Source organism: Paracoccus sediminilitoris (assembly GCF_003259195.1).
Taxonomy (GTDB): domain Bacteria; phylum Pseudomonadota; class Alphaproteobacteria; order Rhodobacterales; family Rhodobacteraceae; genus Paracoccus; species Paracoccus sediminilitoris.
The window spans coordinates 281,570-729,419 of sequence record NZ_QJPK01000001.1 but is presented as its reverse complement, the minus strand read 5'-3'; the positions used below and the strand labels follow the sequence as shown (position 1 = coordinate 729,419).

The 447,850-nt window shown below is 65.1% G+C and carries 439 protein-coding genes, 7 tRNA genes, 2 other RNA genes and 3 pseudogenes (2 of these 451 cut by a window edge); 258 read left to right on the top strand and 193 right to left on the bottom strand.

Features of this window, described 5'->3' with window-relative positions; genetic code table 11:
* On the top strand, positions 1–184 hold the end of the coding sequence (locus DKT70_RS03550) for a TIGR02186 family protein (protein ID WP_233490401.1). The gene continues 698 nt to the left of window position 1, outside the view; only the last 184 of its 882 coding nucleotides appear in the window; its start codon lies off the left edge, out of view; it ends in the stop codon at positions 182–184.
* Between the two features lie 115 nt (positions 185–299).
* Here the strand turns inward: DKT70_RS03550 and DKT70_RS03545 are convergent, their stop codons facing one another.
* Entirely contained in the window at positions 300–1,256 is a 957-nt protein-coding gene (locus DKT70_RS03545; RefSeq protein ID WP_111557808.1) for an L-malyl-CoA/beta-methylmalyl-CoA lyase, read from the bottom strand.
* Positions 1,257–1,422: 166 nt separating this feature from the next.
* Between DKT70_RS03545 and DKT70_RS03540 the strand changes: the two genes are divergently transcribed.
* Entirely contained in the window at positions 1,423–2,283 is an 861-nt protein-coding gene (locus DKT70_RS03540; RefSeq protein ID WP_111557918.1) for a D-amino-acid transaminase, read from the top strand.
* Between the two features lie 81 nt (positions 2,284–2,364).
* On the opposite strand, the gene DKT70_RS03535 is transcribed toward DKT70_RS03540, so the two are convergent.
* Entirely contained in the window at positions 2,365–3,105 is a 741-nt protein-coding gene (locus DKT70_RS03535; RefSeq protein ID WP_111557807.1) for an N-formylglutamate amidohydrolase, read from the bottom strand.
* A 114-nt stretch (positions 3,106–3,219) separates the two neighbouring features.
* On the opposite strand from DKT70_RS03535, the gene pyk reads away from it, so the two are divergent.
* From pyk to DKT70_RS03490, 9 genes are all read left to right on the top strand, one after another.
* Positions 3,220–4,665 (top strand): pyruvate kinase, encoded by a 1,446-nt coding sequence (gene pyk, locus DKT70_RS03530; RefSeq protein WP_111557806.1) that lies wholly within the window; start codon positions 3,220–3,222, stop codon positions 4,663–4,665.
* On the top strand, positions 4,662–4,895 hold the full coding sequence (locus tag DKT70_RS03525; RefSeq protein ID WP_111557805.1) for a hypothetical protein: 234 nt from the start codon (positions 4,662–4,664) through the stop codon (positions 4,893–4,895). The genes pyk and DKT70_RS03525 overlap by 4 nt, the downstream gene beginning before the upstream one ends.
* 112 nt (positions 4,896–5,007) lie before the next feature.
* A complete protein-coding gene (gene rpmI / locus DKT70_RS03520) occupies positions 5,008–5,208 on the top strand; it encodes a 50S ribosomal protein L35 (protein WP_072295468.1) in 201 nt (66 codons plus the stop codon).
* Positions 5,209–5,223: 15 nt separating this feature from the next.
* Positions 5,224–5,583: a 50S ribosomal protein L20 gene (gene rplT, locus DKT70_RS03515; protein WP_072295467.1), complete on the top strand. Its 360-nt coding sequence runs from the start codon at positions 5,224–5,226 to the stop codon at positions 5,581–5,583.
* 124 nt (positions 5,584–5,707) lie between these two features.
* On the top strand, positions 5,708–6,805 hold the full coding sequence (locus tag DKT70_RS03510) for a calcium:proton antiporter (protein WP_111557804.1): 1,098 nt from the start codon (positions 5,708–5,710) through the stop codon (positions 6,803–6,805).
* Positions 6,805–8,154 carry a cytochrome P450 gene (locus DKT70_RS03505; RefSeq protein WP_111557803.1) on the top strand — a complete coding sequence of 450 codons (1,350 nt, stop codon included), beginning with the start codon at positions 6,805–6,807 and terminating at the stop codon, positions 8,152–8,154. The genes DKT70_RS03510 and DKT70_RS03505 overlap by 1 nt, the downstream gene beginning before the upstream one ends.
* A gap of 63 nt (positions 8,155–8,217) precedes the next feature.
* Entirely contained in the window at positions 8,218–9,624 is a 1,407-nt protein-coding gene (locus DKT70_RS03500) for an alanine/glycine:cation symporter family protein (protein WP_111557802.1), read from the top strand.
* A gap of 85 nt (positions 9,625–9,709) precedes the next feature.
* Complete coding sequence (gene pheS / locus DKT70_RS03495) at positions 9,710–10,792, top strand: phenylalanine--tRNA ligase subunit alpha (protein WP_072295463.1); 1,083 nt, start codon at positions 9,710–9,712, stop codon at positions 10,790–10,792.
* A complete protein-coding gene (locus DKT70_RS03490) occupies positions 10,789–11,079 on the top strand; it encodes a YrhK family protein (protein WP_111557801.1) in 291 nt (96 codons plus the stop codon). Before pheS ends, DKT70_RS03490 begins: the two co-directional genes overlap by 4 nt.
* 10 nt (positions 11,080–11,089) lie before the next feature.
* Here the strand turns inward: DKT70_RS03490 and DKT70_RS03485 are convergent, their stop codons facing one another.
* Positions 11,090–11,389, bottom strand: a complete 300-nt coding sequence (locus tag DKT70_RS03485) for a TM2 domain-containing protein (protein ID WP_072295461.1) — start codon at positions 11,387–11,389, stop codon at positions 11,090–11,092.
* A gap of 239 nt (positions 11,390–11,628) precedes the next feature.
* On the opposite strand from DKT70_RS03485, the gene pheT reads away from it, so the two are divergent.
* Positions 11,629–14,016: a phenylalanine--tRNA ligase subunit beta gene (gene pheT, locus DKT70_RS03480; protein ID WP_111557800.1), complete on the top strand. Its 2,388-nt coding sequence runs from the start codon at positions 11,629–11,631 to the stop codon at positions 14,014–14,016.
* Between the two features lie 36 nt (positions 14,017–14,052).
* Here pheT and oiaX read toward each other — a convergent pair whose 3' ends face one another.
* Both oiaX and DKT70_RS03470 read right to left on the bottom strand, forming a co-directional pair.
* Positions 14,053–15,306 (bottom strand): 3-oxo-isoapionate-4-phosphate decarboxylase OiaX, encoded by a 1,254-nt coding sequence (gene oiaX / locus DKT70_RS03475; protein ID WP_111557799.1) that lies wholly within the window; start codon positions 15,304–15,306, stop codon positions 14,053–14,055.
* Entirely contained in the window at positions 15,303–16,682 is a 1,380-nt protein-coding gene (locus DKT70_RS03470; protein ID WP_199559517.1) for a four-carbon acid sugar kinase family protein, read from the bottom strand. The genes oiaX and DKT70_RS03470 overlap by 4 nt, the downstream gene beginning before the upstream one ends.
* A gap of 75 nt (positions 16,683–16,757) precedes the next feature.
* Between DKT70_RS03470 and DKT70_RS03465 the strand changes: the two genes are divergently transcribed.
* From DKT70_RS03465 to DKT70_RS03445, 5 genes and pseudogenes are all read left to right on the top strand, one after another.
* The gene (locus DKT70_RS03465; protein ID WP_325048027.1) at positions 16,758–17,600 is read left to right on the top strand and encodes a phosphogluconate dehydrogenase C-terminal domain-containing protein; all 843 of its coding nucleotides are present in this window, start codon (positions 16,758–16,760) and stop codon (positions 17,598–17,600) included.
* Between the two features lie 65 nt (positions 17,601–17,665).
* On the top strand, positions 17,666–18,643 hold the full coding sequence (locus DKT70_RS03460) for a TRAP transporter substrate-binding protein (protein ID WP_111557797.1): 978 nt from the start codon (positions 17,666–17,668) through the stop codon (positions 18,641–18,643).
* A gap of 57 nt (positions 18,644–18,700) precedes the next feature.
* Complete coding sequence (locus DKT70_RS03455) at positions 18,701–19,177, top strand: TRAP transporter small permease (protein ID WP_111557796.1); 477 nt, start codon at positions 18,701–18,703, stop codon at positions 19,175–19,177.
* Positions 19,174–20,450 (top strand): annotated as a pseudogene (locus tag DKT70_RS03450) (TRAP transporter large permease). Before DKT70_RS03455 ends, DKT70_RS03450 begins: the two are co-directional and overlap by 4 nt.
* Positions 20,451–20,584: 134 nt before the next feature.
* The gene (locus DKT70_RS03445; protein WP_111557795.1) at positions 20,585–21,607 is read left to right on the top strand and encodes a Gfo/Idh/MocA family protein; all 1,023 of its coding nucleotides are present in this window, start codon (positions 20,585–20,587) and stop codon (positions 21,605–21,607) included.
* 16 nt (positions 21,608–21,623) lie between these two features.
* On the opposite strand, the gene DKT70_RS17985 is transcribed toward DKT70_RS03445, so the two are convergent.
* On the bottom strand, positions 21,624–21,779 hold the full coding sequence (locus DKT70_RS17985; protein WP_158529936.1) for a hypothetical protein: 156 nt from the start codon (positions 21,777–21,779) through the stop codon (positions 21,624–21,626).
* 80 nt (positions 21,780–21,859) lie between these two features.
* Here DKT70_RS17985 and DKT70_RS03440 point away from each other — a divergent pair, with 80 nt between their 5' ends.
* From DKT70_RS03440 to DKT70_RS03430, 3 genes are read left to right on the top strand one after another with little or no spacing between them, the layout of a single operon-like run.
* On the top strand, positions 21,860–23,386 hold the full coding sequence (locus DKT70_RS03440) for a hypothetical protein (RefSeq protein WP_111557794.1): 1,527 nt from the start codon (positions 21,860–21,862) through the stop codon (positions 23,384–23,386).
* Positions 23,387–23,408: 22 nt separating this feature from the next.
* Entirely contained in the window at positions 23,409–24,131 is a 723-nt protein-coding gene (locus DKT70_RS03435) for a transcriptional regulator NanR (protein ID WP_111557793.1), read from the top strand.
* A gap of 25 nt (positions 24,132–24,156) precedes the next feature.
* The gene (locus DKT70_RS03430) at positions 24,157–25,014 is read left to right on the top strand and encodes an exonuclease domain-containing protein (protein WP_111557792.1); all 858 of its coding nucleotides are present in this window, start codon (positions 24,157–24,159) and stop codon (positions 25,012–25,014) included.
* 8 nt (positions 25,015–25,022) lie between these two features.
* Here DKT70_RS03430 and DKT70_RS03425 read toward each other — a convergent pair.
* Positions 25,023–25,096, bottom strand: a tRNA-Gly gene (locus DKT70_RS03425).
* Positions 25,082–25,594: a nucleoside deaminase gene (locus DKT70_RS03420; protein ID WP_111557791.1), complete on the bottom strand. Its 513-nt coding sequence runs from the start codon at positions 25,592–25,594 to the stop codon at positions 25,082–25,084. Before DKT70_RS03420 ends, DKT70_RS03425 begins: the two co-directional genes overlap by 15 nt.
* 118 nt (positions 25,595–25,712) lie before the next feature.
* Here DKT70_RS03420 and DKT70_RS03415 point away from each other — a divergent pair, with 118 nt between their 5' ends.
* A complete protein-coding gene (locus DKT70_RS03415; protein WP_111557790.1) occupies positions 25,713–27,311 on the top strand; it encodes a pseudouridine synthase in 1,599 nt (532 codons plus the stop codon).
* A 33-nt stretch (positions 27,312–27,344) separates the two neighbouring features.
* On the opposite strand, the gene hemP is transcribed toward DKT70_RS03415, so the two are convergent.
* Positions 27,345–27,524 (bottom strand): hemin uptake protein HemP, encoded by a 180-nt coding sequence (hemP, locus tag DKT70_RS03410; RefSeq protein WP_072295448.1) that lies wholly within the window; start codon positions 27,522–27,524, stop codon positions 27,345–27,347.
* Between the two features lie 151 nt (positions 27,525–27,675).
* On the bottom strand, positions 27,676–28,641 hold the full coding sequence (locus tag DKT70_RS03405; RefSeq protein ID WP_111557916.1) for a zinc ABC transporter substrate-binding protein: 966 nt from the start codon (positions 28,639–28,641) through the stop codon (positions 27,676–27,678).
* Between the two features lie 111 nt (positions 28,642–28,752).
* Here DKT70_RS03405 and DKT70_RS03400 point away from each other — a divergent pair, with 111 nt between their 5' ends.
* From DKT70_RS03400 to DKT70_RS03385, 4 genes are all read left to right on the top strand, one after another.
* Positions 28,753–29,256: a Fur family transcriptional regulator gene (locus DKT70_RS03400; protein WP_199559516.1), complete on the top strand. Its 504-nt coding sequence runs from the start codon at positions 28,753–28,755 to the stop codon at positions 29,254–29,256.
* Positions 29,250–30,008, top strand: coding sequence for a metal ABC transporter ATP-binding protein (locus tag DKT70_RS03395; RefSeq protein WP_111557914.1), 759 nt, complete (start codon positions 29,250–29,252; stop codon positions 30,006–30,008). The genes DKT70_RS03400 and DKT70_RS03395 overlap by 7 nt, the downstream gene beginning before the upstream one ends.
* A gap of 12 nt (positions 30,009–30,020) precedes the next feature.
* Positions 30,021–30,803 (top strand): metal ABC transporter permease, encoded by a 783-nt coding sequence (locus DKT70_RS03390; protein WP_111557789.1) that lies wholly within the window; start codon positions 30,021–30,023, stop codon positions 30,801–30,803.
* Between the two features lie 193 nt (positions 30,804–30,996).
* Positions 30,997–31,206, top strand: a complete 210-nt coding sequence (locus DKT70_RS03385; protein WP_072295445.1) for a hypothetical protein — start codon at positions 30,997–30,999, stop codon at positions 31,204–31,206.
* Between the two features lie 155 nt (positions 31,207–31,361).
* On the opposite strand, the gene DKT70_RS03380 is transcribed toward DKT70_RS03385, so the two are convergent.
* The 3 genes from DKT70_RS03380 to DKT70_RS03370 all read right to left on the bottom strand — a co-directional run bounded on the left by DKT70_RS03380 (position 31,362) and on the right by DKT70_RS03370 (position 34,943).
* A complete protein-coding gene (locus DKT70_RS03380; RefSeq protein WP_233490398.1) occupies positions 31,362–32,021 on the bottom strand; it encodes a YjbF family lipoprotein in 660 nt (219 codons plus the stop codon).
* Positions 32,022–32,023: 2 nt separating this feature from the next.
* A complete protein-coding gene (locus tag DKT70_RS03375; RefSeq protein WP_111557787.1) occupies positions 32,024–34,231 on the bottom strand; it encodes a YjbH domain-containing protein in 2,208 nt (735 codons plus the stop codon).
* 130 nt (positions 34,232–34,361) lie between these two features.
* Positions 34,362–34,943 carry a COG3650 family protein gene (locus DKT70_RS03370; RefSeq protein WP_111557786.1) on the bottom strand — a complete coding sequence of 194 codons (582 nt, stop codon included), beginning with the start codon at positions 34,941–34,943 and terminating at the stop codon, positions 34,362–34,364.
* Positions 34,944–35,309: 366 nt separating this feature from the next.
* Between DKT70_RS03370 and DKT70_RS03365 the strand changes: the two genes are divergently transcribed.
* A complete protein-coding gene (locus tag DKT70_RS03365) occupies positions 35,310–36,323 on the top strand; it encodes a sensor histidine kinase (RefSeq protein WP_111557785.1) in 1,014 nt (337 codons plus the stop codon).
* Here the strand turns inward: DKT70_RS03365 and DKT70_RS03360 are convergent.
* A complete protein-coding gene (locus DKT70_RS03360) occupies positions 36,320–37,702 on the bottom strand; it encodes an L-serine ammonia-lyase (protein ID WP_111557784.1) in 1,383 nt (460 codons plus the stop codon). The two genes, DKT70_RS03365 and DKT70_RS03360, sit on opposite strands and share 4 nt — an antisense overlap.
* A 243-nt stretch (positions 37,703–37,945) precedes the next feature.
* Between DKT70_RS03360 and dusB the strand changes: the two genes are divergently transcribed.
* From dusB to hflX, 9 genes are all read left to right on the top strand, one after another.
* Positions 37,946–38,962 carry a tRNA dihydrouridine synthase DusB gene (gene dusB, locus DKT70_RS03355; protein WP_111557783.1) on the top strand — a complete coding sequence of 339 codons (1,017 nt, stop codon included), beginning with the start codon at positions 37,946–37,948 and terminating at the stop codon, positions 38,960–38,962.
* Entirely contained in the window at positions 38,959–40,071 is a 1,113-nt protein-coding gene (locus tag DKT70_RS03350; protein WP_111557782.1) for a two-component system sensor histidine kinase NtrB, read from the top strand. The genes dusB and DKT70_RS03350 overlap by 4 nt, the downstream gene beginning before the upstream one ends.
* 12 nt (positions 40,072–40,083) lie before the next feature.
* On the top strand, positions 40,084–41,532 hold the full coding sequence (locus tag DKT70_RS03345) for a response regulator (RefSeq protein ID WP_111557781.1): 1,449 nt from the start codon (positions 40,084–40,086) through the stop codon (positions 41,530–41,532).
* A 74-nt stretch (positions 41,533–41,606) separates the two neighbouring features.
* Complete coding sequence (locus DKT70_RS03340) at positions 41,607–43,865, top strand: sensor histidine kinase NtrY-like (RefSeq protein WP_111557780.1); 2,259 nt, start codon at positions 41,607–41,609, stop codon at positions 43,863–43,865.
* Entirely contained in the window at positions 43,862–45,253 is a 1,392-nt protein-coding gene (gene ntrX, locus DKT70_RS03335) for a nitrogen assimilation response regulator NtrX (RefSeq protein WP_111557779.1), read from the top strand. The genes DKT70_RS03340 and ntrX overlap by 4 nt, the downstream gene beginning before the upstream one ends.
* Before the next feature lie 99 nt (positions 45,254–45,352).
* Positions 45,353–46,729: a Trk system potassium transporter TrkA gene (gene trkA / locus DKT70_RS03330; RefSeq protein WP_072295435.1), complete on the top strand. Its 1,377-nt coding sequence runs from the start codon at positions 45,353–45,355 to the stop codon at positions 46,727–46,729.
* A gap of 9 nt (positions 46,730–46,738) precedes the next feature.
* Positions 46,739–48,370, top strand: a complete 1,632-nt coding sequence (locus DKT70_RS03325; RefSeq protein WP_233490397.1) for a TrkH family potassium uptake protein — start codon at positions 46,739–46,741, stop codon at positions 48,368–48,370.
* Between the two features lie 117 nt (positions 48,371–48,487).
* Positions 48,488–48,721, top strand: coding sequence for an RNA chaperone Hfq (gene hfq, locus DKT70_RS03320; protein WP_020949330.1), 234 nt, complete (start codon positions 48,488–48,490; stop codon positions 48,719–48,721).
* The gene (hflX, locus tag DKT70_RS03315) at positions 48,722–50,113 is read left to right on the top strand and encodes a GTPase HflX (RefSeq protein WP_111557778.1); all 1,392 of its coding nucleotides are present in this window, start codon (positions 48,722–48,724) and stop codon (positions 50,111–50,113) included.
* A gap of 102 nt (positions 50,114–50,215) precedes the next feature.
* On the opposite strand, the gene DKT70_RS03310 is transcribed toward hflX, so the two are convergent.
* From DKT70_RS03310 to DKT70_RS03260, 11 genes are all read right to left on the bottom strand, one after another.
* The gene (locus tag DKT70_RS03310; protein WP_111557777.1) at positions 50,216–51,127 is read right to left on the bottom strand and encodes a carbohydrate kinase family protein; all 912 of its coding nucleotides are present in this window, start codon (positions 51,125–51,127) and stop codon (positions 50,216–50,218) included.
* 12 nt (positions 51,128–51,139) lie between these two features.
* Entirely contained in the window at positions 51,140–52,303 is a 1,164-nt protein-coding gene (locus DKT70_RS03305) for a zinc ribbon domain-containing protein (protein WP_111557776.1), read from the bottom strand.
* Between the two features lie 4 nt (positions 52,304–52,307).
* Complete coding sequence (locus DKT70_RS03300; protein WP_111557775.1) at positions 52,308–53,411, bottom strand: SPFH domain-containing protein; 1,104 nt, start codon at positions 53,409–53,411, stop codon at positions 52,308–52,310.
* 30 nt (positions 53,412–53,441) lie between these two features.
* On the bottom strand, positions 53,442–54,467 hold the full coding sequence (locus tag DKT70_RS03295) for a DUF2927 domain-containing protein (RefSeq protein ID WP_111557774.1): 1,026 nt from the start codon (positions 54,465–54,467) through the stop codon (positions 53,442–53,444).
* A complete protein-coding gene (locus DKT70_RS03290; RefSeq protein ID WP_111557773.1) occupies positions 54,464–55,648 on the bottom strand; it encodes a toxic anion resistance protein in 1,185 nt (394 codons plus the stop codon). The genes DKT70_RS03295 and DKT70_RS03290 overlap by 4 nt, the downstream gene beginning before the upstream one ends.
* A gap of 188 nt (positions 55,649–55,836) precedes the next feature.
* Positions 55,837–58,020: a 3-hydroxyacyl-CoA dehydrogenase NAD-binding domain-containing protein gene (locus DKT70_RS03285; protein WP_111557772.1), complete on the bottom strand. Its 2,184-nt coding sequence runs from the start codon at positions 58,018–58,020 to the stop codon at positions 55,837–55,839.
* Between the two features lie 11 nt (positions 58,021–58,031).
* On the bottom strand, positions 58,032–59,243 hold the full coding sequence (locus DKT70_RS03280) for an acetyl-CoA C-acetyltransferase (RefSeq protein ID WP_111557771.1): 1,212 nt from the start codon (positions 59,241–59,243) through the stop codon (positions 58,032–58,034).
* Positions 59,240–59,881 (bottom strand): glutathione S-transferase family protein, encoded by a 642-nt coding sequence (locus DKT70_RS03275; protein ID WP_111557770.1) that lies wholly within the window; start codon positions 59,879–59,881, stop codon positions 59,240–59,242. Before DKT70_RS03275 ends, DKT70_RS03280 begins: the two co-directional genes overlap by 4 nt.
* A gap of 273 nt (positions 59,882–60,154) precedes the next feature.
* Complete coding sequence (locus tag DKT70_RS03270) at positions 60,155–61,933, bottom strand: acyl-CoA dehydrogenase C-terminal domain-containing protein (RefSeq protein ID WP_111557769.1); 1,779 nt, start codon at positions 61,931–61,933, stop codon at positions 60,155–60,157.
* A gap of 4 nt (positions 61,934–61,937) precedes the next feature.
* Positions 61,938–62,336 (bottom strand): MerR family transcriptional regulator, encoded by a 399-nt coding sequence (locus tag DKT70_RS03265; protein ID WP_111557768.1) that lies wholly within the window; start codon positions 62,334–62,336, stop codon positions 61,938–61,940.
* Positions 62,337–62,449: 113 nt separating this feature from the next.
* Positions 62,450–62,827 carry a MerR family transcriptional regulator gene (locus tag DKT70_RS03260; protein WP_111557767.1) on the bottom strand — a complete coding sequence of 126 codons (378 nt, stop codon included), beginning with the start codon at positions 62,825–62,827 and terminating at the stop codon, positions 62,450–62,452.
* A gap of 143 nt (positions 62,828–62,970) precedes the next feature.
* On the opposite strand from DKT70_RS03260, the gene DKT70_RS03255 reads away from it, so the two are divergent.
* The 3 genes from DKT70_RS03255 to DKT70_RS03245 are packed head-to-tail and all read left to right on the top strand — an operon-like array spanning position 62,971 to position 65,259.
* A complete protein-coding gene (locus tag DKT70_RS03255) occupies positions 62,971–63,411 on the top strand; it encodes a PaaI family thioesterase (protein ID WP_111557766.1) in 441 nt (146 codons plus the stop codon).
* A 2-nt stretch (positions 63,412–63,413) separates the two neighbouring features.
* The gene (locus DKT70_RS03250) at positions 63,414–63,914 is read left to right on the top strand and encodes a PaaI family thioesterase (protein ID WP_111557765.1); all 501 of its coding nucleotides are present in this window, start codon (positions 63,414–63,416) and stop codon (positions 63,912–63,914) included.
* A 1-nt stretch (position 63,915) separates the two neighbouring features.
* Positions 63,916–65,259: an MATE family efflux transporter gene (locus tag DKT70_RS03245; RefSeq protein ID WP_111557764.1), complete on the top strand. Its 1,344-nt coding sequence runs from the start codon at positions 63,916–63,918 to the stop codon at positions 65,257–65,259.
* On the opposite strand, the gene DKT70_RS03240 is transcribed toward DKT70_RS03245, so the two are convergent.
* A complete protein-coding gene (locus DKT70_RS03240) occupies positions 65,260–65,574 on the bottom strand; it encodes a DUF1476 domain-containing protein (protein ID WP_111557763.1) in 315 nt (104 codons plus the stop codon). It abuts the gene before it with no gap.
* Positions 65,575–65,706: 132 nt separating this feature from the next.
* On the opposite strand from DKT70_RS03240, the gene purC reads away from it, so the two are divergent.
* The 8 genes from purC to DKT70_RS03200 all read left to right on the top strand — a co-directional run bounded on the left by purC (position 65,707) and on the right by DKT70_RS03200 (position 72,314).
* Positions 65,707–66,468, top strand: coding sequence for a phosphoribosylaminoimidazolesuccinocarboxamide synthase (gene purC, locus DKT70_RS03235; RefSeq protein WP_072295420.1), 762 nt, complete (start codon positions 65,707–65,709; stop codon positions 66,466–66,468).
* Positions 66,469–66,482: 14 nt separating this feature from the next.
* Positions 66,483–66,722: a phosphoribosylformylglycinamidine synthase subunit PurS gene (purS, locus tag DKT70_RS03230; protein WP_072295419.1), complete on the top strand. Its 240-nt coding sequence runs from the start codon at positions 66,483–66,485 to the stop codon at positions 66,720–66,722.
* 94 nt (positions 66,723–66,816) lie between these two features.
* Complete coding sequence (locus DKT70_RS03225; protein WP_111557762.1) at positions 66,817–67,617, top strand: ABC transporter ATP-binding protein; 801 nt, start codon at positions 66,817–66,819, stop codon at positions 67,615–67,617.
* Between the two features lie 36 nt (positions 67,618–67,653).
* Entirely contained in the window at positions 67,654–68,388 is a 735-nt protein-coding gene (locus DKT70_RS03220; RefSeq protein ID WP_111557761.1) for a transporter substrate-binding domain-containing protein, read from the top strand.
* A gap of 50 nt (positions 68,389–68,438) precedes the next feature.
* On the top strand, positions 68,439–69,305 hold the full coding sequence (locus tag DKT70_RS03215; protein ID WP_111557760.1) for an ABC transporter permease: 867 nt from the start codon (positions 68,439–68,441) through the stop codon (positions 69,303–69,305).
* Complete coding sequence (locus tag DKT70_RS03210; RefSeq protein WP_111557759.1) at positions 69,302–70,126, top strand: ABC transporter permease; 825 nt, start codon at positions 69,302–69,304, stop codon at positions 70,124–70,126. The genes DKT70_RS03215 and DKT70_RS03210 overlap by 4 nt, the downstream gene beginning before the upstream one ends.
* Before the next feature lie 5 nt (positions 70,127–70,131).
* Positions 70,132–71,466, top strand: coding sequence for a glutamine synthetase family protein (locus DKT70_RS03205; RefSeq protein ID WP_111557758.1), 1,335 nt, complete (start codon positions 70,132–70,134; stop codon positions 71,464–71,466).
* 299 nt (positions 71,467–71,765) lie between these two features.
* Positions 71,766–72,314 carry a hypothetical protein gene (locus DKT70_RS03200; RefSeq protein WP_111557757.1) on the top strand — a complete coding sequence of 183 codons (549 nt, stop codon included), beginning with the start codon at positions 71,766–71,768 and terminating at the stop codon, positions 72,312–72,314.
* Between the two features lie 19 nt (positions 72,315–72,333).
* Here DKT70_RS03200 and DKT70_RS03195 read toward each other — a convergent pair.
* The 9 genes and pseudogenes from DKT70_RS03195 to DKT70_RS18155 form a co-directional block, all read right to left on the bottom strand.
* Positions 72,334–73,098, bottom strand: a pseudogene (locus DKT70_RS03195) (IS5 family transposase).
* Between the two features lie 402 nt (positions 73,099–73,500).
* Complete coding sequence (locus DKT70_RS03190; RefSeq protein WP_111557756.1) at positions 73,501–74,568, bottom strand: IS110 family RNA-guided transposase; 1,068 nt, start codon at positions 74,566–74,568, stop codon at positions 73,501–73,503.
* A gap of 394 nt (positions 74,569–74,962) precedes the next feature.
* Positions 74,963–75,787, bottom strand: a complete 825-nt coding sequence (locus DKT70_RS03185; protein ID WP_111557755.1) for a bestrophin-like domain — start codon at positions 75,785–75,787, stop codon at positions 74,963–74,965.
* 234 nt (positions 75,788–76,021) lie between these two features.
* On the bottom strand, positions 76,022–76,336 hold the full coding sequence (locus tag DKT70_RS03180; RefSeq protein WP_111557754.1) for a hypothetical protein: 315 nt from the start codon (positions 76,334–76,336) through the stop codon (positions 76,022–76,024).
* A gap of 10 nt (positions 76,337–76,346) precedes the next feature.
* Positions 76,347–76,601, bottom strand: coding sequence for a hypothetical protein (locus DKT70_RS03175; protein WP_111557753.1), 255 nt, complete (start codon positions 76,599–76,601; stop codon positions 76,347–76,349).
* Between the two features lie 5 nt (positions 76,602–76,606).
* Positions 76,607–76,900 carry a hypothetical protein gene (locus DKT70_RS03170; protein WP_111557752.1) on the bottom strand — a complete coding sequence of 98 codons (294 nt, stop codon included), beginning with the start codon at positions 76,898–76,900 and terminating at the stop codon, positions 76,607–76,609.
* A gap of 31 nt (positions 76,901–76,931) precedes the next feature.
* Complete coding sequence (locus tag DKT70_RS03165; protein ID WP_111557751.1) at positions 76,932–77,942, bottom strand: SH3 domain-containing protein; 1,011 nt, start codon at positions 77,940–77,942, stop codon at positions 76,932–76,934.
* 340 nt (positions 77,943–78,282) lie between these two features.
* Positions 78,283–78,504 carry a hypothetical protein gene (locus DKT70_RS03160; protein WP_111557750.1) on the bottom strand — a complete coding sequence of 74 codons (222 nt, stop codon included), beginning with the start codon at positions 78,502–78,504 and terminating at the stop codon, positions 78,283–78,285.
* 38 nt (positions 78,505–78,542) lie between these two features.
* Complete coding sequence (locus tag DKT70_RS18155) at positions 78,543–79,022, bottom strand: hypothetical protein (RefSeq protein WP_199559515.1); 480 nt, start codon at positions 79,020–79,022, stop codon at positions 78,543–78,545.
* A 244-nt stretch (positions 79,023–79,266) separates the two neighbouring features.
* On the opposite strand from DKT70_RS18155, the gene DKT70_RS03150 reads away from it, so the two are divergent.
* From DKT70_RS03150 to DKT70_RS03135, 4 genes and pseudogenes are all read left to right on the top strand, one after another.
* Complete coding sequence (locus DKT70_RS03150; protein ID WP_111557749.1) at positions 79,267–80,235, top strand: Hint domain-containing protein; 969 nt, start codon at positions 79,267–79,269, stop codon at positions 80,233–80,235.
* Positions 80,201–80,422: pseudogene (locus DKT70_RS03145) on the top strand (transposase); the annotation flags it as partial. The gene DKT70_RS03150 and the pseudogene DKT70_RS03145, both read left to right, overlap by 35 nt.
* Before the next feature lie 601 nt (positions 80,423–81,023).
* Positions 81,024–81,368 (top strand): hypothetical protein, encoded by a 345-nt coding sequence (locus DKT70_RS03140; RefSeq protein ID WP_111557748.1) that lies wholly within the window; start codon positions 81,024–81,026, stop codon positions 81,366–81,368.
* Between the two features lie 773 nt (positions 81,369–82,141).
* The gene (locus tag DKT70_RS03135) at positions 82,142–83,032 is read left to right on the top strand and encodes a zinc-dependent alcohol dehydrogenase family protein (protein ID WP_233490396.1); all 891 of its coding nucleotides are present in this window, start codon (positions 82,142–82,144) and stop codon (positions 83,030–83,032) included.
* Positions 83,033–83,103: 71 nt separating this feature from the next.
* Here the strand turns inward: DKT70_RS03135 and DKT70_RS03130 are convergent, their stop codons facing one another.
* On the bottom strand, positions 83,104–84,057 hold the full coding sequence (locus tag DKT70_RS03130) for a phosphotransferase family protein (protein WP_111557746.1): 954 nt from the start codon (positions 84,055–84,057) through the stop codon (positions 83,104–83,106).
* A gap of 276 nt (positions 84,058–84,333) precedes the next feature.
* Between DKT70_RS03130 and DKT70_RS17740 the strand changes: the two genes are divergently transcribed.
* From DKT70_RS17740 to DKT70_RS03120, 3 genes are all read left to right on the top strand, one after another.
* A complete protein-coding gene (locus tag DKT70_RS17740) occupies positions 84,334–84,525 on the top strand; it encodes a hypothetical protein (protein ID WP_146612588.1) in 192 nt (63 codons plus the stop codon).
* Between the two features lie 133 nt (positions 84,526–84,658).
* Positions 84,659–85,672 carry a purine-nucleoside phosphorylase gene (locus DKT70_RS03125; RefSeq protein WP_111557745.1) on the top strand — a complete coding sequence of 338 codons (1,014 nt, stop codon included), beginning with the start codon at positions 84,659–84,661 and terminating at the stop codon, positions 85,670–85,672.
* 258 nt (positions 85,673–85,930) lie between these two features.
* Complete coding sequence (locus tag DKT70_RS03120) at positions 85,931–86,512, top strand: hemerythrin domain-containing protein (protein ID WP_111557744.1); 582 nt, start codon at positions 85,931–85,933, stop codon at positions 86,510–86,512.
* Between the two features lie 76 nt (positions 86,513–86,588).
* On the opposite strand, the gene xrtE is transcribed toward DKT70_RS03120, so the two are convergent.
* The 3 genes from xrtE to DKT70_RS03105 all read right to left on the bottom strand — a co-directional run bounded on the left by xrtE (position 86,589) and on the right by DKT70_RS03105 (position 91,451).
* Positions 86,589–88,211: an exosortase E/protease, VPEID-CTERM system gene (gene xrtE / locus DKT70_RS03115; protein ID WP_111557743.1), complete on the bottom strand. Its 1,623-nt coding sequence runs from the start codon at positions 88,209–88,211 to the stop codon at positions 86,589–86,591.
* An 85-nt stretch (positions 88,212–88,296) separates the two neighbouring features.
* Positions 88,297–88,500 carry a hypothetical protein gene (locus DKT70_RS03110; protein WP_111557742.1) on the bottom strand — a complete coding sequence of 68 codons (204 nt, stop codon included), beginning with the start codon at positions 88,498–88,500 and terminating at the stop codon, positions 88,297–88,299.
* A gap of 143 nt (positions 88,501–88,643) precedes the next feature.
* Complete coding sequence (locus DKT70_RS03105; protein WP_111557741.1) at positions 88,644–91,451, bottom strand: SdrD B-like domain-containing protein; 2,808 nt, start codon at positions 91,449–91,451, stop codon at positions 88,644–88,646.
* Positions 91,452–92,080: 629 nt separating this feature from the next.
* On the opposite strand from DKT70_RS03105, the gene DKT70_RS03100 reads away from it, so the two are divergent.
* Positions 92,081–92,548: a GNAT family N-acetyltransferase gene (locus DKT70_RS03100; RefSeq protein ID WP_111557740.1), complete on the top strand. Its 468-nt coding sequence runs from the start codon at positions 92,081–92,083 to the stop codon at positions 92,546–92,548.
* Between the two features lie 27 nt (positions 92,549–92,575).
* On the opposite strand, the gene DKT70_RS03095 is transcribed toward DKT70_RS03100, so the two are convergent.
* The 7 genes from DKT70_RS03095 to DKT70_RS03065 all read right to left on the bottom strand — a co-directional run bounded on the left by DKT70_RS03095 (position 92,576) and on the right by DKT70_RS03065 (position 100,071).
* Positions 92,576–93,631, bottom strand: a complete 1,056-nt coding sequence (locus tag DKT70_RS03095) for an aldo/keto reductase (protein WP_111557739.1) — start codon at positions 93,629–93,631, stop codon at positions 92,576–92,578.
* A 21-nt stretch (positions 93,632–93,652) separates the two neighbouring features.
* Entirely contained in the window at positions 93,653–94,294 is a 642-nt protein-coding gene (locus tag DKT70_RS03090) for a dihydroxyacetone kinase subunit L (RefSeq protein ID WP_111557912.1), read from the bottom strand.
* Positions 94,295–94,305: 11 nt separating this feature from the next.
* Positions 94,306–95,307, bottom strand: a complete 1,002-nt coding sequence (locus DKT70_RS03085) for a dihydroxyacetone kinase subunit DhaK (protein WP_111557738.1) — start codon at positions 95,305–95,307, stop codon at positions 94,306–94,308.
* 15 nt (positions 95,308–95,322) lie between these two features.
* Entirely contained in the window at positions 95,323–96,363 is a 1,041-nt protein-coding gene (locus DKT70_RS03080) for an ABC transporter permease (protein WP_111557737.1), read from the bottom strand.
* Positions 96,364–96,377: 14 nt separating this feature from the next.
* Positions 96,378–97,925 (bottom strand): sugar ABC transporter ATP-binding protein, encoded by a 1,548-nt coding sequence (locus DKT70_RS03075; RefSeq protein WP_111557736.1) that lies wholly within the window; start codon positions 97,923–97,925, stop codon positions 96,378–96,380.
* Between the two features lie 85 nt (positions 97,926–98,010).
* Positions 98,011–99,027, bottom strand: coding sequence for a substrate-binding domain-containing protein (locus tag DKT70_RS03070; protein WP_199559514.1), 1,017 nt, complete (start codon positions 99,025–99,027; stop codon positions 98,011–98,013).
* A gap of 36 nt (positions 99,028–99,063) precedes the next feature.
* Positions 99,064–100,071: an ABC transporter permease gene (locus tag DKT70_RS03065; protein ID WP_199559513.1), complete on the bottom strand. Its 1,008-nt coding sequence runs from the start codon at positions 100,069–100,071 to the stop codon at positions 99,064–99,066.
* Positions 100,072–100,242: 171 nt separating this feature from the next.
* On the opposite strand from DKT70_RS03065, the gene DKT70_RS03060 reads away from it, so the two are divergent.
* On the top strand, positions 100,243–101,295 hold the full coding sequence (locus tag DKT70_RS03060; protein ID WP_111557735.1) for a LacI family DNA-binding transcriptional regulator: 1,053 nt from the start codon (positions 100,243–100,245) through the stop codon (positions 101,293–101,295).
* Between the two features lie 100 nt (positions 101,296–101,395).
* Here DKT70_RS03060 and DKT70_RS03055 read toward each other — a convergent pair whose 3' ends face one another.
* Positions 101,396–102,712, bottom strand: a complete 1,317-nt coding sequence (locus DKT70_RS03055) for an MFS transporter (RefSeq protein ID WP_111557734.1) — start codon at positions 102,710–102,712, stop codon at positions 101,396–101,398.
* A 160-nt stretch (positions 102,713–102,872) separates the two neighbouring features.
* Between DKT70_RS03055 and cyoA the strand changes: the two genes are divergently transcribed.
* From cyoA to DKT70_RS03020, 7 genes are read left to right on the top strand one after another with little or no spacing between them, the layout of a single operon-like run.
* Positions 102,873–104,075: a ubiquinol oxidase subunit II gene (gene cyoA / locus DKT70_RS03050; RefSeq protein ID WP_111557733.1), complete on the top strand. Its 1,203-nt coding sequence runs from the start codon at positions 102,873–102,875 to the stop codon at positions 104,073–104,075.
* 24 nt (positions 104,076–104,099) lie between these two features.
* Complete coding sequence (gene cyoB, locus DKT70_RS03045) at positions 104,100–106,097, top strand: cytochrome o ubiquinol oxidase subunit I (RefSeq protein WP_111557732.1); 1,998 nt, start codon at positions 104,100–104,102, stop codon at positions 106,095–106,097.
* Positions 106,098–106,100: 3 nt separating this feature from the next.
* Entirely contained in the window at positions 106,101–106,721 is a 621-nt protein-coding gene (cyoC, locus tag DKT70_RS03040) for a cytochrome o ubiquinol oxidase subunit III (protein ID WP_111557731.1), read from the top strand.
* Positions 106,721–107,086: a cytochrome o ubiquinol oxidase subunit IV gene (gene cyoD, locus DKT70_RS03035; RefSeq protein WP_111557730.1), complete on the top strand. Its 366-nt coding sequence runs from the start codon at positions 106,721–106,723 to the stop codon at positions 107,084–107,086. The genes cyoC and cyoD overlap by 1 nt, the downstream gene beginning before the upstream one ends.
* Positions 107,083–107,808, top strand: a complete 726-nt coding sequence (locus tag DKT70_RS03030; RefSeq protein WP_233490394.1) for an SURF1 family protein — start codon at positions 107,083–107,085, stop codon at positions 107,806–107,808. The genes cyoD and DKT70_RS03030 overlap by 4 nt, the downstream gene beginning before the upstream one ends.
* A gap of 7 nt (positions 107,809–107,815) precedes the next feature.
* Positions 107,816–109,108, top strand: coding sequence for an ATP-binding protein (locus DKT70_RS03025; RefSeq protein ID WP_111557729.1), 1,293 nt, complete (start codon positions 107,816–107,818; stop codon positions 109,106–109,108).
* A complete protein-coding gene (locus DKT70_RS03020) occupies positions 109,105–109,638 on the top strand; it encodes a response regulator transcription factor (protein WP_111557728.1) in 534 nt (177 codons plus the stop codon). Before DKT70_RS03025 ends, DKT70_RS03020 begins: the two co-directional genes overlap by 4 nt.
* Before the next feature lie 66 nt (positions 109,639–109,704).
* Here the strand turns inward: DKT70_RS03020 and DKT70_RS03015 are convergent.
* The 3 genes from DKT70_RS03015 to DKT70_RS03005 form a co-directional block, all read right to left on the bottom strand.
* Positions 109,705–109,780 (bottom strand) — tRNA-Ala (locus DKT70_RS03015).
* A 182-nt stretch (positions 109,781–109,962) separates the two neighbouring features.
* Positions 109,963–110,358, bottom strand: coding sequence for a DoxX family protein (locus tag DKT70_RS03010; protein WP_072295394.1), 396 nt, complete (start codon positions 110,356–110,358; stop codon positions 109,963–109,965).
* Positions 110,359–110,414: 56 nt separating this feature from the next.
* The gene (locus DKT70_RS03005; RefSeq protein WP_072295393.1) at positions 110,415–110,732 is read right to left on the bottom strand and encodes a TIGR02300 family protein; all 318 of its coding nucleotides are present in this window, start codon (positions 110,730–110,732) and stop codon (positions 110,415–110,417) included.
* 175 nt (positions 110,733–110,907) lie between these two features.
* Between DKT70_RS03005 and DKT70_RS03000 the strand changes: the two genes are divergently transcribed.
* The gene (locus DKT70_RS03000) at positions 110,908–111,525 is read left to right on the top strand and encodes a M48 family metallopeptidase (RefSeq protein WP_233490393.1); all 618 of its coding nucleotides are present in this window, start codon (positions 110,908–110,910) and stop codon (positions 111,523–111,525) included.
* 32 nt (positions 111,526–111,557) lie between these two features.
* Positions 111,558–112,202, top strand: a complete 645-nt coding sequence (locus tag DKT70_RS02995; protein WP_111557908.1) for a GntR family transcriptional regulator — start codon at positions 111,558–111,560, stop codon at positions 112,200–112,202.
* Between the two features lie 6 nt (positions 112,203–112,208).
* Here DKT70_RS02995 and DKT70_RS02990 read toward each other — a convergent pair whose 3' ends face one another.
* Both DKT70_RS02990 and hemB read right to left on the bottom strand, forming a co-directional pair.
* A complete protein-coding gene (locus DKT70_RS02990) occupies positions 112,209–112,835 on the bottom strand; it encodes a lipid-binding SYLF domain-containing protein (RefSeq protein WP_111557726.1) in 627 nt (208 codons plus the stop codon).
* Between the two features lie 74 nt (positions 112,836–112,909).
* On the bottom strand, positions 112,910–113,905 hold the full coding sequence (hemB, locus tag DKT70_RS02985; RefSeq protein WP_072295391.1) for a porphobilinogen synthase: 996 nt from the start codon (positions 113,903–113,905) through the stop codon (positions 112,910–112,912).
* A 98-nt stretch (positions 113,906–114,003) separates the two neighbouring features.
* Between hemB and DKT70_RS02980 the strand changes: the two genes are divergently transcribed.
* The 4 genes from DKT70_RS02980 to DKT70_RS02965 are packed head-to-tail and all read left to right on the top strand — an operon-like array spanning position 114,004 to position 119,795.
* Complete coding sequence (locus DKT70_RS02980; protein ID WP_111557725.1) at positions 114,004–114,576, top strand: hypothetical protein; 573 nt, start codon at positions 114,004–114,006, stop codon at positions 114,574–114,576.
* A 40-nt stretch (positions 114,577–114,616) separates the two neighbouring features.
* Entirely contained in the window at positions 114,617–118,075 is a 3,459-nt protein-coding gene (gene mfd / locus DKT70_RS02975; RefSeq protein ID WP_111557724.1) for a transcription-repair coupling factor, read from the top strand.
* Positions 118,072–119,199, top strand: coding sequence for an aminodeoxychorismate synthase component I (locus tag DKT70_RS02970; RefSeq protein WP_111557723.1), 1,128 nt, complete (start codon positions 118,072–118,074; stop codon positions 119,197–119,199). The genes mfd and DKT70_RS02970 overlap by 4 nt, the downstream gene beginning before the upstream one ends.
* Entirely contained in the window at positions 119,160–119,795 is a 636-nt protein-coding gene (locus tag DKT70_RS02965) for an aminotransferase class IV family protein (RefSeq protein ID WP_233490392.1), read from the top strand. The genes DKT70_RS02970 and DKT70_RS02965 overlap by 40 nt, the downstream gene beginning before the upstream one ends.
* Before the next feature lie 110 nt (positions 119,796–119,905).
* On the opposite strand, the gene clpA is transcribed toward DKT70_RS02965, so the two are convergent.
* Positions 119,906–122,230, bottom strand: coding sequence for an ATP-dependent Clp protease ATP-binding subunit ClpA (clpA, locus tag DKT70_RS02960; protein WP_111557721.1), 2,325 nt, complete (start codon positions 122,228–122,230; stop codon positions 119,906–119,908).
* 227 nt (positions 122,231–122,457) lie between these two features.
* Positions 122,458–123,204, bottom strand: a complete 747-nt coding sequence (gene gloB / locus DKT70_RS02955; RefSeq protein WP_111557720.1) for a hydroxyacylglutathione hydrolase — start codon at positions 123,202–123,204, stop codon at positions 122,458–122,460.
* A gap of 57 nt (positions 123,205–123,261) precedes the next feature.
* Here gloB and DKT70_RS02950 point away from each other — a divergent pair, with 57 nt between their 5' ends.
* From DKT70_RS02950 to DKT70_RS02920, 7 genes are all read left to right on the top strand, one after another.
* Entirely contained in the window at positions 123,262–124,089 is an 828-nt protein-coding gene (locus DKT70_RS02950) for a class I SAM-dependent methyltransferase (RefSeq protein ID WP_111557719.1), read from the top strand.
* A 214-nt stretch (positions 124,090–124,303) separates the two neighbouring features.
* On the top strand, positions 124,304–124,870 hold the full coding sequence (locus DKT70_RS02945) for a F0F1 ATP synthase subunit delta (protein ID WP_111557718.1): 567 nt from the start codon (positions 124,304–124,306) through the stop codon (positions 124,868–124,870).
* Positions 124,870–126,405, top strand: coding sequence for a F0F1 ATP synthase subunit alpha (gene atpA / locus DKT70_RS02940; protein WP_072295382.1), 1,536 nt, complete (start codon positions 124,870–124,872; stop codon positions 126,403–126,405). The genes DKT70_RS02945 and atpA overlap by 1 nt, the downstream gene beginning before the upstream one ends.
* A 10-nt stretch (positions 126,406–126,415) precedes the next feature.
* The gene (locus tag DKT70_RS02935; RefSeq protein ID WP_111557717.1) at positions 126,416–127,288 is read left to right on the top strand and encodes a F0F1 ATP synthase subunit gamma; all 873 of its coding nucleotides are present in this window, start codon (positions 126,416–126,418) and stop codon (positions 127,286–127,288) included.
* 21 nt (positions 127,289–127,309) lie between these two features.
* The gene (gene atpD, locus DKT70_RS02930; RefSeq protein ID WP_111557716.1) at positions 127,310–128,734 is read left to right on the top strand and encodes a F0F1 ATP synthase subunit beta; all 1,425 of its coding nucleotides are present in this window, start codon (positions 127,310–127,312) and stop codon (positions 128,732–128,734) included.
* Between the two features lie 9 nt (positions 128,735–128,743).
* The gene (locus tag DKT70_RS02925) at positions 128,744–129,193 is read left to right on the top strand and encodes a F0F1 ATP synthase subunit epsilon (protein WP_111557715.1); all 450 of its coding nucleotides are present in this window, start codon (positions 128,744–128,746) and stop codon (positions 129,191–129,193) included.
* Between the two features lie 111 nt (positions 129,194–129,304).
* Complete coding sequence (locus DKT70_RS02920) at positions 129,305–129,652, top strand: H-type lectin domain-containing protein (protein ID WP_072295378.1); 348 nt, start codon at positions 129,305–129,307, stop codon at positions 129,650–129,652.
* Positions 129,653–129,688: 36 nt separating this feature from the next.
* Here the strand turns inward: DKT70_RS02920 and DKT70_RS02915 are convergent, their stop codons facing one another.
* Together DKT70_RS02915 and DKT70_RS02910 are read right to left on the bottom strand one after the other, a co-directional pair.
* Positions 129,689–130,465 (bottom strand): alpha/beta fold hydrolase, encoded by a 777-nt coding sequence (locus DKT70_RS02915; RefSeq protein WP_111557714.1) that lies wholly within the window; start codon positions 130,463–130,465, stop codon positions 129,689–129,691.
* Positions 130,462–131,061, bottom strand: a complete 600-nt coding sequence (locus DKT70_RS02910) for a 2-hydroxychromene-2-carboxylate isomerase (RefSeq protein WP_111557713.1) — start codon at positions 131,059–131,061, stop codon at positions 130,462–130,464. The genes DKT70_RS02915 and DKT70_RS02910 overlap by 4 nt, the downstream gene beginning before the upstream one ends.
* Before the next feature lie 86 nt (positions 131,062–131,147).
* On the opposite strand from DKT70_RS02910, the gene DKT70_RS02905 reads away from it, so the two are divergent.
* Positions 131,148–132,167 carry a ribose-phosphate pyrophosphokinase gene (locus DKT70_RS02905; protein WP_111557712.1) on the top strand — a complete coding sequence of 340 codons (1,020 nt, stop codon included), beginning with the start codon at positions 131,148–131,150 and terminating at the stop codon, positions 132,165–132,167.
* A 54-nt stretch (positions 132,168–132,221) separates the two neighbouring features.
* Here DKT70_RS02905 and purD read toward each other — a convergent pair whose 3' ends face one another.
* Complete coding sequence (gene purD / locus DKT70_RS02900) at positions 132,222–133,478, bottom strand: phosphoribosylamine--glycine ligase (protein WP_111557711.1); 1,257 nt, start codon at positions 133,476–133,478, stop codon at positions 132,222–132,224.
* A 62-nt stretch (positions 133,479–133,540) separates the two neighbouring features.
* Between purD and xseA the strand changes: the two genes are divergently transcribed.
* Positions 133,541–135,109: an exodeoxyribonuclease VII large subunit gene (xseA, locus tag DKT70_RS02895; protein WP_111557710.1), complete on the top strand. Its 1,569-nt coding sequence runs from the start codon at positions 133,541–133,543 to the stop codon at positions 135,107–135,109.
* Positions 135,110–135,113: 4 nt separating this feature from the next.
* Here the strand turns inward: xseA and DKT70_RS02890 are convergent, their stop codons facing one another.
* On the bottom strand, positions 135,114–136,316 hold the full coding sequence (locus DKT70_RS02890) for an MFS transporter (RefSeq protein WP_111557709.1): 1,203 nt from the start codon (positions 136,314–136,316) through the stop codon (positions 135,114–135,116).
* Positions 136,317–136,323: 7 nt separating this feature from the next.
* Positions 136,324–136,968: a bifunctional 4-hydroxy-2-oxoglutarate aldolase/2-dehydro-3-deoxy-phosphogluconate aldolase gene (gene eda, locus DKT70_RS02885; RefSeq protein ID WP_111557708.1), complete on the bottom strand. Its 645-nt coding sequence runs from the start codon at positions 136,966–136,968 to the stop codon at positions 136,324–136,326.
* A 278-nt stretch (positions 136,969–137,246) separates the two neighbouring features.
* On the opposite strand from eda, the gene rpsB reads away from it, so the two are divergent.
* Together rpsB and tsf are read left to right on the top strand one after the other, a co-directional pair.
* On the top strand, positions 137,247–138,014 hold the full coding sequence (gene rpsB, locus DKT70_RS02880) for a 30S ribosomal protein S2 (RefSeq protein ID WP_111557707.1): 768 nt from the start codon (positions 137,247–137,249) through the stop codon (positions 138,012–138,014).
* An 82-nt stretch (positions 138,015–138,096) separates the two neighbouring features.
* Positions 138,097–138,975 (top strand): translation elongation factor Ts, encoded by an 879-nt coding sequence (gene tsf / locus DKT70_RS02875; protein ID WP_111557706.1) that lies wholly within the window; start codon positions 138,097–138,099, stop codon positions 138,973–138,975.
* 227 nt (positions 138,976–139,202) lie between these two features.
* Here tsf and DKT70_RS02870 read toward each other — a convergent pair whose 3' ends face one another.
* A complete protein-coding gene (locus DKT70_RS02870; RefSeq protein ID WP_111557705.1) occupies positions 139,203–139,961 on the bottom strand; it encodes a helix-turn-helix transcriptional regulator in 759 nt (252 codons plus the stop codon).
* Between the two features lie 213 nt (positions 139,962–140,174).
* Here DKT70_RS02870 and DKT70_RS02865 point away from each other — a divergent pair, with 213 nt between their 5' ends.
* On the top strand, positions 140,175–140,756 hold the full coding sequence (locus DKT70_RS02865) for a (d)CMP kinase (protein ID WP_111557704.1): 582 nt from the start codon (positions 140,175–140,177) through the stop codon (positions 140,754–140,756).
* Here DKT70_RS02865 and ade read toward each other — a convergent pair whose 3' ends face one another.
* Positions 140,757–142,454 (bottom strand): adenine deaminase, encoded by a 1,698-nt coding sequence (ade, locus tag DKT70_RS02860; RefSeq protein ID WP_111557703.1) that lies wholly within the window; start codon positions 142,452–142,454, stop codon positions 140,757–140,759.
* Positions 142,455–142,572: 118 nt separating this feature from the next.
* On the opposite strand from ade, the gene DKT70_RS02855 reads away from it, so the two are divergent.
* Entirely contained in the window at positions 142,573–143,478 is a 906-nt protein-coding gene (locus tag DKT70_RS02855; RefSeq protein WP_111557702.1) for an aminotransferase class IV, read from the top strand.
* Between the two features lie 79 nt (positions 143,479–143,557).
* Here DKT70_RS02855 and hisH read toward each other — a convergent pair whose 3' ends face one another.
* The 4 genes from hisH to DKT70_RS02835 are packed head-to-tail and all read right to left on the bottom strand — an operon-like array spanning position 143,558 to position 146,825.
* The gene (gene hisH, locus DKT70_RS02850) at positions 143,558–144,187 is read right to left on the bottom strand and encodes an imidazole glycerol phosphate synthase subunit HisH (RefSeq protein ID WP_111557701.1); all 630 of its coding nucleotides are present in this window, start codon (positions 144,185–144,187) and stop codon (positions 143,558–143,560) included.
* The gene (gene hisB / locus DKT70_RS02845; RefSeq protein WP_111557700.1) at positions 144,187–144,774 is read right to left on the bottom strand and encodes an imidazoleglycerol-phosphate dehydratase HisB; all 588 of its coding nucleotides are present in this window, start codon (positions 144,772–144,774) and stop codon (positions 144,187–144,189) included. The genes hisH and hisB overlap by 1 nt, the downstream gene beginning before the upstream one ends.
* Positions 144,775–144,819: 45 nt before the next feature.
* Positions 144,820–146,172, bottom strand: a complete 1,353-nt coding sequence (locus DKT70_RS02840) for a TrkH family potassium uptake protein (protein ID WP_233490391.1) — start codon at positions 146,170–146,172, stop codon at positions 144,820–144,822.
* Positions 146,169–146,825: a potassium channel family protein gene (locus DKT70_RS02835; protein WP_111557699.1), complete on the bottom strand. Its 657-nt coding sequence runs from the start codon at positions 146,823–146,825 to the stop codon at positions 146,169–146,171. Before DKT70_RS02835 ends, DKT70_RS02840 begins: the two co-directional genes overlap by 4 nt.
* A 215-nt stretch (positions 146,826–147,040) precedes the next feature.
* On the opposite strand from DKT70_RS02835, the gene DKT70_RS02830 reads away from it, so the two are divergent.
* From DKT70_RS02830 to DKT70_RS02815, 4 genes are all read left to right on the top strand, one after another.
* Complete coding sequence (locus DKT70_RS02830; RefSeq protein WP_111557698.1) at positions 147,041–148,807, top strand: BCCT family transporter; 1,767 nt, start codon at positions 147,041–147,043, stop codon at positions 148,805–148,807.
* 111 nt (positions 148,808–148,918) lie between these two features.
* Entirely contained in the window at positions 148,919–149,446 is a 528-nt protein-coding gene (locus DKT70_RS02825; protein WP_111557697.1) for a hypothetical protein, read from the top strand.
* Position 149,447: 1 nt separating this feature from the next.
* Positions 149,448–149,819 carry a cell division protein ZapA gene (zapA, locus tag DKT70_RS02820; RefSeq protein ID WP_111557696.1) on the top strand — a complete coding sequence of 124 codons (372 nt, stop codon included), beginning with the start codon at positions 149,448–149,450 and terminating at the stop codon, positions 149,817–149,819.
* Between the two features lie 35 nt (positions 149,820–149,854).
* The gene (locus DKT70_RS02815; protein WP_111557695.1) at positions 149,855–150,160 is read left to right on the top strand and encodes a hypothetical protein; all 306 of its coding nucleotides are present in this window, start codon (positions 149,855–149,857) and stop codon (positions 150,158–150,160) included.
* Here the strand turns inward: DKT70_RS02815 and DKT70_RS02810 are convergent.
* Positions 150,157–150,939 carry an alpha/beta fold hydrolase gene (locus DKT70_RS02810; RefSeq protein WP_111557694.1) on the bottom strand — a complete coding sequence of 261 codons (783 nt, stop codon included), beginning with the start codon at positions 150,937–150,939 and terminating at the stop codon, positions 150,157–150,159. The genes DKT70_RS02815 and DKT70_RS02810 overlap by 4 nt on opposite strands.
* Positions 150,940–150,994: 55 nt before the next feature.
* Between DKT70_RS02810 and DKT70_RS02805 the strand changes: the two genes are divergently transcribed.
* Both DKT70_RS02805 and DKT70_RS02800 read left to right on the top strand, forming a co-directional pair.
* A complete protein-coding gene (locus DKT70_RS02805) occupies positions 150,995–151,393 on the top strand; it encodes a hypothetical protein (protein WP_111557693.1) in 399 nt (132 codons plus the stop codon).
* Positions 151,394–151,499: 106 nt separating this feature from the next.
* Positions 151,500–152,687: an MFS transporter gene (locus DKT70_RS02800; protein WP_111557692.1), complete on the top strand. Its 1,188-nt coding sequence runs from the start codon at positions 151,500–151,502 to the stop codon at positions 152,685–152,687.
* Here the strand turns inward: DKT70_RS02800 and DKT70_RS02795 are convergent.
* Positions 152,605–153,369, bottom strand: a complete 765-nt coding sequence (locus tag DKT70_RS02795; RefSeq protein ID WP_111557691.1) for a DUF599 domain-containing protein — start codon at positions 153,367–153,369, stop codon at positions 152,605–152,607. The two genes, DKT70_RS02800 and DKT70_RS02795, sit on opposite strands and share 83 nt — an antisense overlap.
* Before the next feature lie 95 nt (positions 153,370–153,464).
* Here DKT70_RS02795 and DKT70_RS02790 point away from each other — a divergent pair, with 95 nt between their 5' ends.
* The 4 genes from DKT70_RS02790 (at position 153,465) to DKT70_RS02775 (ending at position 157,821) form a co-directional block, all read left to right on the top strand.
* Positions 153,465–154,925, top strand: coding sequence for an FAD-linked oxidase C-terminal domain-containing protein (locus tag DKT70_RS02790; RefSeq protein WP_111557906.1), 1,461 nt, complete (start codon positions 153,465–153,467; stop codon positions 154,923–154,925).
* Entirely contained in the window at positions 154,915–155,955 is a 1,041-nt protein-coding gene (locus DKT70_RS02785; protein ID WP_111557690.1) for an FAD-binding protein, read from the top strand. Before DKT70_RS02790 ends, DKT70_RS02785 begins: the two co-directional genes overlap by 11 nt.
* On the top strand, positions 155,955–157,250 hold the full coding sequence (gene glcF, locus DKT70_RS02780; protein ID WP_111557689.1) for a glycolate oxidase subunit GlcF: 1,296 nt from the start codon (positions 155,955–155,957) through the stop codon (positions 157,248–157,250). Before DKT70_RS02785 ends, glcF begins: the two co-directional genes overlap by 1 nt.
* A 118-nt stretch (positions 157,251–157,368) precedes the next feature.
* Positions 157,369–157,821, top strand: coding sequence for an Hsp20 family protein (locus tag DKT70_RS02775; protein WP_111557688.1), 453 nt, complete (start codon positions 157,369–157,371; stop codon positions 157,819–157,821).
* A gap of 95 nt (positions 157,822–157,916) precedes the next feature.
* Here DKT70_RS02775 and recR read toward each other — a convergent pair whose 3' ends face one another.
* The 6 genes from recR to DKT70_RS02745 all read right to left on the bottom strand — a co-directional run bounded on the left by recR (position 157,917) and on the right by DKT70_RS02745 (position 163,485).
* On the bottom strand, positions 157,917–158,516 hold the full coding sequence (gene recR, locus DKT70_RS02770; RefSeq protein WP_111557687.1) for a recombination mediator RecR: 600 nt from the start codon (positions 158,514–158,516) through the stop codon (positions 157,917–157,919).
* Between the two features lie 3 nt (positions 158,517–158,519).
* A complete protein-coding gene (locus tag DKT70_RS02765; RefSeq protein WP_108500996.1) occupies positions 158,520–158,864 on the bottom strand; it encodes a YbaB/EbfC family nucleoid-associated protein in 345 nt (114 codons plus the stop codon).
* A gap of 3 nt (positions 158,865–158,867) precedes the next feature.
* A complete protein-coding gene (locus tag DKT70_RS02760) occupies positions 158,868–160,652 on the bottom strand; it encodes a DNA polymerase III subunit gamma/tau (RefSeq protein ID WP_111557686.1) in 1,785 nt (594 codons plus the stop codon).
* Positions 160,653–160,712: 60 nt separating this feature from the next.
* On the bottom strand, positions 160,713–161,372 hold the full coding sequence (locus DKT70_RS02755) for an HAD family hydrolase (RefSeq protein ID WP_158529934.1): 660 nt from the start codon (positions 161,370–161,372) through the stop codon (positions 160,713–160,715).
* Positions 161,373–161,471: 99 nt separating this feature from the next.
* An RNA gene (gene ffs, locus DKT70_RS02750) (signal recognition particle sRNA small type) lies at positions 161,472–161,568 on the bottom strand.
* A 51-nt stretch (positions 161,569–161,619) separates the two neighbouring features.
* Positions 161,620–163,485 (bottom strand): bifunctional 2',3'-cyclic-nucleotide 2'-phosphodiesterase/3'-nucleotidase, encoded by a 1,866-nt coding sequence (locus DKT70_RS02745; RefSeq protein ID WP_111557684.1) that lies wholly within the window; start codon positions 163,483–163,485, stop codon positions 161,620–161,622.
* Positions 163,486–163,808: 323 nt separating this feature from the next.
* Between DKT70_RS02745 and DKT70_RS02740 the strand changes: the two genes are divergently transcribed.
* Positions 163,809–164,267, top strand: a complete 459-nt coding sequence (locus tag DKT70_RS02740; RefSeq protein ID WP_111557683.1) for an SRPBCC family protein — start codon at positions 163,809–163,811, stop codon at positions 164,265–164,267.
* A gap of 6 nt (positions 164,268–164,273) precedes the next feature.
* Here DKT70_RS02740 and DKT70_RS02735 read toward each other — a convergent pair whose 3' ends face one another.
* Positions 164,274–165,125 (bottom strand): prephenate dehydratase, encoded by an 852-nt coding sequence (locus DKT70_RS02735; RefSeq protein ID WP_111557682.1) that lies wholly within the window; start codon positions 165,123–165,125, stop codon positions 164,274–164,276.
* 124 nt (positions 165,126–165,249) lie between these two features.
* On the opposite strand from DKT70_RS02735, the gene DKT70_RS02730 reads away from it, so the two are divergent.
* From DKT70_RS02730 to DKT70_RS02680, 11 genes are all read left to right on the top strand, one after another.
* Positions 165,250–165,795 carry a c-type cytochrome gene (locus DKT70_RS02730; RefSeq protein WP_111557681.1) on the top strand — a complete coding sequence of 182 codons (546 nt, stop codon included), beginning with the start codon at positions 165,250–165,252 and terminating at the stop codon, positions 165,793–165,795.
* A 168-nt stretch (positions 165,796–165,963) separates the two neighbouring features.
* Positions 165,964–167,820, top strand: coding sequence for an extracellular solute-binding protein (locus tag DKT70_RS02725; protein WP_111557680.1), 1,857 nt, complete (start codon positions 165,964–165,966; stop codon positions 167,818–167,820).
* A gap of 108 nt (positions 167,821–167,928) precedes the next feature.
* The gene (locus tag DKT70_RS02720) at positions 167,929–169,005 is read left to right on the top strand and encodes a microcin C ABC transporter permease YejB (protein ID WP_111557679.1); all 1,077 of its coding nucleotides are present in this window, start codon (positions 167,929–167,931) and stop codon (positions 169,003–169,005) included.
* On the top strand, positions 169,005–170,108 hold the full coding sequence (locus DKT70_RS02715; RefSeq protein WP_111557678.1) for an ABC transporter permease: 1,104 nt from the start codon (positions 169,005–169,007) through the stop codon (positions 170,106–170,108). Before DKT70_RS02720 ends, DKT70_RS02715 begins: the two co-directional genes overlap by 1 nt.
* Before the next feature lie 86 nt (positions 170,109–170,194).
* On the top strand, positions 170,195–171,832 hold the full coding sequence (locus tag DKT70_RS02710) for an ABC transporter ATP-binding protein (RefSeq protein WP_111557905.1): 1,638 nt from the start codon (positions 170,195–170,197) through the stop codon (positions 171,830–171,832).
* Positions 171,829–173,052 (top strand): glycosyltransferase, encoded by a 1,224-nt coding sequence (locus tag DKT70_RS02705; RefSeq protein WP_111557677.1) that lies wholly within the window; start codon positions 171,829–171,831, stop codon positions 173,050–173,052. The genes DKT70_RS02710 and DKT70_RS02705 overlap by 4 nt, the downstream gene beginning before the upstream one ends.
* 29 nt (positions 173,053–173,081) lie before the next feature.
* Positions 173,082–174,491, top strand: coding sequence for a cysteine--tRNA ligase (gene cysS, locus DKT70_RS02700; protein ID WP_111557676.1), 1,410 nt, complete (start codon positions 173,082–173,084; stop codon positions 174,489–174,491).
* Entirely contained in the window at positions 174,488–175,258 is a 771-nt protein-coding gene (locus DKT70_RS02695; protein WP_111557675.1) for a squalene/phytoene synthase family protein, read from the top strand. The genes cysS and DKT70_RS02695 overlap by 4 nt, the downstream gene beginning before the upstream one ends.
* Before the next feature lie 90 nt (positions 175,259–175,348).
* The gene (locus DKT70_RS02690; protein ID WP_072295638.1) at positions 175,349–176,215 is read left to right on the top strand and encodes an ABC transporter permease; all 867 of its coding nucleotides are present in this window, start codon (positions 175,349–175,351) and stop codon (positions 176,213–176,215) included.
* Positions 176,212–177,030: an ABC transporter permease gene (locus DKT70_RS02685; protein ID WP_111557674.1), complete on the top strand. Its 819-nt coding sequence runs from the start codon at positions 176,212–176,214 to the stop codon at positions 177,028–177,030. The genes DKT70_RS02690 and DKT70_RS02685 overlap by 4 nt, the downstream gene beginning before the upstream one ends.
* Positions 177,031–177,044: 14 nt before the next feature.
* Positions 177,045–178,145, top strand: a complete 1,101-nt coding sequence (locus tag DKT70_RS02680) for an ABC transporter ATP-binding protein (RefSeq protein ID WP_111557904.1) — start codon at positions 177,045–177,047, stop codon at positions 178,143–178,145.
* Here DKT70_RS02680 and DKT70_RS02675 read toward each other — a convergent pair.
* The 6 genes from DKT70_RS02675 to DKT70_RS18150 form a co-directional block, all read right to left on the bottom strand.
* Positions 178,142–179,479, bottom strand: a complete 1,338-nt coding sequence (locus DKT70_RS02675; protein WP_407672183.1) for a cytochrome P450 — start codon at positions 179,477–179,479, stop codon at positions 178,142–178,144. The genes DKT70_RS02680 and DKT70_RS02675 overlap by 4 nt on opposite strands.
* A complete protein-coding gene (locus DKT70_RS02670) occupies positions 179,476–180,660 on the bottom strand; it encodes a hypothetical protein (protein ID WP_111557672.1) in 1,185 nt (394 codons plus the stop codon). The genes DKT70_RS02675 and DKT70_RS02670 overlap by 4 nt, the downstream gene beginning before the upstream one ends.
* Before the next feature lie 67 nt (positions 180,661–180,727).
* A complete protein-coding gene (locus tag DKT70_RS02665; RefSeq protein ID WP_111557671.1) occupies positions 180,728–181,414 on the bottom strand; it encodes a M48 family metallopeptidase in 687 nt (228 codons plus the stop codon).
* Between the two features lie 5 nt (positions 181,415–181,419).
* Positions 181,420–181,992 (bottom strand): DedA family protein, encoded by a 573-nt coding sequence (locus DKT70_RS02660; RefSeq protein ID WP_158529932.1) that lies wholly within the window; start codon positions 181,990–181,992, stop codon positions 181,420–181,422.
* The gene (locus DKT70_RS02655; protein ID WP_111557669.1) at positions 181,992–183,173 is read right to left on the bottom strand and encodes a vWA domain-containing protein; all 1,182 of its coding nucleotides are present in this window, start codon (positions 183,171–183,173) and stop codon (positions 181,992–181,994) included. The genes DKT70_RS02660 and DKT70_RS02655 overlap by 1 nt, the downstream gene beginning before the upstream one ends.
* Positions 183,173–183,337: a hypothetical protein gene (locus tag DKT70_RS18150; RefSeq protein WP_170864067.1), complete on the bottom strand. Its 165-nt coding sequence runs from the start codon at positions 183,335–183,337 to the stop codon at positions 183,173–183,175. Before DKT70_RS18150 ends, DKT70_RS02655 begins: the two co-directional genes overlap by 1 nt.
* A gap of 123 nt (positions 183,338–183,460) precedes the next feature.
* On the opposite strand from DKT70_RS18150, the gene DKT70_RS02650 reads away from it, so the two are divergent.
* Positions 183,461–185,086, top strand: coding sequence for a GMC family oxidoreductase (locus tag DKT70_RS02650; protein ID WP_199559526.1), 1,626 nt, complete (start codon positions 183,461–183,463; stop codon positions 185,084–185,086).
* Here DKT70_RS02650 and DKT70_RS02645 read toward each other — a convergent pair whose 3' ends face one another.
* The 5 genes from DKT70_RS02645 to DKT70_RS02625 all read right to left on the bottom strand — a co-directional run bounded on the left by DKT70_RS02645 (position 185,087) and on the right by DKT70_RS02625 (position 189,886).
* A complete protein-coding gene (locus tag DKT70_RS02645; RefSeq protein ID WP_111557667.1) occupies positions 185,087–186,400 on the bottom strand; it encodes a GH1 family beta-glucosidase in 1,314 nt (437 codons plus the stop codon). It abuts the gene before it with no gap.
* A 70-nt stretch (positions 186,401–186,470) separates the two neighbouring features.
* Positions 186,471–187,298, bottom strand: a complete 828-nt coding sequence (locus DKT70_RS02640) for a metal ABC transporter permease (protein WP_111557666.1) — start codon at positions 187,296–187,298, stop codon at positions 186,471–186,473.
* Positions 187,295–188,155 (bottom strand): metal ABC transporter permease, encoded by an 861-nt coding sequence (locus DKT70_RS02635; protein WP_111557665.1) that lies wholly within the window; start codon positions 188,153–188,155, stop codon positions 187,295–187,297. The genes DKT70_RS02640 and DKT70_RS02635 overlap by 4 nt, the downstream gene beginning before the upstream one ends.
* Positions 188,155–189,018 (bottom strand): manganese/iron ABC transporter ATP-binding protein, encoded by an 864-nt coding sequence (locus tag DKT70_RS02630; RefSeq protein WP_111557664.1) that lies wholly within the window; start codon positions 189,016–189,018, stop codon positions 188,155–188,157. Before DKT70_RS02630 ends, DKT70_RS02635 begins: the two co-directional genes overlap by 1 nt.
* The gene (locus DKT70_RS02625) at positions 189,011–189,886 is read right to left on the bottom strand and encodes a metal ABC transporter substrate-binding protein (RefSeq protein ID WP_072295328.1); all 876 of its coding nucleotides are present in this window, start codon (positions 189,884–189,886) and stop codon (positions 189,011–189,013) included. Before DKT70_RS02625 ends, DKT70_RS02630 begins: the two co-directional genes overlap by 8 nt.
* A 97-nt stretch (positions 189,887–189,983) precedes the next feature.
* Here DKT70_RS02625 and DKT70_RS02620 point away from each other — a divergent pair, with 97 nt between their 5' ends.
* Positions 189,984–190,397, top strand: coding sequence for a Fur family transcriptional regulator (locus DKT70_RS02620; RefSeq protein ID WP_072295327.1), 414 nt, complete (start codon positions 189,984–189,986; stop codon positions 190,395–190,397).
* 1 nt (position 190,398) lies between these two features.
* Positions 190,399–190,761, top strand: a complete 363-nt coding sequence (locus DKT70_RS02615; RefSeq protein ID WP_111557903.1) for a YigZ family protein — start codon at positions 190,399–190,401, stop codon at positions 190,759–190,761.
* Positions 190,762–190,790: 29 nt separating this feature from the next.
* Here DKT70_RS02615 and DKT70_RS02610 read toward each other — a convergent pair whose 3' ends face one another.
* Together DKT70_RS02610 and DKT70_RS02605 are read right to left on the bottom strand one after the other, a co-directional pair.
* Positions 190,791–191,768, bottom strand: a complete 978-nt coding sequence (locus DKT70_RS02610; protein ID WP_111557663.1) for a zinc-binding dehydrogenase — start codon at positions 191,766–191,768, stop codon at positions 190,791–190,793.
* A 52-nt stretch (positions 191,769–191,820) separates the two neighbouring features.
* Positions 191,821–192,114: a DUF6525 family protein gene (locus DKT70_RS02605; RefSeq protein ID WP_111557902.1), complete on the bottom strand. Its 294-nt coding sequence runs from the start codon at positions 192,112–192,114 to the stop codon at positions 191,821–191,823.
* A gap of 120 nt (positions 192,115–192,234) precedes the next feature.
* Between DKT70_RS02605 and DKT70_RS02600 the strand changes: the two genes are divergently transcribed.
* Together DKT70_RS02600 and DKT70_RS02595 are read left to right on the top strand one after the other, a co-directional pair.
* A complete protein-coding gene (locus tag DKT70_RS02600; protein WP_111557662.1) occupies positions 192,235–194,085 on the top strand; it encodes an ABC-F family ATP-binding cassette domain-containing protein in 1,851 nt (616 codons plus the stop codon).
* A 112-nt stretch (positions 194,086–194,197) separates the two neighbouring features.
* The gene (locus DKT70_RS02595) at positions 194,198–194,938 is read left to right on the top strand and encodes a MipA/OmpV family protein (protein ID WP_111557661.1); all 741 of its coding nucleotides are present in this window, start codon (positions 194,198–194,200) and stop codon (positions 194,936–194,938) included.
* A 58-nt stretch (positions 194,939–194,996) separates the two neighbouring features.
* Here the strand turns inward: DKT70_RS02595 and DKT70_RS02590 are convergent, their stop codons facing one another.
* The 12 genes from DKT70_RS02590 to DKT70_RS02535 all read right to left on the bottom strand — a co-directional run bounded on the left by DKT70_RS02590 (position 194,997) and on the right by DKT70_RS02535 (position 206,223).
* Positions 194,997–195,983, bottom strand: coding sequence for an ABC transporter ATP-binding protein (locus DKT70_RS02590; protein WP_111557660.1), 987 nt, complete (start codon positions 195,981–195,983; stop codon positions 194,997–194,999).
* Entirely contained in the window at positions 195,973–196,956 is a 984-nt protein-coding gene (locus tag DKT70_RS02585) for an ABC transporter ATP-binding protein (RefSeq protein WP_111557659.1), read from the bottom strand. The genes DKT70_RS02590 and DKT70_RS02585 overlap by 11 nt, the downstream gene beginning before the upstream one ends.
* Positions 196,949–198,496, bottom strand: coding sequence for a gamma-glutamyltransferase (locus tag DKT70_RS02580; protein WP_111557658.1), 1,548 nt, complete (start codon positions 198,494–198,496; stop codon positions 196,949–196,951). Before DKT70_RS02580 ends, DKT70_RS02585 begins: the two co-directional genes overlap by 8 nt.
* Positions 198,496–199,386 carry a polysaccharide deacetylase family protein gene (locus DKT70_RS02575; RefSeq protein ID WP_111557657.1) on the bottom strand — a complete coding sequence of 297 codons (891 nt, stop codon included), beginning with the start codon at positions 199,384–199,386 and terminating at the stop codon, positions 198,496–198,498. The genes DKT70_RS02580 and DKT70_RS02575 overlap by 1 nt, the downstream gene beginning before the upstream one ends.
* Positions 199,383–200,171: an SDR family NAD(P)-dependent oxidoreductase gene (locus DKT70_RS02570; protein WP_199559512.1), complete on the bottom strand. Its 789-nt coding sequence runs from the start codon at positions 200,169–200,171 to the stop codon at positions 199,383–199,385. The genes DKT70_RS02575 and DKT70_RS02570 overlap by 4 nt, the downstream gene beginning before the upstream one ends.
* A gap of 7 nt (positions 200,172–200,178) precedes the next feature.
* Positions 200,179–201,036, bottom strand: coding sequence for an ABC transporter permease (locus DKT70_RS02565; RefSeq protein WP_111557655.1), 858 nt, complete (start codon positions 201,034–201,036; stop codon positions 200,179–200,181).
* Positions 201,033–201,962 carry an ABC transporter permease gene (locus DKT70_RS02560; protein ID WP_111557654.1) on the bottom strand — a complete coding sequence of 310 codons (930 nt, stop codon included), beginning with the start codon at positions 201,960–201,962 and terminating at the stop codon, positions 201,033–201,035. The genes DKT70_RS02565 and DKT70_RS02560 overlap by 4 nt, the downstream gene beginning before the upstream one ends.
* Positions 201,963–201,971: 9 nt before the next feature.
* Positions 201,972–203,474, bottom strand: coding sequence for an ABC transporter substrate-binding protein (locus tag DKT70_RS02555; RefSeq protein WP_233490390.1), 1,503 nt, complete (start codon positions 203,472–203,474; stop codon positions 201,972–201,974).
* The gene (locus DKT70_RS02550; RefSeq protein ID WP_111557652.1) at positions 203,471–204,268 is read right to left on the bottom strand and encodes a GntR family transcriptional regulator; all 798 of its coding nucleotides are present in this window, start codon (positions 204,266–204,268) and stop codon (positions 203,471–203,473) included. Before DKT70_RS02550 ends, DKT70_RS02555 begins: the two co-directional genes overlap by 4 nt.
* A gap of 138 nt (positions 204,269–204,406) precedes the next feature.
* Positions 204,407–204,483 (bottom strand) — tRNA-Arg (locus DKT70_RS02545).
* Positions 204,484–204,566: 83 nt separating this feature from the next.
* The gene (locus DKT70_RS02540; protein ID WP_111557651.1) at positions 204,567–205,031 is read right to left on the bottom strand and encodes a GNAT family N-acetyltransferase; all 465 of its coding nucleotides are present in this window, start codon (positions 205,029–205,031) and stop codon (positions 204,567–204,569) included.
* A 64-nt stretch (positions 205,032–205,095) separates the two neighbouring features.
* Positions 205,096–206,223 carry an aminotransferase class V-fold PLP-dependent enzyme gene (locus DKT70_RS02535; RefSeq protein ID WP_111557650.1) on the bottom strand — a complete coding sequence of 376 codons (1,128 nt, stop codon included), beginning with the start codon at positions 206,221–206,223 and terminating at the stop codon, positions 205,096–205,098.
* Positions 206,224–206,361: 138 nt separating this feature from the next.
* On the opposite strand from DKT70_RS02535, the gene DKT70_RS02530 reads away from it, so the two are divergent.
* The 3 genes from DKT70_RS02530 to DKT70_RS02520 are packed head-to-tail and all read left to right on the top strand — an operon-like array spanning position 206,362 to position 209,731.
* On the top strand, positions 206,362–207,072 hold the full coding sequence (locus DKT70_RS02530) for a type 1 glutamine amidotransferase (RefSeq protein WP_111557649.1): 711 nt from the start codon (positions 206,362–206,364) through the stop codon (positions 207,070–207,072).
* Positions 207,069–208,427, top strand: a complete 1,359-nt coding sequence (locus tag DKT70_RS02525; RefSeq protein WP_111557648.1) for a glutamine synthetase family protein — start codon at positions 207,069–207,071, stop codon at positions 208,425–208,427. Before DKT70_RS02530 ends, DKT70_RS02525 begins: the two co-directional genes overlap by 4 nt.
* Positions 208,424–209,731 (top strand): NAD(P)/FAD-dependent oxidoreductase, encoded by a 1,308-nt coding sequence (locus DKT70_RS02520; RefSeq protein ID WP_111557647.1) that lies wholly within the window; start codon positions 208,424–208,426, stop codon positions 209,729–209,731. The genes DKT70_RS02525 and DKT70_RS02520 overlap by 4 nt, the downstream gene beginning before the upstream one ends.
* A gap of 13 nt (positions 209,732–209,744) precedes the next feature.
* Here the strand turns inward: DKT70_RS02520 and DKT70_RS02515 are convergent, their stop codons facing one another.
* The 5 genes from DKT70_RS02515 to DKT70_RS02495 are packed head-to-tail and all read right to left on the bottom strand — an operon-like array spanning position 209,745 to position 212,848.
* Positions 209,745–210,206, bottom strand: coding sequence for a tellurite resistance TerB family protein (locus tag DKT70_RS02515; protein ID WP_111557646.1), 462 nt, complete (start codon positions 210,204–210,206; stop codon positions 209,745–209,747).
* Positions 210,207–210,227: 21 nt separating this feature from the next.
* Positions 210,228–210,521 carry a DUF1330 domain-containing protein gene (locus DKT70_RS02510; RefSeq protein ID WP_111557645.1) on the bottom strand — a complete coding sequence of 98 codons (294 nt, stop codon included), beginning with the start codon at positions 210,519–210,521 and terminating at the stop codon, positions 210,228–210,230.
* Positions 210,518–211,378: a PhzF family phenazine biosynthesis protein gene (locus tag DKT70_RS02505; RefSeq protein WP_111557644.1), complete on the bottom strand. Its 861-nt coding sequence runs from the start codon at positions 211,376–211,378 to the stop codon at positions 210,518–210,520. The genes DKT70_RS02510 and DKT70_RS02505 overlap by 4 nt, the downstream gene beginning before the upstream one ends.
* Before the next feature lie 45 nt (positions 211,379–211,423).
* Positions 211,424–212,329, bottom strand: coding sequence for a polyphosphate kinase 2 (gene ppk2, locus DKT70_RS02500; protein ID WP_111557643.1), 906 nt, complete (start codon positions 212,327–212,329; stop codon positions 211,424–211,426).
* Positions 212,330–212,386: 57 nt separating this feature from the next.
* Positions 212,387–212,848 (bottom strand): hypothetical protein, encoded by a 462-nt coding sequence (locus DKT70_RS02495; RefSeq protein ID WP_199559511.1) that lies wholly within the window; start codon positions 212,846–212,848, stop codon positions 212,387–212,389.
* Positions 212,849–213,020: 172 nt separating this feature from the next.
* On the opposite strand from DKT70_RS02495, the gene DKT70_RS02490 reads away from it, so the two are divergent.
* A complete protein-coding gene (locus DKT70_RS02490; protein WP_111557901.1) occupies positions 213,021–213,317 on the top strand; it encodes an alkylphosphonate utilization protein in 297 nt (98 codons plus the stop codon).
* On the opposite strand, the gene cobD is transcribed toward DKT70_RS02490, so the two are convergent.
* A complete protein-coding gene (cobD, locus tag DKT70_RS02485) occupies positions 213,314–214,276 on the bottom strand; it encodes a threonine-phosphate decarboxylase CobD (RefSeq protein WP_111557642.1) in 963 nt (320 codons plus the stop codon). The genes DKT70_RS02490 and cobD overlap by 4 nt on opposite strands.
* 198 nt (positions 214,277–214,474) lie before the next feature.
* Here cobD and DKT70_RS02480 point away from each other — a divergent pair, with 198 nt between their 5' ends.
* The 7 genes from DKT70_RS02480 to DKT70_RS02450 all read left to right on the top strand — a co-directional run bounded on the left by DKT70_RS02480 (position 214,475) and on the right by DKT70_RS02450 (position 219,639).
* Complete coding sequence (locus tag DKT70_RS02480; protein ID WP_111557641.1) at positions 214,475–214,978, top strand: type III secretion system chaperone family protein; 504 nt, start codon at positions 214,475–214,477, stop codon at positions 214,976–214,978.
* A 39-nt stretch (positions 214,979–215,017) separates the two neighbouring features.
* A complete protein-coding gene (proC, locus tag DKT70_RS02475; RefSeq protein WP_111557640.1) occupies positions 215,018–215,824 on the top strand; it encodes a pyrroline-5-carboxylate reductase in 807 nt (268 codons plus the stop codon).
* A complete protein-coding gene (locus DKT70_RS02470; RefSeq protein WP_111557639.1) occupies positions 215,821–216,153 on the top strand; it encodes a tRNA-binding protein in 333 nt (110 codons plus the stop codon). Before proC ends, DKT70_RS02470 begins: the two co-directional genes overlap by 4 nt.
* Positions 216,150–217,097 (top strand): 2-hydroxyacid dehydrogenase, encoded by a 948-nt coding sequence (locus DKT70_RS02465; protein WP_233490389.1) that lies wholly within the window; start codon positions 216,150–216,152, stop codon positions 217,095–217,097. The genes DKT70_RS02470 and DKT70_RS02465 overlap by 4 nt, the downstream gene beginning before the upstream one ends.
* A gap of 78 nt (positions 217,098–217,175) precedes the next feature.
* Positions 217,176–217,373, top strand: coding sequence for a CsbD family protein (locus DKT70_RS02460; protein WP_072295301.1), 198 nt, complete (start codon positions 217,176–217,178; stop codon positions 217,371–217,373).
* 75 nt (positions 217,374–217,448) lie between these two features.
* The gene (locus tag DKT70_RS02455) at positions 217,449–218,657 is read left to right on the top strand and encodes a glycerate kinase type-2 family protein (protein WP_111557638.1); all 1,209 of its coding nucleotides are present in this window, start codon (positions 217,449–217,451) and stop codon (positions 218,655–218,657) included.
* A 19-nt stretch (positions 218,658–218,676) separates the two neighbouring features.
* Complete coding sequence (locus DKT70_RS02450; RefSeq protein ID WP_111557637.1) at positions 218,677–219,639, top strand: magnesium transporter CorA family protein; 963 nt, start codon at positions 218,677–218,679, stop codon at positions 219,637–219,639.
* Positions 219,640–219,666: 27 nt separating this feature from the next.
* Here the strand turns inward: DKT70_RS02450 and DKT70_RS02445 are convergent, their stop codons facing one another.
* The 8 genes from DKT70_RS02445 to DKT70_RS02410 all read right to left on the bottom strand — a co-directional run bounded on the left by DKT70_RS02445 (position 219,667) and on the right by DKT70_RS02410 (position 227,032).
* A complete protein-coding gene (locus DKT70_RS02445; RefSeq protein WP_111557636.1) occupies positions 219,667–220,674 on the bottom strand; it encodes a sn-glycerol-3-phosphate import ATP-binding protein UgpC in 1,008 nt (335 codons plus the stop codon).
* A 1-nt stretch (position 220,675) separates the two neighbouring features.
* The gene (ugpE, locus tag DKT70_RS02440; protein ID WP_072295297.1) at positions 220,676–221,524 is read right to left on the bottom strand and encodes a sn-glycerol-3-phosphate ABC transporter permease UgpE; all 849 of its coding nucleotides are present in this window, start codon (positions 221,522–221,524) and stop codon (positions 220,676–220,678) included.
* A complete protein-coding gene (gene ugpA / locus DKT70_RS02435) occupies positions 221,524–222,402 on the bottom strand; it encodes a sn-glycerol-3-phosphate ABC transporter permease UgpA (RefSeq protein WP_108501048.1) in 879 nt (292 codons plus the stop codon). The genes ugpE and ugpA overlap by 1 nt, the downstream gene beginning before the upstream one ends.
* A 90-nt stretch (positions 222,403–222,492) precedes the next feature.
* Positions 222,493–223,806, bottom strand: coding sequence for a sn-glycerol-3-phosphate ABC transporter substrate-binding protein UgpB (gene ugpB, locus DKT70_RS02430; protein WP_111557635.1), 1,314 nt, complete (start codon positions 223,804–223,806; stop codon positions 222,493–222,495).
* A gap of 138 nt (positions 223,807–223,944) precedes the next feature.
* Positions 223,945–224,928 carry a DUF808 domain-containing protein gene (locus tag DKT70_RS02425; RefSeq protein ID WP_111557634.1) on the bottom strand — a complete coding sequence of 328 codons (984 nt, stop codon included), beginning with the start codon at positions 224,926–224,928 and terminating at the stop codon, positions 223,945–223,947.
* A gap of 178 nt (positions 224,929–225,106) precedes the next feature.
* Positions 225,107–225,673, bottom strand: coding sequence for a fasciclin domain-containing protein (locus tag DKT70_RS02420; RefSeq protein ID WP_111557633.1), 567 nt, complete (start codon positions 225,671–225,673; stop codon positions 225,107–225,109).
* A gap of 103 nt (positions 225,674–225,776) precedes the next feature.
* Positions 225,777–226,481: an anti-sigma factor gene (locus tag DKT70_RS02415; RefSeq protein WP_111557632.1), complete on the bottom strand. Its 705-nt coding sequence runs from the start codon at positions 226,479–226,481 to the stop codon at positions 225,777–225,779.
* On the bottom strand, positions 226,478–227,032 hold the full coding sequence (locus tag DKT70_RS02410; RefSeq protein ID WP_111557631.1) for a sigma-70 family RNA polymerase sigma factor: 555 nt from the start codon (positions 227,030–227,032) through the stop codon (positions 226,478–226,480). Before DKT70_RS02410 ends, DKT70_RS02415 begins: the two co-directional genes overlap by 4 nt.
* Positions 227,033–227,176: 144 nt before the next feature.
* Here DKT70_RS02410 and cobS point away from each other — a divergent pair, with 144 nt between their 5' ends.
* Together cobS and cobT are read left to right on the top strand one after the other, a co-directional pair.
* On the top strand, positions 227,177–228,148 hold the full coding sequence (cobS, locus tag DKT70_RS02405; protein WP_111557630.1) for a cobaltochelatase subunit CobS: 972 nt from the start codon (positions 227,177–227,179) through the stop codon (positions 228,146–228,148).
* 71 nt (positions 228,149–228,219) lie between these two features.
* Positions 228,220–230,091 carry a cobaltochelatase subunit CobT gene (gene cobT / locus DKT70_RS02400; protein WP_111557629.1) on the top strand — a complete coding sequence of 624 codons (1,872 nt, stop codon included), beginning with the start codon at positions 228,220–228,222 and terminating at the stop codon, positions 230,089–230,091.
* Between the two features lie 60 nt (positions 230,092–230,151).
* Here cobT and DKT70_RS02395 read toward each other — a convergent pair whose 3' ends face one another.
* The gene (locus DKT70_RS02395) at positions 230,152–231,843 is read right to left on the bottom strand and encodes a chloride channel protein (RefSeq protein ID WP_111557899.1); all 1,692 of its coding nucleotides are present in this window, start codon (positions 231,841–231,843) and stop codon (positions 230,152–230,154) included.
* A gap of 129 nt (positions 231,844–231,972) precedes the next feature.
* On the opposite strand from DKT70_RS02395, the gene DKT70_RS02390 reads away from it, so the two are divergent.
* From DKT70_RS02390 to DKT70_RS02360, 7 genes are all read left to right on the top strand, one after another.
* Positions 231,973–233,370, top strand: coding sequence for an FAD-binding oxidoreductase (locus DKT70_RS02390; RefSeq protein ID WP_111557628.1), 1,398 nt, complete (start codon positions 231,973–231,975; stop codon positions 233,368–233,370).
* A 66-nt stretch (positions 233,371–233,436) separates the two neighbouring features.
* Entirely contained in the window at positions 233,437–233,742 is a 306-nt protein-coding gene (locus DKT70_RS02385) for a hypothetical protein (protein WP_111557627.1), read from the top strand.
* A 183-nt stretch (positions 233,743–233,925) separates the two neighbouring features.
* Positions 233,926–234,726, top strand: coding sequence for a glycoside hydrolase family 25 protein (locus DKT70_RS02380; RefSeq protein WP_111557626.1), 801 nt, complete (start codon positions 233,926–233,928; stop codon positions 234,724–234,726).
* Entirely contained in the window at positions 234,699–235,361 is a 663-nt protein-coding gene (locus DKT70_RS02375; RefSeq protein ID WP_111557625.1) for a type II CAAX prenyl endopeptidase Rce1 family protein, read from the top strand. The genes DKT70_RS02380 and DKT70_RS02375 overlap by 28 nt, the downstream gene beginning before the upstream one ends.
* Before the next feature lie 59 nt (positions 235,362–235,420).
* Entirely contained in the window at positions 235,421–237,307 is a 1,887-nt protein-coding gene (aspS, locus tag DKT70_RS02370) for an aspartate--tRNA ligase (RefSeq protein ID WP_111557624.1), read from the top strand.
* 65 nt (positions 237,308–237,372) lie between these two features.
* Complete coding sequence (locus DKT70_RS02365) at positions 237,373–238,743, top strand: DUF1800 domain-containing protein (RefSeq protein WP_111557623.1); 1,371 nt, start codon at positions 237,373–237,375, stop codon at positions 238,741–238,743.
* Between the two features lie 4 nt (positions 238,744–238,747).
* A complete protein-coding gene (locus DKT70_RS02360) occupies positions 238,748–239,923 on the top strand; it encodes a DUF1501 domain-containing protein (RefSeq protein ID WP_111557622.1) in 1,176 nt (391 codons plus the stop codon).
* On the opposite strand, the gene DKT70_RS02355 is transcribed toward DKT70_RS02360, so the two are convergent.
* Positions 239,920–240,648 carry a response regulator gene (locus tag DKT70_RS02355; RefSeq protein WP_111557898.1) on the bottom strand — a complete coding sequence of 243 codons (729 nt, stop codon included), beginning with the start codon at positions 240,646–240,648 and terminating at the stop codon, positions 239,920–239,922. The genes DKT70_RS02360 and DKT70_RS02355 overlap by 4 nt on opposite strands.
* A 129-nt stretch (positions 240,649–240,777) precedes the next feature.
* Here DKT70_RS02355 and mce point away from each other — a divergent pair, with 129 nt between their 5' ends.
* Both mce and DKT70_RS02345 read left to right on the top strand, forming a co-directional pair.
* On the top strand, positions 240,778–241,182 hold the full coding sequence (gene mce / locus DKT70_RS02350) for a methylmalonyl-CoA epimerase (RefSeq protein WP_111557621.1): 405 nt from the start codon (positions 240,778–240,780) through the stop codon (positions 241,180–241,182).
* Entirely contained in the window at positions 241,182–241,454 is a 273-nt protein-coding gene (locus DKT70_RS02345; RefSeq protein ID WP_111557620.1) for a DUF1467 family protein, read from the top strand. The genes mce and DKT70_RS02345 overlap by 1 nt, the downstream gene beginning before the upstream one ends.
* On the opposite strand, the gene DKT70_RS02340 is transcribed toward DKT70_RS02345, so the two are convergent.
* A complete protein-coding gene (locus tag DKT70_RS02340) occupies positions 241,411–242,127 on the bottom strand; it encodes an EI24 domain-containing protein (protein ID WP_111557619.1) in 717 nt (238 codons plus the stop codon). The two genes, DKT70_RS02345 and DKT70_RS02340, sit on opposite strands and share 44 nt — an antisense overlap.
* On the bottom strand, positions 242,124–242,687 hold the full coding sequence (locus DKT70_RS02335) for a nitroreductase family protein (protein ID WP_111557897.1): 564 nt from the start codon (positions 242,685–242,687) through the stop codon (positions 242,124–242,126). The genes DKT70_RS02340 and DKT70_RS02335 overlap by 4 nt, the downstream gene beginning before the upstream one ends.
* 90 nt (positions 242,688–242,777) lie before the next feature.
* Between DKT70_RS02335 and DKT70_RS02330 the strand changes: the two genes are divergently transcribed.
* On the top strand, positions 242,778–243,050 hold the full coding sequence (locus DKT70_RS02330; protein WP_111557618.1) for a DUF167 domain-containing protein: 273 nt from the start codon (positions 242,778–242,780) through the stop codon (positions 243,048–243,050).
* Here DKT70_RS02330 and DKT70_RS02325 read toward each other — a convergent pair.
* Positions 243,023–243,271: a hypothetical protein gene (locus DKT70_RS02325; protein ID WP_072295277.1), complete on the bottom strand. Its 249-nt coding sequence runs from the start codon at positions 243,269–243,271 to the stop codon at positions 243,023–243,025. The genes DKT70_RS02330 and DKT70_RS02325 overlap by 28 nt on opposite strands.
* A 200-nt stretch (positions 243,272–243,471) precedes the next feature.
* Here DKT70_RS02325 and DKT70_RS02320 point away from each other — a divergent pair, with 200 nt between their 5' ends.
* The 3 genes from DKT70_RS02320 to DKT70_RS02310 all read left to right on the top strand — a co-directional run bounded on the left by DKT70_RS02320 (position 243,472) and on the right by DKT70_RS02310 (position 246,062).
* Positions 243,472–244,212: a M48 family metalloprotease gene (locus DKT70_RS02320; protein WP_111557617.1), complete on the top strand. Its 741-nt coding sequence runs from the start codon at positions 243,472–243,474 to the stop codon at positions 244,210–244,212.
* 3 nt (positions 244,213–244,215) lie between these two features.
* A complete protein-coding gene (locus DKT70_RS02315; protein WP_111557616.1) occupies positions 244,216–245,514 on the top strand; it encodes a DUF2254 domain-containing protein in 1,299 nt (432 codons plus the stop codon).
* A gap of 155 nt (positions 245,515–245,669) precedes the next feature.
* Positions 245,670–246,062, top strand: a complete 393-nt coding sequence (locus tag DKT70_RS02310) for a hypothetical protein (protein WP_199559510.1) — start codon at positions 245,670–245,672, stop codon at positions 246,060–246,062.
* Between the two features lie 46 nt (positions 246,063–246,108).
* Here DKT70_RS02310 and ilvN read toward each other — a convergent pair whose 3' ends face one another.
* The 3 genes from ilvN to DKT70_RS02295 all read right to left on the bottom strand — a co-directional run bounded on the left by ilvN (position 246,109) and on the right by DKT70_RS02295 (position 249,465).
* Entirely contained in the window at positions 246,109–246,669 is a 561-nt protein-coding gene (gene ilvN / locus DKT70_RS02305; RefSeq protein ID WP_072295273.1) for an acetolactate synthase small subunit, read from the bottom strand.
* 43 nt (positions 246,670–246,712) lie between these two features.
* Positions 246,713–248,467, bottom strand: a complete 1,755-nt coding sequence (locus DKT70_RS02300; protein WP_111557615.1) for an acetolactate synthase 3 large subunit — start codon at positions 248,465–248,467, stop codon at positions 246,713–246,715.
* Between the two features lie 158 nt (positions 248,468–248,625).
* Positions 248,626–249,465: an arginyltransferase gene (locus DKT70_RS02295; protein WP_111557896.1), complete on the bottom strand. Its 840-nt coding sequence runs from the start codon at positions 249,463–249,465 to the stop codon at positions 248,626–248,628.
* 214 nt (positions 249,466–249,679) lie between these two features.
* Here DKT70_RS02295 and DKT70_RS02290 point away from each other — a divergent pair, with 214 nt between their 5' ends.
* Positions 249,680–252,460 (top strand): [protein-PII] uridylyltransferase family protein, encoded by a 2,781-nt coding sequence (locus tag DKT70_RS02290; protein ID WP_111557614.1) that lies wholly within the window; start codon positions 249,680–249,682, stop codon positions 252,458–252,460.
* A gap of 4 nt (positions 252,461–252,464) precedes the next feature.
* Here the strand turns inward: DKT70_RS02290 and DKT70_RS02285 are convergent, their stop codons facing one another.
* Both DKT70_RS02285 and carA read right to left on the bottom strand, forming a co-directional pair.
* Positions 252,465–254,570 carry a glycosyltransferase family 2 protein gene (locus tag DKT70_RS02285; protein ID WP_111557613.1) on the bottom strand — a complete coding sequence of 702 codons (2,106 nt, stop codon included), beginning with the start codon at positions 254,568–254,570 and terminating at the stop codon, positions 252,465–252,467.
* A 109-nt stretch (positions 254,571–254,679) separates the two neighbouring features.
* Positions 254,680–255,828, bottom strand: coding sequence for a glutamine-hydrolyzing carbamoyl-phosphate synthase small subunit (carA, locus tag DKT70_RS02280; protein WP_111557612.1), 1,149 nt, complete (start codon positions 255,826–255,828; stop codon positions 254,680–254,682).
* 155 nt (positions 255,829–255,983) lie between these two features.
* On the opposite strand from carA, the gene DKT70_RS02275 reads away from it, so the two are divergent.
* Both DKT70_RS02275 and DKT70_RS02270 read left to right on the top strand, forming a co-directional pair.
* Entirely contained in the window at positions 255,984–256,445 is a 462-nt protein-coding gene (locus DKT70_RS02275; protein ID WP_111557611.1) for a GatB/YqeY domain-containing protein, read from the top strand.
* Positions 256,446–256,487: 42 nt separating this feature from the next.
* Complete coding sequence (locus tag DKT70_RS02270) at positions 256,488–256,676, top strand: DUF3008 family protein (protein ID WP_072295267.1); 189 nt, start codon at positions 256,488–256,490, stop codon at positions 256,674–256,676.
* Positions 256,677–256,712: 36 nt separating this feature from the next.
* Here DKT70_RS02270 and DKT70_RS02265 read toward each other — a convergent pair whose 3' ends face one another.
* From DKT70_RS02265 to lipB, 4 genes are all read right to left on the bottom strand, one after another.
* Entirely contained in the window at positions 256,713–257,210 is a 498-nt protein-coding gene (locus DKT70_RS02265) for a DUF2244 domain-containing protein (protein WP_111557610.1), read from the bottom strand.
* A gap of 13 nt (positions 257,211–257,223) precedes the next feature.
* The gene (gene ctaD, locus DKT70_RS02260; RefSeq protein ID WP_111557609.1) at positions 257,224–258,900 is read right to left on the bottom strand and encodes a cytochrome c oxidase subunit I; all 1,677 of its coding nucleotides are present in this window, start codon (positions 258,898–258,900) and stop codon (positions 257,224–257,226) included.
* Positions 258,901–259,083: 183 nt separating this feature from the next.
* Complete coding sequence (locus DKT70_RS02255; protein WP_111557608.1) at positions 259,084–259,524, bottom strand: c-type cytochrome; 441 nt, start codon at positions 259,522–259,524, stop codon at positions 259,084–259,086.
* A gap of 107 nt (positions 259,525–259,631) precedes the next feature.
* Positions 259,632–260,291 (bottom strand): lipoyl(octanoyl) transferase LipB, encoded by a 660-nt coding sequence (lipB, locus tag DKT70_RS02250; protein WP_267895640.1) that lies wholly within the window; start codon positions 260,289–260,291, stop codon positions 259,632–259,634.
* Positions 260,292–260,400: 109 nt separating this feature from the next.
* Between lipB and DKT70_RS02245 the strand changes: the two genes are divergently transcribed.
* A tRNA-Leu gene (locus tag DKT70_RS02245) sits at positions 260,401–260,487 on the top strand.
* 100 nt (positions 260,488–260,587) lie between these two features.
* On the opposite strand, the gene DKT70_RS02240 is transcribed toward DKT70_RS02245, so the two are convergent.
* Genes DKT70_RS02240 through DKT70_RS02230 form a run of 3 tightly spaced genes read right to left on the bottom strand, consistent with a single transcriptional unit; the run spans position 260,588 to position 266,355 of the window.
* Positions 260,588–261,973 (bottom strand): efflux transporter outer membrane subunit, encoded by a 1,386-nt coding sequence (locus tag DKT70_RS02240; protein WP_111557607.1) that lies wholly within the window; start codon positions 261,971–261,973, stop codon positions 260,588–260,590.
* Positions 261,973–265,080, bottom strand: coding sequence for an efflux RND transporter permease subunit (locus tag DKT70_RS02235; protein WP_111557606.1), 3,108 nt, complete (start codon positions 265,078–265,080; stop codon positions 261,973–261,975). The genes DKT70_RS02240 and DKT70_RS02235 overlap by 1 nt, the downstream gene beginning before the upstream one ends.
* A 6-nt stretch (positions 265,081–265,086) precedes the next feature.
* Positions 265,087–266,355 carry an efflux RND transporter periplasmic adaptor subunit gene (locus DKT70_RS02230; protein ID WP_111557605.1) on the bottom strand — a complete coding sequence of 423 codons (1,269 nt, stop codon included), beginning with the start codon at positions 266,353–266,355 and terminating at the stop codon, positions 265,087–265,089.
* A gap of 112 nt (positions 266,356–266,467) precedes the next feature.
* Here DKT70_RS02230 and DKT70_RS02225 point away from each other — a divergent pair, with 112 nt between their 5' ends.
* The gene (locus DKT70_RS02225) at positions 266,468–267,055 is read left to right on the top strand and encodes a TetR/AcrR family transcriptional regulator (protein WP_111557604.1); all 588 of its coding nucleotides are present in this window, start codon (positions 266,468–266,470) and stop codon (positions 267,053–267,055) included.
* On the opposite strand, the gene DKT70_RS02220 is transcribed toward DKT70_RS02225, so the two are convergent.
* From DKT70_RS02220 to DKT70_RS02210, 3 genes are all read right to left on the bottom strand, one after another.
* The gene (locus DKT70_RS02220; RefSeq protein WP_111557603.1) at positions 267,041–270,466 is read right to left on the bottom strand and encodes a chemotaxis protein CheB; all 3,426 of its coding nucleotides are present in this window, start codon (positions 270,464–270,466) and stop codon (positions 267,041–267,043) included. The genes DKT70_RS02225 and DKT70_RS02220 overlap by 15 nt on opposite strands.
* Positions 270,459–271,004 carry a PAS domain-containing protein gene (locus tag DKT70_RS02215; protein WP_111557602.1) on the bottom strand — a complete coding sequence of 182 codons (546 nt, stop codon included), beginning with the start codon at positions 271,002–271,004 and terminating at the stop codon, positions 270,459–270,461. Before DKT70_RS02215 ends, DKT70_RS02220 begins: the two co-directional genes overlap by 8 nt.
* Positions 271,005–271,078: 74 nt before the next feature.
* Positions 271,079–272,119, bottom strand: coding sequence for a LacI family DNA-binding transcriptional regulator (locus DKT70_RS02210; RefSeq protein ID WP_111557601.1), 1,041 nt, complete (start codon positions 272,117–272,119; stop codon positions 271,079–271,081).
* Positions 272,120–272,243: 124 nt separating this feature from the next.
* Between DKT70_RS02210 and DKT70_RS02205 the strand changes: the two genes are divergently transcribed.
* The 9 genes from DKT70_RS02205 to DKT70_RS02165 all read left to right on the top strand — a co-directional run bounded on the left by DKT70_RS02205 (position 272,244) and on the right by DKT70_RS02165 (position 282,087).
* Positions 272,244–273,302 (top strand): sugar phosphate isomerase/epimerase family protein, encoded by a 1,059-nt coding sequence (locus DKT70_RS02205; protein ID WP_111557600.1) that lies wholly within the window; start codon positions 272,244–272,246, stop codon positions 273,300–273,302.
* 2 nt (positions 273,303–273,304) lie between these two features.
* On the top strand, positions 273,305–274,417 hold the full coding sequence (locus tag DKT70_RS02200; protein ID WP_111557599.1) for a Gfo/Idh/MocA family protein: 1,113 nt from the start codon (positions 273,305–273,307) through the stop codon (positions 274,415–274,417).
* Entirely contained in the window at positions 274,414–275,919 is a 1,506-nt protein-coding gene (locus DKT70_RS02195; RefSeq protein WP_111557598.1) for a sugar ABC transporter ATP-binding protein, read from the top strand. Before DKT70_RS02200 ends, DKT70_RS02195 begins: the two co-directional genes overlap by 4 nt.
* Positions 275,916–276,896 (top strand): ABC transporter permease, encoded by a 981-nt coding sequence (locus tag DKT70_RS02190; protein WP_111557597.1) that lies wholly within the window; start codon positions 275,916–275,918, stop codon positions 276,894–276,896. Before DKT70_RS02195 ends, DKT70_RS02190 begins: the two co-directional genes overlap by 4 nt.
* A gap of 27 nt (positions 276,897–276,923) precedes the next feature.
* Positions 276,924–277,859, top strand: a complete 936-nt coding sequence (locus DKT70_RS02185; protein WP_111557596.1) for an ABC transporter substrate-binding protein — start codon at positions 276,924–276,926, stop codon at positions 277,857–277,859.
* 131 nt (positions 277,860–277,990) lie between these two features.
* Positions 277,991–278,899, top strand: coding sequence for a hydroxypyruvate isomerase family protein (locus DKT70_RS02180; RefSeq protein WP_111557595.1), 909 nt, complete (start codon positions 277,991–277,993; stop codon positions 278,897–278,899).
* Positions 278,900–278,929: 30 nt separating this feature from the next.
* Positions 278,930–280,618 (top strand): GMC oxidoreductase, encoded by a 1,689-nt coding sequence (locus DKT70_RS02175; RefSeq protein ID WP_111557594.1) that lies wholly within the window; start codon positions 278,930–278,932, stop codon positions 280,616–280,618.
* Positions 280,618–281,259, top strand: coding sequence for a gluconate 2-dehydrogenase subunit 3 family protein (locus tag DKT70_RS02170; RefSeq protein WP_111557593.1), 642 nt, complete (start codon positions 280,618–280,620; stop codon positions 281,257–281,259). Before DKT70_RS02175 ends, DKT70_RS02170 begins: the two co-directional genes overlap by 1 nt.
* Before the next feature lie 60 nt (positions 281,260–281,319).
* Positions 281,320–282,087, top strand: a complete 768-nt coding sequence (locus tag DKT70_RS02165; protein ID WP_111557592.1) for a 3-keto-disaccharide hydrolase — start codon at positions 281,320–281,322, stop codon at positions 282,085–282,087.
* Positions 282,088–282,148: 61 nt separating this feature from the next.
* Here the strand turns inward: DKT70_RS02165 and DKT70_RS02160 are convergent, their stop codons facing one another.
* The gene (locus DKT70_RS02160; protein ID WP_233490388.1) at positions 282,149–283,006 is read right to left on the bottom strand and encodes a sugar phosphate isomerase/epimerase family protein; all 858 of its coding nucleotides are present in this window, start codon (positions 283,004–283,006) and stop codon (positions 282,149–282,151) included.
* A 226-nt stretch (positions 283,007–283,232) separates the two neighbouring features.
* Between DKT70_RS02160 and DKT70_RS02155 the strand changes: the two genes are divergently transcribed.
* Positions 283,233–284,717 carry an inorganic phosphate transporter gene (locus DKT70_RS02155; protein ID WP_111557591.1) on the top strand — a complete coding sequence of 495 codons (1,485 nt, stop codon included), beginning with the start codon at positions 283,233–283,235 and terminating at the stop codon, positions 284,715–284,717.
* Here DKT70_RS02155 and DKT70_RS02150 read toward each other — a convergent pair.
* The 6 genes from DKT70_RS02150 to DKT70_RS02125 all read right to left on the bottom strand — a co-directional run bounded on the left by DKT70_RS02150 (position 284,714) and on the right by DKT70_RS02125 (position 289,804).
* Positions 284,714–285,541, bottom strand: coding sequence for an alpha/beta fold hydrolase (locus tag DKT70_RS02150; protein ID WP_111557590.1), 828 nt, complete (start codon positions 285,539–285,541; stop codon positions 284,714–284,716). The genes DKT70_RS02155 and DKT70_RS02150 overlap by 4 nt on opposite strands.
* Positions 285,542–285,581: 40 nt before the next feature.
* Positions 285,582–286,370, bottom strand: coding sequence for an enoyl-ACP reductase FabI (locus DKT70_RS02145; protein WP_111557589.1), 789 nt, complete (start codon positions 286,368–286,370; stop codon positions 285,582–285,584).
* Positions 286,371–286,396: 26 nt separating this feature from the next.
* Positions 286,397–287,626, bottom strand: coding sequence for a beta-ketoacyl-ACP synthase I (fabB, locus tag DKT70_RS02140; protein ID WP_111557588.1), 1,230 nt, complete (start codon positions 287,624–287,626; stop codon positions 286,397–286,399).
* A 26-nt stretch (positions 287,627–287,652) separates the two neighbouring features.
* Positions 287,653–288,162, bottom strand: a complete 510-nt coding sequence (gene fabA, locus DKT70_RS02135; protein ID WP_111557587.1) for a bifunctional 3-hydroxydecanoyl-ACP dehydratase/trans-2-decenoyl-ACP isomerase — start codon at positions 288,160–288,162, stop codon at positions 287,653–287,655.
* A 104-nt stretch (positions 288,163–288,266) separates the two neighbouring features.
* Positions 288,267–289,142: a glycosyltransferase family 2 protein gene (locus tag DKT70_RS02130; RefSeq protein ID WP_111557586.1), complete on the bottom strand. Its 876-nt coding sequence runs from the start codon at positions 289,140–289,142 to the stop codon at positions 288,267–288,269.
* Positions 289,142–289,804 (bottom strand): hypothetical protein, encoded by a 663-nt coding sequence (locus DKT70_RS02125; RefSeq protein WP_111557893.1) that lies wholly within the window; start codon positions 289,802–289,804, stop codon positions 289,142–289,144. The genes DKT70_RS02130 and DKT70_RS02125 overlap by 1 nt, the downstream gene beginning before the upstream one ends.
* A gap of 184 nt (positions 289,805–289,988) precedes the next feature.
* On the opposite strand from DKT70_RS02125, the gene infC reads away from it, so the two are divergent.
* The 4 genes from infC (at position 289,989) to DKT70_RS02105 (ending at position 294,207) form a co-directional block, all read left to right on the top strand.
* Positions 289,989–290,552 carry a translation initiation factor IF-3 gene (infC, locus tag DKT70_RS02120; RefSeq protein WP_456095296.1) on the top strand — a complete coding sequence of 188 codons (564 nt, stop codon included), beginning with the start codon at positions 289,989–289,991 and terminating at the stop codon, positions 290,550–290,552.
* A gap of 78 nt (positions 290,553–290,630) precedes the next feature.
* Positions 290,631–291,107 (top strand): dUTP diphosphatase, encoded by a 477-nt coding sequence (dut, locus tag DKT70_RS02115; RefSeq protein ID WP_111557584.1) that lies wholly within the window; start codon positions 290,631–290,633, stop codon positions 291,105–291,107.
* Positions 291,107–292,126, top strand: a complete 1,020-nt coding sequence (locus tag DKT70_RS02110) for a HesA/MoeB/ThiF family protein (RefSeq protein ID WP_111557583.1) — start codon at positions 291,107–291,109, stop codon at positions 292,124–292,126. Before dut ends, DKT70_RS02110 begins: the two co-directional genes overlap by 1 nt.
* 56 nt (positions 292,127–292,182) lie before the next feature.
* Positions 292,183–294,207, top strand: coding sequence for a M3 family metallopeptidase (locus DKT70_RS02105; RefSeq protein ID WP_111557582.1), 2,025 nt, complete (start codon positions 292,183–292,185; stop codon positions 294,205–294,207).
* Between the two features lie 88 nt (positions 294,208–294,295).
* On the opposite strand, the gene DKT70_RS02100 is transcribed toward DKT70_RS02105, so the two are convergent.
* Positions 294,296–294,856 carry an SH3 domain-containing protein gene (locus tag DKT70_RS02100; RefSeq protein ID WP_111557581.1) on the bottom strand — a complete coding sequence of 187 codons (561 nt, stop codon included), beginning with the start codon at positions 294,854–294,856 and terminating at the stop codon, positions 294,296–294,298.
* 166 nt (positions 294,857–295,022) lie between these two features.
* Between DKT70_RS02100 and DKT70_RS02095 the strand changes: the two genes are divergently transcribed.
* The 3 genes from DKT70_RS02095 to DKT70_RS02085 all read left to right on the top strand — a co-directional run bounded on the left by DKT70_RS02095 (position 295,023) and on the right by DKT70_RS02085 (position 297,595).
* Complete coding sequence (locus DKT70_RS02095) at positions 295,023–296,027, top strand: 2-hydroxyacid dehydrogenase (RefSeq protein ID WP_072295235.1); 1,005 nt, start codon at positions 295,023–295,025, stop codon at positions 296,025–296,027.
* Between the two features lie 4 nt (positions 296,028–296,031).
* Positions 296,032–297,180 carry an MFS transporter gene (locus tag DKT70_RS02090; protein WP_199559509.1) on the top strand — a complete coding sequence of 383 codons (1,149 nt, stop codon included), beginning with the start codon at positions 296,032–296,034 and terminating at the stop codon, positions 297,178–297,180.
* A gap of 67 nt (positions 297,181–297,247) precedes the next feature.
* Positions 297,248–297,595, top strand: a complete 348-nt coding sequence (locus DKT70_RS02085; protein ID WP_111557891.1) for an SH3 domain-containing protein — start codon at positions 297,248–297,250, stop codon at positions 297,593–297,595.
* 3 nt (positions 297,596–297,598) lie between these two features.
* Here the strand turns inward: DKT70_RS02085 and panB are convergent, their stop codons facing one another.
* From panB to uvrA, 6 genes are all read right to left on the bottom strand, one after another.
* Complete coding sequence (gene panB / locus DKT70_RS02080; RefSeq protein WP_111557580.1) at positions 297,599–298,408, bottom strand: 3-methyl-2-oxobutanoate hydroxymethyltransferase; 810 nt, start codon at positions 298,406–298,408, stop codon at positions 297,599–297,601.
* Between the two features lie 13 nt (positions 298,409–298,421).
* A complete protein-coding gene (gene panC, locus DKT70_RS02075) occupies positions 298,422–299,267 on the bottom strand; it encodes a pantoate--beta-alanine ligase (protein WP_111557579.1) in 846 nt (281 codons plus the stop codon).
* Between the two features lie 281 nt (positions 299,268–299,548).
* A tRNA-Gly gene (locus DKT70_RS02070) sits at positions 299,549–299,623 on the bottom strand.
* A gap of 181 nt (positions 299,624–299,804) precedes the next feature.
* Positions 299,805–299,879: transfer RNA gene (locus tag DKT70_RS02065), tRNA-Gly, on the bottom strand.
* Positions 299,880–299,985: 106 nt separating this feature from the next.
* The gene (locus tag DKT70_RS02060; RefSeq protein WP_111557578.1) at positions 299,986–300,354 is read right to left on the bottom strand and encodes a DUF4260 domain-containing protein; all 369 of its coding nucleotides are present in this window, start codon (positions 300,352–300,354) and stop codon (positions 299,986–299,988) included.
* A complete protein-coding gene (gene uvrA / locus DKT70_RS02055) occupies positions 300,351–303,209 on the bottom strand; it encodes an excinuclease ABC subunit UvrA (RefSeq protein ID WP_111557577.1) in 2,859 nt (952 codons plus the stop codon). The genes DKT70_RS02060 and uvrA overlap by 4 nt, the downstream gene beginning before the upstream one ends.
* A gap of 235 nt (positions 303,210–303,444) precedes the next feature.
* Between uvrA and DKT70_RS02050 the strand changes: the two genes are divergently transcribed.
* From DKT70_RS02050 to trmB, 25 genes are all read left to right on the top strand, one after another.
* Complete coding sequence (locus tag DKT70_RS02050; protein ID WP_111557576.1) at positions 303,445–306,879, top strand: pyruvate carboxylase; 3,435 nt, start codon at positions 303,445–303,447, stop codon at positions 306,877–306,879.
* A gap of 223 nt (positions 306,880–307,102) precedes the next feature.
* On the top strand, positions 307,103–307,468 hold the full coding sequence (locus DKT70_RS02045; protein ID WP_111557575.1) for an NADH-quinone oxidoreductase subunit A: 366 nt from the start codon (positions 307,103–307,105) through the stop codon (positions 307,466–307,468).
* Entirely contained in the window at positions 307,459–307,992 is a 534-nt protein-coding gene (locus DKT70_RS02040) for a NuoB/complex I 20 kDa subunit family protein (RefSeq protein WP_111557574.1), read from the top strand. The genes DKT70_RS02045 and DKT70_RS02040 overlap by 10 nt, the downstream gene beginning before the upstream one ends.
* Before the next feature lie 2 nt (positions 307,993–307,994).
* Positions 307,995–308,612, top strand: coding sequence for an NADH-quinone oxidoreductase subunit C (locus DKT70_RS02035; protein ID WP_083553962.1), 618 nt, complete (start codon positions 307,995–307,997; stop codon positions 308,610–308,612).
* Between the two features lie 4 nt (positions 308,613–308,616).
* Positions 308,617–309,855, top strand: coding sequence for an NADH-quinone oxidoreductase subunit D (locus DKT70_RS02030; protein WP_111557573.1), 1,239 nt, complete (start codon positions 308,617–308,619; stop codon positions 309,853–309,855).
* Positions 309,855–310,775, top strand: a complete 921-nt coding sequence (nuoE, locus tag DKT70_RS02025) for an NADH-quinone oxidoreductase subunit NuoE (protein WP_111557572.1) — start codon at positions 309,855–309,857, stop codon at positions 310,773–310,775. Before DKT70_RS02030 ends, nuoE begins: the two co-directional genes overlap by 1 nt.
* Positions 310,776–310,870: 95 nt before the next feature.
* Positions 310,871–311,422, top strand: a complete 552-nt coding sequence (locus DKT70_RS02020) for a hypothetical protein (RefSeq protein WP_233490386.1) — start codon at positions 310,871–310,873, stop codon at positions 311,420–311,422.
* The gene (locus DKT70_RS02015; RefSeq protein WP_111557570.1) at positions 311,422–311,634 is read left to right on the top strand and encodes a DUF5337 domain-containing protein; all 213 of its coding nucleotides are present in this window, start codon (positions 311,422–311,424) and stop codon (positions 311,632–311,634) included. The genes DKT70_RS02020 and DKT70_RS02015 overlap by 1 nt, the downstream gene beginning before the upstream one ends.
* Before the next feature lie 27 nt (positions 311,635–311,661).
* Positions 311,662–312,957 (top strand): NADH-quinone oxidoreductase subunit NuoF, encoded by a 1,296-nt coding sequence (gene nuoF / locus DKT70_RS02010; protein ID WP_111557569.1) that lies wholly within the window; start codon positions 311,662–311,664, stop codon positions 312,955–312,957.
* 107 nt (positions 312,958–313,064) lie between these two features.
* Entirely contained in the window at positions 313,065–313,472 is a 408-nt protein-coding gene (locus DKT70_RS02005; RefSeq protein WP_111557890.1) for a DUF5333 domain-containing protein, read from the top strand.
* A 10-nt stretch (positions 313,473–313,482) separates the two neighbouring features.
* Positions 313,483–315,495 (top strand): NADH-quinone oxidoreductase subunit NuoG, encoded by a 2,013-nt coding sequence (nuoG, locus tag DKT70_RS02000; protein WP_111557568.1) that lies wholly within the window; start codon positions 313,483–313,485, stop codon positions 315,493–315,495.
* A 4-nt stretch (positions 315,496–315,499) separates the two neighbouring features.
* Positions 315,500–316,273, top strand: coding sequence for a hypothetical protein (locus DKT70_RS01995; protein WP_111557567.1), 774 nt, complete (start codon positions 315,500–315,502; stop codon positions 316,271–316,273).
* An 18-nt stretch (positions 316,274–316,291) separates the two neighbouring features.
* Positions 316,292–317,323: an NADH-quinone oxidoreductase subunit NuoH gene (gene nuoH, locus DKT70_RS01990; RefSeq protein WP_111557566.1), complete on the top strand. Its 1,032-nt coding sequence runs from the start codon at positions 316,292–316,294 to the stop codon at positions 317,321–317,323.
* A 5-nt stretch (positions 317,324–317,328) separates the two neighbouring features.
* Positions 317,329–317,514: a hypothetical protein gene (locus DKT70_RS01985; protein ID WP_111557889.1), complete on the top strand. Its 186-nt coding sequence runs from the start codon at positions 317,329–317,331 to the stop codon at positions 317,512–317,514.
* Positions 317,514–318,005 carry an NADH-quinone oxidoreductase subunit NuoI gene (nuoI, locus tag DKT70_RS01980; RefSeq protein ID WP_072295217.1) on the top strand — a complete coding sequence of 164 codons (492 nt, stop codon included), beginning with the start codon at positions 317,514–317,516 and terminating at the stop codon, positions 318,003–318,005. Before DKT70_RS01985 ends, nuoI begins: the two co-directional genes overlap by 1 nt.
* Complete coding sequence (locus tag DKT70_RS01975) at positions 318,002–318,415, top strand: carboxymuconolactone decarboxylase family protein (protein ID WP_111557565.1); 414 nt, start codon at positions 318,002–318,004, stop codon at positions 318,413–318,415. The genes nuoI and DKT70_RS01975 overlap by 4 nt, the downstream gene beginning before the upstream one ends.
* A complete protein-coding gene (locus DKT70_RS01970; protein WP_111557564.1) occupies positions 318,412–319,014 on the top strand; it encodes an NADH-quinone oxidoreductase subunit J in 603 nt (200 codons plus the stop codon). The genes DKT70_RS01975 and DKT70_RS01970 overlap by 4 nt, the downstream gene beginning before the upstream one ends.
* 70 nt (positions 319,015–319,084) lie before the next feature.
* Positions 319,085–319,390: an NADH-quinone oxidoreductase subunit NuoK gene (gene nuoK, locus DKT70_RS01965; protein ID WP_042248542.1), complete on the top strand. Its 306-nt coding sequence runs from the start codon at positions 319,085–319,087 to the stop codon at positions 319,388–319,390.
* Between the two features lie 6 nt (positions 319,391–319,396).
* Positions 319,397–321,505, top strand: a complete 2,109-nt coding sequence (gene nuoL, locus DKT70_RS01960; protein WP_111557563.1) for an NADH-quinone oxidoreductase subunit L — start codon at positions 319,397–319,399, stop codon at positions 321,503–321,505.
* 1 nt (position 321,506) lies between these two features.
* Entirely contained in the window at positions 321,507–323,060 is a 1,554-nt protein-coding gene (locus DKT70_RS01955; RefSeq protein ID WP_111557562.1) for an NADH-quinone oxidoreductase subunit M, read from the top strand.
* Between the two features lie 10 nt (positions 323,061–323,070).
* Positions 323,071–324,537, top strand: a complete 1,467-nt coding sequence (nuoN, locus tag DKT70_RS01950; RefSeq protein WP_111557561.1) for an NADH-quinone oxidoreductase subunit NuoN — start codon at positions 323,071–323,073, stop codon at positions 324,535–324,537.
* On the top strand, positions 324,524–325,303 hold the full coding sequence (locus DKT70_RS01945) for a biotin--[acetyl-CoA-carboxylase] ligase (RefSeq protein WP_233490385.1): 780 nt from the start codon (positions 324,524–324,526) through the stop codon (positions 325,301–325,303). The genes nuoN and DKT70_RS01945 overlap by 14 nt, the downstream gene beginning before the upstream one ends.
* Before the next feature lies 1 nt (position 325,304).
* Positions 325,305–326,084 carry a type III pantothenate kinase gene (locus tag DKT70_RS01940; RefSeq protein ID WP_111557560.1) on the top strand — a complete coding sequence of 260 codons (780 nt, stop codon included), beginning with the start codon at positions 325,305–325,307 and terminating at the stop codon, positions 326,082–326,084.
* On the top strand, positions 326,077–327,756 hold the full coding sequence (locus DKT70_RS01935) for a ribonuclease J (RefSeq protein WP_111557559.1): 1,680 nt from the start codon (positions 326,077–326,079) through the stop codon (positions 327,754–327,756). The genes DKT70_RS01940 and DKT70_RS01935 overlap by 8 nt, the downstream gene beginning before the upstream one ends.
* 100 nt (positions 327,757–327,856) lie before the next feature.
* Positions 327,857–328,570 (top strand): tRNA (guanine(46)-N(7))-methyltransferase TrmB, encoded by a 714-nt coding sequence (trmB, locus tag DKT70_RS01930; protein WP_111557558.1) that lies wholly within the window; start codon positions 327,857–327,859, stop codon positions 328,568–328,570.
* Between the two features lie 31 nt (positions 328,571–328,601).
* Here trmB and glmS read toward each other — a convergent pair whose 3' ends face one another.
* Together glmS and glmU are read right to left on the bottom strand one after the other, a co-directional pair.
* On the bottom strand, positions 328,602–330,419 hold the full coding sequence (glmS, locus tag DKT70_RS01925; protein ID WP_111557557.1) for a glutamine--fructose-6-phosphate transaminase (isomerizing): 1,818 nt from the start codon (positions 330,417–330,419) through the stop codon (positions 328,602–328,604).
* A 1-nt stretch (position 330,420) separates the two neighbouring features.
* Positions 330,421–331,764 (bottom strand): bifunctional UDP-N-acetylglucosamine diphosphorylase/glucosamine-1-phosphate N-acetyltransferase GlmU, encoded by a 1,344-nt coding sequence (glmU, locus tag DKT70_RS01920; protein WP_111557556.1) that lies wholly within the window; start codon positions 331,762–331,764, stop codon positions 330,421–330,423.
* A gap of 114 nt (positions 331,765–331,878) precedes the next feature.
* Here glmU and DKT70_RS01915 point away from each other — a divergent pair, with 114 nt between their 5' ends.
* Positions 331,879–332,553: an HAD-IA family hydrolase gene (locus tag DKT70_RS01915; protein ID WP_111557555.1), complete on the top strand. Its 675-nt coding sequence runs from the start codon at positions 331,879–331,881 to the stop codon at positions 332,551–332,553.
* Positions 332,554–332,567: 14 nt separating this feature from the next.
* Here DKT70_RS01915 and bfr read toward each other — a convergent pair whose 3' ends face one another.
* Positions 332,568–333,065, bottom strand: coding sequence for a bacterioferritin (gene bfr, locus DKT70_RS01910; RefSeq protein ID WP_111557554.1), 498 nt, complete (start codon positions 333,063–333,065; stop codon positions 332,568–332,570).
* Positions 333,013–333,306: a (2Fe-2S)-binding protein gene (locus DKT70_RS01905; RefSeq protein WP_111557553.1), complete on the bottom strand. Its 294-nt coding sequence runs from the start codon at positions 333,304–333,306 to the stop codon at positions 333,013–333,015. The genes bfr and DKT70_RS01905 overlap by 53 nt, the downstream gene beginning before the upstream one ends.
* 118 nt (positions 333,307–333,424) lie before the next feature.
* Between DKT70_RS01905 and queA the strand changes: the two genes are divergently transcribed.
* The 3 genes from queA to lpdA all read left to right on the top strand — a co-directional run bounded on the left by queA (position 333,425) and on the right by lpdA (position 337,297).
* Complete coding sequence (gene queA / locus DKT70_RS01900; protein ID WP_111557552.1) at positions 333,425–334,471, top strand: tRNA preQ1(34) S-adenosylmethionine ribosyltransferase-isomerase QueA; 1,047 nt, start codon at positions 333,425–333,427, stop codon at positions 334,469–334,471.
* Between the two features lie 86 nt (positions 334,472–334,557).
* Positions 334,558–335,838 (top strand): MFS transporter, encoded by a 1,281-nt coding sequence (locus tag DKT70_RS01895; RefSeq protein ID WP_111557551.1) that lies wholly within the window; start codon positions 334,558–334,560, stop codon positions 335,836–335,838.
* A gap of 64 nt (positions 335,839–335,902) precedes the next feature.
* Positions 335,903–337,297 (top strand): dihydrolipoyl dehydrogenase, encoded by a 1,395-nt coding sequence (gene lpdA / locus DKT70_RS01890; RefSeq protein ID WP_111557550.1) that lies wholly within the window; start codon positions 335,903–335,905, stop codon positions 337,295–337,297.
* Positions 337,298–337,351: 54 nt separating this feature from the next.
* On the opposite strand, the gene DKT70_RS01885 is transcribed toward lpdA, so the two are convergent.
* On the bottom strand, positions 337,352–339,754 hold the full coding sequence (locus tag DKT70_RS01885; RefSeq protein WP_111557549.1) for a penicillin acylase family protein: 2,403 nt from the start codon (positions 339,752–339,754) through the stop codon (positions 337,352–337,354).
* Between the two features lie 138 nt (positions 339,755–339,892).
* Between DKT70_RS01885 and DKT70_RS01880 the strand changes: the two genes are divergently transcribed.
* The 3 genes from DKT70_RS01880 (at position 339,893) to DKT70_RS01870 (ending at position 342,994) form a co-directional block, all read left to right on the top strand.
* On the top strand, positions 339,893–340,756 hold the full coding sequence (locus tag DKT70_RS01880; RefSeq protein WP_111557548.1) for an NAD(P)-dependent oxidoreductase: 864 nt from the start codon (positions 339,893–339,895) through the stop codon (positions 340,754–340,756).
* A 120-nt stretch (positions 340,757–340,876) separates the two neighbouring features.
* Complete coding sequence (locus DKT70_RS01875) at positions 340,877–341,260, top strand: PaaI family thioesterase (RefSeq protein ID WP_111557547.1); 384 nt, start codon at positions 340,877–340,879, stop codon at positions 341,258–341,260.
* Between the two features lie 105 nt (positions 341,261–341,365).
* Positions 341,366–342,994: a long-chain fatty acid--CoA ligase gene (locus tag DKT70_RS01870; protein WP_111557546.1), complete on the top strand. Its 1,629-nt coding sequence runs from the start codon at positions 341,366–341,368 to the stop codon at positions 342,992–342,994.
* On the opposite strand, the gene DKT70_RS01865 is transcribed toward DKT70_RS01870, so the two are convergent.
* The 6 genes from DKT70_RS01865 to DKT70_RS01840 form a co-directional block, all read right to left on the bottom strand.
* The gene (locus DKT70_RS01865; protein WP_111557545.1) at positions 342,991–343,425 is read right to left on the bottom strand and encodes an acyl-CoA thioesterase; all 435 of its coding nucleotides are present in this window, start codon (positions 343,423–343,425) and stop codon (positions 342,991–342,993) included. The genes DKT70_RS01870 and DKT70_RS01865 overlap by 4 nt on opposite strands.
* A 4-nt stretch (positions 343,426–343,429) precedes the next feature.
* Positions 343,430–343,648, bottom strand: coding sequence for a ribbon-helix-helix domain-containing protein (locus tag DKT70_RS01860; RefSeq protein ID WP_233490384.1), 219 nt, complete (start codon positions 343,646–343,648; stop codon positions 343,430–343,432).
* A 10-nt stretch (positions 343,649–343,658) separates the two neighbouring features.
* Complete coding sequence (locus DKT70_RS01855) at positions 343,659–343,835, bottom strand: DUF4169 family protein (protein ID WP_111557543.1); 177 nt, start codon at positions 343,833–343,835, stop codon at positions 343,659–343,661.
* Positions 343,836–343,889: 54 nt separating this feature from the next.
* On the bottom strand, positions 343,890–345,284 hold the full coding sequence (fumC, locus tag DKT70_RS01850; protein WP_111557542.1) for a class II fumarate hydratase: 1,395 nt from the start codon (positions 345,282–345,284) through the stop codon (positions 343,890–343,892).
* A gap of 95 nt (positions 345,285–345,379) precedes the next feature.
* Positions 345,380–346,264 carry a dihydrodipicolinate synthase family protein gene (locus tag DKT70_RS01845; RefSeq protein ID WP_111557541.1) on the bottom strand — a complete coding sequence of 295 codons (885 nt, stop codon included), beginning with the start codon at positions 346,262–346,264 and terminating at the stop codon, positions 345,380–345,382.
* A gap of 25 nt (positions 346,265–346,289) precedes the next feature.
* Positions 346,290–346,772 (bottom strand): SspB family protein, encoded by a 483-nt coding sequence (locus DKT70_RS01840; RefSeq protein WP_111557540.1) that lies wholly within the window; start codon positions 346,770–346,772, stop codon positions 346,290–346,292.
* 233 nt (positions 346,773–347,005) lie between these two features.
* On the opposite strand from DKT70_RS01840, the gene DKT70_RS01835 reads away from it, so the two are divergent.
* From DKT70_RS01835 to DKT70_RS18290, 5 genes are all read left to right on the top strand, one after another.
* Entirely contained in the window at positions 347,006–347,533 is a 528-nt protein-coding gene (locus DKT70_RS01835; protein ID WP_111557539.1) for a hypothetical protein, read from the top strand.
* Between the two features lie 134 nt (positions 347,534–347,667).
* Positions 347,668–347,979, top strand: a complete 312-nt coding sequence (locus DKT70_RS01830) for a hypothetical protein (RefSeq protein WP_146612585.1) — start codon at positions 347,668–347,670, stop codon at positions 347,977–347,979.
* A gap of 429 nt (positions 347,980–348,408) precedes the next feature.
* Positions 348,409–348,726 (top strand): helix-turn-helix transcriptional regulator, encoded by a 318-nt coding sequence (locus DKT70_RS01825; protein WP_233490383.1) that lies wholly within the window; start codon positions 348,409–348,411, stop codon positions 348,724–348,726.
* 203 nt (positions 348,727–348,929) lie between these two features.
* On the top strand, positions 348,930–349,784 hold the full coding sequence (locus DKT70_RS01820; RefSeq protein ID WP_158529930.1) for a phage portal protein: 855 nt from the start codon (positions 348,930–348,932) through the stop codon (positions 349,782–349,784).
* On the top strand, positions 349,690–350,052 hold the full coding sequence (locus tag DKT70_RS18290) for a phage portal protein (RefSeq protein WP_111557536.1): 363 nt from the start codon (positions 349,690–349,692) through the stop codon (positions 350,050–350,052). The genes DKT70_RS01820 and DKT70_RS18290 overlap by 95 nt, the downstream gene beginning before the upstream one ends.
* Before the next feature lie 62 nt (positions 350,053–350,114).
* Here the strand turns inward: DKT70_RS18290 and ssrA are convergent.
* The 5 genes from ssrA to ectA form a co-directional block, all read right to left on the bottom strand.
* Positions 350,115–350,471: a transfer-messenger RNA gene (gene ssrA / locus DKT70_RS01810) on the bottom strand.
* An 87-nt stretch (positions 350,472–350,558) separates the two neighbouring features.
* Positions 350,559–351,998, bottom strand: a complete 1,440-nt coding sequence (locus tag DKT70_RS01805) for an aspartate kinase (RefSeq protein ID WP_111557535.1) — start codon at positions 351,996–351,998, stop codon at positions 350,559–350,561.
* 3 nt (positions 351,999–352,001) lie between these two features.
* The gene (locus DKT70_RS01800) at positions 352,002–352,394 is read right to left on the bottom strand and encodes an ectoine synthase (RefSeq protein WP_111557534.1); all 393 of its coding nucleotides are present in this window, start codon (positions 352,392–352,394) and stop codon (positions 352,002–352,004) included.
* Positions 352,395–352,398: 4 nt separating this feature from the next.
* Positions 352,399–353,694: a diaminobutyrate--2-oxoglutarate transaminase gene (gene ectB / locus DKT70_RS01795; RefSeq protein WP_233490382.1), complete on the bottom strand. Its 1,296-nt coding sequence runs from the start codon at positions 353,692–353,694 to the stop codon at positions 352,399–352,401.
* 55 nt (positions 353,695–353,749) lie between these two features.
* Positions 353,750–354,286 carry a diaminobutyrate acetyltransferase gene (gene ectA, locus DKT70_RS01790; protein ID WP_072295163.1) on the bottom strand — a complete coding sequence of 179 codons (537 nt, stop codon included), beginning with the start codon at positions 354,284–354,286 and terminating at the stop codon, positions 353,750–353,752.
* 228 nt (positions 354,287–354,514) lie between these two features.
* On the opposite strand from ectA, the gene DKT70_RS01785 reads away from it, so the two are divergent.
* On the top strand, positions 354,515–355,018 hold the full coding sequence (locus DKT70_RS01785; RefSeq protein ID WP_111557885.1) for a MarR family winged helix-turn-helix transcriptional regulator: 504 nt from the start codon (positions 354,515–354,517) through the stop codon (positions 355,016–355,018).
* A gap of 15 nt (positions 355,019–355,033) precedes the next feature.
* Here the strand turns inward: DKT70_RS01785 and gndA are convergent, their stop codons facing one another.
* The 3 genes from gndA to DKT70_RS01770 form a co-directional block, all read right to left on the bottom strand.
* The gene (gndA, locus tag DKT70_RS01780; RefSeq protein ID WP_111557533.1) at positions 355,034–356,434 is read right to left on the bottom strand and encodes an NADP-dependent phosphogluconate dehydrogenase; all 1,401 of its coding nucleotides are present in this window, start codon (positions 356,432–356,434) and stop codon (positions 355,034–355,036) included.
* 61 nt (positions 356,435–356,495) lie between these two features.
* Positions 356,496–356,945, bottom strand: coding sequence for a PaaI family thioesterase (locus DKT70_RS01775; protein ID WP_233490381.1), 450 nt, complete (start codon positions 356,943–356,945; stop codon positions 356,496–356,498).
* Between the two features lie 164 nt (positions 356,946–357,109).
* Positions 357,110–357,655 carry a biotin transporter BioY gene (locus tag DKT70_RS01770; RefSeq protein ID WP_111557532.1) on the bottom strand — a complete coding sequence of 182 codons (546 nt, stop codon included), beginning with the start codon at positions 357,653–357,655 and terminating at the stop codon, positions 357,110–357,112.
* 248 nt (positions 357,656–357,903) lie between these two features.
* Between DKT70_RS01770 and DKT70_RS01765 the strand changes: the two genes are divergently transcribed.
* The 8 genes from DKT70_RS01765 (at position 357,904) to rnd (ending at position 364,916) form a co-directional block, all read left to right on the top strand.
* A complete protein-coding gene (locus DKT70_RS01765) occupies positions 357,904–360,192 on the top strand; it encodes a putative monovalent cation/H+ antiporter subunit A (protein ID WP_111557531.1) in 2,289 nt (762 codons plus the stop codon).
* 1 nt (position 360,193) lies between these two features.
* Positions 360,194–360,613, top strand: a complete 420-nt coding sequence (locus DKT70_RS01760; RefSeq protein ID WP_111557530.1) for an MnhB domain-containing protein — start codon at positions 360,194–360,196, stop codon at positions 360,611–360,613.
* 2 nt (positions 360,614–360,615) lie between these two features.
* Positions 360,616–360,978, top strand: a complete 363-nt coding sequence (locus DKT70_RS01755) for a Na+/H+ antiporter subunit C (RefSeq protein ID WP_111557529.1) — start codon at positions 360,616–360,618, stop codon at positions 360,976–360,978.
* Positions 360,975–362,474: a Na+/H+ antiporter subunit D gene (locus tag DKT70_RS01750; protein WP_111557528.1), complete on the top strand. Its 1,500-nt coding sequence runs from the start codon at positions 360,975–360,977 to the stop codon at positions 362,472–362,474. Before DKT70_RS01755 ends, DKT70_RS01750 begins: the two co-directional genes overlap by 4 nt.
* Positions 362,471–362,947: a Na+/H+ antiporter subunit E gene (locus DKT70_RS01745; RefSeq protein WP_111557527.1), complete on the top strand. Its 477-nt coding sequence runs from the start codon at positions 362,471–362,473 to the stop codon at positions 362,945–362,947. Before DKT70_RS01750 ends, DKT70_RS01745 begins: the two co-directional genes overlap by 4 nt.
* A 5-nt stretch (positions 362,948–362,952) precedes the next feature.
* Positions 362,953–363,267: a cation:proton antiporter gene (locus tag DKT70_RS01740; RefSeq protein WP_111557526.1), complete on the top strand. Its 315-nt coding sequence runs from the start codon at positions 362,953–362,955 to the stop codon at positions 363,265–363,267.
* Complete coding sequence (gene mnhG / locus DKT70_RS01735) at positions 363,264–363,620, top strand: monovalent cation/H(+) antiporter subunit G (protein WP_111557525.1); 357 nt, start codon at positions 363,264–363,266, stop codon at positions 363,618–363,620. Before DKT70_RS01740 ends, mnhG begins: the two co-directional genes overlap by 4 nt.
* 129 nt (positions 363,621–363,749) lie before the next feature.
* Positions 363,750–364,916 (top strand): ribonuclease D, encoded by a 1,167-nt coding sequence (gene rnd, locus DKT70_RS01730; RefSeq protein WP_111557883.1) that lies wholly within the window; start codon positions 363,750–363,752, stop codon positions 364,914–364,916.
* A 4-nt stretch (positions 364,917–364,920) separates the two neighbouring features.
* On the opposite strand, the gene DKT70_RS01725 is transcribed toward rnd, so the two are convergent.
* Positions 364,921–365,667 carry a PAS domain-containing protein gene (locus DKT70_RS01725; protein ID WP_233490380.1) on the bottom strand — a complete coding sequence of 249 codons (747 nt, stop codon included), beginning with the start codon at positions 365,665–365,667 and terminating at the stop codon, positions 364,921–364,923.
* Positions 365,668–365,907: 240 nt separating this feature from the next.
* Between DKT70_RS01725 and gmk the strand changes: the two genes are divergently transcribed.
* The 10 genes from gmk (at position 365,908) to DKT70_RS01675 (ending at position 376,227) form a co-directional block, all read left to right on the top strand.
* A complete protein-coding gene (gene gmk / locus DKT70_RS01720) occupies positions 365,908–366,537 on the top strand; it encodes a guanylate kinase (RefSeq protein WP_111557881.1) in 630 nt (209 codons plus the stop codon).
* Complete coding sequence (locus tag DKT70_RS01715; protein WP_111557524.1) at positions 366,537–367,058, top strand: gamma carbonic anhydrase family protein; 522 nt, start codon at positions 366,537–366,539, stop codon at positions 367,056–367,058. Before gmk ends, DKT70_RS01715 begins: the two co-directional genes overlap by 1 nt.
* Before the next feature lie 17 nt (positions 367,059–367,075).
* The gene (locus DKT70_RS01710) at positions 367,076–368,161 is read left to right on the top strand and encodes an ATP-binding protein (protein WP_111557523.1); all 1,086 of its coding nucleotides are present in this window, start codon (positions 367,076–367,078) and stop codon (positions 368,159–368,161) included.
* A 26-nt stretch (positions 368,162–368,187) separates the two neighbouring features.
* Entirely contained in the window at positions 368,188–368,985 is a 798-nt protein-coding gene (rpiA, locus tag DKT70_RS01705; RefSeq protein ID WP_233490379.1) for a ribose-5-phosphate isomerase RpiA, read from the top strand.
* Between the two features lie 4 nt (positions 368,986–368,989).
* Positions 368,990–370,369 (top strand): glutathione-disulfide reductase, encoded by a 1,380-nt coding sequence (gene gorA / locus DKT70_RS01700; RefSeq protein WP_111557522.1) that lies wholly within the window; start codon positions 368,990–368,992, stop codon positions 370,367–370,369.
* A gap of 116 nt (positions 370,370–370,485) precedes the next feature.
* Positions 370,486–371,682: an FtsH protease activity modulator HflK gene (gene hflK / locus DKT70_RS01695; protein ID WP_111557521.1), complete on the top strand. Its 1,197-nt coding sequence runs from the start codon at positions 370,486–370,488 to the stop codon at positions 371,680–371,682.
* Positions 371,682–372,914: a protease modulator HflC gene (gene hflC, locus DKT70_RS01690; RefSeq protein WP_111557520.1), complete on the top strand. Its 1,233-nt coding sequence runs from the start codon at positions 371,682–371,684 to the stop codon at positions 372,912–372,914. The genes hflK and hflC overlap by 1 nt, the downstream gene beginning before the upstream one ends.
* Positions 372,915–373,256: 342 nt before the next feature.
* On the top strand, positions 373,257–374,672 hold the full coding sequence (locus DKT70_RS01685; RefSeq protein ID WP_233490406.1) for a DegQ family serine endoprotease: 1,416 nt from the start codon (positions 373,257–373,259) through the stop codon (positions 374,670–374,672).
* Between the two features lie 103 nt (positions 374,673–374,775).
* Positions 374,776–375,099 (top strand): 2Fe-2S iron-sulfur cluster-binding protein, encoded by a 324-nt coding sequence (locus tag DKT70_RS01680; protein ID WP_108501168.1) that lies wholly within the window; start codon positions 374,776–374,778, stop codon positions 375,097–375,099.
* Positions 375,100–375,303: 204 nt separating this feature from the next.
* Positions 375,304–376,227, top strand: coding sequence for a bile acid:sodium symporter family protein (locus tag DKT70_RS01675; RefSeq protein WP_111557519.1), 924 nt, complete (start codon positions 375,304–375,306; stop codon positions 376,225–376,227).
* Positions 376,228–376,234: 7 nt separating this feature from the next.
* Here the strand turns inward: DKT70_RS01675 and DKT70_RS01670 are convergent, their stop codons facing one another.
* From DKT70_RS01670 to DKT70_RS01640, 7 genes are all read right to left on the bottom strand, one after another.
* On the bottom strand, positions 376,235–377,059 hold the full coding sequence (locus tag DKT70_RS01670; RefSeq protein WP_111557518.1) for a RibD family protein: 825 nt from the start codon (positions 377,057–377,059) through the stop codon (positions 376,235–376,237).
* Positions 377,060–377,061: 2 nt separating this feature from the next.
* Entirely contained in the window at positions 377,062–377,832 is a 771-nt protein-coding gene (locus DKT70_RS01665) for a class I SAM-dependent methyltransferase (RefSeq protein WP_111557517.1), read from the bottom strand.
* A gap of 1 nt (position 377,833) precedes the next feature.
* Positions 377,834–378,226 carry a 6-pyruvoyl trahydropterin synthase family protein gene (locus DKT70_RS01660; protein ID WP_111557516.1) on the bottom strand — a complete coding sequence of 131 codons (393 nt, stop codon included), beginning with the start codon at positions 378,224–378,226 and terminating at the stop codon, positions 377,834–377,836.
* A 17-nt stretch (positions 378,227–378,243) separates the two neighbouring features.
* Entirely contained in the window at positions 378,244–379,191 is a 948-nt protein-coding gene (locus tag DKT70_RS01655; RefSeq protein ID WP_233490378.1) for a zinc-dependent alcohol dehydrogenase, read from the bottom strand.
* Complete coding sequence (gene ribA / locus DKT70_RS01650) at positions 379,188–380,312, bottom strand: GTP cyclohydrolase II (RefSeq protein ID WP_111557515.1); 1,125 nt, start codon at positions 380,310–380,312, stop codon at positions 379,188–379,190. The genes DKT70_RS01655 and ribA overlap by 4 nt, the downstream gene beginning before the upstream one ends.
* A gap of 109 nt (positions 380,313–380,421) precedes the next feature.
* Positions 380,422–381,198, bottom strand: coding sequence for an inositol monophosphatase family protein (locus tag DKT70_RS01645; RefSeq protein ID WP_233490377.1), 777 nt, complete (start codon positions 381,196–381,198; stop codon positions 380,422–380,424).
* 54 nt (positions 381,199–381,252) lie between these two features.
* Positions 381,253–381,888, bottom strand: a complete 636-nt coding sequence (locus tag DKT70_RS01640; RefSeq protein WP_111557514.1) for a GntR family transcriptional regulator — start codon at positions 381,886–381,888, stop codon at positions 381,253–381,255.
* A 63-nt stretch (positions 381,889–381,951) separates the two neighbouring features.
* On the opposite strand from DKT70_RS01640, the gene ggt reads away from it, so the two are divergent.
* From ggt to DKT70_RS01595, 9 genes are all read left to right on the top strand, one after another.
* Entirely contained in the window at positions 381,952–383,556 is a 1,605-nt protein-coding gene (gene ggt / locus DKT70_RS01635) for a gamma-glutamyltransferase (protein ID WP_233490376.1), read from the top strand.
* 17 nt (positions 383,557–383,573) lie between these two features.
* Positions 383,574–384,560 (top strand): bile acid:sodium symporter family protein, encoded by a 987-nt coding sequence (locus tag DKT70_RS01630; RefSeq protein WP_111557513.1) that lies wholly within the window; start codon positions 383,574–383,576, stop codon positions 384,558–384,560.
* A gap of 118 nt (positions 384,561–384,678) precedes the next feature.
* Positions 384,679–385,122: a MarR family winged helix-turn-helix transcriptional regulator gene (locus DKT70_RS01625; protein WP_233490375.1), complete on the top strand. Its 444-nt coding sequence runs from the start codon at positions 384,679–384,681 to the stop codon at positions 385,120–385,122.
* A complete protein-coding gene (locus tag DKT70_RS01620; RefSeq protein WP_233490374.1) occupies positions 385,119–386,834 on the top strand; it encodes an MFS transporter in 1,716 nt (571 codons plus the stop codon). The genes DKT70_RS01625 and DKT70_RS01620 overlap by 4 nt, the downstream gene beginning before the upstream one ends.
* Positions 386,831–387,871, top strand: coding sequence for an HlyD family secretion protein (locus tag DKT70_RS01615; protein ID WP_111557512.1), 1,041 nt, complete (start codon positions 386,831–386,833; stop codon positions 387,869–387,871). Before DKT70_RS01620 ends, DKT70_RS01615 begins: the two co-directional genes overlap by 4 nt.
* Before the next feature lie 75 nt (positions 387,872–387,946).
* The gene (locus DKT70_RS01610) at positions 387,947–388,471 is read left to right on the top strand and encodes a 2Fe-2S iron-sulfur cluster-binding protein (protein ID WP_072295611.1); all 525 of its coding nucleotides are present in this window, start codon (positions 387,947–387,949) and stop codon (positions 388,469–388,471) included.
* Positions 388,468–389,430: an FAD binding domain-containing protein gene (locus DKT70_RS01605; RefSeq protein ID WP_111557511.1), complete on the top strand. Its 963-nt coding sequence runs from the start codon at positions 388,468–388,470 to the stop codon at positions 389,428–389,430. Before DKT70_RS01610 ends, DKT70_RS01605 begins: the two co-directional genes overlap by 4 nt.
* Before the next feature lie 3 nt (positions 389,431–389,433).
* On the top strand, positions 389,434–391,641 hold the full coding sequence (locus DKT70_RS01600) for a xanthine dehydrogenase family protein molybdopterin-binding subunit (protein ID WP_111557510.1): 2,208 nt from the start codon (positions 389,434–389,436) through the stop codon (positions 391,639–391,641).
* Positions 391,642–391,706: 65 nt separating this feature from the next.
* Positions 391,707–393,998, top strand: coding sequence for an FdhF/YdeP family oxidoreductase (locus tag DKT70_RS01595; protein ID WP_111557509.1), 2,292 nt, complete (start codon positions 391,707–391,709; stop codon positions 393,996–393,998).
* Here DKT70_RS01595 and DKT70_RS01590 read toward each other — a convergent pair.
* The 3 genes from DKT70_RS01590 to DKT70_RS01580 all read right to left on the bottom strand — a co-directional run bounded on the left by DKT70_RS01590 (position 393,968) and on the right by DKT70_RS01580 (position 395,822).
* Complete coding sequence (locus tag DKT70_RS01590; protein ID WP_111557508.1) at positions 393,968–394,453, bottom strand: MarR family winged helix-turn-helix transcriptional regulator; 486 nt, start codon at positions 394,451–394,453, stop codon at positions 393,968–393,970. The two genes, DKT70_RS01595 and DKT70_RS01590, sit on opposite strands and share 31 nt — an antisense overlap.
* Before the next feature lie 167 nt (positions 394,454–394,620).
* Complete coding sequence (locus tag DKT70_RS01585; RefSeq protein WP_111557507.1) at positions 394,621–395,193, bottom strand: retropepsin-like aspartic protease family protein; 573 nt, start codon at positions 395,191–395,193, stop codon at positions 394,621–394,623.
* Positions 395,190–395,822 carry a MarC family protein gene (locus DKT70_RS01580; RefSeq protein ID WP_111557506.1) on the bottom strand — a complete coding sequence of 211 codons (633 nt, stop codon included), beginning with the start codon at positions 395,820–395,822 and terminating at the stop codon, positions 395,190–395,192. The genes DKT70_RS01585 and DKT70_RS01580 overlap by 4 nt, the downstream gene beginning before the upstream one ends.
* A gap of 159 nt (positions 395,823–395,981) precedes the next feature.
* On the opposite strand from DKT70_RS01580, the gene DKT70_RS18285 reads away from it, so the two are divergent.
* From DKT70_RS18285 to DKT70_RS01495, 18 genes are all read left to right on the top strand, one after another.
* Positions 395,982–396,272: a twin-arginine translocase TatA/TatE family subunit gene (locus tag DKT70_RS18285; protein ID WP_233490373.1), complete on the top strand. Its 291-nt coding sequence runs from the start codon at positions 395,982–395,984 to the stop codon at positions 396,270–396,272.
* Positions 396,273–396,293: 21 nt separating this feature from the next.
* Positions 396,294–396,791, top strand: a complete 498-nt coding sequence (gene tatB, locus DKT70_RS01570) for a Sec-independent protein translocase protein TatB (RefSeq protein ID WP_111557505.1) — start codon at positions 396,294–396,296, stop codon at positions 396,789–396,791.
* A 1-nt stretch (position 396,792) separates the two neighbouring features.
* Complete coding sequence (gene tatC, locus DKT70_RS01565) at positions 396,793–397,668, top strand: twin-arginine translocase subunit TatC (protein ID WP_111557504.1); 876 nt, start codon at positions 396,793–396,795, stop codon at positions 397,666–397,668.
* A complete protein-coding gene (locus DKT70_RS01560; protein ID WP_111557503.1) occupies positions 397,665–398,507 on the top strand; it encodes an ATP-binding protein in 843 nt (280 codons plus the stop codon). Before tatC ends, DKT70_RS01560 begins: the two co-directional genes overlap by 4 nt.
* Positions 398,508–398,543: 36 nt before the next feature.
* Positions 398,544–399,848, top strand: coding sequence for an XRE family transcriptional regulator (locus DKT70_RS01555; RefSeq protein WP_111557502.1), 1,305 nt, complete (start codon positions 398,544–398,546; stop codon positions 399,846–399,848).
* 44 nt (positions 399,849–399,892) lie between these two features.
* Entirely contained in the window at positions 399,893–400,252 is a 360-nt protein-coding gene (locus DKT70_RS01550) for a response regulator transcription factor (RefSeq protein ID WP_111557501.1), read from the top strand.
* Positions 400,249–400,560, top strand: a complete 312-nt coding sequence (locus DKT70_RS01545; RefSeq protein WP_199559508.1) for a hypothetical protein — start codon at positions 400,249–400,251, stop codon at positions 400,558–400,560. The genes DKT70_RS01550 and DKT70_RS01545 overlap by 4 nt, the downstream gene beginning before the upstream one ends.
* Complete coding sequence (locus DKT70_RS01540; protein WP_111557500.1) at positions 400,550–403,213, top strand: sensor histidine kinase; 2,664 nt, start codon at positions 400,550–400,552, stop codon at positions 403,211–403,213. The genes DKT70_RS01545 and DKT70_RS01540 overlap by 11 nt, the downstream gene beginning before the upstream one ends.
* Before the next feature lie 61 nt (positions 403,214–403,274).
* Entirely contained in the window at positions 403,275–404,384 is a 1,110-nt protein-coding gene (locus tag DKT70_RS01535) for a FliM/FliN family flagellar motor C-terminal domain-containing protein (RefSeq protein WP_111557499.1), read from the top strand.
* An 87-nt stretch (positions 404,385–404,471) separates the two neighbouring features.
* On the top strand, positions 404,472–404,690 hold the full coding sequence (infA, locus tag DKT70_RS01530; RefSeq protein WP_010397442.1) for a translation initiation factor IF-1: 219 nt from the start codon (positions 404,472–404,474) through the stop codon (positions 404,688–404,690).
* 43 nt (positions 404,691–404,733) lie between these two features.
* Positions 404,734–405,336, top strand: coding sequence for a Maf family protein (locus DKT70_RS01525; RefSeq protein ID WP_111557498.1), 603 nt, complete (start codon positions 404,734–404,736; stop codon positions 405,334–405,336).
* Positions 405,333–406,388, top strand: a complete 1,056-nt coding sequence (locus tag DKT70_RS01520; protein WP_111557497.1) for a ribonuclease E/G — start codon at positions 405,333–405,335, stop codon at positions 406,386–406,388. The genes DKT70_RS01525 and DKT70_RS01520 overlap by 4 nt, the downstream gene beginning before the upstream one ends.
* On the top strand, positions 406,385–406,552 hold the full coding sequence (locus DKT70_RS01515; protein WP_233490372.1) for a DNA gyrase inhibitor YacG: 168 nt from the start codon (positions 406,385–406,387) through the stop codon (positions 406,550–406,552). The genes DKT70_RS01520 and DKT70_RS01515 overlap by 4 nt, the downstream gene beginning before the upstream one ends.
* Before the next feature lie 83 nt (positions 406,553–406,635).
* Positions 406,636–406,711: transfer RNA gene (locus DKT70_RS01510), tRNA-Phe, on the top strand.
* A gap of 73 nt (positions 406,712–406,784) precedes the next feature.
* Positions 406,785–406,919 carry a hypothetical protein gene (locus DKT70_RS18615; RefSeq protein WP_267895637.1) on the top strand — a complete coding sequence of 45 codons (135 nt, stop codon included), beginning with the start codon at positions 406,785–406,787 and terminating at the stop codon, positions 406,917–406,919.
* Positions 406,920–407,612: 693 nt separating this feature from the next.
* Positions 407,613–408,125, top strand: a complete 513-nt coding sequence (locus DKT70_RS01505) for a metallophosphoesterase family protein (protein WP_111557495.1) — start codon at positions 407,613–407,615, stop codon at positions 408,123–408,125.
* A 379-nt stretch (positions 408,126–408,504) separates the two neighbouring features.
* Positions 408,505–409,347, top strand: coding sequence for a type 1 glutamine amidotransferase (locus DKT70_RS01500; protein WP_158529928.1), 843 nt, complete (start codon positions 408,505–408,507; stop codon positions 409,345–409,347).
* A 146-nt stretch (positions 409,348–409,493) separates the two neighbouring features.
* Positions 409,494–410,387, top strand: a complete 894-nt coding sequence (locus DKT70_RS01495) for an NAD-dependent epimerase/dehydratase family protein (protein WP_111557493.1) — start codon at positions 409,494–409,496, stop codon at positions 410,385–410,387.
* A gap of 102 nt (positions 410,388–410,489) precedes the next feature.
* On the opposite strand, the gene DKT70_RS01490 is transcribed toward DKT70_RS01495, so the two are convergent.
* Entirely contained in the window at positions 410,490–411,413 is a 924-nt protein-coding gene (locus DKT70_RS01490) for a DMT family transporter (protein ID WP_111557492.1), read from the bottom strand.
* 173 nt (positions 411,414–411,586) lie between these two features.
* Between DKT70_RS01490 and DKT70_RS01485 the strand changes: the two genes are divergently transcribed.
* Positions 411,587–412,366: a helix-turn-helix domain-containing protein gene (locus tag DKT70_RS01485; protein WP_233490371.1), complete on the top strand. Its 780-nt coding sequence runs from the start codon at positions 411,587–411,589 to the stop codon at positions 412,364–412,366.
* Between the two features lie 42 nt (positions 412,367–412,408).
* Here the strand turns inward: DKT70_RS01485 and DKT70_RS18610 are convergent, their stop codons facing one another.
* Together DKT70_RS18610 and DKT70_RS17735 are read right to left on the bottom strand one after the other, a co-directional pair.
* Positions 412,409–412,717: a zinc-binding dehydrogenase gene (locus DKT70_RS18610; protein WP_111557490.1), complete on the bottom strand. Its 309-nt coding sequence runs from the start codon at positions 412,715–412,717 to the stop codon at positions 412,409–412,411.
* A gap of 60 nt (positions 412,718–412,777) precedes the next feature.
* The gene (locus DKT70_RS17735; RefSeq protein ID WP_146612584.1) at positions 412,778–413,026 is read right to left on the bottom strand and encodes a hypothetical protein; all 249 of its coding nucleotides are present in this window, start codon (positions 413,024–413,026) and stop codon (positions 412,778–412,780) included.
* A gap of 99 nt (positions 413,027–413,125) precedes the next feature.
* On the opposite strand from DKT70_RS17735, the gene DKT70_RS01475 reads away from it, so the two are divergent.
* A complete protein-coding gene (locus DKT70_RS01475; protein WP_146612583.1) occupies positions 413,126–413,320 on the top strand; it encodes a hypothetical protein in 195 nt (64 codons plus the stop codon).
* A 41-nt stretch (positions 413,321–413,361) separates the two neighbouring features.
* A complete protein-coding gene (locus tag DKT70_RS01470) occupies positions 413,362–413,811 on the top strand; it encodes a hypothetical protein (protein ID WP_111557488.1) in 450 nt (149 codons plus the stop codon).
* A gap of 231 nt (positions 413,812–414,042) precedes the next feature.
* On the opposite strand, the gene DKT70_RS01465 is transcribed toward DKT70_RS01470, so the two are convergent.
* Entirely contained in the window at positions 414,043–414,945 is a 903-nt protein-coding gene (locus DKT70_RS01465) for a LysR family transcriptional regulator (RefSeq protein ID WP_199559505.1), read from the bottom strand.
* A 114-nt stretch (positions 414,946–415,059) separates the two neighbouring features.
* Here DKT70_RS01465 and DKT70_RS01460 point away from each other — a divergent pair, with 114 nt between their 5' ends.
* From DKT70_RS01460 to DKT70_RS01450, 3 genes are read left to right on the top strand one after another with little or no spacing between them, the layout of a single operon-like run.
* Positions 415,060–416,139 carry a 4-oxalomesaconate tautomerase gene (locus DKT70_RS01460; RefSeq protein WP_111557487.1) on the top strand — a complete coding sequence of 360 codons (1,080 nt, stop codon included), beginning with the start codon at positions 415,060–415,062 and terminating at the stop codon, positions 416,137–416,139.
* A 37-nt stretch (positions 416,140–416,176) separates the two neighbouring features.
* On the top strand, positions 416,177–417,262 hold the full coding sequence (locus tag DKT70_RS01455) for a Bug family tripartite tricarboxylate transporter substrate binding protein (protein ID WP_111557486.1): 1,086 nt from the start codon (positions 416,177–416,179) through the stop codon (positions 417,260–417,262).
* 56 nt (positions 417,263–417,318) lie between these two features.
* Positions 417,319–419,265: a tripartite tricarboxylate transporter permease gene (locus DKT70_RS01450; RefSeq protein WP_111557485.1), complete on the top strand. Its 1,947-nt coding sequence runs from the start codon at positions 417,319–417,321 to the stop codon at positions 419,263–419,265.
* Positions 419,266–419,581: 316 nt separating this feature from the next.
* On the opposite strand, the gene DKT70_RS01445 is transcribed toward DKT70_RS01450, so the two are convergent.
* Positions 419,582–420,040, bottom strand: coding sequence for a GNAT family N-acetyltransferase (locus DKT70_RS01445; RefSeq protein WP_233490370.1), 459 nt, complete (start codon positions 420,038–420,040; stop codon positions 419,582–419,584).
* A 343-nt stretch (positions 420,041–420,383) separates the two neighbouring features.
* Here DKT70_RS01445 and DKT70_RS01440 point away from each other — a divergent pair, with 343 nt between their 5' ends.
* The 4 genes from DKT70_RS01440 (at position 420,384) to DKT70_RS01425 (ending at position 425,360) form a co-directional block, all read left to right on the top strand.
* A complete protein-coding gene (locus DKT70_RS01440; protein WP_111557484.1) occupies positions 420,384–421,361 on the top strand; it encodes a Bug family tripartite tricarboxylate transporter substrate binding protein in 978 nt (325 codons plus the stop codon).
* Between the two features lie 12 nt (positions 421,362–421,373).
* Positions 421,374–421,823 carry a tripartite tricarboxylate transporter TctB family protein gene (locus DKT70_RS01435; RefSeq protein ID WP_111557483.1) on the top strand — a complete coding sequence of 150 codons (450 nt, stop codon included), beginning with the start codon at positions 421,374–421,376 and terminating at the stop codon, positions 421,821–421,823.
* Positions 421,814–423,322 carry a tripartite tricarboxylate transporter permease gene (locus DKT70_RS01430; protein WP_233490369.1) on the top strand — a complete coding sequence of 503 codons (1,509 nt, stop codon included), beginning with the start codon at positions 421,814–421,816 and terminating at the stop codon, positions 423,320–423,322. Before DKT70_RS01435 ends, DKT70_RS01430 begins: the two co-directional genes overlap by 10 nt.
* A gap of 415 nt (positions 423,323–423,737) precedes the next feature.
* Positions 423,738–425,360, top strand: a complete 1,623-nt coding sequence (locus DKT70_RS01425) for a Na/Pi cotransporter family protein (RefSeq protein WP_233490368.1) — start codon at positions 423,738–423,740, stop codon at positions 425,358–425,360.
* Positions 425,361–425,385: 25 nt separating this feature from the next.
* On the opposite strand, the gene DKT70_RS01420 is transcribed toward DKT70_RS01425, so the two are convergent.
* The gene (locus tag DKT70_RS01420) at positions 425,386–425,988 is read right to left on the bottom strand and encodes a thiamine phosphate synthase (RefSeq protein ID WP_111557481.1); all 603 of its coding nucleotides are present in this window, start codon (positions 425,986–425,988) and stop codon (positions 425,386–425,388) included.
* Positions 425,989–426,057: 69 nt separating this feature from the next.
* Between DKT70_RS01420 and DKT70_RS01415 the strand changes: the two genes are divergently transcribed.
* Genes DKT70_RS01415 through DKT70_RS01405 form a run of 3 tightly spaced genes read left to right on the top strand, consistent with a single transcriptional unit; the run spans position 426,058 to position 429,439 of the window.
* Positions 426,058–426,786, top strand: a complete 729-nt coding sequence (locus tag DKT70_RS01415) for an RNA methyltransferase (RefSeq protein WP_111557480.1) — start codon at positions 426,058–426,060, stop codon at positions 426,784–426,786.
* Between the two features lie 38 nt (positions 426,787–426,824).
* Positions 426,825–427,970 carry a heme A synthase gene (gene ctaA / locus DKT70_RS01410; protein WP_111557479.1) on the top strand — a complete coding sequence of 382 codons (1,146 nt, stop codon included), beginning with the start codon at positions 426,825–426,827 and terminating at the stop codon, positions 427,968–427,970.
* Complete coding sequence (locus DKT70_RS01405; RefSeq protein WP_111557478.1) at positions 427,967–429,439, top strand: carboxypeptidase M32; 1,473 nt, start codon at positions 427,967–427,969, stop codon at positions 429,437–429,439. Before ctaA ends, DKT70_RS01405 begins: the two co-directional genes overlap by 4 nt.
* Positions 429,440–429,466: 27 nt before the next feature.
* Here the strand turns inward: DKT70_RS01405 and preA are convergent, their stop codons facing one another.
* The 5 genes from preA to DKT70_RS01380 form a co-directional block, all read right to left on the bottom strand.
* Positions 429,467–430,768 (bottom strand): NAD-dependent dihydropyrimidine dehydrogenase subunit PreA, encoded by a 1,302-nt coding sequence (gene preA, locus DKT70_RS01400; RefSeq protein ID WP_111557477.1) that lies wholly within the window; start codon positions 430,766–430,768, stop codon positions 429,467–429,469.
* A 37-nt stretch (positions 430,769–430,805) separates the two neighbouring features.
* Positions 430,806–432,161, bottom strand: a complete 1,356-nt coding sequence (locus DKT70_RS01395; protein WP_111557476.1) for an NAD(P)-dependent oxidoreductase — start codon at positions 432,159–432,161, stop codon at positions 430,806–430,808.
* Positions 432,162–432,258: 97 nt separating this feature from the next.
* Complete coding sequence (locus DKT70_RS01390; RefSeq protein ID WP_111557475.1) at positions 432,259–433,554, bottom strand: sensor histidine kinase; 1,296 nt, start codon at positions 433,552–433,554, stop codon at positions 432,259–432,261.
* A complete protein-coding gene (locus tag DKT70_RS01385) occupies positions 433,551–434,213 on the bottom strand; it encodes a response regulator transcription factor (protein WP_111557474.1) in 663 nt (220 codons plus the stop codon). The genes DKT70_RS01390 and DKT70_RS01385 overlap by 4 nt, the downstream gene beginning before the upstream one ends.
* A gap of 13 nt (positions 434,214–434,226) precedes the next feature.
* Positions 434,227–434,589 (bottom strand): PepSY domain-containing protein, encoded by a 363-nt coding sequence (locus DKT70_RS01380; RefSeq protein WP_233490367.1) that lies wholly within the window; start codon positions 434,587–434,589, stop codon positions 434,227–434,229.
* 132 nt (positions 434,590–434,721) lie between these two features.
* Here DKT70_RS01380 and DKT70_RS01375 point away from each other — a divergent pair, with 132 nt between their 5' ends.
* Entirely contained in the window at positions 434,722–435,729 is a 1,008-nt protein-coding gene (locus tag DKT70_RS01375) for a hypothetical protein (RefSeq protein ID WP_111557473.1), read from the top strand.
* Positions 435,730–435,792: 63 nt separating this feature from the next.
* On the opposite strand, the gene DKT70_RS01370 is transcribed toward DKT70_RS01375, so the two are convergent.
* Positions 435,793–436,425 carry a nucleoside/nucleotide kinase family protein gene (locus DKT70_RS01370; protein WP_111557472.1) on the bottom strand — a complete coding sequence of 211 codons (633 nt, stop codon included), beginning with the start codon at positions 436,423–436,425 and terminating at the stop codon, positions 435,793–435,795.
* Between the two features lie 124 nt (positions 436,426–436,549).
* Here DKT70_RS01370 and DKT70_RS01365 point away from each other — a divergent pair, with 124 nt between their 5' ends.
* From DKT70_RS01365 to DKT70_RS01350, 4 genes are all read left to right on the top strand, one after another.
* Entirely contained in the window at positions 436,550–438,385 is a 1,836-nt protein-coding gene (locus DKT70_RS01365) for a sensor histidine kinase (RefSeq protein ID WP_111557471.1), read from the top strand.
* Entirely contained in the window at positions 438,382–439,725 is a 1,344-nt protein-coding gene (locus DKT70_RS01360) for a sigma-54-dependent transcriptional regulator (RefSeq protein ID WP_111557470.1), read from the top strand. Before DKT70_RS01365 ends, DKT70_RS01360 begins: the two co-directional genes overlap by 4 nt.
* Before the next feature lie 189 nt (positions 439,726–439,914).
* The gene (locus tag DKT70_RS01355) at positions 439,915–440,892 is read left to right on the top strand and encodes a TAXI family TRAP transporter solute-binding subunit (protein ID WP_111557469.1); all 978 of its coding nucleotides are present in this window, start codon (positions 439,915–439,917) and stop codon (positions 440,890–440,892) included.
* A 111-nt stretch (positions 440,893–441,003) separates the two neighbouring features.
* Complete coding sequence (locus DKT70_RS01350; protein WP_111557468.1) at positions 441,004–443,181, top strand: TRAP transporter permease; 2,178 nt, start codon at positions 441,004–441,006, stop codon at positions 443,179–443,181.
* 428 nt (positions 443,182–443,609) lie between these two features.
* Here DKT70_RS01350 and DKT70_RS01345 read toward each other — a convergent pair whose 3' ends face one another.
* Positions 443,610–444,299, bottom strand: a complete 690-nt coding sequence (locus DKT70_RS01345; RefSeq protein WP_111557467.1) for a uracil-DNA glycosylase — start codon at positions 444,297–444,299, stop codon at positions 443,610–443,612.
* Positions 444,300–444,529: 230 nt separating this feature from the next.
* On the bottom strand, positions 444,530–444,928 hold the full coding sequence (locus DKT70_RS01340) for a helix-turn-helix transcriptional regulator (RefSeq protein WP_111557466.1): 399 nt from the start codon (positions 444,926–444,928) through the stop codon (positions 444,530–444,532).
* 803 nt (positions 444,929–445,731) lie between these two features.
* On the opposite strand from DKT70_RS01340, the gene DKT70_RS01335 reads away from it, so the two are divergent.
* Positions 445,732–446,373: a hypothetical protein gene (locus DKT70_RS01335; protein WP_111557465.1), complete on the top strand. Its 642-nt coding sequence runs from the start codon at positions 445,732–445,734 to the stop codon at positions 446,371–446,373.
* Positions 446,374–446,518: 145 nt separating this feature from the next.
* Here DKT70_RS01335 and DKT70_RS01330 read toward each other — a convergent pair whose 3' ends face one another.
* On the bottom strand, positions 446,519–447,757 hold the full coding sequence (locus DKT70_RS01330; protein ID WP_111557464.1) for a type II toxin-antitoxin system HipA family toxin: 1,239 nt from the start codon (positions 447,755–447,757) through the stop codon (positions 446,519–446,521).
* Positions 447,754–447,850, bottom strand: the 3' portion of a protein-coding gene (locus DKT70_RS01325; RefSeq protein ID WP_111557463.1) for a helix-turn-helix domain-containing protein. Its footprint extends 212 nt past the window's final position; 97 of the gene's 309 nt are visible here — the last part of the coding sequence; its start codon lies off the right edge, out of view; its stop codon occupies positions 447,754–447,756. Before DKT70_RS01325 ends, DKT70_RS01330 begins: the two co-directional genes overlap by 4 nt.

Sequence of the window (447,850 nt, the reverse complement as noted above, 5' to 3'; positions counted from 1 at the left end):
GCGCGACGGCCAGGTCATCGATGTCCACCGCGCCGCCATCGAGGTGCGCAAGGTGGGGCTGGAACGCTGGCTCTATAACTTGGCCTTCGACCAGCCGCTTCTCTACGGGCTGATGTCGCTGGCGGTGGCAGTCCTGGCGGGCTGGGGTGCCTCGGCCGGGTTCCGCAAGCTGCGGCGCGCTTGACCGGGCCCAACGAAGACCCTGAAATGCGACAGGCCCTGCGACGGTTCGCAGGGCCTGCTCCTCCCCCTTGGTGCGGTCCCGACCCCTCCACTGGTCCGGTCCGCGGGGTGTTCCTTCAGGCTGAAATCAGCTCGGCTTGGCGCACGATGACTTCGGCTTGCTTGATCGAGGCGATGTCGACCAGACGTCCCTTGTACACGGTCGCCCCCGCGCCGTCTCGCTTTGCCTGCTCCATCGCGGCAAGAATTTCGCGGGCCTCAGTGACGGCGGCCTCGTTGGGGGAAAAGACCTGGTTGCACAGCGCGACTTGGCTGGGATGGATCGCCCATTTGCCGACCATGCCAAGCGTGGCCGAGCGGCGAGCCTGGGCAATGAAGCCGTCCTGATCGCTGAAATCGCCATAGGGGCCGTCGACTGGCAGCAACCCATGCGTCCGGCAGGCCGCCACGATGGCCGTCTGCGCCCAGTGCCAGGGATCGGGCCAGTATTTCTGCCCGTCGCGCACCATGTAGTAGTTTTCCTGCGTGCCGCCGATGCCGGTGGTGGCCATGCCCATGGATGCCGCGAAATCGGCGGCGCCCAGGCTGATGGCCTGCATGCGCGGGGATGCGGCGGCGATCTCCTCGACATGGCAGATGCCTGCGGCGGATTCGATGATCACCTCGAAGGCGATGGGCTTGGTCCGGCCCTTGGCGCGTTCGACGGCGGTGACCAGCGCATCGACGGCATAGATGTCGGAGGCGTTCCCGACCTTGGGGATCATGATCTGGTCCAGCCGGTCACCCGCCTGTTCCAGCAGATCGATCACGTCGCGATACCACCAGGGCGTATCCAGCCCGTTGATGCGCACCGACAGCGTCTTGGTCCCCCAATCCACGTCGCCGATCGCCTGGATGATGTTCGACCGGGCGCGGTCCTTGTCGTCGGGGGCGACCGAATCCTCGAGGTCGAGGTTGATCACGTCGGCTTCGGATTTTGCCATCTTCGGGAACAGGGCCTCGCGCGATCCGGGGCCGAAAAGCTGGCAGCGGTTCAGGCGGGCAGGCGGCAGCGGTTGGGAACGAAAGCTCATGCAAGGGTCCAGTTCGGAAAGATTCGGGACTGGCTTGGTAATAATCTTTCGCTGCGGATGCATCAAGGGCTTTCCTGCAGCGCGGCGAGGCGGACTGATGCGCTTGACGGGCGGGGCGGTTTGGGCGCAGGACCACGGCCATGTCTTGACGCCTCAGGAGGAACAGATGACGCGGACGGTTTATGTGAACGGCGATTACCTGGCCGAGGATCGCGCGACGGTGTCGATCTTTGATCGCGGCTTCCTGATGGCCGATGGCGTCTATGAGGTCGTCAGCGTGCTGGGCGGCAAGCTGATCGATTTCGACGGTCACATGGTGCGCCTGAAGCGGTCGCTGTCGGAGCTGGCCATCACCAACCCGCTGGATGACGACGCCTATCTGGAGGCGCATCGCCGGCTGATCGCGGAAAACGGCATCACCGACGGGATGATCTATCTGCAGGTGACGCGGGGCAACCCGGGCGACCGCGATTTCGCCTATCCGCCCGCCGACACGGTGCCGACGGTGGTAATGTTCACGCAATCAAAGCCCGGCTTGGCCCATGCGCCCGCCGCCAAGACCGGCTGGAAGGTGATCAGCGTCGAGGATCTGCGTTGGGGTCGCCGCGACATCAAGACAGTGCAGCTGCTGTACCCCTCGATGGCCAAGATGGAGGCCAAGGCGCGTGGTGCCGATGACGCCTGGATGGTCGAGGACGGCCGCGTGACCGAAGGCACCAGCAACAATGCCTATATCGTCAAGAACGGCACGATCATTACGCGCGAACTGAGCCACGACATTCTGCACGGCATCACCCGCGCCGCCGTGCTGCGCTTTGCCGCCGAGGCTCAGATGAAGGTCGAGGAGCGGTCGTTCACGATTGCCGAGGCGCAGGACGCGGACGAGGCCTTTGTCACCTCGGCCTCGGCCTTTGTGATGCCGGTGGTCGAGATCGACGGTGCGACGGTCGGCGACGGGTCGGTCGGCCCGGTCGCGGCACGGCTGCGCGAGATCTATCTGGAAGAGACGATGAAGACCGCCGTCTGATTTGTGATCTGATTTGCGTCCCGCGACGCCGGGGGGCTGGCCGCCCCCCGGACCCCCCCGCGCGGCGCCCTGCATGGTGGGTCAGAGGCCGCTTGCGGCCAGCGTTTCGGCGATGACCGGCGCCAGCCGGGCGGCCCATTCGACCTGACCTTCGGGGGTCGCGATCAGGTCGTTGCGGATTTCGATCAACATGTTGGGACGGTTGTGCGACAGGGCGTGGCGGTCGATCGAATCGCCGTCGAGATGTCCGGTATACGGCTGGTTTTCCCCCGTCACCCATCCTTGGTCGCGGCAGGCCTGCACCATCGCCGGACCAAGCCGCGCATCATGGTGTGAATAGAGAATGCCGACCTGCCAGGGGCGCGGCGGGCGGCCCTTCAGCTGCGGGGTGAAGCTGTGGATCGCGCAGATGCAGCGGTCTGGATGCCCATCGGCCAACGCGCCCAAGGCCGCGTGATAGGGGCGGTGCAGCCGCGCCAGGCGGCGTTCGCGTTCGGCCTGATCGGCATGTTTGTTGGCCGGAATGACCGTCCCGTCGTAAAGCCGCATCAGCAGGGTCGGGTCGTCCTCGCCCCGGTTGGGGTCGATCACCAGCCGCGAGAAATGCGACAGGATCGCGGGGGCATCCATGATCTGCGCCAAGCGCCGCGTCAGCCCTGCCGCCCCCACGTCGAAGGCGATATGGCGCGCCATGTCGGCAGCCGCGATGCCCAGATCGCCACCCGACACCCAGTCGGGCACGTGATTCGCGGCATGATCACAGGTGATCAGCCAGCGGGAGGGGCGTGTCGCGCCTTCGATCCGGAAGGGTGGGTGCGTCATGGTTTGGTCATCACTGTTGCTGCAGGTTGTCTACGACGGATGCGCGGCAGACGCCAGTTGCCGACACGCTGCAATTGCGGCATAGATAGCGCTAAACTTAGATAGGGCGGGATGATGAGACGACATCGCAACGTGAAGATCGTGGCAACCCTTGGTCCGGCATCTTCGACCAAGGAAGTGATCCGCGATCTGTTCGAGGCAGGGGCCGACGTGTTCCGCCTGAACATGAGCCATGGCAGCCATGACGACCATCGGGAACGGTACAACACCATCCGCGAGATCGAGGCCGACACCGGCCGGCCGATCGCCATTCTGGCTGACCTTCAAGGGCCGAAGCTGCGCGTCGGCCCCTTTGGTTCGGGTCCGCAGGATCTGGAGGTCGGCGACAAGTTCCGCTTCGATCTGGATGGCACGCCGGGCGACAAGACCCGTGTTCAGCTGCCCCACCCGGAAATCTTCGCTGCCCTGATCGAGGGCAGCGAGCTGCTGGTCAACGACGGCAAGATCCGCCTGACGGTCGAAAGCTGCGGCGCCGATTTCGCCGAATGCGTCGTCACCGTCGGGGGCACCATCTCCGACCGCAAGGGCGTGAACGTCCCCGATGTCGTGCTGCCGCTGGCCGCCCTGTCGGACAAGGACCGCGCGGACCTGGAATTCGCCTGCGAACTGGGCGTCGACTGGCTGGCCCTGTCCTTTGTGCAACGCGCCGAGGATGTCGAGGAAGCCATCGCGCTGGCCAAGGGCCGCGCCGCAGTGCTGTCCAAGATCGAGAAACCTGCCGCCGTGCGCGCCTTCGACGAGATCCTGAAGGTCTCGGACGGGATCATGGTCGCGCGTGGTGATCTGGGGGTGGAATTGCCGGTCTATTCCGTGCCGCCGATCCAGAAGCGCCTGGTGCGCCTGTGCCGCAGCGCCGCCAAGCCGGTGATCGTCGCGACCCAGATGCTGGAATCGATGATCGACAGCCCGATGCCCACCCGGGCGGAGGTCAGCGATGTCGCCAACGCCATCTATGAAGGCGCCGATGCCGTCATGCTGTCGGCCGAAAGCGCCGCCGGCAGCTTCCCGATCGAAGCCGTACAGACGATGGACAATGTCGCGAAGTCGGTCGAGGCGGACAAGAACTATCGCTCGATCATCGAGGCCGCGCGCAATGCCAGCCTGTCCTCGGTCCCCGACGCCATCGTCACCGCCGCGCGTGAAATTGCGGAAACCACCGATGTTGCGGCGATCTGCGCCTTCACCCAATCGGGCAAGACGGTCAGTCTGGTGGCGCGCGAACGCCCCCGCGTGCCGATCATCGCGCTCAGCCCGCTGGAATCGGTGACCCGCCGGCTGTGTCTGACCTGGGGGACGCATTGCGTCATCACCCCACGCCTCAGCCGGTTCAAGGAAGCTGTGGTCAACGCGACCCGCGCCGCGCGCGATCACAAGTTCGCCGATGAAACCCGGCAGGTCGTGGTCATCGCGGGGGTGCCCTTCAACGTCGCAGGCACCACCAACATCATCCGGATCGCGCCCTGCGACGACCGGCTGATCTTTGCCTCGGACGCCGAATGATGCTGGCGGCGGATCTTCTGCTGCTGGCCGGCATCGCGCTTTGCGCCCTGTCGCTGGTGCTGGCCGTCGTGCAGCTGGCGCGCACGCAGGCGCCCCGTGCCGCGATCCTGACCTTCATGGCCGGGATCGTGGTGCTGGTGAGCGGCGCATCCGTCGATCCCGATCCCTTCCACCCCAGTGACGTGGCATCCGCGTTCCATCGCGTGACGGGGATCGGTTCGGCCGGCTGATTGGGGTTGCCAATTGCGGGGCGCCGTCCTATACGGCGCCCTTCCTTACACATGCGGCCGGCCGATCATGGCATTGCCGAGTCGCATGATCACTCTGACGAAGGAGACGAAAATGCCGAAGATGAAGACCAAGTCGGCCGCGAAAAAGCGGTTCTCGATGACGGCCTCGGGCAAGGTCAAGGCAGGTCAGGCCGGCAAACGCCACGGCATGATCAAGCGCACGACCAAGTTCATCCGCGACGCTCGCGGGACGACGGTGCTTTGCGATGCAGACGCCAAGATCGTCAAGAAATACATGCCCTACGCTCGCTGATCAGGAGAACCACACATGTCCCGCGTTAAATCCGGCAAGGTGACCCACGCTCGCCACAAGAAAGTCCTCGATCAAGCCAAGGGCTATTATGGCGCGCGTTCGCGCAACTTCCGCACCGCCACCCAGGCCGTCGACAAGGCCAACCAATACGCGACCCGCGACCGCAAGAACCGCAAGCGCAACTTCCGCGCCCTGTGGATCCAGCGGATCAACGCCGCCGTCCGCATGGTCGACGCCGAGATGACCTATTCGCGCTTCATCAACCTGCTGTCGAAAGCCGGCATCGAGGTTGACCGCAAGGTCCTGGCCGATCTGGCCGTGAACGAGCCCGAAGCCTTCGGTGCCATCGTCGCACAAGCCAAGGCCGCTGCCTGATCCTTCGGGGCAGATGCCGACATTGAAAGGCCCGTTCCCGCGCAGGGGGCGGGCCTTTTTCGTGCCGCGAACGTGATGGGCCGTGCAGATTGCCGGGGTCGGACCGCCCGCATATCTTGCCCCCATGAGAACCCTGAACAAGCTGTCGCGGGAAATCGCGATCCTGGCCGTGATCGCCACATTGGCGGTCTTCAACCTGTTCGGCCATGGCGCGCTGGCCCCCGCTGCCGGGATCGGCGGCGCGCTGTCGTTCCTGTGGCTGATGGGGGTGATGGTCTGGGGCGCATCCGCCGTCGTCCGCCACGCCGAGGCCCTGGCCGAACGTCTGGGCGAACCATACGGCACGCTGATCCTGACCTTGGCCGTCGTCTGCATCGAGGTGGCGCTGATCGGGTCGGTGATGTTGTCGGGCGATGGCGGCCCGACCTTGGCGCGCGACACGATGTTCGCGGTGGTGATGATCGTGCTGAACGGGCTGGTGGGGCTGTCGCTGCTGCTGGGGGCGCTGCGGCATGGCGAACAGAGCTATAATTTCGCGGGCGCCTCGTCCTTCCTGACGGTGCTGGTACCCTTGGCGGTCTTTGCGCTGGTGCTGCCGGATTACACCATCTCCAGCAGGGACGGCAGCTTCACGGGCGGGCAGGCGCTGTTCTTTTCCATCGTGACCTTCGCGCTCTACCTGGTATTCCTGTCGATCCAGACCGTGCGCCATCGCGGCTTCTTCACCGAACCCGAGGATCCCCCCGTCATCCGACACGGCGATGCCAGCTATGCCACCTGGGCACATGGGTTGTTGCTGGTGGCGACCCTGCTGCCGATCGTGCTGCTGTCCAAGAAAATGGCGGGCTTCGTCGATCACGGCATCAATGCCATGTCGCTGCCTGCGGCACTTGGCGGCGTTGTCATCGCCACCATCGTTCTGGCATCAGAGGGGATGTCGGCGGTCCGTGCCGCCCTGTCGAACCGTCTGCAACGCGCGGTGAACCTCTGCCTGGGGGCGGCGTTGTCCACCATCGGGCTGACGGTGCCTGCGGTGCTGATCATCGGCATGGCCACGGGGCAGGGGGTGATCCTGGGCCTTGGGCCGCAGATGCAGGTGCTGCTGGCGCTGACGCTGCTGACCTGCGTGCAGACCTTCGGGGCGCGCCGGACCAATGTTCTGCATGGCGCCGTCCATCTGGTGCTGTTCCTGGCCTATCTGGCCCTGATCCTGGAGCCGTGATGACAACCGAACCCGTCAAGGTGCCGCTGGCCTTCCGACCTCTGGGGGCGATCGGCACGGTGATGACCGCGCGCCGCAACCTGTTGGAGCTGATCCCCGGCATCGCGGTCCGCCAGCCCATCGTGTCGGGCAAGACGGGGCTGCGCTGGCACATGGTCATGGATCCCGGCGCACTGCGACACATCCTGAAGGACCGGGTCGAGGATTACCCCAAGTCGGTGACGACCAAGCTGATCCTGCAACCCGCCATCGGCAGCAGCATGTTCGTGGCCGAAGGCGCCCATTGGCGCTGGCAGCGCCGCGCCGCCGCCCCCGCCTTTGCCCACCGCCATGTCGAGGCGCTTGGCCCCGTGATGACCGCCGCCGCCGAGGCGTCGTCGCGTCGGTTGGCCGCCGCGCGGGGTCCGGTGGACCTGTTTCAGGAAACCGTCGCCGCGACATTCGAGGTCATTTCCGATGTGACATTTTCCGGTGACGGCATGTTCGACCGCGATCATGTCCACAAATCGATCGACGCCTATATCGCGCAGACGGCCAAGGTGTCGCTGATGGACGTCTTGGGGCTGCCCGCATGGCTGCCGCGTCCGGGGCGTCTGTTCGCGGGGCCGGGGCTGAAGCGGATGAAGGCGGTTGCCGACAAGGCCATCGCCGCCCGCGCCAAGGCCCCCAAGGACGGCGCGCCTGATCTGCTGGACCTGCTGCTGGACGCCCAGGACCCCGAGACCGGCCGCGCCATGAACCGCGACGAGCTGCGCGACAACCTGCTGACCTTCATCGTCGCGGGGCATGAAACCACCGCGCTGACCCTGGGCTGGGCGCTGTATTTGATGGCCTTTGACCCTGCCATCCAGGAACGCGCGGCGGCCGAGGCCCGTGCCGTTCTGGGTGACCGCGCCGCCACCGCCGCCGATTACGGGCAGCTGCCCCTGATCCAGCGCATCGTGAACGAAACGCTGCGCCTTTATCCACCTGCCGCCTTCCTGTCGCGGACCGCGCAGGCGCCGGACACGCTCTGCGGACGGCAGGTAAAGCCCGGCGACACGGTGATGATCCCCGTCTATGCGCTGCACCGCCATCACCTGCTGTGGGACCGGCCCGACGATTTTGACCCCGACCGTTTCCTGACCACGCCCGACCGCTATGCCTTTTTGCCCTTTGGGGCGGGGCCGCGCATCTGCATCGGCGCCAGCTTTGCCCTGCAGGAGGCCGTGATCATCCTGTCCACACTGCTGGCCCGTTTCCGGTTCAAAGCCGTTCCCGGCCGCGATCCGCAACCCCGGATGATCCTGACCCTGCGCCCCGAAGGCGGCGTCTGGCTGGAGGTCGAACCCCGCCGCGGCCCAGCCTGAACCTTGCGTCTGCTCACATGAGTGTTACAGGATGCGCAAAGTTTTAGCAGCCTGGGGACCGTGATGAGCGCCATCATCGACTTTCTGAACACCATCTTCTGGGGTTACGTGCTGATCTATGGCCTTCTGGCCGTCGGTCTCTACTTCACCTTCCGCCTTGGACTGCTGCAATTCGTGCATTTCGCCGAAATGTGGCGCTGTGTGCGCGGTTCGGACGAAACCGACCGCAACGGCATCTCGCCGTTCCAGGCGCTGTCGGTGTCGCTGGCCAGCCGCGTGGGCACCGGCAACATCGCGGGCGTCGCGGTCGCGCTGACGCTTGGTGGTCCGGGGGCGATCTTCTGGATGTGGATGGTGGCGCTGGTCGGCATGGCCACGGCCTATGCGGAATCGACGCTGGCCCAGCTTTACAAGGTGCATGGCACGGATGGCATGTACCGGGGCGGACCGGCCTATTACATCTCGCGCGGGTTGCGCATGAACTGGCTGGCGGGGCTGTTCGCGGTGTCGCTGATCATCTCGTTCGGGCTGGTCTTCAACGCGGTCCAGGCCAATTCCATCGCGCAGGCGGTCGAGGTGGCGTTCGGCATCAACCCGGCCATCGTCGGTGTCATCGTCGCGGCCCTGTCGGGCGTCATCATCTTCGGCGGCATTCCCCAGATCGCGCGCACCGCGCAGATGGTGGTTCCGCCGATGGCGGGGATCTATCTGCTGACCGCGATCGTCGTTCTGGCCATGAACCTGCCCGCCGTGCCGGGCATCCTGACGGGCATCGTCAAATCCGCATTCGGCCTGCAAGAGGCTGTCGGCGGTGTCACCGGCGGTGTCATGGCGGCGGCGCTGAACGGCATCAAGCGGGGCCTCTTCTCGAACGAGGCCGGCATGGGGTCCGCCCCCAACATCGCGGCCGTGGCCGTTCCCGCCCCCCATCACCCATCCAGCCAGGGCTTCGTCCAGGCCTTGGGCGTCTTCATCGACACCATTCTGGTCTGCACGGCCACGGCGGTGATGATCCTTCTGGCCGATGTCATGCCCTCGGACCAGCTGACGGGCGTGAACCTGACGCAGGCCGCGCTGGCCGATCATTTCGGCGGTTTCGGCCATATCTTCGTGGCGGTCGCGATCTTCTTCTTCGCCTTCACCTCGATCATCGGCAATTACAGCTATGCCGAAAATGCCCTGTCCTTCCTGGGCGCGGGAAAGACCGGCATCCTGATCCTGCGCCTTGCGGCGCTGGCGATGGTGATCTGGGGATCGCTGCAGGCCGTCACCACGGTCTTCAACTTTGCCGATGCCAGCATGGGGCTGATGGCCACGATCAACCTGATCGCCATCGTCGCGCTGTCGGGCACCGTGGCGCATGTGACGCGCGACTATCTGCGTCAGCGCAAAGCCGGCAAGGAGCCCGAATTCCACATCGCCGACCACCCCGGCATCGCGCCGGGCGTCAAGGGCGATATCTGGAACTGACCGAACTTGGGTCGCGCGGGTGGGCCAAGGCTTCCCCCGCGCGGCCCTGCATGCTAACGCGGGGCCAACTGGAATGAGGCCCCCGATGGACGATCTGACCCCGCTGCGCCAGCTTTGGCTTGACCGCATCAACTCTGCCACCGATCCCGCCGCCATCGAGGAGGTGCGTCTTGCCGCCCTTGGCAAGAAGGGCGAGATCAGCCTGAAGATGCGCGAACTGGGCAAGATGACGCCCGAGGAACGCCAGACCATCGGCCGCAGCCTGAACGAGCTGCGCGACGAGATCGACGCCGCCCTGCGCGCGCGCAAACTGTCGTTGGAAGATGCCGCGCTGGAGGCGCGCCTGGCCGAGGAATGGCTGGACGTCACCCTGCCGGGCCGTCCGCGCCCCCGCGGCACGATCCACCCGATCACCCAAGTGACCGAGGAGATTACCGCGATCTTTGCCGATATGGGCTTTGCCGTGGCTGAAGGCCCGCAGGTCGAAAGCGACTGGTACAATTTCGACGCGCTGAACATCGCGCCCGAACACCCTGCGCGCCAGGAACACGACACTTTCTTCATGCATCGCGCGCCGGGAGACGACCGCCCGCCGCATGTGCTGCGCACCCATACCTCCCCCGTGCAGATCCGCGCCATGCAGGATCAGGGCGCGCCGATCCGCGTCATCGCGCCGGGCCGCGTCTATCGCATGGACATGGACCAGACGCATACGCCGATGTTCCACCAGATCGAGGGTCTGGCCATCGGCCGCGACATCAGCATGGCCCAGCTGAAATGGACGCTGGAGGAATTCTGCCGCGCCTTCTTCGAGGTCGATCAGGTCGAGCTGCGCTTCCGCGCGAGCCACTTCCCCTTCACCGAACCCTCGGCCGAGGTGGATATCCGCTGTTCCTGGGAAGGCGGCCAGCTGAAGGTCGGCCAGGGCAATTCCTGGTTGGAAATCCTGGGATCGGGGATGGTGCATCCCCATGTGCTGCGGTCGGGTGGGATCGATCCCGACGAATGGCAAGGCTTTGCCTTCGGCATCGGCATCGACCGCTTGGCGATGCTGAAATACGGCATTCCCGATCTGCGCGCCTTCTTCGAAAGCGACCTGCGCTGGCTGCGCCATTACGGCTTTGCCGCCGGCGACACGCCCAGCCTGTCGGGCGGCCTGTCTGCATGAGCCTTTGGGGCGGCATCTTCCAGCATCACCGGCGCGAGGCATCCGATGCCACGCGCCGCACCTATGCCCGGTTCGAGATCGCCCACACCATCGTCGATTTCGGGGCGGCGCTGTGCTTCATCATCGGATCGATCATGTTCTTTTCCGATGACTGGCAGACGCCCGCGACCTGGTTCTTCACCATCGGGTCGTTCCTGTTCGCGGCCAAGCCGACGCTGAAGCTGTGGCGTGAGATCAAGCTCTATCGCATGGGCAAGACCGAAACCCTGGCCGAACGCATCGGTTAGGGGCGTGGCCTCAGGCCAGCCGCCGCCTGATGTCGTTCTTGTCACGGTCGATCATGCCGGGGATCAGGAACAGGTCGATCACGCACCACAGCACGATGAAACCCACCGGGATCCAGCCGATCAGGATCGGCGTCATTAGCCAGCCAAGGCCCCAGACGACCAGCATCAGCAGCCCGCTGATCCAGCGGCCCAGATACATGCGATGCACGCCGAAGCCCCAGAGGAAAATCAGCAGCAGATAGGCCACGAAGGGCGATTTCGCCTCGTTCGCGACACGCTGTTCGATCAGAAGCTGACGGTCGGTCTGCATCGTGGTTGGGCCTTTCAAAGGGGTGGGTCGCACATGACCCTTTCCCATCAGTTAGGGGCAAATCACCGCCGCGCAAGACCGGGCCCAGGGGTTTCGCGCCGTCGCAGCGCGCTGCAAAACCCGCCGATGGGGGCAAAAAGCCACGATCCGTCTTGACCCTTGGCCCCTTGCGCGGTTCAAGGCTGCAAACCCACCCCCGCCACATGCCTGCGCGGGCCGGAACCCGGAAAGCCACAGTCATGAAGTTCACCCTGTCCTGGCTCAGAGAGCATCTCGAGACCACCGCCACCGTCGATCAGATCGCCGAGGCGTTGACCGACCTGGGGCTGGAGGTCGAAGAGATCGCCGACCCCGCCGCCAGGCTGGGCGGCTTCACGCTGGCGCGGGTGGACCATGCCGAACAGCATCCCGATGCCGACCGCCTGCGCGTCTGCCGGGTGATGACCGACGAGGGCGAAAAGCAGATCGTCTGCGGCGCGCCGAACGCGCGGGCGGGCATCACTGTGGTCCTGGCCAAGCCCGGCGATTACGTGCCGGGTCTGGACGTCACCCTGGGCGTCGGCAAGATCCGCGGCATCGAGAGCCACGGCATGATGGCATCCGAGCGCGAGCTGGAGCTGTCGGACGAACATGATGGCATCATCGAGCTGCCCTCGGGCGAGGTCGGGCAGCGCTATGTCGACTGGCTGGCGCAGAACGCGCCTGACAAGATCGACCCGATGATCCATATCAAGATCACCCCGAACCGCCCCGACGCGCTTGGCGTCCATGGCATCGCCCGCGACCTGGCGGCCCGGGGCTTGGGCGTGCTGAAGCCGGTCGGATCGGCCCAGATCGCTGTCGGGTTCGACTGTCCGATCGGCGTGACCATCGCCGATGACGTGGCCGACAAGGCGCCGTTCTTCGCAGGCCGCATGGTGCGGGGCGTCAGGAACGGGCCCAGCCCGGAATGGCTGCGCAAGCGCCTGACCGCCATCGGCCTGCGCCCGATCAACGCGCTGGTGGACATCACCAACTTCTTCACCTTCGACCTGAACCGTCCCCTACATGTCTTCGATGCGGCCAAGGTCACGGGCGACCTGACCCTGCGCGGGGCCCGGGAGGGTGAGGAACTGGTCGCGCTGGACGACAAGACCTATGCCATGCCCGAAGGCGCCGTCGTCATCTGCGACGATCGCGGCATCGAAAGCATCGCGGGCGTGATGGGCGGCGCGGCATCGGGCGCGCAAGAGGACACGGTCGATGTCTTCATCGAATCCGCCTATTTCGATCCGATCAGCACCGCCACGACGGGGCGGGCGCTGAAGATCAACAGCGATGCGCGATACCGTTTCGAACGCGGCATCGACCCGGCCTTCACACTGCAGGGGCTGGATCTGGCCACGCAGATGGTGCTGGACCTGTGCGGCGGCGAGGCGTCTTCGGTGGTGACGGCGGGCGCCATCCCCGACACGTCGCGCGCCTATCGCCTGGACCCCGCGCGCACCACGCGCCTGATCGGCATGGACATCCCCGAAGCCGATCAGCGCAGCACGCTGGAGGCGCTTGGCTTCCGGCTGGAGGGCGACATGGCGCATGTGCCGTCCTGGCGTCCCGACGTTCTGGGCCAGGCCGACCTGATCGAGGAGATCGGCCGCATCGTCAGCTTTTCGAAGCTGGAGGGCAGGCCGCTGTCGCGTCCGCAGGCTGGAGTCCCCAAGCCGATCCTAACCCCCTTGCAGATGCGCGAAAAGACCGCGCGCCGGATGGCCGCGGCCCTGGGTTACAACGAATGCGTGACCTACAGCTTCATCGACCAGGCGTCGGCGGCACTGTTCGGCGGTGGCCAGGATGCGGTGCGGGTGGAAAACCCGATCAGCAGCGAGATGTCTCATCTGCGTCCCGACCTGCTGCCCGGTCTGCTGGCGGCAGCCGCCCGCAACCAGGCGCGCGGGGCCGCCGATCTGGCCCTGTTCGAGCTGGGGCCGGTCTTTTCGGGCGGCGAACCCGGCGATCAGGCCGTCCGCATCAGCGGCTTGCTGATCGGCCACAGCGCGGCGCGCGACCCCTATGGCAGCCGCCGCAAGGTCGATCTCTATGACGCCAAGGCCGATGCTGAGGCGATTTTGCAGGTCATCGGCGCGCCCGCCAAGGCGCAGATCAACCGCAAGCTGGACGGTTGGTGGCATCCGGGCCGCGCGGGCAACATCGCGCTGGGGCCGAACGTGCTGGCCAGTTTCGGCGAGATCCACCCCAAGATCCTGCGAGAGATGGGCGTCAAGGGACCGGCCGTCGCCTTCACGGTGAACTTGGCCGCGGTGCCCTTCCCCAAGACCAAGACCGCAACGCGTCCGGCGTTGGATGCGGCGGGCCTGCAGGCCGTCGACCGCGATTTCGCCTTTGTCGTCGATCCCAAGGTCGAGGCGCTGACCCTGGTCAATGCCGCCGCAGGTGCCGACAAGGCGCTGATCCAGTCGGTGTCGGTCTTCGATCAGTTCCCGGGGCTGGAGGACGGGCGCAAGTCCATCGCCATCACCGTGCGCCTGCAACCGCGCGACAAGACCCTGACCGATGCCGATATCGAGGCCGTCGCCCGCAAGGTCATCGAGAAGGTCCAGAAGGCCACAGGCGGTACCCTGCGCGCCTGAGGGCGAGGGGTTGCTGCACGGATCATGGGGCTGCCTTCAGGGGCGGCCCCATTTTTCATAGGCGGCGCGAAAATCCGGATGCTCTGCCGCGGCCTGCTGGATGGTCAGCCCCGCCGCGGCGGCCCGCCAGGCATGGCGGATCGCGCGGATGCCGGCCGCGGGACCGTTCGGATGGCCGTGGATGCCGCCCCCGCCCAGATACATCAGGTCCAGCGATTGTCCGGTGCGGCGCCGAGTCTCGAAGGCCTGGCCGCCCCATTGCCCCGAACAAACGACCGGCAGGGGACGGTCGGCGGGACTGAAGATGGGGCGGCTGACATCGGCAAAGGATTGCACGAAGCTGTCATCGGGCTCCCAGTATTTCGCGCCGATGCCGTTGATCTGGAACTGATCCACCCCCAGCAGCCGCCATATCTGCTGATAGGGGCCGAAATCATATCCCAGCCCCTGATGGCGGGTCAGCAGGTCCCAGCCGTTGCGATGCGCGTGCAGGCACAGTTGCGACCGCTTGCGCAGAAAGCTGAAGCCGCCATGCCCGACCGAGTTGATGTTGATGACCGCCGCATTGCCGCCATGCCGGAGGACGTGATCATGGTTGCGCATCATCAGGTCGGGATCGGCCGCGGAAATGCCGAAGGCATACATCACCGTCTTGCCCGTCCGTTCGGCGTGGTCGCGGATGACGGGCATGACGGCCCGGACGCGATCCTCCAAAGGGGAATAGGCGGGGGACATCATCTTTTCATCGTCCTTGATGAAATCGACGCCCGCATCGCACAGCATCCGCACGACCTCTGCCGTGTCCTGGGGCGACAGGCCAAGCGAGGGCTTGATGATCGAGGCGATCATCGGGCCTTGAGGCACGCCCATCAGGCGCCGTGACCCGTCGATGCCGAATTGCGGCCCGGGATGGCAGGCGAAGGCGGCGGGCAGGTCCAGCCCCGTGACGCGGATGCCGCTGAGACCGCGCATGGCAAAGACGCCGCCCAGGGTCACGGTCATCAGCGCCGCGATGTCGGTGCCGATCGAGTCCAGCGGATAGGCGATGGTGGCGCTGGCGCGGTAGAAGGGGCCAGTGACGCCTTGTGCCTGCGGGATCGCGGGAAGGGCATGATCATCCAGTGGCGTCACCGATTCGACGCGGGCGGCGTGTCGGGCACGCAGGGCGGGGGTTTCACCGGGCAGGTCGGTGAAGGTCCCGGTGGATTGATCGGCGGCGATCCTGGCGGCCACGGCCTGGGGGTCGTCCGGGGTTTCGATCAGATAGGTGACGCGGATCATCTGGGTCATGGATGTGCCTTTCGGGTCGTGTCGCGGGGGCCGCCGCCGTCGCGGATCCAGCCGAAGTAATCCTGAGACCCCATCTGGCCGCCTTTCAGCGCGATCTCCAACCCGTCATGGGGGGCGTCGCCGAAGGCCTGGCACAGGGCCGCGCCGGGAATCGTGAGGGCCTTGGCGACCAGCGCTGACAGCCCCAGCTGGCGCATCGCTTGACCCGAGCTGTCACCGCCCGAAATCACCGCTCGCCGGATGCCCGTCCCGCGCAGCGTCGCGTCCAGGATGCGCCCAAGCGCCTGCCCGATGCGGCTGTTGGCGGTTTCGGGGTCCATGCCGCTGGTGGCCAGCCTCTGGCGGAAGGCTGTGACCTGAGGGCCGTCGTGACCCGCCGCCGAATGAACCAGCGGCGACTGGCCCTCTGCCGCCGCCGCCAGCGCGGCACGGGTGGCGCGGATTTCCTCGGATCGCAGATCGGTGTCGGAACCGCAGGCGGCGCGGGCGTCGAAGGCGATCAGGGCAAAGCCGTTTCCGGCCGCCCAATCCAGCTGCGCCGCCGTCACCGGCGACACCGACCCAGACACCGCCGCGATCCGGTCGACCGCGCCCGCCGAAGCGGGGGTCGGGCCCGGGGGGATCATCCCGATGTCCTGCCAATGGCGCACCAGCGCGTATTCGACCCCTTGGCTGCCCGCGACCAGACCCAGCCTGTCGCGATTGTCCCAGATCAGGCGCCCGGCGGCGGCTTCGAAGACAGTATTCATGCCGTCTATCGACAGGATGCGCGCGCCCTGATCCAGCAGAGCCTCCAGACGGGGCTGCGGATCGGCCAGATCCTCAAGGTTGATCAGCGCGGCGGGCAGGTCGGTCTGGGCCGAAAGGTGGCGCAGCAGATCCGATTCCCCCATCGGCGTGGCGGGGTGGTGGGCCATGACGGGGTGGCGATCCAGACGGAAAACGCCCTGATCGGTGCCCGCAAACAGATGCCCGAAGACCTGATAGCGGCGCATGGCGGGGGCGGCCGTCAGCAGAGGGACGGCGCGGGCAGGGCGCACCTGAAGGCCCGCGCCGATGGCCGCACCGATCGATCCGCGGGCAGGGGAGGAATCGAAGGTCGAACAGATCTTGTAATGCAGCAGGGCCGGGTTCAGCGCCGCCAGCACCCGAAACAGCGGCGGCAGATTGTCCGCCATCCATGCCGGATCATGGGCCCGCGCGGTGGTGGCGATCCCGATCCCCCGCGCATCGGCAAAGCGGTCCAGCAAGGCAGGCGACGGCGCGTCGGTAAACAGGACCGAAGGGATGCCCGCGAAATGCAGCACCTCCATCACGGCGGCCGAACCGGTGAAGTCGTCGCCCAGCCACGCGACCAGCGGCGTGTCTTTTCGCATAAGCCCCCCTGCGATGCTTGACATGATGCTATCATTATCATCTCATCATACCAGTTAAGGCAAGATCTGATTCCGATGGGGGATGACATGACGAAAGTGGCGCTGTTCGGGGCCGGGGGAAAAAGGGGCGTGCGCTTGGCAACCAACCTGGCGCGGACTGATTTCCAAGTGGCCCATGTCGAGGCGAGCGAGTTCGGTCGCAATCGCCTGAAATCAGAAACCGGGTTGGATTGCGTGGCGCAGGACGCGGCCCTGCAGGGGGCCGAGGTGGTGATTCTGGCCGTGCCCGACACCGTGATCGGCAAGGTCGCGGCCCAGGTGGTGCCGGTGCTGGCGCCGGGCACGATGGTCGTCGTGCTGGACGCGGCAGCGCCCTTTGCGGGCCATCTGCCGGAACGCGCCGACATCACCTATTTCGTGACCCACCCCTGTCACCCGCCCATCTTCAACGACGAATCCACGCCCGAAGGCCGCGCCGACCATTTCGGCGGCGTCGCGGCGCAACAGGGCGTCGTCAGCGCGCTGATGCAAGGCCCGCGCGAACATTACGAACTGGGCGACCGGATCGCCCGCGCCATCTATGCCCCCGTCGCCCGCACCTACGAAGTCACCGTCAAGCAGATGGCCATGCTGGAACCGGGCCTGTCGGAAACCGTCTGCGCGTCGCTGCTGACCGTCATGCGCGAGGCAATGGACGAAACCGTGCGCCGCAGCGGCGTCAGCCACGAATGCGCCCGCGACTTTCTATTGGGACACATGAACATCCTGGGCGCGGTCATCTTCGAGGAACGACAAGGCGCATTTTCGGATGCCTGCAACAAGGCCATCGAATTCGGCGTGCCGATGCTGATTCGCGACGACTGGAAGCGCGTCTTCGAATGGGACGAGATCGAGGCCAGCATCCACCGCATCACCTGACCATTCGCCAAGGCGTCGTCGGAGGGGGGGCGCCCGGCACCATCACGCAAGGGAGGAACAGAAAGATGACCAGATACGCCAGCCTCGGCATTGCCATGGCCGCCATGATCACAGCGATCCCGCTGGGGGTGCAGGCGCGCACGATGAACATGGCCTTCACGCCGCCCTCCGACAGCCATTACGGCGATGCGGGCCGCGCCTTCGCCGAGAAGATCGCCGAACTCTCGGATGGCGAATTCGAGATCGCCCTGCGTCCCGCAGGCGCCTTGGGGGGCGAACGCGACGTGATCGAAGGGCTGCAGATCGGCACCGTCGAGCTGACGATTTCATCCACGGGACCCATCGGGAATTTCGTGCCAGCCGTCTATGCGTTGGATTTCCCGTTCCTGTTCAAGGATTACGACAGCGCCCACCAGGTCCTGGACGGAGAGATCGGGCAGGAGATCCTGGACCAGTTCAGCAATCACGGGCTGGTCGGCCTGGCATGGGCGGAAAACGGGTTTCGTCATGTGACAAACTCGATCAGGCCCATCGAGACGCCCGAGGACCTTGAGGGGCTGAAACTGCGCACCATGGAGAACGAGGTGCATATCGCCGCCTTCAAGGCCGCCGGTGCCGCCCCGACCCCCATGAGCTGGACCGAGGTCCTGACATCGCTGCAACAGGGCACGATTGACGGGCAGGAAAACCCCATCACCATCGTGACGGCGAACAACATGTGGGAAATCCAGGATAACATCACGCTGACGGGCCATGTCTATTCGCCTGCCGTCGTTGCCATGTCCGCGATCCATTTCGACGCGCTGACCCCCGAACAGCAGGACTGGTTCCGCCAGGCCGCCCATGCAGCCGCCGAAGCATCCCGCGCCACCGTCGCCAAGAACGAGGTCGAAGGCATCGCGCAGATGAAGGAAAACGGCATGAATGTCGTCGAGACCATCGACAAGGCCGCCTTCGTCAAGGCCGTCCAGCCCGCCTATGACCAATATGCCGATCAGTATTCGCCCGAACTGATCCAGCGCATCCGCGGCGCGCAGCAATAAGCCTTGGCCGGGCCGGGGCGCAGACCTTGGTCCACCCATTCAGCACGGGGAACCATCATGAAACCGATCCGGTCCACGGGCGAGGTCATCGTCCGGCTTGCGCATAACCTCTCGGCGCTGCTGCTGGCGGCGGCGACGGCGCTGGTCTTCTTTTGGGTCGTGACGCGCTTTGTCCTGGGCGACGCCGCCGGCTGGTCCGAGGTCCTGGCGCGCGGGCTGATCGTCTGGTCCACCCTGCTGGCCGCGGCGGCCGGTTTCCGGCTGGGCGCGATGATCCCCATCGACTTCCTGCGCAGCCTGCTGCCCGCGTCGCTTCAGATCTGGGTCATCTGGCTGGTGACGCTGCTGACGCTGGTCTTTCTGGCGATCCTTGTGTGGCAGGGCTGGGCGATGACCCTGCGCGTCCAGGCGCAGCGGGTGGCGATGCTGGGCACCTCGATGAGCCTCTTTTATGCCGCGATCCCAAGCGGTGCGATGGCCGCGATCGCGGGCGTCATCCTGCACCATCTGGACCAGGAAAGGCAGCAGCCATGAACGCCGCCCTTGCCACCGCGCTGATCGCGCTCTTTGCCCTGTCGGTTCCGGTGGCGGTCTCCATCGGGCTGGCTTCGGTCATCGCGATCCATTTCCAGTCGAACCTGCCCCTGCTGGTCGTCCCGCAGAAGATGTTCACGGGGTTGGACAGCTTTCCGCTGATGGCGGTGCCATTCTTCATCCTGGCGGGCGCGATCATGACGCATGGCGGAATATCGGCGCGGCTGGTCGATCTGGTGAAATCCATGGTCGGCAACGTGCAGGGCGGGCTGGCCAGCTGTTGCGTGCTGACCTGCATGCTGTTCGCCGCGATCTCGGGGTCGTCGGTGGCGACAACATTCGCGGTGGGGTCGATCCTGATCCCGGCGATGATCCGGCACGGCTATCCGGTCGGCATGGCGGGCGCGATCCAGGCATCCTCGGCCGAGCTGGGGGTGATCATCCCGCCCTCGGTGCCGCTGATCCTCTATGCGGTCTCGACCGAGACCTCGATCACGCGGCTGTTCCTGGCGGGGCTGGTGCCGGGGCTGCTGATCGCGGGCGGGCTGGTGGTGATGGTCCAGATCTGGTGCCGCATCAAGGGGCACGGCCTGCGCGACGCCGAAGGCCGCCAGCCGATCCTGCCCGCGCTGCGCCGGTCCTTCGGGGCGCTGATGATGCCGGTGATCATCGTCGGCGGCATTTATGGCGGCGTCTTCACCCCGACCGAGGCCGCGGCGGTATCGGTCATCTATGCGCTGATCCTCAGCCTGCTGGTCTATCGAGAGATCGGCTGGCGCGATCTGCCGGGCATCTTCCGGGGCGCAGCGGTATCGTCGGGGCGATCATGCTGATCATCGCGGCGGCGGCTTTGTTCAGCTTCCTGATCAGCCTGTCTGGACTGCCCAATGCCATCGGCGACTGGGCGCAGGACAATTTCGCATCCGCCCTGACCTTCCTGCTGGGTGTGAACCTGCTGTTGCTGGTCGTCGGCATGTTCATCGAGACATCGGCTGCCATCCTGGTGCTGGCCCCGATCCTGACGCCTGTCGCCATCAGCTATGGCATCGATCCGGTGCATTTCGGCATCGTCATCGTGGTGAACCTGGCGCTGGGCATGATCACGCCGCCCCTGGGGGTGAACCTGTTCGCCGCTGCCGCCGTGGCCCGCGTGCCGGTGCAGGCGCTGTTCGGGTCGCTGGTCTGGCCGATCCTGGTGGTCGTTACGCTGCTGATGGCCATCACCTATCTGCCGATGATCTCGCTGGGGCTGGGATGGTGGCTGATGCCCTGAGCGCATCATGCCATCATATGCGCTGAAGTGGCGATTCGCGGTCCGCATCTGAAGGATCGGAAAGGAACGGGCGCAATGGAAACCTTGGACGCGGGTTGCCCGGCAACCCGAAACGGCAATTAAGGGGAGGACATATGTTGAAAGGGGCCCTGATCGGCTGCGGGTTCTTTGCGCAGAACCAGATGCATGCGTGGCAGATGATCGACGGCGCCCGGATCGTCGCGGTCTGCGACCGGGATCGGGACCGTGCCGCACGGACCGCCGCAGCCTTTGGCGTTACGCGGATCCACGACGACGCGCTGCGGATGATGGCGACCGAGGAGCTGGATTTCGTCGATATCGCCACCACCGTCGGATCGCACCGGATGCTGGTGCAGGCGGCTGCCGATGCGGGTCTGCACGTCATCTGCCAGAAGCCCTTTGCCGAGACGATGGAGGATGCCCGCGCCATGGTCGCCGCCGTCCAGGGCGCCGGACGCACGCTGATGGTGCACGAGAATTTCCGCTGGCAATCGGCCATTCGCGCCGCCATCGCCGCGCTGCGGGGCGGCGCCATCGGCAGGCCGTTCTTCGGGCGGGTCAGCTTCCGGTCGGGCTATGACGTGTTTTCGGGCCAGCCCTATCTGGCGACCGATCCGCGCTTCATCATCCAGGATCTGGGCATCCATATCCTGGACGTCGCGCGGGCGCTGTTCGGGGACGTGGACCGGATTTCCGCCAGCACGCAGCGCATCAATCCCGCCATCCGGGGCGAGGATGTGGCCACCATGATGCTGGACCATCGGGGCGGCGTGACCTCGGTCGTCGATTGTTCCTATGCCACCCGCCGCAGCCCCGAAACCTTTCCCCAGACCCTGCTGGAGATCGACGGCGACCGGGGCACGCTGCGGCTGGATGCGGGCTATCGCCTGGTGATCCAGAACGCGGGCGGAGAGGATATCCGCGATGTCGCGCCACCCCTGCTGCCCTGGGCCGAACGCCCGTGGCACAACATCCAGGAAAGCGTCCACCTGATCCAGGCGCATTTCATCGACTGCCTGCGCGCGGGGGCGCAGCCCGAGACGTCCGGTCATGACAACCTGAAAACGCTGGCCCTGGTCGAGGCGGCCTATGCCTCGGCCCGCGACGGGACGCGCATCGACATGGCGGGCTGGTGATGGATTTGCGCGCGATCTATGGCACCGACAATCCGCCGGTGCAGGGGCGGCGGCTGGTGGCGGGCGATGCGGCGGTGACCTTGGAACGCGGCCAGCTGCGCCACCTGACCGTCGCAGGGTCCGAGGCGATCCGCGCCGTCTCGTTCCTGGTGCGCGACCGCGACTGGGGCACGGTGACCCCCCCGCATCGAAGATCTGGCGATCACCGAGGATGGGACCGGCTGCCACGTCACCTATCGCGCCATCCACGACTTGGGCGGGGGGCAGCTGGTCGCCGACATTGCGCTGACGCTGCGCCCCGACGGGCTGGAGGCGACGGTCACCGCCCGCTGCACCGGACAGGTCTGGACCAACCGCGCGGGCTTTACCGTGCTGCATCCGATCACGGGGGTCGCGGGTGCGCCGGTGCGGGTCGAACATGCCGATGGCCGCGTGACGGGTGGCCGCTTTCCCGACCTGATCGCGCCCTGGCAGCCCTTCAGGGACATCACCGGGCTGACCCACCGCGCCGGCGATGCCATGTTAACCTGCCGCCTGGACGGCGATGTCTTCGAGATGGAGGATCAGCGCCAATGGGGCGACGCCTCGTTCAAAACCTATAACAGGCCCTTGTCCCAACCCTGGCCATACCAGCCCGATCCGGTCTTTGCCCAAGCCGTGCGGGTGACATGGCAGCCGGCCGCCGGCCTTGCGCCACCGGCCTGGAGGCCGGCGCAGCAGCCCGGCGCATTCCCGCAGACGGCGCTGGTCCTGACCGCCAGCGATGCCGAACGAGCGGCGCGAACCCCCGCCGACCTGCGTGCCATCGGCCCGTCGCGCATCCTGTGCCATCTGGATGCCACCAAGGGTCCGATCGGCCCCGATCTGCGCCGCTTTGCGCAACTGCAAAGGCAGTTCCCCGATCTGGCGATGGATCTGGAGCTGATCGCGCAATGTCCCGTCGATGGCGATCTGGACGGCGAATTCGCGACCCATGCGCAGGCGGTGCGCGAAGCGGGGCTGCGCGCGGCCTCGGTCATGGTCACGCCGGCGGTCGATCGGCAATCGACGCCGCTGGGATCGGATTGGCCGCCATGCCCGCCCATCCCCGACATCCATGCTGCCGCGCGCCGCGCCTTTCCGGACCTGCCCCTCGGCGGTGGTGTGGCAAGCTTTTTCACCGAGTTGAACCGCAAGCCCGCCCTGGCGGGGGATGCCGATTTCGTGGCCCATGGGCTGTGCCCCATCGTCCATGCCGCCGACGACCTGTCGGTGGTCGAGACCCTGGAGGCGGTGCCGCATATCCTGGCCTCGGGTCGGGGGATTGTCGGGGCGCGGGATTATCGGCTGGGGCCGTCCACCATCGCCATGCGCCAGAACCCCTATGGCAGCCGCACCATCCCCAACCCGGACCGCGACCGGGTCTGCATGACCGATGACGACCCGCGCCAGGACGGCGCCTTTGCCGCCGCCTGGACGCTTGGGCTGGCGGCTGCCATCGCCGGGGCGGGGGTGACGGTCTGGACTCCGTCTGCGCTTTACGGCCCGCGCGGGCTGATCCACGATAACGGGACGGTGCGGCCTCTGGCGGCCTTGGTGACGGCACTTGCGGCCTGTGCGGGCCTGCGCGTCACGGATGCGGGCATCCGTGACGGTCGCGCCATGCTGACGCTGGATGCGTATCATTTCATCGCCAATCTGCGCCCCGTGGCCGATGACGTGACGGGACTGGACGCCTTTGCGTGGCGTCGCGGTACCGCTTGGGATTTGCACAGCCCGGCCGCAACGCCTAGGTCATGAGCGACGCAGCCAGGAGGCGAGGATGAAGAAGGACGCAGCCCCCACGGGCCAGGACCGGATCGTACGGCGCAAGCTGTCCGACGAGGTCTTTGATCGCCTGCGCGCGATGATGGCCAGCGGCGAACTGCCCCCCGGCGCGCCCATGCCGTCGGAACGCGACCTGATGGAACGTTTCGGTGTCGGTCGCCCCGCCGTCCGCGAGGCGCTGCAGCACATGCACACCATGGGGCTGATCACGATCAGCCACGGCGAACGCAGCCGTGTGAACGAACTCAGCGCCGACAGCGTCCTCAGCCGGGTGGATGACGTGGCACGGATGCTGCTGTCCTCCGAACCCGAACAGCTGGAACATCTGAAGATGGCCCGGCGCATGTTCGAATGCGGGTTGGTCCGGGTGGCGGCGCAATCGGCCGGTCCCCATGACATCGCCGACCTGCGCGACATCGTCTCGCGCCAGCGCGCCGAAACGGATGACGCCGCCGCTTTCGTGACGCTGGACATGGCGTTCCACAACCGTATCGCCGCGATTTCGCAGAACCCGATCCTGGTCGCGACCAGCCAGTCCCTGCTGCGCTGGCTGTTCCAGTATCACGGGATGCTGCTGCACTGGTCGGGCAAAGAGGACGTCACGCTGCATGAACACGACCAGATCGTCGACCTGCTGGAGGCGCATGACACCGATGCCGCGGTGACGGCGATGCAGGCGCATCTGGACCGCTCGAACATGCTGTACCGGCATCACTAGGGCCACCAGGCGAACGGAGCCGCATATGGATTTCATCGACCGCGATTATCGCTTTGTCGCCATCGACGTGGAAACGGCGAATGGCAACCGTCACAGCATCTGCCAGGTGGGCATGGCGATGGTGGCCAATGACGGCCGCGTGGACACGCATGGCTTCTTCGTGGACCCGGACGAGCCGTTCCACAGCTTCAATTCCCAGCTGCACGGCATTGATGCGGGCACGGTGCGGGGCAGCCCGCGATTCGCCGGCGCCTTGGCCCCGCTGCGGTCGTTTCTGGAACGCCACGCCCTGATTCAGCACAGCAATTTCGACAAGATGGCCTTCGATGCCGCCTGCGCGCGCGGCAACCTTGCGCCCCTGACCAGCGCCTGGTCTGACAGCGTGCGCATCGCGCGCAAGGCCTGGCCGGAACTGCGCGGCCAGGGCGGCCACGGTCTGGGCAATCTGAAGAAGGTACTGAACCTGAACTTCAGGCATCATGATGCCGTTGAGGATGCCTGGGCCGCCGCGCAGGTTGTCCTGCTGGCCGAAGAACGCACCGGACAGGGATTCGCGGAGCTGGGCGCGACGGCGGCCACGCGGGCGCGCTTTCCGGCGAAGATCGGTCTGCCGGGCAATGAACAGGGGCCGTTCTTCGGCCAGTCGGTCTGCTTTACGGGGCGTCTGGGGCTGGACCGGATGCAGGCCGCGTGTCTGGCGGCGCAGGCGGGCTTCGAGGTGCGCACCGGCGTCACCAAGGCGCTGACCCTGCTGGTCGTGGGCGATCAGGACGCCGATGCGGCCATCACCACCAAGCAGCGCCGCGCGCAGGACCTGATCGCCAAGGGCGCCGACATGCGCATCCTGACCGAAACCGAATTCGGTAATTTGTTGACGATCTAGGGGGTTGTTGGAGCGGGCGGCGGGAATCGAACCCGCGTCTCTTGCTTGGAAGGCAAGGGTCTTACCATTACACAACGCCCGCGTCGGGGTGACTTATATGCGGCCCTTGCGCGGGGTTCAAGCCGGTCTGGCGGCGCTCGGCAAAGAATTCGCGCAAAATGTCGCGCGCGGCATCGGCGGCCAACCCGTCATAGACCTGCGGCCGGTGGTGGCATTGCGGATGATCGAAGACGCGCGCCCCATGCGCCACGCCGCCCATGCGCTGATCGCCCGCACCGTAATACAACCGGTTGATTCGCGCTGCGGAAATTGCTGCCGCACACATGGGGCAGGGCTCCAGCGTCACCCACAGGTCATGGCCGATCAACCGTTCCGACCCGATGGCCGCGCAGGCGGCGCGGATGGCCAGAACCTCGGCATGGGCGGTGGGGTCGGACAGTTCGCGGGTGCGGTTGCCGGCCGCCGCCACGACGCGCCCCTGCGGATCGGTGATGACGGCCCCCACCGGCACTTCGCCGCGCCGGGCGGCGGCGCGGGCTTGATCCAGCGCCATGGGCATGTGACTGGTGAAGATGGCCATGACATGCTTGTGGCAAGTCCCGCCTATCCGCGCAAGACGGGGAAAGAAACGCTTCCCTCGGGCCGGTTCCGGGCGTAGAAGCCCCTCTTTGCCCCGCAGAGATGCGAAGGAGACGCGCATGAGCGATCAGAACACCCCCAAGAAGAACGAACTGGCCAAGGCCGACGACACCGACCGCATCGCCAAGGTGATGGCGCGCGCGGGCGTGGCCAGCCGCCGTGAGGCCGAGCGCATGATCGTCGAAGGTCGCGTGACGGTGAACGGCATGAAGATCGCCAGCCCCGCGCTGGACGTAAAGCCCTCGGACGTCGTCGTCGTCGATGGCAAGAAGCTGGACGAACCGCAGGAAACGCGCCTGTGGCTGTATTACAAGCCGCTTGGGTTGATCACCTCGGAATCGGACGAACTGGGTCGGCAGACGGTGTTCGATGCCCTGCCGCGCGATCTGCCGCGGGTTATGACCGTCGGTCGTCTGGATTTGAATTCCGAAGGCCTGCTGCTCTTGACCAATGACGGCGACCTGAAGCGGCGGCTGGAGCTGCCCTCGACCGGCTGGCTGCGCCGTTACCGGGTGCGCGTCAACGGCACGCCAAGCGACATGACCTTTGATCCGCTGCGTCGTGGCGTCAAGATCGAGGGCGAGGATTTCGCCCCGATGGAGATCAAGCTGGACAGCCAGCAGGGCGCGAACGCCTGGATCAGCGTCGGCATCCGCGAAGGCAAGAACCGCGAAATCCGTCGCGCGATGGCCCATGTCGGCCTGCAGGTGAACCGCCTGATCCGAATCGGTTACGGCCCCTTCAAGCTGACCGGCATGGACAAGAACGAGGTCGTCGAGGTCAAGCGCAAGGTTCTGCGCGACCAGCTGGGCGGCCTGCTGACCGGCGATGTCGAGGACAAGCCGCGCGAGATGCGTCCCCGTGGCGCCGAAAGCCGCTTTGCCCGTTCCGAGGATCGTGGCGATGCCGGCCCGCGCCGTTTCGGCGACAAGCCGGGCGGCAAGGTCTTCGGCGCGCGGTCCCGTGATGATGATCGCGGTGATCGCCCGGCCCGCAGCTGGGGCGACAAGCCCGCGCGCCAGGGTGATGGCGAACGCCCGCGTTTCCAGGGCAAGCCAGGTGGATCGCGTCCGGAATTCGGCGACCGCGCCCGCCCCGCAGGCGACAAGCCGCGTTGGGGCAAATCCGCGGGCGACGATCGCAAGCCCTATGGCAAGTCGCGTGACGGCGATGACAGCCGCCCCTCGCGCTTTGCGGGCAAGCCAGGCGGCGACCGCAAGCCTTGGGGTGCGCGCGACAATGCGGACGGCCCGAAGAAGCCCTACGCCCCGCGTGATGGCGATGATCGCAAGCCTTGGGGCGCACGCGATAATGCGGGTGGCCCGAAGAAGCCCTACGCCCCGCGTGATGGCGGTGATCGTAAGCCTTGGGGCGCACGTGACAATGCGGATGGCCCGAAGAAGCCTTATGCGCCGCGTGATGGCGGTGACCGCAAGCCTTGGGGCGCACGTGACAATGCGGATAGCCCGAAGAAATCTTACGCCCCGCGCGACGGCGGTGATCGCAAGCCTTATGCACCGCGTGGCGAGGGGGCCGGAAAGCCGCGTCCTGCCGGTGGCAAAGGCTTTGGCGGGCCGCGTGGCGATCGCCCGGCGGGCGGGGGCTTTAAGCCGGGGGGCAAGCCCGGCGGTGGCAAAACCCGCGGACCGCGAGGCTGAATCAAAAAGCCGGGCCATTTGGCCCGGCTTTTCTCATTTCGTCAGGATCAGCTTGCCTGCCCGCGTGATGCGCAGCTGGTAGACTTGGTCATCCAGCGTGATCAGGGCCTGGTTTCCGCCTTGGGTCAGCTTTTCGGCATCATGCAGCGGCAGATGCGCGAAAACCGAGGTCGAGCCGGGGCGGTTGAATTCTGCGGGGCGTGTTGCGGTCATGATCAGCCTCTTGCTATGGCGCGAGTATACCTAAAGCTGACAAATTTGTTCAGGAATGTCAAAGTATTTTGGTCGGATTTAATCCGGAAGGCGGTTCATTGACGCAAGATACTGATATCGCGTAATATTGAACCGCCTTTCCTGTGTTCGATCAGCCCTCGAAGCAGGCGATGATCGTATCGGCCAGACCGGTCAGGATGGCGTCATAGCTCTCCGCATTGCCATCAGCGCCCTCCGGGCTCAGCTCGCCTCCGGTGCGGGTGTCGGTGCCTTCGGTGACGGTTGCCAGCAGGGACGGATCATGGGCGAATTCGGGAAAGGCACAGACAGCCTTGGTGGCGATGACCTGGTCGCGCACAAGCTGAACCCGCGCCGCCGAGGGTGTGGCCGCATCGCCCAGGGACAGGGCAACCGCCGATTTCAGCCCGAAATGCTGGGTGAAATAGGAATAGGCGTCATGGAAGACCACGAAGCTGGTATCGGACCAAGGGGCGAGGCGTTCCGACAGGGACGTGTCCAGCGCGGCAATCCTTTCGGCGGCGGCCCGCGCATTCTGCCGGTAGGTTTCGGCGTTCTGCGGGTCCTGTTCCGACAGGGTGGCGGCGATGCTGTCCAGCCACGGGCCGGCATTTTGCGGGTTCAGCCACGCATGCGGGTCGATGCCTTCGTGATCGTGGCCCTGATGCCCGCCTTCCTGGCCGTGATCTTCACGATCCCCGTGATCTTCAGGGGCCTCATGGTCGCCGTGGTCGTGCCCTTGATGCTCATGCCCGCCTTCATCATAGCGCTGCAGGATGGTCCCATCGACCGTCAGCAGACGCAGCTGCCGCGTGTCCTCGGCCAGGTTTTCCGCCGAGCGTTCCAGCCAGGGCGTCAGTTCCGGCCCCATCCAGACCAGCAGATCGGCGCCCTGCAGCGACCGTGCATCCGACGGCCGCATTGTGTATTGATGCGCGCTGGCCGCACGCGGCAGCAGGATATGCACGGTGCCCAGATCGCCCATCACCTCTTGGACAAGGGCGCCGGTGGGGGACATGTCCGTGACGACATCGGGGGCCGCGAAGGCGGGCAGGGCGGTCATGGTCAGGGTCGCGGCAAGAAGGGGCAGGCGGGGCATCGACATCTCCGATCGGGGTTTGTTGCGATGGGCGGGTTCTGTGTGTTATAGAGTAACAAGTCAACACAATTGTAATAAAGTAACGCGACAGCGTGAAAGGCTGACCCATCCGTGACCGATGACGCAATCGCCGCGGCCTTCGAGCCGCATGATCATCAAGAATGCGCCCACCGCGCCTTGGACGAGGCTGCCGCCCGCCTGAAGGATCAGGGCGCGCGGCTGACGCCCGTGCGCCGCCGCACGCTGGAGATCCTGCTGGAAAGTCACCGCGCCATGGGTGCCTATGACGTTCTGGACCGGCTGGCCGCCGAAGGCTTCGGACGCCAGCCTCCCGTCGCCTATCGGGCGCTGGAATTTCTGGTGCAGCATGGGCTGGCGCATCGGCTTCAGCGGTTGAACGCCTTTGCGGCTTGCCTGCATCCGGGGGACGATCATCACCCGGTCTTCCTGATCTGCCGTAGCTGCGACCGGGTCGCCGAGGCCCCCGTCACCCCGATCCGCGACGCGCTGGCGCAGGTGGCCAAGGCGGGCGGGTTCCGGGTCGAACGCGCCACGATCGAGGCGTTGGGGCTGTGCGCGACCTGCGCCGCATCGGATGCCGGGGCGCCATGCTGATTCGGGCCGAGGCCATGACCATCCATCGCCCCGGCACCGTCGATCCGGTGCTGGCCGATGTCGATTTCCACATCGCCCCCGGAGAGATCGTGACCGTGGTCGGCCCGAACGGGTCGGGCAAGTCGTCGCTGATCCGGGCTTTGCTGGGCCAGATGGGCTTGGCCGCGGGCCGGGTGACCCGTCAGGCCGGGCTGCGCATCGGCTATGTGCCGCAGCGGGTGCAGCTGGATACCGCCATCCCGATGACGGTGCGGCGCTTCCTGTCGCTGCCGACCCGTGTCACCGACGCCGAGGCCTCCGCCGTGCTGGAACGGACCGGCGTGCCGGGACTGGGCGCGCGCCAGTTGACCCAGCTGTCGGGTGGCCAGTTTCAGCGCGTGCTGCTGGCCCGCGCCCTGCTGCGGTCACCGCATCTGCTGGTGCTGGACGAACCGACGCAGGGGCTGGATCAGCCAGGCATTGTCGCCTTCTATCAGCTGATCGAGGATGTCCGCCGCCAGACCGGCGCCGCCGTCCTGATGGTCAGCCATGACCTGCTGGTGGTGATGCGGTCCTCGGACCGGGTGGTCTGCCTGAACGGCCATATCTGCTGCGAGGGCACCCCCCAGCATGTCAGCGGCGCCCCCGAATACCGCGCCCTGTTCGGCGCCGAGGCGCAGGGCATGCTGGCCCTTTACCAGCACCACCATGACCACGATCACGACCATGCGCATGATTGCGACCACACCCATCACGCGGCCCATTCAGCCTGACGAAAGACCACCATGCTTGACGATTTCTTCTTCCGCGCGGTTCTGGCCGGGCTAGGGCTGGCGCTGGTCGCGGGACCGCTCGGCAGCTTTGTCGTGTGGCGGCGCATGGCCTATTTCGGCGATTCGACCGCCCATGCGGCGATCCTGGGCGTGGCGCTGGCGCTGGCCTTTGATCTGTCCATCTATGTCGGGACGCTTGCAGTGGCGGTCGCGATGGCCTGCCTGGTGTCGACGCTGGTGGCGCGGGGGCAGGCGATGGACACGATGCTGGGCGTGCTGTCCCACACGGCGCTGGCCTTCGGTCTGGTGGCGATCAGCTTCGTGCCAAGCGCGCGGTCCGATCTCAACGGTTACCTGTTCGGGGATATTCTGGCCGTCGGTCGGTTCGATCTGGCGCTGATCTGGGTGGGGGCGGCGCTGGTTCTTGGCCTGCTGATCCTGCGATGGCAGCGCCTTGTCACCAGCAGTCTGAACGAGGAACTGGCCATGGCCGCGGGGATCGATCCGCGCATCGAACGTCTGGTCCTGTCGCTGGCCCTAGCCGTCGTCGTCGCCTTGGCGATTCGAGTGGTGGGGTCATTGCTGATTTCCGCGATGCTGATCGTTCCGGCGGCGGCAGCCCGCGGATGGGCGGGTTCCCCCGAGCGGATGGCCGCCGTCGCTGCGCTGATTGCCGCCGGTTCGGTCATCGCAGGGTTGTATTCCAGCCTGCATCTGGACACACCCGCCGGCCCCTCGATCGTTGCATCGGCTGCAATATTTTTCCTGCTCTCGCAGGCGTTTCGGCGCGGTTAGTGCGGATATGTCACAGTAATTTCCGGCGTTTGACAAAGCAGGGAACGAAGCGGCGAAACGGGGGTTGGCCAATATGCAACAGTGCATGCAGCCCCACGATTGATTCATTTCAATCCAGCTTTTCAAGTGACGGGGTTTGTGTAACTGTCGCAGCGATGTTGCCGGAAACGGCAGCCTTCAATCGAAACGGAGCATGATCATGACCAAATTCGCTACTTTCGCTGCCGCCCTCGGCCTGACCGCAACCTCGGCTCTGGCCGGTGGCTACGTCGCACCCGTCGTCGAAGTTGAGCCCGTCGTCGTCGAGGAGCAGCCCGCTTCCTCGAACGCCGGTCTGGTTGTCCCCGCCCTGCTGCTGCTGGGCGTCATCGCTGCAGTCGCTTCGGACGACGACGACAGCTGATCTCGAAGCGGATCTTCCTGATCCGTTTCCAAAAGGGCTGGCCATTGGTCGGCCCTTTTTCTTTTGTCCGGACGCCACCCATTCAGGCAACAGATGCGGACAAGAAAAAGCCGGCCCTGCAGGGCCGGCTTTTCGCATTTCAGGCATGACGGTTCTCAGGGGCGCAGCGTCTGCACCGTGATATAGCCCAAGCCCGGTCCGACCCATTGGCGCGACACGGGGATCTGTCCGCCCTGCACCATATAGCTGTTTTGGAAGGTCACGCCGTGGCCCGCGCAATCTTCGGTAATGACGCCAGGATTGGGGCCGGGGCCGGTGGTGCAATCGAATTGCAGCGGGCGTTCCAGACCGTCGCCCCCCAGATACCGCATGATGCGCGTGCCGCGCCCCGACTGGCCGGCACGGATCAGCGCTTCGGTGCCCGGTTCGGCCACGGCCAGGTCGCGGCCCAGGCCCTTGGTGCCGACCAGCATGCCGTTGCGCAGGATGACGGCCTCTTCGGCGGGGGTCATATAGGTGCGCATCGCGCCATTCTGACCGGTCATGGCCAGGATCTGGGTGCGGCCCAGCCCTTCGAAGCCCACCTGGATCAGCGGGCCGGGATTGACGCGCAGCGCCTCGGCCACGCGTTCCTGCGCGGATTTCGGGGCAGCGGCCGGGGCGGGTTCGGCGGTGCGGGCGCTGATCGCCTGTTGTACCGTCCGGGCCAGAACAGAGGCCGGGGTCGTCCCGCCTTCGTCCGGTCCCTGGTTGCTGCAGGCGGCCAGCGCCGCCAGCAGGGTCAGCGCCATCGCGCCATTGCGGGCCTGTGCCATGTTCATCGCCAGAAGCTCCCCCAGCCTTGATAGAGTTTGACGGTCTGGCTGTCGCGGACCTTGTCGTACAGACGGTCGTTGACCTCCAGCCGGGCGCCGCCGTCGCGCGACAGGGACCGGATCGTGGTGCTGGCGCGGTCGCGGGTCGGCGTGCCGGTGGCCCAGCTGATCGGGATCGACAGGGTGATGCCCTTGTCGAAGCTGCCCTCGCCGAATTCCTCGGCGCTGAGATCGGTCTTGGTGGCAAAGGCGCCGACGCGCCAGCCGTTCTCGAATTCGCGGGTCAGGGTGACGGTCGCGCCCTTGTCGCCCGCCAGATACTGGCCGACATCCAGCTGGGCCGTGAAGCCCTGGCTGAATTCGTAATAGGCCGAGACATGGCCGGTCGTGACCTCATAGTCGCGGAAATCCAGCAGCCCGTCGAAGTCGCGCTTGCGGACGCGGTTCACCTCGGCGCCGAAGGCCAGGGGCGAATTCGCGGGCTTCCACAGCACTTCGGCGGAAACACCGCCATAGGCCTGCTCCAACAGGCCGACGGTCACGCGGCTGTAGACCTGTTCGGTGGGCCGGGCGAACCAAGCCAGCGTCAGTTCGGGAATGACCGGGCTGGTATTGCCCGAATACATCCGCGTGTCCGACCGCACGCGAGGCACGCCTTCGGGCGTGGTTTCCAGGCTGGGATCGGCCAGGTATTCCTCGGCGGTGTAATGATCGCCGCGCACGCCGTTGTTTTCGGATGCGGGGATCCCCGGACCGCGCTGTTCCTTGTCGCCAAAGGCGCGCTGCCGGATCGCGCCGGTCAGCACCAGGCCGGGGGTGATCTCGTAACTTGCGCGGGCCTCGGCCCCGACCTCATAGCGCAGCGGTTCCTCGGGGTCGAAGAGGCCGAGGTCCAGATAGGGCCCGACGCGCCAGCGAAAGCGCGGGAACAGATCTTCGGTCATGGTCAGGTCGCCTTGGCGCAGCGGCGCATCCGACAGCGCGCTGGCTGCGGCGATCTTGCCGGCCTCGGTGTTTTCCAGCCGTTCCACGTCGGACCGCCGCAGCGTGACCGAAGACGCCGGAACCCCATCGGCCGAGGATGTGATGACGAAGGTTTCCACCGAGGGCGGCAGCGCCCGCGTCATCAGGCGCGCGGTGCGGCCGATGGCCTGAGCCTGCTGGACATAGCGCTGGTTGCGGATGCGGACCTCGGCGCGGGTGGGCGACAGGGCCATGCTTTCCAGCAGTTGGCCCTCACCGGCCAGCGCGTCCGACAGCGACTTCTGGATGGCGGGTTGCGCGGTGGGGTCCTGCGCCCATTGGCCGGACCAGCCTTCGGGATCGGCATCGCGGGCGGGACGCGGGCGGACCGGCGCGGGCGCCTTTTCCAGCCCCGAGGGATAGGCGGATTCGCGCGGGTTCAGCGCGACGGTGAACTGCGCGCCGACGGTCTCGCCGCCGATGACATAGGCGCCGACCTCATAGTTACGACCGAACTTGTAGTTGGCGCCGAAGTTCAGGTTGCCCGGTTCCTTGTCGCCCTGCTGGAAGGTGTTCAGATTGCCGTTCCGCAGGCGATAGCTGCTGCGATAGACGTCGTTGGAATATTCCGCCGTGACGCTCAGCTTGTCGTTGACCTGCATGTTGATCGAGGCAAAGGGCTTGGCCCCGCCGCTGAACCAGTTTTCGACATTGGCGGTGCCGCCTTCGTCGGTGGCGTCGATCACCCGCGGCTTGCCCGCCAGCGTCCCCCAGCCAAGGCCCGCGCTGGCGCGGATGCGGGGGGTGATGTCGCGGGTAGCGACGATGTATTCGCCCGAATAGACGCCAGTGCCCAGGAAATCCTGCACGCCGACGGATACCGCAGGCCGCCAGCCCTCTTGTTCGACCACCTGGTAGCGCAGGTCGAAGGACCGGTCATAGATGAAGCCGTCATCGCGGAAATCGCTGATGCCCTCGACCCGGCTGTAACGCAGGGCGGCGGTCAGCTGCGGCAGCACCTGGAAGACCACGTTGGTGCGCAGCGCATAGTCCGATTTCGAGATGGTCGCCCCCAACGTGCCTTCGGGCAGGGTCTCGGCGGTGGGGGTGTCGATCCCGCCCGGCATGCCATAGCTGGACATGTTTCGGGCCAGCATCGGGTCGGCGATGGCATAGCCTGCACCGACCAGAACGGCCAGGGGCAGGGTGGTGGCCATCAGCTGGCTGGTCAGGCGCGAGCGGCGCATCGGCGTCTTCCTTTCGGCGGGCGGGGGCTGAAGGTGGCAGTGGCATTTCAGGACGGTGCCATGGACTTGGGCCTTGGCAGGGTTCGCGGCGCGCATCGACACACGAATGCGTGAACGCGCCGCGACGGGATCAGCCGGCGGCAGGCGTCTCGGCAGGCGTTTCGGCGGCGGCGGCGGTGGCAGGCTGGGCGACCGATGCGCAGCCCTGCTGCGTCTGGCCGCTGACCGTCAGGCGGGCCGTCAGCGGGTATTTCTGGTCCGCCATCGTGTCCTGGCATTCGGTGGCCGTCATGTTCAGCACGAAGGGCCGGCCGTTCAGGACGCCGATATATTCCACGCCGCGATCAAAGACGATGCGCCTGACCTCGATCTGGCGACCCGACTGGTTTTCCGGCGTGCGATAGGTGGCCGAGGTTCCGCCGACCTCGACGTTCCAGAAAGGCTCGTTTCCGCGGGCGACGAAATTCGTGGCGCGATAGGTCAGCGGCTCGGCGGTCGGGATGGGCTTGGCGGGCGCGGCGCCGGTCTCGATCGGTTCCACCAGGGGCGAGACGGCGGGCGGGCGGGGCTTGGCGGGATCTTCGGCTTCGGGTTCGGACTGGTCCAGCCCGATATTGCGGCGCAGGTCGGCCATGGACTGCGTGTCGCAGGCCGTCAGGGGAAGGCTGATCAGCGCAAGAAGCGCAAGACGGATGGGCAGTTGGGGGAACATGGGGTCTGGCCTTGTGGTTCGGTCTGGATCACTGTCCGTCAAGCGTTACCAATCACGCGCCCGTGGGGCAAGCGTCACGCCCCAAGGCGGGCGGTCGCCCGCCTTTCGCATGGCCGGGGGCGGATAGATGCGGCGGTCGGTTGAACAAATGATAATCCAACCGCCTCTGGCCATCCAAAGCAGGTGTCTATATTGCGCCGAACTGGCCTCCAGCCCTTGCCGCCCATTGATTTGCCAAGAAAAGCGGGCAAGGGTCGACGGGATATCTGTTCCTTGCTTCGGGTCTTGCCAGTCATGTCATCATCAGCGGGTCCGGAACGACTTGTCACCCCCACCGCGCATCGATTTGCCTGGGATGACGGGGTCATGGGCCGCGCCATCCGGGATTTCGACTGGTCCCAGACACCGCTTGGCCCGATCGAGCAATGGTCCACCGCCCTTCTCAGCGCGGTGCGCATCCTTTTGGGTCAGCGTCACGCCGCCTGCATGTTCTGGGGGCCGGAACTGACGATGCTGTATAACGACGCCTATGCGCCGGCTTTAGGCAGAAAGGAAAGCCGTGCCTTGGGGCAGCCTTTCCGCACCATCTGGGCGGATGTCTGGGAGGACGTGAAACCACTGGTCGACGTGGCATTGTCCGGTCGCGGCACCTACAGCGAAGAAATGCGCCTGGTGATGACCCGCAACGGGTTTGACGAGGAAACCTTCTGGACCTTCAGCTATGGCCCGCTCTATGACGATGATGGCACGGTGGCCGGTCTGATCAACATCACCGTCGACGTGACCGAGGTCGTGCTGGCCCGCCGCAACCAGCAGATCATGCAACAGGAATTGCTGCACCGGATCAAGAACATCCTGTCGGTTACCTCGACCGTCGTGTCGGCCAGCCTGCGCAACGCCACCTCGATCCAGGAGGCGCGCGACTCGGTCGGCGCGCGCATCATGGCGCTGGCCCGCGCCCAGGGGCTGTTCACGGAACTGGGCGACAGCGCCGAGATCACCGATGTCATGGCGCGGTCCATCGGCGCGCATCTGGATGGCGGTGATCGCATCCGGCTTGGCGGTCCTGCCGTGCGGCTGAGTTCGCAACAGGCGGTCGGACTGTCGCTGGCGCTGTACGAGTTGTCGACCAATGCTGCGAAATACGGCGCGCTGTCGGTCCCCGAAGGGGCTGTTGACCTGACCTGGGCCGTGCAAGGCGACGCGTTTTCCCTGGACTGGATCGAACGTGGCGGCGCCCCTGTCCGGCCACCCGAGCGTGAAGGCTTTGGGTCGAAGCTGGTCAACATGATCGTCCCCACCTATTTCGAAGGCGATGGCGATGTCAGCTTCGACCCGGCGGGCCTGCGTTACCACCTGCGCGGACGGCTCAGCGCCTAGCAGTTCGGGACGTTCACGGCCAAGCCGCCAAGCGAGGTTTCCTTATACTTGTCGGACATGTCGCGGCCGGTCTGACGCATGGTCTCGATGGCCACGTCCAGCGACACGATGTGATGGCCATCGCCGCGCATCGACAGGCTGGCCGCGCTGATCGCCTTGATCGCGCCGAGGCCGTTTCTTTCGATGCAGGGCACCTGGACCAGTCCCGCCACCGGGTCGCAGGTCATCCCCAGGTGATGCTCCAGCGCGATCTCGGCGGCATTCTCGATCTGGCGTGGCGTGCCGCCCAGCACGGCGGCAAGGCCCGCGGCGGCCATGGCCGATGCCGACCCCACCTCGGCCTGGCAGCCGCATTCCGCCCCCGAGATCGAGGCGTTGTGCTTGATCAGCCCGCCCACCGCCGCCGCCGTCAGCAGGAAATCGGGCAGCAGGCGTTCGGACGCCCCCGGCACATGGTCCAGCCAGTACCGGATGACCGCCGGCATGGTGCCCGCCGCGCCGTTGGTGGGGGCCGTGACGACCTGGCCGCCGGCGGCGTTCTCCTCGTTCACGGCCATGGCATAGGTCGACATCCAGTCGTTGATGATATGGGGCGCGGTCATGTTCATGCCGCGTTCGGCCATCAGCTTTTCGTGGATGCCCTTGGCCCGTCGGCGCACCTTCAGCCCGCCGGGCAGGATGCCGTCCGTGGTCAGCCCGCGATCCATGCAGTCGCGCATCACCTGCCAGATCTGCATCAGCCCGTCATGCAGTTCGGGTCGCGACCGGAAGCACAGCTCGTTCTCCTCCTTCATGCGGGCGATGGACTTGCCGGACGCCTCGGCCATGTCCAGCATCTGCTGGGCCGTGGCGAAGGGAAAGGGGACGCTGCTGCTGGCGTCGCTGCGGTCTTCGTCATGGCGGCGCGCCAGTTCCTCGTCGGTCATGACGAAGCCGCCGCCGATCGAGTAGTAGATCTGATGGAAGATCACGTCCCCTTGGGCATCGGTGGCCGACAGCGTCATGCCATTGGCATGGCCGGGCAGGGCGTGGTCGTAATCGAAGCGCAGGTCCCGGTCGGGGTCGAACTGCAACGGTTCCAGCCGCGGCGGGGTGATGCGATGGGTGTCACGGATGGCCTGCAGGGCCGCTTCGGCGGCCTCGGGGTCCATGGTGGCGGGGGTGAAGCCGGCCAGCCCCAGGATGGTGGCACGATCCGTCGCATGCCCCTTGCCGGTGAAGGCCAGGCTGCCATGCAGGCTGGCCCGCAGTCCATGCGCCTGAAAGGGCTGCAGCCGCAGGGCGTCCAGAAAGCGCGATGCCGCCACCATCGGTCCCATCGTGTGGGACGATGACGGACCGACCCCCACCTTCAGCAGGTCGAACACCGACAGAAACATGAGATCCCCCTTGCAAATGCTGGCCCCATCTAATCAGGACCGGCGCGACGCTGCCATAGCTGGACGCGACCATTCAGGGGTCCAGTTGCGACATGCCCATCCCCTTGGGTCTGACGCGTCATATGGTTAAAATTATAGCAATATGCTAATTAAATAAGCAATAAGGGGCCGCCTGTGAAATGGGCAGGGTGGGGGTCCTCTGCCCTTCTTGCAGGCTGCCCGTCATCGGTAAAGGAACAGGATATGGATTTGCCAGACCCGATCATTCTTGGCGACACGCGCCTGGGGCCTCCGGTTTTCCTGGCCCCGATGGCCGGGATCACCGATGTGCCCTTCAGGCGGGCCGTCGCGCGTTTCGGCGCAGGATTGCTGGTCAGCGAGATGGTCGCCTCGACCGAGATGGTGACGCCCCGGCCGTCGAACCGCGCCTCGGTCCGCGCCAAGGCCCTGACCGAGGGCGCGCTGCCCGTCAGCGTGCAGATCGCCGGGCGCGAACCCGCCCCCATGGCCGAAACCGCCCGCATCGTCGAAGGCATGGGCGCCCGTGTCATCGACATCAACATGGGCTGCCCCGCCAAGAAGGTCACGGGCGGTCTGTCCGGCGCGGCGCTGATGCGCGATCTGGATCTGGCGCTGTCGCTGATCGATGCGGTCGTGGGCGCGGTCGATGTGCCGGTGACGCTGAAGATGCGCCTGGGCTGGGACGATGATTGCCTGAATGCCGCCGATCTGTCGGCACGGGCGCGCGATGCCGGGGTGGCGATGCTGACCGTGCATGGCCGCACGCGGGCGCAGTTCTACAAGGGGCAGGCCGACTGGACCGCGATCCGCGCCGTGTCCAACCTGCCGGGCCGTCCGCCCTTGGTCGCCAATGGCGACGTGGTCGACGCGGACAGCGCCCGCGCCGCATTGGCGCAATCGGGGGCCGAGGCGGTGATGGTGGGCCGGGGCGCGCAGGGTGCGCCATGGCGGCTGGCGCAGATCGCCCATCAGCTGTGGGGGACGCCCGCGCCGGTCATCCCGCGCGGCGACGCGCTGGCCGACCTGGTCCAGGACCACTACGAGGACATGATGGCGTTCTATGGCCCCGAGCTGGGCCTGCGCGTCGCGCGCAAGCATCTGGGCTGGTATGCCGAGGCGAACGACGCCCCCCTGCGCGCCCAGATGCTGCGCGCCGATACGCCTGGCGCCACCATCGCGCTGATCCGACAGGCCTTTGCCGATGCCCCCGGCGATCAGACCGGAAGGGCCGCCGCATGACCCACCGCCCCAGGGATTTCGTCGATGCGGTGACCGGCCCCGGGCTGGATGCGCTGCCCATGCCGGCGTTGATCCTGGATGCGAAGGGCCGCGTGGCCGCGATGAACGATGCGGCGGAAATCTGGCTGAACATGTCGCGCACCTCGACACTGGGCAAGGCGCTGGACGGCGATGACATGGCGACCCGCCTGCGCATCGCGCCCAGCCTGCGCCCGCTGATGGGCCGCGTGCTGGCCAGCGACGAGGCGCTGTACCAGAACGCCGTCCGCTTCGAGATCGGCGACCGGGCAGGCGGCCATCAGGCCCGCCGCGCCGTCGTCCATGCCGCCCCCGCGCCCGAAACCGGCGGAGCGGTGGTGTTCCTGATCGTGCCGCAGGATGACGACAGCCTGCTGCAAAGCCGCAGCGTGCGCAGCGCCGCGCGCAGCGCCATCGGCATGTCGGAAATGCTGGCGCATGAGATCAAGAACCCCCTGGCCGGTATCCGCGGCGCGGCCCAGTTGATGGCGATGAATGCCACCCCCGAAGACCGCGAGATGGCCGAGATGATCGTCAGCGAATCGCGCCGGATCGTCGCGCTGCTGGAACAGGTGGAACGCTTCGGCGACACCTCGGCGCCCAAGCTGGCGGCGCTGAACGTGCATGACGTGCTGGAACAGGTGCGCCGGTCGGCGGCGGTGGGGTTCGGGCGCGACGTGGCGATCGTGACCGATTACGACCCGTCCCTGCCCGTGGCGCTGGCCGATGCCGACCAGTTGACGCAGGTCTGCCTGAACCTGGTCAAGAATGCCTCCGAGGCGCTGGCGGGCAAGGCGGGCGGGACGATCAAGCTGCGCAGCTTCTATGACCACACCCTGCGCCTGCCGCCCGACGACGCCGACCCCACGGGGCGCCCGCTGCCCCTGCAGATCGAGATCGAGGATAACGGCCCCGGCTTTCCCGCCAGCATCGCCGACCAGGTGTTCGAGCCCTTCGTCTCGGGCCGGGAGAACGGCACCGGGCTGGGACTGGCGCTGGTCAGCAAGATCATCACCGACCACGGCGCGCTGATCCGCGTGGACAGCCGCCCCGGTCGCACCGTGTTTCGCATATCACTGCCCAAGGCATAAGGACCTGACATCATGGACGGAACCGTTCTGATCGCCGATGACGACCGCACCATCCGCACGGTGCTGACGCAGGCGCTGACGCGCGCGGGATGCCGCGTCCATGCGACCGGCAGCCTGGCGCAGCTGTCCAAATGGGTCGAGGAGGGGCGGGGCGACCTGGTCATCACCGACGTGATGATGCCCGACGGCAACGGCATCGACCGCATCCCCGCCATCCGCGAGGCGCGCCCCGACCTGCCGGTCATCGTGATCTCGGCGCAGAACACCATCGTGACGGCAATCCGCGCGACCGAGGCGGATGCCTTTGAATACCTGCCCAAGCCCTTCGACCTGCCGGACCTGATGGGCAAGGCCAACCAGGCTCTGTCGCGCCGTCCGCGCAAGTCCGACCCCGTCCCCGAGGCGCTGCCGGTCCCGCGCGAGGCCGCCGATCCGGCCATGCCGCTGATCGGGCATGCGCCCAGCATGCAGGCCCTGTTCCGCATGGTGGCGCGGGTGCTGAACGCCGATCTGCCGGTGATCATCGCCGGCGAGGCGGGCGTGGGCAAGACCACCATCGCGCGAAGCTTCCACGACCTGTCGGACCGGCGCGACCGGGGGCTGGCGATCCTGACATCATCGGATGCGGGCGAGGATGCGATCAACCGCGCCGCCGACAAGGCGCGCGGCGGTACCATCATCATCGAGAACCCCGCGGGCTTTGATCCCGCCGCGCAGGCCCGCCTGATCGGCATGATCGAGGTGCTGGAATCGGGGCCCGACCGCGCCAGCGCCCCGCGCATCGTCACCACCACCGGGCCCGATCCACAGGCCGATGTCAGCAACGGGCGGCTGCGGTCGGACCTGTATTACCGCCTGGCGGGGGTGACGGTCAGCGTGCCGCCGCTTCGCGCGCGCGTGGACGACATCCTGCCGCTGGCCGCGCATCTGCTGGCCCGCGCGGCGGCGCAGGGCTTGCCGGAACGCGATCTGGCCGATGATGCCGCGGCCCTGCTGCGCGCTCATCCCTTCCCCGGCAACGTGCGCGAGCTGGAAAACATGATGCGCCGCTTGGCCCTGACGGCCAGCGGCGCGATGATCAGCGCCTCGGAAATGCGCGAGGCCCTGTCCCAGCAGACGGGCAGTCGCCCCTCGGCGGTCGCGCCGGTCAGCATGGCCAGCACCATCACCGCCGAACCCGCCAGCGCCGCGCCGGTCGCGCCGGGCAATTCGCGCCTGTCGGATTCGGTCGAGGCGCATCTGCAGCGGTATTTCGACCTGCACGGGGACGCGCTGCCGCCTCCGGGGCTCTATGACCGCATCCTACGCGAGGTCGAGCGTCCGCTGCTGCAGGTGGCGCTGGATGCGACGGGGGGCAACCAGCTGCGTTGCGCCGATCTGCTGGGCATCAACCGCAACACGCTGCGCAAGAAACTGACCGAGCTGAATATCGAGGTGACACGGCGCCGCAAACTGATGTAAAACCGCCACAGGGCGCAGCGACAAGGTCACGCGCTGCCCGCCAATGAAAGCCGCGCAGACGGCGAGTGGGGGTTATGACAGGCCTAGTGACAGGGCTCAGCTGGGACAGGTTGGCCCGTATCCGTATGCCGCGACAATGGCGCGGGTTTCTGACCTGGGGCATCGTGCTTACGGGCGTGGTGCTGGCCGCTGCCACATTCGCGGTCATGGGGCCTTTCGGGCGGGGCATGCAGGGGGAAACGCTGCGGCTGGTGCTGCTGGCCGACCTGGTCTTCCTGCTGGTGCTGATCGGCTTCATCGTGGCCCGCATGGCGCGCCTGATCGCCGCGCGCCGGCGTGCGGGCCCGGCCTCCAAGCTGCATGGGCGGCTGGTGATGATCTTTGGCGGGCTGGCGCTGGTGCCGACGGTTCTGGTCGCGCTGTTTGCCGGTTTCCTGGTCAATATCGGGCTGGAGGGCTGGTTTTCCGACCGGGTTCAGCAGGTCGTCACCACGTCCCAGGCCGCGGCCGAAGCCTATCAGGCCGAACATCGTCGCGACCTGTCGCAGGATGCGCGCGCCTTGGCCAATGTCCTGACCCAGGCCGGCCGCGCCAATCCCCTGATCGAAGACGGAGAGATGCGCCAGCTGCTGGCGCAGGGGCAGGGCCTGATCCAACGCGGCCTGCGCGAGGCCTATATCATCAATGGCAACGCAGAGATCCGCGCGCGCGGCGAACGCAGCTATCTGTTCTGGTACGAGGCGCCGACCAGCGACCAGCTGGACCTGGCCCAGACCCAGGGCCTGACCCTGATCGAGGATTGGGACAACGACGAATTCCGCGCCCTTGTCGCGCTGCCCCCGCTGGCGGACCGCTATCTTTACGTCACGCGCGACGTGGATGGCAGCCTGCTAGGGCTGTTGGACGACACCCGCGCCACGGTCGGCGATTACCGTCAGCTGGAGGAGATGCGGTCCCAGGTGCTGCTGGAATTTTCGCTGGTCTATCTGGGCTTTGCGCTGCTGCTGGTGGCGGCGGCGATCTGGCTGGGCCTGTGGTTCGCCAGCAGGTTGTCGCGCCCCATCGGGCTGTTGGCGCGGGCCAGCGAACAGGTCGGGCAGGGCAATCTGGACCTGCAGATCCCCGAACCCAAGACCGGCGACGAGATCCAGACCCTGGGCCAATCCTTCAACCGCATGACCCGCCAGTTGAAGATGCAGCGCGAGGAGCTGATCGAGAGCTATCGCGTCAGCGACGAACAGCGGCGTCTGTTCGACAACGTGCTGACCTCGGTCACGTCGGGGGTGATCGGGCTGGACGCGGCGGGGGAAATCGATTTCGTCAACAGGTCCGCCAGTCGTCTGCTGGGGCTGGATGCCAAGGGCGATATCGACGCGCTGCTGTCACGGGTGGTGCCGGAATTCGCGCCGCTGTTCGAACGCCTGTCGGGATCGGTCGCGGAAACCATCCAGGACGAGGTCCGCATCATCCGCGAGGGCCGCGCCGAAAGCCTGCTGGTGCGCATGGCCGTGCGCCGCAATGCCGATGGTGCGCTGGAGGGTTTCGTGGTGGCCTTCGACGACGTGACCGAACTGGTCAGCGCGCAGCGCATGGCCGCCTGGGGCGATGTCGCCCGCCGCGTCGCGCACGAGATCAAGAACCCGCTGACCCCCATCCAGCTGTCCGCCGAACGCCTGCGCCGCAAGTTCGGCCCGCTGGCACCCGAATCCGAACGCGCGGCGCTGGAGCAATATACCGATGTGATCATCCGCCAGACGGGCGACCTGCGCCGGATCGTCGACGAATTCAGCCGCTTTGCCCGCATGCCCGAACCCGACCGCGCCGAGACCGACATGGCGGCCCTGCTGCGCGACGTGGTGCTGTTGCAGCAGGATGCGCTGAACGATGCGCTGATCGTCGACATTCCCGCCGACCCCGTCATCGTGGATTGCGACGGCGGCATGCTGCGCCAGGCGCTGAACAACCTGCTGAAGAACGCGGGCGAGGCGGTCGAGGAACGCGTGGCCGCCGAACCCGACATCCAGCCGCGCGTCAGCGTCCAGATGGAGGTGCAGCCCGATCTGGTCTGCATCCGCATCACCGACAACGGCCCGGGACTTCCCGCCGACCGGTCGCGGCTGTTCGAACCCTATGTCACGATGAAAAGCCAGGGCACCGGCCTTGGCCTGCCCATCGTCAAGAAGATCGTCGAGGAGCATGGCGGCAGCCTGTCCCTGACGGATGCGCCCGACAGGCCGGGCGCCATGGCCGAGATCCGGCTGCCACGGGAGCGGCACCCCATGCGCGCGCCCCAACGCAAGAGCAGACAAGAAAAAGACGAGGCGACACTATGAGCGATATTCTGATCGTCGATGACGAACGGGACATCCGCGAACTGATCGCGGACATCCTGAAGGACGAGGGGTTCGAGACCCGGCTGGCGGCCAATTCCGACGATGCGGTGGCGGCGCTGAACGACCGCGAACCTTCGCTGATGATCCTGGACATCTGGCTGAAGGACAGCCGCATGGACGGGATCGACATCCTGAAGCAGGTCAAGCGCAACAACCCCGACGTGCCTGTGATCATCATTTCCGGCCACGGCAATATCGAGATCGCGGTCGCGGCCATCAAGCAGGGGGCCTATGACTTCATCGAGAAGCCCTTCAACATCGACCAGCTGATGGTGGTCATCAACCGCGCCATGGAAACCAGCCGGTTGCGCCGCGAAAACAGCACGTTGCGGCGCGGTGGCGACAAGGCGACCGAGATGCTGGGCCATTCGGTCGCCTTCAAGCGCCTGCGCGACGGGCTGGACAAGGTCGCGCGGTCGAACGGGCGGGTGATGCTGGCGGGGGAACCCGGCACCGGCAAGGAGATGGCCGCGCGCTATATCCACGCCCACAGCCCGCGTGCCTCCGCGCCCTTCATCACCGTTCCCTGCGCCACGATCGAGCCCGAGCGCATGGAGGAGGTGCTGTTCGGCCGCGAAACCCCTGAACGCGGCATCGAGCCTGGCCTGCTGGAGCAGGCGCATGGCGGCATCATCTATTTCGACGAGGTTGGCGACATGCCCTTGGGCACCCAGCCCAAGATCCTGCGCGTGCTGACCGAACAGCAATTCGTGCGGGCGGGGGGCGCGGACCGGGTCCGGGTGGACCTGCGGGTGCTGTCGTCGACGAACCGCGATCTGGTCGCCGAAATCGCCGCAGGGCGCTTCCGGCAGGAGCTGTTCGACCGGCTGAACGTGGTGCCTTTGGCGGTGCCCTCGCTGGCCGATCGGCGCGACGACATCGCGCTGCTGGCGGAACATTTCATCCAGCATTTCCACAAGACCCAAGGCCTGCCCCCGCGCGAGCTGCCCGAGGACACGGTGGCGGCGCTGCAATCGATGCGCTGGCCGGGCAACATCCGCCAGCTGCGCAACGTGATCGAGCGCGTGCTGATCCTGGCTGAGGAGACGGGGCCGATCCAGCCATCGGAACTGGAACCGCAGGGCGCGACCCCCGACAATGCCGAGGCGCTGAGCCTTGGTCCGCAGGTCACCGCCATGGCCCTGCGCGAGGCGCGCGAGATGTTCGAACGCGAATACCTGGTCGCCCAGATCAACCGCTTCGGCGGCAATATCAGCCGCACCGCACAATTCGTCGGCATGGAGCGCAGCGCCCTGCATCGCAAGCTGAAATCCCTGGGCGTCGTGGGCGGCATGCGCAGCGACGAGGACATGGTGCTGGGCAAGTGACGCGCAGGTGACGGGTGCGGGGCGCTTGCGCGTCACCGCGCCCCGGCATAGGCATGGACGGCGTCCCAATGTGGGGCGCGGACGGCAAGAGGGCTGTGGATGAAGATCATCATTTGCGGGGCCGGGCAGGTCGGTTGGCAGATTGCGCGCCACCTGTCTGGGGAACGCAACGACGTCACGGTCATCGACAACAACCCCGAACTGATCCGCCGCGCCACCGACGCGCTGGATGTGCAGGGCGTCACCGGTTTCGCCAGCCATCCCGACGTCCTGGACCGAGCGGGGGCGCGCGACGCCGACCTGATCATCGCCGCCACCCATTCCGACGAGGTGAACATGGTCACCTGCCAAGTGGCCCATTCCGTCTTTCAGGTGCCGCGCAAGATCGCGCGCCTGCGGTCGGGGGCCTATCTGGACGCGATCTATTCCGATCTGTACCGCACCGAACATCTGCCCATCGACGTGGTCATCAGCCCCGAACGCGAGGTCGCGCTAGCCGCGCTGCAGCGGCTGTCGGCACCCTCGACCTTCGATGTCGAGACTTTCATGGACGGCAAGATCCACATGTTGGGGATCGACCTGGAACCCGACTGCCCGGCGCTGAACACGCCCTTGCGCCAGTTGACCGAACTGTTTTCCAGCCTGCGGGCCATCGTGGCGGGCGTGCGCCGCGACGGGCGTCTTTTCGCCCCCGAGGCGGGCGACCAGCTGTTCGCGGGCGACCAGATCTATGTCTTCAGCCATGTCGATGACGTGCCGCGCACACTGGATATCTTTGGCAAGCCGCCGCAGAAGCAGGAACGCGTCACCATCATCGGGGCGGGCAATGTGGGCCTGGCCGTGGCGCAGACGCTGGAAAACCGCGCCGATCGCATCCGTGCCAAGCTGATCGAACGCGACCGCGCCCGCGCCGAATTCGCCGCCGACCGGCTGGAACGTACCATCGTGCTTAACGGCGACGGCTTGTCGGCCGAACTGCTGGACGAAGCCGGCGTGCCGCAGGCCGATGCCGTGCTGGCCGTGACCGATGACGACAAGACGAACATCCTGGCATCCGTGCGCGCCAAGCAGGCGGGCGCCAAGATGGCCATCGCGCTGATCAACGATCCCACGCTGGTGCCGCTGATGGGCGCGCTGGACATCGACGCCTATATCAACCCGCGCGCGACGACCGTCTCCACGATCCTGCGCCATATCCGCCACGGGCGGGTGCGCGACATCTATTCCATCGGCGATGCCGAGGCCGAGGTGATGGAGGCGCAGGTCCTGTCGACCAGCCCCATGTCGGGCCGCGCCATCCGCGACATCGAATTCCCCGAAGGCGCGTTGCTGGGCGCGGTGCGCAAGGGCGACAAGGTCATCAAGCCCCTGGCCGACACCCGCATCGAGGAAGGCGACATCGTCCTGATCTTCGCGCTGACCAAGGATGTTCACGAGGTCGAGCGCCTGCTGCAAGTCTCGATCGACTTCTTCTAGGGGCGCGCGATGATCCGCATCCTTCAGCGCCTGCCGCTTCTGGTCCTGCTGAGCGGGATCGTCGCGCTGACGATGCTGATCCCGGCATCCTTCGCATCCGTCACAAATGACGAGGTGATCGCGCGCACCTTCTTTTATGCCGCGCTGTTCATCCTGATCTTCTGCGGACTGATCGGGCTGGCCACCCATGCCAACCCCCGCCCGCAAAGATCGCGCGAGACGTTGCTGACGATGCTGGGGGTCTTCGGGCTGCTGCCGCTGCTGATGGCGCTGCCCTTCGCCGAAAGCCTGCCCGATACCGGGTTCTTCAACGCCTGGTGGGAAATGGTGTCGTCGCTGACGACGACGGGGGCCTCGCTCTATTCGGCGGACCTGCTGCCTGCGCCCCTGCATCTGTGGCGGTCGCTGGTGGGCTGGATGGGCGGGTTCTTCGTGTTGATCTCGGCGGTGGCGATCCTGGCGCCGCTGCGCGTCGGCGGGTTCGAGATCATGTCCAGCCCCTATGGCCGCGACGAATACATCCAGCAATTGCCCCGTTCGGCCGATCCGCGCCAGCCGGTGTCGCATCTGTCGGACCCCCGCCATGACAGCCGCACCGCGGATCCGGGCGTGCGGCTGATCCGGGCGGCCAAGCAGGTCGGGCCGGTCTACTTGGCGCTGACGCTGGCCCTGTGGATCGGGCTGCTGCTGCTGGGTGATCCGTCCTTTCTGGCGCTGACCCGCGCGATGGGCACGCTGTCCACATCGGGCATATCCCCGGTCATCGGCCAGACCGGAGAGATGTCGGGCGTGGCCGGCGAAATGCTGATCTTTGTCTTCCTGATCCCCGCCCTGTCGCGCCGCTTCTGGCCCGGCGGCGGAGAGCTGCGCGCGACCGAGACCCTGCGCGAGGACCCTGAATTGCAGATGGCCGCCGCGATGGTGATCCTGGTCAGCGCGGTGCTGTTCCTGCGCCATTTCCTGGGTGCGATCGACGCGGCCGGTGCCGGCCCCAACATGCCCCCGATGCTGGCCGATCTGGTCAACGGGCTGTCGGCGCTGTGGGGGGTGATGTTCAACGCGCTCAGCTATCTGACGACGACGGGGTGGAACTCGGTCGACTGGCAGGGCGCGCGCGCCTGGTCGGGGCTGAGCGCGCCGGGGCTGATCCTGGCGGGTCTGGCGATGATGGGCGGCGGCATCGCCACCACGGCGGGGGGCGTCAAGCTGCTGCGCGTCTATGCCCTGGCCCGCCACGGCGAAAGGGAAATGGAACGGATCGTCCATCCCAGCTCGGTGTCGGGGGGCGGGCGCATCGCGCGGCGGCTGCGGCGCGAGGGGGCCTATCTGGCCTTCATCTTCTTCATGCTGTTCGCCATGTCCATCGCCGCCGTCGTCACGCTGGTGTCGATCCACGCCATCGAATTCGAAACCGCCACCATCCTGTCGATCGCCGCGCTGACGAATACCGGGCCCCTGGCGGGCGCCATCCCCCTGACCCCCGCCTTCGAGGCCAGCGCCGGCATCGCATCCGCCCCCTGGGAGGGCTGGTCGGGCCTGCCGGTCTTTACCAAGATCGTGCTGGCCTTCGCGATGATCCTTGGACGGATCGAAACCCTGGCCGTCCTGGCGCTGTTTTCCCCGGAATTCTGGCGCCGCTGAACCGGGTGTTGCCTAAATGTTGGTCCTGTGACCTGGCGGATTGGCGCGTGCTTGCATGGTCTGGGGCAACTCCTTAGATGTTGTGAGGACGGGGAACAGTGAAAAACGGAATAAGAAATGGCTGGCGACAAGCAGAACCTGCAGGACGCATTCCTGAACCATGTCCGTAAAGCGAAGGTGCCGGTCACCATATTCCTGATCAACGGCGTCAAACTGCAAGGCGTCATCACCTGGTTCGATAACTTCTGCGTATTGCTGCGTCGTGACGGGCAATCGCAGCTGGTCTACAAGCATGCGATCAGCACGATCATGCCGGGCCAGCCCATAAGCCTGTATGAAGGCGAGGATTGATTGGCGGAACTGACATCTACCGAAATTAAACCGACCCGCGCTTACGTCATCCACCCAGATCTTGGACGCGCCCGCACGCAGCGGCGCGAGCCGGAACATTCCCTCGCCGAGGCCGTGGCGCTTGCCTATGCCTTGCCGGGGATCGAGCTGGTGGGCCAAGAGGTGGCGAACCTGCGCGAACCCAACCCCGGAAAACTGTTCGGAAAGGGCAAGCTGGCCGAGATCGGCGAGCGCCTGGAGCAAGCCGAGGCGGAGCTGGTCCTGGTCGACGGACCGGTGACCCCGGTTCAGCAACGCAACCTGGAAAAGGAATGGGGCGTCAAGCTTCTGGACCGGACCGGGCTGATCCTCGAAATCTTTGCCGATCGCGCCCGGACGCGGGAAGGCGTGTTGCAGGTCGAACTGGCCGCGCTGTCCTATCAGCGCACGCGGCTTGTGCGGGCCTGGACGCACCTGGAACGCCAGCGTGGCGGCCTTGGTTTTGTCGGCGGTCCCGGCGAAACCCAGATCGAGGCGGACCGTCGGGCCATCGACGAACAGATGACCCGCCTGCGCCGTCAGCTGGAACGCGTGGTCAAGACCCGCACGCTGCACCGTGCCGCCCGTGCCAAGGTGCCCTATCCGATCGTGGCGCTGGTGGGTTACACCAACGCGGGCAAGTCGACGCTGTTCAATCGGATGACCGGGGCCGACGTCTTTGCCAAGGACATGCTTTTCGCGACGCTGGACCCGACCATGCGCGCCATCCGCCTGCCGGATGCCGCGGGCGGCAGTTCGGGACGCAAGATCATCCTGTCGGACACGGTGGGCTTCATCAGCGATCTGCCGACCGAGCTGGTTGCGGCCTTCCGCGCCACGCTGGAGGAGGTTCTGGAAGCAGACCTGATCCTGCATGTCCGCGACATCAGCCATCCCGAGACCGAGGAGCAGGCCAATGACGTGGCCGAGATCCTGGACAGTCTGGGCGTTGATGACGACGTAGCGGCGATTGAGGTCTGGAACAAGATCGACGCGCTTGGCGCGGATACCCGTGCGGCCCTGCGCCGCACCGATGCCCGGACCGAGGGCGTGCAGGCCGTCAGCGCCCTGTCGGGCGAGGGGCTGGAGGATCTGGTCGCGGCCATTGACCACCGCCTTGGCGAGGTTCTGGACGAACATCGCATGGAAGATCAGGTGGTCCTGGACTTTGCCGACGGACGCAGCCGGGCATGGCTGCACGAGGCGGGCGTGGTCGAACGCGAAGAAACCGCCGAGGACGGGCTGCGCCTGCACCTGCGCTGGACGGCCCGCCAGAAGGGCGCCTTCGAGGCGTTCAATGGGACGGCCACCGAGCCGGACGAGGATGACGAGCCCGATCAGCCGCGTTCGGGCGGGTGGCATCCGGCCGACTGACGGCAATTGCGTCCCGCGACGCAGGCGGGGGCCGGCCCCCCGCACCCCCCTGCCGGGTGGGGCAGCGCCCCTCCCGGACCCTCCCCTTGATCAGCAGCATGTTCAGGCGGACATTTCCCGCGCCCAAGGCGGATTTGCGCCGGGGCGCGACACAGTGATGGCGGCGGCTTTGGCGCCGAGCGTCAGCGCCGCATGGATCTGGTCGGCGGTGACCGAGGCGATGCCGTCCTTGGTCAGGATGCCCTGTCGGTCGAAGCTGGCCATGACGCCCGCGTTGAACGTGTCGCCGGCGCCGATCGTGTCGGCGACGGTGGTGCGGACGGCCGGGGCGCTGACGGTGGGGCCGTTCCAGATGGCCTTGGCGCCGGCCTCTCCGCCGGTTTGCAGGACCATCCGGGGGCCGGTGGCCAGCACCTTGCGCGCGGCGTCTTCTGGGTCGAGGCCTGGATAGAGCCATTCCAGATCATCCGAGGACAGCTTGACGATATCGGCCATCGGCAGCATCCGGTCCAGCCGTGCGCGATAGCTGTCAGGGTCGGTGATGAAGAAGGGCCGGATGTTGGGATCGATCATCACCGGCAGGCGGTCGTGATGCTGGGCGATCAGCCCTTCGATGGCGGCGCCGCAGGGGTCGGGGACAAGGCTGATGCCACCTGCGAACAGCGCCGTGACGCTGGCGGGCAGGGGGGCGATGTCGTCGCTGGTCAGCATGCGACCTGCCGATCCTTCGTCATAGAAGGAATAGAGCGCCTCTCCGTTGGTCAGCGTCACCAAGGCCAGCGTGGTCAGGCGGTCGGTGCGCGGGCAGAGGTCGATGTTCACCCCGGCCTTGGCCAGGGGGCGCATGATGACGTCACCGAAGGGATCGCGGCTGATCGGCCACAGATAGCCCGTATCCTGACCCAAGCGGCCAAGCGCGATCGCGGTGTTATAGACCGCGCCCCCGGCCAGGGGCCGGAACGCGCCGTCTTCCGGCACCATGTCGATCAGCGATTCACCTGCGCACAAAATCATGGCGTGCCCCTTTCAGACCTGTCCTGAATTGGCCAGATACATGAAAACTGCTAACGCTACCAGCGCGACGAAAGCGGCGGCGGCGATTTTCCAGACGGACCACGGACGTTCGCCCGTGACGCGTCCCGACTGGCCGTTCACCACGAAACGATAGCTTTTGCCGTTATAGCGATAGGCCGCCGTCCAGATGGGCAGCAGGACATGCTTGAAGGTTTCGGCGCTGAAATCGCTGTCGATCGCGTCGATGCGCTGGTGGTCGCCCCCGATGTCGCGGCGCGCATCCGATGCGATGACCTGCGCCATCTGCCCCCGCGCCGCCTGATGCCCTTGGGCCAAGGGGGTGGTATAGCCCTCGGCCTCGAAGCCCGACAGGAATGCAGGGCGGTAATCGGCCAGCTGCGCAAGATCCCACGGCATCAGCGCCTGTGTCATCGCGGCGGGCAGCGCGGTCGAGGCGGGCACCAGCACATCGTTGAAATCCCGCGCGATCTGACCCGATACGGGCCGCCAACGGATCTTGGGGACCTGCCGCGCCACGCGCTGGTTGCGGCCATTGACCTGTTGGGTGACATGGACGGTTTCGTAATATGTATCGCCGCGCTGACCGCGATAGCGGCTGCGGCTGCTGGCGTCGAAGGTCCAGAAGGGGGAATAGATCCCCGTCAGACGCCGGTCCTTGCGCGCATAGGCCGTCAGCCCCGAAGGCGCGAACCACAGGCTGCCCAGCCAGTCCTTCATCGCATCGCGGGCCTGAACCTCGGTCAGGACGAAAGGCAGGACACCTTGCGGCTTGATCCGGCGGGTCGCGCCGGTATCGGTCACCACGGGCGTCGCGCAGAAGGGACAGAGGCTGGCATGATGGTCGGCGTCCAGATCGACCCGCGCGCCGCAATTGGGACAGGAGAGCGTGCGCACCGTCTGGGTGATGTCGGCGGAACCCGCATCCAGATGCAGGCCCTTGGCCAGCGGGATTTCCACCAGCTGGGGGGCCTTGTGGCTGGCGTCCCATTGCAGGGTCGCGTCCTTCGACGGCTGGCGGCCCGGCGCGCGGGACGGGCCGGGTCCGATATCCTGCCGATGGCCGCAATACTCGCAGACCAGCACCTGCTGGCCCGGCTGAAAGCGCAGGCTGGCCCCGCATTGCGCGCAGGGAAAACGGTGTTCCATTTCCGCCATGGGATCAGCCCGGCAGGGGCGGAGGCATCATGGTGAACAGCTGCGCCAGTTCCGGCACATCCTCGGCGGGCAGCCAGCCGTCCTGACCGGGCGTCCAGACCAGAGTGTCGCGGGCGAAACTGCCATCGGCGACCATACGGCCCAGATGGCCGCGCCCATAGGGGCCCTGCGCCTGTCCGCCGATGGCCACGTGCCAGACGGTTTCGACCGCGCGACCGGGCAGGGGCGGCGGTGCTGCGGGGGCGGGCTGGGGGGCGGCACCCCAGGGACCGCTGCGCGCCATGCCCATCGCCGCCCCCATCGCCGCACCGAACCCGGCCCCTGCGTCGCCCTGGTTCTGGGCGGCGTTCATCATCGCCTCAGACGCGGCATATTGGCTGAAGCGGCCCAAGTCGCCGACGATCCCCATCGAGGTGCGCTTGTCCAGCATCGCCTCGACCTCGGAAGGTAGGCTAATGTTTTCAATATAGAATTCGGGCAGGGTCAGGCCATAGGTCTCGATCACCGGGGCGATGGCCTTGGCGACCAGCGTGGCCAGCTGGCCGGTATTGGCGGCCATGTCCAGCACGGGGATGTTGGCGGCGGCGATGGCGCGGGAAAATTCCTGCACGATCACGTTGCGGATTTGCAGGGTGATCTCGTCCTTGGTGAAATCGCCGTCGGTGCCGACGATTTCGGACATGAAGCGCGCGGGGTCCGTGACGCGCATCGAGTAGGTGCCGAAGGCGCGCAGGCGCACGGGGCCGAATTCAGGATCGCGGGCGATGATCGGGTTGCGCGTGCCCCATTTCAGGTCGTTGAAGCGCGTCTTGTTGACGAAGTAGATTTCTGACTTGAAGGGGCTGCGGAAACCGTGATCCCAATGCTGAAGCCGCGTCAGGATCGGCAGGTTGTTCGTCTCCAGCAGGTAAAGCCCCGGCCCGAAGACATCCGCCAGCTGCCCTTCATGGACAAAGACAGCCGCCTGACCTTCGCGGACGGTCAGCTTGGCCCCGTATTTGATGGCGTGGCCGACCGTGTCGAAACGCCAGACCATCGTGTCGCGGCTGTCCGCCGTCCATTCGATGATGTCGATGAATTCGCCGCCAAGGATGTCGAAGATAGACATGGGCATTTTCCCTTTGTGGTGCTGGCCGGGTCAGGCGGCCTCGCCCAGCAGTTCGGAGGCGATCTGGCGGACGATGGGGGCGGCCTGCGCGTCGGTCATGCCGGGGCGCAGGCGCGGATCATAGAGGATCTGCAGCAGCAATTCGTCATGCCGGGTCAGCAGGGCAAATTCCTCGTCATCGTTGAAGATCGAGGGGCGTGCGGTGGGGCTGTCATTGGCCAGGCCCATGCCCTGGGCGATTTCCTCGTGGATGCAGGACGTGCGCAACAGGTCCGGCAGCTCGGCGCGGATCACGGCGACGGCATGGGCATATTCGCTGGCGCTGCCCTGGGAATAGGCGAAGACGGTGCAGCTGATGGCGGGGGGCAGGTTGGCCAGCATGGCGGCATCCTGGGACGGGATGCCGGGAACCAGTTCCGACAGGCGGGGGCCGATGGCGCGGCGTTCATCGTCGGACAGGATCAGCACTGCGAAATTGCCGCCGCTGCCGGTCAGGGCGATGGGATGACCGGTCGCGTCGGACAGGCGGTTGCCGAAACCCGTGACCTCGGACCGCCAGGCGGCGCGTTCAGCGACCGGGGTCGAGGGGCCGAATTCCAGCTGCAGCCGCACCGGCTGTACCCAACGGCGCAGAGGCGCGCTGCGCGACTGCGACACCAGCGCGTCGCCGCTGCGGCTGTATTCGTCGCGCAGCGCGATGGCCATGAAATCGCGGGTCAGCGTTTCGGCGGTGATGGGGGCATCCTGCGGCACCCGGTCCCGACGCAGCTTGCCCTGCGCGATCAGGCGGCGCTGCATGGCGGCATAGTAATCGCGCTGCGTCTGGCTGGCCGCGCTGGCCGAGGTCGGGACGGCATTGGCGGCGCGGTTGCGTTCGGCACGTGCCTTGCGCAATTCGGCTTGGGTCGGGGCCGCGTCCTCCTGAGTGACCGGACGCGGATCGGGGCGGTCGGATGTCGGCGGGGCAGGCGGCGTCTGGCCATCGCTGCAGGCGGCCAACAGCAGAGCGGCCGCCAGAACGGCGCCCGATGTGCGGAAGAGGGCCGGGCGGATCATCGACGCCCCCCTGCCGGTGCGGTCTTGTTCAGGCGCGGCGCGGACGCGGCGGCCAGCGTGTGGCGCAGTTCGGCCTCCATCTGGGTCAGGTCGCTTTCGGCGGCGGCGCGGCGTGCGCGGCCCTCATCGGCGATGCGCAGGCTGTCCTCGATGGTGGCGATCAGCTGGGCATTGGCGGTCTTGACGGATTCGATGTCAAAGACGCCACGCTCGGTCTCGGCGCGGATGGTGGCGTTGGCCTGACGCAGATTGTCGGCGTTGCGGGTCAGCAATTCGTTGGTCAGGTCGCTGGCCTCGCGCACCGCGCGGGCCGCCTCGGCGCTGCGCTGGATGGTGACGGCCTGCGCCAGCTGGGTTTCCCACAGGGGCACCGTGTTCACCAGGGTCGAGTTGATCTTGGTCACCAGCGACTTGTCGTTTTCCTGAACCAGCCGGATCGAGGGCAGGGACTGCATCGTCACCTGGCGGGTCAGCTTCAGGTCATGGACGCGGCGTTCCAGATCGTCGCGAAGCGCGCGCAGGTCGCGCAACTCCTGCGCCTCGATCACCTGGTCGGGCTCGGGCTTGGCGGCGACCTCGGCCTCCTTGGCGGGGATGACGTCATGGTCCAGTTCGTGCAGCTTTTCGGTCCCGGCGGCGATATAAAGCGCCAATTCGTCATAAAAGGTCAGCGTCCGGTCATAAAGCAGATCCAGCGACTTGATGTCCTTCAGCAGGGTCTGTTCATGCGCCTCCAACTCGGCCGAGATACGGTCGATCTGGGTCTGGACGTTTTCATAATTGGCGACGAACTTGGCAAAGGGGGCCGACCGGCCCAGCAGCTTTTCCCACCAGCTGCGGGTGCGGCGGACATCCAGTTCCGACGTCGAAAAGCCGCGGATGGTGGTGACCACCTCACGCAGGCTGTCACCGGCGGGACCGGCCTCCTTGGTCTTGACGTCGGCAAGCATCTGCTGGCTGATCTGCTGCAGCCCCGATTGGGCGCGGGTCCCGAACCGCAGGATCGACCCGCTGTCACCCAGATCGATCTCGGCCATGCGTCTGCGGATCGCCTGCGCGGTGGCCTCGTCGGCTTCGGCCAGTGCGACGGGGGCCTCGGCCGGTTGCGCAGGCAGATCCGAGGTCAGGCTCTCGATCTCTTTCTGGGTCGCTTCGGCGCGGCGGCGGGTGTCGTCGGTCATCAGAATGTCCCCTTGTCGGCGATCCGGTGGTCACGCCGTTTCTGCACAGCAGCATATGGCGGAATCGCTGGACTTCAACGGCATAGCACGGGGAAAGTTTCCCGTCATTCATGACGTGGAAGACGAAAAAGGGGGACGCGGATGACCGCGCCCCCCTCAAAAAAGTCGGATCAGACGGATGGGCCTGATCAGGCGGCCTTCTTGCCCGAACCAAAGCGGTCATAGAAGCTGTCGCCCTTTTCCGCCATCTGGCGCAGCATCTGCGGCGCCTTGAAGCGCGGACCGTGCTGCGCCTCCAGCCGGTCGCAGATCTGCACCGCGCGTCCCGCGCCCAGGATATCCAGCCAGCCGAAGGGACCGCCCGACCAAGGCGCAAAGCCCCAGCCCAGGATGGCGCCCACGTCGCCTTCACGGATATCCTCCAGCACGCCGTCCTCCAGCGCGCGAACGGCCTCCAGGCTTTGGGCGAACATCAGGCGGTGCTGAATGTCTTCCAGCGCGGGCTGGTCGGGGCTGCGCGGGTATTGCGCGTCCAGACCTTCCCACAGGCCCTGCCGCTTGCCATCCTCATAGGCATAGAAGCCCGCGCCGCCCTTGCGTCCCATCCGGCCCTGATCGGCCATCCAGAACAGGACATCGTCAACTGCACCGTCGGGATAGGCGTCGCCCATCGCGGCCTTGGTCGCCTTGGCGATCTTGACGCCCAGGTCGATCGAGGTCTCGTCGACCAGTTGCAGCGGGCCCAGGGGCATGCCCATCATCTTGGCGGCGTTTTCGACCAGGGTGGGGTTCACGCCCTCGGCCACCATGCGGATGCCTTCGTTGATATAGGGGATGATGCAGCGGTTGGCATAGAAGAACCGTTCGTCATTGACGACGATGGGGGTCTTGCGGATCTGGCGCACGAAATCCAGCGCCTTGGCGACGGCCACGGGGCCGGTTTCCTTGCCCTTGATGATCTCGACCAGCAGCATCTTGTCCACCGGGCTGAAGAAGTGGATGCCGATGAACTGCTGGGGCCGCGCGCTGGCACGCGCCAGATCGCTGATCGGCAAGGTCGATGTGTTGGTGGCAAAGATCGCGTCCTGCGGGATCACGGCTTCGGCCTTCCTCGTCACCTCGGCCTTGACCGAGGGGTCCTCGAAGACCGCCTCGACGATCAGATCGCAGCCCTGCATGGCGGCGTAATCCGTTGTGGCGGTGATGCGGTCCAGCACCTGGGCCTTCTTCTCCTCGGTCGCCTTCTTGCGGCTGATGGCCTTGTCCAGAAGGCCCGTCGAATAGGCCTTGCCGCGGTCGGCGCTGTCCTGGGCCGCGTCGATCAGCACGACCTCGATCCCGGCCATGGCGCTGACATAGGCGATGCCCGCGCCCATCATGCCCGCGCCCAGGATGCCTACCTTGCGGACGGTCTGGTCCGGCGCGTCGGGGCGGTTCGCGCCCTTCTCCAGCGCTTCCTTGTTGATGAACAGGCTGCGGATCATCGCGGTGCTGCTGGGGTTCATCAGCACGTTGGTGAACCAGCGCGCCTCGATCTTAAGCGCCTGGTCGAACGGCACCATAGACCCCTCATAGACCGCCGACAGCAGCGCCTTGGCTGCCGGATAAACGCCCATCGTCTTGCCATGCACCATCGCGGATGCGCCCACGAAGGTCATGAAGCCCGCAGGGTGGAACGGCTCTCCGCCCGGCATCTTGTAGCCCTTGGCGTCCCACGGCTTGACCAGGTCGGCCTCCTTGGCCTCCAGCACCCAAGCCTTGGCGGCGGCCAGCGGATCTTCGACGACCTCGTCGATCAGCCCGGCCGATTTCGCCTTCTTGGGGTCCGACAGCTTTCCCTCCAGCAGGAAGGGTGCGGCCATCATCGCGCCCAGCTTGCGGGTCAGCCGGGTCGTGCCGCCAGCGCCGGGAAAGATGCCGACCATGATCTCGGGCAAGCCGATCTTGGCCTTGGCATTGTCGGCCGCAAAGATGCGATGCGTGGCCAGCGGCAGCTCCAGCCCGATGCCAAGCGCGGTGCCGGGCAGTGCGCTGGCGATCGGCTTGCCGCCCTTCTTGGTCTTGGGGTCCATGCCCGCCAGTTCGATCTTGCGCAGCAGGTGGTGCAGCGTCATCACGCCGTCGAATACTCCCTGTGCGCCATTCGCGTCCTTCATCCCCGCGATGACCTTCAGGTCCATCCCGGCGGCAAAATCCTTCTTTCCGCTGGTGATGACGATGCCCTTGACGGCATCGTCGGCCAGCGCGTCGTCGATCAGGCCATTCAGCGCGGTCGCGCCGTCCATCGACAGCACGTTCATCGACTTACCCGGCACGTCCCAGGTGATCACCGCGACGCCGTCGGCGCCTTTTTCCATCGTGAAATCGGTCATGTCCGGGCTCCTCACACGCGTTCGATGATGGTGGCCGCGCCCATGCCGGACGCGATGCACAGGGTCGCCAGACCCATGGTCTTGTCCTGCCGTTCAAGCTCGTCCAGCAGAGTGCCGATTATGATCGCGCCGGTCGCGCCCAGGGGGTGGCCCATGGCGATGGCGCCGCCGTTCACGTTGACCTTCGAATGGTCCACGTCGAAGGCCTGCATGAAGCGCAGCACGACCGAGGCAAAGGCCTCATTGACCTCGAACAGGTCAATGTCGCCGATGGACAGGCCGCTGTCCTTCAGGATCTTCTCGGTCACGGGAACCGGGCCGGTCAGCATGATTGTGGGGTCGGTGCCGATCTTGGCGGTGGCGCGGATGCGGGCGCGGGGCTTCAGGCCATGCGCCTGCCCGAATTCCGCGTTGCCGATCAGCACGGCGGCGGCACCGTCGACGATGCCACTGCTGTTGCCCGCATGGTGGATGTGATCGACATGGGTCAGGTGCGGGTATTTCAGCATCGCGACCTTGTCGAAGCCGGGCATCAACTCGCCCATCTCCTTGAAGGCGGGTTTCAGCTTGGCCAGGTCTTCGGCGGTGGTGCCGGGACGCATGTATTCGTCGCGGTCCAAGATGGTGAGGCCGTTCTGGTCCAGCACAGGGACGATGGATTTGGCAAAACGGTTATCAGCCCAAGCCTGCGCGGCGCGTCGCTGGCTTTCCAAGGCCAGCGCATCGGCATCCGCGCGGCTGAAGCCGTATTCGGTCGCGATGATATCGGCGCTGATCCCCTGCGGAACGAAATAGGTCCGCATGGCCAGCCCCGGATCGACGGCGATGGCCGCCCCGTCGCTGCCCATGGCAACGCGACCCATCATCTCGACCCCGCCGGCGATATAGGCCTGGCCCGCGCCACCCTTGATCTGGTTGGCGGCCAGGTTCACCGCCTCCATGCCGGACGCGCAAAAGCGGTTGATCGACAGGCCGGGGATGGACTGGTCTAGGTCGGATGCCAGAACGGCGCTGCGTGCCAGGCAGCCGCCCTGTTCCTTGACCTGGGTGACGTTGCCCCAGATCACGTCCTCGACCGCGTGGCCCTTCAGCCCGTTGCGTTCCTTGACAGCGTTCAGCAGGCGCGCGGACAGCGCCAGCGACGTGACCTCGTGCAGGCTGCCATCGGGGCGGCCCTTGCCGCGTGGCGTGCGGGCAGCGTCATAGATGAATGCGTCGGTCATGTGTCCTCCTTGGGCGCCCGGTCGGATGGATTGCCGGGCATCAGGTCATAGGGGTGTTTCCAGCCGGGCAGGTCCTGGATGGTCTGCAGCCAGCGGTCGATATGGGGCCAGTCCTGGCGGTCGAAACCGAAAGGCTCGGGGTAGTACAGGTATCCGCACAGCGCGAAATCGGCGATGGTCGGTCCGCCGGGCGCGACCCAGTCCCGGTCCGCCAGATGCGCGTCCAGCACCTGATAGGCACCCTTGAGCCGCCCCTGCAGGTATTCCGCAGCACCTGCCGGACGCTTGTCTGCGGGCAGGAAGTTCAACAGGAACCGTGCCGGTCCCGCCTGGGCGGATACCTTGTGATTGTCGAACATCAGCCAGCGCAGCGTTTCATTGCGGTCGCTGCCCAGAAACTTGCCGGTCCGCTCGGCGATGTGCAGCTGGATGACGGCGGATTGCGTCAGGGTCAGGTCGCCTTCTCGAAAGACCGGCACTTCGCCCATTGGGTTCAAAGCACGGAATTCAGGGCTGCGCCCCTCTCCGTTGAAAAAATCGACATAAACGGGCTGCCAGTCATAATCCGCCAGCTGCATCGTTAGCGCCGGTTTGTAAGCGTTCCCGGATTCACCAAAGCACCAGAGTTGCGCGGTCATCTTTCCTCCTCGACACCGGGGGGCTTCGCACCCCCCGGACCCCCGCGGGGTATTTGGGCAAAGAAGAAGAGGCGTTAACCACTTCTTCAACAGAGCGGCATTAGTCTGGTTGGGCGGTACAGGCTGGGGAGCCGATGACCGCCAAAGGAGAAGTCGCCCCGGTCTGTGGGCCGATAACGCCTGACCCGACAACAATCGGGAGAGGCCGGGGCGCATCCTGCTTCATCTTTGCAAAAAAATACCCAATGCGACCCCTCCGCCTTCGCTGCCGAATCAGAAGGCTTCTGCCTCCAGCTCCATCACCGTCGCCGCTCCGGACTGGATGCGGGCCAGATGCGTCGCCGTCATCGGCAGCTGCCGCTTCATGTAGTATCGACCGGTCGCCTGCTTGGTCTTGTGGAAGGCCGGGTCTGCCGTGCCCGCGTCCAGCGCGGCCTGTGCGGCAACGGCCATCCGCGCCCACATGTAGCCCAGCGTCACGTGACCGAACAGGTGCATGAAATCGTAGCTGCCCGACAGCGCGTCGTTGGGGTTCTTCATGCCGCGTTCCATGAAGAACATGGACGCCGCCTGCAGGTCCTTGGACGCGGCCTTTAGCGGGTCGATGAAATCGGCGGCCAATGCCGGGTTGCCTGACTGTTCCTTGCAGAACGATTTGATCATCTCGAAGAAAGCCATGACGTGCTTGCCGCCGTCCTGGGCCAGCTTGCGGCCGACCAGGTCCAGTGCCTGCACGCCGTTCGCGCCTTCATAGATCATGGTGATGCGGGCATCGCGGACGAACTGGCTCATGCCCCATTCCTCGACATAGCCGTGGCCGCCAAAGACCTGCTGGGCCAGCACCGTGGTCTCGAAGCCCTTGTCGGTCAGGAAGCCCTTGATGACGGGCGTCATCAGCGACACCAGCCCTTCGGCATCCTTGTCGCCCCCCATGTGGCTGCGGTCGACCAGATGCGCACCCCACAGGGCCAAGGCGCGGGCGCCCTCCAGGAAGGACTTCTGGTCCATCAGGCTGCGCCGTATGTCGGGATGCACGATCAGCGGATCGGCCGCGCCCTGCGGGTTTTGCGCGCCAGTCACGGCGCGGCCCTGCAGGCGGTCCTTGGCATAGGCGACGGCGTTCTGATAGGCGGGGACGGCCCCGGCATAGCCTTGCAGGCCGACGCCGATGCGGGCCTCGTTCATCATGGTGAACATGGCGCGCATGCCCTTGTGAAGATCGCCCAGCAGCCAACCGCGCGCGCCGTCATAGTTCATGACGCAGGTCGCATTTGCATGGATGCCCATCTTGTGTTCCAGCGCGCCCACCGACACGCCGTTGCGATCACCCAGGCTGCCGTCCGCGTTCACCAGGAACTTCGGGACGATGAACAGGCTGATGCCCTTGGTGCCCTCGCCGCCGCCGGGCGCCTTGGCCAGAACCAGGTGGATGACGTTTTCCGCCATGTCGTGATCGCCGGCCGAGATGAAGATCTTCTGCCCGGTGATCAGATAGCTGCCATCGTCCTGCGGTTCGGCCTTGGTGCGCAGCAGACCAAGATCGGTGCCGCAATGCGGTTCCGTCAGGTTCATCGTGCCGGTCCAGTCGCAGCTGACCATCTTGGGCAGATAGGTCTGCTTTTGGTCGTCGGTGCCGTGGGCATGGATCGCGGAATAGGCGCCGTGGGTCAGGCCCTGATACATGTTGAAAGCCATGTTGGCCGACACGAACATCTCTCCGGTGGCGACGCCCATGGTGTAGGGCATGCCCTGCCCGCCATATTCCGGGTCGCAATCCAGGGCGGTCCAGCCGCCTTCCTTGACGGCTTCGAATGCCTTGCCGAACCCGTCGGGGGTGCGCACGACGCCGTTCTCCAGCACGCAGCCCTGCTGATCGCCGGGCAGGTTCAGGGGGGCCAGCACTTCGGAGGCCAGCTTGCCCGCCGCCTCCAGGATGGCTTCGGTAAATTCGGGGTCCAGGTCGTCGTGACCGGGAAGATCGGATTGCGACAGCTTCAGCACGTCGTGCAGCACGAATTGCAGGTCGCGGATCGGCGGATTGTAGATCGGCATGGCGTTATCCTGTGGGCTGTTCGTGGGACGCGGCGGCAAGCCGGGTCTGCGCGTCGGAGAGATGCTGCCTGAGTTCGGCGATGGCCTCGCTCAGTTCCGCATATTGCCGTTCCATGTCGGCCAGCCTTGCCTGACCCACCTCGATCGTCGCGGCGATCTGCGTGCGGTTGGCACTGCCGGGGGCGTAAAGCTCCAGCAGCTGGCGGATCTGTTCCAGGCTGAAACCAAAGCGCTTGCCCCGCAGGATCAGCGTCAGCCTTGCCCGGTCGCGCCGGTCGTAAAGGCGGTGCTGGCCCCTGCGCTGGGGAAAGATCAGTTCGCGCGCCTCATAGAAGCGAAGCGTGCGCGGCGTGACGTCGAATGCGTCGCACATCTGTCGAATGGTCATCAGCTCGTCGGACATGGTAGGCGGCTCCTCCTCCTGAAACCTGGCGTTCCGTCCTTGGCCTCAAGATAGGATCAAGTTGACGCGAACGTAAGCAAGACGCGGCGTCACGACAGTCCCCTGCCGTGGCGTCATTCCATGCGGGCCAGCTCGTCCTCTCCGGTCTGGCGCAGCTGGGCCAGGTCGGCGCGTGCCGCCTGCATGTCGGCGATCTGCTGGTCCAGCACATCCAGCTGTCTCTGGGCCATCTCGATCCAGACCTGATACTGTTCCCGCGACCCCTTCTTGTCATAGATCAGCAGCCATTTGCGGATATCCTCGAGCGAGAATCCGAAGCGGCGGCCGCGCAGGATCAGCGTCATCCGCGCCACCTCGCGCGGGCCATAGAAGCGGGCGCGGCCTTCCTTGAAAGGCTTCAGCAGCTCGATGTATTCGTAATAGCGCAGCGTGCGCGGCGTCACGTCGAAGCGTGCGCACATCTCCTTGAAGCTGATGCGGTCTTCGGTCATTCGCGCCTCCTCGCCCGGTTCCCTTTGCGTAAACTTAGGCGGTGTCGATCATATTCTCAACCGAATCGCGCAGTCATGGTTCATTGGGGTTGAGCATGCGCCTAACGCGCGGCTAAGCATCAACAAACACCAAGGAGACGCGGATGCCCGACCAGACCGAAGGCCCCCAGGATGATCGCACCCGCATCGCCCAGCAATTCATCGAGGCCATCCCCCATGCGCGCGCCTTAGGCATGCGGGTGGACGAACTGGGCACGGGCCGCGCCGTGATCAGCATGCCTTGGGCCGAACATCTGGTAGGCGACCCGCGGACGGGCGTCATCCATGGCGGCGTCGTCTCGGCGCTGATGGACACCTGCTGCGGGGCTGCGGTCATGGTCCATCCCAGCAATCCGACCTCGACCGCGACCATCGACCTGCGCATCGACTACATGCGCGCCGCGAAACCCGGCCAGCGGATCACCGCGCGTGCCGAATGCTATCACATGACCCGCAGCGTGGCCTTCCTGCGGGCCGTGGCGCTGGACGAGGATGGTGAAAACCCCGTGGCGACCGCGACCGGCGCCTTCACGGCCGAGAGGTGATCATGGGCGACCGCAACGAACCGCTGCATCAGATCAAATCGCGTCGCGATTCGGCGCTGAAGGCGCTGGTCACCGGCGTCCCTTACATGTCCTGGCTGGGCATCACCTTCGACCGGCGCGGTGACGAGCTGACCGCCATCCTGCCCTATGACGAAAAGCTGATCGGCAATCCGCGCCTGCCCGCCATCCACGGCGGGGTGACGGCGGCCTTTCTTGAGGTCACGGCCATCATCGAGCTGTCTTGGTCGGTCATGTGGGAGGATCTGGAATCGGGCCGCATCGCGCCTGATGCGGCGGTGCCCGACAGCCTGCCGCGTCTGCCCAAGACCATCGATTTCACCGTCGATTACCTGCGGTCGGGCCTGCCGCGCGACGCCTATGCGCGGGCAAGTGTCGTGCGGTCGGGGCGGCGCTATGCCTCGGTCCATGTCGAGGCATGGCAGGACAACCGTGCCCGCCTGATCGCGCAGGCGACCGGGCATTTCCTGATGCCGCAGCCCTGACATGCAAGGCCCCCTGCTGACGCATCGGCGCGTGCTGAACATCGCGCTGCCCATCGTTCTGTCGAACCTGACCGTGCCGCTGCTGGGTCTGGTCGATACCGGCGTCGTCGGCCAGCTGGGCCTGCCCGAGGCGATCGGTGCGGTGGGCATCGGGGCGGTCATCCTGACCTCGATCTATTGGGTGTTCGGGTTTCTGCGCATGGGGACCTCGGGGCTGGTGGCGCAGAGCCACGGCGCGGGCGACCAGGCCGAGGTCGGTGCCCATCTGCTGCGCGCGCTGGCCATCGCGGGCGCGGCCGGGGCGGTCTTCATCGTGCTGCAGGTGCCGATATTCTGGGCGGCGTTCCGGCTGGCCCCGGCATCAGATGCGGTGGAAACACTGGCCCGCGACTATCTGGCCATCCGCATCTGGGGTGCACCTGCGACCATCGGGCTTTACGCCATCACCGGCTGGCTGATCGCGGTCGAACGCACCCGCGCGGTGCTGGGGCTGCAATTGTTGCAGAACGGGCTGAATGTGGGCCTGGACATCTGGTTCGTGCTGGGGCTGGGCCTGGGGGTCAGCGGCGTGGCCTGGGCCACGCTGGCGGCCGAGCTGGCGGGGCTGGCGGTCGGGTTGTGGCTGGCGCGCCATGTGCTGGCCCGCGCCGTCACGGCGGCCCGCGACACGGCCAGCCTGTTCGCGCGCGCCAAGATCGACCGGCTGGCGCGGGTGAACACCGACATCATGATCCGGTCGGTGCTCCTGCAGGGCTGCATGACCAGCTTTCTGTTCCTGGGGGCGGGGCAGGGGGACGTGCCGCTGGCCGCGAACCAGGTGCTGCTGCAATTCGTGGCGCTGACGGCCTTCGCGCTGGACGGCTTCGCCTTTGCCGCCGAAAGCCTGGTGGGGCAGGCGGTGGGGGCGCAGAGGCCGGACCGGGTGCGGCGGGCATCGATCCTGACCTCGCAATGGGGGCTGGGGGGCGCGGTCGTGCTGGGGTTGGTCTTCATCGTCGCGGGCGGGCCGATCATCGACATCCTGACCACCTCTCCTCAGGTCCGGGCCGAGGCGCGGATCTTTCTGCCGTGGCTGGGGCTTGCGCCGCTGATCGGCGTGGCGGGCTGGATGCTGGACGGCATCTTCATCGGGGCGACGCTGACGCGGGACATGCGCAACGCGATGATCCGGTCGGTCGCGGTCTTCGTGGCGGCGGTGCTGATCCTGCCGCCGTTCTGGGGCAATCACGGGCTGTGGGCGGCGCTGATGGCGCTGAATACCGCGCGCGCCATCACCATGCTGCGCCGGTATGGCCATGCCGAGGATGCCGCGACACCCCCCGGGGGCGACGCGGCGGTGGCGTGATCAGCTTTCGTCGACGACCTGGCGGCGGGCCTCGTCCATCAGTTCGGCCATCTTGGCGCGGATCGTGGCGTCATCGGCGACCCCCTGCAGGTCGGTGCTGACCTTGCGGAAGACGTCTTCCTCGCCGGGTTCCTCGAAATCCGAGGTGACGACGGTCATCGCATAGGCGCGGGCCTCGTCGCCGGACTTGTCCAGCAGCCCGGCCGCCCATTCGCCCAGCAGGCGGTTGCGGCGTGCCTCGGCCTTGAAGCGCAGATCGGCATCATGCGCGAATTTCGCCTCATAGGCGCGCTCTCTGTCGTCAAACGTGGTCATCGGTCCACCTCCTGCTGTAACTTGGTCAGATAAGAGCCTTTCGCACGTCTTGTCGCAAGCCTCGTATTGCCCCCCGATGCCTTTCTGCGCTAAGTCGCCTCTTTGAGAGACATCCGAAAGGACGGTGGGGCCATGGCACCGCGGCGCAAGAAGGTTTACGAAGGCAAAGCCAAGATCCTGTACGAAGGTACGGAACCTGGCACGCTGGTCCAGTACTTCAAGGACGATGCGACGGCGTTCAATGCCCAGAAGAAAGCAACGATCGAAGGCAAGGGTGTCCTGAACAACCGCCTGTCGGAATTCTTCATGCAGGGGCTGACCAATATCGGCGTCCCCAATCACTTCATCCGCCGCATCAACATGCGCGAACAGCTGATCCGCCAGGTTGAGATCATTCCGCTGGAAGTGATCGTGCGCAACTTTGCCGCCGGCTCGCTCTCCAAGCGCCTGGGCCTTGAGGAAGGCACGCTGCTGCCCCGTCCGATCGTCGAATACAGCTATAAGAACGATGAACTGGGCGACCCGATGGTGTCCGAGGAATACGTCATCGCCTTCGGTTGGGCCAGCCAGCAGGACCTGGACGACATCGTATCCCTGGCGCTGCGCGTCAACGACTTCCTGTCGGGCGTCTTCTATGGCGCGGGCATCAAGCTGATCGATTTCAAGATCGAGATCGGCCGCGTCTGGGACAATGATTTCATGCGTCTGATCGTCGCCGATGAAATCAGCCCCGACAGCTGCCGCCTGTGGGACGTCAAGACCGGACAGAAGCTGGACAAGGACGTGTTCCGCCGCGATCTGGGCAACCTGACCGACGCCTATACCGAAGTGGCGCGCCGGCTGGGCCTGATGCCTGCCAACACGACCAGCCTGAAACCGACCGCGATCAACTGAGAAGGAAGCCCGCGATGAAAGCCCGTGTCACCATCATGCTGAAGGACGGTGTTCTGGACCCGCAGGGCGAGGCGATCCGCCACGCGCTTGGCGGTCTGGGCCATGACGGCGTTTCCGGCGTCCGCCAGGGCAAGCTGATCGAACTGGACCTGGCCGCCACCGACGCCGAGGCCGCGCGCGCCGAAGTGGCGAAGATGTGCGAGGGCCTGCTGGCCAATACCGTGATCGAGAAATACTCAATCGAGATCGCCTGACAGGCTTCGATGACGTTGCGGCAGCCTGCCCTTATGGTCAGGTTGCCTGCAAGTCCCCGTTGCAAATCGGAGCCGTTTGACGCCCAATGCGCGGATGATGAACCAGACCCCGACCCCCTCCGACACGACCACGCCGGTCATCCAGATCAACGGGCTGCACAAGTCCTATGGCCAGCTTGATGTGCTGAAGGGCGTCTCGATGACCGCCCCACGCGGTCACGTGGTCAGCCTGATCGGCTCTTCCGGTTCGGGAAAATCCACCCTGCTGCGCTGCTGCAACCTGCTGGAGAACAGCCAGGCGGGCGATATCCTGTTCGACGGCGAGGCCGTGCGCTGGAAGGGCAAGGGCCTTGATCGCGCCCCGGCCGACCGTGCCCAGGTGACGCGGTTCCGCACCAACCTGTCGATGGTCTTCCAGCAGTTCAACCTGTGGGCCCATATGACGATCCTGCAGAACGTCATGGAGGCGCCGCTGACCGTGCTGGGCGAGGATCGCGGCACCGTCGAGGCCCGCGCCCGGGCCCTGCTGGACAAGGTCGGCATCGGCGACAAGGCCGATGCCTGGCCCGCCCAGCTGTCGGGCGGCCAGCAACAGCGTGCCGCTATCGCGCGCGCGCTGTGCATGCAGCCCACGGCGCTGCTGTTCGACGAACCGACCAGCGCGCTGGACCCCGAACTGCAGCAGGAGGTCGTCAAGGTCATCAAGGATCTGGCCGGCGAACATCGCACGATGATCATGGTCACCCATGACATGCGGCTGGCCGCCGATGTCAGCGATCACGTCGTCTTCCTGCACCAGGGCGTGATCTGCGAAGAAGGCCCGCCATCGCAGCTGTTCGGGAACCCGCAGACGGACCGTCTGCGCCAGTTCCTGTCGGCCACGATGGCCCATTAAACAAAAAAACGAACACCAACAGGAGACTATGCCGCAATGAAATCCCTGATGATTGCCGCCGCCACGCTGGCCTTGACCGCCGGTCTGGCACAGGCTGAAACCATCCGCATGGGCACCGAAGGCGCCTATGCCCCCTATAACTTCATCGACGATGCGACCGGCGAAGTGACCGGTTTCGAGATCGAGCTGGGCAACGAGCTGTGCACCCGCGCCGAACTGGACTGCACCTGGGTCCGCAACGATTGGGATTCGATCATCCCGAACCTGGTGTCGTCGAACTATGACACGATCATGGCCGGCATGAACATCAACGAGGAGCGCAAGGCGGTCATCCAGTTCACCCAGCCCTATACCCCCGCAATGCCGTCGGCCTATGCGGCACTGTCGGCCGACGTGGACGTGGAAGGCGGCATCGTCGCCGCCCAGACCAGCACCATTCAGGCCGGGCATGTGGCCGAAACCGGCGCGACCCTGCTGGAATATCCCAACCCCGACCAGACCGTCGCCGCCGTCCGCAACGGCGAGGCTGACGCCGTTTTCGCCGACCGCGACTTCCTGGCCCCCATCGTCGAGGAATCAGGCGGCGAGTTGGTCTGGGTCGACGGCAAGGATGCCGTTCCCCTGGGCGAAGGCATCGGCATGGGTCTGCGCCAGTCCGATACCGAGCTGAAGGACAAGTTCGACGCTGTCATCACCGAGATGAAGGAAGACGGCAGCCTGAACGAGCTGATCGTCAAGTGGTTCGGCGACGACGCCCTGACCTTCGAGTGACATGACCCGCCGCCGCGGTCACGGGCCGCGGCGGCCATCCGGGATATCCGATGTTTTCCTATTGCACCGATCCGTCCACACTTGATGGGCTTGCCTGGCTGTCATGCTATCTGACATCCGGCACGCATCTGCTGTTCTATGGCAGCTTCGGAACGGTGCTGCTGTTGCTGGCCATCACCGCGCCGGTGGCGCTCTTGTTCGGTTTCGGCGGGGCGATGGCCTCGCGGTCGCGGATCGCGCCGCTGCGCTGGTTCGGCAAGATCTATACCTCCATGGTGCGGGGCATTCCCGACATCCTGTTCTTCCTGTTCGTGCCGATCGCGCTGGACCAGGGCTTTGAATGGCTGCGCGCCAAGATGCTGTGCGAGGGTGACGAACCGATCCGTCAGGGCAATGATTTCGTCGTCTGCGCTGCCGCCAAGCTGCCACTCAGTACCAGCCCCCCTTGGGTGCATGACACCTATGGCATCTTCTTGGCCGTCATCGCCTTTTCCGTGGTCTTCGGTGCCTTTGCCGCGAACGTGCTCTACGGCGCGATGCAGGCGGTCCCGCATTCACAGCTGGAAACGGCCGAAGCTTACGGCATGACGCAGCGCCAGGTGACGCGCCGGGTCCTGATCCCGCAGATGTGGACCTATGCCCTGCCGGGGCTGTCGAACCTGTGGATGATCCTGATCAAGGCCACACCCCTGCTGTTCCTGCTGGGGGTCGAGGACATCGTCTATTGGGCGCGCGAACTGGGCGGGTCCAAGACCAGCGCCTTCAGCTATCCACATCCCGACTGGCGGCTGTATTACTTCCTGGCGATCCTGATCTTCTATCTGCTGATGACCTTCGTGTCTGAACGCGTCCTGGCGCGGGTCACGCGCCGCCTGTCGCGCGGACAGGCCACGATGGGCGCGGGGGGCATCGCATGAGCTGCGCGCAGACGATCACCGATTACGCGCTGCGTTCCATCGGCATGGGCGAACGCCTGCTGCCACGGGCCGATTACACGCTGTGTCAGCAATTCACGCTGATCGGGTCGGGGCTGATCTGGAACCTCTATTTCGCGTTTTTGGCGCTGGCTTTCGGTTTCGTGCTGGCCAATGGGCTGGCAGTGGCCAAGGCCAGCCGTCATCCTTGGGCGCGCGTTCCCGCCAACGCCTTCATCTTTGTTTTCCGCGGCAGCCCGCTGTTCATCCAGTTCTTCATCGCCTACGAGGCGCTGGTCCTGCTGCCCCGCGCGGGGGTCGATATCTTGGGCATCACGGTCCAGACCAGCTGGATGACGCGGGCCTGGGCGGGGGGGCTGTTCGTCCTGATCCTGAACACCGCCGCCTATTCCGCCCAGATCTTCCACGGGGCGCTGATGTCTGTCCCCAAAGGCGATGTCGAGGCCGCCGACGCCTATGGCATGACCGGCTGGACGCGGTTCCGGCGCATCATCTGGCCCACGATGATGCGGTTGGCTTGGCCCAGCTATACCAACGAGGCGATCTTCCTGTTCCATGCCACGACGCTGGTCTATTTCAGCGGCTTTCCGGCGTTCCAGCAGCGCGGCGACGCGCTCTATTATGCCAGCTATTTCGCCGACAAGACCTTCAACCCCTTCGTGGCCTATCCGATTGCCGCGGCTTATTTCGTCGCGGCCACCTTGGCTTTGATCTGGCTGTTTGGCAGGGTAAACAGGCGCCTGAACCGACACCTTCCGGGGCAGGTCCGGCGCGTCAAGTATCGCCCTCAGATAGTGAGATGACACAGATGGAATGGCTGCGCGAACACCCCGAAGTCAGGACGATCCGTGTAGCGGCCGCCGATCTGAACGGCGTGGCACGGGGCAAGCGGTTGCCCGCGAAATATGCCGACAAGCTGGTCGAGGAGGGGACCAAATTTCCCTATTCGGTGCTGAACCTAGATATCTGGGGCGAGGATGTCGAGGACAGCCCCCTGGTCTTTGAATCCGGCGACCCCGACGGGCTGCTGCTGCCCACTGAACGCGGTTTCGTCCCCATGCCCTGGCTGGAGGCCTCGCCCACCGCGCTGCTGCCCCTGTGGATGTTCCACCCCGATGGCCGACCCTATGACGGCGATCCGCGTCAGGCGCTGGCCCGCGTGGTAGAACGCTATGACGCGGCCGGGCTGGTGCCGGTCGTCGCGACCGAGCTGGAATTTTTCCTGATCGACGACAGCGGTCGTCAGCTGCGCGTGCCGCCCAGCCCGCGGTCCGGCAAGCGCCGCACCGGCGGCGAGGTTCTGTCGCTGCGCGCGCTGGACACGTTCGACCAGTTCTTCACCACGCTTTACGACGCCTGCGAATCGATGGACATCCCCGCCGATACCGCCATTTCCGAGGCCGGGCCCGGCCAGTTCGAGATCAACCTGATGCATCAGGCCGATCCCCTGAAGGCCGCCGACGACACCTGGCTGTTCAAGACGCTGGTCAAGGGCGTCGCCCGCAATTACGGCTTTGCGGCCAGCTTCATGGCCAAACCCTATGAGCAGTTTTCCGGCAACGGGCTGCACATGCATTTCTCGATCCTGACCAAGGACGGACGCAACATCTTCGACAATGGCGGCGAGGAGGGGACCGAGGAACTGCGCCAGGCCGTCGCCGGCTGCCTGCGCGCCATGCCCGGATCGACCCTGCTGTTTGCGCCGCATGAAAACAGCTATGACCGGCTGGTCCCGAACGCCCATGCGCCGACCGGCATCGGTTGGGCCTATGAGAACCGCACGGCGGCGATCCGCATTCCGTCATCGGGACCCAAGGCGCGGCGGATCGAACATCGCGTGGCGGGGGGCGACGTGAACCCCTATCTGACCGTGGCGGCCATCCTGGGTGCGGCGCTGAACGGCATCGAAGACAAGCTGGAGGCGCCCGCGCCCTTCAAGGGCAACGCCTACGACAAGAACCTGGGCCAGCTGCCCGGTGACTGGGGCGCGGCCATCGAGGCCTTCGACAACTGCCCCGAGATCCGCCGCATCCTGCCGGCCCATCTGGTCGAGAACTACCTGATGACCAAGCGGCAGGAACTGCATTACATGGCCGAACTGTCGGATGAGGAAACGGTCGAACTGTATCTGGATACGGTCTGATTGTTATGACCACCGAAAAACTGCCATTTTGCGGTTGTCACTTCCATTCCGGCACGCATAAAACTGCCATCGCGTGTCGGGTTGGAGAAAAATTCTCCACAAGTCATATACTTGGGTTCGAATGAGCTGCAACGGCTCCTGATCGGCAGCGACAGGACCAGGTTTGCAGCCCTGGCTTGACGCCTGTCGCTCCGACGTTCATCGCTGAGCCCTGACCAGGGTCCTTCTGCAATCTGCGCCTCTGCCCCGTCGCACCCTTCCGGCGGCGGCGATGCGCTCCAGCTTGTCGAGGACCGCTCATGCCCCGTCATCCCTTCATCAAAGCCAGCTTTCCCGATCCTGACCTCACGCCGCGCAATATCGCCAAGCGCCTGATGCTGCACCTCACCCGGATCCGCGTTGATCGTGCCGCCGTCGATCCGGGCGAGCAGGATGAGGAGAAGCTCTACGACCTTGCCTGCATGGGCCGCCTCGACGGCGTCAGCCTGACGCCCGAAGGCCACACGCGGGTGGATCGGCGGGCCGCCCGGTTGCACGAGCGCAAACTGCGCCTGTCAGGGATCGCGCACCTCGAAAGGTCAGACCGGGACAAGCTGTCGGTGCTCAAGAGCGGCGTCGCCCTCGCTGCCATCACGGACGAGCATCAGGCGGACGGTTTGGCCGCGACCCTGCATGCCGAGATGCCCTGGATGTCCGTCGCGACCAAATATGCCTGGCACGCAATGCGCTGCTCGGTGCGCGAGGGACATGTTGGCTTCCGGCTGCCTCCGGTGATCCTCGACGGCCCACCTGGCATCGGGAAGACTCGATGGGCGCACCCGACTCGGCGATCTGATCAGGACGCCTAGGCTCCAGCCTCATTGATTTTCAGAGCCAGAAGAGGATTGTTGCTGCGAGAGCTATTGCGGAGAGGAAGATCTCGGGGCATCGGTCGTATCGTGTTGCGACGCGTCTGCAGTCTTTCAGGCGGCCGAACATGATCTTGATCCGGTTGCGTCGCTTGTACCGTCGCCTGTCATGTTTCACGGCTTTCTTGCGTGACTTTCGACCGGGGATGCAAACCTTTATCCCGTTGTCTTTCAACGCTTGTCGTCGCCAATCGGCATCCTATCCACGATCCCCCAAGAGCCAATCCGCCTTCGGCAGGCTACTCAGCAGCGCGGCTGCACCGGTGTCATCGCTCACCTGTCCGGCCGACATGAAGACCTGGATCGGGCGGCCCTTCGCATCAGTGACGGCATGTCACTTCGTGTTCATGCCGCCCTTCGTGCGCCCGATTTGGCAAGCACGCCCCCCCTTTTTTACCCGCAGGCTGGAGGCCGTGCGGTGCGCTTTCAAACAGGTCGCGTCGATCATGATAGGCTTGTGATCGGCGCCTTTGGCGCCTTCGGCGGCCAGGCCCGCCATGATCCGGGCGAAGACGCCCTTTTCACTCCAGCGTTTCCAGCGGTTGTAGAGAGTTTTGGCCGGACCAATCCCCAAGCACGTCGCACCACCGCAAACCATTGCGATTGATGAAGATTATACCACTCAGAACCCTTCGATCATCAACCCGGGGCTTGCCATGGCTCTTGGGGAAAACGGTTTCAGGCGCTCAATCCGCGCCTCGGCCAGCCAGTAAAGATTGCTCATAGATCAGGTCTCCTTGCGGAGCCTGGATCACGGCAACGGACTGAAATCAATGGGTCTGGAGCCTAGAAGCTTATGCAAGGCGCTTCGGCGACGTTTTTTGTCTTGAACTCATGGCCGGCTGTGTGGAGCAAACCTCCGGCGCCCGCAAGGCGTGACCCGGCCTTTTTGTATGTGTCGGCTGCTGTTCGCAATTGAGAATTTGGCACGACTTCGGAAATCGCTCATATGTATCCGGCCTTTTGATCGGCTCGCAGACCGTGGCCTTGATGGGGTTACGCACGCGCCTTGGTCTCCTAGCGGCAAGGTCCTTGCTGACCATAAGGGCCGTCAGACTCTGGGGGTGTATTTTCTCCGTTCGATGCTGTCCTCTCTGTCGCGAACTCCTTTTGACCGTGGAAAGCGTCAGATGGTTTCCATGGCCATATCTTTTGGGGCGTCGAACCGGGTTCCGTGTCGCAGAACGCTCCATGCGGTTCGGGCAAGTTTTTTGGCCAGCGCAACGGCGGCCTTGTTGCGCGGCATGCGCTTTACCGCTTCGGTCAGCCAAGGGCCGAAGCTGAAGGTGGACCACCTGTTCTGACGCATCATGATCACCTTCGCCGCCTGGACGAATAGCATGCGAAGATAGCGGCTGCCCCGTTTGGTGATCCGCCCGACGATCGTTCTCCCGCCCGTGCTGTATTGGGTCGGCACCAAACCGACCCACGCGGCAAAGTCCCGACCTCGGTCGAAAGCCTCCCCCTTGCCAACTGCCGCGACCATTGCCGTCGAGATCATTGGACCGATCCCGGGGATGGTCATGACGTTGGCGCAGTTCTCTTCCGTGCGGCTGATCTCCTCGATCTGGCCCGAGACGTCCTCGATCCGTTTGTCCAGCCAAAGCCAGTCGCCATAGAGCCCGATCAAAATGCCGCGCATCCGGGGCGAAATCTCGTCCTGTCGCTGTTCGAGGATCGTCTCGAAGGAATTCTTTAGCGCCCGCAGCCCCGACCGGACAGTGATGCCCTGTTCGATCAGGAAGGCCCGGATCTGGTTGATGGTGGCCGTGCGCCGCGAAACCAGTCGTGCCCTGACCCGGTGAAGGGCCTGAAGATCGAGCTGATCCTCGTCCTTCTCAGAAACGGTCCGGAGGTTCGGCCGCAACGCAGCCTCCATGATAGCCTCGGCATCGTTGTAGTCATTCTTTTGGCCCTTGTTGAAGGGCTTCACGTAGATCGCCGGAATGATCCGCGGCTCGAAACCCATGCCTCGCAGCGTCCGGCTGACAAAATGAGCGCCAAGGCAGGCTTCCATCCCGACGATGCAGCGTGGGAGCTGTTCGAATGTGGCACTCAACGCCAGCCGCTTGATCTGTTTGCGTATGACCAGCTGGCCCGCGCGGTCGAACCCGACCAGATGAAACGTGTCCTTGCCGATATCGACACCGACCACGGCAAGGTCTTCGAGGCTTCCGGTCTTCTTTGCACACATGGCTACTTCTCCTTGTTGCACGGTTGACCCCTCGTCAGGGTAACCCAACTGTGGGGAAGCAGCCGACACATCCCATTAGCCGCCGCTCGGTGCTTGGCTGGCGCTGCGGTGCAGCTTCCACAGACCGGCCGTTTGTGCCTTGCGCAGCGAGATCGTGCGGGCACGGTCTTCTATGTGGGACGAAAGCTGATTGATTTGGTGTGAGGATTCTGCAGGCAGTGGCAAAAGGCTTGCCGATGACTGCGATCCCCGCTCATACAACTCCCCGCCTGACCTTCCGGCCCATTTCCTTGCTCCGGTCGCAGTCGGATGAAATATTGGTAGCAGGTCACGACCAGACTGCGGCCGAGAAAAGGGGGGCAGGCGACCATCGGGGGTAGTCTGATCGCATCTGTCAGGGCGAGCCGGATGTTTCTTCTGGAGCAGTGGGAAGTGTTCGGCCTATGGCTCCGTCGAGAAGGTGCTGAAACGGAATGGGTTCAAGGCGGCTGGGGGCCTGAAACGGATTGGAAAACGCATAGATGAAGAAGAGCACCATTCCCGAATAGGCGCCGAACAGAGACATCAGGATAAGATGCGTTTTCGAGGGACGAGACAGATAAAAAGGGACCGCTAGAAGCGCGAGACCAACGAGCGCCGGAATCCAGAATAAAATCGCAAAAGTCCGCTGCGCGACTGCTTCGCGCTGCTGCCGGAAAGAGGCGATTTCGGTGACACGGTCCAGCATCCGGCCGCGAAGATACTCTTGCCGCGGCGACTCGGGATTTGCGTCAAGGATCTGAACATATACGTCATCCCAGGTCGTCCAAGCCCTGCCGGACAGGCCCTTGCGTTCTGCGAGACGCGGCCATTCGTTCGCGACCACTTCCTGCAGATAGGCCGCCATGCCATGTTGAACAGCGGGTTCCAGCCTTCCGCCATATCGCTTTGCGTCATTCCAGACGTCCGAGACCGCGACAGCCTCCTGCACCAGCACAGTCCGCAGCGCTTTGTAATCGTCAAGTTCCTGAGCGTAGACGAGAGCGAGGATTAGCCCGTGCAGGGCAGCGATCCGAACGCCCACGTTCCCTGCAAGCTCGAAGGTGCGATCTGTCTCATGCCCAGGCTGAAGGAAACGCCGGGCCAAGGAATAGGCGATCAGAACAATTGCGACCGCGAGGGCGGTGGACATCAGTCCGATGACGGTCGAGTTCACGCTATCGGTCACACTGGCGTCCATCGGTTATTTTGCCAGCAAAGATTGTCAGAAAATTGCGTCTGGCAATCAAATAATTTTAGGGTTCCGAGCAAGGTTTTCCTTTTCGACGATGCCGATGCCTCCGTCGCGCCCGAACGCGTTTGGGGTGCAACATGACGAAGATGTCCCAGCAAGGAGACCCCAATTGGATCGTCGCATTGCCACTCGGGATGAGAGACATTCTTTATGTTTTTTGCAATGCAGAGGGACGGTTGTTCAGTCTGCGGTCGAAACGCCGCGAAGATCATCCATGACCCGCTCGCATTCGGCAGCGCTGCCTATTACGGGCATTGTATCCTCGCTGTCCCACTGGTCCCGCAGATTTGCAACCGCCCGGTTGAGAGCTTGGTCTACCTGCTCGGCAGTCAGTAGCCCTTCGTCATACGCGGCCTCTACGGTCGAGCAGATCCCTGCCCCGAGGCCGGTCGCGACGCCAATGCCGGTGGCACCGCCAACCAGCAAGGCTCCCAGCATCGCGCCGATCACGAGGCCGAATATAAGGGACAGGGCTGCGACAAACAGCTTGCTCATGGCATAACCTCTAGCGGCGCTTGGCGACCCTTCGTAGCCATCCAAGAAGGGCAATGTTCAGAAGCGGCGCAAGGGTTGTGAGCCAAGGTAAGGCCCATCCGGGCACCCCTTCGATGGCCCTCGTCCATGGCAGGCCGAGAATGACGACATAGACGGCTGAGAGCGGCTCCTTCTCCGCCCCCAGCAGGCCGACCGCCAACACCAGCAGTGCAAGCGTATAGAGCGCGATCAGCCCCCAGAAAAGGACATCTGAAAGCCGCCGCATGCTGCCTAGGCGGCACCCTCATCGGTCAGTGACTCGATCGAGTCGGTGGTTCCGTCAGAGTAGGCGATGCATTTCCACGGTGCCCTGCTTGGGCCGACGCCGACACGCACATAGGTTCCGGCCTCTGAGAATTCAGAACCCAGCAGCGTCACATCGGGATTGCTTGTCACGGCCGTTACATCGCGGAGGCAAGCCTGTTCAGCGAGCGATGGTGAAGTGCTTGCTTCGGCGACTTCTTCCACGCAGGCGGACAGTGTGGCAACAGCGCCGAGTGCGAACAGGATGGCAGTGAATTTCATGGTGGCAGTCCTTTCATCGATCCGGGTTGGATTAGTCGACACCAAAAACGACCGTATAGTTGACCGTGCCATTCGTTCGATTGATCACTTCGATGACATGATCGCCCGTTTGCCAGACCTGGCCGCGATAGGGCAGGTCGCTGGACACCTGATCCAGAAGGAAGCTCTGGTCAGGGTTGAAGATCTGGTAGGAGATCGGATTGCCGCGGTGGCGGACTTCGACGACCAGGTCTTGCCCGTTCCGAATGTTCAGCGCATAGCGGCGGCTATCCCCAGGTGCGAGCGTTCCGTGCAACGTGGCCCCCGAGGTGCCGGCGGCGAAGTGCACACGCTCGGGGCCCCTGGAATGCAACGGTGCCTGCGATTTGTTTTCCGGCGCTGATCCCTCGATCAGATATGCGCCCGATGCCCAGCCCTTGAACCGGCTGTCGATAGTCCCGACGTGGCACCAGCGCCCGCCTTCGGACATGCGGCAACCCATGTTGCGGACATTCTGTCCGTCGACCAGCCGTGTCAGGATCTTCGCCCCGGCCGAGGGCCGAGCCCGAAGGTTCAGTGTGTCGTCGCCCACGACGCTGACCTGTAGGAAATCCGGACCCCCCGCCAGCCCATCGGCAAAATCGCCCTCTACACGCGCCAAACGCCTGCCTTTCACCGAGACATCAAGATCGAACGCCGCGCTTTCTCCACGGCGCGCGGCGTTGCGATAAAGATAGACCTGAATGGTGTAATTTCCTGAAGCAGAAAGCCTCCCCGACCATTCATTCAGCGGGTCGGTCATGCTGCCAATTGCCAGTGCCTGATCCCCCGGACCGCTGCCCGGCGCGAAAACGTTGAAGTAGGCGGCCGTATTGGCCGAATTCATGCGGATGCTGAGTGTCTGACCCGCCTCGGCGCCGATGGTGTAAAGCATCTCGTCCCGGCCCGAAATCCTGCCCGAGATCTGAGTGTTGCTTGCCCCTGCGGGAAAGCGGATCGCAGCTGATTGCTGGGCATATCCGATGGCCGGAAACACCGATAGAAAGACCGCCGCAATCATCATGGAAAGTCTTCGCACGACCCAATCTCCCAATCAGGCAGTTCCGAGAAAGTCTAGTTTAACGTTGAAGCCTTTATCGCGCGAACCAAAAAATCAAGAAAAATATTATCTAGGTGCAAATTTTATCTGTTCAATTTCCACACGCAATGCCTCAAAATGGCAAAATAAAGTCCTGATAAATCAAGCCCTGATGCGAGATGAGCTATTAGGAGCGTCAATACCCGTCTACCCATGATACACGTCAATCCATGTAAGGGCTTTTGGACCCCTTCAGGAATTCTGGTTGCGACGCTCCTTCGGCAAAGAAATCCACCATCGTCTCGCCGTCTGAGGCATAGGAACACTAGATGTCGTCGCTCATGTTTTCCAGGTAGATGGTGCCGTTGATAGCATAGGTTCCATCGACGCGCTGGCCTTCGTATTTCATCTCAGTCCTGGCTGTGAATTCCTGAAAATAGGATTGCGTCGCGACACCACAATCTTCGATCATCGACTCGCTCGACTGGGCATATGCAGCGGTGGAAAGCAATCCGAAGAGGATCGGCGACAGGAAACTGGGCCTCATGGATCGGCTCCTTGATTTGCTCGCGTTTAAATCCTTCGTCAGTTGCAGGCCGGGTAATTAGCGCGATCGGCTTCGCTCACATCAACCGGGCATGTTTCTTCGACCGGGGAAGATCCATGAACTTGGCAAATCCCGTTGGCGCCACCCGGCCCCGTATAGGAAACTGATACCGAACCGTCGGCCGACGTCATGATCTCGACCGTGATGTTGCTATGCGTTGCCTCATAAACAGATTCGTTAAATTTCTCGATCGAGGCTTCGTTCCCGTTCACATAGACCGGGCCGCCTTCGTCAGCGTGAACTTCAATCCCCGTCGGGCAGGTCGCATTCAAAGTCGGGATCTGAGCATAGGCCGGAACAGCGACACAGAACGCATATGCCGAGGCCATAAGACCAAAGGCTGTCATTCGGTGCGAAGGCATCATTCTCTCCTGTTTTGGTTTGCAAGATTTGATTCGTGGAAGCAAATAATCTGACATGCGCAGATCCAAGGACGCACGGAAAGTATACTCTGCCAAGCTTTTCTTGAGACGTCTGAAAAAATTTGTCGCAACAAGAGCTGAGTTAAGGCATGATTGAGTGACCTGACGCCCTGACTCGCTCTCGGCAGCCTTTACGGCTTAGAGATTGGAGGTGATAAAGCTGTGAGCCGTCGATAAAAGAATGCAAAAATAGTACTACAGCTACAATACAATATGACGCAGAAACGGCGACATAATTTCCTTGATCAGACGTCTTCAACATTTTGGACATCGGGGGGAAATGGACGAATATAGTTATAACGTCTTTTTGACATATTTCTCAGGTCCTGGCGAATGGATTAATACAGGGCCAGTTATTGTTTCGGGGACAGTTATCGATAGCGATTTCGAGAGTGCGGAGGAGGACAAAGTCTTTACGCCGGGAGAGCTGTCTACTGGAGCTTCGTTCGGAACCGAAAATGAAACATTCATCGGAACGATCACCCAGAATGGCGAAACGTTCATCGTGACGCGTAACAATGTCGCAACAGACGAATACCAGCTTTATGGCAATGTCGACGACCCGCAGAACTTTACATATCCAACGATCACCGGATTGGGGGATATCAATACTGCAGATGCTTTCATGCCCCCTTGCTTCACTGAAGGGACATTGATCTCCACGCTGGACGGAGAAAGGCGGGTCGCAAGCCTTCAGGTGGGCGATCTTGTCTGGACTGTGGATCATGACTTCCAGCCTGTCCGTTGGATCGGTTCGCGTCAGTGCGGCCGAGAACGGTTAGCAGTTCAGCCTTCGTTGCGACCAATCCGGATTTCTGCCGGTGCCTTGGGCGATGGCCAGCCTGCATCTGATCTTCTCGTCTCGCCGCAACATCGCGTGCTTGTCCGTTCAAACATCGCGCAGCGGATGTTCGGGTGCCCCGAGGTTCTTGTCGCAGCAAGGCAACTGTTGGAACTAGACGGTATCGCGATCGCAGATTCAGCTGAAAAGGTGACCTATTTTCATATTCTGTTCGACCGGCATGAACTGGTCTTGTCGAATGGCGCAGTCACGGAGAGCCTTTTTACCGGCGCAGAAGCTTTGAAGTCGATGGGCGCACCCGCAAGAGAAGAGATCTTCGCGATCTTCCCGGAATTACGGAATGGCGAAGAATCCTTAATGGCTGCTCGAACCCTGGTATCGGGACGAATGGGTCGCAAGCTCGCCGAACGTCATCACCGAAATCGGAAGAAGATGGTCAGCGCGTAGGGCACATGCAAAGTCCAGTCACGGTGCGAAGTGCGCTGACCTGTGCCGCAAGCACGGCATATCGGAAGGCACCTTTTACAACTGGAATGCCAAGTTCGGCGGCATGACGGTGTCGGAGGCGAAGCGACTGAAGGCGCTGGAGGACGAGAACGCGAAGCTGAAGAGGCTTCTGGCCGAACCGCCGCTAATGCAAAGCTATGTCCTGGAGCGTCTCGACGGTCGCAAGGGCCCCGAGTGGCTGGACGGCCAGACGCTGGAACAGGCAGTCAAGGCAACCCAGATGCTCGGCATCGTGATGTCGTTCGGGACGAGCATCATCCTCGGCGCGATCGATCAAGACGGCTGGGACCTCGCAGATCGCTCAGGGTGGCAATGGACGTCCGCAGGAAAAGCAGGCCTGCACTCCGCTTTCGACACCTTGCATGTCTCGGCCATGGACCGAGGGCAAGGCGGACAGAACTACGCCACGGTCTTCGGTCAACTTCATCGGTGGCTGCTGAAGCCGGGCAATCGCTCTGATCACGGTCCGATCAAGCGGCTCCTGCGAAACTATATTCTGCGGAACATGGACGTGTGTGTCGGGCGGGAGCTGCTGGGCGCACGCATCACGCGGCGGCACAAATACTCGATTCAATGCTGGCGCTGGAAACCGGCGCCCATCGCCAGACGCTGCGCAAGATCCTTGTAGAGCGGCGCCTTATCACTCACAACGATACCGGAAAATCCAACTCCATCCTCCTTGTAGATGTCAAACAGGCGCAGGATGCAGCAGCGGCTCTGACCGGTCCGTGCCCTTCGAGACGCTGCCCGCAAGGATGAACGCGACGCGGCCGATCGTCAGATGCCTGATCGAGTTCGGTTATCTCACTCCGCTGTTCCGCAGCCAAGGAGAGAACAAGCGAGACAGGTGTGGATTTGACAGCCGGGAGGTCGATTTCGTGCTTGACCGGCTCCACGATCTGGCACCGGAAATGCCACATTTGACGGTGGAGTGGGTGACGCTCACGCAGTGCATGAAGCGCGCGCGAATCCCCATGCGCGATCTTCTGCAACGGATTTTCTTAGGCGAGGTGAAAAACATCGGTCGCGCCGAAGGCGACCGGGGCTTCAACGCGCTGCGAATCGATATCTGAAAAATTCAGGCGCCTACGAAGCGGATACGCCGCAGCGTCCTCACCACACTTGATTGGCCGCTTCAAGCGGCCATTTTCCTTGAACTTTCAATGGCAACTCTACCTGTGTAAAATGGCAGCATTGTCCGCCTAAGAGCCGATTGGGCACCAGTATTTCTTGAACCTGATGGCACTGTTACGCGTGTTTCTACACTGATACAGGGCCCCGGGCGCCCATCAATCCCCCGTTCTTGTAGCGCACTTGCATGCAAAGATACCGTGGATATCCCAGCAACCGGATATGTTCGGAATGCCATGCGGAAATCCGACCTTGAGGGCCAACGCTGATTTCGCGTGCCGCCGACAATTTCGGATCGACCGCCTGGCATCGTCAGGTCGACTGGGGGCTTCCCGGCAACGCCCGTGTGGCTGGGTGGTGCCTGCGGGAATGCCGTCCGCCAGCAAGATCAGTGCAGTGTCCGTCCAGGCGGTTTGGAAGGGCCACAGGTCGAGTTTCCGTACCTGCCGTCGCCCGACAGGCAGGATCGCGAAGGAACTGCCGAACAGACGGCAACGTTCGGTGCCAGAAGCAATTTCCGGGCGGGCATTGGTCTTCCCTTTGCCGGGGCTGACCATTGGCGGCTGGATCAGGCACTACTCAACCAGCGGGACCTCCTATGAAAACCATCAGATTAGAGCAGCCCGGCGGGCTGGACCGGCTGCGGCTTGTTGATCTTGAAGATCCCGGACAGCCGAAGGCGGGCCAAATTCGCGTCCGGCTTCATGCCTCGTCCTTGAACTACCACGACTATGGCATCGTTTCCGGGCGCATGCCGACCGAGGATGGGCGTGTGCCGATGTCTGACGGGGCAGGGGTTGTCGAAGCCGTCGGCGAAGGTGTCGAGGCGTTTCGCGCGGGCGATCACGTCGTTTCATGCTTCTTTCCGCAATGGTCCGATGGCCCGCCGCCTGTCGCTGACTTTTCGGGCACACCGGGGGACGGCACGGACGGCTATGCCTGCGAGGTCGTGGTGCGGGGCGCGAACTGGTTCACCAAAGCTCCGGCAGGGTACAGCCACGCCGAGGCCGCGACGCTGACCACCGCCGGGCTGACCGCATGGCGTGCGCTTGTCGTCGATGGCGCGCTGAAGGCAGGCGACACGGTGCTGACCCTTGGAACCGGCGGCGTGTCGATCTTTGCCGCCCAGATCGCGCTGGCCATGGGCGCTGAGGTCATCGCGACATCATCCTCGGATGAGAAGCTGACCCGGCTGCGCGACATGGGCATCCGGCAGACCATCAACTACAAGACGGAAGGTGAATGGGGCGCCCTCGTGCAGGAGATGACCGGGGGTCGTGGCGTCGATCATGTGATCGAAGTCGGTGGGCCCGCGACCCTGCCGCAGTCGATCACGGCATGTCGGATCGGCGGGCATATTGCGCTGATCGGCGTGCTGACCGGTGCATCCGGAGAGGTGCCCACGGCAGCCTTGATGGCCAGGCAGCAGCGTCTGCAGGGTCTGATCGTGGGCAGCCGGTCGATGCAGAACGATTTCGTGCGGGCGTTGGAGGTCACGGGCATCCGCCCGGTGATCGACAGCAGCTTTCCACTGGACAAGATCGCGGACGCCTTTCGGCATGAGGAATCCGGCGCTCATTTCGGCAAGATCGCCCTGACGATGTAACGATCGGCCGTTGCCGGACCGTCCTGATCGACGTGAACAGGTCCAGAGCCACCAGCCGCGAGGACTGGTGGTCACAGGGTTCTGGGCCAGATGAGGTCTTCGAGGTCTTGGAACCCCGTGACACGGGACTGCCAGTCGCTGATGGCGATGTGGCGCAGGTCGCTGGCCCGGTGCAGCATCATCAGCGTCGTCAAGCGTCTCCTCATGGCATGATCGTAATCCGCCGCACGAACCCCGTATCCGTCCAGGAAGGCCCGTAGTCTGGCCGGGACGCCCGCGCACATGAAGGTGCTTGGGCCCAGAAGGTCGTATTCGCGCCAGCCCGTCATCACGTCGCCGAAATCGATGACGGCCGCCAGCCGCCAGCCATCAGACGTGTTGGTCAGAAGCAGATTTTCGGGGATCCATTCGCCGGTCAGGATGACAGGCTGCACATCCGAAGGCAGCACCGAGGGCACCGTGCGGATCAGCGCCGGCAATTCGGCAAGCAGCGGTTCTGGCAGACCCTGACGTCTGTGGCGACCGATGCAGCCTTGGGCTTGTTGCCGGATGAAGTTCGGCCAAGCCGGCTGTATCGTCAGCAACTCTTTGGGATCAACGGCCTGGACCTCGGCAATCACGCGCCCGATATCGCCAAGGACCGAGATGCGGTCGTCCTCAGGCAGCGTGGGCCAGACCTCGGACCCTACCGTGCCGGGCAGCTTGGTGATGATCAGCCATGACCATCCGCTGTCCTCTCCCTCTGCCAGAATCCGGGGAATGGGGACGGACAAGCGGCCATCAAGCAGGCGCAGCGCCAATCGTTCGACCACGAACTGGGCGGCGTAGATCGGAGGGAAGATCTTCAGGATGACTTGGCCGTTCAAATCGACGACAAGGTTGGTGCCGGTTTCGAATGAACGCGGCGACAGGTCGTCGATATGTTCGCGTTTTGCAATCTGGGTGACGGCAGGCAACCAGCGATGAGGTGCGGACCGCCAACGGATGAAGTCTTCCTCATCTATGATGTCTGGCCACATTGTCATGGTCCCACCCCTTGCACGGGAAACAAGAACCGGGATGTGGAAAAGGTGCAATGGCAAATTGGCGGAATGATCCTCTGTGCGTTCGGCACGTCATGCATCGTTTCACAAGGGCGGCGGGGCCAGGCAGACAGGACCATATCTACCTGGTCGAAACCCGGTGCCATGGTCGATTGCCCTTTGTCGTTCGCTCTGACCTGACCGACCCGAACCCGTTGAGCCAAAGCCACGACAGTCAAACCCGACCCGATCAAGCCCGAAAATTGTGCTTCGGGGCTGATGCGCGGCTTGATCGTGGTTGCGTCCAAACAACCGCAGGCGGCGATGATTTCGCGGCAGCCGGATGACGCATCCATGCCGTCCGGCGGAACCGACGATCTTCCATCTGCCGTCGGTACCAACAGACCCATGCGCGATTATCTCCCAAACGCCACAGGCAGCGCATCGGCGCTGTGGTTGACTGAAACCTGACAATCTGCCCGTGATTGCGGCAGGCGCGGGTGACGCTTGTCCCGATTTGCCCTATGATGCCGGTCGCTCTTGCAGCCAGCTGCCGTCACTGGTTTCGGTGCGTCCACAAGCTGACGGAAACAGGAGACACACCATGCATATTGCGATCAACCGTCCACTTGCTGCTTGGGCATTTGCCCTGGCCTTGGCAGGAGCGGCTTCGGCCGAGCCGGTCCGCGTCAAGGTCTTCGTGGGCTCGATGTTCGAGATCGGCGAGAATACCGGGGATCGCGCGGGTGAATATCAGCATTGGTATGAACGCTACTGGCAGGATGCCGAGGCAAATGATGTGCCCGGCGCCATCGCGCCGGTGCATTGCAACGATGACGGGGTCTGCGGGGCCGTCCTGGGCATGGGCAAGGTCAACGCATCCGCGTCAATGCAGGCCATTCTTCTGAACCCGGAATATGACTTCTCTCAGGCCTATTATCTGATCACCGGGGTTGCGGGAACGCCGCCCTCCAAGGGAACCATCGGCGATGTGGTCTGGGGAAGCTGGCTGATCGACTATGATCTTGGCCATCGTTGGGCGCCCGAAGAGGGTGAACCGGGTGCGCCGGTCTTCATGCCGCGCAAGGGTTACGAAGACTATCGCGTGCACCAGCTGAACCCCGATCTGGTCGCTTGGGGTGTGGACCTGTCATCGGATGTCGCGCTGAAGGATTCCGCGGAAGCCAGAACCTATCGCTTGCGCTATCCCGATGATGCCGCACAGGCCGCGCCTTCCGTAAAGGTCGGCACGCACATGACCGGCGACACCTTCTTCCACGGCCCGGGCCTGTCGGCCGAGGCGCAATACATGACCGAGATCTATGGGGCCGACGACTATCTGGTCACGGAAATGGAAGACAATGCGATCGCGCAGGTCATCAACCGCCTGCACGGAACGGACCGGATCGCCGCCATCCGGGGGGGCGTGAATTTCGACCAGGGCAATCCGGATGAAAAAACGCTGGAGCATCTGGACCCTGCACCCGGAGAAACGGCTGGCGGCTTTTCCGAAACCGTCGAGAACATCGCATTGGTGGGTGCGCGCCTGGTCGATCATATCGTCGGCAACTGGGACATGTGGAAAGATGGCGTGCCTGCTGCGCCGGAAGACAACTGACGCCCGGGATGTGGTGATTTCGGCATGCACCCGTCTGCGGGGTACGTGCTGTCCAATGGTTGCAGGGGTTGAGAACGGCCCCGCAGCAGACCGCCGCGACAAGGCACCCGATAAAGCCATGCATCGCATTGCGGGTGGGGCGGTCTGCGCGCAACATCCATGCGGCGCCTGCCCTAGGCCCTGCGCGACGCGGCGAAAGTTTCAGGGGGGTGATGTCGCGACCTTGACTTCACATCGGCAAAGCTATTCCTGTCAGGCATGCGTGATCTCTCGACCCAACCTCTGGACGACCTCAGCCTTGACGAGGCTGCTAGACCGAAAGCACCGCCCGTGCCCAAGGCAACCGACAGGCATCGGCGTCAGGGACGACAGCTGGCGGCCATCCACCGTCATTATCTGTCCGAAATGGCGCAGATCGGTGCGGTTCTAATGCGGATCGAAGCGCGGGATGCCTCGCCCAAGCATCTTAAGCGGATCGTGCTTTCCCTTGATATGGCCGAGAATTTCCGGGCGTTCGGATCATTGTGCGGGCGCGAGTGCCAGGTTCTGAAGTTTCATCACGACATCGAGGGCACCGACATGTTCCCGAGGGTCGAGGCAGCAGGCGGCGGAATGTTCCGTGAGGTCGTGGCAAAGCTGAAGGCCGAGCATGAAGTGGTGCATGAGCTGATTATCCGCCTTGGCCGGGCGGCGGACGCATTGGCCGAAGATCCCAGTGATCAGAACTTCGCTCAGGCCGCCACGATATTCCGGAAACTGGAAGAGGTCGTGCGCTCTCATTTCGGCTATGAGGAAACGGAGTTGGCGGAAGCGATCGGCTATTACCTCGGGGCGATCTGACGGGCGTGCCACGCTCATTTCGACTATTGCACAGGCTCACGCGACCATGTTCGTCAGGTCATCTGCGCACCGTCGTCTAGATGATGGCAAGATTGCCCGTCATGGTGGCGACGGCAAAGACCACCAGGTTGGCGGCGGCGTGGGCTGCGATGGCGTCCGAGATGCGACCGCTGCGCCGCGCAACCGCGGAAAAGACCAGTCCAGCGACGAAGGCCTCGGCCCAACGGTCGTGAAGCGCCGCGAACAGGCCGGCGGTGATCACTGCGGCCAAAAGCACGCGGGGCCAGGGTGCAGGCCGGTCCAAGCCCGTTCCGCGCAGTCGCTGTTCCAGATAGTCCCGGAAGAACAGCTCTTCGACCAGGGGGACCAGCAGCACGGTCCCGATGCCGCGAAAGACGAACCACAGGACCACCATTCCGCCTGACAGCGTGCCATAGGGCAGCGGCCCGTCCGATGGGGCGACCGGGATCAGCACCCACATCAGCCCGACCAGTCCGCCTGCCAGCCAGGACAAGGGCGAAACCCACCAGACCATGCCCCGCAGGACAGGCCAGACCAGCGCCAGTGCCGCGGCCACCAGCATCACCCGGATGGGATAGAACATCGCCGGGGTTGTGCTGATGGCGGGCACGATCACCGCGGTCAGCATGAAGACGGCAAAAGGCAGGATGCGCGCAGCCACCGGATCGCGCCAGAGCGGCGGCAGGCCTGTCCTGGGGGCCGCCTGGATGATCGCTGCGCGATGCAGGGCCGGAACGCGGCGGGCGATCAGGATGATGCCCAAGGCCACAATCGTGAACATCATCCAGCCAGCGTGGCTGTGAAATCCGCCGACCGCCAGTTCGGGCTGGCCGTTCAGGCCGATCAGCAGCAGCACCGCGATGCGCACCGCGTTCAGGACCATGCTGGCCGCAATGCCGACCGGGAACAGCAGAAAGGCGCGCGGAAAGCGCAGTTCGGACCGGAACAGCCACAGATAGAGGCTGACGAAGATCATGACCAGTGCGATCCCTTCGATCCCCGAACAGGCCGGGGCGATCGAGAGGATGAAGTCGCCTTCGCCGATATGCTTGCGGACAGGGTCGATATAGAGGTCGTAGCCCAAAGGCTCGATCAACCGGGTGACGACGCGGAAGGTGACGTCCGAGATCGTCTCTATCTGCCAGATCGGCTGCAGGCGGACGGCCAATGCCGGGGCCAGGCCGCTGGCGAACAGTGCCACACCCAGGGGAACACCGGCCTGGGCCAAAAAGCCGCGCCACCGTTCCCAAGGTGCCAGCCAGCCGAAAAGCCCCGCCAGGATCAGCCCCATTCCCGCAATCCAGAGGGTGAAGGCGGGAAGGATCATCGCGGTTCCGCTGGCCCCGTTCAGCATCAGGACCGGGATCATGGCCAGAATGAAACCGGCAAGGTTCAGCAGCAAGGGACGCGTGTCATGGCCCGCATCCGACAGCAGTTCACGAAACAGGGCCGGACGCAGCATCGCGAACAGCCCGACGGCAGCAATCATGCAATAGAGCGCCGCAAGGCTTTTGCTGGCGGTGTCGCAGGCCAGGATGCCCCAGTTCGCCTGGCAATCGAAGTCGATGACATGCTTGAAGATCATCCCGATGACCAGGAACTGCGCTGCCAGCAACCCTGCCGCCAAGGCGCAGGGGGCAACGCGCAGTCGAAGCGGGGGGGCGGGCATGTCGCTCATCAGGGGCCTTTGAAGACAAGGTAATGATCACAGAGCAGGCCCGCCAAAGGGCAGGCCTGTCAAGTTTCGGACCTTTAAAAAAGTATCAGTAGGCGCGGCGGCGACGTTCCCAGGTCAGCAGCACGATGGCGGCCAGCGCGGCCAGGGCAGCGGTGCCTTCCAGGGCGCTGATTTCCGGAACGGCGGTCACCGGCGCGGGGGGGCCGTCACCGGCGACGGTGGCATTTGCCACGCCTGCGGCGAAGGCCGAGATGCTGGCGGCGACGGCGGCAATTGAAAATTTATTCATGGTTCGAACTCCGAAACAAACGACGGCTGTCCAAGGCGCCGTCTTCTACATGACGGGATCACCGACAAGGCGATCCCGATTCCGACCCTTGGACGACCGGAATTCCGGGCAGCGCCCCGGTTGGGGCGCTGCGGGGCGTCGGATCACACGAAGCAGAAGCAGTCCTGCTCCAGCATATCCCATTCGACGCCGATGATCAGCGGCTGGCTGTTGCCGGCAGCCTCGGCCTCGGCGGTGGGGTCCAGGATCAGGCCGACAATGTCGCCTTCGCCTGCCTGGAAGCCTTCGCCATTGGCCAGCGCAAGGTCATAGATCTCGCGGGCATTGGCATTGGTGCCGAGGCTGCTGTTCACGAAGACGATGTTGTCGGTCAGACCCCAGATGGCGCCCTGGATTTCGCCCTCGGTATAGTTCCGGGCGTTGCCGTCGCCATTGTCCATGTCCTCGAATCCCTGGTTCAGGATCCAGTTGACCATGTCCAGGTTCTGGGGACGCGCCACGATCCCCGAAGGAACCGAGGCCTGATCGGCCAGATAGATGTTATAGGGGACCGCCACATCAGGCTTGATCGGCTCGTAGGCCGCGACGCAATAGGTGATGTCGAAAAAAATGCCGTCGAAGCGATCATCGCCGGTTCCAGACAGGGTGACCCCATAGAAGTCGCCGCCCAAGGTGCCGTCGCGGGTCAGGACCAGGGTTCCGCCTGTCGGCAGGCTGTCCTTGATGGTATCCAAGGTGTTCTTGGCGCCGCAGAAGGTCAGGTCGACATTGGCGGTGTCGAAGCCGCCCGCGCCATCGGCGATTTGATAGCTGATGCTGGTCGTGGCCCTCTGGCCCAGGATCAGGTCGGCATAGGCGGCCGATCCGTCGAAGACCAGCTTGCCGTCGACCAGGGCGATGGTGACACCGTCCACATCGACCGATCCGCCCTCGGCAATGTCTTGGCCCGCGACTTGGGTAATGGTCAGCGCATCGCCGTCAAGATCCGTGTCATTGGCCAGCACGTCCACCGTCACCGCATCATCGGCGCAGGTCTTGGCAGCGTCGTCCATCGCCCCGGGGGCGCGGTTTTCGATGACCAGGCCCGCATCGACGTCCAGATTGGCCTGACCGATGCCCAGGGTGATCGGCCCGGTCAGGCCGGTCACCGGATCGGCGTCGCTGTCCAGGGCTTCGTTGCCCCCCTGGTTTGCGGCGGTCAGGTCGAAGCCCGCCTTCTCCGTGAAGCCGACGGTATAGGTGCCCGCCTTCAGCCCGGTGAACAGGTAATTTCCATTGGCGTCAGTGGTGGTCGTGGCGATGGCGGTGCCGCCCAGGAACAGCGTCACCTTCACATTCTGAACGCCCGATTCCGACGCATCCTGGATGCCGTCCTTGTCCGCGTCCAGGAAGACCAGATTGCCGATGCTGGCCGTTCCGGGGTCCTTCAGGCCGGCATCGACATCCTTGGTCACCTGGCCCGAAAGCACGGTCGCGCTGTCGGTGATGCCCGTGCCGGTATCGGCGTCGCTGTCGATCCGGTCGTCGGCGCCGACATTCTGGTCGGTCAGCACGCGTCCTTCGACGGCTGTCGGGAAGATCACGCGATAGTCGCCCGGTTGCAGGCCGTCGAAGCGATAGCCGCCATCATCGCCGGTGGTGGTGGTGGCGACGACATTGCCGGCGCTGTCCAGCAGCTGGACGGAGACGCCCGCCACGCCCGGCTCGGCATTGTCCAGGCCGTTGGCATCGGCGTCGACGAACAGGCGACCTTCCAGCGCGCCGGGTTCGATGGCAGGATCGGCAGGGCACAGCTTGATGTTGTCGATGATCGCGTATTCGCAGCCGTTGCCTGCGCCCTTCAGGGTGATGACAGCGCCCTTGGACAGATCAAGGCCTTCCAGCGTGATTTCCGACCACTTGTTGGTTTCGGCGTTCAGGCGGGCCGCGCCGACCTCGTGGCCGTTCACAAGGATCTTGATATAGCCGTCGCCCCTGGCCGCATCCCAGAAGCGCAGCGTCAGGTCGTATTCGCCCGAAGCACCGTCAAAGACCTGCGCGGCACTGCCGTTGTAACCGGTCAGCGCGATATATTCGCCGCCCGACGCGCTGGAGGCGCATTTGACGGTATAGCAGGACAGCTTCATCTCTTCGGCTTCATAGACGACGCATTTCGGGGTCTCGTCCACGTCCTTGACGCAGACCGACAGTTCGGCATGGGTCACGCCGCCCTTGCCGTCGTCGACCGCGACGATGACCTTGTAGAGGTTGTCGCCATCCTTCGATCCGGGTGCCTCGAAATCGGGGGCGGCCTTGAAACTGAGAACACCCGTCTTGGCGTCGATCTCGAACAGGGCCGCATCCTCGCCGCCCGCCAGCGAAAAGCTCAGCGGGTCGCAATCGGCGTCATTGGCGTTCAGATCGACGACCAGCTTGGTGTTTTCGTCGACGCAGAAGACGCCGTTGGCGGGCACGTTGGTAAAGGTCGGGGGCGTGTTGGGGGGTGCCGTGTTGCCAGCGCCAAGGCAGGAATAATCGATCCAGGAACCGTTGACGTTGCAGGTATTCACCACGGACAGCTGAACCCCGGCGGCGGGTTGCGCGCCGTAGAAGCTGAAGTAGCCGTTTCCGGCTCCGGCGGAATCATGACCTTCAATCTTGATCTCGATCAGGTAATAGGTTCTGCCGTCCGATCCGTGCAGCACGTGATACTGTTCGGCGAACATCTTGCAGCCCACGGCCTTGCCGTCGACATGGCCGTCCTGCCCGGTGCGGTCGTCGGATTTGTCGTACCAGTCGTACCAGCTGTCGCCCGACAGCGTGCTGTCATTGTCGAAGGTCGACATCGTGACCGATGCATGACCCATCACGAACGAGTCGCCGATGCCGAAGTCATAGCCGTTTTTGCCATTGGCCAGAAGGTCGGCTTCGGTGAACGCGGTCCACTCGAATTTCTTGTAGTAATATGTCATGATCGTCGTCCCAAAACGCCCCGTAGGCAAACCGCAAACTGAACCGGGAACTGCCCAGGCCGTGATCGCCCGGCAGTCCCGCGGCCGGTCGCCAAGCCTTGGGGGGCCGTGACCGACGCTGTTCCGACGTCAAGCAAATACCGCTAAATTTTTATTTGTCCACGCTTAAAATCTTTATTTCTCTATTCGTTTCAGAGGTCTATCCAAAAAGTCAGGTCTTTTGTACGAGGTTCAGCTTTTAAGATTTTTGCGGGCTGATTTGGCAATCTGAGGTTGTTTAAGGACAAGCATAGATTGCACGTTGTGCAGGTCTTTTCTTCTGCTGGTGATTGCGTCAGCTGTCTCGAAGGCGCCTGTCACGCGACAGGGGCAGCCCCCGCCATCCGCTCAAGGGCCGCGATCCGCATCCGAGTCGACGCTGATCTGTCGCACGGGCAGGGATGCAGTCCGGAAATTCCGCTGTCCGATTTCCGGTCGGAACCAACGGATGTCGCGCCCGGACCACCGCGTCGCAGGCCTAGCGCCGAACCCCCGCGGGGTTGACCGGAACCCTTCATCCGTGGCAGGCGCGCAGCTTTCATCAAACAGCCCGGTGCGGCGATGCCGGGCCCAGACCAAAGGAAGGACCCATGGCACTGAACCTGCGTCGCAATCGCGACTGCGATCTGGCACCCTTGGCGAAGATGCTGCCGGATGCGGACATACCCCTGATCAATCCCAATGCGAAAGTGCCCTTCGATGAGATGGAATGGCATCGCAAATGGCTGGGGGACCGAGAGGATGTCTCGTTCTACCTTCAGGACGCATCGGGACGGGACGTGGGGTTCTTTGCCCTGCGGGAGGGCGTCGGACCGGAAGTCCGTCACCTGACCTATGTCTATCTGGCCCAGGAAGCACGCGGCGGGGCGGCCGCAGAGCTGACCGGGCATATCGAACAGGCGGCGCGGGACCTGGGCGCATTGACGCTGACCCTGAAGGTGGAGGTCGACAACGCCCCGGCCTTCAACGCCTATTATTCGGCCGGCTACGAAGAACTGTCCCGTCGCCACGGCATGGCCACGATGCGGCTGGATCTGGAAAGGCGCATCGCGGCCTGATCCCTGTTCCGCATCGTGGGTGGCGTGTCACGAGGTTCCGGGATCGACGGCAAAGGCCCTGTCGGCAGCCCCGAAGCGTGGCGCGGCGAATTGCGATTGGTGCCAAAGCGGATAGATCTGCGGCGGCTGGCTGACGTCATCCAGGCGCCGAAGATCCTCGGGCGTCAGGGTCAGGTCCAGCGCCCGGAAGTTCGCCTCGAACTGCGCGGTCGATGTGCCACCGACGATCAGCGACGCCACCGCCGGGCGCGTCAGTGTCCAGGCCAGGGCCACCTGCGCCGCTTGGACGTCATGCGCGGCGGCGATGTCGTTCAGGACGTCGACGATCCGCCACAGGCGGTTCTGATCGCGGATGGGCGGTTCGGACCAGCCCCGGTCCTGGCGGCTGCCCGGGGCGACGGGCTGCTGGCGCGTGTGCTTGCCACTAAGAAGGCCCGCGGCCAGCGGGCTCCAGACGGTGACGCCGATGCCTTGGTCCACCGACAGCGGCAACAGCTCGTATTCCGCCTCGCGCGCCTCCAGGGTATAGTGGATCTGCTGGGTGACGAAGCGCTGGAAATGTCCGCGGTCGCTGGCCATCAGCGACTTCATGATCTGCCAGCCGGTATAGTTCGAACAGCCCGCATAGCGTATCTTGCCCTGCCGGACCAAGGTGTCCAGCGCCTCCATCGTCTCCTCGACCGGGGTCTGCCCGTCCCATTCGTGGATGTGATAGATGTCGATATGGTCGCGCCGCAGCCGTTTCAGCGACCGTTCGCATTCGCGGATCAGGTGCCAGCGGCTGGCACCTTCGTCATTCGGGCCGTCGCCGATCCGCATCCTGGCCTTGGACGAGATCAGGATGTCCGGGCTGCGGTCTGCCATGACCTCGCCCACGATCTCCTCGGACAGGCCCGTCGAATACATGTTGGCGGTGTCGATCAGGTTCACGCCGTTCGCGATGCAGCAATCGATCAGACGTGCGGCTTCGGGCACGCCCTGGCTGGCGATGGCGGCGAAGGGTCCGCGGCCTCCGAACGAAAACGTGCCCATCGCCAAGGCCGAAACCTTCAGCCCGCTGCGTCCCAGGGTTCTGTATTCCATTCTGCTCTCCTTTGGTCGGGATCAGGATTTGCCCTGCACGAATTCGGCAAAGGTCTGGATCAGGATGACCGCAACGGTGCTGCCGGCATCCTGGATGCCGCGGGTCTTTTCCTGGAATGCCGCCGCCTTGCCGTGCTGTGCGACCAGATCCTTGGTCTCCTCCAGCGCGGTCACGGCCCTGGCATGTGCAGCGTCCAAGGCCGTGGTCAGGTCCGCGCCCGCATCGGCCTGGGCGGTCAGGGTTTCGGCAATGGGGTGCAGCACGTCCAGGACGGTCTTGTCACCGACCTGCGCGCGGCCGCGCTGTGCGACCCCATCGCGGAAGGCAACCCAGAACTGCGCCATCTGCGCCGTGCCCAGGGCGTCGCAATCCTTGGCCGCAGCCGACCCGCGCAAAAACCCCGTCGCCATCAGCGTCCCCATGGTCGAGGGCGCGGCGCGGGCGATGGCGGCCCCCGCCGCCTTGAACTGTGCGTCGATCGGGGCATCGCCCAGATCGGCCATCGCCTTGTCGGCGGCGGCAAAGCCCTTGGCCATGGTCAGACCCAGATCGCTGTCGCCGACATGGCCATCCAGCGTGATCAGCGCTTCCTTCTGGGCGGCAAAAACCTCGGACAGGCGCGTAAACAGGCGCGGAATGTCCTGCGATGTGATCTTTTCCATCATGTCCTCCCTCAGCGCGCGATATGCTTGAAGAACGGCGTGTTCGCATCCATCGCGATCAGCGGTTCCAATTCGTCATCCAGCTGCAGGACCGAGATGGAGGCCCCAGCCATTTCCATAGACGTCGCGAATTCCCCGATAAAGACGTGCTTGATGCGGGCGCCGGCCTGTTCCAGCACCTGTGCGGTGCGGCGATAGATGACGTACAGCTCCTCCAGCGGCGTCGCCCCCAGGCCGTTGATCAGCACGGCGACGTCGCCTTCGGTGTCATAGGTCTGTTCGGCCAGAATGCGCGCCATCATCTCGTCGACCATCGGATCGGCAGGGGTCAGTGTCTTGCGGGTGATGCCGGGTTCGCCATGGATGCCCATGCCGATCTCCATCTCGTCCTCGCCGATCTGGAAGCTGGGCCGACCCACCTCGGGGACGATGCAGGGTGACAGCGCCACGCCGATGGTGCGGGTGCGGTCGCTGGCCTTCTGGGTCAGGCGGGCTACCTCGGCCAGGGGGTGCATCGCGGCGGCGGCGGCCCCGGCGGCCTTGTAGGCGAAAAAGATCCCGGCCACGCCGCGACGCTTGTGTTTCTCTCCGACGACCGAGGAGGCGACGTCGTCGCGGCCCAGCACGGTCATGGTCTGGATGTCTTCCAGACCGGCCAGTTCACCGGCCATGTCGAAATTCATCAGGTCGCCGGTATAGTTCCCATAGAGATAGAGCACGCCCGCCCCCTGGTCGACATGGCGGGTCACCTCCAGCACCTGTTCGGATGATGGCGACTGAAACACGCCGCCCACGCCCGCGCCGTCCAGCATATTGTGCCCCACAAAGCCCAGGAACAGCGGCAGGTGCCCCGAACCGCCGCCCGTCACCAGTCCGACCTTGCCGGGAACCGGTTCGGTGCGGACAAAGCAGCGCAGGTCGTCGCCGACATGCGTCACCTCTGGGTGGGCCAGATAGATGCCCTCCAGCATCTCGTCGACGAAATGCTCGGGGTCGTTGATGAACTTCTTCATTGGTCTCTCCGGGTCTCAGATGTTGGTCTTGCGGTCGCGCAAGACGAAGAAGGCTGCGGCAAGCAGGATGAAGGCGCCGACGACGACGCGTTGCCAGGTGCTGGGAATCCCCACGAGGACCAGCACGTTGTTCACGACGGTTACCAGCAGGACGCCGATCACCGTGCCCAGGACCGATCCCGTGCCGCCGGTGATCCGCGCCCCGCCCAGGATCACCGCCGCGATCACGATGATCTCGGTTCCGGCGAAATCGAACGGGTTGGCCATGCGATTGGCCGAGGCCTGGATGGCGCCCGCCATCCCCGCCAGGCCGCCCGCAAAGGCGAAGGCGAAGACATGCACCGCGCGCAGGTTGTAGCCCAGCCTGTCGGCGACATCCGCCTTGCCGCCGACCGCGAAGATGGCGCGACCCATCAGCGTGCGGTTCAAGACGAACCAGGTCAGCACCCCCGCCAGCGGCAGGCTGAGAAAATAGACCGGAAGGCTGACCGTGACGCCGCTGCTGGTGGTGATGTCGATCAGCGACCACTGCCCAAAGGCGACCATCTGCGGTGGCAGTTCCATCAGCCAGACCGTTCCGACAAAGACCAGCAGGACGCCGCGAAAGACATAAAGCGTGCCGATGGTCACGATCAGCGCGGGGGCCCTGAGTTCATGGACCAGCACCCCGTTCACGGCCCCCAGCAAAACGCCGACGCCGACGCAAAGCAGGATGATCAGCGCCATAGGCATGTCGGGAAAGACGTTGAGGACCAGCGTGCTGATCCCGTACATGGCCACCGCACCCACGGCCGGAAACGATACGTCGATGCCGCCCGAGGCCAGCACCGTGAAGACGCCCAGGGCGAAGAGGCCGGTCACCACGCTGGCGCGGCCCATGTCGATCAGCGACGAGGGCTGCAGGAAGGCCGGGTTGATGGCGGCGACCGAGGCGCAGATCAGGACCAGCAGCAGCAGGCTGACCGCTTCGGGATGGGCCTGCAGGAAGGAAAAGAGCCTGGGCGCGCGCCGGCCTGGGGCGGTTTTTCCGCTGCTGTCGGAGAGGGGGTCGTTCATGTGCTGCACCACGGTCATTCTGCAAGCTCGCTCTGGCTGGCCAGCATGGATTGATAGATGCGATCCTCGTCCACATCGGTGGCGCGAAGATCCTCGACGATGCGGCCGGCATTCATCACCAGGATGCGGTCGCAATTCTGAAGCAGCTCCGGCAGGTCGTCCGACACGATCAGCAGCCCGATCCCGCGGTCGGCCATGTCCTGGATCGCGCGGAAGATGGTTTCCTTGGACCCCACGTCGACGCCGACCGTGGGGCCGTGAAGGATCAGCAGGCGCGGGTCGATGCTCAGCCAGCGACCGATCAGGACGCGCTGCTGGTTGCCGCCCGACAGGGCGCCGGCGGGAAGGTCGATATCGGCGGTGTTCAGCTTCATCTCGGCGGCGATCCGGTGGGCGGCCTCGCGGCCCTTGCCGCGATCGATCAGGCCGAAACGGCTGGCGATGCGGCTCAGGATCAGCGGCACGGAATTTTCCAGGATGGATTTTTCGATGAACAGCCCTTCGGACAGGCGGTCTTCGGGGACATAGCCGATGCCGTGGTCGATGGCTTCGGACGGGGACCCGATGCTGACCGGTCTGTCGTCCAGGCTGATGGTGCCCGCATCGATCGGCAGGTGGCCCGCCAAGGCCATGGCCAGTTCGTTGCGGCCCGAATCGGACAATCCGGTGATCCCCAGGATCTCGCCGCGATGCAGGCTGAAGCTGATGTCGCGAAAGCTTCCCGAACGGCCAAGCCGCGTCGCGGTCAGCAGCACCTTCGGTTCCGGGGCGCCCTTCCGGTAACGCACGGATTCGATGGCGCGGCCGGTCATCAACTCGGCAAGTTGCCCGCGGGTAAAGCCCTCGATGGGGCCTTGCGCCACGCTGAGCCCGTCGCGGAACACGATGGCATCCCCGCCGATGCGATAGCATTCCTCCAGCTTGTGGGTCACGAACAGGACCGCGACATTGCTGTCCAGCAGCCGGTTGACCACCTCGATCAGCGTTTCGACCTCGTGCCGGGTCAGGGACGTGGTCGGTTCGTCCATGATCACCAGGCGCGCCTCGGCGGCGATGGCGCGGGCGATGGCGACGCGCTGACGGATCGCCAGGGGCAGATCGCCCACGACGCTGTTCATCAGTGCCCGGTCAGGGTCCAGCCCCACCTTGCTCAGCGCGGCGGCGGCCGTGTCATGGACGCGCTGCCGGTCCAGGAACCGCAGCAGGCGGCCATGCCCGGCCACCAGCTGTTCGCCCAAGGCGACGTTTTCGGCCACCGTCAGGTTCGGCAACAGCGACAGGTCCTGATAGACGGTCTCGATCCCGGCCTCCAGCGCGGCCATGGGCGTCAGCTTGGGAATCAGTGCGCCGTCCAGAAAGATGCTGCCCTCGGTCGGGGCATGGGCGCCCGACATGATCTTGATGACGGTGCTTTTGCCGCAGCCATTCTCACCCAGCAGATGATAGGCCTTTCCCGCCTCGATCGTCAGATCGACCCCGGAAAGGGCGCGCACGCCGCCGAACCGCTTGTGGATGCCGCGAAGCTCCAGGAAGGGGGCGTCGGAACTGGATCGGTCTTTCATCGAAGAAGGCTCCCTTGGGGGCGATGTCGTGATGTCGGACCGCCCGGACGGATAGGGCCGGGCGGTCCCAGTCAGGAACAGACGATCAGAACAGGCGCTCGGCGTAGGTGTCCTTGTCGACGATCACCATGCCGTTGCCGACCACCAGCTTGCCGTCGCCGGCGCCTTGGGTGACCGACACCGACTCATAGCCTTCGACGCCCAGGTCCATGCCATCTGTCAGCTCGCCACCCTCCAGCAGGATGCGGGCGACCTCGTTCATCGCCATGCCAGCCTTTTGCGGGTCCCAGAAACCAATGGCGGTGATGGCGCCGCTGTCCAGATAGGCCGCCGACGGGTTCGGCAGGCCGGTGCCCACAAGGCAGACCTTGCCGGTCAGGCCCGCTTCCTCGATCGCGCGACCAACGCCCAGGACGTCATTGCCGGCCGAGGTCTGGAAGCCCTTGATGTCGGGATGCTTGCGCAGGATCTCCTTGGCGGTCTCGTAGGTGCCATTGGCATCGTCGAAGGATTCGTTGTTCGGATCGACCAGTTCCATGCCGGGATACTTGGCGGCGTTCTCCTCTCCGGCGCCGACCCATTGCATGTGCGTGCGGCTGCCCAGGGACCCCACGAAGGTCGTCCACTTGCCTTCCTGGCCCATGCATTCGGCCAGCCGTTCGTTCAGCGCCGTGCCGTATTCGGCGTTGTCGAAGGCCTCGATATTAGCCATCGTGTTGACCTGGTTGTCGGCCTCGTGTGTCACGACGATGGTGCCGCGGTCGATGGCGCGCTTCAGCAGGCCTTCCAGGACGCCGGGGTCCATCGGCACGACGGCCAGGGCGTCGGTGCCCCGGGCAATCAGATCCTGGACGATCTGCAGCTGCTGGGCCGAATCCGCCGTGGCGGGACCGACCTGAGAGATGGTCATCTCGGGATGTTCCTCGGCATAGAGGTCGACGCCGGTTTCCATGCGGTCGAACCACGGGATGCCGCTGATCTTCACGACGGTGGTGATGGTCTTGCCGTCCTGCGCCCATGCGGCCGATCCCGCCACGGTCATCACCGTGGTCAGAAGGGCGGCCTTCAGGCCGGTGGTCAGCGCGTGATGTCTGGTGGTCATTTTCTATCTCCTCAGTAGAAAACCCTCATCCTCCCGTCATTCCGCGGCGCGAGGGAGACGCCGGGAAGGTGCGAAGGCGGCGATCTGGTTGATCAGATCAAAGCGCGCCACGGCCAGGAAACACAGCAGCAGGATCCCCCAGGCCAGATCTCGGACAAAATTGGACAACCCGATGAAGTTCAGCAGGCTGGACAGCAGCTGCAGCACCACCGCCGCCAGAATCACGTTCACGACGCGTCCATGGCCGCCCTGCGGGCGCACCCCAGCCATCACCGCGATCAGGATCGCGACCAACAGGTAGGACGTGCCATAGTCCCATTTCACGTTGACGTTGCGCGCCGCGATGATGATCCCCGCGATCCCCGCCAGCAGCCCCGAGATCGCATAGGTCGTCGTGATGATCCGCACGCCGCGAAACCCGCTATAGACCGCGGCCTTGGGGTTTGCGCCGGTCAGCATCAGGCGCATGCCGTAAGGGGTCAGGCGCAGGACAGCGGCCAGCGCGATCCCGATCGCGACGAAGATCAGGAAGCTGATCGGCAGGCCGAAGACCACGCCGTTTCCAAGGGCATAAAGGGGATCGGGCGCACCGATGGTCAGGGACCGGCCATCGGACAGCACCACCGCGACGCCGGTGAACAGCATCTGCGTCCCCAGCGTCGCCAGGATCGGGGTGATGTTGAACCGGGAAATGATGATCCCGTTCAGGATCCCCGCCAGCAGGCCCACGATCATGCAGCCCAAGGCAAAGGTCAGGGTGAAGAGGGCGGGTGCCTCGGTCGCGTCGAAAAGAGAGATGGCGACGATCCCCGCCGCGACGCCGGACATGTTGGCATTCGCTATTCCCGACAGGTCGATACCGCCATTGCCCGCGCACATCGCCAGCATGACGCCGATCGCCAAGAGGCCGATTTCGGGGACCTGCGTCGCCATGGATTGCAGATTGAAGGGCGACAGGAAAGCGCCGTCCGACACCAGCCCGCCAAGGGCCAGAAGCACCACGCTCAGAACGCACAGCACCAGCAGGTTCGCATCGCGTCTCACTATTTCTCCTCCCCAGGATTTAGTAAAACTTACGCTTGATTTAGTAAAACGCTAGCAGCAAGTTGTCAGTCGCGCAATGGCTTTGTAGAGGGGACACCGCAACGAGCGCTGGGCTTTGAGGCGGTCGGTCCTGTATGAGAGCCGAAATCTGAGAAAGCGGGTATTCGAAGGATGGATGGACCAGTCAGCAAGCCCGTGACGTTGCGCCAGGTGGCCGAACGCGCCGGGATCTCGGCCTCGACCGCATCGCTTGTGCTGAACGGCAAGGGTGATATCACACAGGGCACCCGCGACCGCGTGCTGGCCGCGGCCGCCGAACTGGGCTATGCCCCCCGGCCATCCAGAACCCGGTCGGATGCCACGCTGACCCTGCGTTTCCTCAAGCTGTCCAAGCATGGCGAGACGGTGAACCGCGACCACAATCACTTCATTTCAGATTATATCGACGGGATGTCGCATGCCGCCACGCGTCGGGGTTACACCCTGGAAGTCGTGGCGCATGAGGGTCTGGACATGTCCGTCCTGTCGAACACGGGCGATGTGCAGGGCCAGGTGATTTTGGGCACCGAGCTGTCCGAGGATGATATCCAGGCGCTGTCACCCGATCGGCACCCGACCGTCTTCATCGACACCTATCATCGTCACTTGAGCGCGAATTTCGTGGACATGGACAATGATCAAGCCGTCTTCGAGGTTGTCTCGCATCTGAAATCGGCCCGATTCGCACGCATCGGGTTTGTCGGCAGCCATTCGGATGTGGCGAATTTCCGGCTGCGGGACGAAGCCTTTCGCCGGGCCTGCGACAGTCTGGGCATCAAGGTGGCCCGGCAGGACATCCTGAGCGTGGCGGCCACGCGTGAGGGTGCCTATGCCCAGGCCAGACAGCATCTAGCAGAGCAGGACGGTATTGCGGATGCCTATTTCTGCGTGAACGACATTGTCGCGCATGGGCTGATGCGTGCGCTGCAGGAACTTGGTCACCGCATTCCGGGCGATGTCGCCGTGGTGGGCTTTGACAATCTGCCCATGAGCAGCCTGCTGTCGCCCGCGCTGACCACGGTCGATGTTCCCAAGCGCCAGATCGGTGCGATGGCCGTGAACCTGCTGGACGACATCATCAACAGCAGCCGACCCCAGCCCCCGATGAAAGTGCTGGTGACGGGCCGGCTGATCCTGCGGGACAGCACCGGCGCGAAGAAGCGGCCCGGGCCGGCGCCCGCCTGACCCCTTCGGCATGGCGCGCACCAGGCATGCCGAAAAAAAAACGACGAAGCGATGATCGCTTCGCCGCCTGTTCAGGCCGACGCGCAGGCAGGGGCAGGGGTCAGGACTGGAAATCCAGCTGCTTGGTCATGCGCAGCGCGACATAGGTGCAGATCGCGCCCGAGAGCAGATAGGCGCCGCCGCTCCACAGGCCGAAGGTGCTGGACAGCAGCAGCGCCACCACGGGGGCAAAGCCCGCGCCGATCAGCCAGGCGATATCCGAGGTCAGCGCCGAACCCGTATAGCGGTAGCGTTTGGAAAAACGTGCCGCGACCGCGCCCGAAGATTGGCCGAAGGACAGGCCCAGGATGGCAAAGCCCACGACCATGTAGATCACCTCGCCCACGGCGCCGCCGTTCAGCAGCAGGGGTGCGAACAGCGCGAAGATGCCGATCGCGATGGAACACATCGACAACAGGCGCAGGCGTCCGATCCGGTCCGCCACGATGCCCGACATCATCACCGCCAGCAGGCCGATGACGGCGCCCACGATCTCGATCACCAGGAAGCCTGCGGGGGATTCGTCGGTGAACAGGAATACCCAAGACAGCGGATAGACCGTCACCATGTGGAACAGCGCGAAGCTGGCCAAGGGCGTGAAGGCGCCCAGCAGCAGGTGGCGGCCTTCGGCCTTGATGGTCTCGCTGGCGCGGACGGGGGTCAGTTCCAGGTTGTCGAACTGCTTTTCGTATTCCGGCGTCGCGATGATGCGCAGGCGGGCGAACAGCGCCACCACGTTGATCGCGAAGGCCACGAAGAAGGGATAGCGCCAGCCGAAATCCAGGAAATCGCGTGCGCTGAGGCTGGTGACCAGAAAGACGAACAACCCGCTGGCCACGATCAGCCCCAGCGGTGCGCCCATCTGCGGGATCATCGCGTACCAGCCCTGCCGCCCCTTGGGGGCGTTCATCGCCAGAAGCGAGGCCAAACCGTCCCAAGCTCCGCCAAGCGCCATTCCCTGGCCGATGCGCAGGATCGCCAGGAACAGGATCGCATAGGCGCCGACCTGTTCATAACTGGGCAGGAAGGCCAGCATCGCCGTCGATGCCCCCAGCAGGAACAGCGCCGATGTCAGCTTGGCCCCGCGCCCGTAATTCTTGTCGATCAGCGTGAAGACCGCCGTGCCGACGGGACGGGCGATGAAGGCCAGCGCGAAAATCGCGAAGGAATAGAGCGTCCCGCGCAGCGGATCGGTGAAGGAAAAGATCAGGTCGGGAAAGACCAGGACCGATGCGATGGCATAGACGAAGAAATCGAAAAATTCGGATGTCCGCCCGATGACGACGCCGATGGAAATCTCGCTGGGTTCCAGAGGGACCGGCGCGTCGTTATGCGCGCGGGCGTCCTTTTCGGCGATGGTCGAGGCTGTGCTGGTCATGCCGCTGTTGCTCCGTTCGCGATTGTCATGAATTCAGCGGCGTTCCTGCGCCTGTTCGCAGGATATGTGCATTGGGCAAATTGTCCAATGTCGGTTCCCGGGTACGGGGCGTATCGCTGCGGCTCGGCGTGGCCCCGGCCCGCCCCAAACCCGTCATTTCATGGACCATCGGACTGGAAACGCCTTGAAACGTTTACACCTTACCGCCCTGTTGACCCTCCCGGCCCTTCTGTCCGCATGTGATGCGGTGGTGCTGTCGCCGTCGGGCGACGTGGCAGCGCGGCAAAGGGATGTCCTGGTCACATCGACCCTGCTGATGCTGCTGATCATCATTCCGGTAATCTGCCTGGTGGTCTTCTTCGCGTGGAAATACCGCGCCTCGAACACCGATGCCACCTATGCCCCCGACTGGAGCCATTCGACCAAGCTGGAAGTGGTGATCTGGGCCGCGCCGTTGCTGATCATCATCTGCCTTGGGGGGCTGACCTGGGTCGGCACGCATCTTCTTGATCCCTATCGCAAGCTGGACCGCATTTCGAAGGAGTTGGTGGTGACCGACGAACACGAACCGCTGCAGGTCCAGGTCGTGTCGCTGGATTGGAAATGGATGTTCATCTATCCCCAATACGGCATCGCGACCGTGAACGAACTGGCCGCCCCCGTCGACCGCCCGATCGAGTTTAAGCTGACCTCATCCTCGGTGATGAACGCCTTCTATATCCCGACGCTGGCCGGCATGATCTATACCATGCCCGGCATGGAGACCGGCCTGCACGGCGTCATCAACGAAGAGGGCGTCTATGACGGCTTTTCGTCGAACTATTCCGGCGCGGGCTTTTCCGGCATGCGCTTCAAGTTCCACGGCATGGACGATGCAGGGTTCGAAAACTGGGTCGCCGATGTCCAGGCACAGGACGCCACGCTGGACCGCGACACCTATCTGGACCTGGTCAAGCCTTCCGAAAACGTTGCCCCCATGCATTTCGCGGGCGTCGAGGACGGTCTCTACCACGACATCCTGAACATGTGCGTCGAGCCGGGCCAAATGTGCATGAACGACATGATGATGCAGGACATGCACACCAGATCCGGCGGCATGGAAATGGCCCATGGTCAGGATCAGGAACAACATGCCGATCACGGCGCCATGTCCCATGACGGTCACGGCATGGAGGGCATGGATGTCAGCCGCAACGGTGGCGAGGACGAGATGCAGTCCGACACCCCCGAGGCCGACAAGACCGCCACCGACGCCGACAGGCGCATGCTGCGCGGCCACGGCCTGGGCCGGGACTTCATGCCCCTGTTCCAGCCCGATCCCGCTCGGCCTGATGCCACCCAGCCCAATCCCGACAACCAGTAATCGGACCGAACCATGACATCGCCCATGCAAGATCCGAACACCTCCTTCCTGTTCGGTCGCCTGACATTCGACGCCATACCGCTTCACGAACCCATCCTGGTCGCCACCTTCGCGGTGGTGGCCCTGGGCGGGATCGCGATGGTTGCGGCGCTGACCTATTTCCGCCTCTGGGGTTATCTGTGGTCCCAGTGGTTCACCACGGTCGATCACAAGAAGATCGGCATCATGTACATGATCCTGGGTGTCGTCATGCTGCTGCGCGGCTTTGCCGACGCGATCATGATGCGCCTGCAGCAGGCGATGGCGTTCGGCGGGTCCGAGGGCTATCTGACCGCCCACCATTATGACCAGGTTTTCACCGCGCATGGCGTGATCATGATCTTCTTCGTGGCCATGCCGATGGTGACGGGCCTGATGAACTATGTCGTGCCCCTGCAGATCGGCGCGCGGGACGTGTCCTTTCCGTTCCTGAACAACTTCTCGTTCTGGATGACGGTCGGCGGCGCGGTGATCGTCATGATGTCGCTGTTCATCGGCGAGTTTGCCATGACCGGCTGGCTGGCCATGCCGCCCCTGTCGGGGGCCGAGGCAAGCCCGGGCGTCGGCGTCGATTACTATATCTGGGGGCTTCAGATCGCAGGGGTGGGCACGACCTTGTCGGGCATCAACCTGCTGGTCACCATCATCAAGATGCGCGCGCCCGGCATGACCATGATGAAGATGCCGATCTTCACCTGGACCTCGCTTTGCACCAACGTGCTGATCGTGGCGTCCTTCCCGGTGCTGACGGCCGTCCTGGTGCTGATGACGCTGGACCGCTATGTCGGCACGCATTTCTTTACCAACGACATGGGCGGCAACCCCATGATGTACGTGAACCTGATCTGGATCTGGGGCCACCCCGAGGTCTATATCCTGATCCTGCCCGCCTTCGGTATCTTCTCGGAAGTGACCTCGGCGTTTTCGGGCAAGCGGCTCTTCGGCTATACCTCGATGGTCTATGCTACGGTCTGCATCACGATCCTGTCCTATCTGGTCTGGCTGCACCACTTCTTCACCATGGGGTCGGGTGCGTCGGTGAACTCGTTCTTCGGGATCACGACGATGATCATCTCGATCCCGACGGGGGCCAAGCTGTTCAACTGGCTGTTCACCATGTATCGCGGCCGCGTGCGGTTCGAACTGCCGATGCTGTGGACCATCGCCTTCATGATCACCTTCACCGTGGGGGGGATGACGGGCGTCCTGCTGGCCGTGCCGCCCGCCGATTTCGTGCTGCACAACTCGCTGTTCCTGATCGCCCACTTCCACAACGTCATCATCGGCGGCGTGCTGTTCGGGCTGTTCGCAGGCATGAACTATTGGTTCCCCAAGGCCTTCGGCTTCAAGCTGGATGAATTCTGGGGCAAGATCTCGTTCTGGTTCTGGGTCGCGGGCTACTGGTTCGCCTTCACGCCGCTCTATGTGCTGGGCCTGATGGGCGTGACGCGCCGGATGCGGGTCTTTGACGACCCCAGCCTGCAGATCTGGTTCATCATCGCGGGCTTCGGCGCGGCGCTGATCGCGGTAGGCATCGCGGCCTTCCTGATCCAGATTGCCGTGTCCATCCGCGACCGCAAGAAGAACCGCGACGTCACGGGCGATCCCTGGCAGGGGCGGACGCTGGAATGGGCGACCTCCTCGCCGCCGGCCGACTACAACTTCGCCTTCACGCCGGTGGTCCATGACATCGACGCCTGGCACGACATGAAGTCCCACAGCTATGAACGTCCGCTGACCGGATACGAGGCGATCCACATGCCCCGGAACACGGGCGCGGGGGTCATCATCGCCGCCCTCAGCGTGGCCTGCGGTTTCGCCCTTGTCTGGTACATCTGGTGGCTGGCCGCCCTATCCTTTCTGGGCATCCTGGCGGTGGCGATCGGCCATACCTTCAACACCAAGCGCGACTTCTACATCCCGGTCCAGACCGTGGTGGATACCGAAGCCCGTCGCACCAAGCTGATCGAAAGCAGGGCATAAGCCATGTCATCAACCGTCACACAGACCGGCCCGCGCCAGTTCCACCTGGATCACGAACCCCATTTGCCGGAAGGCGCCAGCACCATGCTGGGGTTCTGGATCTACCTGATGAGCGATTGCCTGATCTTCGCGGTCCTCTTTGCCGTCTATGCGGTCCTTGGCCACAATTACGCCGGCGGCCCGGGCCCCAAGGAGCTGTTCGACCTGGAACTGGTCGCGCTGAACACCGCGATGCTGCTTCTGTCGTCGATCACCTACGGCTTTGCGATGCTGGAAATGGCGCGCAGGCGTCAGACCATGATGTTGGTCTGGCTGGGCATCACCGGGCTTTTCGGCGCGGCCTTCCTGTCGATCGAACTTTACGAATTCAGCCACCTGATCCACGAAGGCGCGACGCCCGGCCGTTCGGCCTTTTTGTCGTCCTTCTTCGCGCTGGTGGGCACGCATGGCCTGCACGTCACCTTCGGCATCATCTGGCTGGCGACGCTGATGGTGCAGGTGCTGCGCACGGGGCTGACGGCCTCGAATACGCGCAGGCTGATGTGCCTGTCGCTGTTCTGGCACTTTCTGGACGTCATCTGGATCGGGGTCTTCACCTTCGTCTATCTCATGGGGATGATCTGATGAGCACGCACGACACCCATCACGCCGAAGACGGCCACGATCATGGCAGCCTGCGCAGCTATGCGACGGGGTTCATCCTGTCGGTCATTCTGACGGCGATCCCCTTCGGCCTGGTCATGGCCGGGGGGCTGGCCAGCCGCATGCTGACGGTGATGATCGTCCTTGGCATGGCGGTCGCCCAGATTGTCGTCCACATGATCTATTTCCTGCACATGAACACGAAATCCGAAAAGGGCTGGACGATGATCTCGCTGGTCTTCACCATCGTGGTTCTGGTCATCATGTTGTCGGGGTCTGTCTGGGTCATGTATCATATGAACGCCAACATGATGCCGATGCCGCAGGGGATGACGGGGCAGTCGTGACCGCCCCCGCCCGCCATCGCATGTCCGGTGCCGCCCTTGCCATCCTGGCAGGGGCGACGCTGCTTTTGACGGTGATGTTCCTGTCGCTTGGCGTCTGGCAGGTGCAGCGCCTGCACTGGAAACAGGACCTGATCGCCCGCGTCGATGCCCGACTGGCCGCCGATCCCGAACCCGTGCCGCTGCCCGCCACCTGGGACGCCCTGTCCGAGGCGACGGACGAATACCGCAAGGTGACCCTGCGCGGTATCTTCGACCATGACGACGAAACGCTGGTCCAGGCCGTGACCGAACGGGGCGGGGGCTTCTGGGTGATGACGCCGCTGGAAACACCGGACGCCACCTATCTGGTCAATCGCGGCTTTGTGCCGTCCGATCGGCGCGACCCTGCCACCCGTGGTGCGGGCCAGATCGCCGGTCCCGTCACCGTCACCGGATTGCTGCGCATGTCCCAGCCCAAGGGCGCCTTCCTGCGCGACAACGATCCGGCGAATGACCGCTGGTATTCCCGCGATGTCGCGGCGATCATGGCCGGACATGACGGTCCCGTCGCGCCCTTCTTCGTCGATGCCGATGCCACCCCCAATCCGGGCGGCCTGCCGGTGGGCGGCCTGACGGTGGTGGCCTTTCGCAATTCGCACCTGACCTATGCGCTGACATGGTTCGCCCTTGCGGCCGGAACGCTTGGCGCGGCATTCCTGGTCTGGCGACACGGACGAAGGTAGGCTGCGGGTGATCGGAAACGGAACGATCCTTGAACCGACCCCCGGCGGGGCCGATACCGATCTGAAGAACCTGCGCCTGCTGGTGCATCTGCGCTGGCTGGCCATCGCGGGGCAGCTGGTCACCATCCTGTTCGTGGAACTCGTCCTGAACATCGACCTTCCGCTGGCCTTCATGGCCATGACGCTTGGCGCGCTGCTGAGCCTGAACCTTGTCAGCATCCACTGGCTGCGTCGCAAGCGGGCGCCCGGGCTGGCCTGGGTGCTGCTGATCGACATCCTGCTGTTGACGGTGCAGTTGAGCCTCAGCGGCGGGGGACGCAACCCTTTCATCGCCATCTATCTGCTGCAGGTGACACTGGCGGCGGTGCTGCTGCGCCCCGGTCAGTGCTGGCGTCTGGTCGGCCTGACGGCGCTGCTGACCGCGATGCTGACACGGGTGCATCTGCCGCTGCGCCTGCCGGAATACGAACCCTTCTTTACCACCTATCTCTCGGGAATGCTGGTCGCCTTGCTGATCGACGCGGTGCTGATCGTGACCTTCGTGACGCGCATCAACCGCAACCTGCGCGACCGCGACGCGCGGCTTGCCGCCCTGCGCCAGCATGCCGCCGAGGAGGATCACATCGTCCGCATGGGCCTTCTGGCATCGGGGGCGGCGCATGAACTGGGCACGCCGCTGGCCTCGATCTCGGTCATCCTCAGCGACTGGCGGGCGATTCCAGCCACCGCGAACGATCCCGAATTGCAGCATGACATTGCCCAGATGCAGAAGGCGGTCGATCGCTGCAAATCCATCGTCAGCGGCATCCTGGCATCCTCGGGCGAATTGCGGGGCGAGGATCCGGTGCCGACCTCGGTCGGCGAATTCCTTGACGACATCCTGGCCGAGTGGTCGGAAAGCCACGATCAGGCGCCCCTGAAGCTGCGCAACCAGGTCAGTCCCGACGTCAGGATCCTGGCCGATGCGGCGCTGACCCAGCTGGTCACCACGGTGCTTGAAAACGCGCATGAGGTCTCTCCGGATTGGGTCGAGCTGACGGTCGCGGTGCGGGGGGAACATCTGGTTATCCGGGTCGGCGACCGGGGGCCGGGCTTTCGCGCCGACGTTCTGGCAAACCTGGGCAAGCCCTATAATTCCAGCAAGCCCGGACAGGGCAGGGGGCTGGGGCTGTTCCTGGTGGTCAATGCCGTCCGCAAACTGGGCGGAGATGTCACAGCCTCGAACCTGGCGGGGGGCGGTGCGTTGGTCACCCTGAAGCTGCCCCTGGACAAGCTGTCCGTCACTGGAGACCGCAGATGACCCCCGATGCCCATATCCTGATCGTCGAGGATGACGACGACCTGGCGCAGACCCTGCAGCGGTCGCTGGAACGTCGCGGCTTCGCGGTCAGCCGCTTTTCCTCGGCCGAGGAGATGCGCAACGCGACCATGCCGGTGATGCCCAGCCATGCGGTGGTCGACCTGAAGCTGACGGGGGATTCGGGGCTGACCTGCGTGGATTATCTGCACCGGCTGAACCCGGATATGCGCATCGTCGTGCTGACGGGCTTTGCCAGCATTGCCACCGCGGTCGAGGCGATCAAGCTGGGCGCGGCCCATTACCTGACCAAGCCCTCGGGGACCGACGATATCCTGGCCGCCTTTGAACGCGGCGAAGGCGACGCCGACATCCAGCCCGATGGTCGCCCGACCACGATCAAGACGCTGGAATGGGAAAAGATCCACGAGACGTTGCTGGCCACGGATTTCAACATCTCCGAAACCGCGAGACGTCTGGGCATGCATCGCCGGACATTGGCACGCAAGCTGGCCAAGTGGCAGGTGCGATAGGGCGGCACCGAACGATGGAAATGGAGGGGGACACCAAAAACAGCACTGAATTCTTCAGGAGGTTTTTGGTGGAGCCAAGGGGAGTCGAACCCCTGACCTCTTGCATGCCATGCAAGCGCTCTACCAACTGAGCTATGGCCCCACGTCTTGTCTGCTTCGGCGTCTGGCACCTTGGCTGTGAGGGGGTCTATAAGGGTGGGCGCGGGGGGGTGCAAGCGGAAAAAAGACGGCTTGTGGGATTTTTTCGCTGCCCTTGTCCGGTCAGGGGCAAACGCGTGTAAAGCGTTGGGAAAACAAGGCCCGAAGGCCTTGTTCAGGCAGGCATCACGCCTCGCGGTTGGTGGCGCGGTCGACGCTGAAGGCGCCGGGTCCCGCAAAGACGAAATACAGGAACACGAAGCAATAGAGGATTGCCGCATCGCCGCCATTCAGCGCCGGGAAGGGGCTTTGCGGTGCGTGGGCGATCCAATATGCGGCGGCCATCAGGCCCGACAGCACGAAGGCCACGGGTCGGGTGAACAGCCCCAGGATCAGCAGCGCACCGCCGACCAGTTCCAGGACGCCCGCGATCCAGGGCAGGGACATCACCGCGGGGTTCATGTCGCTGGCAGGAAAGCCCAGCAGCTTCTGGGTGCCATGTGCAAAGAAGATCAGTGCGGACACGATGCGCAGAACGCCCAGCATCTGCTGCTGGTATGCGCCAAGGCCTTTGAACGGCATTCTGTGTTCTCCAAGGGTGAAAGAAAGGGCCGCGCTGTGTCGCGCGGCCCCGGGGATCAGTCTTCGTCGTCGTTGGCGACGTCGGCGATTTCATCCAGCGACACGTCGCCATCGTCATCGTCGTCTTCCAGCAGATCATCGTCGAGATCGTTCGAATCGTCGTCGATATCCTCGTCGTCATCCGTGGTGGTCTGGGTGTTGCCGCGCGCCTGGTTCTTTTCGGGCGTGACGGATTTGCCGCGGCTGTCGGTCAGGCTGTCCAACGTGAACTGGTTGTTGCAGGCCGGGCAGACCATCGGATCGGCCTTCAGGTCGTAGAAACGGGTGGCGCAATGCGGGCACAGGCGTTTGGTGCCCCATTCCTCTTTGGGCATGGTATTCTCCTTCAGCCGCGATTAGGGGAAATCGGGATGGCCCCTGCCATAGAGGCGGGGATGTGTCAAAGGCTTTATCTGGCAGGCCGGGGCAGGCAAGGCAAGCATGGATCAGCGGATCACCCTTTCGGACGGATCACAGTTGCGCTTGCGACGCTCGGCGCGGGCGCGGCGGATGACCTTGCGCGTTCCGCAGGACGGAACCGGTCCCATCCTGACGCTGCCCCTGCGCGTGCCACTGGATCAGGGATTGGATTTCGCGGAATCGCGCCAGGGATGGCTGCAACAGGCATCGTTGCGGGTGCCAGAACGCCAGGTTGCCGCGCATGGCGCGCAGATACCGGTCGAAGGGCGGCCTCTGCGGATCATCCCGGCCGCCATCCGGCAGGTGCAGGTCCAGGGCGATGACCTTCTGGTGCCGCAGGGGCGTCCGGCGGGCGTGGTCGTGGCCGCATGGTTGCGGCAGGTGGCGCTGGCGCGGCTGCGTCCGGCCTGCGACGGTTTTTCGGCGGCACTGGGGCGGCCCTATCGCGCGATCGCGCTGCGCGACACGCGATCACGATGGGGCAGCTGCACCCATGACGGGCGGCTGATGTTTTCGTGGCGGCTGGCCATGGCCCCGGCGCCCGTCCTGACCTATGTCGCCGCGCATGAGGTCGCGCATCTGGCGCATATGGACCATTCCGCGCGCTTCTGGGCGCAGGTCCGCGACCTGATGCCCGATCACGCGCCGCATCGCGCCTGGTTGAAGGCCCATGGCGGCGACTTGATGCTGTGGCAATTCCGCGATTGACGCGCGTTCCCGATGTGATCACAAACGTGGACATGAGCATATCCCGCCCCCCCGAGATCGCGGCCCATGAACGGCTGTATCGTGCCCTGCGCAGCCAGATCATGCTGGGCGAACTGCCGCCCGGCAAGGCGCTGACACTGCGCGGGCTGGCTGCGGAACATCACCTGTCGATGACCCCCGCGCGCGAGGCCGTGCGCCGCCTGGTGGCCGAAGGCGCGCTGACCCTGTCCGGGTCGGGCCGGGTGGCGACGCCTGCCTTGTCGGATGAGAGGATCGAGGAACTGGCCGCCCTGCGCGCCCTGATCGAGCCCGAGCTGGCCGCCCGCGCCCTGCCGCGGGCGCATTTCGCGCTGATCGACCGGCTGGCCACCATGAACGGCCGGATCGCGGATGCGGTCGAACGTCATGATGCGGTGGGCTATATCCGCTGCAACCTGGATTTCCACCGGATGCTGTACCTGCGCGCGCAGGCGCCCGCGATGCTGGCGATGCTGGAAACCATCTGGCTGCAGCTGGGGCCGACGATGCGGGCGCTTTACGGGCGCGTAAGGCGGAACGAACCGCCCCGCCATCACCGGATGATCCTGGCTGCGCTGCGGGCGGGCGATGAACCTGCCCTGCGGCTGGCCGTGCGCGCGGATGTCACGCATGGCCTGCGGCACCTGACCTCGGCCTGACGGGCGTCAGCCGGGCATGCTCATGGGCGGCAGGCCGAGATTGCCGAAGTTGATCTCGGGCAGGGTCGAGGGGATGATGCGGTTGTATTTCGTGCCCTCGATCGCGGCACCGGCGATCAGGCCCGACTGGCCGAAGATCATCGCGACGACCGGGAACTGGGCGCTGAACGTGTCGGCCCCGACCGCCATGCCGCCTTCGGGCAAGGCATAGAAGGCGCCTGCGCCCGCCACCCAACCGGGGGCCGCGCGGAAGGCGGCCAGCGCCTGATCGGTCTGGAAGATCAGCACATGGGCGTATTGCTGGGCACCGGCCTGCAGGCCCACCGTGGCGCGCGTCGCGCTGTAGTAATCGACGGTCTGCCCGCCGATGCGCAGCGCGCCCTGGCCATAGGCCCCGCCGACGCCAAGCGCCGCTTCCGTCATCAGCGGCATGTAAAGGACGCCGCGCGCATTCTGCAGAAGCGGCGCCGAGGCCGGATAGGTCGAGACCAGGTATTGATGCGTCTGGTCGACCCGCCCGTCCAGCTGCGCTGGCCCGTTGGTCCCGACCGCGTTGGTGCAGCCCGCGGCCAGCAGGGCCGCCCCGCCCGATGCCAGAAGGGTCCGGCGGGACAGCTTGGTGGAATTGCTCATGTGTCGCCCTCGTTCACGATATGCGGGGGCTTATCCTGCCCCGATTGGCGCAAAGGATACGCGACCGGGCAAGGTCACGCCAGCATCTCGGCCACGGTGGGCGCGAAATAGCTGAGAACCCCGTCGCAACCCGCGCGCCGGAAGGCCAGCAGGCTTTCCACCATCACGTCGCGCGACAGCCAGCCGTTGCGGATCGCGCCCTCGATCATCGCGTATTCGCCGCTGACCTGATAGGCGAAGGTGGGCGCCCCGAATTCGTCCTTTACCGCGCGGCAGATGTCCAGATAGGGCATGCCCGGTTTGACCATGACCATGTCTGCACCTTCGGCCAGGTCGCGGGCGACACAGCGTATCGCCTCGCCGCGATTGGCGGGGTTGATCTGATAGGTCTTCTTGTCGCCGACCAGCCGCCCCGAGGCCCCCACCGCGTCGCGGAACGGTCCGTAATAGGCGCTGGCGAATTTCGCCGCATAGGACAGGATCGCCGTGTTCTTGTGGCCCGCCCGTTCCAGCGCACCGCGCAGGGCCGCGATGCGCCCGTCCATCATGTCGCTTGGCCCTAGGATGTCGGCTCCGCATTCGGCCTGCACCAGCGCCATGCGGACCAGCGCCTCGATGGTTTCGTCGTTCAGGATTTCCCCGTTCACGACCAGCCCGTCATGGCCATTGGCGTTATAGGGGTCCAGCGCGATGTCGGTCATCACGACCAGTTCGGGCACGGTTTCCTTGACGGCGCGGATGGCCTGGTTGCCGATGTTGTCGGGGTCCCAGGCACGTTCGCAGCCTTCGGTCCGCAGGTCGCTGTCGGAATGGGGAAAGATGCAAATGGCGGGAATGTTCAGCCGCGCCGCGCGTTCGGCCGCGCGCTTGACGCCGTCGATGGTCAGGCGGTCCACGCCGGGCATGGATGCGATCTCGCCCTCGGCACCCTGCACTTCGGTCACGAAGATCGGCCAGATCAGGTTGGCGGGCGTCAGGTTCACCTCGGACACCATGGCGCGGATGTTGGCGCTGCGGCGCAGACGGCGCAGGCGGCCGGCGGGGAAGGGGGCGATAATCGGGTTGGCCATGCGGAGGCTCCTGCCTTTTGGGGTGGGACAACCGGGCGGCTTTCCCTTGGTTGAAACCCGATCTAAGGTCGCGCGCAGCCAAGGACAAGGAACTGCTCGTGCCGCAAGTCAACAGCCTGATCGGGTTTCTGGACAGCCGCTCATTCATGACGATCTGGTATTGGCTGGCACTGGTCGGCATGTGGTCGGCCACGGGACGCAGCATCATGGGCATCCCCTCGGACGTGGTGGCGCGCGCGCGTGCGGCGCTGGCGGCGGGGCAGGGCGAAGACCCGTCGGTGCTGACGCTCTTGGACTGGCTGTCGCTGGTGCTGCCGCGCTGGCGGCTTGGCGCGACCGAGGGCGCAGTCTTCCTGGGCCTGACCTCGTTCGGGCTGACCTCGCTGGCGGTTCTGGGCTTTGTCTTCTGGCTGGAACTGGCGCAGGCGATGTTCCTGCTGCTGATCCCGTTCTGGCTGCTGTTCTGGATGCGCGTCCGGCTGGCCCGTCGCGTGGCGCCCCTGGTCGATGCCGCGCAACTGGGGCAGATCCCCCCCGACAAGGCCGCCCGCGACGCCGCCCGCATGATGACATGGCACCGTCGTTGGATCACCGTCCTGTCGATGATCTCGGTCCTGACCACGGTCCTTTGGGGATCGGCATGGGCGATCATGCATCCCAATGGCCTGTGACGCGCTTGACTTCACATCCCCGCACTATACCTGAGCATCCATGTCCCAGCAGTTGATCCTTTCCGGCGCCCCCGAAGGCTACGATGCGGCGCTGATCGCCCGCGAAGCCGCGCGGCCCGACAATCGCGGCGCGCCCGTGATCCACGTGGCCCGCGACGACCGGCGCATGGCCGCCACCCGTGCGGCGCTTGCCTTCATGGCCCCGCAATTGGTCGTTCTGGATTTCCCGGCCTGGGACACAACGCCCTATGACCGCGTCTCGCCCGCGCCGGAAATCCAGGCGGCGCGCATGGCCACGCTGGCGGCGCTGGCGCAGGATGTCGTCAAGGGTCCCTTCGTGCTGCTGACATCGCTGAATGCGGTGCTGCAGCGCGTGCCGCCGCGCGACCTGGTGCGGGCCACGGCCTTTACCGCCCGCGTCGGCGACCGCATCGACGACGAGGCGCTGCGCCGGTTTCTGGTCCGCATGGGCTTTGTGCAAAGCCCCACCGTGACCGAGCCGGGCGATTACGCCATCCGCGGCGGCATCATCGACATCTTTCCGCCCGGTGAAAGCGGCCCGATCCGGCTGGACCTGTTCGGCGACGTGCTGGACGGCGCGCGGCGTTTCGACGCGGTCACGCAGCGCACCACCGAAAAGCTGACCCGCATCGAGTTGGCCCCCATGTCCGAGGTGATCCTGGATGAGGACGCCATCACCCGTTTCCGCCAGAATTATCGCGCCGAATACGGGCTGGGCACCAACGACCCCCTTTATGAAAGTGTCAGCGCTGGGGCCAAGACCAGCGGCATGGAACATTGGCTGCCTTGGTTCCATGACCGGATGGAAAGCCTGTTCGATTACATGCCCGGTGCCTCGGTCGTGCTGGACGATCACGTAGGCCAGGTCATCGACGCCCGCCGCACGATGATCCGCGAACAGTTCGAGGCCCGCTGCGCCGCCATGAAGGCCAAGGGTCGCAGCGATACCGTCTACAAGCCCGTGCCGCCGGACGCGATGTTCCCCACGGATGCCGAATGGAACGAATGGCTGTCGCCCCATCGGGTGCTGCGCCTGTCGGTCCTGAACCAGCCCCCCGGACCGGGCGTGCTGGATGCGGGCGGCCGGGCTGGGCGCAATTTCGCCCCCGAACGCCAGGCGGAATCGATCAACCTGTTCGGCGCGCTGGCCGATCACGTCAAGGCGCTGCGCAAGGATCACCGCGTGGTGCTGGCCAGCTTTTCGGACGGGGCGCGCGAACGGCTGGCCGGGTTGCTGAAGGACGAAGGCCTGACCGATGCCCTGACCATCGGCGATCTGCGCGACCTGCCCGACCGCAAGGGCGCCTTGGGCCTGACTGTCTGGCCGCTGGACGAAGGCTTCGTCGCCAAGGGACAGGCGCTTGGCGACATCGCGGTGATTTCCGAACAGGACGTGCTGGGCGACCGGATGATCCGGGGCGCCAAGAAGCGCCGCAAGGCCGACAATTTCCTGAAGGACACCCAGACCCTGTCGCCGGGGGATCTGATCGTCCATGTCGAACACGGCATCGGGCGCTATACCGGGATCGAGACGATCACCGCCGCCGGTGTGCCGCATGACTGCGTGGCGCTTGAATATGCGGGCGGCGACCGGCTGTATCTGCCGGTGGAAAACATCGAATTGCTGTCGCGCTATGGCCACGAGGAAGGCCTGCTGGACAAGCTGGGTGGTGGGGCATGGCAGGCCCGCAAGGCGCGGCTCAAGGAACGCATCAAGCTGATCGCCGACAAGCTGATGCGCATCGCCGCCGAACGCCTGTTGCGCCCCGCCCCCGTGCTGGAGCCCGAGGAGCACGAATGGCAGCAATTCGCCGCCCGCTTCCCCTATAGCGAGACGGACGACCAGGCCGCCGCCATCGAGGATGTGCAGGAGGATCTGGCCGCAGGTCGCCCGATGGACCGTCTGGTCGTAGGCGATGTGGGCTTTGGCAAGACCGAGGTCGCCATGCGTGCCGCCTTCATCGCCGCCAGCCAGGGGATGCAGGTCGCGGTCGTGGCGCCGACGACCCTGTTGGCCCGCCAGCATTACCGCAGCTTTGCCGAACGTTTCCGCGGCACGGCCATCAATGTCCGCCCCCTGTCGCGTTTCGTCAGCGCCAAGGATGCCAGCGCCACCCGAGCCGGTCTGGCCGATGGCAGCGTCGATATCGTCGTGGGCACCCATGCGGTTCTGGCCAAACAGGTGCGCTTCAAGAACCTGGGCCTGCTGGTCGTCGATGAGGAGCAGCACTTCGGCGTCGCGCATAAGGAACGCCTGAAGGAACTGCGCAGCGACATCCATGTCCTGACGCTGACCGCCACACCCATCCCGCGCACCCTGCAGCTGTCGCTGACCGGCGTGCGCGACCTGTCGGTGATCGGCACGCCCCCCGTCGATCGCCTGGCTATCCGCACCTATGTCAGCGAATTCGACAGCGTCTCGATCCGCGAGGCCCTGCTGCGCGAGAAATATCGGGGCGGGCAAAGCTTCTTCGTCGTGCCGCGCCTGACCGATCTGCCCGATGTCGAACATTGGCTGACCGAGAACATGCCCGAGGTCACCTATATCGTCGCCCATGGCCAGCTGGCGGCGGGCGATCTGGATCAGCGGATGAACGCGTTTTACGACGGCAGCCACGATGTGCTGGTCGCCACGACCATCGTGGAAAGCGGGTTGGACATCCCGACGGCCAATACCATGGTCGTCTGGCGGTCCGACATGTTCGGCCTGTCACAGCTTTATCAGATCCGGGGTCGGGTCGGGCGGTCCAAGACCCGCGCCTATTGCTATCTGACGACGAAACCGCGCAGCCCGCTGACCCCGCAGGCCATGCGGCGGCTGAAATTCCTCGGGTCCATCGACAGCCTGGGGGCGGGGTTCAACCTGGCCAGCCAGGACCTGGACCTGCGCGGCGCGGGCAACCTTCTGGGAGAGGAACAGTCCGGCCACATCAAGGAGGTCGGGTTCGAGCTGTACCAGGCCATGCTGGAGGAAACGATCGCCAAGCTGAAATCTGGCGAGATCGAGGGAACCCCCGATGACGAATGGGCACCCCAGCTGAACCTGGGCGTGCCGGTCACCATTCCCGAAAACTTCGTCCCCGATCTGGACGTGCGGCTTGGCCTCTATCGTCGTCTGGCCGAACTGACCACCAAGGTCGAGCTGGAGGGCTTTGCCGCCGAGCTGATCGACCGTTTCGGGCCGCTTCCGCGCGAGGTGAATACCCTGCTGCTGGTCATCCGCATCAAGGCGATGGCCAAGCGCGCCAATATCGCGCGGCTGGATGCGGGGCCGAAGGGCGCCACGATCCAGTTCCATCAGGACCGCTTCCCGAACCCAGCCGGGCTGGTGGAATTCCTGACTGACCAGAACGGGCAGGCCAAGGTCACCGACAACAAGATCTTCGTGGGTCGTACGTGGAGCTCGGACGCCGACCGCATCAAGGGCGCCTTTGCCATCGCCCGCGATCTGGCCGCCAAGGCGAAGGCCGCCAAGTGAACGGCCAGGTCCGCTTCGACCACGGCCCGCTTGGCGGCGCGACCGATTTCATCGCCCCGCAGACGGTGATCCGCGCCGACAGCATCGCAGGCGTCGGTCCGGCGCTGGCGGCGATGCAGAGCGCGAAGGACCGGGGGGCGTGGCTGGCGGGCTATCTCTCCTATGAGCTGGGACATGCGATGTCGCCGCGGCTGGCGCCGCTGATACCTGGGGACCGGCAGATGCCGTTGATCCTGATGGGAGTTTACGACAGGCCCCGTCCGGCCGACCCCTTGCCCGATCCCGCAGGCGTCAGCATCGGTCCCGCGCGGCCGCTGTGGGACAGGGTGCGATATGATGCCGCCATCGCCGCCGTGCATGATTACATTGCGGCGGGCGACACCTATCAGATCAACCTGACCTTCCCGATGGAGGCCGGGGTCACGGGCGATCCCCTGCGGATCTATGCCGCCTTGGCTGCGCGCCAGCCGGTGCCCGAGGGGGCCTTCGTCGATCTGGGCGGCCCGCAGGTCCTGTCCCGCAGCCCCGAGCTGTTCTTTGCCATCGACGACCAAGGCGTCATCCGGACGAAGCCCATGAAGGGCACCGCCGCACGCGGCGCGACACCGGCAGAAGATGCCGCCGCCGCCGCCGGTCTGGCCGCATCGGAAAAGAACCGTGCCGAGAACCTGATGATCGTCGATCTGCTGCGCAACGACATCAGCCGCATCTGCCTGCCCGGCAGCGTGCGCGTGCCGCAGCTGTTCCACGTCGAGGAATATGCGACCCTGCACCAGATGGTCTCGACCGTTGAAGGGCAACTAGCCCCCGGCGTGGGGCTGGCGCAGGTGCTGGGGGCGCTGTTTCCCTGCGGCTCGATCACCGGTGCGCCCAAGATCCGGTCGATGCAGATCATCGCCGAGCTGGAGGCCGCCGCGCGCGAGGTCTATTGCGGGGCCATCGGCTGGATCGACCCTGCGGGGCCGATGCGGTTCAACGTGGCGATCCGCTCACCTTGGATGATCGCGCCGGATCGGTTGCGCCTGAACGTCGGCGGCGGCATCGTCCACGACAGCGAAACCGGATCCGAATGGGAGGAAGCCCTGTGCAAAGCCGCATTCCTGGACCTGTCCCCGAAGGGCTGACCCTGTTCGAGACCATGCGTGCCGAACCCGACGGAACGATCCGGCGCTGGCCGCTGCATCTGGCGCGGCTGCAGCGTGGCTGCGCGGCGGTGGGTTTTCCCTTCGACGCCGATGTGGCCAGTGCAGCCTTGCAGTCGCTGCCGCAGGGGCAGGCCCTGCGCGTTCGGATGGTGGTGGATGCGGGCGGGGCGATCAATGTCACCCACGCGCCGGCACCCGAAGCGCCATCGGAATGGCGGGTCGCGATTGCTGGTCAGCGGCTGCGGGCGGGGGATCCTTGGCTGGGCATCAAAAGCTCGGCCCGTGGGGTCTATGATGCGGCGCGGGCCGAAATGCCGGATGGGGCGGATGAGGTCATTTTGCTGAATGGCGAAGGACAGGTCTGCGAAGGCAGCATCACTAACCTGTTTCTGCTGCGCGACGGGCAAATGTTGACCCCGCCGGTCGCATGCGGTCTGCTGCCCGGCGTGCTGCGGGCCGAACTGCTGGCCAGCGGCTTGGCGCGTGAGGCGATCTTGACGCCCGGGGATCTGACCGAGGGTCGCCTGTTTTGTGGCAATGCCCTGCGCGGATTGATCCCGGCGCGCCTGATCTGAACGCGAAGCGCGGACGACCCCCATCGAAGGGGTCGCCCGCGCTTTTGCCACCCGTCGCAGACGTCGCATAGAAAACGCCCCGCCCTTTGGAGGGGCGGGGCGTTTCAGGTTCATTCGGCGGTCAGCAAGGGCGTCTTGGACTTGCCGATGCGGGGCGCCTCGGGGCCGGTGATGTCGAAGACGGGCTTGTCGTCCTCGATCTTGACCCGGACGAAGCCACCCTTGGTCAGGCGCCCGAACAGCAGTTCCTCGGCCAGCGGCTTCTTGATGTGCTCCTGGATCACGCGGCCAAGCGGGCGGGCGCCCATCCGGTCGTCGTAGCCACGTTCCGCCAGCCAATCCGCGGCCTGGGGCGTCAGCTCGATATGGACGTTGCGGTCCATCAGCTGGGCTTCCAGTTGCAGGATGAACTTTTCGACCACGTGAATGACGACTTCGCGGCCAAGCGGGGCAAAGCTGATGATCGCATCCAAGCGGTTGCGGAACTCGGGCGTGAAGGTCCGTTCGATTGCGGCGGTATCCTCGCCCTCGCGGCGGTCGCGACCAAAGCCGATGGCAGCCTTGGCCTGATCGGCGGCCCCTGCGTTCGAGGTCATGATCAGGATCACATTGCGGAAGTCGACCGTGCGACCGTTATGATCGGTCAGACGGCCCGCATCCATGATCTGCAGCAGGATGTTGAAGACATCCGGATGCGCTTTTTCGATCTCGTCCAGCAACAGCACGCAATGGGGGTGCTGATCGACGCCATCGGTCAACAGACCGCCCTGGTCGAAACCGACATAGCCCGGAGGCGCGCCGATCAGGCGGCTAACGGCGTGCTTCTCCATGTATTCCGACATATCGAAGCGGATCAGCTCGACCCCCAGGGTCGATGCCAGCTGTTTGGCGACCTCGGTCTTGCCAACGCCCGTGGGCCCGGCGAACAGATAGTTGCCGATGGGCTTTTCAGGTTCGCGCAGGCCAGCCCGCGCCAGCTTGATGGCCGAGGAAAGCGTGGTGATGGCCGTATCCTGCCCGAAGACGACCCGCTTGAGCGAGGTTTCCAGGTCGCGCAGGACCTCGGCGTCGTTCTTGCTGACATTCTTGGGGGGAATGCGGGCAATCTTGGCGACGACGGCTTCGACCTCCTTGGGGCTGATGGTCTTGCGGCGCTTGCTTTCGGCGACCAGATGCTGGGCGGCACCGGCTTCGTCGATGATGTCGATGGCGCTGTCGGGCAGCTTGCGGTCGTTGATATAGCGCGCGGCCAGTTCCACCGCCGACTTGATCGCATCATTGGTATAGCGCAAATCGTGGTGCTTTTCGAAATGCGGCTTCAGGCCCATCAGGATCTTGATGGCATCTGGAACCGAAGGCTCGTTCACGTCGATCTTCTGGAACCTGCGCGACAGGGCGCGGTCCTTTTCGAAATGCTGACGATATTCCTTGTAGGTGGTCGACCCCATGCAGCGTAGCTTGCCACCCGCCAATGCCGGCTTCAGCAGGTTCGAGGCGTCCATTGCCCCGCCCGACGTGGCGCCCGCACCGATCACAGTGTGGATCTCGTCGATGAACAGGATGGCATCGGGATGCGCTTCCAGTTCCTTGACGACTGCCTTCAGGCGTTCCTCGAAATCGCCACGATAGCGGGTGCCTGCCAGCAGGGCGCCCATGTCCAGCGAAAAGATGGTCGCGCCCGCCAGCACGTCGGGGATTTCCCCGCGCGTGATCTTCAGCGCCAAGCCTTCGGCGATGGCCGTCTTGCCCACGCCCGGATCACCCACCAACAGCGGGTTGTTCTTGCGGCGGCGGCAGAGGACCTGAATGGCACGCTCGACCTCGGAATCGCGCCCGATCAAGGGATCGACATCGCCCTTCCGCGACTTGACGTTCAGGTCAACGCAATATTTGCCAAGGGCGGTTTCATCCTTGGCCTCGGGTGCTTCCTCGGCCTTTTCGTGGTCGATGGGATCATCCGATCCCGCCACCTTGCGGGGTTCGTTGAAGGACGGGTTCTTCGCCACGCCATGCGCGATGAAGTTGACCGCGTCATAGCGGGTCATGTCCAGTTCCTGCAGGAAATAGGCCGCGTTGGATTCGCGTTCTGCAAAGATCGCGACCAGCACGTTGGCGCCCGTCACCTCTTGGCGGCCCGAACTTTGGACATGGATGGCCGCGCGCTGGATCACGCGCTGGAATGCCGCCGTCGGCACGGCTTCCGAACCTTCGACGTCGGTGATCAGGGTGGACAGGTCATCTTCGATGAACTCGGTCAGCGATTTCCGCAATTCGTCCAGATCGACGTTGCAGGCCCGCATGACCTTGACCGCTTCGGGTTCCTCGGTCAGGGCCAGCAGCAGATGCTCCAGCGTTGCAAGTTCGTGGCGATGTTCGTTCGCCAGCGCAAGAGCCTGGTGAATCGCCTGTTCCAAAGAGGTCGAGAAACTTGGCACGATCGTCTCCTGTCAGTCGGCTGGCGGTATGGGCCCATAGGCGGCCCACCGGCCCAGACTGTCACGATACAGTTAAGATTTGGTGGAATCCGGTCGGCATCAAGCCCTTTTTGAAAAAGATGCCAAGTTTTTCCCACGGTTGAGGCAGATGTGATGTCACTGTCCGTTCTTTTCAAGCGCGGCGACCGGCATGCGTCATTCCGTCTTGGCGCAGAAGGGCAATGGGCTTAGAATTCGTCCTTCATCTGACGCAGCCGCGCAAAGACCTGCGCATCGTCCGATCCCTGCATTCCCAAGGGCCCGCGGAGCGCATTGACCCGCAGGAAGGGATTCGTCGCCTTCTCCAAGGCCAGCGTCGCCGGTGCGCAAGGCGTCCGCGATTCCTGGATGTCGGACAGGCGCTGCTGCAGGTCGGCATTGTCGGGGTCGACCGACAGCGCGAAAGCACCGTTGGCTGCGCAGTAATCATGGCCCGAACAGATCAGCGTATCATCCGGCAGGGCGGCCAGCCGCGTCAGGCTGTCCCACATCATCGCCGGATCGCCCTCGAACAGGCGTCCGCAGCCCATCGCCATCAGGCTGTCGGCAGTGAAGGCATGGCCCGTCTGCGGGAAATGGAAGGCCACATGGCCGACCGTGTGACCCGACACATCGATGACGCGGATCGGCTGGCCCAGCAGGTCCAGATCTTCCCCGGGGCGGACCTGGCGGTCCAGATGCGGCAGGCGATGCGCGTCGGCGGCCGCGCCGATGACCTGGGCACCAGTCTTGGCGACGATCGCCGCGACACCCTGGATATGGTCGTCATGGTGATGGGTCAGCAGGATCGCGTCCAGCCCCCAGCCGCGGGCCTCCAGTTCTGTCAGGATCGGCATGGCCTCGGGGGCGTCGATCAGGATGGTGCCTTCCGGTCCGTGCAGCAGATAGGCATAATTGTCGCGCAGACAGCGCAGCGTGACCAGTTCCAGCGGCATTGGCAAATCCCTTCGCGTGTGTTCACCTGACCCTGACAAAAGCCGGACGCCCGCACAATGCACCATGACATCCACCAGCTGCGACGCTTCTATTACCAGCGGTCCTTGGGGCGGGTCGTGCAGCGAATCCTGCGCGACCGCCTGACAACGCGGTGGTCTCCCGCAGGTTGCAGCGGCATGACGGTCGCGGGCTTCGGCTTTGCGGCGCCGATGCTGCGGCCCTATCTGTCGCGGGCGCGGCGGGTGACGGCCCTGATGCCCGGACCGCAGGGCGTGATGGCCTGGCCCGCGGCCATGCCCAATCACAGCGTCCTGTGCGACGAGACCGCCTGGCCGATCGAAACCGGCAGCATCGACCGCCTGGTCATGCTGCATGGGCTGGAAACCAGCGAGCATCCCCGCGAATTGCTGGCCGAGGCATGGCGCTGCCTGGGGCCGGGCGGGCGGATGATGATGATCGTGCCGAACCGTGCGGGGCTGTGGGCGGCGACCGACCGCACGCCCTTCGGCTTTGGCCGGTCCTATACCACAGGCCAGCTGACATTACAGATGCGCGCCGCCGGCCTGATGCCGGAATGGAGCGGATCGGCCATCTATATCCCGCCCTCGGATCGCCGGTTCTGGCTGCGCAGCGCGCAATTCTGGGAACGCACGGGCGCGCGGATCAGCCGCGTGCTGGTCGCAGGCGTGATTCTGGTCGAACTGTCCAAGCAGACCCGCGCCCCGGTGGGACCTGGCGTCAAGATCCACGTCCCCAGCCCGCTGGAGATCCTGGACGGGGTCGCCAGACCCCGCCCGACGGTGGCCCGACTGCCCCGCACGGGGGCCGAAACGCGGGTCGATCGCCTTGAGGTCATTGTGAAAAACCAAGGCGGGCAGGGCTGAGGCGACAGGCCGGGTGTTCCGCCTGCGACACAGTGGCATCTTCGCGCCAAGATGCACGGATGCGTGAGCTTGAAGGTTGCCGCGCACCGAACGACCTGCTAGAGACGGCCCAGATTTGCGCACGACCCTCCATAAGCCGTGCGCCGCGACCCGCACCCCGTGACAGACCGGATGGAAATCCGGCCCGCCAACGGGGTTTGCGCAAACGTAAAGGATGACCGTGGCCAACTCTGTTTCCATGTCCCAGAGCATCGCCGGACGCTATGCGCAGGCCGTCTTCGAAATTACGAAGGACGATGGGGGGCTGGATGCCCTGGCCCAGCAGACCGCCGATCTGGATGCCGCGCTGAACGACAGCGCCGAGCTGCGTGATCTGATCAGCAGCCCGATCTATTCGCGCGACCAGCAGGTCCGGGCGATCGTCGCCATTGCCGACAAGATGGGCCTGTCGGTGGTCCTGAAGAACACGCTGCAGCTGATGGCGACGAACCGTCGCCTGTTCGTGCTGCCACAACTGATCCACGCGCTGACGCAGATGATTGCGGAGCATCGCGGAGAGATGACGGCCGACGTCACCAGCGCCGTCGCGCTGGACGATGCGCAGCTGGAGCGTCTGAAGACGACCCTGGCCGAGAAGACCGGCAAGAAGGTCAAGCTGAACACGCGCGTCGATGAGACCCTCATCGGCGGCATGATTGTCAAGTTGGGCTCGAAGATGATCGACAGTTCGGTCCGCTCGAAGCTCACTTCCCTGCAGAATGTCATGAAAGAGGTCGGATAATGGGAATCCAGGCTGCCGAGATTTCGGCGATCCTCAAGGAGCAGATCAAGAATTTCGGTCAGGACTCCGAAGTTGCTGAAGTCGGCCAGGTGTTGTCGGTCGGCGACGGTATCGCCCGTGTCTACGGTCTGGACAAGGTCCAGGCCGGCGAGATGGTCGAATTCCCGGGCGGCGTCCGCGGCATGGTGCTGAACCTCGAGACCGACAACGTCGGTGTCGTGATCTTCGGCGACGACCGTCAGATCAAGGAAGGCGACACCGTCAAGCGCACGCGCTCGATCGTGGACGTTCCCGTCGGCAAGGGCCTGCTGGGCCGCGTCGTTGACGGCCTTGGCAACCCGATCGACGGCAAGGGCCCGATCGAGGCGACCGAGCGCCGCGTGGCCGACGTCAAGGCACCCGGCATCATGCCGCGCAAATCGGTCCACGAACCGATGGCGACCGGCCTGAAGTCGGTCGACGCCATGATCCCCGTCGGCCGTGGCCAGCGCGAGCTGATCATCGGCGACCGCCAGACCGGCAAGACCGCCATCGCGCTGGACACGATCCTGAACCAGCAGAACTACAATGGCCGCGAAGCCGAAGGCATGAAGACCCTGCACTGCATCTATGTCGCAGTCGGTCAGAAGCGTTCGACCGTCGCGCAGCTGGTGAAGAAGCTGGAAGAAACCGGCGCGATGGCCTATACGACCATCGTCGCGGCCACCGCATCCGACCCCGCGCCGATGCAGTTCCTGGCCCCCTATTCGGGCACGGCGATCGGCGAATATTTCCGCGACAACGGCATGGACGCGCTGATCATCTATGATGACCTGTCCAAGCAGGCCGTCGCTTACCGCCAGATGTCGCTGCTGCTGCGCCGTCCGCCCGGACGCGAAGCCTATCCGGGCGACGTCTTCTACCTGCACTCGCGCCTGCTGGAGCGTTCGGCCAAGCTGAACGACGAATACGGCGCCGGTTCGCTGACGGCTTTGCCGATCATCGAAACCCAGGGCGGCGACGTGTCGGCCTTCATTCCGACCAACGTGATCTCGATCACCGACGGTCAGATCTTCCTGGAAACCGACCTGTTCTTCCAGGGCATCCGTCCTGCGGTGAACACCGGTCTGTCGGTGTCGCGTGTTGGTTCGGCTGCCCAGACCAAGGCGATGAAATCCGTCGCCGGTCCGGTCAAGCTTGAACTGGCGCAGTACCGCGAAATGGCGGCCTTCGCCCAGTTCGGTTCGGACCTGGATGCCGCGACTCAGCGCCTGCTGAACCGTGGTGCCCGCCTGACCGAGCTGATGAAGCAGCCCCAGTACAAGCCCCTGACCAACGCCGAGATCGTCATCGTGATCTATGCCGGCACCAAGGGTTACATCGACAGCGTGCCGGTCAAGGAAATCGTCGCGTGGGAAGACGGTCTGCTCCAGTTCCTGCGCAGCCAGAAGTCGGACCTGCTGGACGACATGACCCGCAACGACCGCAAGGTCTCGGGTGACCTGGAAAATGCGATCAAGGCGGCGCTGGACGAATACAACCGCACGCGCGCCTGAGGGGGGATAGATGCCCAGTCTCAAGGATCTCAAGAACCGGATCGGAAGCGTCAAGAACACGCGGAAGATCACCAAGGCGATGCAGATGGTCGCCGCAGCGAAACTGCGCCGTGCGCAGGACGCTGCGGAGGCTGCCCGCCCCTACGCCGACCGCATGGCCGCAGTGATGGCCGGACTGACCGCGAATGCCGCGGATCAGGCCGGCGCACCGCGCCTGCTGGCCGGAACGGGTGACGACAAGCGCCACCTGCTTGTGGTCATGACGGCGGAACGCGGCCTTGCCGGCGGCTTCAACAGTTCGATCGTCAAGCTGGCACGCCAGCATGCCGAACGTCTGCGGGGTCAGGGCAAGGAAGTGTCCATCCTGACCGTCGGCAAGAAGGGCCGCGAACAGCTGAAGCGTGAATACGGCAGCCTGTTCGTGCATCACGTCGATCTGTCCGAGGTCAAGCGCATCGGCTATGAGAACGCGCGCCAGATCACCGACGAAGTGCTGTCGCGTTTTGACGGCGGCGATTTCGACGTGGCGACGATCTTCTACAACCGCTTCGAATCGGTGATCAGCCAGATCCCGACCGCCAAGCGGGTGATCCCGGCCGAGGCGCCCGAAAGTGCCCCCGCCGCGAATGCGCTTTACGACTATGAGCCCGGAGAAGAGGCCCTGCTGGCCGAGCTTCTGCCGCGGTCGGTGGCGACGCAGATCTTCGCGGCGCTTCTGGAAAATGCAGCGTCCGAGCAGGGCGCGCGGATGAGTGCCATGGACAACGCCACGCGCAACGCGGGCGACATGATCGACCGACTGACGACCGAATACAACCGGACCCGTCAGGCCGCGATCACCAAGGAACTCATCGAAATCATTTCGGGCGCCGAGGCGCTTTGACCGTAACGCAGAGGTAACAACATGGCAGAGGCCACTGGTAAAATCACGCAGGTGATCGGCGCCGTCGTTGACGTGCAGTTCGAAGACCACCTGCCCGCAATCCTGAACGCGCTGACGACCGACAACAACGGCAAGAAGCTGGTTCTGGAAGTCGCGCAGCATCTGGGCGAAAACACCGTCCGCACCATCGCCATGGACGCGACCGAAGGTTTGGTCCGCGGCGAGCCCGTCACCGACACCGGCGGTCCGATCACCGTTCCGGTCGGTGACGTCACCCTGGGCCGCATCCTGAACGTCGTCGGCGAGCCCGTCGACGAAGGCGAGGCACTGGCCGCCAGTGAAAGCCGTGCGATCCACCAGCCCGCGCCCGATTTCGCGGCGCAGGCTACCAGCTCGGAAATCCTGGTCACCGGCATCAAGGTCATCGACCTGCTGGCGCCCTATTCCAAGGGCGGCAAGATCGGTCTGTTCGGCGGCGCAGGCGTCGGCAAGACCGTTCTGATCATGGAACTGATCAACAACATCGCCAAGGTGCACTCGGGTTACTCCGTGTTCGCAGGCGTCGGCGAACGGACCCGCGAAGGCAACGACCTCTACCACGAGATGGTGGAATCGGGCGTCATCAAGCCGGACAACCTGACCGAGTCGAAAGTGGCCCTGGTTTACGGCCAGATGAACGAGCCTCCGGGAGCGCGCATGCGCGTCGCCCTGACCGGCCTGACCCTGGCCGAGCAGTTCCGCGACGCTTCGGGCACGGACGTTCTGTTCTTCGTGGACAACATCTTCCGCTTCACCCAGGCCGGTTCGGAAGTGTCGGCACTGCTGGGCCGCATCCCGTCCGCCGTGGGTTACCAGCCGACACTGGCCACCGACATGGGCGCGATGCAGGAACGCATCACCTCGACGAAGAACGGCTCGATCACCTCGATCCAGGCCGTCTATGTTCCCGCGGATGACCTTACCGACCCTGCACCGGCCACGACCTTTGCCCACCTGGATGCCACGACTGTTCTGTCGCGCGCCATTTCGGAACTGGGCATCTACCCGGCCGTGGACCCGCTCGACTCGAACAGCCGTATCCTTGATCCGGGTGTCGTCGGCGAAGAGCATTACCAGGTTGCGCGCGACGTGCAGGGTATCCTGCAGAAGTACAAGTCGCTGCAGGACATCATCGCGATTCTGGGCATGGACGAACTGTCGGAAGAGGACAAGCTGACCGTGACCCGCGCGCGCAAGATCCAGCGCTTCCTGTCGCAGCCCTTCGACGTGGCCAAGGTCTTCACCGGCTCGGACGGTGTTCAGGTTCCGCTGGAAAAGACCATCGCCTCGTTCAAGGCAGTCGTTGCCGGTGAGTATGATCACCTGCCGGAATCGGCCTTCTACATGGTCGGTGACATCGATGACGTGAAAGCCAAGGCCGAGCGTCTGGCTGCCGAAGCCGCGTAAGGGGGCATCATGGCCGATACCATGCAGTTCGACCTCGTGTCGCCGGAGCGGAGCCTGGCTTCCGTTCCCGTGCGCGAGGTGCGCCTGCCGGGCAATGACGGCGATCTGACCGCCATGCCCGGCCACGCGCCGACGATCGTGACCCTTCGTCCCGGCATGGTCATTCTTGTCGGTGCCGATGGATCGCAAAGCGAATTCGCCGTCACCGGCGGCTTTGCCGAGATCAACGCCGATTCCGTCAGCTTGCTGGCGGAACGGGGCCACCCGCGTGAGGAAATCACGCAGGAGGTCTTCAACGACATGATGCAGGACGCCCATCGCGCCCATCGCACCGCCAAGGAGCGTCGCGATCATGCCGGTGAGGAATTCGTCACCGCAGCCGTCAAGATGCTTGGCGACATGCAGGCGATCGGCACTCATGTCGGTCTGGACCCGAACCAGTCCACTGTCCCGGATTGATCGCGCCATCGCGTGAATGACATGCAAGGAAAGCCCCGGTCCGAAAGGCCGGGGCTTTTCTTTGTCGCCGCCCCGCGTCTATCAAGGGCGGGGCAGGAGGGAATTGCGACAATGCAGAGATTCACCGCAAACGAGGTCGGCATCGATCAGGGCGAACTGACGCTGGTCACCGATTTCGACACGCAGGGCCCGATGTGGACCGAACAGGGCGAACGCACCGCCAGGCAGAGGGTCGCGTTTTCCGAACGTTTCCTGAAGCCGCCGGTCGTGCATCTGTCGCTTGGCATGTGGGATCTGGACGTCTCGACCAACCAGCGCGGCGATCTGCTGGTGGACAATGTGACCTCGGCGGGGTTCGACCTGGTCTTCCACACATGGGGCGATACGCGGGTGGCGCGGATGCGCGTCCACTGGATGGCCATCGGCGCGCTGCCGGATGACCAGGATTTCATTCTCTGATCATCCGCCTGTCGGTCGCGCCGGGGGCTTTTCCGCTCAGGCGCGGTCCAGATTGACCGCGATCAGCCCCGCGACCTGATCGGGGTGCGTGATGGGCAGCATGTGCCCCGCACCCGGCACCTGCGCGCGCCCGACATCGGACAGGCGCGCGGCCAGCGCATCGGCGATGGCACCGACCACCGGGGGGCTGTCCTGACCGGAAATCAGCAGCACCGGCGCGTCGATCGCCTCAAGTCCCCCGTCGCGCAGGATATTGGCGCGGTCCTGGTGCAGCGTCGGCTCGGTATCCATGACCAGCCGGATCTGACGAACCAGCGCAGCCTGGGCGGCGGGGGGCAGGGCGGCGACATCCTGGTTGCCCCAGACCGACAGGAAGGCCTGGGCCGCCGCCAGGTCGTCGCCCGCATCCAGCGTCGCCTGGATGCGGGCGTTCAGGTCGTCTTCGGCGGCGTCGGGCGCGGCGGCGAACAGCACCGGCTCGATCAGGGTCAGGCTGCGGATCGCTTCGGGGGCGGCCACGGCGATGCGCAGCGCAATGGTCGCACCGATGCTGTGGCCGATCAGGTCCAGCGGACGGTCGATGAAGCTGGCGGCGATGCGGGTGACGGCGGTGTGATAATCGGGATCGCCGGCTTGCGGTGACCAGTCGTCGCTGCGCCCGTGGCCCGGCATGTCGAAACCCTGAAGATCGACTGTACCGCCGAGGGCCGCCGCGATCGGTCCCCAATAGGACCCGCTGGCCATCATGCAGTGCAGGGCCAAGGCCGGGCGGTCCGGGTCGCCCGCCCAGTGGCGCTTGTGAAGGCCGCTCATGGCCGGGCCAGATGCCGGTCCAGCATGTCCAGCCGGTCCTGTCCCCAGAAACGCGTATCATCGTCGGTGACGATGTAGAAGGGCGCGCCGAAGGCCCCGGCCTGCACCGCCTGTTCCAGGTTGCGGCCATAGGTTTCGGCCCCGGTGAACAGCCCGCTATCGGCCAGCTTGGGGTCGAAGCCGTGGGCCGACAGCAAGTCGCGGATCACCGCGTCATCGGCGATGTTCAGTTCCTGCACCCAGCAGGCCCGCAGGAACCCTTGGACCAGCCCCGGCAGATCGCCGCCGCCCGCATCCTGTGCCGCGATGATCGCATAAGAGGAGGGCGCCATGTTCGTGGGGAAATGCGCCGGTTTCAGATTGATCGGCATGTCCAGATACTCTGCCCAACGGGGCAGTTCCTGGTTGCGGTATTCGATCCGGCTGGAATGGCGCTTGGCCGGGGGCAGGCCGCCCGTCCGGTCGAAGAGCTGCATTAGGTCCAGCGGCTTGTAGGTGATGGTCGCGCCATGGCGGGCGGCGATCCGTTCCAGACGATCACCGGCAAGATAGCACCAAGGGCTGATCGTCCCCAGATAATAGTCGATATTCGGCATGGGCGCGTCCTTCTAGGTTTGCCCGCAGGCTAGCCCGGTGCTAAGGCGGGTGCAATCTGACGCAACCCGCCAAAGGCCATTCTCACATGCCCGTCATGACCGAACCCAAGCTGATCTCAGGAAACTCGAACCGACCGCTGGCCAAGGCCATCGCGCGGCGCATGTCCATGCATCGCGGCATGAGCGTCAGCCTGCTGGACGCCCGTGTCGAACGTTTCAACGATCAGGAAATCTTCGTCGAAGTCTATGAGAATGTCCGGGGCGAGGACATGTATGTCATCCAGCCGACCTCGAACCCGGCCAATGACAACCTGATGGAACTGCTGGTCATCACCGATGCGCTGCGTCGGTCGTCGGCCTCGCGCATCACCGCCGTGATCCCCTATTTCGGCTATGCCCGCCAGGACCGCCGCGCCAAGGCCCGCACGCCCATCAGCGCCAAGCTGGTCGCGAACCTGCTGACCGAGGCCGGTGTCGACCGCGTGCTGACGCTGGACCTGCATGCCGCCCAGATCCAGGGCTTCTTCGATATTCCGGTGGACAACCTCTATGCCGCGCCGGTCTTCGCGCTGGACGTGCAGCATCACTTCAAGGGGCGGATGAACGACCTGATGGTGGTCTCGCCCGACGTGGGCGGCGTGGCCCGCGCGCGTGAACTGGCGACCCGCATCGGCGCGCCCCTGGCCATCGTCGACAAGCGCCGCGAGAAGGCGGGCGAAGTGGCCGAGATGAAGGTCATCGGCGATGTCTCGGGCAAGGCCTGCATCATCGTGGATGACATCTGCGATACGGCAGGTACGCTCTGCAAGGCCGCGCAGGTCCTGACCGACAATGGCGCGACCGAGGTGCATGCCTATATCACCCATGGCGTCCTGTCGGGCCCCGCGGTCGAACGGGTGGCCAAATCGGTGATGAAATCGCTGGTCATCACGGATTCGATTCAGCCGACCGAGGCGGTGAAGAACGCCCCCAACATCCGCATCGTGCCGACCGCGCCGATGTTCACACAAGCGATCCTGAACATCTGGAACGGCACCTCGGTCAGCTCGCTGTTCGAGACCGATACCCTGCTGCCGATCTATGAAGGCCTGTACCAGACCAGCTGATCGGGCAAACCGGATGGGCAAGGGCCGGCGCGACCTGCGCCGGCCCTTTTGCATTCAAAGCGCGCGCCAGCCGATGTCGCGGCGGCAGAAGCCCTGCGGCCAGTCGATGGCATCGACAAGGGCATAGGCACGGGCGTGGGCCTCGGCCAAAGTCGTCCCGCGCCCGGTGCAGCCCAGCACCCGCCCGCCCGTGGCGACGATCTGGCCGTCCTGTTCGGCGGTGCCAGCATGGAAAGTCATCTGGAAGCTGGTCTGGGGCATGTCCTTCAGGCCGCCGATGACCGTCCCCTTGGCATAGCTGCCTGGATAGCCGTCGGCGGCCATCACCACGGTCAGCGCGTGGTCATCGGCCCAATTGACGGCGACGCTGTCCAGGCGACTTTCGGCGCAGGCCAGCAGCAGGTCCAGGACCTGCCCGCCAAGCCGCATCATCAGCGCCTGGCATTCGGGATCGCCAAAGCGGACGTTGTATTCGACCAGCCGCGCCTGGCCGTCCCGGATCATCAGGCCTGCGTAAAGAACGCCTTGGAAGGGCATGTCCTGCCGTGCCATTTCGGCAATGGTGGGGCGGACGATCCGCTCCATCACCTGATCCTGCAGGGCCTGGGTCAGGACGGGGGCGGGGCTATAGGCGCCCATGCCACCGGTATTGGGACCGGTATCGCCGTCGCCGACGCGCTTGTGGTCCTGGGCGGTGCCGATGGGCAGGCAGTTCGTACCGTCGCTGAGGATGAAGAAGCTGGCTTCCTCGCCGTCCATGAATTCCTCGATGACGACGGACATCTCGCCGAATTCGCCGTCGAAGATCAGATCGATGGCGGCATGGGCCTGTTCCACGGTCTCGGCGACGGTCACGCCCTTGCCGGCGGCCAGCCCGTCGGCCTTGACCACGATGGGCGCGCCTTGGGCCGTGACGTAATCGCGTGCCGACGCGCCATCGGTAAAGCGCGCCCATGCGGCGGTGGGGGCGTCGCAGGCATCACAGATTTCCTTGGTGAAGGTCTTTGACGCCTCCAGCTGGGCAGCGGCCTGGCTGGGGCCGAAGACAAGGAAGCCCGCGTTGCGCAGCGCGTCGGACACGCCTGCGGCCAGGGGGGCTTCGGGGCCGATCACGATGAAATCGATGGCGTTCTCTTGGGCGAACTCTAGCACCTCGGCGCGGGACTGGATGTCCAGGTCCGCGCATTCCGCCAGCTCGGCGATGCCCGCATTGCCCGGCGCGACGATCAGCCGGTCGCATTTCGGGTTCTGTCGGATGGCCCATGCCAGTGCATGTTCACGCCCGCCACCGCCCAGGATCAGGATATTCATCTGCCGCCCTTTCGCTTGATCTTGCGGCGTTCTAGTCTGGCGAGCGAAAGGGAACAAGCCGCATGGATCTGATCGAGGACGAGCCGGAGCACGGCAGCAACGCGCATGAATTCACCGTGTCGCAGCTGTCTGGTGCCGTCAAACGCAGCATCGAGGACCAGTTCGGGCGCGTCCGCGTCCGGGCCGAGGTGGGGCGCGTGTCGCGTCCATCCTCGGGGCATCTCTATTTCGACCTGAAGGATGACCGTGCGGTTCTGGCCGCCGTGACCTGGAAGGGGCAGGCCGCCAAGTTGGCCCAACGCCCCGAGGAAGGCATGGAGGTGATCGCGACGGGCCGCCTGACGACCTTCCCCGGCCAGTCGAAATACCAGATGATCGTCGACCAGATCGAACCCGCGGGCATCGGCGCCCTGATGGCGATGCTGGAACAGCGCCGCAAGGCGCTGGCGGCCGAAGGGCTGTTCGACCAGGACCGCAAACGCGTGCTGCCCTTCCTGCCGCGGGTGATCGGGGTGGTGACCTCGCCCTCGGGGGCCGTCATCCGCGACATCCTGCACCGGTTGCGCGAACGCTTCTCGACCCGCGTGGTGATCTGGCCTGTGGCCGTGCAGGGCAAGGAATGCGCGCCGCAGGTCACCGCCGCCATCGAAGGGTTCAACGCGCTTGGGCCCGACGGGCCTGTGCCACGCCCCGACCTGATCATCGTGGCGCGGGGCGGCGGATCTCTGGAGGATCTGTGGGGTTTCAACGAGGAATCGGTTGTGCGGGCGGCGGCCGCCAGCGCGATCCCGCTGATTTCGGCGGTGGGGCACGAAACAGATACGACGCTGATCGATTTCGCCTCGGACAGGCGGGCACCGACGCCGACGGCGGCGGCGGAAATCGCCGTGCCGGTCCGGGCTGATCTGGCCGCGCGGCTGGCCGAGACCGGGCTGCGGATGCTGCGGGCTAATGCGCAGGCCATCGACCGGCCCCGCCAGCGGCTGCGCGACCTGGCCCGCGCCATGGGCCGCCCCGCCGCGCTGACCGACGGCGCGCGCCAGCGGCTGGACCTGTGGGGGGTCCGGCTGGAACCGGCGCTGCGCAACCTGGTCCGGACGCGGCGTCAGCACCTGGCATCGCGGCCCATGCCGGCGGCGACCCTGCGCCAGTTCACCGCGACCAAGCGACATGACATGGACAGGCTTGGCACGCGGCTTGCCACCGCGCGCAACCGCCGGTTGGAGCGCCCGCGCGACCGGCTGGACCAGCTGCAGGACAGGCTGGAAAATTCGCTGAAGCGGATCGAAGCGACGACCCGTCGCGCCATCGCCCAACAGACCGACCGCCTGACCGAACTGCACCGGCGGATGGACCGCGCGATGCAGGGCCGCGTGGCGCAAAGGCGCGATGCGCTGAGCCAGCTGGACCGGATGCGCCTGACCCTGGGGTACGAGGAAACGCTGAAGCGCGGCTATGCGGTGGTGCATGGTCCGGACGGGCTTCTGACCTCGGCGGGGCAGGCGCAGGCGACGCCGCGGTTCGAGGTCCAATTCAGCGATGGCCGCGTGGCCGTCCACCCCGAGGGCAAGCCCGCCCGTCCCAAAAGCCGCGCCAAGCCCGGAAACCCGCAACAAAAGACGCTGCTGTAAGCTCTCAGGCGTTGCGGTCGCGCAGCGCCAGCCAGATCAGCGATGCCCCCGCCAGCGCCAGCAGGGGCAGCATGGCCAGGTTCACCGCGCTCCACCCGTCCTGGGCCGAACCTCCGGCGCAGTTCATCAGTCCGCCTGACGACAGCGACGCGACGAAGACCCCGCCAAAGACCACCAGGTCGTTCATGCCCTGCACGCGGCCCCGTTCCGCGGCGGTATGGGCGCGCGTCAGCATGGCGGTCGCGCCGATATAGCCAAAATTCCAGCCGATCCCCAGCAGCACCAGCGCGCCAAAAAACTGCGGCAACTCTGCACCCGACAGGGCGACGGCCCCCGCGGCGGCCAGAATGGCAAGGCCCACCGCCACGATGCGTTCGGTGCCAAAGCGCGCGATCAGGTGGCCGGTGAAGAAGCTGGGGGCGAACATGGCCAGCACATGGGCGCTGACGATGTTGGCCGCATCTGTGGCGGCATAACCGCAGCCCACCACCGCCAGCGGCGTCGAGGTCATGACCAGGTTCATCAGCGCATAGGACACCATCCCGCAGATCATCGCCACGATGATGACGGGGTTGCGCAGGATCTGGCCCATCGGGCGGCCCGGCGCGTCACCGGCCTTGGGCGCGGGGGGCGTTGGGATGTCCAAAAAGGCGAATAGAAACGGTCCCAGCAGGTTCAGCCCGATTACGGCAACATAGCTGGCCAGGAAGGGGACGGCCGTCAGATCGCTGGTCATGCGCACGATGGCGGGGCCGATGATGGCGGCGGCCAGACCGCCCGCCATGACCCAGCTGATGGCACGGGGGGCCATCTCGTCGGATGCGGTGTCGGTGACGGCAAAGCGATAGAAGCCCTGCGCCGACATATAGATGCCGGTCAGCAGCGATCCTGCCATGAACAGCACGAAGGACCCCGACCACAGCCCTGCCGCCGCGATGGCCGCGCCCAGGCCCCCCGCGCAGACCGCCAGCAGGAAACCCGCCCGCCTGCCGCGAATTTGCATGAAACGCGCCAGCGGCCGTGCCGACAGCGCCGAACCAAGGATAATCATCGACAGCGGCAGGGTGGCCAGGCAGGGGTTGGGTGCCAGGATCTGGCCCGCCAACCCGCCGATGATGAAGATGACCGACATCTGCGCGCCCAGGATGGCTTGGGCGGCCACCAGGATGACGATGTTGCGCCGGGTGCGCGACAGGGCGTCGGTCATGGCCCGGTCAGCCGCGCGGAAGGGCGGCGGCTGTGCGGGCGCGATCCTCGATCGCCTGCCAGTTGCCCGCGGCGACATCGGCATCGGTGACGATCCAGCTGCCGCCCACGCAGATGACATTGGGCAGCGACAGATAGCTGTTCGCATTTTGGGGCGAGACGCCGCCCGTGGGGCAGAAGCTGACCTTGGGCAGGGGGCCTGCCAGCGATTTCAGGGCGGGGGCGCCACCCACGGCCTCGGCCGGGAAGAACTTCAGCATGTCGAAGCCCGCGTCGGATGCGCGCATCACCTCGGACGCGGTCACCGCACCGGGCAGCAGCGGCAGGTCCAGATCCGCGCAGGCCTGGATCAAGCGGTCGGTCAGGCCGGGCGACACGGCAAAGCTGGCACCTGCATCCTTGGCGCGCTTGGCGTCATCGGGGGTCAGGACGGTGCCGGCGCCGACATGGCCACCCTCGATCCGGCTCATGGCGCGGATCGAATCAAGGGCCGCGTCCGAGCGCAGCGTCACCTCCAGCACGGGCAGACCGCCGGCGACCAGAGCACGGGCCAGGTCGGCGGCATGGGCCGCGTCCTTGATGACGATGACCGGAATGACGGGGGCCAGCTGGCACAGGGCACGGGTCTTCTGCGACTGGATTTCGGGGGTCATGGCGCACCTTCGGGTCTGTTGATTTGCGCCCGAACCTGAACCCGCGGCCCCCCTGATGCAAGCGAAACAGACAGTCGGCCCGCCACGATGTTACCGCTATCGATCCCAAAGCCACAGCGCCGGGCGTGAATCCCCTTGCAATCGGGCGGGGCAGGGGCTAATGCGCGCTCACTTCACAGGCAGGGGCGGGCCGTTGCGGGAACAGCCGCAAAGGTCCACCGGTTGGGGCATCCGCCCCTTGATCCCCTGCCAAGGCGCAAACCGGAAAGGAACTCCTCATGGCGCTTCCCGAATTCTCGCTGCGTCAGCTTCTTGAAGCTGGCGTGCACTATGGTCACCAGACGCAGCGCTGGAACCCCCGCATGGGTGAATACATCTATGGCGACCGCAACGGCATCCACATCATGGATCTGACGCAGACGCTGCCGATGCTGGACGCCGCACTGCAGGTCGTCCGTGACACCGTCGCAAAAGGCGGCCGCGTCCTCTTCGTCGGCACCAAGCGCCAGGCACAGAAGTCGATCGCCGAAGCCGCCGAAAAGTCGGCTCAGTTCTACATGAACCACCGTTGGCTGGGCGGCACGCTGACCAACTGGAAAACCGTCAGCCAGTCGATCAACCGCCTGAAGGCGATCGACGAGACCATGGGTGGCGGCGCCGAAGGCCTGACCAAGAAAGAGCGTCTGCAGCTCGAGCGTGAGCAGACCAAGCTGCAGGCCAGCCTGGGCGGCATCCGCGACATGGGCGGCCTTCCCGACCTGCTGTTCGTCATCGACGTCAACAAGGAAGACCTGGCCATCCTGGAAGCCAAGAAGCTTGGCATCCCGGTCGTCGCCGTGGTCGACAGCAACTGCTCGCCCGAAGGCGTGGACTACATCATCCCGGGCAACGACGACGCCGCACGCGCCATCTCGCTGTATTGCGATCTGGTCAGCCGCGCCGCTCTGGACGGCATGTCGGCACAGATGGGCGCTGCCGGCGTCGATCTGGGCTCGCTGGAAGACGCGCCCGAGGAACTGCTGGACGAAGCAGCCGCCGAAGCCTGATCCGCAGGGATCCGCGATTTCATGGAATTGTTGTCAGGCGGGGATATGCCCCGCCTGACGCGTTGATCACAAGGAGATGAACATGGCAATCACCGCTGCGATGGTGAAGGAGCTGCGCGAAACCACGGGCGCAGGCATGATGGACGCCAAGAAGGCGCTGACCGAGAACGACGGCGACATGCAGGCGTCGATCGACTGGCTGCGCACCAAGGGTCTGGCCAAGGCTGCCAAGAAATCGGGCCGCGTTGCCGCCGAGGGCCTGGTCGCCGTCGCCGTCAAGGATGGCAAGGGCGTCGCCGTCGAGGTGAACTCGGAAACCGATTTCGTCGGCAAGAACGAAGAATTCCAGGCGATGGTCCGCAAGATCGCCGAAGCCGCGTTGAACGTCGACACGGTCGAGGCGCTGCAGGACGAGAAGATCGACGGCAAGCCGGTTTCCGAAGTCCTGACCGACGCGATCGCCAAGATCGGCGAGAACATGACCCTGCGCCGCATGGTCGTCGTCACCGCCCCCCGCGTCGTGCATTACGTCCATAACGCCGTCGCCGATGGCATGGGCAAGATCGGCGTGCTGGTCGGCCTGGAAGGCGGCAACGACGAGATCGGTCGCCAGATCGCGATGCACATCGCGGCAACCTCGCCCGCTTCGCTGGGTGAAGCCGATCTGGACCAGGCCCTAGTCGAGCGTGAGAAGCAGGTCCTGACCGAGCAGGCACGCGAATCCGGCAAGCCCGAGGCCGTCATCGAGAAGATGATCGAAGGCCGCATGAAGAAGTTCTTCGAAGAGGTCACGCTGACCGGCCAGAAATTCGTCATCAACCCGGACCTGACCGTGGCGGAAGCTGCCAAGGAAGCCGGCGCGACGATCACCGGCTTTGCCCGAGTCGCCGTCGGCGAAGGCATCGAGAAGAAGGAAGAGGATTTCGCAGCCGAGGTCGCCAAGACCCTCAGCGGCGCCTGATCCCCGCTTTTTGCTTGAAACACGAATGCCGGTCCCTTGGGGCCGGCATTTGTCATTGCGATATCGGTGGTGGCATGGATCGTCGCGCCCGAGTTTCTGGAGCGGCGTCGACCAAGGCAACCAGGTCGAACGCCGCCTGTTCCTGGCACAAAGGTGCCACCACTCACGGAACAGGGTGATGTGACCTGAAATTTGCGCAATGTGAAACGGTGGAAACCCTTACTGCACTAAGGCAGGTGCAGGGTCAGCGGATGATAGGTCGGGTGGAACAGCTGGTCGGTCACATGGGCTTTCAGCACGGCCTGAGGGGTGGTGTCCACGCCAAGCGCCTCGCGGGCCAGCCGCATGTGCTTTTCGACCGTGGCGGCGGTGATGCCAAGGATGGTGCCGATCTCGTTGACGGTCTTGCCGGCTGATCGCCAGCCCAGAACCTCGCGCTGGCGGGGCGTCAGGTTGGTCGCGGCATGTTCGCGGGGCAGGGTGGCGATGCGCATATGGGCCATGCGCGCCAGAAGCCACATGTCATCCGCCTTTTCCGACCAGAGCTGCGCCAGGTCATCCTCGGTCCGATCCTTGCCGGGGATCAGCATGACCGCGCCCACGCTGTGCAGGACGATCTTGCGCAGGCTCAGCAGCTTGACCGCGTGCAGCCCGTTGCGGGCGCCCATCGCCAGCGAGGGAGAACCCTCAGGTCCGACGCGGGCGATCAACTCGGCCGCGGTGATCTCTCCGTCGTTTTCCAGGACCCATTCGACCCAGGCATCGCGATTGACCCCATAGAGGCTCTTGCTTTGGGCCAGCAGATCCGCCGTCAGATTGTTGAAGGTGATGGGAATGCCGCGCATGATCGAAGGCGGCAGACTGAGTGAAAAACGTCCTGCATAGACGGCGTGATCAAAGCCTGCATCCCGTGTCGCCTGCAGGAATACATCGCGAACCCCGGCCACATCTGGACTGTCGACGATGGCGCTGATAAAATCTTTCATGAAAACCGATATTGCAAAACACTTATGCAATTAATCTGAAATCATTTGAATGCCCATTCCAAGTAAAATCTGGTTCGAATACTTGATATATCCTGACAGTTAATCGGTAATGTTCCATCGCATGGCGGGGTGGGGCAGCGGGTGCTGGACCTTTCGGGGTCGGATGTGCAAAGGGTTGGCCAATCCCATTCATGCCAGACCGGAACGACCGCCATGCCCTTCATCATCGCCATTGACGGACCTGCAGCTTCGGGAAAGGGGACGATCGCGCGGGCGCTTTCGGCGCATTTCGGCTTTCACCATCTGGACACCGGGCTTTTGTATCGTGCCACGGGCGCCAAGGGCGGCGACCCCGTGCTGGCGGCGCAAAGCCTGTGCGCCGATGACCTGACCGGTTCCGGCCTGCGCAGCGCCGAGGCGGGGCAGGCCGCCAGCCGCATCGCTGCCATCCCCGAAGTGCGGGCGGCCCTGGTCGATTTTCAGCACCGTTTCGCGGCGCAGGAACCGGGCGCGGTGCTGGACGGGCGCGACATCGGCACGGTGATTTGCCCGCATGCGCAGGTGAAGCTTTACGTCGTCGCCTCGGACCGGGTGCGGGCGGAACGGCGGGCGGCGGAACTGGGCGCCGATCCGGCCGAGATGCTGGTCCAGCTGCAGGAACGCGACCGCCGCGACAGCGAACGTGCCGCGGCGCCGCTGCGCCCCGCCGATGACGCGGTGGTGCTGGACACCAGCACCCTCAGCGTTGATCAGGCGATCGCCCTTGCCATCGAAACGGTGCGCAAGGCCCGCTGATCAGCGGGCGATGATCTCGAATTTTGCGACATCGACCATGCCGCGATCGGTGATCTTCAGGGCGGGGATCACCGGCAGGGCCAGGAAGGCCAGTTGCAGGAAGGGTTCCTCCAGCGTGACGCCCAGGTCGCGGGCCGCGTCGCGCAGGATGACCAGGCGGTCGCGGACATCCTCGAAGGGATCAAGGCTCATCAGGCCGGCGACGGGCAGGGGCAGTTCGGCGATGATCCGGCCGTCCAGGGCGACAACGAAGCCGCCCTCGATTTCGGACAGGCGATTGGCGGCCAGCGCCATGTTGGCGTAATCGGCGCCCACCACCGCGATGTTGTGATGATCATGGCAGACGGTCGAGGCGATGGCCCCCCGCGCGATCCCGAACCCTTGGACGAAGCCCGTGGCGATATTGCCGTTCTTGCCGTGCCGTTCGATCACCGCGATCCGCATCAGGTCGCGTGCCGGATCAGGGCGCTTGTCGCCATCTTCGGGCGTGATATCGATCGTCAGATGCTCGGTGATGATCTTGCCTTCGAGGATGCCGATCACCGGCGTTTCGCTGCGGTTGCCGGTATAGCGGAAATCCTGCGCGGCGACCTTCGGGGCCTTGACCGACTGCCGCGCGACCGGGGCGACATGGCCGCGTGCGGCGAAGGCGGCATCATCGACGACGCGTCCGCCGGTCAGGACAAGCTGGGCGTTGCACCCCTCAAGGCCGTCGATGGCGACGATATCGGCGCGCAGGCCCGGCGCGATCAGCCCGCGATCCTTGAGACCGAAAGCCTCGGCGGCGGAGAGGCTGGCGGCGCGATAGGCGGCCAGTGGTTCGGTCCCAAGCGCGATCAGGCGGCGGATCATGTAGTCCAGATGCCCGTGTTCGCCGATATCCAGCGGATTGCGGTCATCGGTGCACAGGCACAGATAGGCGCTGGTGGCGGGCGTCAGGATGGGCTGCAGCGCGTCCAGATCCTTGCTGACCGAGCCTTCGCGGATCAGGACCCGCATGCCCTTGCGCAGCTTCTCCAGCGCTTCGTCGGCGGTAGTAGCTTCGTGTTCGGTGCGGATGCCGGCGGCGACATAGGCGTTCAGGTCGCGGCCCGACAGCTGCGGACAGTGACCGTCGATATGACCGCCCGCGAACAGCCGCAGCTTGGCCATGGCCGCCGGATCGCGGTGGATGACGCCGGGGTAATTCATGAACTCGGCCAGCCCGATGGCCGAGGGGTGGCCCATGACGCTGGCGATGTCATCGGCCAGAATTTCCGCGCCCGAGGTTTCCATGTCGGTCGATGGCACGCAGGACGACAGCTGCACCCGCAGATCCATCAGCAGATGCTCCGATGCGGCCTGGAAATACCGGATGCCGTCCAGGCCGATGACATTGGCGATCTCGTGCGGGTCGCAGATGGCGGTGGTGACGCCGCGGGGGGTGACGCAGCGGTCGAATTCGAAAGGGGTCACCAGGCTGCTTTCGACATGCAGATGCGTGTCGATGAAACCCGGCACCAGCGTCAGGCCGGTGACGTCGATGACGCGTGGGGCGTCATAGCTGGCGCCGATCCCCACGATCCGGTCGCCGCAGATCGCCACATCGCCGCCGATCATCGCGCCGGTCACCAGGTCGAAGACCTGACCGCCACGCAGGACCAGATCTGCGGGCATGTCGCCCCGTGCCTGTGCGATACGCCGTTCCAGTTCGTCCATCTGCCGCTCCGATCATTTTTGGTGCGCCACATGACAGCAAAGCGGGGGGCGCGTCCAGACCCGCTTGCCCTTGGGCGGACCGCGTGATTGCCTGCCCGGACAAAAGCAGGAGGTTCCGATGTCCAATGCCAGCGCCCAAAGCTATGCCCATGACGACCGCAACGACCGGGTTCTTGTCCATGTGAACGGCCAGCTGGTGCCGCGCGACCGGGCGGTGGTGTCGATCTTCGATGCGGGCTTTGGCTTGGGCGACGGCGTCTGGGAGGGGTTGCGCCTGGTCCGTGGGCGTATCCTGTCACAAGACGCGCATCTGGACCGGCTTTATGAAGGGGCGAATGCCATCGGTCTGGATATCGGCATGGACCGCACGGCGCTGACCGCGTGCATCATGGACCTGCTGGCCGCCAACGGGATGGAGGATGGCGTCCATATCCGCCTGATGGTCACGCGCGGGGTCAAGACGACCATCAACCAGGACCCCCGTTTCACGGTCGGCGGCGCAACGGTGGTGATCCTGGCCGAATGGAAACAGCCCAACGCGGCGCTCAAGGCGCGGGGGCTGCGGCTGATGACATCGGCCATCCGCTGTTCGACGCCGGATGTGTTCGACCTGCGCCTGAATTCGCACAGCCGGCTGAACTTCATTCAGGCGCTGAACCAGGCGATCGGCATGGGCGCCGACGAGGCCTTGATGCTGGACGACCGCGGCTTTGTCGCCAGCTGCAATTCGACCAATTTCTTCATCGTGCGCGGAGAGGAGCTGTGGACGTCGGACGGTGCCTGTTGCTTCAACGGCATCACGCGGGCAACGGTAATGCGGCTGTGGCGCCAGGCGGGCGGCGTCCTGCGCGAGGGAAACTTTACCCTGGCCCAGGCCTATGCTGCGGATGAAGCCTTTGTCACCGGCACCCTGGGGGGCATCACGCCGGTGGCCAGCATCGACGGGCGCGACATGCGCGGCGGTGTCGGGGGACCGGTGACGGCGCGGATCGCGGCGCTTTACGCAATTTACGTCGGCGGCTGAGGGCAGGGGCGGGGGCTTCCGCCCCCATCCGGCTGATGCCGGATTCCCCCAAAGGTATTTGCGTCAAAGAAGAAGCCCTTCAGGGGTTCCAGCGCAGGAAATTGGCGATCAGCCGCAGACCGATCTGCTGCGATTTTTCGGGGTGGAACTGGGTGCCGATGATGTTGTCGCGCCCGACCACCGCCGTCACCGGTCCGCCGTATTCGACATGCGCCAGCAGATGCGCGGGGTCGGTCACCTGAAACTGCCAGCTGTGGACGAAATACGCGTGATCGCCGGTGGAAATTCCCTCCAGCACGGGGTGGGGGTGGTCGATGACCAGGTCGTTCCAGCCCATATGCGGAACCTTGAGGCCGGGGGCGGCAATGGCGCGGATCTCTCCGCCGATCCAGTCCAGGCCGGGGGTTTCGCGGTATTCATGCCCGGTGGTGGCCAGCATCTGCATGCCGACGCAGATGCCCATGAAGGGCACGCCGCGGGTGATCACCGCGTCCTGGATCGCCTCGGCCATGCCGTCGACCTCGCCCAGGGCGGTGCGGCAGGCGGGGAAGGCGCCGTCGCCGGGCAGCACGATGCGGTCGGCGCGGGCGGCGACCTCGGGGTCCGAGGTCACGACGACATCCGCGCCCGCGTCGCGGCCCATCAGCTGGAACGCCTTTTCGGCCGAATGCAGGTTGCCGCTGTCGTAATCGACCAGCGCGACCCGCATCACAGCGCCCCCTTGGTCGAGGGCAGCACGCCCGCCATGCGCGGATCGGGCTCGACTGCCTCGCGCAGCGCGCGGGCGACGGCCTTGAAGGCGGCCTCGGCGATGTGGTGGCTGTTCAGCCCGTGCAGGCGGTCGACATGCAGCGTGATGCCGCCATGCGTGGATAGTGCCTGGAAGAATTCGCGCACCAGTTCGGTGTCAAAACTGCCGATCTTTTCCGACGGGAAATCGACGTTCCAGACAAGGAAGGGACGGGCCGACAGGTCCAGCGCCGCGCGGACCAGCGAATCGTCCATGGCCAGCAGGAAGCTGCCGTACCGGCGGATGCCCTTCTTGTCGCCCAATGCCGCGACCAGGGCCTGGCCGATGGCGATGCCCGTATCCTCGACCGTGTGGTGGTCGTCGATATGCAGGTCGCCATCCGCGCGGATGGTCATGTCGATTAGCGAATGGCGCGACAGCTGGTCCAGCATGTGATCGAAGAAGCCCACGCCGGTCCGGTTGTCATAGACCCCGGTGCCGTCGAGGTTCAGCGTCACCTCGATGCTGGTTTCCGAGGTCTTGCGGGTGATGGTCGCCTGGCGCATGGGATGTCCTTTCTTCGCGCGGGCCTTATAGGCCCTGCGGGCGGGTCAGCCAAGGTGAACCTGACCGGCGGGATAGCGCACCCGTGGCGTCGTGCGCGTCGCCAGGAAGAAACCCAGGGTCAGCGGCCCGACACGGCCCAGGAACATCACCACCATGATGACCAGACGCCCGAAATCCGACAGCTGCGCGGTATAGCCACGCGACAGGCCGGTGGTGCCGAAGGCGGAGGACACCTCGAAGGCGATATCGATGAATTCGCCGTCATGGCTGATCATCAGGGTGAAGATCGCCGTCAGGATGACGCCGGATGCGATGGTCATCAGCGCCATCACCTTCAGGACGTCGCCCAGGGGGATGGAACGGCCAAAGGCCGTCACCTCGGTCCGGCGGCGCAGGAAGGCCACCGCGGCCAGCAGCATCACGAAGATGGTCGTCACCTTCAGCCCGCCCGCCGTCGATGTCGGACCGCCCCCGATGATCATCAGGATCATGTACATCAGCGATGTCGAATCATGCAGCCCGCCGATATCGGTCGAATTGAAACCGGCCGTTCGCGTCGTCACGCCCTGAAACCAGGCGACCGTCAGGCGCGCGCCTGCATTGTCGAACTGCCCCAGGGTACGCGGGTTGTTCCATTCCAGGAAAGCCGTCATTGCCACGCCGCCGACGATCAGCACCGCCGTCCCGATCATCATCATCCGCGTGTGCAGCGACCAGCCGCGCCAGACCGGCTTTTGCCAGATGTCGGCGATGACGACATAGCCGATGCCGCCGGCGATGAACAAGGCGGGCACGACCGTGTTCACCATCGGGTCAACCGCGTAATCCGTCAGCCCGGCCGAAAAGGTCGAGAAGCCGGCATTGTTGAACGCCGAGACCGAATGGAAGATCGCATGCCAAAGCCCTGCGGCCAGCCCGTGATTGGGCATGAAGGACAGCGACAGCAGCATGGCGCCCGCCACCTCGGCCATGATCACGATGCGCAGGATGACCCAGACCAGCCGCGACAGCCGCGTGTAGGATGTCTGGTTCAGGTCTTCGCGCAGATAGTTGCCTTGGGTGATGCCCATCGGCAGGCCCAGCATCGACCACAGCAGGACCGCGAAGGTCATCAGGCCCAGCCCGCCCAGCTGGACCAGGAAGATGATGACCAGCTCGCCCCAGAAGGTGAAGGTCAGTTCCGTGTCCACCACCGCAAGTCCCGTCACCGTCACCGCCGAGGTCGAGGTGAACAGCGCATCCATCAGCGTGATCGGGGCCCGTGCCATCGGCGGCAGCATCAGCAGGAACCCGCCCAGCCCGATCAGCGCCAGATAGCCCACCGCCAGAACCGCGGGGGGCGGCGTGCGGGACAGCCAGCGCCGCAGCGCACGCTGGGGCGCGCGGGGACGTTTCACAGCCGGTCGCCGAAATTGGTCAGATCGACGCGCTTGCCCAGCAGCAGCAGGCGGTCATTGGCCTGCAGCACGGGGTCGTCGTCGCGTACGCAGCGATATTCGGTGCCGCGCATCATTCCCAGCATCTGCACGCCCGGCCCCGCCTGCAGTTCCGACAGCTTGCGGCCCGCCAGCCGCTGGGGGATCATCAGGTTCACGACCGAAAACCCGTTGCCAAGGCTGACGTAATCCTGCACCGCCGGGTTGTTCAGCATCTGTGCGGTGTGGCGGCCCATCTCCAATCCCGGCAGGATGACGCGGTCGGCGCCGATCTTGGACAGGATCCGGTGATGGGTGCGGCTGTCGGCCTTGGCCCAGATATGGCCGACGCCGACCAGCCGCAGGTTCATGGCCGCGATCACGTTGCTTTCAAGGTCGTTGCCGATCGAGACGAGGCCCACGTCATAGCGGTCCACCCCCGCCTCGCGCAGCGCGCCTTCGTCGGTGGCGTCCAGGATGATGGATGCGGGCAGCTGTTCGGCCAAGGCCGCGACGCGGCGCGGATCCTTGTCGATGCCCAGCACCTGGTTGCCGAAACGCGCCAGCTCGGCGGCGACGACGCTGCCGAAGGCGCCCAGGCCGATGACGACGAAGCTGCGACTGACCTTGCCCATGAATCCCTCGTGAGATGGCAAAACGCGCGAATGCTGTAACTTGCTGGCGCTTGGCGTCAAGCTGTCATCTGGTGTGACGCGGTGGCGTCCCGGAGGGGAACCTTTGGCGCGTAGTGGTCTTTCTCATGGGATTGTGAGAGAACAAATATCATACGGCGGAAACTCGCCAAGGGTCCAAGGACCTCCACCCGATCGGAAAAACCAGAAAGGGACAGATGTCACAGACACCTCCAAAGCCCCCCGGCAACAAGGGCACACCCCGCGACCGGACGCGCGAACGCGACGCCCTGCAAGGCCGTTTCGACCGCGACAAGCCAAAGCCAGCACCCGAACCGGTGCCCGAGCCCCAGATCGAAGACGGGGTCGAACCCATTCCCGAACCCGAAGGTCCGACCGAGATCATCGAGACGGATTACACCATCGGTCAGGACAACATCGAAGGCCGCGCGCCCTTCGCCTTTGACGTCCACAACCCGGTCTTCGGCATATCGGCCGCAGCCGTGGTGCTGTTCACCGTCGTCACCATGCTTTTCCCCGCCCAGCTGCAGCCCGTTTTCGAAGGCTTGCGCGATGGCATGACCAGCAATCTGGACTGGTTCTTCATGATGGCGGGCAACATCTTCGTGTTGCTGTGTCTGGCGCTGATCGTGCTGCCGCTGGGATCGGTCCGTCTGGGTGGGCCGGATGCGACGCCGGACTTCAGCCTGACGGGCTGGTTCGCGATGCTGTTTGCCGCGGGTATGGGCATCGGCCTGATGTTCTATGGCGTCAGCGAACCGCTGGGCCATTTCCAGGCGGCGCTGGGCGGCGTCACCATGGAAGACGGCATCCGCACCGACTGGGCCCCCTTGGGCGGCGCGGTCGACGACCCCGAGGCGGCCCGCCGTCTGGGTATGGCGGCCACCATCTTCCACTGGGGCCTGCACCCTTGGGCGATCTATGCCGTGGTGGCGCTGGCGCTGGGTCTTTTCGCCTATAACAAGGGCCTGCCGCTAACTCTGCGCTCGGTCTTCTACCCGATCTTCGGGGAACGGATCTGGGGCTGGCCGGGCCATGTGGTGGACATCACCGCCGTGCTGGCAACGATCTTCGGGCTTGCGACATCGCTGGGCCTGGGGGCCGAACAGGCGACTGCCGGCCTGAACTATCTCTTCGGCATGTCGGACGGCAACACCACCAAGATCGTGCTGATCGTCCTGATCACCATGGTCGCGGGCGCATCGGTCGTGCTGGGCGTCGAGAAGGGCGTCAAACGCCTGTCCGAGCTGAACATGATCCTGGCGATCATCCTGCTGTTGTTCATCATCGTCGTCGGACCGACCATTGCCATCCTGACCGGCTTCTTTACCAACCTGGCCGCCTATGCGCAGGAAGTGATCCCGCTGTCGAACCCCTTCGGCCGCTCGGATGACAACTTCCGGCAGGGGTGGACTGCGTTCTACTGGGCCTGGTGGATCAGCTGGTCACCCTTCGTCGGCATGTTCATCGCGCGCGTGTCGCGTGGCCGGACGGTGCGCCAGTTCCTGATTGCCGTGCTGATCGTGCCTTCGGTCATCTCGATCCTGTGGATGACGGCCCTGGGCGGCACCGCCATCGACGAGACGCTGGGCGGTTTCATGGGCATCACCGATGCGGCGCTTGAACTGAAGCTGTTCGAGATGCTGGGTCAGCTGCCCCTGTCGGCCATCACCAGCTTTGTCGGCATCGTGCTGGTCATCGTGTTCTTCGTGACCTCGTCGGATTCGGGTTCGCTGGTCATCGACACGATCGCGGCAGGCGGCAAGGTCAACGCGCCCGTGCCGCAGCGCATCTTCTGGGTCAGCATCGAGGGTCTGGTTGCCATCGCCCTGATGCTGGGCGGGGGACTGGCCGCGGCGCAGGCCATGGCGGTTTCGACCGGCTTCCCCTTCACCATCGTGCTGCTGGGGGCCTGCTATGCCCTGGTCAAAGGCCTTCAGGCCGAAAAGCGCGAATTGAAGTGATGCACGCGCCTGAATGATGCACAGGGAACGGGCAGGGTTTTCCTGCCCGTTCTTGTCTTATCGCCCATAGGGTGCGAAAACCGTCCGAACGATACCAAAGGACCGACGCACATGAGCGATATCTCTGCCAGCGAACGCCGGCTCAGCGCCGCGCTTGACCGTCTGGACCAGTTGCTGGACACGCAGCCCGCCGCAGTACCGGCCGCAGCGCCTGGTGAAGACCCTGCTCAAATCGCAGCCCTGACCCGTCAGCTGGAACAGCTGCAGGCGGAAAACGACCAGCTGCGCCAGGCCGCTTCTGTCGAGGCACCAGCCGTCCCGCAGGACCAGGACCAAGATCAGGACGATCTGCGCCGGCAGTTGGACGAGGCCACGCAGCTCAACGCGGAAATGGCCGTGGCCAACGACCAGCTGGCCGAGGCCAACCGCAACCTGATCGAGGCGCAGGAAACCGGCGGCATCGGTGCCGACGAAATCCGCGACGCGCTGGAAGCCGAGGTCAAGGCCCTGCGCGCCGCGCGCCAGGCCGAAATCGCCCAGATGGGCGAGATCATGGCCGAGCTGGAACGTCTGCTGGGCGATGCGCAGTCGGATGATCGGCAGAACCCCGAACCCGCCCCAACCCAGGAAGGGATCTGACATGGCCGAGGTCGAATTCACCATCGGACACAAGGAATACCGCATCGGTGCGCAGGACGGCGAGGAAAGCCTGCTGAAACGCGCCGCTGCCGTTCTGGACGGCGAGGCGCGCCAGATTCTGGAACAGGCGGGCCGCGTCCCCGAGGCGCGGCTGCTGTTGCTGGCCGGGCTGATGCTGGCCGATCGCTTTGCCACGCTGGAGGATCGTGCCGAAAAGGCCGAACGTCTTGCGGCGCGGCTGCAGGCGAACCCCCCACGGGTCGAGGTTCCGGTGATCCCCTCGGACCTCAAGGAGGCGATGGCCGAAATGGCCGCCCGTGCGGAATCGCTGGCCGACCGTCTTGAAGAACAGCGCGGCGGGCAGGCATCTTAACGATTTGTTAGCAGGTTTCGGGCCATTCTTGCCGAATGCGCCTGATCCCCATCCTTTTCCTGGCCCTTGCGGGCTGCGCCTCGCCCTCGGTCGAATTCATGGGGGCCGAACGGCGTGACGTGACCGTCGACGGCATGCGTTTTGCCGTCTTCCGTCGCGACACCGAAGCCCAGATCATCCGGCTGGACGGCGTGTCGCGCGCCAAACGCGGCGATCTGTCCCTGCAGATGGTTCGCGCCGCCGAGGATGCGACCGGTTGCGACGTAATCCCCGCCAGCATGACGACGCAGGCCCATGCGGCATCCGCCGTCGCCCGCGTCGATCTGCGCTGTCGCGATTAAGCGTCGGTGCCGTCGCCCAGAAACGCCGCCAGCGTCTCTGACACCGCCTCGGGGGCGTCCGCATGCAGCCAATGGCTGGCGTTCTTCAGCGTGACGACGCGCACCTGCGGGAAATGGTGGCGCAGGGCCTCCTCGCCGGCCTCGGTGACGTAGTCGGACAGGGCGCCGCGCAGGGCCATGACCTTGCCGTCGAAATTGCCCACAGGCAGGTCGTCGGGCCAGCCGATGATCTGCCGCATGCCATCGCGCAGCGCCTCAAGGTTCAGCCGCCAGGCATGCGGATCGGATTTCAGGTCCAGGTTCTGCAGCAGAAAGGCGCGGGTGCCAGCCTCGGGAACTGATTCGGCAAGGGCGGTGTCGGCCTGGCTGCGCCGGTCGATGCGCGTCAGGTCCAGGCCTTCCATCACATCGATATAGCGGGTTTGGTCATGCCCATAGGCGATGGGCGCGATATCCATGATCACCAGCCGCCGCACCATCTGCGGATGGGTCAGCGCCAGCATCATCGCGGCCTTGCCCCCCATCGAATGGCCGACCAGATCCACGCGCCCGCCCAGATCGGCAATGAGTTCCGCCAGATCGCCCGCCAGCGCGGCATAGCTGGCATCTGGGTCATGCGGGCTGTCGCCATGGTTGCGCAGATCGACGGTAACGACGCGTCGGGTGTCGGCCAGCCTGCGGGCCTGGGCCCCCAGGTTGCGCCCCTGACCGTAAAGGCCGTGGACCAGAAGGACGGGCAGGCCGCTTTCCGGCCCGATGATATCGTGATGCAGCTTCATGCGGACACTCTAGATCGTCTGGCGCGCGGCTGCCATCCCGTCTATTCTGCGCCTCATGACCCGAACGCCCAGCAGTTTCGAAGATATTTCCGCCATGGCCGATGAAGTGGCCATCCTGATGGCATCGCGCTTTGGCGGGGCCAAGCGGGGCGAACGCCCACCCCTGGTTCAGATGATGCGTCGGCGGGGCGGTGCGCTGCCTGCCGGGCTGCGCCGCCGGGCAAGGCGGCTGGCAGATGCGGGGCGCATGGCCGCCCAGCCCAAGGTGGCCCGCCAGTTGCCGCTGGACGGCCTTGCCCGCGATCACGCGGCGCTGGTCGCCCATCTGCGACCCTTGGGCGAGATGTCGCGCTGGCAGGGGCGGGCGATCGGGTTTGCGGCCTCGGTCGTGCTGGGCTTGCTGGTGCTGGGGGGCGTGGCGCTGTGGATCATGATCCAACGGGGCATGCTCTAGGGCAATATGCACAGGGTGCAACCCTGACCTTCGCAGCCAGCGTCTTGCCAAAGTTGGGCCAAGCTGTTTCGTGGGCCGCAAACCCATTCGCGCGCAGGACCCTCCGATGACCCAGAAATCAGAATTCCGCGCAGCGATCCTGTCGCTGTCCCTTGGCGCATTCGCCATCGGCACCTCCGAATTCGCGGCGATGGGGCTGCTGCCCTTCTTCGCTTCGGATCTGGGGCTGTCCGACCCTCAGGCGGGCCATGTCATCAGCGCCTATGCACTGGGCGTGGTGGTGGGGGCACCGCTGACCTCGATCCTGGGGGCCAGGCTGCCGCGTCGGCGCTATCTTGCAGCGCTGATGGCGTTCTATGGTCTGGTGAACCTGCTGGCCGCGGTCATGCCGGGGCTGGCCAGCCTGACCGGCATGCGGTTCCTGGCGGGTCTGCCGCATGGCGGTTTCCTGGGCGTGGCAATGCTTTATGCCGCCGATGCCTTGCCCGTCGGACAGCGGGCGCGTGGGGCGGCGCGGGTGCTGCTGGGCCTGACCGTCGCGAATATCATCGGCGTGCCGCTGGCCGGCTGGATGGGCCAGAGCATCGGCTGGCGTTGGGGCTTTGCGCTGCCGGGCGTGCTGGCGCTGGCCTCGGCCTGGGCGATCCTGCGCTTTGCACCGCGTGTGGGCGGCAATCCCGATGCGCGCCCCTGGGACGAATTGCAGGCCCTGCGCAACCCGCGCGTCCTGTGGGTGCTGGCAGTGGGGGCCATCGGGTTCGGGGGGCTCTTTTCGGTCTATGCCTTCTTGACGGCGGCGATCCTGGCCACGACCGACGCGCCCGCCTATGTGGTGCCGCTGACGCTGGCGGTCTTTGGCGTGGGCGGCACGCTTGGCACTTGGGGCGCGGGCCGCATGACCGAGGCGCTTGGCATCGACCGCGCCGCCTATGTCAGCCTGCTGGCCATGGCGCTGACGCAAGGCTTTGCCGCGCTGGCGGTGGGCAACTGGCCGATGATGGTGCTGTCATCCTTCCTGATCGCGGCGGGGGCTGGGCTGGTCATTCCGCTGCAGACGCGGCTGATGGATGTCGCCGGATCGGCGCAAAGCATGGCCGCGGCGATGAACCACGCGGCCTTCAACGCCGCCAATGCGCTTGGTCCCTTCCTTGCGGGGCTGGCGCTCAGCGCGGGGTGGGGCTGGCGTGCGCCGGGGATCGTGGGCGTGCTGCTTACGGCTGCGGGGGCCGTGGCCTGGACACTTGCACTGCGTCAAGGTCGGAAAGCACAGGCGGCGGCAGCGACCGCAGGATGACCCTGCGCGAGGTCGAGGCGAATTCACGCCGCCACGTCACCCACAGCACGATGGCGGTTCCCGCCATCAGCCCCCATGACCCGGCCAGCCAGCCAAGCGACCCCAGGGCAAAATAGACGCTGCGCAGGCCCGCGTTGAAGCTGCGCGCGGCGGTGATGTTCAGATCGCCCGCCTGCATCGCGCGATCGGTCGCGTCGGGATGGTCGGGGTCGTTGGGGACCGATGCCATCAGCACCGCGCAATAGCCGAACAGTCGATGCGCCCAGACGAATTTCAGGAAGGCGTTGACGATGAAGAACATCGTCACCAGCAGGCGCAGTTCCCATCCGGTATTGGCGGTGGGGTTGAACTCCAGCTCGGCCGCGATGCCGCGCAGACGTTCGGCATTGCCGATCAGCGCCAGCAGGCCCCCCGTGGCGATCATGCAGGCCGATGCGAAAAACGCGGTGCCCTCGCGCAGGCTGGCCAGGATATTGCCGTCGAAGATCCGTGGATCGCGGGCGACGAACTGATGCATCCATTCGCGCCGGAACCGGGTCATCAGGACCGAGACCGAAGGTCGCCCCGCGGGCGGACGTTCCGTGAACCAGCCGATGCCCAGCCAGGCCACAAACAGCAGGATCAGCGCCAGCAGGTCGGGCAGCGCTAAGGGATGGGTGGTGATCAGGTCCAGCGGGTTCATGGCGCGACCTTATGACGGGGTCACGGCGCTTGAAAGCCCCCCGCCACCCCCCTATCGTCGAATTCGAACAGGCAGGGAGGGGAGGACCGGCCATGATGCAGATGCCCGTGCCCGATGCGGCGGTGATGGCGCAACGCCAAGCCATCATCGCAAGGTTGCAGACCGCGCTTCCCGGCGCCGTCATCGACGATCCCGCCGAAACGCGTGCCTATGAATGTGATGCGCTGTCGGCCTATCGCTGCGCGCCCTTGGCCGTGGTGCTGCCCGAAACGACCGCGCAGGTCGCGCAACTGCTGGCCATCTGCCACGAGATGCGCGTCCCCGTGGTGCCGCGCGGCGCGGGGACCAGCCTTGCAGGCGGGTCCATGCCCACGGCGGATGCGGTGGTGATCGGGCTGTCGCGCATGACGCAGGTGCTGGAGGTGTCGGCACAAGACCGGCTGATCCGGGTGCAGGCGGGGCGCACGAACCTGTCGGTGTCGGCGGCGGTCGAAGGCATCGGGTTCTTCTATGCGCCCGACCCCTCCAGTCAGCTTGCCTGCGCGATCGGCGGCAACATCGCGATGAATTCCGGCGGCGCACATTGCCTGAAATACGGGGTGACGACCAACAACCTGTTGGGCGTGACCATGGTGCTGATGGATGGCAGCATCGTCGAACTGGGCGGCCCGATGGGCGAATCCGGGGGACTGGACCTGCTGGGCGTCATCTGCGGGTCCGAGGGCCAGATGGGCATCGTGACCGAGGCGACGCTGCGCATCCTGCCCCGTCCCGCAGGCGCGCGGCCCGTTCTGATCGGTTTCGACAGCAGTGAAACCGCCGGGGCCTGCGTCGCGGCCATCATCCGCGCGGGCATCATTCCCGTGGCCATCGAATTCATGGACAGCCCCTGCATCCGCGCGACCGAGGCCCATGCCCATGCCGGCTATCCCGATGCCGAGGCGCTGCTGATCGTCGAGGTCGAGGGCACCGCCCCGGAAATCGACGAACAGCTGTCGCTGATCCGCGACATCGCCATGCGCTTCGATCCCGTCGAATTCCGCGAAAGCCGGTCCGAGGATGAATCCCGTCGCATCTGGCTGGGCCGGAAATCGGCCTTCGGGGCGATGGGGCAGATGGGCGACTATATCTGCCTTGACGGCACGATCCCGGTGACGGCACTGCCGATGGTTCTGGCGGGCATCGGCGATCTGTCGCGGCAATACGGGCTGGCGGTCGCCAATGTCTTTCACGCGGGCGACGGAAACATGCACCCGCTGATCATCTATGACGCGAACGCACCCGGCGATCTGGACCGGGCCGAGGCGCTTGGCGCCGACATCCTGCGCCTGTGTGTTCAGGTCGGTGGCTGCCTGACGGGCGAACATGGCGTCGGCATCGAAAAGCGCGACTTGATGAGCGCACAGTTCGATCCCCACGACCTTGAGGCGCAGATGCGTGTCAAGGATGCCTTCGACCCCCATTGGCTGCTGAACGCCGCCAAGGTCTTTCCGCTGGAGGTTTCGGCCCCGCGCCGTGATCGCCGCCTGAACAGCATGGCCTCCGATGCGGCCTGAGACCGAAGCCGACCTTGCCGCGCTGATCCGCGACGCCGGTGCGCCCCTGTCGGTCATCGGCGGCGGCACGCGGCTCTGGCCCGGCGAAGGGCAGGGGGCGCGTGTGGACATGACCGCCATGACCGGCGTCACGCTCTATGAACCCGAGGCGCTGACGCTGGTGGTCCGGGCCGGGACCCCGCTGCAGACGGTCCGCGACACCCTGGCGGCCGAAGGCCAGATGCTGGGGTTTGAGCCCGACGATCTGCCGGGCTCGACCATCGGCGGGGTGGCTGCCACGAATGCCGCAGGCGCCCGTCGGGTCTTGGCGGGCGCGGCGCGCGATGCGCTGATCGGGGTGCGCTTCGTCGACGGTCAAGGGCAGGTCATCCGCAATGGCGGGCGGGTGATGAAGAACGTCACCGGATATGACCTGGTCAAGCTGATGGCGGGCAGCCGCGGCCAGTTGGGCGTGCTGACCGAGCTGTCCTTCCGCACGACACCCCTGCCGCAGGTCACCAACACGCTGCAACTGCGCGATCTGGACGCGGCGGACGCGATCCATGCCTTTACGGTGGCGCTTGGCGGTCCCTATGACGTCAGTGCCGCGCGCTGGACGCCGGACCACGGTGCGCTGATCCGGCTGGAGGGGTTGCGCGCATCGGTCGCCAGCCGCAGTGCCGAACTGGCGCGCCGCCTGTCGGATTTCGGCAGCCTGTCGCAAATCGAGGACCACCCCTGGCATCGCCCGGCACCCGCTGCTGCCGATCCCGCGCAGGATGTCTGGCGCATCATCTGCCGTCCCTCGCAGGCGCCAACCCTGCTGGAGCGCCTGCCGCAGCCGATGCTGCTGGATTGGGGCGGCGCGCTGATCCATGTGGCGATGCCCCGGGGGCAGACCCCCGATCTGCCACATTTCGCAGGTCATGCGCGCCGCATCGCGGGGCAGGGGGCGGCGATCCTGCCGCCGCCCGATCCCGTCACCGACCGCATCCAGCGCGACCTGCGCGACCGCTTCGATCCGCGCGGCATTTTCCGGGGGGCCCGCTGATGCAGACCAATTTCACGCCCGAACAGCTGGCCGATCCGGCCGTCGCGCATTCCAACAAGATCCTGCGCAGCTGCGTGCATTGCGGGTTCTGCACGGCGACCTGCCCGACCTATCAGGTGCTGGGCGATGAACTGGACAGCCCGCGGGGGCGGATCTACCTGATCAAGGACATGCTGGAATCGGGTCGCCCGGCGGATGAAAAGACCGTGAAGCATATCGACCGCTGTCTCAGCTGTCTCAGCTGCATAACAACATGCCCATCGGGGGTGAATTACGCCCATCTGGTCGATCACGCGCGCAGCCATATCAACGCGACCTATCGCAGGCCCTGGCGCGACCGAATGCTGCGGCGGCTGTTGACGGCGATCCTGCCCTATCCGGGGCGGTTCCGATTGGCGCTGGCGGGCGCGCGGCTGGCGCGGCCCTTCCGGCGGCTGATGCCCGATGCACGGCTGCGCGCCATGCTGGACATGGCCCCCGGACGCGTCCCCCCGGTCAGCGGCAACGACCGCGGCCAGACCTTCGCGGCAAACGGCCCGCAGCGCGCGCGGGTGGTGCTGATGATCGGCTGCGCGCAGCGGGCGCTGAACACCGACATCAACGACGCGACCATCCGCTTGTTGCGCCGTGCGGGATGCCAGGTGGTGATCCCGCCGCAATTTGGCTGCTGCGGGGCGCTGACCCTGCATATGGGCCAGGAGGAGGACGGCCGCGACCGGGCGCGCGACAGCATCGCCCGCCTGTTGGCTGCCGAGGCCGAGGGGCCGGTCGATGCGATTGTCGTCAACACCTCGGGCTGCGGGACGGCCATCAAGGATTACGGGCATCTTTTCGCGGGCGACCTGATGGAGGATGACGCCCGCCGCGTCGCCGGCCTTGCCCGCGACGTGACCGAGTTCCTGCAGGCGCTTGGCCTGCCCGACAGCACGGGCGACGCGGCGCAGGGGATGCGGGTGGCCTATCATTCGGCCTGTTCCCTGCAGCATGGCCAGCAGATCAGATCGGCCCCCAAGGATCTGCTGACCCGCGCGGGCTTTCAGGTGGTCGAGCCTGCCGACCCGCATCTGTGCTGCGGATCGGCAGGGACCTATAACCTGTTGCAGCCGGAATTGTCGGCGCAGCTGAAGGCGCGCAAGGTGGCGTCGCTGCAGGCGCTGGAGCCGCAGGTCATCGCCGCCGGAAATATCGGCTGCATGATGCAGATCGGCGGCGGGACGGCCCTGCCGGTCGTGCATACGGTCGAGTTGCTGGATTGGGCGACAGGCGGGCCGAAACCCGCATCAATGGGGTCTTGAACGGCGTCCGGGCGATCCTAAATCAACGTCATCGGCGGCCATGACGGCGTCGGTATCTGCCCGCCCGATGATCGGGGGGCATCACTGTTGACATCGCTTTGACGTAAGGATGTGACCCATGCGTAACTTCGACCTGACTCCGCTCTATCGTGCCTCGATCGGTTTCGACCGGTTGGCCGACGTGATGGACCGGACCCTGTCTGCCGACGTGGCAGCCCCCACCTATCCCCCCTATAACATCGAGAAGACCGGCGAGGATGCCTATCGCATTTCCGTCGCCGTCGCCGGTTTCAGCGCCGATGACCTGAATGTCGAGATGCGCGACGGCGCCGTCATCATCTCGGCCCGCAAGGCCGATGAGGATGAAACCCGCACCTATCTGCATCGCGGCATCGCCACCCGCGCCTTTGAACGAAAGTTCACCTTGGCCGACCATGTGCGCGTCGATGGCGCCAGCCATCTGGACGGCATGCTGCATATCGACTTGGTGCGTGAGATCCCCGAGGCGCTGAAGCCGCGCCGGATCGAGATCGCCAAGACGGCGGGCAAGGTGGAAAAGCTGGACGCCTGAGCTTGCGTCCCGCGACGGCAGGGGGCTGACTGTCCCCGGACCCCCGTTCGCGTCGCTGCAAAACCGGAAGGGCGGTCCAGGCGGGCCGCCCTTTTTCAGATGCGGCGTCTGGCGCGCAAGGCGGCGCTGATGGTTCCGTCGTCCAGGTAATCCAGTTCGCCCCCAATGGGAACGCCCTGGGCAAGCCCCGTGACCGAGATGTCGCTGTCCTCCAGCGCGTCGGCGATGTAATGCGCCGTCGTCTGGCCATCGACCGTGGCGTTCAGCGCCAGAATCACCTCGGATATGTTTTCGGCATGGATGCGGGTGATCAGGGCGGGGATGCCCAATTCATCCGGGCCGACCTCGTCCAGGGCGGAGAGCGTGCCGCCCAGCACGTGATAGCGGCCCTTGAAGGCCTGTCCGCGTTCCAGCGCCCAAAGGTCGGCCACGTCCTGCACCACGCAGATTTCCCCCGTGGCACGGGCCGGATCGGTGCAGATGGCGCATTCATCGCGGTCGGTAATATTGCCGCAGGTGATGCATTCACGCGAATTCACCGCCACCCGGTCCAGCAGCTGCGCCAGCTGGGTCATCTGCTGGCTGCGCTTGCGCACCAGTTGCAGCACGATGCGCCGGGCCGAGCGCGGCCCAAGCCCGGGCAGCCGCGCCATCAGCGCGATCAGCGCCTGGATGTCGTCGCTGCCCTGGGCCATGGATCAGAAGGGCATCTTCATGCCGGCGGGCAGGCCCAGACCTTCGGTCATCTTGCCCATTTCGGCTTGCATCTTCTCCTCGGCGGCGCGCTGCGCCTCTTTGATGGCGGCCAGAATCAGATCCTCGACGACCTCCTTTTCCGAGGGCACGAAGATCGACGGGTCGATTTCCAGCGCCGTCAGCTCGCCCTTGACGGTGCAGGTCGCCTTGACCAGGCCCGCACCGGATTCACCGGTGACGGTGACGCTGGAGAGGTCCTCCTGCATCTGCGCCATCTTTTCCTGCATCTCCTTGGCGGCCTTCATCATCTTGGCCATGTCGCCAATGCCGCCCAATCCCTTGATCATGTCTCAATCCTCATCTTCGAATGGATCCCATTCCTCGACCTCGGCCACCGGGCCCTGGGTCGCATCATGGGGATTTGCTGCGCCTTCCGCCAGATCCTCGACCTCGGTCGGGGGCGGGGCGGCGCGGGTGATGTTGGTCAGGGTGGCACCGGGAAAGGCGGCCATGACCTGCTGCACGATGGGCAGGGCCAGGGCGCGTTCGCGGGCGGCACGCGCCTCGGCGTTGCGGGTTTCCGCGATGGTGGGCGCGCCGCCGGAATTCGTCACGGTGACGGCCCAACGCTGGCCGCCCGTCCAGCCGCGCAGGCGTTCGGCCAAGCGCTGTGCCAGATTGGTGGGCGGGTCCAGCCGCGGTTCGAACTCGATCCGGCCGGGGCTGTATTTCACCAGCGCGACATGGCGTTCGACCATGACCAGCAAGGTCATGTCGCGCATGCGGCGGATCAGCTCCAGCACCGATTCGAAATCGGGATAGGAATGCAGCACGTCTGGCGACACGGCCAGCGCGGTGGCCGCGCCCGAGGGTTGCACCACGGGCGCGGGACGCGCGCGGCGCATGGCCTGCGGGGCGTGGTCGGGAACCTGACCCTGCACGGCGGGACCGCGGGCGAATTCGCCCGCGTTCTGGGCCTGCTGGACGCGGCGGATCAGCGCCTCGGGGTCGGGCAGGTCGGCCACATGGGTCAGCCGGATGATCGCCATTTCGGCTGCCATCATGGCGTTCGGGGCGGCGGACACCTCCTCCAGCGCCTTCAACAGCATCTGCCACATGCGCGACAGGACCCGCATCGGCAGGTTTTCCGACAGTTCCTTGCCGCGGGCGCGTTCGTCGGGGGAAATGGTCGGGTCGTCCAGTGCATCGGGCGTGATCTTCACGACCGAGATCCAATGCGTGATCTCGGCCAGATCGCGCAGCACGGCGACCGGATCGGCCCCGTCGGCATATTGCGATTGCAGTTCAGTCAGAGCCGCCGCCGCATCGCCACGCAGCACCATCTGGAACAGGTCGATGACGCGGCCTCGATCGGCCAGGCCCAGCATGGCGCGGACCTGATCGGCGGTGGTTTCCCCCGCGCCATGGCTGATCGACTGGTCCAGAAGGCTGGTCGCGTCGCGCGCCGATCCTTCGGCCGCACGGGTGATCAGCGCCAGCGCGTCTTCGCTGATCTGCGCGTTTTCGGCACCCGCGATGCGTTTCAGCAGGGCGATCATCACCTCGGGCTCGATCCGGCGCAGATCGAAGCGCTGGCAGCGCGACAGGACCGTCACGGGCACCTTGCGGATTTCGGTCGTGGCAAAGATGAATTTGACGTGCGGGGGCGGTTCCTCCAGCGTCTTCAGCAGCGCGTTGAACGCGCTGGTGGACAGCATGTGAACCTCGTCGATGATGTAAATCTTGTAGCGGGCGGATGCCGCGCGATAGTGCACCGATTCGATGATTTCGCGGATGTCGCCGACGCCGGTGCGTGATGCGGCGTCCATCTCCATCACGTCGACATGGCGGCCTTCGCTGATGGCCACGCAATGTTCGCAGACCCCGCAGGGTTCGGTCGTCGGGCCGCCTTCGCCATCGGGGCCGATGCAGTTCATGCCCTTGGCGATGATGCGGGCGGTGGTCGTCTTGCCGGTGCCGCGGATGCCCGTCATGATGAAGGCCTGCGCGATGCGGTCGGCGGCAAAGGCGTTCTTCAGCGTGCGCACCATCGCGTCCTGTCCGACAAGGTCGGCGAACGTCTCGGGCCGGTATTTGCGGGCCAGAACCTGGTATGCGTTTGTCGTGTCGGTCATCGATCCCCCGGGCGTCGCGCCACCTTAGCGGCGCGTCCCATCTGCCACAACCGGATCACGTCAGGCGGCCAGCAATCCGATGCCGCGCGCACCCGCGATCAGGTCTTCGGCCATCAGGTCGGCATGATCGCCCGACAGCGGCGTCATATCCGGTACCTGCACCACGGTCATACCCGCCGCACGGGCGGCGCGGGCGCCGATATCGCTGTCCTCGAAGGCCAAGCAGCGGGTCGGATCGATGCCAAGGCGCTGTGCCGCCAGCAGATAGACGTCGGGCGCCGGTTTCGGGTCGGGCACGTCGCTGCGCGTCACCACGATATCGAAGCTGTCAGTCAGCCCGGCGGCGGCCAGCTTTTCACGTGCCTGATCGCTGGTGCTGGAGGTGGCGATGGCGAAGGGCATGCCCATTTCGCGCAGCGCTGCAAGCAAATCGGCGACATAGGGCCGCAGCGGAATGCCGTCGCGGTCGCGGCGTTCAACCAAGGCCTCGGACCACAGGCGGTCCAGTTGGTCGAAATCGAAATCCGCGCCGATATGGTCGCGCAGGATCTTGCGGGCGCTTGGTTCATCCATGCCGACCAGCGAATGCAGCAGGCCTTCCGGGGCGGTCCGACCCATGCGGTGCAGCGCAGCCTCTTGCGTTTCGATGCCCATCTGTTCGGTGGCCAGCAGCGTTCCGTCCAGATCGAAGATCACGGCGTCGAAGCGGGGTTGCGTCATGGGGGGTCCTTTCATCATGTCCGCCGCTAACATGGGGGCGGCCGCGTCCGGTCACAAGTCGCATGGCGACATGACAGCAATGCGTCAAAAGGGGAGATGGGTGAGAGGCTGGACAGCGACCCAAGTGGATCCTGTTACGGCTGCTTCCTTCCGGACCTGACCGAGTTGGCAAGACACCTGCCCGCGCCAACCTCTCGGGGCGACAAATAGGCAAAGCGGCGCGCGGATGCAAGCCCGTGCTTACGCATCACAGCGAAAGCCGCATCAGCGCGAAACCATCGGCATCCATTCCCGCATGCTCCATCGGGACGGGCAGGGGGCGTGTCACCGCGACGGGCGCGGTCGGGAACAGGACCGTGGTGCCGGGCATGGGCGCGAATCGCCAGTTGGGCACCTGCGGCACGCGGATCCTGCGCCGCGTTCTGACATAGCGGCGCAGCACATCGAGGCTGTGGGCGTCGCGATCCAGCACGACCTCGTTCTGGTTGACCAGCGGGCTGAACAACCCGCAACTGGCCAGGCGATAGGAATTGGTCGCCAGCACGAAATGGTCGTCATCCCCCACCGAACGTCCCCGCCAGAGCAGATCGTGGATGCGGTGCGACGATGCATCGGCCAGACCGCCCTGCGGGGTAAAGCGCGCGGGCGCCGACAGGTCGATGCTCCACGTCACCCCGTCGATGACGTCGAAGTTATAGGCTGGAAACTGCGGGTCGAGCAGGGCCGCGTCCTGCGCACCGGGGGTAATGGTGGCAAAGATGCTGGCAGAACGTTCCAACCAGCTGCGCAGCTGCTGGCCGGTGATGCGGATCGCCGTGATGCGGTTGGGATAGGTATAGAGATCGGCCAGATGCCGCAGCGCCAGCCGACCCGCAGGGACGTCGGTATAGGCAGCAGGCCCGCCACGCCCGCCTGCGCGATAAGGCGCGCTGGCCGACAGCACCGGCAGATCGGCCAAGGGCGTCCCCTGCAGTCTGCGCCTGACATGCCATCGCTGCGCCATGTTGACCAGCCGCAGCCCCGCGTCATGGCCGATCAGTGCGAAATGGCTGCCCAGGGGCGTGGCGCTGCGTCCGATCCGTGCGCCCAGCTGGTGGCGGGTGGCGCGATGGGCCTCGGCCACCGGGCGGGACACCAGGGGCAGGCTGGGCGTGCCGGCATCGATGGGGCGGCAGCTGACGGTGAAATCTTGGATGACCGGCCCCTGAGCCCCGATCCGCAGGTCCAGATCGATCACCCCCAGATGCGATCCGCCATAGCCGGGCATTACCGCGGGCTTGCCCATCAAGGTGCCGCGCCGTGCGTCCGTTCCGGGGCGGTCCTGCCAGCCGGGACCGGGAAAGACCTCGTGCGTGTGGCCGGCGATGACGACGTCGATTTCGGGCAGCGCGGCTAGCGCTGTGGCGGCGTGTTCCATCCCCGGATGGGCTTCGGGGCTGCCGATGCCGCTATGGGCAAGCGCGATGATCAGGTCCGCACCCTCGGCCTTCAGCCGCGGCAAAAGCCGCTGCGCGGTCCGGATGATGTCGTGGCTGCGCATGACGGGGCGCAGGTCCTGGTCCCATTCCTCGGTCTTGGGGGGCAGAAAGCCGATCACGCCGATTCGCAGGCGATGATCCTGACCGGCCTCGTCCTGCAGGGTCCGATCCAGCAGGCAATAGCGGGCAAAGTTCCGGCCACGCGCCATCGTCAGGTTCGCCGCCAGTACTGGAAAGTGGGCCTGGGCAACGGTCCGTCGCAAAAAGGCCAGCCCAAAGTTGAAATCATGATTGCCAAGCGCCGCCGCGTCGTATCGCAGCGCATTCATCGCCGCGATGGCGGGATGGGCCGCACCCTTGCCGCCCTGCCGCGCCACCACGTCGCCCATCGGCGCACCCTGCAGGAAATCGCCATTGTCCAGCAGCAGGCATTGCCGCCCCTCGGCGCGCAGGCGCTGGATCATGTCGGCGGTCCGGGCCAGGCCGAACCGGTCGCAGGGCCGGTCGGCCAGGTAATCATGGGGCAGCAGATGCATGTGCATGTCGCTGGTCGCCAGGATGCGCAGCTTCAGACCGATGCCGGTCCCGCAGGAGGTCTGGTCCGACCTGTCGGGCAAATGGCCGCCGTCAGGCATTCGCTTGGCTGAAAGGGCGATAAGACATTCTGTCCGTCCCGTGGCTGCTTGAACTGCGTGTCGCCTCTGGATAGCGCATCGGCGGAATGTCGCACAACCAAAGATTGTTATTGTGTTGCCGACTCGCCCATGATTCAGCGATCTTGGGGGCACTCTGCGCAGCGTTCGGACAGCGGCCTGGCCGCGATGGCCGGGTGCCGCGCGATGCGATGCCAGGGGGCGATCCGGCACCATTGTTGAAAGGGAAAGCCCGTCTGGACTAACAGTAACAGGCATGGAACTGTCCCCAAAGACAGTTCAACATCATCAGTGGGTTGTTTCCAATGAAGTTTTCGACACGCATAGATACCGACCTTCCCGCCGAGAAACTTTTCGAGGCGATCGGCGATTTCGATGCGTTGGAGCGCATGCTGATCGGCAAGGGCGCAAGCGTGTCGAGGATTGACCCCAAGCAGGAACCCGGTATCACCATGGGCTGGAATGTCGGCTTCGACTGGCGGGGCCGCAGGCGCGACCTGCGGCTGGCGGTGACGCGTTTTGACCGGCCCGAACAGATCACCATGGTGGGACGATCGGACGCGCTGGACCTGCTGGTCAATGCGACCGTCGTGGCGCTGAGCCGCGTGAAGTCACGCCTGATCTTTGAAACCGAGGTCAAGCCGCGCAACATGAAGGCGCGGCTGATGCTGCAGACGGCCAAGCTGGGCAAGGGTCAGATGGACCGCCGTTTCCAGCGCCGCGTCGGCGCATTCGTCACCCAGATGAGCGGCCGGCACAGCTAGGGCGCATCACGCGAGCTGGCGCTGTGCCTCGCGCAGGGGATCGGCGGGATAGACGCCCAGAATGTCCAGCGAGGTCGTGAAATAGCTCAGCTCGTCCAGGGCGCGGCGGACATTGTCATCCTCGGGGTGGCCTTCGATATCGGCATAGAACTGGGTGGCGGTGAAGACGCCGTCGACCATGTAGCTTTCCAGCTTGGTCATGTTCACGCCATTCGTGGCAAAGCCGCCCATGGTCTTGTAAAGCGCGGCGGGAATGTTGCGCACGCGGAAGACGAAACTGGTCAGCATCCGTTCGGCACGGCGGCTGTGATCGGCTTGGCGCGACATGATCAGGAATCGGGTGGTGTTGTTCTGGCGGTCCTCGATCTGGTCGGCCAGACGCTCCAGCCCATAGATTTCGCCCGCCAGGGGGGCCGCCAGCGCCGCCAGCGACGGAATGCCGCGCGCGGCCACTTCCTTGGCCGATCCGGCGGTATCGGCGCCTGTCATGGCGCTGATACCGTGCTGGCGCAGAAAGCCGCGGCACTGGCCCAGAAGGACCGTGTGGCTCATGGCCTGACGGATGTCCGACAGCGGCGTGCCGGGGACGGCCAGCAGGCTGATATGGACGCGCACGAAGGCCTCGTCGATGATCTTGAGACCGGATTCGGGCAGCAAATGATGGATATCGGCGACCCGGCCATAGGTCGAATTCTCGACCGGCAGCATGGCCAGATCGGCGGCGCCGCCACGCACGGCCTCGATCACGTCCTCGAAGGTGGGGCAGGGCAGCGCCTCCATGTCGGGGCGGGCGGTCCGACAGGCCTCGTGGCTGTAGGCGCCCGGCTCTCCTTGGAAGGCGATACGATTCGTGGTCATGGCCAAAGCCCCCGATGGTCCAAGAAAGTCAGCGTGCCGGGGTAACTATACCTTGATCACGCAAAGCGAAAGCGGATAGATGTCCCCCGAATTGACGAGCTTACCAAGGCGGGGACCGCACGCGATGTTCAACACCATGACCGTGACCAAGGCAGCCGGCGCCTTCATCGGCGCACTGCTGTTTCTGATGCTGGCGAACTGGGCAGCCAGCGCGCTGTTCCATGTCGGGTCCTCAGGGCATGGCGGCGAACATGGCGAAGAGGAAATCACCCAGGCCTATGCGATCGACGTGCCCGAGACCGCCGCGGGCGGCGAGGAAGCCGAGGTCGAGGAGATCGACTTCGAGGCCCTGATGGCCGAAGCCGATGTCGCGGCCGGTGAGAAGCAGTGGGCCAAGTGCCGGTCCTGTCACGCCCTTGACGGCAGCGACGGTGTCGGCCCGCATCTGAACGGCGTCGTCGGCCGCGAGGTCGCCAGTGTGGCGGGCTTCGGTTATTCCGGCGCCATGACCGACCACGCCGCCGAGGTTCCCGTCTGGGACGTCGAGGCGATCCAGCACTTCATCGAAAACCCGCGCGGCGTCGTGGCGGGCACCGCGATGTCCTTCGGCGGCCTGAAGAAGCCCGAGGACCGCGCCAACGTCATCGCCTATATCGAGAGCCAGTCCTGATCGCCTGAACGGCCGGGATTGATGACAGGGGCGCGGCCGGCAGGTCGCGCCCTTTTTCGTGGACCCTGCAAGGGCTTTGCGAAAACGCGGCACTTCACGAAAACGCGGCTTGAAGCCCGGCGGCCTGCTGGCCTAGCCTTTCCCGATCGTGACCAAGGAGCTTGCACCATGCGCCGCACCGCCCTGATTGCCCTGCTGCTGACCGGCCTGTCGCTTGGCCCGGCCATGGCGCAAGACGCCGACGGAATGACGCGCACGCACGGGGTCTCGATCTTCGGCGATCTGGCGCTGCCCGCCGATTTCGACCACCTGCCCTATGTGAACCCCGATGCCCCCAAGGGCGGAGAGATGTCGCAGTCGATCCCGAATTCGATGGGGTTCGACAATTACAACCCCTTCACCTTCCGCGGGAGGGCGGCGGCGCTGTCGACGGTGATGCTGGAATCCATCCTCGAGGCCCCCGCCGACGAAGTGGGCGCGGCCTATTGCCTGATCTGTGAAAGCCTGGAATATCCCGAAAGCCGCGATTGGGTGATCTTCAACTTGCGCCCCGAGGCGCGCTTCAGCGACGGCACGCCGCTGACCGCCGACGACGTGCTGTTCAGTTATGAGACGCTGCGCGACAAGGGGCTGTCCAGCTTTCGCGTGGTGATCAAGCAGCAGGTGGCCAAGGCCGAGGTGCTGGACGATCACCGCATCCGCTTTACCTTCACCCCCGATTATCCGCGTCGCGACGTGATCCAGTCCGTGGGCAGCCTGCCGATCTTCAGCCGTGCCGATTTCGAGGCGAACGACCGCGACCTGGAACAGACCATGCAGGTGCCGATGGTCGGATCGGGGCCCTATGTCTTCGACAGTGCCGATCTGAACCGCAACATCACTTTCCGTCGCAACCCCGATTACTGGGGCGCCGATCTGCCGATCAACAAGGGTCGGCATAATTTCGACCGGCTGCGCTATGAGTATTTCTCGGACTACGATGCTGCGTTCGAAGCTTTCAAGGCCGGAGAATACACCTTTCGGAAAGAGGTCAGCAGCATCATCTGGGCCAACCGCTATGATTTCCCGGCCATGCAGAAGGGCTGGGTGAAGCAGGAAACGCTGCCGGACGGGAATGTCGCATCCGGTCAGGCCTGGGTGATGAACCTGCGCCGCCCCAAGTTCCAAGACGTCCGCGTCCGCGAGGCGATCGGGCTGATGTTCAACTTCGAATGGTCGAACGAGGCGCTGTTCTATGGCCTTTACAACCGGGTCGACAGTTTCTGGGAAAACAGCGACCTGGAAGCGACGGGAACCCCCTCCGAAGGTGAACTGGCCTTGCTGGAACCGCTGGCCGCCGATCTGCCCGACGGCGTCCTGACGGATGAGGTGGTCACCGCCCCCGTCAGCGGCGAACGCCAGACCGACCGGAAAAACCTGCGCAAGGCGGCCGACCTGCTGAGCCAGGCGGGCTGGGAAACCGGCAGCGACGGCCTGCGCCGCAACGCGGAAGGCCAGGTGCTGACCTTGGAGATCCTGAACGACAGCCAGACCTTCGACCGGGTCATCAACCCCTTCGTCGAAAACCTGCGCGCCCTTGGCATCGATGCGCGCAACAGCCGCGTCGACAATGCCGAATACGAAAACCGCGCCCGCAGCTTTGATTTCGACATCATCAGCGACCATCTGGGCCAGCCAGAGATCCCCGGCGCGGGCCTGCAGCAGGCCTTCGGGTCCGCGAATGTCGGCGACGTCTTCAACCCCGCGGGGCTGGCCAATCCGGCCATCGACGCGCTGATCACCCAGGTCGAAGCCGCCTCCACCCAGGATGAACTGAACACCCGCGTCCACGCGCTGGACCGCACCCTGCGCAGCCTGCATCTGTGGGTGCCGCAATGGTACAACGCCAATTACCTGGTCGCCTATTACGACCAGTTCGGCCGCCCCGAGACGCTGCCCCCTTATGCCTTGGGGGAAATGGATTTCTGGTGGTACGACGCCGACAAGGCGCAGGCGCTGCGCGATGCCGGTGCTCTGCGGCCCTAGGGCATTTCGCTTGATTTTCGATGCCCGATTGCCGACAAGACGGGCCAATGACAGAAGGGGCCGCCAAGGCCCGAATGACCCTGCGAGGGGGACGGAAGGGCCAGGCCGATGGGCGCCTATATCCTGCGGCGTTTGCTGCTGATCATCCCGACACTGATCGGCATCATGCTGGTCAACTTCACGCTGACCCAATTCGTGCCGGGCGGCCCGATCGAACAGATCGCTGCGCAGATCCAGGGCGAAGGCGACGCGTTCCGAAACATCTCGGGCGGCGGCGCCGAAGCGGGGCAGGCGGCACCTTCGGGTTATGAGGGTGCGCGCGGCCTGCCGCCCGAATTCATCGCTCAGTTGGAACAGGAATTCGGCTTCGACAAACCGCCGGTCGAACGCTTCTTCACCATGCTGTGGAATTACCTGCGCTTCGATTTCGGGACCAGCTGGTTCAGGTCGATCAGCGTCGTCGATCTGGTGGTTGAAAAGATGCCCGTGTCGATTACGCTGGGGCTGTGGTCCACGGTGATCGCCTATGTCATCTCGATCCCGCTTGGCATCCGAAAGGCGATGCGGGACGGATCGCGTTTCGACACATGGACCTCGGGCGTGATCATCATGGCCTATGCCATCCCGGCGTTCCTCTTCGCGGTGCTGCTGATGGTGCTGTTCGCGGGCGGCAGCTATTGGCAGATCTTCCCGCTGCGCGGCCTGACATCGGACAATTTCGCGGACCTGTCCGCCTGGGGCAAGATCAAGGATTACGCCTGGCACGCCACCCTGCCGGTGCTGGCCGCCACGATCAGCAGCTTTGCCACCCTGACCCTGCTGACCAAGAACAGCTTCCTGGACGAGATCAACAAGCAATACGTGATGACCGCCCGCGCCAAGGGCCTGACGGAACGGCGGGTCCTTTACGGCCATGTCTTCCGCAACGCCATGCTGATCGTGATCGCGGGCTTTCCGGCGATGTTCCTGGGCGTCTTCTTCGGGTCGTCCATCCTGATCGAGACGATCTTCTCGCTGGACGGGCTGGGCCGCCTGGGCTTCGAGGCGGCGGTGCAGCGCGACTATCCGGTGATCTTCGGCACGCTCTATGTCTTTGGCCTGCTGTCGCTGGTCGTCGGCATCCTGTCGGACCTGATGTATGTCTTCGTCGATCCGCGCATCGACTTTGAAAAGAGGGCGGGCTGATGGCGATGTCCGAACTGAACCGCCGCCGCTGGCGCAATTTCCGCCGCAACGGGCGCGCCTTCTGGTCGCTGGTGATCTTTGCGATCCTGTTCGTGGTGGCGATGCTGGCCGAGGTGGTGGCCAATGACAAACCCGTCGTCGTCAGCTTTCGCGGAGAGCTGTTCTTCCCGGCCTATAATTTCTATCCCGAAACCGCCTTCGGCGGCGATTTCGGAACCGAGGCCATCTATCGCGACGAGGCGGTGCAATGCCTGATCGTCTCGGGCGGCCGCGAGGAATGCTGGGACGAGCCCGAGGGCTTCATGGCCGCCGTCCGGTCAGGATCGACCGACGTCCCCAAGGCCGAACAGGGCTGGATGATCTGGCCGCCGATCCCCTATCACTTCCGCACCATCAACAATGTGGGTACCGCGCCCTCTGCGCCCGATGGCAATCACTTGCTGGGCACCGACGACACGGCGCGCGACGTGCTGGCGCGGGTGATCTACGGGTTCCGCACCTCGATCCTGTTCACGCTGATCGTCACGGTGGTCGCATCCACCATCGGCATCGCGGCAGGGGCGGTGCAGGGCTATTTCGGCGGGCGGACCGACCTTGTCTTCCAGCGGGTGCTGGAGATCTGGGCATCCACCCCCGGCCTTTATGTCATCATCATCCTCTTCGCGATATTGGGACGCAGCTTCTGGCTGCTGGTCTTCGTGACCATCCTGTTTGGCTGGCCCGCCTTGGTGGGCGTGGTCCGGGCGGAATTCCTGCGGGCGCGGAACTTCGAATATGTCCGTGCGGCCCGCGCGCTTGGGGTGGGCGACATGAAGATCATGTTCCGCCACATCCTGCCCAACGCCATGGTTGCGACGCTGACCATGCTGCCCTTTGTCGTCACCGGCACCATCAGCGGGCTGGCAGCGCTGGATTACCTTGGCTATGGCCTGCCCGCAGGGTCGGCATCGCTGGGGGAAATGGCGCTGCAGGCCAAGCAGAACCTGCAGGCGCCCTGGCTGGCCTTCACCTCGTTCTTCACCTTCGCGATCATGCTGTCGCTTCTGGTGTTCATCTTCGAGGGGGTGCGTGACGCCTTCGACCCCAGAAAGACCTTCCGATGACCGGACCTGACGACCAGGGTGAACTGCACCCGACCATCCCCGCGCCCGGCGCCGAGGCTGCCGTGGCCGAAGGTCATGGTGGCCCGATGCCCGGCAGCGCCGATGGCCGGGCGATCGATGCGGGCGCGTCGAATGCCGTGCTGGATGTGCGCGACCTGAAGATCGGTTTCCGGTCCGAAGGTCAGCTGACCTTGGCCGTCAAGGGCGTCAGCTTCCATGTCGGGCGCGGCGAGACCGTGGCGCTGGTGGGCGAATCGGGATCCGGGAAATCGGTGACCGCGCTCAGCACGGTGCAGCTGCTGGGGGCCTCGGCCGAGGTTCAGGGATCGGTCCTGTATGCGGGACGCCAGATGGTCGGCGCGTCGGACCGAACCTTGCGCGAAATCCGCGGCAACGACATCAGCTTCATCTTTCAGGAACCGATGACGTCGCTGAACCCGCTGCACACGCTGGAAAAGCAGCTGTCGGAAAGCTTGGCGCTGCATCAGGGGCTGACGGGGGCCAAGGCGCGGGCGCGGATCGTGCAGCTGCTGGACCGCGTGGGCATCCGCGACGCCGAAAGCCGCCTGGCCGATTATCCGCACCAGCTGTCGGGTGGTCAGCGCCAGCGCGTGATGATCGCCATGGCGCTGGCCAACGGGCCGGACCTGCTGATCGCGGATGAACCGACGACGGCGCTGGACGTGACCATCCAGGCGCAGATCCTGGACCTGCTGGCGGAATTGAAGGCCGACGAAGGTCTGTCGATGCTGTTCATCAGCCATGACCTTGGCATCGTGCGGCGCATCGCCGACCGCGTCTGCGTCATGAAGAACGGCGAGATCGTCGAGCAGGGCCCGGTCGACCGGATCTTTGCCGACCCCCAGCATCCTTATACGCGCAAGCTGCTAGCCGCGGCGCCCGCGGGCGTGGCCGAGCCCTTGCCCGCCGATGCGCCGCTGCTGGTCCAGACCCGCGATCTGAAGGTCTGGTTCCCGGTCAAGCGCGGGCTGATGCGCCGCGTCGTCGGCCATATCAAGGCGGTCAACGGCGCGACGCTGGACCTGCGCGCGGGTCAGACCCTGGGCATCGTCGGCGAATCGGGCAGCGGCAAGACCACGCTGGCCTTGGCCATCATGCGGCTGATCGAAAGCGACGGGCCGATCCTCTACATGGGGCAGGACATCCAGGGCTGGGGCTCGAAACAGCTGCGCGCCCTGCGCCGCGACATGCAGATCGTGTTCCAGGACCCGTTCGGCAGCCTGTCGCCGCGCATGACGGTCGAGCAGATCATCACCGAAGGCCTGGGCGTCCACGGCGTCGAGCCGGGCCGCGACCGCCGCCAGATGGTCGCCGAGATCATGACCGAGGTCGGGTTGCAGCCCGATATGATGCACCGCTATCCGCATGAATTCAGCGGCGGCCAGCGCCAGCGCATCGCCATTGCCCGCGCCATGATCCTGCGCCCCAAGGTGGTGGTGCTGGACGAACCGACCAGCGCACTGGACATGACCGTGCAGGTCCAGATCGTCGATCTGCTGCGCAACCTTCAGCGCAAATACGGGCTGGCCTTCCTGTTCATCAGCCACGATCTGCGCGTCGTGCGGGCCATGTCGCATGACATCATGGTCATGCGCGCCGGCGAGGTCGTCGAACAGGGCAGCGCCGCGCAGATCTTCGACGCGCCATCGCATGACTACACCATCAATCTGCTCAGGGCGGCATTTCCACAGGGACGTCCGTGAAGATCCTTTTCGTCCACCAGAACTTTCCCGGCCAGTTTCCCCATCTTTCCACCGAACTGACCCGCCGCGGCCACGAGGTCCTGGCGCTGACCGATGAAAAGAACCAGCGCAGCAGCGCGGTCCGCACGCTGCGCTACAAGGCGCCCGATGGGGTCAAGACCGACAGCCCCCTGGGGCGGGTCTATTCCGAACATGCCGAACGGGGGCTGATGGCCGCACGCGGCGCGCGTGCGCTGCGCGACCGCCACGGATTTCACCCCGACGTCATCATCGGCCATCCGGGCTGGGGCGAGACGCTGTTCCTGCGCGAGATCTGGCCCGAGGCCCGCCTGCTGGTCTATGCCGAGCTGATGTACCGCACGCGCGGCCATGACGTCGGCTTCGACCCCGAGATCAGCCCCGCCACCGATGAAGGCCGGTTCATGACCGTCGCGCGGTCCGCCCATCTGATGCAGGGCGTGCTGCAGGCCGACGCCGCCATCGCGCCCACCCGCTATCAGGCCGACAGCTTTCCCCCCGACCTGCGCGGCAAGATCACGGTCGTCCATGACGGGATCGACACCGATCTTGTCTGCCCCGACCCCTATGCCAGCCTGACGCTGCCGGACGGCACCGTCCTGACCCCGCAGGACGAGGTCCTGTCCTTTGTCTCGCGGTCGCTGGAACCCTATCGCGGGTTCCACGTGCTGATGCGTGCCCTGCCGCAGGTCCTGAAGGCCAGGCCCCATGCCAAGGTGGTACTGATCGGGGCCGAGGGTGTCAGCTATGGCGGCAAGCCGCGCGATGCGGGCAGTTGGAAGGAAAAGCTGTTGGCCGAGGTGGGCGGGCAGCTGGACCTGTCGCGGGTGCATTTCCTGGGGCGGGTGCCCTATGACAGCTATCTGTCACTGCTGCGCGTGGCACGGGTTCATTGCTATCTGACCTATCCCTTCGTGCTGTCCTGGTCCCTGACCGAGGCAATGGCGGCGGGCTGCTATGTCGTGGGGTCGGACACGGAACCGGTGCGCGAACTGATCACGGATGGCGAAAACGGGCGGCTGGTGCCGTTCTTTGACGTGGATGCCTTGGCGGGCGCGCTGATCCGCGGCCTTGCGGGCGATCCCGACGCGCCGCGCCTGCGCCAAGCGGCGCGCGACACGATCGTGCAGGGCTATGACTTGCGCAGCCGCTGCCTGCCTGCCCAGATCGACTGGGTGGAAAGCCAGGGGGCGATGCGCTAAACCCTTTGGACTTCACGAAAGAGGCCCAGATGGTCCAGATCCGACTGACGAACACCCGCACGAAGCGCAAGGAAGCCTTTGCGCCAATCGATCCCGACAATGTCCGTCTGTATCTGTGCGGACCGACGGTTTATGACCGCGCGCATCTGGGCAATGCCCGGCCCGTTCTGGTCTTCGACGTGCTGGTACGGCTCTTGAACCACATCTATGGCGGCGATCACGTCACCTATGTCCGCAATTTCACCGACGTGGACGACAAGATCAACGCCGAGGCGCAGCGTCGCCGCGCTGCAGGATCAACGCTGTCGCTGGAGGCGCTGATCGACGAACGCACCGCCGAAACCATCGGCTGGTATCACGCCGACATGGATGCGTTGGGCGCGATGCGCCCCGATCACGAACCGCGCGCCACCCAATACATCGACCAGATGATCGCGATGAACGCGGACCTGATCGCCAGGGGCCACGCCTATGAGGCCGAGGGGCATGTGCTGTTCGACGTGCGGTCCTTCCCCGAATACGGCAAGCTGTCGGGCCGATCGGTCGATGACATGATCGCGGGCGCGCGGGTCGAGGTGGCGCCTTTCAAGCGCGACCCGATGGATTTTGTGCTGTGGAAGCCGTCGTCGGACGATCTGCCGGGGTGGGACAGTCCCTGGGGTCGCGGGCGTCCGGGCTGGCATATCGAGTGCTCGGCCATGTCGGCGGCGTTGCTGGGCACGCATTTCGACATCCATGGCGGCGGCATCGACCTGCAGTTCCCGCACCACGAGAACGAGATCGCGCAGAGCTGCTGCGCCCATCCTGGCGAGGGTTTCGCCAATATCTGGCTGCATAACGAGATGCTGCAGGTCGAGGGCAGGAAGATGTCCAAGTCACTTGGCAACTTCTTTACCGTCCGCGACCTGCTGGACCGGGGCGTGGCCGGAGAGGTGATCCGTTTCGTCATGCTGTCCACCCATTACCGCAAGCCGATGGACTGGACCGAGGCCAAGGCCGCCGATGCCGAAGCGGTGCTTCGGCGGTGGCATGGGCTTGTCGCGGGCATCGAGCCCGCGACAAGCCCGGCACCCTCGGTGATCGCGGCGCTTGCCGATGACCTGAACACGGCGGGTGCCATTGCGGCGTTGCACGGGTTGGCGGCCAAGGGGGACGGCGCTGGGCTGCTGGCCTCGGCGCGGATGCTGGGGCTGTTGCTGCCGGAACTGGCGGGATGGGCCATGGCCGATGGCGCGGCCTCGGCGCAGATCGAGGCCTTGCTGGCGGCACGGCTGGAGGCCCGCAAGGCCCGCGACTTCGCGCGCGCCGATGCGATCCGCGACGGCTTTGCCGCTGCCGGGGTCGAGGTCAAGGACACGCCCGCCGGCCCGGAATGGTCGCTGTCCGCAGGGTTTGATCCGGAACGTCTGGCCGAACTGGCACGGACGCAGGGCGCATGACCATCGAAGCCTGCACCGAGATGCTGCGCCAGCACGATCCAGACCGCTTCGGGGCCGTGTTGGCTGCGGAAACCGATGATCGGGCGGCGCTGGTCACGCTCTATGCGCTGAACCTAGAAATTGCCCGCGCGCCCTTTCAGTCCGCTGAGCCGATGCTGGCCGAGATGCGGCTGCAATGGTGGGTGGACCGGCTGGAGGAGATGGGGCAGGGGACCCCGCCGCCCCTGCATGACGTGCTGACGCCCCTGTGGGATGCTTGGGGGCAGGATGCCGGTGCGCTGGTGGCCTTGGCCGAGGCTCGCCGCCGTGATTGCGCGCGCGAACCGTTTCGCAGCGTCGATGAAGTGGTGGCCTATGTCGATGCCACGGCGGGTGCGCTGATGTGGGCGGCGGCGCATCGCTGTGGCGCCCCCGAAGGCACGCGCGAGATCGTGGCCCATCAGGCACGGGGTGCGGGGATTGCCGCCTGGCTGCGCGCCTTGCCCGCCTTGCAGGCAATTGGAATGGGCATGGATCGCCCCGATCCCGAACATCCGAAGGCCCTGTCGGCGATCGGGCGCGACGGGCTGCGCATGGCGGCGCGGCTGCATTGCAAGCTGCCCGCCCGTGCGGCGGCGGCGCTGTATCCCGGACCGCGCGTGCCGCGCCTGCTGAGCGAGATCGCCTCGGGGCGGGTGGATGCTTATGTGGAAACGGTGCCGCTGACGCCGTTCCAGCGGCGCGCATCGCTGGCGCGGCTGGCCATGACCGGGCGCTGGTGGCGCTGAGGGGACTGCAGAAACCTCTTTTCCTTCCGGGGCAGCTATGGAAGGAATTGAAGGGTAACCCGGCTGATCGGGCAGGATGAAAGGGACGCGATGGCCAAGTTCGACGCAGAGGCAAGGGCGGGTCTGTCCCTGATCGCACCGCCATTCCTCTATGCGCTGGTTATCCTGGCCGCGCCGCTGCTGACGATCCTGGCCTATAGCTTTCTGACCGACGGCTATCTGGAAATCATCCGCGATTTCACCTGGACGAACTATGCGCAGGTGATGTCCGATCCCATCGTGCGGGTGGTGATGACGCGGTCGCTGATCGTGGCGATGGTGGTGACGGCGGTAACGGTCCTGCTGGCCTTTCCGGTCGCCTATTACGTCAGCTTCGTGGTGCGGCCCGAACGGAAATCGCTGTGGCTGTTCCTGATCACCATCCCCTTCTGGACCAGCTACCTGATCCGGGTTTTCCTGTGGAAGGTGATCCTCGGCTATAACGGCGTCGTCAATTCGTCGCTGACAGGGCTTGGCATCATCGACGAGCCGCTGACCTTCATCCTCTACAACGTCAATTCCATCGTGATCACGCTGGCCCATGCCTATGCGCCCTTCGCGATCCTGCCGATCTTCGTGGCGCTGGAGAAAATCGACCGTTCCCTGCTGGAGGCCGGGCGCGACCTGGGCGAAAGCCGGGCGATGACCTTCTGGCGGGTGACGCTGCCCTTGGCGATGCCGGGCGTTCTGGCGGCGGTGCTGATCGTCTTCATCCCGACCATCGGCGATTACGTCACCCCCGAGGTGATCGGCGGCGGCAAGATCCCGATGATCGCCAACATGATCCAGGTCCAGATGCTGGCGCTGGACAACCGTCCCCTGGGGTCCGCCTTGGCGGTGACCGCCATGCTGATCGTCGCGGTGATCAGCCTGATCTTCCTGTTCCTGAACCGCCGCTTCCTGAAGGTGCGCCAATGAGCATCCATTCCAAGGGGCGGGGTCTTCAGGCCTATGCGGTCCTGTACCTGCTGTTCCTTTATGCGCCGATCCTGCTGTTGCCGATCTTTGCCTTCAATTCCGGCACGATCATCGCTTTTCCGTTGCAGGGTTTCACCACCGAATGGTTTTCCCAGATGTGGGCGAACGCGACCCTGCGCCGGGCGCTGACCAATTCGCTGACCATCGCGGTCAGTTCGTCGGTGCTGGCGACCTGCCTCGGGGTCTTTGCGGCCCGCGCATCGACGCGCTTTCGCTTTCCGGGGCGTGGGGGGATGATGGGCTTCATCATGCTGCCCATGGTCCTGCCCGAAATCATCGTGGCCATGTCGCTGCTGGTCGTGCTCTTGGGCATGGGGGTGCAGCTGTCCTTGCTGACGGTGATCCTGGGCCACGCGCTGATCTGCATGCCCTATGCCATCGCGATCCTGTCCACGGCCTTTTCCAGCCTCGACCGGTCGCTGGAGGAAGCGGCCTTCGATCTGGGCGAAAGCAAATGGGGGGCCTTCCGGCTGATCACGCTGCCTTTGGTCATGCCGGGGATCATCAGCTCGCTGCTGATTTCCTTCACGATCAGCCTGGATGAATTCATCATCGCCTTCTTTCTGGCAGGGAACGAACCGACCCTGCCGACCTACATCTTCAGCCAGCTGCGCTTTCCGCGCGCGATCCCCGTCATCATGGCGCTTGGGACGGTGCTGGTGATCCTGTCGATCGTCCTTCTGGCGATCGGCGAATATTTCCGCCGCCGGGGCAATGCCCGCATCGGCGGCTCGCCCACCGGAGGGTTGCTGTGACCGACGCCAAGCCGATGATCGAATGCCGGGACGTGCACAAGTATTACGGCGATTACCACGCCCTGCGCGGCATCGACCTGACCATCAAGGGGGGCGAGTTCTTTTCGCTGCTGGGGCCGTCGGGTTGCGGCAAGACGACCCTGCTGCGCACCATCGCCGGGTTCGAGGATATCAGCAGCGGTGTCGTACTGATCGACGGCCGCGAGATGGGCGACGTGCCCGCCAACAAGCGTCCCACTAACATGGTGTTCCAGTCCTATGCAATTTTTCCGCATCTGACGGTCGCGGAAAACGTGGCCTTCGGGCTGCGCCGCGACCCGCGCGGCAAGGCCGAAAAGGCCGCCGCGGTGGACGAGGCCCTGTCGATGGTCGGCCTGAAGGGTTACGGCGCGCGCTCGGCCCATGCGCTGTCAGGCGGTCAGCGTCAACGGGTCGCGCTGGCCCGCGCGCTGATCCTGAAACCCAAGGTGCTGCTGCTGGATGAACCCCTGTCCGCGCTGGACCGCAAGATGCGCGAACAGATGCAGGTCGAGCTGATCAAGCTGCAGCGTCAGGTGGGCATCACCTTCGTCCTGGTGACCCATGACCAAGAAGAGGCGCTGGTCATGTCCGACCGCATCGCCGTCATGTTCGAGGGCGAGATCGCCCAGCTGGACGGCCCCGAGGCGCTTTATGCCCGCCCCTCCACGCGCCGCGTGGCGGATTTCATCGGCGTGATGAACTTTCTGCCGGCCGAGATCCTGTCGCATGTCGGCGGCACGGTCACCGTCGATGTCGCGGGGCTGGGCCAGGTCGAGCTGCCCGAACACCAGATCAGCCGCGCCAATCCCGATGACGAGGGCGCGATGATCGGCTTCCGCCCCGAAACCATGACCCTGGTCGGCCCCGGCGCTACGCATAACCAGCCGCGCGAAACCAACGCCACCATCGACGAGGTCGTCTATTACGGCGACATGACCTATTACGACCTGCGGCTGGACGGGGTTGCCCGCGCCGATGGCAAGGCGCGCACGGTGCGGATTTCCATGCGCAACGTCTTTGGCCGCGATGTGCAGGAGGTCGGCACCCGCACCCGCCTGGCCTGGTCGCCCGGTTCGCTGGTGCTGTTCCGCTAGGATCGCGGCGTCAGGTTCAGCCAGATGCCGTCGCGCGCCCGGATCGTCAGCCGCGCCACGGGCATGGGCTGACGGTCGGTCGTTTCCAGCCGGAAGGCGCGGGTGATGGCCGACAGCATCACCACCCCCTCGACCATGGCCAGCCCGGCGCCGGGACAGGCGCGCGGCCCCGCCGAAAACGGCAGATAGGCTGCGCGGGCGCTGGCCTTGCCCTCGGGCGTTGCCCACCGGCCGGGGTCGAATTCATCCGGCCGGTCCCACAGCCGTTCATGGCGGTGCAGATGCCAGGGCGACACGACCAGCTGCGCCCCGCGTGGGACGGCCCGTTCGCGGAAGGTCTGCGGCGCGGTCGCCTCGCGCGCGAACATCGCGACGGCGGGATAAAGCCGCAGCGCCTCGCGGAAGACGGCGCGGGTGGATTTCAGGGTCGCGACGCTGGCGAAATCGTCGCCAAGCTGGCGGCCTTCGGCGGCGACGCGGTCCTGCCATTCGGGATGCGCCGCCAATAGCCACAGCGCCCAGGCCAGGACCGAGGCGCTGGTCTCATGTCCCGCCAGGAACATCACCGCGACCTGGTCGATCATCTCGGCCCGGGTGAAGCAGGTGCCGGTTTCGGGATCGGGGCTGGTCATCATCTTGGTGGCCAGATCGTCGGGCGCGTTGCCATCCGCGATCTGAGCCAGCCGGGCATCAACCAGATCGGCGATCAGCCCGCGGATCTGCGCGGCGCTGACCCGCGTGCGGCGGGAATGGGGCCGGGGCATCCAGCGCGGCAAGGGCAGCAGGGCGGCCAAGTTGACCAGCGGCTGTGCCTCTTGGTGCGCGCGGAAGGCGTGAAAGACCTGCGCGGCGGTGGCATGTTCGACCGGCAGGGAAACCAGTGTGCGACAGATCACGTCGGCGGCGGCATGGGCCGATTGCGGTTCGACATCGGTGAGGCCTTTGGGCATCCGCGCCACCGCCGCGCGGGCGGCATCCAGAATGGCGGGATAGCTGTGGCGCAGGCGACCGCCCTCGAAGGCGGGGTCGATGATGCGGCGCTGATGCGCCCATTCCGCGCCGTTGCTGATGAAGACGCCATTGCCCAGCAGCGGGGCCAGCCCTTCGCGCATGCGGTTCGATTTCGGGAAATCCGCAGGCCGGTCCTGCAGGATGATTTTCAGCAGCGCGGGGTCGTTGCAGAAGAAGCTGTGGATGATGGGGGTGCGGAATTCGGCCATCCAGGCGCGATAGAGGCGTTCGGGCAGCGCCCCCAACAGGTCGTGCCGGAAACCTCGCATCAGCGTGCGGATGGTGCCGCGTCCTTGCGTGCCGGTGGGGCGGGGGGCCCTCACGGCCGCGCGCCCACGGGACGGGTGATGCGACCGGGCGAGGGTTTGCGCCCGCCAAAGCGCTGCGCCAGCGTTCGGGGGCCTGCCGTGATCGCGAAGTAGTCGTAATCGCCCGGACGGTCGAAGGCGCAGAGATATTGGAAATGCAGGCGGAACCAGCGGTTGCGGATGGCCCGCTGGCGTTCGGGCGACAGGGTCTGGGTATAGGCGGCCGACAGCACCAGCGGCCATTTCTGGTCCGGACCCGCCATCCCGCAGACCGCCACCGGATCGCAGAGCGCAAAGCAGCAGGCATCGCCCGGCGCGGTAACATCCGTCCAGAAGAGCCCATCCGCCTGCGACAGAAAGGCTAGATCTGCCCGCAGCCGGTCCGCGCGCGGCAGAAAGGCAGCCATCGGCACCACATGGCCAAGTGTCAGCAACGACAGTGCGGGGCCGGGGCGGGGGCCTTCGCGCAGCAGGTCGGCCAGGACCGACACCGCCAGATAGGCCCCCGAGGAATGGCCGATGACGAGCACCTCGTCCAGATCCTGCGCCAGGATGGTCTTCAGCCGGTCGCGGAACCGGGTGATGCGGTCTTCCAGCGCGGAGGGATAGGCGCCATGATTGGCGCAGGTGAAGGCATAGTCATGCATCAGGTAATAGGCGAACAGCCGGTGATCCAGCCGCCGCCCCAGGACCAGCACCCCCCATGCCACGGCCAGCCCAAAGGGCACCCCGAAAAGGCCACCCCCCACCGCCGCGACGCCAAATGTGACCAGCCCCCCAGCCAGCAGTGCCAGCGCCAGTTGCGCCATCAGCACCGCGATGGGATAGAAGGCCGCGATGACCGGTCCCCGCCGCAACCGCATCAGCCGCCCGATGGTGCCCGAGCCGATATAGATCCATATCGTGCGAAACAGCTGCCGATAGGTCCCCGCGATCCCTGCCGACATCGAGGCCTGCACGATGTCGGACCACAGCGCGACCTCGATCCGGGTTTCGACGTCGCGGCCTTCGACATGCGATCCGACGCGCCAGGCAAAGCCGCCGCCATCGGGTTGCGCCTTCTTCATCCGCAGCCTGTGTCCGGAGATCTGGGCCTGATCGGCCCCTTCGCGACGATAGAGTTCACGATAGCGACGCGGCGGGATGGGGTCGAAGCCCGGCAGATAGAGGACATGGCGGCGGAAGGGGGCTGTCATTCGAGCCTCGTGGCGCGGTTCGGGACCAGAATAGGGCAGGACGGGTCCGGGACAAGCCCTTGCAGGGTCAGTCCTGCTGCCAGCGCGTCTCGTGTGCCTCGATCGCGGCGATTCGCTTGGCGACGGGCGGGTGGGACAGGAACCATGCGGGGGCGCCCCGACCCATCGCGCCGGTCAGCGCGTCCAGCTTGCGGAACAGCGATTTCTGAGGTTCGGTACCGAAGCCCGCCTTGATCATCAGGGCGCTGGCGAACTGGTCGGCTTCGAATTCGTCCTGCCGCGACAGGCGGGCGGCGACGGCGGCGGCGATCGCATTCGCGATCCAGACGCCGATGCCGGGAAGAAACCGCCCCAGGATGCCCGCCAGCGCCATGCGGATGGCGTTCTGTCCGGCGAAATCGATCATCCGGCGCCGTGAATGACCCAGGCTGACGTGGCCCAGTTCATGGGCGATGACGCTGGCCAGTTCCTCGGGGGTGACCTCGCAGGCATCCAGTTTGCGGATGAAGCCGCGCGTCAGGAAGATGCGCCCGTCGGGGGCGGCCAATCCGTTCACCGGCTCGACCTCATAGATATGGGCGCGGATCGGGGGCAGGTCCATCGCCGCCCCCAGCCGTTCCAGCATCGGTTTCAGGCGCGGATGGTTCAGCGGCGTCGCATGGTCATTCAGATCCCGTTTCAGCCGCCAAGCGGAAAAGAACCACATCACGGCCAGATAGAGGCCCAACAGGATGATCGGCGTGAACTTCAGCATGGCTTCTATATGGGATCGTGATGGCGGCGCTGCCAGTGACGGTGCAGCAGCCAGATCGCCGCAGCCAAGGGCAGGGCGACGGCCAGCGCCTTCAGGGCTGCGGCCTCCTCATGGCGAAAGCCGCGGCCAGCCAGATGGCCCGCGGCCAGATGCAGGGCGGCCCAGATCACCTCTCCGGGGATGCTGGCGGCCATGAAGCGCGGCAGGGTCAGGCCCGCGGCCCCGGCGACGTAATTGGTGGCCGGTCCAAGCGGCGTGACCAGCCAGCGCGACAGAAAGACCGCCAGCATGCCCCGCCGCGCGACCAGACGCTGCGCCCGTTCCAGCAGGCGGGCATGACGCGACAGCAGCGGTTGCAGCCGCCGTGCCAGCAGAAAGGCGGAAAGATCGCCCAGGCTGGCCCCGATGATCGCACCCGCGGCGATGGGGATCGGCTGCAGGTGACCAGTCCCCGCCAAGGCCCCCGCGCTGACCAGCAGGACCGAGGTCGGCACCGGCACCATCATGCATGACAGGAACGCGCAGCCTGCCAGCAGCCACGGCCCCCAGACGGGCAGCAGCGCGGCAAGATCGGCCATCATCCCAGCAGCCGCATGGCCTGGGTCAGCCCGTCCAGCGTCATGGGCATCATCCGGTCGGGAAAGATGCTGCGGACCATGCCGATGGATTGGGTATGGCGCCAGTGATCCTGGGGCACGGGGTTCAGCCAGACATGATCAGGCCATGTTTCGGCCAGGCGGCGCAACCAAACCTCGCCAGATTCGGGGTTCATGTGTTCGTTCGCCCCGCCGGGCACCGCGATCTCATAGGGTGACATCGACGCGTCCCCCACTACGATGCATTTATAATCGCGGCCAAAGCGGTGCAGGATGTCCCATGTGGGCGTCTGTTCGGCCCAACGGCGGCGGTTGTCCGTCCACACGCCTTCGTAAAGGCAGTTGTGGAAATAGAAATGCTGCATGTGCTTGAACTCGGCCCGCGCGGCGCTGAAAAGCTCGTCCACGACGCGGATATGGTCGTCCATGCTGCCGCCCACGTCCAGAAACAGCAGCACCTTGACCGCGTTGCGGCGTTCGGGGCGGGTCTTGACGTCGATATAGCCGTGATCGGCGGTGGCGCGGATGGTGGCGGGCAGGTCCAGTTCCTGATCGGCACCGTGGCGCGCCCATTGGCGCAGGCGCTTCAGCGCGACCTTGATGTTGCGGGTGCCCAGTTCGATCCGATCGTCGAAATCGCGGAACTCGCGCTTGTCCCAGACCTTGACGGCGCGGCGGTGGCGGCTTTCGTCCTGGCCGATCCGCACGCCCTCGGGGTTGTAGCCATAGGCGCCGAAGGGTGACGTCCCCGCCGTGCCGATCCACTTGTTGCCGCCCTGGTGGCGGCCCTTCTGTTCGGCCAGCCGTTCGCGCAGCTTCTGCATCAGGGCGTCCAGGCTGCCCGAGCCTTGGATTTCGGCTTTTTCCGCATCGGTCAGCAATTTCTCGGCCAGCTTTTCCAGCCATTCGCGGGGCAGGGCCTGTTCGTTGACCAGTGCCTCGACCGGAATTTCATCCAACCCGGAAAATGTTTCCGAAAAGGCACGATCGAACCGATCCAGATGCCGTTCGTCCTTGACCAGAACCAGCCGCGACAGGTCATAGAACCCGTCCACCTGCCAGCCCGCGACGCCCGCCTGCATCCCGGCCATCAGGTCCAGCCATTCCCGCAGCGAAACCGGCACTCCGTGGCGGCGCAGACTGTCGAGGAATGGCAGGAACATCACGCCATCCGTTCGATGATGACGGTGATGAACAGCCCGACCATGGCCAGGACGACCGCAAAGGCCGCCGCGTATTGCAGGCGGTCAAGGCGGTTGCCGCCCAGCTTGGCGGCGCGGCGCCAACCCAGGAACGCGCCGATGACAAGGGCTGCGATGACGATCATGACGGGCCTTCCGGTTGATCCTTGTGTCCCCTGCAAATAGCGCCCCGCGCCCTGTGCCGCAACCGCCCTACTTGCCGCCCGCGACACCGCGCCCTAGCCTGCAGCCGGGGACAGGAGGACATGATGCAGGATCTGGGGACTTACGACTATATCATCGTCGGTGCGGGGTCGGCGGGATGCGTGCTGGCGAACCGGCTGTCGGCGGACCCCCGGATCCGCGTGCTGCTGCTGGAGGCGGGCGGCCACGACAACCGCTTCTGGGTGCATGTGCCGGTCGGTTATCTTTACGCGATGGGCAACCCCAAGCTGGACTGGTGTTATCAGACAGAACCCGAGCCGGGGCTGAACGGGCGGCGCCTGAACTATCCGCGCGGGCGGGTGCTGGGGGGATGTTCGTCGATCAACGGCATGATCTACATGCGCGGGCAGGCGGCCGATTTCGACCGCTGGCGACAGGCGGGAAACGTCGGCTGGGGCTGGAATGACGTGCTGCCCTATTTCCGGCGCAGCGAACGCCATTACGAACCCGCCTGCGACCTGCATGGCGATCAGGGCGAATTGCGGGTCGAACGTCAGCGGCTGAAATGGCCGATCCTGAACGCCGTGGCACAGGCGGCGCAGGAACTGGGCCTGCCGGAATGCCGTGATTTCAACTGTGGCGACAATGAAGGCGTGGGCTATTTCCCCGTCACGCAGCGGCGCGGTCTGCGCTGGAACGCGCGCAAGGCATTCCTGAACCCGGCCCGCGACCGCCCGAACCTGCGGATCGAGACCGACGCCCAGGTCGCCCGCCTGACCTTTGACGGGAGGCGCGTCACCGGCGTCGACATCACCCAGCATGGCGTTCTGCGTCATGCGCGGGCGGGGACCGAGGTGATCCTGTCCGCCGGGGCGATCAATTCCCCCGCCCTGCTGGAGCTGAGCGGCATCGGCCAGCCCGACCGGCTGGCGGCGCTTGGCATCGCGCCGCGCCACGACCTGCCCGGCGTGGGCGAGAACCTGCAGGACCATCTGCAACTGCGCACCGTGTTCCGCATTTCGGGCGCGCGGACGCTGAACGACCGCGCCGGCAGCCTGTGGGGCAAGGCGGGGATTGCGCTGGAATACGCGCTGCGCCGGACGGGGCCCATGGCGATGGCGCCCAGCCAGCTGGGAATATTTGCCAAATCCTCGGATCACTTCGCGACGCCGAACATCGAATATCACGTCCAGCCCCTGTCGCTGGACAAGTTCGGCGACCCCTTGCACGATTTTCCGGGGCTGACGGTGTCGGTCTGCAACCTGCGGCCCGAAAGCACGGGCCATTGCCATATCACCAGCGCCGATCCCGCAGCGGCCCCCGCGATCGCGCCGCGATACCTGACGACCGAAGTCGACCGGCAGGTGGCCATCGACAGCCTGCGCCATGCCCGCCGCCTGATGGCCACCCGCCGGATGGCCGAATTCGCCCCGCAGGAACTGAAGCCCGGTGCCCATCTGCAAAGCGACGCCGATCTAGCGAAAGCCGCGGCAGAGGTCGGGACCACCATCTTCCACCCCGTCGGCACCACCCGCATGGGCAGCGACCCGATGGCCGTCGTCGATGATCAGCTGCGCGTGCACGGGCTGGCCGGGCTGCGGGTGGTGGATGCGGGGGTGATGCCCTTCATCGTGTCGGGCAACACTCATGCGCCCGCCACGATGATTGCGGAAAAGGCCAGCGACATGATCCTGGCCGCAGGCCGGGACGGAGTGCGTCTGGCGGGCTGATCAGGCGGTCAGCATCCGGCGGAAGGCATGCCAGCTGTCCTTGGGGGTGCGGGCCATCGTGTCGTAATCGACATGGACCAAGCCAAAACGCGGCCCGTATCCCCAGCCCCATTCGTAATTGTCCAGAAGCGACCAATAGAAGAACCCGCGCAGGTCGACGCCCTGATCCATCGCGGATTTGCAGGCCCGCAGGTGGTCGGCGATGAACTGCACACGGCCCGTATCCGCCGTCACCAGATCGCCTTCCGCATGGGCCATGCCGTTTTCGGTGACGTAAAGCGGCAGGTCGCCGGTATGGTCGGTCTTGAGCCGGACCAGAAATTCCGACAGGCCCTCGGGGCGGATCTCCCAGTCCATCTGGGTCTTGGGCAGGGGGCCGGGAACGTCCCTGGCATTGGGCCACAGCCCCGGCGCAGGGGCGTTCAGGTGGCGGGTGTAATAATTCACCCCCAGCCAGTCCAAGGGCTGGGCGATGGTTGCCATGTCGTCTTGCCATCTATCGGGCAGATGGGGGCCGATGCCCTCCAATGCGGCCTCGGGATATCCTTGGCCCATGATGGCGCGGATGAACCACTGGTTATAAATGGCGTCCTGCACATCCGCCGCGCGACGGGCGCCGTCGCTGTCGTCGGCCGGGTGCTGGGTTTCGAAGTTCAGCACGATGCCCAGGTTCTTCGCCCCCGCCGCCCGCAGCGACTGCATGGCGGTGCTATGGGCCAGCAGCACGTGATGCATGGCGCGGCTGGCGGCGCGGATGTCGCGCAGGCCGGGCGCGTGATGGCCCAGGAAATGCGACAGCCAGGCCATGCACCACGGCTCGTTCAGCGTCGCGGCGCTGGCGATGCGGTCGCCGAGCCGGTCGTGGATGGTGGTGCAGAGATCGGCGAATTGCGCGGCCACGTCGCGGTTCTGCCAGCCGCCCTTGTCGGCCAGCGCGGCGGGCAGGTCCCAGTGGTGATAGGTCAGGAAGGGCTTCAGACCCCGTTCCAGCATGCCGTCCACCAAACGGTCATAGAAATCCAGCCCCTCGGGGTTCACCGTCACGCCGTCCGGCATCACCCGCGCCCATGAGGTCGAGAAGCGATAGGCATCGAACCCCGCATCGCAGATCAGGTCCAGATCCTGCGGCCAGAGGTTCAGGTGGTCGCAGGCGCGCGACCCGTTGCTGTTGTCGATGATGTTGCCCGGCGTGGCGGCGAAGGTATCCCAATGGGACGGGCCTGCGCCGCCTTGGGCCGAACCCTCGATCTGATAGGCCGAGGTGGCGGCGCCGAAGGTGAAATCGGCGGGGAAGTCGGAACGGGGTGGCAGCATCTGGTCTCTCCTCCTGCGGGCGGGTCATGCTGGCATGTTCCCGCGCCGCCTTGAAGGGGCCTTGAAGGGCCTAGATGCGGACGCCGCGCGGCCCGGTGAACTGACGCCAGATGAAGGTCCCGACAAAGATCGCCGTCAGGATGACGATGATTGTGGGGGCTGGGGCGCTGTCCAGCCAGAAGCTGGACCAGATGCCCAGCACGGTCGCGCCCACCGCGACGCCCACGGCCACCGCCATCATCGCCTGCAGGCGGCGCGTCAGCAGGAAGGCGATGGCGCCGGGCGCGATCAGCAGGCCCACCGACAGGATGATGCCGACCGAGGACAGCATCGCCACCACCGATGCCGCGATCATCGCCAGCATCCCGTAATGCAGCCAGCCGGTCGCCAGACCCGCAACCCGCGCCTGCACCGGATCGAAGGCCTGCACCGCGAAGTCGCGCCATTTCAGCACCAGCACCAGCGTCACGACAACCGCGATGGGCAGGGCTTGGGCAAAATCGGCGGGGCCGATGCCCAGGATGTTGCCGAACAGGATATGGTCCAGGTGGACATTGCTGGGCATGGCCGTGAACAGGATCAGCCCGACCGCGAACATCCCCGCCATGACGATGCCAAGCGCGGTGTCGGGCTTGATGCGGCTGTTGGCGTCCAGCCAGCCCGACGTCAGCGCGCAGATCATCCCGGCCACGAAGGCGCCGATGATCAGCGGAAAGCCAAGCGCATAGGCCAGAACGATGCCCGGCAGGACCGCGTGGCTGATCCCGTCGCCCATCAGCGCCCAGCCTTTCAGGACCAGGAAACAGCTGAGCAGGGCGGCGGGCACGGCGACGATGACCGCGATCATCAGCGCATCGGTCATCACCGGAAAGCTGAAGGGCAGAAGCAGCGCGTTCATGCGTGACCCTCCATCGCGGCGCGGGCGCGGCGGCGGGCGGCGCACAGCCCGTGGGTGGGTGCAAAGACGAAGGCCCCCAGGAACAGCAGCGTCTGCAGCGTCACGATGATGCCCCCCGGCGCGCCGTCCAGAAAGAAGCTGGCATAGGCCCCGATGGCCGATGTCAGCGCGCCGATGGCGACCGACAGCATGATCAGCCGCGGAAAGCGGTCGGTCAGCAGATAGGCCGTGGCCCCCGGCGTCACCACCAGCGCGATGACTAGAAAGGCACCCACCGTCTGCATCGCCGCCACCGTGGACGCGGCCAGCAGGGTGAAGAACAGCGCCTTCAGTCGTGCGGGGTGCAGACCCACGGTGCGGGCATGGCTTTCGTCGAAAAAGACCACCATCAGGTCGCGCCATTTGGCCAGCAGGATGATCAGGGATATGCCTCCGATCAGGGCCAGCTGCAGGATATCGGCAGGGGCGATGGCCAGGATGTTGCCCATGGTGATGGCCTGGATGTCCACCGCCACGGGGTTCAGCGATGCCATGAACAGCCCGATGCCGAAGAAGCCGGTGAAGATCAGCCCGATCACCGCATCCTGCTTCAGCCCCGTGCGGGTGTTCAGGAACAGCATCGCCAAAGCCGCCAGCCCGCCAGACAGGAACGCCCCAAGCGCGAAGGGCAGGCCCAGCATATAGGCCCCCGCCACGCCCGGCACGATGGAATGGGACAGGGCGTCGCCGATCAGGCTCCAGCCTTTCAGCATCAGATAGGCCGACAGGAAGGCGCAGACGCCGCCGACAAGGGCCGAGACCCAGATCGCCGTCGCCATGTAGCCATAGGTAAAGGGGGTCAGCAGCAGGTCCAGCATCAGCGCGACCCTCCGGTGCGGTGGTGCTGGTCGTCGTAGAAGATCAGCGGGCGTTCGTCATCGGTGAAGACATCGACGTTGCGCGCATCCGCGTCCTGATGCAGGTCGGTGCCGCCCAGCACGAAATGGCGCAACACGCCGCCAAAGGCGATGCGCAGGTTTTCCGGCGTAAAGGTGGTCTCGGTCGGACCCGACGCCAGCACGGTGCCTTTGACCAGCACCACGCGGTCGCAATATTCCGGCACCGAGCCGAGATCGTGGGTGGATACCAGCATCACCCGGCCTTCGTCGCGCATCTGGCGCAGCAGGGCGATGATGGCCTGTTCGGTCTGCACATCGACGCCGGTGAAGGGTTCGTCCAGCAGGATGACGCGGGCCTCTTGCGCCAAGGCGCGGGCCAGGAAGACGCGCTTCTTCTGGCCGCCCGACAGTTCGCCGATCTGGCGGTGGCGGTATTCGCCGATGCCCACGCGGGCCATGGCATCGTCGACGGCCTTGCGGTCGGCGGGTCTGGCGCGGCGCAGGAAACCCATATGCCCGTATCGGCCCATCATCACCACATCCTCGACCAGGACCGGAAAGGACCAGTCGACCTCCTCGGCCTGGGGGACGTAGGCGACAAGGTTTTGCGACAGCGCCTGCCGCACGGGCAGCCCCATGATCCGCACCAGCCCCGAGGCATGCGGCAGCAGGTCCATCAGCGCCTTGAACAGCGTCGATTTGCCCGCGCCGTTGACGCCCACCAGCGCGGTCACCGACCCTTGGGGCACCTCGAAGCTGGCATCGCCAAGCGCGGTATGGCCGTTGCGATAGGCCACCGTCAGGTCGCGCACCTGCAGGCCAAGGGTATCGGCGTCAATCATGGTCAAGCCCCGTGACGATGGTTTCGGATGTGACCCGCAGCAGGTCCAGATAGGTGGGCACCGGCCCATCGGCGGCCGACAGGCTGTCGACATACAGAACCCCGCCATAATCGGCGCCGGTTTCCTGCGCGATGCGGCGCGCGGGCCGGTCGGACACGGTGCTTTCAGAAAAGATGACCGGCGCCTTGGCCTGCCGGATGTTGTCGATCAGGCGGCGTACCTGCTGGGGCGTGCCTTGCCCGTCGGAATTGATCGGCCACAAGAACAGTTCCTGCAGGCCGAAATCGCGTGCCAGATAGGAAAACGCGCCCTCGGACGATACCAGCCAGCGGCGTTCGGGGGGCAGGGCGCGGGCGCGGTCTCGCAGGGGGCCGATGGTGTCGGCGATCTGCTGTTTGTAGCGGAGGGCATTGGCGCGATAGGCGTCGGCATTGTCGGGATCGACCCCGGCCAGCGCCGCCGCGATGTTGTCGACATAGATCTGCGCCGAATCCAGCGCCATCCAGGCATGCGGGTTCGGCAGCCCGTCGTAATCGCCCCCCTGGATAGAAACGGGCGTGACCCCGTCCGACAGGGTCGCCACCGGCACATCCCCAATCCGTGCCAGGAACCGCTGCGCCCACAGGTCCAGGTTCATCCCGTTGACCAGGATGACATCGGCATCGGCGATGCCGATGATGTCGCCCGGCGTCGGCTGGTAATTGTGGATGTCGGCCCCCGGCGGGGTGATCGAATTCACCTGCGCCAGATCGCCCGCCACGTTGCGGGCCATGTCGGCCAGGATGGTAAAGCTGGTGGCGACCTTCAGCTGTTCGGCCTGGGCTGTGACAGGCAGGCAAAGGGCCAGGGCGGTCAGGAAACGGAACATGGGTCTCTCCTCGGGGACCGTTATCTGCAAATCATTCGCAACTGTCAACAGTTGAGAACCAGTTGCAACTGATGCGCGCCTGCGGCAGGATGGCTCCATGACGGGACGAGCCACGAAACTGGAACAGGCGCTGCGGCAGGCGGGCGTGCGGGTGACGCGACAGCGGGCGGCGCTGCTGCGGGTGATCGCTGCGGCGGACGACCACCCCGACGCCGCCGAACTGCATGCGCGCGCGGTGACGGCGGGGGCGGGGGTGTCGCTGGCTACCGTCTATCGCACGCTGACCACGCTGCAGGCGCAGGGGGTGATCGACAAGCTGGAATTCCAGGGCGAACCCGCCCGGTGGGAGGCTGCCGACCAGCGCCACCACGACCACATGATCGACGTGGACAGCGGCGAGGTGATCGAATTCACCAATGACCGCATTGAACGCCTGCAGGCGGAAATCGCTGCGGAAATGGGCTATGATATCGTGCATCACCGGCTGGAACTCTATGTCCGGCGGCGCTGAGATGCGGGTCTTCGACAAGATCATCTCGGACCGGGGATCGCGCTATGCGGTTTCGGGGGCCGAGGTGGCGGATGCGGCCCAGATCAAGCAGGTGCTGTCCGAACTGCGCCGCAACAAGCGTTTCGCCAAGGCCACGCATCACAGCTGGGCCGCGGTTCTAGAGGACGGCCCCCTGAAAGAGGATGACGGCGAAAGCGGCGCGGGCGCGCTGATCCTGCAGATGCTGGAGCGGGCCGAACTGCGCGATCACGTGGTGATCGTCACGCGATGGTATGGTGGCAAGCATCTGGGGGGCGACCGGTTCCGGCATGTGATCGACGCGGTGCGTCACTATCTGCGCGAAACCGGCCACAAGGATGGCTGACCCCGCGCAGGTGCGCGGGGCCGGGGATATCAGGGCTTGAACATGATCTTGCCGTCGCGGCCGGGCGTGGTCGCGGCATTCACGGCCTCGGTGGCTTGATCCAGACCGAAATCGCCGCCCGAAGGCAGCTTCAGCTTGCCGTCCATGACCAGGCCGATCAATTCGCCGAACATGCGCTGGGCATCCTGCGGCTTGGTCGCCTCCATCACCTTGGCGCCCCAGAAGCCCTTGACCGTCAGCTGCTTGAAGATCAGCTGGCTGCCCGGCATCGGCAGGGTGCCGCCATCGGCGCTGCCGAAGGTAACCAGCAATCCGTCCTGGCCCAGCAGGTCGACCAGACCCGGGACCACGTCGCCGCCGACCGAATCGATGGCGGCCCGTGCGCCGTCCTGCCCGATGATCCTGCGGGCCTGGTCGATCCAGTCGTCATCATCGGTCGAGACGATGTCGGTGATGCCCATCCGGGCCAATTCCTCGGCCGCACCCTTGCGGCGGACCAGGTTCAGCAGGCGGATGCCGCGCTGTTCGGCCAGGACGGTCATGATCTTGCCGACGGCGCCGTTGGCAGCGGTCTGGACGACCCGGTCACCGGCCTCGACGTTCAGGAATTCCAGCAGCGTGATGGCGCTGAAGGGCATGGCGATCAGCTGGGCCGCGGCTTCGTCCGGCATTTCCTTGGGGATAGGGATGACGGCTGCAGCCTTGGCCAGCGCGTATTCGGCCCAGGACCCGGCCAGGCCCGCGGCGGCGACTCGCTTGCCGGTCAGTTCGGGGTCTACGTCGCGGCCGACGGCCACGACGATGCCGACGGCCTCGCTGCCGCCGGTCGCGGGCAGGTCGGGGCGGACGCCGTATTGGCCCTTGATGGTCCACAGGTCGTGATTGTGGATGGGGGACATGATCACGCGCAGCAGGACCTGACCGGGGCCGGGTTCGGGCCGGTCGGTGTCGGCCATGCCCAGAACCTGGGCCGGGTCGCCGAATTCGTCGTATCTGATGGCGCGCATCTCTTCTGTCCTTTCAGGATGTGATCTGCACCCCACGTGGGAAGCCTGCTTCCTATTCGCCAGAGGGCGGGAATAACTTCGCCGTCATGTCCAGCCGCGCCAGCTTGCGCGCCTGCAGCCGTGCCAACTGGTCCAGCACTTGGTTGGTCGGCAGGCCCGCGCCGCGGTATTTGCGCCACAGCTTCAGGCAGGATGCGGGCGACCATGGCAGATCGGCATGGGCCAGCCAGCGGCGCAGGGGCGGGGGCAGGGCGTCGAAATCGGCCATGGGGTCCGTGCTGCGGCGCGTCAGGCGGATGGACGTGCGGCCCAGATTGCCGGGCGTGAGGGGGCTGGAAGAGGTCATTTGGGCCTTCAGACTGTCATGCATCAAAATCGTTATTTTATAACATAACGCATGGCAAGTCCAGCTTGTGCATCCGCTTGCACCATTGACGACCCGCGCGGCATCGGTCATGCCCCGCACATGCTGCGTATAGATGACATCACATATAACGTGCAGGGCCGTCCCCTGTTTGTCGGGGCCTCGGCCTCTATCCCCGAAGGCCACAAGGTGGGTCTGGTCGGGCCGAACGGGGCTGGCAAGACGACGCTGTTCCGGCTGATCCGGGGTCAGCTGGCGCTGGATGGCGGGCAGATCAGCCTGCCCACGCGCGCCCGGATCGGGGGCGTCGCGCAGGAATCGGCCGCCACCGATCGCAGCGTCCTGGACACCGTGCTGGACGCGGATGAGGAACGCACCGCGCTTTTGGCCGAAAGCCACACCGCGACGGACGCCCACCGCATCGCCGACATCCAGACCCGCTTGACCGACATCGACGCCTGGTCCGCCGAGGCCCGGGCTGCGACGATCCTGGACGGCCTGGGCTTTTCGACCGCCGACCAAGCGCGACCGACCAGCGATTTTTCGGGTGGCTGGCGGATGCGCGTCGCGCTGGCGGGGGTGCTGTTCGCGCAGCCCGACCTGCTGCTGCTGGACGAACCGACGAACTATCTTGACCTGGAAGGGGCGCTGTGGCTGGAAAGCTATCTGGCGCGCTATCCCCATACCGTCATCATCATCAGCCACGACCGTGGCCTGCTGAACCGGGCCGTGGGCCACATCCTGCATCTGGAAAACAAGCAGCTGACGCTTTACACGGGCGGCTATGACAGCTTCACCCGCATCCGTGCGGAAAAGCGCGCCCTGCTGGCCGCCGAGGCCAAGAAGCAATCCGAACGCCGCGCCCATCTGCAAAGCTTTGTCGACCGCTTCGGCGCCACGGCCAGCAAGGCGCGCCAAGCCCAGGCCCGCGTCAAGATGCTGGCCAAGATGGAGCCGATCACCGCCCCCGAGGAAGCCAAGTTCCACCGCTTCACCTTCCCCCAGCCCGAGGAACTGTCCCCGCCCATCGTTGCGATGGAGGGTGTCTCGGTGGGTTACGGCGACCGCGCCGTGTTGCAAAAGCTGCACCTGCGGATCGACCAGGATGACCGGATCGCGCTGCTGGGCCGGAACGGACAGGGCAAATCGACGCTGTCGAAGCTGTTGGCGGAACGGCTTGGGACCATGTCGGGGCACATCACGCGGTCGAACAAGCTGCGCGTGGGCTATTTCGCCCAGCACCAGGTCGACGAACTGCATCTGGACGAAACGCCGCTGGATCACATCCGCAGCCTGCGCCCGAATGAAGGTCAGGCCAAGCAACGCGCCCGCCTGGCCGGTTTCGGCCTGATGGAGGCCCAGGCCGAGACGCTGGTCCGTCAGCTGTCGGGTGGCCAGAAGGCCCGCCTGTCGCTGCTGATCGCCACAATCGACGCGCCGCATCTGCTGATTCTGGACGAACCGACCAACCACCTGGACATCGAATCTCGCGAGGCCCTGTCCGAGGCGCTGAACGATTACACCGGCGCCGTGGTGCTGGTCAGCCACGACATGCACCTGCTGGGGCTGGTGGCCGATCGCCTGTGGCTGGTCAAGGACGGCAATGTCGGCCCCTATGAGGGCGATCTGGATGATTACCGCAAGTTCCTGCTGACAGGCGACGCGCCCGCCAAGCCGGCCGCCGAAGCCGCGAAACCCGCCCCCAAGCGCCCGTCCCGCGACGCGGTGCTGGGCCTGCGATCCGAGGTGCGCAAGGCCGAGGAGCGTGTCCAGAAGCTGACCGACATGATGGGCAAGCTGGACGTCAAGCTGGCCGACCCGAACCTGTATCACGACCCCTATGAGGCCAAGAAATGGGGCGCCAAGCGCACCGAGGCCGTCAAGGCGCTGGCTTTTGCGGAAGAACTGTGGATGACTGCGTTGGAGAAACTGGATCGGGCCGAAAAGGGCTAGGCGCTGTTGCGAAAATGCGCCTACCTGCGGTTGCGTCCATGTGGGCGGTTGTGCCGATGCGGTTTCAGCACCTAATAGGGGGAAACGCCCTCTCAGCCCGTGGAATCGCCCGATGAAATACGCCTTGGCCCTTGCCATCCTGATTGCAACCCCGCTGCATGCGCAGGATTTCGGCACGTCCGGGGGGCGCACCTTCTCGGCCGATCTGGGGCTGGGCGCGTCTTACGGTCCCGATTATCCGGGTTCCGATGACGGCGAGGCCGCCCCGTGGATCATCTGGCGCAATGCCGGCTTCGGCACGCCCGGCGGCGATCAGGCGCAAGGCTTCTCCATCGCCCCGTCCTTCGGCACCGAGGGTGAGCGCGAAAGCGACGACAATGATGCTCTGGCAGGTCTGGACGACATCAACCGCGCCTACGAGCTGGGCCTGCGGGTCAGCTATGGCGCAGGTCCGGTCACGGCCTATGGCAGCCTGCGCCGCGGCTTTGACGGCCATGAGGGCCTGACCGGCGAGGTCGGCGCGAAATACCGCACCGATCTGAGCGACCGCGTCACCCTGTGGTCGGGCGCCGAGATCGGCTATGGCAACGACAAGTACAACAACACCTATTTCGGCGTGACGGGCGACGAAAGCGCGGCCAGTGGTCTGGACGCCTATGCCCCCGGTGGCGGCATCAACGAAGCTGCCATCACTTTCGAAGCGCGCTATGAGTTGAATGAAACCACCGCCCTGCTGGGCGAAGTGCGTTACGGCAAGCTGATCGGCGACGCCGCCGATTCGCCGGTCGTGCAGGAGGAATACCAGCCCTCGCTGCGCTTGGGCGTGACGCGCCGCTTCTCATTCGGCTTCTGATCGGGCGACATGACGGATGGGGAACGGGGGCGCCTTGCGGCAGCCCCCGTTTTTCGTTTCAGCCTCCGGCGCGCACCCAGCAGCTGACCTGCTGACCCGGGCGCATCGGGACCAGCGACGGCCTGTCGGTGGCGCAGCGCGCCTCGCGGATCGGACAGCGGGTGACGAAGGGGCAGCCCTTGGGCGGGTCGATCGGGCTGGGCAGATCGCCCTCCAGCAAGATCGTGCGGCGGTTTCGTTCGGCACGCGGATCGGGCTGCGGCACCGCCGACAGCAGCGCCTGCGTATAAGGATGTTCGGGACTGTCGAACAGTGTCGCGGTGTCGGCGATCTCGACGATATGGCCCAGATACATGACCGCGATCCGGTCAGCCAGATGGCGCACCACCGACAGGTCATGCGAGATGAACAGCAGCGCCAACCCCAGGTCCTGCTGCAATTGCAGCAGCAGGTTCAGAATCTGCGACTGGATGGACACGTCCAGTGCCGAGACCGGTTCGTCGCAGACGATCAGCTTGGGCTGATAGGCCAAAGCCCGCGCGATGACGACCCTCTGCCGCTGGCCCCCCGACAATTCATTCGGAAAGCGGTCGCGCTGCGACGGGTTCAGCCCGACCAGCGCCATCACCTCGGCCACGCGGGCGCGGCGATCGGCGGCGGGGACGCCCTGGATGGACAGCGGTTCCTCGATCGACTGGCCGATGGTGCGCTTGGGGTTCAGCGCCGAGACCGGGTCTTGGAAGACCACCTGAAGGTCGCGCCACTGGGCGGCGCGTTCGGCGCGCGTCAGGCTGGCCATGTCGCGGCCTGCAAATTCGATCCGCCCCGCCGTGACCGGGTTCAGCCCCAGGATGGCGTTGCCCGTCGTGGATTTGCCGCAGCCCGATTCGCCGACGATCGCCAGGGTTTCCCCCGCAGCCACATCGAACGAGACCCCATCGACGGCCTTGACCACCGATTTCGGCTTGCCGAAGCCTTCGCCTGCGACGGGGAAATGCACCTTCAGGTCGGTGACGCGCAGCAGCGGCCTGTCGTTATCGGTCATGGTCGATCATCCCTGCTACCTGGTCGGAATGCCAGCAGGCCGCAAGATGGCCGGGAGCCTTGGGCTCCAGCGGCGGCGACTGCAGGCAGTGGTCGCTGGCCAGCGGGCAGCGGGTCCGGAACCGGCAGCCCTGCGGCCAGTCGTCATGGTCGGGCACCGTTCCCGGGATGGAGAACAGAGGCTTCTTGCGCGGGCTGTCCAAGCGCGGGATCGTCGCCAGAAGCATGCGCGTATAGGGATGGGCGGGGGCGTCGAACAGGTCGTCCACATCGGCCTGTTCCACGATGCGCCCGCCATACATGACGCAGACACGGTCGGCCAAGGCCGCGACGACGCCCAGATCATGGGTGATGAAAAGGATCGCGGTCCCCGTCCGTTCGCGCAGCTGCCGCATCAGTTCCAGGATCTGCGCCTGGATGGTCACGTCCAGCGCCGTCGTCGGTTCATCGGCGATCAGCAGCTCTGGCCGCGCGATCAGCGCCGAGGCGATCATCACCCGCTGGCACATCCCCCCCGACAGCTGCGAGGGCAATTGCCGGGCGCGCTTTTCCGGTTCCGGGATGCCCACGTCACGCAGCATGTCTATCGCGCGGGACCACGCGGTCCTTGCATCCGCCTTGCCATGCGCCACCAGGCTTTCGCCCACTTGCGCGCCGACGCTCAGCAGCGGGTTCAGCGAGGCGACAGGTTCCTGAAAGATCATGCTGACCTGCTGGCCGCGCAGCGCACGCATGGCGGCCTCGGTGGTGTGATCGACCTGCTTGCCCGAAAGGCTGATGGTGCCGCCCGCGTGACGCAGCTTGCCCCCCAGAAGCCCCATGACCGAAAGGGCGGTCAGGCTTTTGCCTGATCCGCTTTCGCCCACCAGTGCCACGATCTGGCCGGGCTGGACGGTGATGTCCACGCCGTCGATGACCTTGTGGGGACCGACCTGCACCTGCAGGCCGGTAATCTGCAGCGTCGGCTCAGTCATGCGGCACCACAGTTTCACTGGCGCAGGCGGTCCAGGGGCTGACCGGATGGGCCATGCCCGTGCGCCGTCCCGACGCCGGGTCCAGCATGACCGCCGATGGGATCGAGAAATTGACCGGGTGCAGCCCGTTCGGCGCCATCCTGACCGGGTAATGCTGACCCACGGCGGCGGCCACTCCGTCTGGGGCCGCGGTATCGACCGTCACCGTTGGGGTGCTGGCATCGATGCGAGGGGCGTGAAAGGCCTCCTCCAGCGACATGCCGCGGTCCAGCACATAGGACACCAGCTGGGTGATCGCCGGAAAGATCTGCCGCCCGCCCGCCGCGCCGATGGCCATGACCGGACGACCATCACGGGTCAGGATGGTGGGGCACATGTTCGCCAGCGGGCGCGCGTTCGGGGCGATGGCATTGGGCGTTCCCGGTCGCGGGTCGAACCACATCATGCCGTTGTTCATCAGGATGCCCGCCGTGGGCAGCGTCACCTTGGACCCGAAGCGCGACAGAAGCGTGTTCGTCAGCGATACCATGTTGCCCGCGGCGTCCACGACCGACAGGTGGCTGGTGCAATCCTTGCCGCCACGCCCGCCATGGCCCATGGTCTTCAGCCGGTGTTCATAGGCGGTCCGGATGGCGCGGGCATAGGCGGCGGCGGCCTGTGCATCATCCCCAAGCGACGCCTTTTCGCGCAACATGGAAAAACACTCCAACATGGTGGGGCCGCCGCAAAGTTCTCCTACCACATGGATGTCATGGCCTGCATAGGCGATGCTTGCGGCGCTGCTCCAGATCGGGCGATAGCCCGCCAGATCGGCGGCCGTCAGTTGGGACCCGCCCTGCTGCAAATCACGGACCAGGCCCTGCGCCACTTCGCCTTCATAGAAATCGCGGGCGCCGGCCTGGGCCAGGCGGCGTAGGGTGGCGGCCTTGGCGGGCATCGGGCGATGGGTCTGGGTTCCGCTGTTCAGGGGTTTGCCGTCCTGCAGGAACAGGGCCGCGGAATGGTCGAACCGCGCCAGCCCCCGCGCGTCGATGGCCAGGCACAGCGAGGTGAACCAGTCGACCAGCATCCCACGCTCTGCCAATGCGATGGCCGGTTGCAAGGCGTCGTGCCACGAGAGGGTGCCATGGCGGGCCAGAGCGTCGGACAGGCCTGCGATGGCGCCGGGGATGCAGATCGAGGGATAGCCGATCAGGTTGCGGTCATCCTTCACGGCGGGCCAATCGAACCAGTCGCCATCCTTGCCGCCGACCAGCGGGTAATCCGCGGGGGTGAAATTCTCTCCGGCGCGGACATTGAAGTCCAGGCTTTCGACCGGGCCGCCCTGCGCATCCGCCCACAGCATCAGCCCGCCACCGCCGATCCCGCTGAGCCAAGGTTCGACGACCGACAGGACCAGGGCCGCGACGACGGCCGCATCCATGGCATTGCCGCCATTGCGCAACACCTGGGCTCCGGCCTCTGCGGCTTCGAAATGCTGGCAGGCAATGATACCGCGATCGGAAGCGACCTGTGGCTTGCGGATGGTCCAGTTCTGCATCAGGCGTCCTTCCATGCGGGATGTTTCAGCGGGCTTTCGGGCAGCGATGCCGTCAGCGCGTCGCGTTCCGGCGCATGGGCACGGTGATACGCGGCCAGTTCGCCCGCAGTGGCGATCCAGATGTCGGGCGAGGCGGTGACATGGCCCAGCAGCTTGTCCAGCATCTGCGCACGAACGGCCTTGCCCGATATCCAGTCATGCACCGTCAGCATCATCAGTGTTCCATAGCGCCGGCTGGCCTGCAGTTCCTCGGTCCAGGCGCGGTACACGGCATCGGTGCCCAAGGGCGGGCCCATGTCACCGCCGCCGCCCAGAAACTTGAAGAAGATCGCGTCATCGGTGGACCAGCTGACGGGGATCTGGGTCACGCCATCGACGCTGTGGGGGGTTTCCAGCCCCATCAGGGACGAATCATAAAGGTCCAGCCTGCGGCATTCGGCCAGCATATACGGCGTCATTTCCCATGCAGGTGACCGAAAGCCCCGCGGCGTCTGGCCGGTCTGGGCCTGGAACAGCCCGATTGCGCCCTCCAGGAAATGCGTGAACTGGTCGTCCGAGACCTGTGCGACCAGTTCATGGAAATATCCGTGCAGCCCGACCTCGTGGCCTGCATCGACCAGCGCGGGCAGCATCCAGGGATGGGTTTCGGCGACGATGGCGGGAACGAAGAAGCTGCCCTTGATGCCATGCGCCGCCAGCAGCGCCGCGATGCGCGGAATGCCGATGCGCGGTCCGAAACTGCGCTGTTCATGATGGCCCAGCAGGCGCGGCATGTCGGCCCGATTGGCCCAGAGCCAGGGCGCATGCGCATCCACATCCACCGAAAAGCAGAAGGCCGAAGCCTTGCCCTGGGGCCAAGGATAGGCGGGCTCGGGGGACAATGCGGTCATAGCGGCGTCTTCTTGTCCTGAAAGACGTCCAGCGTCCCGATGGAATTGCCGCCATCGACGGTCAGCGTGGTCCCGGTGACATAGCTGGCGAAATCGCTGGCCAGGTACATCGCGGCCGGTCCGATATCATCCATGCTGGTGACCCTGCCCAGGGGGATCGCGCGGGTCACGCGGTCGACATGTTCCTGCGACAGCTTGCTGACAGAGGACCCGGCGCTGAAGCCCGGTTCCAGCGCGTTGACCCGGATGCCGAACTGCGCCAGTTCCTGCGCCATGCCCTTGGTCAGACGGTCCAGCGCCGACTTGGAGATGCAATAGGGGGCGGCCGTCAGGCGCATCTTGCGCGACGCCCCCGACCCGATATTGATGACGCTGCCCTTGCGGCCATCCGCGATCATCTGCTTGGCGAAACCTTGGGTCAGCACGAAGGGCGCGCGGAAGTTCACGTCCATCATGCGGTCCCAATCCTCGATCTGCATGTCCAGCATGAAATGGCTTGGATAGATGGCCGCATTGTTGATGACGATGTCGGGGGCGCCCCATGCCCGCCCGACGGTTCCGATCAGCGCCAGCATGTCGGGGGTCGAGGTCAGGTCCGCCGCCACCGCCATGGAACCCGGCACGTCAAGCTCTGCCAGCAGCTGGTCCAGCGCGTCCTGATCGCGATCGGTCACGCAGATCCGCGCCCCTGCGGCCGCAAAGGTCTGCGCAAGGCCGCGCCCGAAAAGACCGGCCGCGCCGGTGATGACGACGCCCTTGCCGTGGTAATGATCCTTGAAATCCATGATCCGCCTAACGTGATTTTGGGTTGAGATATTCGCTGAGGCGGTCCCCGATCAGGTTCACCGACAGCACCAGAAGGAACAGGCAGATCCCCGGAAAGGTGGCAATCCACCACGCGCTGGTGACATAGTTGCGCCCCACGCTGAGCGTGGCACCCCAGCTGGGGGTGGGGGGCTGCACGCCAAGGCCCAGAAAGGACAGCCCGGCCTCGAACAGAACCATCAGGCCGAATTCAAGCGTCGCGATGACGGCCATGGCGGCGATGATGTTGGGCAGGATGTGGCGCAGCAGGACACGCGGCCAGCTGGCCCCCATGGCGCGGGCCAGCCGAACATAGGGCATGTTCGCCACCGACAGGGTCTGCCCATAGGCTACGCGCGCGTATCGCGGCCAACGGGTCAGCGCCAGGACCAGAATGACGTTGACGAAGCCTGGCCCCAGCACCGCGACTGTGATGATCGCCAGAAGGATGGCGGGGATCGACAGGAAAATGTCGGCCAGCCGCATGATGACGGCTTCCGTCCAGCCGCGCAGATAGCCCGCCGCCATGCCGAGCGTCGTCCCGACTACGCCCGACAGAACCACCGACAACAGCGCCACCGACAGCGACACCCGCGCGCCATAGATGATGCGGCTCAGAAGGTCGCGCCCCAGCTCGTCCGAGCCCAGCAGGTAGAGGATTCCCCGCGCTTCGGTTCCCGGCGGCTTCAGGCGGCCCAGCAGGTTCTGCGAATTGGGGTCGTTCGGGGCGAGCCAGGGCGCGAAGATTGCGGCAAGTACCAGCGCGACCAGCACCAGCGAGAATGGCCCGACGACCCGGTATCCGCGGCCGATGCGGCCGAGGAGGCGTGTTGCAATGTCGGTCATGGGCGCGTCCCTCCCAGACGGATGCGCGGATCGACCACGGTATAGAGGATGTCAGCGGCAAAGTTCACCGCGATGGTGACGAAGGCGCCCAGCAACACGACGCCCTGCACGACGACGAAATCGCGGCTGGCAATGGCTTCGACCGTCAACTGGCCAAGGCCGGGCCAGGCAAAGACGGTTTCGACGATCACGGCACCCGCCAGCAGCTGCGAGATTTCAAGCGCGGTCACGCTGATGACTGGGATGACCGAATTACGCAGCAGGTGATGGGTGACCAGCCGCCCCGTACCGACGCCGCGGGCGCGGGCGCTGCGGATGTAATCCTTGGACAGTTCGTCCAGCACCGCGCTGCGGGCAATGCGGGCATAGGTCGCCATCGAGAGCAGCCCAAGCGCGATCGAGGGCATGATCAGATGCTGCAACGACCCCGTCCCCGAGGGTGGCAGCCAGCCCAGCCAGACGCCGAAGACCATGATCATCATGATCCCGCTCCAGAAGGTCGGCATGCTCTGGGCGGCCAGCACCAGCCCCATCAGGGCGCGGGTGATGGCAAAGCGACGCCCAAGCGCAAGGATCAGCCCGACGGGCAGGCCGATCACCAGCGCGACGATCAGCGCGCCCCCCGCCAGTTGCAGCGTATAGGGCAGCCGTGAGGCGATGATCGTCGTCACCTTGACGTTCTGCACGAAGGACCGGCCCAGGTCGAAATGGGCCATGTCCCACAGAAAGCGCCCGTATTGGACCAGCAGAGGCTGATCCAGCCCAAGCGTGCGGCGCATCGCCTCGATATCGGCCTGGGTCGCGTTTTCTGGGACCAGCAGATAGGTCGGATCGCCGGTCAGACGCTGGATGAAGAAGACCAGCGTCATGACCCCGAACAGCGCGATCAGCGCTTGGCCGATCCGTTTGACGATGAACAGCGGCATGGCGCGGCCTTACTCGGACCAGGTCATGCGGTTCAGGAACAGGCTTTCATTCGCCGTCGGCGTCCATTCCAGCTTGTCCGACGCCCCATAAAGCGCCACCGCCTGATACAGCGGCAGGATATAGCGCTGTTCCGCGACGCGGTCCTGAATGCGGGCATAGGCGTCCATGCGCTGGCCCTCGTCCAGGGTGCCGCGGGCCTCCTCCAGCATGGCGTCCAGTTCGGGATCGTCCACCCGCGACCAGCTGGAGGTCGAATGCAGCAGCGGGAAGATCACGCCGTCCACGTCCTGACAGGCACAGGACCATCGGCCAAAGCCCAGGATCGGACGCTTGCTGCGGTCTTCCTGACGGCTGTCGCCCAGATAGGTTGCCATGTCCACCATGTCGATCGAAGCGTTGAAGCCCACATCCGACAGCATCTGCTGCAACGCCTGGACAATGCGCTGGTCGAAGACGGGGGACGTCTTGATGATCATCGGTTCCTGCCCGGCCTCGCCCTTGGCCTCGACGATCTTGCGCGCGGCTTCGGGGTCATAGGGGATCGGCGCGACATCGGGGACATATCCGAAATGCGCGGGCGTCGCCATCTGGTCCAGCACCTGTTCGCCGCCGCCCAGAATGCCCTGGACGATGCCTTCGCGGTCGATGGCCATGGCGACGGCCTTGCGCATCTCGGGGTCGTCCAAGGGCGCGCGCTGCGTGTTCAGGCCCATGAAGCCGATGCGTTCGCTTGGCGCCGACAGCACCTGCACGCCCGATGCCGATTGCAACTGCATCACCTGGTCGCTGTCCAGCGACACGACCAGATCCGCCGTTCCCGCCCGCAGGTTCGCCACCCGGGTCGAGGCGTCGGGCACCGCCTTGAAAGCCACCTGTTCGAACGGGCCCTTGTCGCCCCAGTAATCCGGGTTCACGTCCAGGATCACCTCGACCCCGCGCCGCAGGCTGTTGAACTTGTAGGGACCGCTGCCGACGGGGGCCTCGTTGAAGGCCTCTGCGCCGATCTCCTCGACGATGTGCTGCGGCACGATCGACAGGTTCACCAGCTGCGCCAGCAGGACCGGATAGGGGCTGGCGGTGGTCAGCACCACCGTGCGGTCATCCTTGGCCACCGCATCGGTGATCGAGTTGAACTGACCCAGCTGCGGACTGCCCAGTTCGGGATCGGTGATCCGCTTTACGGAAAACGCCACGTCCTTGGCGGTCAGGGGCGTGCCGTCGTGGAAGGTGATGCCTTCGCGGATGGTCATTTGCAATTCGGTATTCGACAGCTGTTCCCAGCTTTCTGCGACCTGCGGCGCGATCTTGCCCGCATCGTCACGTGTCACCAAATTGTCGAAGATGTTGCGATAGACGTAATAGCTGTCAGGGTTCCACTGCATATGCGGATCCAGCGACGAAGGTTCGTTCACCAGATCCACCGTGAAATCGACGGCCATGGCCGGGACGGCTGCGGCCAAGCTCAGCGTCAGCGCGGTTGCGGCGCGCGCCAGGGTCATGCGGAATGTCATTTTATCCTCACGGTTGGGGTGGGGGCGTCCTTGCCCGCATCCGGGCGGGAAAATGCCGTCATGGCGGTCTTGGTGCCGCCTGGGGCAGGGGTCAGTTCCAATTCGTTGCGGGTCTGCATCAACCCGTCGGCCGCGAAATCGCGGAAGGCCTGCTGGTCCGCGCGGCAGGCCCGCGCCAGCGCGTCTGCATCGCCGCGGATCAGCGCATCGCAGAGGCCCGCCATGTCGGTGGCAGGCAAGCGCGCCCCGGTCGTCATTTCCAGGAAGCGGCGAATGCGGTCGGCGTTGTCCCACAGCGTCGACAGCAGTTGGCCGATCAAGGGATTGATGCGGTCCGCCGCCAGATCGCGCGCCATGCGCTCATAGCTGCGCAGGCTGTCGCGGGCGGCAGGTTCGGCCCGGTCGCGAAGAGTGGCGGCGATGGCAGCCAGTTCCTGCAGGCGATCCTTGTCGCGGGATGTCAGATCGGCATCGGCCAGCGCACCTTCGGCAAAGGCGATGGCGTGAAGCACCTGCCCGATATGGGCCCCGGTCATCGGCAGCACCCGCCAGCCAAGCCGCGGAATCGCCAGCATCAACCCCTGCGTCGACAGCTTGGCCAACGCCGACCGTGTTGCGGCCCGTCCCAGCCCGAAACGGTCGGCCAGATCGGCTTCTGTCTCGGTCGTACCGGGGGGCAGTTGGCAATGCAGCACCGCCAGCCGCAGCCGTTCTTCGGCCAGATCGGATTTCTGACGGGGCAGCAGCGGATCCGGCGCGGGGGTAAAGGGGGAATGCGGGTCAAACATGAACATGTCCTGATTGTCTTAAAGACATGTTCAACGACGTTTCCTGAGATGTCTATAAAAAACGGGCACCATTAGACCACAGCCGTGAAGACTGCCATCATTTTCAGCGCGCTTTCGACGGCCAGTGCTAGGATGTTGAAGATGTGGCGACCCCGGGAGGACTTGAACCCCCAACCCCAGACTTAGAAGGTCCGTGCTCTATCCAGTTGAGCTACGGGGCCGCTTGGCGATCCGCGGGGGATCGCAGGTGGTGTTTAGCGCTCTTCGGCGGGGCTTTCAAAGCCATATTGCGTGCTGGGCGCCGTCACGGCAGCGCGCGTGTCATGAAGACCGAATTGGGGTCGGGGCGGTAATCGGCGAAGGGCGGGCATTCGCTGAAGCCCGCGCGCGTGTAAAGCCCGCGCGCCGCGACGAAGGTCGGCTGGACGCCTGTTTCAAGTGACAGCCGGGTCAGACCATTGGCCAAGGCATGATCAACCAGATGGTTCAGCATCATCCGCGACAGGCCGCGGCCGCGGTGTTCGGCCAGGACATGCATGGATTTCAGCTCTCCGTGGCCCTCACCGTGGTCCTTCAGCGCGCCCATCGCCATGGGCGTGCCGTTGTCGCGGATGACGAAGAAGGCGATCGAGGGATGCGCCAGCCCCGAAGCCGGCAGCATGTGGATCGATTCGGGCGGGGTGTCGGCCTGCATGTCGGCGGTGTGGCGCTGGAACAGCAAGTCCAGATCGGCGCCGAGCGGGCTTTCGCGATGGATGGTCGGGGTCATTCAGGCAGCCTTTCGTGGTGCCCGGCGCGCGGGATCGGTCCTGCGCACCGGGCGATGTTCCCGGTTACAGAACCTTGTCGAAGACGGGCCGCAGGCGGTCAAGCGTGCCGTCCACGTCCTTCAGCTTGTCCAACCCGAAGAGCCCGATGCGGAAGGTCGAGAAACCGTCCCCTTCCTCGATGGCCAAGGGCACGCCGGCGGCGATCTGGGTACCCTGGGCGGCGAAGGCCTTGCCCGACTTGACCTGCGGATCGTCGGTATAGCTGACGACGACGCCCGGTGCCTGAAAGCCCTGCGCCGCCACCGATGCGATGCCGCGTTCGGCCAGTTCGGCACGGACGGCACGGCCAAGCGCCCATTGCGCGTCTCGGGCGGTTTCCAGCCCGAAATCCATGGTCTCCTGCATCGCATCGCGCAGGCCCAGCAGGGCGTCGGTGGGCATGGTGGCGTGATAGGCGTGGCCGCCATCCTCATAGGCCTTCATCATCGCGCGCCATTTCTTCAGGTCCAGCGCGAAGCTGTCGCTGGTGGTGGTGGCCAGCCGTTCCGCGGCGCGTTCCGACATCATCACCAGCCCCGCCGCAGGGGATGCCGACCACCCCTTTTGCGGGGCCGAGATCAGCACGTCGACGTTGGTGGCCTTCATGTCCACCCAGATGGCGCCCGAGGCGATGCAATCCAGCACCATCAGCGCGCCGACCTGATGGGCGGCATCGGCCATCGCGGTGATGTAATCGTCGGGCAGGATCAGCCCGGCGGATGTTTCCACATGGGGCGCAAAGACCGCGTCGGGCCGCGTTTCCAGGATGCGGGCCACGACCTGATCGATGGGGGGCGGGGCATAGGTGGGATGGGGTGCGTTGCCGGTGGGGCGGGCCATGACGACGGTCGTGTCGCGGGCAAAGCCGCCCGCTTCGAAGATCTGGCTCCAGCGATAGCTGAACCAGCCGTTCCGGACGATCAGCGCATGGGCATCGCGGCCGAACTGGCGGGCGACCGATTCCATTGCATAGGTGCCGCCACCCGGCACGATGGCGATTTCAGCGGCGCCATAGACCTGGCCCAGCATGCCGGACAGATCGCGCATCACCTGCTGAAAGCGTTGGGACATGTGGTTCAGGGACCGGTCGGTGAACACGACCGAGAATTCGTCCAGACCCTGCGGGTCGATTTCGGGGCGCTGATGGGGCATGGGGCGTCCTTTCGTGGCTTTGCGCGAACCCTAGCGCGCCCGTTCCTTCCCCGCCAGAGCGCCAAAGGGCGCAGTGCCTCTTGCGCCCGCGCCATGCCCGCGACTAGGTTCAGGCTGTCAGCAACATCAAGGTTTTCCATGCGTATCGGCATACTTCAATGCGGCCAGTCGCCTGCGCAGTTGAAGGACAGCTTGGGCGATTACCCCGACATGTTCGTTCGCCTGCTGGGCGGACGGGGCTTCGACTTCGACATCTGGCACGTCGAGGAGATGCAGTTCCCCGACGACCCCCATGCCGCCGACGGATGGCTGCTGACCGGATCGCGCCACGGCGCCTATGAGGACCACGCCTTCATCCCGCCATTGGAGGATTTCATCCGGCGGACCTATGCCGATGGAGTGCCGATGGTGGGGATCTGCTTTGGCCACCAGATCATCGCGCAGGCGCTTGGCGGCACGGTGATCAAGCATCCCGGCGGTTGGGCCGTGGGCACGCAGGACTACGATTTCGGCGGCCAGCCCGTGACGCTGAACGCCTGGCACCAGGATCAGGTCGTGACGCTGCCCGAAGGGGCCCAGGTCGCGGGACGCAACGCTTTTTGCGAAAACGCCGCGCTGATCTATGGCGACCGCGCCTATACCGTCCAGGCGCATCCCGAATTCAAGGATGAATTCGTGCAGGGCCTGATGGACACCCGCGCCAAGGGCGTCGTGCCGCCCGAATTGCTGGCAGAGGCCAGCGCCCGAATGGGTCAGGCCGACGGCTCGGACCTGCTGGCCGATCAGATCGAGGCCTTCTTCAAGCAACCGCGCGCCCTGACGCGCCCCGATACGCAAGGTGCCGCATGACCGATTGGACCGACAAGTTTCCCAAGGCGGCCCGCGATTTCGTCGCCGGTCGCCGCCTGGACGAGGTCGAGTGCATCGTGGCCGACATCGCGGGCGTCGCGCGCGGCAAGGCGATGCCCGCCTCGAAATTCGCGCGCCAGGAACAGTTCTATCTGCCGAACTCGATCTTTCTGCAGACGATCACGGGGGAATGGGCCGACAACCCTTCGGGGGCCTTCACCGAACCCGACATGGTGATGAAGCCCGATTATTCCACCGCCACGGCGGCGCCCTGGACGGCCGACTGGACCATCCAGGTCATCCATGACGCGCTGGACCAGCAAGGCAACCCCGTGCCCATCGCGCCCCGCAACGTGCTGAAGCGCGTCGTCCAGCTGTACAAGGACAAGGGCTGGAAACCCGTCGTCGCCCCGGAAATGGAGTTCTTCCTGGTCGCCCGCAACATCGACCCGAACCAGCCGATCATTCCGCCGATGGGGCGCACGGGGCGCAGGGCAGCGGCCAAGCAGGCCTATTCCATGTCAGCGGTCGACGAATACGGCAAGGTCATCGACGACATCTATGATTTTGCCGAGGCGCAGGGATTTGAAATCGACGGCATCCTGCAGGAGGGCGGCGCGGGCCAGGTCGAGATCAACCTGAACCACGGCGACCCCGTGGCCTTGGCCGACGAGATCTTCTTCTTCAAGCGCCTGATCCGCGAGGCCGCCCTACGCCACGACTGTTTCGCCACCTTCATGGCCAAACCCATCGAGGGCGAGCCGGGAAGCGCGATGCATATCCACCATTCCATCACCGATCTGGAAACCGGGCGGAACATCTTTTCCAATGAAAAGGGCGGTGAAACCGATGCCTTCATGCATTTCATCGCCGGAATGCAGCGCCACCTGCCCGCGGCCATCGCGCTGCTGGCCCCATATGTGAACAGCTATCGCCGCTATGTCCCCGACTTCGCGGCGCCGATCAACCTGGAATGGGGCCGCGACAACCGGACCACCGGCCTGCGCATTCCCATTTCGGACCCCGAGGCACGGCGCGTGGAAAACCGTCTGGCGGGCATGGATTGCAACCCCTATCTGGGGATCGCGGCCAGCCTTGCCTGCGGCTATCTGGGTCTTCTGGAACAAGAAGGCCCGCGCGCGGAATGCCTGGGCGATGCCTATATCTCGCAGGACGACCAGCTGCCCTATAACCTGGGCGATGCACTGGACCTGATGTCGGAAAGCACCGCCATGCGCGGCGTCTTGGGCGAGGAGTTCGCCGATGTCTACGAGGCCGTCAAGCGAAACGAATACAAGGAGTTCCTGCAGGTCATCAGCCCGTGGGAACGCGAACACCTGCTGTTGAACGTATGAACCTGCTGCATCTGAACGACCGGCCGGGGGAATATCCGCCCAGCCTCTATGCCGGGGATGCCGACAGCGGGCGCCTGGACCCGCTGCGGGGGGATCAACGCGCCGATGTGGTGGTCGTGGGGGCGGGCTATACCGGCCTGTCGGCGGCGCTGCACCTGGCGCGGCGCGGCATGTCGGTCACGGTGCTCGAGGCACAGCGGGTGGGTTTCGGCGCATCGGGGCGCAATGGCGGGCAGATCGGCTCGGGCCAGCGCCAAGAGGTCGACTGGCTCGAGGCGCGCATGGGCCGCGACACCGCCCGCCGCCTGTGGGACCTGGCCGAGGAAGCCAAGGCCTTGGTGCGCGACCTGGCACAGGCGGGCGGCGTCCCGGTCCGCGACGGCATCGCCCATGCCTGCCGCACCACCCCCGAGATCGATCATGCCCGCCACATGGCCGACCATCTGGCGCGCCATTACGATTACGACCGCGTGCAGCCGCTGGATTGTGACGGCATGGCGCGGGCCTTGGGCAGTACGGCCTATGTCGGGGGCGATCTGGACCGGGGCGCGGGTCACGTCGATCCACTGGCGCTGGTCCGCGCCATGGCGGCGCAGGCGCAGGCCGCTGGTGCCACCATCCACGAGGGCAGCGAGGTCACGCGGATCGACCACGCCACCCATGCCAGCGGCCATTCGCGCGTGGAAACCGCGCAGGGCCGCGTCAGCGCCGATCATGTCGTTCTGGCCTGCAACGGCTATCTGGGGGATCTGGACCGCCATGTCGCCGCGCGGGTCATGCCGATCAACAACTATATCGTCGCAACCGAACCCTTGGGCGACAGCCACCCCGAGATTTTGCCCGACCGCATCGGCGTGGCCGACACGAAATTCGTGGTGAATTACTGGCGCATGGATGACCGCCGACGGCTGGTCTTTGGCGGGGGTGAAACCGTCACCTATCGGTTTCCACGCGACATCATGGGGGTGGTGCGCCCACATCTGCTGTCGGTCTATCCGCAGCTGCGCGACGTGGCGCTGACCCATGCCTGGGGCGGGACGCTGGCCATTACCATGAACCGGATGCCCTGCTTTGCCCGTCCGGCGCCGAACTGCCTGTCGGCCAGCGGCTTTTCCGGCCACGGCGTCGCCATGGCCACCCTTGCGGGTCGCCTGATGGCCGAGGCGGTGGCGGGGCAGGCCGAACGGTTCGATGTCATGGCATCCGTGCTGACGCGGCCCTTCCCCGGCGGGGCGATGCTGCGCGGTCCGCTGCTGGTGGCGGGCATGGCCTGGTTCGGGCTGCGCGACCGGCTGGGGTTCTGAACGGGCGGCCTGATCAGCCGCGCGGCAGGCCCATGCGCTCCAGCACCTGCTGGCGGATCTGCGCCGATTGCTGGTCGGGCACGCCCAGCAGGCCCGCCACCAGCCGGATCAGGCTTTCCTCGTCCGCGGCGCGGGTTTCGTCGGCATAGGCGACCTCCCACAATGCGGCCAGGACGCCGGCGCGGTCCTCCAGCGCGATGCGGTCCTTGATCTGGCGGGTAAAGCGCACCGTGTCGCTGGCCTGCGCCTCCAGCGCCTCGGCTTGGGCGCGGCGGTCGGCGGCCTCTTCGGGGGTCAGGCCGTGGCGTCGGGCCAGCACACGGTCGATGCGCATGCGTTCGGCATCGTCATAGCTGTCATCCGACCGCGCCACCCGCACAAGCAGCGCCGCGATGGCCAGTTCGGCCTCCTGGCTGCCCATGGGTTCGGGATGGATCGCGTCGCCCATCAGCAGCGCCAGAATATCCTTGAACATGATACGTCCTTTCCGGGGGCTTCAGCCCGCCCAGCCCTCGACGATGATGACATCGGCCTGCGACACGGGATCGCGCAGCGCCTTGGCCGCCTGATACCCGGCGCTATGATAGCAATCCTGCGCCGCCTGCAGCGAGGGAAACTCGATCACGACGCTACGGGGGCGCGCCTGTCCCTCGACGACCTCCTGCGGGCCGCCACGCACCAGAAAGCGCGCGCCATATTCCGCGAAGGGCGCGGCATTCGCACGGCGATAGGCCTCATAGGCGTCGAGGTCGTCGATCGTCACATGGGCGATCCAATAGGCCTTGGTCATTCCGCCTCCGGGATGGTGATGCGTCCTTCGGCCACGCGCACGGCGCGGCCTGACACATAGACAGCCGTCAGTCTGCCCTCGCTGACGGTCACGCGCAACCCGATGCGCGAGGGGCGTCCCATCTCGACCCCCTGGCGCAGTTCCAGCCGCGTTTCGCCCTCGGGCAGGACACCTGCCGCCAACAACGGCGCCGCCAGCGTGGCCGAGGCCGATCCGGTGGCCGGATCTTCGGGAATGCCATTGGCCGGGGCAAACATGCGGGCGCGGAAGCCCTGATCTTCGGGGGTATAGGCATAGACCTTGGGGATATCGAGGGTCAGCGCCTCGAAGGCCACCCCCGCGGGGCGCGCCTGTGCCAAGGCCGCCAGATCGCGTAGCGGGGCAAAGATGAAGCCTGGCCCCGCCTGTGCCATGAACGGACGATGCGTGCCGAAACCCACTTGGTCCGGCGCCAGCCCCAGCCCCGCGGCCACGGCGGCTGGATCGACCGGCGCGCCCAGTTCCGGCAGCACCGGCGCCCGGAATTCGGCCAGCCCCTCCGCGATGGTGACGGGCACCAGCCCGGCCTCCTCCTCCAGCACCAAGTGGCCGTCCTGCCCGTCCGACAGGTGCAGGGCGCAGCCGACCGTGGGATGACCCGCAAAGGGGATCTCGGCCAGGGGCAGAAAGATCCGCACCCGCGCCCTGTTCACAGGGTCCGCCGCGCGCATCACGAAAATCGTCTCGGACAGGTTGAACTGGCGCGCGATGGTCTGCATCTGCGCCCCGCTCAGATCATCGGCCCCCATGACAATGGCCAAGGGGTTGCCGCTGAAGGCGCAGTCCGTGAAAACGTCATAGACGAAGAAATCCAGCATCCGCCCCCCTGTCCGTGCAGGAATCATCCGCGGGGGTCGCCCCGCTCAGTACTTCTGCGGCACATAGAGGTCCCGGGGCAAGATCTCGCGTTCGTAATCGGGGTTGAAGACGCGGTCGGGCAGGCGGACCTCATCATGGGGGACATCGCCGTAAGGGATCATCCCCAGCAGATGGTCGATGCAGTTCAAACGCGCGCGCTTCTTGTCGTTGCCGGGAACGATATACCAAGGCGCCTCGGGAATGTTGGTGCGTTCGAACATCTCCTCCTTGGCCTTGGTATAGGCCTCCCACCGGACGCGCGACTGCAGGTCCATCGGCGACAGCTTCCACTGTTTCAGCGGGTCATGGACGCGCATCTGGAAGCGCATCTGCTGTTCCTCGTCGGTAATGGAAAACCAGTATTTCACCAGCCGGATGCCCGAGCGGACCAGCATGCGTTCGAATTCCGGCACGTCCTGAAAGAACTGCTCGACCTGATCCTCGGAGGCGAAGCCCATGACGCGTTCGACGCCCGCGCGGTTGTACCAGCTGCGGTCGAACAGCACGATTTCCCCGCCCGCGGGCAGATGGGGGACATAGCGCTGGAAATACCATTGCGTCTTTTCGCGGTCCGATGGCGCGGGCAGGGCCGCCACCCGTACGATGCGCGGGTTCAGGCGTTGGGTGATGCGCTTGATGGCGCCGCCCTTGCCGGCGCTGTCGCGACCCTCGAAGACGACGACGACCTTTTCCTTGTGATGGCTGACCCAATCCTGCAGCCGGATCAGTTCGGATTGCAGGCGCAGCAATTCGCGGAAGTAGGTCTTGCGCTCCATCCGGTCCGGGTGGTGGGCGCGATAGATGCGGCGGATCTCGGCCGACAGCATCGCATCCTCCAGCTCCAGCTCGATATCCTCGTCCAGCGTCTCCTGCAGTTCGGCTTCCAGCCAATCCTTGTAGTCGTCGTTCATCGCGGTCTCCGGGGGGCTTTGCTGCGCGGTCTATGCGGGAAATGTAACGGGCTTGCGTCAGCGGCCGAACTGTCTGACACATTCCGGCGTCACGGCCAGCACGAAGCTGCCGTCGCGCAACCCGTCGACGGTGCCGCACCACGCGCCTTGCGTGGTGAACAGGCTTTGCGTGCCGCGTGCGGGGCGATAGGCGACGCGCCGCCCGTTGATGTCGAACAGGTTCAGCACGCCGCCGGCGTTGCGGGCGTAATACCCCAGCACGTCACCTTGTGCGGTGAAGATCAGCCGCTTTTCATTGGCCGGGTTGGTGGGCCGGTTTTCCCAGGCCGCCGATGAATTGGCGGTGTTTCCGGCGGAATTCCACGCCGAATGCGGCGCGTTGCCCGGCCGCGACGGGCTGTTGGCGGGGTTGCCCGGCCCCACGTCGAAGGGCAGCTGCGTGCGGTCCAGGACGATCAGCGGGGCATCCGCCAGCGCGGGGGCAGCAAAGCAGGACAGGATCGAGATCAGGCGGAACATGGGATGCCCTTGGGTCGGTTCGTGACCCGCCCATCATGCCCTGAACCGCCGCCCGATGACAGGGTTGCCGAAGGGTTGTTGCGCCGGTCGCGATGCGGGCCTAAGCCCGTGGAGCAGGGCGCCGCATCGGCATGATGCCATGGGCGTTTTCCTGACGAAAAAGGGGCTGACCATGGCCGATGACGACTATGTCTATGACGATGTGACGGGCGAATGGCGCCCCGCCGCCGATATCGCCGCCGAGGCCGATGCCGCGCAGGTGGTGCGTGACAGCGCGGGTACCGTTCTGGCCGATGGCGACCAGGTGGTGCTGATCAAGGATCTGAAGGTCAAGGGCACCAGCACGGTCCTGAAACAGGGCACCGTCATCCGCTCGATCCGCCTGACCGCCGACCCCGCCGAGGTCGATTGCCGCCACGACACGGTCAAGGGCCTGGTGTTGCGGACCGAGTTCCTGCGCAAGCGCTAGCTCTTCAGGGCTTCGGTGATGCGGTCCCATTCCGCGCGGTTGCCCGGCACGCCAAGGCGCAGCCACCGCGCGGAATAGGGAAAGCGCCGTGACCAGATCTGCGCGCGCGCCAGCCTGTCCTGCGCCGCCGCCGCATCGGGCGTGTCGTAAAGACGGAACAGATGCGTGCCCCCCGCCTGTTTCCAGCCCGCGCCGAGCGCCAGCCGGTCCAGCCGCAATGATGCCTCAGCATGATAGCCAATGGCATCGTCGGCCCAGGCCAGATCCCCCATTGCCGCCGTCGCGATCTGCAGCGCGGGGCCGTTAACCGACCACGGTCCCGCCGCCTGCGCCATCCGGGCCAGCAGGTCGGGCGCGCCGATGACAAAGCCAAGCCGGATGCCCGCCAGTCCCCAGAATTTGCCAAAACTGCGCAGCAGGGTGCAGTTTTCAGGCGGATTGCCCGCCAGCGACAGGTCCGGGCGGGGATCGGCAAAGCTTTCGTCCACGACCAGATGCCCGACCGTTGCCGCCAGATCGCGCAGCTGCTGGGGCGGCCATTCGCGCCCGTCGGGATTGTTGGGGTTCACCACCACCGCCAGATCCGCGCCCTTCACATCCGCCAGCGCGGGGCAGGGGGTGACCTGCCAGCCTGCCGCCGTCAGGCTGGCCGCATGTTCGTTATAGGTGGGCTGCAGCACCGCCGCGCGCCCGATGGGCAGCACGCGCGGCAGCAGCTGGATCGCGGCCGAGGCCCCCGCCACCGCCAGCAGCCGGTCGGGCGCGCAGCCATACCAGGACGCCGCTACCCGGATCAGGCGCGATTCGGCCTGACGGGTCGGCAGATTGCGCCATGCGTCGTCGGATATGGCGGGGACAGGCCAGGGACGGCGGTTGATTCCTGTGGACAAGTCGATCCAAACCCCGGGACCGAAGCGCATTTGCGCCTCGTCCAGATTGCCTCCGTGATCACGCTGCATCTTGGATTCCCGCCTTAATTCCCACCCCGACAGCTAGGGCAGAACTTATCCCCATGCAATCCATCCCCAGAAACCGACTTTACAGGAATGCCCCCTGCAGCCACGATATATGGTAAGAAGAAGGCGGTCAGACGCCTGGTGTTGTGTTTTTACCAAGTGGCCGGCCCCATCGGGGCGCGGTCGTCCAGAAGGCAGACGATGTCCCTTACCCGCGCCTATATCGCCAGCGACGAGATCCACCCCATCGATATCGTCGAGGCGGTGGCCAATCACCACGATTGGGAATTCGACCGCTTGGCCGATGACGAGATCACGATGGTCGTCGAAGGTCAGTGGCGCAACTATGTGCTGACGCTGGCCTGGGTCGCCAGGGACGAGGTGCTGCGCCTTGTCTGCGCCTTCGACCACGATCCCCCCGAAGGCCGCTTGCCGCTGATCTATGAAACGATCAATCTGGCCAATGACCAGGTCTGGGATGGCGGCTTCACCTATTGGGACGGCGAAAGGCAGATGGTCTGGCGCTATGGGCTGGTTCTGGCGGGCGACATCATCGCCTCGACCCGGCAGGTGGACCAGATGATCGCCAGCGCGCTTGCGGCATGCGAACGCTTCTATCCCGCCTTCCAGCTGGTCGCATGGGGGCAGACGGCGCCGCGCCCGGCGCTGGACATTGCCTTTGGGGAAACCTACGGCAGGGCATGACGGCGGGAACGCCCGCCTGCCACATATTTGGGGAAGCGGATGAGCGATTTCGACGATATCAATGCACGCGGGCTGGTGCTGGTCGGTTGCGGCAAGATGGGCGGGGCCATGTTGAAGGGCTGGCTGGCGCGCGGGCTGGACCCGGCTTCCGTGACCGTCATCGACCCCAAGCTGGCGCCCGAATGGCAGGACAAGGGCCTGAACGTGAACGGCGATCTGCCGCTTGATCCGGCGGTGGTGGTGCTGGCCGTCAAGCCGCAGATGATGGGCGACGCCTTGGGCCGGATGCCCGATTTGTCGGGGGCGCTGGTGATTTCGGTCGCGGCGGGCACGATGATCGCCACCTTTGAAAAGGCCTTTCCCGGTGCGCCCATCGTGCGCGTGATGCCCAATACCCCTGCCGCCATCGGCAAGGGCATTTCCGCCATGATCGGCAATGCCGCCGCCACCCCCGCCCTGCTGGATTTGGCCGAGACGCTGATGCGCGCCGTGGGCCGTGTCGTGCGGCTGGAGGGCGAAGACCAGATGGATGCCGTCACCGGCCTGTCGGGCAGCGGCCCCGCCTATGTCTTTCACATGATCGAGGCGATGGCCAAGGCTGGCGAGGCGCAGGGCCTGTCGCCCGAATTGTCGCTGGAACTGGCGCGCATGACGGTCGCGGGCGCAGGCGCGCTGGCCATCGATGCCGACGAAGACCCGGGCGTCTTGCGCCAGAACGTCACCTCGCCCAATGGCACGACGGCTGCGGGGCTGGAGGTTCTGATGCAGGATCTGCCCGACCTGATGACCCGCACGGTCGCCGCCGCCGCCGATCGCGGGCGTGCCCTGGGACGGGGCGAGGCATGACGATCAGCTTCGACGATTTCGCCAAGGTCGACATCCGTGTGGCCACCATCACCCGCGCCGAGCCCTTCCCCGAGGCCCGCAAGCCCGCTATCAAGCTGTGGCTGGACTTGGGCGACTTGGGCGAGCGCAAATCCTCGGCCCAGATCACCCGGCATTACGATCCCGCAATGCTGGTCGGCAGACAGGTGCTGTGCGTGGTGAATTTCCCGCCCCGCCAGATCGGCCCCTTCATGTCCGAGGTGCTGGTGCTGGGCGTGCCCGACCCCGATAATGATGTGGTGCTGATCGGTCCCGATCAGACTGTCCCCAACGGAGGAAAGCTGTTTTGAAACTGCTGGTCACGCGTCCCATGACGACCCGTGCACGCGCCGCGATCGAGGCGGAATGCGATGCGACATTCCTGGAAAACACCAAGCTGGACGCCACCGAGGCCGCCCGTGCGATGCAGGAATACGACGCGATCATCCCCACCATCGGTGACGCCTTCACGGCGCAGGCGTTCGAGGGCGCGCCGCGCTGCAAGCTGCTTGCGAATTTCGGCGCGGGCTTCAACCATATCGACATCGACGCCGCAAGACAGGCGGGCATCACCGTCACCAACACCCCCGAGGTCGTGACCGACGCCACCGCCGACATCGCCATCACGCTGATGCTGATGACGCTGCGCCGCGCCTCCGAAGGGGAACGCCTGCTGCGGGCGGGCGAATGGGTGGGCTGGAACCCGACGCAGATGCTGGGCCGTCACATGTCGGGCGCCACGGTCGGCATCGTCGGCATGGGCCGCATCGGCAAGGCCATCGCGCGGCGCTGCCATTTCGGCTTCGGAATGCAGGTGGTGTTCTTCAACCGTTCGACCGTGACGGATCTGGACCACCCGGCGCGTCAGGTGCCAGATCTGCTGGACATGCTGCGCGAATGCGACGTGGCCGTCATCGCCGTGCCGGGCGGCAACAAGACGCGGGGCATGATAGGCCAGGATCAGTTGGCGGCCTTGGGTGCCGACAGCTTCCTGATCAACATCGCCCGCGGCGACGTGGTGGACGAAGACGCGCTGATCGCGGCGCTTTACGCGGGCACGATCGCGGGGGCGGGGCTGGACGTCTATGCCAAGGAACCGCATGTGCCGCAGGATCTGATCGACGCGCCCAACACCTCGCTGTTGCCGCATCTGGGAACGGCCACCGATGACACGCGCACCCAGATGGGTCTGCGCGCCCTGCGCAACGTGACGGCCTTTGCCGCAGGTCAGGAACCCCCCGACACGGTCGCTTGATCGGATTCGGCCGCGGGAACCGACGGCGCCCTGTTCGTGTTGTCATTTCATACGCAAGCAAGTTGCAAGGAGTGCATCATGAACTGGGATATCATTCAGGGTAAGTGGAAGCAGCTCAAAGGTCAGACCCAGGAAAAATGGGGCGAACTGACCAATGATGATCTGGACCGGATCGACGGCAACAAGGATCAGCTGGCCGGCAAGCTGCAGGAAAAATACGGCTGGACCAAGGAAGAAGCCGACAAGGAAATCAACGATTACTACGCTGACAAGTAAGTCGGGTTGACTTGACCGCTTGATTTGAAAGGGTGCCCCCTAGGGGGCGCCCTTTTTCGCATTCCGGGGGGACTGATGCGCGGACAGGTACTGGAACTTTTACAGATCGGCGTCAGGGCCGCCGATCCCCGCGCGGCGGTGGATCGCGCCATGCAGGGCCTGACCGGCGGCGATGGCGCTTGGCATGTCGTGGCGCTTGGCAAGGCGGCCCGCGCGATGGCGCAATCCGCCCTGACGCATCTGCCGGGCGCACGGGCACTGGTCATCACCAACCGCGGCAATGATGCGGCGCTGACAGGGGCCAGGGTGCTGAGGGCGGGTCATCCGCAGCCCGATGCCGATGGCGTGGCGGCGGCCGAGCGGCTAGAGGATTTCCTGACCACCGTCGGCCCGCAGGACCGGGTTCTGGCGCTGATCTCGGGCGGGGGGTCGGCGATGCTGCCCGCGCCCGTGGCGGGGTTGGACTTGGCGGATCTGCAGGCGGTGAACGCCGCGTTGCTGTCATCCGGGGCGGATATCACCCAGACGAACCTGGTGCGGCAGGGGCTGGACCGGCTGAAGGGCGGCGGCTGGCTGGGGCTGTCCCGCGCGCCCGTGACGGCGCTGATCCTGTCGGACGTGCCGGGCGACGACCTGCGCGTGGTGGCCTCGGGGCCGACGGTGTCGCCCATCGGGACGCCTGCGGATGCCTGCCGGACATTGCGCGACCTGGGCATCTGGGACGATCTGACCCCGCAGATCCGCGCCGCGTTGGAACAGCCGGTATCGGCGCGACAGGGGCCCGAGGCGCAAAATATCCTGGTCGGGTCGAATGGCATCAGCCTGCAGGCCATGATCGCGGCCGGCGGGCAGGACGCGGGCGTGGCGCTGACTGGCGATGTGGATGACTGCGCCCGCGCCCTGGTGCGGGCCATGCGCGATGCCCCCATGGGCGTGCCGATGGTCATGGGCGGGGAAACCACGGTGCGTCTGACCGGCGACGGAATGGGCGGGCGCAACCAGGAACTGGCGCTGCGTTTCGCGCTGCATGCCCGCGATCTGACCGGCAGCTGGTGCTTTGCCGCGATGGGCAGCGATGGGCGCGACGGGCCGGGGGATGCGGCTGGCGGCATCGTGGGGCACCGCACCCTGTCGCACCTGCATGATCGCGGCATCGACCTGCAGGATGTGCTGCGCCGCAACGACGCCACCCCCGCGCTGCGTGCCGTTGGCGGGTTGATCATGACCGGCCCATCGGGCACCAACGTCGCAGATCTGGCGGTCTTTGCGCGATATCACGCCTGACCCTGCAAGGAAACCGACGATGCACTACGCCTATGCCGCCGAGGGCAACCGACTGATCCAGCTGCAGCCGGGCGCCGATCTGCGCCAGGCGATGTGGATCGACCTGATCCAGCCCTCGGATGACGAGATGGCGATGCTGCGCGCCTTGGGCTTTGATCTGCCCACCCTGGCAGACATGGAAGAGATCGAGCTGTCGAACCGCCTCTATCGCGAGGAGCTGATGGATTACATGACCGCCATGCTGCCCGGAGAGGTCGCGGGGGGCGGGCGGCAGTCCATGCCGGTGACCTTTGTTCTGTCTGACCGTCAGCTGGTCACGGTGCGGCATCATTCGCCCAAGCCCTTCCTGACCTTTCCGACGCGGGCGGAACGTTCGACCCTTGGCTGCATGACCGCCGACCGGCTGTTTCTGGGTCTGGTCGAGGAAATCATCGCCCGCCTTGCCGATATCCTGGAGGGGTCGGGGCGGATTTTGGACAGCACCACCGCGGGGGTGTTCGATCCGGGGGCCACGGGGGCGGCATCCGACAGGTTGCAGGCGGCGCTGCAGGATGTGGGCCGCGAGGCCGAGACCATGGCGCGCGTCCGGCTGGGCCTTCTGACCATCGAGCGCATGCTGGCCTTCTTTACCGCCCTGATCGAGGATCGTCCCGAATCCAAACGGCTGCGGCCCGTTGCCCGCGCCCAGATGCGCGATGTCCAGGCGCTGGAGGTGCATGCCGATTTCCTGGGCAGCCGCGTCAGCCTGGCCGTCGACACCACGCTTGGCATGATCAACCTGCAACAGAACAACACGGTGCGCATCCTGTCGGTGATTGCGGCGCTGTTCCTGCCGCCGACGCTGATCGCCAGCATCTATGGCATGAACTTCGACAACATGCCCGAATTGCACAAGGCCTGGGGCTATCCCTATGCGCTGGTGCTGATGGGGGTGACGACCCTTGGTACCTATCTGTTCCTGCGCTGGAAGCGCTGGCTGTAAGGGGGCGCTGACGCCCCCCTCCATGCATCAGTCCATGCGTTTGCCGCTGTCCTTGTGGAACAGGTGCAGCGCATCGGGGCGGAAGGACAGGTTCATGCTGTCCGACAGGGGCGCATCCGAGGGCAGGGTGATGGTGATACGCTCGCCCCCGGTCTTGCCATGGACCAGACGCTGCGCGCCCAGTTCCTCGACCGCGAGGACATTCATGGCGATGGGGCCGTCAGGGGTGACGCTCAGATCCTCGGGGCGGATGCCGATCTGGCCGGCATGGGCGGTGCCCGGCAGATGCGGGACGGCGCTGGCCGAGATCAGGTTCATCGCCGGGCTGCCGATGAAGCTGGCGACGAAGGCCGAGGCAGGTCTGCGATAGACATCCAGCGGCGTACCGATCTGTTCGACCTGACCGCCGTTCAGCACCACCAGCCGGTCAGCCAGGGTCATCGCCTCCAACTGGTCATGCGTCACGTAAAGCGAGGTGGTGCGCAGGCGCTTCTGAAGCTCCTTGATCTCCAGCCGCATGGCGACGCGCAGCTTCGCGTCCAGGTTCGACAGCGGTTCGTCGAACAGGAACGCCGCCGGTTCGCGCACGATGGCACGTCCCATGGCAACGCGCTGGCGCTGACCGCCGGAAAGGGCCGCCGGCTTGCGGTCCAGAAACGGGCCGATCTGCAGGATCTCGGAGGCCTGAGCCACGCGCTTTTCGATCTCGTCCTTGGGGGTTTTCCGGTTCTTCAGGCCATAGGCCAGGTTCTGACGCACCGACATATGCGGATAAAGCGCATAGTTCTGGAACACCATTGCGATGTCGCGGTCGGCCGGTTCGACCTTGTTGACGACGCGGTCGCCGATGCGGACCTCGCCCTCGCTGATGGATTCCAGGCCCGCCACCATGCGCAGCAGGGTGGATTTGCCACAGCCCGACGGCCCGACCAGCACGATGAATTCGCCATCCGCGATGTCGATGTTCACGCCGCCCACGGCGCGGGTGCCGCCGGGATAGACCTTGCCAAGATTGTCCAGGGTGATGGAAGCCACGTTATTTCTCCGTCTCGACAAGACCTTTGACGAACAGGCGCTGCATGCCCACGACCACCGCAACGGGCGGCAGCATGGCCAGCATCGCGGTCGCCATGACCAGATGCCATTGCGGCAGACCGTCCACGGCATCCGCCATGCGCTTGATCCCCGCAACGATGGTGTAATAATCCGAGCTGGTCGTGATCAGCAGCGGCCAGAGATACTGGTTCCAGCCATAGATGAACAGGATCACGAAAAGCGCGGCGATGTTGGTGCGCGACAAGGGCAGCAGGATGTCGCGGAAGAATTTCATGGGGCCCGCGCCGTCGATGCGGGCGGCCTCGGTCAGCTCATCCGGGATGGTCAGGAAGACCTGGCGGAACAGGAACGTGGCCGTGGCCGACGCGATCAGCGGGATCGAGAGGCCCGCATAGCTGTTCAACAGCCCCAGATCCGCCACGACCTGGAAGGTCGGCACGATCCGCACCTCGACCGGCAGCATCAGCGTGACAAAGATGCACCAGAAGGCCAGCCCCCGGAACGGAAAGCGGAAATAGACCACCGCGAAGGCCGACAGGATGGAAATGGCGATCTTTCCGATGGCGATGGACAGCGCCATGATCAGGCTGTTGAACATCATCGTGCCGACGGGGGGCGTGCCGCTGGTGGACACGCCCGCGCCCAGCATCTGGCTGTAGTTTTCGACCAGATGCGGACCGGGCCACATCGGGATGGTGCCCGACATGAAATCGGTGGGGCCATGGGTGGATGCCACGAAGGCCACCCAGACGGGAAGGGCGACGATGCAGACCCCTAGGATCAGCGTTGCATGGGCCAGAAGGTTCAAGCCGGGACGGTTCTCGATCATCAGTAGGCCACCTTCTTTTCGACGAAGCGGAATTGCACCACGGTCAGGATCAGCACCAGGATCATCAGCACTACCGATTGCGCGGCCGAACTGCCGATGTTCTGGCCGATGAAGCCGTCGAAATAGACCTTGTAGACCATGATGTTGGTGGCCTGTGCGGGGCCGCCCTCGGTCGTGGCGTCGATGACGCCGAAGGTGTCGAACATGGCATAGACGATGTTGACGACCAGCAGGAAGAAGGTCGTGGGCGACAGCAGCGGGAATGTGATGTCGAAGAAGCGCCGCACCGGACCCGCGCCGTCGATGGCCGCGGCCTCGCGCAGGCTGCCGGGGATCGATTGCAGGCCCGCCAGGAAGAACAGGAAGTTATAGCTGATCTGCTTCCACGCGCTGGCGATCACCACCAGCATCATCGCATCCGTCTTGCTGCTGATATGGTTCCAGTCATAGCCGACCTGCGCCAGCACATAGGGCATGATGCCGATGGTGGGGTTGAAGATGAACCACCACAGGATGCCCGCGACCGCTGGGGCCACAGCATAGGGCCAGACCAGCAGCGTGGTGTAGACGCGGGTCGATCGGATCATCCGGTCGACCGCGATGGCCAGCAGCAGCGCCATCCCCATCGACAGCACCGTCACCGAGACGGCGAAGATCGCGGTGACCTTCAGCGAATTGAAATACTCGGGGCTTTGCAGCAGGTAGGCGAAGTTTTCCAACCCGACAAAGCTGGTGCGGGTGCCGAAGGCATCCTCACGCAGGAAGCTTTGGCGGACGGCCTGTGCTGCGGGCCACAGAAAGAAGACGAAGGTGATGATCAGCTGCGGTGCCAGCAGAAGCCATGGCAGAAGCTGATTGCTGAAGATGGTGCGCTTCATCGGAAACCCGGTTCGGGAAGGGGGCATCGCGGCCCCAGGAATGGCGACAGGGCCGCGCGGATCGCGCGGCCCCTTTCGATGCTCGACCGTTTACTGGTTCTGGGCCTGGAACTCTTCCAGCAGGGCGTTGCCACGCTCGACCACGCTGTCCAGCGCGCCTTGGGCATCCTTGCCGCCCGACAGCAGCTGTTCGAATTCTTCGTCGATGATGCCGCGGATCTGGACATAATTGCCGAAACGCAGACCCTTCGAGTTCTCGGTCGGCTCGTTCAGGGTGATCTGCTTGATGCCGGTATCGGCACCGGGGTTCTCGGCATAGAAGTCCTTCATCTGCTCGCCCGCCGCCGAAGTGATCGGCAGATAGCCCGAGAAGGATGCCCAATCGGCTTGCACTTCGGGCGAGGAGAGATAGCTGAAGAAGGCAGCGGCGGCATCATATTCCTCGTCGGACTTGCCCGACAGGACCCACAACGTCGCGCCCCCGATGATCGAGTTCTGCGGCGCGCCCTCGACATCGTCATAATAGGGCAGCATGCCGAAACCCAGTTCGAAGTCGGTGGCATTGGCGATCACGCCCGCGCGGCTGGCCGAGCTGTTCATGATCATCGCGCAATCCTGCGAATAGAACATCGGGGGGGCGTTGTCGCCGCCGACCGGGCCACCATATTTGAAGATGCCCTCGTCGGCCCATTTCTTCAGGTTGCCCCAATGCTTGACCTGCACCGGACCGTTCACGGACAGGCGCGCATCAAGACCGCCGAAGCCGTTTTCCATCGTGCCGATGGGCTGATTGTGCCAGGCGCTGAAGTTCTCGGTCTGGATCCAGCTGATCCAGCCGGTGGTGAAGCCGCAGGATGCCGCATCGGATTCGATGATCTTCTTCGAGAATTCCTCGACCTCGGCCCAGGTCTTGGGGGGCGTTTCGGGGTCGAGGCCTGCCTTTTCGAAGACGGTCTTGTTGTAATAGAGGATCGGGGTCGAGCTGTTGAAGGGCATCGACAGCATGTTGCCTTCGCTGTCGGTATAATAGCCGACGACCGAAGGCAGGAAGGCGGAAGGATCGAAGCCTTCGCCATGTTCTTCCATCAGCTGGTGGACGGGAACGATGGCGCCCTGGGCGGCCATCATCGTGCCGGTGCCGACTTCGAAGACCTGGACGATCGTCGGCTGCTGCTGGGCGCGGAAGGCGGCGATCGCAGCAGTCATGGTTTCGGGATAGGTACCCTTGTAGGACGGCACCACGGTGTAATCTTCCTGGCTGTCATTGAAGCCCTGGACGATCTCTTCCAGCTTGGTGCCCAATTCGCCGCCCATGGCGTGCCACCAGTCGATGGTGGTCTCGGCGTTGGCGGCCCCAAGCGACGCAATCAGCGCCACCGCGGATGCGGTGCTGTAACGGATCATGGTATTCCCCCCATTGGAGTTGCTTTGCGATCCCCGCCTAACTCCTCCGGGCGACAATCACGCAACATTGATGTGAAGGGAATGTGACAGTCTTTGACCGGTCGGTCAATCGTGGCGTATCCGACCGGTCAAACCTTCTCAGGCCTTTGAAAAGCGGGCGATCAGGGGGGTGATCGTGGCTTCGATGATCGGGTTCAGGACCTTGGTCACGATCGGCAGCAGCGCAAGCCCCAGGACCAGCCCGACGATCCCGTCGAAGAAGGCGGTGGTGACCCAAGCCGCGATCCCCGGAATGGCGGGCAGGGCGGCGGCGGCGCCTTCGGCCCAGTGGTGGATGGTGTCATAGGGCATGTGCCAGCCTAGGTCATGCAACCCGTGAACGATGATCTGACCGCCGACCCAGATCATGGCCGCCGTTCCCACGACGGTCAGGACGGTCATCAGATGCGGCATGATGATGACAATTCCACGCCCCAGGGCGGCCAGCGGACCGGTGCGGCGCTGCGCCAGATGCAGGCCGAAATCATCCGCCTTCACGATCAGCGCGACCGAGCCATAGACCGCGACGGTCACACCCACGGCCACGACGGCCAGAATCAGCGCCTTAGTGAGCAGCGTGTCCGACGCGGGAATGGTCGACAACGCGATGGTCATGATTTCCGCCGACAGGATGAAGTCGGTCTTGATGGCGCCCGCCACGCGCTTTTCCTCCAGCGCGGCGCCGGGGGTTTCGGTATGCGTATGTTTCTCGGAATCATGAGTGTCGGAATGGTGGAACAGGGATGCCACCTTGTGCGCGCCCTCATAGCACAGATAGGCGCCGCCGATCATCAGCAGCGGCGTGATCAGCCAAGGCGCAAATACCGTCAGCAGCAGCGCGATGGGCAGCAGGATCACCAGCTTGTTGAACAGCGATCCGCGGGTGATCTTCCAGACGATGGGCAATTCGCGGCTGGCATCGAAGCCGTGCACGTATTTCGGCGTCACGGCGGCATCATCGATCAGCGCCCCGGCGGCCTTGGTGCCGGCCTTCACGGCCTGTCCCGCAACGTCGTCGATCGACGCCGCCGCGACCTTGGAAATGGCTGCAACGTCGTCAAGAAGTGCGATCAGGCCGCTCATATGTCCGGTTCCCTTCGGATATGTCGTCGGCATTCTGGGCGATGCCGATCGGAAGATGCAACGCCGACAACGCGGGTCGGGTTCATCGCGCATGCAAAAGGCCCGCGCACGAGGGGGAGTGCGCGGGCCTGAAGGCCGTCCGGTCGGGGGAACAGACGGCCCCTATGCCGCCGAAAGCTTACATCGCGGGCAGCATGACCGTGTCGATGACGTGGATCACGCCGTTCGACTGATCGACATCGGGGATGGTGACGATCGCAACCGAGCCGTTTTCATCGGTCAGCTGCAACGCGTTGTTGTCGGGATTGATCGAGGCGCTGAGCGTGCAGCCACCGACGGTCGCGACGTCATGCGCGCCGCCGTCATCCATGATCATCTTGCCGATCGCGGGCGACATCGCATCCGCGGCAACGACGTGGCAGGTCAGGATCTGGGCCAGCTTGTCCTTGTTTTCCGGCTTCAGCAGGTCTTCGACGGTGCCGGCGGGCAGCTTTTCAAAGGCTGCGTTGGTGGGGGCGAAAACGGTGAAGGGGCCTTCGCCCGACAGCGTTTCAGCCAGACCGGCGGCCTGAACAGCTGCAACCAGCGTGGTATGGTCGGCCGAGTTCACGGCGTTTTCGACGATATTGCGGTCGGGGAACATTTCGGCACCGCCGACCATCGTGTTCTGTGCCATGGCGGGGGCACTGAAGGCGACGGTGGCTGCAACGATCGAGGCGCCGACTTTGGTAAAGCTGCTGAACATGGTTTTCCTCCGGGTTGTGGTCATGGACGCAATCTTGCGCCCTGTCCTCACAACCACGCAGAGGCGGGTGGGTTAGTTGCACCCACCCGGCATCTTTTTCACATCACGAACGCGTGAGATCCGAGATTGCCACGACCGGACCGGTCGCCTGGCCGGTCGGCGATCCGCCAAGCGGTTCATCCGAAAGGGCAATCTTGACATCTTCGCCAGGGTCCAGCCCTTCGGGCAGGGTCATGCGCATATTTCCGTCCCGTGGCACCAGGCCCATGGAAATCGGTGCCGAACCGTCCGGCTTGATCCACCAGATTTCCAGATCACGGTCGGCGGGGGGCGTGCCACCCTCCATCGCGATCTCCATTTCGCGGCCGGTCAGGCGGGCGACAACGCGCATCTCGCTGTCCTGGACCTGAAGCTGGGCCTGGAAGCCCGGCTGGGGGGTGGGGTCCTGCCCCGGCATGATGAAGAGGAAGGCCAGCGCCGCAGCGCCCAGCAGCCCGCCGAACGCCCCCATCGGACCACGCCACCAGGCGCGGCGTTCGGTCGGATCGTTGGCCAAGGGCGGGCTGGCATGGCCCAACCTTTCGCGGATCGCGTGGCGGGCGCGGGCAGGGGCCATGACGGGGGTCAGGTTTTCGGCCATGCCCGCCAGCCGTTCGTGCCAGTCCCGCACGGTGCGCGCGAATTCGGCATCCTCCGCCATTCGGGTCGTCGCGGCCGTCAGGTCGTCGCCATCCAGAAGCCCAAGCGCCATTTCGGCCGCCAGCGCCTCATCTTCTTCCTGCGGGGTCAGGGGGGCGTCTTCGGTCATTGGCTAACACAGTCTTTCAGGCGCAACAGGCTGCGGCGCAGCCAGCTTCGCACGGTATTGATGGGCATCCCCTCGCGCTGCGCAAGGTCGGCATAGGTGACGCCTTCCAAATAGACGGCGCGCACGGCGCCCGCCTGCGCATCGGCCAGCCGAGCCAGGCATTCGTCCAGCATCCGGCGTTCCTGCGCCATGATCGTGGCCGATTCGGGGCTGGGCGCGTCGCAGGGCAGGTCGGCGGCGGCATCCTCGGGGGCGGTGCTGGGGCGCGAATTGCGGGCGCGCAGCTTGTCGATGGAGCGGTTGCGCGCGATGGTGATCAGCCAGGTCATGGGCGACAGCCCGTTCGAAGCATAGCGAGAGGCGCTCTGCCAGACGCGGATATAGACCTCCTGCAAGGTCTCCTCGGCCTCGGGGCGGTCGCGCAGCACCGACAGGCAGACCGCGTGCAGCTTGGCCGAGGTCGCGTCGTAAAGCGCGTCGAAGGCATCCCGGTCGCCAAGCGAGATGCGCGAGATGAGGCGTTCAAGCTCTGTTCTGCGTGCGTCGGTCAAGGGCCGCGTTTCCTGCTGTGGGGATTGCAAAGGATTTCAGGGGTCACCTTAGGGTTGCTGCGGCAAGGCGTCAACGCGGCCCCGCTTGCACGTCCGGCACGAATGCGCGATCAATGCGCGGACGCGATGAGAGAGGCCGGACGAATGCTGGACATGAACGCCAAACCCACCGAAGAGATCGACCTGCGCGAGGTGTTCGGTCTGGACAGCGACATGAAGGTGAAAGGCTTTGCCGAACGCACCGACCGTGTCCCCGAGATCGACAGCACCTACAAGTTCGATCCCGACACCACGATGGCGATCCTTGCGGGCTTTGCCTATAACCGCCGGGTGATGGTGCAGGGCTATCACGGGACGGGGAAATCGACCCATATCGAACAGATCGCCGCGCGGCTGAACTGGCCCTGCGTGCGGGTGAACCTGGACAGCCATGTCAGCCGGATCGACCTGATCGGCAAGGATGCGATCAAGCTGGTCGACGGCAAGCAGGTCACGGTCTTCCACGAAGGCATCCTGCCCTGGGCGCTGCGCAACCCGACCGCCATCGTCTTTGACGAATACGACGCGGGCCGCGCCGACGTGATGTTCGTCATCCAGCGCGTGCTGGAGGCCGACGGCAAGCTGACCCTGCTGGACCAGAATGAGGTGATCACGCCGAACCCCTATTTCCGCCTGTTCGCGACCGCGAACACCGTGGGTCTGGGCGACACGACGGGCCTCTATCACGGCACCCAGCAGATCAACCAGGGCCAGATGGACCGCTGGTCGCTGGTCGCGACGCTGAACTATCTGTCCCACGATGCCGAGGCCGCGATCATCCTGGCCAAGAACCCGAACTACAACAATGAAAAGGGCCGCAAGGTCATCAGCCAGATGGTGACGCTGGCCGATCTGACCCGCACGGCCTTCATGCAGGGCGACCTGTCCACCGTCATGTCGCCGCGCACGGTGCTGTCCTGGGCGCAGAACGCGCGCATCTTCGACAATATCGGCTATGCTTTCCGCCTGACCTTCCTGAACAAATGCGACGAGCTGGAGCGCCAGACCGTGGCCGAGTTCTATCAGCGGCTGTTCGACGAGGAACTGCCCGAAAGCGCGGCCAGCATCGCCGTGTGACCAGACTTGGCGGGCGGGCATGAGGCCCGCCCCCACCATCCGACAGCCGCCGCGTGGGGAGAAGACGTGACATGAACAAGCCCACTGACAATCCCGCCGATCCCTTCAAGAAGGCGCTGACCCAAGCCACGCGGGCGATGGCCGACGAACACGAACTGAACGTCACCTTCACGGCGGATCCGTCGGGCATGGCGGGCGACACGATGCGCCTTCCGCAGATCAGCCGCCGCATGGGACGCGACGAAGTATTGCTGGCGCGCGGCACCGCCGATGCCTTTGCCATGCGGGTACGCCACCACGACGCCGCGACGCACGCCAAATACGCCCCCGCAGGCCCCATGGCGCGCGAGCTTTACGAGGCGATGGAAACTGCCCGCTGCGAGGCTTTAGGTGCGCGCGACATGCCGGGTGCGCTGTCCAACATCGACGCGCGGATCGGGGCGGATGCCGACAAGAAGGGCTATGCCCAGATCAGCGCCCCCGCCGATGCGCCCCTTTCGGTGGCGGCGGGCTATATCGTGCGGCAGGCGGCGACCGGCCGCCCCTTGCCGCCCGGCGCGCAGAACGTGGCCGATCTGTGGCGTCCCTTCGTGGAAAGCCAAGCGGGCGGGTCGCTGTCGGACGTGAACAGGGCGCTGGCCGACCAGTCCAGCTTTGCCCGCCTGGCGCGCCAGATCATCACCGATCTGGGCTATGGCGATCAGCTGGGCGAAGACCCCGATCAGCCCGAGGATGACGACGCCGACGACAATTCCGAGCAGGACGAGGAATCGGGCGACAACCAGTCCCGCGAGCAGGATGACAGCGAGGATTCCGAGGCCAGTTCCGAACGCAGCCAGGAACAGACCCAGGATGAACAGCAGGCCTCGGTCAGCATGGACGACCAGTCCGAGGACGAGATGTCGGACGAGGCCGAGATGCCCGAATCCGATGCGCCCCCCGACCAGCCGCCCCCGGTCAGCGATGCCAGCCCCGATTACACCGTCTTTGCCCAGAACTGGGACGAGGAGATCCGCGCCGAGGATCTGGCCGACGAGGCCGAGTTGGAACGCCTGCGCGCCTATCTGGACAAGCAGCTGGACCCCCTGCGCGGGGCCGTCAGCCGGCTGGCGAACAAGTTGCAGCGGCGCCTGCAGGCCCAGCAGAACCGCAGCTGGGAATTCGACAAGGAGGAGGGTGTGCTGGACGCGGGCCGCCTGGCGCGCGTGGTGGCGAACCCGACCATGCCGCTGTCCTTCAAGATCGAGAAGGATACCGAATTCCGCGACACGGTCGTCACGCTGCTGATCGACAATTCGGGGTCGATGCGCGGGCGTCCGATCAGCATCGCCGCAATCTGCGCCGACGTGCTGGCGCGCACTCTGGAGCGTTGCAACGTCAAGGTCGAGATCCTGGGCTTCACCACCCGCGCCTGGAAGGGCGGGCAGGCGCGCGAGGCATGGCTGGCCGCCGGCCGTCCCGCCCAGCCCGGTCGCCTGAACGACCTGCGCCACATCATCTATAAATCCGCCGATGCGCCTTGGCGTCGGGTGCGACCCAACTTGGGGCTGATGATGAAGGAAGGTCTGCTGAAGGAAAACATCGACGGCGAGGCGCTGGAATGGGCGCATCGCCGTCTGGTCAAGCGGTCCGAGGCGCGCAAGATCCTGATGGTCATTTCCGACGGGGCGCCGGTCGATGATTCGACGCTGTCGGTGAACCCCGCGAACTTCCTGGAACGGCATCTGCGCGACGTGATCGCCATGGTGGAAAAGCGCCGTGCGGTCGAATTGCTGGCCATCGGCATCGGCCATGACGTGACGCGCTATTACGAACGCGCGGTGACCATCACCGATGCGGAACAGCTGGCCGGCGCGATCACCGAACAGCTGGCGGCGCTGTTCGACAGCGATCCCCGCAAGCGCGCACGCGTCCTTGGCATGGCGTCACTGCGGCGCGGTTGATCTGCGTCCCGCGACGGCCGGGGGGCCGGCCCCCCGGACCCCCCGATGGCGCGCCCTGTGTCAGGCGTGTTCCTCGGCCGCGGTTTCGGCAAGGGCACGGTTCAAGGTCCGCAGCGCGTCGATGTGATAGACGACGCCGATGATCTGCGGTTCGCCATCCGTGTCGGGATCGGGCTGCGACATCACCGGCAGGAAGGCGGCACCGCTGCGGTCGAATTCGCGCAGCGCCTGTTCCAGCGTCATGCCTTGGGTCAGGGTATCGCCTGAGGCGGCAATGTTGCGGACCAGGTCGCTGGCCGGGGCGGCTTCGCTGTCCAAGGCACGGATGACGGGCGTGATGCGCAGGTTGCGGGGCAGCCAGATATGCGGGCCTTCGGCCAGATGGATACCGCGGTTTTCCAGCTGGCTGAAGAAGAAAGACCGCCGCACCAGCCGCGACGCCAGGGCCGAGCTGAGCGAGATGGCGGTCATCACCGCGATGCCGGTCTGCCAGTCGCCCGTCATCTCGAACACGATCAGCGCGGTCGAGATGGGCGCGCCCAGCACCGCCGCGCCCACCGCGCCCATGCCCGCGAAAGCATAGACGTCGACATTGCCCGACACGCTGGGGGCAAGTCCCGTCGCGATAATCCCGAAGGCCAGCCCCGTCAGCGATCCCATGACCAGCGCCGGGGAAAAGACGCCGCCCCCCATGCGTCCGCCAAGCGTGATGGCGACGGCCAGGGCCTTGACCGATGCCAGCAGAACCGCCTGCGACAGACCGATCTGACCCGACAGCGCAGCGGCGGTGGTTTCATAGCCGACGCCGATGATATGGGGGAAGGGAATGGCGATCAGCCCCAGGAAAAGGCCCGCGATGGCCGGACGCGACCAGCGCGGCCAACCCAGGCGCGCCATGATGGCCGTGCCGGTTCGTTCGGCGCGAAAGATGCCCTTCATCATCGCCGCCGCCACCAGCGCGCAGACCAGACCCAGCAGCATGAAGGCGGGAAGTTCGATGTAGAAGCCGATATCCAGGCGGTCGGGCAGGGTAAATTCGGTCAGGCCGCCGAACTGCATGCGGTTGATGACGGTGCCTGCGACGGCCGCGATGGCGATGGGGGCGAAGGCGTGGACGGCAAAATGGCGCAGCACGACCTCATGCGCAAAGAGGGCGCCGGCGATGGGGGCGTTGAAGCTGGCCGCCACCGCCCCCGCGACGCCGCATCCCAGCAGTTCGCGCCCGGTGATGGGGCTGGCCTTGATGCGCGTGGCGACCGCAGTGGAAATCACGCCTGCCAGATGCACGACCGGTCCTTCACGGCCCGAACTGCCGCCTGTGCCAAGGGTGATCAGTGAAGCGGCGGCGGATGCCAGCCCCTCGCGGGTTTCGACGCGACCGCCGTCAAGAGCCGCGCCCTCGATCACGTCCGAGACGGCCCGGACGCGCGCATCGGGGGTGAAGCGGTCCAGGATCAGGCCGACAGCCAGACCGCCCAGTACCGGCACGATCAGCACCCAGGCCCAGGGCAGATGGTCCGCCGTGCTGGCCAGCGTCATGTCGTCGGCGCCATAGACCGCCCGCTGCAGCGCCGAAATCCCCAGCCGGAAGCCCACGGCGGCAAAGCCCGCGCCGGTGCCGATCAGCAGCGCCAAGATCCAGAACTGCGCCTGGCTGGGGCCGCGATCGCGCATCAGGCGCATCACGTCGCGCATCCCGTTGCGCAGGGCGGTCCAGGGATGGGGGCGTTTGGGGTCCGGGGCAGGGGGCATGGGCAGGGTCGCGATGCGTGGCGGGCCTTCACCCGACCACAGATCGGCCCCCGGGTCCAGCGTGGCAGGGGTGGTTGCCTTCGCGGGCATCGGGCGTAATCTGCCCCCGCATAGAAAAAGGAACATCCCATGGCCCTGCCCGAAAGCCTTGCCGCGGAACTGACGGACCTGCTGGGGGCGCGATTTGCCACCGGGCGCGGGGACCGCGAACAGCATGCGGCATCCGAGAGCTTTCACACCGCGCCGCCCCCCGATGCCGTGGCCTATGCCGAAACCACCGCCGAGGTTGCGGCCATCGTCAAGGCCTGCGCGGCTGCGGGGGTGCCGGTGATCGCCTGGGGCACCGGGACGTCGCTGGAGGGGCATGCATTGGCCAGCCAGGGGGGCGTCACGCTGAACTTGGGGCGCATGAACCGCATCATCGAAACCCGCTCCGAGGACATGCAGGTCACCCTGCAACCCGGCGTCACGCGCGAGGCGCTGAATGCCGATTTGCGCGCGACGGGGCTCTTCTTTTCGGTCGATCCCGGCGCGGATGCCAGCCTGGGCGGGATGGCCGCCACGCGCGCCAGCGGCACGACGGCGGTGCGTTACGGCACCATGCGCGACAATGTCATCGCATTGGAGGTGGTGCTGGCCGACGGGCAGGTCATCCGCACCGGCACGCGGGCGGCGAAAAGCAGCGCGGGTTACGATCTGACGGCGCTGTTCGTGGGGTCCGAAGGCACCTTGGGGATCATCACCGAACTGACGCTGCGTCTGCATGGCCAGCCCGAACAGGTGGCATCGGCGGTCTGCGGGTTCCCCGATCTGCGGGCGGCGGTCGAATGCGTCACGATGACCATCCAGTCGGGCATCCCGATGGCACGGATCGAGTTCGTGGATGCGCTGACGGCGCGGGCCTTCAACCTGAAATCCGGCACCACCCTGCCCGAGACGCCGCATCTGATGATCGAGTTTCACGGCTCCGAGAATGCCGTCGCCCAGGATGCCGAACGGTTCGGAGAGATCGCGCGCGATTGCGGCGCGTCGGGATTTGACTGGGCCACCACGCCCGAGGACCGGGCCCGGCTGTGGCGGATGCGGCACGGGGCCTATCACGCGGCCTTCGTGCTGCGGCCGGGCGCGGTGGGGGTGGTAACGGATGTCTGCGTGCCGATGTCGCAGCTAGCCGATGCGGTCGAACAGGCCGCTGCGGACATCCAGGCCGCGGGCATGATCGGGCCGATCGTCGGTCATGTGGGCGACGGGAACTTCCATTCGCTGCTGCTGGTCGATCCCGAATCCCCCGCCGAGATCGCTGCCGCCAAAGGGATCGCGCAGCGGATGGCCCGCCATGCGCTGACGGTGGGTGGCACGATCACTGGCGAACATGGGATCGGGATCGGCAAGCGGTCGATGATGTCCGAGGAGCACGGCCCCGGCTGGCAGGTGATGGGCGCGATCAAGTCGGCGCTGGACCCGGGCAATATCCTGAACCCCGGCAAGCTGGTGCCCGATCTGGTCAAAGGCGGCGCGGCAAGCTGACACGGGGCGGGAACTGGTCCCGCGGGGTGGCGTTGGCGTTCATATGAACCCCCCGAGGAGGAAACCATGTCCCATAACGATCAGGATCCGCAACACGAGGCCCGCAACCACAAGCCCGCAATCATCGCCATCGTGGTGGCCCTGGTCGTGGCGGCACTGGTCTTCGTGGTCTTCCAGCCCGGAACCAGCGAACCCGAAGGCGACGGCATCGCGACGACCGCCCCTCCGTCGGACGTACCCGTCACCGATGCCGAAGGCCTGACAGGCGATGACGAGGCCCCCGGTGCCCCCGGCGCAGACACCCCCGCCGATGCATCGCCCGAGGCCACGACGGAAGATGCCGCGCCGGAAGACGCCGCCCCGGCAAACTGATTTCTGCTGACCAAAGATGTCCGCGGGTCCGCCATGGCGGGCCCGTTTTACTTTGGATCGATTTCATGTCTGACGGACTCGTGACCGCTCCGGCCCGATGACAAAGTCTCACGGTTTTGCGATAACCCGAAACAATGGCGCGCAGGAAGCCGCTGCGGACGACGCAGAACTAATGGGGCAGGCATGAACATCGTTAAAAAATTGTTGTTGGGGCTGATGGTGGTGACATTCGCCATCTCATGTTCCCGCACGCCGCCCAGTGGTGGTGGTGGATATCGCAACGCACCGGGACCGGGCGCGAACCCGCAATTGGGCGACAACCGCCCCCACAACTGGCAGAACGGCAGCCCCTATGGCCATGCCGTCCACGGGATCGACATCTCGCGCTGGCAGGGCGACATCGACTGGAACCGGGTGCGCGGCGCAGGCATCAGCTTTGCCTTCATCAAGGCGACCGAAGGTGGCGATCACACCGATCCGAACTTCATGCGTTATTGGCGCGAGGCGGGACAGGCGCGGATCCCGCGCGGGGCCTATCACTTCTATTACTTCTGCCGTTCGGGCGCGGAAAACGCCTATTGGTTCATCCAGAACGTCCCGCGCGAGGCAGGGTCGCTGCCCCCCGTTCTGGACATGGAATGGTCCAATTCGCGCAACTGTCCGCGCCGTCCCCCCGCCTATGAGATCAAGCGTGAGGCCGAGATCTTCTTGCAGATCGTGGGCCGCCATTACGGGCAGCGTCCGATCATCTATACCACGGTCGATTTCTATCGCGACAACCGCATGGGTGACATCCGGACCGAGTTCTGGCTGCGTTCGACCGCCGACCACCCCAGCCGGGTCTATCCGGGTCAGCGTTGGGGCTTCTGGCAATATACCGGCACAGGGTCGGTCCCGGGCATCTCGGGTGATGTGGACCTGAACGCCTTCGCGGGTTCGGCTTCGGATTGGGCACGATGGTTGCAACAACGCATGGTGCGGTAAGGCCGCATCGCTGGCTGAAGCTGGAATTCGCGGCGCTCTATATCGGGGCGCCGCTGGCCATGGCGCTGTTTTTGCCCAAGGGCATGCTGTTTCCGGCGCTGGCGCTGTTCAGCATCGGGGGCATGATCCTCTTGTGGGTCACGGGCGGCTTCAAATGGCGCATCCTGGTGCGCGGCTGGCGACGCATGCCGTGGCTGGAGGTTGCGGGCATCGCGGTGGTGACGCTGCTGACCTGCTGGGCGATCCTGGCCGTGACGCGTCCCGGCGCGCTGTTTTCCATACCCCGCAACAATCCCGGATTTCTGCTGATCATCTGGACCTTCTATCCGCTGCTGTCGGCCCTGCCGCAGGAGCTGATCTTCCGCCCGCTGTTCTTTCACCGCTATGGCGCCATCCTGCCGCAGGGGCGGGCGGCCATCGCGCTGAACGCGGCCATCTTCTCCTTCGCGCATCTGATGTACTGGTCCTGGATCGTCGCATTCATGACCTTCTGCGGCGGCTGGATCTTTGCGCGCGCCTATCTGCGCCACGGTTTTCCGGCGGCTTGGGCGCTGCATGCGGTGGCGGGAAACGTGCTGTTCGCGGTCGGTATGGGGGTCTATTTCTATACCGGGAACGTCCAGCGGCCGTTCTGAGCGGTTGACTTCCCGCCCGTCCCGCGCTTTGTGCGGGGGTCAACAAATGGGGACTGATCATGCACGCCTATCGCAGCCACACATGCGGCGATCTGAAAGCCGCCAATGCCGGTGAAACCGTCCGCCTGTCGGGGTGGGTCCACCGCGTTCGCGACCACGGGGGCGTGCTGTTCGTCGACCTGCGCGACCATTACGGAATGACCCAGGTCCTGGCCGACAGCGACAGCCCGGCCTTTGCCGCGATGGAAAAGCTGCGCGCCGAAACCGTGATCCGCATCGATGGCCGCGTGAAGATGCGCGACGCCGCGCTTGTCAACCCCAAGCTGCCCACAGGCGAAATCGAGGTCTATGCGACCGAGCTAGAGGTGCTGGGCGCGTCCGACGAACTGCCCCTGCCGGTCTTCGGCGATCAGGATTACCCTGAAGAAACGCGCCTGGCCTATCGCTTTCTGGACCTTCGCCGCGACAGCCTGCACAACAACATCATGCTGCGGTCCAAGGTCATCCGTTCGATCCGCAACCGCATGTGGGACCAGAACTTCACCGAATTCCAGACCCCGATCATCACCGCGTCGTCGCCTGAAGGCGCGCGCGACTTCCTGGTGCCGTCGCGCCTGCATCCGGGCAAGTTCTATGCCCTGCCGCAGGCGCCGCAGCAGTTCAAGCAGCTGATCATGGTCGCGGGCTTTGACAAGTATTTCCAGATCGCGCCCTGCTTCCGCGACGAGGACCCGCGCGCCGACCGCAGCCCGACCGACTTCTATCAGCTGGACATGGAGATGTCCTTCGTCCGTCAGGAAGATGTCTTCGCCACCGTCCAGCCGGTCATCCAGGGCCTGTTCGAGGAATTCGGCGGCGGCCGTCGCGTGGATGCCGAATGGCCGCTGATCCCCTATGCGGAAAGCCTGCTGAAATACGGCAGCGACAAGCCGGATCTGCGCAACCCCATCGAGATGCAGATCGTCAGCGAGCATTTCCGCGGGTCGGGCTTTGGCATCTTTGCCAAGCTTCTGGAACAGGACGGCACCCAGGTTCGCGCCATTCCCGCGCCCACCGGCGGCAGCCGCAAGTTCGCCGACCGCATGAACGCATTCGCCCAACAGCAGGGTCTGCCCGGCATGGGATATATCATCTGGCGTTCAACTGTTCCGTCCCTTGAGGAACTCGGTTATCAAGAGTTCCATCCCAATGGCCCGGTTGCTGAACAGCATTCGTTTGCCGAAGCTCAACGCCGTCGGAACGAGTGGCACGAAAATCATCCGGATGCATGGGAAGCTGCCGGGCCCATCGCTAAGGCTCTTGGACCCGAGCGCACCGAAGAAATTCGGAAACAACTCAATCTAGGGGTAGGCGACGCGGCCTTCTTCCTTGGCGGCAAGCCCGAAAGCTTCGAAGGTGTCGCAGGCCGTGCCCGCACCGAGATTGGCCGCGAATTGGGCCTGATCGACGAAAGCCAGTTCAAGTTCGCCTGGATCGTCGATTTCCCGATGTACGAGAAGACCGACGACGGCAAGATTGACTTCAGCCACAACCCCTTCTCCATGCCCCAGGGCGGGATGGAGGCGCTGAACGGCGACCCGCTGGAGGTTCTGGGATACCAGTACGACCTGGCCTGCAACGGCTATGAGTTGATCAGCGGCGCGATCCGGAACCACAAACCGGAAATCATGTTCAAGGCCTTTGAACTGGCTGGCTATCCCGCCAGCGAAGTCGAAAAGCGCTTCGGTGGCATGGTCAAGGCGTTCCGCTATGGCGCGCCTCCGCACGGGGGCTGTGCTGCCGGCATCGACCGCATCGTGATGCTGCTGGCCGACGAACAGAACATCCGCGAGGTCATCATGTTCCCGATGAACCAGCGCGCCGAGGACCTGATGATGGGCGCCCCGTCCGAGCCCACGAACGAGCAGATGCGCGACCTGCGCCTGCGCGCCTTGCCGAAAGAGTGATCTGACAGGCGGGCCCCTGCATGGCAGGATGCTGCAAAGCAGCACACTGTCCGGAGCCCGCCTTCATGTCTCTGCCCTACGAACAGCTTGCCGCCATCCGGCTTGGTTACGGATTGTCGCCGCGCAGGCCATTGCCGTCGGACCCTGCCCAGGTGGCCCGACTGGTGGCGCAGGCCGGCCCGGAACCGGACGGGATCACCCTCGACAAGGTTCGCGAATGGCAAAGCGAGGGCCAGCAGCTGGCGCAGGTGGCCCGCAACGGTACCAAGGAGCAGAACAAGGCCAGCCGCATGCACAAGCAGCGGCTGCGCGGCCTGTTTCAGGCGGCGGTCCTGCACCGCTTTGCCCGCGCGGTGGATGATCCGACGGGGTTCGGGGAACGGCTGGTCTGGTTCTGGGCCGATCACTTCACGGTGGCGGGCGGCAGCATCTATTTCAACCTGATGTCGGACGCCATCGTCCAGGACGCCATCCGCCCGCACCTGACGGGCAAGTTCGCCGACATGATGTTCGCCGCCGAAACCCACCCGGCGATGCTGCGCTATCTGGACCAGACGCGATCGGTCGGACCGAATTCGGTGCTGGCGAAAAGCCGCCCCAAGCAGAGCCTGGGCCTGAACGAAAACCTGGCCCGAGAGATGATCGAACTGCACAGCATGGGCGTCGGCGCGGATTACACGCAGCAGGATGTCGAAGAACTGGCGCGGTTGCTGACCGGCCTGACCTATAACCCGCGCCAGCCCACCGTCTTTCGCCCCCGCCGAGCCGAACCGGGCGCCGAAACCGTGCTGGGCGAAACCTATGGAGGCAAGGGCAAGGCCTCGCTTGGCGATATCCGTGCCGTTATCGGCAGTCTGGCCACGCAGGAGGCCACGGCCCGTCACATCGCGCGCAAGATGGCCGTGCATTTCGTGGCCGACGACCCGCCGCAGGGCCTGGTCGATCGCCTGGCCGGCGTCTTTTCCGATACGGGGGGCGATCTGGGCGCGATGAACCTGGCGCTGGCCCAAGCGCCCGAACTGGAACAGACGCTGCGCGCCAAGATGCGCCAGCCATTTGAATTCCTGGTCGCCTCGATGCGCGGTCTGGGGATGACGGGCCAGCAGGTCGATGCGCTGCGGCCTGCCGCGTTGCGCCGGCACCTGCTGAACCCGATGGCCATCATGGGGCAGCCCTGGGCCGCGCCCGACGGACCCGATGGTTGGCCTGAAAAGGCCAGCGATTGGGCCAGCCCGCAGGGCATCGCCATGCGGATCAACTGGGCCATGACCAGCCCGTCCGAATTGCTGGGCCAACTGCCCGATGCGCGCGACCTGCTGCGCGACGCCCTTGGCGACACGGCCTCGGAGGCGGTCGCATGGGCGGTCCCGCGCGCCGAAAGCAACCCCGAGGGCGTGGCGCTGGTCCTTGCCTCGGCCGACTTCAACAGAAGGTGACGCGATGCTGACCCGACGCCTGTTCCTGAAATCCACCGCGCTCATCGGCTGTTCGGCGGCGGCCAGCCCGCTGATGTCAACCGCGTCCTTTGCCAGCGCCCCGGGCGAAAACCGTCTGGTCGTGATCATCCTGCGCGGCGCCATGGACGGGATCGACGCCTTCCAGCCCTATGGCGACAAGAACCTGCGCGCGCTGCGCCAGACGTTGTCACTGGGACCCGATCACGGCGCAACCGATCTGGACGGTTTCTTTGCGCTGCATCCTGGCCTGTCCGACCTGCTGCCCTTGTGGCAGTCGGGCCAGATGGCCTTTGCGCCCGCCGTATCGACGCCCTATCGCGACAAGCGCAGTCATTTCGACGGCCAGAACATGCTGGAGGCCGGCACCGGCACCGACATGGACCTGGCCGATCAACAGGATGGCTGGTTGAACCGCCTGCTGCAGGTGATGCCGGGGCAAACGTCGGAAACCGCCTATTCCGTCGGGGTCGAAAAGATGCTGATCCTGCAGGGGCAGGCGCAGGCCAAAAGCTGGACCCCGGAAGCGACGATGACCCTGGGGCCGCAGGCCGAACGGTTGTTGATGAAGATCTATCACGACGACCCGCTGTTCCGCGACGCCAGCGCGCAGGCGCTGGAAATCGTCGCGGGCCTTGGCAAGGCACCCGCCCCGGATGCGAAAGAGGAGGAGCATGTGGCCCTTGCCCGCTTTGCGGCCGATCGGCTGAACAACGAAACGCGCATCGCCAGCTTTTCGCTGGCGGGCTGGGACACGCATTCGGGCCAGTCGGGGTCGCTGAACCGCAGCCTTGGCCGGTTGGCGCAGGCGATCCTGACGCTGAAGTCCGATCTGGGCGACAACTGGGGCAGGACGACCGTCATGGCCATGACCGAATTCGGGCGTACGGCGCGCGAAAACGGCTCGGCCGGGACGGATCACGGCACCGGCGGCGCGATGCTGGTGACGGGGGGTGCGGTGCGTGGCGGCAAGGTGCTGGGCGATTGGCCGGGACTGGCCGAGGGCGACCTCTATGACGGGCGCGATCTGATGCCGCAGCGCGACATCCGAGCCTATGCGGCCTGGGCGATGCATGCAAAGTTCGGGATCGAGAAATCGGTTCTGGAAAGCACGGTCTTTCCCGATCTGCAGATGGGCGGCGATCCCAGGATGCTGGCCTAGACCTGCGCGACCTGCGCCAGCCGGTCCTGCACCAAGCAGCTGAGATGGGTCAGATCGATGGCCAGGTTTTCGCGGTCGCCGCGCGCAAGTGCCGCCGCGGCATCGCCCAGTGCGGGGTCGCGGGACGCCCGCGCCACACCTGCCAGAAAGCCGATGATGTATTCGATGGCATCGGTATCGCTGGCATCCGACAGCACCTGTGCCGCGTGCAGCAGGTCGTCGCGCAGCCCGGCCTGATCGGGTTGGATCATGTCGTCGGGCAGGGCGCGCAGAAGGCTGCCGCGCGCTTCGGGCGGCAGGGCGCCTAGGATGGTCTGCTGAAAGACCGCAAGGCTTTCCACCGGCTTGGGAAGAAATCCGTCGGCACCGGCATTCAGGGCGCGGTCCGCCAGGTCGGGATCGCCCGACATGCCTAGGATGACCGGAACCCGCGGGATGGCCTGGTGCAGGTCCTGGATCAGTGTCGCGCCATCGCCATCGGGCAGGCCCAGATCGACGATGATCACGGCGGGCCTGTAGGCGGCCAGATGGCGGCGTGCCGAGCGCAGGCAATCCGCGCGGCGAATCCGCGCACCGGATCTGAGGCACAACAGGCGCACGGCCTCGCTTGCAAAGCGCGAATCCTCGATCACCAGCACCGTCAGCCCGGTCAGGGGGCGACCGGGCAGCGATAAACGCCACTGCGGCAAGGGTTTGTCATGGGTCGTCGCGAAATCTGTCGGCATGTCTGATTCCCGTTCCATCTTCCCTGGTGTCAGTTAGCGCGGCAAATCTGAACAGCCGGTTAACGACGATGCTTTTCCTTTCACCGGGCCGCGAAAACCCATAGATATGACGTCAAAGCGGAGGCATCGATGATCGGACGACTGAACCACGTGGCCATTGCCGTTCCCGACCTGGACGCGGCGGCGGCGCAGTATCGCGATACGCTTGGCGCCCAAGTGGGACCGCCCCAAGACGAACCCGATCACGGCGTGACGGTCGTCTTTATCGAACTGCCCAACACCAAGATCGAGCTGCTTTACCCGCTTGGCGATGACAGCCCGATCCAGGGGTTTCTGGAGAAGAACCCCTCGGGCGGAATCCATCACATGTGCTTCGAGGTGGATGACATCCTGGCCGCCCGCGACAAGATGAAGGCCGAAGGCGCGCGGGTCCTGGGCAATGGCGAACCCAAGATCGGCGCGCATGGCAAGCCGGTGCTGTTTCTGCATCCCAAGGATTTCAACGGCTGCCTGATCGAACTGGAGGAAATCTGATGAACCTGACCGGCGGAATCGTTCTCTTTGCCTCGCTCTGGTTTCTGACTCTGTTCGTCGTGCTGCCCTTTGGCCAGCGCAGTCAGGCCGATGCCGGGAATGTCGTGGCGGGCACTCATGCGGGCGCCCCGTCGGACATGGGGCAATGGCGGCGCAAGCTGTTGATCACGACGCTGGTGACGGCGGCGATCTGGGGCGTGATCGCCTTTGTCATCCTGGGCGATTACATCACCCGCGACGATATTTCCCAGCTGGATCACCTGATCCGCTGACCATCTGGAACAGGTGGGTAAACGCGGCGGCGGCCAGCAATGGCAGCATGATGTTGACCAGCGGCACCGCCAGCCCCAGTGCCACCAGAACGCCCGTCGCGGTGATACGGCCAGAATTGGCGCGGCGCAGGTCGTTGGCCTGCACCGCGTCCATGTGACGTCGCGCGGCCATCTGGAAGAATTCGCGCCCCAGCAGCCACCCGTTCGCCCCGAAGAACAGCACCGGCGCCAAGGGCCCCAGGAATGGCGTCAGCAGCAGGCTGACCAGGCTGACGCCCAGAACCGCCGCCACCACCGCCAGCGATTCCAGCAGCCCGTCAAGGAAATCGATCGATGTGCCGCGGCGTTGGGGATAGTGGATCTCCTCCACCGCATCGGCGACATGTTCGGCAAAAAGCCCTGAAAAACCAGCGGCAACCGGGGCCATCAGGAAGAAGCCCATCACCGGGAACAGCGCCAGCGACCCCCATGAGACCAGCTGCGACAGTTCGATATGGCCCAGCCAAGGCAGGGTGAAACCGCCCGGCAGCCACAGCCGGATCGCCCAGAAGATGACCGCCTGCAGGGCCACGAACAGCCCGATGGTCAGCGCCACCCCCAGCAGCACCAGCCGCAGGATGCGCGGGCGCAAGAGGTCGGCCCAGCCCCGCGTCAGGGCGACGACCGGCTTCATGGCAGGAACCGGGTCTTGGCGGCGATGTCGGGGCGCGGGCGTTCGGGGGGCGTGGGGCCGGGGGTGCCGATATGGATCAACCCGGCGACGCGTTCATGCGGCGCGACGCCCAGATGGGCCTGGGCGAAATCCCGGTTCAGCGCCGCGAACCCCGTCAGCCAGGCCGCACCCCAGCCTGACGCCAGGGCCGCGTTGACCAGCCCCAGGCAGACCGCCCCCGAGGACAGCTCCTGTTCCCATTCCGGCACCTTGGGGCTGTCGACCGGCGAATGGATCACCGCGACGATCACCGGCGATGCGAATGCGGATGCCGCCTTGTCCGCTGCCGCCTGGTCCTGACCGTCGGCCAGCACCGCTGCATGCAGCTTGGGCGCCAGCGCGTCCAGCGTCTGCCGGCCCAGGACGACAAAGCGCCAAGGTTCCAGCTTGCCGTGGTCGGGGACGCGGGCGGCAAGGGTCAGCAATTCGGTCAGCTGATGGCGATCGGGGCCGGGACCGGTCATCAGCTTGGGCGGGTGGGACCGGCGGGTGGCCAGAAACTGCAAGATGGGTGAGGTCATGACATTCTCCTGTTGCGGGGGATGTTGCGGATCGGGGCGCGATGCGCAAGCAGGCTTGCGCAGGCGCAGCGCCGCGTGATCCATGACGGCATGGCCGATCTGACCCATATGGCGCTGCCCGGAGCGATCTTTACCCTGCGCGTGACGCCCGGCGCGCGGCGCAATGACATCACGCTTCACGATGGCGTGCTGCGCGTCCACGTGACGGCGGCGCCTGCGGATGGCAAGGCGAACAAGGCGGTGCTGAAGCTGTTGGCCAAGGCGCTTGGGGTCGCGCCGTCGCGGTTGACGCTGATCCGCGGGCAAACCGGTCGCGACAAGCTGGTGCGGCTGGATCAGCCGGCGTCGGGTTCCAGCCGGTAATTGCCCTCGGGCAGGTTCAGCGCCAGGCGCAATTCGGTCAGCTGATGCATGGTCAGGCAGATGCGGACGACCTCTTCGCCATCCTCGCTCATCTGTTCCAGCACCACGCGATCGTCGAAATTGAGGATGACGACATCCTCGTTCAGGGGGCGGGTGTTCGGCTCGGCCTCGTCGATCAGGGTGATCACGGTTGCGTCGAAGTCGTGTTCGATGGTGAACATCCGGATTCTCCTTGGGGGAAGGCCCGACAATCGCGTGAACTTCGCGGTGCGACAAGCGGGCGGGGTTTACGCGGCCACGGGGCAGGGTAAACTGCAAAGCAACGCGGCGGCAAGGTCGGCGGAACATACTTCGTGAACTGGGCATCGGGAACTGGGCAGCACATATGATCACGTTATTCACATTTCCCAAGGCCGCCCCGATGGCGGTGGCCTTGCTGACATTGGCCGGCTGCGCGGTGCCAGTGGATGCCCCGCCGGTCGCCCCGCAGGCACCCGCCCCGTCGCCGGTCAGGCCGCTGCCGGTGGCCTCGGCGCCCTATGACGCGACGCCGGGCAATGCCGCGCGCACCTTCGTGCAAGTCATGCGCCGGATGGAGCCTGCCGTCGAACGCGAATGCGTCACCCGGCGCACCCGCCCGATCAATTGCGATTTCGCCTTCGTCGTCGATGACCGTCCGGGGTTGGAACCCAACGCCTTCCAGACGGTCGACAATACCGGTCGCCCCATCGTGGGTTTCACCCTGTCGCTGATCGCCCAGACCCGCAGCGCCGATGAAATCGCCTTCGTTGCGGGTCACGAGGCCGCCCATCACATCCTGAACCACCTTGACCGCAAGACGGGCGCCGCGACGGCAGCGTCGGTGGTCCTGGGCAGCATCGCCTCGGCCTATGGCGGCGACGGCAGCGCAGTGGCGCGCGCGCAGGAAATCGGCGCCTCGGTCGGGTCGCGCTACTACTCCCGCGATTGGGAGCTGGAGGCCGATTATCTCGGCTCGATCATCACGCTGAACGCCAATTACGACCCGATCAACGGATCGCGCCTGTTCGAACGTATCCCCGACCCCGGCAACCATGTACTGGGCACCCACCCGTCGCGGGCGCAGCGGCTTGCGCAGGTGCGCCGCGCCGTGGCCGATGTCCAATCCGGCCGGATCCAATAGGCGATGGCGCGGCGGGGCCATGTCGGGCGGCTGCAATGGCGGCTGCGAGAGCTGCTGCAGCGGCTGTGGGTCAGGGTCACGGCCTTTGCGGTACTGGGTCTGGTTTCGGCGATCCTGGGCTATCTGCTGAAGGATACCATTCCCTCCGGACTTGCGGGCAAGATTGGGGCGGATGCGATCGGTCCGATCCTGTCGATCATTGCCTCCAGCATGCTGACAGTCACGACCTTTTCGTTGTCGATCCTGACGGCTGCCTATGCCACCGCCAGCTCCAGCACGACGCCCCGGTCGGTGCAGCTGCTGGTCAAGGATTCCGTCAGCCAGACGGTGCTGGCCACCTTCATCGGGGCCTTTGTCTTCAGCCTGGTCGGGCTGATCATGCTCAAGACCGAACTTTATGGCGATGGAGGACGGGTCGCGCTGTTCTTTGCCACGCTGCTGATCGTGCTGATCGTCGTGGTGTCGCTGTTGCGCTGGATCAACAGGCTGGGGGAACTGGGGTTGATCGGCGACATGATGACCCGCGTCGAGGAGACGACCACATCGGCGCTGTCGACGCGCCTGGAATCGCCTTGGATGGGGGCCAATCCCCTGCGCGGATCGCCGCCGCCCGATTGCATGGTGGTTCCCGCGCCCGTCGTGGGGCATGTCCAGAACTGCGACATGGCGACCCTGTCGGACTTGGCCGAAAAGCACGAACTGATCATCTATGTGACGGCCACCCCCGGTGACTTGGTCCACCTGCGCAGCGCCTTGATACACGTCCGGAACCTGCCTGCGGATCAGGACCAGGCCGAGGCGATCCGGGCCGAACTGGCGGCCTGCATCACCGTGCGCCCCACGCGCAGCTTCGAACAGGACCCGCGTTTCGGCTTTACGGTGCTGTCGGAAACCGCACAGCGCGCCCTGTCGCCGGCGGTGAACGATCCGGGGACGGCGGTGGCGGTCATCACGCGCATTCTGCGCATTCTGTCGATCTGGCAGACCGTTCAACAGCCTGATGTCGATTATCCGCGGCTTTACGCGGCCGAACTGAGCGCCGAGGAGATGCTGCGCGAAAGCCTGCTGCCCTTGGCCCGCGACGGCTCGTCGAATTTCCAGGTTCAGCATGCCGTGCAGGACTGCCTGATCGCGCTGACGAATCTGGCCCCTCAGGTTTTTGGGCCGGCGGCAGTTCACCTGTCGGACGACTGTCTGGAATATGCCATGGATGGACTGGTGCTGCAGGCACAACGCGATCAGGTTCGCCGCCGCGCCGAGCAATTATCCGAGGCGGCAGCGGCGGTTGTGCCAAATCGGTAATCATGCAACCGCCAAATGAAAAAAAGTTCCGTGTGGTTGTAAAAACTCTGGCTTATCGGCGGTTTTATGCTTTAGTTCGGTCAGGCTTGTACAAATAGACAGGTTTTGTTCATACCACATCGCGCGTTTAGGGCGATTTTGAAGAAGGGGCGCCCATGATCGGCGTTATCGTCTGGAGCAATAATTCGCGCGAAAAAGCGATTATCTGGTGCGAGGATCAGGCCACATTGGCCTATCTGCAAGGTCGCGAGAACCTGTTGAACACCGACAAATGGCCCGAACCGGGCGATCTGGTCGAACTGGAAACGCAGACGGTGGGCAATCTTCGCCACGCGCTGAACGTTTCGATGATCTCTGAACAGGCATGCCCGCAGCTGCCGCAGATGCTGTCCGAGGCGTCGCCGCCGGCGCGTCAGCCGCAATTGCGCGTGGTCGATGGCGGTGCCTCGGAAGAGGGTTTCAAGGCGCCCAGCCCGACGGCCTGCAATCTGCCGGTCTTTCGCGAAACCACGATGCATCAAAGGCCGCGCAGCAGCGCGGCCAGCTGATCAACGCGTTGCGCGGGCCGGTGGAACCGGCCCGCAGCCATCTAAATCATACGCCGCGCGACAATGCGGCCAGCCCCGTGCGGGCAAGGTCGATCAGGCCAAGCGGGCGCATCAGTTCGGCAAAGGCGTCCAGCTTGGACACCGGCCCCACCAGTTCGAAGACAAAGCTCTCCAGCGTCGAATCGACCACGTTCGCGCGGAAGATCTCGGCAATGCGCAGGGCCTCGACCCGCTTTTCGCCCTGGCCCTTGACCTTGAACAAGCCCAGTTCGCGTTCCACGACGGGGCCTTCGACCGTCAGGTCGTGAACCTCATGGACGACAACGATCCGGCCCAGCTGGGCCTTGATCTGTTCAATGACCGCCGGGGTGCCGCGCGTCACCACGGTGATGCGCGAGCGGTGGCCCAGATGGTCGACCTCGGCCACTGTCAGGCTGTCGATGTTGTAGCCGCGCCCCGAAAACAGGCCGATGACACGGGCCAGGACGCCCGGCTCGTTTTCGACCATGATCGCCAAAGTGTGGCTTTCCTCGACCTGGCTGTGGGGGTCCTTCAGGTCATAGGCCGAATGGCTGGACATGCCCTTCTGGATGTTCAATGCGTTCATGGCTGAACCCTTCCTTTTGCAGCGTGGATGGTGGCGGGGCGGGTCACACCAGCACCGCACCTTCCGATTCGATCACGCCCAGGGTTTCCGCCTCGCCCAGCAGCATTTCGTTATGGGGCTTGCCCGACGGGATCATCGGGAAGCAGTTCTCGTGTTTCTCGACCAGCACGTCCAGGATGAAGGGGCCGTCGTAATCCAGCATTTGCTGGATGGCGGCGTCCAGATCCTTGGGGTCGCGGACCTGCGCCCCCTTACAACCGAAGGCATCGGCCAGCTTGACGAAATCGGGCAGGCTGTCGGACCAAGACTGGCTGTAGCGTTCGCCATGCAGCAGCTGCTGCCACTGGCGGACCATGCCAAGGCGTTCATTGTTCAGGATGAACTGCTTGACCGGCAGGCGGAACTGCACGGCAGTGCCCATTTCCTGCATGTTCATCAGCCAGCTGGCATCGCCCGCCACGTTGATGACCAGCGCTTCGGGGTGGGCGGCCTGAACGCCGACCGATGCCGGCAGGCCATAGCCCATCGTCCCAAGACCGCCCGAGGTCATCCAGCGGTTCGGTTCCTCGAACCCCAGATATTGCGCGGCCCACATCTGGTGCTGGCCGACCTCGGTCGTGATGTAACGGTCGCGCCCCTTGGTTAGCGCCTCGAGCCGTTGCAGCGCGTGTTGCGGCTTGATGATCGTGTCGCTGCCGCGATAGGCGAGGCAGTTCTTGGCCCGCCATTCGTCGATCTGGCCCCACCAAGACTTGAGCGCCGGACCGTTCAGCTTGCGGCCGCGCGACTTCCAGACCTTCAGCAGGTCTTCCAGCACATGGCCGACATCGCCGACGATCGGCAGTTCGACCTGCACGACCTTGTTGATGCTGGAGGGGTCGATGTCGATATGCGCCTTGACCGAACCGGGGCTGAAATCCGCGATGCGACCGGTGATGCGATCGTCGAAGCGGGCGCCGATGTTGATCATCAGGTCGCAGCCATGCATCGCCAGATTCGCCTCGTAGAGGCCGTGCATCCCCAGCATGCCCAGCCAGTTCTTGCCCGATGCCGGATAGGCGCCCAGCCCCATCAGGGTCGAGGTGACCGGAAAGCCCGTCGCCTCGGCCAGTTCGCGCAGCAGCTGGCTGGCGCCCGGACCCGAATTGATGACCCCGCCGCCGGTATAGAGGATCGGGCGTTCGGCCTGTTCGATCATCTCGACTAAGCGGGTGATCGCCTCGATATTGCCCTTCTTGACAGGCTGATAGGGGCCGTTATCGACCTGCTTGGGTCCGACATAGAGATCGCTGGCGAACTGGACATCCTTGGGGATGTCTACCAGCACCGGTCCCGGCCGTCCCGATGTCGCAACGTGAAAGGCCTTGTGGATGGTTTGGGCCAGCTTGCCCGTGTCCTTGACCAGCCAGTTATGCTTGGTGCAGGGGCGGGTGATGCCGACGGTGTCGGCCTCTTGGAAGCCGTCGGTGCCGATCATGAAGGTCGGGACCTGACCCGACAGAACGATCAGCGGGATCGAATCCAGCAGCGCATCGGTCAGCCCCGTGACCGCATTCGTCGCACCGGGACCCGAGGTGACCAGCACGACGCCGGGCTTGCCGGTCGCGCGGGCATAGCCTTCGGCCATGTGGACGGCACCCTGTTCGTGGCGCACCAGGATATGGGTGATGTCGTTCTGCTGGAAGATCTCGTCATAGATGGGTAGGACGGCCCCGCCCGGATAGCCGAATACGGTATCGACGCCCTGATCGCGCAGCGCCTCGACCACCATTCTCGCACCCGTCATCATTCGGGACATCGTTCTGCTCCATCAAAAAATGCGTTGCGCAAAGGGCCGGACGGGCCCCCGCGTCGGCGCAAACTAGGATCAGGGCAGGGCGGGGTCAATGGGGTCCTGCGGATAAAATGACGCAGCCATGCCGATTTTTGAAACTTTGTTTCGCGGATTGTCAGGCGCTATCGGTCGAATTGCGGCAGGGCGATGCGCGCGACCTGTTCGACGATCGGATCGACCGACAGGGGATGGGCCTCGTTCGAATGGTCGCCCGGATCGCCGATATCCTGCCACACCCCACCCTTGTAGATTTCCAGCGCGTTGAAGCGGGCCTTGTATTCCATCTTGCGGCTGCCGGGCACCCAATAGCCCAGATAGACATAGGGCAGCCCTGCCGCGCGGGCGATCTCTATATGGTCCAGGATTACGTGGGTGCCCAGGCTGGCCGGGCGGAAGACGGGGTCGTAGAAGCTGTAGACCAGGCTGAGGCCGTCATCCAGCACGTCGGTCAAGCAGACGGCGGTCAGGTGTTCGTCGCCGCTCTTCATGGTGCCGGGATCGTCCGAGCCGCCGCGATATTCGATGACGCGGGTCTTGATTGGGGTCTCCTCGATCATGGCGGCGAATTCGAAGATGTCCATGTCGGCCATGCCGCCATCGGCGTGGCGACGGTCCAGATAGCGGCGGAACAGGTCGAACTGTTCCTCGGTCGCCCAGGCACTGGTGGCCAGCCGCTGCAGCACGGCATTGCGTTTCTGGATGCGGCGCTGCGTGCGGCTGGGGACAAAATCGGCCACCCGGATCCGCGCCGACATGCAGGCCACGCAGCTTTCGCAGCTGGGGCGATACAGCACGTTCTGCGACCGGCGAAAGCCCTGGCGGGACAGGGCGTTGTTCAGTTCGGGGGCGTTGTCACCCTGCAGTGCCGTGAACAATTTGCGTTCGGCCCGCCCGTGCAGATAGGGGCAAGGCTGAGGCGCCGTCACATAGAACTGTGGCGCATGGGGCAGGGTATGGCGCATCAGGCGCATCCCTTGCGGCAACTGATCGGGTCAGGGCTGGTCATGCGGAAGTTGCACTATCCGGTGTGGCGATGGTGTCAGGGTCGCGCGAAGCCTAGCAACGTTTCCATGACACGCCAAGCGGGGAAAGACCCACCCCGACGCTTCGCGGGACGGTCGTGCAGCGATGACGCGGCGCGTTGACCCCGCACCGGCGACCGCTAAGGTGACAGGCATGAGCTTTCACGACCGCATCACCCGCCATCCGTTGCCCGTCGATCCTGCCCGCGCGCAGGATGCGGCGGCCCTGTTCCCCCACAGTCCGGCGGCCCTGCGCGACCTGATCGCCGCCGTCGCGGGCAGCAGCCCCTTTCTTGCCGGTTTGATCCGGCAAGAGGCCGACTGGCTGCCCGGCGCGCTGGATCATGACGATGTGGTGGCCCGCGAAACGGCAGGGTTCCAGGACCTGTCCCCCGATGATCTGGGCGTCGCGCTGCGTCGGGCCAAGCGACGCGTGGCGCTGCAGGCGGCGCTGGCTGATCTGGGGGGCGTCTGGCCCTTGGCGCAGGTAACGCAGGCGCTGTCCGATCTGGCGGATCGTGCGGTGGACCTCGCCCTGCGGGCCCATGTCGCGTCCGAGGTCCGGCGTGGCAAGCTGCCCGAAACCGACGCGGATGCGGGGGGCATCTTTGCGCTGGCCATGGGCAAGGGCGGGGCGGGGGAATTGAACTATTCTTCGGATATCGACCTGATCGTGCTGTTCGACGAAACCGCCTATGACGATGCCGACCAGATGGAGGCCCGCGCAGCCCTGATCCGCGCGACCCGCAAGATGGCTGCGACCCTGTCGGACGTGACTGAACACGGTTATGTCTTTCGCACCGACCTGCGGCTGCGCCCGGATGCATCGGTGACGCCGGTCTGCATCTCGACCGCCGCCGCGCTGGCCTATTACGAGGCCGAGGGCCGCACCTGGGAACGCGCCGCCTTCATCAAGGCGCGGGCGGCAGCGGGAAACATCGCCGCGGGCGAACGCTTTCTGGCCGAACTGCGGCCCTTCGTCTGGCGCAAGCATCTGGATTTCGCCGCCATCCAGGACGCCCACGACATGCGGCTGCGCATTCGCGACCACAAGGGCCTGGGCGGCCGGCTGGAGGTCGCGGGCCATAACATCAAGCTGGGCCGTGGTGGCATCCGCGAGATCGAGTTCTTTACCCAGACCCGCCAGTTGATCGCGGGCGGGCGCGACCCCGATCTGCGGGTTCGTGACACGGTGGGCGGGCTGGCGGCGCTGGCGGCCAAGGGTTGGATTCCCGATGCGGTGGCGCAGGAACTGACCGATCATTACCGCGAACACCGCGACATCGAACATCGCATCCAGATGGTGAACGACGCCCAGACCCACAGCCTGCCTAAGGACGGCAACGGCCTGCGGACCATCGCCGCGCTGATGGGGTCAGGTGATCCGGACGGATGGCAGGCGGCGCTGAAGGCCCGGTTGGCCCGCGTCCATGAACTGACCGAGGAGTTCTTCGCCCCCGACGAGATCAAGGCCGAACGCCCGCAGATGTCGCCCGAATCGCAGGCGATCATCGACCGGTGGCAGGGCTATCCGGCGTTGCGGTCCGACCGCGCGCTGCAGATCTTTCGCCGGATCGAGGTGCCGCTATTGGATCGCATGTCCCGCGCGGGCCATCCCGCAGAGGCGTTGGCCCGTTTCGACAGCTTCCTTGCCGGGCTGCCCGCGGGCGTCCAGCTGTTTTCCCTGTTCGACGCCAATCCCCAACTGATCGACCTGATCGTGGACATTTGCGGCACGGCCCCGGCGCTGGCCGCCTATCTGGCGCAGCATCCGGCGGTGCTGGACGCGGTGCTGGGCGGCAGCTTCTTTGCGCCCTGGCCGGGCGAAACCGGGCTGCGGACCGAACTGGACCGCGCCGTCCAGGCAGCCGCGACCGCCGGTGGATATGAGGCCGCCTTGGATGCTGCGCGACGTTGGGCGCATGAATGGCATTTCCGCATCGGCGTGCATCACCTGCGCGGGCTGATCGACGCCGATGAGGCCGCCGGACAATATGCCGATTTGGCGGGGGCCTGCGTCGCCGCGCTGTTCCCGGTGACGGCGTCGGAATTCGCGCGCAAGCACGGGCCTGCGCCGGGGCGGGGGGCCGTCGTCGTGGGCATGGGTTCGCTTGGGGCGCGGGTGCTGAACGCGGGCTCGGATCTGGACCTGATCGTGATCTATGACGCGGACGGGGTCGAGGCCTCGGACGGGCCGCGACCGCTGGCGGCGCGCCCCTATTATGCGCGGCTGACGCAGGCGATGGTAACGGCGCTATCGGCGCCCACCGCCGAAGGGCGGCTTTATGAAGTCGACCTGCGGCTGCGCCCCTCGGGGCGGCAGGGGCCGGTGGCGACGTCAGTGCAAAGCTTCGAGACCTATCAGATGGAAGAGGCCTGGACCTGGGAACATCTGGCGCTGACCCGTGCCCGCGTCGTGGCCCGCAGCGGCGGTGACGCCGCCGCGCTGGCCGAGCAGATCGAGGCGTTGCGCCTTGAAGTCCTGCGCCGCCGCGGCACCGACCCGCGCGTCATAGCCGATCTGGATCAGATGCGGACGCGACTGTTCACGGCCAAGCCTGCATCGGGCCCTTGGGACGTACGCCACGGTCCGGGACGCCTGCAGGATATCGACCTGCTGGCACAGGCCTGTGCGCTGCGGTCGGGCGATCCCGCGCGGGGCACCTTGGCGCAGCTGCGCGCGGGCAAGCGGGCGGGGTTGATGGATGCCAAGGCGACCGAGGCGCTGTCTTCGGCCTGGCGGGCCTTCTGGCGGTTGCACGCGGCGGGGCGGCTTTTGACCGATCGCCCGCTGGACATGCAGGATATCGGCGGCGGCGCGCAGGATTTCCTGCTGCGCGAAGTCGATGCCCCTGATGCCGAGGCAATCCGGGACTGCATCCGGGACCACGTGTCGCGTGCCGAAGCGTTGATCACCGCCCAGATGCCGCAATAGCGTCCTATCCCGCCGCGACATTCCTTTCGGGACGGTCGGGCAGGGGTGGGGCGGTCTCGGGACGGCTCTGTTCGGCGCTGGATTGCAGTTCGGCGGCGACTTCGGACAGGGACCGCCCGCCGATTTGGCCCAGCACCGGGATCGACACAAGGCCTGCGGGCAGGGCCGGGGCGGGCATGTCGGGTGCCTCGACGAACAGGCCATGCGCGGTCTTGTCCCAGTAGAACGGCTTGGTCACGACCTCGCAGATGGCCTTCCAACCCGCCAGGCACCCAAGCGGGAAATAGAGATGCAGCGTCGGCACCCAAGCCAGCAGGTGCCGATGCTTGGCCCCGCTGACGGCGCGCATGCCCACGAAGATCGACAGCAGTTCGGAGGCGACGAACAGCGTGAACAGCGCCGGTACAGCCCAACTGCCTAGGCCCTCCAACGGGTCGCGAAGCGGATGGGGCAGGCCCAAGCTAAGCAGCCAGAAGCTCCACAGGACCGGGGCCAGAAGATATTGCGACACGGCGCCGAAGAACTGGACCTGGAACCACCAGAAACGCCGCGGCCCCAGTTCCCGATGCAGCAGGGCGGGGTCGCGCATATGCACGGCCCAGGTCAGCGCATAACCCTTGAGCCAGCGCGAGCGCTGCTTGACCCAGGGCATGGCGCGGCAATTGGCCTCTTCGTCCGTGGTGGTGTCGATGATCTGGGTGCGATAGCCGCGCCGGCACAGCCGCACGCCCAGATCGGCGTCCTCGGTCACGTTCCAGCTGTCCCACGCGCCGACCTCCTCCAGCAGGTGGCGACGGAAGAACAGCGTGGTGCCGCCCAAGGGCACGACCAGGCCAAGCCGCGCCACGCCCGGCAGCAGGACGCGGAACCACGCGGCGTATTCGATGGTAAAGCAGCGGGCCAGCCAGTTGGTGCGCGGGTTATAGAAATCCAGCGCCCCCTGCAGGCAGGCGACATCGGCGGGCGCGAAATGAAAGGCGCGGGCGACTTTGTGCAACTGATCGGGGTCGGGGCGATCCTCGGCGTCCCAGATGCCCACGATCTGCGCCTTGCAGAAATTCAGCGCATAGTTCAGCGCGCGGGGCTTGGTCTTGATGGGACCGTCGGGGACGCGAACCACGCGGATCCAGTGCGGCAGGGTCACGCCCTTCAGCGCCGCTTCGGTCACATCGTCGCTGGCCTCGATCACCAGCAGGATGTCGGTCAGTTCCCGCGGATATTGCAGCCTTGCCAGCCGTGCGACCAGTTTTCCGGCGACATCGCTTTCCTTGAACAGCGGAACCATGACCGAAATCATCGGCAAGGGCACATCCCTGTCCGATGGCAACAACTGCCCCTCTGCGACCGCCTGCTGCAATTCGCGGTTCTCGCTGCGGGCGCGACGAAAGCCCACGAAGGCCAGCAGCTTCAGCGCCGATTGCGAGATCAGCGTCAGGACCGCCCAGGCCGTCAGGATGAAGGCCAGAAGCGTCGGCGCAAGGGCGATGCCCGCCAGCACCGCCATCACCAGCAGGGCGGCCAGTTGGGCGGTGAGGGCATGGTCCTGAGTGCGGCAGCTTTCGGCGGCGGGGACGCGGCATTCGGCCTCGCGGATCAGGCGGGTGCGGCGCCAGTCCAGGACGCCGGACTGAACCTGATCCTCGCTGGCCAGCAGCATGCGGACATGACCGAATTCGCGTGGCAGGCGGTGCAGAAGCGCCTCGAACGCCTCGGGGCGGGCGGTCGCGATCCAAGTGACGCCGCCGATCCGCCGCCAGGGCAGGATGGCGTTCGTCAGACAGAAGCCGGCCCCTGCCAGATCGATCAGGCGCGGGTCGGCCGGGCTGGTGGCGGGGTCGATGGCGGTGGTGCGCCATTGACGCGACAGGCCGCGCGCCAAGGCGTCGGCGGCGACCATGCGTTGCGCCAGCAGCACATGGGCAAGCTGCTGGCCCTGTTTCTGGCTGATCAGCGTCGCCTTCAGCAGATCGCCCGGATCCAGAACGCCGTCTTCCAGCAGGATCTGACCCAGAGGGCGCAATGTCCGCGGCGCGATCGTGGGACCGCGCAGCACGATGCCGCCTTCATCGTTCAGATTCGCCGGCAAGGGCAGCGGCGCAGGCAAGGCCATGACGATTCCCCGTTGGAACGCCCCGTCTTGCCATGAATGTCGTTAACGGAAGGTTAAGACTTCGGGACCGCGCGGGTGAAAATCGCCCGCGCAGTCCCAAGACCTTCGATCATGCGCGGCGGGCGCGCATGGATTCGGTGAAGCGCTTGAATAGATACATGCTGTCCTGCGGGCCGGGCGATGCCTCGGGGTGGTGCTGGACGGAAAACACCGGCCGGTCGGTCATGCGGATGCCGCAATTGCTGCCATCGAACAGGCTGACATGGGTTTCCAGCACGCCCTGGGGCAGGGTCTGCGAATCGACCGCAAAGCCGTGGTTCATCGAGGTGATCTCGACCTTGCCGGTTTCCACGTCGCGCACCGGGTGGTTCGCGCCGTGGTGGCCGTGGCTCATCTTGATCGTCTTGGCGCCAAGCGCCAGCGCCAGCATCTGGTGGCCCAGGCAGATGCCGAACATCGGCAGGTCCTTTTCCAGCAGCGACTGGATCATCGGCACGGCATAGACGCCGGTCGCGGCCGGATCGCCGGGGCCGTTGGCCAGGAAGATGCCCTCGGGTTCGTGTGCCAGGATCTCCTCGGCGGTGGCGGTGGCGGGCATGACCGTCACATCGGCACCGTGCGACACCAGCGAACGCAGAATGTTGCGCTTGGCGCCGTAATCGATGGCGACGACCTTGAAGGGCTTGTCCTCGGGCGAGGTACCAAAGCCGGTACCCCAGGCCCAGGTGCCCTGATCCCATTTGTAGGTCTGGGCGCAGCTGACCGTCTTGGCCAGGTCCAGCCCCACCAGACCCGTCCAGTCGCGGGCACGGGCGACCATCGCCTCGATGTCGAAATTGCCGTCAGGATCATGGGCTAAAACCACATGCGGCGCACCCTGCTGGCGGATTGCGCGGGTCAGGCGACGCGTGTCGATCGCGCCGATGCCGATGCGGCCCTTGCGGGTCATCCACTCGGTCAACTCGGCGGTCGTGCGCCAGTTCGACGATTGCGTCGGGTCCCACCGCACGACGATGCCGCTGGCCACCGGATCCTGCGCTTCGTCGTCTTCCGTGGTCACGCCGGTATTGCCGATGTGGGGGAAGGTGAAGGTCACGATCTGGCTGGCATAGGAGGGATCGGTCATGATCTCCTGATAGCCGGTCATCGCGGTGTTGAAGACCAGTTCGGCGACAACTTCGCCGGTGGCGCCAAAGCCCTGGCCGTAGAAAACGGTCCCGTCGGCAAGCGCAAGGCAGGCAGTCGGTTTTACAGCCATATCGGCACCTCTGGATCTGAAATCTTGGGGTGAATAAGGGGGACGCGCCCCAAGGTCAAGGCGCAGCAACGGTCACGGGCGCTTGAATTGCGCGGCCCTTGGGCCTAGATCGCAGTCTTTCCGGCGCATTCCGCGCCAGCAACGGAGACGCGATCATGGAACTGCGCAGCAAGCTGCAAGCCGCGACGAAGGAAGCGATGAAGGCTCGGGACAGCGCCCGTCTGTCCACGCTGCGCCTGATCGGTGCCGCCGTCAAGGACCGCGAGATCGCGGCGCGTGGCGGCGACAGTGACGGCGCGCTGACCGAGGGCGACCTGATCCTGATCCTGTCGCGCATGGTCAAGCAGCGTCAGGAATCAGCCAAGGCCTATGAGGAAGCCGGTCGTCTTGAGCTGGCGTCCAAGGAAGAGGACGAAATCGCGGTCATCCAGGAATTCCTGCCCCGCCAGATGGACGAGGCCGAAACCCGCGCTGCCATCGACAAGGCCATCACGGATCTGGGGGCCGAGGGCATCCGCGACATGGGTCGCGTCATGGCCGCGCTGAAGGAACGCCATGCCGGCCAGATGGATTTCGGTGCCGTGGGGCCGGCGGTGAAAGATCGCCTGCTGGCGTGAACCCTGCGCGGTCGCGGGCGTTTGCTGACAGGAGGTGACCCGATGCCAGCAAGATCCAAGGCCCAGCAACGCGCCGCCGGGGCGGCACTCTCCGCCAAGCGCGGCGAAACCAAGGTCGGCGACCTGCAAGGCGCGTCCAAGGACATGTATCACAGCATGACCGAGGATGAGCTGGAGGATTTCGCCTCGACCGATCACGACAATCTTCCCGATCACGTCGAGGACGACTGAAGGCAGGCGGGCAGGGCGCAACCCCGCCCGCCTTTCCTATTCCCGGACCCGCGCGATGGCGCTCGTCAGTTCGCGACACAGATCGCGCCGTTCGGGCGGGGTCAGAAAGACGCCCAGCTCGATTTCCCGCATACCGTCGGTCAGGGTCAGGTAATCCTCGACCGGGCCTTTGCGGATCTGCGCCCTAACCCAATAGCTGTTGGTGTCCCAATCGCGCGGCGGCTTGCCCGGATCCAGGCGACGCACATGCAGCCGGTCGCGGTCCAGCGTCAGTTCTTCATGCGTCTGGCCGGTGCGATAGCTGTGCTGAAGCGCGAACCAGACGCCCGCCACGGCAATCGCGCCAAAGGGCAGCAATCCCCACAGGACGGGCGATCCCAACATGGCAATGATCGGCAGCGACAGCAGCGCGGCCGTGATGGCGATGAACCACACAAAGCCCCTGCGCGGCAGCGATCGGTGCGGCCACAGCGTCAGTCTTTGAAGAACGGCCCCGGAATCATCCGGGGCCGTCTGTGTCCATTGATATGGCATCGTTGGATCGAACTCAGTGGGCCGGGTGACGGTCCCAGTCTTCGCGCTTGGGCAGCTGCTCGAACGTGTGTTCGGGCGGGGGCGAGGACAGGGTCCATTCCAGCGTGTCGGCGTATTCGTTCCAGTAATTGTTCTGGGTCACGCGCTTGCCTGCGAACAGGGTGTAGGCCATCACGCCGAAGAAGAACAGGAACGAGGCGAAGGACAGGTAAGCCCCAAGCGAGCTGATGTTGTTCCAATACGCAAACTCGACCGGATAGTCGATGTAGCGGCGCGGCATGCCCTGGCGACCCAGGAAGTGCTGCGGGAAGAACGTCAGGTTGGCACCGATGAACATCATCCAGAAGTGCAGCTTGCCGGCCCATTCGGGATACTGACGGCCCGACATCTTGCCGACCCAGTAATAAATGCCCGCGAAGATCGCAAAGACCGCGCCAAGCGACATCACATAGTGGAAGTGGGCCACGACGTAATAGGTGTCGTGATACACGCGGTCCAGCGGCGCTTGCGACAGGACGACACCGGTGACGCCGCCCACGGTGAAGAGGAACAGGAAGCCGAAGGCCCAGAGCATCGGCGTCTTGAATTCAACCGAGCCGCCCCACATCGTGGCGATCCAGCTGAACACCTTGATGCCCGTAGGCACGGCGATGGTCATGGTCGCCAGCATGAAATAGCTCTGCTGGGTCAGCGACATGCCGACGGTGTACATGTGGTGCGCCCAGACGACGAAGCCTAGGACACCGATCGCGGCCATGGCCAGAACCATCGGCAGATAGCCGAAGATGGGCTTTCTGGAGAAGGTGGCAATGACGTGGCTGATGATGCCGAAGCCCGGCAGCACGATGATATAGACCTCGGGGTGGCCGAAGAACCACAGGATGTGCTGGTACAGGATCGGGTCACCGCCACCGGCCGGGTTGAAGAAGTTTGTCCCGAAGTTGCGGTCCATCAGCAGCATGGTGATGGCGCCGGCCAGAACGGGCAGGGCCAGCAGGATCAGCCAGGCGGTGATGAAGACCGACCAGGCGAACAGCGGCACCTTGAACATGGTCATGCCGGGGGCGCGCATGTTCAGGAAGGTGGTGATGATGTTGATGGCACCCACAATGGAGGACGCACCCGACACGTGGACGGCGAAGATCGCCAGATCCATCGAGTAGCCGCCTTCAGAGGTCGACAGCGGCGGGTACAGAACCCAACCCACGCCCGAGCCCAGTTGCTGGTTGCCGCCCGGCGTCAGCAGGGATGCGATGCCGAGGGCCAGACCCGCGACATACAGCCAGTAGCTGAGGTTGTTCATGCGCGGGAAGCTCATGTCCGGCGCGCCGATCTGCAGCGGCATGAAATAGTTGCCGAAGCCGCCGAACAGCGCCGGAATCACCACGAAGAACATCATCAGCACACCGTGATAGGTGATCATGACGTTCCACAGGTGACCGTTGGGGGTGCATTCCCGTGCCGAATCCGCGATAAAGCGTGCGCCTTCTAGGCACATGTACTGGACGCCGGGGTGCTGCAGTTCCATCCGCATGTAGACGGTGAAACTGACCGAGATCAGACCGGCCAGCGCAGCGGTGAAAAGGTAAAGAATACCAATGTCTTTGTGATTGGTGGACATGAACCAGCGGGTGAAGAACCCACGGGTGTCATGATGGTCGTCGTGGCCGTGTGCGGCTGCGTCTGCCATACCCGAACTCCCTCAAGATCTCGTCGAGCCGGCCTGGCAGACCGGCATTATCACGCTTTCTTTAGACCACCCGTGATGACCGGGCAATGCGTCACGGTGGCCAGAATGCCGCGCCCCTGCCAGAATATCACAGTTGGCAGGGGCGGGTCACGACGCTGATGCGGCCGATCGCCGCATTGACGATCACTCGGACGGGGCGTCCGGTGACACGCTGGTCAGATAGGCCGCGACATCGGCCTGGTTGCGGTTCAGCTTGAAGGTCATCTTGCTGCGCGCGCCGTCATCGCCGGATTTCTCCTTCACCCAGGCACCGGGATCGGTGACATAGGCGATCAGTTCCTCCTCGGTCCAGACCATGTCGGGATTGGCTTCGGCCGCGGCCAGGATACCATCGCCGTAACGGAAACCCTCCTGCGACGCGATCTTGGCGCCCATCACGTTGTAAAGATTTGGGCCGACGGCGCCGCCCTTGACGATGTCGGTGCCGCTGTCATCCTGGATCATGTGGCAGGCGCGGCATTTGCGGAATTCCTTTTCGCCGGCTGCGGCGTCGCCCGCATCCTGTGCAACTGCGGGAATGGCTAGGGTCGCGCCGATGAAGGCGCCGACAATGGCTGATTTCATAATGTTTTTCCTCGCTCGGCCCCTGCGCGGGGCATATCTCCGTCCCGATCCTACAGGCAGGGCGCGCAGGAAATCCACCTATCGAAAGGTCGCAGCGAAAGAATTGATCAGATTGCAGCGAAGATGCGCAGGAAAGACTGGCGAAGCGCGTTGTCCAGATCGTCCATTCCGACGGGCAGCCCCAGATCCACCAGCGAGGTGATGCCATGCCCGCTGATGCCGCAGGGCACGATGCCGTCGTAATGCATCAGGTCCGGTTCGACATTGATCGAGATGCCGTGGAAGCTGACCCAACGGCGCAGCTTGATGCCGATGGCGGCGATCTTGTCCTCGCGCGGGGTGCCGTCGAACAGAGGGGGCTTTTCGGGGCGGGGCACCCAGACGCCCACGCGCCCTTCGCTGATCCGGCCCGCGACGCCGAATTCTGCCAGCGCGGCGATCACCCATGCCTCCAACTGCGCAACGAAGACCCGCACGTCGCGCCCGCGCCGGTTCAGGTCCAGCATGACATAGACGATTCGCTGGCCAGGCCCGTGATAGGTGTATTGCCCGCCGCGCCCCGTCGGATGGACCGGAAAGCGCGGGTTCAACAGGTCCTGCGGGCGCGCGCTGGTCCCCGCAGTATAGAGGGGCGGGTGTTCGACCAGCCAGATGCATTCGTCGGCCTCGCCCGCCAGGATGGCGGCGACGCGGGCCTCCATGAAGGCCACGGCCTCGTCATGGCCCGTCAGGCCGTCGCTGATGATCCATTCCACCATGGCGCCGATGTGACGCGGCGTGGCGGTTTCGTCAATGGCCTTCGGGCATCTTGGGGCGGGTCGCAAAAACCGCTTTTCTTCGGCGCAGGGCTCGGTTATGACGCGCCTACCTCAAGATGCGGCCGTGGCGGAATTGGTAGACGCGCAGCGTTGAGGTCGCTGTTCCTTAACCGGAGTGGAAGTTCGAGTCTTCTCGGCCGCACCAAACGATCTGCACGAAAAAGCGCCGCACTGGTTCGATCCAGCGCGGCGCTTTTCGTTTCTGGCGTTCCGTGCGGGGCGACATGGCGCCGCCCCGTGACGCGTCAGTTGGCGATGGCCGCGACGGCTGCGCCCGCACCCGTGGCGATCTGCAGCGCCGCCCATTCCTTGGAGGCGTCGTTGCGGGCGGATGCTGCGGCCAGGCGGGCCGTCGCGCGCTGGCGGTCGGCGTCCAGCAGGTCGACCAGCGCCAGCGCACCCGCCTCGAAATTGGTGCGGGCCAGCGAATAGGCGCGGTCATAGGAGGCCGCCGCCTTGTCCAGCGTCGCGACCCGTTGACGATAGCGGCGCAGGTTCGACTGGCTGCGTTGCACATCCTCGACCGCCGAGGCGACCTGGCTGCGATAGGCCAGGTCGGCCGAACGGGCCTCGGAGACCCGGCGCGACCGCGTGGCCTGCAGGATGCCCTGGTTCGCAATGGGCAGCGACAGGCGGGGCCCGAAGGCCCAGTTGTTCGCGCCCGCCGTGTCGCTGATCGACCCCGTCAGCGACAGCGACGGCAGCATGTCCGCCGTGGCGACGCCGACGGCGGCCAGCGCCTGCGCCAGATCCTGTTGGCTTGACCGGATGTCGGGGCGGTTGCGCAGCAGGTCGGCCGGCACACCGGTGCCCGGCCCCGCAGGGGTACGCAAGGCGCTGGAGCCCGCGTTCATCCGCCCCATCACGCCATTGGCCTGCTGGTTCAGCAGCGTCGACAGGCGATAGATCTGTGCATTGTAGAGCGCTTCGAAATTCGGCAGATCGGCGCGGGCGGTTTCCAGCAGGGCTTGGGTTTGCGCCGTGTCGTAATCGGTCGCCAGACCAAGCGACAGCATGTTGTTGGTGACCTCCAGCGTGCTTTCGCGTGCCTCGATCGTGTCGCGGGTCAGGGCCAGCGCCTGCTGATAGTAGCGGGCGTCGGAATAGGCGCTGATGACCTCGGCCAGCCAGGCCAGCCGGGTGACCTGCGCCTGCGCCTCGGCCGAGGCATAGGCGGCTTCGGCGCCCTGGCGGGCACGGCGCGCGCCCCCGAACAGGTCGAAGACGAAGCCCGCCGACAGGTTCGCGGTGCTGGTGTAACCCGTCGCCTGGTTGTCGACGCCGCTGCGGGTGCGGCTGGCGGATGCCGCCTCGCCGGTGACCTGCGCGGCCAGGGGGGCGGTCGCCCGCAGGTCCGCCTCGGCGGCGCGGATGCGTTCGTTGGCCGCCAGAATGTCCAGGCTGTTGCCCAGACCTTCGGCGATCATCTGCGACAGCGTCCGGTCCTGATAGCTGGACCAGAAGGCCGTCCGCGTCACTTGGGCGGGGGCTTGGCCCTCGCCCTCGGCAAAGGTGGCGGGGACTTGGGTGTCGGGCAGGTCGGTGGGGTCGGGCCCCACGGCCGCACAACCCGAGATGGTCAGCAATGCGGTCAGCGACAGCGCCGCAATTCGGGATTTGCGTGGAAACATCACGAAGTTTTATCCTTTCGCGTCACCAGATTGCGCGTTTTCAGCACGGCGACATAGAAGACCGGCACCAGAAAGATCCCGATCACGGCCGAGGTGGTCATGCCCCCCAAAACGCCGATCCCGATCGAGTTCTGCGCACCCGCGCCGGCACCCGATGCGATCGCCAGGGGCAGCACGCCCAGCATGAAGGCGAAGGTGGTCATCAGGATCGGGCGCAGGCGCTGGCGGGACGCGACCAGCGCGGCCTCCAGCATGGATTTGCCTTCCTTGATCTGCGCCTCGGCGAATTCGACGATCAGAATCGCGTTCCGCGCCGCCAGGCCGATGGTCGTCAACAGGCCCACCTTGAAATAGACATCGTTCGACTGCCCGAACCACAATGCCGCCGCCAAGGCACCCAGGATGCCAATGGGCACCGTCATCATGACCGCGATGGGCACCGACCAGCTTTCGTAGAGGGCAGCCAGCGACAGGAACACCACCAGCGCCGATAGCGCAAAGAGGATCGGCGCCTGGTTGCCCGACAGCCGTTCCTGATAGGACAGGCCCGTCCAGGCGGTGGCATAATTGCCGTCCAGTTCGCCGACCATGTCCTGCATGGCGTCCATGGCCGCGCCCGAGGACAGGCCCTGCGCGGCGGCGCCGCTGAGTTCCAGCGCGCGACTGCCGCCGTAACGGGCCAGCGCCTTGGGTTCCTGTTCCCATTCCTGGGTCGAGAAGGCGCCGAAGGATACCATCTCGCCTGCCGAGTTGCGGGCATACCAGCTGTTGATGTCGTCGGGCTGCGACCGGTTGTCGGCCTCGCCCTGCACGATGACGGGACGCAGGTCGTTGCCAAGCGCGAAGTCGTTCACGTCGCGCCCGGCAAAGATCACCGACAGCATCGAATTCACCTCGGATATCGACAGCCCAAAGGCCGCGGCCTTCTGCTGGTCGATATCCAGGCGCAAGGCGGTCTGGGTCTTGCTTTCATTGCCGCGCAGGTTCGTCACGCGACCATCGGCCTGGGCGTTCGCGACCAGCGTGTTGGCGGCCTCCATCAGCGCATCCTGGCCCTGGCCGCCCTGGTCGACCATGTACATGGTAAAGCCCGACGAGGTGCCAAGCCCCTGGATCGCCGGCGGCTGCAGCACGAAGATCTGGCCCTGGCGGTTGGTCCCGAAGAAGAAGCCGTTCGCACGACCGACCAGCGAGGGCAGGTCATGGCCTTCGCGTTCCTCGTACTCCTTCAGCTTCATGAACAGCATGGCGTTGTTCTGGCCGGTGCCACCGAAGCTGAAACCAAGGGCGGCAAAGACCGACTCGACCGTCTCGGATTCCTGGTTCAGCAGATAGTTCTCGACCTTTTCGACCAAGGCCTGGGTCTGCTGGGTGGTCGATCCGTCCGGACCCTGGATAATGACCAGCGCCACGCCCTGATCCTCATCGGGCAGGAATGATCCGGGCAGGCGGTCGTAAAGCGCGACCACGCCCGCACCGATCACCGCCAGCACGATCAGCATCCGGAACGGACGCTTGACCAGACGCCCCACGACGCCGGCATAGCCGTTCGTGGCGCGGTCCAGATTGCGGTTGAACCAGCGTGCCGGGGCGATGCCGTCGCCATGCTTGCGCGGGCGCAGCAGGCTGGCGCACATGGCGGGCGTCAGGATGACGGCGACACCAAGCGACAGCACCATCGCGGTGATGATCGTCACCGAGAACTGTCGATAGATCACCCCCGTCGCGCCGGTCATGAAGGCCATGGGCAGGAAGACCGCCGACAGGACCAGAACGATGCCGACCAGCGCGCTGGTGATCTCGTCCATGCTGCGTTCTGTCGCCTCGACGGGGCCAAGGCCCTCTTCTTCCATCACGCGTTCGACGTTTTCCACCACGACGATGGCGTCATCGACCAGCAGGCCGATGGCCAGCACCAGCGCGAACATGGTCAGCGTGTTAATGGTAAAGCCCGCCGCCGCCAGCACCCCGAAGGTGCCCAGCATGACGACGGGAATGGCGATGACCGGAATGATCGTGGCGCGCCAGCTTTGCAGGAAGGCCAGGATCACGAAGAAGACCAGCACCACGGCTTCGGCCAGAGTGTGATAGACCTGATTGATCGATTCCTCGACGAAGGGCGAGGTGTCATAGGGATAGACCACCTCGACCCCGGCGGGCAGGGCGCTTTCGACCTCGCTGATGGTTTCACGCACGGCATCGGCGGTATCGACCGCGTTTGCGCCGGTGGCCAGGTTCACGGCGAAACCGGCGGCGGGGTTGCCGTTGTGGCGCGACGATCCGCCATAGGATTCCTGGCCGATCTCGATCCGCGACACGTCGCCCAGGAAGACGGTCGATCCGTCGGGGTCCACGCGCAGCAGGATGCTTTCGAATTCCTCGACTGTGGACAGCTGCGATTGCGCCGACAGCGACACGGTGATGCGCTGCCCCTCCATCGTGGGCTGCGCGCCCAGATCACCCACGGTCACGTTGGTGTTCTGGGCGGCGACCGCGGCGGTGATGTCGGATGGCGTCACCTGATACTGGTTCATCTTCATCGGATCCATCCAGATCCGCATGGCATAACCCGACCCGAAGGTGTTGATCGAACCGACGCCTGGGGTCCGCTTGACCGGGTCCTCGATCAGCTGGCCGACCAGGTCGCCCAGTTCCAGCGAGGAATAGTCGCCGTTGGGCGCGGTCAGCGCCCCCACCAGCAGGATGGACGAGGTCGACCGCGACACCTGCACGCCGCTCTGTTGGACGATGTCGGGCAGCTGCGGCGTCACCAGCTGCAGCTTGTTCTGCACCTGCACCTGCGCGATGTCGGCATCGACGCTGTCGTCGAAGGTCAACGACACCGAGGTGGAGCCCGGCGTCGAGGAGGACGTCATGTAGGTCAGGCCGTCCAGGCCCGTCATGGCATCCTCGATGACGGTGGTGACGGATGCCTCGACGATTTCGGCCGAAGCACCGGTATAACCGGCGCTGACCCGCACCGTCGTCGGCGCGATCTGGGGATATTGTTCGATGGCCAAGCTGTTCAGGCCGATCGCGCCGACCAGCATCGTGATCAGCGCCAGCACCCATGCGAAGACGGGGCGATGAATGAAGAAACGTGCCATGCAGCCTTACTCCGTCGCGTCGGCGGGCTGAGCCGCATCATCGTCGGCGGGGGCTGCGTTTTCGACTGGGGCCTCGCCTTCCGCCGGCGCTTCGCCTTCGGCGGCCGCCGTGTCTTCGGCGGGCTGGTCCTGCTTAACCTCGCGGATGACGCCCTGGTCGTCATAGGTGACGGGGACGGTCACGACCTCCATGCCTTCCTGCAGACCGGTCAGGCCGTCGGCGACCAGGGTCTCGCCATCTTCCAGCCCCTCGGTCACGATCCATTGTTGCTGATAATTGCCTTCCTCGGTCAGCTGGCGTTCGCTGACCTTGCCATCCTCGACGACCCAGGCGGAAAGGTTGCCGACCTTGTCGCGATTGGTGGCCGATTGCGACACCAGGATCGCCGAGATGCTGCCCAGTTCGACCTGACCGCGCAGGAACATCCCCGGCAGGATCAGGTTGTCGGGGTTCTTGAAGCGAAAGCGCGTGTCGATGGACCCGGTCGAGGTCGAGACGGTCACGCCCGGCGCGACCATTTCGCCCACGGCCTGATAGGTGCGGCCATTTTCCAGCGTCAGCGTGGCGTTCAGCGTCTCGCTGAGCGTCAGGATGCCTTCGTCGATGTCGTCAAGCACGTTCAGGATCCGCGACGAGGGTTCGTACATGTCGACTTCGATCGGGTCCAGCTGGGTGACCGTTGCCAGCGCATCGGCCTGGTTGGCTGTGACAAGGTCACCGACCGAGATGTCGGCCACGCTGGCGATGCCCGCGATGGGGCTGGTCACGGTGGTCCAGTCCAGGTCGGCCTGGGCCAGCGTGCGCGCGGCTTCGGCCGATTGCAGGGTGGCCTTGGCCTGGTCCAGCGTCGCAAGCGCGGTTTCCACCTGCGCCTGCGTGGTGCCCGATCCCAGCAGCTTGCGCGTCCGCTCATAGGAAGATTGGGCCTGCGTCACCTGCGCCTGCGCGGACGACACCTGCGCCTCGGCGCTGGCAAGGTTCGCCTGATAGGTGGTGTCCTCGATGGTGAACATCGGGGCGCCCGCTTCGATCCGCTTGCCGGGGTCGTATTCGATCCCGGTCACGATGCCGCTGACGCGGGGCCGGATCTCGGCGTCCGAGGCCGCCACGGCCCGTCCCGGCAGGGTCACGATGCGCGGCACGTCCTGCCGCTTCAGCGTCACCACGCCGACCTGCTTGGGGGGCATGCCGCCGGGGGCCTGGGCACCGGCAGGCCATGCGATGAACATGGCGACCGCCATGGCCGCGCCGGTCGAGAGTTTGGTCTTGTGCATGGTCGGATGTCCCGATTTTTGCCCACCAAGGGCGCCAGTGTTGCGTGCTGATTGCATATAATTGCCGAGTGTGCAATGTTTGCTTTCGCCGCATAGGGGGAATGCACAGAATATGACCACGGATCTTCGTGACCGACGCCGACGCCAGACCGCACGCGACATCCAGCTGGCGGCGCTGCGCTTGTCGATCAGGCTTGGCTATGGCTCGGTCACGACCGAAGCCATCGCCACTGAGGCGGGGATCAGCCCCCGGACCTTTTTCAATTATTACAACAACAAGCAGGCCGCGATCGTGGGCGAGCCCCCGGTTCTGTCGGCCGAGGAGAACGGCTGGATCGTCACGTCGCAGGACCCGCTGATCGACGATCTGGTGCTGGTGCTGACACGCATGTTCCAGAAGGATCAGCCTGATCGCGACCTGATCCGAATGATCCGCACCCTGTCGGAAACGACGCCGGAATTGTCGGTGGTCTTCCGCGATTCCATGGATCAGATCGCGCAGGTCCTGTCCGACCTGCTGTTCCGGCGCCTTGGTGCCGACCGCCGGATGGCGGCGCGGCTGCTTGGGGTCCTGGCCCTGCAGGCCTTCTGCGAGGCCGTGATGGCATGGGGCGAGGACGAGACGATCACCACCGACAAGATCCCCCTGATCGTCCGGCAACAGCTGGAGCTGATGCGCGACCTGCTAGTTCTCGGCTGAGACGCCTTGGAATTCCAGCCGCGTGAGGCGGCCCCTGGGTGTCTGTTCGATATCCAGCGCGCTGCCGACCTGTGCGGCGGCCCCTTCCAGCAGGACGGAACCGAAGCCGCCCCCTTCCTCCGGATCGGGCTGGTCGGTGTCATAGGCCTCGGCCCAGTCCAGCGTGATCAGGTCGCCTTCCTGATGCCAGGTCACCGAAAGCGTCCCGGCGACGCTGCCCAGAACTCCGTATTTGAAGGCGTTCGTCGCCAGCTCATGCAGGATCAGCGACAGCGGGACCACCTGCCTGGGTTGGATCACGGTCTGGTCGCCATCGATCCGGACCCGCGCCCCCCGATAGGGGGCCAGCGTGGTCGAGATCAGGTGCTCCATCAGAACCTGTTCGTTCTTTCCGCGCGCCGTGGTCATGCCATGGGACCGCGACAGCGCGTTGATGCGGCTGGACACCTCGGACACGACCTCTTGGGCGTCATCGGTTTCCCGCGCCGCCATCCGCAGCATGGCCGTGATCTGGGTGAACAGGTTCTTGACCCGGTGGTCCATCTCGGAAATCACCGCCTCGCGCAGCTTGGCCGCCGATTGTGCCGAGGTGACGTCCACCATTACGCCCAAGACACGAGGCTTTTCGCCATCCTCCCCGAAGACCTGGCCCGCCGCCTCCAGCCGCACGTCTGACAGCGCATCCGAAGATGGCGCGATGACGCGCCGGAAATCGCGCCCCCGCCCGCAGGCGGTCAGGTCCTGCACCAGCCCGTCGCGGTCTTCGGGCGCGATCAGCGCCGCAAAGGCCGAGAGCGGCAATTCCGCCGTCCGTCCGATGCCCAGCAGGTCCGAACTGTCGTCGATGGTCAGGATCTGGCTGCGCGTGTCGAACTGCCACACGGCGATGCGCGCCAGGGACCTGACCGCCTTCAGGCGTTCCTCCTGGCGGCCGATCTGGACGCGCAGGTCGCGCAGGTCGCTGACGTCCTCAAACACCAGCATGGCACCGTCCAGATGTCCCTCGGGGCCGCGATAGGGTTTGGCATCGACCCGCCAGACGCGGTCGCGACCGGCCTCGGTCAACTCGGTGCTGGCGGCTTCGCCCGAGGCGGACACCTCGCTGGCCATCCGCAGCAGCGCGTCGCTGGCAAAGACGTTCGACACATCCGCTAGGGGGCGCCCGTGATCGGATTTGCGCAATGGGAAGATCTGCGTGGCGGCCGAAGTGAAATTGCGCACCCGCACGTCGCGATCCACCACCAGAAGCGGGATCTTGGTCGCCACGAAGAAGTTCTGCAGGTCCGAATTCGCCGAAGTCAGGTCGTCGATCTTTGATTTCAATTCGTCGTTGACGGTGCTCAGTTCCTCGTTCGTGGACTGAAGCTCCTCGTTCATCGACATCATTTCTTCGTTCGAGCTTTTCAGTTCCTCGTTGGTCGTCTCCAGTTCCTCGACGGTGCCGTTCAGCTCGACCTGCATCCGGCGCAGCTCTTCCTCCAGCATGTCGTTGCGGGATTCGCGGACCAGCAATTCGTCCATGTCCTCGGCTTCGGGGACCGCCCGGTATTCGCCGGTTTCCGAAAAGATCAGCAGCACGCTGCGATCTGCCAGGGGTTCAGCGAACAGCGTGACCGGCTGCGCGCCCATGTCCGAACGCGCCGAAAGATCGCGGACGACCACCGCTCGACCCGTTTCGCGCACCTGTTCCATGGCGCGCGCCACCGCGTCCTTCAAGCCTGAATGCACGATCGAGGTCGCCAGGACCGGCTTGCGTGCCGTCGGGTCGACCGACAGGAACCGCCCCAGGCGACCCGCGCTCCAGATCACCTCGCCCGATCCCGACACTTGCAGGGATGCCGGGGCAAAGCGTTGCAGAACCCGGCGCTGCGCCGTCTGGGTCTGGTGATCCTGCGCCACCGGCTCGCGCAGCGGCTGCGCGGCGGCGCTGCGGCTGCGATCGCCAGGCTCGCTTCGGCTGAAGGGCAGGGCCAACGGCAGGCGCGCCACACTCTCGTCTCGCTGGAACAAGCGGGCCGGGCGGTCCAGTTCGGTGAAATGGACCGATTCGCGGCGAACCCCTTCAGACGGTCCCAGGAACAGGAACCCCGAAGGCCGGATCGCGTAATGGAACAGCGGCAGGATATGTGACTGCAGTGTTTCGTCAAGATAGATCAACAGGTTGCGGCACGAGATCAGATCCACGCGCGCAAAAGGCGGATCACGCAGCACGCTGTGCAGCGAAAACCGCACGCGGTCGCGCAGTTGCGGGGTGATCTGCATCAGCGCGTCGCGATGGGTGACGTATTCGTTGCGGAATTCTTCGGGGATGTCGGCCAAGGCGCTGATCGGATAGGAGCCGGCGCGGGCCATGTCGATCATCTTCTTGTCGATATCCGAAGCGAAGATCGTGAAACGGGGCCTGAGCCCGGCCGCGCGCATCTCGGAATCGACCAGCATCGCGATGCTGTAGGCTTCCTCGCCACTGGAACAGCCGGGAACCCAGACGCGGATCTCCTCGCCGTCGGCGGCCTCGACCATGGGCCGGATGGCCTTTTCGCGCAGGATCTGGAACATCTCGGGGTCGCGGAAGAAGCGAGTAACGTTGATCAGGAACTCGTTCAGCAGCGCATCGCATTCCTCGGGGGTGCGCTTCAGATGGCGCAGGTAATCCTTGGTGCTGGTCATGTTCAGCACCTGCAGGCGGCGGCGGATGCGGCGCACCAGCGTGGACATCTTGTAGCCCGAGAAATCATGGCCCGTCTGGTCCAGCAAATGCTGGCAGATGTCCCGAGCATCCGACAGCATCGTATCTTCGGCCAGTTCCGTGTCGCTGGACTGGAAGAATTGCAGAATGGCAGGGACGATCCGTTCGGGCGGCAGGACGAAATCGACCAGCCCAGTGGATTCCGCCGAAAGCGGCATCCCGTCATAGCGGGCGGTGCGCGGTTCCTGCACCACGCACATGCCACCGTTTTCCTTGATCGCGCGCAGCCCAAGCGTGCCGTCAGCCCCCGTTCCCGACAGGATCACGCAGGCCGAAGCGGGCCCCATGTCCTTGGCCAGGCTTTCGAAGAAATCGTCGATGGGACGGCGCAGCCCGCGCGGCTGGTCGAATTCGGTCAGGCGGATGCAGCCGTCCTGCAGGGCCATGCCGACGCCGGGGGGAATGGTATAGACGCAGCCCGGCTGAAGCCGCGTGCCTTCGGTCGCCTGCTGCACCGACAGCGCGGTGCGGCGATCCAGCAGTTCGGCCAGCACGCTGTCATGGGTCGGGTCCAAGTGCTGGATGATGACATAGGCGGCGGGATCGTCGCGGCTGGCGTCGCGCAACAGGTCCTGCAGTGCCTCCAGACCACCTGCCGATGCGCCGATGCCCACGACCGCGAAACTCTGCCGCTGCTGCGACCAGGAGGGGGAGGCGTCATTCATCTCGGATCGTGATCCTTGCTAGTGTCGTGATCGACCGTGCGATCAGTTCGGCGGAATCCGCCATGATCAGACCCAGTTGACTGGCCGCGCGCCTGACATCGCTGACATTGCGTGCCAGCTTGGCATCGTGGTCGGCCTGATGGCCGTCGCGTCTTGCCATGTCCAGATCGAATTGCGACGCAAGGACGAAGACCAGTTCACCGCTGCTGCGGCGCAGCTTCGAGAGGAACACCAGGTTCATGAAGTCCCGGCCGTCACGCGTCTGGTTCAGGATTGGAAACCGGCCGTCATTGGCTGTGTCGTCGTTCAGGAAATGACGGATGGCCCGGACCTGTTCGGGGGGCGTCCGCGATGTCTGCAGAAAGCGGCAGTTTCGACCTGCAACGTCATCCTGGCCATAGCCGCAAAGCGACTTGAATCCGTCATTCACAAGGCAAAGTGGCATGTCGCCCGATGCGGTCGCAAGCGACAGCGCGATCTGGGACTTCTTGAACTGAGCCCGCAACGTGTCGGGGATCTGCGCGGCTGGCATCTGCATCCTGTTCCGGCTGACACCGTGTCATCCGCGTGCAAGTGTAAAAACTTGGCCAATCGGGGACAAGTTATCAATTGTTAGGGTGAATTCGCCGATCCGGCGGGCGGTGCAGCGGTGCTGGCGCGCTCCATCAGTTCGACGTCCAGGATGACGGTCCGGCGGTCGTCGCCGCCCTGCATCCGGTCCAGCAGCAATTCGGCCGCGCGCCGTCCCAGGCGGGTACGGTACTGGCGGATGGTGGTCAGCGGCGGCAGGCAGAAACCCGACATCTCGATATTGTCGAACCCCATGACGGAAATGTCGTCCGGCACCGCGACCCCCGCCATCGTCAGGCCGTGGATCACGCCGATCGCCATTTCGTCGTTGTCGCAGAAGATCGCCGTGGGGCGCGGGTCCATCGCCAGGATGCGGGGCGCGGCCTCGACGCCGGACCGCGTTTCGAAATTGCCGGGAATGCTGTCGGCAGGTCCGGGTTCGGGCAGGCCCGCCTCGGCCAGGCCCTGCAGAAAGCCCTGGCGGCGCGATGCGGTCAGGGAATTCGGCGCAGGGCCGGTCATGTGCAGGATGTGGCGGTGTCCCAGCCCAGTCAGATGGCGCGCGGCCAGCCGCCCGCCCTCGACATTGTCGGCAAGCACACGCGGCGCATCAAGCCCGTCGATCCATTCACAGGCCTGCACGACGGGCGGACAGCCGGGCCGGGTGAACAGGTTGGGGTCCAGGCTGCCGTCCAGAACGATCACCCCGTCGGATCGCGACCGGTTCAGATAAGGCCCCAATGCCGCCAAGGCAGGCTTGTCGGCGACCGATGTCGTGTCCATCACCAGAAGGCTAAGGCCGCGCCGGCGCAACACCTCGGATATGCCGGCCAGGATCTGGGAAAAGAACGGATTGGCCAGGTTTGGCACCAGCGCCAGAACGCCCCCCACCTGCTGCTGGCGCAGGTTCCGCGCTGTCAGGTTCAGCGTATAGCCGGTGGCCGCGATCGCATCCTCGACCGCCTTGCGGGTCGCCTCGGACACGATGGCGGGGTTCGACATGGCGCGGCTGACCGTCGCGACCGAGACCCCCGCCATCTTGGCGACGTCATGGATGCGCGGTGGCCGGTTCTGTTCTGACACGTGGCGGGGCCCTTGCTGAAAAGAGGAACAGGGATAGCGCAAAAATTGCTGTTGTAAACCTTTTCAGACTGTGAGAGCGTGGATGAAACCGATTACATCACAATGTGCGGTCAAGGGAGGACATATGCAGACGATGAAGGGCCCCGGCCTGTTCCTGGCGCAATTCGTGGGAACGGATGCGCCATTCGACAGCTGGGACGCGATCACCGCCTGGGCGGCCCGATGCGGCTATCTGGGCGTGCAGGTGCCTTCGGGGGCCGGGGCGCTGCTGGATCTGGACCGCGCGGCGCAATCGCGCGGTTATTGCGACGAACTGGCGGGGCAGGCCGCGGCCAATGGCGTCGCCATCACCGAGCTTTCGGCCCATGTGCAGGGCCAGCTTGTGGCCGTCCATCCCGCCTATGACGACATGTTCGACGGTTTCGCGCCCACTGCCCTGCGCGGCAATCCCAAGGCGCGTCAGGAATGGGGGGTCGATCAGGTCATCAAGACCATCGACGCCTCGGCCAATCTGGGGTTGGACCGGATGGCGGCATTTTCCGGCGCGCTGGCCTGGCCCTATCTCTATCCATGGCCGCAGCGCCCCGCCGGTCTGGTCGAGGCGGCCTTCGACGAACTGGCCGCGCGGTGGCGTCCGATCCTGGATCATGCCGACAGCCGGGGCGTCGACATCTGCTTCGAGATCCATCCTGGCGAAGACCTGCATGACGGCGCGACCTTCGAGATGTTCCTGGACCGCCTGGACCAGCATCCCCGCGCCATGATGCTGTACGATCCGTCGCATTACCTGCTGCAGCAGCTGGATTACCTGCAGAACCTGGACATCTATGCCGACCGCATCGGCATGTTCCACGTCAAGGATGCCGAATTCAATCCGACGGGCCGTCAGGGCGTCTATGGCGGCTATCAGTCTTGGATCGACCGCGCCGGGCGCTTCCGCAGCCTTGGCGACGGGCAGGTGGATTTCAAGGCGATCTTCTCCAAGCTGACGACGATGGGTTTCGACGGTTGGGCCGTGGTGGAATGGGAATGCGCGCTGAAGCACCCCGAGGACGGCGCCCGCGAAGGGGCCGCCTTCGTGCGCGATCACATCATCCGCGTCACGGACCGTGCCTTCGACGATTTCGCCGATGGCGGCACCGATGACGCCGCCAACCGCCGGATGCTGGGGCTGGAGGTTTGACCATGGAACGACATATCCCCATCCGCCTTGGCATGGTCGGCGGCGGCGCAGGCGCCATGATCGGCAATGTGCATCGCATCGCGGCACGTCTGGACGGTCAGTTCGACCTGGTGGCGGGGGCGCTGTCCTCGACCCCCGAAAAGGCGAAGGCCAGCGCGGCCGAGGTCGGCATCGCCCGCAGCTATGACGATTACGAAGCCATGGCACGCGACGAGGCCGCGCGCCCGGACGGCATCCAGGCGGTGTCCATCTGCACGCCGAACCACCTGCATTTTCCGGTGGCCAAGGCGTTCCTGGCGCAAGGCATCCATGTCATCTGCGACAAGCCGATGACTGCCACGCTGGATCAGGCCCGCGACCTGGTCGATCTGGCCCGCGCCTCGGATGCACTGTTCATCCTGACCCACAATTATTCCGCCTATCCGCAGATCCGTCAGGCCCGCGCCATGATCGCGCGCGGGGATCTGGGCCGGATCCGTCTGGTGCAGGCCGAATATGCCCAGGACTGGCTGACCGAAGATACCGACAGCAAGCAGGCCGAATGGCGGGCCGATCCGGTCAAGGCTGGCGCGGGCGGGGCCATCGGTGACATCGGCACCCATGCCTTCCAGCTGGCGCGTTTCGTCACCGGCATGCGGCCTGAACGGCTGGCGGCGGATCTGTCCAGTTTCGTCCCTGGACGCCGGCTGGACGACAACGCCCATATCATGATGCGATATGCCAGCGGGGCCAAGGGGATGCTTTGGGCGTCGCAGGTCGCGCCTGGCACCGAAAACGGGCTGAAGCTGCGCATCTATGGCGATAAGGGCGGGCTGGAATGGGCCCATGAGACGCCCGAGACGCTGTGGTTCACGCCCTTTGGTCAGCCGACGCAAAAGCTGCGCCGCGCAGGCCCCGGCAGCGTGGTCAAGGGCAGCCGCGTGCCCCCCGGCCACCCCGAGGGCTATCTGGAAGGCTTTGCCAATCTTTATGCCGAAGCTGCCGCCGCGATCCGCAGCGGCACCCGCCCCGATACCCTGCCGGGGGTCGAGGACGGGCTGGAAGGGCTGTATTTCATTGATGCCTGCATCCGGTCGAACGATGCGGATGCGGTCTGGGTGCAGGTGATGCCATGACCGATCCCGTTCTGGCGCTGGACGGCGTCACCAAATCCTTTGGTCCCATCGAGATCCTGCACGGCGTCGATTTCGCCCTGCGCCCCGGAGAGGTCCATGCCTTGATCGGCGAAAACGGCGCGGGCAAGTCGACGACCATGAAGATCCTGGCCGGTTACCTCGACCCGACGGGCGGGCAGGTGATGCTGGACGGCAAGCCCATCGCCTTTGCCGGGTCCGACCAGGCCGAGGATCTGGGCGTCATCATGATCCATCAGGAATTCAACCTGGCCGAACATCTGTCGGTCGATCAGAACGTCTTTCTGGGCCGCGAAATGACAAAGGGTTGGCGGCTGGACCACAAGGCCATGCGCGACCGCACTGCCGACCTGTTGAAGCGCCTGCAATGCCGCGTCGATCCGGGGGCGCGGGTGTCGGGGATTTCGGTTCCCGACAAGCAGATGGTGGAAATCGCCAAGGCCCTGTCGCGCAAGGCGCGGGTGCTGATCATGGACGAACCCACCGCCGTCCTGACCGAGCGCGAGACTGAGATCCTGTTCGAACAGGTCGAACGCCTGCGCGCCGAGGGCGTGGCGATCCTTTACACCTCGCACAAGCTGGGCGAGGTCAAGCGTATTGCCGACCGCGTTACGGTTCTACGTGACGGGACTATGGTGCGCTCTGACCTGACGGCTGACGTGACCGAGGATGACATGGCCGCCGCCATGGTCGGCCGCGAGCTGTCGGACCTGTTCCCGCCCAAGGTGACGGGCAGTGACGAACCCATCCTGACCGCGCGCAACATCACCGTGCCGGGCATCGTCCACGATGCCAGCCTGACCCTGCACAAGGGCGAGGTACTGGGTATTGGCGGGCTGGTCGGATCGGGCCGGACCGAACTGGCCGAGGCGATCGCCGGTTTGCGCCCCCGCAGCGGCACCGTGACGCTGATGGATCACGACCTGCCCGCAAATGACGTGGCGCAGGCGATGAAAGCCGGGCTGGCCTATCTGACCGAAGATCGCAAAGGCGCGGGCCTGCTGCTGGACAAGTCGCTGCGCGAGAACCTGACGCTGCCGCTGCTGGAAACCTTCGGCAGTCCGCTGATCGACCGTAAGCGTGAGGAAGCGGCGCTGGACCGCGCCATCGAGGATTTCGCCATCCGTGCGCCTGCGCGCGACATGGCGGTGGGCGACCTTTCGGGCGGCAACCAGCAAAAGCTGTTGCTGGCCAAGACATTGCTGTCGGACCCGCAGGTCGTCATCATCGACGAACCGACGCGCGGCATCGACATCGGCACGAAACAACAGATCTATACCCTGATCGCCAAGCTGGCCGCCGAAGGGCGCAGCATCATCGTCATCTCCTCGGAAATGCCCGAGCTGATCGGCCTCGCCTCGCGCGTGGTGGTCATGCATGCGGGTCGCATCGCGGGGGAACTGGCGGGTGCCGACGTCACCGAAGGCGGCATCGTGCGCCTGGCCATGGGCATGGACGGAACATCAAAGGACAGTGCAGCATGAGCACCCTTCGCAACATGCGGCAGAACCTGCCGGTCATCGCGCCCATCGTGGCGCTGGTGGTGCTGATCCTGATCGGGATCGCGCTGAACCCCAACTTCCTCAGCTATGCCAACATCACGAACGTGCTGGCACGGTCGGCCTTCATCGGCATCATCGCCATCGGCATGACCTTCGTCATCACCGCGGGCGGGCTGGACCTGTCGGTCGGGTCGATGGCGGCCTTCGTCGCCGGCCTGATGATCCTGGTGATGAACCTGCTGACCGACAGCATGGGGCAGGGGCTGCCGGTCATCGTGATCGGCATCGGGCTGGCGCTGGCGGTGGGCATCCTTGCGGGCTTCATTAATGGCATCCTGATCACGCGGGCGGGGATCGAGGCCTTCATCCTGACGCTTGGCACCATGGGCATCTATCGCAGCCTGGTCACCTGGCTGGCCGATGGCGGCACCCTGTCCCTGGGCTATGAGATGCGCGAAATGTACCGCCCCGTCTATTACGGCGGCATCATGGGGCTCAGCTGGCCGATCATCGTCTTTGCGGCCCTGGCCATCCTGGGCGAGATCACCATGCGCCACACCGCCTTCGGCCGCCATTGCGCCGCCATCGGATCGAACGAGAAGGTGGCGCGCTATTCCTCGGTCGCGGTCACGCGGGTCAAGCTGGCGACCTATGTGCTGCTGGGGCTGCTGGTGGGCATCGCGGTCGTCATGTACGTCCCGCGCCTTGGTTCCGCATCGGCCACCACCGGTCTTCTGTGGGAGCTGGAGGCCATCGCGGCCGTCATCATCGGCGGCACGCTGCTCAAAGGCGGCTTCGGCCGGGTCTGGGGCACCGTCGTGGGCGTGCTGATCCTGTCGCTGATCGGCAACCTGCTGAACCTGACCGATGTCGTCAGCCCCTATCTGAACGGTGCCATCCAGGGCGTCGTCATCATCCTTGCCGTCGTGCTGCAACGAAACACCGGCACCGCGCGCTGATTTTCACCTGTGGGAGGAGCAACCACCATGAAAAAGACACTGATCGCCACCACCGCCCTGATCGGGCTGACCGCCATGCCGGCGCTGTCGGAAACCATCGGGATTTCCATCCCGGCGGCGACCCATGGCTGGGCCGGGGCGCTGAACTTTCACGCCGAACGCACGGTCGAGCGGTTGAAGGAAGCCAATCCCGACCTGGATTTCGTGCTGACCACGACCTCCGATCCCGGCCAGCAGGTGTCGGACCTGGAGGACATGGTCGCGACCCGCGGCATCGACGCGCTGGTCGTGCTGCCCTTTGAATCCGAACCCCTGACCGGGCCGATCCAGCGCATCGCCGACAGCGGCGTCTGGGTCACCGTCGTCGATCGCGGCCTGGCGCAGAAGGGGATCGAGGATCTGTATGTCGCGGGCGACAATGACAGCTTTGGTCGCACGGCGGGCACCTATTTCGCCGACACGCTGGACGAAGGCGCCAAGATCGTCGTGATGCGCGGCATCGCCTCGACCGTGGACAATGAACGCGTCGCGGGTTTCGAAGCGGCCTTGGACGGGTCGGGGATCGAGGTCCTGGCCATGGATCACGGCAACTGGAACCGTGATACCGCCTTCAACCTGATGCAGGATTACCTGTCGCGCTTCCCGGAAATCGACGCGGTCTGGGCCGCTGATGACGACATGGCCGTCGGCGCCCTGGCCGCCATCGAACAGGCGGGCCGCGAGGGCGAGATGATCGTCGTGGGCGGTGCCGGCATGAAAGAGATGGTCGACCGCATCCGCAACAACGACGAGACCGTCCCGGTCAACGTCACCTATCCCCCCGCCATGATCTCGACCGCGATCGAGATGACGGCGATGGGCCTGACCTCGGGGGCGCCCTTCAGCGGCGATTTCATCATCGCATCGCAGCTGATCACGCCCGAGAACGCCGAGGATTTCTATTTCGAGGACAGCCCTTACTGATCCTCTGACGATCCGTGGCGCGGGCATTCCGCGCCACGGGGACCGCACCCCTTGGAGGAGGGGTCGTCCGCCCCGTGATGTAAACGGTTACAGTCACGGCCTTGGGCCAGACACCACGAATGGGAGGAGACATGACCGATTTGTCGGATCGCAATGCTGCAACCCGCGGCCTCAGCCGTCGGCACCTGTTTCAGGGCGCCGCGGCGCTTGGCGCGGGTCTGGCGGGGGCCCAGGCGGCCCATGCGCAGGGCGCCGCAGCGGACGCCGCGCTGAAAGGCAACATCAACCACTCGGTCGCGCGCTGGACCTTCGGCGACATGCCGCTGGCCGATCTCTGCGTCATGGCCCGCGACATGGGCCTGAAGGCGATCGACCTTTGCGGCCCGGACGACTGGCCGGTGCTGAAGGAACACGGGCTGGACAGTTCGATGTGCAACGGCGCCGAAATCAGCCTTGAGGCCGGATGGGCCGATCCCGCCAACCATGACGACCTCATCCGCCGCTATCGCGACCATATCGGGCTGGTGGCCGATGCGGGTTATCGCAACCTGATCTGCTTCAGCGGCAATCGCGGGTCGATCAGCGATGAACAGGGGTTGGAAAACTGCGCGGCGGGCCTGTCGCAGATCCTGCCGCAAGCGCAGGAAGCGGGCGTCACCCTGGTGATGGAGCTGCTGAACAGCCGCGTCGATCACCCCGACTATATGTGCGACCGCAGCGCATGGGGGGTGGCGCTGTGCGAACGTCTGGGGTCGCCGAATTTCGGGCTGCTCTATGACATCTATCACATGCAGATCATGGAAGGTGATGTCATCCGCACGATCACCGACCACCATGACTGGTTCGCCCATTACCACACGGCGGGCAATCCGGGCCGTCACGAACCGGATGACGGCCAGGAACTGAACTATCCGGCGATTTGCCGGGCCATCCGCGACACGGGCTTTCAGGGCTATGTGGCGCAGGAATTCATCCCCTCGGGCACGGGACAACAGGCGGCGGACGCGTTGCGCGACGCCGTCCGCACCTGTGACGTCTGAGGCATCAAGCGATTTCGAAAGGACAGCCAGATGGCAGATAACATGCATTACGACGCGATCGTCGTGGGTTCGGGCATCAGCGGCGGTTGGGCCGCCAAGGAACTGACCGAAAAGGGTCTGAAGGTTCTGATGCTGGAACGCGGCCGCAACATCGAACATCTGACCGATTACGTGAACGCCGACAAGGAAGCCTGGGATTACCCCCATCGCGGCACCGCCACGGTCGAGATGAAGGACAATTACCCGGTTTTGCAACGCGACTATCCGCTCAACGAACAGACCTATGGCATGTGGGCCAACGAACAGGAGAACCCCTATACCGAAGAAAAGCGCTTCGACTGGTTCCGCGCCTATCACGTGGGCGGGCGGTCGCTGCTGTGGGGTCGCCAGACCTATCGTCTGTCGGATATCGACTTTGCCGCCAACGCCAGGGAAGGCATCGCGACCGACTGGCCGATCCGCTATGCCGATATTGCGCCCTGGTACGACCATGTGGAACGCTTTGCCGGCATTTCCGGCAAGAACGAAGGGCTTGAACAGCTGCCCGACGGCCAGTTCCTGCCGCCCATCCCGCTGAACGTCGTGGAAAAGGACGTGGCCGCGCGCCTGCAGAAGGCCTTTGGCGGGACGCGCCACCTGATCAATTCGCGCTGCGCCAACATCACCCAGCCCAAGCCGGAACAGAACCGCGTCAACTGCCAGTATCGCAACAAATGCTGGCTGGGCTGCCCTTATGGCGCCTATTTCAGCACGCAATCGGCGACGCTGCCGGTGGCGATGGCGACGGGCAACCTGACGGTGCGGCCCTTCTCGATCGTGCGGCAGGTGATTTATGACAAGGATGCCAAGCGCGCCAAGGGCGTCGAGATCATCGATGCCGAAACCAACATGACCTATGAATACACCGCCGACGTGGTTTTCCTGAATGCGTCCAGCTTCAATTCGACCTGGATCATGATGAATTCGGCCACGGATGTCTGGGACGGCGGTCTGGGGTCGTCCTCGGGCGAACTGGGCCACAACGTCATGGACCACCATTTCCGCGTCGGCGCCGAGGGCCGGGTCGAGGGTTTTGACGACAAGTATTACTTCGGTCGTCGCCCCGCGGGCTTCTATATCCCCCGCTTCCGCAACCTTGGCGGCGAGGAACGCCCTTATACCCGCGGCTTCGGCTATCAGGGATCGGCCAGCCGCCAGGGCTGGAAGCGCGAGATCGCCGAGTTGAACATCGGTGCCGATATGAAGGAGGCGCTGTCGCGTCCGGGCGACTGGACCATCGGCATGACCGGTTTCGGGGAAATGCTGCCCGACCACGCCAACCACATCGCGCTGGATCATTCCGTCACCGACAAATGGGGCATGCCCGTCCTGAAGATCAGCGTCGAGCTGGGCGAGAACGAGCGCCAGATGCGCAAGGACATGCAGCAGGACGCCGTCGACATCTTCGAGGCGGCGGGCGTCAAGGACGTCAAACCCACCGAGAGCGATTACGCCCCCGGCATGGGCATCCATGAAATGGGCACGGCGCGGATGGGCAAGGACCCCAAAACGTCGGTCCTGAACGCGCATAACCAAGTCTGGGACGCGCCGAACGTCTATGTGACGGACGGGGCCTGCATGACCTCGGCCAGCTGCGTGAACCCGTCGCTGACCTATATGGCGCTGACCGCCCGCGCCGTCGATCACGCCGTCAAGGCCCGCAAAGCAGGAGACCTGTGATGAACCGCCGCCAACTTCTGACCATGATCGCCGCCATGACCGGAACGGCCATGATGGGGACCACCCGCGCCTTCGCCTATCTGCCGACCGAAACCGGCAAGAACATCTTCACCGACGAAGACGCTGCCTTCCTGGACGAGGTGGCCGAGGTGATCATCCCCGCCACCGACACGCCCGGTGCCAAGGATGCGGGCGTCGGCGCCTTCATGACGGTCTTCGTCAGCGACTGCTATACCAAGGAGGAGCAGGACGATTTCCGCGCCGGCATGGAGCAGTTGAAAACCGAGGCCGAGGCGACCGGCAAGGCCTTTGGCGACATGTCCGCCGACGAACGCCAGGCCTTCCTGCAGGGCGTCGTTCCGCAGGCGCGCGCGCAGGCCAAGGTCGTCGAGGAGGCCAAGGAACGCGCCAAGCAGAGCCAGGATCAGCAGTCCAATGCCGATCAGGTGGGCGAAGCCGCGACGGCGGAGATGGCCGAAGCCTTGCCCAAGCTGCATTGGTACACGCCCTTGGAACAGCTGACCCTGTTCGGCTTCTTCACCTCGGAAACCGGTGCCACAGAGGTGCTGCGCTATGAGCCTGTGCCGGGCGAATATATCGGCGATCTGGATTACGACGGCGAACCTGCCTGGGCCACCTGAGCCACCTTCCACGGCCCCGCCAGCGCGGGGCCGTTTTCCCTTTCATCCCCGAGGTCATTCATGAAAACCACCTTCATCATCGCCGCCAGCATCGCCCTGACCGGCACCGCAGTCATCGCCCAGGAAACCCCCCAGCCGCAGGAAACCCGCGAGGAACGCGTCGCCCGATCCGCCGTGACCGAGATCTGGGAGCCCGTTCCCGAAACCGTCCAGACCCCCGAAGGTGCCCCGCCATCCGATGCCGTGGTGCTGTTCGACGGTTCCAACCTGGACGCTTGGGAGGCGAAAGAGGGTGGGGCTGCCGAATGGCTGGTCGAAGACGGCGTCATGTCCGTCGCGCGCGGCAAGGGTGACATCCGCACCAAGGACAACTTCTGCGACGTGCAACTGCATGTCGAATGGCGCTCGCCCGCCAACGATCAGGGCCATGACGGACAGGATCGTGGCAACAGCGGCGTCTTCCTGCAGGAACGCTATGAGGTTCAGGTCCTGGACGGATCGGACAACCCGACCTATGTGAACGGCCAGCCGGCCTCGATCTACAAGCAGCATCCGCCGCTGGTGAACGCGTCGCGCGCGCCGATGGAATGGCAAAGCTATGACATCATCTTCCAGGCGCCGATCTTTGCCGAAGATGGCGAATTGCGTCGCCCGGCCTATGTCACGGTGATGCATAACGGCGTCGTCGTGCAGAACCACGCCCAGATCCAGGGCGCGACCGAATGGATCGGCTATCCCGCCTATCAGGCGCATGACTGCGCGCCGATCTCGCTGCAGGATCACGATTCCGACGTCAGCTATCGCAACATCTGGGTCCGCCCGATGTGACCATGAAAAAGGGCCGCGCATGACGCGCGGCCCAAGTCACCTGTCCGGCAGGGAGGAGATGTCAGCGCGATGCGCCGTCCGGCAGGTGTTCGGTCAGGAAGGTGGCGCCGGTCATCACGACCTGGGCCGCATCGATCGGCTGGTCATGTTCGATGATGTACCATTCGGCACCCGCTTCCTCGGCGGCGGGCAGGATCGCGTCCCAATCCAGCACGCCCTCGCCAAGCGCCTTGAAGCCGCGCTCGTCCTCGGCCTCGCCTTCGGGGGCGTTGTCCTTGGCGTGGATGGCAAAGACGCGGTCGTCGAAGCGGCCCAGGTATTCGACCGGGTCAAGACCGCCGCGCGCGACCCAGGCCAGGTCCAGTTCGGCCATGACGTCGTCGCCGGCGGCCTCGAACAGGATCTCCAGCGCGGTGCGTCCGTCAAATTCGACCATTTCGAAATCGTGGTTGTGATAGGCCAGCGTCATGTCCTGGTCGTCCAGCGCGTCGCTGATGGTGGCCAGTTCCTGACCCAGCTCGGTCCAGCCGGCCGCGTCGGTGGGGCGCTGTTCCTCGGCCAGATAGGGAACGGTGATGACGTCGTTGCCGATCGCCTTGTTGAAGGCGATGACCGCATCCAGGTCGCCGCGCAGATCGTCTAACTGGGCATGGGTCGAGATGGCCTCGATGTCATGCGCCTCCAGGGCGGCCTTCAGGGTCTCGGCGTCGGTATCCTGCATGCCGACCGTCTCGACGGCGGTGACGCCCGCGGCCTGCACCGCGGCCAGCTGTTCGTCCAGCGTACCGTGATCGCGCAGCGTATACATCTGGACCGCGATCGGCAGCTCGCCCGTTTCGCGGGCCTGTGCCATCGGCGCGACCACGGCCATGGCCAACAGCGAAACGCCGCCCGTGCGGGCATATCTGGTGATCGTCATGAATTCCTCCTAGTTCGGCCCCTCTCCTCAGGGGTTGATGCCTATGTAATGGATTTCATAACTGATGAAAAGGATTACATTGATGCATGTCGCCCGGGATCGTGGACCACGCCCTGTTCTTGGCAGTGTAATGCCTTTCACCCTTTCGCCCCGTTGCGGCACGTCACAGGTTGATCATCCGACCAATCCGCCCTAGGCACCCGCTGCCCCTTACCCCGAGGACATCATGGCCCAGAACGACCTTGAAGCCCGCCACCTGGATACGCTCGATCGCGATCTTGGCAGATTCTCCAACCTGGAACTTGCAACCGCCTATGTGTCCCGGCCCCTGGTCGCACCGGGGATCGCGCTGGTCTTCGTGCTGCTGGCGGGGCTTGGTGCCCTGATGGCCTTCGGGGCCGCCAGCAACGGCCTGATCGTCGCGATGGCGGCCATCTTCGGCGCCTACATGGCACTGAACATCGGCGCCAACGACGTGGCCAACAACATGGGTCCCGCCGTGGGGGCCAATGCCCTGACCATGGGCGGCGCCATCGCCATCGCCGCCATCTTCGAAACAGCCGGCGCCCTGATCGCGGGCGGCGACGTCGTCGGCACGATTTCCAAGGGGATCATCGCGCCCGACAGCATCGGGACCCAGCAGGTGTTCATCTGGGCCATGCTGGCGGCGCTGTTGTCTTCGGCGCTGTGGGTGAACCTTGCCACCTGGATCGGCGCTCCGGTCTCGACCACGCATTCGGTTGTGGGCGGCGTCGTCGGCGCGGGTATCGCGGCGGCGGGATTTGCCGCCGTCAATTGGCCGATGATGGGCAAGATCGCGGCCAGCTGGGTGATCTCACCGCTGCTGGGCGGTCTGATCGCGGCGGGTTTCCTGTGGTTCATCAAGGCACGCATCATCTATCGCGATGACAAGATCGCGGCGGCACGGGTCTGGGTGCCGGTGCTGATCGGGGTCATGGCCGGGGCGTTTTCATCCTATCTGGCGCTGAAGGGCCTGAAGAAGGTGGTCGAGATCAGCTTTGGCATGTCGCTGCTGATCGGTCTGTTGATGGGCCTTGCCAGCTGGATGGCCATGATACCGATCATCCGTCGCCAATCGCGCGGTCTCGAGAACCGCAACAAGTCGCTGAAGGTTCTGTTCGGCATTCCGCTGGTCGTGTCGGCCGCGCTGCTCAGCTTTGCGCATGGGGCCAATGACGTGGCCAATGCCGTGGGCCCGCTGGCGGCCATCGTGCAGGCTTCGCAGTCGGGGCTGATCAATGCTGATGTGGCGATCCCCTTCTGGGTCATGCTGATCGGGGCCTTCGGTCTGTCCTTCGGCCTGTTCCTGTTCGGCCCCAAGCTGATCCGCATGGTGGGCAGCCAGATCACCAAGCTGAACCCGATGCGTGCCTATTGCGTGTCGCTGTCGGCGGCGCTGACGGTGATCGTGGCCAGCTGGCTGGGCCTGCCGGTCAGTTCCACCCATATCGCGGTCGGCGCGATCTTCGGCGTCGGCTTCTTCCGCGAATGGGACGCCGAGCGTCGTCTGCGCAAGGCTCAGGGCCACGCCCCCGAACGCCCGCGCCTGGGCCCCGAGGAACGCAGCCGGCGCAAGCTGGTACGCCGGTCGCATGTGATGACCATCGCCGCGGCCTGGGTGGTGACGGTGCCCGCGGCGGCGGGACTGTCGGCGGTCCTGTTCCTGGGGCTGCGCGCAATCGGCGGCTAGGCCGCGCGACAGGCGTCCAGCCAGCGGTTCAGCACCGCAAGGGCAGGCGCCTCGTCCAGCCAGGGGATATGGGCGCGGTCGGGAACCTGGGCCAGCAGCATGTCGGGGCGGTGCTGCTGCATCCGGGCGGTCGTTTCCGGCGATAACAGGTCCGAATTCGCCCCCCGGATCAGCGCGGCGGGCAGGCCGCGGGTCGCATCCCACAATGGCCACAAATCGACCGGGTCACCTGCAAAAGCCGCAAGGAACGCGTCGCGCAGGGCAGGGTCGTAGTTGATCCGCAGCCCGTCGGGCGTGGCGTGATAATGGCGACGCACATCCTCCAGCCAACGGCCTTCGGGGACATTGGCAAAACCCGCCATCAGGTCGGGCAGGCGCGCGGCCAGATCCTCGGGCGTTCGGGCCGAGGGGTTGCGCCCCAGATAATCGAAGATCCGCTGCAGCCCGCCCTGTGCGATTTCCGGGCCGACATCGTTCAGGCACAGGCCCAGCATCCGGTCATGTGCCGTGGCCGCCATGAACAGACCGTTCAACCCCCCACGCGAGGTCCCAAGAATGGCCGCACGGTCGATGCCCAGATGGTCCAACAGCTCGATTGCGTCTCGTGATTCCCGCGGAACGGTATAGGTTTCGGCCCCGGTCCAGTCAGATGCACCCCGCCCGCGGTAATCCATGCGGATCATGCGGATGCCGGACAGATGCGGCGTGACATAGTCGAAATCGGCCATGGTGCGGGTCAGCCCCGCCAAACATAGGACCGGCATCCCCCGACCCTGATCGTCGAAGGCGATCCGGGCCCCGTCACTGGCATGAAAATAGGGCATTGCTTACCTCTCCATCTGTCGCGACGGGGCCGGGGGGCGATTACAGATTTTCGGATTGCGGCATGCCCAGCACGTGATAGCCGCCATCGACGGTGACGATTTCACCCGTGGTGCAGGCGCCCCAATCCGACAGCATCCAGATGGCGGTACCGCCAATGGCCTCCAGCGTGGCATTGGCGCGTAGGGGGGCGTTCGCCTCGGTGTGGCGGAAGGTCTTGCGCGCACCGCCGATGGCGGCACCGGCCAGCGTTTTCATGGGGCCGGGGCTGATCGCGTTCACGCGGATGTTGTCCGGACCCAGATCGTTGGCCAGATAGCGCACGCTGCTTTCCAGCGCGGCCTTGGCGACGCCCATGACGTTGTAGAAAGGCGTCACGCGGTTCGATCCACCATAAGTCAGGGTAATGATCGACCCGCCTTCGGTCATCAAGGGATGGGCGCGGCGGGCGACCTCGATCAGGGAATAGCAGCTGATCTCGAGGCTGCGCTTGAAGTTGGCGCGGCTGGTATTCATGAACCGGCCGGTCAGTTCGTCCTTGTTGGAGAATGCGATGGCGTGGATGACGAAATCAAGTTTGCCCCAACGTTCGCCAATGGCGGCAAATGCCGCCTCCAGCGACGCATCGTCGGTGACATCGACATCCACCAGGAAATCCGACCCGACGGAAGCGGCAAGCGGTTCGACCCGCTTGCCGAATGCCTCGCCCTGATAGGAAAAGGCCAGCTCGGCCCCTTCAGCGGCTGCGGCCTTTGCAATGCCCCATGCGATGGACCGCTCATTGGCGACCCCCATCACAAGCCCGCGCTTGCCCTTTAGAAGATCGCCCATGACCGGCTCCAATATTATTTTTGCTGTTAGTCCTGATAGCGGGACATCAGCAGAGAGGCGTTCGTCCCCCCGAAGCCGAAGCTGTTCGACAGGATCGAATCCAACCCTGCGTTGTCCACACGGCTGGTTGCAATCTCGCCCGATTGAATCTCGGGGTCCAGAGTGGTCACGTTCGCCGAGGCTGCAATGAAGTCATTTTGCAACATAAGCAGGCTGTAGATCGCCTCGTGGACGCCCGTCGCGCCCAGGCTGTGACCGGTCAGGGATTTGGTCGAGCTGACGGGGGGCGTCGTGCCTTCGCCGAAGATGCGGCGGATGGCCTGGATCTCGCCCAGATCGCCCACCGGGGTCGAGGTCCCATGCGCGTTCACATAGCTGACCTTGCGGCCTTCGGGCAGGGTGTCCATGGCGACGCGCATCGCCCGTTCGCCACCCTCGCCCGAGGGGGCGACCATGTCGTATCCATCGCTGGTGGCACCGTAACCGGTGACCTCGGCATAGATCTTGGCACCCCGCGCCAAGGCGTGGGACAGTTCCTCCAGCACGACGACGCCGCCGCCGCCCGAGATGACAAAGCCGTCGCGGGTCGCGTCATAGGGGCGCGACGCGGTTTCCGGCGTGTCATTGTATTTCGACGACATCGCGCCCATTGCGTCAAACAGGCACGACAGCGTCCAGTCCAGCTCCTCGCCGCCGCCGGCAAAGACGATGTCCTGCTTGCCCATCTGGATCTGCTCGACCCCGTTGCCGATGCAATGGGCGGATGTCGCGCAGGCCGAGGTGATGGAATAGTTCACGCCCTTGATCTTGAAGGGCGTCGCAAGGCAGGCCGAATTGGTGGACGACATGCAGCGCGTCACCATGAAGGGGCCCATGCGCTTGGGCGCGCCCTTTTCGATGACGATGCGATGCGCCTCGAAGAAATTGCTGGTCGAAGGACCGCCCGAGCCCATGATCAGGCCGGTGCGCGGGTTCGACACATCGCCTTCCTCAAGCCCGCTATCCTTGATCGCCTGTTCCATGGCGATGAAGTTATAGGCCGCGCCCGGACCCATGAAGCGCAGGTTGCGCTTGTCGATGTGATCCTCCAGCGTGATCTGCGGCATGCCGTGGACCTGGCTGCGAAAGCCGTGTTCGGCATATTCGGGCGCGAAGACGATGCCCGACTTGCTGTTCTTCAGGCTGGCGGTGACCTCATCGGCGTTGTTGCCGATGGGTGAAACGATCCCTAGCCCGGTGATGACGACGCGTCGCATGGGGGCCTCCTTCGATGTGAATGGTGTCAGCTGGCCGAAAGGGCCACTTTCATGTCCTTGACCAGATAAATGACCTCGCCATCGGCCTCGACCCGGCCATCGGCCACGCCCATGGTCAGGCGACGCGTCTGGACAGCCTTGGTGAAATCGACGTGATAGGTCAGCAGCTTGCGGTCGGGGCGGACCATGCCGGTCAGCTTGACCTCTCCGACGCCCAAGGCATAGCCGCGGCCTTCCCAGCCGCGCCAGCCCAGGTTGAAGCCGGTCAGCTGCCACAGACCGTCAAGGCCAAGGCAGCCGGGCATGATGGGGTTGCCGGGGAAATGGCAGCCGAAGAACCACAGGTCCGGATTGATGTTGAATTCGGCGGTGATATGGCCCTTGCCATGTTCGCCACGGTCCTCGGACACGTCAGTGATGCGATCCATCATCAGCATCGGCGGTTCGGGCAGCTGCGCATTGCCGGGGCCAAACAGCTCTCCGCGGGCGCAGGCGAGCAGATCGTCGCGGTCGAAGCTGGTCTTGGTCATCGCCATGCGTAGGGGCCTTCCGTTTACGGCCCTTGGGCCGGTCGTGTTTTGTGATTGCCGAAGCGTCTATCATCTGGGGTCAAGATGGCGCAAGGGCAAGCAAAATGCCATCAGAACCATTGTCCGGGTTCCATCAGCCCCAGATCCATCAGCTGCTGCGCCCGCCAGTCGAACCTGTGAGAGTTGCGCCAGGTCATGTCGCGCACACGCTCGCGCGATCCGGGATTGGTGGCCAGCGCCTTGGCCACCCGGAAGGACGCGATGGCCGCCGTCAGGTTGTGGTGCCAAGGGCAGGCATAGGTGTTGTATTCCTCGATCGAGAAGCGGTGATCGGGGGTCACCTTCAGATCGGTGGCGGCACGGAACAGGGCGATGCGGTCGATGCGGCGTCGGTCGGCGGGCAGGAATTCCTCGTATCGCCAGCGCAGCCCGCCGTGGAAATCCAGCTGGCGTTCCCTGTGCTGCCCGCCCGGCCCCTTGCGGCCAAGCGCGTAATAGCCGGTCCTGTCGAACATGGCGTTGTCCGGATCGACGCCGTTCGGCGCCCGCGTCAGGTCCGGCGCATAGAGGTCGACCACATAGGTCAACATCGCGCTGCGCCGTTCCTCGGTGTGGAAGGTGAGCAGTTCACCGACCGTCCGGCTTTCGCTGAAGGGATAGAACAGGAATTCGGCGTTGAAGCCGTAATACAGCCAGGTCCCCGGCGGAACGGCCTTGATGACGCCGTTCACCCCCGCGACATGGGCATTGGGCCGCAGCGTTTCATGCCCCAGTTGGGTCACTTTGGGCAGGATTTCCTCGGGCAAGTCGATCGCCAGGCGCGACAGCAGCAGGATGTGGCGAAATCCGATGTCCAGGTGGTGGCGGACGGTGCGCAGCACCTCGACATCGTCCTCGACCAGGATGATCGCGATGGGCCCCTCGGCCAGTTGCGCGGGCTTGCGCGACAGAAACCCGTCGAAATCCCGGACGGGAAGGACAGGCATCAGCGCATGACCTGCTTGACCTGATCCAGGGCCGCGCGCAGCAGTTCGGGGTTGCTGCCCGCGGTGTCGATCAGGCGACGCAATGTGGCCTTCTGCGCGTCGGGGATCTGCGCCTCGTCGATCATCGCCCGGACGCGGGCGGCGTCAAAGCCCTGTGGCGTCAGCAACGTCTCGATGCGGGCGGCGACGGCCGCGGCATTGGCGGTGTCGGCGGTGGCTTCCGCCGCATCCCTGGCGGCATCGGCTGCGGCCTCGGGGTCGCCGCTTTCGGCGGCGGCGCGGGCTGCGGTGTCGGCGGCATCGATGGCGGCCTCGGCTGCGTCCTCGGCGGCCTGTGCCGCGTCGCTGGCCGGATCGATGTTCGATTCCTCCGATGCTCGGGCGGCTTCGGCGGCGGCGTCGGCGGCGATGGCTGCCGCGTCGGCCGCCGCATCGGCTGCGGCATCGGCTGCGGCCTGGCTTTCGTCGGCGGCGGCTTCCTCGGCGGCGGCATCGGCCTCTTCGGCGGCCCGGTCGGCGACGACGGCGGCCTCTCCGGCAGGTGTCGCGGGCAGGTCGGTCATGGCCGTCTGGTCGGTCGATGGCACATTGCGCTGCATCCACAGCCATCCGCCGGCAACCGCCAGCAGAAGAATCACGACGATCGGCAGTATTCTTCGCATCCCGCACCCCTGAACCGGAAAATCCGTCTTGCGGTCTTCTATGGCACAGCCGGTGCAGCCCGAAAAGCCGCGCAGGCCCGCAACAGGGCGGCCATCGGCACAAAACATGCCCATTTGCGCGCTGATAGCGTCAATTCCGGTTGTATCGGCGGGTCCGCGCCCTTATTTTCCTGTCACCCTTCGTATTGGCTATAAAAGGAGCACCGCCATAGCCCGTCGACCGCATAATGCACCGCCCACCCGTGACACCGGCCCCCGCGTCAACGACCGCATCCGCGTGGCCGAAATCCGCCTGATCGGCGCTGAGGGAGAGAACGTCGGCGTCGTCACGCCTGCCGTCGGCCTTCAGATGGCCCAGGACGCCGGGCTGGATCTGGTCGAGATTTCGCCGAACGCGGCGCCTCCGGTCTGCAAGATCATGGATGTCGGCAAATTCAAATACGAACAGCAGAAGCGTGAAGCCGAAGCGCGCAAGAAGCAGAAGATCATCGAAGTCAAGGAAATCAAGTTCCGTCCCGGGACCGATACCCACGACTATGATGTCAAGATGCGTAGCGTGCTGAAATTCCTGGAAGGTGGCGACAAGGTCAAGGTGACCCTGCGTTTCCGTGGCCGCGAGATGGCCCACCAGGATCTGGGCCTTGAACTGCTGCACCGCGTCCGCGCCGATGTCGAGGAACTGGGCAAGGTCGAATCCATGCCCAAGCTTGAAGGCCGTCAGATGGTCATGATGATCTCTCCGCGCTAGGCTGCAGCTGGTAATGCGACAATTTGGGGGCCGCGTGGGGATTGCCGCGCGGCCTTTGCTTTTGCAAGGTGACCCGCGATGACCCATATACCCCAGATCCAGATGATGCGGCTGCCCGATGCCGACCCCGCGCTTCCCTTGCCCGCCTATCACAGCGCGGGCGCGGCGGGGGCCGATCTCTGCGCCAATTTCCCCGCCGCGCTGCGGGATGCGGGCATCACCCTGCCGCCCTTGGGCCGCGCGCTGATCTCCACCGGCCTTGCCCTTGCCATCCCCCCGGGGTGGGAGGTGCAGATCCGGCCCCGATCGGGCCTGGCGCTGAAGCACGGCATCGCCCTGCCGAACGCGCCGGGCACCATCGACAGCGATTACCGCGGCCCCCTTGGCGTCATCCTGATCAACTTGGGTGATCAGCCCTTCGCGGTGGGTCATGGCGACCGCATCGCGCAGATGGTCGTCGCCCCGGCACCGCAGGCCCGCTTTGCGCTGGTCGAGGCGCTGGATGACACGGCGCGCGGTTCGGGTGGGTTCGGTTCGACCGGGGTGCGGGGCTGATGCTGGGCCTGTGGATCATCGCGCTGTTGTTGATCTTCGGGCGGGTCACCCGGCTGCCCGGACGCATCATGTGGGGGCTGGTCGGCGGCGTCTGGCTGCTGATGCTGGCGGTGCAGTTGGCGGTCCCAGACAGCGGCGTGGCGCGCGCCTTGGGGGGCAGTGCGGCGGGCTGGCTGGTGCTGGGCGGGCTGGTGGCAATGGTCATGGCCTATCGCACCGGCCTGCGCCGCCTGCGCAGGCGCGCGACCCCCGATGATGCGCCCGTGCCGCAATCGGACATGATGTCGGATGCGGAACTGGACCGCTATGCCCGCCATCTGGTGCTGCATGAGATCGGCGGTGCGGGGCAGATGCGCCTGCGGCAGGCGCGGGTGCTGGTCATCGGGGCAGGGGGACTGGGGTCGCCCATCTGTCTCTATCTGGCGGGGGCGGGCGTCGGGCATGTCACCCTGGCCGATGACGACACGGTCAGCCTGTCGAACCTGCAACGGCAGGTGATCTTTCGCGACGATCTGCGGGGCGAGCCGAAGGCCTATGCCGCCGCCGAGGCGATGCTGCGCCTGAACCCGCATCTGGACGTCACCCCCCTGATCCGTCGCATCACCGAAGCGGATCGCGACCTGATCGCCGACCATGATCTGGTCATCGACGGCACCGACAGCTTCGCGGGCCGCGCCGCCATCAACGCCGCCTGCGTCGCGGCGGGCGTGCCCTTGCTGTCGGGGGCCATCGGCCAGTGGGAGGGGCAGGTGACCCTGTTCGATCCGGCGCGCGGCGGTCCCTGCATGGCCTGCCTGTTTCCGACCGCCCCCGCCCGTGATGCCCCCTGCGCGGAGGCGGGCGTCGTCGGCGCCCTTCCCGGCGTTATCGGCAGCATGATGGCGCTGGAGGCGATCAAGCACCTGACGGGCGCGGGGCAGGGCCTGCGCAGCCGGATGATGATCTTTGACGGGCTTTACGGCGAAAGCCGGATGATCGGCACGTCCCGCGACCCGGCCTGTCCGGTTTGCGGGCAATAGGGTCTGGCAGCCTCTGCGCGGGGCTTCTAGGGTTGCGCCAAATCAAGGAGGTCCTGATGAACCGAGAGCTTTTGCAGTGGTCCGGCCCCGAAGGGCTGCCGCGCTTCGACCTGATCCGGGATACGGATTTCGCCCCCGCCTTCGACCAGCAGCTTGCCGCCGCCGAAGCCGCCGCCGAGGCGATCGCCGCCAATCCCGAACCGCCCAGTTTCGCCAATACCGTCGCCGCGATGGAAACCGCCGATGAGGGGCTGAACCGGGTCCTGTCGATCTTCTATACCCTCGCCTCGGTCGATTCGAACGATGCGCGCCAGGCGCTGCAGCGCGATTTCGCGCCCCGGCTGGCGGAATACGGCAGCAGGATCAGCATGGACCCGCGGCTTTATGCACGGGTCAAGGCGGTGGCCGACAATGTCGCGGGCCTGTCGCCCCAGGATGCCCGCATCACGGAACTGGCGCTGCGCGACCTGACCCGCGCGGGGGCGGGGCTGGATGCCGATGCCCGCGCCCGCATGGCCCAGATCCGCAGCCGCATGGCCGTGCTGACGACGCAATTCACCCAGAACGTGCTGACGGATGAGCGCGATTTCGTCATGGCGGTTCCCGACGACCGGCTGCAGGGGCTGCCCGATTGGCTGCTGCGGTCGATGCGCGCGGCGGCCAAGGAACGTGGCATGACCGGGCAGGTGGTGACGCTGAACCGGTCGCTGATCGTCCCCTTCCTGGAAAACGCCACGGACCGCGCCCTGCGCGAGACCGCCTTCAAGGCATGGACGGCTCGTGGATCGGGTGCGGGCGCAGGCGGCGAGGCCACCGACAACCTGCCCCTGGTCGCCGAGGTTCTGGCCCTGCGCCATGAACGCGCGCAATTGCTGGGCTATGCCGACTTCGCATCCTGGAAGCTGGAAACCCAGATGGCGCGGACGCCCGACCGCGTGCAGGACCTGCTGTCGCAGGTGTGGACCGCCGCCCGCGCCCGCGCTGATGGGGACGCGACCAAGCTGACCGCGATGATGCGTGACGACGGCGTGAACGACGCGCTGCAGGCCTGGGACTGGCGGCTTTATGCGGAACGGCTGCGGCGGCGCGATCACCGGATCGACCCCGATCAGGTCGCACCCTATCTGACGCTGGACGCGATGCTGGGGGCGGTCTTCGATGTCGCGGAACGTCTGTTCGGGCTGGAATTCCAGCCGGTCGATGCGCCGTTGTGGGATGGTCATGCGCGGGCTTGGCGCGTCACGCGCGGGGGCAAGCTGATGGCGATCTTCGTGGGCGATTTCTTTGCCCGTCCCGCCAAGCGGTCGGGGGCCTGGTGTTCGTCGCTGCAGGTGCAGCACAAGCTGGGCGAGGGACAGCGCGCCATCGTGGTGAATGTCTGCAACTTTACCCCGCCTGAACAGCCCGGCGCACCGGCCTTTCTGTCTTGGGATGACGCACATACGCTGTTTCATGAATTCGGCCACGCCACGCATCATATCCTGTCGGATGTAACCTGGCCCTCGATCTCGGGGACGTCGGTGGCGCAGGATTTCGTCGAATTGCCCAGCCAGCTTTACGAACATTGGCTGGAACAGCCCGCGGTGCTGGACAAGCACGCGCGTCATCACGAGACCGGAGAGATCCTGCCCGCCGATCTGCGCGACCGGATGCTGGCGGCGGGCAAGGCGGATGCGGGCTTTTCCACCGTGGAATATCTTGAGAGCGCGCTAGTCGATCTGGCCTTCCATCGCGGCGCGCCACCTGTCGATGCGATGGCCAAGCAGGCGCAAGTACTGCAGGATCTGGGCGGGCCCGAGGCCATTCCCATGCGCCATGCCACGCCGCATTTCGCCCATGTCTTCGCGGGCGACAGCTATGCCAGCGGCTATTACAGCTATATGTGGTCCGAGGTGATGGATGCCGATGCCTTCGCGGCCTTTGAGGAAGCGGGCGACATCTTCGATCCGGCCACGGCCCGCAGGTTGGAACAGACGATCCTGTCGCGTGGCGGATCGGCCCCGGCGGATCAGCTGTGGATAGCCTTCCGCCAGCGGATGCCCGGCGTCGATGCCCTGCTGAAGGGGCGCGGGCTGGCGTGACGGCAAGGTGGCGTGCCGACCGATGGTCGGCGTGCTGCCGCCCGGGCCGGGGGCGCGCCGCTGACGCGGTGCGCGGACGGTCCTTGTCCTAGTCCCGCAGTTCCTTGGCGTCCACGCCCCAGATCGAGGTCTTGGGCACCCAGCCCCGCTGACCGCCGCCCGACACGCGGCACCAGTCGGGTTCGCATTCGTTCAGCCGCAGGATCGCGCCCAGTTCCGCACGCGCCACCATGTCGGCGTCCAGATGCGGACGCGTGCGCAGGGGCAGCATGTCTTCGGTCACCAAGGCCGTCCGGACGCCCGACAAGAGCGCATAATGCACCCAACCCCCCGCACCATCCTTATCCTCGACCCGGCGCCAATGGCCGAATTCGGCGACCACCCGCAGCGGCATGCCGGCGTGGCGGAAGACCCAGTCGATGCGATGCGACAGGCTGGGGCCGCGCCGTGCGTTGCCCTCGCTGCCCTTGAGGCTGACATAGCGGGGCAGGGGCAGGTTCGTGACCGCGCCGCGCTGAACCTGGGCATCCTGTTGGGGCAGGGCGGGGGCGCTGCTGTCCTGGGCGAAGGCCGGGCCCGCCGCCGCCATCACAATCGCAAGCGCGATGGCGCGCAAGGCGCCCCGTCCCATGTCCGTCACTGATGTCATCGCCTGTCCGTTCCTGTCTTCCTTGCGGTGCGGCCTGCCCGATGCCGGGTCGGGTCCTGCACCCTTGTGGGGTCTTGTGCCTGCCCCTCATCGCGGGCAGTTTGCCAAAAGCGATCCGCCATTGGAAGTGCGGCCCTGCCACGACCCCGAGAAAGTGAGGTGACCCATGTCCGTCAGCCCGACCCCGGCCCGCCAGAAGCTGCGCGTGGCGGTCACACGTCGCCTGCCGGAGGCCGTCGAGACGCGGATGTCGGAGCTGTTCGACGTCGTCCTGCGCGATAGCGACAGCCGTCTGTCGCGCGACGACCTGGTGTCGTTGATGCAGGGCGTCGACGTGCTGGTGCCGACCGTCACCGACCAGATCGACGCCAACATGCTGGCCCGTGCGGGCGAACGGTTGAAGCTGATCGCGAATTTCGGCGCGGGCGTCGATCATGTGGATGTGCTGTCGGCCCGCCAGCGCGGCGTTCTAGTCAGCAACACGCCCGGCGTGGTGACCGAGGATACCGCTGACATGACGCTGGCGTTGATCCTGGCCGTCACCCGTCGCATCCCCGAGGGCATGGCCGAAATGCAGTCGGGCCGCTGGCAGGGCTGGGCGCCCACCGCGCATCTGGGTGGTCGCGTCGGCGGGCGGCGCTTGGGGATCCTGGGCATGGGGCGCATCGGACAGGCCGTGGCGCGCCGTGCCAATGTCTTTGGCATGCAGGTCCATTACCACAACCGCCGCCGCCTGCGCCCCGAGATCGAGGCGGAACTGGGCGCGACCTATTGGGAAAGCCTGGACCAGATGCTGGCGCGCATGGACATCGTCAGCGTGAACGCGCCGCACACGCCATCCACCTTCCACCTGCTGAACGCGCGTCGGCTGAAGCTGATGAAGCCGAGCGCGGTCGTGGTGAACACGTCGCGGGGCGAGGTGATCGACGAAAACGCGCTGACCCGCATGCTGCGGGCCGGAGAGATCGCTGGCGCCGGTCTGGACGTCTTCGAACATGGCCACGAGATCAACCCCCGCCTGCGCGAACTGCCCAATGTGGTCCTGCTGCCCCACATGGGCAGCGCCACCGTCGAGGGTCGCGCCGAGATGGGCGAAAAGGTCATCATCAACATCAAGACATTCGCGGATGGCCACAGGCCGCCGGATCTTGTCGTGCCCTCGATGCTGTGACCTGATGCGGATGTCGTTCCGGGCCGCGGTGTCGGTCCTTTTCTTCGTCAATGGCATGACCATCGGCAGCTGGGCGCCCAAGCTGCCGACGCTGATGGCGCGGCTGGAGATTTCCGAATCCGTCGCGGGGCTGATCGTGCTGTGCCTGGGAGCGGGGTCGATGTGCATCATGCCGGTCTTTGGCGCCATGGTGGCGCGGCGCGGATCGGCGCGGGCCGTGGCGATCGCGGCATGGGTGTCGGCGCCGCTGCTGATGCTGATATCCCTTGCGCCGGATGTCTGGTCCGTGGGGGCGGCAGTCTTCCTGTTCGGCGGCTTTCTGGGCGGCATGGATGTGGCCATGAACGCCAATGCCGTCGCGGTGGAACGCAACCGCAGCCGCGCCATCATGTCGTCCTGCCACGGGTTCTGGAGCATGGGGGCCTTCGCCGGTGCGGCGGGGGGCGGCCTGCTGATCCAGTCCTTGGGTGAAATGGCCCATGGTGCCGTCATCTTCGCGATCACGGCGGCCGGGTTGTTCGTGGCCCTTCCTGCCCTGTTGCAGGACGCCCCCGCAGGCGACGCGCCGCGCGCGCCCCTTCGCCTGCCCCGGTCGCCGGTTCCCTATCTGCTGGGGCTGATGGCGCTGACCGCGATGATCCCCGAAGGGGCGATCCTTGATTGGGCGGCCGTCTATCTGCGCCAGGAAATGGGCAGTTCGCTGGCCGTGGCGGGCTGGGGCTTTGCGGGCTGCGCGGCGACCATGGCGGTGATGCGCTTTCTGGGCGACGCCATCCGTCACCGTCTGGGTGCGGTGACGACCCTGCGCGTGTCGGCGGTGATCGCAATGACGGGGCTGGCTGTCGCCGGGATGGCGGGAACGGCGGGGCTGGCCATCGCGGGTTTCGCCATGGCCGGCATTGGCATCGCCAACATGGTGCCGATCGCGTTTTCCGCCGCAGGCAACATGCCCGGTCTGGCGGCGGGGATGGGGCTGTCGGTGGTCACGATGATGGGCTATTCCGGGATCCTTCTGGCCCCCGGCCTGATCGGATGGCTGGCCGAATATGCCGGCCTGGGCCCGATCTATCTGGGGCTGGCGCTGCTGCTGCTGGTGCCGCTGGCCATGTCGCGCCTGGCCCGCAGCGCCGATTTCGAGGCAGGGCGGCCTTAGCCTTTCGGCTGCGTTCCGAAACGCGCGCGGATCTGCTAGCATGGCGTGAGCGATGAAAGTCATGCCCATGCCCCATTCGTCCCGCCTGTCCCTGATCCTGTCGTTCCCGCTGTTGCTGGCGGCGGCGCCCCTTGGGGCGCAATCGCTGGACGTGCCCTTCAGCACCTATTGTCCGCCCGACGCGCAGGCCGCATGCTTTGGCGCGGCGACCGTCATGGGCCTCGATCCCAAGGGAGACGGATTTCTGGCTGTCCGCACGGGCCCCGGTTCGCAGTATCCGATGATCGCCAGGATCCATAACGGCGACAGGGTCGGGGTCTATGGGGCCAGGGGGGATTGGACCGCGATCAGTTTTGGCCCGGATAACCGCCTTGGCTGGGCGCATCGGAACTGGCTGGGTGATTTCATCCCCTGAGGATCAGCGATAGACCTGTCCGTCGCCCGGAAAGCTGCGGTCGCGGACGGCCGCCGCATAGTCGGCGATGGCGTCTTCGGCCCGCTGGCCCAGATCGCCGAATTTCCGGACAAAACGCGGCACGCGGCCCGACAGGCCCAGCATGTCGTCCAGCACCAGGATCTGCCCGTCGCAGCGCGCCGAGGCGCCGATGCCGATGGTGGGCACGGTGATGCTGTCGGTGATCCGGTCGGCCAGGGGCTCCATCACGCCTTCGACCACGACGGCAAAGGCACCGGCATCGGCCACGTCGACGGCGTCCTGGATATGGGCGGCCCAAGTGGCTTCGTCGCGGCCTTGGGTCTTGAAGCCGCCCATGACATGGGTCGATTGCGGGGTCAGGCCGACATGGCCCATGACGGGAATGCCGCGTTCGACCAGAAAGGCGATGGTCGGGGCCATGCGGCTGCCCCCCTCCAGCTTGACGGCGCCGCAGCCGGTTTCGCCCATGATCCGGGCCGCGTTGCGAAAGGCCTGCTGGGGGCTTTCCTCATAGCTGCCGAAGGGCATGTCGATGACCACCAGCGCCCTCTGCGATCCGCGCATCACCGCCTGGCCGTGCAGGATCATCATCTCGGGGGTCACGCCGATGGTCGACGGCATCCCGTGGATCACCATGCCCAGGCTGTCGCCGACAAGGATGACATCGCAATGCGCGTCCACCATCGCGGCCATCGGCGCGGTATAGGCGGTCAGCGACACGATGGGCGTGCCGCCCTTGCGGTCGGCGATCTGGGGAACGGTGATGCGCCGGATCGGGGCCTGGGCGGACATGGGCAGCCTCCTGTCAGGGATGGGCGACGCGCTGGTCGATCAGCAGGACGTCGCCGAAGCGGACGGCCAGCAGGATGACCACCGGGTGGGTGATCGCGGTGACCGGGGACAGGTCGGCCGCGTCGCGGATGTCGATGGATTGGATATCGGCGCGCGGTTCGGATGCCAGCACGGCCCGCAGCGCGTCCTGAACCGACGCCAGGTCGTCACCGGCGGCGATCTGTGCCTGCGCGCGGTCCAGCCCGCGCGCCAGAACGCTGGCGGCAGCGCGGTCCTGCGGGGTCAGGCGGCGGTTGCGCGACGACATGGCAAGGCCGTCAGCCTCGCGCATGGTGGGGACGGGCAGGATCCGAACCGGAATGTCCAGATCCGCGACCATCTGGCGGATAAGGGTAAGCTGCTGGTAATCCTTTTCGCCAAAGGCCGCCGCCTGGGGCTGGACGATGTTGAACAGCTTGGTCACCACCGTCGCCACGCCCCGGAAATGGCCGGGACGCAACTGGCCCATCAGCATGCCGCCCAACTGTGCGACCTCGACATGGGTCTGGGCGCCGGGGCGATAGATGTCGGCGACCTGCGGCAGAAAGACCGCGTCGCAACCGGCGCCGCGCAGCAGGGCGATGTCACCATCCTCGTCGCGCGGGTATTTCGCCAGATCCTCGTTCGGGCCGAACTGGGTCGGGTTCACGAAGATCGAGGTCACCACCCGTCCGCCGCCATGGCCGTCCAGCCAGTCGCGGGCATGGGCCACCAGCGACAGGTGCCCTTCATGCAACGCGCCCATCGTCGGGACTAGCGCCACCCATCCGGCATCCTTGCGCCAGTCGCGCATGTCCTGCGTGCTGCGGCAGATTTGCATCTGTGGCTGTCCCCCCAAAGAAATCGTGACGCGCAACCTAGCTTCCGGGGCTGGGGCAAGCAAGTGCCGCACCGCGGCATCACGGAATGGCCACCCGCGGCGCGCCGTTTCTGACGCCACGTTCCGCAACAGTGCAGGGGGTGGACATCGGCGTTTCCGCAAAAGGCCCGCGCCGGGCTGTGCAGAGGGCATGACGGCCATCTGGCTGCCACCGCCTTGCCGGAACAAAAATGCCTTTGGAACGACAAAAGCCGGATCTTGCGATCCGGCTTTTTGCAATCTGGAGCGGGCGAGGCGATTCGAACGCCCGACCCTAACCTTGGCAAGGTTATGCTCTACCCCTGAGCTACGCCCGCTCCGTTCCGTCTGCGATCCGTTTGACCGGTCCGCGTTCGGTAGCGGTGATTTACGAAAAGCGGCGGCGGCCTGCAAGAGGGAGAAAGTTAGGAATCTGCCGATAACCGGGAATTTTTTTCGGGTCCGAACCAAGCCCGAAAATGACAAAAGCCGGATCTTGCGATCCGGCTTTTTGCGATTTGGAGCGGGCGAGGCGATTCGAACGCCCGACCCTAACCTTGGCAAGGTTATGCTCTACCCCTGAGCTACGCCCGCTCCGTTCCGTCTGCGATCCGTTTGACCGGTCCGCCTTCGGTAAGCGGTGATTTACGGAAAGGGACGATGGGCTGCAAGGGGAAAAAACAGGTTCGCCGCAATTTTTTCAGTTTCGCGACCCGATGCGGCCAAGATGCGTGTCGCGAAAGGCGCTGTCATGCTTCAGCCCGAACCCTAAGGCGCGATCGGCACCCACATGCACCAGCCACAAGGCCCCGCAGGCTATCAACACCGGCAATCCCGCCACCAACCCCAAAAGGGCCAGCAGCAACCCCGCTCCGTAAAGATGCGTCAGGTTATAGGTCGCTGCCCCGACGCGTGGTCCCGCCAGATAGCCCAGTGCCCCCAGATCGGGGGCCAGCAATGCCAGCGGCCAGACCCAGATGGGCCAGCCGTCCTGGGTCATCACCGCCAGGGGCAGCGCGCCCAGGACGATCAGCGCGCCCTCGATGCGCTGCCAAGTGACCGGGGTCATTCGGCTGCACGGATGCGGGCGGGGGCCAGCATGTCGACCAGATAGCGGCCGGTATGGCTGGCCTCGACCTTGGCGACGTCTTCCGGGGTCCCGGTCGCCACGATGAAGCCGCCGCCATCGCCGCCCTCGGGGCCGATGTCGATCAGCCAGTCGGCGGTCTTGATGACGTCCAGGTTGTGTTCGATCACCACCACCGTGTTGCCCTGTTCGACCAGTTCGTGCAGCACCTCCAGCAGCTTGCGCACATCCTCGAAATGCAGGCCGGTCGTGGGTTCGTCCAAGATATAGAGCGTCCGGCCCGTGGACTGGCGAGACAACTCCTTGGACAGCTTGACGCGCTGCGCCTCGCCGCCCGACAGGGTCGTGGCCTGCTGGCCGACCTTGATGTAACCCAGCCCCACCTGCATCAGCGCGTCCATCTTGCTGCGGATGGAAGGCACAGCGGCAAAGAAGGTCTGCGCATCCTCGACGGTCATGTCCAGCACGTCAGCGATGGACTTGCCCTTGAACTGCACCTCCAGCGTCTCACGGTTGTAGCGTTTGCCCTTGCAGGTCTCGCATTCGACGTAGACGTCGGGCAGGAAGTGCATCTCGATCTTGATGACGCCGTCGCCTTGGCACGCCTCGCAGCGGCCTCCCTTGACGTTGAAGCTGAAGCGGCCGGGCTTGTAGCCGCGGGCCTTTGCCTCGGGCAGGTTCGCGAACCAGTCGCGAATCGGCGTGAAGGCGCCGGTATAGGTCGCCGGGTTCGACCGCGGCGTGCGGCCGATGGGGCGCTGGTCGATGTCGATGACCTTGTCCAGATGCTCCAACCCACGGATCGTCTCGCAGGGGGCGGGGGTCTGGCGCGCGCCGTTCAGGCGCAGCGATGCGGTCTTGAACAGCGTTTCGATGGTCAGGGTGGATTTCCCGCCCCCCGACACGCCCGTCACGCAGACGAACTTGCCAAGCGGGAAATCGGCGGTGACTTTCTTCAGGTTGTTGCCGGTCGCCTTGAAGACGCTGACCTTCTTGCCGTTGCCCTTGCGACGCGTTTCGGGCACGGCGATGGATCTAGCGCCAGAGAGGTATTGCCCGGTCAGGCTGTTCGGGTCCGCCGCGACCTGATCCGGTGTGCCATGGCTGACGACCGTGCCGCCGTGAACGCCCGCGCCAGGGCCCATGTCAAAGACGTAATCTGCATGCCGGATCGCGTCCTCGTCATGTTCCACCACCAAGACCGAGTTGCCCTGATCGCGCAGGTTCATCAGCGTGGTCAGCAGGCGGTCGTTGTCGCGCTGATGCAGCCCGATCGAGGGTTCGTCCAGCACGTAGAGCACGCCGGTCAGCCCGCTGCCGATCTGGCTGGCCAGGCGGATGCGCTGGCTTTCGCCCCCCGACAGCGTGCCCGCGGCACGCGACAGGGTCAGGTAATCCAGCCCCACATTGACCAGAAAGCCCAAGCGTTCGCGGATTTCCTTCAGGATGGCGGCGGCAATCTCGTTCTTCTGCTTGGACAGATGGTTCGGGGCATCTTCGACCCAGGCCAATGCATCCTTGATCGACAGTTCGACGACCTGCCCGACATGGTCGCCAGCGATCTTGACGGCCAGCGCCTCGGGCTTCAGGCGATAGCCGCTGCAGGCGCCGCAGGGGCGGTTGTTCTGATAGCGCTCGAATTCCTCGCGGACCCATTGGCTGTCGGATTCGCGCAGGCGGCGCTCCATGTTGGGGATCACGCCTTCGAAGACGCGGGCGATCTCATAGACGCGACCGGCATCGTCGAAACGGAACTTGATCTCCTCGGCGCCCGAACCGTGCAGGAACATGTCCCGCGCGTCGCGGGGCAGGTCCTTCCAGGCGGTCTTCTTGTCGAAACCGTAATGCTTGGCCAAGGCGTTGACGGTCTGGGTCAGATAGGCCGATTTCGATTTGGCCCAGGGCGCGATGGCGCCCTTGTCGACCGACAGTGCCGCGTCGGGCACGATCAGGCGTTCGTCGAAGAACAACTCGACCCCCAGCCCGTCGCAGACCGGGCAGGCACCGAAGGGCGCGTTGAAGGAAAACAGCCGCGGTTCGATTTCGGGAATGGTGAAGCCGCTGACGGGGCAGGCGAATTTCTCGGAAAAGGTCAGGCGTTCGGGGTCGCCCTCGGTCGGTGCGGTTTCCAGATGCGCGATGCCGTCGGCCAGGTCCAGCGCGGTGCGCAGGCTATCGGCCAAGCGCGTCTCCATGCCCTCGCGCACGACGATCCGGTCCACGACCACGTCGATGTTATGGCGGAATTTCTTGTCCAGTGTCGGCGGTTCGTCCAAGTCGTGGAAATCGCCGTTGACCTTGATGCGCTGGAAACCCTGCTTGCGCAGCTCCAGGAACTCCTTGCGGTATTCGCCCTTGCGGTCGCGCACGATGGGCGCCAGCAGATAGGCGCGCGTGCCTTCGGGCAGGGCCATGATGCGGTCGACCATGTCCTGCACCTGCTGCGCCTCGATCGGCAGGCCGGTCACCGGGGAATAGGGGGTACCGGCGCGCGCGAACAGCAGACGCATATAGTCATAGATCTCGGTTACGGTGCCGACAGTCGAACGCGGGTTCTTCGACGTCGTCTTCTGTTCGATGCTGATGGCGGGGGACAGGCCGCTGATATGGTCCACGTCGGGCTTGCCCATCATGTCCAGAAACTGGCGCGCATAGGCGGACAGGCTTTCGACATAGCGTCGTTGACCTTCGGCATAGACGGTGTCGAAGGCCAGCGACGACTTGCCCGACCCCGACAGCCCGGTGATCACCACCAGCTGGTCGCGCGGGATGTCCATGTCCACACCCTTGAGGTTATGTTCGCGCGCGCCGCGCACTTCGATAAACTTCTGTTCCATGCGGTGTCCCTGATGCCCAAGCGTGTCAGATAGGAATGCACAGCCGTAAAGCAAGTTCACTTTGCGAACAATCTGAGAACATCCATCGCCCATATCAACCGACGCTGGCAATTCTTTTCCGCCTATATCAATCATGGCGCCGGATGGGGCGCGGCACTGCCGCAGTTAACGCTAACACTTGCGCTGCAGCGCAGCGCCGCTAGGATGCTGGCAAATCGACAGAGGGGGCTTTCGCATGTTCAATAAGATACTTGTCGCGAACCGCGGAGAGATCGCCATCCGCGTGATGCGCGCCGCGAACGAACTGGGGAAACGGACGGTTGCGGTCTATGCCGAGGAGGACAAGCTGGGTCTGCACCGCTTCAAGGCGGATGAGGCCTATCGCATCGGCGAGGGTCTGGGGCCGGTGGCGGCCTATCTGTCCATCCCCGAGATCATCCGCGTGGCCAAGCTGTCGGGCGCCGACGCAATCCATCCTGGATACGGCCTCTTGTCGGAAAATCCCGAATTCGTCGATGCCTGCTTCGAGGCCGGCATCACCTTCATCGGCCCGCGCGCCGACACGATGCGCGCGCTTGGCGACAAGGCCAGCGCGCGTCGCGTGGCGATCGAGGCGGGCGTGCCGGTCATTCCCGCGACCGAAGTGCTGGGCGAGGATTTCGACGCCATCAAGAAGGAAGCGGCGGATGTCGGCTATCCGCTGATGCTGAAGGCCAGCTGGGGCGGCGGCGGCAGGGGCATGCGCCCGATCAACAGCGAATCCGAGCTGGTCGAGAAGGTCCGCGAGGGCCGCCGCGAGGCCGAGGCCGCCTTTGGCAATGGCGAGGGTTATCTGGAAAAGATGATCCTGCGTGCCCGCCATGTCGAGGTTCAGCTGCTGGGCGACACGCACGGGGGTCTCTATCACCTGTTCGAACGCGACTGCACCGTGCAGCGCCGCAACCAGAAGGTCGTCGAACGCGCCCCCGCGCCCTATCTGACCGAGGGGCAGCGCGCCGAGGTCTGCGGCCTGGCGCTGAAGATCGGCCAGGCGGTCGGATACCAGAATGCCGGCACCGTCGAATTCCTGATGGATATGGACAGCCAGCAGTTCTACTTCATCGAAGTGAACCCCCGCGTCCAGGTCGAACATACCGTGACCGAAGAGGTCACCGGCATCGACATCGTCCAAAGCCAGATCAAGATCGCCGAAGGTGCGACGCTGGCCGCGGCCACAGGTCATGACAGTCAGGATCAGATCACCCTGTCGGGCCACGCCTTGCAGTGCCGCGTCACGACCGAAGACCCGCAGAACAACTTCATCCCCGATTACGGCCGCATCACCGCCTATCGGTCAGCGACCGGCATGGGCATTCGCCTGGACGGCGGCACGGCCTATTCCGGCGGGGTCATCACGCGGTACTACGATTCGCTGCTGGTCAAGGTAACGGCCTGGGCGCAGACCCCCGACCAGGCGATCAAGCGCATGGACCGCGCGCTGCGCGAGTTCCGGGTGCGGGGCGTCAGCACGAACATTGATTTCGTCATCAACCTGCTGAAGCACCCGACCTTTCTGGATGACACCTATACCACCAAGTTCATCGACACGACCGATGACCTGTTCACCTTCAAGAAGCGTCAGGACCGCGCGACCCGCATCCTGACCTATCTGGCCGATATCAGCGTGAACGGGCACCCCGAGACGACGGGCCGGGCCTTGCCGCCCGCGCAGGCGCGTCAGCCCATGGCCCCCGCGCCCGTGGCCGAACCCGCCCCCGGCACCCGCCAGATGCTGGAAAGCCAGGGCGCGCAGGCCGTGGCCGACTGGATGGCCGCGCAAAAACAGCTGCTGATCACCGACACGACGATGCGCGACGGTCACCAGTCGCTGCTGGCGACGCGGATGCGATCGATCGACATGATCCGGGTGGCGCCCAGCTATGCCGCGAACCTGCCGCAGCTGTTCAGCGTGGAATGCTGGGGTGGGGCGACCTTCGACGTGGCCTATCGCTTCCTGCAGGAATGCCCTTGGCAGCGGTTGCGCGACATCCGCGCGCAGATGCCGAACCTGATGACGCAGATGCTGCTGCGGGCCAGCAACGGGGTGGGTTACACCAACTATCCCGACAACGTGGTGCAGTTCTTTGTCAAACAGGCCGCAGAAACCGGCGTGGACGTCTTCCGCGTCTTCGACAGCCTGAACTGGGTCGAGAACATGCGCGTCGCGATGGACGCCGTGATCGACAGCGGCAAGATCTGCGAAGGCACGGTCTGCTATACCGGCAACATGCTGGACCCCGACCGGTCCAAATACGACCTGCAATACTATGTCCGCACCGCGCAGGACCTGAAGGCCGCCGGCGCCCATGTTCTGGGCCTGAAGGACATGGCGGGCCTGCTGAAGCCGGCCGCTGCGCGCGTGCTGATCAAGGCCCTGAAGGAGGAGGTCGGCCTGCCGATCCATTTCCACACCCATGACACCAGCGGCATGGGCGGGGCCACCATCCTGGCCGCGGCTGATGCGGGCGTCGATGCAGTCGATTGCGCGATGGACGCGCTGTCGGGCAATACCAGCCAGCCCACCATGGGTTCAGTGGTCGAGGCCCTGGCCCAGACCGACCGCGACACAGGCCTTGATATCGGCCATATCCGCGCCATCAGCAATTACTGGGAACGGGTGCGCGAAAGCTATGCCGCCTTTGAAAGCGGGCTGCAGGCCCCCGCATCCGAGGTCTATCTGCACGAGATGCCGGGCGGCCAGTTCACCAACCTCAAGGCGCAGGCGCGTTCGATGGGGCTGGAAGATCGCTGGCATGAGGTCGCGCAGGCCTATGCCGATGTGAACCGCATGTTCGGTGACATCGTCAAGGTCACGCCCTCCTCGAAGGTGGTGGGCGACATGGCGCTGATGATGGTGGCCCAGAACCTGACGCCCCAGCAGGTCACGGACCCGGCCGTCGACGTCAGCTTCCCCGACAGCGTCGTCGACATGATGCGCGGCAATCTGGGCCAACCTCCCGGCGGCTGGCCGCAGGCGATCCAGGCCAAGATCCTGAAGGGCGAGAAACCCTTCACCGACCGGCCCGGCGCCCATCTGGAACCCGTCGACCTGGAGGCCGAGCGCGGCAAACTGTCGGATATTCTGGACGGTAAGACCATCGATGACGAGGATCTGAACGGCTATCTGATGTATCCCAAGGTCTTCACCGATTACATGCAGCGCCATGAGACCTATGGCCCGGTCCGCACCCTGCCGACCCGCAACTTCTTCTACGGGATGGAGCCTGGGCAGGAGATCAGCGTCGAGATCGACCCCGGCAAGACGCTGGAGATCCGCCTGCTGACCCTGGGCGAGACCGACGAGAAGGGCGAGATGAAGGTCTTCTTCGAACTGAACGGCCAGCCCCGCAGCATTCGCGTCCCGAACCGCAAGGCCACCGGCACCGCCGCCGTGCGCCCCAAGGCCGATGCCGCCAATGCGGGCCATGTCGGCGCGCCCATGCCGGGCGTGGTCGCATCGGTCGGCGCGGTGGCGGGTGCCAAGGTCAGCCAGGGCGACCTGTTGCTGACGATCGAAGCGATGAAGATGGAAACCGGCCTGCATGCCGACCGCGACGGGACCATCAAGGCGGTCCATGTCACACCGGGACAGCAGATCGACGCCAAGGATCTGCTGGTCGAAATCGAGTAGAATCAATCCGGGGCAGGGGGGCTTGCGTTTCCCTGCCCCGATCGCTTAGCAGATTGCCGGCATTTGCCGCGACCCGTGATCTGAGGGTAAAAATGCAACGATTAGCCGCAGCATCGCCACGTCCGGCCCGTTGACCCCGGTGCTTGGCGGGTCTAAACCGCAGTCAGCCAACCCGTCGCGAGGTGAGCCAAGATCCCCGCGACCGACAAGGGGATCAAAGCCCGTGGAAAACCTATTGCAGGAATATCTGCCCATTCTCGTTTTTGCGGGGATGGCGTCGGCACTTGCATTGCTGCTGTTGTTGTCGGCATTCGTCATCGCCGTGCGCAATCCCGACCCCGAAAAGGTGAGCGCCTATGAATCGGGCTTCAACCCGTTCGACGATGCGCGGATGAAATTCGACGTGCGCTTCTATCTTGTGTCGATCCTGTTCATCATCTTCGACCTTGAAGTGGCATTCCTGTTCCCCTGGGCCGTGAATTTCCAGAACCTCAGCGATGTGGCATTCTGGTCGATGATGGTTTTTCTGGGGGTCCTGACCGCAGGCTTTGCCTATGAATGGAAGAAGGGGGCTCTGGAATGGGCGTGATGGCAGGGGCGAACACCGCCGGACCCGACCGCGAGGTCGCGACCGCCGCGCTGAACAGCGAACTGCAGGACAAGGGCTTCCTGCTGACCACGACCGAGGACATCATCAACTGGGCGCGCAACGGCTCGCTGCACTGGATGACCTTCGGGCTGGCCTGCTGCGCGGTCGAGATGATGCAGACCTCGATGCCGCGCTATGACCTGGAACGCTTCGGGACCGCGCCGCGCGCATCGCCGCGCCAGTCCGACCTGATGATCGTCGCGGGCACGCTGACCAACAAGATGGCGCCCGCGCTGCGCAAGGTCTATGACCAGATGCCCGAACCGCGCTATGTCATCAGCATGGGCAGTTGCGCCAATGGCGGCGGCTATTACCATTACAGCTATTCCGTGGTGCGCGGCTGCGACCGCATCGTGCCCGTGGACATCTATGTCCCCGGCTGCCCGCCGACCGCCGAGGCGCTGCTTTACGGCATCCTGCAACTTCAGCGCCGCATCCGGCGCACCGGAACGCTGGTGAGGTAACGATGGCGATCTATCCCGACATGGACGCGCTGGAACAGCTGGCCGAACACATCAAGATGCGTCGCCCCGGCGAGGTGCTGGACACATCGGTCGCCTTTGGCGAGTTGACGGTGACGGCCACGGCCAGCGGCATCCTGGACCTGATCGAATTCCTGCGCAGCGACAGCAGCTGCCGGTTCTCGACGCTGGTGGACATCACGGCCGTCGACCACCCTGAACGCCAGCAGCGTTTCGACGTGGTCTGGCATTTCCTGTCGATGTACCAAAACCACCGTATCCGCGTGAAGACGGCCATCCGAGAGGATGAGATGCTGCCGACGCTGGTCAAGATTCACCCCTCAGCCAACTGGTTCGAGCGCGAGATCTTCGACATGTTCGGCATCCTGTTCACCGGACACCCCGACATGCGTCGCATCCTGACCGATTACGGGTTTTCTGGCCATCCGCTGCGCAAGGATTTCCCGACCACCGGCTATGTCGAGGTTCGCTATGACGAAGCCGAAAAGCGTGTCATCTATGAACCTGTGAATCTGGTGCAGGAATACCGCCAGTTCGATTTCCTCTCTCCGTGGGAGGGCGCGAAATACGTCCTGCCCGGCGACGAAAAGACCAAGGGGTAAGGCCATGGACGGCGATATCCGGACCAACAGCTATGACGACGGCAGCCAGGATCTGCTGACCGGCGAACAGCGCATCCGCAACTTTAACATCAACTTCGGACCCCAGCATCCGGCCGCCCACGGCGTGTTGCGCATGGTGCTGGAGCTGGACGGCGAGGTTGTGGAACGCGCCGACCCGCATATCGGCCTGCTGCATCGCGGCACCGAGAAGCTGATGGAAAGCCGCACCTACCTGCAGAACCTGCCCTATTTCGACCGGCTGGATTACGTGTCGCCCATGAATCAGGAGCATGCATGGTGTCTGGCGATCGAGCGTCTGACGGGCACCGTGGTGCCGCGTCGTGCCAGTTTGATCCGGGTCCTGTATTCGGAAATCGGCCGCATCCTGAACCACCTGCTGGGCCTGACCACGGGTGCGCTGGACGTCGGCGCGTTGACGCCGCCTCTTTGGGGGTTCGAGGCCCGCGAAGACCTGATGATCTTTTATGAACGGGCGTGCGGCGCGCGTCTGCACGCGGCCTATTTCCGTCCCGGCGGCGTCCATCAGGACCTGCCGCCCGACCTGCTGAACGACATCGAAGCCTGGTGCGAGAAATTCCCCAAGGTTCTGGACGATCTGGACACCTTGCTGACGGAAAACCGCATCTTCAAGCAGCGTCTGGTCGATATCGGCATCGTGTCCGAACAGGATGCGCTGGACTGGGGCTTCTCGGGCGTGATGGTCCGAGGCTCGGGGATGGCGTGGGATCTGCGTCGCAGCCAACCCTACGAATGCTATGACGAATTTGACTTCAAGATCCCGGTCGGCACCAATGGCGACTGCTATGACCGCTTCCTCTGCCGGATGCAGGAGATGCGCGAATCGACCAGCATCATGAAGCAGGCGATCACCAAGCTGCGGGCCGAGCCTGCGTGCGACGTGATGGCGCGCGGCAAGCTGACCCCGCCCAAGCGCGCCGACATGAAGCGCGACATGGAAAGCCTGATCCATCACTTCAAACTGTACACCGAAGGCTTCCGCGTCCCTGCCGGCGAGGTTTATGCCGCCGTCGAGGCACCCAAGGGCGAATTCGGCGTCTACCTGGTCAGCGACGGGTCGAACAAACCCTATCGCGCCAAGCTGCGCGCGCCGGGCTTCCTTCACCTGCAATCGATGGACTGGATGTCCAAGGGCCATTTGCTGGCCGACGTCCCGGCCCTGATCGCAACCCAAGACATCGTGTTCGGAGAGGTTGACCGCTGATGCTGCGCCGCCTTCACCCCGTCCAGCCGGACAGCTTTACCTTCACGCCCGCGAACCTTGAATGGGCGCAGGCACAGATCACCAAATACCCGGAAGGTCGCCAGCAATCGGCGATCATTCCGCTGCTGTGGCGTGCGCAGGAACAGGAAGGATGGCTGTCCCGTCCGGCCATCGAATATGTCGCGGAATTTCTGGGCATGGCCTATATCCGGGCGCTGGAGGTCGCGACCTTCTACTTCATGTTCCAGCTGCAACCGGTTGGCACCGTGGCCAATATCCAGATCTGCGGCACGACGACCTGCATGATCTGCGGCGCTGAGGATCTGATCGAGGTCTGCAAGCGCAAGATCGCGCCGACCCCGCACACGCTGTCGGCCGATGGCAAGTTCAGCTGGGAAGAGGTCGAGTGCCTGGGCGCCTGCGCCAACGCGCCGATGGCCCAGATCGGCAAGGATTACTACGAGGATCTGACGCCCGCATCCCTGGAGGCCCTGATCGACCGCATGTCGGCCGGAGAGGTCCCGCAGCCCGGGTCGCAGACCGGCCGCTTCGCCTCGGAACCCGCGACCGGGCTGACCAGCTTGGAAGATGCCAAGGGTGGCCATGATCACAATGCCAGCGTCCAGCTGGCTAATGATCTGGGCGAAACGCTGAAGCGCATCGACGGAACCGAGGTGCCGGTCCTGACCAAGTGGCGCCGTGACCAGCCGAAGGCGGCCGTGGACGACCAGTCGGGCCATGACATGACCCCCGAGGACGAACCGCGTCCCGCCGATGGTCAGCCTGCCGACAAAACCGGCGTCACGGAACAGGAAGCGCAAGCCAGTTCGGCCGCACGACCGGTTTCGGATCGTGAACCGGCGGGCGTCCGGTCGCAGGAAAAACAGGCGCAGGACGACAACGACGGCAAGAAGGACTGATCGTCAGGACGGCCAAGGGGCCGGGGAACAGCAGGAAGGAAACCGCCACGATGCAAAGCTTGAGCCGCATGACCGCTTTGGGAACATTCGTTCTTGTGACAGTCGCGCTTGGGCTTGCGGGGGCGACGGGATGGCTGGGTGCCATCGTCGTCGGGCTGGTCTTTGCGGGCGTGCTGGGCGGGGTGGTGTTCCTGCTGGCCGAGGCGGGGCCAAAGGCGATGGACGGATCGGACTGGGGACAGGCCGTGCCTGCAGACCTTCCCGGCGCTGCCCCGATGGTCGAAGCGCTGTCCGATCCCGAGGTTGCCCCCGAGGTTTCCGAGGAGATGGCACCCTCGGGCGACGCCCAGATCACCAGCGACCCCGCATCCGAACGCGGGGACATGGCCGAGGGACGCAGCATCTATGGCGCAACCCAGGGAACGGCAGCACCGGACGATCTGCGCGCCATCAAGGGCGTGGGCGTCAAGATCGAGGAAGCCCTGAACGAGGCGGGCATCACCCGCTTCGAACAGATCGCGGCTTGGGACGAAGAGACGATCGACGATTTCGCCAGCAGGATCGGGCGCGGAGCCGCGCGGATCCGGGGCGATGACTGGGTCGGACAGGCCAGGGAACTGGCCAAGCAGAATGACGGGGGTGCCTGATGGCCGCGCCCGTGGACAAGGATGCCAAGCAGATGCGGCTGGTCGCGATCGTGATCGCGGTCGCGATGCTTGTCTGGCTGGCCGTTCAGGCCATCGGCCAGGAATATGAGTGGGCGGGACGGTGGGCCTATCTGGCCGATCTGGCCGCCATCGGCGCTTTTGTCTGGTCGCTGATCGTGACCTGGCGTATCTGGCGGCGCAGGAATGCCTGACGCGCGGATGAGAGGATCGAGGAACGGATGCTGAAAGACCAGGATCGCATTTTCACCAACCTCTATGGGATGGGTGACCGCAGCCTGAAGGGCGCGCAATCGCGGGGCCATTGGGACAACACGTCCGAGATCATCGGCCGTGGACGCGACAAGATCATCGAGCAGATGAAGGCATCCGGCCTTCGCGGACGGGGCGGCGCGGGCTTCCCGACGGGCCTGAAATGGTCCTTCATGCCGAAGGAATCGGATGGGCGCCCGTCCTATCTGGTGATCAACGCCGACGAATCCGAACCCGCGACCTGCAAGGACCGTGAGATCATGCGCCATGATCCGCACACCCTGATCGAGGGTGCGCTGATCGCCAGCTTCGCGATGAATGCGCATGCCTGCTATATCTATCTGCGCGGCGAATACATCCGCGAGAAGGAGGCCCTGCAGGCCGCCATCGATGAATGCTATGACGCGGGCATGCTGGGCGCGAATGCTGCCGGTTCGGGCTGGGATTTCGACGTCTATCTGCACCACGGCGCCGGCGCCTATATCTGCGGCGAGGAAACCGCCCTGCTGGAAAGCCTGGAAGGCAAGAAGGGCATGCCCCGGATGAAGCCGCCCTTCCCGGCGGGCGCGGGTCTCTATGGTTGCCCGACCACGGTGAACAACGTCGAATCCATCGCCGTCGTCCCGACGATCCTGCGTCGCGGGCCGGAATGGTTTGCGGGCTTTGGTCGTCCGAACAATGCTGGCATCAAGCTGTTCGGCCTGACGGGCCACCTGAACGCGCCCTGCGTGGTCGAGGAAGCCATGTCGATCCCCATGCGCGAGCTGATCGAAAAGCATGGCGGCGGCGTCCGCGGCGGCTGGAAGAACCTGAAGGCCGTGATCCCCGGCGGTGCGTCCTGTCCCATCCTGACGGCCGAGCAATGCGAAAACGCCATCATGGATTACGACGGCATGCGGGACCTGAAGTCCAGCTTCGGCACCGCCTGCATGATCGTGATGGATCAGGACACCGACGTCATCAAGGCCGTCTGGCGTCTGTCCAAGTTCTTCAAGCACGAAAGCTGCGGGCAGTGCACGCCCTGCCGCGAAGGCACCGGCTGGATGATGCGCGTCATGAGCCGCCTGGTTTCGGGCGAGGCCGAGGTCGAGGAAATCGACATGCTGCTGGATGTCACCAAGCAGGTCGAGGGTCACACGATCTGCGCGCTTGGCGATGCCGCCGCATGGCCGATCCAGGGCCTGATCCGCAACTTCCGCGGCGAGATCGAGGACAGGCTGAAGGCCAAAAAGACCGGGCGCATGGGGGCGATGGCGGCGGAATGATGGGATCGGGACGCCATGACGCTCACGCGCGAAACACGGGGGTTTGTCCGACCTTCCGCGGCAGCGATGATTATGTGGGGACACATCATCATCGCAAGGAGCGTTTCATGACCCGTCCCATTCTGGCCGCCATGGCCATCGCCGCATCGCTGATCGCCGGACCCGCCGCCGCGCTGGAGCCGCTGGCGCAGGAAGCCTATGTGAACGACCGCCTGGTGCAGGCACGTGTCGCCGACCTGCTGCGCCGTGGCTGCCCGACGATCGACGCGCGGTTGATCCGCGCCTTTTCCGAGGCGCGGGCGCTCAAGCGCTATGCCTTGGACAAGGGTTACAGCGACGCGCAGATCGAGGCGTTTCTGGACAGCAAGGACGACCGCAAGCGCATCTATGCTGCGGCTGACCGCTATATGGTCGAAAACGGCGTCGTGAATGGACAGCCGGATACATTTTGCCGCCTTGGGCGGGACGAAATCGCACGGCAGACGGTCGCTGGATCGCTGCTGAGTGCCAGGTAAGGAAGAAAGCATGGCCGACCTGCGGACAATCAAGATCGACGGCAACGAGATCGATGTCGATCCCAACATGACCCTCATCCAGGCCTGCGAGCAGGCCGGGATCGAGATCCCGCGCTTCTGCTATCACGAGCGGCTGTCGATCGCCGGCAACTGCCGCATGTGTCTGGTGGAAGTCGTGGGCGGTCCGCCCAAGCCCGCAGCCAGCTGCGCCATGCAGGTCAAGGATCTGCGGCCGGGGCCTGAAGGCGCCCCGTCCGAGATCCGCACCAACAGCCCGATGGTCAAGAAGGCCCGCGAGGGCGTGATGGAATTCCTGCTGATCAACCATCCGCTGGATTGCCCGATCTGCGACCAGGGCGGCGAATGCGACCTGCAGGACCAGGCCATGGCCTATGGCGTCGATTTCAGCCGTTACCGCGAACCGAAGCGCGCCTCCGAGGAGCTGAACCTGGGGCCGCTGGTCGAAACCCACATGACGCGCTGCATCAGCTGCACCCGCTGCGTGCGCTTCACCAGCGAGGTGGCGGGCATCACCCAGATGGGCCAGACCGGTCGCGGCGAGGACAGCGAGATCACCAGCTATCTGAACGAGACGCTGGCCTCCAACATGCAGGGCAACATCATCGACCTCTGCCCGGTTGGCGCGCTGGTCAGCAAGCCCTATGCCTTCACCGCCCGTCCGTGGGAGCTGACCAAGACCGAGACCATCGACGTGATGGACGCTCTTGGCAGCAACATCCGCGTCGATACCAAGGGCCGCGAAGTCATGCGCATCCTGCCGCGCAACAACGACGACGTGAACGAGGAATGGATCAGCGACAAGACCCGCTTTGTCTGGGACGGGTTGCGTCGCCAGCGTCTGGACAAGCCGTATATCCGTGAAAACGGCAAACTGCGTCCCGCCACCTGGCCCGAAGCGTTGGCGGCCACCGCACGCGTCATGACCGGCAAGAAGGTCGCGGGCCTGGTGGGGGATCTGGCCCCGGTCGAGGCGGCGTTCAGCCTAAAGACTCTGATTGAGGGTCTGGGCGGGCATGTCGAATGCCGCATCGATGGCGCGAAACTGCCTGCGGGCAACCGCTCCGGCTATGTCGGCAATGCCACGATCGCGGATCTGGACACGGCGGCCTCGATCCTGCTGGTCGGGACGAACCCGCGCGAGGAAGCGCCGGTCCTGAATTCGCGCATCCGCAAGAACTGGGTGCGTGGCGCGGATGTCACGCTGGTCGGCCAGGCGGTCGATCTGACCTTCGATTACACCCACGCCGGCACCGACCGCGCGGCCCTGTCCGAGCTTTTGGACAATGCGACCGCCGCCGAGGAGCCGGGTGTCATCATCGTGGGGCAGGGCGCCCTGCGCGAGGCCGATGGCGAGGCCGTGCTGGCCGCCGTCATGGCCTTGGCCGAGGCGACGAATGCCCGCGTCATGATTCTGCATACCGCTGCCGCCCGTGTGGGCGCGATGGATGTGGGGGCCGTGACGCAAGGCGGTCTGCCGGCGGCCATCGACGGGGCGCAGGTCATCTTCAACCTGGGCGCCGACGAGGTCGAGATCGCCGAAGGGCCGATCGTCATCTATCAGGGCAGCCATGGCGACCGCGGTGCGCATCGCGCCGACATCATCCTGCCGGCCGCCTGCTATACCGAAGAAATGGGGCTTTTCGTAAATACCGAAGGCCGCCCCCAATTGGCCATGCGCGCCAATTTCGCGCCGGGCGAGGCCAAGGAGAACTGGGCCATCCTGCGCGCGCTGTCGGCCGAACTGGGGCAGACGCTGCCTTGGGACAGCATCGCGCAGCTGCGTCGCAAGCTGATCGAGGCGGTCCCGCATCTGGGCCAGATCGGCGAGGTCGTCGAGAGCGATTGGCAGCCAGTGCCGCGCAAGGATCTGGGCCGCGCCGATTTCGTGAACCCGGTCAAGGATTTCTATCTGACGAACCCGATCGCGCGCTGTTCGCCCCTGATGGGGGAATTGTCGCGGATGGCGGCGGCGCGGCAAGCCTCCGCAGTTGCAGCGGAGTAGGGGCATGACGACCGTCCCCAGATCCATTCGCCTGACCGTGATGGCCGCGCTTGGCGTTGTGGCGCTGGCCGGATGCGAACCGCTTGCGGCGACACCCGACGGCCGCCCCAAGGCCAAGCCCGCCCAGATGGTGGCGCAGGTCGCGGCCCCCGGGCAGAAGGCCGGGGACGCCACGCTGACCCGGGCGCGCGTTTCGACCAAATCGGGTGAAATCCTGATCCTGGAAGAAGATGGCAGCGTCACCACAATGGATCTGGACAGCCGCGAAGGGCAGGACGCCTTTACCATCAGCGAGGCCGACCTGGCCGCGCTGAACGCCAACCTGGACCTGGATTTCGGCGGTCTGGTCGCGGCAAACCTGCCCAAGGAAAAGACCGCGCAGGAAAAGGCGCTGGAGGCTTTTGCCGCCCGCCGCGAGCCGGCCCTGCCGACGCTGCGCGAGGATCAGGCCGTCGATCCGGCCCAGTTCATCGCCGCCAAGGTCGAACCGATGAACCGCGGCCGCGCCACGGATCTGGTCGAGGTGACGGCAAATCTTCGCCAGGGGGTAGACGCGGATATCGCCTTTTCGTATGCCACCTGCGCGCTTGCCGGGTGGGCCAAGGAAAACGGGACCCCCTATGGGCGTCACATCCGCACCCTGCAGGCCGAACGGAACGGCAAGCTGCTGATCGGGTCCGCTTTCATCTTGTCCCAGGACAAGCCGATGGGACTGCGGGTCATGGAAACACAAGAGACCTTGCGTGAATGCAAGGCACGCGGCATCCCCGCGGCATAAGGAAGAGGGACAGGCATCATGGCTGATTTTTGGGCATCTTCCTTGGGAATAGCGATCATCCTGTTGGCGCAGGGTCTGGCCATCATCGCGTTCGTGATGCTGTCGCTGGTCTACATGGTCTATGGCGACCGCAAGATCTGGGCGGCGGTGCAGATGCGCCGCGGCCCGAACGTGGTCGGTCCCTGGGGTATCCTGCAGACCTTCGCCGACGCGCTGAAATTCGTCGTCAAGGAGATCGTCGTCCCGGCGGGCGCGGACAAGTTCGTGTTCTTCCTGGCGCCCTTCCTGTCGATGATGCTGGCTTTGCTGGCCTTCGTGGCGATTCCCTTCGCACCGGGTTGGGTGATGGCCGACATCAACGTGGGCATCCTGTTCATCTTCGCGGTCTCCTCGCTCGAGGTCTATGGCGTGATCATGGGGGGCTGGGCGTCAAACTCGAAATTCCCGTTCCTGGGGTCGCTGCGGTCGGCCGCACAGATGATCTCCTATGAGGTCAGTCTGGGTCTGATCATCATCGGGGTGATCATCTCGACCGGCTCGATGAACCTGACCGCCATCGTCGAGGCGCAGCGCGGCGCGGGCCTGCTGTCTTGGTACTGGCTGCCACATTTGCCGATGGTGGTATTGTTCTTCGTCTCGGCCTTGGCCGAAACCAACCGCCCGCCCTTCGACCTTCCCGAAGCGGAATCCGAACTGGTCGCGGGTTTCATGACCGAATATTCCTCGACCCCTTACCTGCTGTTCATGGCCGGTGAATATATCGCCATGTGGCTGATGTGCGCCCTGATCACGCTGCTGTTCTTCGGTGGCTGGCTGTCGCCCATCCCCGGCATCCCCGACGGTGCGCTGTGGATGTTCATCAAGATGGTCCTGTGGTTCTTCATGTTCGCCATGGTGAAGGCGATCGTGCCGCGCTATCGCTACGACCAGCTGATGCGGATCGGCTGGAAGGTCTTCCTGCCTCTGTCGCTGGCCTGGGTTGTTATCGTGGCCTTCCTGGCACGCTTCGAGGTGTTTGGTGGTTTCTGGGCCCGTTGGGCAGGGATGTGATCGACATGGCTTATTCGAACAAGATCGCCGAAATGTTGGCTCAGGCCAGCGAACAGGACAAGGCCGAGTTCGCGCATTTCCTGGCCAACAACCTCGATACGACCGAACAGTCCCATGACAGTGCCAGGGTGCGCGACTATGTGGCGGCCTTTGACCGCTTCGCCGCACCCAAGCAAGGAGAGCAGTTCTGATGGCTTTCGACATCGCACGCGCCACCAAGTATTTCCTGATGGTGGATTTCCTGAAGGGGTTCGGTCTGGGACTGCGTTATTTCTTCGCGCCCAAGGCGACGCTGAACTATCCGCATGAAAAAGGCCCGCTGTCGCCGCGTTTCCGTGGTGAACACGCCCTGCGCCGCTATCCCAATGGCGAGGAACGCTGCATCGCCTGCAAGCTGTGCGAGGCGATCTGTCCCGCGCAGGCCATCACCATCGATGCTGAACCGCGTGAAGACGGATCGCGCCGCACCACGCGCTATGACATCGACATGACCAAATGCATCTATTGCGGCTTCTGCCAGGAGGCCTGCCCGGTCGATGCGATCGTGGAAGGCCCGAATTTCGAGTTCGCCACCGAGAGCCGCGAGGAGCTATTCTACGACAAGGAAAAGCTCTTGGATAACGGCGCCCGTTGGGAAGCCGAGATCGCCCGCAATCTGGCCATGGATGCACCCTACCGATGACCGACGCATTCCAGAAGATGTTCCAGCAGATGATGTCCCAGGGGCAGGAAATGGCGCGGGCCTTCAACCCCGCGGTCGAGCATTTCAACCCCAAGGCCTTCGAGAAGATGTTCCCGACCATGCCTGCGGACATGCTGGAAATGTGGTTCGGCAAGACCTTCAACCGTGACGGGCTGGACGCCAAGACGCGGATGCTGGTCACCATCGCCGCCATGACCGTGCAGGGCGCGCTGGCCGAACCGCAGCTGCGCCTGACCATCCGCCACGCGATCGAGGCCGGCGCCACCCCGCGCGAGATCGCCGAGGTGATCTATCAGATGGGGATGTTCGGCGGCCTCCCCGCGATGCAGAAGGCGCTGGAGATCGCCCAGGGCGTCTTTACCGAATCCGAGGGGAGCAGCCCAGAATGATGACCTTTGCCTTTTACCTCTTCGCCATCTCGGTCTGCACTGCGGGCTTCATGGTCGTGCTGTCGCGCAACCCGGTGCATTCGGTGCTGTGGCTGATCCTGTCCTTTCTGTCGGCGGCCGGTCTTTTCATCCTGCTGGGTGCCGAATTCGTGGCGATGCTGCTGATTATCGTCTATGTCGGCGCGGTGGCGGTTCTGTTCCTGTTCGTGGTGATGATGCTGGATGTCGATTTCGCCCAGCTGAAGGGCGAATTGGCGCGCTATCTGCCGCTGGCGGGCCTGATCGCGCTGGTGTTGCTGGCGCAACTGGCCATCGCTTTCGGTGCTTGGGAAAGCTCCGATCAGTCGATCGCCCTGCGCGCCGTCCCGATCGAGGGGGCGCCGACCAACACCAATCTGATCGGCACGGTGATGTATGATCGCTACATCCTGCCGTTCCAGATCTCGGGGTTGATCCTGCTGGTGGCCATGATCGGCGCAATCACGTTGACGATGCGTCACCGTCGCGACATCAAGCGCCAGAACGTGATCCGCCAGATGCACCGCGATCCTGCCAAGGCGATGCAGCTGCGCGACGTCAAGCCCGGTCAGGGGCTGTAAGTTGGGGGCGCCCGCGCGCCCCCGGCCAACGGAATTTCAACGGGTGAGAGAACCCGGAGGGACTGAAAAGATGATCGGATTGACACATTACCTTGTCGTGGGGGCGATCTTGTTCGTCGCCGGGATCTTCGGCATCTTCGTGAACCGCAAGAATGTCATCGTCATCCTGATGTCGATCGAACTGATGCTGTTGGCGGTCAACATCAACTTCGTCGCCTTTTCGGCCCATCTGGGCGATCTTGGTGGCCAGATCTTCACCATGTTCATCCTGACCGTCGCCGCCGCCGAGGCCGCCATCGGTCTGGCGATCCTGGTCGTCTTCTTCCGCAACCGCGGCACGATCGCGGTGGAAGATGTCAACGTGATGAAGGGATAAGGGAACATGCCGCAATTCATCCTCTTCGCGCCCCTTCTGGGTGCGCTGATCGCGGGCTTCGGCTGGCGCCTGATCGGCGAACGCGGTGCGCAGGTCCTGACGACCGGCATCCTGTTCGCCGCTGCCGCCCTCAGTTGGATCGTGTTCCTGACCTTCGACGGCCAGTTGCAGCATCTTCCGGTCATGGACTGGATCGTTTCGGGCGATTTCACCAGCCAGTGGGGCATCCGCCTGGACCGCCTGACGGCGATCATGCTGATCGTGATCACCTCGGTTTCGGCCTTGGTGCATCTCTACAGCTTTGGCTACATGGCCCATGACGAGAATTTCAGCGACGACGAGCCCTATCGTGCCCGCTTCTTCGCCTATCTCTCGTTCTTCACCTTCGCCATGCTGATGCTGGTGACCTCGGACAACCTGTTGCAGATGTTCTTCGGGTGGGAAGGGGTGGGCGTCGCGTCCTATCTGCTGATCGGCTTCTACTTCAAGAAACAATCGGCAGGCGCCGCCGCCATGAAGGCCTTTATCGTCAACCGCGTCGGCGATTTCGGCTTCCTGCTGGGCATCTTCGGGCTGTGGTGGATGACCGGCACGATCCAGTTCGACGAGCTGTTCGCCCAGGTGCCGATGCTGGCCGAAAGCCAGATCACCTTCCTTTGGACCGAATGGAATGCGGCGAACCTGCTGGCCATCCTGCTGTTCATCGGCGCGATGGGAAAATCGGCACAGCTGTTCCTGCACACCTGGCTGCCCGATGCGATGGAGGGTCCGACCCCGGTTTCGGCCCTGATCCACGCGGCAACCATGGTCACCGCCGGTGTCTTCCTGGTCTGCCGGATGTCGCCGCTGTTCGAATTCGCGCCCGAAGCCAAGATGTTCATCGTGATCATCGGTGCCTCGACCGCGTTCTTTGCCGCGACGGTGGGTCTGGTCCAGAACGACATCAAGCGCGTCATCGCCTATTCGACCTGTTCGCAGCTGGGCTATATGTTCGTGGCGGCGGGGGTCGGCGTCTATTCGGTCGCCATGTTCCACCTGCTGACCCACGCCTTCTTCAAGGCCATGCTGTTCCTGGGCGCCGGTTCGGTCATCCATGCGATGCATCACGAACAGGACATGCGCAATTACGGCGGCCTGCGGAAAAAGATCCCGCTGACCTTCTGGGCTATGATGATTGGCACGCTGGCGATCACCGGCGTCGGCATTCCGCTGACCCATATTGGTTTCGCAGGGTTCCTGTCCAAGGACGCCGTCATCGAAAGCGCTTATGCGTCGGGGTCGGGCTATGCCTTCTGGATGCTGGTCATTGCGGCCGCCTTCACCAGCTTCTACAGCTGGCGCCTGATGTTCCTGACCTTCTTCGGCAAGCCGCGCGGCGATCACCATGCGCATGACCATGCCCATGAAAGCCCGCGGGTGATGACGATCCCGCTTGGCGTTCTGGCGCTTGGCGCCATCTTCTCGGGGATGGTGTGGTATAACAGCTTCTTCGAAACCGAGGGCGTCCAGAAGTTCTTCGGCATGCCCGAGGTCGCCGCCGCCCATGGTGACACTCATGGCGAGGTCGAGGCCGGCCATGCCGAGGTCGCCGAGGGTGCAGCAACCGACGATCACGGTGCGGCAGCGGAGGGCGAACATGCGACCGTCGTCGATCCCGCGACCGTGGGGCAGGGTGCGATCTACATGCATCCCGACAACCATGTCATGCATGACGCACACGGCGTTCCGGCCTGGGTCAAGGTGTCGCCCTTCATCGCGATGCTGTCGGGCCTGGCCCTTGCCTGGCTGATGTATATCCGCAATCCGGGCGCGCCCGCCAAGCTGGCCGCCCAGCAGCCGGGCCTGTACCAGTTCCTGCTGAACAAGTGGTATTTCGACGAAATCTACAACGCCGTCTTTGTGCGTCCGGCCCGCTGGATCGGCGCCAAGCTGTGGACGGCGGGTGACGGAGCCGTTATCGACGGCGCCATCAACGGGCTTGCCATGGGAATCATTCCCCGCATGACCCGCTTCGCCGGGCGCGTTCAGTCCGGCTATCTGTTCCACTATGCCTTCGCGATGGTCATCGGCATCGTGGGCTTGCTGATCTGGGTGATGCTGCGGGGCGCGCAATAACATGACGAACCTTCTTTCAATCATCACCTTCCTGCCGATCGTCGCGGCGGGGATCCTGGCGCTGTTCCTGCGGGGCGACGACGCTGCCGCGCAGAAGAACGCCAAATGGCTGGCCCTGATCGCGACCAGCGCCACCTTCCTGGTGTCGCTGTTCCTGCTGGCGGGCTTCAACCCCGCCGACACGGGCTTCCAGTTCGTGGAAGACCATGCCTGGATCATGGGCCTGCGCTACAAGATGGGCGTGGACGGCATCTCGATCCTTTTCGTCATGCTGACGACCTTCCTGATGCCGCTGACGATCCTGTCCACCTGGGAGGTGAACACCCGCGTCAAGGAATACATGATCGCCTTCCTGGTGCTGGAGGGGCTGATGATCGGCGTCTTCACGGCGCTGGACCTGATCTTGTTCTACCTGTTCTTCGAGGCCGGGCTGATTCCGATGTTTCTGATCATCGGCATCTGGGGCGGCGCGAACCGCATCTATGCGACGTTCAAGTTCTTCCTTTATACCTTCATCGGTTCGGTGCTGATGCTGGTTGCGATGATCGCGATGGCGCGCATGGCGGGCACGACCGACATCGCCGAATTGCTGGTCTTCGACTTCCCGTCGGAAACCACCCGCATCCTGGGCTTCACTGTCGTCGGCGGCATGCAGACGCTGCTGTTCCTGGCCTTCTTCGCCAGCTTCGCGGTCAAGATGCCGATGTGGCCGGTCCATACCTGGCTGCCCGATGCGCACGTGCAGGCGCCGACCGCGGGGTCCGTGGTCCTGGCCGCCGTGCTGCTGAAGATGGGCGGCTATGGCTTCCTGCGCTTCAGCCTGCCGATGTTCCCGGTGGCCAGCGACCTGCTGCAGCCGCTGGTGCTGTGGATGTCGGCCATTGCCATTGTCTATACCTCGCTGGTGGCGCTGGCGCAGTCGGACATGAAGAAGCTGATCGCCTATTCGTCCGTGGCCCATATGGGTTACGTGACCATGGGGATCTTTGCGGCGAACCAGCAGGGTGTCGATGGCGCGATCTTCCAGATGCTGTCGCACGGCTTCATCTCGGGCGCACTGTTCCTGGGCGTGGGCGTGATCTATGACCGCATGCACACCCGGGAAATCGACGCCTATGGCGGGTTGGTCAACCGGATGCCAGTCTATGCTCTGATCTTCATGTTCTTCACGATGGCCAATGTCGGCCTCCCGGGCACGTCCGGCTTCGTGGGTGAATTCCTGACCCTGATGGGGGCGTTTCATGCCAACACCTGGGTTGCCTTCGTGGCGGCGACCGGCGTCATCCTGTCGGCGGCCTATGCGCTGTGGCTCTATCGCCGCGTGACCATGGGTGCGCTGATCAAGGAAAGCCTCCGTATGATCACCGACATGACGCCCCGCGAAAAGTGGATCTTTGCACCGCTGATCGCCATGACCCTGCTGCTGGGCGTCTATCCGCGCCTGGTGACCGACATCACCGGACCTTCGGTCCAGGCGATGCTGGTGAATGTAAACGACGCGCTGCCCGACGAGGCAGCCACCGACGACCTGGCTTCGGCCACCGTCAGCCACTGAGGAAAGCAAGATGAACGCGCTCGATATCTCGACCATCCTGCCCGAACTCTGGCTTGCGATCTATGCGCTGGCGGCGCTGATGGCGGGGGCCTATTTCGGCAAGGACCAGATCGCACGACCGATCCTGTGGGCCAGCGTGCTGGCCCTGCTGGTGGCCGGGCTTTTTGTCGGCATGGCCGACCGGCCCGAACAGACGGCATTCTTCGGGATGTTCATCGACGACGCCTTCGCGCGCTTTGCCAAGGTGACGATCCTGCTGTCGGGCGCCGCCGTTCTGGCCATGAGCGCGGAATACCTCAGCCGCCACGGTCTGATGCGGTTCGAATATCCGATCCTGATCGTGCTGGCGACGGTGGGGATGATGCTGATGGTGTCGGCGGGCGACCTGCTGACGCTCTACATGGGGCTGGAGCTGCAATCGCTGGCGCTTTACGTCGTGGCCGCCATGCGCCGCGAAAGCGTCAAATCCTCCGAGGCCGGCCTGAAGTATTTCGTCCTGGGCGCGCTCAGCTCGGGTCTGCTGCTTTACGGCGCGTCGCTGGTCTATGGCTTTGCCGGGACGACCGGTTTTGCGGGGATCATCGTCGCGGTGAATGCCGATGTCATGCCAATGGGCCTGCTGTTCGGTCTGGTCTTCCTGTTGGTGGGCCTTGCCTTCAAGGTTTCGGCCGTGCCGTTTCACATGTGGACGCCCGACGTCTATGAAGGCTCGCCCTCGCCGGTGACGGCCTTCTTCGCCACCGCGCCCAAGGTCGCCGCGATGGCGCTGATCGGCCGTCTGGTCTTCGACGCCTTCGGCAATGTCATCACCGACTGGAGCCAGATCATTGCCGTCCTAGCCGTCCTGTCGATGGTGCTGGGTTCGGTTGCAGGCATCGGCCAGACCAACATCAAGCGCCTGATGGCCTATTCCTCGATTGCGCATATGGGCTTTGCCCTGGTCGGACTGGCCGCGGGCACGGCCTATGGCGTGCAGGCGATGCTTCTGTACATGGCGATCTATGCGCTGATGAATGTGGGCACCTTTGCCTTCATCCTGTCGCTGGAGCGTGACGGCCGCCCGATCACCGATCTGGCCAGCCTGAACCGCTTTGCCCAAGCCGAGCCGCTGAAAAGCTTTGCCGTGCTGTTTCTGATGTTCAGCCTGGCCGGCGTGCCGCCTTTCCTGGGCTTCTTCGCCAAATACGGCGTGCTGACGGCTGCGGTCGATGGCGGTCTGGGATGGCTGGCCGTGATCGGTGTCATCGCCTCGGTCATCGGTGCCTTCTATTACCTGCGGATCGTCTATTACATGTTCTTCGGCTCCGAGGTCGAACCGGTGACCAGCCGGATGGGCATGGTTCAGTATGCGGCACTGGTGGTTCCGGCGGCGGCGTTGCTGTTGGGCGCGGTGACGATGCTGGGCATCGACGAGGCTGCCGCCACGGCGGCGCAATCGCTGGTCAACGACACGGTTGCCCCCATTGCGGGTCAGTAACAACGAACCGGCCAACTGGCCGCAGGGCGTGGCGCGCCACGTCCTGGACCGCGTTGACAGCACCAATGCCGAAGCGTTCCGGCTGGCCCCCTCTCTCAGCGGGCCGGCGTGGATCTTTGCCCACAGGCAAGAGGCCGGGCGCGGCCGTCGCGGTCGCGCATGGACCGATCCGCCGGGAAACTTCGCAGCGACCTTGGCGCTGCGCCCCGAAGGTGGTCCGGCCGATGCGGCACGCCTGTCCTTCGTGGCGGCGCTTTCGGTCCATGACGCGCTGCGCGATCTGTGCGGGCCGTCGCTGAACGTGGCGCTGAAATGGCCCAATGACGTCCTGCTGAACGGTGGCAAGCTATCGGGCATCCTGCTGGAAAGCAGCGGGGCGGCAGGGCAGGTGGCAACTCTGGCGATCGGCATCGGCATCAATCTTGCTGCGGCACCCGATGCGGCCCAGGTCGAACCCACCGCCACCCGCCCCGTCAGCCTGCTGGGCGAGACCGGGCTGGAGGTGACCCCCGAGGATGTCCTGAACGCCCTTGCCTGCCAGTTCGACGCATGGCATCGCCAGATGCGGACCTTTGGCTTTGCCCCGATCCGCAACGCCTGGATGGCCCGCGCCGCCAAACTCGGCGACACGATCGTCGCCCGCACCGGCACTACTGAAACAACCGGCCGTTTCGAGGGCATCGACGACACCGGCGCGCTGATCCTGACCGGCCCCCGAGGCCGTCACGCGATCCCGGCCGCCGACATCTATTTCAGCGGGCCCTGACATGCTGCTCTGCATCGATACAGGCAATACCAACACGGTCTTCTCGATCTGGGACGGCGACAAGTTTCTGGCGCATTGGCGCATCCGGACCGATCACCGGCGCACGGCGGACGAATATTTCGTCTGGCTCTCGACGCTGATCTCGGTCCAGAAATTCGACCTGCGGATCGATGCCTGCATCATCAGCGCGACGGCACCGCGGGTGGTCTTCAACCTGCGGGTCCTGTGCAACCGTTATTTCGACACGCGCCCACTGGTGGTGGGCAAGCCCGACTGCCTGCTGCGCGTGCCGCCGCGCGTGGATCAGGGCACGACGGTCGGTCCCGACCGGCTGGTCAACACGGTGGGTGCCTATGACCGCCACGGGCCCGACCTGATCGTGGTGGATTTTGGAACCGCGACGACCTTCGATGTCGTCGATGTCGATGGCGCCTATATCGGCGGGGTCATCGCGCCCGGCGTCAATCTGTCGCTTGAAGCCCTGCATATGGGTGCGGCATCATTGCCTCATGTCGATGTGACGATGCCAGCGAAAGTCATCGGCACGAATACGGTTGCATGTATACAGTCGGGCGTGTTCTGGGGTTACGTAGGATTGGTCGAAGGTATCGTGCGCCAGATACGCGCCGAACGTGACCGGCCGATGAAAGTAATAGCGACCGGCGGGCTTGCGCCGCTGTTCGATCAGGGTTTCGACCTGTTCGATGCAATAGAAGACGACCTCACGATGCATGGATTGCGTCTTATTCACGATTACAACAAGGAGATGGGCAATGGCTGAGCGCCTGATCTATCTGCCGCTGGGCGGCGCGGGCGAAATCGGCATGAACGCCTATGTTTATGGCTATGGTGCGCCCGGCAAGGAACGACTGATCCTGGTCGATCTGGGCGTCACCTTTGGTGACATGGACGGAAGCCCGGGTATCGACCTGATCATGCCGGATCTGACATGGCTGGAACAGAACAAGGACCGGCTTGACGCGATCTTCGTGACCCACGGTCACGAAGACCATATCGGTGCCTTGGGGCATCTGTGGGGGCGTCTGAAGGCCCCGATCTATGCGCGCCAGTTCACCGGCACGCTGGTGCGGTTGAAGATGGAGGAGATGGGTCTGCCGGCGGCGGATGCGGTCAACATCGTCGACGTGCGCCCGGCCCAGACCGAGGTGGGGCCCTTCACGGTGCAGTTCGCGCCGATCAGCCACTCGATCCCCGAAAGCAGCGGCCTGATCATCGACACGCCTGCCGGCCGCATCGTCCATACGGGCGATTTCAAGGTCGACGTGACGCCGGTCGTGGGCGATGCCTTCGATCCGGTCATGTGGAAGCAGGTCGCCACCGAAAAAGGCGGCGTCAAGATCCTGGCCTGTGACAGCACCAACATCTTCTCGACCCATCCGGGCCGGTCCGAGGCCGTTCTGGCCACGCCGATCACCGAATGGGTGATGACGCAGAAGAACCTGGTGGTCGCCACGACCTTCGCCAGCAACATCGCGCGTCTCAAGACGCTGGCCGATGCGGCCATCGCTTCGGGTCGCAAGGTCTGCCTGCTGGGTCGTGCGATGCGTCGCATGGTCAGCGTCGGTTTCGACAGCGGCATCCTGACGGATTTCCCCGACACGATCGGTCCCGACGAGGCCGCGAAGCTGCCGCGTCACCAAGTCATGCTGATCGTCACCGGCAGCCAGGGCGAACGCCGCGCCGCCAGTGCGCAGCTGTCGCGCGGACGCTATCTGGGCTTGTCGCTGAAGGAAGGCGACAGCTTCCTGTTCAGCTCGAAGACGATCCCCGGCAACGAAAAGTCGGTGGGTCGGATCATGAACGCGCTCTCGGAATCGGGGGTCGAGGTTTATGACGCGGATGACGGGCTGTATCACGTTTCGGGTCACGCCAACCGTCCCGATATCGAAGTGATGCACGACATTCTGAAGCCGAAGACGGTCATCCCGATGCATGGCGAACACCTGCATCTGCGCGAACACATGATGTTGGCGCGCGCCAAGGGCATGTCCTCTGAGGTCGTGGTGAACGGCCAGATGATGGAGCTGTCTGGTGACAAGCTGCGCGTCGTGGACCAGGTCCAGACGGGCCGCCTGTATCTGGACGGCAACATCCTGATCGGGGCGATGGATGGCGTTGTGCGCGACCGCATCCGCCTGGCCCTGAACGGGCACGCCATGGTCAGCGTCATCGTGGACGAGGACGACAACGTCCTGCCCGACGCCTGGGTCGAGCTGATGGGTCTGAACCAGACCACCCGCGGTGGCACCGATCTGGCCCGCCATATCGAAGGCGAGATCGCCGAGTTCCTGGAGCGTGCCGATACGCGCACGGTGCGCAGCGACGAAAAGATGGACGAGGCGATCCGCAAGATCGCGCGCCAGGTCTCGATGGAGGAAATCGGCAAGAAGCCCGAGGTCACCGTCATCATCAGCCGCCTGACGGCCGACTGATCCCGAACGAGGCGCGCGGGCAACTGCGCGCCCTTTTTTCCGCAAGGTCCCATCGCGGCGGGGCTTGACCGGAACGCAGGCTTGCGGCACTTGCCCCTGCATGAGCGATAAACCCACATCCGAGTTTGACCCGAACCCGCCGCGCCGCAATTTCTATGGCCGCCGGAACGGCAAGACCCTGCGCCACAGCCAGAAGGGCTATCTGTCCGAGGATCTGGGCGAACTGCGCCCGCGCAATGTGACCATCAAGGAAAACCCCGACCGCACGCCGATCGACCCACAGGCGATCTTCGGCGATGAACGCCCCGTGTGGCTGGAGGTCGGTTTCGGCGGTGGCGAGCACATGGTCCACATGGCCAAGACCTATCCCGGCATCAACATTATTGGCTGCGAGCCGTTCATCAACGGCGTCGCCATGCTGCTGGGCAAGATCCGCAACGCGGGTGTCACCAATGTCAGTGTTCATCCGGGCGATGCGCGCGACCTGATGGACGTGCTGCCCGATGCCTGCATCGAGCGGGCCTTCCTGATGTATCCCGACCCCTGGCCCAAGGCGCGCCACCACCGCCGCCGCTTCGTGACGCCGGAGCACATGATCCCGCTGGCGCGCGTCATGTGTCCGGGCGGCATCTTCCGCGTGGCCAGCGACATTCCCGATTACATCCGTCAGACGCGCGAGGAGGTTCCCCCCGCCGGTTTTGAGATGATCGCCGATACGGATCAGGCCTGGGATGACTGGATCAGCACGCGTTACGAACAAAAGGCGCTGCGCGAGGGTCGTCCCCCGCATTACGTCACCTTCCGCCGCATGTGAAAAAGGCCCGCCGTGATGGCGGGCCTTTCGCTTATTCCACCGTGACGGATTTCGCCAGGTTGCGGGGCTGGTCCACGTCGGTCCCCTTGGCGACCGCCGTGTGATAGGCCAGATACTGCATCGGCACCGCATAGAGCATCGGCTGGAACACCCCGCCGCCCGTGGGCAGGGTCAACGCCGCCGTGACGCCTTCGCCCGCCGCCTTGATGCCTTCGGCGTCCGACACCAGCAGGATCTGGCCGTGACGGGCCATCACCTCCTGCATGTTGGAGATGGTCTTGTCGAACAGTGCGTCATAAGGCGCAAGCACCACCACCGGCACGTCGCCATCGATCAGCGCGATGGGCCCGTGCTTCAACTCGCCCGAGGCATAGCCTTCGGCGTGGATATAGCTCAGCTCCTTCAGCTTCAGCGCGCCTTCCAGCGCGACGGGATACAGCGAACCGCGCCCCAGATAGAGCACGTCGCGCGCCTGGCTCAGCCATTCGGCCTGGGTCCGGCATTCGTCGGACATCTGCAGCGCCTGGCTCAGAAGGCCGGGAATGGACCGCAGGTCGCGCAGATGGGCGGCAAGGCCCGCATCGTCGATCCGGCCACGGTCATGTGCCGCCTTCAGCGCCAGCACCCCCAGCACCGCCAGCTGGCAGGTGAAGGCCTTGGAGGAGGCGACGCTGACCTCGATCCCCGCAAGGGTCGGCAGGGCGAAGTCGCTGTCGCGGGCGATGGCCGAGGTGCCGACGTTCACCAGTCCGATGGTCTGGCTGACATGGGGCATGGCGTAATGCAGGGCCGCCAGCGTGTCGGCGGTTTCGCCCGACTGGCTGATGGCGATGAACCAGCTGTTGGGGGCCAGCGGCGGCTCGCGATAGCGGAACTCGGATGCAACATCGATATCGACGGGCAGGCCGGCCAGCTGTTCGAACCAGTATTTCGCCACATGACCCGCCAGATGCGCCGTGCCGCAACCGACCAGCGAGATGCGGTCGATGCCCGCGAAATTCAGCCCCTCGGGCAGGACGATCCGGTCGCCCTTGACGTAATGGTTCAGCACATCGCCGATGACGACGGGCTGTTCGGCGATTTCCTTGGCCATGAAGTGGCGATAACCGCCCTTGTCGATGGCCGTGGCACCCACATCGATGCGCGATTGCGGGCGCTGCGTCTGGTTGCCGTCCACGTCGAAGATCTGCGCACCGGCGCGGGTCAGGACGGCGTGGTCGCCATCCTCGAGGTAGGTGATGCGGTCGGTATAGGGGGCCAGCGCCACCGCGTCCGAGCCCACGAACATCTGGCCGTCGCCATGGCCCACGGCCAGCGGGCTGCCCTTGCGGGCGGCAACCATCAGATCGCCTTCGCCGTCGAACAGGAAAGCCAGCGCGAAAGCGCCCTGAAGGCGGGCAAGCGTGGCCCGGGCGGCATCGACGGGCGACATGCCCTGATCCATGCAATGCGCCGTCCACAGGGCCACGGTTTCGGTGTCGGTCTGGGATTGCGGCTGGATGCCCAGTTCCGCCAGATCGGCGCGCAGGTCGCGGAAATTCTCGATGATGCCGTTATGGACGACGGCCACGCGGCCCGACTGGTGGGGGTGGGCGTTTTCCTCGGTCGCGGCGCCATGGGTGGCCCAACGGGTGTGGCCGATGCCCGAATGGCCGGTCAAGGGTTCATGGACCAGCTTGTCCGAGAGGTTGACCAGCTTGCCCACCGCGCGACGGCGATCCAGCCGCCCGCTGGCATCGACCGTGGCAACCCCCGCGCTGTCATAGCCGCGATATTCCAGCCGCCGCAGCCCGTCGACCAGTTGCGGAGACACTTCGTTCTGTCCCAGGATGCCGATGATTCCGCACATGTTACTTGGCCTCTTTCTTGGCGCGCAGGGCGGCCATCAGGCGGGTTGCAAAGCCGGGCTTGTTGGCCTGGCGGGCGCGGCCGATGGCCAGCGCGCCGTCCGGCACGTCCTGCGTGATGACCGAACCCGACCCGGTCATGGCATCGTCGCCGATCCGCACGGGCGCAACCAGCATCGTGTCGCTGCCGATGAAGGCGCGGGCGCCGATCTCGGTCCGGTGCTTCATCACGCCGTCATAGTTGCAGGTGATGGTGCCTGCGCCGATATTCGTGGCCTCGCCCACATGGGCATCGCCCAGATAGGTCAGGTGGCCGACCTTGACGCCTTCGTCCAGCACCGCGTTCTTGATCTCGACGAAATTGCCGACATGCACGTCGCCGCCCAGTTCCGCGCCGGGGCGCAAGCGGGCAAAGGGGCCGACCGTGGCCCCCGACGACACATGGCAGCCTTCCAGATGGCAAAAAGGCAGGACCTCGGCCTCGGATTCGATGGTGACACCGGGGCCGAAGACGACATTCGGGCCGATGATCGCGTCGCGCCCGATAAAGGTGTCCAGCGCGAACCAGACGCTGTCGGGATCGGTCAGGGTGACGCCATCCTCCAATGCGCGGGCGCGGGCGCGGGCCTGAAAGGTGCGTTCGGCCTGCGCCAGTTCGGCGCGGGTGTTGATGCCCAGGGTCTCTTCCTCGTCGCAGATGACGACATCGGCGCGGCACCCTTCGGCGCGGGCCAGCGCCACCAGGTCGGTCAGGTAGTATTCGCCCGCGGCGTTGTCGTTCGTCAGCTTCCCGATCAGCTGGCGCAGCAGGCTGGCGTCCAGCGCCATGACGCCGGAGTTGCACAGTGCGATGTCACGGGTGGCGGCATCCGCATCCTTGAACTCGACGATGCGTTCAAGGCCCCGGTCGGTGACGATCAGGCGGCCATAGCGGCCCGGATCGGCGGCCTCGAAGCCCAGCACGACCAGATCGCTGCCGTGGCTGGCGATGGCGGCCAAGGTATCTTCTCCGATGAAGGGGGTATCGCCGTAAAGGACGATCACCTTGCCCTCGAAGCCTTCCAGTTCGGGCAGGGTCTGGCGGACGGCATGGCCCGTGCCCAGCTGTTCTTTCTGCAGAACGGTGCGGGCCTCGGGGTCCAGCTTGGCCAGCGCCTTGGTGACACGGTCGCTGCCATGGCCGGTGACGACGATCACCTGTTCGGGTTCCAGGCTGCGGGCGGCGGCCAGCGCGTGGCCGAACAGCGGGACGCCCCCAAGGCGGTGCAGAACCTTGGGCAGGTCCGACTGCATCCGGCTGCCCTGACCTGCGGCCAAGATCACCACCGCTACTGCATTTTCCGCCATTCCGCCCTCATCGTCTGTTTGCATTCGTTCGCTCGCGTTCTAATCGGGTGGGGGGGCGCTGGAAAGACCCGGCGCATTCACCTTTGTTTTCGGAACATTTCGTAAGGGGATAGCATGGCGGGCACGGTGGTCTTCGACCTGGACGGGACTTTGGCGGATACCTCGGGGGATCTGATCGCGGCGGCCAATGCCTGTTTCCGCGCGCGGGGCTTGGGCGATCTGCTGCATCCTGTGGATGACGCGCTGATCGCGTTCCATGGCGGCAAGGCGATGCTGCGCGCGGGATATGACCGGATGCCCGCCGATACCCTGCTGCCGCCCGGCGCCGAGGATCAGGATTATCACAGCCTGCTGGGCCATTACGGCGACAGCATCGCGGTGCATACGCGGCTGTATCCCGGCGTTCTGCAAGCGTTGGACCGGCTGGACGATCAGGGTTTCCGGCTGGCCATCTGCACCAACAAGCCGGGCGCCTTGGCCGAGAGCCTGCTGCGGGAACTGGGCATCCGCGACCGCTTTGGCGCGATGATCGCGGCCGATACGCTGCCGGTGCGCAAGCCCGATCCGCGCCCTTATCAGGCGGCGGTCGAAGGGGCAGGGGGCCAGGTCGCGGCATCCTTCCTGGTGGGGGATACGGAAACCGACCGCAAGACCGCGGCGGCCGCGGGCGTCAAGGTCGCGCTGGTGGCTTTCGGACCCGAAGGCGAGGCGATTTCCCGCCTGGCCCCCGAGGCCCTGCTGGCCCATTTCGACGATCTGCCCGACCTGGCCCGCGACTGGTTGGCGTAAGGGGCGGGCCCCCCTTATTCGGCGTGAGTTTCGGCGTCGGGCGCGGGTTTTGCGTTCAGCATGCCATAGTTCTGGGCACCGATGGTGTCATAGAGTGACAGTTGCGTTTCAAGGAAGTCGATATGGCCTTCCTCATCCGCGATCAGTTCCTCGAACAGGACCTTGCTGACGTAATCGCCGACGCTGTCGCAGTGATCGCGCGCCTCGATATAAAGATTGCGCGCGTCATGTTCCCCGGCAAGATCCGATTCCAGCGTTTCCTTGAGGTCCTGGCCGATGCGCAGCGGGTCCAGTTTCTGCAGGTTGGGATGCCCTTCCAGGAAGATGATCCGCTGGATCAGCCGATCGGCGTGGTTCATCTCCTCGATCGATTCGGCGCGCGATTTTTCGGCGATGCGCCCGAAACCCCAGTCTTCCTGCAGGCGGTAATGCAGCCAGTACTGGCTGACCGCCGTCAGTTCAGACCGCAGTGCGGCGTTCAGATAGTCGATGACCTTGGCGTCGCCCTTCATCGGGGGTTTCCTTCCTGCTGTCTGTTCTGGCCCGCAAAATCGGCGGGGCGACCCCCACCTTATCGCAGCGTCGCATCGTGTCCAGAAACAGCGGCATGCAGCCTCCGCAATCGGCGCGTTTTCCCAAGGCGTGATAGATCTTGCCAGGCGTGATGATCGTTTCGGGGTCCGCTGCGCGCATCCAGTCGATGGCGGCGGTGATATCGCGATCTGAAATTCCGGTGCATTGGCAGACGATCATGCGGGCCTCCTGTCGGGGCGTAATCTGATCGAATTGGTAGGGCATGTAAAGTCCGACGATTTTGGTGGGACATCACGGGCGCTTGACGGATTGCGCGCGTCGTCGCAGAAGCCCCTGCATGAAACTGTCCGATTTCGATTTCGACCTGCCCGAACACCTGATCGCCACGCGGCCCGCCAAGCCGCGCAGTTCGGCACGCCTGCTGCTGGCGCAGGGCGACGACATTGCCGACCGCCGGGTCAGCGACCTGCCCGACATTCTGGGGCCGGGCGATGTGCTGGTGCTGAACGACACCAAGGTCATTCCCGCCCGCCTGACGGGAACGCGTCACCGCTCGACGCCCCAAGGCGATGTCAGCGCCAGGATCGAGGTGACGCTGCTGGAGCCTGCCTCGGAGGGCTGGCGCGCGCTGGCCAAGCCCCTGCGCAAGCTGCAGCCGGGCGAGGTGATCCGCTTTGGCGACGATCTGTCGGCCACCGTGGCAGACATTGCCGAGGGCGAATTGCGGCTGGTCTTCGATGCGACGGGCGATGCCTTCGATGCGGCGCTGGCGCGGGTGGGGGCCATGCCGCTGCCGCCCTATATCGCCTCGCTGCGGGCGCCCGATGCGCAGGATCATCAGGATTACCAGACCGTCTGGGCGGCCAACAAGGGCGCGGTCGCGGCCCCCACGGCCAGCCTGCATTTCGACGACGAGCTTCTGGCGGCGCTGACGGCGCGCGGCGTGGAATTCGTCCATGTCACCCTGCATGTGGGGGCGGGCACCTTCCTGCCCGTCAAGGTCGAGGATGTCACCACCCACCGCATGCATGCCGAATGGGGCGAGGTCAGCGTGGATGCCGCCGCCGCCATCACCCGCGCCAAGGCCGAAGGCCGGCGCGTCATCCCGGTGGGCACCACCGCGCTGCGGCTGATCGAATCGGCCGCGACCGGCGACGGCGTCGTCGCGCCCTTCCGCGGCACGACCGACATCTTCATCTATCCCGGCCATCACTTCCGGGTGACCGACGCGCTGATGACCAACTTCCACCTGCCCAAATCCACGCTGATGATGCTGGTTTCCGCCCTGATGGGACCGGAAAAAATCATGTCTATCTATGGGCATGCGGTCGCGCGGAGGTATCGTTTCTTCAGCTATGGCGATGCGTCGCTGCTGATCCCCTGAGGTCGCTTTCCTGCTGGCATCATGGGCCTTTGCACAATAGGGCAGCGTCTTCGGACCTGTCCCACCCCTGACGAACGAGACCCGTGATGATTTCGGTGTTGCGCACTACCTGGCCCCTGCTTCTGGGCATCCTGTTGCTGATGGTCGGCAACGGCATGCAGGGCACGTTGCTGGGCATCCGCGGCGGCATCGAGGGCATTCCGACCTTCCAGATGTCCATCGTCATGGCCGGCTATTACGGCGGTTTCCTGCTGGGCAGCCTGACGGTGCCGGCGCTGATCAAGAATGTGGGCCATGTGCGGGTCTTCGCGGCGCTGGGGTCGCTGATTTCGGCGGCACTGGTCCTTTACGCGGTCGAGCCGCACTGGATCAGCTGGACGGTGCTGCGCTTCCTGTTGGGTTACTGCTTCTGCGGGGTCTATGTCTCGGCGGAAAGCTGGCTGAACGCGGGGTCCACCAACGAAAATCGCGGCCAGGCGCTGTCGCTCTATATGATCGTGCAGCTGCTGGGCATCGTGGTGGCGCAGGCGCTGCTGAACGTGGGCGATCCGGCGGGTTACCTGCTGTTCATCATTCCGTCGGTGCTGGTGTCGCTGGCCTTCACGCCGATCCTGCTGTCCGCCCAGCCCGCACCCCAGTTCGAGACGATCAAGCGGATGTCCTTTGGCGACCTCTACCGCGCATCGCCTTTGGGCTGCGTGGGCATCTTCCTGATGGGTGGGGTGCTTGCGTCGCTGTCGGGCATGTCCTCGGTCTGGGGGGCGGTGATCGGGCTGTCGGTGGCGCAGATCTCGATTTTTGTGGCGGCGATCTATGCGGGCGGGCTGGTGCTGCAATACCCGATCGGCTGGATTTCCGACCGCTACGACCGGCGGCGGCTGGTGCTGATGCTGGCGGCGGCGGGAGGTGTCGTGTCGCTGGTCGTGGTGGCGATGCAGCCCGGCACATGGGGCCTGATCGTCGCCGGTGCCGTGATGGGCGGCATGGCAAACCCGATCTATGCGCTGCTGCTGGCCTACACCAACGATTATCTGGACCAGTCGGACATGGCGGCGGCCTCGGCGGGGCTGCTGTTCATCTATGGGCTGGGGTCGATGGGCGGGCCGATCATCACCGGTTGGCTGATGGGCATGATGGGGCCCGACGGATACTGGGTCTATATGGGTGTCCTGTTGTTGGCTCTGACGGTCTATGCAGGTTGGCGTTCGACGCAGCGCCGTGCGCTGACCCCCGAGGAACAGGGCAGCTATGCCGTTATCAGCACCACCGCCACGACCATCGCGGTCGAGGCGGTCCTGGACGAGGCGCAATCCGACAACGATGCATCCCCGGATGCACCGCCCCCGGCCGCCGACCCGCGCGACTGACCCCCGGCTTGCCGCCTTGCGGCAAATGGTTTAACGCTGAACTATTCTTAGTCAGCCGGGGGACATGATGGCCCAGAATTTCGATATGGTGGTGATTGGCGCCGGACCGGGCGGTTATGTCGCCGCGATCCGCGGCGCGCAGCTTGGGCTGAAGGTGGCCTGCGTCGAGCGTGAGCATCTGGGCGGCATCTGCCTCAATTGGGGATGCATCCCCACCAAGGCCATGCTGCGCAGCGCCGAGGTCTTCCATCTGATGGAGCGTGCCAAGGATTTCGGTCTGTCCGCGGACAAGATCGGCTATGACCTGCCCGCCGTCGTGAAACGGTCGCGCGGCGTCGCCAAGCAGCTGTCGGGCGGCATCGGGCACCTGTTCAAGAAGAACAAGGTCACGACCATCATGGGCGATGCGACCCTGTCCGGCAAAGGCAAGGTCACCGTCAAGACAGACAAGGGCACCGAGGAACTGACCGCCAAGTCGATCATCCTGGCCACCGGCGCGCGCGCCCGCGAACTGCCGGGGCTGGAACCCGATGGCAAGCTGGTCTGGAACTACAAGCATGCGCTGAACCCGCCGCATATGCCGAAAAAGCTGCTGGTCATCGGTTCGGGCGCCATCGGCATCGAATTCGCCAGCTTCTTCAACACGCTGGGCGCCGACACCACTGTCGTCGAGGTCATGGACCGCGTTCTGCCCGTCGAGGATGCCGAGATCAGCGCCTTTGCCAAGAAACAGTTCGTCAAGCAGGGCATGACGATCATGGAAAAGGCCAGCGTCAAGAAGCTGGACCGCAAGGGCGACACCGTCACCGCCCATATTGAAACGGGCGGCAAGACCGAAACGATGGAATTCGACACCGTGATCTCGGCTGTCGGCATCGTCGGCAACACCGAAGGCTTGGGCCTGGAAGAGGCCGGCATCAAGGTCGACCGCACCCATGTCGTCACCGACGAATATTGCCGCACCGGGGTCGAGGGTGTCTACGCCATCGGCGATCTGGCAGGCGCGCCTTGGCTTGCCCACAAGGCCAGCCACGAAGGTGTCATGGTGGCCGAACTGGTCGCGGGCAAGCATCCCCACCCGATCAAGCCGGGCAGCATCGCTGGCTGCACCTATTGCCAGCCGCAGGTCGCATCCGTGGGCCTGACCGAGGCGAAGGCCAAGGAAGCCGGGCTGGACATCAAGGTCGGCCGCTTCCCCTTTATCGGCAACGGCAAGGCCATCGCGCTGGGCGAACCCGAGGGCATGGTCAAGACCATCTTCGACGCCAAGACGGGCGAGTTGCTGGGCGCGCATATGGTTGGTGCCGAGGTGACCGAACTGATCCAGGGTTATGTCATCGGTCGTCAGCTGGAGACGACCGAACAGGATTTGATGGAAACCGTCTTCCCGCATCCGACCCTGTCCGAGATGATGCATGAATCCGTGCTGGACGCCTATGGGCGGGCCATCCACTTCTGATCCATTATGGATCGATGACGTGAACGGGGGGCCTTTGGCCCCCCGTTTCGCATGTCAGGGTTCGGGTGTCAGGTGGGTGACACCGGCGGCGGCGGCGCGGGCCAGCTGCGGGTCCAGCGACATGCCGATATATTCGCCGCGCCGCCACAGGCCCGACAGGTCGTCGTAATGGCGCGACAACGGGTGACCCGATTGTCCCGTCGACACGATGAAAACCGAACTGTCGGGATCGGCCAGGTCATAGACGCCGCGATACCCCGCTCCGCCTTCGGCACGGAAGGGATCGCTGCCGTCGCCCAGAAGGCCGCTTTGCGCGATGGTGAAATCCCCGCCCGAGATGGTCTGGCGGATGTTCATGATCCAGCCAAGCGCGGGCAGGTCGCCCAGGCCCGGATGCACATGCGTCGCCTGATGCAGATCGCCCCACCGCCAGCTTGTCACGTCCGGCCCGAAATGCTCGGTCAGGTCCAGGATGGCGCGATCCAACGCTTGGCGCGCGATGGTGGTACAATCCTCGACCGGGGCGCTTTGGGCGATGTCGCACCAGCGCGAGGCGCCGTTGCGGTTGCGATAGACCGCCTCGATGAAGGCGGGCTGGATTCGGGTGATGTCGTCGGTCAGTGGTCCGATCCGGTCGCGGATCAGCCGGTCCTGCAGGGCGGCAATCCAGGCGGTATAGATCACCGGCTCGGGCAGATGCTCGCTCATGGCGCCGTCCCATTCGGCCAGCAAGGCCAGCGCGTCCTGGCGCTGACGGTCCGTCGTGCCCGGCGCTGCGGGTTCACCCGTGAACCACAGATCGGCCCCCACCAGCGGCAGCAGCCGACGCGCGGCGGGGCTGACGATATCCAGCTGGGCGGCGATGAAGCTGTCGCGGGAATGAACCTCGCGGTCATCCAGCAGACGTTCCAGACGCGCCAGGCGGACCTGGTGGCCGGGTGCTTCCTCGGTGCTGAAAGAGACGCCCGTATCGGGTTCCTGTGCCGTCCCGGCCAGCGATGTCGCGCCCTGCCAAGCCGTTTCGGGCAGCCAGCCGGGGCTGGGCAGGGTGCCGCCCGTCGGGTGATCGGGGCTGCGGGTCGGCAAGGCGCCCGCCATGACGTGCGAGACGCGTTTCTGATCGGCCAGCGTGACGTTGATGGCGGGGGCGACCACGCCCGACAAGGCACGGGCGGCATCGGCGGAGGACGGCGACCGCATCATGCCCATCAGCGCCGACATGGTGGTGTCCTGCCGCGACAGGCCAGTCCAGCGCAGCGAGGGCACATGCCCCAACGGCGTCACGTCGCGCAGCCCGCCAGCCAGTAGGGGAACGACAGGCCCGTTCTGGGTGTCGCGCAGGGTGATGGTGCGTGCGGGGCCGTCCAGAACGCGGATCACCTCGGTCCGGGTACGGAACGCCGTCCAGCCCTGCGGGCCGCGATAGCGGTCGGAATTGCCGGGCTGCACCTCTTCGATGGCGATGTCGGCATCGTCGATCGCCATTGGGGTTACCGCCCAGGACAGCTTGGCGGACCGCCCCGACAGCACCAGCGGCATGCCGGGGATGGTCGCGCCGATCACGTCCCCCGAGGAAAGCTGTACCCGCGCCAGGTAATAGAGCGAAGGCGCCGTCAGCCCCGCATGCAGGTCGTTCGCCAGCAGCGTCCCCCCCGCCGCCGTGCGGTCGGGATCGGCGGCAAAGGCATTGCCGCCCAGCACCATGCCCGGATGCAGAAAGCCAAGCGGATGATCGTCGCCCTGCTGGCCACGGCGTTCGGGCGTGCCAAGTCGCGCGCTTGGAAACAGCGAGGCATAGGAGGGCAGGGGGTTGGCAGAAACCACCTCGGGGCCATGCTCGGGCCAGGCCAGGGACAGGCGGGCGCGCAGGATCTCGGACTGGGCGGCATCGCTGCTGCTGGCGGCGATCAGCTTCAGGATGGCCAGCGAATCGGCGGGTTGCCAATAGGAGATGGTGTCGGGAAACAGGAAGAATTCCGGTGCGCCACGCCCCATCGCGCCGTCATTGACGATGCGGATCCACTGGTTCACCCCTTCGGCATAGGCCGACAGGGCGGCCTTGGTGGCATCGTCCTGCGACTGAAATGAGGCCTGCGCGTTGCGGTAAAGCCCCAGCCGGCGCACCAGGTCGTCCGCGCCCAAGGCGCGCGCGCCGTGAACCTCGGACAGCCGGCCTTGGGCCGCGCGGCGCAGCAGCGTCATCTGGAACAGCCGATCCTGCGCATGGGCCAGCCCCAAGGCAAAGAACACGTCCTGGTCGTTCTGGCCAAAGATATGGGGCACGTCCTCGGTCGATCGGACGATCTCGACGGGGGCGGTGATCCCCTCGACCCGGTAAGAGGCGTCGTAATCGGGCAGCGACCGGATGGCGAAATACCAGATCAGGGTGACGGTCAGGACCAGCAATACGATCAACGCGACAGTCAGCCTGAGAAGCCAGCGGAACATGGTCAGCATGCGGGGGCGGTTCCTTGGGCAGGGCGGCGCGGCGCGGGTTGACCCCGGCGCGCGTGGGTGATGGTGTGCTGCATAAGACAGGTCAGCGGCCAGTTCAACGCGCCGGGGCCATCTGCATCACCGCGACAGGAGGACAGCGTGGCACGAACGGCGTTTCTGGGATTGGGCGTGATGGGGTACCCGATGGCGGGTCACCTGGCCCGTGCGGGGCGTCAGGTGACGGTTTACAACCGTACCGCCGACAAGGCGGAGCGTTGGGCCCGCGATCACGAGGGCCGGCATCAGCCCACGCCCCGCCAGGCCGCAGAAGGTGCCGAATTCGTGATGGCTTGCGTGGGCAATGACGACGACCTGCGCCAGGTCTGCCTTGGCCCGGACGGCGCCTTTGCAGGCATGTCGAAAGGCGCGGTCTTTGTCGATCACACCACGGTCTCGGCCCAGGTGACGCGCGAACTGGCCGAAAAGGCCGCCAAGGCCGGGATCGGCTATATCGACGCGCCGGTTTCGGGCGGGCAGGCGGGGGCCGAGAACGGCCAGCTGTCGGTCATGTGCGGCGGCGCGCAGGATGATTTCGACCGCGCGGCGCCGGTGATCGACGCCTATGCCAAGATCTGCCGTCTGATGGGCGATGTGGGCGCGGGGCAGATGACCAAGATGTGCAACCAGATCGCCATTGCCGGGCTGGTGCAGGGTCTGTCTGAATCGCTGGCCTTCGCGCAGAAGGCTGGGCTGGACGTGTCGCAGGTGGTCGAGGTCATCAGCCAGGGCGCGGCAGGCAGCTGGCAGATGGTCAACCGCCACAAGACCATGGACCGGGGAGAGTTCGACCACGGTTTCGCCGTCGACTGGATGCGCAAGGATCTGGGCATCTGCCTGGCGACGGGGGACCAGATCGGGGCCTCGCTGCCAGTGACGGCGCTGGTCGATCAGTTCTACAAGGATGTCCAGAAGATGGGCGGCGGCCGCTGGGACACCTCGGCGCTGATCGCGCGCCTGGGGTGACGCCGACCGCGCGGACCGCACCGGTCCGCGCAATTTAGCGCGAACCGGGCGAACCGCCCCCCCGGTGCAGCGCGTTGTTTCAACGCAGAAGGCCCCAACCCCGCAAGAAGGAGAGCCGAGATGGCGGAACGCAGCCTATCAGGACAGATCCAATTCGACATTCTGGGTGTCAGCGACACCGAGGCCGAAGGCGAGATGCAGGTTCAGGCGGGCATCCTGAACCCCTTTGGCACCATCCATGCAGGCGCCCTAATCTGGTTTGCCGACGTCGTCGCCACGAACCTTGTCTTGGGCGGCGAACAGGTCCGCGAGGGGATGGACAGCTTTCCCGTCGCTGTGACGCTGAACGGTCACTTGCTGGCCAATCGGCGCGACGGTGTGCTGACGGCCACCGCGCGTTGGGTCAAGCGCGGGCGGCGCCTGTCGACCGTGCGCACCGAGGTGCGCGATCAGGACGACCGCGTGCTTCTGGACCTGACCTCGACCCATATCAGCGCCGCCTGATGGCCGCCTGACCCTGCGGCATTCACGGTGGCAGCCCGCTATGGCGGGTTGCACCGCGCGTCATTCCAGCCATCATGCGTCCCGAGGACTAAGGAGGAGACGCCCATGGACGGCCTGATGATGAACCGCCCGCTGCTGCAGAGCAGCCTGCTGGATTTCGCGGCAGAAAGTTTCCCCAATTCCGAGATCGTCTCGCGCAGGGTCGAGGGCGATTTGCACCGGCAGGGATGGGCCCAGACCCGCGCCCGCGCTGTGCAATTGTCGCTGGCCCTGCAGGATCTGAGCATCGGCATGGGCGACCGGGTCGCGACGCTGGCCTGGAATGGGCACCGCCATCTGGAAATCTATCACGCCGTGCCGGCCATCGGGGCTGTCTGCCACACGATCAACCCGCGCCTGTCGCCCGAACAGATGGGCTTCATCGCCCATCACGCGGGCGACGGCATGCTGTTCACCGACCTGACCTTCGTGCCGCTGTTGGAAAAGCTGAAGGACCAGCTGCCGCCGATGCGCTTCGTCATCATGACCGACCGCGCGCATATGCCCGAAAACGGCCTTGATGCCCTGTGCTATGAAGACCTGCTTGAGGGGCGGGCGACGGATCGCGAATGGCCGGAATTCCCCGAAACCACGGCCTCGGGGCTGTGCTATACTTCGGGGACGACGGGCGACCCCAAGGGGACGCTCTATTCGCACCGTTCGAACATGCTGCACTCGCTGGCGACGGCGGCCGTGCTGGGACCGGATCTGGGCATCCAGCCGCGCATCCTGCCCGTCGTGCCGCTATTTCACGTCAATGCCTGGGGCTTGCCCTTCACCGCGCCGCTGATCGGGGCCAGCTTGGTCATGCCGGGGCCGCATCTGGACGGGGCCAGCCTGTGGGACCTGTGCCAGTCCGAGCGCGTCCAGAGCGCCTGGGGCGTGCCCACGATCTGGCAGGGGCTTTACGCCGAGATGAAGGCGCGCGGCGCCAAGCCCGACGCGCTGCGCCATATCGTCGTCGGCGGCAGCGCCATGCCACGCAGCCTGACCGAAGGCTTCGAAAAGCTGGGCATCGACGTGAACCACGCCTGGGGGATGACCGAAACCTCGCCCCTGGGCAGCCAGGGATCGCTGAGCGCCGACAAGCGCGACCTGCCCTTCGATCGCCGCATGGACCTGAAACAGACCCAAGGGCGGCGCGTCTTCGGGGTCGAGATGAAGATCATCGGCGATGACGGCACCCACCAGCCCCATGACGGCAAGGCAATGGGCGAACTGTATGTGCGCGGCAGCACGGTCGCCGCCGGGTATTACAAGAACCCCGAGGCCAGCGCCAAGGCCATCGACAAGGACGGCTGGTTCGGGACGGGCGACATCGCCTCGATCGCCCCGGACAGCACGCTGACCCTGCGCGACCGGGCCAAGGACCTGATCAAGTCGGGCGGGGAATGGATCAGCTCGATCGACGTGGAGAACCTGGCCCTGGCGCATCCGGGCGTCGCGCAATGCGCGGTGATCGCCATGCCGCATCCCAAATGGGACGAACGCCCGTTGATGGTGGTGAAATGCGCGGGTGATGCACGCCCCACGCTGGAGGAGATCTGCACCACGCTGGAAACGCATCTGGCGCGTTGGCAATTCCCCGACGACGTCGTCTATGTCGAGGAAATGCCCCTGACCGCCACCGGCAAGATCAGCAAGATGACCCTGCGCGAACGGTTCAAGGACCACGTCCTGCCGGACCTGCGCTAGGGCTTGCGCATGGTCTCCAGCGCGGCGCGCTGATCGTCAGGAATGGCGACGGGGCGGCGGGTCGCGCTGTCGACGGTGACCATGACGAAATGCGACCGCGCCGATTCGACATCGTCATCGGCGCGGAACATCCCCATCTCGAACCGGGTCGAGCTGCGGCCGATATGGGCCACGCGCAGGCCGATGGTCAGGCGGTCGGGATAGGCGACCTCGCGCAGGAACTGGCAGCCGTTTTCGACCACCACCATGATCGGCGCCCCGGATACATGGTCCAGGAACCCCCGGTCGATCAGCGACATGTTCATCGCCTCGTCGAACAACTCCAGATAGGTTGCATTATACATGTGGCCGAACTGGTCGTTGTCGCGCCAGCGGGTCTGCATGGGCTGGAAGACGGCATAGGCGTCGCGGTGGCGGGCGGGGTCCTGCATGGGGTCAATCCTTGGTCGTTAGGCAATGCAGCACGAACAGCCGCAGGGCGGTGGCCAATCCGACATCGGGGGGGCGGGCATGGTCGATCTTTCCGATCAGCGCCGCACGGGTCATGTCGCGCGACGCGGCCTCGGCGGTCAGCAGCCGCCAGAACGGATCCTCAAGCGAGACCGAGGTCCGGTGCCCGTCGATCGTCACCGACCGCTTGGCCGGTTGCGACATGGGCGGCAGGTCAATCATCGCGCTTGTGCCCATCCAGTCGGGCGGCGTCGTTTTCGGCATTGGCTTTGCGCAGGTCGCGCACGGGCTTTGCCTCGCCGTGTCTGGCGGCGCTGGCATCGGCTTCGGACCGCTTCTGGTCGCGGTCGCGCTGCTTGCGGGCGGTGCGCAGGTTGATAACGTGGACCATGCCGGTGCCTTTCGCAAAAAGGGCGGGACCTTGCGGCCCCGCCCGGGTCGGCGATCAGCCCTTGGGGCTGATCATGTCTTCGGGGCGCACGACGCGGTCGAAGGTTTCACCATCGACGAAGCCCAGGTTGATCGCCTCTTCGCGCAGGGTGGTGCCGTTTTTATGCGCGGTCTTGGCGACCTTGGTGGCATTGTCATAACCGATGGTGGGGGCCAGCGCCGTGACCAGCATCAGCGATTCCTTCATCAGCTTTTCGATGCGCTCGACATTGGCCTTGGTGCCGACGACCATGTTGTCGGTAAAGCTGCCGGCCGCATTGCCCAGAAGCTGCATCGACTGCATCAGGTTGTAGGACATCATCGGGTTATAGACGTTCAGTTCGAAATGCCCCTGCGACCCGGCGAAACCGATGGCCGCGTCATTGCCCATGACATGGGCGCAGACCATGGTCAGCGCCTCGGCCTGGGTGGGGTTCACCTTGCCCGGCATGATCGAGGAACCGGGTTCGTTTTCCGGCAGGATCAGCTCGCCCAGGCCCGAACGCGGGCCCGATCCCAGCAGGCGCATGTCGTTGGCAATCTTGAAAAGCGACGCCGCCACCGTCTTTAGCGCGCCCGAGAACATGACCATCGCGTCATGGGCGGCCAACGCCTCGAACTTGTTCGGGGCGGTGACGAAGGGCAGATCGGTGATCTTGGCGATTTCCGCAGCGATGGCCGTGTCCCAGCCCTTCTTGGTGTTCAGGCCCGTGCCGACGGCGGTGCCGCCCTGCGCCAGTTCATAGATGTCGGGCAGGCAGGATTTCACCCGCTCGATCCCCTTGCGGACCTGATGGGCATAGCCGCCAAATTCCTGGCCAAGCGTCAGGGGCGTCGCGTCCTGCGTATGGGTGCGGCCGATCTTGATGATGTCCTTGAATTCTTCCGACTTGGCCTCCAGCGCGGCGGCCAGCTTGTCCAGGCCCGGCAGCAGCACGTCGCGCGCCATCATGCCGATGCCCACATGCATCGCCGTCGGGAAGGTGTCGTTCGAGGACTGGCCCATGTTGCAGTGGTCATTGGGGTGGACGGGCTTCTTGCTGCCCATCTCTCCACCCATGATCTCGATCGCGCGGTTGCTGATGACCTCGTTGGCGTTCATGTTCGACTGGGTGCCCGAACCCGTCTGCCAGACGACCAGCGGGAAGTTGTCATCGAACTTGCCCTGGAACACCTCGGTTGCGGCCTGTTCCATGGCATCGGCCAGATCGGCGGGCAGATCGCCATTGGCGCGGTTCACACGGGCCGCGGCCAGCTTGATCGCGCCAAGCGCGCGGATGATGGCGACGGGCTGGCGCTCCCAGCCAATCGGGAAGTTGATGATGGACCGCTGCGTCTGAGCGCCCCAGTATTTCGACGCATCGACGTCCAGCGGGCCAAAGCTGTCGGTTTCGGTACGGGTCTTGGTCATCGGGTCGCTCCCTCACGGTTTCAGGCGGGTTGTAGCGGCGCCGACCCGGATTCGCAATTGGTATGCAACGGTATGCTAACGCCAACATGGCGTCATCAACCCTCCAGCGCGGTGATGGCGGCCTTGACGCACGGGGTCAGGTCATGGGGCAGCGGCAGCAGTGGGCGCGGGGGCAGGGCGGTCGTCAGGCCCATGATGCGGGCGGCGGCAAAGACGACGTGCAGGCTGCCATGCGCCATGAACAGGTCCCAGAGCGGCTGGAACCTGGCCTGCCATTCGGCGGTCAGCGCCCGATCGCCGGCCATCGCCGCTCGGGCCAGCATCAGCGACTGTTCAGCCCACAACCCCGCTGCGACGCTGAACCAGGCATCCGCGCCCGCCAGCAAGGCGTCGGCGCAGCGCCAGTCGCCGCTGTAACCGATGGCGAAACCCTGCGGCAGGTCGGCGCGCAGCCCTGCGATCTGGCCCGCGCAATCGCCATCCGCAGGCAGGGGCATTTTGACCGCCGTCACCTGCGGCAGGGTCGCCAGACGCGCCAGCAGGGCCGAACTAAAGGTGAAATGCGTGGTTGAGGGGTTGTTGTAGATGCAGATCGGCAGGTCCGACGCCCCCGCGACGGTCTGGAAATGTCCAAAGACCTCGTCCTCGGTCAGGGGTGTATAGGACACGGGCGCCAGCAGCAGTCCCGCCGCGCCCGCATCGGCGGCATGGCGGGCCAGCCGCGCCGACACGTCGCTGCGGAGCGCACCGACGCCCACGATGACCGGCACCTGCGCCGCGTCCAGCGCGATGTCGGCGGCCCGCATCCGCTGATCCGGCGTCAGATAGGCATAGCCGCCGGTCGAACCCAGGATGCCGATGCTGTCCACGCCGGCGCGGTCCAGCCGGTCGATCAGCCCCGCCAGTTCGGATGCGATCGGATTTCCGTCATCATCGGTGGGGGTGATGGGAAAGGCGGACAGTCCATGCATCACGGTCATTGTCCCGGCCCTTTTCCTGATGCGGTCACTTGCGCCAGCGATCAAGGCTGACGACCTCTCCGCCGCCCGAAGGGGGGGTGTCGTCGCCGTCATCCTCGGCGTTCAGGTCGAAATCGGCATCGACCTCGGCATCCTCATCTTCGTCCTCGCCGTCCTGCGTCTCGAAGCGCAGGCCAAATTCGACCGACGGGTCGACGAAGGTGCGCAGCGCATCAAAGGGGATGTGCAGCGGTTCGGGGGAATTGCCGAAGTTCAGCGTGATGGTGAAATGATCGTCCGCCACCGTCAGGTTGTCGAACCAGTTCTGGACGACGATGGTCATCTCCTCGGGATAGCGTTCGCGCAACCAGTCAGCCATCTCGACGCCGTCGTCGCGGGTGTCGAAGGTGATGAAGAAATGATGGTCGCCCGGCAGACCGTCGCGCGCGACCTTGCGCAGCACTTCGGCAATCAGCCCCTGCATCGCGCGATGCATCATTCCACCGTAATCCAATTCAGACCGCGCCATGGTTCAACCTTTCATCTTGCGCGCCAAGCATAGGGATATGGCGGACGATGAAAAGGGGGGCATGTCGGGAAATAAGGGAGAATGAGGTGCAGGATTTTGCCCCAAATGGGCTTCCGCTTTGAACTTAAAGCAGAACCGTTTTCCAGCGAAATGCGCCAAAACCGTGAACGGGGCCAGAACGTCGGCAGCAACTGTAAAACACTTTCCGAGCGCCTTGCGGGCAGGGGGCGCTGATGGGACGCGACCGCAAGAACGAAGAACGGCACGAGCACTGGACGAAGATGCTGCGCAGCACGATGGAGACGCCCGCATGGGCCGCTTGGTCAACGACTGCCCAAGCACTCTACCCGTGGCTGAAGTTCGAGTGGAAGGGACCGAAGGCGAACAACAACGGCAAGATCAGCCTACCCGTGCGCGTGGCTGCCGATCGGCTGGGCTGCAACGCCAAGACAGCGGCGCGGGCCTTCCATGACTTGCAAGCCAAGGGCTTCCTGCTGCTGACCCAGCACGGGCGTATGGGCACCGAAGGCAAGGGGGCGGCACCTACCTATGAGATCACCGAACTGGCGCTGCCTGGGCAGGACGATCACTCGGGCAAGAAGCTCTATCTGCATTGGGAGCAGGGGCACGACTACGCGGTCCGTGCGCACGCGCCCTGCAATCCCACGGGTCGCAACGGGATATTGAGCGACGAGTCAAAAAACATTTTCCCGTCCCCAAAAACGGGACGTGTCGTCCCCATAAACGGGACGAAAAGATGACTACCAGTCCCCAAAACTGGGACGAGCCGTCCCCAAAACTGGGACGAAAACCGCCCGTTTCAGCACCCTACCAGTCCCCAAAATTGGGACATCCTTAACTACCACCCCCTCTAGGCTATGAAAGGCTGACAACTATGACGACTAACCCAACGACGGTGCCCGACTTCACCATCCACAACCTCAACATCATCAATTCAGAGCCGAATAAGATCGGTAATCGTCTGTTGGCTGTGTTTGACCTGTGGATAAGTGGTCTGAAAGTCTGCGGATGCGTGTTGACCGAGAAGAATACCGGCATCGTCACCGCGCATGGCCCGATCGGCAAGACGCATCGCGGCGACAATGTTCGCATTCACCTTGCCGACCCTGCGCTGGGCCGTGCTGTCACTCGCAGGGTGGCGATGGCATATGTCGCGCTGACCGGCTTCGAGGTGGCCGATGAGTAAGCCGAGCAGCGAAAAGCACTGCTCGGCTTACGAGTGGGTTGGTGTTTATTCTTCGCGGTCAAGGAGGTCAGCGATGGCCCGCAAACCTTTAGCGATAGGCTTACGGTTCTCAATGACGATACGGATCAGATTGGCAGAATTGGCTGCGGTAAGCATGGAGAATTCCTTTGCGGATGTGAAGAAGTTGAAGACTGTGCAAAAATTAATGAACGCAATGTTTCTGCGTTCTATGGCGCCGCCGAAGGCATTGCGCTTCAATAAATGCAAGCCAGCAACTCATACACGCGCTTGGCTTACTCGACTCGCTCTTACATCGTTCGCGAGTGCACATCACATGGCGAATTCGATCTGCCGTGTCAAGCACACTTAGTTCGGTTTTTTGCGGCCATCTTTTGCGCTCCACCGGGGGTGGTCCTGAACTTTCGCCCTATGGCGGGGACCGGCGCGGGGAGCAGCGCACAAGATCGGCCCGAATTGGAGATTTTCAACATGCGTGAGAACGACATGAACGATGCGCCCCCTCTCGATCGCTGGCGGCTGGACGCGGTGCTGACGCCGCCCCCGTCTGGCAAGCTGTGGGGTCTGCCCATGATCGCGGATGCCCTGGGCGTGAGCATTGACACGGCACGGCGTTGGGCACGCGATCCGGCTGTGCCGATCCACCGGCCAGTTGGCGCGGGCACCTACTTCGCCTTCCTGTCGGAGCTGCGCGATTGGCAGCGTGGAAAGACCCACGAATTGCCATGATTTTCAAAGTCTTGCTAGCTGACTAACGCCCCCGCGCGCGCGGTAAGGTGGCAGAATGAAAATGCTGTCACTCTTCCGCCGCACCAAGACCGAAGCCAAGAGCCTCGCTTACCCCGATGCCGACCTGATGGCGCTGTTCAGGGGCGACCACGACCGCTTCGGGTGTGGTGGTCGGAGAGGCAACCGCCCTGCATGTTCCCGCTGTGGGTGCTGCGATCCGGGCCATTTCCGAAGCTGCTGCCACGCTCGACATTGGCGTGGTCGAGATCCACGGCGGTATCGCCAAGCCTGCGATCGACCACCCCGTGCATGGCATCCTGACCGGACAGGCGAATGGCTGGACTTCCTCTTTCGATTTCATCCGTGATCTGACCGCTGCGGCACTGGTCCGCGACGAAGGCGGGCTGGCATGGGTGAACCGGCTGAACGGCAAGCCCTTCGAGGTGATCCAGATGGCCCCCGGCGCGATCCAGGCGACCTATGACGCCATGACGCGCGAACCCAGCTACACCATCAACGGCAAGGTCGAGGCTGCGCAGAACGTCATCCACCTGCGCGGCCCGTTCGGCAAGTCGCCCCTGTCGCTGGCCCGCGAGGCGATCGGCACGGCGATGATGCTGGACCGTCACGCATCCAACCTGTTCACCAATGGGGCGCGTCCTGGCGGGGCTTTGAAGTTCCCCAAGACCATGTCCGAAGACTCCGTGAAAAAGGCGCGTGCTGCATGGCGTGCGACCCATGAAGGCGGTGACGGACAGGGCCGAACGGCGATCCTCTACGATGGTGCCGAGTTCGAGGCGTTCGCCTTCACCTCGACCGACGCGCAGTTTCTGGAGAACCGCAAGTTCCAGATCCTCGAAATCGCCCGCGCCTTCCGCGTGCCGCCCTCGATGCTCTTTGAGCTTGACCGGGCAACGTGGAGCAACACCGAACAGATGGGCCGCGAGTTCCTGAGCTACTGCCTTGGAGCCGTGGCTGCGGGCGCTGGAGGGTGCGCTGAACCGGGCGCTGTTCACCGATGCCGAGCGTGGCCGCTTCGCTGTGCGGTTCGATCGTGACGACCTGACCCGTGCCGATCTGGCGACCCGCGCCACGGGCATCAACAGCCTCATTGCCAGCCAGACCATCAACCCGAACGAGGGCCGCGACTGGCTTGGCCTACGCGCCAACGCTGTTATCAGGCTGCGGCAGGACGGAATGAGCGCACTTCAGATCAGCGCAACCATCGCCATGTCGGTGGAAATGGTCGAACGATACAGCCGCCATCACGACCGCAAAGCGGCGGCAAAAGCCGTGCTCAGGGAATACCGTGAACGCAAACTGTAAAACGCTGCAAAACTGGAAACCAGACAATGAGCGAAAACAACGTGTTAAGGAGTGGGGAATGAGGTGCAGGATTCTGTTGCCAGGCTCCTGCGGGCCCCGCCTTACGCTGCTAGGCGCAAGGGCTTAGGTTTCGATCTTTCGGACTGCTTACGCAGCCAGAGCGACCGGAGCACGGTTGTCATTGGCAACTGTACGTTTTGCACCGATAACGGTAGTAGCTCACCGAGACAAAGCATAACCCCTTTAGACGTTCGTCGATCCTGTTTCGGCCCCATTTGCCCCCAATGAAGGGTGTCTTGGTGGAGCCGCCGGGTACCGCCCCCGGGTCCGATCCGCTTATTACGAGCGCGTTTATGTCCATAGTCCGAATTGCTCCGGACAGGACCCATATAGGACGGGGGCGCCTGCGCTGCAAGGGGGCGAAGACCCCGCATCCGGCCCATGTGGCCATGAAAAAGGGGCGACCCTTGTGGATCGCCCCTTTCGGTCCGGTGATGGTGTCGCGGTCAGGCAGCCTTCTGGGCGGGCTGGGCCTGATCTTCGACCAAAGCGCGGTGCAGCGCCTTGATGACACCGGCCAGCGCGTCGCGTTCGACGATGAACTGCACATCGACGGGGCGGGGGCCCTGGGTTGCGCCGATCGCCTCCAGATCGGCCGCTGCCAGCGCGTTCAGACCGCGGCTGAGGACCGCCAGCCCGTCCAGATCACGTCCCACGGCCGAGGCCATGGCCACCGCGCGCGAGGAGACATCGGCCGAGGGGTAGCGCTCGGTCAGGTCCTTCTCGACACGGCGCAGCACCTTGAGGCTGCTGTCGACGTAATGCGTGATCGTGTTGGCGTTCGAAACCTTGCTGACGATGCGCACCTTGTGACGGGTCAGCACTTCGAGGATGAAGGCGTCATAGCCCTTGGCCCCGACCATGTCCTGCTCGAACAGTTCCAGCGCAAAGACATCAAGACCGGTGACGATCTCGACCGCCGGTTCGGTGGCGGGCTGGTCGTCGATCAGCGTGCCGGGGTCATGCGGCTCGAACGCGTTGGTCACGCGCAGCGGAACGCCCGACTGGCGCAGCGTCTTGGCGGCCTTGGGGTGGATCGCCTCCATCCCAAGGTTCGACAGCTGGTCGGCCACGTCGTAATTGGTGCGTCCCAGTTTGCGCACGGCATCCGCGCCAACAAGGTTCGGGTCCGCCGAAGATAGGTGGAATTCCTTGTGGATGATTGCCTCGCGCGCGCCGGTCAGGGCCGCCAGACGCGAGAAGGTCACCTCGGAATAGCCACGGTCGAATTCGCGCATCAGACCTTCGCGGCACTGGGCATAGCCTGTGACGATCGGGATCTCGGAATGCGGATCGACGCCCTGCATCGCACCAAGGATGCGTTCATCCAGGCTGACCTCGCCCTCGTCGCGCCAACCCGACAGGTCGACGAAACGCGCCTGAACGCCGGCTCGCTGGATCATCAGCGTGGTGACAAAGGCGGAATGTGCCTCGCCCAGGCCCGACAGCAATTCGCGGGTCTGCAGCATGTGTTCGGACAGGCGGAAATGGCCATAGGAGCACAGGCGCTGCAGGTCGATCAGGCAGTTGCGTGCGCCGAGGATGCGGTCGCGGACGAAGTCGTCGGCACGTTCCAGATCACCGGGATGTTCCAGAATGCCGCGATGCGCCTCGATCATGGCATCCGAGACACGGTCCAGCGCCTCGAGCCAGCCGTGATCGCCGTCGCCATTGGCGAAGGCCGCATAGACGCCGGGCTTGCCCGACTTCTTGTGCTCCAGCAACAGGTTCGTGATGCCGCCAAAGGCCGAGACCACGAAGATCCGACCGTAAAGGTCGGTCCCCGTGCGGTCCCCGATCAGCAGGGTGTCGCGCAGTTCATGGACCCGCGACATCGACGTGCCACCGATCTTTTCGACGGTGTGAGTGTTGTTCGGGTCTGCCATGACTTACGCCGTTTCTTTGGCAGGAGCATAGCTGCCGTCTTCGCGGTGAACTTCGGTCCCGGTCACGGGCGGGTTGAAGCAGCAGGCCATGACCAGCGTTTCTTCCGCGCGCAGGATGTGCTTGTCGTGCAGGTTCAGCGCATACATCACGCCGGGCGTGATCTCATGCGTTTCGCCGGTGCCCAGATCGGTGATCGAGCCCTTGCCCTGCATGCAGAACACGCTCTCGAAGTGGTGCTTATAGTGGAACTGATGTTCCGACCCCGCGTGCAGCGTCGTGATGTGGAAGGAAAACCCCATCCCGTCATCGGCCAACAGCATGCGGACCGAATTCCACTGTGCGTCCGAAACCGAACGGTCGGTGTCTTTGAGCTTGTTGAAATCGCGTACAATCATGATGTTACTCCGCTGCAATCTTGGTCGTGGAAAGGACGTCGCGGGCTGCATCCAGCAGGATGTCGAAGCCCTTGTTGAAGACCTCGGTGGGCGTGGTCAGCGCGGCCAGCACCTTGACCACCTGATCCTCGTTCCCCGAGGTCTCGATGATCAGGCCGTTTTCAAAGGCGCGTGCACAAATGGCAGCGGCCAGTTCGCCCGTGCCGACATCGACGCCGCGCATCAGGCCGCGGCCCTTCAGGTAGGCGCCGGGAACCAGATCGGCCAGTTCGGTCAGGCGCTTTTCGATCAGCGCGGCTTTTTCGGCCAGCTCTGCCTCGAACGCCTTGTCGGACCAGAATTTCTCGATGGCGACACGTGCGGTCACGAAGGCATGGGTGTTGCCCCGGAAGGTGCCATTGTGTTCGGCAGGCCCAAAGACGTCATGTTCTGGACGAACCAGGACCATCGCCAAGGGCAGGCCAAAGCCTGAGATCGACTTGGCCATCGGCACCAGGTCCGGCACCACGCCCATGTCCTCAAACGAGAAGAACTTGCCGCTGCGGCCACAACCGGCCTGGATGTCATCCAAGATCAGCAGTGCGCCGTGGCGCTTGGCGATATCGGCCAGCTTCTGGACGAATTCGGTCGATGCAGCGTTCAGGCCGCCTTCGCCCTGGATCGTTTCCAGCATGATCGCCGCCGGTGCGTCGATCCCGCCCGAAGCGTCCGACAGCATCTGGTCCAGCAGGGCCGCGCTGTCCACGCCATCGGCGTAGTCGTCATAGGGCATGCGCGTCACGCCGGTCGCATCCATGCCAGCGCCACCGCGATGATAACCGTTGCCGGTCGCAGCCAAGGCACCCATGGTCACGCCATGAAAGCCATTGGTGAAGGCGATGATATTGGTGCGGCCCGTCGATTTGCGGGCGATCTTCATGGCGGCTTCGACGGCATTGGCGCCGGTTGGGCCCATGAACATCACGCGATGATCCATGCCGCGCGGCTTCAGGATGTGCTTTTCGAAGGCACCAAGGAAGTCGGCCTTGGTGGTCGTGTGCAGGTCCAGGCCATGCGCGATGCCGTCATTGGTGATGTGATCCACCAGCGCAGTCTTCATGTCCGGGTCGTTATGACCATAGTTCAGCGACGAACAGCCGGCCAGGAAGTCGATATATTCGGTGCCGTCCTCGGCGCGCATGATTGACCCGCTCGCCGAGGTGAAAACATTTGGAATGCCCCGGCAATAGGATCGCGCTTCGCTTTCGCGGCGGGTGAAGATAGTCTTGTCGGTCTCAGTCGTCATCATGTCGTTGGACATAGGGAATCCTTTCGCATCAGGATGCGTTCTGAATTGCTTAGATGTGTGAATGATTTCAGGCGGCCTTGGCCTGCGCGTCATCCGAGGGCAGGGTGATGGTCACCATATGCTCGGTCGCGTGACGGCCGCCGAAATGCCGGTGGCGCATGAAGTGGGGGTCATCGCTCAGCTTGCCGCCAGCGTGGCGGGCAAAACTGCGGAACAGGCCCCAGGATGCGTCATTGTCCAGCGTGATCGTGGTGTTGATCCGGGTGGCATCCGCGCATTCGTCGCGGTTGATCAGATGCGTCAGCATCTTGCGTCCCAGTCCCAGACCGCGTGCTTTCTTGCCAACTGCAACCTGCCAGACGAAAAGGGCGTCTTCGTTCGGGATCATGTGACCCGAAATCCAGCCAACCACGTCACCGTCGATTTCCGCCAGCACGCATGTGTCGCGGAAATGTTCGGCCTGCACCAGATTGCAATACATCGAATTTTCATCCAGTGGCTTGCAGCTGCGCACCAGCTCCCAGATGGCAGCGCCATCGGTTGCGTCGGGCTTGCGCAGCGTCAACTGCTGGGGGCGTTCAATGTCTTGCACATCTTTGGGCATGGGCGACTAGGTCCTCAGTTGCTTCGGTGATCTAACTAGTAAACTTACCTTCTGGTTGCAAGGGAATCGCAAAAATTTGGGCCTTTTCAGCTAAGTAACTTAGATTTAAAGGCTTATTTCTGCTTTTCGACACGGGTCCGTGATGAAACCCGTTCGTCAAGCGAATTATTTACATGATAAAGAACCCGGCATTGCCCTGCCGACCACCCGAATGGCATGATGGACCCCATGACGCAGCCCGCCCCCTATCCCCGCACGGATGACGCCCTGATCGCGCTGCGGCGCATCCTGAGGGCCACCGAACAATATGAACGTGAACTGGCGCAATCGGCGCGGCTGACACCGGCCAAGCTGCGTGTGCTGCAGATCCTTGCCGCCGCCGAGGGGCAGCGTGCGACGCCCACGGCGCTTGCGGGCCGCATGGGCGTCAGCCAGGCCACCGTGACGGCGCTGGTCGATCAGCTGAACAAGCTGGGCCTGACATCGCGGGAACGGTCCGTGACCGACCGGCGGCAATTGCACGTGATCCTGACCGAAGGGGGCGCGCAGGCGCTGCAGGATGCCCCAGACGCGCTGCAGCAGCATTTCGTCAAGGGCTTTCAAAGCATGCAGGACTGGGAACAATCGATGCTGGTCGCGGCATTGGAACGCGTCGCGGCAATGCTGAACGCGCAGGGCATCGATGCCTCGCCCGTGCTGACATTAGGCGAGATCAGCCGCCCGCGCGGCTGATCCCCTTATCGTCGATCAGGCGTCGCTGCCCCAAGGGCCGTGGGTGTCCTGAACACCGTCCAGGCGTTCGAACCCGTGGGCGCCGAAGAAGTCGCGCTGTGCCTGCAGCATGTTGGCCGTGCCGCGCGCCGTGCGCATCATGTCGAACCACATCAGCCCCGAAGCCAGCGCCGGCAAGGCATGTCCGGCGGCAATCCCCTGGGACACGACCTGGCGCAGGGCGGGGACACCCTGTTCGATCAGGTCGGCAAAGAACGGCGCCAGGATCAGGTTGCGGTCGGGGTTCTCGCCCAAGGCATCCGCCATGTCGTTCAGCATTGAGGACCGGATGATGCAGCCCGCGCGCCAGACCTTGGCGATCTCGGGCAGGTTCAGGGTCCAGCCGAAGCGCTCGGATGCCCCCGAGATCATCGTGAAGCCCTGCGCATAGCACATGATCTTGCCGACGATCAGCGCCTGTTCCAGCGCCTTCGGGTCCATGTCGCAGGGCTGTGGGGCGGCGCCGAAGCGGTCCTGACCGGCCTTGCGTTCGTCCAGCCGGGCCGAGACGTTGCGCGCCATGACGGCAGCCTCGATCACGGGGATGGGGGCGGACAGATGCTGCGCCTCGATCGCGGTCCAGCGGCCGGTGCCCTTCTGGCCTGCGCGGTCCAAGATGACGTCGGGCATCGCCTTGCCGGTGTGCTTGTCGGCAGCGGCGGTGACCTTGGCCGAGATCTCGATCAGATAGCTGGACAGCACGCCCTCGTTCCAGCCTGCGAAGACGTCCGAGATGGCGCCCGCATCCATGCCCATGCCGTCGCGCATCAGACCATAGACCTCGGCGATCATCTGCATGTCGGCATATTCGATGCCGTTATGGACCATCTTGACGAAATGGCCCGCACCCGCGTCGCCCATGCGGGCCGCGCAGGCTTCGCCATCATCGGCCTTGGCTGCGATCGCGTTCATCACGTTCGACACGCGGTCCCAATCGGCCGCATCGCCGCCGCCCATGATGGCCGGACCGTGACGCGCGCCCTCTTCACCGCCCGAAACGCCCATGCCCAGGAAGTGAAAGGGCAGGCCCGCGTCGATGCGGCGGTTCGTGTCGTGGAAATCGGCATTGCCCGCATCGATCACCAGGTCGTCGGCATCCAGCAGCGGGGTCAGCGCCTCCAGCTGGGCATCGACTGCGGGACCGGCAGGCACCATCAGGATGATCGCGCGGGGGGGCGTGATGGCGGCCACGAAATCGGCCAGGCTCTCGGTCGGGATGACGCTGTCGGCCAGATCGCCGGCGGTCGCGTGAAACTTGCGCGTCACCTCGGTCGTGCGGTTCCAGACGGCGATGGGAAAGCCCTTTTCGGCGATGTTCAGCGCCAGTGCCGCCCCCATGGTTCCCAATCCGATCAACCCGATATTAGCCTGTGCCATCTATCCACCCTTCGCGGTTCACATCAATGTCGACGCTGTCTACGCCAAGCGCGGGGTGGTGTCACGAGGGGCCGCCCGCGGGCAGGCAGATCAGCGTCTGAAGCCCCGTGGCCACATGGGTCCGCGCGTCGCCCTGATGGGCATGCACGTCCAGCTGACAGATGGTCAGCGTTCGCCCGGACTTGACCACGCGTCCCACCGCCAGCAGCCAGTCGCCCCTGGCCGGTGCCAGCAGGTTCAGCTTGAATTCCGTGGTCAGGACGGTGCTGCCTTCGGGAAACTGCGTATATCCGGCAAAGCCGCCCGCCGTATCGGCCAAGGCCGAGGTCGCGCCCGCGTGGAAAAAGCCGTGATGCTGGGTCAGTTCCGGCCGGAAGGGCAGGCGCAGCGTCACTTCTCCGTGGCGGATGCAGGCGATCTCGACGCCCAGATGCCGCATCAGGCCTTGGGCGGCAAAGCTCTCCTCGACCCGGCGGATGATGTCGGAATGCAGCGGTTCATGGTCGGACATGTCGGCGGGCCTTTGTCTGGGAACAGGTACGCCCAATCTGCACGGCGCCCCCGTGTCGCGATACCCCGTGCGAACCCGCCATGCGCCGGATGACGCAGGGTCGGAATGGAAAACGGGGCCCATGATGGCCCCGTTCGCGGTCTTCGCTGTCAGTTGTCTGGGCCTCAGCCGCGCAAGCGCTGGCCCGCCTGCAGCACCATCGTGCCCAGCACGATCTTGACCATGTCGCCCAGAATGAAGGGGGCGACGCCCACCGCCAGCAGCCGGTCCGAAGGCACGAAGCCCGACAGCCAGATAAGGCCGGGCACATAGATGGCGACCGTGCCCGCGATCAGCGCCAGAGCCTGCATGCCCATGCCGCGGCCGCGCGCCAGCGCACCGGTCACGACCATGGCCAGCGCCATGCCGATCAGAAAGCCGGTGGTCGGACCCGCCAGATAGGCCAGCCCCAGCCCGCGTTCGGGCGATCCGGCAAAGACCGGCAGCCCCGCGATGCCCGCCGCCATATAGGCCCCCATCGCCGCCAGGCCAAGGCGCGGGCCAAGCCCTGCCGCGATGACCAGCACCGCCAGCGTCTGAAGGGTCATCGGAACCGGCCAGAAGGGGACCTGCACCTTGGCACCCAGGGCGATCAGCGCCGCCGCCGCCAGGGTCAGGCCGATCTGCATGGCCGGGTTCCGGGTGTCGATAAGCGTCTTGGCGTGCTGCATGGGATATCCTTTTCCTGTCTGTCGAATCGCGATGGACGGGCCATCTCGCTTGCGCGCCATACTGAAACCAAGCCTGCCCTGCGGCAAGACCGGCCCTGCCGGCATCGGCGCATTTCATCCCCGACCCCGCCCGCCGGCATGTCATTTTCGTGACTTGTGCGACGATTAGCGCCCGCGGGCGTCTGTTTTCCCCCCGGAAAGGGTGCTAGACCCTGCGCCAAACGCATGCCGCGACAGAGGTTCGAGACATGGCTGACGACTATATCAAGGTGCCACGCTTCATGGGCGGGCCTGCCGGGTGGATATCGATCCTGTTTCCGGCGGCACTCTTCATCTATTTCGTAGGTCTGCTGCCGCAGATCGCCCAGGCTCCGGTCATGCGGGGCATCGACTGGGTGCCGTCGCTGGGTATCCGGCTGTCGGTGATTCTGGACGGTCTCAGCATGACCTTCGCGCTGCTGATCACCGGGATCGGGACGGCGGTGACGCTGTATTCGTCACGCTATCTGGGTGATCACCCGCATTACCCGCGCTTTGTCAGCTATCTGCTGATCTTCATGGTGGGGATGCTGGGCCTTGTGCTGGCCGACAACCTGATCTCGGTCTTCGTCTTCTGGGAGGTCACGACGATCTCCTCCTATCTGCTGATCGGGTTCAATGCCGACAAGGCGGCGTCGCGGCGTTCGGCGCTGCAGGCGCTGCTGGTCACCGGGGCAGGGGGGCTGATCCTGCTGGCGGGCATCATCGTTCTGGGCAATATCGCCGGCAGCTATGAGCTGTCGGAAATCCTGCCACAGGGCGACATGATCCGCGCCCATCCCTGGTATCTGGCGATCCTGCTGATGTTCCTGGCGGGCGCCTTTACCAAATCGGCGCAGGTGCCGTTCCATTTCTGGCTGCCCAATGCCATGGCCGCGCCGACGCCAGTTTCGGCCTATCTGCACAGCGCGACCATGGTGAAGGCGGGCGTCTTCCTGATGGCGCGGATGAACCCCGCGCTGGGCGGCACCGACGTCTGGTTCTGGGTGCTGACCATCTTTGGCGGCGTGACGGCGGTCTTCGCCTCGGTCATGGCGCTGCGCCAGACCGACATCAAGCAGGTGCTGGCCTATACCACGCTGATGGCGCTGGGCACGCTGACCATGTTCATCGGCGCGGGCACGCATTACGCGATCTCGGCGGCGATGCTGTTCCTGGTGGTTCATTCGCTCTACAAGGCGGCGCTGTTCCTGATGATCGGCATCGTGGACCATTCGACCGGCACGCGCGATGCGACGGTGCTGCGGGGTCTGGGCCGCGCGATGCCGCTGACCGCGCTGGCGGCGGCGCTGGCCGCGCTCAGCATGGCGGGCATCCCGCCGCTGATCGGGTTCGTCGGCAAGGAATATATGTACAAGGCCAGCCTGGGCCTGGATCAGGGCATGATCTGGGTGACGGCGATGACCTTCGCCGCCAGCGCGCTGATGTTCGTAGCGGGTGGGATCGTGGCGCTGAAGCCCTTCCGCGGGCAGTTGGCCGACACGCCCCACAAGGCGCATGAAGGCCCATGGCAGATGCTGGCGGGACCCCTGGTCCTGGGCGCGCTGTCGCTGACCTTCGGCCTGATGCCGGACCTGCTGGGCCAGTACATCGTCGGCCCCGCGGCCCGCGCCGTCTATGGCCCGCACGAGGATCTGCAGCTGCATCTGTGGGGCGGCTTCAACCTGGCGCTGTACCTGTCGCTGGCGACCTTCGCGGCGGGCGTGCTGATCTATCTGGTCCATGTGCCGTTCCGCAACGCGCTGACCCGCTTCGAAACCCGCAATCCGATCGATTTCGACGCAGGGTGGGACCGGTTGCTGGACGGGTTCAAGGCCTTTGCCGCATGGCAGACCGGCCTGATCCAGACCGGCAGCCTGCAGCGCTATATGTCGGTGATCTTCCTGTCCTTCATCGTGCTGGTGGGGGGTACCTATCTGGCCAAGGGCGCCTTCGACGGCAATTTCGACCTGGCGCAGGCCGAGGCGCATCCCGTTCAATGGACGGTGCTGGCGCTGATCGCCGTGGGTTCGGTCCTGGTGGTCTGGACGCACAGCCGGATGACGGCCGTCGCCGGGATGGGCGTGGTGGGCATCGGCGTGTCGCTGATCTTCATCATCTTCGCCGCCCCCGACGTGGCCATCACCCAGCTGCTGGTCGAGGTTCTGGTCGTCGTGCTGGTCAGCCTTGTCATGCTGCGCCTGCCTTACCTGCCGCGCCGCTCGTCCAAGTCCTTCCGCACCGGCCATGCCGTCATCGCGGGCGGTGTGGGGTTGGTGACCACCTTCCTGATGATCTCGGTCCTGGGCAGCGATTTCGATCCGCGCCTGACCGCCTTCTTCGAGGAAGCGTCCTATCCCGAGGCCCATGGCCGCAACATCGTCAACGTGATCCTGGTCGATTTCCGCGCGCTGGACACCTTCGGCGAAATCACCGTGGTGACGATGGCGGCCATCGCCGCCTATGCGCTGCTGCGCGGCACCCGCAAGGCCGTTCCGCAAGACGAGAGGGAGACCTGAGATGCAGTCGCTGATCCTGACCACGACCACGCGCCTGCTGGTCGCCCTGCTGCTTGTCTTTTCGGTCTATGCGCTGCTGCGCGGTCACAACCTGCCCGGCGGCGGCTTCATCGGCGGGCTGATCGGGGCGACGGCCTTCATTCTCTATGCCCTCGCCGCGTCGGTCGAGGATGCCGCGCGCGCCCTGAAGGTCGATCCCGCCAACATCGCCATGCTGGGCGTCGGCGTCGCTGGCCTTGCCGGCCTGTCGGCGGGCCTTGCCGGCCAGCCTTTCTTTACCGGCCAGTGGTTCTTCCTTTTCGCCGAGGATGGCGGAAAGGGGATCCCCCTATCCTCGGTGCTTGTCTTCGACATCGGCGTCTACATGGCCGTCTTCGGGGGCATCCTGACCCTGGTCTTCGCCCTGGAAAGGGAGATCTGATCATGGAACTGCTGCTTGCCATCACCGTCGGCATCGTCGTGGCCACATCCATCTATCTGATGCTGGACCGCAACGTGCTGCGCTTTCTGTTCGGGCTGGTCCTGCTGTCGAACGCAGTCAACCTGGTGATCTTTGCCGCCGGTCGCCTGACCGCGGGCGCGCCCCCCCTGATCGCGGACGGCGCCTATGCTCCCGATGGGCCGGTCGCCAACGCCCTGCCGCAGGCGCTGGTCCTGACGGCCATCGTCATCGGCTTCGGCCTTCTGGCCTTCACGCTGGCGCTGGTCTATCGCACCTACAAGACCCTTGGCACCGTCAACAGCGACGAAATGCGCCTGGCCGAGCCCGAGGAAACCCATCAATGAGCTGGCTTCTTGTCTATCCGATCATCATTCCCATGATGACCGCCGTCGCCTCCTATCTGTTCCGCCGTTCGCCTGCCGGGCGCTGGATCTCGCTTGCGGGAACGGCGCTGCTGCTGCTGGCCAGCGGGCTGTTGATGGCCAACGTGCTGCCCCAGGGCGTGATCTCGGCGCAGATGTCGAACTGGCGGGCGCCCTTCGGGATCACACTGGTCGCCGATTACCTCAGCGCGGTCATGGTCGTCATCACCGCCATCACCGGCCTCGCCACTGTGGTCTACTCCTTCGCCGAAATCCCCCGGCGGTTGGAGGAACTGGGCTTTCACGCCCTGCTGCAGGTGTTGCTGGTCGGGGTCTGCGGCGCCTTCCTGACGGGCGATCTCTTCAACCTTTATGTCTGGTTCGAGGTGATGCTGATCTCCAGCTTCGGTCTGCTGGTTCTGGGCGGGTCGCGCGAACAGCTGGATGGCGGCATCAAGTATGTCACGCTGAACCTGATCTCGACCATCATGTTCCTGACGGGGATCGGCCTGCTTTACGGCATCACCGGCACGCTGAACATGGCCGACCTGCACCTGGCCGTGCGCGAGGTGGAAAACACCGGCCTGCTGACCACCATCGCCGTGATGTTCATGGTGGCCTTCGGGGTCAAGGCGGCGATGTTCCCACTGTTCTTCTGGCTACCCGCATCCTATCACACGCCGCCCGTCGCGGTGTCGGCGATCTTTGCGGGCCTGCTGACCAAGGTGGGTGTCTATGCGCTGATCCGCGCCTTCACGCTGATCTTCGATCAGGATGTGGGCTTTACCCACACGATCCTGCTGTGGCTGTCGGTCATTACCATGGTGACGGGCGTCCTTGGCGCGGCCGCCATGAATGATTTCCGCCGCATCCTGTCCTTCCACATCATCAGCCAGATCGGCTACATGATCCTGGGTCTGGCGATCTATACGCCGCTTGGCCTGATGGGGGCGGTCTTCTATCTGGTGCACCACATCATCGTGAAGGCGAACCTGTTCTTCGTGGCCGGTGTGGCCAAGCGCATTGCCGGCTCGACCGAGCTGTCGCGCATCGGCGGGCTTTACGCCCATGCGCCGCTGCTGGCCTTCCTGTTCCTGATCCCCGCATTCTCGCTGGCGGGCTTTCCGCCGCTGTCGGGCTTCTGGGCCAAGTTCATCGTCGTCAAGGCGGCGCTGGACCTGGATATGTGGGTCGTCGGCGGCCTGGGGCTGGCGGTCGGTCTGCTGACGATCTTCTCGATGACCAAGATCTGGGGGGCAGCCTTCTGGCCTGACCATCCCGACGGAATCCAGCCGCGCCTGTCGGACATCCCGGTCGGCCATCGGCTGGCGCTGATGCTGCCCATCGCGGCGCTGGCCGCGATGACCTGCGTCATCGGCGTCTTCCCCGAGCCTTTCGTCCAGTTCGCAGAAACCGCCGCCGGTCAGCTTCTTGACCCCAGCGACTATATCGAGACCGTTTTGGGGGTGCAGCCGTGAACCTCTTTGCCATCAACATGTTCCTGGCTTTTGCCTGGGTTGCGCTGACCGGGGGCGTGACCCTGTCGGGCCTGATCACCGGTTTCGTGATCGGCCTCGGCGCGATGTGGCTGGTCCGGCCGCTGTTCCCGTCGTCGCGCGGTTATTTCAGGCGGCTCTATTACTGGGCGCGGCTGGTCGTGATGTTCGTCTATGAACTGGTCGTCAGCTCGTTTTCCGTGGTCAGCGATGTCTTCACCCCCGGCCAGAACAGCAAGCCCGCGCTGATCGCCATCCCCCTGAACGTGACCACCGACCTGCAGATCACCATGCTGGCCAATTTCATCTCGCTGACGCCGGGCACGCTGAGCCTTGATGTTTCCGATGATCGCAAGACGCTCTATATTCATGCGATGTTCGGCGACGATCCCGAGGCAATCCGCGCACAGATCCGCGACCATTTCGAGGTCTGGGTCCGCGAGGCAACGGAGTGAGCATCATGAGCCTTCTTGACGACGTCATCCTGCTGGGCTTTGCCCTGGTCATCCTGGGTGTGATCCTGGCTGCGTTCCGGCTGATCAAGGGTCCGACTCTGGCCGACCGGATCGTGGCGCTGGACCTGATGACCATCCAGCTGGTCGCCTTTGGCGGTCTTGCCGCCCTGCAGGCGGGCAGCGCGGCGTTTCTGGACGTGGCCGTCGTGCTGGCGCTGGTGGGCTTTCTGGCCACCGTCTGCCTGGCGCGCTATCTGGAGCGGCGCATCACGCTGAAATCCATCGACCTGCAAAAGGCCAAGGAAAGGGATCAAGCATGATCATGGACCTGATCATCGCGGCGCTGACAGTCGGGGGCGGCTTCTTCTGTCTTGGCGCGGGCCTTGGCGTCTTGCGCCTGCCGGATCTTTTGAACCGGATGCATGCCTCGACCAAGGCGGGCACGCTTGGGGTGGGGATGATCCTGCTGGCCGTGGGCCTGTCATTCGATGAAGCGACTGTTTTCGCCCGTGCCATGGCGGCCTTCCTGTTCGTGCTGCTGACAGCCCCGGTCGCGGCGCATCTGATCGGGCGCGCCGCCTTCCGCACGGGTGTTCCCATGGCGCCCGGCACCGCCTGCGAACCGGGCGTCGCCGAGGCCCTGCGTTCCCGCCCCGCCGACGCCGAGGAGTGAAGCGCGCGTGACGATCACGCGACGAACGGGCACGCGACGAACGGGGGTTTCCAAATTGTCGGGCCGGGCGTAAATCTGGCGGAAAGGCGGACGAACCGCCGCATCTGAAAGAGCCGTATGAGCCAGGACATTCCCACGATCACCCGCACCGAAGAGCTTGCGCGCTTCTGCGAGACTGCCAAATCCGCCCCCTATGTCACCGTCGACACCGAGTTCCTGCGCGAGCGGACCTATTGGTCCAAGCTGTGCCTGATCCAGTTGGCCGTCCCGCCCGCAGGCGGCCCCAAGGCCGAGGGCGGCGAAGCCGTGCTGGTCGATCCGCTGGCCGACGGTCTGTCGCTGGAGCCGCTTTACGATCTGTTCCGTCACCAGGATACGGTCAAGGTGTTCCATGCCGCGCGTCAGGACCTGGAGATCTTCTTCCACGACGCGCAGATTTTTCCGACGCCGCTGTTCGACACGCAGGTCGCGGCCATGGTCTGCGGCTTTGGCGAACAGGTCGGTTACGAGACGCTGGTGCGCAAGATCGCCCGCGCCAATCTGGACAAGTCGTCGCGGTTTACCGACTGGTCGCTGCGCCCCTTGTCGGATGCGCAAAAGGCCTATGCGCTGGCCGACGTGACCCATCTGCGCGTGATCTATGAATATCTGGCGGCGGAACTGGCCAAGACCGGGCGCGATGCCTGGGTCGCCGAGGAAGTGGCGGTCTTGGAAAACCCCGAGACCTATATCACCCGCCCCGAGGAAGCCTGGCTGAAGGTGCGCACCCGCACCAACTCTCCGCGCTTTCTGGCGATCCTGCGCGAGCTTGCCAAGTTCCGCGAGGCCTATGCCCAGTCCCGCGACATCCCGCGAAGCCGCGTCTACAAGGATGACGCCATGATCGAGGTGGCCTCGACCAAGCCGCAATCCGAAGGCGATCTGGGCAAGTCGCGCCTGCTGCTGCGCGAGGCCCGCAAGGGCGACATCGCCGCAGGCATCATCGCCGCCGTCAAGGCCGGGTTGGAAAGCAAGGACCTGCCCCAGCCCAAGGGCGAGGAACCGGGCAAGCCGGGCAATGCCGCGCTGTCGGACCTGCTGCGGGTGCTGCTGAAGGCCAAGGCCGATGCAGCGGGTGTTGCACCCAAGCTGATCGCCTCCTCGGCCGATCTGGACGCGATCGCCACCGGCGAACGCGACCTGCCGGCGTTGAAGGGCTGGCGGGCCACCGTCTTTGGCGATGACGCGCTGCGGCTTGCGGCGGGTGAGATTGCGCTCTCGGCCCAGAACGGGGCTGTCAAGGTCGTTCCGGCCTGAAGGCTCAGCCCCGGTCGTCGTCAGGCGCCCGGGGCGTGATCACCCTGAACATGGCGCGGCGTTCCTCGGGGGTGCTGGCGGATGGCGGCGCGGGCCGGGCAGGGGCGAACCCCTTGCGTTCCTCGGCAAATCCCATGACCGAGGGCGAGGGGGCAAGCGTCGCGCCCCCGTCGATCACCGGCAAAACCGCATCCTCGACCAGATCGAAGCGCCGGGGTGCCACGCCGGTATCGCCCGTGGCGATCAGGCAGCCAAGCGCCCGCGTCACGTCCCCCAGATCCGATCGCAGCGGCAACAGCATCATCTGCGCCCGCAATTCGGGGCGCGCATATTCCGATTTCGCGGCCAGCGTCAGATGCGCGATCTGCGGCGCCTTGAAGACGCTTTCCAGAACATCGGAAAAGCGCCCGCGCGAACTGGTGTTCAGAAATGCGCAGATCGGCATGCCGCGCACCTCCATGCCCATCAGGTCGATCAGATGACGCCCGGCCAGACGCAGGCGGCCCGCGCCCGGCGCGATCCGTTCCAGGATGAAGGCGTAATCCAGCGCCCGTGCGATGCCGCGCGGGTCCACATCCGTGCGGGCGGGAACCGCGCGACCCATGCGCAGGCTGTCCCAATATTGCCGCATCTCGCGCAGGATGCGTTCGGGATTGCATGTTTCGTAATCCTGCAAATGCAGGACGCGGCCCGCATCCAGCGGCCTGACATTGCCCGCGGGCATGTTCGTCGTGTCGTCGCGATCGGGCACCGAAGACCTCTGACCAGGTTGCCGGGCACTGCCTGTGCCGCCCGGTTTGCGTCATATGATTACCTGCAAGCAGGCAATTCGCACAGTCCTTTCATGAACGGATGGTTAAGCCCGTTTGTTGCAGATGTTTAAAATGCCCCGTAAGCGCAGCGGGCGGGCCTGGGGGTTGACCGATGCCCGCGCTTTGGGCCATGCCCTTGCCAAAGCGCCAAGACATGAACGAAGGACCCCCCGAAGATGATGAACCGCACGGGCCTGATGATCATCCTGTCCTCGCCCTCGGGGGCGGGAAAATCGACGCTGGCGCGGCGGTTGATGGATTGGGACCCGACGCTCAGCTTTTCGGTCTCGGCCACCACGCGCCCCCCGCGCGAAGGCGAGATCGACGGGGTGCATTACTTTTTCACCTCGCGTCAGCAGTTCCGCACCCTGGTCGAAACCGACCAGATGCTGGAACATGCCGAGGTCTTCGGAAATTTCTATGGCAGCCCGCGCGGTCCGGTCGAAAAGGCCATGAATGACGGCCGCGACACGTTGTTCGATGTCGATTGGCAGGGCGGCCAACAGATCCGCGCCTCGGCGCTTGGCGGGCATGTGGTGTCGATCTTCGTGCTGCCGCCTTCGCTTCCGGAACTGGAACGGCGCCTGCGCAGCCGCGGCCAGGACAGCGAGGAGGTCATTGCGGGCCGCATGTTGAAAAGCCGGGACGAGATCAGCCATTGGGCCGAATACGATTACGTGTTGGTCAATGACGACCTGGACCGGACGGAAACGCATCTGCGCGCCATCCTGACCGCCGAACGCTTGCGCCGCGACCGCCAGGCGGGCCTTGGCGGTTTCGTCAAGAAACTGATGGCCGAGGACCTGTGATGAACTGGACGCTGGACGACATCGCGCCGCGCATCGCGGCATCCGCTTGGGCCGCCCCCGATGCGCAGATCATCGGCAACGTGGTGCTGGACGACGCGGCCTCGGTCTGGTTCGCGGCCGTGCTGCGCGGCGACAACGAGGAGATCCGCGTCGGTTCCGGCAGCAATGTGCAGGACCTGTGCTGCCTGCATACCGATCCCGGCCACCCGCTGGTCATCGGGCGCGACTGCACCATCGGCCACCGCGCCATGCTGCATGGCTGCACCATCGGGGACGGGGCGCTGATCGGCATGGGGGCGACCGTCCTGAACGGTGCCGTCATCGGCGCGGGCGCGCTGATCGGGGCAGGCGCGCTGATCGCCGAGGGCAAGGAGATCCCGGCGGGCGCGCTGGTCATGGGCGCGCCGGGCAAGGTGATCCGGATGCTGGACCCGGATGCCATCGCGGCGCTGCGGGCTTCGGCGGCGCGTTACCAAGCCAATGCGGCGCGGTTCCGCGACGGGCTGCGGGCGGCCGACTGATGTGTGCGTGGCGGCGGATGACGGGGTTTCTGGACGGGGTGCCGGTGCCGATGCTGGCCGTCGATCACACGGCGCGGGTGGTGGCGGTCAACGGCCAGGCGCAGGCGCTGTTCGGCAAGGACCTGGTCAACCGGCCCTTTGTCACGGTGCTGCGCCAGCCGGGCGTCGTGCAGGCGGTGGATTGGGTGCTGAACCCCGACGCCATGCCCGCCCCCGCCCCCGATCCCGCTCTGCCGACGCCGCCCGAAGGCGTGGTGACTCTGCGCGCGCAATTCGGCGCCGACGGGCGCGACATCTTGGCCGAGGTGACGGTCGCGCCCCTGCCGTCGGGAATGGGGCGGGGGGCCACGATCGCCGTCGTCGACCGGTCGGTCGCCGAAGAGGCCGAACAGATGCGCCGCGATTTCGTGGCCAATGTCAGCCATGAACTGAAGACGCCCCTGACCGCGATGATCGGCTTCATCGAGACGCTGCGCGGTCCCGCCCGCGACGATGCGCGCGCCCGCGACCGGTTTCTGGACATCATGGAGCGCGAGGCGGGCCGCATGAACCGGCTGATCAGCGACCTTCTGTCGCTGAGCCGGGTCCAGGCCGAGGAACGCCGCCGCCCCTCCAAGCAGATCGATCTGGCCGGGGTGATCCGGGGGGGGGTGACGATGATGGCCCCCCGCGCCGAGACGGCGGGATTGCGGATCGTCACCGAAGGTTTGGAAGGCTCGGTCCGCCTGCCGGGGGATGCCGACCAGCTGACGCAGGTTTTCCAGAACCTGATCGAGAATGCCATCAAATACGGCGCCGGTGGCGCCGAGGTTCGCATCACCATGACGCGGATCGCCCATGAACCACTGCTGCGCGGTCCGGGATGGGCGGTCACCGTCGCCGATCAGGGCGAGGGGATCGAGGAACAGCATCTGCCGCGCCTGACGGAACGCTTCTATCGCGTGGACACGCATCGGGCGCGGGCGCAGGGGGGAACGGGACTGGGCCTGTCCATCGTCAAGCATATCGTCAACCGCCACCGGGGTCGGCTGCGCATTGAAAGCACGCGCGGAGCGGGCAGCCGTTTCACCGTGATCCTGCCCGAGGGGCTGGCGCGCGGCTGAACGCCCCCCTCGCGCTTTGGCGGACCATGGCCTATAAGCGCGCCATATCCATCCACGAGGGAACCGTCATGTCGCAAACATCGCAGGTCGATCCGGCCAAGCTGGCCGCCGCCAAGGCCGCCGTGGCTTTGGTCGAGGACGGAATGCGGCTGGGCCTGGGCACCGGATCGACCGCCAGCATCATGGTGCGCGAACTGGCCGCCCGCGTGCAGGCCGAAAACCTGACGCTGCGCTGTGCGGCCACGTCCAAGGCGACCGCCGATCTGGCGACCGAACTGGGCATCGCGATCGAGACGCTGGACCAGATCGGCTGGCTGGACATGACCATCGACGGCGCCGACGAGGTCGACCCCCATCTGCACCTGATCAAGGGCGGCGGGGCGGCGCATCTGCGCGAAAAGATCGTCGCCTATGCCAGCGACCGCATGGTCGTCATCGCCGATCCCGGCAAGGTCGTGGAAACGCTTGGCGCCTTTCCCCTGCCGGTCGAGGTCCTGCAGTTCGGCTTCGAGACCACCCGCAAGCTGATCCGCCGCGCGCTGGAGGGGCTGGATCTGGGTGAACACGACATCCTGCAGCGCCTGCAGGGCAGCGACGCCCTGATCACGGATGAAGGCAACTATATCCTCGACCTGCATCTGCAGGAAATCCATGACGCACCCGCGCTGGCCCGCGCGCTGGCGGCCATCCCCGGCGTCGTCGAACACGGGCTGTTCCTGGGCACCTGCGATCTGGCCATCATCGGCCGCGCCGACGGCACGGTTGTGGAACTGGCCCGCGATGCCGATATCGACGCCGACATGCTGGCCCACGAAGGAGAATGAACGCGTGACTTTCGACTATGATCTGTTCGTCATCGGTGGCGGCTCGGGCGGTGTGCGCGCGGCGCGGATCGCTGCTGGTGAACATGGCGCAAAGGTCGGCCTGGCCGAGGAAAGCCGCCTGGGTGGCACCTGCGTCATCCGCGGCTGCGTCCCCAAGAAGCTGATGATCTTCGCATCGCAGGCTGGCAACATGCAGGCCGAGATGCAGGGCTACGGCTGGCCCGATGCGAAAACCGGCGATTTCAGCTGGGAGATCTATCGCGAAAAGCAGGATGCCGAACTGACCCGGCTGGAACTGATCTATCGCGCCGGCCTGGAACGTGCGGGCGTCGAGGTCCACGACCAGCGCGCCAAGCTGGCCGATCACCACACGGTCGAACTGGCCGACGGCACGCGCAAGACCGCCAAGCATATCCTGATCGCGACGGGCGGGCGTCCTGCCAAGATCGGCGTGCCGGGCGAGGAACACGCGATGATCTCGGACGACCTGTTCCTGATGGAGGAGCTGCCCAAGCGGGTGCTGCTGGTCGGCGGCGGTTTCATCGCCTGCGAATTCGCGACCATCCTGGCGGGCTTGGGCGTCGAGACGGTCCAGGCCTATCGCGGCGATGCGGTCCTGCGCGGCTTCGACCGCGAGGCGCGCGACCTGGCGACGCTGCAGCTGTCGCATCAGGGCATCGATCTGCGGCTGGGGATCACGCCCACGCGGCTGGACAAGGGTGCCGACGGGATCACCGTGTCCTTTGACGATGACAGCACCAACCGCTTTGACGCGGTGATGTTCGCCACCGGCCGCGACCCCTATAGCTGGGGCCTGGGGCTGGAGAACACCGAGGTCAGGACCGGCCCCGACGGTTCGATCCTGGTGGACGAATGGTCGCAGACCAGCGTGCCGTCGGTCTTTGCCGTGGGCGACGTCACGAACCGCGTCAACCTGACGCCGGTGGCCATCCGCGAAGGCCACAGCTTTGCCGACACGGTCTTTGGCAACAAGCCCCGCACCGTCGATCACAGCATCGTTGCCAGCGCCGTCTATCTGCGCCCCCATGAACTGGGCAGCGTCGGCCTGACCGAGGAAGAGGCCGTGCTGCACGGTCCGGTGGATGTCTATTCGACCGTGTTCCGGCCCATGCGGTCGATGTTCGCGGGCAGCGACGCGCGGATGATGATGAAGCTGCTGGTCGATCCCGAAACCGACAAGGTGCTGGGATGTCACATCTTCGGCCCCGAGGCCGGCGAGATGATCCAGCTGGCGGCGATCCCCATCGGCATGGGGGCGACCAAGGCGCAGTTCGACGCGACCATCGCCGTGCACCCCACCGCCGCCGAGGAACTGGTGACGATGCGCCAGCCCTCGCGGCGTCATGACGGCGTGCCGGACTGACATTCGCGTGGGGCGCGGCCCTCTGCCGCAGTGGCGGGGGGCTGCAAGGGTTGACATTTGCCCTGCGCGCCCCAGTTTTCAACTAGCGGAATTTACAACGAAAGAAGGTCGATCGGATGGCTAATCAGGGCCCCTGGGGCGGAGGCGGCGGAGGAAACGGCGGCGGTGATGACGAGGATCGCGGCAAGCGGCCTTCCAACCGGCCATGGGGCGACAAGCAGCCCCCCAACGGGCCGCGTCGTCCCGGTCAGGGCGAACCGCAGCGCCCCGAGATCGACGAGCTGATGAAGAAGGGTCAGGAACGCCTGCGCGTCCTGATGGGCGGTCGCGGGACGGGCGGCGGCACCGGAAATGGCGGCGGGCGCGGTCCCTCGGGGCCGAACTTCGGCCTGAACCGCAGCACGCTGGCCGTCGCGGGCCTTGCGGCCGTGGCACTCTGGGCATTCTCCAGCTTCTACCGGGTGCAGACCAACGAACAGAGCGTCGAGTTTTTGTTCGGTCGCGCCGTCGCGGTCGGCACCGAGGGTCTGAACTTTGCCCCTTGGCCCTTCGTCACCGCCGAGGTCGTGGCTGTCACCAACGAACGCACCACGGAAATCGGCACCGGCCGTGCCGGGCCCATGGACAGCGGTCTGATGCTGACCCGCGACCAGAACATCGTGGACATGGAATACCAGGTCGTCTGGAACATCCGCGACCCCGAGATGTACTTGTTCAACCTGGCAGATCCTGCAGACACGATCCGCGCCGTGGCCGAAGCCGCCATGCGCGACATCATCGCCCGCAGCGAGCTGGCGCCGATCCTGAACCGTGATCGCGGTTCCATCGCCACCGACCTGCGCGAGGCCGTGCAGTCAACGCTGGACGAATACCAGTCGGGCATCAACGTCATCCGCGTCAACCTGGACCGTGCCGACCCCCCCGAGGAGGTGATCGACGCCTTCCGCGAGGTTCAGGCGGCCCAGCAGGAACGCGACCGCCTGGAGAAGGAAGCCGACGCCTACGCCAACCGCGTTCTGGCGCAGGCCCGCGGTGACGCGGCGCAGACCCTGGAGCAGGCCGAAGGCTATCGCGCCCAAGCTGTCAACAACGCCTCGGGTGAGGCCGCGCGCTTCAATTCGATCTATGAGGAATATGTGAACGCCCCCGAAGTCACCCGTCGCCGGATGTATCTGGAAACGATGGAAGATGTCTTTGGCGGCTTGAACAAGATCATCATCGGCGAAGGCCTGAACGAAGGGTCCGGACAGGGCGTCGTGCCCTATCTGCCGCTGGATCAGCTGCGACCCAATAACACCGGAGGGACGAACTGATGGCATCCGCGAAGAAAACTCTCTCGGTTCTGGCCATCCCGGCGCTGGTCGTGGTGGCGGTCGTGGCCGCATCGTCGCTGTTCATCGTGGATGAACGCGAAAAGGCGCTGGTCCTGCGTCTGGGCCGGGTGGTCGACGTGCAGGAAACGCCGGGTCTGGGGTTCAAGCTGCCCTTCATCGACAATGTCGTGAAATATGACGGGCGCATTCTGGGCCTGCCGACCAGCCCGCTGGAGGTCACGCCGTTGGATGACCGCCGCCTGGTGGTCGACGCCTTCGCGCGCTGGCGCATCACCGATCCGGTGCGCTTCCGTCAGGCCGTCGGTGCCGCCGGCGTGCAGGCCGCCCAGCAGCGGCTGCAGCCGATCGTGGTCGATGCCATTCGTGGCATTCTGGGGACCGTGCCCTCGACCACGGTGCTGTCGAATGACCGCACGACGCTGATGAACCAGATCCGCGACGAGGCCCGCAGCAATTCGGGCGGTCTTGGGGTGGAGATCATCGATGTCCGCCTGACCCGGACCGACCTGCCCGAGCAGAACCTGAATGCCACCTATGGCCGGATGCGGGCCGAGCGTCAGCGCGAGGCCGCAGACGAGATCGCCCGCGGTGGCGAGGCTGCTCAGCGTGTCCGCGCCGCCGCCGACCGGACCGTGGTCGAGTTGACGTCCGAGGCCAGCCGCCGCGCCGAGATCGTCCGAGGCGAGGCCGATGCGCAGCGCAACGCGATCTATGCCGACGCCTATGGCCGCGACCCGGAATTCTTTGCCTTCACCCGGTCGCTGACCTCGTATCAGCGGGCGCTTGGCGGGGAAAACAGCTCGATGGTGATCCAGCCGGACAGCGAATTCTTCACCTATCTGTCCGATGACGGCGGCGACAGCGCCAATCCTGCATCGACCCCCGTGCCGCCAGGCAATTCGGCGCAGAACGTCACCGCGCCCCGGCCCGAAGCCGATGCCGAAGACGAGGATCTGGTCACCCCCGAGGTCACCGACCGCGAGGGCAACCGGCTGGGCGAAGCCGCGGGCGTGCGGCTTACCCCCGTTCCGGAAAGCCTGGCGACCCCGCCGCAGCAGCAATCCGAGATCGTGGCGCCAGGGGCGACGATCCAGGACGCGCCTGCCGATGAAGGCGAAACCCAACCCACCCCGGAGGAGGCTCCGGCCGCCGAACCTGCTCCCGACGCCACCCCCGAGGCTGATCCGCAGGAAACGACCCCGGCGAATTGATGGAAGCAGAAGCGGGCGGGGGGAAACCTTCGCCCGTTTCCGCAATATAAATCACGATCAGTTCACAAGTCGCGAGCGTGGTTTATTTGCAACTCTCCATGGATTTGCGTTCAACTTCTGCCGCAGCTTCGCGGTCACGCGCTGCCCTGCTGCTTTCGAAACATGAGGACGTTCAGCATGAAATCGCTATTTCCGCGCCATCTGATGACCGCATCGGCGCTGGCCCTTGCCGTGGGCCTTGGTTACGCAGGCGCCCAGCAGACCGAACCTGCGAATGACGACGTGTCGCCCCAAGTCAGCCAGCAGGCGCAGGATGCGGCTGAAAAGAACCAGCCCCTTGGCATGGATGCCACCCAAGCTGACACCGCGCAGGTCATGCCGGGCAGCTTTGCTGACCTGACCGAACAGGTGTCGCCGGCGGTGGTGAACATCACCACCACCTCGGTCGTCTCGCAGCCGACCGGCGGCGGGCCGGCTTTCCCCGAGGGCAGTCCGTTTTCCGACCTGTTCCGCGAATTCGGATTTCCGGGGATGCCGGGCGGACCCGAGGGCGGACCTTCGCCGCGCGCGCCGCAGCGCTCGAACGCCTTGGGGTCAGGGTTCGTGATTTCGGCCGACGGCTATATCGTGACGAACAACCATGTCATCGACGGCGCCGATCAGATCGAGATCGAGTTCTATTCGGGTGAAACCCTGCCTGCCGAGGTCGTGGGCACTGACCCCAACACCGACGTGGCGCTGCTGAAGGTCGAAAGCGACAAGGCCATTCCCTTCGTGGGCTTCGGAAACAGCGACGATGCACGCGTGGGGGACTGGGTCCTGGCGCTTGGCAACCCCCTGGGGCAGGGCTTCTCGGCCAGTTCGGGGATCGTGTCGGCGCGCAATCGCGAATTGTCGGGCACCTATGACGACTATCTTCAGACCGACGCCGCCATCAACCGCGGCAACTCGGGCGGGCCGTTGTTCAACCTGAAGGGCGAAGTGATCGGCGTGAACACCGCCATCCTGTCGCCCAATGGCGGCTCGATTGGGATCGGTTTCTCGATGGCGTCGAACGTGGTGTCGCAGGTCGTCGATCAGTTGCGCGAATTCGGTGAAACCCGCCGCGGCTGGCTGGGCGTCATGATCCAGGACGTCACCCCCGAAATGGCCGAGGCGATGAACCTGGACGCCGAGGGCGGCGCGATGATCACCGACGTGCCCGAAGGCCCCGCCCGTGATGCGGGCCTAGAGACCGGTGATGTCATCGTTGCCTTCGACGGCCAGCCCGTCGAGGATACGCGCGGTCTGGTACGCCGCGTCGCCGAAGCCCCCTCGGGCGATACCGTACAGGTCGAGGTCGTCCGCGAGGGCGAGAGCCAGACCATCGACGTGACCTTGGGACGTCGGGAAACCGCGCAAGGCGAAAGCGGCGGCGGCACGGCCACCGAAGAACCGACCGAAACCGACCTGCTGGGCATGTCCCTGACCCCTCTGACGCCCGAAATGGCACAGGAATTGGGCGTGTCGCGCGACACCAAGGGCGTGGCCATCACCGACGTCGATCCCGAAGGCGCTGCCGCCGACAAGGGTCTGGCACCGGGCGATGTCATCACCGACGTGAATCAGCAGAAGGTCACCACCATCAAGGAACTGCAGGACCGCGTCGCCGAGGCCCGCGATGCGGGCCGCAAGTCGGTCCTGATGCTGATCCGCCGCGGGGGCGAGCCGCTGTTCGTGGCACTGACCTTGGCCGAAGAGGAAGAACCGGCCGAATGATCGCGGTCCGATGACAAGACAAGGGGGCGGTCCTTCGGGGCTGCCCCTTTTCAAATCATCGCCGAGCGACTAATTCGGCCGGGGAAACAAGGGAACAAGCGACATGGCGAAGATTACCTATATCGAACATAACGGCACCCGCCACGACGTCGAGGTCCGCCCCGGCATGACCGTGATGGAGGGCGCGCGCGACAATGGCGTTCCGGGCATCGATGCCGATTGCGGCGGCGCCTGCGCCTGTTCGACCTGCCATGTCTATGTCGATCCCGCATGGCTGGACAAGCTGCCCCCCCGCGACCCGATGGAGGAGGACATGCTGGATTTTGCCTATCAGCCCGATCCCGCCCGTTCGCGTCTGACCTGCCAGATCAAGGTCACCGAGGATCTGGACGGGCTGGTCGTCCAGCTGCCCGAACGTCAGATCTGATTTCAGCGCCAGCCTTAAACATGATGCCGCGCCGCCCGGAGACGGGGGCGCGGTTTTTCCATGTCCGAAGGTGGTGCGGGCGGGGCACATGCAGCTGGAAAAATATTCCGCGATTATAGCATCGCCGGTTGTGCCCGCCGGATCGCCCCGCTAAGGCCAGCCCCGGACGGATGGCGCATCTTTCATGCGCGACAGGAGGGTGATTTGAAGGTTCTGGCACGGTTTTCACAGTTTGTCGGCAATACATTTGCGCTTTGGGTTCTGCTTTTCGCCGTGCTGGGGTTCGTGATGCCCGAAACCTTCCGGCAGTTGACGCCGTGGATCGTGCCGCTGCTGGGGATCATCATGTTCGGGATGGGCCTGACCATTTCGGGCCGCGATTTCGCCGAAGTCTTTCGCCGCCCCGTCGATGTGGGCATCGGGGTGGTGTCGCAATTCCTGATCATGCCGCTGCTGGCGGTGATCCTAACGCGCATCATCCCGATGTCGCCCGAGGTCGCGGCGGGCGTCATCCTGGTCGGCTGCTGCCCGGGCGGAACATCGTCGAACGTGATGACCTATCTGGCCAAGGGCGACACGGCATTGTCGGTCGCCTGCACCAGCGTCACCACGCTGCTGGCGCCCATCGTGACGCCGTTCCTGATGCTGATGCTGGCCAGTGAATACTTGCCGGTGGATGCCTGGGCGATGTTCGTGTCGATCCTGAAGCTGGTGCTGCTGCCGCTGGCGCTTGGCTTTCTGGCCCAGAAGCTTGTGCCGGGGCCGGTGCGCGCGGCCATTCCGGCGCTGCCCCTGGTCAGCGTCACGGGGATCGTGCTGATCGTGGCGGCGGTCGTGGGGGCCTCGAAGGGGGCCATCGCGGAATCGGGGCTGATGATTTTGGCGGTCGTCGTGCTGCATAACGGCCTGGGCTATGCGATCGGGTTTCTGGCCGCCCGCGCGGCGGGGCTGAGCCTGGCGCGCCGCAAGGCCATCTCGATCGAGGTCGGCATGCAGAATTCCGGCCTGGCGGCGGCGTTGGCGACGGCCTATTTCTCACCCGTGGCCGCGGTTCCGGCGGCGATCTTCAGCGTCTGGCACAATATCTCGGGCGCCATCGTCGCCAGCGTCTTGGCACGGATGAAATAACCCAGCCCTAGCAGGCGGCGCTGTGTCCCTGACGGTGGATGGGTTCCTGCGCCGCGATGGCCTGTGCGCCCAAGGCGCAGTCGAAGACGATATCGCTGCCCAGACCGAAAATGCGCGTCTGGGGTCGATAGGCTTGGGACAGGGTCTGGACCTCGGTCCGGGTGGTCAGTCCCTGCGGTCCCGACCCGATGATCAGCGGCGCGACCGAGACCTGCAGCAGGTCCAGCAGCCCGGCCTCCAGAAAGCCGGTGATGGTCAACCCGCCGCCTTCGATCAGCAGATGCCCGATCCCCATCCCGCGCAGTCCTTCAAGGATCTGTCGGGGGTCCAGCCGGCCGTCAGCGGTGGTCAAACGCAGCACCTCGACCCCGGCGGGACGGGGGCGGTCGACGGCCTGCACGATGATCCGCCGCGCGCCGCAATTCGTCAGCACCGGCGCATCGTCGGGCAGGCGGCCCCGGGGGTCGATGACGATGCGGGCCGGGTTGCTGCCGTCGCACAGGCGCACCGTCAGGCGGGGATTGTCATGCAGGGCTGTGCGAACGCCGATGACCACCCCGTCCACCAGCGCGCGCAGCCGATGCAGATGCGCCAGCCCGTCGGGGCCTGACACGTCGCGCGCATCCCCGCTGGCCGTGGCGATGCGCCCGTCCAGCGACTGCCCCACCTGCGCGACGGTGATGGGCCCCAGATCGCGGCGGGCGATGGGACCATAGACCTGCAGCGCCGCGCGTTCGGGGGCGGAAAACCTGCCGCAGCAGGCGCAGGATGCGCCATCGCGGATCGCCAGAAGCCGGTCCCAGACACGGCGTGAAACCTCGATGGCCTCCATGGTCAGTCCTTCCTGTCCTGTGACGGCAATGCCAGCAGATCCTGATGGCCGATGGTGCAAAGACCGCCTTGGGCGATGCGGTCGCGCGCCCAGTCATTGGCCCGTTCCATGCCCTGTTCGCCAGCGGCCCCTGCGATGCCTAGGACCAGCTGTTCATGCATGCGTGCGTGTTCCGCGCCGATCTTCCACGGGCTGTCGGCAATGGTGGTATCAAAGCCGGCCTCGGCGAAGGCGGACCGGGCAAAGCTGCCCGCATCCGGACCAAGCGCCGGACCCAGGCCCTTGTCGCCGCGCTGGTGGCGGTTGAAAGCCGCGCGCGCCTCGGCATCGCCCGGCAGGGTCGGGTCCCAATTCATTACGCCATCATAGGACAGCGCCGCATAAAAGCCGATGCCCCGGTCGGCCAACAGTCGCGCCAGGTCGCGGACCCACGCCGCAGGCATCAGGTCCAGCAGCGCGGACGCCGTCACCAGCGTCACCCCGTCAAGGGGCAGGGCCGACAGCTGGCCCAGATCCAGCACATGGGTCCGGGCATCCCGGACCTGGTCGCGGGCGATCGCCAGAAGGGCCGGGTCATTGTCGACCAAGTGCCACTGCGCCCCCGCCGGGATGTGACCGGACATGGCCCGCAGGGTCGATCCCGTGCCGCATCCCAGATCCATGATGACGGGACGCGGCCCCGCCGCCCGCACTGCGCGCTGCGTCAGCGCATCGTCGCGGGCCTGCCGGTCAACGGGTTCACGAAGCGACAGCCATTCCGGCGAAAAGCCCATATCAGATGTCCTGTTCGAACCAGGCGCGCGCGACATGGCTTTCATGCAGGGTCACGCGCAGGCGCTTGACGGGATGCTTGCCCAGACGACCGCTGCGGGCGGCTTCGGCAAGGCTGTCGAAGATCTGCTGGCAGAGAAATTCGGTGGTCGTGAACTTGCCCTTGAAGGCCGGAACCTCGTCCAAGTTCTGATAACGCAGGGGGGACAGGGCTTGGGCCAGGGCCTCGGTGGCAAGGCCCATGTCCACGACCAGACCTTCGTCGTCCAGGGTTTCGGCAAAGAAGCCGGCATCGACGGTGAAGGTCGCGCCATGCATACCCTGCGCCGGACCGAAGGTCGGCGAGGGCAGCGAATGGGCGATCATGATGTGGTCTCGGACTTCGACGGCGAACATGGGTGCTCCTGTAGGGGTCAATAGGTGATGCGGTGACAGAGGGTGGCCGGATCGGCCAAGATGTCGGGATAGGTGTCGGCGATCCGCTCGAACGGGGTTTCCCCCGAGATCAGGTGGTCAAGACGGTCGTCCGCCAGCAGATCCAGCGCCTTTCTCAGCCGGCGGCGCAGCGTCCAGCGCGGCGCGCGTTCGGGCGGAACGGATCCGACCTGGGAACTGACGATGCGCAGGCGCCTGCTGTGGAACGCGCCCCCCAGGGGCAGTGCGATCTGGGCCGCGCCATGCCAGCTGGCCTCGATGATGGTGGCCTGCGGGGCGGCAAGCGACAGCGCCTGGACCAGGCCCGCCTGACTGGCGCTGGTATGGATGACGACGTCCTGATCGGCCTGGGCTTCGTCGGGCGTGGCAAAGATGCCGCCCATGCAGGCGGCGATCCCTGCGCGAGCGGTCTGGGTGTCGATCACGGTGACCTCGGCCCCCGGCAGGCGCGAGGCCAGATGCGCCACCAGCAGGCCGACGAGCCCGGCCCCGATGACGGTGATCCGGTCGCCTGCGCCCGCGCCGCTGTCCCACAGGATGTTCAGCGCGGTTTCCATGTTGGCTGCCAGAACCGCCCGTTCCGGGGGCAGGCCGTCGGGCAGGGGGATCAGCGCATCGTCGGGCAGGCGGAACTGGTCCTGATGAGGGTAGAGCGCAAAGACCGCCCGCCCCGCATACGCACCTTCGGTCGCCTGGCCGACGGCGGAATATCCGTATTTGACCGGAAAGGGGAAATCGCCCTGCTGGAACGGCGCGCGCATGCGGTCATGTTCGCTGTCGGGAATGGTGCCCGATAGAACCAGCTTTTCGGTCCCGCGGCTGATGCCGGTGAACAGCGTCGTGACCAGCGATCCCTCGCCCATGTCGGCGGGGCAGATCTGGGCGCGGTCGGGGGCGGTGATCCACAATCCGATTGCGCCGCTCACATCATATGTCCCGATTTGCTGGCCTTGATGTCCAGATAGCGGGAATTTTCCGGGCCGCGGCCCACCATCAGGGGCACGCGTTCGACGACCTTGATGCCGTCGCTGGTCAGGCGGGCGATCTTGGCGGGATTGTTGGTCATCAGCCGCACCTGATCGATACCCATCTGGCGCAGCAGGCTAGCGCCAATGCGAAAATCGCGTTCGTCATCGGCAAATCCCAGGTGGTGGTTGGCCTCGACCGTGTCCAGGCCCTGATCCTGCAGACCGTAGGCGCGCATCTTGTTGGCCAGCCCGATGCCGCGTCCCTCCTGGTTCAGATAAAGCAGAACGCCGCTACCGGCTGCGTTCATCGCGGCCAGGGCCGCCTGCAGTTGCGGCCCGCAATCGCATTTCAGGCTGCCCAGCACGTCGCCAGTGAAACAGGCCGAATGCAGGCGCACCAGAACGGGCTGGTTGGGGTCGGGCGTGCCGACCTGAATGGCGTAATGCTCTGCTCCACCATCAGGTGCACGAAAGACATGCAACCGGCCCGCCGACGCCGCAGCCATAGGCACCCGGGCGTCCGAAACGGGATGCATGTCGCGCGCCGCGTCCAACTGGGCAATCACGTCGGCGGCGGGCAGGCTGCCGAAACCGTGGCGCGCCGCGTTCTGGGTTACCCAAGACCCCGTGACGACCAAAGCAGCCGGGACCAGTTCGGCCCGCTTGACCAGCCTGATAGCCGCGTGATGTATGTCACCCGCCACCTGTGCAGCGCTTTCTGGGGCGGGCTGGGTCCACGGGTGGCGCGGATCGGCGGCAGCCTTCAGCAAATCCAGATCGGCTTTCGGGGGTATTTGGATGACCGAAACCTCGGGTGTGGTATCCTGGACGCCAAGGGCCGCGGCGCGATAGGCGGTCAGCACCAATTGGCACTGCCCGGACAGGGCAGCAAAACGCGCGGGGCTGAGAGTTTCGACCGGTAGGATCATCGCGTGATCGCCACCTTGCGTCAGGATCGCAGGAAGCCCCAGCCGAAGGTCCGAGACGACCCGCGCAACGCGTTCCGACAGGTCGGGTGCCAGCGGGTCGGGGGTTTGCGCAGCCGTATCTGCGAAGGTGAACGGAGCATAGGCGCGCATGATCTACCGTCATCAATGTTACGTGGTCACGAAAAAGCGAACGTCCCGGATCGTGCCAAGTTCCCGCGCCGTCATTCCATGTGGCGGTTTGTCGCGACGGCGCCGCCTTCTAGGACCCGTCGCGCAACAGCTTGGCAAAGCGATCGAAATGCGGCGTCCGCGCGGTGATGACGGTGCCGGTCCGTTCGGGGGCCTCGCCCGGCAACCATCCCTCGACCTGGCAGGCGGCAGCGCGCAGCAGGACAAGACCTGCCGCGATGTCCCAGGGGCGCAGGGTGCGTTCCCAGAAGCCGTCCAACCGTCCTGCTGCGACATAGGCCAGATCCAGCGCTGCCGCGCCCATCCGCCGCACTCCGGCCGAATGGGGCAGCACCCGGCACAGATCCTGCGCATGGTCGGGGATATGGGGCATGTCGCCAAAGGGCAGGCCGGTGCCGAACAGGCAGTTGTGGAATGCGGGCACGGGCGGCTGCGTGACGGGCTGACCGTTCAGCAGAAAGGGGCCGCCCGCGATGGCGCTGAAGGTCTGGGACCGGCAGGCGTCGTGGACCACGCCCAAGACCAGCTTGCCGTCCTGTTCCAGCGCGACCGAAACCGCCCATTGGTCGATCCCGCGCAGAAAATTCGTGGTACCGTCCAAAGGATCGACGATCCAGCGGCGGCTGCCCTGGATCTGGTCCGTCTCCTCGCCCAGCCAGCCGTCGCCGGGCTGGATCAGGTGGTCGCGCAGCAGCGCCTCGGCGCCGTGATCGGCCTGCGAGACGAAATCACCGGGGCGCTTTTCGTCGATCGTCAGGCTGCCGCGGTCATGCCAATGCCGCAACAACAGGTCTCCGGCCTGTCTTGCGGCAAGGGTGGCGGTGTTCAGGTCGGTTTCCAGGGTCACGCAGGGGGCCTTTCGGTCGGGACAGGGTGGCAACGTCGCGGGGCCATGGTGGTTTCAGGGTCTTTCGGCAATCATGCGCAAAACCACGGCCAGAGACGTGGCCATGTGGTCGCGCATCAGGCCGGCGGCGCGGTCGCCATCCTGCGCCATGATGGCCTGCAGAATGGCGCGGTGTTCGCGGCGCGAGCTTTCCATCCGGCGGGCGCTGGTCTGGAACTGGGCGTTGCGCCACGGCAGGCTGCGGCGGTTCAGGTCGTCCAGCATCCCCGCCAGCACCCGGTTGCCCGCGCCATGACGCAGGGCGTCGTGGAACTGCGCGTTCAGCACCGCATAGCCGGCATGGTCGCCGCTGTCCTGATCGATGATGCGGGCCAGTTCGGCGCGGGCGATGGCGGTCATGCGCTGCGCGGCCAGACCGGCGCACAGGGCCTCGATCTCTCCCAGGGCCTCGAAAAGATCGCGCAGCGCCTCGGGTGTCATCTGCCGCACGACAAAGGCGCGGCGGGGGCCACGTTCGACCAGCCCTTCGGCGGCCAGACGCTGCAGCGCCTCGCGCACCGGCGTGCGCGACAGGGAAAATCGGCCCGCCAGGACGGTTTCGCCCAAGGGGTCGCCGGGGCGCAGCTGTCCGGCGACGATCTGCGCGGACAGCGCGGCATGGATCTGGTCGGCGGATCGTTTGGCGGTCATGGCGACTTCCGTTGATTGTATTCCTGGCCATAAGATATGTATACAAGTGACAAGCGCAATGCCATGAGGTTCCAGATGCACGGTTTCGATTTCCTTTCGGGGCGCAGGCCCTCGACCTATGCGGGCAAGGCGATGGTGGCGACCTCGCATCCGCTGGCGACGGCTGCGGGACTGGCGGTGCTGTCGCGGGGCGGAAATGCCGTCGATGCCGCGATCGCCGCCAGCGCCGTGCAGGCCGTGGTCGATCCGCTGATGACCGGCATCGGGGGCGATTGCTTTGCGCTTTATGCGCCTGCGCGTGGCAAGGTCATGGCGCTGAACGGATCGGGCCGTGCCCCCGCCGCCGCCACGATCGACGCGCTGAAGGATGCGGGTCTGACCGATCACATCCCCCAGGACAGCGCGCATGCGGTCACCATCCCCGGTGCCATCGCCGCCTGGTGCCGCCTGCATGCCGATCACGGGTCGCTGCCGCTGGCGCAGCTGTTCGCGCCGGCCATCGATCATGCCCGCAACGGTTACCCGGTGACGCCGCGCGTGGCCCAGGACTGGGCCGAGGCCGCCGCGCAGGTGGCGGGTGACGACCATGCGGCGGCGCTGTTCCTGCCGGATGGCAAGCCCCCCATTGCCGGGTCTCGCCATGCCCAGCCTCTCCTGGCCGACCGGTTGAAGGAGATCGCCGCCCATGGCGCACGCGCCTTCTATCAGGGGCCGACGGCTGCGCGGATGGTGGCGCATCTGCGCAGCCTTGGCGGATTGCACAGCGAACAGGATTTCGCCGATGCCACGGATGGGGCGGAATGGGTCGAACCGGTCAGCGCTTCCTATCGCGGGTTCGAGGTCCACGAATGCCCACCGAACGGGCAGGGGCTGGCGGCCCTGCTGATCCTGAAGATCATCGAGGGTTTCGACATCGCCGCCATGTCCCCCGCCGACCGCATCCACCTGCAGGCCGAGGCGACCAAGCTGGCCTATCACCACCGCGACGCATTGCTGGGCGACCCGGACCATTGCGCGGGGCTGGCCGAAACCCTGCTGTCGGAACCCGCCATCGCGGCGCTGCGGGCGCGTATCGACATGACCCGCGCCATGCCGCCCGCCCTGTGGGACGAACCCGAACACAAGGACACCATCTATCTCTGCGTGGTGGATGAACAGGGGAACGCCATCTCGTTCATCAATTCCATCTTCCACGGTTTCGGATCGACCCGGCTGGATCCCTCGACGGGGGTGCTGTTCCAAAGCCGCGGCGCGTCTTTCCGCCTGATCCCCGGCCATCCGAACGCCATCGCGCCGGGCAAGCGGCCCATGCACACGATCATTCCCGGTATGGTCACCCAAGGCGGCCGCGCAGTGATGCCCTTCGGCGTGATGGGCGGGCAATATCAGGCGACGGGGCACGCAGCCTTTCTGTCGGCGGTGATCGACCGCGGGCTGGACCTGCAGGCGGCCATGGACGAACCACGCAGCTTTGCGACCGAAGGCCGGCTGAATGTCGAACCGACGCTGCCGCAGGCGGTGCGCGACGACCTGACGGCGCGGGGCCATGCGATCAATGTGCTGACATCGCCCATGGGCGGGGCGCAGGCGATCCGCATCCATGCCGATACCGGCCTGCTGGAGGGTGGGTCCGACAGCCGCAAGGACGGCATGGCCCTGGGATACTGAGGACAGGAGATCACCGTATGACACGATTTCTGAAACGGATCGGCATCGACAGCTATATGCTGATGCTGCTGGGCACCGTCTTCCTGGGGCTGCTGCTGCCCGCCCAAGGCATCGCGGCGGAGGCGCTGTCGCAGGTCACCTATTGGGCGGTGGCGCTGCTGTTCTTCCTCTATGGCGCCAAGCTGGACCCGTCATCGGTCAAGGCGGGGATGCTGAACTGGCGGCTGCAGGGGCTGACATTCCTTGCGACCTATTTGATGTTCCCGTTGACCGGGCTGCTGATGGCGGCGATCTTCGGCGATCTGCTGGGACCGCAGGTGACGATGGGGCTGCTGTTCCTGTCGGTGCTGCCTTCGACGGTGCAATCCTCGATCGCCTTTGTCAGCATGGCGGGGGGCAACGTGCCGGCGGCCATCTGCGCGGCCTCGCTGTCGAACCTGATCGGCGTGGTGCTGACCCCCACGCTGGTGGCGCTGGTGCTGCATGCCGGGGACGGGGGTGTCAGCCTGGACGCCGTCCTGCGCATCGGCAGCCAGATCCTGCTGCCCTTTGTGGCGGGGCAGGTCCTGCGCCCTTGGGTCGGCGGCTTCGTCAAGTCGCGCAAGACGCTGACGCTGATCGTGGACCGTGGGGCGATCCTGCTGATCGTCTATTCGGCCTTCAGCGCGGGGACGGTGTCGGGGCTCTGGGCGTCGATCCCCCCTGCGGCGTTGCTGGCGCTGGTGGCGGTCATGCTGGTCTTTCTGGCCATCATCTTTGGGGTGATGGTCGGGGCCGGGCGCGCCTTCCGTCTGCCAAGGGAGGATCGCGCCGTCCTGTTCTTCTGCGGATCGACCAAAAGCCTGGCGTCTGGGCTGCCCATCGCGGCGGCGCTCTTCCCGCCCGAAACGGTGGGCGCGACCGTGTTGCCGGTGCTGGTCTATCACATGTCGCAGCTGCTGGTCTGCGCGATGATCGCCCAGCACAGCGCGCGCCGGAACCAGGAGCAGGCGCTGGTGGCCTGACCGCCGCGCAACCCGGCCATTCGCGATTTGCATGACGTGCAATTTTTTTCAGGGCGCGGGTGTTGACCGGGTGGGGCAATCTACTTAGCTGGCTAATCAACCAGCGACAGGAGATCCCGTGCCCCGCCCCGAAGAAGACCAGACCCATCAGATCTTGGACGTGATCCTGCACCTGATGCGCGACATGCGCCGGTCCTATGACCGGCGGGCGCGGGGCATGGGGCTGACGCTGTCGCGCGCCCGGGTCCTGACGACGCTGGCCCGCAACGAAGGCATCACCCAGACCGAATTGGCCGCCGATCTGGCCATCGAATCCCCCACGCTCAAGCGTCAGATCGACGCGCTGGTGGCGGACGGTTTCATCCTGCGCGCACCCTTGGAAGGGGACGGTCGCAAGAACGCGCTGTTTCTGACCGATCGCGGTCGCGACGCCGAGATCGTCGAGTTCACCATGCGCCTGCGCCGCGAGATCCTGAAGGGCATTCCCGACAGGGATCTGGATCAGGCAACCGGCGTTCTGCACCAGATCACCCGGAACATTCAGGATCTGGACCGGACATGAGCAACCAGCCAGCCTCCGATCAGCCAGCCTCCGACCAGCCGACCTTTGCCCAGCCAGGCGCCTACCGGTCCGACCCCCGGCCCGACGCGCAGGTGGATACCGCGCCCGCACAACCTGCGGCCCAGCCCGCCGGTCATCCGCCGCTGCCGTTCCGCTGGGCCGTGGCCTATATGCTGGCGGCGGCGGTCATCGCGCTGTCGCAAGGGTTGCAGCAGGGTTTTGTCGTGACGAACCTGGGACCCCTTGCGGGCGACCTGGGGGTGACGACGGCGACATCGGCCTGGCTCTATATCGCCTATACCATCCCGCGGGCGGCGCTGCCGGTGCTGCTGATCAAGGTGCGCACTCAATACGGGCTGCGCCGTTTCGCGGAACTGGGGATTGTCGTCTATGTGATCGTGGCGTTCGCCTCGGTCTGGATCACCGATTTTCGCTCGGCGCTGGTGGTGCAGGTGCTGTCGGGGGCGGCGGCCGCGCCGCTCTCCACCTTGGGCTTCCTTTACATGCTCGAGGCGCTGGCCCCGGAATGGAAGATGCGGCTGGGCCTGCCGATGGCGCTGACGGTGCTGCTGGGCGGCACGACCATCGCGCGCGTCGTTTCGCCGGTGCTGATCGGGGACGGGGGCTTCTTCTGGGTGCACCTGACCGGATTGGGGCTGGCGATGGTGTCGCTGATGCTGGTGTTTTTCCTGCCGCTGCGCCCGATCCCGCGCATGAAGGTAATCGAGCGGATGGATTTCCTCAGCTTCGGGCTGATCACCATCGGTTTTGGCGGGCTGATCGCGGCCTTCGTCATGGGACCGATCTATTACTGGACCGATGCGCCCTGGATCGGCTGGCTGGTCATCATGGGCTTCACCGCGCTTGTCCTGGGCGTCATCACCGAACTGAACCGCAAGGCGCCGCTGCTGGACATCCGCTGGCTGGCATCGCCCGCCATCCTGCACCTGACGGCGACGCTGTTCCTGTTCCGCTTGATCCTGTCCGAACAGGCGGCGGGCGCGCCCAAGATGTTCGCGGTGCTGGGCGTCGCGCCCGACCAGATGACGACGCTGTTCGCCATCATCTTCCTGGCCAGCCTGGTTGGCGCGCTGGCCTGCGTGGCATGGATGCGACCCACCCGCGTGCCGTGGTTCCACCTGATCGCGCTGCTGATCATCGCCTTTGCGTCCTGGCTGGACAGCCAGTCCAGCACCCTGACCCGGCCCATGCAGATGATCGTGTCGCAGGCGCTGGTCAGCTTTGCCAGCATGCTGTTCATCCCGCCCGCAATGCTGTCGGGCCTGCTGATCGCGCTGGCCAAGGGGCCGCAATACCTGCTGTCCTTCGTCATCATCTTCATCTCGTCCCAGACCTTGGGCGGGGTGCTGGGGTCGGGGCTTTTCTCGACTTTCACCACGCATCGTCAGGCCTTTCACATGCAAAGCCTGACCGAACAGCTGACCGCCAGCGATCCGCAGACCATGCAGGCCATCGCAGGCGGCGCGGCATCGCTGGCCGGCCAGATTTCCGATGCCGGCACCCGCGTCGCGCAGGCCACCAGCCAGGTCGTGCAATCGGCATCGGCCGAAGCCTGGGTCCGGGCCTATGACGACGCCTATCTTTTGACCGCCTTCGTGGCGCTGATCGCGGCGGCGATGCTGCTGCTGCATCTGCTGCGCGACCTGATGGCCCGCCGGGCCCAAACCGACATTCCAAGGGCAAGACCATGAAAAAAGAAAACCTTCTGCCGACTGCCATCGCCCTGGTCCTTGGGATCGCGGGTGTCATGCTGCTGCTGTTCGCCTGGCATCTGCCGCCGTTCCAATCCTCGGTGCCCACGACGCAGAACGCCTATCTGCGCGGCAAGGTCACCACGATCGCGCCGCAGGTCTCGGGCTATGTCGCCGCGGTCGAGGTGCAAGATTTCGACACCGTCAAGGCGGGCGACGTGATCGCGCGCATCGACGACCGCATTCCCCGCCAAAAGCTGGCCCAGGCCGAGGCGCAGCTGCAGGCCGCCCATGCCGCGCTGAAGGTGGCCGAACAGACCATCGTGTCATCCGAAGCATCGGCCCGCGCCAACCAGGCCTCGGTCGAGGCAGCGGCTTCGGCCCTGGAAACCGCACGGTCCGAGGCCGATCGGTCGGGGCGGCTGCTGGACCGGGGCGTCACGTCCCAGTCATCAAGCGACCAGGCCGAGCTGGCGCTGCAACAGGCCCTGGCCGCCCAGGCCCAGGCCCAGGCCCAGTTGGACGTCCAGACCGAGACCATCCGATCGGCCAAGGTGGCGCTGGATGCCCGCCGCGCCGACATCACCAGCGCCGAGGCCGCGGTCGAACTGGCCCGCATCGACCTGGAGAACACCATCATCCACGCGCCCACTGACGGGCATCTGGGGCAGGTTTCCGTAAGGGTGGGGCAATACGTCACGCCGGGCACCGCGCTGGTGTCCCATGTCGGCACCGAGCTGTGGGTGATCGCCAATTTCCGCGAGACGAACCTTACCGGCCTGACCGAGGGCGAGACGATCAGCTTTACCGTGGACGCGCTGCAGGACCGCCGCTTTACCGGCAAGGTTCAGTCGTTTTCGCCGGCGACGGCGTCGGAATACAGCCTGCTGTCGGGAACGAACGCGACGGGCAATTTCACCAAGATCGCGCAGCGCCTTCCGGTGCGCCTGTCCATCGACGCGGGCCAGGACGGGGCGGAAAAGCTGCGCCCCGGCATGTCCGTGATCGTGCGCGCCGAGAGGGCCCCCGATCTTTAACTTGCCGGCCAAGGAACCCCAGGCTGTGCGCCACGTTGCCCCTGACCCAGCAAAAGCGGTTCAAGGAGCCCAAACATGGCGCACACACCCGCAGCCAGGATTGCCGTCAACGGCACCTATCACGATTACAATGGCGACCCGCGCCGCACCCTTCTGGATTTCCTGCGCCTTGAACTGGGCATGACGGGAACCAAGAAGGGTTGCGATCACGGCCAATGCGGGGCCTGCACCGTCCACGTCAATGGCCGCCGCGTGAATTCCTGCCTCTCGCTTGCCGTCATGCATGACGGCGACGAGGTGACCACCATCGAAGGCATCGGCATGCCCGACAAGCTGTCGGCATTGCAGAAGGCCTTCGTTGAACATGACGGCTATCAGTGCGGTTATTGCACGCCCGGCCAGATCTGTTCCGCCGCCGCCATGATCGAGGAGCTGAAGGCCGACTGGCCAAGCGCGCTGACGGAAGACGTCGCCTCGAACCCTGTCCCCAGTGACGACGAATTACGCGAACGCATGAGCGGCAACCTGTGCCGCTGTGGCGCATATGATAACATCATCGCCGCCATCAAGGACGCGATGGGAAAAGAGGTGGCATCATGAAGGCCTTTGACTACGCCCGCGCCGCCGATCTGCCCGATGCCGTCGGTTCAGACGCCAAGCTGATCGCCGGGGGCACGAACCTGCTGGACCTGATGAAGCTGGAGGTCGAGACACCCGACGCCCTGCTGGACATCAACCGCATCGGTCTGGACCTGATCGAACCCGAAGGCGACGGGCTGCGCATCGGCGCGTTGGTGACCAATTCCGATTGCGCCTCCGATGCCCGCGTCCGCAAGGACTGGCCGCTTTTGGCCAAGGCGATCCTGGCGGGTGCCAGCCCGCAGCTGCGCAACAAGGCCACCACGGGCGGCAACCTGTGTCAGCGGACCCGTTGCGGTTACTTCATGGACAACCAGTCGCCCTGCAACAAGCGCGAGCCGGGGACGGGCTGTGCCGCCAAGGGCGGTTTCAACCGTATCCACGCCATTCTTGGTGCCTCGGATGCCTGCATCGCCACCTATCCGGGCGACATGGCGGTGGCGCTGTCGGCGCTGGACGCACAGGTCGTGATCGCCGGTCGCGGCGATTCCCGCACCGTCCGCGTCCGCGATTTTCACGTGCTGCCCGGCGATGCCCCGCAGCATGAAAACGTCCTGCAACCCGGCGAGGTCATCACCGGCGTCACCCTGCCTGCGCCCGTCGAAGGCGTGCAGATTTATCGCAAGGTGCGCGACCGTGCCTCCTATGCCTTCGCGCTGATGTCGGTGGCAGCGGTGATCCGCATGGATCAGGGCCGTATCGCCCATGCGCAGCTGGCCTTTGGCAGTCTTGCCCACAAGCCTTGGCACGATCCCCGCATCGAGGAGCTGCTGACCGGCGAGACACCGTCGCCCGCGCTGTTCGACAAGGCCGCCGACCTGCTGCTGGAAAACGCGCAGGGCTATGGCGCCAACGATTTCAAGATCCCTCTGGCGCGCCGCACCCTTGCGGCGGTGCTGGCCGAAGCCACGGGAGTGTGACGGATGTTCGGAACATATGACCGCCCAGATCAGCGCAACATGCTGGACCAGACCCGCCAAGGCGTGATCGGCAAGCCCCTTGATCGCCCCGAGGGCCCCCTGAAGGTCGCGGGCCAGGCCACCTATGCCGCCGAATACCAGCGCCCCAACTGTGCCGAAGGGGTGCTGGTCGGCGCGACCATCAGCCAAGGCCGCGTCACCGCGATCCATCGTGACGAGGTTCTGGCCATGCCGGGCGTGCTCGGCGTCTATGCCGCAGATGCCATGCTGCGCCGTGCTGCCCAGGGCATGGCCGCCGAGGCCCCCAAGCAGGACGTGCAGATCGTCGATTTCCCGATGCAGCCCGTGGCGCTGGTCGTGGCCGAAACCTTTGAACAGGCCACCGCCGCCGCCAAGGCCCTGCGCATTGATTACGAGGAAACCGACGCCGTTCCCTTCAGCCCCGAAGGCCAGGAGACCGAGCCGGGATCCGAGCCGATTGAGAACGGCGACATCGAAGCCACGATGGCGCAGATGGCCCATACGCTGGACGTGACCTATACCACGCCCGGCCATGCCAGCGCCGCGATGGAGCCGCATGCCTCGATCGCGGAATGGGATGGTGACAAGCTGACCTTGTGGGGCAGCTTCCAGATGTTGCGCTATAATATCAAGGAACTGTCTGACAGCCTTGGCGTGGCGTCGCGCAACGTCAAGATCATGTCGCCCTATGTCGGTGGCGGCTTCGGGTCGAAACTGGGCATTTCGCATGACGCCATCGCGGCAGCTGTCGCCGCGCGCGATCTGGGTCGCCCCGTGCGGGTCGTGCTGTCCCGCCAACAGGTCTTCGAGATCATCATGCGCCGTTCGGAAAGCAAGCAGCGCGTACGTCTGGGTGCCGATGCCAAGGGCCGCCTGGAGGCGTTGGGTCACGAAGCCTGGGTCAGCAACCTGCCCGAAGAAAGCTTTGCCGAACCGGTCGTGCAGGCGACGCAGTTTCTCTATGCCGGGGAAAACCGCCGTCTTGCGGTGGAACTTGCCCGTATCTGCCGGGTGACCGCGGGTTCGGTGCGTGCACCGGGGGAGGCCGTGGGCATGCAGGTGCTGGAAGCGGCCATGGACGAACTGGCCTGCCAGATGGATATCGATCCGGTCGAACTGCGCAAGCGCAACATCCCCGCGACCGTGCCGGGCGAGGATACGCCCTATGCCTCGCGCAAGCTGGCCGAGGCGCTGGATGCGGGCGCCAAGGCCTTTGGTTGGGACAAGGGTGCCCGGAAACCCTGCCAGCGCCGCGAAGGCGAATGGTGGATCGGCACGGGTATGGCCTCGGCGGCACGGGTCAACATGATCATGCCGGCGCAGGCACGGGTGACCATGCGCGTCGACGGCTCGGTGCTGGTGCAAAGCGACCAAACCGATATCGGCACCGGCAGCTATGCCATTTTGGGCCAGATCGCGGCCGAGATGCTGGGCCAGCCAATCGACCGCACCACGGTCGAGCTGGGTGACAGCAGCCTGCCCTCGGGTGCGGGGTCGGGCGGCAGCTTTGGCGCGGCCTCGACGGGTTCAGCGGTGTTCCGGGCCTGCGAGGCGATCCGTTCGGTTCTGGCGGGACGTTTGAAATGTCGCCCCGACGACCTGCAGCTGCAGGACGGCAAGGCTTGGGCCGAAGGGATCGAACCGCGCGACGTCACCGATCTGCTGACGGGCGACATCGCCAAGATCGGCCAGATCAAGCCGGGCAAGACCTCGAACAGCCACCAGCAGGCGACCTATGGTGCCTTCTTCGTCGAGGTCGCGGTCAACGCCTTCACCGGCGAAACGCGCCTGCGCCGCATGACCGGTGCCTTTGGCATCGGTCGGGTGCTGAACGAAAAGACCGCGCGGTCGCAATGCCTGGGCGGCATGGTGTGGGGCATCGGCAGCGCCCTGACCGAGGAACTGGCCTTCGACGAACGCGACGGTCATCTGGTCAACCACGACCTGGCCGAATACCACGTCCCCGTCCATCGCGACATTCCCCCGATGGAGGTAATCTTCGTTGAGGAACGCGACCCCGTCGCATCGCCCATCCAGGCCAAGGGCGTCGGCGAACTGGGCATTTGCGGCGCCGCTGGCGCGATCTCGAACGCGATCTACAATGCCTGCGGGGTTCGGTTGCGCAGCTTCCCCATGACACCGGACAAGGTGATGGCGGAACTGCCGGACCCGTTCCAGACGGCGAAATGATCGAAGGGGCGGCGGGGCGAAGGTCCCGCCGCCCTTTTTTCCATCAGCGACGAAGGACCTTTCCCATGAGCCATGATGACCTGCCCCGCATTACCGAATATGATGGACCGGTCGGCGGATGGGGGTCCGCCAAGGGAATGGCTGCCGTCGGGCGCGTGGCCAAGGCAGGTCCCGGCGCGCTGGAAACGCTGGCTCATCAGAACAAGGCCGGCGGGACGATGTGCAGCTCCTGCGCCTGGGGCAAACCCGCCCAGCCCCATGCCGCGGAATTCTGCGAAAACGGCGCAAAGGCGACGCTGTGGGATCTGACCACGGCGCGCTGCGGGCCGGATTTCTTTGCAAGGCACAAGGTGTCGGAATTGGTCGCCTGGTCCGAATACGATCTGGAGCGCGAAGGGCGCCTGACCCATCCGATGCGCTATGACGCCGATCAGGACCGCTATGTCGAGACCACCTGGCAGGAGGCCTGCGAGGCGATCGGCGCGGAACTGCGCCAGCTGGACTCGAAAAAGGTCACCTTCTATGCGTCCGGCAAGGCGGGGTTGGAGGCGTGCTATCTCTATGCGCTGTTCGCGCGATCCTATGGCCACACGAATCTGCCCGACAGTTCCAACATGTGCCACGAGACGACCTCGGTCGGGTTGAAACAAGTGATCGGATCGCCCGTCGGCACTTGCGTGCTGGAGGATTTCGACCATTGCGACATGATCCTGCATGTCGGCCAAAACCCCGGCACCAACAGCCCCCGCATGCTGCACCCCCTGCAAGAGGCCGCCAAGCGTGGCTGCCATATCGTCGCAATGAACCCGCTGCGTGAAAAGGGCCTGCTGGAATTCGCCAATCCGCAAAGCCCGCTTCAGATGACCGTGGGCGCGCCGACCGAAATTGCCGACAGCTATCTTCAGGTGCGCACCGGCGGCGACATCGCCGCGCTGACCGGCATCGCCAAGCATGTGCTGGAACTGGAGGAGACCGAAGGCGGCATTCTGGACCACGACTTCCTGACCCAGCATTGCCACGGTCTGCAGGATTGGATGGACTGGGTCGCGGCGACTGATTGGACCCGGTTGGAAAAGGTCAGCGGCCTGACTCGCAAGCAGATGCAGCATACGGCGGTCTGCTATGCCCGGTCGAAGGCCGTGATTGGCGTCTATGGCATGGGGCTGACCCAGCATGTCCACGGATCGGACGCCATCGGCGCCCTGGTGAACCTGCTGCTGCTGCGCGGCAATATCGGGCGAAAGGGGGCGGGCTGTTCGCCTGTGCGCGGGCATTCGAACGTGCAGGGACAGCGCACTGTCGGCATCACCGAAAAGCCTGAACTGGTGCCGAATGACAGGCTGCGCGACCTGTTCGGCATCGAGCCGCCAAGCGAGGAGGGATGGAACACCACTGCCTTCGTGCGGGCCTTGCTGGAGGGCAGGGCGCAGGGCTTTGTCGGGCTGGGGGGCAATCTGGCCCGCGCCGTGCCCGATCAGGACCGCGTGGCAGAGGCCTGGGGGCGGATGCCGCTGACCGTGCATATCGCCACCCGTCTGAACCGCACCCATCTGATGCCGGGCAAGTCGTCCTGGATCCTGCCCTGTCTGGTCCGTGCCGAGGAGGACATGCAGGACGGCGTCAACCAGCAGGTCACCATCGAGGACAGCTTCAGCCATATCCACGCCTCGATCGGCAAGCGCAGCCCGGCGGCCGAGCATCTGAAATCCGAGGTGGCAATCGTCGCTGCCCTGGCAGAGGCGACGCTGGATGCGAATCCCAAGCTGGCCTGGGCCGACTGGACCGCCGATTACGCCCGCATCCGGTCCCTGATCGAGGCAACCTATCCCGACGACTTCCACAATTTCGAAACCCGCATGACCCAGTCCGGCGGCTTTTACCGCGGCAACCCCGCGCGGGAACGCGACTGGCAGACCGATACCGGACGCGCCAATTTCACCGTGCCGCGCGATCTGGACGCCACGGGTTTGGGTGATGACCCCGACCTGTTCCGCCTGATGACTTTGCGGTCAAACGACCAGTTCAACACCACCATCTATGGCATGTCCGACCGCCTGCGCGGGATCGAGGGCGATCGGATGCTGGTGATGATGTCACCCGAGGACATGCGCGATCGCGGCCTTGAGGCCGAAGAACGCATCACCCTGCGCGGTCCGGATGGTGATGGACGCCAAGTGGCGGGGCTGCGCGTCATTCCCTATGACCTGCCGCGCGGATGCATCGCCGGTTATTTCCCCGAACTGAATCCGCTATCGCCGCTGGACCGCCATGACATGGTGTCCGACACGCCCGCCAGCAAAGGCATTCCCGTGCGGATCGTCGCGGATCAGTCGCCGCCGGGCATCGCCGCCGACTGATACAGGTCTGGGTTCGAAACCACCTTGTGGCACAGGGCCACCAGTGTGGACCGTTCGTCCTGGGTCAGGACACCAAAGATCTCGGCCTGGCGCTTGAGGACCGCGACCCGGATGTCCTCGGACAGGGCGATGCCCTCGAGCGTCGGGAACAGTTGTTTGGCGCGCCCATCATCGGCGGAAGGGCGCTGCACGATCAGGCCGCGCTGTTCCAGTTGGTTTACGGCGCGGCTGACGGTGTTCTGCGGGCGGGGAAAGACCCGCATCACATCCCGCGCCCGCAGCCCCGGCGACAGAGCCACAGCATAGAGCGTCGACCAGCATTGCACCGGCATGTCGTAATGGCGTTCGATATGGCGGTTCGTGACCTGGTTGTTGGCCAGCACGATGTGGCTGATCGACAGCAACTCCCTGAGGTCCGAATTCAGCAGTCGTGCCAGAAGTGGATCGTTGTGCATTTTTACCCCAGTTTCGTCCAAGGATAGGCTTTTTGATTATGCACGTACAATTGCACTTTGCGGCAGGTATGACCCTTGATTGCGCCTGCAAAAGACAGGTTCTGGACGACGGGACAAAACGCGCCACGCCCTGATGCCGTGTTCTGCCGAGAGGCGAAACGGGGAGCCTAGCGTTCCAGGATCAGCGTGTCGCCCTGAAAGCTGATCGTGGTGAAGCGGCGCAGATAGGACATGCCCAGCAGAGAATCCTGCAATTCGCTGTCGATGACTACGGCCGAAATATCGCGCTCGACAGTGTTGCCGATCGCGAAGCTGTCGATGGTCACCGCGGCGGTGCGGACGCGCCCGTTCGCGGTGACAGCCGCGCCGCCAAAACGCAGGCGGTCGGGGTCAAGCCCGATGGCGGCCGCGTCGCGGCGGCTGAGGGCGATATGCGTCGCGCCGGTATCGACGATGAAGTCGAGTGGCGTGCCGTTCAGCACCGCCTGAAGGTGGAAATGGCCGCCCTGGCCGACGGGGATCTCGATCCGGGTGCCTTCGTCCAGCACCTGCTGGCGGGGGGCGGTGGCGGACATGTACCAATCGGCCCCAAGCGCAACGCCGGCAAATATCACCACCCAGACCAGCATCTGGCGCAGGGTGCGTCCGCCCCGTCCCGACAGTTCGAACAGCATCGCCCCGCCGATCACCACCAGCAGCAGGACGTAGAAGGCCAGCCGGGCGATGTCGTCGGGGCTCATCCGAACAATCCCGATCCATGCAGCCCGTCGATGACGAACTGGACCGAGAGCGCCGCCAGCAGCATGCCCAGCAGCCGCGTGACGACCATCGTGCCCGTGCGTCCCAACCCGCGCGCCAAGGGTGTCGCCAGCATGAACAGAACCATCGCGATGGCCAGCACCGACAGCATCACCAGATGGACCATCAGGACATGGGCGACGCCTTCGCCCTGGCCCACCAGCAGGATCATCGAGGCCAAGGCACCGGGCCCCGCCAGCAGCGGCATGGCCAGCGGAAAGACCGAAGGGTCATGCGTGGGATCATGGGCGATCTCCTCCTCGTCGGCCTTGCCTTCGCGTCGTTCGGTGCGTCGTTCGAAAAGCATGTCCAGCGCGGTCAGGAACAGCAGCAGCCCCCCCGCAATGCGGAAGGCCGAGATCGAGATGCCGATGCCCGACAGGATGGCATCGCCCGCCAGCCCGAACAGCGTCAGCAGGATCGCCGCGATGCACAGCGCCCGCAGCCCGATGCGGCGGCGTTGGGCCGCGTCCATGTCCAGCGTCAGCGCGATGAAGATCGGCGCCAGACCGATGGGGTCGATGATCACGAAAAGCGTGACGAAGGCGGTGATGTAAGCGGCCATATCCATGCGCCCTTATCACCCGGCGCGGCACGGCTGCCAAGCGCCGCCGTGGCGCTTGCGTGATGTAACGGTATCGCAACCTGACCCGAAAGGGCTTTGCATTCCTGGCCCATGGGCTTAAATATCGGGCGCGGGTGGCCGGACCACCCTGCATTGGAGTCTGTCATGCTGAACAATATCGGCCTTCCGGGCCTTCTTCTGATCGCGGTCGTCGTGCTGGTCCTGTTCGGACGCGGCAAGATCTCGTCCCTGATGGGTGAGGTCGGCAAGGGCATCACCTCGTTCAAGAAGGGCATCAAGGAAGGCACCGACGAAATCGAATCGGCCGCCGACGAACAGGGGACCGAACGTCCCGTCACGCCCCGCGCCGTTCCGGGCGAAAGCGCACGCGACGTGACGCCCCACACCACGCCGGCAGGGACGACCACGACCCCGAACACCCCCGACCGCAGCTAAGCCCGGAAAGGCGCGTCCCCTATGTTGGACATCGGCTGGACCGAACTGCTGCTGATCGGCGTCGTCGCCCTGATCGTGGTCGGTCCCAAGGATCTGCCGCACCTGTTCCACACGCTGGGGCGCCTGACCGCCCGTGCGCGTGGCATGGCCCGTGAATTCACCTCGGCCATGGAGGATGCGGCAAAGGGGTCCGGACTGGACGAGGCGGCGAATTCGCTGCGCGACGTCAAGAACCTGACCTCGAAGAAATCGCTTGGACTGGACGCATTGGATCGCGCGACCGAAAAGTTCGAAAAATGGGACCCCAAGCGTCCCACCCCCCAGAAAAGCGCGGCCATGGCGCCCGTTCCCGACCCGGCCGCCCCCGCGCCTGCGCCCGACGTCCAAACCGACGTCCAAACCGCCGTCACATCCGACGTCACGCCCGGCGCCGAACCGCAGGCCGCGCCAGCATCCGCGTCCGGGGCGCCGCAGCGCCAGCTGCATGCGGTGCGCCGCTCTGACATGAAAGACGATTGAATTGGCCAGCAAGACCCAACCCGATGACAATCCGGATGACAGCTCGGCCCCGTTGATCGAGCATCTGGCCGAGCTGCGCACCCGGATCATCTGGTCGATGGTCGCCTTCATCGCGGCGATGGTTATCTGCTATACAGTCTGGAACCCCATCTACAACTTCCTGACGCAGCCGATCTGCCACGCGCTTGAAAGCCGCAACCAGGAATGCGGGCTGATCCTGCTGAAGCTGCAGGAAGGCTTCTTCGTGGCGGTGCGGATCTCGTTGTTGGGGGGCTTCGTGCTGGCCTTCCCGATCATCGCCTATCAGATGTGGCGTTTCGTGGCGCCGGGGCTTTACCGCAACGAAAAGGCGGCCTTTCTGCCGTTCCTGGTCGCCTCTCCCGTGATGTTCCTGATCGGGGCGGCCTTTGCGTATTACGTCATCCTGCCGATGGCCTATGACTTCTTCCTGGGCTTCCAGCAGGGGCCGCTGAAGCTGCCCGATGACGGCGCCGCCGTGCCGCCTGGGGTTCCGGCCGACAGCCCCTTGGCGGCGATCGTCTTCCAGGGTTCGGTCGATGAGTACCTGTCGCTGACGACCAAGTTCATCCTGGCCTTCGGTCTCAGCTTCCAGCTTCCGGTCCTGCTGACCCTGATGGGTCGCGCGGGGCTGGTTTCGGCGGCAGGACTGGGTTCGGTGCGCCGCTATGCGGTGCTGGCGATCCTGGTGCTGGCGGCCATCGCAACGCCTCCGGATGTGATTTCGCAGGTGGTGCTGTTCACCGTGGTCTATGGTCTCTACGAGATCTCGATCCAGTTGGTGCGCCGCATCGAGAAGAAGCGCGAGGCTGAATTGCGCGCCCAGGGCCTGTGGGTGGACGACGAGGATGACGCGTGACCCGTCCGCCGCTTGACCGAATCGCGGATGCGCTGGAACGGCTGGCCCCGCCACCCGTTCCCTCGCCCGATTTCACCAAGGCGGATGCCTTTGTCTGGCATACCGATCCCGACCGCCTGCAGCCCGTCCCTGTCGTGGACCGGGTCGATCTGGCCCAGTTGGTCGGCATCGACAGGTCCAAGGCCACGCTTCTGGCCAACACCCTGCAATTCGCACGCGGATATGGCGCGAACAACGCCTTGCTGTGGGGCGCGCGGGGGATGGGAAAATCCTCCCTGGTCAAGGCCGTCCATGCGGAATGCGTGGCCCAAGGCCTGCCCTTGTCGCTGGTCGAGATCGCGCGCGAGGATCTCTCCTCGGTCGGGCGTTTGCTGTCGATCCTGGGGCGTGCGACGGGGCGGTATTTCCTGCTCTTTGCCGACGACTTGTCCTTCAGCCATGACGACACGCAGTACAAATCGCTGAAGGCGGTGCTGGATGGCGGGATCAGCGGGCGACCGTCCAATGTCCTGCTTTACGCGACATCGAACCGTCGGCACCTGATGCCGCGCGACATGATCGACAATGAACGCGCCAGCGCCATCCATCCTGGCGAGGCGGTCGAGGAAAAGGTATCCCTGTCGGATCGTTTCGGGCTGTGGCTGGGGTTTCATCCCTGCGACCAGGACGATTATCTGGCGATGATCGCGGGCTATTGCGCGGCCTATGGCCTGCGCATCGACCCCGATCAGCTGCGCGCCGAGGCGATCGAATGGCAGGCCACGCGCGGGTCGCGATCGGGGCGCGTGGCGTGGCAATTCTTTGTGGATCTGGCCGGGCGACACGATGTCGCAGTATAATGCGCGGCCATATGGGGTCGTGCTAACATCCGCTTCATGAATGAACGCAGCACGCCGACTGTCCTGACGGGCACCCGTATTCGTGAACGCCGCCTGTCGCTGTCGCGCAGGCAGGCCGACATCGCGCGCGCGGTCGGGATCTCGCCGGCCTATCTGAACCTGATCGAACACAACCGCCGCCCTGTCAGCGCCGATCTGGTCGCACGTCTGGCCGAGGAGCTGGACGTTCCCGCCGAGGAGCTGGCCGAAGGCCGCGAGGAAGTCCGCATCGCGGCCCTGCGCGAGGCTGCCGCCCATCCCGTCGCAACGGGTCTTGGCCCCGAACTGGACCAGGTGACCGAGCTGCTGGCGCGCTTTCCGGGCTGGGGCCAGCTGCTGATCGCGCACGCGCGTCGGGCCGGGGGTCTGGAACGCCAGCTGGTCGACCTGTCGGACCGCATGACGCAGGACCCCTATCTGCTGACCACCCTGCACGAGGTTCTGTCGGCGGTCACCGCCGTCCGCTCGACCGCCGCGATCCTGGTCGAGGAGGGCGAGATTTCGCCCGAATGGCGCCGCCGTTTCCACAGCAACCTGCACGAGGACAGCCAGCGCCTGTCCCTGACCGCGCAGGCGCTGGTCGCCTATCTGGACAGCTTCGAGGCCGAGGGCAGCGCCGCCACCCCCCAGGAGGAGGTCGAGGCCTGGCTGGCCGCGGGCGCATCCGATGCCGCCGAACTGGCCTCGGACGCGGCGCGCGTGATGGCGCGACAGTTGGAAAGCGGGCTGAACGCGGATCGCGACATCCTGCCCGACCAGATCCTGGCCGAGGCCGTGACCAATCCCGAAGCCCGCGCCGACCCGGTGCGGCTGGCCGCGCGGCTTGAGATGCCGCTGGACCTGGTGATGCGCCGTCTGGCCGATCTGCGGCCCGCGGGCTTTGAAGGGGCGGGCCTGCTGGTCTGCGACGGGTCGGGCGCGCTGACCCTGCGCCGCGCCGCGCCGGGCTTTCCCCTGCCGCGACCGGGCGACAGCTGCCCGCTGCTGCCGCTTTATCAGGCGCTGGCCGTGCCGCAGGTCGCGCTGGTGCGCGATGTGGTCACGCCGGACGGGCGCGGGTTCCGCACCCTCAGCCATGCGACGCGCAGCCAGCCGGGGGGCGTGACCGGCCCCGTGCTGACCACGGCACAGATGCTGTTCACCCCCATCGACGGCCCCGTCCCGTCCGATGCCCTTGCCATCGGACCGGCCTGCCGGATCTGTTCGCGGGCGGCTTGCCCCGCAAGGCGCGAACCCTCGATCCTGGTGCCGCAACCGGTCTTGGTGGAACGACCCAACGGGACCTTTGACACGGGCTTGTGATCCAGCCCATGATCCGTCGTCTTGAACAGGGGGGAACGGGCCGGATGCAGCAGGACATCCTGATGATCGAGGATGAGGTGAACATCGCCGAGGCGGTGCGCTTCATCCTGTCGCGTGAAGGATGGCAGGTGGCCCTGCATGCCGATGGCGCGGGCGCCATCGAGGCGATCCGCAACCATCGCCCCCGCGTGCTGATCCTGGACCTGATGCTGCCCAACCGATCGGGGGCCGAGGTGCTGGCCGATCTGCGCGCCGACCCGGACGCCAACCTTGCCGCGACGCCGGTGCTGATGCTGACCGCACGCGGACAGGTGGGGGATGCCGCCGCGCAGGCCAACCAGATCCTGTCCAAGCCCTTTGACAATGCCGATCTGCGCGCGCTGGTGCGCCGGATGCTGGGATGACCGGCGACCGCCCGCTGTTCCTGGAACGCGCCTCGTTCCGCAGGCGCAGGCTGGGCGATGCGGCGCGGGTCCTGCCGGTGCTGGCGATGCTGCTGATGCTGCTGCCGGTCTGGTGGTCGCCCGTCAGCCTGTCCTATGCGGCGGGGGCGGTCTGGATCTTTGGCACATGGGCGGTGCTGATCGTGGCGGTCTGGCTGCTGCACCGCGCCCTGCTGCGGTCCGAGGCCGCGACCCTGCGCGCCAGCCAGGACCCCCTGCATCCCGCCGAAGCGCCCCGCGACAGAACCCGCGATCCCGATGCCGTTTGAGGGTCTGGTCCTTGCCTGCCTGGCTTATGTGGCGCTGATGTTCGCTGTCGCCTATGCCGCCGACCGGGCGGCGGCGCGGGGGCGGGTGCGCTGGCTGGACCATCCGCTGGTCTATACGCTGTCGCTGTCGGTCTATTGCTCGGCCTGGACCTTTTACGGGGCGGTCGGCTATGCCTCGCGGTCGGGGTTGGAGTTCCTGACCATCTATCTGGGGCCGACCATCGTCTTTTGCGGTGCCTGGTGGGGCCTCAGGCGGCTGGTGCGGGTGGCGCGGATGCATCACGTCACCTCGGTCGCGGATCTTGTCTCGGCGCGGTTCGGCAAGTCGAACCGGCTGGCCGCCCTGGTGACGCTGATCGCGGTGATCGCGGCGACGCCCTATGTCGCCCTGCAGCTGCAATCGGTGCGCCTGTCGTTCGAGGTCTTTGCCACCGATCCGCGCGGCATGGGCGGGTCGGACGCGTTTGGCGGCACGGCGCTGTGGGTGGCGGCGGGGCTGGCGGTCTTCACCATCCTGTTCGGCACGCGCAACCTGGCCGCCGACGAACGCCACCACGGCGTCGTCACCGCCATCGCGCTGGAGGCCATCGTGAAACTGGCCGCTTTCATCGCCCTTGGCGTCTTCGTGATCTGGGGGCTGGCCGACGGCCCGCTGGACATGCTGGCCCGCATCAACCGCGCCAGCATGGACCCCGGCGTCCAGCAGGGATGGCTGCTGAAGCCCGACCGCTGGACGGCGCTGATCGTGGTGTCGGGGGCCGCGATCCTGACCCTGCCGCGGATGTTCCAGGTGCTGGTCGTCGAGGCAGCCGACGAGGAACGCCTGCATGTGGCGGGCTGGGCCTTTCCCGCCTATCTGTTCGCCATGTCGCTTTTCGTGCTGCCCATCGCCGTGATGGGGCGCGAACTGATGCCGGCCAGCGCCAATCCCGACCTCTATGTCCTGACGCTGCCCGCGGCGTCGGGACAGGACCTGCTGGCGCTGCTGGTCTTTCTGGGCGGGTTTTCGGCAGCGACCTCGATGGTCGTCGTCTGCGCCATCGCGGTGGCCACGATGGTGTCGAACCACTGGCTTGTCCCCGCCTGGCTGGCGCTTCGCCGCATCCCCGCCGGCGAGGATACCGACGATCTGCGCGGCTTTGTCCTGAACGCGCGGCGGCTGGCGATCCTGGCGGTGGTGGCAACGGGCTGGGTCTATCACCAGGCGTCGGGCGGGGCGGCAGCTCTGGCTGCGATGGGGCTGGTGGCGTTCAGCGGCATGGCGCAGGTGCTGCCCGCGATGGTCGGCGGGCTGTTGTGGCGCGGGGCGAACCGCAAGGGGGCCTATGCGGGCATCGGGGCGGGTTTCGCGCTGTGGATGGGGCTGATCTTTCTGCCCTCGGTCGGGGTGGGGGGCGATCTGCCGGTGCTGCCGGGGATGGACCCTTGGACCGTGGCGGTTGCCCTGTCCCTGGCGGTGAACACGCTGGCATTCGTGGGGGTGTCGATCTTTGGCTTTCCCGACCCGGTCGAACGGTTCCAGGGCCTTTCCTTTGTCAGCGCCATCGAACCCCTGCGCCACAGCCGCACCAACCGCGCCGACGACCGGGCCGAGCCGCTGCTGGCCATGGCCCGTCGCATCTGGGGTCCCGACGCCGCCCTGCGCCATTTCCAGGCCGAGGCGCGGGCGCAGGGCAAGACCGGCTATCTGCCCGACCTGACGCCCAGCTTCCTGACCGGGCTGGAAAGGCGGCTGGCGGGGTCCATCGGGGCGGCGACGGCCCATGCGATGATTGACCGCGTGGCGGGGGGCGTGGCGCTGACCGTGGCGGACCTGCTGCAGGTGGCCGACGAAGCGCAGCGCGCCAAGGAGGAGACCCAACGCCTGGAGGCCGCCCGCGCCGAATTGGCCCGCACCGCCCGCCAGCTGCATCAGGCCAATGACAAGCTGACCGCCCTGTCGGTCCAGAAGGACGCCTTCCTCAGCCAGATCAGCCACGAATTGCGCACGCCGATGACATCCGTCCGGGCCTTTTCCGAGATCCTGATGGACCCGCAGTTGGAGGATGCCGACCGGCAGCGCTTTGCGGGCATCATCCATCAAGAGGCGGGCCGCCTGACGCGGCTGCTGGACGACTTGCTGGACCTGTCGGTTCTGGAAAGCGGGCGGGCGCAGCTGACGATTTCGGTGGTGAACCTGCATGACCTGATCACGCGGGCGGTCACCGCGGCATCGGCCACCCGACCCGAACGGGGCTTTCTGATCGACCGCGACCCGCCATCGGAACATCTGGGCCTGATCACCGATGCCGACCGCCTGCTGCAGGTGCTGATCAACGTCATCAGCAATGCGCGGAAATATTGCGACGCCGAACATCCCGTCCTGACCATCCGTGTCCAGCGTCCGCCGGGGGGCGGGGCGGTGATCGACGTGATCGACAATGGCAGCGGCATCGACAGCGGCCGCCAGTCCCTGATCTTCGAGAAATTCGCCCGCTTGAACGACCCCGCGCGCGCCGGCGGGGCGGGGCTGGGACTGGCCATCTGCCGCGAGATCATGCTGAACCTGGGGGGCGACATCGCCTATCTGCCGGGGCAGGGGGGCGCGGCCTTCCGGATTTTGCTGCCGCAACGCCCCCCCGCCAGGTCCGATGCCGGGCGGGGGGCCGGTTAACCGTTTCTCAACCCTGACGGGCCAGATTGAGGGCCAGGGGACAGCGTGATTCGGACATGACATGACCAATGCAGATGCAGGCAGCGATGACAGGGGTGAGCAGGCGGGCGGGGTGCTGCGACGGATGCTGCGCAGCCGCAGCCAGGCCGAACCCCTTCGTGCGCCCATCCTGCCGCCCGCCCCGCCCCAGACCCCGGCCAAGGCGGCGGCCACCGCCATTGGGCGCACGGCCGAACGACTTTATGGGCTGGCGATCCCGTCGGTCAAGGTCGAGCAGGGCGTGATGACGCTGGCCGAACTGGCTGAAGTGCTGCCCGAACTGCCTTTGGTGGTGATGCTGCAGGGGCCGGGGGAAAACCTGGGCGCCATATCCTTGTGCCCGCAGACGGTTGCCAGCCTGATCGAGATCCAGGCCCTTGGGCGGGTCACCGCACGCATCTTGGAACGCCGTCGCCCGACCCGCAGCGACGCGACGCTCTGCGCCGATTTCATCAACATGCTGCTGACCGAACTGGCGGCGGAAACCCAGGGCATGGACGGGTTTCAGGGCATTGCCGGGTACCGTTTCCTGACTGCGCTGGACGATCCGCGCCCTCTTTCGTTAATGCTAGAGGACAAGCCCCTGCGCAGCCTGACCTTCGATCTGCGCATGGGCGGGTCGGATACGCGCGAGGGCCAGATGCTGCTGGTCCTGCCGCAGGCCAAGAAGGAGATCGCCCCCAAGCCGCAACCGATCGCGGCTCCCGCGCCGGTCGCGGCACCGGTTCCTGCGGTCGCCAGGCCCAGCCTGGGTGCGCCGATGCAGCAAGCCTCGGTCGAGGTGGTGGGCGTCCTGTGCCGACGCCAGGTGTCGCTGGCGGAGTTGCGCGCGCTGGCACCGGGACGGGTGCTGCAACTGCCGCGCGCCTGTCTGACCGATGCCCGGTTGGAAACCGCCGATGGCCAGGTGCTGGCGGCCGGAAAGTTCGGCGAGGCCGAGGGGTGCCATGCCATCCGCCTGCGCGCCCGCGATGCGGCCCCCGCTGCGGAAAAGACACCGGTCGCACAATCCGTCGCCATGCCTGATCCGCCCGAGGATCTGGCCCGGCCCGACCCTTTCCGGCCCGGAACCGCCCTTGTGGGGACGCAAGGGACGGTCGAAAACGCAACGATCCACCGCCAAACCCGGTGATATGACGCTTTAGCCTTGAATTCTGCGCGTTCCGGACGCATCTAACAGCGGTCCCGAATCCTGCGGGATGCCAAGTATGGAGTGACCATGGCCAAGGAAGAAATGCTCGAATTCCCCGGCGTCGTGAAAGAACTCCTGCCTAATGCGACATTCCGGGTCGAGCTTGAAAACGGCCATGAAATCATCGCACATATGGCAGGCAAGATGCGCAAGAACCGCATCCGCGTTCTGGCCGGCGACAAGGTTCAGGTTGAGATGAACACCTATGACCTGACCAAGGGGCGGATCAATTACCGCTTCAAGTAAGCCGTCCTACGCGACGGCTGATGCCACCAACGGAGGCCGCCTCATGGCCGAACTGCGCCCACCCCGGCTTGTGCTGGGATCGGCAAGCCCGCGCCGACTGGAACTGTTGGCGCAGATCGGCATCACGCCGCACGCGCTTCGCCCCGCCGACATCGATGAAACACCGCGTCCGGGGGAAGCGGCGCGTGCCTATGTCCGCCGCATGGCGGTGGAAAAGGCACAGGCCATCACCCTCGATGCCGACGAAGCCTGCCTGACCGGCGACACGACCGTGCTGGTCGGGCGTCGCATTTTGGGCAAACCCGTCGACCGGGCCGAGGCCGGGGAATTCATGCGCCTGATGTCTGGGCGGCGCCATGTCGTGCTGACCTCGATGGCGCTGCGCCATGGCGACCGGATCGCGGAACGCCTGGTGGAAACCAAGGTGCGGATGCGGTCGCTGGATGCGCAGGCACTGGAAGATTACCTTGATATGGGCGATTGGCAGGGCAAGGCGGGCGCCTATGCGATCCAGGGGGCGGCTGCGGCCTTCATTCCGTGGATCCAGGGGTCGTTTTCGGCCGTCGTGGGCCTGCCCCTGTCCGAAACTGCCGCCATGCTGGCCGCAATCGGCATCCATCCCCGCCCCGAAGGAGCACGTTCATGAAAGGCCGCCAAGTCGTCCTGGGTCACCTGTTCGGCCAGGAGGCCGCCGCCCTGATGGAGGATGGCCAGCTGGTCGATCTGCTGGTGGCCACCGATGCCGTCGCGCCCTTCGCACCCGGTGCCATCTGCCGGGCGCAGGCGGACAGGTTGATGAAGGGGCAGGGCGGCATCTTCGTGCAGCTGCCCGACGGCCAGACCGGCTATCTGCGCGACCGCAAGGGCGTGGCCGAGGGCAAGCCGCTGCTGGTCCAGGTCGCAGGCGTCGCCGAGGGTGGCAAGGCTGTTCCCATAACCACCCGCCTGATCTTCCGCGGTCGTCATGTGCTGGTGACGCCGGGCAAGCCGGGGGTGAACGTCTCGCGCCAGATCCGGATCGAGGATCGCCGCGACGAATTGCAGGCCCTGGGGCAACAGGCTTTGGGCGACCGCAGCCACGGCCTGATCCTGCGCAGTGCCGCCGAAACTGCCGACGACCAGGAGATCGCCGAGGAGGTGGCCGAGCTGCTGGACCTAGTCGATGGCATCTGCGCCGAAACCACCGGCAAGCCCGAACTGCTGCTGGACGCGCCGACCCCTTGGGAACAGGCCTGGATGGACTGGGCCGAACCCGCCCCCGACGCGATCGAGGAAGGCGAGGATAGTTTCGAACGCTGCGGCGTTCTGGATGCCGTCGATGCGCTGCTGTCGGCGCGGATCGACCTTCAGGGTCAGGGCGACGCTTTCATCGAACAGACCCGCGCCCTTGTCGCGGTCGATGTGAACACCGGCAATGACAGTTCTGGCGCGGCGGGGCTGAAGGTCAATATCGCGCTGGCCCGCGAATTGCCACGCCAGCTGGCGTTGCGGGGCCTGGGCGGGCAGATCGTCGTCGATTTCGCCCCCATGCCCAAACGCGACCGCGCGACGCTGGACCAGGTTCTGGGCGCGGCCTTCCGCAATGCCGGGGCCGAAACCACGCTGGTCGGCTGGACCGCGATGGGGCTTTACGAACTGAACCGCAAGCGCGACCGCGTGCCCTTGGCGCGCCTTGCCACGGCCAGCGGAGAGGCATGATGGCGGCCTGCCCGATCTGTTCCAAGGAAAGCGTCCCGCAATACCGCCCGTTCTGTTCGAAACGCTGCGCGGATGTGGATCTGGCCAAGTGGCTGCGGGGGTCCTATGTGATCCCCGGCACGCCCTTGGACGATGTATCGTCGGACGAAAACGGGCCCGACTGAAAAAAGATGGTTTTGGGTCTGGACAGTCCCCGCGCCCCCTCGTAAATACGCCTCACCCGACGCGGCATGCTGCGTCACAAAGGGCCCGGATAGCTCAGTTGGTAGAGCAGCGGATTGAAAATCCGCGTGTCGGCGGTTCAAATCCGTCTCCGGGCACCATAAAATTCCCTAAATCTATCAGTTTTACTGATCCGCTTTTGCTGGACTAAGTATGACAGTCGTGGGGATCCGCGTGAGCATGAAACGGGTTTACACCTCTCTGCGCCCTCAAGGTGTTGAAGCCACCGCCTTGGTGCCTGATTGGGCTTCATCGTTCTTGCTGACCATTCCTCATGGCCTGTTTGACAAGCACTGGATACGCATCTGATGGTCGGTCGCGTTGGGGGTTGGATTTGTGTCCAATCATTCGACAACCGAGCGTCCTGACGTGTAGGCGGTAAGTCGCGCGAGGAAAGTTGCGGCGCAAATGGCCACCAAAAATCGATATCGGCAGTTCGCTCAGCTGCGTCAGCGACAAGAACGGAACCTGTGCGGCTGGCACGATATTGTGCCAGTCGCTGCCGGTTCAAACACCCTGCTGGATGGCCCACTCCTTGGTGATCCTCAGTTGGATTACCTCCCCCATAACGACCAGCATCCACCTCCCTGACCATGGTACCGGGTTCCCATCGAGGTCAAACATCGGATTGTGTGGGCTTTGATCTGGTCGTGTATGACGCGCCGCCCGAGGCCAGTGTCCTGATGGCGGATGGCGGTTGGCGGATGGCGGTTGGCGGGAGAGTTCGAAAAACCACGGAAGCGCGCAACGTGGTGCGTGGCGGGCAACGGCAAACTCTACCGGCTCCGCAACCCTGTGCAGCGGTGCTTCGAAAAGCTGAAGAGTACCACCCTTTTCGACAAGACAGCCGAAAGCTTGCCCGGGGTTATCGACATCACATCGATCCGCCCATGGCTGCACTGTGTAGCGACATGGCCTGAAACGGTCGAGAAATCACCTTGACGATTGTCTTCGCCGGAACGAACCGTGGCGCCGCCTTCATGGTTAAGGAACCGCCAGCGCATGGAGATCAACAGGAGTCGCAGTTTGCCGTCATTCCGCCAGCCATCATCTGGAGAGCGCATCGGCGTCATCTCCGACACCCACGGGCTGCTGCGCCCCGAGGCGCTGGAGGCGCTGGTAGGCGTCGATCGCATTCTGCATGCGGGTGATATCGGCGACCCCGAACACCTTGACGTTCTGGCACGCATCGCCCCGGTGACGGCGATCCGCGGCAATATCGACCGCGGGCCCTGGGCCGAGGCCCTGCCCGAAACGGTCAGCCTGACAAGCGGAGGCCTGCGCATTCACATGATCCATAACCGCAAGGCCCTGAGGGTCGATCCGGATATCAAGGGGTGGAATGTCGTGATCTCGGGCCACTCGCACAAACCTGGCATCGATGCGACGAAGACGACCTTATGGTTGAACCCCGGCGCCGCCGGCCCGCGCCGCTTCCACCTGCCGATCACGCTGGCCTTTCTTTGGGAAGACGGCGGTCGCCCACGCGCCGTCATCCGAACTTTGCAGGTCTGACGTCATTGTACCTTGCCCTGCGGGGATATCGCCCAGAGCCATGGCCCAAGGCAGGCGCGACGACCCATTTGATCAACCGCCACCGCTGGTCGTCAGCGCAAACAATCCGACCATCTGGCAGCGACTGCTTATTCCGGCCATCGGATTTGAAAGGACATGCGGCTGCGATCCGAATACCAAGGCGGGGCGGGGTTCGGCTGATCCACGGTCAGTCATCGGTTCCCGTGCGGGCCTGTGCATTGGTAGGGCGGGGATGCTTTGCCTCCATCAGCAGGGTGTTGCACCGATACCGGGCATTGCGTGGCCGATCGCCGCACCGGTGAACGCAACGACCTGCACGATGTTGTGTCACGACGTGCCCGTCAGGAAAGGCCCACCATTGTCTTCGATCATTCTTGTCGTCTCCAGCGAGACGCCAGCCCAACAGAGCGAGCGCCGCAGCTATGCCGGGCAGGCGTCGCATGAAAGCTATGCCGCGGCCCTGCGTCGGCTGCGCCCCGGGATCGAACTGGAAACGGCCTCCTGCCTTGACGATGACGCCTTTCCGGATATCGCACGTTACAGGGGCATCGTCTTCGCCGGCTCGCCCATTCAAATGCACAAGGACAGCGCCGAGGCCCGCACTGCAGCCCATTTCATGGCACGGGTATTCCAGGCCGGCGTGCCCGCATTCGGATCCTGCGCGGGCCTGCAGATTGCGGCCGTGGCGGCGGGGGGCGCAACCGGACCACGCCGACCCGGCGCCGAGGTCGCCTTTGCTCGCGACATCACCCGCACCGAGGCGGGAGCGCAGCATCGGATGCTGGAAGGCAGGCCCGCGACATGGACCGCACCGGCCATGCATTCCAGCGTGGTGACCCGCCTTCCTTCCGGCGGAACCAGCTTGGCCGCGAACCCCGATACGCCGATCGAGGCTGCCGAGATCCGCCACGGAAGGGGCATCTTCTGGGGCGTCCAGTATCACCCCGAGCTGTCCTTGGGCGAGATTGCCGCCTCGACGGCCCACCAGGCGGATGACATCATCCAGCAGGGCTTGGCCCGCGATCAGCGTGACGTCCGGGCCATGGCCGCGCGAATGCAGGATCTGGATGCCGCGCCGACGCGGACCGACATCGCCTGGCAGTTGGGCCTGAATGCCGAAATCGCCCTTTTCGAACGTCGCACCCGCGAGATCGAGAATTTTCTGAACGCCGTCGAAACGGGTGCCCTGCGGCCTGTCTAAAGTATCCTCCCGCAGCTATTGCCGGGGTGGTGGCGCCGCGCTGCATGGCTGTCTGTTGCCACTGATGTGGCACAAATGCGGTCAAGGCTGGCCCAAGCGCGTGAAACCTCCCTATCATCGCGGGGCGCATGGAGACGGAGAGACACATGACCAAACGCATCATCTTTACGGGTGGAACGGGGAAGGCCGGCCGCCATGCCGTGCCGCATCTGCTGGAGAAAGGCTACAAGATCCTGAACGTCGATCTGAAGCCGCTTGACCTGCCCGGGGTGAACACCCTGATCACGGACATCACCGACAGTGGCCAGGTCTTCAACGCCTTCACCACGCATTTCGGCTTTGATGGCTTCGACGAAGGCGCCCCGCCCAAGGCCCCCGACGCCATCGTCCATTTCGCCGCTGTGCCGCGGGTGATGATCCACCCAGACAACACCACCTTCGCGCAGAACACCGTCGGCACCTATAACGTGCTGGAAGCGGCGATGAAGCTGGGCGTGCGCAAGGTGATCTTTGCCAGTTCGGAAACCACCTATGGTGTCTGCTTCGCGGAAGGCGACAAGGATTATCATGCTTTCCCGCTGGAGGAAGACTACGACAGTGATCCGATGGACAGTTACGGACTGTCGAAGGTGGTCAACGAAAAGACCGGCCGTGCCTTTGCGATGCGCTATGGCGCCGATGTCTATGGCTTGCGGATCGGCAATGTCATCGAGCCGCATGAATATGCAGATTTTCCCGCATATCTGGCCAACCCGATGAGCCGAAAGCGCAACGCCTGGAGCTATATCGACGCACGCGATCTGGGCGAGATCGTGCATCTCTGCCTGCAGAAGGACGGGCTTGGCTATCAGGTCTTCAACGCGGTGAACGACACCATCACCGCCACCATGCCGACGGCGGAGTTTCTGGCGAAATATGCGCCCGATACGCCGATCACGCGGGCAATGGGCAAGGACGAGGCCCCGCTGTCCAACCGCAAGATCCGCGACGTGCTTGGCTTCAAGGAAGCGCATCCGTGGCGGAATTATGTGGACATCTAGTGGGACCGATCGCGCATGGCGGTCGACCGATGCATGTCGGATGATGCGGGGGCCTTGGCGCCGGCTTCAGCAAAGCCTTTCAGGCCGGCCGCGCGGGACCAGTCAGCTGCTCTCTGGCGAGCGATGACGAGAGAGAGGCTGATCTACCCGCGGAGCAGAGCGGGGCCCGATCCGGCTGAACATCACGATGTTACCCAGACAGGCAAGGGCCACGCCGATGACCGCAGGCGGCGTCCATTGATACCCTTCCAGCAGGGTCGAGGCACTGAGCGCGATGATCGGGAACAGGACGGTCGCATAGCCTGCCTTGGCCGATCCGATGCGGGCCACCAGCATCAGGTATGTCGTGAAACCGATGACCGAACCGATCACGGCAAGATAGGCCAGCGCAATCCAATAGCTGCCCCGTTCCGGCAGGTCCAGAGGTTGCCCCGTCAGCGTGACGATCAGCAGCAGGCACAGCGCGCCGATCGCCATGCCCCATGCATTGGCCGTGACGGGCGTGATGCCCAGCATGCTGTTGCGCCGTGACGCCATGTTGCCAAGCGAGAAGAACATGGTTCCCAGCACCGCCCAGCCGATGCCGCGCAGCGCGGCCAGATCGACCGTCACGGCGAGGTCTTGCCAGAACAGCAGGACCAGCCCTGCGACGCCCAAGGTTCCTGCCAGCACCGTCCGCCCGCTGATCGGGTCGCCGAAGAACAAGCGCGCGTTGATGGCGTTAAAGATCGACGCCAGCGAAAAGATGACCGAGACCAGCCCCGAGGGGATCAGCGACGTCGCCATGTAGAGGCCGATGAAGTTCAGGCAGAACAGGCACAGCGCCTGCATCACTACAAATCGCCAGCGGGCCGGCCAGCGCAGCCGCCCCAAGACGACAAGCCCAGTCAGCATGACCGCCCCCGCAAGCGCGAAGCGGTAGAAGATCGAGACGGTGATCGCGACCTCGCCGACCTGCGCGGCAATGGCGATCCACGTCGTGCCCCAGATCAGGACGGTCGCGGTAAACAGAAATGGTGTGCTCATGCCGAAGGCTCCTTCATGGCCCGCTTAGCAGGTTGCCCCGGCCCGCCGTTGCAGTATCTTGCGGCGAAATGGATCGACTGGATGGCGGGGCTTCGCGACAGGCGCTAGAAGATCTCATGGCGACCATTCGCGATTTTCTTGAACGCTCTTCTGCCGCGCGTAATACGGCTGCCATGCCGATGGGCGTGGCAAGCGGCGTCGCGATCTGGGAAAACAGAAACGACCGGATCAGCTATGCCGCCCCTCACGGTCACGTCTTCAGCTGCTATCTTGACGGCGGCACGGGCACGAGGCGGCTGGATGCCGGTTCCCGGACCGGACGTCCCGGCACCGTCTGCATCATGCCCGAAGGCCAGAACTCGGAATGGGAGATCACGACGCCCTTCCGGTTCGTGCATTTCTATATTCCGGACGACCAGCTGCGCGCCGCTTTCGCGCTGATCCACGACTGCGACGCGCGCCGGATGGACCTGCCCGAGCTGACCTTTGCCGAAGTCCCGGACCTTGCCCTCCCGCTTGTGCGGTTGGCCAACGCCACCTTGCGGCAGGACCTGCTGATGGCCGACGGGGCCGTCGCGGACATGGTCGGACGTTTGGGAACGCGCCAGATCGCCCTGAAGGGTGGACTGCCCCCACGTCTTCTGCACCGCATCGACGGTTTTATCGACGCGCATCTTGATCAGCCGATCCGTCTGGCCGACATCGCCTGCCTGACCGATCTGTCCCCGTTTCACCTGCACCGCATGTTCAAGGCAACCCGCGGGCTGCCCCTGCACGGATGGGTCACCAGCCAAAGGATGGCCCGGGCAAAGACGATGTTGGCCGGGCAATCGCCCTTGGTCGAGATCGCCCAAGCCTGCGGATTTTCAAGCCAGAGCCATTTCACAAGGGTCTTCAAAGAGCAGATGTCCACCACACCCGACGCCTATCGCGCCCTGCTGCGACGGTCGTGACCCGTTGTCGATCTGCTGGACGCGCAAGCCGGCAGGGGCAGATCAAGGTCGCAGAACGATCTTCCCGAAGGCGGTGTCGCTTTCCAGATGGCGATGGGCATCGACGATCCGGTCCAGCGGAAACACCCGGTCGATGCGGGGCATCAGATGGCCTGCGGCAATGGCCTCGTGGCGAACCTTGCGGCGTGGGTCAGGACGTCGGGGTTGCCGGTCACGTCCGTATAGACATAGCCGCGGAGGGCCAGACCGTGGCGCAGCGCGACCTTCAGCGGGAAGGGCGTAGGCTGCGGGCAGAGCGCGCCATGGATGACGATCGGTCAGGGGGCCGTATCGCCGCACGCAAGCCGTCATTCAGGATGGTGGCGATGGGGCGCACACCGACCGCGCGCGATCTGGATGGCTGTCAGGCTGTCAGGCTGACCGAGCTGGAGGCTGCGGCCTGAAGCGCGCCACCAACGCTTCGAAATCGGAACGGGCCGGAAAGGTCGGCTTTTCCAGATAGCTTGCCCGTCGGAACATCGCATCCGCGCGCTTCAAGGCGATCGCGTCGACCCGCAGCTGAACCTTATCGGTTGGGGGGCGGCTCTTCATGTTCCAGCAGCAGCACCTCGGGGCCACCAAGATGATAAAGGCGGACGGCACGGCGAAGGTGACGTTCATACATGATGGGTCCTTTCGGCCTTGGTCCGCGTTGCAGAAAGATAGGATGCCATGACGGCGATGCCCCATATCGCCGGTTCTGGACCGAGGAGAGAACACATGCCAGGATTTGTCATTGCCATGGGTGAGGCACCGCACATGAAGCTGACGCGCGAGGCTCGTGCGTTCAGCGCGATAGACGCTCCGATGGTCTTCGAGACCCATGATGCCGCCTATGACTATCTTGTTCGACACAACGAGGATGGGCCGCTGAAAGGCGTCCGCGGCGAAATCGTCGAGGATCTATCCCTATAGGCCGCCCCGCGCTTCACACTGCAGATCCGGAAAGGACCGTGATGTTCAGCACATGGCAGAAAGAAAAGGCCACGGCGGCCCTTGTCGATGAGGCGCAGGCTGTTGCCGACAAGCTGGCCGACGCGAAACCGCATCAGGTCGAAAGCCGTGCCGCCGCCGCCCGTTTCTGGGCCGCCTTCCACCTGGCCGAGGGGCGCGACCTCTACGCGATGTCGGAGTGGAAATCCGAGGCCGTTGCCAAATTCGCGTCGACCGCACAGGCCAGCATCACCGCTATGCGCAAGAAACGCGACTATGACAGCAGCGATGGCCTCGCGGTCTGGCTTCACACGGCCCGTGCCCTGAATGAGAGCCGCGTCGCCCCGGCGGTCCGGGATATCTGGCAGCATCTGATGGACGCCGGACCCAATGCGGACTCTATGGCCGAGGAGTTGATCCTGGATGCCGGCCTGCCGATGGACAAGGGCCGCCGCGTCCCGGATGGCTTGTAGATCGATTGCTGAGACTGCTTAGCCGTGCAGAGAGCGGGTCGTTACGCGCATTGCAATGATTACCCCAAAGAACATGTCCTTGATCGTGGTCGGCCAGCGGGTCAGCGGTCGTTTCGTGCCGAGACGCGACGAACCAAGCTGTCTTGGGCCTGCTGAAGCATCGCTGAAACAGTTTGTCCAGCCGGCGGCGGTTGGTCTCGGCAGCTACGCCCCGCTTGCGGGATTTTCGCGTTAGCTTCCCCCGCCAGACCGCCACCGGTTGAGCAGCATTTCGTAGAATTGCTCGGCTGCGGGCGAACGGCGCGAACCGGGGACCCTGACCACGCCGACGGTTCGCGTGACATCGGGCGCGGTCAGGGGAACGGTGGCGATCGTGTGATGCGGACCGGCGGGCAGTGCCATGCGCGGCAGGGCGGCAACCCCCAGTCCGGCCTCGACCAGGCCAAGCGAGGTTGACAGGTGCTGCACCTCGAAGAACGGGCGGGGCCTGACATTCGCCTTGGCCAGCGCCAGGTCCATGATCAGGCGGTTGCCGCTGGACCGACCCACGGTGACGAAGCGATGATCGGCCAGCTCCTCCCAGCTGACCGAGGGCCGCCCGGCCAGCACGTGGTCACGTCGGCAGGCCAGAAGGAACGGCTCTTCGATCAGCGGGTCGAAGGCCACTTCGGGATCGTCCGCGCCCAGCAGGGTGATACCGAAATCGACTTCTCGGTTCAGGACGCTTTGCAGAACTTCGTTGGCGCCGGCATCCAGGATGCGAAACCGGATCGCGGGAAATTCGGCGGAAAACGCGCTGATGACATCGGGCAGAAAGTAATAGGCCGCCGTGGGGATGCAGGCGATGCTGACCAGCCCCGAGCGGCGTTCCGCGATCTCGCGCACGGACATCAGCGAGGTTTCCAGATCGTCCAGCAGGCGCCGCGCCCGGGGCAGGAAATCACGGCCCACCGCCGTCAGCGAAACGCGGCGGGTGGTCCGTTCCAGCAGGGGCACGCCCAAGGTCGTCTCCAGCTTCTGGATGCGGCGGGTCAGGGCGGGCTGCGACAGATGAATGCTGTCGGCGGCGGCGCGAAAGCTTTGCATCTCGGCGGTGGCCACAAAGGCGCGCAGGTCTTCCAGATCGATATTCATGTTTATGACGCAATAATCATTCCGATCATTGCATTTCACACATTCCGGCATCTCTGGCAAGCCTGTGCCCAAGACGTGGGCACTTGCCCCTGACAGTCCGAGAAGGCCAAGATCATGCAAAAAATTCCTTGCGTCCTGATGCGCGGCGGCACCTCGCGCGGGCCGTTTTTCCTGTCCAGCGATCTGCCGGACGATGTTGCGGCGCGGGATGCAATGCTGATCTCGGCGATGGGATCGGGGCATCCTTTGCAGATCGACGGGATCGGCGGCGGCAATCCCCTGACCAGCAAGGTGGCCATCGTGGGCCGCAGCGCCCGTGACGATGCGGATGTCGATTACCTGTTCGCACAGGTGAATGTCGACCGCGCGCTGGTCGATACCGCGCCCAATTGCGGCAACATGCTGGCGGCGGTCGGTCCCTTTGCCATCGAACAGGGGCTGATCCCGGCCAGCGATCCCGAAACGCGGCTAACGATCTTCAACGTCAACACCGGCAAGCGGATCGAGGCGATCGTGCAGACCCCCGGCGGCGCGGTCGATTACGAGGGCGACACCGCCATCGCGGGCGTGCCCGGCACGGCGGCCCCGGTGCGCATGGCGTTCCTGGATGCGGCGGGGTCCAAGACGGGCAGGCTGCTGCCGACGGGGTCGGCCGCCGATGTGATCGACGGCGTCGAGGTCACGCTGTTTGACATGGCCGTCGCGGCGATGCTGCTGGACGCCCGTTGCCTTGGCAAGACGGGCCGCGAAACGCCGGCGGAACTGGACGCCGACGGCACCTTCCTGCAGGGTCTGGAGCGGTTGCGCCAAGAGGCGGGGCGGCGCATGGGCTTGGGGGACGTGTCGCAGATGGTCATCCCCAAGCCGATCCTGCTTGCACCGCCTGCGGGCGACGGCACGATCACCGCACGCTATTTCATGCCCCATTCCTGCCATACGGCGGTGGCGATCACCGGCGCAGTCTGCATCGCCTCGGCCTGCTGCACCCCCGGGACCGTGGCCCATCGCCTGGCGCGGCTGCCGCAGCCTGATGCCGACGGTCGGCGGCGGCTGGTCATCGAACACCCATCGGGGCAGACACCGGTCGAGATCGAGCAGGACCCTGTCACCGGCATCGTCAAACGCGCCATGGTGATCCGGACCGCCAGGCGGCTGTTCGACGGCTTTGTCCACGTACGCGATCAGGTCGCCTGAGCGCCCCGACATCACATCATTCAAGGAGGAGACCCATATGAGACACCTGACCCACCCCCTGCGGGCCGCGTTGCTGAGCGCCGTGGCCGCATTTTCCCTGCCCCAGACCCTGCTGGCGCAGGATTTTGCCGGCGAAACCGTCGAATGGACCATTCCCTTCGGCGTTGGCGGCGGCACCGATGTCTGGGCACGCTTCTTTGCGCCGCAGCTGTCCCAAGCGCTGCCGGGGCAGCCGAATGTCGTGGTGCTGAACGTGCCCGGCGGCGGGTCGATCACCGGCGCGAACCAGTTCGCCAGCCGCGCCACCGATGACGGGCTGTCGATCCTGGGCACCTCGGCCTCGACCCAATATCCCGCGATCCTGGGCGATCCGCGGGTGCGCTATGACTATGCCGACTGGACGGCGGTCCTGGCATCGCCCACCGGCGGCGTCGTCTATGCCGATCCGAAATACGGCGTCACCGGCCCCGAAGGTCTGGAGACGCTCAAGGCCGAAGAGATCCGCTTTGCCAGCCAGGGCGCGACCGCGCTGGAGATGCCGGTGCTGCTGGCGCTGAAGATGATGGGGCTGAACATTCGCCCGGTCTTTGGCATGGAAAGCCGCGGCGCGGGCCGTCTGGCCTTCGAACGCGGCGAGGCCGGGATCGATTTCCAGACCAGCTCCGCCTATCTCAACAGCGTCGCGCCGCTGGTCGACAGCGGCAAGGCCGTGCCGCTGTTCTCGATGGGCGTGGTCGATGCCGAAGGCAACGTGACCCGCGATCCGTCCTTCCCGGACCTGCCGACCTTCGTCGAGTTCTATACCGACGCGATGGGCGCGGCCCCCGAGGGTGAAGCCTTCGAGGCCTGGAAGGCGCTGATGATCGCCGGCTATTCGTTGCAGAAGATGGTGGTCCTGCCCAAGGACGCCCCGGCCGAGGTCATCGCCACCTATGCCGACGCTGCCCGCCAGATCGTCGAGGCCCCGGATTTCCGCGAACGCGCCGGAGAGGAGATCGGCGTTTATGACCAGCTGGTCGGCGACGAGGCCGATGCCGCGCTGCAGGCCGCGCTGACCGTCGATCCGGCCATCCGCGAATTCCTGACGACCTGGCTGTCCGAGGATTACGGCGTCCGGTTCTGACCGACCGGCGGGGCCGCCTGGCCCCGCCGCAATGCAAGTGGGGGGAGAAAACCACGATGTTCGATATTGCCCTTTCGGCACTGGGCCAGGTCATGTCTGCCGGACACCTGACCTTCCTGGTCGTAGGCGTCCTGGTGGGCCTGATCGTGGGCATCCTGCCCGGACTGGGCGGCATTGCCGGGATGTCGATCCTGCTGCCGTTCCTTTACGGGATGGAGCCGACCGCCGCCCTGGGGATGCTGATCGGCATGGTTGCCGTCATTCCCACCGGCGACACCTTCACATCCGTCATGATGGGGATCCCCGGGTCCAGCGCCAGCCAGGCCACCGTATTGGACGGGTTCCCCATGGCCAAGCGCGGAGAGGCGGCCCGCGCCCTGTCGGCCGCCTTCACCAGTTCGCTGATCGGCGGTCTGATCGGGGCCTTGGTCCTGTCGGTCGCCATCGTCATGGCGCGGCCGCTGGTCCTGTCCTTTTCCTCGGCCGAGCTGTTCATGCTGACGCTGTTCGGCCTGTCCATGGTGGCCGTCCTGTCGGGGCGCAGCCTGACGAAGGGGATCGCCGCCGCGGGCTTGGGGCTGGTCATCGGCACGATCGGCACCGCGCCGGCCACCGGCGAGGCGCGCATGACCCTGGGCATCGACTATCTTTATGACGGGGTGCCCCTGGTCGTCGTAGCCATGGGACTGTTTGCCATTCCCGAAATCATCGACCTGCTGAAGCGCGGCACGGCCATTTCCGACAGCACGCCCCTGGGCGGCGGCTGGATGAAGGGCGTGCGCGATGTGCTGGGCCATCCCTGGCTGGTCGCCCGCTGCGCCAGCCTCGGCTGCGTCATCGGCGCGCTGCCGGGCCTGGGCGGGGCGGTGGTCGACTGGATCGCCTACAGCCATGTTGTCCAGACCAGCAAGGATCGAAGCCAGTTCGGCAAGGGTGACGTGCGCGGCGTCATCGCTCCCGAAAGCGCCAACAACGCCTGCCAAGGCGGGGCGCTGGTGCCCACTTTGCTGTTCGGCGTGCCCGGTTCGGGGTCGATGGCGGTGTTTCTGGGCGGCATGGTCCTGTTGGGCATCCAGCCCGGCGTGACCATGGTCGAGACGCGGCTGGACCTGACCTACACGATCATCTGGTCGCTGGCCCTGGCCAACGTGGTCGGTGCGGGCCTTTGCGTGCTGATGGCCCGACAAGTGGCGCGTCTGACGCAGGTGCCCTTCGTCTATCTGGCGCCCTTCATGGTGATGATCGCCATGTTCGCGGCCTTTCAAGCCTCGCGGTCGATGGCGGATCTGGTGGCGCTGATCATCATGGGCGCCGTCGGCATCTACATGCGCCGGTTCGGCTGGCCGCGGCCCGCGCTGCTGATCGGGTTCGTGCTGGCACCGGGGGCCGAGGGCTATCTGTACCAGGCCGTGCAGTTCTATGGTTCGGACTGGCTGCTGCGCCCGGGCGTCATCATCATCGCGCTGATCACCGTCGTGTCTGTCTTTCTGGGCCTGCGCTACGGCGCCGAAGTCTCGAGCGAGGGGGCCAGCGACGTGGCCGACCAGCAGACGCGCGGGCGGCAGATGGCCTTCGCGGGGCTGCTGGTCGCGGTCGCGGCCTTCTGCTTGGCCGAGAGCTTCAGCCTTAGCTTCCTCGGGATGGTCTTCCCGATGACCATCGGGGTTCTGGCGCTGATCGGTGCGCTCTGCGTTGCCTTCAACATCCGCCGCGGCCGCGTCGCAGAGATCCATGACGACGATGCCAGCGGCGCCGTGTCGGGGACCTGGTCGGGACGCGAGATGTATCTGGCGGTCTTTGCGGCCCTGGTCGGGCTGGTCTGGCTGATCGGCTTCGTTCCGGCGATGGCGCTGTTCTTCCCGGTATTCCTGATCGTCGCCGGCAAAGCCCGACCGGTGCAGGCGGTGCTGATGACCGCGGGGGCGGTCGGGTTCATCAGCGGCATCACCTGGGCCATGACGTTGCGCCTGCCCGAAGGGATCATTCCACCGCTGCTGTTCTGACCCTGACGCGTACCAGCATTCTTTGGCGGCCGTTTCACACGGCCGCCATTGCCTGTTCCGGCGTCTGACTGGGGCAGATAGAGTGAAGGTCAAAGCCGCGCCGATGGCGCCTGAGCCCGCATGTTCAAGAATTGTGGGGCGGGGAAGAGGCTGATGTCGGCATTGACCCTAGCGGTCCGCAGGATCTTGGGAAATCGATCAATACATCCAAGAACGCTAGATGATCGCGCCCGGGTAACCCCATGGGGTTAACCCATGCGAATGGTCGCCAAGCGATAGGGACGGCGGTCAAGGGCGGGCCATCGCAGATTGACCACTAACGCGCCGGGCTGCTGACCATTGGGTTCCACTGATAGAGGTTGTCCTGGCTATCGTACGACAGCAGCTGGAACCCGCATGATGTGTAGAAATCATTGGCGGGACTGCCCCTCAGCGCCGTGAGGCGAATGGGAACCATCCGAGCCTGCGCCTCGTGCTTCAGCGCGTTGATCACGTGGCCGCCGATCCCGCGTCTTTGAAACGACAGAATGATATAGAGGTGATCCAGATAGAGATGATCGGGCCACCTTCGAACGACGATAAACCCGGCCAGGTCGCGACCGCACCGGATCATCCTTGTGTCCTTGGCGGTGAACGCATCCAGAAACCGGCGTCTGGCGCGGGCGGGATCGAACCTTCCGGCGGCCTCCAGGCTTGGCCGCATGGCCTCGACCCTCAGGTCTGCCAGGCGTCGGGCATCCGCATTCCGTACGGCTTCGAGTTTCAGATCTGACATGGGATGGGCTCGTCATTGGCCTCAGGGTCATTTTTTGACTTTAGGCGCAACACTGGGCGCTGAGCAAAGCATCCGTCCTGTCGCAAGGCGGAAACCCATTCCGGGCGACCTCGCGGCGTCCTGCGCCTTGGGGAAACCGCCTTGCCTGGTCCGCGGAGCAGGCCATGTGAGCGGGACCAAAGCGAAGGTTCCGCATGCATCGCGCGCGGCAGTCGGTCGGGCCGGATTGAGGATCGGTGCGACGCGCATCAAGGCACCACACCCATCTGTCCGCTGCCGCCCCCATTGACGCCCCTGCCGGCACAGGCAACAAACAGAGCATCATTCTTCGGGGGAGCCTCATATGAACCATCGCCAGACACGCCGCGCAGCGGTCGCCGCCGCCTTGCTTGCCGGATGCGCCCTATCCTCGGCCGCGATGGCGCAGGATTGGCCTGCGGGCCCGGTGCATATCTTTGTCGGCTTCCCCGCGGGTTCTTCCCCCGACACCATTGCGCGTCTTGTGGCCGAGCCGTTGGCCGAGGCGCTGGGCAAGCCGGTCGTCGTCGAGAACCGCCCCGGCGCCGGCGGCGTGATCGCGGTCCAGCAGATGCTGGCACGCGGTGGCGACAGTTTCAGCATCAACATCAATGGCCCGTTGACGACGGCGCAACGGCTTATCCCCGATCTGGGCTATGATCCGGCAACCGACATCGCCCCGGTCGGCCTGATCGCGACCAGCCCGCTGGTCCTGGCCGTGGGCGCCGATTTTCCGGCCGACGATCTGGCCGGCTTCATCGACGCGGCCGCCGAGCCCGAGGCGATCAGCTATGGTTCGGTCGGCGAGGGATCGGGCGCACATCTGACGGCGGAACTGTTCGCCGACGCCGCTGGCGTCCAGCTGTTCCACATTCCCTTCCAGAGCTATGCCGAAGTCACGACCTCGATCCTTGGCGGAGAGATCGACAGCGGGTTCATGGCCCCCTCGGCAGCGTTGCCGCAGGTCGAGGCTGGCAAGATGAAGATGCTGGGCGTCACATCGGCGGAACCCTTTGCGCAGGTGCCGGATGTGCCGGTGATCGCGGGAATCGCAGGCCTACCCGATGATTTCCGGGCCGAGCTGTGGAACGCGTTCATTGCCCCGGCTGCGACCGATCCGGCCGTGATCGAGCGTCTTAACACCGAGCTGAACACCATCCTGGCCGATGACAAGGTGCGCGAGCGGTTGCTGGCGATGGGTTGGCAGGCACAGCCCGGCACGCCCGAGGATCTGGCGCAGCGGATCACGGATGACACCGCGCTCTGGGGCGGCGTGATCGACACGGTGCAGGCAACGCAATAGGGCTGAATTCCGATGCGCCGCGACCTCTATGACCTTGGCTGGGGCGTGATCCTGGCCCTGACCGGGCTGGCTGTCGCGGGCTATGCCTGGGTCAGTTATGACATGGGCAGTCTGCGGCGAATGGGGCCGGGCTTCTTTCCGGTGACGCTTGGGCTGCTGCTTGCGGGGCTGGGCGCCTTGATCGCCATCCCGGCGATGGGCCGGCCCGGCCAACGCCGCCCCTTCGCCTGGCCCGAGACCATCGCCGTCGTCACGGCGCTGCTGGTCTTCGGCTTGGCGCTGGACGGCTTGGGCGTCCTTCTGACGACGGCGCTGACGGTGCTGATCGCCAGTGCCGTCGCCCCGCGGCGGGGCCTTGGCTGGCGGCTGGGGCTGACAATCGCGGTCACGGCGCTGGTCTGGCTGGTCTTCGTGCAGGGGCTAAACATGTCGCTGCCTGTCTGGCCGGGGGCATGGCGATGACGACGATGGAGGGCCTGGCCCACGGGCTGGCGGTTGCGTTGCAGCCGGGGGTGTTGATCTACAGCCTTCTGGGTGCGGTTCTGGGCACGCTGGTCGGCGTTCTGCCGGGCATCGGCGCGATGGCGGCAATCACGCTGCTGCTGCCGATCACCTACTATATCTCCTCCGAGGCTGCGCTGGTCATGTTGGCTGCGGTCTATTACGGCGCACAATATGGCGGGGCGGTCGCCTCGATCCTGCTGCGTCTGCCGGGCACGCCGCAATCGGCGGTGACCACGCTGGACGGCTATCCGATGGCCCAGCAGGGCCGGGCGGGGGTTGCGCTTTTCACGGCTATGATCTCGTCCTTCGCGGGATCGATGCTGGGGATCGTGATCCTGGTGCTGTTGGCGGGCGGGCTCAGCCAGCTGGCGACCAGCTTCGGGGCGGCCGATTACGCGGCGATGATGGTGCTGGGTCTGGTCGCGGCATCGACAATCGGCGAGGGGCGCCTGTCCAAGAGCCTGGCGATGGTGGTGCTGGGCGTGATCCTGGGATGCGTGGGTACGGACGTGAATTCGGGCGCCCAACGCTTCACCTTCGGACAGGTCCAGCTTTTGGACGGCATCAACCTGGTCGCCTTGGCGATGGGCCTTTTCGGCCTGGCCGAGATCATCGGCAACATCCGCAAGGCCGAACATGACGGCCCGCCCGCCCGCGTCAGCCTGCGGGAACTGGTGCCCACGCGGGACGATCTGCGCCGGCTGGTGGCGCCCATCGCCCGCGGTACCGCGCTTGGCGGCTTCTTTGGCGCGTTGCCGGGCACCGGATCGACCATCTCCTCCTTCCTCAGCTATGCGCTGGAACGGCGCGTCGCCCGCCAGCCCGAACGCTTTGGAAAAGGCGCCATCGAGGGAGTCGCGGGCCCCGAGGCCGCCAACAATTCGGCCTCGATCACCGCCTTCGTCCCGACGCTGACCCTGGGCATCCCGGGCGATCCGATCATGGCGCTGATGCTGGGCGCGCTGGTGATCCACGGCATCCAGCCCGGCCCGATGATGCTGGAGGCCCACCCGGACATGTTCTGGGGGCTGGTCATCAGCTTCGGGATCGGCAACCTGTTCCTGCTGGTCCTGAACCTGCCGTTGATCGGGATCTGGGTGGCGATGCTGCGCATCCCGTTCCGCTGGCTTTACCCCGCGATCATCATCTTCGTCTGCCTCGGGGTCTACTCGGTGCGCGGTTCGACCTTCGACATCGTCATGGTGGCCGGGATCGGCGTCATCGGCTATGCGCTGACCCAGGCCGCCTTCAGTCCGGCACTGCTGCTCCTCGGCTTCGTGCTGGGCCCGCTGATCGAGACGAACCTGCGGCGCGCCTTGTTGATCTCGCGCGGTGATCCGATGATTTTTCTGGAGCGTCCGATCGCCTGCGGCTTCGGGATCGCAACGGTGGCGCTTCTGATCTATGGCTTTGTGAAGCATCGCAAGCATGGACTTCAGGAGAAGAGGGGCAGCTAGAGCCGCGATGGCCAGGCCCGGCCCCATACCAAAAGCGCCGAGCTGTTGACCAAACCCTTTGCCGTCTGTCCTGAGGTGAGCCTGGGCCCGTGACAAAGCGCCTATGGGGCACCATTCCGAACGATCCTGCGGCCTTTTAAGCACTCCCCTGCGCTTGGGCCTTGTCAGCATCGGGGAAACGTCCCCGTTTGCCTACGTGCGCGCCTGACGATGGAACCCCGCTTCCTTCTCTCTTAAGGTGGAACGGGGAAATCGGGTCGCCTGCCTTCACAGGCCGGGTGCCCACAAGTCACAGCGATTGCTGCGTCCCATGTGCGGAAGGCGTGGTTTGGCTTGACCTGCGCGGGCAAATTGGCAAGCTTTTCCGAAATGCTCCGGATGACGCAGGATGTCGGCGGGGCGGGAAGGTTCCGCAGTGGCTTCTTTGCTGGCATTCATCCAGATCGGCGGCGCGGTTGCGCTGTTGCTGTTCGGCCTGGGCCTGGTGCGCGATGGCGCCACCAAGGCATTCGGCCTGCGTCTCAAGACGGCGATCGGGCTGGGAACGCGAACCGGGGGCCGGGCCTTCCTGTCGGGGCTGGTGGCGACGCTTGGGCTGCAAAGTTCGACCGCGACCGCCTTGCTGACCGCGTCCTTTGTCGATCGCGGTATGATCCGCGGACGCATGGCCCAGATCGTCCTTTTGGGTGCGAATGTCGGGACGGCGCTGACGGCCCTGATCGTGTCGGCGGGGATCGAGGCGATCAGCCCTTTCCTGCTGCTTGTGGGCTATGTGATGTCGCGGCGCGACGATGCCACATGGGCGGGGACGGGCAGGGCGCTGATCGGGATCGCATTGATGCTGGTGTCGCTGTCGCTTTTGGGCGCGGCCACGCAGCCTTTGCGCGCTTCCCCCGCGATGGCCGGTTTCATCGTCCTGCTGGACCAGGCCTGGCCCGTCGCCCTGCTGTTCGCGACTGGATTGGCGCTGATCTGTTCGTCATCGCTGGCCGCCGTTCTGCTGGTCCTGTCGCTGGACTTGCCGCCCGGGCTGGCGGTGGTGATGGTGCTGGGGGCCAATATCGGCGGGGCCATTCCGCCCGTGCTGGCCACGCTGCAGTCCAAGGCCGCCACGCGTCGGCTGACGGTGGGCAACCTGGTGGTCCGGGCGGGCGGGGCGTTGCTGGCCTTGCCATTCGCGGGTCTGGCGGGGCAGGTGCTGCTGGATATGCCCTATGCCGGGCTGGCGGTCATGGCGCATCTGGGGTTCAACCTGCTGCTGGCGGCGCTGGTCTGGCCCCTGGCACGTCCCCTGACGCGGTCCCTGCGCCGCCTGCTGCCCGACCAGGAACCGCAGGGCGACAACGCCCCCCAATGGCTGGAGGAGGCCGCCCTGGAAACCCCGCAGATGGCCTTGGCCGGGGCCAGCCGCCAGGCGCTGGACATCGGCGACGTCATCGAACGGATGCTGGATCAGACCCGCGTCGCCTTTCGCAAAAGCGATGACGCCCCCCTGGCCGAGGTGGTGACGCTGGAACAGCGCGTCGATCTGCGACAGCAGCAGGTCAAGACCTATCTGTCGCGTCTGGGGCGGGGCGCGACCGAGGCCGAACGCCGGCACACGATCAACATCCTGGATTACGTCATCAACCTGGAACATGTGGGCGACATCATCGACCGCGGGCTGGCCGTGCAGGTCCGCAAGAAGATCGGCCTGCAGCTGCGCTTTTCCGACGAGGGCTACAAGGAACTGGACACCATGTTCCTGCAGACCTTCGAGGTGCTGCGACTGGCGCAGACCGTCTTCATGACACGCGACCGCGAGCTGGCGCGACGCCTGATGGAGCTGAAGGTCGAGATCAGGAACCTGGAACGCCAATCCTCGCAGCGCCACCTGATCCGCCTGCGCGAAGGCGTTCAGGAAACGCGCGAGACGTCATCGGTCCATCTGGACATCCTGCGCGACCTCAAGCGCATCAACGCGCATTTCATCTCGGTCGCGCATCCGATCCTGGACGAGGAAGGGCTGCTGTTCGAAAGCCGTCTGCGCGGCAGCTAGCAGCCCGGTTCCGGTCGGGCGGTGCTCAGGCCCAGATCTGCGACAGCGCCGCGATGGGGTCGTCCTGGGTCCAGATTTCCGGGCCAAGCGCGATGAAATCGCTGATGGGCGACAGCTGGGCGATCAGGTCGCGGGTGATGGCGCCTTCGGCCACGACGGGAACCTCGATCATTTCGGACCACCACTGGAACAGCTCCAGGTCCACGACCTCGTTCTTGTAGAGCGCGGAATCGCCCACCGGACCGAAGGACACATAGTCTGCCCCAGCTTCGGCGGCGGTCATCCCCTCGTGGCGCGAGGCGCCGCAGAAGGCGCCGACGATGGCATCATCGCCCAGTTCCTTGCGGGCATAGCGCACGCTGCGCGCGCCGTCGTTCAGGTGGACCCCGTCCAGCCCGTGGCGCAGGGCCAGCTTGACATGGTCGTCGATCACCACGGCCACGTCGCGGGCATGGGCGATCTCGCGCGCCATGTCGGCAAGGCGGCCCAGCTCGTCTTCCTCTCCGCCGCTGCGGATGCGCAGGCAGGAGGGCGCGAAACGGTCCATCACCTCGGCCAGCATGGGACCAAGGGCGTGGGCCTGCGCGCCGGCAGGGGTCATCAGATACAGTTGCGAGGCATCGGTCATGGCGTGTCTCCTTTGTGTCGCAGATAGCGCAGCTTGCCGCGCGCCGCCAGACGGACTATCTGCCTGACCATGCAAATCGAACGTCATCCCGTCATTATTCTGGTTCGCCCGCAAATGGGTGAAAATATCGGCGCAGCCGCGCGTGCCATGCTGAATTTCGGCTTCACCGAGATGCGCCTGGTCGAACCGCGCGACGGTTGGCCCAATCCCAAGGCCGTCGCGATGGCCTCGGGGGCAGCGGCGCGGGTACTGGACCAGGCCAAGGTCTATCCGACGCTGGCGCAGGCGATGGAGGGCATCGATTACGCCTATGCCACCACCGCGCGCGGTCGCGAACTGACCAAGCCCGTCCACACGCCCGCCACCGCGATGGAACAGGCGCGCAGCCATCCGGGCCGCAGCGCCATCATCTTTGGCCCCGAACGCACTGGCCTCGAAAACGACGACATCGCGCGGGCGAACGCCATCGTGACGGTGCCGGTCAACCCGGAGTTTCCGTCGCTGAACCTGGCGCAGGCGGTGCTGCTGATGGGCTATGAATACGGGCGCGACATCCTGCCGCCCGAACCCCATCCCCACCTGCGGCGCAGCGACGCACAGGACATGGCCGACCGGATCGAGATCGAGCGTCTGGGCGACCATTACGACGAACAGCTGTCCAAGGCCGGGTTCTTCTTTCCCGAAACCAAGGCTGCATCCATGCGCCTGAGCATGCGCAACATGTGGTCGCGGCTGAACCTGACGCGTGGCGACGTGCGGATGCTGCACGGCGTGCTGCGCCAATTGACCCGCCGATAGGCGCCCCCTAACCTCTGCCCGACGCAAAGGAGCAAGCGATGGCCAAGCGCCCCGTCTTCCAGGAAGTCTCGGAACCGACCGCCCGCCGTCCCGTCCAGACCACCGGCATGATCGATGCCCGTCCCAAGGGCGCGCGCCGCGCCATCCGGCTGTGGCTGATGGTGCTGTTCGCGATGGTCCTGGCCATGATCGCGCTGGGCGGCGCGACCCGGCTGACCGGTTCGGGCCTCTCGATCACCGAATGGGCGCCCGTCACCGGCACCCTTCCGCCCCTTAACCACGCCGATTGGCAGTCCGAGTTCGAGGCCTACAAGCAGATCCCCCAATATACCGAACTCAACGCCGGCATGTCGCTGAGCGAATTTCAGTACATCTATCTGTGGGAATGGTCGCACCGCCTGCTGGGCCGCCTGATCGGGCTGGTCTGGGCCGTGGGCTTCCTGTTCTTCTGGGCGACGGGCCGCATTCCCGCAGGCTGGAAATCGCGCCTGCTGGCGGTGGGTGCGCTTGGCGGTCTGCAGGGTGCCATCGGCTGGTGGATGGTCAGTTCGGGCCTGGTCGAGGGGATGACCCGCGTCGCCTCCTATCGTCTGGCCACCCATCTGGGCATCGCCTTCGTCATCCTGGGCCTGATCGCGTGGTATGCCCTGCAATTGTCGCGGTCCGAGGCCGAGCTGATCCGCGCCCGACGCGCGGGCGAGGCCAAGCTGTTCGGTATGTCCACCGGCCTGCTGCACCTGACCTTCCTGCAGATCCTGATCGGGGCGCTGGTCGCGGGGATCGATGCGGGCCGGACCTATACCGGCTGGCCGACCATGGGCGGGGAATGGATCCCTTCGGCCATCTGGGACGGCACGCTGGGGTGGCGCAATTTCTTTGAGAACCCCGCGCTGGTGCAGTTCATCCACCGCATGACCGGCTATCTGGTCGCCATCTTCGCGGTGGTCGTCTGGCTGCGGTCGCGCAAATCGCCCCACAAGGTCACGCGCGGCGCCTTCACCGTGATGATCGTGGCGGTGGCCGCGCAGGTGGGCTTGGGCATCATGAACGTCATCCATGCCTCGCCGCTGGATCTGGCACTGTCGCACCAGATCGGCGCGGTGGTGCTGTTCTCGCTGATCCTGCGGGCGCGTCACCATGCCCGCTATCCGATTGAAACATCCATCAGGGGGACCCTGCGATGAGCGCGCTTGACGATCTGCTTGCCTTCCAGCGCCAGACCGAGGCGCTGTCCTCGGTCGCGGAACGGCTGGGCTGGGACCAGGAAACCGTGATGCCCCGCGGCGCCACCGAACAGCGCGCCGAGGAGATGGGCGCGATCGAGGAGGTGCTGCACGAACGCCGCACCGATCCACGCATCGGCGAATGGCTGGACGCCGCTGAACCCGTGACCCCGTCTGACCAGCGGGCGGTCGACCTGATCGCCCGCGATTACGCGCGCACCAACCGCATCCCGGCGCGGCTGGCATCCGAACTGGCGCGGCTGACATCGCTGGCGCAGAGTATCTGGGCGGATGCGCGGGCCAAGGATGCCCCCGCCGATTTCCTGCCGACGCTGGACCAGGTGCTGATGCTGAAGCGTGAGGAAGCCGCCGCGCTGGCCGATGGCGGCGATCTCTATGATGCCCTGCTTGAGGATTACGAACCGGGCATGACCGGCGCGCGTCTGGCCAGCCTGTTTGACCAGATGCGCCCGCGTCTGGTGGCGCTGCGCGACGACGTGCTGGGGTCCGAACGCCAGCCGCAGGCGCTGACCGGCCATTTCCCTCAGGAAACCCAGATGCGACTGGCGCGCAGCTGTGCCAGCGCCTTCGGATACGATTGGACGCGGGGGCGGATGGATCTGGCGGTCCATCCCTTCAGCAGCGGACGTTGGCAGGACAGCCGCATCACCACGCGCGTCGTGGAAACGGACCCGTTCAACTGCATCTACTCCACGATCCACGAGGTCGGGCATTCCAGCTATGAACAGGGGATCGACCCCGATTACGCCTTCACGCCCCTGGGGCGCGGCGTGTCGATGGGTGTGCATGAGAGCCAAAGCCGCATCTATGAAAACCAGATGGGGCGGGGGCGTGCCTTCACCGGCTGGCTGTTCGACCGGATGTCGCATGCCTTCGACGGGCTGAACATTGCCGATGCCGATGCCTTCCATGCCACCGTCAACCGCGTCACCCCCGGCTTCATCCGCACCGAATCCGATGAGGTCCAGTACAACCTGCACGTCATGCTGCGTTTCGATCTTGAGCGCGACCTGATCTCGGGAAGGCTGGATACCGAGGATCTGGTCGAGGCGTGGAACAGCCGTTTCCTGCGCGATTTCGGCGTGCCGGTGGACCGGCCTGCCAATGGCGTCCTGCAGGATGTCCATTGGTCTGTGGGTCTGTTCGGCTATTTCCCGACCTATGCCTTGGGCAATGTCTATGCGGGCTGCCTGAACCAGGCGATGCGGAACGATGTGCCGGATCTGGATGCGGGTCTCGCGCAGGGCGACGCGTCGCAGGGCACCGAGTGGCTGCGCGAGAACGTCCAGCGTCACGGCGGCCTGCTGCCGCCCGCGCAGCTGATCGAGGAGGCCGCGCGCCAGCCGATCAGCCCCGAACCGCTGCTGAGCTATCTGGAAGAGAAGTTCCAGGGCATCTACGGGTTGTGAAAAAGGGGGGCGATCTGCCCCCCTTCCTTATTCCGCGGCCCGAGCGGCCATCGGGTTGTTCGGATGCGTGGTCCAATTGGCGTATTCGCCGCGCGGGATGCCGGTGCGCTTGTCCATCTCGCCCACCTCCAGCTCGCGCATGGTGATGCAGTCCTGAACAGGGCATACATCGACGCAGAGGTTGCAGGCGACGCATTCCTCCTCGATCACCTCGAAGACGCGACCGGGTTTCATGGCGATGGCCTGGTGGCTGGTATCCTCGCAGGCGGCATAGCAGCGGCCGCAGCTGATGCAGGCGTCCTGGTCGATCACCGCCTTGGTGACATAGTTCAGGTTCAAGTGCTGCCAGTCGGTGACATTGGGCGTCGCCCGTCCGATCAGGTCCGACATTTCTATGTCATGGCTGTCCAGATAATCGTGCAGCCCGCTGATCATCTCCTGCACGACCTTGAAGCCATAGGTCATCGCCGCCGTGCAGACCTGAACGTTGCCCGCCCCAAGCGCCATGAATTCCGCCGCGTCGCGCCATGTGGTGACGCCACCGATGCCGCTGATGGGAATGCCGGCGGTGGCGGGGTTGCGCGCGATCTCGGCCACCATGTTCAGCGCGATGGGCTTGACCGCCGGGCCGCAATAGCCGCCATGGCTGCCCTTGCCGTCGATGGTGGGCTGGGGCGCGAACAGGTCCAGATCGACCGAGGTGATCGAGTTGATCGTGTTGATCAGGCTGACCGCATCCGCACCGCCGCGTTTCGCGGCCTCGGCGGGCTTGGTCACGTCGGTGATGTTGGGGGTCAACTTGACGATGCAGGGCATGCGGCTGTGCTTTTTCACCCAACGCGTGACCATCTCGATATATTCGGGCACTTGGCCCACGGCGGCGCCCATGCCGCGCTCGGCCATGCCGTGCGGACAGCCGAAGTTCAGCTCGACCCCGTCGGCGCCGGTATCCTCGATCTTCGTCAGGATGTCGCGCCAGCTGTCCTCGTCGCAGGGCACCATCAGGCTGATGATCAGCGCGCGGTCGGGATAGTCGCGCTTGACCGACTTGATCTCGCGCAGGTTCACCTCCAGCGGGCGATCGGTGATCAGCTCGATGTTGTTGATGCCCAGCACGCGGCGGTCGGCGCCGTGGATCACGCCATAGCGGGGGCCGTTGACGTTGACGACGGGCGGGCCTTCGGACCCCAGCGTCTTCCACACGACCCCGCCCCAGCCCGCCTGGAAGGCGCGGCGGACGTTGTATTCCTTGTCGGTGGGCGGGGCCGAGGCCAGCCAGAACGGGTTCGGGGATTTGATCCCGATGAAATTACTGCGCAGATCTGCCATGTTCAGCGTCCTTATTCATGCGCGGATGGGATGGGCCTCAGCCCGGGATGCTGACGGGGCGACCGGTCAGGTGGGCATCGATGTCTTCGGCGGCGTCGCGGCCTTGGGCCACGGCGGTCACCGTCAGGTCATCGCCATCCGCCGTACAATCGCCACCCGCCCAGACACCGTCGATGCTGGTGCGACCGGGGCCGGTGACGGCGATCTTGCCGCCCTCCAGCATGATCGTTTCGGGCGTGCCGTCCAGGGTCTGGCCGATGGCACGAAAGACCTGGTCGGCCTTCAGGCGGAACCGGTCCTCGGTCATGGTCAGCCCGTCCGGGCCGCTGGCGGTATAGCAGAACTCGATCTCGGCCACGGCGCCGTTGCCGTGGATGGCCACGGGGGCGGCGTTGCAGATCAGGCGCACGCCGGATGCGGTGGCGTGATCCTGTTCGTGGCGGCTGGCGCCCATGCGGTCCTGGCCGCGGCGATAGACGATGGTGACGTTTTCCGCCCCCAGCAGTTTCGCCTGCACGGCCGCATCGACCGCCGTCATACCGCCGCCGATCACCACCACGTCGCGCCCGACGGGCAGGGTGGCCAGGTCGGTCGCCTGCCGCAGGTCGCGGATGAAGCTGACCGCGTCGGTGACATGCTGGCGATCCTCGCCCGTGGCGCGCAGGGCGTTGACGCCGCCCAGGCCCATGCCCAGGAAAACCGCGTCGTAATCGGCCTGCAGAGTTTCCAGCGTGATCTGCCGGCCAAGCGCCTGGTCGTTTTTGATGGTGATGCCGCCAATGCCCAGCAGCCAGTCGACCTCGGCCTGGGCGAAACCGTCCACGGCCTTGTAGCTGGCGATGCCGTATTCGTTCAGGCCGCCGGGCTTGGGGCGGGCCTCGAAGATGGTGACGTCATGGCCCTTGGCGGCCAGACGATGCGCGGCCGACAGACCGGCGGGACCGGCACCCACAACGGCGACACGCTTGCCGGTGGCTTCGGCGCGGGTGAAGGGGTGGCCTTCCTGCGCCATCAGCCCGTCGGTGGCATAGCGTTGCAGCGCGCCGATCTGGACGGGCTTGCCTTCGGCGGTTTCCCGGACGCAGGCGCCTTCGCACAGGTTTTCCGTGGGACAGACGCGGGCGCACATGCCGCCAAGGATGTTGGCGTGAAAGATCGTCATGGCGGCGGCATCGGGCGTGCCCGTCGCGATCTGCCGGATGAACAGCGGAATGTCGATCGAGGTCGGGCAGGCCGTGATGCAGGGCGCGTCATGGCAGAAATAGCACCGGTCGGCGGCGACATGCGCCTCGTGCCGGTCCAGAGGAGGCGCGACATCGACGAAATTCGCGGCCATCTGTTCGGGGGTCAGTCGACCCGGCACGACACCGGGCGACAGTCTTGCTTGGGACATTTTCGTCTCCTGGCTCACCTGTTGGTCAAATCAGGCTGGCACAGGTCCGATTTTTTATCAAATGGTAAAATTATGCCGCGCAGGGTTTGCGGATATTTCAGGCAGGCAGGTCCACGATGGCGGCAAGCCCGCCCAGTTCCGACCGTTCCAGACGCAGTTCGCCGCCGTGCAGAGCCGCCAGATCGGCGACGATGGCCAGGCCCAAACCGGCGCCGGACGGCCCCTGTTCATCCAGCCGACCGCCGCGCGCCAAGGCTTTGGGCGCCTGGTCGGGGGCAAGGCCCGGCCCGTCATCCTCGATCGTCAGGCGCAGGGTCGCACCCGTCACGACGCTGATCCGCATCCGGCTGCGCCCCCATTTGACGGCGTTTTCGCACAGGTTGCCGATCATCTCCTCAAGGTCCTGCCGTTCGGCGGGAAAGGCGGCGTCGGGCGGGCAATCGATGTGCGCGGTGATGCCCTTGTCCAGCATCGGCCAGCGCAGAACCAGCAGGATGTCCTCGATCACCGGCACGATGGGCGTCTGCTGGCCCAGGACACGGCCGCCCTGCTGACGCGCGCGGCGCAGGTGCCAGCCGATCAGCCGGTCCATCCGCGCGATCAGCGCTTGGCCCGCATGATCCGCAGGCAGGTCGTTCGACAGCGCCGCCAGCGGCGTCTTCAGCGAATGGGCCAAGTTGCCCAGATGCTGTCGGGACCGGGACAGCAGCGCAGCGTTCTGGTCCAGCGCGGCGTTGATCTCGGACGCCAGGGGGCGCAGTTCGGTGACGTCGGGCATGGCCAGGCGCGGCGCATCGCCCGCCCGCACGCGGGCCAGATCGACCCGCAGGCGCGCCAGGCTTTTCAGCCCCGCCGTCACCTGGATCAGGCTGGCCGCAGCCAGCCCCAACCCCAGCACCGCCAGCGCGGCGGCCAGGGGACGGATGATGTGACGCAGGCTGTCGCGGATCTGCGCCATCGGCGCGGTGACGGTGATGGCGATGGGCGCGTCGCTGTCGGGGACCGTGACCTGTCGGCGCAGGATACGCAGGCCCGCGCCGTCGGCGTCGCGCCCCGCACCCCCGGTGAAATCGCCCGCAGGCCCCGACAGCCGACCGTCCAGCAGTGAATCCGACCGCTCGACCAGCGCATCGCCCGCCTCGACCTGCCAGTACCAGCCCGAGAGCGGCAGCCAGAAACGCGCGTCAACGGGGGTATCGTCCAGCCCGACGCGTCCATCCTCGACCTCCAGCTCTCCGATCAGGCTGTCGGCGATGGCGGCGGCCTCAGCGTCGAAGCGGTCGGTGACGAAATCATTCAGCAGCGACGATATCAGCAGGAACGCCCCCAACAGCGCCACGCCCAGCCACACCGCCGCCAGCGCCAGCAGGCGTCCCCGGATCGATTGCATCATGCAGCAGTCCGCAGGACATAGCCTTCGCCCCGCCGGGTCTGGATGACGCCGTCGCCGACCTTCCGGCGCAGGCGGCCGATGACCACCTCGATGGATTTGAAATCGCGGTCGGTCTCGGCCTCATAGAGATGATCCGAGAGTTCGGTGCGGCTGACGATGCGGTCGTGGTGGTGGATCAGATAGGTCAGGATGCGCGCCTCGAAGGCGGTCAGTTTCAGGGGCGATCCGTCATGGGTGATGACGCCCAGCTGGCTGTCCAGCCGCAGCTTGCCCGCCTGGATGATGGGCCGCGCATGGCCCGCCGAGCGACGGATCAGCGCCTGCGCGCGCAGCACGACCTCCTCCAGACGGAAGGGTTTGACGGCATAATCGTCGGCACCGGCGCGAAAGCCTGCCACCTTGTCGGTCCAGTCACCGCGCGCGGTCAGGATCAGGACCGGCATCGCCACCCCCTGGTCGCGCCAGCGCGTCAGGACGTCGATCCCCGACAGGGTGGGCAGGCCCAGATCCAAAATGGCCACGTCATAAGTTTCCGTCGCGCCCAGGAATTCACCCTGTTCGCCGTCATGCGCCATGTCGGTGACAAAGCCCGCGGCGATCATCGCCTGGGACAGCTGTTCGGCCAGCGTCGGGTCATCCTCGACGATCAAAGCACGCATGGGGTCGTCCTCATCATTTCGCGGCAGGGCGCCTTGCCTGCAATTGACCGTGGCCCGCCACGTCCAGAAAGCGCCCGTCGCGGGCATCCAGCCGGATGTCCAGCAGGTTGCGCGCCTCGGTCAGCAGGCGCACCTGATAGACCAGCTCTATGCCCCGGTCCTGTTCATGGGGAAAGGGCGGGACCAGTTCAACGGCGATCGGGCGCCCGGCATAGCGCCCCGTCACCACCCGCACCACCTGCCGGGGGGGAAGGGGGCGGAAATCGGCCTGCGGCGGGGATGCCCAGAACGGGTGCATGTCATCCGCGACCCCGGGTCGGGGCAGGGCCGTCGCCGGCAAAAGGGTCAGAATCACAAGGGTCAGGGCACGGATCATCGGGCGATTATGACCGTGCCAAGCGAAATGGAAACCAAATGGCGCGTTGGCGTTTCATTCGGCAATCCCCTGCTAGACGTGATTCGTCCAAGGCCGGAACAGCCGGTCGCAAGAAGACGATAGGAGACTGACATGACGCTGAGCAAACTCGCATCCTCGGCCGCGCTGATCGCACTGGTCGCAGGCGCGCCCATGTTGACCATGGTGTCCGCAGCCCAGGCACAGGACGCACCGGCCGCCGAACAGATGCCCGACGTGCTGCAGGGCCTTGACCTGCAGAACGTGGAAACGGAAACAGCCCGCGGCGGGCACATGCGCTATGAAGGCGAGATGGCCGACGGCACCGAGATCGAGGCCCTGTTCGACCGCGATGGCACGCTGATGATGTTCGAAGCCGATGACGGGGTCGTTCCCGCCACCGTGTTGGACGCCGCCGTCCCCGCCGAGATCCGCAATGCCGAAGCCTTCGACCTGCTGACCCGGATCGAGGAACTGCACAGCCGCGGCGACATGCTGGGCCTGAAGGGCGAGGACAAGGACGGCGAGGAACTGCATCTGATGTTCGACCTGACGGGCAAGCTGACCGGCATCGCCACTGATGATACCGCCGTCCCGCAGGACATCGTCGCGACGCTGCTGCCCCAGACCGTGCGTGATTCCGACATCGCCGCCCAATTCGCGGTCATCGACCATGTCATGTCGGGCAGCGACCGTGTGATGATCGGCGGCGAGGATGCAGATGGCGAGGATCTGCGCGCGCAGTTCGACATGGACGGCAACCTGCTGCGCTTTGGCCGCGGCGATGATGATCGCGGCGATCACCGGATGCATGGCGACCGCATGGGTCGCGGCGGGCATGGCGGTCCCGGCGAACATCGCGGACCCGGAAAGCATGGCGGCAAGCATGACGACCACGCCCGCGGTCCCCGTCACGACGATCGCGGCATGATGAAGGGCGACGAAGCCCTGATGGATATGGATGCCGTGACGACCAGCCTGACCGAGGCCGGCTATACTGATCTTGGCAAATTCCGCCGCAAGGGTCCGGGTGCTGCCGTTTCGGCCACCAATCCCGACGGCGAAGAGGTCATGCTGCAGCTGAGCCCCGAGGGCGAGGTCATGCGCGAAACCGCGCGCTGATCGCCGATACCCATGGCGATAGGCCGTTCCCGGCGGGGGCGGCCCTTTGCCGATGGCGTGTCTTCAGATGTTGTCCAGGACCAGATCGGCTGGACGGCTTTCGGCGCAGACAAGCCGCATGTTCGGCAGGTCGTTCTCCTCGACCTTGGTCAGGGCCACCTCGGGCGGCAGGTCCTTCCAGCGGGCCAGCAGGCGGTCGCGAAGAACCGGTTGCGGGACCTGCAGAAAGACCGTCAGCGCGAAATGCCGCGACAGGTCGCGCCAGCCCGGCCGGTCCAGCAGCAGATAGTTGCCCTCGACCACGATCAGGCGCGCGGCCGGGTCGATCTCACGCGCCCCCGCGCGTGAGATTTCCAAGGCGCGGTCAAAGACCGGCACCAGCACCGGCCGCCCGGCATCGGCGGCCAGCCTGTCCAGCATGACCGAAAACCCGTCCAGATCGAAGGTATGGGGCGCCCCCTTGCGCGCCAGGTCGCCCCGCGCTGCCAACAGCCCGTCATCCAGGTGATAGCCGTCCATCGGCAAGATGGCCGCCCGCCCCGGCACCCGTTCGGCCAGTCCCGCCGCCAAGGCATCCGAGACATGGCTTTTGCCCGCACCCGGAGGCCCGACCAGTGCCACAAGCTGGCGTCGGTCAGACCGGGCCAGTTCGGCAAGTCGGTCCAGCAGGTCGGGCAGGGTGGTGGTCTGGGTCATGGCGCGGCCTTGTTGTTGCCCCTCAGATGTTCCACGCGCCGTTCCCTGTGACAAGACCGGGGCTTGCCCCCGCCCGCCCGCCGCACAAAGATGGCCCGCGCATGCAAGGGCGGCAGGGGGGATCATGGGGCAGGCCGCAACTCGGCTGGGACGGCGCGGGCTTGCGGCGCTGGGGCTGGCGCTGATTCTGGCCTGGGCGCTGCTGGTGCAGGGCGGCAGCTGGCTGGCGGGTCAGCACATCAAGGCCACCATCCCGCAGGGCGAGAACATCCTGCGGCTGGCGGTGTCTGGCTTGCGCGGCGAATTGGCGCGTTATGAACGCCTGCCCGACCTGTTGGCGCGCGCACCCGTCCTGTCGAACGCCCTGCATCCCGATGCCGCCCCCGCCGAGGTCGCGGCGGCGAACCTCTATCTGCGCCATGTCACGCGGCTGATGGGGCTGTCGGATGCCTATGTCATGGACGCGCAGGGCATGACGGTGGCGGCCAGCAATTTCGACCGCGACCTGAGTTTCGTCGGCCAAAGTTTCGCCTATCGCCCCTATTTCACGCAGGCGCTGGCAGGCGGGCGCGGGCAGTTCTTTGCGCTTGGGACGACTTCGGGCAAGCGCGGTTATTACTTTGCGGCACCGGTACGCGACCGCGGGCGCATTCTTGGCGTGCTGGCGCTGAAGGTCGATGTCGATGCCATCGAGGACAGCTGGCGCGCCGCCGAATACGAGATGATCGTGACCGACAGCGAAGGCATCGTCTTTCTGGCCAGCCGACGCGACTGGCAGTTCCGGTCGCTGGGGGCGTTGGGGGCGCAGGCCCGCGCGCGGATCGCCGCCACCCGGCGCTATGACGACGAGCCGCTGGACATGCTGCCGCTGGCGCGGACCGGCCGGGTCAGCGGGCACCAGATGCTGCGGCTGGAGGCGGGCGACGACCGGCGCGAATTCGTGTCCGTGTCGGAAACCATGCCCGAGGCGGGCTGGACGGTGCAGGTCCTGCTGGACACGGCCCCCGCCCGCCGGCAGGCGCTGCAGGGGGCTGTGGCGGCGATGTTGATCGTGGGGGCGGTGCTGGCGGGGGTGATCGCCTGGATGCAGCGTCGCGCCCGCCTGCGGGAACGCCTGTCGATCCAGGCCGAGGCGCAGGCCCAGCTGGAGGGGCGCGTCAAGGCCCGAACCCGCGAGCTGGCCCAGCTGAACGACCGCCTGAGCGCCGAGATCACCGAACGCCGCGCCACCGAGGATGAGTTGCGCCGCACCCAACGCCATCTGGTGCAATCGGCCAAGCTGGCAGCCCTTGGCCAGATGTCGGCGGCGCTGTCGCATGAACTGAACCAGCCCTTGGGCGCGGTGCGCAATTTCGCCGCCAATGCCGTGACCTATCTGGACCGCGACCGGCCCCAGGACACGCGCGCCAACCTGGCCCGCATCCTGTCCCTGACCGACCGCATGACGGAAATCGGTCGCACCCTGCGCAATTTCGCCCGCAAGCCCAACGCCCAGTTGCGCCCCGTGGATCTGCACGATGTCATGCGCGACGCGCTGGAGGTGATCGCCTGGCGCATCGGCAAGCGTCAGGTGGCGCTGAACTTGGATCTGCCGCCGCAGCCGCTTTGCGTCATGGCCGGGCCGGTGCGGTTCCAGCAGGTGATCGTGAACCTGCTGTCGAATGCGCTGGACGCGCTGGACGACCGGCCCGATGCGCGGATCGACATCACGGCGCGCGCGGGCGGGGGGCGGGTCAGCGTCACCGTCCGCGACAACGGCCCCGGTGTTCCCGAAGGGCTGGACGACCGCGTCTTCGACCCGTTCTTTTCCACCAAGGGCGTCGGTAGCGGGCTGGGCTTGGGGTTGTCGATCTCGTTCAACATCATCAAGGATTTCGGGGGAGAATTGCGGCTGGTGCGCGACGGGCAGGGGGCCTGTTTCGTGATCGACCTGCCCGCCTTGGAACAGGAGAAGACATGAGCGCGGGCCGCATTCTGCTGATCGACGACGAGGCCGACATGCGCCTGTCCACCGCCCAGGCCCTCGACCTGGAAGGGTTCCAGGTCGAGGATGTGGCCGATGCCCAATCCGCGCTGGACCGCGTGGGTTTCGGGTTCGCCGGGGTGGTCATCACCGACATCCGCATGCCGGGCATGGACGGCATGACCCTGATGCGCCGCATCCGCGACATCGATGCCGACATCCCCGTGATCCTGGTGACGGGGCATGGCGACATCCAGCTGGCGGTCAGGGCGATGCGTGAGGGGGCCTATGACTTTGTCGAAAAGCCCTTTGACGGCCAGCAGCTGGCGGAAATCGCCGCCCGTGCCATGGGCTATCGCCGGGTCGTGCTGGAAAACCGCGTCCTGCGGGCAGCGGCGGGACAGGTGGACGATCTGGAAACCCGGCTGGTGGGGCGGTCGAACGTGATGATCGACCTGCGCCGCCGGTTGCGCACCATCGGCCCGACCGAGGCCGACGTGCTGATCGAGGGCGAGACGGGCACCGGCAAGGAGGTCGTCGCCCGCGCCCTGCACGACCTGTCGCCCCGTGCGGGCAAGCCCTTCATCGCCATCGACTGCGCCTCGCTGCCGGCCTCGCTGATCGAGAGCGAGCTGTTCGGCCATGAGGCCGGCGCCTTTCCCGGCGCGCTGCGCCCGCGCTATGGCAAGTTCGAACATGCCCGCGGCGGCACCATCCTGCTGGACGAGATCGGGTCGATGCCCTTGGACGTGCAGGGCAAGCTGCTGCGAGTGGTGCAGGATCGCGTCATCTCTCCCCTTGGGTCGAACGAGGACCGGGTGCTGGACGTGCGCTTCATCGCGACCTCGCGCCAGCCCCTGGCCGACGAGGTCGCGCGGGGCCGCTTTCGCGCCGACCTGCTTTATCGCCTGAACGTGGTGACGCTGAACGTGCCGCCCCTGTCGGCACGGCGCGAGGATATCCAGCTGCTGTTCATCAAGCTGGTGCAGGAAGCCGCCGCCCGCCACCGCCGCCCCGCCGTCGCCGTCCCCCCGAACCTGCTGGCCGAAATCGTCGAGCGTCCCTGGCCTGGCAATGTTCGCGAATTGCGCAACGCCGCCGATCGGCACGCGCTTGGCATCGCCCTGCAACCCGCCGAAGATCGCAGCCCCGACCAGATGCGGCTGGCCCACCGGGTCGCGATGTTCGAACGCGATGTGATTGTGGCGACGCTGGCGGCGCATGGGGGGCGGCTGAAGCCGGTCTATGAATCCTTGGGGCTGTCGCGCAAATCGCTGTATGAAAAGATGCAGAAATACCGGATCGACAAGACCCATTATGTCGATGGCGATCCGTGACGTGGGAGGAAATCCACCCATCGCGCGGGCGTGATGTTACCGTTTCCACCCATCGCGTCCCCGGATGCGGCATTTTATCCTGCGCACGATGCATGGCGGCATTGCGCGAACGGCATGGCGCCCGTTAGCTGTTCGCACGTCTTATGGGCCGGTCACCCGGCCATTCGCCAAGAATCTGGGAGGATTTCGATGCGTTTCCTGACAGCAGCCGCCCTTGCGGCCACCACCGCCCTGACCCTGCAGCCCGCCTTCGCGCAAGAGGACCGTGCCGACTGGCCCTCCAGCCTGACGATCGGCACGGCCAGCCAGGGCGGCACCTATTTCATCTATGGCACCGGTCTGGCCGGCCTGATCACCCAGAAGCTGGGCGTCAACGCCTCGGCCGAGGTGACGGGCGGTCCGGTCCAGAACGCGACGCTGGTGGAAACCGGCGACCATCAGGTCGGCCTGGTTACCATGGGCCCCGCATACGAGGCCTGGTCGGGCAACAGCGAACTGGCACCGGGCGTCGAGCATTCGTCGATGCGCGCATTGTTCCCGATGTATCAGACCCCGTTCGAGGCGGTGGCGCTGAAATCCTCGGGCGTGGCCGATGTCGCGGACATGGACGGCAAGCGCGTTTCGGTCGGCCCCGCAGGCGGCACGGCGGCGACCTATTGGCCGCGTTTCTTCGAGGTGCTGGGCGTGGAACCCACCATCAGCTTCTCGGGCGCGAATGACGCGACGGGCCAGGTCAAGGACGGCCTGATCGACGCCTTCGCCTTTGCCGCCGGCGTTCCGATTTCCGCCTTCGCCCAGATCGCCGCGGAAAACGAGGTCAACATCTTTGGCTTCACCGAGGAACAGCGCAGCAAGATCCTGGAGGCGATGCCCGAAGTCGCAGCCTTCGAGGTCGATGGCGGCATGTATCAGGGCTTCCCCGAAGGTCACGGCACCGTCGCGATGTGGAACTTTGCCATCGCCCATGCCGACATGCCCGAGAGCCTGGCCTATGAGATCACCAAGCTGGTGATGGAGGACAACGCGGCGATGATGCAGATCCACGCAACATCCGCCGAGACGCTGCCGGAAAACGCCGACAAGAACACCTTCCTGCCGTTCCACCCCGGCGCGGTGAAGTATTTTGACGAAAAGGGGATCGAGATCACCGACGACCTGCGCGGCTGATGCCCGCCGCCCCGACGCCCGCAGATGGCGTCGGGGCACCTTTCCCTTCCCCCCCATTCCGGAGCGGCCGCGGGGCTTGATCTCGCCGTCCGCCGGACCCGAGGTTTCCCCATGTCCGCACCTGATGCCCATATGGCGCAGAACGGCCCCGTCATCGCGCAAGGCGTCGATGACGAACCGATGGCCCCAAACCAGCGCGACGCCCGCGCCCGTGCGGGCCTGATCATCGCCGTTCTTTGCGCCGCCTATACCGTCTTTCACCTGACCGTCATGGTCGTCTATCCGCTCGAGACATGGGCCTATCGCATGATCCATGTCTGCGGCGGCCTGGTCATCGGTTTCCTGACCTATTCCGCCCTGACCCAGACCGACGAAACCGCCCCCGCCGCCAAGCGCGGCCCGGTCGAACTGGCGCTGCTGGGCGTCGGTGCGCTTGGCATCGGCTACGGTTTCGTCATCATCGCCTATGCCTGGCTGGCATGGTGGGTGGCCGGCGTGGCCCGTCCCCCGGCCTTCGGTTTCGCCACCTATGGCCTGCCGCTGGCGATCGGCACGGTCGCGGCCATCGTCGCGGGCTGGCGCTTTTCGTCGCGCGACAGGGCGCGCATCTATGCGGGCGACCTGCTGCTGTGCTTCGCCTCGGTCGCGGTCCTTGGCTATATCTTGTTCGTCGTCGGCGCCTTGCGGATGCGGGCGGGCACGGGCATGGCGCAGCCGGGCGATCTGTGGGCGGCCGTTACGGGCGTGATGCTGATCCTGGAACTGACGCGCCGCCTGACGGGGCTGGCGCTGGTGGCCATCGTCGGCGTCTTCATTGCCTACAGCTTCCTTGGGCCTTGGCTGCCCGGTTTCCTGAACCATCGTGGCTATACGGCGACGCGGTTCTTCACCTATATCTTTACCGACCAAGGCGTGCTGGGCGACCCGATCGCGGTCAGTTCGACCTATATCATCCTGTTCATCGTCTTTGCGGCTTTCCTGCAGGCTTCGCGCGTGGGCGATTATTTCGTGAACTTCGCCTTTGCCTGCGCCGGCCAGGCGCGCGGCGGTCCGGCCAAGGTCGCGGTCTTTGCATCCGGCCTGATGGGCATGATCAACGGCACCTCGGCGGGCAACGTCGTGTCGACCGGATCGCTGACCATCCCGCTGATGAAGAAGGTCGGCTATTCCCCCAAATCATCGGCCGCAATCGAGGCGACGGCCTCCTCGGGCGGGCAGATCCTGCCGCCGATCATGGGCGCGGGCGCCTTCATCATGGCCGAGGTCACGGGCATTCCCTATACCGACATCGTCATCGCCGCGATCATTCCTGCGCTGCTTTATTTCGTGTCGGTCTATTTCATGGTCGATCTTCAGGCGCTGAAGCTGGACATGAAGGGCCTGCCGCGGTCGGAACTGCCGCGTTTCGGTGACCTGATCAAGCAGGTCTACCTGTTTTTGCCGATCATCATCCTGATCTATACCCTGTTTGCGGGCTATTCGGTGATCCGGGCGGGGGCGATGGGCATGGCCGCAGCCGCGATGGTCAGCTGGCTGACGCCCCACAAGATGGGCCCGCGCCAGATCTTCAAGGCGCTGGACATGGGCGCCAAGATGTCGATCCAGATGGTCGCCGTCTGTGCCGCCGCCGGTGTCATCGTGGGCGTCATCGCGCTGACCGGGGTGGGGGCGCGCTTTTCGGCGCTGCTGCTGACGATTGCCGATCAGAACCAGTTGCTGGCGATGTTCTTTGCGATGTGCATCTCGATCATCCTGGGGATGGGCATGCCCACGACGGCGGCCTATGCGGTGGCTGCGGCGGTCGTGGCGCCGGGTCTGATCCAGCTGGGCGTGCCAGTGCTGGTCGCGCATTTCTTCGTCTTCTACTATGCCGTCATGTCGGCCATCACGCCGCCCGTCGCGCTGGCCGCCTATGCGGGTGCGGGGCTTGCGGGGTCGGACCCGATGAAGACCTCGGTCGAGGCGTTCAAGTTGGGCCTTGCCGCCTTCATCGTGCCCTTCATGTTCTTCGGGTCGCACGAGTTGCTGATGCAGGGCGAGACTCTGGACATCGTCCACGCCACCATGACCGCGCTTCTGGGGATGTTCCTGCTGTCGGCTGGGGTGATCGGCTATTTCTTCGGCCATGCCGCCGGATGGATGCGGATCGTGCTGATCGGGGCCGCGCTGTCGATGATCGCCGTCGGATGGGCCAGCGATGTGGCCGGACTGGCCGTCGCGGTGGCGCTGTTCCTGTGGCAGCGCAAGATGGTGACGCCATCCGCGCTGGCAAAGGGCCGCGCGGATTGACCGGATCGGATAGCGATTGACATGATGAAAGGCGGGCCGGGAAACCAGCCCGCCTTTTCCGTATCAAACATAAAAAAACCGCAGAAATCCGCAGCTTGGGTCAGATCAGTTTCGTGGGAAAAACTGGTGCTGTGAGAGAGAATTGAACTCCCTGTGTATTTATAAATTTCAATGGCTTAGCGTTTTTTATGATGGCCATTCTGATACCGGTTATGACCCCAAGATGACCTTACGTCAAAAGAAACTGGCTGCTGTTCCTTGGCTGGCCCGCCTATCTGCCAAGCCGATGTGAAAAGTGATTCGTGCCGACACGTGCTCGCCGAGGTCAGATAGCGCGAGTATACCCGAGTATTGCCGTGGCCCGAGCCGGGACCGCGTTGGAATTCTGATAAGCGGCGAGGACGAGCAACTCGACGACTACCTGCGTCTCATTTGCCGGTGGGTGCGCCGACGTTGTTTGCGGCTTCCTTCCAAACCTTGGGGATCGCTTGGTAGAGTGCGGGATAGGCAGCCCGGACACGCCCAGAGGGATGAGCCGAATACCATACCCTGTAGCCTTGTTCTTCGAAGAAGGACCCGGCACGGCCAGCCTTGGCGCCTACGAGGACTACGGACCTAAGGTTGGGCAAAATCCGCGTGAGGTCATGAAGGTGCTCAAGCCCCTCCTTCCAAGCAGCGCTCTTGATGCTGATGGTCTGGTCCCACCAGGGAACGGTGTTCCAGATCACGGTATCCTCTCGGCGTAGACCAGCGATCGCCATGAAGCGGAAGATCGCCTCGGCGGTTGCATCGTTGTTGTCACGAGACACGAAACCCGATCCACCCTTCCGCGGGTCGGTCTTGGGCCCGGGCTTCTCGAGAAGGAACAGGATGCGTGCTTCTGCACCTCCGTCCAGTGGGTCGAAGTCCGGAACGAAGCCTCGACCGTCCCTGCGTAGGTCCACGACGAATGCGTTCAAAGGCAGCATGTGAGGCATAGCCAGCATTTGTTTGCGACGTTCGATCTCAACCTTGTCCGACAAACTGCGTGGATGTCGTGCAGAGGGAGAAATTCCCGATTTGATGATGGCCAATCCAGTCGCGTCTTCCGCGTTGTTAGTGGACTTGCCTTCCTGCATGTTTAACTCCCATGTGTAGATCTATGCCTGCGCGTTGGTTCCGACCGATCTCCAAAAGGACTGGTGACCAAAAGCTTAACAAACAGCCCTCGAGGAAGTCTGATCTGATCGATGATCAAAGTATTTGCCGAGTGTGGAACGGGCAGGGACCGACCGCCAGTCTTCCAGACGCCTGAGGTGCGCCAAGAATGGGACTCGTCCGACCCGTTCCGTCCTCATGGCTCGTTGCACTACTTTCCGAAGATTGCCCGCAACGCCGTCCTAGAGCGAGCGGTCAGTTTGGGGTCAGTATCGCCCGAAGCCTCGCGGATTTCGGCCAGCCAGAGCCTTTCGTTCGCACTCGTCGGGGTTCCGAAGACCTCGAGGACCGATAGGGCGGCGGTCTTTCCAATGCTTTGCTCCAAAGCGAGCCTCATCAGATGCGCCGGATCCACTTCCATGGCGCGCGCCAAGTCTGGAACCCGGTCAAGTGGCAGCTTGCTGGCGCCGTTCTTCAAGAGACTGATCATGTTCGCATTCACGAAACCAGCTTGATGGGCGATCTCCTTCTGGGACTTGCGGTGGTTGAGCAACTCGATCTGACGTCTTAGAAAGATCGCAGCAGGGGTATCGGCGTGGGGGTTCTTCATGTGGCCTCTCTGGCAAATCGATAACTGCCGTGAAACTAGCCGTTTGCTTGGCAACAAGCGTTTGGGATCTACAGCGATCTCTGTGGGAAGTCGAAGTCCTAGAAGAAGAATCGCGTGGTCATGGGGATGGTTCTTGGGGCGGCTCGATCCCCGCACTTGACCCTCCACATTGCGTAGACGTGGTGGGCTGCGGGCACTTCGGTCGAGAGAAACCGAATGCCATGACCGAAGTGACGCTTTCTGTGATGCGGTCGCGTGGAACATATGGAGACGGTTGCAACTCAGTAGCGTATTGGCGCCGACCTGCCGCATGCGCAGTAATTCACCTTGACTATTCAGTTTATTTAGATAAGTGTCGGCTTATCTTTCGAGCTCGCCACCACAGCTTGCGCCACGCGCATCAAGAGATGAACATGTCTATATCTCCAAGCGCCAGCAACCTTGGCGAACACTCGTCGCTGACTGGCGAGGACCTTTCAAGCTGGGAAGGCCCCCAGAATACATTCATTCGTGTTCCACCTTCTCATCCTACCATCTCTGAGAGCGAGACCTCCTGCAAAGTTGTCCCACTCCACTCCCGCGATCTTGAGCATTCCAGCCAGCACCCACAGGGATTTCAGACTCAATCGGATCAAGCACGTCAGTGTGCAGAGTGTGCAGAACCTACTCCTATCCAGCAGCCTGCTACCCCTCCTTCCCTTGCGTTCGAAGCAAGGTTCCAGCAAACGCCGTCTAGTCTGCGTGGAACACCCAAGGTCTTCATAGGTCGGCAGTGCCCTCCGACATTCTCGCCTGCGCCGGACGTGTCCCACGGTTTCGCGAACACGAACAACCATGGGCCCAAGCAGTCGAGGAAGGCGCGGCGCACGACCGCCGATATCGCAAGGATTATCAGCAAGCCATGGCGGGATCTCAAACGGTCCGAGAAGGTCTGCATGGCAATGGCGTCGATGGAACGCGAAGGTGGATCTACCGTGAGCCTGAACTTCGGCGTTTCCAGGCAACGATCCTGCGGGAGAGTGCAAGATCCTCGTCGCGTTTTCGAGAAAGAGTTGAACAGGCAGCTCAACCTCGTTGGCTTGGCGGGGATGAAGCTGGTCATGACGCTGGAGGTGACGCCGCATGGCTCTGGCACCCAATCGCGCGTCCATGCGCATGGAGCGGTCGAAACCGTGGGCCGGTCCGAAGATCAGATTTCGGCTTTTCAGACCGCTTTGAAAAAGGCAGCCTCGATTGCCGTCGGAGCGATCGGTGGGGATCGTCAGCTGGTCATGAAACCCATGTCCTCGGCTAGCGGATGGATGGACTACTGTGTCGAAGATCAGGCAAAAACGAAGAAGGCGCTGGGCATCAGCAATCTTTGGGTGATGACCAGACCGGCGCAACGGGCGGCAAAGGCTTTTCATGGTGAGATAAGCAGGCCCAGAAACGTGAAGGCTGCTTGAAAGCGTATGACATTTGTGGTATTTTGATACCATCTCCTGTGGTGGGAGGAACGAGGATCGCTTCCTCAACGAGCTTCTCCAGTGAAAGCCGGGGAAGCTTGTCTCGTTCTGGGCGCCAGTGATGTATTGATCGGAGGTATACCGTTCACCACGTCTGTGCTTCATTGAGTGCACGAGCAATCTTTCGTGTCAAATCGGGCGGGACAGTGGCGTCCTCGGCATGGCGGGGCCAGTCGAGCAAGGCCCTGTCCACCTCGGCGATGATCTCGGCGATGCGGGCGGGCTTGAGACCGGATTGCATGCCTACCGCCCGGATCTGGGCTGCGCCAGGATGGCGGCCTTCGCCTGCGACCGTCAGGGTGTGTTCGCCGCCCGGGCCGTTGCTGAAGCTCAGATCATAGGCGGGTGCCAGTCGCCAAGCCCCTGCCGGGTCCATGACGAAGGCGAAGTTCTTCAGATGATCGTCACGGTTCTGGGCGCGAATGTTGAACACCATCCGACGGAACATCTGCTCCACGGCACGCTGGTCGCGGGTCATCACCCTCACCAGTTTCAGCAGCTCGGCATAGTCGAGCGTCGCCGTGCGGAAATCGACGTCTAAGAGGGCCGCGACCGTTTGGACGTGGAGGCGCCGGCCTTCCACGCGGTCGAAGCGGTCGGTCACGAAGAAGGCTTCGCCCGAGCGGGCATGTAGAAGGTCCGTTGACATCATTTCCACCCCGGCCGCGCGGGCCATGGTGGCATAGGCAGCCTCGGCCTCGGCGGCACCGGGCGCATCATTGATCGCGCGTCGCTTGATCAGAACCGCGCGCCAGCCCGGCATAAGGGGCAGGCGGTGATCGCGGAGCCGGGTGCCGTCATCGGACAACTGGGCCACGAACTTCGGTCGCGCGCCTTGCGAGCCGCCGGCCATCGTGCGCAGGCGCTCCAGGTCGTCGGCGCTGGTGTCCTCACCGACTGTCGGAACGAGACGGTCGAACCAGTCCAAGCTGATGTCCTTGGCGGCATCCGGAGCTTCTTCTGGGCGATAGACCAGTGCACCCATGCCGCCCGAGCCGACCATTGCCAGGCGATCGAGATCGGTGATGTCGGATCGTGTGCGCCCGCGGGCAGCCAGATTGCGGTCTATCAGAAGTCTGCCCCAGCCATCGGGCAGGCTGTCGCCGAAGAGACCCGGCAGATCGCCGAATGCCCGCCCACGCGGACGCAGAAGGCCCTGCGGCTGGCGGACCAGGAGCGGGCTGAGCGGCAGGGGATCGGCCATGAAGGCCCCGTCCCATTCGGCAACGACATGTCGGGCCGCAGGGTCCCAGCCCAGCTGCGCCACCGAGCGTTCCTGGCCGTCGCCGCAGTCCAATGAGACGAGCAAGCGCCCCCGGCTCATCGGCGGCTCCTCGCCCGCGCCCGGACCGGCAGCTTGGCCTGACGCTCGACCTCGTTCAGCGTGCGGGCCTCGGGCAGCGGAAAGAGGTCATGG

Excerpts from the sequence above, each read along its gene's own strand:
- DKT70_RS02640 (WP_111557666.1), bottom strand. The coding sequence starts at position 187,298 with ATGAACGCGCTGCTTCTGCCCTTCAGCTTTCCGGTGATGACCGATGCG.
- DKT70_RS01440 (WP_111557484.1), top strand. The coding sequence starts at position 420,384 with ATGAACCATCGCCAGACACGCCGCGCAGCGGTCGCCGCCGCCTTGCTT.
- DKT70_RS02920 (WP_072295378.1), top strand. The coding sequence starts at position 129,305 with ATGCAGAGATTCACCGCAAACGAGGTCGGCATCGATCAGGGCGAACTG.
- DKT70_RS02605 (WP_111557902.1), bottom strand. The coding sequence starts at position 192,114 with ATGACCTCTTCCAGCCCCCTCACGCCCGGCAATCTGGGCCGCACGTCC.
- DKT70_RS02340 (WP_111557619.1), bottom strand. The coding sequence starts at position 242,127 with ATGAAGCCGGTCGTCGCCCTGACGCGGGGCTGGGCCGACCTCTTGCGC.
- DKT70_RS02600 (WP_111557662.1), top strand. The coding sequence starts at position 192,235 with ATGCTGCGTATAGATGACATCACATATAACGTGCAGGGCCGTCCCCTG.
- DKT70_RS02235 (WP_111557606.1), bottom strand. The coding sequence starts at position 265,080 with ATGGCACGTTTCTTCATTCATCGCCCCGTCTTCGCATGGGTGCTGGCG.
- DKT70_RS02540 (WP_111557651.1), bottom strand. The coding sequence starts at position 205,031 with ATGACCCCGACCATCCATCGCGAAAGCCCGCTCGGCGCCGATCTGGAC.
- tsf (WP_111557706.1), top strand. The coding sequence starts at position 138,097 with ATGGCAATCACCGCTGCGATGGTGAAGGAGCTGCGCGAAACCACGGGC.
- DKT70_RS17735 (WP_146612584.1), bottom strand. The coding sequence starts at position 413,026 with ATGAACGTCACCTTCGCCGTGCCGTCCGCCTTTATCATCTTGGTGGCC.
- DKT70_RS03305 (WP_111557776.1), bottom strand. The coding sequence starts at position 52,303 with ATGGCGGAAATGGAACACCGTTTTCCCTGCGCGCAATGCGGGGCCAGC.
- DKT70_RS01550 (WP_111557501.1), top strand. The coding sequence starts at position 399,893 with ATGCAGCAGGACATCCTGATGATCGAGGATGAGGTGAACATCGCCGAG.
- DKT70_RS02285 (WP_111557613.1), bottom strand. The coding sequence starts at position 254,570 with ATGGCCTTGCCTGCGCCGCTGCCCTTGCCGGCGAATCTGAACGATGAA.
- DKT70_RS03390 (WP_111557789.1), top strand. The coding sequence starts at position 30,021 with ATGCTTGACGATTTCTTCTTCCGCGCGGTTCTGGCCGGGCTAGGGCTG.
- DKT70_RS01595 (WP_111557509.1), top strand. The coding sequence starts at position 391,707 with ATGAGCCATGATGACCTGCCCCGCATTACCGAATATGATGGACCGGTC.
- uvrA (WP_111557577.1), bottom strand. The coding sequence starts at position 303,209 with ATGGAACAGAAGTTTATCGAAGTGCGCGGCGCGCGCGAACATAACCTC.
- DKT70_RS01600 (WP_111557510.1), top strand. The coding sequence starts at position 389,434 with ATGTTCGGAACATATGACCGCCCAGATCAGCGCAACATGCTGGACCAG.
- trmB (WP_111557558.1), top strand. The coding sequence starts at position 327,857 with ATGAGCGATAAACCCACATCCGAGTTTGACCCGAACCCGCCGCGCCGC.
- recR (WP_111557687.1), bottom strand. The coding sequence starts at position 158,516 with ATGGCCCAGGGCAGCGACGACATCCAGGCGCTGATCGCGCTGATGGCG.
- DKT70_RS03180 (WP_111557754.1), bottom strand. The coding sequence starts at position 76,336 with ATGAGCAAGCTGTTTGTCGCAGCCCTGTCCCTTATATTCGGCCTCGTG.
- DKT70_RS03130 (WP_111557746.1), bottom strand. The coding sequence starts at position 84,057 with ATGACAATGTGGCCAGACATCATAGATGAGGAAGACTTCATCCGTTGG.
- nuoE (WP_111557572.1), top strand. The coding sequence starts at position 309,855 with ATGCTGCGCCGCCTTCACCCCGTCCAGCCGGACAGCTTTACCTTCACG.
- DKT70_RS01740 (WP_111557526.1), top strand. The coding sequence starts at position 362,953 with ATGAGCCTTCTTGACGACGTCATCCTGCTGGGCTTTGCCCTGGTCATC.
- DKT70_RS03370 (WP_111557786.1), bottom strand. The coding sequence starts at position 34,943 with ATGTTCCCCCAACTGCCCATCCGTCTTGCGCTTCTTGCGCTGATCAGC.
- DKT70_RS03000 (WP_233490393.1), top strand. The coding sequence starts at position 110,908 with ATGACCTTGCGCGTTCCGCAGGACGGAACCGGTCCCATCCTGACGCTG.
- DKT70_RS02615 (WP_111557903.1), top strand. The coding sequence starts at position 190,399 with ATGCGGGTCTTCGACAAGATCATCTCGGACCGGGGATCGCGCTATGCG.
- DKT70_RS02650 (WP_199559526.1), top strand. The coding sequence starts at position 183,461 with ATGCAGGATCTGGGGACTTACGACTATATCATCGTCGGTGCGGGGTCG.
- DKT70_RS02380 (WP_111557626.1), top strand. The coding sequence starts at position 233,926 with ATGAACATCGTTAAAAAATTGTTGTTGGGGCTGATGGTGGTGACATTC.
- DKT70_RS01860 (WP_233490384.1), bottom strand. The coding sequence starts at position 343,648 with ATGTCGCAACCGGCCAAGCGGTCGGTGACGATCGACGGGCACCGGACC.
- DKT70_RS02720 (WP_111557679.1), top strand. The coding sequence starts at position 167,929 with ATGGGCGCCTATATCCTGCGGCGTTTGCTGCTGATCATCCCGACACTG.
- DKT70_RS02890 (WP_111557709.1), bottom strand. The coding sequence starts at position 136,316 with ATGACCGACGCCCTGTCGCGCACCCGGCGCAACATCGTCATCCTGGTG.
- DKT70_RS01405 (WP_111557478.1), top strand. The coding sequence starts at position 427,967 with ATGAGCGCGCTTGACGATCTGCTTGCCTTCCAGCGCCAGACCGAGGCG.
- DKT70_RS02175 (WP_111557594.1), top strand. The coding sequence starts at position 278,930 with ATGGCAGATAACATGCATTACGACGCGATCGTCGTGGGTTCGGGCATC.
- ectB (WP_233490382.1), bottom strand. The coding sequence starts at position 353,694 with ATGTCCAACGACATGATGACGACTGAGACCGACAAGACTATCTTCACC.
- DKT70_RS02085 (WP_111557891.1), top strand. The coding sequence starts at position 297,248 with ATGCCCCATTCGTCCCGCCTGTCCCTGATCCTGTCGTTCCCGCTGTTG.
- mfd (WP_111557724.1), top strand. The coding sequence starts at position 114,617 with ATGTCCCAGCAGTTGATCCTTTCCGGCGCCCCCGAAGGCTACGATGCG.
- pheT (WP_111557800.1), top strand. The coding sequence starts at position 11,629 with ATGAAGTTCACCCTGTCCTGGCTCAGAGAGCATCTCGAGACCACCGCC.
- DKT70_RS02555 (WP_233490390.1), bottom strand. The coding sequence starts at position 203,474 with ATGACATTCCGCATGACCCTGGCGCGCGCCGCAACCGCGCTGACGCTG.
- DKT70_RS02365 (WP_111557623.1), top strand. The coding sequence starts at position 237,373 with ATGTCTCTGCCCTACGAACAGCTTGCCGCCATCCGGCTTGGTTACGGA.
- nuoG (WP_111557568.1), top strand. The coding sequence starts at position 313,483 with ATGGCCGACCTGCGGACAATCAAGATCGACGGCAACGAGATCGATGTC.
- DKT70_RS01775 (WP_233490381.1), bottom strand. The coding sequence starts at position 356,945 with ATGTCCGACCATGAACCGCTGCATTCCGACATCATCCGCCGGGTCGAG.
- DKT70_RS01615 (WP_111557512.1), top strand. The coding sequence starts at position 386,831 with ATGAAAAAAGAAAACCTTCTGCCGACTGCCATCGCCCTGGTCCTTGGG.
- DKT70_RS01430 (WP_233490369.1), top strand. The coding sequence starts at position 421,814 with ATGGCGATGACGACGATGGAGGGCCTGGCCCACGGGCTGGCGGTTGCG.
- glcF (WP_111557689.1), top strand. The coding sequence starts at position 155,955 with ATGCAGACCAATTTCACGCCCGAACAGCTGGCCGATCCGGCCGTCGCG.
- DKT70_RS03485 (WP_072295461.1), bottom strand. The coding sequence starts at position 11,389 with ATGCAGACCGACCGTCAGCTTCTGATCGAACAGCGTGTCGCGAACGAG.
- DKT70_RS03110 (WP_111557742.1), bottom strand. The coding sequence starts at position 88,500 with ATGAATAAATTTTCAATTGCCGCCGTCGCCGCCAGCATCTCGGCCTTC.
- DKT70_RS02270 (WP_072295267.1), top strand. The coding sequence starts at position 256,488 with ATGCCAGCAAGATCCAAGGCCCAGCAACGCGCCGCCGGGGCGGCACTC.
- DKT70_RS03005 (WP_072295393.1), bottom strand. The coding sequence starts at position 110,732 with ATGCCCAAAGAGGAATGGGGCACCAAACGCCTGTGCCCGCATTGCGCC.
- DKT70_RS01765 (WP_111557531.1), top strand. The coding sequence starts at position 357,904 with ATGGCTGACGACTATATCAAGGTGCCACGCTTCATGGGCGGGCCTGCC.
- DKT70_RS02095 (WP_072295235.1), top strand. The coding sequence starts at position 295,023 with ATGTCCGTCAGCCCGACCCCGGCCCGCCAGAAGCTGCGCGTGGCGGTC.
- DKT70_RS03165 (WP_111557751.1), bottom strand. The coding sequence starts at position 77,942 with ATGATGATTGCGGCGGTCTTTCTATCGGTGTTTCCGGCCATCGGATAT.
- DKT70_RS02455 (WP_111557638.1), top strand. The coding sequence starts at position 217,449 with ATGCGCGGACAGGTACTGGAACTTTTACAGATCGGCGTCAGGGCCGCC.
- DKT70_RS01470 (WP_111557488.1), top strand. The coding sequence starts at position 413,362 with ATGTTCAGCACATGGCAGAAAGAAAAGGCCACGGCGGCCCTTGTCGAT.
- DKT70_RS01585 (WP_111557507.1), bottom strand. The coding sequence starts at position 395,193 with ATGAGCCCCGACGACATCGCCCGGCTGGCCTTCTACGTCCTGCTGCTG.
- DKT70_RS03465 (WP_325048027.1), top strand. The coding sequence starts at position 16,758 with ATGGGGGATGACATGACGAAAGTGGCGCTGTTCGGGGCCGGGGGAAAA.
- DKT70_RS03365 (WP_111557785.1), top strand. The coding sequence starts at position 35,310 with ATGGGCCGCGCCATCCGGGATTTCGACTGGTCCCAGACACCGCTTGGC.
- ggt (WP_233490376.1), top strand. The coding sequence starts at position 381,952 with ATGAGGTTCCAGATGCACGGTTTCGATTTCCTTTCGGGGCGCAGGCCC.
- DKT70_RS01455 (WP_111557486.1), top strand. The coding sequence starts at position 416,177 with ATGAGACACCTGACCCACCCCCTGCGGGCCGCGTTGCTGAGCGCCGTG.
- ugpA (WP_108501048.1), bottom strand. The coding sequence starts at position 222,402 with ATGAAGCGCACCATCTTCAGCAATCAGCTTCTGCCATGGCTTCTGCTG.
- DKT70_RS01380 (WP_233490367.1), bottom strand. The coding sequence starts at position 434,589 with ATGATCCGTGCCCTGACCCTTGTGATTCTGACCCTTTTGCCGGCGACG.
- DKT70_RS03445 (WP_111557795.1), top strand. The coding sequence starts at position 20,585 with ATGTTGAAAGGGGCCCTGATCGGCTGCGGGTTCTTTGCGCAGAACCAG.
- DKT70_RS01460 (WP_111557487.1), top strand. The coding sequence starts at position 415,060 with ATGCAAAAAATTCCTTGCGTCCTGATGCGCGGCGGCACCTCGCGCGGG.
- fabB (WP_111557588.1), bottom strand. The coding sequence starts at position 287,626 with ATGCGACGCGTCGTCATCACCGGGCTAGGGATCGTTTCACCCATCGGC.
- DKT70_RS01485 (WP_233490371.1), top strand. The coding sequence starts at position 411,587 with ATGCCGATGGGCGTGGCAAGCGGCGTCGCGATCTGGGAAAACAGAAAC.
- DKT70_RS01610 (WP_072295611.1), top strand. The coding sequence starts at position 387,947 with ATGGCGCACACACCCGCAGCCAGGATTGCCGTCAACGGCACCTATCAC.
- rpsB (WP_111557707.1), top strand. The coding sequence starts at position 137,247 with ATGGCGCTTCCCGAATTCTCGCTGCGTCAGCTTCTTGAAGCTGGCGTG.
- DKT70_RS02730 (WP_111557681.1), top strand. The coding sequence starts at position 165,250 with ATGTTCAACACCATGACCGTGACCAAGGCAGCCGGCGCCTTCATCGGC.
- DKT70_RS02060 (WP_111557578.1), bottom strand. The coding sequence starts at position 300,354 with ATGACCCCGGTCACTTGGCAGCGCATCGAGGGCGCGCTGATCGTCCTG.
- DKT70_RS01350 (WP_111557468.1), top strand. The coding sequence starts at position 441,004 with ATGTCCGCACCTGATGCCCATATGGCGCAGAACGGCCCCGTCATCGCG.
- DKT70_RS03300 (WP_111557775.1), bottom strand. The coding sequence starts at position 53,411 with ATGTCTATCTTCGACATCCTTGGCGGCGAATTCATCGACATCATCGAA.
- DKT70_RS03095 (WP_111557739.1), bottom strand. The coding sequence starts at position 93,631 with ATGGAATACAGAACCCTGGGACGCAGCGGGCTGAAGGTTTCGGCCTTG.
- nuoL (WP_111557563.1), top strand. The coding sequence starts at position 319,397 with ATGCCGCAATTCATCCTCTTCGCGCCCCTTCTGGGTGCGCTGATCGCG.
- DKT70_RS02470 (WP_111557639.1), top strand. The coding sequence starts at position 215,821 with ATGACGATCAGCTTCGACGATTTCGCCAAGGTCGACATCCGTGTGGCC.
- DKT70_RS02625 (WP_072295328.1), bottom strand. The coding sequence starts at position 189,886 with ATGTTCCGTTTCCTGACCGCCCTGGCCCTTTGCCTGCCTGTCACAGCC.
- DKT70_RS17740 (WP_146612588.1), top strand. The coding sequence starts at position 84,334 with ATGCGCGGCTTGATCGTGGTTGCGTCCAAACAACCGCAGGCGGCGATG.
- DKT70_RS02815 (WP_111557695.1), top strand. The coding sequence starts at position 149,855 with ATGCGCCTGATCCCCATCCTTTTCCTGGCCCTTGCGGGCTGCGCCTCG.
- DKT70_RS02385 (WP_111557627.1), top strand. The coding sequence starts at position 233,437 with ATGTCCCATAACGATCAGGATCCGCAACACGAGGCCCGCAACCACAAG.
- DKT70_RS03340 (WP_111557780.1), top strand. The coding sequence starts at position 41,607 with ATGACAGGCCTAGTGACAGGGCTCAGCTGGGACAGGTTGGCCCGTATC.
- DKT70_RS02910 (WP_111557713.1), bottom strand. The coding sequence starts at position 131,061 with ATGCCGAATATCGACTATTATCTGGGGACGATCAGCCCTTGGTGCTAT.
- DKT70_RS03210 (WP_111557759.1), top strand. The coding sequence starts at position 69,302 with ATGAGCTGCGCGCAGACGATCACCGATTACGCGCTGCGTTCCATCGGC.
- DKT70_RS02620 (WP_072295327.1), top strand. The coding sequence starts at position 189,984 with ATGACGGGACGAGCCACGAAACTGGAACAGGCGCTGCGGCAGGCGGGC.
- DKT70_RS02325 (WP_072295277.1), bottom strand. The coding sequence starts at position 243,271 with ATGTTCACCATCGAACACGACTTCGACGCAACCGTGATCACCCTGATC.
- DKT70_RS02795 (WP_111557691.1), bottom strand. The coding sequence starts at position 153,369 with ATGAACCCGCTGGACCTGATCACCACCCATCCCTTAGCGCTGCCCGAC.
- ectA (WP_072295163.1), bottom strand. The coding sequence starts at position 354,286 with ATGCCCAAAGATGTGCAAGACATTGAACGCCCCCAGCAGTTGACGCTG.
- DKT70_RS02355 (WP_111557898.1), bottom strand. The coding sequence starts at position 240,648 with ATGCCGACAGATTTCGCGACGACCCATGACAAACCCTTGCCGCAGTGG.
- DKT70_RS02585 (WP_111557659.1), bottom strand. The coding sequence starts at position 196,956 with ATGACTGAGCCGACGCTGCAGATTACCGGCCTGCAGGTGCAGGTCGGT.
- DKT70_RS03215 (WP_111557760.1), top strand. The coding sequence starts at position 68,439 with ATGTTTTCCTATTGCACCGATCCGTCCACACTTGATGGGCTTGCCTGG.
- DKT70_RS02645 (WP_111557667.1), bottom strand. The coding sequence starts at position 186,400 with ATGCTGCCACCCCGTTCCGACTTCCCCGCCGATTTCACCTTCGGCGCC.
- hisB (WP_111557700.1), bottom strand. The coding sequence starts at position 144,774 with ATGCGCCAGGCGACCATCACCCGCAAGACCTCGGAAACCAGCATCGAG.
- DKT70_RS01355 (WP_111557469.1), top strand. The coding sequence starts at position 439,915 with ATGCGTTTCCTGACAGCAGCCGCCCTTGCGGCCACCACCGCCCTGACC.
- nuoH (WP_111557566.1), top strand. The coding sequence starts at position 316,292 with ATGGCTGATTTTTGGGCATCTTCCTTGGGAATAGCGATCATCCTGTTG.
- DKT70_RS03075 (WP_111557736.1), bottom strand. The coding sequence starts at position 97,925 with ATGAAAGACCGATCCAGTTCCGACGCCCCCTTCCTGGAGCTTCGCGGC.
- DKT70_RS03535 (WP_111557807.1), bottom strand. The coding sequence starts at position 3,105 with ATGACGCACCCACCCTTCCGGATCGAAGGCGCGACACGCCCCTCCCGC.
- DKT70_RS02790 (WP_111557906.1), top strand. The coding sequence starts at position 153,465 with ATGCAGATGCCCGTGCCCGATGCGGCGGTGATGGCGCAACGCCAAGCC.
- DKT70_RS01490 (WP_111557492.1), bottom strand. The coding sequence starts at position 411,413 with ATGAGCACACCATTTCTGTTTACCGCGACCGTCCTGATCTGGGGCACG.
- DKT70_RS03020 (WP_111557728.1), top strand. The coding sequence starts at position 109,105 with ATGACCCCCGATGCCCATATCCTGATCGTCGAGGATGACGACGACCTG.
- DKT70_RS01520 (WP_111557497.1), top strand. The coding sequence starts at position 405,333 with ATGAAAGGCCGCCAAGTCGTCCTGGGTCACCTGTTCGGCCAGGAGGCC.
- DKT70_RS02740 (WP_111557683.1), top strand. The coding sequence starts at position 163,809 with ATGAAGTTTTCGACACGCATAGATACCGACCTTCCCGCCGAGAAACTT.
- DKT70_RS02525 (WP_111557648.1), top strand. The coding sequence starts at position 207,069 with ATGACCGATTGGACCGACAAGTTTCCCAAGGCGGCCCGCGATTTCGTC.
- eda (WP_111557708.1), bottom strand. The coding sequence starts at position 136,968 with ATGACCCCCGAAATCCAGTCGCAGAAGACCCGTGCCCTGTGCCAGCTG.
- gloB (WP_111557720.1), bottom strand. The coding sequence starts at position 123,204 with ATGCCGCTGGAACTGGTCACGCTGCGCTGTCTGCGCGACAATTATGCC.
- DKT70_RS01685 (WP_233490406.1), top strand. The coding sequence starts at position 373,257 with ATGGATGCCACCCAAGCTGACACCGCGCAGGTCATGCCGGGCAGCTTT.
- xrtE (WP_111557743.1), bottom strand. The coding sequence starts at position 88,211 with ATGAGCGACATGCCCGCCCCCCCGCTTCGACTGCGCGTTGCCCCCTGC.
- DKT70_RS02685 (WP_111557674.1), top strand. The coding sequence starts at position 176,212 with ATGAGCATCCATTCCAAGGGGCGGGGTCTTCAGGCCTATGCGGTCCTG.
- DKT70_RS02290 (WP_111557614.1), top strand. The coding sequence starts at position 249,680 with ATGAGCTTTCACGACCGCATCACCCGCCATCCGTTGCCCGTCGATCCT.
- DKT70_RS02825 (WP_111557697.1), top strand. The coding sequence starts at position 148,919 with ATGAGCGATATCTCTGCCAGCGAACGCCGGCTCAGCGCCGCGCTTGAC.
- DKT70_RS02295 (WP_111557896.1), bottom strand. The coding sequence starts at position 249,465 with ATGCGCCATACCCTGCCCCATGCGCCACAGTTCTATGTGACGGCGCCT.
- DKT70_RS03175 (WP_111557753.1), bottom strand. The coding sequence starts at position 76,601 with ATGCGGCGGCTTTCAGATGTCCTTTTCTGGGGGCTGATCGCGCTCTAT.
- DKT70_RS02560 (WP_111557654.1), bottom strand. The coding sequence starts at position 201,962 with ATGCCGCTGTTCATCGTCAAACGGATCGGCCAAGCGCTGATCGCGCTG.
- DKT70_RS01840 (WP_111557540.1), bottom strand. The coding sequence starts at position 346,772 with ATGGCGCGGTCTGAATTGGATTACGGTGGAATGATGCATCGCGCGATG.
- DKT70_RS02040 (WP_111557574.1), top strand. The coding sequence starts at position 307,459 with ATGGGCGTGATGGCAGGGGCGAACACCGCCGGACCCGACCGCGAGGTC.
- DKT70_RS03420 (WP_111557791.1), bottom strand. The coding sequence starts at position 25,594 with ATGGCCATCTTCACCAGTCACATGCCCATGGCGCTGGATCAAGCCCGC.
- DKT70_RS01620 (WP_233490374.1), top strand. The coding sequence starts at position 385,119 with ATGAGCAACCAGCCAGCCTCCGATCAGCCAGCCTCCGACCAGCCGACC.
- DKT70_RS03385 (WP_072295445.1), top strand. The coding sequence starts at position 30,997 with ATGATCATGACCAAATTCGCTACTTTCGCTGCCGCCCTCGGCCTGACC.
- tatB (WP_111557505.1), top strand. The coding sequence starts at position 396,294 with ATGTTGGACATCGGCTGGACCGAACTGCTGCTGATCGGCGTCGTCGCC.
- DKT70_RS03250 (WP_111557765.1), top strand. The coding sequence starts at position 63,414 with ATGGGCGACCGCAACGAACCGCTGCATCAGATCAAATCGCGTCGCGAT.
- DKT70_RS02935 (WP_111557717.1), top strand. The coding sequence starts at position 126,416 with ATGCCCAGTCTCAAGGATCTCAAGAACCGGATCGGAAGCGTCAAGAAC.
- DKT70_RS03430 (WP_111557792.1), top strand. The coding sequence starts at position 24,157 with ATGGATTTCATCGACCGCGATTATCGCTTTGTCGCCATCGACGTGGAA.
- trkA (WP_072295435.1), top strand. The coding sequence starts at position 45,353 with ATGAAGATCATCATTTGCGGGGCCGGGCAGGTCGGTTGGCAGATTGCG.
- DKT70_RS03375 (WP_111557787.1), bottom strand. The coding sequence starts at position 34,231 with ATGCGCCGCTCGCGCCTGACCAGCCAGCTGATGGCCACCACCCTGCCC.
- nuoK (WP_042248542.1), top strand. The coding sequence starts at position 319,085 with ATGATCGGATTGACACATTACCTTGTCGTGGGGGCGATCTTGTTCGTC.
- DKT70_RS03070 (WP_199559514.1), bottom strand. The coding sequence starts at position 99,027 with ATGACCACCAGACATCACGCGCTGACCACCGGCCTGAAGGCCGCCCTT.
- pheS (WP_072295463.1), top strand. The coding sequence starts at position 9,710 with ATGGACGATCTGACCCCGCTGCGCCAGCTTTGGCTTGACCGCATCAAC.
- DKT70_RS03260 (WP_111557767.1), bottom strand. The coding sequence starts at position 62,827 with ATGACCGAAGACCGCATCAGCTTCAAGGAGATGTGCGCACGCTTCGAC.
- DKT70_RS03490 (WP_111557801.1), top strand. The coding sequence starts at position 10,789 with ATGAGCCTTTGGGGCGGCATCTTCCAGCATCACCGGCGCGAGGCATCC.
- DKT70_RS02310 (WP_199559510.1), top strand. The coding sequence starts at position 245,670 with ATGATCGGCGTTATCGTCTGGAGCAATAATTCGCGCGAAAAAGCGATT.
- DKT70_RS18150 (WP_170864067.1), bottom strand. The coding sequence starts at position 183,337 with ATGATCGTCATCGCAGCCCTTGTCATCGGCGCGTTCCTGGGTTGGCGC.
- DKT70_RS03080 (WP_111557737.1), bottom strand. The coding sequence starts at position 96,363 with ATGAACGACCCCCTCTCCGACAGCAGCGGAAAAACCGCCCCAGGCCGG.
- DKT70_RS01340 (WP_111557466.1), bottom strand. The coding sequence starts at position 444,928 with ATGAAGAACCCCCACGCCGATACCCCTGCTGCGATCTTTCTAAGACGT.
- DKT70_RS01395 (WP_111557476.1), bottom strand. The coding sequence starts at position 432,161 with ATGTCCCAAGCAAGACTGTCGCCCGGTGTCGTGCCGGGTCGACTGACC.
- DKT70_RS02665 (WP_111557671.1), bottom strand. The coding sequence starts at position 181,414 with ATGCTGAAGTTCACGCCGATCATCCTGTTGGGCCTCTATCTGGCCGTG.
- DKT70_RS02155 (WP_111557591.1), top strand. The coding sequence starts at position 283,233 with ATGGCCCAGAACGACCTTGAAGCCCGCCACCTGGATACGCTCGATCGC.
- DKT70_RS02005 (WP_111557890.1), top strand. The coding sequence starts at position 313,065 with ATGACCCGTCCCATTCTGGCCGCCATGGCCATCGCCGCATCGCTGATC.
- DKT70_RS02610 (WP_111557663.1), bottom strand. The coding sequence starts at position 191,768 with ATGCGCGCCATCAGATACGACGAATTCGGCGACCCGGCCCAGGTTCTG.
- DKT70_RS02655 (WP_111557669.1), bottom strand. The coding sequence starts at position 183,173 with ATGTTCCTGCCATTCCTCGACAGTCTGCGCCGCCACGGAGTGCCGGTT.
- DKT70_RS02510 (WP_111557645.1), bottom strand. The coding sequence starts at position 210,521 with ATGACCAAGGCCTATTGGATCGCCCATGTGACGATCGACGACCTCGAC.
- DKT70_RS02765 (WP_108500996.1), bottom strand. The coding sequence starts at position 158,864 with ATGATCAAGGGATTGGGCGGCATTGGCGACATGGCCAAGATGATGAAG.
- oiaX (WP_111557799.1), bottom strand. The coding sequence starts at position 15,306 with ATGACCCAGATGATCCGCGTCACCTATCTGATCGAAACCCCGGACGAC.
- DKT70_RS02420 (WP_111557633.1), bottom strand. The coding sequence starts at position 225,673 with ATGTTCAGCAGCTTTACCAAAGTCGGCGCCTCGATCGTTGCAGCCACC.
- DKT70_RS03325 (WP_233490397.1), top strand. The coding sequence starts at position 46,739 with ATGATCCGCATCCTTCAGCGCCTGCCGCTTCTGGTCCTGCTGAGCGGG.
- DKT70_RS02150 (WP_111557590.1), bottom strand. The coding sequence starts at position 285,541 with ATGCCCTATTTTCATGCCAGTGACGGGGCCCGGATCGCCTTCGACGAT.
- DKT70_RS02725 (WP_111557680.1), top strand. The coding sequence starts at position 165,964 with ATGCGCCGCACCGCCCTGATTGCCCTGCTGCTGACCGGCCTGTCGCTT.
- DKT70_RS02460 (WP_072295301.1), top strand. The coding sequence starts at position 217,176 with ATGAACTGGGATATCATTCAGGGTAAGTGGAAGCAGCTCAAAGGTCAG.
- xseA (WP_111557710.1), top strand. The coding sequence starts at position 133,541 with ATGGATCTGATCGAGGACGAGCCGGAGCACGGCAGCAACGCGCATGAA.
- DKT70_RS02760 (WP_111557686.1), bottom strand. The coding sequence starts at position 160,652 with ATGACCGACACGACAAACGCATACCAGGTTCTGGCCCGCAAATACCGG.
- DKT70_RS02630 (WP_111557664.1), bottom strand. The coding sequence starts at position 189,018 with ATGATTGACGCCGATACCCTTGGCCTGCAGGTGCGCGACCTGACGGTG.
- DKT70_RS03275 (WP_111557770.1), bottom strand. The coding sequence starts at position 59,881 with ATGACCGCGCAACTCTGGTGCTTTGGTGAATCCGGGAACGCTTACAAA.
- DKT70_RS03310 (WP_111557777.1), bottom strand. The coding sequence starts at position 51,127 with ATGATTTTGTGCGCAGGTGAATCGCTGATCGACATGGTGCCGGAAGAC.
- DKT70_RS02335 (WP_111557897.1), bottom strand. The coding sequence starts at position 242,687 with ATGACCTCACCCATCTTGCAGTTTCTGGCCACCCGCCGGTCCCACCCG.
- DKT70_RS03255 (WP_111557766.1), top strand. The coding sequence starts at position 62,971 with ATGCCCGACCAGACCGAAGGCCCCCAGGATGATCGCACCCGCATCGCC.
- nuoI (WP_072295217.1), top strand. The coding sequence starts at position 317,514 with ATGGCTTTCGACATCGCACGCGCCACCAAGTATTTCCTGATGGTGGAT.
- DKT70_RS02125 (WP_111557893.1), bottom strand. The coding sequence starts at position 289,804 with ATGCGAAGAATACTGCCGATCGTCGTGATTCTTCTGCTGGCGGTTGCC.
- DKT70_RS01630 (WP_111557513.1), top strand. The coding sequence starts at position 383,574 with ATGACACGATTTCTGAAACGGATCGGCATCGACAGCTATATGCTGATG.
- DKT70_RS02635 (WP_111557665.1), bottom strand. The coding sequence starts at position 188,155 with ATGCTGGACCTGCTGCTGACCCCCTTTACCTATGGCTACATGGCGACG.
- purD (WP_111557711.1), bottom strand. The coding sequence starts at position 133,478 with ATGAATATCCTGATCCTGGGCGGTGGCGGGCGTGAACATGCACTGGCA.
- dusB (WP_111557783.1), top strand. The coding sequence starts at position 37,946 with ATGGATTTGCCAGACCCGATCATTCTTGGCGACACGCGCCTGGGGCCT.
- DKT70_RS03125 (WP_111557745.1), top strand. The coding sequence starts at position 84,659 with ATGCATATTGCGATCAACCGTCCACTTGCTGCTTGGGCATTTGCCCTG.
- DKT70_RS02870 (WP_111557705.1), bottom strand. The coding sequence starts at position 139,961 with ATGAAAGATTTTATCAGCGCCATCGTCGACAGTCCAGATGTGGCCGGG.
- DKT70_RS03060 (WP_111557735.1), top strand. The coding sequence starts at position 100,243 with ATGGATGGACCAGTCAGCAAGCCCGTGACGTTGCGCCAGGTGGCCGAA.
- DKT70_RS02225 (WP_111557604.1), top strand. The coding sequence starts at position 266,468 with ATGACCACGGATCTTCGTGACCGACGCCGACGCCAGACCGCACGCGAC.
- DKT70_RS02320 (WP_111557617.1), top strand. The coding sequence starts at position 243,472 with ATGGCGGTGGCCTTGCTGACATTGGCCGGCTGCGCGGTGCCAGTGGAT.
- DKT70_RS01555 (WP_111557502.1), top strand. The coding sequence starts at position 398,544 with ATGAATGAACGCAGCACGCCGACTGTCCTGACGGGCACCCGTATTCGT.
- ilvN (WP_072295273.1), bottom strand. The coding sequence starts at position 246,669 with ATGAACGCATTGAACATCCAGAAGGGCATGTCCAGCCATTCGGCCTAT.
- DKT70_RS02050 (WP_111557576.1), top strand. The coding sequence starts at position 303,445 with ATGTTCAATAAGATACTTGTCGCGAACCGCGGAGAGATCGCCATCCGC.
- DKT70_RS03205 (WP_111557758.1), top strand. The coding sequence starts at position 70,132 with ATGGAATGGCTGCGCGAACACCCCGAAGTCAGGACGATCCGTGTAGCG.
- carA (WP_111557612.1), bottom strand. The coding sequence starts at position 255,828 with ATGGCTGTAAAACCGACTGCCTGCCTTGCGCTTGCCGACGGGACCGTT.
- DKT70_RS02100 (WP_111557581.1), bottom strand. The coding sequence starts at position 294,856 with ATGACATCAGTGACGGACATGGGACGGGGCGCCTTGCGCGCCATCGCG.
- DKT70_RS01680 (WP_108501168.1), top strand. The coding sequence starts at position 374,776 with ATGGCGAAGATTACCTATATCGAACATAACGGCACCCGCCACGACGTC.
- DKT70_RS02520 (WP_111557647.1), top strand. The coding sequence starts at position 208,424 with ATGAACCTGCTGCATCTGAACGACCGGCCGGGGGAATATCCGCCCAGC.
- dut (WP_111557584.1), top strand. The coding sequence starts at position 290,631 with ATGACCCATATACCCCAGATCCAGATGATGCGGCTGCCCGATGCCGAC.
- DKT70_RS02915 (WP_111557714.1), bottom strand. The coding sequence starts at position 130,465 with ATGAGCGGCCTTCACAAGCGCCACTGGGCGGGCGACCCGGACCGCCCG.
- DKT70_RS01975 (WP_111557565.1), top strand. The coding sequence starts at position 318,002 with ATGACCGACGCATTCCAGAAGATGTTCCAGCAGATGATGTCCCAGGGG.
- DKT70_RS02755 (WP_158529934.1), bottom strand. The coding sequence starts at position 161,372 with ATGACGCAACCCCGCTTCGACGCCGTGATCTTCGATCTGGACGGAACG.
- DKT70_RS02800 (WP_111557692.1), top strand. The coding sequence starts at position 151,500 with ATGACCCAGAAATCAGAATTCCGCGCAGCGATCCTGTCGCTGTCCCTT.
- DKT70_RS02495 (WP_199559511.1), bottom strand. The coding sequence starts at position 212,848 with ATGTTCCGCCTGATCTCGATCCTGTCCTGCTTTGCTGCCCCCGCGCTG.
- DKT70_RS02490 (WP_111557901.1), top strand. The coding sequence starts at position 213,021 with ATGGCCGATGACGACTATGTCTATGACGATGTGACGGGCGAATGGCGC.
- ugpE (WP_072295297.1), bottom strand. The coding sequence starts at position 221,524 with ATGATCGAGAACCGTCCCGGCTTGAACCTTCTGGCCCATGCAACGCTG.
- ribA (WP_111557515.1), bottom strand. The coding sequence starts at position 380,312 with ATGCGCGCCTATGCTCCGTTCACCTTCGCAGATACGGCTGCGCAAACC.
- DKT70_RS03280 (WP_111557771.1), bottom strand. The coding sequence starts at position 59,243 with ATGACCGACGCATTCATCTATGACGCTGCCCGCACGCCACGCGGCAAG.
- panB (WP_111557580.1), bottom strand. The coding sequence starts at position 298,408 with ATGTCCGCCCAGGCCCCGATCCGGCGCATCACCGTTCCCCAGATCGCC.
- DKT70_RS02415 (WP_111557632.1), bottom strand. The coding sequence starts at position 226,481 with ATGACCGAAGACGCCCCCCTGACCCCGCAGGAAGAAGATGAGGCGCTG.
- DKT70_RS03360 (WP_111557784.1), bottom strand. The coding sequence starts at position 37,702 with ATGTTTCTGTCGGTGTTCGACCTGCTGAAGGTGGGGGTCGGTCCGTCA.
- atpD (WP_111557716.1), top strand. The coding sequence starts at position 127,310 with ATGGCAGAGGCCACTGGTAAAATCACGCAGGTGATCGGCGCCGTCGTT.
- DKT70_RS03055 (WP_111557734.1), bottom strand. The coding sequence starts at position 102,712 with ATGACCAGCACAGCCTCGACCATCGCCGAAAAGGACGCCCGCGCGCAT.
- DKT70_RS03510 (WP_111557804.1), top strand. The coding sequence starts at position 5,708 with ATGAGAACCCTGAACAAGCTGTCGCGGGAAATCGCGATCCTGGCCGTG.
- DKT70_RS02220 (WP_111557603.1), bottom strand. The coding sequence starts at position 270,466 with ATGAATGACGCCTCCCCCTCCTGGTCGCAGCAGCGGCAGAGTTTCGCG.
- pyk (WP_111557806.1), top strand. The coding sequence starts at position 3,220 with ATGAGACGACATCGCAACGTGAAGATCGTGGCAACCCTTGGTCCGGCA.
- DKT70_RS03460 (WP_111557797.1), top strand. The coding sequence starts at position 17,666 with ATGACCAGATACGCCAGCCTCGGCATTGCCATGGCCGCCATGATCACA.
- DKT70_RS01770 (WP_111557532.1), bottom strand. The coding sequence starts at position 357,655 with ATGCAGCACGCCAAGACGCTTATCGACACCCGGAACCCGGCCATGCAG.
- DKT70_RS03265 (WP_111557768.1), bottom strand. The coding sequence starts at position 62,336 with ATGTCCGACGAGCTGATGACCATTCGACAGATGTGCGACGCATTCGAC.
- DKT70_RS01805 (WP_111557535.1), bottom strand. The coding sequence starts at position 351,998 with ATGGCAGACCCGAACAACACTCACACCGTCGAAAAGATCGGTGGCACG.
- DKT70_RS01830 (WP_146612585.1), top strand. The coding sequence starts at position 347,668 with ATGACGACTAACCCAACGACGGTGCCCGACTTCACCATCCACAACCTC.
- DKT70_RS01785 (WP_111557885.1), top strand. The coding sequence starts at position 354,515 with ATGACGCAGCCCGCCCCCTATCCCCGCACGGATGACGCCCTGATCGCG.
- DKT70_RS02390 (WP_111557628.1), top strand. The coding sequence starts at position 231,973 with ATGGCCCTGCCCGAAAGCCTTGCCGCGGAACTGACGGACCTGCTGGGG.
- DKT70_RS01390 (WP_111557475.1), bottom strand. The coding sequence starts at position 433,554 with ATGATGCAATCGATCCGGGGACGCCTGCTGGCGCTGGCGGCGGTGTGG.
- DKT70_RS03500 (WP_111557802.1), top strand. The coding sequence starts at position 8,218 with ATGAGCGCCATCATCGACTTTCTGAACACCATCTTCTGGGGTTACGTG.
- DKT70_RS01835 (WP_111557539.1), top strand. The coding sequence starts at position 347,006 with ATGGGACGCGACCGCAAGAACGAAGAACGGCACGAGCACTGGACGAAG.
- queA (WP_111557552.1), top strand. The coding sequence starts at position 333,425 with ATGAAACTGTCCGATTTCGATTTCGACCTGCCCGAACACCTGATCGCC.
- DKT70_RS02160 (WP_233490388.1), bottom strand. The coding sequence starts at position 283,006 with ATGACGATCACCAGATATGCCCGCACGGGCGGCGTTTCGCTGTTGGCC.
- DKT70_RS02200 (WP_111557599.1), top strand. The coding sequence starts at position 273,305 with ATGGAACGACATATCCCCATCCGCCTTGGCATGGTCGGCGGCGGCGCA.
- DKT70_RS01955 (WP_111557562.1), top strand. The coding sequence starts at position 321,507 with ATGACGAACCTTCTTTCAATCATCACCTTCCTGCCGATCGTCGCGGCG.
- aspS (WP_111557624.1), top strand. The coding sequence starts at position 235,421 with ATGCACGCCTATCGCAGCCACACATGCGGCGATCTGAAAGCCGCCAAT.
- DKT70_RS02185 (WP_111557596.1), top strand. The coding sequence starts at position 276,924 with ATGAAAAAGACACTGATCGCCACCACCGCCCTGATCGGGCTGACCGCC.
- DKT70_RS01870 (WP_111557546.1), top strand. The coding sequence starts at position 341,366 with ATGGACGGCCTGATGATGAACCGCCCGCTGCTGCAGAGCAGCCTGCTG.
- DKT70_RS02450 (WP_111557637.1), top strand. The coding sequence starts at position 218,677 with ATGCACTACGCCTATGCCGCCGAGGGCAACCGACTGATCCAGCTGCAG.
- DKT70_RS02575 (WP_111557657.1), bottom strand. The coding sequence starts at position 199,386 with ATGACCGCATTGTCCCCCGAGCCCGCCTATCCTTGGCCCCAGGGCAAG.
- DKT70_RS02810 (WP_111557694.1), bottom strand. The coding sequence starts at position 150,939 with ATGAAGCTGCATCACGATATCATCGGGCCGGAAAGCGGCCTGCCCGTC.
- infA (WP_010397442.1), top strand. The coding sequence starts at position 404,472 with ATGGCCAAGGAAGAAATGCTCGAATTCCCCGGCGTCGTGAAAGAACTC.
- DKT70_RS02130 (WP_111557586.1), bottom strand. The coding sequence starts at position 289,142 with ATGCCTGTCCTTCCCGTCCGGGATTTCGACGGGTTTCTGTCGCGCAAG.
- DKT70_RS03170 (WP_111557752.1), bottom strand. The coding sequence starts at position 76,900 with ATGAAATTCACTGCCATCCTGTTCGCACTCGGCGCTGTTGCCACACTG.
- DKT70_RS03160 (WP_111557750.1), bottom strand. The coding sequence starts at position 78,504 with ATGAGGCCCAGTTTCCTGTCGCCGATCCTCTTCGGATTGCTTTCCACC.
- DKT70_RS02375 (WP_111557625.1), top strand. The coding sequence starts at position 234,699 with ATGGTTGCAACAACGCATGGTGCGGTAAGGCCGCATCGCTGGCTGAAG.
- ntrX (WP_111557779.1), top strand. The coding sequence starts at position 43,862 with ATGAGCGATATTCTGATCGTCGATGACGAACGGGACATCCGCGAACTG.
- hfq (WP_020949330.1), top strand. The coding sequence starts at position 48,488 with ATGGCTGGCGACAAGCAGAACCTGCAGGACGCATTCCTGAACCATGTC.
- DKT70_RS03345 (WP_111557781.1), top strand. The coding sequence starts at position 40,084 with ATGGACGGAACCGTTCTGATCGCCGATGACGACCGCACCATCCGCACG.
- DKT70_RS01525 (WP_111557498.1), top strand. The coding sequence starts at position 404,734 with ATGGCCGAACTGCGCCCACCCCGGCTTGTGCTGGGATCGGCAAGCCCG.
- DKT70_RS02345 (WP_111557620.1), top strand. The coding sequence starts at position 241,182 with ATGAACCTGACCGGCGGAATCGTTCTCTTTGCCTCGCTCTGGTTTCTG.
- DKT70_RS02945 (WP_111557718.1), top strand. The coding sequence starts at position 124,304 with ATGACCGTGGCCAACTCTGTTTCCATGTCCCAGAGCATCGCCGGACGC.
- DKT70_RS02180 (WP_111557595.1), top strand. The coding sequence starts at position 277,991 with ATGACCGATTTGTCGGATCGCAATGCTGCAACCCGCGGCCTCAGCCGT.
- DKT70_RS02590 (WP_111557660.1), bottom strand. The coding sequence starts at position 195,983 with ATGACCGATAACGACAGGCCGCTGCTGCGCGTCACCGACCTGAAGGTG.
- glmS (WP_111557557.1), bottom strand. The coding sequence starts at position 330,419 with ATGTGCGGAATCATCGGCATCCTGGGACAGAACGAAGTGTCTCCGCAA.
- DKT70_RS02360 (WP_111557622.1), top strand. The coding sequence starts at position 238,748 with ATGCTGACCCGACGCCTGTTCCTGAAATCCACCGCGCTCATCGGCTGT.
- DKT70_RS02165 (WP_111557592.1), top strand. The coding sequence starts at position 281,320 with ATGAAAACCACCTTCATCATCGCCGCCAGCATCGCCCTGACCGGCACC.
- DKT70_RS03470 (WP_199559517.1), bottom strand. The coding sequence starts at position 16,682 with ATGCGAAAAGACACGCCGCTGGTCGCGTGGCTGGGCGACGACTTCACC.
- gmk (WP_111557881.1), top strand. The coding sequence starts at position 365,908 with ATGAACCGCACGGGCCTGATGATCATCCTGTCCTCGCCCTCGGGGGCG.
- DKT70_RS01515 (WP_233490372.1), top strand. The coding sequence starts at position 406,385 with ATGATGGCGGCCTGCCCGATCTGTTCCAAGGAAAGCGTCCCGCAATAC.
- gndA (WP_111557533.1), bottom strand. The coding sequence starts at position 356,434 with ATGGCACAGGCTAATATCGGGTTGATCGGATTGGGAACCATGGGGGCG.
- DKT70_RS02015 (WP_111557570.1), top strand. The coding sequence starts at position 311,422 with ATGGCCGCGCCCGTGGACAAGGATGCCAAGCAGATGCGGCTGGTCGCG.
- DKT70_RS02090 (WP_199559509.1), top strand. The coding sequence starts at position 296,032 with ATGCGGATGTCGTTCCGGGCCGCGGTGTCGGTCCTTTTCTTCGTCAAT.
- ade (WP_111557703.1), bottom strand. The coding sequence starts at position 142,454 with ATGGACGAACTGGAACGGCGTATCGCACAGGCACGGGGCGACATGCCC.
- DKT70_RS03350 (WP_111557782.1), top strand. The coding sequence starts at position 38,959 with ATGACCCACCGCCCCAGGGATTTCGTCGATGCGGTGACCGGCCCCGGG.
- DKT70_RS02255 (WP_111557608.1), bottom strand. The coding sequence starts at position 259,524 with ATGAAATCAGCCATTGTCGGCGCCTTCATCGGCGCGACCCTAGCCATT.
- DKT70_RS02715 (WP_111557678.1), top strand. The coding sequence starts at position 169,005 with ATGGCGATGTCCGAACTGAACCGCCGCCGCTGGCGCAATTTCCGCCGC.
- DKT70_RS02505 (WP_111557644.1), bottom strand. The coding sequence starts at position 211,378 with ATGCTGGATTTCTTCGTCTATGACGTTTTCACGGACTGCGCCTTCAGC.
- DKT70_RS01545 (WP_199559508.1), top strand. The coding sequence starts at position 400,249 with ATGACCGGCGACCGCCCGCTGTTCCTGGAACGCGCCTCGTTCCGCAGG.
- DKT70_RS01995 (WP_111557567.1), top strand. The coding sequence starts at position 315,500 with ATGACGACCGTCCCCAGATCCATTCGCCTGACCGTGATGGCCGCGCTT.
- DKT70_RS01640 (WP_111557514.1), bottom strand. The coding sequence starts at position 381,888 with ATGACCGCCAAACGATCCGCCGACCAGATCCATGCCGCGCTGTCCGCG.
- DKT70_RS02690 (WP_072295638.1), top strand. The coding sequence starts at position 175,349 with ATGGCCAAGTTCGACGCAGAGGCAAGGGCGGGTCTGTCCCTGATCGCA.
- DKT70_RS01365 (WP_111557471.1), top strand. The coding sequence starts at position 436,550 with ATGGGGCAGGCCGCAACTCGGCTGGGACGGCGCGGGCTTGCGGCGCTG.
- fabA (WP_111557587.1), bottom strand. The coding sequence starts at position 288,162 with ATGGCGATGACCAAGACCAGCTTCGACCGCGACGATCTGCTCGCCTGC.
- DKT70_RS01885 (WP_111557549.1), bottom strand. The coding sequence starts at position 339,754 with ATGCTGACCATGTTCCGCTGGCTTCTCAGGCTGACTGTCGCGTTGATC.
- DKT70_RS02030 (WP_111557573.1), top strand. The coding sequence starts at position 308,617 with ATGGACGGCGATATCCGGACCAACAGCTATGACGACGGCAGCCAGGAT.
- DKT70_RS02230 (WP_111557605.1), bottom strand. The coding sequence starts at position 266,355 with ATGCACAAGACCAAACTCTCGACCGGCGCGGCCATGGCGGTCGCCATG.
- hisH (WP_111557701.1), bottom strand. The coding sequence starts at position 144,187 with ATGCGGGTCGCGCTGGTCGATTACGACAGCGGCAACCTGCATTCGGCC.
- DKT70_RS03405 (WP_111557916.1), bottom strand. The coding sequence starts at position 28,641 with ATGCCCCGCCTGCCCCTTCTTGCCGCGACCCTGACCATGACCGCCCTG.
- ctaD (WP_111557609.1), bottom strand. The coding sequence starts at position 258,900 with ATGGCAGACGCAGCCGCACACGGCCACGACGACCATCATGACACCCGT.
- cobT (WP_111557629.1), top strand. The coding sequence starts at position 228,220 with ATGAACAAGCCCACTGACAATCCCGCCGATCCCTTCAAGAAGGCGCTG.
- DKT70_RS03270 (WP_111557769.1), bottom strand. The coding sequence starts at position 61,933 with ATGCCGATCTACAATCCGCCGATCCGCGACCTGCAATTCGTGCTGCAC.
- DKT70_RS02565 (WP_111557655.1), bottom strand. The coding sequence starts at position 201,036 with ATGACCGACATTGCAACACGCCTCCTCGGCCGCATCGGCCGCGGATAC.
- ctaA (WP_111557479.1), top strand. The coding sequence starts at position 426,825 with ATGGCCAAGCGCCCCGTCTTCCAGGAAGTCTCGGAACCGACCGCCCGC.
- DKT70_RS02480 (WP_111557641.1), top strand. The coding sequence starts at position 214,475 with ATGTCCCTTACCCGCGCCTATATCGCCAGCGACGAGATCCACCCCATC.
- DKT70_RS02670 (WP_111557672.1), bottom strand. The coding sequence starts at position 180,660 with ATGACAGCCCCCTTCCGCCGCCATGTCCTCTATCTGCCGGGCTTCGAC.
- DKT70_RS01760 (WP_111557530.1), top strand. The coding sequence starts at position 360,194 with ATGCAGTCGCTGATCCTGACCACGACCACGCGCCTGCTGGTCGCCCTG.
- DKT70_RS02205 (WP_111557600.1), top strand. The coding sequence starts at position 272,244 with ATGCAGACGATGAAGGGCCCCGGCCTGTTCCTGGCGCAATTCGTGGGA.
- DKT70_RS02105 (WP_111557582.1), top strand. The coding sequence starts at position 292,183 with ATGAACCGAGAGCTTTTGCAGTGGTCCGGCCCCGAAGGGCTGCCGCGC.
- DKT70_RS01750 (WP_111557528.1), top strand. The coding sequence starts at position 360,975 with ATGAGCTGGCTTCTTGTCTATCCGATCATCATTCCCATGATGACCGCC.
- DKT70_RS02835 (WP_111557699.1), bottom strand. The coding sequence starts at position 146,825 with ATGGGCAAGGTCAGTCGCAGCTTCGTCGTCATCGGCCTGGGCGCCTTC.
- DKT70_RS01670 (WP_111557518.1), bottom strand. The coding sequence starts at position 377,059 with ATGGAGGCCATCGAGGTTTCACGCCGTGTCTGGGACCGGCTTCTGGCG.
- DKT70_RS02855 (WP_111557702.1), top strand. The coding sequence starts at position 142,573 with ATGTCCAATGCCAGCGCCCAAAGCTATGCCCATGACGACCGCAACGAC.
- cobD (WP_111557642.1), bottom strand. The coding sequence starts at position 214,276 with ATGCAGCGTGATCACGGAGGCAATCTGGACGAGGCGCAAATGCGCTTC.
- DKT70_RS02330 (WP_111557618.1), top strand. The coding sequence starts at position 242,778 with ATGGCCGATCTGACCCATATGGCGCTGCCCGGAGCGATCTTTACCCTG.
- DKT70_RS03415 (WP_111557790.1), top strand. The coding sequence starts at position 25,713 with ATGAGCGATCAGAACACCCCCAAGAAGAACGAACTGGCCAAGGCCGAC.
- DKT70_RS03090 (WP_111557912.1), bottom strand. The coding sequence starts at position 94,294 with ATGGAAAAGATCACATCGCAGGACATTCCGCGCCTGTTTACGCGCCTG.
- DKT70_RS01710 (WP_111557523.1), top strand. The coding sequence starts at position 367,076 with ATGACGGGGTTTCTGGACGGGGTGCCGGTGCCGATGCTGGCCGTCGAT.
- DKT70_RS03295 (WP_111557774.1), bottom strand. The coding sequence starts at position 54,467 with ATGATCCGCCCGGCCCTCTTCCGCACATCGGGCGCCGTTCTGGCGGCC.
- DKT70_RS02395 (WP_111557899.1), bottom strand. The coding sequence starts at position 231,843 with ATGCCCCCTGCCCCGGACCCCAAACGCCCCCATCCCTGGACCGCCCTG.
- DKT70_RS01905 (WP_111557553.1), bottom strand. The coding sequence starts at position 333,306 with ATGATCGTCTGCCAATGCACCGGAATTTCAGATCGCGATATCACCGCC.
- DKT70_RS01875 (WP_111557547.1), top strand. The coding sequence starts at position 340,877 with ATGGCGGAACGCAGCCTATCAGGACAGATCCAATTCGACATTCTGGGT.
- DKT70_RS01580 (WP_111557506.1), bottom strand. The coding sequence starts at position 395,822 with ATGGATATGGCCGCTTACATCACCGCCTTCGTCACGCTTTTCGTGATC.
- DKT70_RS02240 (WP_111557607.1), bottom strand. The coding sequence starts at position 261,973 with ATGTTTCCACGCAAATCCCGAATTGCGGCGCTGTCGCTGACCGCATTG.
- DKT70_RS01360 (WP_111557470.1), top strand. The coding sequence starts at position 438,382 with ATGAGCGCGGGCCGCATTCTGCTGATCGACGACGAGGCCGACATGCGC.
- DKT70_RS18285 (WP_233490373.1), top strand. The coding sequence starts at position 395,982 with ATGCTGAACAATATCGGCCTTCCGGGCCTTCTTCTGATCGCGGTCGTC.
- DKT70_RS01825 (WP_233490383.1), top strand. The coding sequence starts at position 348,409 with ATGGCGGGGACCGGCGCGGGGAGCAGCGCACAAGATCGGCCCGAATTG.
- hflC (WP_111557520.1), top strand. The coding sequence starts at position 371,682 with ATGGCATCCGCGAAGAAAACTCTCTCGGTTCTGGCCATCCCGGCGCTG.
- DKT70_RS01935 (WP_111557559.1), top strand. The coding sequence starts at position 326,077 with ATGGCTGAGCGCCTGATCTATCTGCCGCTGGGCGGCGCGGGCGAAATC.
- DKT70_RS02110 (WP_111557583.1), top strand. The coding sequence starts at position 291,107 with ATGCTGGGCCTGTGGATCATCGCGCTGTTGTTGATCTTCGGGCGGGTC.
- DKT70_RS03150 (WP_111557749.1), top strand. The coding sequence starts at position 79,267 with ATGGACGAATATAGTTATAACGTCTTTTTGACATATTTCTCAGGTCCT.
- DKT70_RS01970 (WP_111557564.1), top strand. The coding sequence starts at position 318,412 with ATGATGACCTTTGCCTTTTACCTCTTCGCCATCTCGGTCTGCACTGCG.
- proC (WP_111557640.1), top strand. The coding sequence starts at position 215,018 with ATGAGCGATTTCGACGATATCAATGCACGCGGGCTGGTGCTGGTCGGT.
- DKT70_RS01940 (WP_111557560.1), top strand. The coding sequence starts at position 325,305 with ATGCTGCTCTGCATCGATACAGGCAATACCAACACGGTCTTCTCGATC.
- DKT70_RS02145 (WP_111557589.1), bottom strand. The coding sequence starts at position 286,370 with ATGGGCGATCTTCTAAAGGGCAAGCGCGGGCTTGTGATGGGGGTCGCC.
- mnhG (WP_111557525.1), top strand. The coding sequence starts at position 363,264 with ATGATCATGGACCTGATCATCGCGGCGCTGACAGTCGGGGGCGGCTTC.
- DKT70_RS03220 (WP_111557761.1), top strand. The coding sequence starts at position 67,654 with ATGAAATCCCTGATGATTGCCGCCGCCACGCTGGCCTTGACCGCCGGT.
- DKT70_RS03505 (WP_111557803.1), top strand. The coding sequence starts at position 6,805 with ATGACAACCGAACCCGTCAAGGTGCCGCTGGCCTTCCGACCTCTGGGG.
- DKT70_RS01420 (WP_111557481.1), bottom strand. The coding sequence starts at position 425,988 with ATGACCGATGCCTCGCAACTGTATCTGATGACCCCTGCCGGCGCGCAG.
- DKT70_RS03435 (WP_111557793.1), top strand. The coding sequence starts at position 23,409 with ATGAAGAAGGACGCAGCCCCCACGGGCCAGGACCGGATCGTACGGCGC.
- DKT70_RS03010 (WP_072295394.1), bottom strand. The coding sequence starts at position 110,358 with ATGCCGTTCAAAGGCCTTGGCGCATACCAGCAGCAGATGCTGGGCGTT.
- DKT70_RS03200 (WP_111557757.1), top strand. The coding sequence starts at position 71,766 with ATGCCCCGTCATCCCTTCATCAAAGCCAGCTTTCCCGATCCTGACCTC.
- hflK (WP_111557521.1), top strand. The coding sequence starts at position 370,486 with ATGGCTAATCAGGGCCCCTGGGGCGGAGGCGGCGGAGGAAACGGCGGC.
- DKT70_RS02530 (WP_111557649.1), top strand. The coding sequence starts at position 206,362 with ATGCGTATCGGCATACTTCAATGCGGCCAGTCGCCTGCGCAGTTGAAG.
- cyoB (WP_111557732.1), top strand. The coding sequence starts at position 104,100 with ATGCAAGATCCGAACACCTCCTTCCTGTTCGGTCGCCTGACATTCGAC.
- DKT70_RS02990 (WP_111557726.1), bottom strand. The coding sequence starts at position 112,835 with ATGAGCAATTCCACCAAGCTGTCCCGCCGGACCCTTCTGGCATCGGGC.
- DKT70_RS01435 (WP_111557483.1), top strand. The coding sequence starts at position 421,374 with ATGCGCCGCGACCTCTATGACCTTGGCTGGGGCGTGATCCTGGCCCTG.
- DKT70_RS01755 (WP_111557529.1), top strand. The coding sequence starts at position 360,616 with ATGGAACTGCTGCTTGCCATCACCGTCGGCATCGTCGTGGCCACATCC.
- DKT70_RS03285 (WP_111557772.1), bottom strand. The coding sequence starts at position 58,020 with ATGACCGATTTCACGATGGAAAAAGGCGCCGACGGCGTCGCGGTGATC.
- cyoC (WP_111557731.1), top strand. The coding sequence starts at position 106,101 with ATGTCATCAACCGTCACACAGACCGGCCCGCGCCAGTTCCACCTGGAT.
- DKT70_RS01715 (WP_111557524.1), top strand. The coding sequence starts at position 366,537 with ATGAACTGGACGCTGGACGACATCGCGCCGCGCATCGCGGCATCCGCT.
- nuoF (WP_111557569.1), top strand. The coding sequence starts at position 311,662 with ATGCTGAAAGACCAGGATCGCATTTTCACCAACCTCTATGGGATGGGT.
- DKT70_RS03185 (WP_111557755.1), bottom strand. The coding sequence starts at position 75,787 with ATGGACGCCAGTGTGACCGATAGCGTGAACTCGACCGTCATCGGACTG.
- DKT70_RS01915 (WP_111557555.1), top strand. The coding sequence starts at position 331,879 with ATGGCGGGCACGGTGGTCTTCGACCTGGACGGGACTTTGGCGGATACC.
- zapA (WP_111557696.1), top strand. The coding sequence starts at position 149,448 with ATGGCCGAGGTCGAATTCACCATCGGACACAAGGAATACCGCATCGGT.
- lpdA (WP_111557550.1), top strand. The coding sequence starts at position 335,903 with ATGATGGCCCAGAATTTCGATATGGTGGTGATTGGCGCCGGACCGGGC.
- DKT70_RS03225 (WP_111557762.1), top strand. The coding sequence starts at position 66,817 with ATGATGAACCAGACCCCGACCCCCTCCGACACGACCACGCCGGTCATC.
- DKT70_RS03190 (WP_111557756.1), bottom strand. The coding sequence starts at position 74,568 with ATGTGTGCAAAGAAGACCGGAAGCCTCGAAGACCTTGCCGTGGTCGGT.
- DKT70_RS01505 (WP_111557495.1), top strand. The coding sequence starts at position 407,613 with ATGGAGATCAACAGGAGTCGCAGTTTGCCGTCATTCCGCCAGCCATCA.
- DKT70_RS01475 (WP_146612583.1), top strand. The coding sequence starts at position 413,126 with ATGCCAGGATTTGTCATTGCCATGGGTGAGGCACCGCACATGAAGCTG.
- DKT70_RS02195 (WP_111557598.1), top strand. The coding sequence starts at position 274,414 with ATGACCGATCCCGTTCTGGCGCTGGACGGCGTCACCAAATCCTTTGGT.
- DKT70_RS01465 (WP_199559505.1), bottom strand. The coding sequence starts at position 414,945 with ATGAATATCGATCTGGAAGACCTGCGCGCCTTTGTGGCCACCGCCGAG.
- DKT70_RS01540 (WP_111557500.1), top strand. The coding sequence starts at position 400,550 with ATGCCGTTTGAGGGTCTGGTCCTTGCCTGCCTGGCTTATGTGGCGCTG.
- DKT70_RS01590 (WP_111557508.1), bottom strand. The coding sequence starts at position 394,453 with ATGCACAACGATCCACTTCTGGCACGACTGCTGAATTCGGACCTCAGG.
- DKT70_RS02695 (WP_111557675.1), top strand. The coding sequence starts at position 174,488 with ATGACCATCGAAGCCTGCACCGAGATGCTGCGCCAGCACGATCCAGAC.
- DKT70_RS01535 (WP_111557499.1), top strand. The coding sequence starts at position 403,275 with ATGACCAATGCAGATGCAGGCAGCGATGACAGGGGTGAGCAGGCGGGC.
- rplT (WP_072295467.1), top strand. The coding sequence starts at position 5,224 with ATGTCCCGCGTTAAATCCGGCAAGGTGACCCACGCTCGCCACAAGAAA.
- DKT70_RS02300 (WP_111557615.1), bottom strand. The coding sequence starts at position 248,467 with ATGTCCCGAATGATGACGGGTGCGAGAATGGTGGTCGAGGCGCTGCGC.
- DKT70_RS03525 (WP_111557805.1), top strand. The coding sequence starts at position 4,662 with ATGATGCTGGCGGCGGATCTTCTGCTGCTGGCCGGCATCGCGCTTTGC.
- DKT70_RS01450 (WP_111557485.1), top strand. The coding sequence starts at position 417,319 with ATGTTCGATATTGCCCTTTCGGCACTGGGCCAGGTCATGTCTGCCGGA.
- DKT70_RS03290 (WP_111557773.1), bottom strand. The coding sequence starts at position 55,648 with ATGACCGACGACACCCGCCGCCGCGCCGAAGCGACCCAGAAAGAGATC.
- DKT70_RS01855 (WP_111557543.1), bottom strand. The coding sequence starts at position 343,835 with ATGGTCCACGTTATCAACCTGCGCACCGCCCGCAAGCAGCGCGACCGC.
- DKT70_RS01370 (WP_111557472.1), bottom strand. The coding sequence starts at position 436,425 with ATGACCCAGACCACCACCCTGCCCGACCTGCTGGACCGACTTGCCGAA.
- DKT70_RS02745 (WP_111557684.1), bottom strand. The coding sequence starts at position 163,485 with ATGCCTGACGGCGGCCATTTGCCCGACAGGTCGGACCAGACCTCCTGC.
- DKT70_RS02535 (WP_111557650.1), bottom strand. The coding sequence starts at position 206,223 with ATGCCCCATCAGCGCCCCGAAATCGACCCGCAGGGTCTGGACGAATTC.
- DKT70_RS01985 (WP_111557889.1), top strand. The coding sequence starts at position 317,329 with ATGGCTTATTCGAACAAGATCGCCGAAATGTTGGCTCAGGCCAGCGAA.
- DKT70_RS02830 (WP_111557698.1), top strand. The coding sequence starts at position 147,041 with ATGTCACAGACACCTCCAAAGCCCCCCGGCAACAAGGGCACACCCCGC.
- DKT70_RS03245 (WP_111557764.1), top strand. The coding sequence starts at position 63,916 with ATGCAAGGCCCCCTGCTGACGCATCGGCGCGTGCTGAACATCGCGCTG.
- DKT70_RS02515 (WP_111557646.1), bottom strand. The coding sequence starts at position 210,206 with ATGTTCAAGGATATTCTGGCGCTGCTGATGGGCGACGCGATCCATCCC.
- atpA (WP_072295382.1), top strand. The coding sequence starts at position 124,870 with ATGGGAATCCAGGCTGCCGAGATTTCGGCGATCCTCAAGGAGCAGATC.
- DKT70_RS02735 (WP_111557682.1), bottom strand. The coding sequence starts at position 165,125 with ATGACCACGAATCGTATCGCCTTCCAAGGAGAGCCGGGCGCCTACAGC.
- DKT70_RS01660 (WP_111557516.1), bottom strand. The coding sequence starts at position 378,226 with ATGTTCGCCGTCGAAGTCCGAGACCACATCATGATCGCCCATTCGCTG.
- DKT70_RS01845 (WP_111557541.1), bottom strand. The coding sequence starts at position 346,264 with ATGACCGTGATGCATGGACTGTCCGCCTTTCCCATCACCCCCACCGAT.
- cysS (WP_111557676.1), top strand. The coding sequence starts at position 173,082 with ATGGTCCAGATCCGACTGACGAACACCCGCACGAAGCGCAAGGAAGCC.
- DKT70_RS02805 (WP_111557693.1), top strand. The coding sequence starts at position 150,995 with ATGACCCGAACGCCCAGCAGTTTCGAAGATATTTCCGCCATGGCCGAT.
- DKT70_RS02425 (WP_111557634.1), bottom strand. The coding sequence starts at position 224,928 with ATGAGCGGCCTGATCGCACTTCTTGACGACGTTGCAGCCATTTCCAAG.
- DKT70_RS02775 (WP_111557688.1), top strand. The coding sequence starts at position 157,369 with ATGCGTAACTTCGACCTGACTCCGCTCTATCGTGCCTCGATCGGTTTC.
- preA (WP_111557477.1), bottom strand. The coding sequence starts at position 430,768 with ATGGCAGATCTGCGCAGTAATTTCATCGGGATCAAATCCCCGAACCCG.
- bfr (WP_111557554.1), bottom strand. The coding sequence starts at position 333,065 with ATGAAGGGCGACGCCAAGGTCATCGACTATCTGAACGCCGCACTGCGG.
- DKT70_RS03380 (WP_233490398.1), bottom strand. The coding sequence starts at position 32,021 with ATGGCACAGGCCCGCAATGGCGCGATGGCGCTGACCCTGCTGGCGGCG.
- DKT70_RS02035 (WP_083553962.1), top strand. The coding sequence starts at position 307,995 with ATGGCGATCTATCCCGACATGGACGCGCTGGAACAGCTGGCCGAACAC.
- DKT70_RS02905 (WP_111557712.1), top strand. The coding sequence starts at position 131,148 with ATGCCCGTCATGACCGAACCCAAGCTGATCTCAGGAAACTCGAACCGA.
- DKT70_RS02550 (WP_111557652.1), bottom strand. The coding sequence starts at position 204,268 with ATGTTCATGTTTGACCCGCATTCCCCCTTTACCCCCGCGCCGGATCCG.
- DKT70_RS02315 (WP_111557616.1), top strand. The coding sequence starts at position 244,216 with ATGGCGCGGCGGGGCCATGTCGGGCGGCTGCAATGGCGGCTGCGAGAG.
- DKT70_RS03100 (WP_111557740.1), top strand. The coding sequence starts at position 92,081 with ATGGCACTGAACCTGCGTCGCAATCGCGACTGCGATCTGGCACCCTTG.
- DKT70_RS02925 (WP_111557715.1), top strand. The coding sequence starts at position 128,744 with ATGGCCGATACCATGCAGTTCGACCTCGTGTCGCCGGAGCGGAGCCTG.
- hemB (WP_072295391.1), bottom strand. The coding sequence starts at position 113,905 with ATGGCCAACCCGATTATCGCCCCCTTCCCCGCCGGCCGCCTGCGCCGT.
- DKT70_RS02170 (WP_111557593.1), top strand. The coding sequence starts at position 280,618 with ATGAACCGCCGCCAACTTCTGACCATGATCGCCGCCATGACCGGAACG.
- DKT70_RS02660 (WP_158529932.1), bottom strand. The coding sequence starts at position 181,992 with ATGGCCGATCTTGCCGCGCTGCTGCCCGTCTGGGGGCCGTGGCTGCTG.
- DKT70_RS02995 (WP_111557908.1), top strand. The coding sequence starts at position 111,558 with ATGAGCATATCCCGCCCCCCCGAGATCGCGGCCCATGAACGGCTGTAT.
- DKT70_RS03085 (WP_111557738.1), bottom strand. The coding sequence starts at position 95,307 with ATGAAGAAGTTCATCAACGACCCCGAGCATTTCGTCGACGAGATGCTG.
- DKT70_RS02595 (WP_111557661.1), top strand. The coding sequence starts at position 194,198 with ATGAAATACGCCTTGGCCCTTGCCATCCTGATTGCAACCCCGCTGCAT.
- hemP (WP_072295448.1), bottom strand. The coding sequence starts at position 27,524 with ATGACCGCAACACGCCCCGCAGAATTCAACCGCCCCGGCTCGACCTCG.
- DKT70_RS02950 (WP_111557719.1), top strand. The coding sequence starts at position 123,262 with ATGCACCATGACATCCACCAGCTGCGACGCTTCTATTACCAGCGGTCC.
- DKT70_RS18610 (WP_111557490.1), bottom strand. The coding sequence starts at position 412,717 with ATGACGGCTTGCGTGCGGCGATACGGCCCCCTGACCGATCGTCATCCA.
- ugpB (WP_111557635.1), bottom strand. The coding sequence starts at position 223,806 with ATGATCCGTTACAGCACCGCATCCGCGGTGGCGCTGATTGCGTCGCTT.
- DKT70_RS01495 (WP_111557493.1), top strand. The coding sequence starts at position 409,494 with ATGACCAAACGCATCATCTTTACGGGTGGAACGGGGAAGGCCGGCCGC.
- DKT70_RS02570 (WP_199559512.1), bottom strand. The coding sequence starts at position 200,171 with ATGGATTTCAAGGATCATTACCACGGCAAGGGCGTCGTCATCACCGGC.
- DKT70_RS01375 (WP_111557473.1), top strand. The coding sequence starts at position 434,722 with ATGACGCTGAGCAAACTCGCATCCTCGGCCGCGCTGATCGCACTGGTC.
- mce (WP_111557621.1), top strand. The coding sequence starts at position 240,778 with ATGATCGGACGACTGAACCACGTGGCCATTGCCGTTCCCGACCTGGAC.
- cyoA (WP_111557733.1), top strand. The coding sequence starts at position 102,873 with ATGGACCATCGGACTGGAAACGCCTTGAAACGTTTACACCTTACCGCC.
- DKT70_RS01605 (WP_111557511.1), top strand. The coding sequence starts at position 388,468 with ATGAAGGCCTTTGACTACGCCCGCGCCGCCGATCTGCCCGATGCCGTC.
- DKT70_RS01385 (WP_111557474.1), bottom strand. The coding sequence starts at position 434,213 with ATGCGTGCTTTGATCGTCGAGGATGACCCGACGCTGGCCGAACAGCTG.
- DKT70_RS01345 (WP_111557467.1), bottom strand. The coding sequence starts at position 444,299 with ATGCAGGAAGGCAAGTCCACTAACAACGCGGAAGACGCGACTGGATTG.
- DKT70_RS02275 (WP_111557611.1), top strand. The coding sequence starts at position 255,984 with ATGGAACTGCGCAGCAAGCTGCAAGCCGCGACGAAGGAAGCGATGAAG.
- DKT70_RS02865 (WP_111557704.1), top strand. The coding sequence starts at position 140,175 with ATGCCCTTCATCATCGCCATTGACGGACCTGCAGCTTCGGGAAAGGGG.
- DKT70_RS02580 (WP_111557658.1), bottom strand. The coding sequence starts at position 198,496 with ATGCAGAACTGGACCATCCGCAAGCCACAGGTCGCTTCCGATCGCGGT.
- DKT70_RS01415 (WP_111557480.1), top strand. The coding sequence starts at position 426,058 with ATGCAAATCGAACGTCATCCCGTCATTATTCTGGTTCGCCCGCAAATG.
- cobS (WP_111557630.1), top strand. The coding sequence starts at position 227,177 with ATGCTGGACATGAACGCCAAACCCACCGAAGAGATCGACCTGCGCGAG.
- DKT70_RS02265 (WP_111557610.1), bottom strand. The coding sequence starts at position 257,210 with ATGCCATATCAATGGACACAGACGGCCCCGGATGATTCCGGGGCCGTT.
- cyoD (WP_111557730.1), top strand. The coding sequence starts at position 106,721 with ATGAGCACGCACGACACCCATCACGCCGAAGACGGCCACGATCATGGC.
- rpiA (WP_233490379.1), top strand. The coding sequence starts at position 368,188 with ATGGCCTATAAGCGCGCCATATCCATCCACGAGGGAACCGTCATGTCG.
- DKT70_RS01665 (WP_111557517.1), bottom strand. The coding sequence starts at position 377,832 with ATGGGCTTTTCGCCGGAATGGCTGTCGCTTCGTGAACCCGTTGACCGG.
- DKT70_RS03120 (WP_111557744.1), top strand. The coding sequence starts at position 85,931 with ATGCGTGATCTCTCGACCCAACCTCTGGACGACCTCAGCCTTGACGAG.
- DKT70_RS03540 (WP_111557918.1), top strand. The coding sequence starts at position 1,423 with ATGACGCGGACGGTTTATGTGAACGGCGATTACCTGGCCGAGGATCGC.
- purC (WP_072295420.1), top strand. The coding sequence starts at position 65,707 with ATGGCACCGCGGCGCAAGAAGGTTTACGAAGGCAAAGCCAAGATCCTG.
- nuoN (WP_111557561.1), top strand. The coding sequence starts at position 323,071 with ATGAACGCGCTCGATATCTCGACCATCCTGCCCGAACTCTGGCTTGCG.
- DKT70_RS01445 (WP_233490370.1), bottom strand. The coding sequence starts at position 420,040 with ATGTCAGATCTGAAACTCGAAGCCGTACGGAATGCGGATGCCCGACGC.
- ppk2 (WP_111557643.1), bottom strand. The coding sequence starts at position 212,329 with ATGAACGACGACTACAAGGATTGGCTGGAAGCCGAACTGCAGGAGACG.
- DKT70_RS02215 (WP_111557602.1), bottom strand. The coding sequence starts at position 271,004 with ATGCAGATGCCAGCCGCGCAGATCCCCGACACGTTGCGGGCTCAGTTC.
- glmU (WP_111557556.1), bottom strand. The coding sequence starts at position 331,764 with ATGGCGGAAAATGCAGTAGCGGTGGTGATCTTGGCCGCAGGTCAGGGC.
- panC (WP_111557579.1), bottom strand. The coding sequence starts at position 299,267 with ATGCAAATCTGCCGCAGCACGCAGGACATGCGCGACTGGCGCAAGGAT.
- DKT70_RS02710 (WP_111557905.1), top strand. The coding sequence starts at position 170,195 with ATGCCCGGCAGCGCCGATGGCCGGGCGATCGATGCGGGCGCGTCGAAT.
- DKT70_RS03545 (WP_111557808.1), bottom strand. The coding sequence starts at position 1,256 with ATGAGCTTTCGTTCCCAACCGCTGCCGCCTGCCCGCCTGAACCGCTGC.
- DKT70_RS03240 (WP_111557763.1), bottom strand. The coding sequence starts at position 65,574 with ATGACCACGTTTGACGACAGAGAGCGCGCCTATGAGGCGAAATTCGCG.
- DKT70_RS01330 (WP_111557464.1), bottom strand. The coding sequence starts at position 447,757 with ATGAGCCGGGGGCGCTTGCTCGTCTCATTGGACTGCGGCGACGGCCAG.
- rpmI (WP_072295468.1), top strand. The coding sequence starts at position 5,008 with ATGCCGAAGATGAAGACCAAGTCGGCCGCGAAAAAGCGGTTCTCGATG.
- DKT70_RS03105 (WP_111557741.1), bottom strand. The coding sequence starts at position 91,451 with ATGACATATTACTACAAGAAATTCGAGTGGACCGCGTTCACCGAAGCC.
- DKT70_RS03455 (WP_111557796.1), top strand. The coding sequence starts at position 18,701 with ATGAAACCGATCCGGTCCACGGGCGAGGTCATCGTCCGGCTTGCGCAT.
- DKT70_RS01800 (WP_111557534.1), bottom strand. The coding sequence starts at position 352,394 with ATGATTGTACGCGATTTCAACAAGCTCAAAGACACCGACCGTTCGGTT.
- DKT70_RS01895 (WP_111557551.1), top strand. The coding sequence starts at position 334,558 with ATGATTTCGGTGTTGCGCACTACCTGGCCCCTGCTTCTGGGCATCCTG.
- DKT70_RS01865 (WP_111557545.1), bottom strand. The coding sequence starts at position 343,425 with ATGCAGGACCCCGCCCGCCACCGCGACGCCTATGCCGTCTTCCAGCCC.
- DKT70_RS02680 (WP_111557904.1), top strand. The coding sequence starts at position 177,045 with ATGATCGAATGCCGGGACGTGCACAAGTATTACGGCGATTACCACGCC.
- DKT70_RS03395 (WP_111557914.1), top strand. The coding sequence starts at position 29,250 with ATGCTGATTCGGGCCGAGGCCATGACCATCCATCGCCCCGGCACCGTC.
- DKT70_RS02190 (WP_111557597.1), top strand. The coding sequence starts at position 275,916 with ATGAGCACCCTTCGCAACATGCGGCAGAACCTGCCGGTCATCGCGCCC.
- DKT70_RS02785 (WP_111557690.1), top strand. The coding sequence starts at position 154,915 with ATGCGGCCTGAGACCGAAGCCGACCTTGCCGCGCTGATCCGCGACGCC.
- fumC (WP_111557542.1), bottom strand. The coding sequence starts at position 345,284 with ATGACCAAGACCCGTACCGAAACCGACAGCTTTGGCCCGCTGGACGTC.
- purS (WP_072295419.1), top strand. The coding sequence starts at position 66,483 with ATGAAAGCCCGTGTCACCATCATGCTGAAGGACGGTGTTCTGGACCCG.